The sequence below is a fragment of the Anoxybacillus sp. PDR2 genome (assembly GCF_009834045.1).
GTDB lineage: Bacteria > Bacillota > Bacilli > Bacillales > Anoxybacillaceae > Anoxybacteroides > Anoxybacteroides rupiense.
In genome coordinates this window covers 2,501,666-2,963,038 of sequence record NZ_CP047158.1, presented here as the reverse complement: position 1 = coordinate 2,963,038, position 461,373 = coordinate 2,501,666, and the positions used below count along the sequence as shown (strand labels likewise).

The following is a 461,373-nucleotide window of genomic DNA, read 5'->3' as shown; positions in this document are numbered from 1 at the left end:
CTTGTAAGAGGCGGGGCGGGAACAGCTTTAGTAGGGGATCCGCAAACGGTAGCCAATCGTTTATTAGAATACCATCAATTAGGGATTAAACATTTCATTCTATCAGGTTATCCTCATCTTGAGGAGGCCTATCGCGTAGCGGAATTACTATTTCCTCTTTTACCACTCCATCACAGTAAACAAAAACAAGTAGTCGTTCAAGGAGAAGTGATTGGAAACGAATTTTTCCCATCCTTTATTAAAGTTTAAATAGGAAAAGGAGCCTGCTTTTTATCAACAGGCTCTTTTCTGTTTGGATAAAATCAATCTAAGAGATGTGATGGTGATTATTGACATTGATTATTATTCTCTCTATAATCGATTTGCAATGAAGCTTCATTTTTGAATCACAATCTGTTTGGAGATAAGGACGCTTTTGCTGTTAGAAACGGAATATCGTGTCTTTGCTTTCTTGTTGTGGTACGATGAATGGGGAAAAGTGTAGTGGGGTGAAGTCATTGAATGTTTTAGTAACAGGAGGAGCTGGCTTTATTGGCAGTCACCTCGTAAAAAAACTCCTTTCTCTCGGACATCGTGTTGCGGTGATTGATAATTTCCATCCTTATTATTCTCCAGAACGAAAGCGGAGGCAATTTCAGGTTTTGACAAGCGGATACGATGTGCATCTATATGACGTAGATTTGCTTGACGAGAAACGGACTGAATCCATTTTTAAGCAATATCAACCCGATTGTGTTTATCATTTAGCGGCTTTGCCTGGCGTTCCAAAGTCTTTGCTACAGCCGCTTGATTATGTTGATTATGATATTAAAGCGACGATTAATGTTTTGACTGCTTCAGGACGCTCAGGGGCCAAGCATGTTTTGTTCGCTTCTTCTTCCTCAGTATACGGTAATCAAGAGAGAGTACCACTCAAGGAAGAGATGGCGACAGGAAACGTTATTTCTCCCTATGCTGCTGCAAAATATGGCGCAGAATCATTTTGTCATGCTTATGCTCATTTATTTGGCTATCGGCTTACCATTTTTCGTTATTTTACAGTCTATGGTCCTTGGGGACGGCCGGATATGGCGATCAGCCGATTTATTCATCTGCTTTCTCGCGGGGAAGAAATTGTGGTGTATGGAACGAGGACGGCGCGCGATTATACTTTTATTGATGACATTGTCGACGGGATGGTTTTAGCTTTGCGGCGCAGCGGACCAAACGATGTGTTTAATTTAGGTTCGGGACGGCCGGTTACAATGGAGCAATTGTTAAAGAAGCTGCGGATTTATTTTCCAAAAATGAGAGTAAACTATGCATCAGAACGAATGGGGGATGTGAAAGAAACATGGGCCGATATTACAAAAGCGCAGCAGGCTTTCGATTATCGACCAACGGTTCCATTTGAAAAAGGATTGGAAAAAACGATTGAGTGGGCGAGAGAATATGAGGCGTAAATACAAGATATATGGGTCATACGAACGATAGGATTTATACTTATGTTTGTGATTATAAGAATGGCGCTATGATATGTTTACTATTTCCGAAGGCGATGAACCAGATGCATTTGTTGATGGAAGGGGAGGGGACTCAAATGAAAAAAGCCTCGAAGTTTGAAAAAATTGCAGCCCGTTGTTGGAATTTATTAAATGAGGGAAAGCCATTTACCCCTATTTTTGTCATTGGTACAATGCTGCTTTATCATAGTATGGATATCGGACAAGGGGAGCATATAAAGCCGCTTTTGCTTGGTTTGCTGCTTGTGCTTCCGCTTTTTGTGATGTATTACCGATATGATTATCCGTTATTTTTGCGGAATTATTTATGGATTCCATACATCGTGTTTTTGCTTGTGTGGCCATTTACCGATGTGAAGCTATTATTGTTAGCTGTCGGGCTCTACTTCTTTTTTACCGTCTTTTTTTGGGGAACGCTCTATTATCATTTGCGAATTGGTACAACCTGGTGGAATTTTACTCGATTTTGGAAGCTTGTATTAAAAAATAGTGATTCGACGAGCGGCAATGCCCAAGAACAGCTTCCGAAATTTTTATTGCTATTGTCCCTTTGGCAATACAGCTATGAGCAGATCAGCATGGATTGGAAAATGATTTCATATGAAGCTCTCGGACTTTATTACGCTTTTGTTTTTTTATTTTCTTTTATTCTCCATAAATATTTATTTGATTGGAAGCCGAAAGTAATTCCTACCTACACGAATAATGTAGAAGAACCGAAGCGTGCACTCAATGAAAAAGTAATTGTGATCGTCATTGACGGAATGCGGAAAGACCGCTTTGAGCAAGCCGAAGCGCCATTTTTAAAAGCATTGCGCAAGAACGGAACGGAGTTTAAGCAAATGGAGACTGTTTATCCAGCTCGTACGGTCGTTTGTTTTACTTCCATGTTTACGGGCACATATCCATTTGAGCATGGCATTCAATCAAATATGGTATGGAAGCTGGGCATAAAAGTAGAAAGCATTTTTGATTCGCTTAGAAAAGTTGGCAAAAAAGGCCGATTGTTAGGAATTGCCCATCTTGTTGATTCGTTTGGCGCCGATGTTGAAACGGTAACCGCGGTGATGAAGAATGATGTTGCGGATCGAAACATTATAGAACGCGCCAAGTTCATCATGAAGGAGCAAGACCCTGATTTATTAATTATTCAGTTGATTGCAACAGATCAAACAGGGCACAGCCGCGGTGTATTTTACGATGAATATGCTCAAAAAATCGCCGAGGCCGATGCTCTGATTCAAGAATATGTCGAATGGCTCGAAAAAGAGGGAAAATTACAAAACGCCACATTCATTATTTGCTCTGACCACGGTCAATCAGACGGAATTGGGGGACATGGTCATCTTGATGAAGGTGAACGATATGTTCCTTTTTTTATGTATGGACCAACTATAGAAAGCGGAAAACAAGTAGAAGAAAAGCATAGTCTTGTGTCGCTTGCCCCAACGATCGCTTATTTATTGGGAGCACCCTATCCGAGCCATAGCCGTGGACCTGTTCTGATTGAAGCGATACGAAAGAAGGGAAATCATGAAAAAGCAGAAAGTAATCGTATTTCTACCGGCGCATAATGAGGAAGCTGCTATTGCTGAGGTGATACAAAAAGTACCACGTCATTTCCATCCGCTTGTAGAAGTGAGCATATTAGTGATTGATGATGGGTCAACCGATCAAACAGTAGCGGTGGCTAAAGAAGCAGGAGCGGACTATATATACAAAATGGGGCGCAATTGCGGGCTTGGCGCGGCCGTCAGAAAAGGATTGCAAGAATGCCTGCGCCTTGGTGCTGATATTAGCGTAATGATTGATGCGGATAACGAGTATCCAGCGGAGCAAATTCCGGAATTACTGGCTCCTATTTTTAAAGGGGAGGCAGATTATACGATGGGATCGCGTTTTCTTGGTGAAATTCGCGGAATGAAATGGCATCGCCGCATCGGCAATTATTTTTTCACATGTCTGCAATCTTTGCTCCTACGAACATGGATTTATGACGGCCAGTCGGGTATGCGCGCTTTTTCACGTCAAGCAATGGAGCATGCGCATATTATTCATGACTATAATTATGCCCAAGTATTGACCCTTCATTTAGTTCGCAAAGGGTTTCGGATGAAAGAAGTGCCCATCCGTTATAAAGCAAGGACAACGGGCCGTTCGTTTATTAAGTTTTGGGCCTATATGTCAGCGGTTTTTCCGGCAATATGGAAAGAAATGAAGCGCCCTGTAAAAAAAGTCGACATCGACTTTACAGCCCATCGATTGCCCGATATGGTTAAAAAGCAATGCTCCTAGCGGGACAGAGCGCGGAATGGATAAACGCGCTTTTCTAAGAAAGGGAGGCTTCGCTCTTTTCAGTAATAAGATAGATTTCTCTCAATCGCAGCTCCGTATGACAAACGCGGCATGGTCGGCTGCCGAAAAGCGGGTGATGGGCTCTGTCGTCTATCTAAAATGCAGCTGAAAGATTGAACGAGCTCCATGGTAGGAAGGCAGGTCCACAGGCTTGCCTTTTTGTCACGCATTCGCGTGATGAAGATTGGAACAGCAAGACCTATTCGTGGGTTGGCCAAGCATTGTTGTTCGGATGCCCGACGGTGGAAAAAGCTCTAAGCTTTATATCGAGGTAAACCTATCAATATCAAGTTGCATGAATGCATACAGTGCATGATTGACAGGAATCGTGATAATCATTATCATTGAATATGTGGGAGGAGATCATTGGATGAAGGCGATGCGCTTATTTTTTTGTTTGTTATTGATATTCATTCTCAATTACATTCCGAACCATGTTTTGGCTTATTCATACGGTGATCCAAATCAAGAAAAAATAGCAGAGGCTTATAAACAAATGGCTGAAAAGCTGAATCAGGAGCCGCCAAACTTTTCTGAAGCCAAAACGATTTTTGAAACGGTGAAGGAAGAAATTGAGATGCATATGGGGGAGGAGCCAGTGGAAACGGTGCTGGCTGATATTAAGAAAAAAGATAAAGAAGCGACTATAAAAGATATGAAGAAAGTTCTTGTTTTAAATATTGCCCGCCGTCTTGAAAATATTGAGGAGAATTTTGACCAGTACGAAACAAGTAAACGATTATTAGCGAAAGCGTTTGCTACATATGAAGCCCTTTCTCCCGCTGTTCAATCGCAAGACGCTGAGCTTGATCAACGGTTGCGGGACGAGTTTAATAAAGCGCTGCAATCATTAGGAAATCCGGGATTGTTTGGCGTCGGTCAAAAACAATCGAATGTTGAGCAATTTAAAAAAAGCGAACAAACGATTTTGAGCTCGCTGCAAAAGCAGTTTGCATTGAAAAGCTTAAAAGTTGGGCATTTTTCAGAGAACGCCACTGAAAAAAAGGAAACGGCATCAAGTCAAAACGAATGGACAGATTTATCGAAGGTAAAAAACTGGCTTCCGCTTCTTGTATTAGTGGCGGCTATTGTTGCGGTTGTCATCTATGCCGTGCGCCGGAAACGAAACTGACCGTTTAGAAAGGAGAGCTGCTGATGGAGGTTCAAGCGCTGTTAATTACGTTTCGTGAAGTATTAGAGGCCCTGCTTATCGTCGGAATTATTACCTCTTATTTAAAGAGAGTGAATCATACGAAATATACGAAATATGTATGGCTGGGGGCCGGCTTGGCGGTGCTGGCAAGCGCTGGAGTGGCTCTTCTTTTTCAGGTCGTTTTTACCGGGTTTGCGGCAATGGGCAGCGAAATGTATTTAAAAGTTTCGATTATGCTTGTTTCGACCATCTTATTGACACAAATGGTGTTTTGGATGGCTGAGCATAGCCGCGACATGAAAAGAAATATGGAAGGAAAGATGGATCGCTTTATTACTACAGGAAATGTCATTGGGATGGTGATCCATTCGTTTTTAGTGGTGCTCCGTGAGGGGGTTGAAACGGTCTTTTTCTTTGCAGCCATCACAGGAGGAAATATCAGTGCCGCTATGCAAGGCTGGGGAGCCATTACTGGTGTGCTGCTTGCTGCGCTAGTAAGCTATTTCTTCTTTAAAGGAACGATGCGCATTCCGCTCAAAACCTTTTTTAAAGTCACAGGAGCTTTTATTCTATTGATTGCAGCCGGTCTGCTCGTTCAAGCGATTTCAATGCTGCAAGATTTAAATATTATTGGTAGCGTGATGCCTCATGTATATGATTTAACATGGCTGCTGCCTGAACATCCTATTGATTATGAGCACTATATTCGTGATCACGGGGTGCATCCGCTGCTTTCAGGGAACATCGGCGTCTTTTTAAAAGCGTTATTTGGCTATTCAGCGATGCCTTCTCTTGAAGAAATCGTTGCTTATATTGGTTATTTTGTCGTCATTTCTTTGCTCATTAATAGTCGACACGCAAAAAAGGGGGAACCAACAAGCGCTGATTCGCAAACGCTTGAACCCAAAACGAAGCAAATTATGTAAAAAGTACAGGACATAAAGGTCTTGTACTTTTTCATTTGTGAAGGTGAATGAGATGAAAAAATATTTTCTGGGAAATCATCGATATATGTCATATTTTGGTTTTTTAGCACTGGTTTTGCTGTTTGGAATTGAAATCTACTATGCAAGTCCATATGCTGCATCGTGGGACCAAGTGGATTTTGCCTTTGCTTTAGACCGCTATGATTTATTAGCGATGCAACCTCATTTTCCTGGCTATCCTTATTTTGTTTTGGGAGGAATGCTCGTTCATTCGTTTGTCGCTAATCCGGCAAAAGCTTTATCCGTTTTTAATGTGATGATGCTCGCGTCAGCTTCAGTGCCTATTTTTTTGCTGGCAACACAATATAGTTCAAAAGAAAAAGCATGGATTGTTACAGTGCTAGTGCAATCAGCTAGCTATGTCGTATTGATTTGTCTTCAGCCGATGTCGGACGGAGCGGCATTAGCGGTTTTATGGTGGTATCTATGGGCGATTGAGCGGGCCAAAACTAGGCTTTCTTGGCACGCTCAACTATTGTCTTTGTTTGTATTTAGTTTGCTGTTAGGCATCCGGCTTTCATACGCTCCTTTTGCCCTTGCTTTCGCTTTTGTATGGTATGAAGATTGGCGAAAATATCGAAGAATCTCCCGTTTATTGCTCTTTATTTGTTTTGCCGCCATTTTTCAATCCATTTGGATCATAGGGGTTGCTATGACAGAAGGAGGCTTGATGAGCTTTATTAAACTGGCTTTTTCGTTTACGAATGGGCATTTTCAGGAATGGGGAGGAACGGCCGCAACGGATCAGCAGTCGCTTTGGGAGCGAACAAGCTATTTTTTATTTCATAATATGGTTTGGATTGGTCTCTCTAGTCGTACTTTCGTCTTGTTGACAATATATATCGCGTTATTCGTTTGGGCGTTTTACTCTGTCCGACGCTTCTCTTTTCCGCGCTGGCTGCTTATTTGCATTTTTATGTATGGGATTTGGGCTTTGTTTGCTCAAAATATTGAGAAGCCGCGCCATGCTCTTCCCATTGTTCACTTTTTACTTTTTTATGGATGGCTTCGTTTTTTGGACAGAGGGATGCCGGCGTATAAGAAGCTGTTTGCTCTCGCTGTTCTTGTGATCCAGCTTGTTGTTGGCACATGGAACTTGCGTGAGCAAGCCTTACACTTGCCAGCCACCTATCAATTAGCATATGATTTACAACAGAGGAAGGAACGGTTTGTTTTGTACACATGGGAAGAAGCGAGGGTGCTCGAATACCTTCGTGTTACCTTTCCGTATGAACAAGCCTTGCATTTTTCATTTTTTTTACAACATCAAACGAACTATCCACATGCTAAAATTTATATAACGGATCATGTAGTGAAGGGATTCCAGTCACAAGGTGTATCGCTGACCGGACATTTGCGGAAAATCAAAACGTATGATTCAAGTAAGCTGGCGGATCCGGTATACGGCAAAATTACACTTTATGAATGGAAAGACTAAGCATTGGAGTGATTATGATGCATGATCACTTAAAAGAGAAGCTATCGGTTTTGCCAGAGCAGCCCGGCTGCTATTTAATGAAAGATAAAAATGGCACAGTGATTTATGTAGGAAAAGCGAAAGTATTAAAAAACCGTGTTCGTTCTTATTTTACTGGAACGCATGATGGAAAGACGCTGCGCCTTGTGAATGAAATAGCGGATTTTGAATATATTGTGACCTCATCAAATATTGAAGCGCTTATTTTAGAAATGAATTTAATCAAAAAATACGATCCAAAATATAATGTCATGCTCAAAGATGATAAAAGCTATCCATTTATTAAAATTACAGCTGAGGAGCATCCACGTCTCATTATTACAAGAAAGGTAAAAAAAGATCGCGGCAAATATTTTGGACCGTATCCGAACGTGCAGGCTGCAAATGAGACTAAAAAATTGCTCGATCGCATGTATCCGCTTCGCAAGTGCGCGTCCCTGCCGAACCGCGCCTGTCTTTATTATCATATGGGACAATGTCTCGCTCCGTGTATCTATTCGGTTTCGGAACAACAAAATAAAGAAATAGTGGAACAGATTGTCCGTTTTTTAAACGGGGGACACCAAGACATAAAAAAAGAATTGGTTGAAAAAATGAACAAAGCAGCAGAAGCCCTTGAATTTGAACGAGCTAAAGAATACCGTGATCAAATTGCGCATATTGAAGCGATGATGGAAAAACAGAAAATGACGATGAAGGATTTTGTTAACAGAGATGTGTTCGGCTACTCCTATGACAAAGGATGGATGTGCGTCCAAGTCTTTTTTATTCGTCAAGGAAAGCTAATCGAGCGGGATGTTTCGATCTTTCCGCTGCATCAAGATCCCGATGAAGAGCTGCTCACATTTTTAGGACAATTTTACTCCAAGGAGAATCATTTTAAGCCAAAAGAAGTAATCCTGCCGCTTGAGGTTGACGGAAGCTTGGCTGAGCAGTTGCTCCAGGTGCCTGTTATTCAGCCGAAAAGAGGAAAGAAAAAAGAGCTGGTCGATCTTGCGAGTAAAAATGCAGCGATCGCTTTAAAAGAGAAGTTTTATCTTATTGAACGCGATGAAGAACGAACGGTTAAAGCGGTTGAAAACTTAGGAGTTGCGTTGAACATTCCAACACCGCATCGAATCGAAGCGTTTGATAATTCTAATATCCATGGGGCTGATCCGGTTTCGGCGATGGTGGTGTTTATCGACGGCAAGCCTGAGAAAAAAGAATATCGCAAATATAAAATTAAAACTGTGAAGGGGCCAGATGATTATGAATCAATGCGCGAGGTTGTACGGCGGCGATATAGCCGTGCTTTAAAGGAACGCCTTCCTCTTCCGGATTTGATTTTAATTGATGGAGGAAAGGGACATCTGGCGGCTGTTCGCGATGTGTTAGAAAATGAGTTGGGCTTGGAAATTCCGCTTGCCGGTCTTGTAAAAGACGACAAGCATCGCACATCGGAATTAATCATGGGAGATCCACCACAAATCGTGCCATTGTCGCGAAACAGCCAAGAATTTTATTTGCTGCAGCGCATTCAGGATGAAGTCCATCGTTTTGCTATTACGTTTCATCGCCAGACGCGAGGAAAATCGTTATTTCAGTCCGCGCTTGACCACATTCCGGGAGTTGGAGAAAAGCGAAAAAAAGCGCTTCTTAAGCATTTTGGCTCTTTAAAAAATATAAAAGAAGCGACGATTGAGGAGCTGCAAAAAGCGGCGATTCCTCGCGCAGTTGCTGAAAAAATTTATGAAAAGCTGCGAGAATAGTATTGTCAATTGGAGAAAAAGCTGATACAATCACCTTAATTGCATATTTATACACTTCTAAGCACAGAAGTGAAGATAGAGGCGCGAACTTCAAGAGTAGGCATTTGGAGGAAAATGGGTTCCAAAGAAAAATGCCGAAAGGGGAGGCTCGCCGAAGTGGGGGAAGTCTCATTGCTTTTCCTGCTGGTCCTGCGTTTAAGAAATGTAGGACTGTCAAGATGACCCATCTTGGAGAGCTATCTCACTGTGTGGAGCGAATTCGTTTCTTTTCTTATTTCGTTATGCACAGCAATGAGAAGCCTCTCATTGCTGTTTTTTATTTGTTTCTATACCGGTATGGATGCTGAAATCAACATTTTAAGAACAAGGGATGAGAAAAATGGGAATGATTGTGCAAAAATTTGGCGGAACGTCTGTAGGATCTATTGAACGTATTCAGCATGTCGCTGATCGAGTAATGAGCGAGGTGCAAAAAGGACATCAAGTGGTCGTTGTCGTTTCAGCGATGGGAAAGACGACGAATCAGCTTGTGGATTTAGCCAAACAGCTAACGTCCCAACCTAGCAAGCGGGAGCTGGATATGCTTCTTTCGACAGGGGAGCAAGTGAGTATTGCCCTATTAGCGATGGCTTTGCAAGAAAAGGGGTATGCAGCTGTTTCTTTAACGGGCTGGCAAGCTGGAATCAAGACAGAGACTGTTCATGGCAATGCTCGCATTATAGATATCGACACAACGAGAATTCATCAATATTTGCAAGCAGGACAAATCGTCATTGTGGCTGGTTTTCAAGGAGTGACGGAAAAGGGAGATATCACGACTCTTGGTCGCGGCGGTTCTGACACGACAGCTGTAGCTTTAGCGGCCGCTCTACAAGCGGATAAGTGCGATATTTATACAGATGTGACAGGAGTGTTTACTACCGATCCGCGCTATGTAAAAGCAGCGAAAAAGCTAGAGGAAATTTCCTATGATGAGATGCTAGAGCTGGCCAATCTTGGAGCAGGAGTGCTTCATCCGCGGGCTGTAGAGTTTGCTAAAAATTATCAAGTATTGCTGGAAGTTCGTTCGAGTATGGAAGAGGAGAGCGGAACAACGGTAAAGGAGGATGTTTCAATGGAACAGCATTTAATTGTCAGAGGGATTGCTTTTGAAGATCAAGTAACAAAAGTGACGGTCCAAGGGCTCCCGCACGAGTTGCCTATGTTGCCAACCGTTTTTACAGCGTTAGCGAATCGCGGGATTAATGTCGATATTATTATTCAAAACACAACTAATAGCGGAGCAGCAGCTGTGTCGTTTTCCATTCGCACAGAGGATTTGCCTGAGACTTTGCAAGTGTTGGAATCATTCAAGGGAGCAAAGATAGAATATGAAAGCCAACTGGCCAAAGTATCGATTGTCGGCTCAGGAATGATCTCTAATCCAGGTGTAGCTGCACAAATGTTTCAAGTGTTAGCGGATAAAGGGATTGAAATAAAAATGGTCAGCACGTCCGAAATCAAAATTTCAACCGTCGTGTCTCAAGAAAATATGGTTGCAGCAGTAGAAGCGTTGCATACGGCGTTTCAATTGGATGAAAAAGCCGCCGTGCGTTCATAACCAGACAAGACCGTACTGCTCGAAATCATGGCAAGCGTTTTGAGAGCGAAGGTGCATTCAATCGTGCTGTGCCGACTGTTTTGACTAAAAAAGCAAGCAAATGCTTGCTTGCCTCAAGTGGTAGACAAAGTCAAAATCGACTTTGTCTACCACCATTTTATACGATTCTTCTATCATAGTGGTAGTTCTACATCAAACTGGCTTGAAGGCGCTTGGCAGACAAGAAACGCCAGCCGAGTGAAGACGCGAAGCGAACCCAAACGTTCATGAGCGACGAATGAGGCCCGTGACGCAGGATGAAGCGTTTGTTAACAGTCTAAGGCAAGCAAATACGTATACTTGCCTTTGTTCTTGTCGTGCATCGATAGGCTAATACAATTGAAAAGGTGCAGAAAATCTGTCTATTCAGCAATTTCGTGTTTACGGTCCCATTTCACAGTAAAAGTCACTTTTTGATCACGCTTTTTTTGCTGCTCATATGCTTCCGAGACGAAGCGTTTTTGCTGTTCAATCTGCTGTGCGAGAAAGCCGGCCTCAAGCTGAAATGAACAGTGAGCATTCATGGCGATCCGAGCGGATACCGCGGGCCCTGTCAGCTCGATTTCTAATTCATCTTGGCGTTCTTTGATGACAGCGAGCGTACCCCATCCTGCTTTTTCAAAAAATAAAATGATGTCATCGAATGTTTCTAAGGGGTAGCAGCGCGCTAAATGCTTTCCCGCCCAATATAAAATGCTGTCGGTTTCTTTGCCAAGCAAATCGGGAAGAAGGACTTCTCGAATTAGATGATATCCAAATAAAGGAATTTCAACGTGCTGTAATGCTTCATAGTGTTCCTGAAATGAATGTGTTTTCACATAATTCCCCTCTTTCTATCAAACATTATAGCCGAACAATGAGAAGAAATCAGTATTTTTCTTTCGATTTTTGCACAAATATTGTTTTAATTTTCAAACGATTGAACATTTTATGAACTCGTTTTCTTGACGCTACTACATTGTGGGAGTACAATGGATGTGACGCGTGATTAATGGAAATGGAAGCATTTACAGTTCTATTAATCATTTAGTTAGTGTGGATGGGGAGTGCATAAATCTTTTATTATCACTATTTAAAAAGGGGGTATACTATATGGCAGGAAATCGAGAATTTTTTTACCGCCGACTCCATTCATTACTAGGGGTTATTCCGGTTGGAATTTTCCTAGTCCAGCATTTAGTAGTGAACCACTTTGCGACTAAAGGTCCAGAATCATTTAACCGGGCAGCATCATTTATGGAACATTTACCGTTCCGCTATTTTTTAGAAATATTTATCATTTTTTTGCCTTTGCTGTTTCATGCTATTTATGGACTTTATATCGCTTTTACCGCTCAAAACAATGTGGGCAGATTTGGATATTTCCGAAATTGGATGTTCATGCTTCAACGGCTGACAGGAATCATTACGCTCATTTTTGTCACGTGGCACGTATGGCAAACACGTGTACAAGCTGCTTTTGGAGCTGATGTGAACTACGACATGATGGCCAACATTGTTGACAATCCTTTTATGCTTGCTTTTTATATTGTCGGTATTTTGTCAACGGTGTTCCATTTTTCGAATGGGCTATGGTCTTTCTGTGTAAGCTGGGGATTAACAGTTACTCCTCGTTCACAGCAAATTTTTACTTACGTGACGATGATCATCTTTGTAGCGCTTTCAATCGTTGGCATTCGTGCCATTTTAGCATTCGCTTAATCCACGACTAGCAATTTTTTAGGGAGTGAGTAACGATGAAAAAAGGAAAAATCATAGTAGTTGGCGGCGGTTTAGCCGGACTAATGGCCACCATTAAAATCGCAGAAGCGGGTGTGCCAGTGGAATTGTTTTCGCTTGTGCCAGTAAAGCGGTCTCACTCTGTTTGTGCTCAAGGTGGGATTAACGGTGCGGTGAATACAAAGGGTGAAGGAGATTCCCCGTGGGAACACTTCGACGATACGGTATATGGTGGTGACTTTTTGGCAAACCAACCACCAGTCAAAGCAATGTGTGAAGCAGCACCAGGCATTATTTATTTATTAGATCGTATGGGTGTTATGTTTAACCGTACACCTGAGGGATTGCTAGATTTCCGGCGCTTTGGTGGAACGCAGCATCACCGTACTGCATTTGCGGGGGCGACAACGGGTCAGCAGCTGCTTTATGCGCTTGATGAGCAAGTGCGCCGCCATGAAGTCGCTGGCTTGGTTACGAAGTATGAAGGCTGGGAGTTCCTTGGTGCGGTACTAGATGATGAGCAAATTTGCCGTGGGATTGTTGCGCAAAACTTAACGACGATGGAAATCCAATCATTTGCTGCTGATGCTGTGATTATGGCAACGGGTGGCCCAGGCATCATTTTCGGAAAATCCACCAACTCGATTATTAATACAGGTTCAGCTGCATCGATTGTTTACCAGCAAGGTGCCTATTATGCGAATGGAGAATTTATTCAAATCCATCCAACGGCGATCCCGGGTGATGATAAATTACGGCTTATGAGTGAATCGGCGCGCGGTGAAGGCGGTCGAGTCTGGACATATAAAGATGGTAAACCATGGTATTTCTTAGAGGAAAAATATCCAGCATACGGAAATCTAGTTCCGCGTGATATTGCGACTCGTGAAATATTCCATGTTTGTGTTGATTTGAAGCTTGGCATCAACGGCGAAAATATGGTGTACCTCGATCTTTCTCATAAAGATCCTAAGGAGCTCGATATTAAATTAGGTGGCATTATTGAGATTTATGAGAAATTCATGGGAGAAGATCCGCGTAAGGTGCCGATGAAAATCTTCCCAGCTGTGCACTACTCCATGGGGGGATTATGGGTTGACTATGATCAAATGACGAATATTACAGGATTGTTTGCTGCTGGAGAGTGCGACTATTCTATGCATGGCGCTAACCGCTTGGGAGCTAACTCGCTCTTATCGGCGATTTATGGCGGAATGGTTGCAGGTCCGAAGGCCGTTGAATATATTAAGGGATTGGACAAGTCATCTGATGCGCTTCCTTCTTCTTTATATGAGCGATATGCAAAACAAGAAGAAGAACGTTGGAACAATATTTTATCGATGAATGGAACAGAAAATGCTTATGTGCTTCATAAAGAGCTTGGCGAATGGATGACCGATAATGTGACGATTGTTCGGTATAACGATAAACTTTTAAGAACGGATGAAAAAATTCAAGAGCTTATGGAGCGTTATAAAAATATTAATATTAGCGATACAGCTAAATGGAGTAATCAGGCGGCTTCATTTACTCGCCAGCTTCATAACATGCTTCAATTAGCTCGTGTGATTACACTTGGTGCATACAATCGAAACGAAAGCCGCGGCGCTCATTACAAACCGGAGTTTCCAGAGCGCAATGATGAAGAGTGGCTAAAAACAACAATGGCTCGCTTTACTCCAGATGGTCCAGCGTTCCATTATGAAGATGTGGATACATCACTAATTAAGCCTCGTAAACGTGACTATTCGAAAAAGAAAGAGGATGTGAAATCATGAGCGAGAAAAAAACGATTCGTCTCATTGTAACGCGACAAGATCGTCCGGATTCTGCGCCATACGAAGAGGAATTTGAGATTCCATACCGTCCCAATATGAACGTTATTTCCGCTCTCATGGAAATTCGCCGCAATCCGGTAAATGCTAAGGGAGAAAAAACAACTCCAATCACATGGGATATGAACTGTTTAGAAGAAGTGTGCGGAGCTTGCTCCATGGTCATTAACGGAAAGCCGCGCCAATCCTGTACAGCTCTTATCGATAAGCTGGAGCAGCCAATCCGTTTAGAACCGATGCGTACATTCCCGGTTGTGCGCGACTTGCAAGTCGATCGCAGCCGGATGTTTGATTCCTTGAAAAAGGTAAAAGCATGGATTCCGATTGATGGAACCTATGATTTAGGTGCTGGTCCGCGCATGCCAGAACGAAAACGTCAATGGGCATATGAGCTTTCTAAATGCATGACTTGCGGCGTGTGCTTGGAAGCTTGCCCGAATGTGAACAGCAAATCAAACTTTATCGGTCCTGCACCCCTTTCACAAGTGCGTTTATTTAACGCTCATCCAACTGGTGCCATGCATAAAGAGGAACGTCTTAAAGCCATTATGGGGGATGGAGGGCTAGCGAACTGCGGTAACTCGCAAAACTGCGTGCAGTCTTGCCCGAAAGGCATTCCGCTCACCACCTCCATTGCAGCGTTAAACCGCGCTACAACTGTTCAAGCGTTTCGCAGCTTTTTCGGAAGCGACGAAGTGTAAAAAAAATCCTCTTCATGGAGTTTTCCATGAAGAGGATTTTTTTTGAGAAAAAAGAGATTGAAAGAAAAAGCAGATTCTATAAACGGTTTGAAGATACTTGTCAATTGCTTAGGTTACGTCAACATATGGCCAAGTACCGAATAATAGGACACATCTATTTGTTAATAAGCGGTATTGTTCGCTTGCTCAATCATCGAAATCAGCTCAGCACTCGCTCATTTAGAGGGATGTTGACGCATCAAATGATGTCCATACAGGCTGCTGTTTCATCGCATTTTCTATAAATACCTATTTTTCTAGAAGTAATGTGAATTTTTGTCACCGTCACCCGTTATTCCACATACTATATGGTGAATAAATACCCATCCGGTAGTTCAGGTCTGGCTAAAGCAAGGAGGGTTATCTTAATTGAAGGACAAATCATTTCACTCAAAGCCATTGCTTACGAAAAGAGAAAGAGAAGTATTTGAATTATTAGTTCAAGATAAAACAACAAAAGAGATTGCTAGTGAGCTGTTTATTAGCGAAAAAACGGTTCGCAACCATATCTCAAACGCCATGCAAAAGCTTGGGGTAAAGGGGCGCTCCCAAGCGGTGATTGAGTTGCTTAGAATGGGAGAACTTGAACTATAGGTAACACCGGCTACCCTTAGCAACGAGGGAGCCGGTTTATTATTGTTGGCAAATTTTTTATTGATTATACGGAAAAGTGTAGTAAAATGTATATGGCTTGTTTTGCTTGCAATTTTATCAAGAAATATGAACAATATAAATGTGCATAAATCTTATAGGGGAGATTGTATGCCAGTTGAAATGGATGAAAAGGCTATTGCTGAGCTAGAAAAATCGCTCCGTTATATTGCGGCGATTTTAAAACGAAAAGGAAGAGAAGTTTTAGTTCGATATCCAATTACAAGACAGCAATTTATTGCCTTGCAGCTGCTTTTCGAAGAAGGAGATATGACCATCGGCGAGCTATCGAATAAAATGGAGCTAGCCTGCAGCACAACAACCGATTTAATTGATCGAATGGAAAAAAACAAGCTAGTAACAAGAGTGAAAGATCAAAAGGATCGCAGAGTGGTGCGCATTCATCTCCTTCATGAAGGCGAACGCATTATTCGAGAAGTCATCAAAAAACGTCAGCATGATTTGGCGTTAGTGCTGGAAAATTTTTCAGCAGAGGAAGTTGCTCTTTTAGAAGAAAGCTTAAAAAAATTGCATCAAGAAATGAAAAAAGAATGAGGCGAATCACTTGGAAAGATCAATAGGAGTTATCGATTCAGGAGTTGGAGGACTAACGGTCGCAAAGGAAATTATGCGGCAGTTGCCAAAAGAACGAATTATTTATCTAGGAGATACAGCAAGGTGTCCATACGGTCCTCGACCGGAAGAGGAAATTCGTCGATTCACTTGGGAAATGACGAATTATTTGCTGCAATATGATATTAAAATGCTTGTCATTGCATGTAACACGGCGACAGCCGTTGTGCTTGAAGAAATTCGCAACGAATTGAATATCCCGGTGTTAGGAGTGGTGCATCCGGGGGCGCGTGCAGCGTTAAAAATGACAAAGAACGAGCAAATCGGTGTGATCGGCACAATAGGAACAGTGAAAAGCCGCGCATATGAAAAGGCGTTGAAGTCCATTAATCACCGTGTTCATGTAGAAAGCTTGGCTTGTCCAAAATTTGTTCCACTTGTTGAAAGCGGGATTTTCGAAGGAGAAGAAGCGAAGCAGATTGTGGCTGAATCGCTTAAGCCTTTGAAATCAAGCGGAATCGATGTATTGATTTTAGGATGCACGCACTATCCGCTGTTAAGTCCGCTTATTCACGAATATATGGGGAAAAAAGTGAAGCTGATTTGTTCGGGCGATGAGACGGCTCGTGAAGTGAGCACGATTTTACATCATAGCGAGTTGTTGCAGACAGGAGAAAAAATAGCCGATCACCTCTTTTTGACAACTGGTCCGAAGGAAATGTTCCAAAAAATTGCATCAAGATTGTTTGGACAGCCTGTTGATAATATCCAAACGATTGAATTATAAAAAAATCCTTCAGCGGTAAGCTGAAGGATTTTTTTATTCTATTTTTTTAAGCGGCTCGTATACATAATAGTACAAACCACTGTTAGGAGGGACTATGTGATGTTGAATCGGCGAACGTATAAACTTGCTGCACCGGTTATAGCTTCCATGATTTTGTTAAGCGGATGCGGATTATTTGGAAAGGATCAAGCAGTAAAAGAAATTGATCCACCGCAGGATGTCAGCTACTTGAAAAACGGGGAGTCGCTGCAACAGCCAAAAGAGAAAGCGAACGGAACGGCAAAAGAATCACAGGCAACAGAAACAGTCAAACGCGAGCTTTATTTAATTGATAAAAATGGTTTCGTTGTGCCTCAGACCCTTTCATTGCCTAAAACAGATGCCGTTGCGAAACAGGCCCTTGAGTATTTAGTACAAGGAGGACCTATAGAAGATATGCTGCCGAATGGGTTTCGAGCAGTATTGCCAGCTGACACCCGCGTATTAAGCGTTAATTTGCAAAAAGATGGAACGATTGTAGCTGATTTTTCGCCAGAATTTGCTCATTATAAGGCAGAAGATGAAAAGAAAATTTTGCAAGCTATTACATGGACATTAACGCAATTTGATAATGTTAAAAAGGTGAAAATACGTATTAATGGACACGATCAAACAGTTATGCCGGTGGATGGAACACCGATTCAAGATGGGGTCAGCCGCGAAGATGGCATCAATATCGATACAAGCAATGTTGTCGATATTACGAACACTCGCCCGATCGTCGTCTATTTTGTAGAGCAGCAAGGGGAGCAGACATACTACGTGCCAGTGACACGACGCATCTCCAACGAGCAAAAGGATGATATTGCCGCAGCCGTTAATGAATTGATCAAAGGTCCGAAATATGGCAGCGGACTGGTCAGTGACTTCCAGCCAGATGTTCAGCTTATTGACAAGCCAGTTTATAAAGATGGCAAAGTGACGCTAAACTTTAACGACGCGATTTATGGAAGCAATAAAAAACATGTGATTTCTGAAGCTGTGCTGAACTCTCTTGTTCTATCATTAACAGAACAAAAAGGAATTGAAAGTGTGTCCATCACAGTGAATGGAAAAGCTGATCTTGTTAAAGAAGATGGAAAAGCACTTTCAGAACCAGTAACAAGACCAGAAAATGTGAACACCGGTAGTTTTTAATGTTATAATATGGTATAAAAAGAGGTAGGTCATATACTACCTCTTTACTATTTTATTTTTGGTACTTTTAAGGGGGCTTTTTTCATGAGAGGCGATGGAAGAGAAAGCTTGCAACTTCGACCAGTACATATTGAAACAAACTTTATTAAACATGCGGAGGGCTCTGTGTTAATTGCTGTCGGCGATACAAAGGTGATTTGTACAGCCAGCATCGATGATAAGGTTCCGCCGTTTATGAGAGGCGGCGGAAAAGGATGGATTACAGCGGAATATGCGATGCTGCCGCGAGCAACTGAACAGCGCAATATCCGAGAATCCAGCAAGGGAAAATTATCGGGCAGAACAATGGAAATTCAACGTCTGATTGGCAGAGCGCTTCGTTCGGTTGTCGATTTAGACAAAATGGGGGAAAAAACGATTTGGATTGACTGTGACGTGATCCAGGCCGATGGAGGAACAAGAACAGCCGCAATAACAGGCGCCTTTGTTGCGATGGTGCTCGCTTTTGCGAAATTACTTGAAGAAAATAAAGTGGCTGAATTTCCTGTGCGTGATTTTCTTGCGGCGACATCTGTGGGGATTGATCCGCAGCATGGTATCATTCTTGACTTGAACTATGCGGAGGATTCGCAGGCCAATGTTGATATGAACGTCGTGATGACCGGTTCCGGGCGTTTCGTAGAAATTCAAGGAACGGGAGAGGAAGCGACATTTTCTCGAGCCGAGCTCCAAGAGATGCTAGAAGCAGCGGAATTAGGAATTCGCCAATTAATTGAGATTCAGAAGAACGTGCTAGGAACACTAGCAGAAAAAATTCAATATGATGCAGAGGAACGTGTGAAGAAATGATAAAACAAGTGATTATTGCAACAAAAAACACTGGAAAAGCAAGAGAATTTGAAGCATTATTCAATGAAAAAGGAATGCAGGTTAAAACGTTATTAGATTTTCCTAATTGTCCAGATGTCGAGGAAACGGGAGATACATTTGCAGAAAACGCGCGATTAAAAGCTGAAGCAATGGCCGCGTACTTTCAGCAAATGGTGATTGCTGACGATTCGGGCCTGTCCATTGATGCTCTCGACGGCAGGCCTGGTGTTTACTCGGCGCGTTATGCCGGCGAAGAAAAAGATGATCAAGCGAATATAGCAAAAGTATTAAAAGAATTAAAAGGAGTTCCATTTGAACAGAGAACAGCGCGTTTTCATTGCACATTGGCGATTGCGATTCCTGGAAGGCCGACGGCGATTGTCGAAGGAACATGTGAAGGCTATATCGCAGAAGAGCCAAAAGGTGAGAACGGATTTGGCTATGATCCGATTTTTTATGTTCCTGAAAAAAATAAAACAATGGCCGAATTGCCAAAGGAAGTAAAAAATAAAATAAGCCACCGCGCTGATGCGCTGGCTAAATTAAATGAAAAATGGGATACCATCATAAGCGGGGAGTAACAAAATGAGAGTGCTCATTGTCAGTGACAGTCATGGAATGACGAAAGAGCTAACAGAGATCAAACAGCGCCACGCTAACCAAGTGGATGCGTTCATTCATTGCGGGGATTCTGAATTGCCGAGCGACTGTGCCGAATTGCAAGAATTTCGTTCGGTTGCTGGCAATTGTGATTTCGACAAAGGCTTTCCAAAAGAAAGAAGCGAAGAAATTCACGGCGTGCGATTTTTTATTACGCATGGTCATCTATATAATGTCAAAATGACGCTGATGAATCTTTATTACCGCGCTCAAGAAGCGAATGCTCAAGTGGTCTGCTTTGGCCATTCGCATATTGCTGGAGCGGAGATGGTCAACAATCTTTTGTTTATTAATCCGGGAAGCCTTCTTTTGCCGAGGATGCGAAAGGAGAAAACATATGCATTGCTTGAAATTAAGAATGGACAAGCAACCGTTCAATTTTATGATGTGAACGGTCAAGAAGTGCCTTCCTTGGCTCAATCATTCATTCTTTGAGCGGGAAACCATTCCCGCTCTTTTTTATATTATTGACTTTATCCACTCCCTTTCGTATAATAAAAAATGGCTTTAAGAGTCGCCAAATCGGCACCTTGTTTGTTGTGTGGATTGGCTTTCTAGGGCTGAATAAGGTGAAAGAAAAGACGAGGCGAACAGAGAACATGCGGGCGCTGCTATGGTAGCCAAGCAGACGCAAATTGTAGACTTATTAATTTCATATACGATGTCCCAGTAGCTCAGTTGGATAGAGCAGCGGCCTTCTAAGCCGTCGGTCGGGAGTTCGAGTCTCTCCTGGGACGCTAAGAAAAAGCCTTTGCATATGCAAGGGCTTTTTCTTAATTTGCCGGCCTATCACGCTTGAATGGTGGCTATGGAATCTTGTAAATAATAAAACGCTCAGCCTCCTCTGTAAGTATAGCTTATGAGTAAGCCTCTGAAACATAAGTAGAAGGTGTCTAGCCTCTCCCACCGTTGTTTTTTAGAAAATCCACATGTATGTATCCCATGATCGAAGACTGTGAAAATAGGACTTAAGGAATGGACAGAAAACTGTTTCTGCACTTCAATAACAAAATTGGAATATTATCCTCTTACTCCATAAAAAAGAACTAAAAACCCGTTTTTGCCATGAATTTTAAAAAAATTTTCCTTCTTTCTATTGCTTGGTACAATCATAATGTAAGCGTATTCAAATATTCGAACGAATCTAAATATTCAAAAAATAGTATTGACTCTTCCTTATTTTGCCCTTATTATAATTTTCAAATAAATTAATCGAATAAAAAAATAAGACGCTTACAAGATGGCGCACTTACCAAGGGAAGAGGGGAAAAACATTGAGTGAACAATGGATTTTTTTAAACGGCGAGTTTGTTACGAAAGAAAATGCAAAGGTTTCCGTATACGACCATGGTTTTCTGTACGGGGATGGCGTGTTTGAGGGAATACGCGTCTATAGCGGAAACGTCTTTCGCCTCCAAGAACATATTGATCGTTTGTATAACTCGGCCAAATCCATTTTATTAACTATTCCTTACACAAAAGAAGAACTAACGGATTTAATTGTTCAATCGGTTCAAAAAAACCAATTTCAAGATGCATATATTCGAGTGGTTGTTTCGCGGGGGGTCGGAGATTTAGGTCTTGATCCGTATAAATGTCAAAATCCGCAAGTCGTCATTATCGTGGAGCCGTTGGCTATCTTTCCAAAACATTTATATGAAACGGGAATCGAAGTGGTGACAGTGGCGACAAGAAGAAATCGCCCAGATGTGCTAAGTCCAAAAGTAAAATCATTGAACTATTTAAATAACGTTCTCGTTCGAATTGAAGCTCATTTAGCCAATGTCAGCGAAGCGTTAATGTTAAACGATCAAGGCTATGTAGCTGAAGGATCAGCGGATAATGTGTTTATTGTGAAAAATGGTGTTTTGTATACACCGCCGGGATATGTAGGCGCTCTTGAAGGAATTACAAGAGAGGCGATTATCGATATGGCTAGAGAGCTTGGCTATGTCGTTAAAGAAGAACCGTTCACTCGCCATGATGTTTATACTGCTGATGAAGTATTTTTAACAGGAACGGCGGCGGAAGTGATTGCCGTTGTAAAAGTGGATGGCCGGACCATCGGTGAAGGGGTTCCGGGAGTTCATACGAAAAGGCTGCTTGAAGCCTTTAGACAAAAGGTAGTAGCTGAAGGTGTCAAAGTATATCACACAAATGTGAATGCGGGTTAATTGTAAATGAACCATGACAATTAAACGACATGAAAGCGTTGAAGAGGATAAGTAGTCAACGGAAAAAAGCATCTACAGAGAGCCGGGGGAGCTGAAAACCGGTGATGCTGCCGCTTGATGAACTCACCTCTGAGCGCCAGCTTGAACGCTTTGGCTAGTAGAGTTGGACGGGTGGAATCAAAAGCGCTCCACTCGTTATTAAAAAGAGCGTCTGAACATTTCAGATGCTCATGAGGTGGTCAGTTGACCATGAAAAAGGGTGGTACCGCGGAAAGAAAGCCTTTTCGCCCCTTTGACCTAGAACAAGTAGGTCATGATGGGGTGAAGAGGCTTTTTCATTGCTTTTATAAAAATTGAGGAGGAAGGATGAAGCATGGCAAACATGAAAGTCGAGGAGAAAAGGAAGCAAAAAATGAGAATAAGCGGAGCATTCATGCTGATAGAGGCATTAAAAGCAGAGAAAGTAGAAGTGATCTTTGGGTATCCAGGAGGAGCGGTATTGCCGATTTACGACAAATTGTATGATTCAGGCATTTTCCATGTTTTAACGCGCCACGAACAAGGAGCCATTCATGCAGCAGAAGGCTATGCCCGCATTTCTGGAAAACCAGGGGTTGTCATTGCGACGTCCGGTCCTGGAGCAACAAACATTGTGACAGGCTTAACAGATGCGATGATGGATTCGTTGCCGTTGGTTGTTTTTACTGGCCAAGTAGCGTCAGGAGTCATCGGTTCTGATGCCTTTCAAGAAGCGGATGTCGTTGGAATTACCATGCCGATCACGAAGCACAGCTATCAAGTTCGCCATGTCCAGGAGCTTCCGAAGATTATTAAAGAAGCATTTCATATTGCGACAACAGGGCGGCCAGGACCAGTACTGATTGATATTCCAAAGGATATGACGACCCAAGAAGGAGAATTTGATTATGAACAACCTGTTCGTCTTCCTGGATATCAGCCAACCGTTTATCCTAACCATTTGCAAATTCGCAAGCTGGTTGAAGCAGTGAGCCAAGCCAAACGCCCAGTCATTTTAGCGGGAGCGGGCGTATTGCATGCCAATGCATCTCAAGAGCTGCAGCAATATGCGGAGCAGCAAAAAATCCCTGTCATCCATACGTTGTTGGGACTCGGAGGCTTTCCGGCAGACCATCCACTTTTTCTGGGCATGGCGGGGATGCACGGAACGTATACAGCGAATATGGCCTTATACGAATGCGATTTATTAATCAATATTGGCGCCCGTTTTGATGATCGTGTGACTGGAAATTTAAACTGTTTTGCTCCGAAAGCAACGGTGGCGCACATTGATATCGATCCAGCGGAAATCGGCAAAAATGTGCCAACGAAAATCCCGATTGTGAGCGATGCGAAAGAGGCACTAAAAGAGCTGATTCTTCAAGAAGGAAGGTCGGCTGATACAGATGAATGGCTTGCACAGTTAGCAGAATGGAAAAAAGGATTTCCGCTCGTTTATAAAAATGAGCCTGGAACGATGAAGCCGCAGAAGTTAATTGAGATGATTTATGAGCTCACAGATGGAGAAGCCATTGTTACCACGGATGTAGGGCAGCATCAAATGTGGACTGCGCAGTATTACAAGTTCAAACAGCCAAACCGTTGGGTTACTTCAGGAGGGCTCGGCACGATGGGGTTTGGGCTTCCGGCGGCGATTGGGGCACAGTTAGCCGATTGGCAAGCGACTGTTGTTTCGATTGTCGGCGATGGCGGATTTCAAATGACGTTGCAAGAGCTATCGGTTATTCAAGAATTGAAGCTGCCGATTAAAGTGGTGATTGTGAACAATCAATCGCTCGGCATGGTGCGGCAGTGGCAGCAGCTCTTTTACGAAAAGCGATACTCGCACTCGCTCATTCCGAACCAGCCGGATTTTGTCAAACTGGCCGAGGCTTACAATATAAAGGGATTGCGGGCGAAAACAGAAGCGGAAGCTGTCCGCGTATTACAGCAAGCTTTTTCCCTTCACGAACCAGTATTGCTCGATATTCACGTAGCGGCTGATGAAAATGTATATCCAATGGTGGCGCCAGGAAAGGGCCTGCATGAAATGGTGGGGGTGAAATTGTGCGAAGAATCATTACAATGACGGTTCATAATCGTCCAGGCGTGCTCAACCGGATTACGGGTTTATTTACAAAACGCCATTACAATATCGAAAGCATTACAGTCGGACACACAGAAACAGAAGGAATCTCCCGCATGACATTTGTTGTCAATGTGGAGGACGAACGTACAGCGGAACAAATTACGAAACAATTAAACAAGCAAATCGATGTGTTGAAGGTCCATGATATTACGGATCAAGCGATCGTAGCAAGAGAGCTGGCGCTTATTAAAGTAGCGGTCAATCCAGCCGCGCGTCAGGAAATTTATACCCTTATCGAGCCGTTCCGCGCTGCGATTGTCGATGTGGGCAAGGAGAGCCTCGTCATTCAAGTAACGGGGGAGCCAGAGAAAGTAGAGGCGCTTATTGATTTATTAAAGTCTTACGGAATTAAAGAAGTCGCCAGAACTGGTACAACCGCATTTACACGCGGCTCGCAAAAAGCAGCCGCTTCCTATAAAACTGCATTTATCATTTGAAAAAGGAGAGGGATTTAAAATGGAAAAAGTCTACTATAATGGGGATGCAAACGAACAATATTTACAATCGAAAAAAGTAGCGATTATTGGATATGGTTCTCAAGGGCATGCACATGCACAAAATCTTCGCGACAGCGGGATAGAAGTTGTTGTCGGTCTTCGTCCAGGAAGATCATGGAATCAAGCGGAGCAGGATGGTTTTCAAGTCCGCACGGTGCGGGAAGCAACACGAGAAGCCGATGCGATTATGATTTTGCTTCCAGATGAGAAACAGCCGTCTGTATATAAAGAAGAAATTGAGCCAGAATTGCAGCCAGGCAATGCTCTCGTATTTGCTCATGGGTTTAACATTCATTTCAATCAAATTGTTCCGCCGCAGGATGTGGATGTTTTCTTAGTGGCTCCAAAAGGTCCTGGACATTTAGTGCGCCGCACATATACAGAAGGAGCTGGAGTGCCAGCGTTGATTGCTGTGTATCAGGATGTCACAGGGGAAGCGAAGGAAACAGCGCTCGCCTATGCGAAAGCGATCGGAGCGGCACGAGCAGGAGTGTTGGAGACGACTTTCAAAGAAGAGACGGAAACAGATCTGTTCGGCGAACAAGCGGTATTATGCGGCGGATTGACATCGCTTGTGAAGGCTGGATTTGAAACGCTTGTCGAAGCAGGATATCAGCCAGAAGTGGCCTACTTTGAATGTCTTCACGAGATGAAGCTGATCGTTGACCTTATGTATGAGGGAGGACTTGCATGGATGCGCCACTCCATTTCCGACACCGCGCAATGGGGAGATTTTATTTCTGGGCCGCGCATCATTAATGATTCAGTGAAAGCCGAAATGAAAAAGGTGCTTGAAGATATTCAAACAGGGAAATTTGCTAAAGGCTGGATTTTGGAAAATCAAGCGAATCGCCCAGAATTCAATGCGATCAATAGAAGGGAAAATGAGCATCTAATCGAAACAGTCGGGCGCGAGTTGAGAAGCATGATGCCGTTTGTGAAAGCGAAACAGAAAGAAGTGGTGGTCACCAGTGCGAAAAATTAATATTTTTGACACAACCTTGCGTGATGGGGAGCAGTCAGCCGGCGTAAATTTAAATTTACAGGAAAAGCTAGAAATCGCTCGACAATTGGAAAGGCTTAAGGTGGATATTATTGAAGCAGGTTTTCCTGCCGCCTCCAAAGGGGATTTTCAATCGGTTAAACAAATTGCGGAAACGATTAAACATAGTTCTGTGACCGGGCTTTCTCGCTCGGTCCAGAGCGATATTGACACAGCATGGGAGGCATTAAAAGGAGGGGCAGAGCCGCGTTTGCACTTGTTTATTGCCACTTCACCGATTCATATGGCTCATAAACTGAGAATGACGCCGGAACAAGTCATTGAAGCAGCGGTTTCCTCTGTCAAGTATGCTAAACGTTACTTTCCGATTGTGCAATGGTCTGCAGAAGATGCTTGTCGAAGCGAGCTTCCTTTCCTAGCGGAAATTGTGGCCAAAGTCATTGAAGCGGGAGCGAGTGTGATCAACATTCCTGATACGGTAGGATACATCACGCCAAAAGAATATGGGGAGATCTTCGATTTTTTAAGAAAAAATGTTCCGAATATTGAAAAAATATCGTTGTCAGCTCATTGCCACGATGATTTAGGGATGGCTGTAGCGAACTCACTTGCTGCGATTGAGCACGGCGCCACGCAGATCGAAGGAACCATTAATGGCATCGGTGAACGGGCGGGGAATGCGGCATTAGAGGAAATCGCGGTTGCCCTTTATATCCGCAAAGATTATTACAAGGCAGAAACCGGCCTCAATCTTCAAGAAATTAAGCGAACAAGCAATTTAGTGAGCAAACTGACAGGAATGACGCTTCCAGCGAATAAAGCGATTGTCGGAAAAAATGCTTTTGCGCATGAATCTGGCATTCACCAAGATGGGGTGCTAAAAGAAAAGACGACGTATGAAATTATTTCTCCAGAGCTTGTTGGGGTTCAATCGAACTCGATGGTGTTAGGAAAGCATTCGGGCCGCCATGCGCTGCGTAATCGTGTCGTGGAGCTCGGCTACACGCTGTCAGAAGCGGAAATTAATAAGCTGTTTGTCCGTTTTAAAGAGTTGGCCGACAAGAAAAAAGATATTACCGATGATGATTTAGTTGCTTTAATCTTTGAAGAAAAATTTGATCTTTTTAAAGAGTTTTATCAGTTGTCCTCCATTCAAGTCCAATATGGAACAAATCAAATTCCGACAGCTGTCGTCGTATTGATGGATGGGCAAGGCAATGAAATTCAAGAGGCAGCAACAGGAGCCGGAAGTGTAGAATCGTTGTACAACACATTAGAGCGTTGCTTCAAAACAGAGGTTAAGTTGTTGGATTATCGGATTGAATCCGTCAGCGGCGGAAGAGATGCTCTTGCTCAGGTATTCGTAAAAGTGCGCGTCAACGAAATGGAAACAAGCGGGCGCGGGACTGCGCAAGACGTGCTCGAAGCATCCGCGAAAGCTTATATTAACGCGGTGAACAGGGTGTTTATGATTGAAAAAATGAGGGAAGAAAATCAAAAAGTAGTCATTAAAAATTAATCAAATAATATGGAGGGGTTCACTATGGGAACATATCGGATTGCTGTATTGCCAGGAGACGGAGTGGGAAAAGAAGTCACGTCAGGAGCTGTAGAAGTATTACAGGCAATCGCTTCTCGGTTTCACCATCAATTCATCTTTAAATACGGACTTATCGGTGGAGAAGCGATTGATCGGAAAGGCACGCCGCTTCCAGACGAAACGCTTCATATGTGCCGTCAAAGCGATGCCGTTCTTCTTGGGGCGGTTGGCGGTCCAAAGTGGGATAAAAACCCTCCACATTTGCGCCCGGAAAAAGGGTTGCTGGCCATTCGCAAAGAAATGAACTTATTTGCTAATTTGCGCCCGGTAAAGGTGTATCCAAGCTTAGCCGACTCATCCCCGTTAAAAGCGCATATCATTCGCGAAGCGGATTTGCTTATTGTAAGAGAGCTAACAGGTGGTCTATATTTTGGCAAGCCAAGCGGCCGACGTGTAGAGAATGGAGAAGAGGCAGCCATTGATACCCTTCTTTATAAGCGAGAAGAGGTTAAACGAATTTTAAAAACAGCGTTTGAATTAGCAAGAAAAAGAAGAAAAAAAGTCACATCTGTCGATAAAGCAAATGTGCTTGAATCAAGCAGAATGTGGCGTGAGATTGCCGAAGAGGTCGCTTGCGATTATCCTGATGTAGAGTTAGAGCACATGCTCGTTGACAATGCGGCGATGCAGTTGATTCGAAATCCAAAACAATTTGATGTATTAGTGACGGAAAATATGTTTGGTGACATTTTAAGCGATGAAGCTTCCATGCTAACCGGATCGTTAGGGATGCTCCCATCCGCGAGCTTATCAACAACAGGCCCTAGCTTATATGAACCGATTCACGGGTCAGCGCCTGATCTTGCTGGACAAAACAAAGCGAATCCGATTGCTACCATTTTATCGGCGGCGATGATGCTTCGTTTATCATTTGGTCTCAACAAAGAAGCTGACGCTATCGAAAAGGCGGTTCAGCAAGTATTAACGTCAGGCTATCGAACAGTAGATGTAGCGAAGAAAGGACAGCATGTCGTTTCTACCAAAGACATGGTGGATGAAATTCGAGCGACCATTTTAGATGATGAAGCCATTTTTAATATTATGGCGGTATATGCCTAATGAACGGCGCTAAAGATGAATGGGTCCGATAGAATCGAAAGAGAATAGGGGATCAACAAGAACGCCAACGGACATATCTTTTTGTCCGTCAGGCGTTCAGCATTTTCATAGATAGCGATAAACGGAGTTGGCTAAGAACAGTTTTATTCCTTAGAGAGGGGGATCGTATGAAACGAAAAACAATTATTGAAAAAGTATGGGAACATCATGTGGTTTATCGGGAAGCGGGGAAGCCGGATTTATTATATATTGATTTACATTTAGTGCATGAGGTTACCTCACCCCAAGCATTTGAAGGATTGAGACAGAAAGGGAGAAAAGTACGCCGCCCTGATTTGACTTTTGCGACGATGGATCATAACGTTCCCACTGTTAACCGCTTTGTCATTGAAGATGAGATTGCGAGAAATCAAATTGCTGCCTTGGAAAAAAATTGCCGTGAATTTTCGATTCCACTGGCTGATTTGCATAGTTCTGAGCAAGGAATCGTTCATGTCATCGGTCCGGAGCTAGGGTTGACCCAGCCGGGAAAAACGATTGTATGCGGCGATAGCCATACGTCGACACACGGGGCATTTGGAGCGCTTGCATTTGGAATTGGAACAAGTGAAGTAGAGCATGTTCTCGCGACACAAACCCTATGGCAGCAACGGCCGAAAACGCTTGAAATACGCATTAACGGTCGTTTGTCTGATGGGGTGACAGCCAAAGATGTGATTTTAGCGATTATTCATCAATATGGGGTCGACGTAGGAACAGGGTATATTATTGAATTCACAGGAGATGTCATTCGCCAGATGTCGATGGAAGAAAGAATGACCATTTGTAATATGTCCATCGAAGCAGGGGCAAGAGCGGGATTAATTAGTCCAGATGACACGACCTTTGAGTATTTGCGGGGCCGAAAATATGCTCCAAAAGGAGAGGATTTTGAAAAAGCTGTTGAGCAATGGCAAATGCTTGCGACGGATGAGGGAGCAACCTATGATCGCACGTTAGAAATAGACGCTGCTTCGATTGCCCCCATGGTAACATGGGGAACGACACCGGGCATGAGCGCACCGATCGATGGAAAGGTTCCGTACCCAGAGGATTTTGCAGATGAAACAGAGCAAAAAGCGGTTCAGCTTGCCTTGCAATATATGGGATTGGAGCCGGGAACGCCAATCAGTGAAATGAAAATCCAGCACGTATTTATTGGCTCCTGTACGAATTCACGAATAAGCGATTTGCGGGCAGCGGCGGAAATTGTCAAAGGAAAGAGAGTAGCACCAGGCGTCAGAGCGCTTGTGGTTCCCGGTTCACAAGAAGTGAAGCGGAGAGCGGAAGAAGAGGGATTAGCGCAAATTTTTATCGAGGCTGGATTTGAATGGCGCGATTCTGGCTGCAGCATGTGCTTAGGGATGAATCCGGACATTGTTCCGGAAGGAGAGCATTGTGCTTCAACATCCAATCGAAATTTTGAAGGACGGCAAGGAAAAGGAGCAAGGACTCATTTAGTCAGCCCAAAAATGGCAGCAGCAGCGGCGATTTACGGCCGATTTGTCGATATTAGAAAGCTGCAAGCTGAATCGATTGGGGAAAGGAGATGAAAGAAAAGCATGCAGCCATTTACTGTCCATAAAGGAAAGGTTGTCGGAATAGATCGCGCGAACATTGATACCGATCAAATTATTCCAAAACAATTTTTAAAACGAATTGAAAGAACAGGGTTTGGGAAATTTTTATTTTATGATTGGCGCTATCTCGATGGCCAGATTCTCAATCCTCATTTTGAATTAAACCGGCCTGAAAACGAAGGAGCCACCATTCTTGTGGCAAATGAAAACTTCGGCTGCGGCTCCTCCCGCGAGCATGCTCCATGGGCGTTACAGGATTATGGATTTCAAGCGGTGGTGGCTCCTTCGTTTGCCGATATTTTTTATAATAACTGCCTGAAAAATGGATTGCTGCCGATTCGTCTTGCCAAACATGACGTCGAATATCTTTTGCATAAAAGCAAGCGCGCCGATTATGAATTAACCATTTCCTTAGAGGAACAACGCATATATGACGAAAGCGGATTTAACCGTACGTTTGAAATTGATTCATATCGAAAGCAGCTATTATTAAAGGGATGGGATGAAATTGATTTGACGTTTATGTATGAATCGTATATCGAAGAATATGAAAAAAAACGCTGGTCATTTGAATGAGTAGAGAAGCCGACTCTGTTACAGAGTTGGCTTTTTTGTGGAATATTGGTATACTGATAACCAAATTAAAAAACGGTGAGTGAAGATGGGGAATATTATTCCATTTCCAAATTTAAGAAAAAGGCTGCTAGAGAAGGGTCTAGAAGCATTGAAAGAAGAAAAATATCAGGATGCGCTTTATTTTCTTACTGAGGCTCAAAAATTAGGAACGAAGGAGTCTGAAGTAGAGCTGAGCATCATTCTCTGCCTGTTTGAAATGGGAGAATGGGAGGAAGCCAAGCAAAGATGCCAGCATTTGCTTTGGAAGAAGCAAGAGGTGACGGATATAGAGCTTCTTCAGCTTTATTTATCCATTTTAATTCATTTAGAGCAATATGCAGAGGCTGATGAAATGCTTGAGACAGCTCTGCAAGATAAAAAGCTCCATCCACATGAACGAGAGCAGCTGCTTCAATTATTGCGCTTTAGCCGAAAAATGAGATCATCTTTTTCCGCCAGTTCTAATGAAGAGATTGAGCAGCTGCTTCAATCCAAGCGTATCGAAGATCAGCTCAAAGCGATCCAACGGCTAGAAAACGAACATATCGTTCCGTTGCTCCCGATGTTAAAGCAATATTTAGCAAATGAAGACAATCATCCGATGGCCAAAACGATGTTGCTGCGCTTGCTTACGGCCAAAAAGGTGAGCGAGGAACTAGTCATTCATAAATTCGGAAAAATCATGACGATCATTCCCGAACAGCTAAACGAGGCGATAGAAACACAATTTGCAACCGATATATTGCAAAAGCTAGAACGAACATTAGGAAGCGATAGTCCGAGCTTATATGAGACGGCTTCGCATGTTTGGATGCGCTATATTTACACGCTGTATCCTTTTGCCCCTTTGCCGGTTTCTGAGGAGACGTGGATTGCGGCTTTGCATTTGTCAGCCTGTCGGCTTCAAGGAATCGAAATGACAATAACCGAAATCGCAGAACGTTATCATGTTTGTGAACAAGAAGTGACACAACTATGTGAAAAACTTTATGAAATAGAAGAAATTTCTTTCATTTAATCTATCGTTTATATTGAAACCTTATGATTGTATGTTATAATATAATGGTTGTATTACGTATATCTTTACATCTGTTGCTTACATACATGCTTATTTGATGGTGCTGACTTAGATGATTTTGTGTTGGAGGGAAAAGTATGGTAGCAAAATGGGAAAAATTAGAGGGGAACGAAGGCGTTCTTACTATTGAAGTAGATGCAGAAAAAGTAAACGAAGGATTAGATGCTGCATTTAAAAAAGTAGTGAAAAATGTGAGCATTCCAGGATTCCGCAAAGGCAAAGTTCCGCGTTCTCTATTTGAGAAGCGTTTTGGTGTTGAAGCGTTATATCAAGATGCTCTTGATATTTTATTACCTGAGGCTTATGCGAACGCAGTAGAAGAAACAGGAATTGAGCCTGTTGACTATCCGCATATTGATGTTGAACAAATTGAAAAAGGAAAAAGCTTAATTTTTAAAGCAAAAGTAACAGTAAAGCCGGAAGTGAAGTTAGGAGAATATAAAGGGCTTCAAGTAGAAAAGCAAGATGATACAGTGACAGAGGAAGATGTTGAAAATGAATTAAAACGTCTTCAAGAAAACTATGCTGAGCTTGTGGTAAAAGAAGAAGGAAAAGTAGAAGACGGCGATACAGTGGTCATTGATTTTGAAGGATTTGTAAATGGAGAGCCGTTTGAAGGTGGAAAGGCTGAAAACTATTCACTTGTCATCGGTTCTGGCACATTCATTCCTGGTTTTGAAGACCAGTTAATCGGATTGGAAGCAGGAGCGGAAAAAGAAATCGAAGTGACGTTCCCTGAAGAGTATCATGCCGAAGAACTGGCTGGAAAACCAGCAGTCTTCAAAATCAAGGTGCATGAAGTGAAAACGAAGCAATTGCCAGCGTTAGATGATGAATTTGCTAAAGATGTCGATGAGGAAGTAGAAACGCTAGAGCAATTGAAAGAGAAAACACGCAACAGATTAGAGGAAACAAAAAAGAACGAAGCAGAAGCAGCGCTTCGTGACGCAGTGGTCGAAAAGGCAGCAGAAAATGCAGAAATCGACATCCCTGAAGCGATGATTAAAACAGAAACAGATCGCATGTTACGCGAATTTGATCAACGCCTGCAAATGCAAGGATTAAATCTCAACCTTTACTATCAATTCTCTGGACAAGATGAAGCAGCGCTTCGCGAACAAATGAAAGAGGACGCAGAAAAGCGCGTACGCATTTCTTTAACGTTAGAAGCGATTGCGAAAGCTGAAAACATTGAAGCAACGGAAGAAGAAGTAAATGCAGAGCTTGAAAAAATGGCTGAAGCTTATAATTTGACGGTTGACAAAATTAAAGAGCTGCTAGGAAATCTTGAAGTTGTCAAGGAAGATGTGAAATTCCGCAAAGTGGTCGATTTGCTTGTGGAACATAGCACAGCTGCTCAATAAAAAAGTGAAGAAGCCTATTGCTCTCTGCGCATTCATAAGAACAAGGCGCGATGCAGTTCGTGCCTTGTTCTTTCATAAATGAATACGATATATCATAGTTGAGAATTTTCTAATTTTTCAAATATGTAATGATTTTTTATTAGCGTTTGTATAATGATTTATGATAAAATGACGAATACATAAGCTGATAATACAGAATAAATTGTGGAAAGTTAAACAAATGTAGTACATACCAGCGATGTGAATTCTAGAGCAAGGGGTGAAAGCATGTTTAAATTTAATGACGAGAAAGGGCAATTGAAATGTTCTTTCTGCGGAAAGACACAGGATCAAGTCCGCAAGCTAGTAGCAGGTCCTGGAGTATACATATGTGATGAGTGTATTGAGCTTTGCACTGAAATTGTCGAGGAAGAGCTTGGCAATGAAGAGGAATTTGAATTTAAAGATGTTCCGAAGCCAAAAGAAATTCAAGAGATTTTAGACGAGTACGTCATCGGCCAGGATCGAGCGAAAAAATCGCTGGCAGTTGCTGTTTATAATCATTATAAACGGATCAACTCCAACAGCAAGGTCGACGATGTTGAGCTATCAAAAAGCAATATTTTGATGATTGGTCCGACTGGAAGCGGGAAAACATTGCTTGCTCAGACGTTAGCGCGCATCTTAAATGTGCCGTTTGCTATTGCTGATGCCACCTCGTTAACAGAGGCCGGTTATGTCGGTGAAGATGTCGAAAACATTCTTCTAAAATTGATTCAAGCTGCTGACTATGATGTGGAAAAGGCGGAAAAAGGAATCATTTACATTGATGAAATTGACAAAATTGCCCGCAAATCGGAGAATCCATCCATTACGCGTGATGTATCCGGAGAAGGAGTGCAGCAAGCGCTTTTAAAAATTTTAGAAGGCACGATTGCCAGTGTTCCGCCACAAGGCGGCCGGAAGCATCCGCATCAAGAGTTTATTCAAATTGATACAACGAACATTTTATTCATTTGCGGCGGTGCGTTTGACGGAATTGAGCCGATTATTAAACGTCGTCTTGGCAAAAAAGTAATCGGATTTGGCGCAGAAACGCAGCAAAACGATGTAGATGAAAAGAATTTGCTATCAAAAGTATTGCCGGAGGACTTGCTGAAATTTGGATTAATTCCGGAGTTTGTGGGACGCTTGCCTGTTATTACAAGCTTAGAACCGCTTGATGAGGCGGCGTTAATCGAAATCTTGACGAAGCCGAAAAATGCGATTGTCAAGCAATACCAAAAAATGCTTGAACTTGATAATGTGGAACTTGAATTTGAAAAAGAAGCACTTTCTGAGATTGCGAAAAAAGCGATCGAGCGAAAAACGGGTGCTCGTGGTCTTCGCTCCATCATTGAAGGAATCATGCTTGATGTGATGTTTGAGCTTCCTTCCCGCGAAGATGTGCAAAAATGTGTGATTACAGCAGAGACCGTGCGTGATGCGAAAGCGCCGAAATTAATCCGTCACGACGGTACGGTTGTGGAGCAGGAGCGCAAAACGTCTGCTTAACGGCATATGAAGCGGTTCTTGAGAGAAAACAGCTTCCAAGCTTGTAGCCAAAGTCAAAAGGACTTTGGCTACAAGCGCTTGAATACCATCCACCGAGAAGTCCCCCCCTCTCTAAGCGAAGTGGAAGAGAGGAGAGGTTCATGCAACCGTTTATTTCGCGTTTTCTTGCCTCAGGCAGTCGAAAATGCTTGTGGCAGATGAATCGAGCCGAGCGAAAACGCAGATTGAACCAAGGTGTTCATCAGCGCGGATGAGCGGACGGTGACGCAGGATCGAAGCGTTTGTGAACAGTCTGAAGCTGTCTTGAGAGAAGGCAGCTTCTTTTTTGTTTATTCCTGCTTCCAGGAGGAGATACTATACGTACTACATACTTATTGGAGCAGGAGGATTTAAGCTAATGAACTGGACAAACATCGCTTTATTTGTGCAACTATTTTTTGGGGTCATTATCGGTCTCTACTTTTGGAATTTGCTCAAAAATCAACGTACCCAGAAGGTTTCGATTGATAAAGAATCGCGAAAAGAAATGGAGCAGCTTCGAAAGCTCCGTTCAATTTCTTTAACAGAACCGCTTGCCGAAAAGGTGAGACCAAAGCATTTCAGCGATATTGTCGGACAAGAGGATGGCATTAAGGCATTGAAAGCGGCATTGTGCGGGCCCAATCCCCAGCATGTCATCATTTACGGGCCTCCGGGAGTTGGAAAAACAGCGGCTGCTCGCCTTGTATTAGAAGAAGCGAAAAAAAATCCGATTTCGCCGTTTAAAAAAAATGCGGTATTTGTGGAACTAGATGCGACCACCGCTCGATTTGATGAACGAGGCATTGCCGATCCGCTTATCGGCTCTGTCCACGATCCGATTTATCAAGGGGCGGGGGCGATGGGACAAGCTGGCATTCCGCAGCCAAAGCAGGGCGCTGTTACACACGCGCATGGAGGAATTCTTTTTATTGATGAAATTGGTGAGCTGCATCCTATTCAGATGAATAAACTGCTTAAAGTGCTTGAGGATCGAAAAGTGTTTTTCGAAAGCGCCTATTATAGTGAAGAAAATCCGCAAATCCCGACTCATATTCACGACATTTTCCAAAATGGTCTTCCTGCCGATTTTCGTCTTGTCGGGGCAACGACGAGGACGCCAAATGAAATTCCTCCGGCCATTCGTTCTCGTTGCCTTGAAGTATTTTTCCGTGAGCTTGATCAAGAGGAAGTGGCGCTCATTGCTCGGAAGGCGGCGGAGAAGATTCACTTGAATGTTTCAGAAAACGGCATCCGCCTTTTGGCAACGCATGCGCGAAATGGTCGCGAAGCGGTTAATTTAATGCAAATTGCCGCAGGGATTGCTATTTCTGAAAAACGCGATACGATTCTCGATAAAGATATCGAATGGGTCATTCATTCGAGCCAGCTTTCGCCAAGGTATGAAAAGAAAATTCACGAAACCTCAACGATCGGCTTCGTCAATGGTCTAGCTGTGTACGGGCCGAATACCGGGGCGTTGTTGGAGATTGAAGTGACCGCCCTGCCGACAAAAGAAAAGGGAACACTCAATATTACAGGGATTGTGGAAGAAGAAAGCATCGGCAGCGGAGAAAAATCGATTCGTCGAAAAAGTATGGCACGCGGCTCGATTGAAAACGTGATTACGGCATTAAGGGCGATGGGGGTCCCAGCCGATCGCTATGATATCCACGTAAATTTCCCAGGCGGTATTCCGGTTGATGGTCCATCCGCAGGAATTGCAATGGCAGTAGGCATTTATTCCGCCATTTATCGTCTGCCGGTAGACCCGACGATCGCCATGACGGGAGAAATTAGCATTCATGGCCATGTTAAGCCCGTGGGGGGAATTTTTCCGAAAGTAAAGGCGGCCAAACAAGCGGGAGCGAAAAAAGTGATCATTCCATTTGAAAACATGCAATCCATGCTCAATGAAATCAACGGTATTGAAATCATCCCTGTCCGCCGTTTAGAAAACGTCCTCTCTGTTCTATTCGGACAGGAAAGAGATGGCTCGATTCCAGCTGCTGCCGATCAATCTGAGACGAAGTTCGTGTAGTGAAATGACGGCTTTGGCGCGCTGTATGTTCGCTGCGTCAAAGTCGGCTTTTCTTTGTTGAAAGAAATTCGCCGCGAAAATCTGATCGATCTTATCACGGTTCATGATTCGGCATTCGATCCATGAGCGAATGGTCTCCCAACAAGAATCGATGCTCGTTCAAACGCAAAATTTGCTGCTTTCGGCGGTCGGACCGTCATATACGGAGGAATGTTGGCGCATCCAATGAGAGTTCTATCGTTACGTTGCTTAAATAAACAAGCGCAAGATCCACCCGGTTCTATATCGAGAAAGAATAGCGTTAGTCTATTATAGGGAAAGCGGAGCCTTGCACATGTAGCTCTGGATTATGCACCGATCGGACGCTTAAAACAATGAATCGTTTAGTCTGAAAGAGGTATGGCTCGAAGCTTGGTTACACGCTTGTGCGGTTTATCTGCGACGGTCGGAAGAATTTGTTTTCCTTTCTCCATAAAATCAAGTTGTTCCATCTTTGGGGTGCGCTTGTAGATAGGAGAAATAGGGAGCATGAATTTTATAGATGAATCCATGTACTTCTGATTTTACAAACATATGATGGTGCTATACAATAGACGAATAGAAAGTGAAGTGTGGAGGTGTTTGCCGTGGCGAAAAAGAAAGAGACCATCGTTCCCCTCCTTCCATTGCGGGGATTGCTCGTATTCCCGACGATGGTGTTGCATCTTGATGTCGGCCGAGAAAAGTCGGTTCAAGCGTTGGAAAAGGCAATGGTCGAGGATCATATCGTTTTGCTTACATCACAAAAGGATGTTTCGATTGATGAACCGAGTGTGGACGAGCTATATGAGATGGGAACGCTGGCGCGTGTGAAGCAGCTGTTAAAGCTTCCGAACGGAACGTTCAGAGTATTAGTGGAAGGGATTTGCCGGGCGAAAATCATAGCAACGGTTCATGAAGAGCCTTGCTTTATCGTCAAGGCCGAAAAATTTGTTGATCCCGAAGTGAAAGATTTAGAAGACGAAGCTCTTAAACGGACCATGCTTGAATATTTTGAGCAATACATAAATTTATCGAAAAAACTCTCTGCTGATATTTTTGCTTCTGTAGCTGACATTGATGAACCAGGACGGATGGCTGATATTATTGCTTCACATTTGCCGCTGAAGCTTGAAGGAAAACAAGAAATCTTAGAAACAGTAGATATTAAGGAACGAGTTCATAAAATTATTCAAGTGCTTCACAACGAAAAAGAAGTGCTGCAGCTGGAGAAAAAAATTAGTATGCGTGTGAAGCAGTCGATGGAACGGACCCAAAAGGAATACTATTTGCGCGAGCAAATGAAGGCCATTCAAAAAGAGCTTGGCGAAAAGGAAGGAAAAACAGGAGAGGTTGAAACACTTAAAGAAAAAATCGAAGCGGCTGGAATGCCGGATCATGTAAAGGAAACAGCCTTAAAAGAGCTGGACCGTTATGAGAAGGTCCCGTCTACTTCAGCGGAAAGCTCGGTAATCCGCAACTATCTTGATTGGCTCCTTGCCCTTCCGTGGAAAAAACAAACGGAGGATATTCATAACATTAAGCGAGCGGAAGCGATTCTGCATGAAGAGCATTACGGGTTGGACAAGGTGAAAGAACGGGTGCTCGAATATTTATCTGTACAGCAATTGACCCAATCACTAAAAGGTCCGATTCTTTGTTTAGCTGGTCCGCCGGGAGTCGGAAAAACATCGCTTGCTCGTTCTATCGCTAAATCGCTGAACCGTCATTTTGTTCGCATCTCGTTAGGAGGAGTGCGCGATGAATCGGAAATTCGCGGACATCGCCGCACATACGTGGGAGCGATGCCGGGACGAATTATTCAAGGAATGAAAAAAGCGGGCACCATTAATCCCGTTTTTCTGCTTGATGAAATTGATAAAATGTCGAGTGACTTCCGCGGCGATCCATCAGCAGCGCTTCTGGAGGTCCTTGACCCAGAACAAAACCATACATTCAGCGACCACTATATTGAAGAGCCGTATGATTTATCAAAAGTCATGTTTATTGCAACAGCTAACAATCTTGCTACCATTCCGCAGCCGCTATTGGATCGTATGGAAATTATTACGATACCTGGTTATACAGAGGTTGAGAAGCTTCATATCGCGCGGCAGCATTTGCTTCCAAAGCAACTGAAGGAACATGGCTTGAAAAAAGCGAGCTTGCAAATGCGCGATGAAGCCATTTTACACATCATTCGCTATTATACGCGCGAAGCCGGCGTGCGCGAGCTAGAACGTCAGCTGGCCGCCATTTGCCGAAAAGCGGCCCGCTTCATTGTATCTGAAGAAAAGAAACGAGTAGTATTGACGGAAAAGAACCTTGAAGAGTTTTTAGGAAAGCGGAAGTATCGTTACGGCCAGGCGGAGCTGCAAGATCAAATTGGAGTAGCAACAGGGCTTGCCTATACGCCATTTGGCGGAGATACGTTATCCATTGAAGTTTCCGTCACTCCTGGAAAAGGAAAATTAGTGCTGACAGGAAAACTGGGCGACGTCATGAAAGAATCGGCGCAGGCCGCCTTCAGCTATATCCGTTCTCGTGCTGAAGAGCTTGGAGTCAGTCCGGATTTTCATGAGAAAAATGATATTCATATTCATGTTCCCGAAGGAGCGATTCCAAAAGACGGGCCTTCAGCGGGAATTACCATTGCCACGGCTTTGATTTCTGCTTTGACAGGACGGCCCGTCAGCCGTTTTGTCGGGATGACGGGTGAAATTACTTTGCGTGGCCGTGTGTTGCCGATCGGCGGATTAAAAGAGAAAACATTAAGCGCCCACCGCGCGGGATTGAAAACCATTATTTTGCCAAAAGAGAATGAAAAAGACTTAGAGGATATTCCAAATATCGTGAAAAAAGATTTGGAATTTATCCTTGTCTCTCACTTAGACGAAGTATTACAACATGCATTAGTAGGGGATAAGCTATGAAGGTAACAGCAGCTGAAATTACGATAAGCGCAGTCAAGCCGGAGCAATATCCGGCTGGCATGCTTCCAGAGTTTGCATTGGCAGGGCGTTCGAATGTTGGAAAATCGTCCTTTATCAATAAAATGATTAACCGTAAAAATTTGGCGCGTACTTCTTCGAAACCCGGAAAGACGCAGACGCTGAATTTCTATCTTATTAATGAAGCGTTTTATTTTGTCGATGTTCCAGGCTATGGATTTGCTAAAGTCTCAAAGCAGGAAAGGCAAGCTTGGGGAAAAATGATGGAAACGTACTTTACAACAAGAGAGCAGCTCAAAGCCGTGATATTAGTGATCGATTTGCGTCATCCACCAACGAAGGATGATGTGATGATGTACGAATTTTTAAAATATCATCAGCTCCCAACCATTGTGGTTGCGACGAAGGCCGATAAAGTGCCAAAAGGAAAATGGCCGAAGCACCAAAAAGTCGTTCGGGAAACATTAAAAATGGCGAAAGAGGATGAAGTGATTCTTTTCTCAGCAGAAACCGGGCAAGGAAAAGAAGAAGCGTGGTCCGCTTTATTGCGCAGAATGTAATGAAGTCCAAATACAAGAAGGTAGACGAAATCCTTTTACTTCGTCTACCTTTTTTTTTAAGCATCATCCATTCTTCCGGTTTTTTCGGTTCGAATCAGGGCGAAGACAGCTTCTTATGCCAGGTACCGCATGAATTATTTCTTTTTAACAAATAATATGTATAAACCAAAAAGAATCAGCAACAACGGCCAAAATCTCCAAATCGAAGAAATGCTTGTTTGAAAAAGGAGAAAAAAATCGCTAAACCGATCAGAAAACAGCATAAAACAAGCTAAAATAAAAAAAAGCAAGCTTTGGACAAATCCGGTTTTCGTTTTTCGAGCACTGAGGAAAAAAGCCAGTGAAATAATCAAAAACAAGACGCCGATATGCTTCGGCCAGATTGGCAACAGCTGAGAAAGAAGAAAATGAAGACCAAAGCCTAATAGCACCGTACCGGGAAAGATGTGCTGATATTCACGGGCATAATATGCTTGTCCAAGCAAAGCCATTCCAAAAATAACAAGCAAAGCCGGCCAGCCTTGAAACACTTTTAAAAACGCAAGCTGCAACTGTCCTCCTAAAAAATAGATTCCTAAGCCAACCAGCACAATCCCGGAAAAAATTCCGTGTTTTTTCATCCGTCTCTCCTCATTTCTATATATGATGATGCAACTTGATGATGTTCACATCTGCAGTGATAGGGAGTTTAGGCCGTTTTCTACAGTCGGGTGGTTGAGCTACGCCGCTTCACAGAAGGATGAATGGAAGCTGAAAGCGGCATGGCTCCCACCTTCGTCACAAAGATGCGTGATAAAAAAGCAAGCCTGTGACCTTTTATAGATCGCGTTCGTTCCATCCTGAAGTTGTATAGTCTTAAAATCTGGAACATATCGTTCATCCCAAAGCAGAGCCCCATTTCCTCGACGGTAGGCGGTGAACAAGAGCTAAACAATATCCGCTCCTAGATCAATGAATTTGTTTAGAAACGATACTGTTCGGTCGTCCGACCGGTGCAATGAGCCCCTTACTGGCGCTTATGCTGTTTTTCGGCGCGCGTACGCTTTGGGTTGCGAAGCCGCTATTTTATTTGCTAGCGGCACTTATACAATAAACGTAGCTTGATGAATGCCGCTTTTTTTGTTAAGGTACATATGGGAGAAACATGATCTCGGATCAGTCAAACATCTGGTGTGATTCTGTATAAAAGTTTATCATAGACTTTCAAATTGTGTTCAAATTTTTTTTCGGTATCCTGTCCATAGACATGCTATAATATATGGAGATGTCATGTACTTTCGTTGAGGGGGTATAGGAAAAGTGCATATTCTTGTCGTTGGCATAAATTATAAAACGGCCCCTGTAGAAATTCGTGAAAAGCTTGCATTTAGCGAATCGGAATTGGTCGAAGCGATGAAGCTTTTGCAGCAGCAAAAGGGCATTTTAGAAAACGTCATCATTTCGACGTGCAATCGCACAGAAATTTATGCTGTTGTCGACCAAGTGCATACTGGGCGCTATTATATAAAAACGTTTTTAGCAAACTGGTTTCAGCTTGAAAAAGAAATATTGACGCCATATTTGACGATTTTGGAGCATGAAGCGGCGATCGAGCATCTATTTCGTGTCGCCTGCGGCTTAGATTCGATGATTTTAGGCGAGACGCAAATACTGGGACAAGTGCGTGCTAGCTTTTTGCTTGCTCAAGAGGAACACACGATTGGCACGATTTTTAAACAGCTATTTAAGCAAGCCATTACGCTCGCCAAACGTGCCCATTCTGAGACAGAAATCGGTTCAAATGCCGTGTCTGTAAGCTATGCGGCCGTAGAATTAGCGAAAAAGATTTTTGGAGATTTATCGACTAGGCGCGTTCTGATTATTGGAGCCGGAAAAATGGGGGAACTGGCTCTGCAAAATCTTTATGGAAGCGGCGTGCAGCAAGTGACGGTTATTAACCGCACATTTGAAAAGGCCAAGCATTTAGCTGAGAAATTTTCAGGGAATGCGAAGCCGCTTTCTGAGCTGCAGTGCGCCTTGATTGATGCCGACATTTTAATCAGCTCCACAGGCGCAAAAGGTTATGTCATTACGAAGGAAGTGATGACGCATGTAGAAAGAATGCGGAAAGGCCGTCCGCTTTTTATGGTGGATATCGCTGTGCCGCGCGACTTGGATCCGGCGCTTTCGGAGCTTGACAGCGTCTTCTTGTACGATATTGATGATTTAGAGGGAATTGTTCAAGCGAATTTGGCGGAACGCAAAAAAGCAGCAGAACAAATTGAAATGATGATTGAAGCTGAATTGGTGGAATTTCAGCATTGGCTCCATACATTGGGCGTTGTGCCGGTGATTGCCGCGCTTCGCGAAAAAGCATTGGCCATTCAAGAGGAAACGATGCAAAGCATCGAACGGAAGCTGCCGCATTTGTCGGAGCGTGACCGGAAAGTGTTAAATAAGCATACGAAAAGCATTATCAATCAATTGTTGCGCGACCCGATTTTGCGTGCCAAGGAATTAGCGGCTGAACCGAACGCAGAAGAGGCGCTTCAGCTGTTTGCGAAAATTTTTAATATTGAAGATGCCTTGCAAGTGCCCAAACCATCTCGCGATCCTCGCGTAGATGCTGAACGCTCGGTTGTACCATCTCTACAGCCATAAGAGAGGAATTTTGCGAATGCTAGAGATGAATGTGACAAGGTTGTACGAAATGTCCGTACTTTTGTACGCATTATCTGTGTCTTTATATTTTATAGATTTTTTGCATCATAACCGGAAGGCAAACCGCACGGCCTTCTGGTTACTTTCTATTGTCTGGGTTTTTCAAACCGCCTTTTTCTTGCTGCGCATCGTCGAAACGAAGCGTTTTCCGATTTTGACGATGTCGGAAGGCCTTTATTTTTATGCGTGGGTGTTGATCACGCTGTCGCTTGTTATCAACCGTTTGCTGCGTGTGGATTTTATCGTGTTTTTTACAAACGTACTCGCCTTTTTTATGTTGGCGCTGCATACGTTTGCGCCTGCTCATTATCAATCGGAAGCGACGGCGGAAAAGCTTATTTCTGAATTGCTGATTATTCATATTACGATGGCCATTCTCGCTTATGTGGCGTTTTCTCTATCGTTTGTTTTTTCTGTTTTATACATGATTCAGTATCATTTATTAAAGCAGAAAAAATGGGGGAAACGCTTGTTGAGAATGACGGACTTAACCAAATTGGAGGAAATGTCCCATATTTTAAATTTAATCGGATTGCCCATGTTGCTTCTTGGACTTATTTTAGGGCTCATTTGGGCTTATATTAAAATTGAACATTTTCACTGGTATGATGCAAAAGTGCTTGGTTCGTTTTTGGTGCTTGCAGTGTACAGCTTTTATTTTTACAAGAGAATTGTTCAAGGAATTCGCGGCAAAACGATCGCATTGTGGAATATCGGATCATTTTTCTTTTTACTGATCAACTTTTTCTTATTTGGTAGCTTATCGAAGTTCCATCTTTGGTATTCATAATGGAGGAAGAACATATGCGGAAAATTATTGTCGGTTCGCGCCGCAGCAAGCTTGCTTTAACGCAAACAAACTGGGTCATTTCACAGCTGAAGGAGCTTGGTGCGCCGTTCGAATTTGAAGTTAGGGAAATGGTAACAAAGGGCGATCAAATTTTACATGTGACGTTGTCCAAGGTTGGTGGAAAAGGACTATTTGTGAAAGAAATTGAACAAGCCATGCTGAATAAGGAGATTGATATGGCCGTTCATAGCATGAAAGATATGCCGGCTATCTTGCCGCATGGACTAACCATTGGCTGCGTTCCGAAGCGGGAAAATCCTCGCGATGTCATGATTAGCAAACAGCGGCTTTCATTTGCAGAGCTTCCAAGCGGAGCGGTGGTTGGAACGAGCAGTCTGCGCCGTTCTGCTCAACTGTTGGCAAGGCGCCCTGACATTCAAATAAAATGGATTCGCGGCAATATTGATACAAGGCTAGCCAAATTACAAACAGATGAATATGATGCCATCATTTTGGCTGCGGCAGGCCTTTTGCGGATGGGATGGGCTGAGGAGGTTGTGACGGAATATTTATCGACGGATATTTGCCTTCCGGCTGTCGGCCAAGGAGCGCTAGGGATTGAATGCCGTGAAGACGATGAAGAGCTGCTAGAATGGCTGCAAAAATTAAATGATCGTGAAACGGAACGCGCTGTTCTTGCAGAACGCGCCTTTTTGCGGGAAATGGAAGGAGGTTGCCAAGTTCCGATTGCCGGATACGGTTATGTGAACAAGCGAGATGAAGTCGTGTTTACAGGTCTTGTTGCTTCTCCTGATGGAAAAGAAGTCTATAAAGATATGGCTGTCGGAACCGACCCGGAGGAAGTAGGAAGAAAAACAGCCGAGGTGCTTGCGGAATTTGGAGCCAAAGCATTGATTGATCGGCTGAAAGAGGAGTTAGATCAATCATGAAAACACTTCCTTTGCAAGGGAAAAGCATCCTTGTCACAAGAGGGAAGGAGCAGGCAAATGAATTTTCAGCCAAGCTGAGAAAAGCGGGAGCTTGTCCGATAGAAATTCCGTTAATTTCTATTTCAGCTGTAACGGAACGGGAGCATGTAGAGAAATGTCTTAGCCGTTTATCAAGCTATCGTTGGCTTGTGTTTACAAGCGCAAACGGTGTCCGCTTTTTCTTTTCATTTATAACCGATAAGACGACGCTTCCTCATGTAGCGGTCGTTGGCACAAAAACGGCTCACGCTTTAGAAAAAAGGGGCATTCATCCCGATATCATACCAGATCGGTTTGTTGCCGAGGGACTGGCAGAGGCGATGAAAGCAGCGATTGAGCCCGGCGACCGAATCTTGCTTGTCAGAGGAAACCTGGCGCGACAGAATCTGAAGGAAGAGCTGGCCGAGCTTGGAGCGGAGGTTACCGATCTCGTTGTTTATGAAACACACCTTAATGAAAGCGGCAAGGAAGAACTGTTTCATTTATTGAGCAAGCGAGCGATAGATATTATGACCTTTACAAGCTCGTCAACGGTCCAAAGCTTCATGCAAATGGTTGAAGGGGAGAACTGGCAGGAATTAATCGAATCTTGCGTTATTGCCTGCATCGGGCCGATTACTAAGCATACGGCCGAACAATTCGGTTTGACGGTACATATTTGTCCTGATCAATATACAATTGATGATATGATAGAAGCGATGGAAAAATTTTTTATAAACCGTTGATTTATTGGAGGGAAAACGATGGACGCATTACAATTTCACCGCCACCGCCGTTTGCGGCAAACGGAGAATTTACGGGCGATGGTGCGGGAAACACATCTTCATGTAGAAGATTTCATTTATCCGGTTTTTGCGATCGAAGGAGAAAATGTAAAACAAGAAGTTCCATCAATGCCTGGAGTGTACCAATTTTCATTGGATCGCTTAAACGACGAAATTGCGGAAGCGGTAGAGCTCGGAATTAAATCTGTCATTATCTTCGGCATTCCGAACGAAAAAGATGAAGTAGGATCTCAAGCATATTGTGAGCATGGCATTGTGCAGAAGGCCATTCACCAAGTAAAACAATCCTTTCCTGATCTTGTGGTAATTGCCGACACATGTTTGTGCGAATATACAAGCCACGGACATTGCGGCGTTGTCGAACAGGAGGAAGTATTGAACGACCCATCGCTTGAACTGCTTGTAAAAACAGCGGTGAGCCAAGCAAGTGCCGGGGCAGATATTATCGCGCCATCCAATATGATGGACGGCTTTGTGGCGGCCATTCGCCGTGGGCTGGATGAAGCGGGCTTTGCTCACGTGCCGATTATGTCTTATGCTGTGAAATATGCCTCTGCTTTTTATGGACCGTTTCGTGATGCCGCTAATAGCACACCGCAATTTGGAGACCGCAAGACCTATCAAATGGATCCAGCCAACAGACTTGAAGCGTTTCGCGAAGCTGAGTCCGATGTGGCTGAAGGCGCCGATTTTATTATGGTAAAACCGGCTCTTGCCTATTTAGATATTATCCGCGATATGAAAAACCGTTTTCACCTTCCGATTGTGGCATACAATGTGAGCGGGGAGTACGCGATGATCAAAGCTGCGGCGCAAAACGGTTGGGTGAACGAAAAACAAATTGTGCTGGAAATGCTGCTTGGCATGAAGCGGGCCGGCGCTGACTTAATTTTAACTTACTTCGCAAAAGATGTAGCCCGCTGGCTCAAAGAATAGGGGGCGAGGGAAGATGAGAAGCTACGAACGTTCAAAACGAGCCTATCAAGAAGCGGTGCAGCTGCTGCCCGGAGGGGTGAACAGCCCCGTTCGCGCCTTTCGATCCGTAAACATGGACCCAATTTTCATGGCGCACGGAAAAGGCTCCAAGATTTATGATATCGACGAAAACGAATATATTGACTATGTTTTGTCATGGGGACCGCTTATTCTCGGACATGCAAATGAACGGGTGGTCGAAGCGCTGAAAAAAGTAGCGGAAAACGGTACAAGTTTTGGCGCGCCAACATTAATGGAAAACGAGCTAGCAAAGCTTGTGATCGAGCGTGTGCCATCGATAGACATTGTGCGCATGGTCAATTCCGGAACAGAAGCGACGATGAGCGCGTTGCGTCTAGCTCGTGGTTACACAGGACGAAACAAAATTCTTAAATTTGAAGGCTGTTATCATGGGCATGGCGACTCGTTATTAATCAAAGCCGGATCAGGAGTAGCGACACTTGGTTTACCTGACAGCCCGGGCGTGCCGAAATCCGTCGCGCAAAATACCATCACGGTGCCTTATAATGATTTAGAAAGTGTCCAATATGCTTTCGAACAATTTGGTGAAGACATTGCTGCGATCATTGTTGAACCGGTTGCCGGAAATATGGGAGTCGTTCCGCCGCTGCCTGGGTTTTTACAAGGATTGCGGGACATTACGAATGAATACGGGGCATTGCTTATTTTTGATGAGGTAATGACAGGTTTTCGTGTTGACTATCACTGTGCCCAAGGCTATTTTGGCATTATTCCGGATTTAACCTGTCTTGGTAAAGTCATCGGCGGCGGTCTTCCGGTTGGCGCATATGGCGGCAAAGCGGAGATCATGGAACGTATTGCTCCGAGCGGTCCGATCTATCAGGCTGGTACGTTATCGGGCAATCCGCTTGCGATGACAGCTGGATATGAAACATTAATTCAGCTCACTCCAGAAACATATGAACAATTTAAGAAAAAAGCGGATCGTTTAGAGGAAGGATTGCGAAAAGCGGCAGAAGCGTATGATATTCCTCATGCGATCAATCGCGCTGGTTCCATGATCGGCTTCTTCTTTACAAATGAAAAAGTCGTGAATTATGAAAAAGCGAAAACCTCCGACCTTGAGATGTTTGCCGCTTATTACCGCGAAATGGCTGAGCAAGGCGTATTCCTGCCACCGTCTCAATTTGAGGGCATGTTCTTATCGACTGCGCATACGGATGAAGATATTGAAAAAACGATTGAAGCAGCGGAAAAAGCGTTTGCTAAGCTGAAGGAAAAACGATAATGGAGACAAATGGACTGTGTACTTTCGTTAGGCACAGTCCATTTTTTTATTCATATTCTTTTTTTCACGCTCATAAATTGATAATGTCATTATAAAAAAGTTTGGACGAAAGAAACGGAAGGAGGAGTACGTTTGGATCAATCATATTTGCGCTTTTCGCTTGAGGAAGCGATCTGGTTTAAAAAGGGACAGGAAGTCCAAGAGTTTCTCTCAGTGTCTTTAGATCCGGTCATTTCCGTTGATGAATACGAGCATTATATTACCATTCGCGGAGCGCTTGAACTTAGCGGAGAATATCGTATGGCAGATGATGAAGAGGGAGAAGATGTAGAATTATACGACTTTGGTACGCATCGGTTTATTCAGCACATTGAAACACGTGAAGATGGAATCACGGAGCTGTTTCATCGATTTCCTGTCGATATTACCATTCCGAAGAACCGGATTGTGAATTTGGAAGATGTTTATGTCACGATTGAATCATTTGATTATGATTTAGGGCAAGATGGCCGTCTCTCGTTAATGGCGGATATTTCGATAAGCGGAATCAGTGAAGACACGGATGATGAGGCCGAGGATGAAGATGGGGAACCATGGTTCGAGCCGTTTGAAACAGTGGCGCGCAAGGAACTTTATGATGAAGAATATGAAGATGAATATGGCCGCTTTGAATCCAGCATCCATGCGGAAAACGAAGAGAATCTCGAAAACCATGGATGGAGTAATGAAAATGCTGAACAAGACAACGAGCATTGGAATCCTATTTTCGACCAAGCTGAAGAAAATGAAGAGACAGAGCCGGAGTTTGAAAATCACGGTCCGTTGATCGCCAACAACGAAAACAATGAAGCGCCAGAGCATGAAACAAAAGTATCAATTGGAGCATCCAAGCATAAGGATCAGGAAAACCATCAAGCTGTCGAGGGCGAAGAAACAAAAAAACAGAGAAAAGAAAATGCTCTCTATTTAACACAGTTGTTTTCAAAGGATCAAGCAGAAGATTTTTCAAGACTAAAAATTTGCATTGTTCAGCAAGGCGATTCGATGGACAAGATTGCACAGCGTTACGATTTAAGCATCCAACAAATATTAAGGGCCAACCAGCTTGACTATGAAGCTGAGCTTCGTGAAGGACAGCTATTATATATCCCCGTGCCGGCCAATAGCCGCCCGTAAGCCTAAAAATCTCCCACTTTCACGTCTTATCACAGCGAAAAAGTGGGAGATTTCTTTTCGAATGCAAGGAAAGGGGGATTTTTTTGAATACGCGATTGGATGACCATGTCATTTTAAGACAATATCATTTGCAGCCTTCCCATATTGTGAATGATGGAAAGGTGAAAAAAATATATACAAATGAAGGGATTTTTGTGCTCAAGGAAATCAAAAGCCAAAAAAGCCTTCAGGCAGTGGAGCAAGCGTATCGGTTTTACGGACCGCATATCGTGCCCATTTACGCCGCGAGAAATGGGGCGCCATTTGTCGCAGAAGCCGGCCGCTATTATTATTTAATGCCGTGGATATCCGGCGAGGAAAAGCGTGAGGAGAACCGCTTTCTTTCGTTTTTTCGCGATCTTGCGTGGCTGCATCGCCAGACGCTGCAAGAGGTTCCAATCAATCAAGAAGAAGTGAAAAAATATTACGAGGCACAGAAGCAGGAATGGGAAAAGCAGCGCTCATTTTTGCAAGCTTATGCGGAGCAATGCGAGAAAGAGTGGTATATGTCCCCCTTTCAGCTGCACTTTTGTACGTATTTTCGTGAAACGATGCAGGCATACTGGTTTGCGGAGACGCAGCTCGAAACTTGGTATGAACGAATAAAAGAACAAAAAAAGTGGCGGATTTCTTTCATTCATGGAAAGCCGGCGTTATCTCATTATATTCCTAACCATCATCAGGAAAAACGGTATTTTTTAAGCTGGGAACGGGCGCGCTGGGCTTCGCCGCTTGCCGATGTATGGCTATCTTTACAAGACTACGTGCGGATCGCGCCGCCAATGGATGAGAGCTGGATTCAGGGATTCAGCGAATATGAAGGGCAATTGATGATTCAGGAGGAAGAGAGGGCTTTTTTTATGAGCCACGCCGCTCCTCCGTCTCACTTCTATCGATTGATTTCCCGATATGGAGAACAAAAGCAGAAAAAGAGCGAATACGATAGCGTTGTGCAGCTGCATCGGGAATATTGGAGAATGAAGCACATAGAATATATCATGATGCGGCTTGTCCAGATCAATGAAAAAAAGGGGGAAGAGCAAACCCTAAATCCACTCGAGCCGGAAAGCGATCGCCAGCAAGATGAAGATCGCCAATAAGATGACATCGAAGGTCGTTGGCAAGAAAATCGTTCGAACCGCCTGAAAAATCGTAATCGGAATAATGATTTGCACACAAACGATGCGAATTTGCCGAAGCCATGGCGGCCAAGAATATGGATTAAACCTTTTCATGGATGCTCCCTCCTTTCTATCAGCCATTACTATTACAGTATGAAACCAAACGTTTTTTGTCACTGGAAATTAAAGATAAGAATAAACCGATAAAAAGATGGAAAAGATGATTGACGATGAAATTGGTTTTTCGGTAGTATGTATAGTGAACAGATGAAAAGCGAAGACAGGGAAGAGTACAACGAATAACCCTTTCAGAGAGGGAAGTCAATAGCTGCGAGATTTCCTAGGACGTTATCGTTGGAAGGTCGCCCTTGAGCTGCTTCTTTGAACAGCGCTTAGCTTAGTAAAAGAAGCCGGTTGCAGCCGTTAATGCCTGAGGTGCCTAAGCGTTTTTTGGTTTGCTTAGGAAAAAAGGTGGTACCGCGAAAGAGATCTCCTTTCGTCCTTTTCGGATGAAGGGAGTTTTTTATTTTGCAGAAACATCATTAGGAGGGATAAACAGATGGATACAAAAGAGTTGACGATGCCGACGAAGTACGATCATAAAGCGGTTGAAACGAATCGCTATCAATGGTGGCTTGAAGGCAAATTTTTTGAAGCGGCTGGCGGAGAAGACAAGCAGCCGTTTACCATCGTCATTCCGCCGCCGAACGTAACAGGAAAACTGCATTTAGGACATGCGTGGGATACGACGCTGCAAGACATTATCACACGCATTAAGCGAATGCAAGGCTATGATGTGTTATGGCTTCCGGGAATGGACCATGCAGGTATTGCGACGCAGGCAAAGGTGGAAGAAAAACTGCGCAATCAGGGACTTTCTCGTTACGATTTAGGGAGAGAAAAATTTGTGGAGGAAACATGGAAGTGGAAAGAGGAATATGCGAGCCATATTCGTGCGCAATGGGCAAAATTAGGCCTTGGGCTTGATTACACACGCGAGCGCTTTACCTTAGATGAAGGGTTATCAAAGGCGGTGCGTGAAGTATTTGTGTCCCTTTACCGAAAAGGGTTGATTTATCGCGGAGAATATATTATCAACTGGGATCCAGTGACAAAAACCGCTTTATCAGATATTGAAGTGATTTACAAAGACGTGCAAGGTGCGCTCTATCATATGCGCTATCCGCTCGCCGACGGCTCAGGATATATTGAGGTAGCGACAACGCGTCCAGAAACCATGCTTGGTGACACAGCAGTGGCCGTGCATCCAGAAGATGAACGCTATCAACATTTAATTGGCAAAACGGTGATTCTGCCGATTATCGGTCGGGAAATCCCGATTATTGGCGATGAATACGTCGATATGGAATTTGGCTCTGGAGCTGTCAAAATTACTCCTGCACATGATCCGAACGACTTTGAAATCGGCAATCGCCATAATCTGCCGCGCATTCTCGTCATGAACGAAGACGGAACAATGAACGATCACGCTATGCAGTATAAAGGATTGGACCGTTTTGAATGCCGCAAGAAAATTGTCAAGGATCTCCAAGAGCAAGGCGTCTTATTTAAAATTGAAGAGCATTTGCATTCTGTGGGCCATAGCGAGCGCAGCGGAGCTGTTGTCGAGCCGTATTTATCAACACAATGGTTCGTGAACATGAAGCCGCTTGCTGAAGCCGCGATTGAATGGCAAAAAAGAGAGGACAAAGTCAACTTTGTGCCAGAGCGATTTGAGAAAACGTATTTACATTGGATGGAAAATATCCGCGATTGGTGTATTTCACGGCAATTATGGTGGGGACATCGCATCCCGGCTTGGTATCACAAAGAAACGGGTGACATCTATGTGGATCATGAACCGCCGGCAGATATTGAAAACTGGGAACAAGATCCAGATGTATTAGATACATGGTTCAGCTCGGCATTGTGGCCATTTTCAACAATGGGCTGGCCAAATAAAGAGTCAAGTGATTATCAGCGCTACTATCCAACGGATGTGCTTGTAACAGGCTACGACATCATTTTCTTCTGGGTATCGCGCATGATTTTCCAAGCTCTTGAATTTACCGGCACTCGTCCGTTTAAAGATGTATTGATCCATGGCTTGGTACGCGATGCTCAAGGACGAAAAATGAGTAAATCGCTCGGCAATGGCGTGGACCCGATGGACGTCATCGACCAATATGGCGCTGATTCGCTGCGTTATTTCTTAGCGACAGGCAGCTCGCCGGGCCAAGACCTACGCTTCAGCACGGAAAAGGTAGAAGCAACATGGAATTTTGCCAATAAAGTATGGAACGCTTCACGTTTCGCCCTGATGAATATGGGCGGTTTAACGTATGAAGAGATTGATTTGGACGGTGAAAAATCCGTTGCTGATAAATGGATTTTAACTCGTTTAAATGAAACGATTGAAACGGTTACAAAGCTTGTAGAAAAATATGAGTTCGGCGAAGTCGGACGCGTTCTTTATAACTTTATTTGGGACGATCTATGCGACTGGTACATTGAAATGGCGAAACTGCCCCTATATGGCGCTGATGAAGCGGCCAAAAAAACTACTCGTTCGGTGCTTGCCTATGTACTTGATCAAACGATGCGCCTGCTGCATCCATTTATGCCGTTCATTACCGAGGAAATTTGGCAGCATTTGCCTCATGAAGGCAAATCCATTACGGTCGCATCTTGGCCAAAGGTGCGTTCTGAATGGACAGATCGTGAAGCGGCCGAAGAAATGCGTCTGCTTGTTGATATAATCCGTGCCGTGCGCAATATTCGCGCGGAAGTGAATACTCCGTTAAGCAAGCCCATTAAACTGCATATTAAAGCAAAGGATGCTGCTATTCAAGCAACGCTTGAGCGAAACCGCGCTTACATTGAACGCTTCTGCAATCCTAGCGAGCTGGTGATTGGTACAGATATAGCTGCAGCTGAAAAAGCGATGACAGCGGTCGTTACCGGCGCAGAGCTCAGCTTGCCGCTTGAGGGCCTTATCAATATTGAAGAAGAATTAAAGCGTTTAGAAAAAGAACTTGAAAAGCTCGATAAAGAGGTAGAACGAGTTCAGAAGAAACTAAGCAACGAAGGCTTCATCAGCAAAGCGCCGGCGCATGTCATTGAGGAAGAACGCAAAAAAGAACAAGACTACATGGAAAAACGCGATGCTGTGCGGGCGCGCATCGCTGAATTAAAAGGATAGACCACAAGTGTTGATGATGCATGCCCAGTCGGCAAGCGAATGGCTTGGCGAATATGGCAGAAAAGCTAGGAATTAAGCAATAGTCAATAGGATTTTATTGGATCATCAACACATCTGAGGATAGACAATAGCTGAATCGGTCATATATGATGAAGACGGGTCCATGCGTAGGATTCCGTCTTCCTTTTGCTTGCCGCAAAAAATCCGTGAGGAGGAGAGAACATGATCCAAACATATGATGAGGCACTCAAATGGATTCATCAACGGTTACGCTTGGGAATTAAGCCAGGATTAAAGCGGATGGAATGGATGATGGACAAGCTTGGCCATCCAGAGCGCCGAGTAAAAGCTGTTCATATTGCAGGAACAAACGGAAAAGGGTCGACGCTTTGCTATTTACGACAAATTTTACAGGAAGCGGGCTATTCAGTCGGAACGTTCACGTCTCCTTATGTTGAACAATTCAACGAACGGATAAGTGTGAACGGTCAGCCGATTTCCAATGCGGAGCTGCTTCAGCTTGCGCAAACCATCGAGCCGCTTGCTGAAGAGTTAGGGAAAACGGAGCTTGGAGAGCCGACCGAATTTGAAATCATTACAGCCATGATGTTTTATTACTTTGGCAAAGTGAACATTCAAGATGTGGTTGTGATAGAAACAGGCCTTGGAGGGCGATTCGATTCCACGAATATCATTTATCCATTGCTATCGATTATTACAAACATCGGGTATGACCATATGCATATATTAGGGGAAACGCTTGAAGCAATCGCATTTGAAAAAGCGGGCATTATCAAGCCGGGAGTTCCCGTGATCACGGCTGTTGAGCAACCAGAGGCGCTTCAGGTTATAAAAGAGAGAGCAGCTGAGGCAAAAGCGAAGGCCTATATTCTTGACCGTGATTTTGCCGCAGCAGACTTTGAGCCAATAGAGACAGGAGAGCAATTTTCCGTCGAAACGCCGTTTGCCCAATATCCTCTTTTAGCAACGACGATGTTTGGAGCGCACCAAGTGAAAAATGCGGCGCTTGCCGTCATGGCCGCTGATTATTTGCGGACCTATTATTCTTTTATTATTGAAGAATCTCATATTCGCAGTGGAATTGAGCAGGCGCAATGGTTGGGGCGCTTTGAAAGGATTTCTAATGAACCGCTCATGATTATTGATGGAGCTCATAATGAGGAAGGGATTCAGAGCTTGATTGAAACGGTAAAAACACATTATGCGGATAAAGCTGTGCATATCTTGTTTGCCGCTTTAACAGATAAACCGCTTAACAAAATGATTCAGACACTTGCGAATATGGCTGCTTCGATCACGTTCACATCGTTCGATTTTCCGCGGGCAGCGACGGCTAAACAGCTCGAGGAGCTATGCTCACATCCAAATAAAGCATGTACGGAGAATTGGCAAGAATGGCTGACTGAAAAACAAGAAAAATATACAGAACAAGATCTTTTTTTAATTACGGGATCGCTTTATTATATTTCAGAAGTACGAAAGTTTTTAAAAAATTAATATATTTATAGCTATGATTGCTGTTATAATAAAGAAAACGGGACTTTGGGAGGGGGGATTGCTGTGAAAAGGTCATTTTTGGTACTTTTGTCGGTGTTGCTGTTGCTTCCGTTTTTTCCGGCAAGCTTTGTAAAACATGCTGCCGCAAGCACCAATTCGTTTGAAGTGTTGGAGATTGTAAGTCAATTATCTTCTCCATCGCCTTTACAGCAGGAAATCGGCAGTCGCCAAGATATTAACATCACGACGATGACGATGAAGCGATTTGTGGCGCTGCGCGATGAACTGGATGGTAAATACGACGCGATTGTGATTTCAAAAGGAGATTATAGTCCTGCTTCCGTCAAGTCATCACCAGACTCCAGTTCTTCGCAGCGAGCCCGTGCCCATGATACGAGAGACGTGATGAACGATATAACCAATTTACGCGCGCAGCAAATCAAACAGTTTTATATTGATAAAGGGTTGCCCGTGTTTCTGCATCAAGACGTATTCAAATATACCGACAGTAAATTGTACCAACAGTTTAAGCAGTATCGAACAAACACGGCCAGCAACGTGATTGTGTTCCAAAATCAAACCGGTCTCGCCAATTATTTAGCGAACCGGGCGGGCCGTCCGCGCGTCCAGGTGACAAGCGCCCCATCATCCACGCAAGTATTTAAAAAAGGAGACAGCATCACCTTTTCTTACCAGATTGTCAATTACCAACGCTTTTCAAATAAGCTGCTTACTGTTAATTTGTATATTGATTCTGATTTTAACGATCAATATACGAATGAAGAAATTGTGGCTTCTAAGGAAGTCAAGAGTCAGTCAGGCACGATTTCTTACACGTTTCCAGCCGGATTTTCCGGCGTGCGCTACTGGAAGCTGGAAGTCGTTGACGAGGCTACAGCACTGAAGGACTATGAAAAAGGATATGTCAAATTTCAGGATGTCGTCCCTAAAATTAACGTGCTGCAAATCCGCAGCGGAAATGATGCCAGCTCGCTTCTAAACAGCAAAAACATGAACCAGTCCTATTTAAAGCGGACGAATGAATATGAAATTTCGATCGATGTGACAACATTAAGCGACTTTCAAAAAAGCCGGCAATATGAACCGAATTACTCTCATGAAGTGATCAATGGCAAGTACGATATGATTATTTTCGGATTTGCCGATTGTTATAACGGCTGTAACAATCCCATCAACTTAAACGCGAATGCGGTCCAGTCTGTGAAGAATTTTATTGCGACAGGACAAAGTGTCATGTTTACTCATGATATTATGTTTGGAAAAAATAACGTTTGGGTGAATGAATTCGGACCCATTGTCGGCCAAATTCAGCCGCAAACAGATTTAGGAAACGGAGCGCCGAATACGTCGACAAGCACGAAAAGGGTGAACAGCGGCTTAATCACCGACTATCCGTTTCAGCTTGCTGACAACATTACAGTGGCCACGACGCACAATCAATATTATACGCTCGATCTCGAAGACAGTTCGGTCATTCCTTGGTATAACATCGTCGGGTCCAATCGCGATGTGTATGACAGCTGGAACCATTACTATACGTATTCGAAAGGAAATGTGACCTATTCGGGAACGGGGCATGTCGGCACATCGGCTGGCTTCCCAGACGATGAGCAAAAGCTGTTCGTCAATACAATGTATCGCGCCTTTTTCGGTTCCAATCATGCACCGCAGCTGACCGTGTTTACCCCGCGGGAGACGGAGGAAATTCCGAGCAATCAAAAGATTGAGCTGTCTTATAAGGTGGAAGATTTAGATTTAACGGACCGCACGCTGGCCACAAAAGTATGGCTGAACGGAAACGAAGTATATTCGAACAGCCTTGTGCCAAACGGAACGACAGTCATTCAGTCGATTCCTCATCAAATGCCGAACGGTGGGAAAGCGACTATCAAAATTGAAGTAACAGACGCAAAAGGAGCCAAAGTGACGAAGGAGTTTCAAGTAACCATTCAAAGGGTGACCGCCAATCTTGAGGTGAGCCGCTCCATTACAGCGACGCTGACTCCTGTTGATCGCAGCGTGACAGTGGAGTATACGCTGAACCCAAAACAGCTTTCCTTAACGACTAACTCGCCGTTAACTGTCACCAATATTCAGTTTCAAGAAAAGCTGCCGGCTGGCGTGGAGGTGACCTCGCTTCCAAACGGCTTTACTAAACAAGGAAGCATCGATCAGGGGTATACGATTACAGGAAAATTGCCGAACATTTCGTATCAGCAGAATGGCTCGCTCTTTACAGCGCCTCAGCAGACCTTTGCCATTCAGCTGACGCCGACGAAAAAAGGGGAGTTTTCGCTGCAGCAAGCTACTTTATCGTATCAAGATTTGAATGGCCAGACAGCGAATTTGTCCTTTAATCCGTTGCGCTTTGTGTCTGATTATGAAATCACCAGTGTCTCACTTCCTGATACCGTCTTTATCAATCGCGGCGTACCGAAAAATTTAAACCTGCTTTTGAGCATTTCGCCGCAAAACGCTACCGTCGCATCGATAGAATGGAGCGAAGCTAGCAATGGATCGATCGTATCAGTGGACAAAATGGGAGTGCTTACCGCGATCAATAAAGGAAGTGCGGAAGTAACGGTGAAAGTGAAAGACGCATTTGGCAATGAACGAACGGCAAAAACAAAAGCGATCGTCCGCATTCCGGTCGATTCGATCGAGATGAGCGATTTTACGGTTAGGGTCGGAGAGACCATACCAATTCCGATCACCGTTACACCAGCGGATGCGAGGGAAAGCGTTGCGTATTCCATTGGCGATAATCGATATGCCGATCTCGATCAAATCAATGGGACGATAACCGGAAAAACAGAAGGAGTGACCACATTGACCGCGAAAGCCTTTGATGCGGACGATCAGCTGGTGGAGAAGACGATCAATGTCACAGTTCGAGCCGTTCCGGTCGAGAGCGTCACTGTTTTTCCAGCGACGGCCTCCATCAATCTTCATGACAAGCTTTCTTTGAAGGCGACGATTTTGCCGGGAAACGCAACAAATAAACAGATTCAATGGAGCTCATCTGATTCGACCGTTGCCACAGTCGATGAAAACGGAAAAGTGGTCGGTGTCGGTACAGGAACAGCGGTGATTACGGCGACCGCCCACAATGGCGTTCAAGGAACAGCCGTCATTCATGTGGGAGTGCCGTTGACCGGTATTTCGCTTCCATCAACGATAACGGTCGAAAAAGGAAAAACGTTCAGCGTGCGAGCTTATTTGGCGAAAATACCAGCCAATGCGACCACTTCAATTACAAGCTATGAATATCATGTAGAGGACAGTTATTATGCGGTCGTCGATGACAGCGGAGAAGTTACTGGCAAACGACTAGGACAGACGGTGCTTACCGTTCAAGTGACGGATGAAAACAGTAAGGTTTGGACGGCGACGACCACGATTCGCATCGTCGAGCACACGGATCATTCAAATGGCGGCGAAAATGGCTGGCTGTATTAGATAAGGATGTGAAGCAGCGTGAAAAAACTATGGATCATCATGCTCATAGCATTGTTATTAGGCGGCTGCTTTCCATCGAAGGAAGAAAAGCGGCAGCAATTGATTCAAGCGATTCAAAAGGGCGATATCCAAGCAGTCAAGCAATATATTGCCGAGGAAAAGGATGTCAATTTTAAGACAAAAAACGGGTCCCCTCTCGATATCGCGATGCAGCAAAACAAGAAACAGGTGGCTCTTGAGCTTTTGCAGGCGGGGGCGAAGTCGGCTTACATGCCGCTTCCTCCGCTTAGTTTTGTGATTGTTGCGACCTCTTCGCAAGGAGCTGAGCAAAACGGCGAGCTTGTCGAGAAGATGGCCAATCAGCGCACGGCAAAAGAGCGCGATCGCGATGGCAATACGCCGCTTCATTATGCCGCTGGCAGCGGCGAATTAGAATGGGTTCGGCTTCTTTATCAACAAGGAGCGGACGTCAATGCCGCCAATCAAAGCGGAACGACACCGTTAATGGTCGCCGCGCAAAGCGGACAGACGGAAATCGTTCAATTTTTACATGAGCACGGGGCGGACATTAACCATGCAGACAAAGAAGGGGAAACCGCTTTATTTCAAGCGGTGGCCGGAAATTACTTAGAAACGGTTCGCTATTTGCTAAAGGCACGGGCCGATGTCAATGCCAAGACGAAAATTGGCAAAACGGCGCTTATGATCGCAGCGGAGTACGGTTATGAACCGCTTGTATCCCTGCTTTTAGATCACGGAGCCGATGTGCGCGTCAAAGATCAAACCGGAAACACTGCTTTATCGTTAGCCACCTATTGGCATCATGAGAAAATTATTCAGCAATTAAAGCGAAAAGGAGCTCAGTAACCGAGCTCCTTTTATTTAACTTCAAGCTGATCGGGAATAACGGCTAGTTTTTTCACAAGCGGCAGCCCTAAGCCGCGATGAATAAAGACATTCATATCGTGATGAATAACAAATCTTGCTTGTTCCGCTTGCAGGTTCTCTGGCAGCGAAGGTTGGGTGAAGTCGATATTACGGCCGGTGTCTGACGTAGAGCCGCGGTAGGCGTTAATAACAAGGCCATTCGCATCGGTATTAGGAATGAGAGAGGATGTTCCCCGCGCAAAGATCCCGCCTTGAATATGAATATAAGAGCCGACAGCATATAAAATCGCATTGGAGTCCGTATAGAAGTACCCTTTTAAATTGGGCTTTGTCAATGAAAATTCATTTTGAAACTCGTTAATGCGGGCGATTTCCAACTCGTCTTTGGTCAATAAGACGACTTCTTTATCATTGATTCCAGAAATGGTAGCATTATAAATCGAAGTGTTTCCCATAACATAAATCGTTGAATCGAAGGCGACCGCTCCGCGAACAGCCAAATTTCCTAAAATAATCAGATTTCCTTTTATGGTAAGCTCTGTGGCTCCGCTGTTTTCCAAATAAGCGTTCCCATTGATAATCAGCCATTGATTCTCCTTCAACTCCAGGGTACTAAGATCCAAATATTCAGAAGAATATCCGTCGAGTAAAATCGATAGATTGCTATTATTGATAGCATCTGGAAGCTGTTGGATGTCATGAATAACGGTAAAGCGATTTTTTAATTCGCTTAATAGACGTGAAACCGGAAGCTGGATAAGCGATTGATATTGTGCCTGGGCAGTTAGATCCGGATCAAAGGCGTTAATGCCGGCAGCGCTTAATAGCTTATCTTTTAATGTAAAATCGAAGTCCACATCCATAAACTCCCCATCTTCTGTTTGGACGGATGGGCTTGTGTACTGGAACGGAAGGGAAGGATTAGCCGCAAAAAGCTCGCTTTTCGTAAATCCTGTTGAGGATGGCTGATAGCAGGCTGGCGCACTGTTTGACTGTTCGCACACATAGCGGTTTCCGTTGGCAAATAAAATGCTTGTTGGGCTCGTCGTTGGAAACGAAGTAAGCTGGCTGTACATTTGCGAGTTGTAAATATAATTGGCGACATTCGCCATATAAAAATCACGTCCGGCATAAATGTTTCCGTCAATATAGGCTCCGCCATTTAATGTCACATCCTGCCGCGAACCGATCGCATATTTTAAAAAGCTAGGCGTATTGGTGATAATGACCTGGCGCGATACCGTCCGCTTCCCTGCTGTTTTGGAAATGACGTATACTCGCGTAAATAGCTTGCTGCGATCAATTTCTTTCATTTCTGTAAGATCTTGAATGGATACTTTATACCGTCCACTTACCTGGTGAATAAATCCAGCTTGGACATTGCCTAAATCCATGTCAAGCTGTGCAGGGGTAGACAGTTGAAGATTTTCCACCTTTACTTTTATTTCGGCGATCGCTTCTTGAATGGATTTGGTCGCCTCATGAAGCGATTCGACATCCTCCACACGAATTTTCGTAAAGTTCGCTTGATACAAGCTGACAGATAGAATCGTCAAGCCAAGCATAAAAAAAATCGTGACAACGAGCATCGTGAGCACTAAGCTATAGCCTTTCTCGTTCATGGTTTCACTTCCTTATCAAAATCCAAATTCCGTTTTCAAGGTAAAGGGCTTGATGTAAAGCCTATCGCTAGGATCGGCGTGGTCATGATCCTGAACGGCAAGCATCAATGTGACAACACCGCTTCGGCAAATGCTTCCCTCTTCTTTCACACAGCTGTATGAAACGCGGGATTGGTTTGTAATAATGCGAAGCTGGTCGGAGCTGATTTTCGTGCCGTTTATAAACAGCGCCTCATTTTTCAACTCAATATTCAATAAGGCTCCTTGGTCTGTTGTGTGATCCTCGACCCAACCAACCTCTGAATTAATATTTTTTTGTTTATTATTGACAAATACGAGCTGGCCGTTTACGGTGCTGCTCTCAATCGTATCAATGCCATCAGGAGAAAATTGGTAGAGCTGATTCATCATCATGGCCACGACATAGTCGGCTTCGCTGCGCAGCTCGTTTTCGATGCCGATCCGCTTATAGGCGTTGATTCCGCTTAGCAGCACACCATAAATCGAAGCAAGGATGAAAGAAGAGATCGCCACTGCAGCTAGCACTTCGACTAACGATAATCCCCTGCTGTTTTTAACGAATGGTTTCATTTGCCACCACTCCTTCAAGCCACTCCGACTGCTCCCAGCTGTCTCCCCAGCGGACAATGACAACGATTTTTAATAAATAGTTTTGGAGATTGGAATCGTCATTTTCAATGGTTTCCTCTTGAAGCTTTTGCCGCAATGAGGGGGGGAACTCAGGTGGCGGCGCTTTTTTTAAGGCCTCCCATTGGTTGCTGTCATTATAAGGCATAAGAAATACACGAATGCGTTGTTCATTATATTGAACATTATTAATCATCGGCTGCAGCAACGCGCGGCAAACTTGTTGATCTTCAAAGAGCGATAGTTGGCATTTGGATCCATCAATGGTCGCATATGGTTCATTTGTACTGTTTTGTTCTTCTTGAACATATTGTTTAAGCGAAGAAAAATCAAGGTGCTCCATATATACTAGCACGCCGCGGGCGACGTTAATGGCTACCGTTTTATCTTGGTTGTATGCGGTATATTTCATCGCATGGGTAAAAAATAAAAAAATACCTGTGGCGGCTGCGGACAAAATGACAATGGATGCCAACACCTCAATTAAGGTGAATCCTTCCGATTGACAGGGTGGAATGAATTTCTTTTTTCCCATTTGGCACACCCTTCTTTTAAAATATATAACTTTATTATACAATATGTTAGAGTAAAATATTGTTTTATTTTTAGGGAATTTGTCGTAGCTTGTACCGAGAAACGGGGTGAAACATTGAAGTCGGTTTTCTTTATATTGATTGCGTTTGTCGTGGCTGTTCCCTTGTTATTGATGCTCCCCGTTGGTTTAAGCAGGAGCGGTAAGACAGCAGCGCTTGTCGTTTCTTTGTCGCTCGCGCTTTTGGCCGCCGCTGCTGCACCTATGTTTCCGTTCTGGCAGCTGTGCTTGCTGCTGTTGCTGCTTGCTTTAGCAGCGACCTATCTACTTGATCGGCGCTTTGGCCACCTTCTTTACGCCGTTGCGAAGGAAGAGGATGAAGATGAGTTATTTGCATTCGAGACGGAAAGAGAAAGGATGGCCAAAGCCCCAGCTGTCGATGAGAGAGAGAATGGGGAGAAAGAACTTTTGATGTCAACAGATCGTGAACAAAAATTTCCCGTTTGGCCGCCTGCTGATAGAGAAATAGAAGAGGGGCTGATAACGGGCAAAGAGACTGCAAGCAGCACAGAGGCGGAGCTGGATCATTGGCTGTTTGACGATGAGGAACCAAAAGAGGGACTTGAGGGGGAGGCAAATAAAAAAGAGAAATCGAGGGAAACAGCAAGTGAATTACCAGAGTGGCCATTGGGAAATGACCAAGTCGAGACTCGGCTGCCGATGGAATCAGAGCCGCTAGATTCATGGACTTTGGCTGATCAAGAGGCAAGCTCGCAAGAAGGGGACGCTCGGCCTGTTTGGACAGACGGAGAGATGGAAGAATGGATGGGGGCAGCTGAACAGCCGTCAAAGGAAACAGTGGAGAATGTGGAGCTAGATGATCGGGACGGAGGGCTGTTTCTGGATGAGGTGGAAGAAGAGCAAGCGTTTGGAGAAGGCGGGAAACTGGAAGAGGAAATATTTTTCGGTGAGGAAGCGGACAAAGAGAGAGCAACAGATTGGCTAAACCCGCTGGATACAACGTGGGAGGATGAATGGCTCGTTGCTGATCTCACAACAGTAGAAGACATGATCGAGGATGGGGGGCAACTGGGAAAACATCCAAGCACAGGCGATGCGTGGCTACACATGTCCCAAGATCAGCCGGAAGCGATCATGAACAATGAAACGGAGAGAGTGGCGGCGGAAAAAGAGCCGCTTGACGATGAGTCGTTTTTACGAGAAAAAAGTCCAGATTTTGCAGGCGGCTGGTCTTCTGCTTCTGAACAGCAAGGCTTGCAAGAGGAAGCGGAGCGGTCTTCACAAGACAAAGAAGAGCGAGCATTTGCTGAAGATTTCCCAATGATCCAAGAAGAATGGGGAGAAGCCCATCCGCATACAGAGCCGCTTGATCCAGCATCCCCAGAGGCATCAGATGCACGAAAGGTAAGCAGCCGCATCATCCAGACGTTGGCGGACGAATGGCTGCTCATTCGCCATCAGTTGAACAAGGATGAGTATGAACAGCAAATTTTGCAATGCCTGCAGCGGCCGCTCGCGGATCAAGAGTATTATTTGTTGGCGCGTCTGCTCGTGGAGCATTATTTGCAAGAAAAAGAATACGAGAAACTAGCCTCGTGGCTTGACCATTTGCGGGAGAGATTTTCCTCTTACCCGATTTTACTGGAAGAAATTCGCTTTTTTGCTCAGAAAATGAACGATTATAAATGAACAGGTGTGGTGAAGAGATGAAAACTAGTGCTCAAATCATAGGACTGCCGATTATAAGCATTGCAGATGGAGGACAAATCGGAACGGTCAAATTGCTCATCATCAATCCTGAAAAAGGATCTGTCGACTTTTTAACGATTGAACAAGAGGATGTGGCGTTTGGCTTAAAGGCGATTCCGTTTAAAAAAATCGTCGGCATCGGCGAATTTGCGGTAACAGTAGAGGATGATCGCGCGGTGATTGATCTGGCGGAAATCCCGATTGCCAACCAGCTCGTCAACAAACAAATCCGAATTAAAAATACAAAGGCCATGACCAGAAAAGGAGAATTGCTTGGTGAGGTAACGGAATTTTTCATCAATGACGAAACGGGAGAAATTATGGGCATCCACTTGCAAACAGAGGGGCGTCAGGCGATTCTGTCTTCTGAATGGGTACTCACGTATGGAAAGGATATTTTAATTGTCAGCGAAACCGCTCCGGGTTCTTTGCTTGATGATGCGAGCATGCTGGCTGAAAAAATAGAAGCGCCGATCCATGAGGCAAACGAAGCCGAGGCGGAAACAGCCGCAATAGAAGAAATAAAGGAACACAATGCGCTAAAAGCGCTGCGGGAAAAACAAATGGAGCTATTGCAGGGCAAGCGTGTGAAAAAGGATATTTTGGATCTTAATGGCCACATTTTAATCAAAGCCGGAACGATTTTAACCGCTGAGCATATTGTCAAGGCACAAACGGAAGGGCCAAGTGTGATGATCGATTTATCAATGAATGTGGATGCATAAGAAAAGGAGGCTTTCGATTGTGCGGCCATTAGCTGGGGTTAAGCTGTTTTTCGTCATCGGCGCTTGCACGGTCTATTTCATTAGTTTTGCACAAGCGGCTCCGTTTGTCTATTCATCCTATTTTGTCAAAGAAACGTTTGCTGCGAATACGATGGTTGGACCAGTGCTGCTTGCCAATTTATCCAAAGAAGAGGCGGTTCAGCGAATCGCGGAGAAAGTGAATCAGTGGAGAGATTCTGCCAATATAAAAATCGCGTATCAAGAAAAGACAGAAACGATTCCTTTGTCATTATTTTCATTCCAAGTTGAAAAAAGCGTCGATCAAGCTGTGGACGGACAAGCGTCACCACTTATTGTACAAATGAACGGCGAGTCGCTTTCACCCTTTATTGAGAAACTTGTAGCCCCGGCCTTATTGTCTTCGCTCAATCGCAAACAATTGGAGAAAGATATCGCTGCTGTGGCCTCCCAACTGCCGGCTAATCCTCCGGCGATCGATCTGGCCCGCTATGTAGATTCTCAGAAAACGGCGGAAACTATGCAGGTGAGCGAAGCGGTGATAAGCGACTTAGGCAAGCAACGCGCGGAAATAACCGCATGGATTGCCGACCATCCAACCATCGAAGTGAAAGGGAAAAGTGTTTTTTCACTCACGGCTTATTTACAAGGAAGCCTATCTCTAGATGGAATGAGTCTTCTTGCTTCCGCTATTTATCAGGCGGTTTTGCCGACGAACTTTACCATTGTCGAGCGCCATACGAGCCGCAGTTTGCCAAACGGCATTCCGATTGGCTATGAAGCAAAAGTAGATAAAGAGAACCGTGACTTCTCCTTTTATAATCCGAATATCAATTCATATACTTTGAAATTTCAGCAAACGGGCAGCGGCTTTCGCGTGACGCTGATGGGGCTTCCATTTGCTTATAAATATGTGATAAAAGTGGGGGACATCGAATATTTTGCACCGAAAACCATTGTGCAATATAGCTCGCGTTTCAAACCAAATGAACGTCAAATGAAACAGCAAGGCCAGCAAGGAATGCTTGTTAAAGTGAAAAAGGAAATATATGACGAAAACAATCAGTTGATCGAAGCAAAAGAGGTTTCCGAAGATTTTTATCCGCCGGTTTATGCCATTGAAGTCCGCGGGTTGGAGCTTGGAGATGATTTACCGCAAGATGCAGCCGATCAAGGGGCAAATGACGCTCTACAAAGCGGACAGCAACAGCAGCCAGCAAACGAAGAGGAACAAGAGCAAACGGAAAACAGCCAAAATCCAAGTAAACAAACTCCAAAAACGGCCGATGAGCAAAATGAGAACACGCCGTATGAAAAGTAGGGATGATGAGCATGAAAAAGCAAGAACGGAAGCGGCTAGGAGATTTATTAGTAGAAGCCGGGCTAATTACCCAAGCGCAGCTGGAGGAAGCGTTGAAGGAGAAGGCGCCTGGCCAGAAGCTGGGAGATGCGCTGCTGCAGCGCGGCTATATTACCGAACAGCAGCTCATCGAAGTGCTGGAATTCCAGCTTGGCATTCCGCATGTCAGTTTATATCGCTATCCGATTGATCCGAAGCTGACGAATCTCGTGGCGAAGGAGTTTGCGAAGCGCCATATGGTCATGCCTCTTAAGATTGATGGGGATCGTCTGCTTGTGGCAATGGCTGATCCGATGGATTTTTTTGTGATTGATGATTTGCGGCTCTCAACAGGATTTCATATTGAAACCGCCATTGCCTCCAAGGACGATATTTTGCGAGCTGTCAATAAATATTATGATATGGATGAATCGATTGAAGATTTTTTGCAGCTGGCCTCCACTCAAGATGAAATGGAAGAGGAGCGAGCGGCTGAAGAAGATTCGCCGATTGTCCGGCTTGTGAATCAAATATTGCAGCTGGCCGTTGAGCAGCGGGCGAGCGATATTCATATCGATCCTCAAGAAACGAAAGTGCTAATCCGCTATCGGATTGATGGAGTGCTGCGCACCGACCGCGCGCTTCCTAAGCATATGCAGAGCGTCTTAACAGCGAGAATAAAAATATTGGCAAATATGGATATAACCGAGCATCGCGTTCCACAGGACGGACGGATTAAAATGAATATAGATTTTCACCCCGTTGATTTGCGTGTTTCAACGCTGCCGACCGTCTATGGCGAAAAAATGGTCATGCGCGTTCTTGATTTAGGTGCAGCGTTAAACGATATTCATAAGCTTGGATTTAATCGGCTGAATTTGCAGCGCTTTATTGAACTGATTGAACGGCCGACAGGCATCGTGTTAATTACAGGGCCGACAGGATCAGGAAAATCTTCGACTTTGTATGCGGCGTTAAATCGCTTAAACAATGAGGAGGTCAATATTATCACGATTGAGGACCCAGTTGAATATCAGCTTGAAGGGATCAATCAGATCCAAGTGAACCCGAATGTCGGGCTTACCTTTGCCAACGGACTGCGCTCCATTTTGCGCCAAGACCCAAACATCATTATGGTGGGCGAAATTCGCGACCGCGAAACGGCCGAAGTGGCAATTCGGGCTTCATTAACAGGACATCTCGTATTAAGCACCTTGCATACAAATGACGCGCTAAGCACCATCACTCGGCTTATCGATATGGGAATTGAACCATTTCTTGTTGCGACATCGCTTGCGGGCGTGGTTTCGCAGCGGCTTGTCCGCCGCGTTTGCCGCGACTGCCAAGAGGAACAGGAGCCGACGAAGCGGGAAGTCGAGATTTTTGCGCGGCGCGGCATGAAAATCGAAAAATTAGTTCGCGGCCGCGGCTGTCCAACGTGCAATATGACAGGCTATAAAGGAAGAATGGCCATTCATGAATTATTGGTCATGACCGATGACATGCGGCGGGTCATTTTAAATCATGAACCGTTATCCAAGCTGCGTGAGCTGGCGGTCAAAAATAAGATGATTTTTTTGATTGACGACGGTTTATTCAAAGTGAAGCAGGGATGGACGACACTGGAAGAAGTTCTGAAAGTGGCGATTTTAAGTTAAAGGTGAGAAGGATGAAGCAACGATTAGACCGTTTATTGCGGACGGCTTTTGAAGCGAAGGCCTCCGATGTTCATTTAACGGTGGGCGTTCCGCCCATTATACGCATAAATGGAGAGTTAAAGCGATACGGACAGGAAGCGCTGCGTCCCGAGGATACGGAAGGAATAGCGAAAGCGATCATTTCCGAAACATTATGGCCGCGGTTTGAAGAACAAGGGGAGTTGGATTTTTCTTATGGAATTCCCGGGGTTTCCCGCTTTCGCGTGAATGTATTTAAACAGCGCTCCTGTATTTCGCTGGCGATTCGCATCATTCCAACAAGAATTCCAACGATTGATGAATTAAAGCTTCCCGAGGTGCTCAAGCAGGTTGCCGCCAAGCCTCAAGGGCTCGTCCTGGTCACGGGACCGACCGGCAGCGGAAAATCGACAACGCTAGCGGCGATGATTGACTACATGAACAAAACGATGAGGAAGCACATTATTACGCTTGAAGATCCGATTGAATATTTGCATAAGCATGGCGGCTGCATTATTGACCAGCGCGAGGTCGGATTTGATACGAACAGTTTTGCCAACGGATTGCGCGCAGCGCTGCGCCAAGATCCGGATGTGATTTTAGTCGGCGAAATGCGCGATCTCGAAACGATCCACACGGCGATTACCGCAGCGGAAACGGGCCATCTTGTTCTCGGCACGCTTCATACGTCGAATGCTCCGGCGACGATTGACCGCATCATCGATGTCTTTCCGCCTGCGCAGCAGGCGCAAATCCGCATTCAACTTGCGTCCGTTCTAGTGGCAGTAATTTCACAGCGTCTGTTTCCGAATGTGCAAAAAACGGGGCGGGTGGCTGTGACAGAAGTGCTGCTGAACAGCGCGGCGGTGGCGAATTTAATTCGCAATGAGAAGGTCCACCAAATCGTCAATGTGATGCAGACAAGCCGGGCATTAGGAATGCATACGCTCGCAGCGAGCATTAGAGAGCGGCTGCAGGCGGGAATGATTGCGAAGGAGGCCGCCGAGCCGTATTTGAGAGAGGAGCGGGGCGAATAACATGCCGCAATTTCAATATCAAGGCCGCGATATCAAAGGGAAGCGGCAAAGTGGAACCATTACGAGCCCGTCGAAGCGAGAGGCTGTGATGAAGCTTCGGCAAAAAGGCGTGAAGGTCGTTGAAATTCAAGAAGTGCCGGCGACGCTTTGGACAAAGGAAATCACCTTTGGCCAAAAAGTGAAGCTGCAGGATTTTTCCCTTTACTTGCGGCAATTTGCCACCCTGCTCAAAGCAGGGGTGTCGGTCGTCGATTCCACGAACATTTTGGCGAACCAAACAGACAGCAAATTATTAAAAAAAGCGCTCCTTGATGTGGAGGAAGAGCTGCGCGCCGGCAACCCGTTATCAGCGGCAACTGCCAAGCATCCGCGCGTGTTTCCGCCGATGTTTGTCAATATGATGCGAGCGGGCGAAGCGGGCGGAAATATGGACGAGACGCTGGAACGGCTTGCTGATCATTTCGAAAAAATGCATCGGACGCGGCAAAAAATGATATCGGCTTTAGCCTATCCGATTGCGGTCGCCATCATTGCCCTAGCGGTTGTCATTTTTTTGCTGATCGGCGTTGTGCCGACATTTGTGCAAATGTTTGCCGATTTTCATGCCGAGCTGCCGGCGATCACCAAATTTGTGCTCAAAGCGAGCGAGGTCATGCAAGTGTATTGGTGGCTTGTCGCGCTTGCGCTTGTCGGAGTATATGTGCTTTTTTCCGCGCTAAACAAGCGAAAAACAAGCAAATATTATATCGATTATGCGCTGCTTCGGCTGCCGATTTTCGGGAAGCTCATGCAAAAGGCGGCGCTGGCGCGGATGACGCGCACGCTCAGCTCGCTGTTTTCAAGCTCTGTGCCCATTTTGCAGGCGCTGTCGATCGTGGAAAAGGTGATTGAAAACGAGGTCATTGCGAAGGTGGTCAAAGAAGCGCGCGATGCGCTGGAGCGCGGGCAATCGCTGACGGAACCGATGAAAAATCATTGGGCGTTTCCGCCGCTGGTTACTCAAATGATTGCGATCGGCGAACAAACCGGGGCTCTTGATGCCATGCTCAGCAAAGTCGCTGATTTTTACGAAGCGGAGGTCGATGTCGGGACCGACCGTCTCAAATCGCTGATTGAGCCGCTGATGATCGTTCTTTTGGCGGGTATCGTTGGAACGATTGTCACCTCCATTATCGTCCCAATGTATGATATTTTTAATCATATCCAGCAATAAACATAAGAATTTGTTTCCATTGAACTTATAAATCCTGTAAAATAGTAGATAGAAAGACTTATACATTGAAAGAAAGGGAGAGGTAAATATGTTAAAGCGATGGTTAAAAAACGAGCGCGGGTTAACGCTTATCGAATTGCTGGCGGTCATCGTCATTTTAGGAATTATCGCAGCGATTGCGATTCCGAGTATTGGAGCAATTATTGACAATTCTAAGAAAGATGCACATATTGCTAATGCAAAACAGCTAGTAAATGCAGCGAGACTAGCAATAACGGCTGATTCATCAAACACGACCAAAACTAAGTTTACTATGAAAGAATTGATTGAGGGAGGATACTTAGAGAAAAATCCGAAATCTCCTGGAGATAGTGGGGATTATGACACCACAAATAGTTTTGTGACTGTAACAAAAGACACAAGTACAGGGAATTTAAGCTATACAGTCACTCTTGCTACAGGAGGAACCACCACATTTAAGTATATAGATAACGAGGATGCGGAAACTTTAAAACGAAGTGATGTATCACTCAAATAAAATAAAAAATAAAGAGCTAGTAGATAAATATGTTTATTATCATTTTACTTGACCATCTTTATGTTTTTTCTCTTGGTCTCCTCCTCGGCTCTTTCTTTAACGTTGTCGGTCTTCGCGTGCCGGTGGGGGAATCGATTGTCAAGCCCCGTTCGCATTGTCCGAGCTGCCAGCGCACGCTGACGGCTTGGGAGCTGATTCCGGTCGTTTCTTATCTTGTGCAGATGGGAAGATGCCGCGGCTGCGGCGCGCGCATTTCGCCGCTTTATCCGCTGATGGAATGGCTGACCGCTTGTCTTTTTACGCTTTCACCGCTTGTTTTAGGATGGTCGGCCGAATTGTTGGTGAGCTGGACGCTCATTTCTCTGTTTATGATTATCGTCGTTTCCGATCTTCGCTATATGATGATTCCTGATCGCATTTTACTGGTGTTTGCCGTTCTTTTTCTTATCGAGCGCGCCCTGCTCCCGCTTTCGCCGTGGTGGGATTCGCTGGTTGGCGCGTTCACCGGCTTTGTTGTTCTGCTGTTTGTAGCCGTTGCCAGCCGTGGCGGGATGGGCGGCGGCGATATTAAGCTATTTGCCTTGATCGGCTTTGTTGTCGGATGGAAAATGGTGCTTTTGGCGTTTTTCATCTCAACGCTTTATGGGACGGTATTCGGTTTGATTGGAATGGCGCTCGGCAAAGTCCGCCGTGGCCAGCCGATGCCATTTGGCCCTTATATTGCGCTCGGAACGTTGACGGTTTATTTTTTTGGACACGAAATCGTGGAATGGTATAAGCAATTGATTTTCTTTTAAGTGATGAGGGGAACAGCATGGATATGTTAAAGCTTTTAAAATGGCGCCATAAAATCGCGAATATGATCATCAAGGATCATGTGATCCGCTACGTAGAAGCGAAGCCTTCCGATCCGTTTTCCATTCATAAATGGGGCGAACGCGAGCTTCCAAGCGGGCTGATTCAGGACGGAAAAATACAAGATGAGGAAACACTTGAAATGATTTTGGAAGAATGCGTGCAGGAATGGAAGCTGAAAAACCGCCGCATCCGCTTTGTTGTCCCCGATGCCGTTGCTGTCATTCGGCGCATTTTTCTGCCGCATGATTTGCAGGAGGATGAAATTCGTGGCTATTTATTTATGGAGCTTGGAACGACGATTCATTTGCCGTTTGAGGATCCGGTGTTTGACTTCACGATTTTAGAGCATACGGATGAAAAGTGGACCATTTTATTGTTTGCCGCCCCTGAGGAGCTCGTGGCCCATTATGCCCGGCTTTTAGAAAAGGTCAAGCTTCGGCCGATAGCGGCGGATGTTTCGCCGCTGTGTGTTTACCGCTTGTTTTATGCGGCGGATCAGGTGGAGGAGAACGATCATTTGCTCATCGTGCAAATGGATGAAACCGCCGTGAATGTTAGCGCCTTTCACCGCCATATTCCGATTTTTATGCGCCAGCTGCTATTTGAGCCGCTTGAGGAAGCTGCGTCCGCTTCTCCAGTGCATATAGAGGAAATGTTTCAGCCGTTTGAGGACGTATATAAAGAAATTGAACGTGTTATGAGCTTTTATCACTTTTCGATTCAGCAAGGAAAGGAACAAATTAACCGGCTGCTATTGACAGGGGATCATCGTTATTTACCGCAAATTTATCAGTCGATGCAGGAACGTTTTGATATTCCTGTCGAGCAGCTGTCGCCATCGCTCGCGGCAGCCGTTGACTGGCGCTATCATTTGGCGTGGGGACTTGGATTAAAAGAGGGAACGAACTATGCTCATCGACGTTAATTTATTGCCAAAGAAAGAACCGAAAAATGCCGTATTTCTGATTGTGGCTATATTGCTGCTTGCGGTGCTCGCGGCGGCAGGCGCGTTTTTTTATTGGTCCGTGCAAAAAGCGGAGTCGGAAATGAATCAGCTTACGCAGGAATTAAAGCAAACGCGCGCTCTTGAAGCGGCCGAGCAGCAAAAGCTTGCTGATGCCGAACCGGTGCAAGAGGTGGAAGAATTGCAAAAGACGGTGGAGTGGGCAAAGCAATATCCATTGAAAACGGTCCTTCTTTTGCAAAATATGGCCAAGCTTTTGCCGGAGCGCGGCTTTCTCATGAATTTCTCCTACTCGGAGGACACAACCGTATCGATCACCGTGCAGTTCGATACGAGTGAAGATGCGGCTTATTATTTAAAGCGTTTGTCAGATGCGCCGTTTGTGGCAAACGTGCAACTCAAAAGCGTTGCGGCCGCCAATCAAGGAGACAATGGATCGGCAGACAGCAGTCCAGAGGAGGCTGCGGATGCAGCCGAAGGAAAGAAAATCGCGCCTCGCTATCTTGCGCAATATGAGCTGCGAATCAATAAAGAGGCTCTAAAAGACGAAAAGGAGAATCAACCATGATCGTCCGTTTTTCGAAGCGCCAGCTGCTAGTTTCGCTTTTGGCACTGGTGCTTGTCGGCACATCTGTCGTCCTGCTTTATTTTTACACGTTGAAGCCGCTTTACAGCCGCCTCGGGGAGTTAAGAACGACGGTTGAAAATGAAAAGAAGCTGCTCGCTACGATGCAGACGCAAGCGGAGCAGCAACAGACGGACCGGACAGCCAGCGTGGTTGAACTGCAAAAAAAAGTGCCCGTCAAACCGCTCGTGGAGCAGCTGATCCTTGATTTAGAAAAAGCGGAGGTTCTGTCGGACAGTTTGATTTCCGGCATGTCTTTTAATGAAGAAGCGGATGTCAATGGGCAGCCGCCAGCCGATAGCGCACAGGGGCAAGAAAATGGAACACAGGCCCATACAGGGGGGCAATCGGCAGCTCAAAAAACGGATTCTGCTGCCCCTTCTTTGCCGCAAGGATTAAAAAAAGTAACGGCTCAGCTTACGGTGCAATCCCCGTCTTACTATCATTTGGAAAGGTTTTTACAAACGCTTGAGAAGCTTGACCGCATCGTTTCTGTTGAAACGCTATCTTTTTCGGGAAATCCAGAGCTGACATCGATTGACACACAGACCGAGCCGTTAACCTACTCATTGACGATCAGCGCTTTTTACCATCCTGGATTAGCGAAACTGCAAAAACAAACACCGCCGCTTGACGTTCCTTCCCCAAGCGGAAAGCGGAATCCATTGACTGAACTGCTGCCGGATGATGGCGATGAGGAACGATAAGCATTTGCGCCTGCTGCGGGCAAACCGGGGAATGACGTTAATAGAATTGCTGGCAGTGATCGTGATTTTAGGAATCGTTGCGTCCATTGCCGTCATTGTCATGTTTCATATCATTGAGAAATCGCGGCAGCAGGCGTTCGTTTCGAACGCGTTTGCTCTTTATGAAGCCGCCCGTCTTCGTGTCAGCGCAGGAAATGTCGAATTTTTAGCGCCTGAAACTTCTGAAATGCTGACGTATAAGCAACTTGTCGCAGACGGTGTGCTTGAGCCGGTTCGCGATCCGTTTACCGGCCGCGTGCTGTCAACAGACCATAATCCTTCCTATGTGCTCGTCCGAAAAAGCGCGGATGGCCATCTTCAGTACGCGGTTTGTTTAAAGGGGGAAACAAAGCAGCTTTGCTCTTACAGCGATACGCAAGAGGAAATACCGGTGAAGGAGCTGTCTGTCTCGCTCATTACCGATATTCGATAGAACGAAATTTGGCGAAAACCTTCGAGAACAAGACGACAAATGTCTTGTTCTTTTTTGTTTCCAGTATGATAAGATGGGCAAAGAATGGAAGAAACGGGGATGATAGAATCATGGACAAGCACGACAAAGAAATAAAAGTCAAGATCAATGGAAAAGAGCAGTCATTTATGATGGAAAAATCGACAAGCCTCCCATTGCCGGAAGCGGAGGTCAGTGCAACGAAGGAGGAATTCTCCATTTCTCCGATTGCCTCTTTCTCCGGCGAAAACAGCAAACCGAAACGGGCGGCATGGGGACGCTTCACTCATGGGCGCGCCAAATCAGCCATTTTGGCTATTTTATTAGCGGTCATCGTCGGGACAAGCTTTGGCTTGGTCGTTCTTTATGCCATTCCTAAACCAAAAGAAACCGCTTCGGTGGACGATAATGGCTCGGCTATTTCGCTAGAGCAAACACAATCTCAAGAAAAGACAGCCCCTTCTTCAACGGAACCGACGTCAACATCGTCAGCCTCATTGACCGTGAGCGTCATTCAGGCAGGGGTGTTTAGTGACGAAAAAGCGGCAAAGGCCTATGCTCAAAAGCTGCAATCTTCTAATCTCCCAGCTGTTTTAATTGGAAAAAATCCGACATCCGTATTCATTGGTGTGGGAAAAGACAAGCCGTCACTTAGCCTTCTGAATGACCTGTACAAGCAAAAGGGAGCCGATACGTATATCAAGTCGATGTCTGTTCAGCGAGTGAAACACTCCTCATGGCAATCATTTTATCAAGAGCTGGCGACGTTATCTGTGCAATTGCTAGAGAAAAAAGAAGCGAGTGATGGACAGTGGGAATCATTGCAAAAAAAATATAAACAGCTGCAAGCTTCAGATGCCTCCAGTGATCAAGTATGGAAGTCGATCGAGAATGCGTATTTGTCGTTAATCGCCTATCGCGAGAAAAAGGATGATGCTTTGTTATGGAAGACGCAGCAGCAATTGCTGGATCTATTAAAATGACAGAAAAGCGGACGGGTCAGCCTCTCCGCTTTTTTTGCTTGAAAATAGTTCTGCCATGATTGGCAGTCACTGTTCTATGAGCGAATAAAATAAAACAAAGACTTGCCTGGCTTTCGACTTTTCATACGAATAGGCGACAAATGTCGCCAGACCGCTTTGGCCGCCGATTTTCCAGGCGTCTTTTAGGCTGCGTTAATGATCGATGGAAGCTCCCCCATCTTTTTAAATAAAAAAATTGTGTCGAATTGTGAATTTTGGTACGATACAGGTGTATCTTCCGATTTGAAACGAAGAAAAAGGATGGGATGGTAGATGAAGCTGATACTTGCCTCAAGTTCTCCTCGGCGCAAACAACTGCTGAATATGGCGGGCCTCCATTTTGATATCCTCGCTAGCGAAATCGATGAGCACATCCAAGCCAACCAAACACCAGAAGAAATGGTTCAATCGCTTGCTTATCAAAAAGCGAAAGAAGTGCAGCGGAAGCATCCAGATGCCTATGTCATCGGTGCAGATACGATTGTCGTGCATGAAGGGCAGGCGCTGGGCAAGCCAAAAACAAAGCAAGAAGCATTTGAGATGCTGAATAGGCTATCTGGGCAAACTCATGAAGTGTTTACAGGAGTAGCGATTCTTTCACCAGAAAAAGAAACGGTTTTTGCTGAGCGCACAGCCGTCACGTTTTGGGATATGACAAAAGAAGAAATTTGGGAGTACATCGAAACAGGAGAGCCGATGGATAAATCAGGTGCATACGGCATTCAAGGGAAGGGAGCTTTGTTTGTGAAACAGATCGTAGGAGATTATTTTTCTGTTGTGGGACTTCCGCTTTCCCGAACGATTCGTGAGCTGAAAAAGCTTGACTGGAAACAAGAAGAAAGGAATGGTGAGTAAAAAGCAATGACGCTGATGATTCGTGACGTTCCAAAGGAAGCGCGTCCGCGCGAACGCCTTCTATTTAACGGCCCGGAAAGCCTGTCTAATCAGGAACTGCTGGCGCTCTTATTGCGTACCGGAACAAAGTCTGAATCGGTGCTTGAGCTTGCCCAACGGCTGCTCCATCGTTTTGAAGGGCTGCGTCTGCTGAAAGAGGCAACAATTGAAGAAATCACCAACATTAAAGGAATCGGCAAAGCAAAGGCGGTGCAAATTTTAGCCGCCATTGAATTGGGCCGCCGGATAGGACGGCTCAGCTACGATGAACGATATGTGATTCGTTCGCCGGAAGATGGGGCAAAATACCTCATGGATGATCTGCGCTTTTTATCACAAGAGCATTTTGTCGCCATTTACTTAAATACCAAAAACCAAGTGATCCATCGAAAAACCGTGTTTATCGGCAGTTTGAATGCCTCTATTGTCCATCCCCGCGAAGTGTTTAAAGAAGCGATCAAACGATCTGCCGCTTCTATTATTTGCGCCCATAATCATCCTTCAGGAGACCCAACTCCGAGCCGCGAAGATGTGGAAGTGACAAAACGCCTTGTCGAATGCGGCCGAATCATGGGAATCGAACTTTTAGACCACTTAATCATTGGCGATCAAAAGTTCATCAGTTTGAAAGAAAAAGGATATATGTAAGTAGTTCTCTTTTTTTGTCGAATGAGTTATAATAACAGTTATGAGTTTTTCTTCGCCATGCTGTACAAATTTGGAATGACGAATAAAATCGAAAAATGAGTATAAAAATTAGCATTTCGTTTCAGAAAGGAAGATACAAATTATGTTTGGATTAGGAACAAGAGATCTTGGAATCGACTTAGGAACAGCCAATACTCTTGTATATGTGAAAGGAAAAGGCATTGTTGTCAGAGAACCGTCAGTCGTTGCATTGCAAAAGGACACAAAACAAATTGTGGCAGTCGGAAATGAAGCGAAAAACATGATCGGCCGGACTCCGGGCAACGTTGTCGCTTTGCGTCCAATGAAGGACGGAGTCATCGCTGATTATGAAACGACCGCGATTATGATGAAATACTACATTAACCAAGCAACCAAAAATAAAGGATTTTTGGCTGGAAAACCTTATGTGATGGTATGTGTGCCCTACGGCATCACAGCTGTTGAGGAGCGGGCGGTGATTGATGCCACGCGTCAAGCTGGGGCACGTGATGCGTATACTATTGAAGAGCCATTTGCCGCAGCGATCGGCGCCAACTTGCCGGTATGGGAGCCGACTGGAAGCATGGTCGTCGACATTGGCGGCGGTACAACAGAGGTTGCGGTCATTTCTCTCGGCGGGATCGTTACGAGCCAATCGATCCGAATTGCTGGAGACGAGATGGATGAGTCGATTATCCAATATATCCGCAAAACATACAATCTCATGATCGGGGAGCGGACGGCGGAAGCGATTAAAGTCGAAATAGGGTCCGCCGGAACCCCAGAAGGAATTGGCACGATGGAAATCCGTGGGCGCGATTTGCTAACAGGATTGCCAAAAACGATTGAAATCAGCGCGGAAGAAATTGCGGAAGCGCTACGCGACACAGTCTATGCCATTGTGGATTCGGTGAAAAATACATTGGAGAAAACGCCGCCGGAGCTGGCTGCTGATATTATGGACCGCGGAATTGTGCTGACAGGGGGCGGTGCCTTGCTGCGCAATCTTGACAAAGTCATCAGCAAGGAAACGGAGATGCCTGTGATTGTAGCGGAAAATCCGCTTGATTGTGTTGCGATCGGGACAGGAAAAGCGTTAGACCATATTCATCTATTTAAAAACAAAGCGAAAAGCCATCGCTAATTGCAAGAGGTGTAAATCATGCCACAATTCTTTTTAAACAAACGACTGATTTTATTGCTTGTCAGCATTATTTTTCTCGTGGCATTGATTGGTTTTTCCTTGAAAGACCGGAAAGAGTTGACATGGTCTGAGCAATTCGTAAAAGATACAACCGGTTTTGTCCAGCTTTTGTTCCATAAGCCCGCACAGCTCGTTGCGGGCTTCTTTGAGAATGTTCAAGACATCAAGAATACATACAAGGAAAACAAGATACTCAAAGAGCGGCTTGAAGAATATGTGATGCTGGAAGCAGAAGTTCAAACTTTAAAGAAGGAAAACGAGGAGCTTCGTGCGATCTTAAAGAAAAAAGAAAGCTTGCGTGATTTTGTTGCCATTCACGCGACCGTTATCGGACGGAATCCTGAGCGCTGGCAGGAAACAATTATTATCAATAAGGGCGAGCAGCAAGGCGTGAAAAAGGATATGGCTGTCATTACGCCTGGAGGATTGATCGGAAAAGTCCAGCATGCTGCACAATTTACAGCTACCGTTCAACTTTTAAGCTCTATTGATCGGAAAAACTTTATTTCCGCTTACGTCCAAACGAAGAATGAAAGTGTGTTCGGCTTGATTGAAGGCTATGATGAAAAACGCAAGTCCTTGCTTTTAAAACAAGTGCCATTTGATGCGAAAATTGAGAAAAAGCAATTGGTCATGACATCAGGGCTTGGCGGCATTTTTCCAGAAGGTCTCCCGATCGGCGAAGTGGAAGAGGTCGTGCCGGACCAATACGGTTTAACCAAAATGGTGTATGTCAAACCGGCTGCAAACTTTTATGATATTGACGATGTCATTGTCGTCAAACGAAAAATAGACGCTGCGCAAGAAGAGGAGGAAGCAAAGTGAAAAAGCTGTTTCTTCCTTTTCTCGCCATTGTGATTTTTATGAGCGAAAGCATTTTAGTCGATTTATGGCCGAAAAATGAATGGTATCAAGATTATTTATTTGCTCCCCGTTTTCTGTTTGTTTTTATTTTATTGATTACCGTGTATGTCACGCGAACTTATGGAATGATTTATGGTTTTATCTTCGGACTGCTGTATGATGTTGTTTATACAGAAATTCTTGGAGTGTACGCGTTCGCGTTTACTTTAATGGCCTATGTGATGGAAAAAGCTATGAAAATCTTTCATAATCATCTAGCCGTTACTTGTTTTCTCAGTATGCTGGCCATTATGATGCTGGAATTTTATGTTTATGGTATTCAACTGCTAATTGGAAAAACCGATATGCCGATTGACCAATTTAATTCACACCGCCTTTTGCCAACGTTGCTGATCAATGTCATTTTTCTTTTTCTTTTTTCTTATCCGCTAAAGCAATGGCTGCTGAAATTTGGACGTGACGAGCGGGAAGAATGAAAAGGAAAATAGGCGGGGGTTGTAGAATTATTCGTTGAGGTGAACGTTGTGAATAGGCAAAAACAACCATATGTCACGATGAAGGGAACGAAAGATGGGCTGACGTTGCATCTCGATGATATGTGCTCCTATGATGATTTAATTGCGGAGTTGGATGAAAAGCTAATGATCAATGAGAATAAGGATTTTGACGGACCGCTCGTTTCTGTTCATCTTAAGCTTGGAAACCGCTATTTAACGCCGGAGCAGGAGGAAGAATTGCGCGCGCTTATCCGGGCGAAAAAGAATTTAGTCGTTGCTTCGATTGACAGCAATGTCATGACGAAGGAAGAAGCGATTGAATGGAAGCAGAAAACAGAAATCGTTTCTGTTGCCAAAATCGTCCGTTCCGGGCAAGTGCTTCATGTGCATGGCGATTTACTGCTAATAGGCGATGTCAATCCAGGGGGAACGGTTATTGCTGGAGGCAATATTTTTATTCTTGGAGCGTTAAGAGGCATTGCGCATGCGGGATGCTACGGCAATAAGGAGGCTGTGATTGCGGCGTCTGTGATGAAGCCGATGCAGCTGCGCATTAGCGATGTGATGAATCGCGCTCCGGATTATAAAGTCGACGAACAAAATGAAATGGAATGTGCCTACATTGACGACAATGACCAAATTGTTGTCGATCGCTTACAGCTACTTATGCATCTTCGACCGACTTTAACACGGTTAGAAAGGAGATTTTAGCAGTGGGAGAAGCTATCGTCATTACATCAGGAAAAGGCGGCGTTGGGAAAACAACGACAACCGCTAACTTGGGAACGGCCCTTGCGCTATTAGGAAAACGTGTCTGCCTTGTTGATACGGATATCGGACTGCGCAATCTTGATGTTGTCATGGGTCTTGAAAACCGGATTATCTATGATTTAGTGGATGTTGTAGAAGGGCGCTGCACGGTGCAAAAAGCGCTTGTAAAGGATAAGCGGTTTGACGATAAGCTGTATTTGTTACCTGCGGCACAAACAAGCGATAAAACAGCAGTGGCGCCGGAGCAGATGAAGCAGCTTGTGGAAGAGCTTAAGCAAGATTATGATTATGTGCTAATCGATTGTCCGGCTGGTATTGAGCAGGGATTTAAAAATGCGGTGGCCGGAGCAGATGAAGCGATTGTGGTGACAACTCCAGAAGTATCATCCGTTCGCGATGCCGACCGCATCATCGGATTGCTGGAAAAAGAAGAGCATGTGAAGTCGCCGCGGCTTGTCATCAACCGCATTCGCGGCCATATGGTCAAAAGCGGCGATATGCTGGATATTGATGAAATTGTGATGCACCTATCCATCGATTTGCTCGGCATTATCGCCGATGATGAAAACGTCATCAAAGCGTCCAACAATGGGGAACCGATTGTTCTTGATCCAACCAGCAAGGCCTCGATCGCCTATCGAAATATTGCGCGCAGAATTCTTGGCGAATCTGTGCCGCTGCAATCGCTCGAATCAGAACAAAAAAGCATGTTTACACGAATCAAGCGTTTTTTTGGTGTTCGTTAAAGGGAAAGCTAGTTTGAAAGCTGAATCATTCAGCTTTTAAACTAGCTTTTTTAAGCATAACCCCATAGGTTGTCTCATACATTAGTTACAAACGATCATGTGGGGGAATGGTGATAACCGGATGAATAAGCGTGCAAAAGAGATTCAGAAGCGAATCGAAAAACGAAAGCGGCAGCGTTCGCTTCAGTATGACCGTTCTTATCAGCCGCTTGTAGATTTATCGGATGAGGAGCGATATGGGCAACCTGTCATTACATATGACCGCTATCCGACAGATGAGCCGCATCATCCGTTATTTAAAAAGGAAGTGTTTTTATTAAAAACATTTGTCGCTGCTTGTCTTGTGCTCATATCAGCGATTGCCTTTAAAAACCCTTCCGCAGCGTTTGAGCCTGTGCGCGCGGTCGTGAAGCAGACAATGGAGCATGAATTTCAATTCGCGGCGGTATCGAAGTGGTATGAGGAGAAATTTGGCGAGCCGTTTGCTTTATTTCCCGAGAAAAAGACAGAAACGGTGAAAAAAAGCGAGAAATCTTATGCGATTCCTGCTTCGGGGCGCGTTCTCGAAAATTTCGAAAAAAATGGACAAGGAATTATGGTTGAAACAAATGTCAACACTCCTGTAGAAGCAATGGATGACGGAATCGTAATATTTGCCGGCAATAAAGATAAAATTGGCAAAACGGTTATCGTCCAGCATGCGGATGGAAGTGAATCTTGGTACGGGAATTTAGGGAGTATTACGGTCAAGCTATATGATTTCATTGAAGCAGGCAAAGAAGTCGGAACGGCGATGAAGGATGGGAATCAAGCAAAAGGGGTTTTTTATTTTGCGATTAAGCAAGGGGATCAATTTATTGACCCGATTCAGGTGGTTCCCTTTGAATAAGTATCTGGCTTTGCTTATGAAAATCCACATTCATCCGCTGCTGTGGCTGATGGGAGGAATCGCCGTTATTACCGCACATTTTCAACAATTGCTTCTTTTATTTTGTATTGTATTGATTCATGAGCTTGGACACGCTGTCACGGCGCTTTTTTTTTCTTGGCGCATTAAACAAATTTTATTGCTCCCTTTCGGAGGCGTTGCTGAGGTTGAAGAGCACGGGAATCGGCCGTTTCGCGAGGAGCTGCTTGTAACATTGGCTGGTCCGGCGCAACATATCTGGCTGTTAGGGGCTGGCTTTGTGATATGGGAAGCAGGGATGATATCAGATGATACTTGGCAGCTATGGGCCCGCTACAATGTGACAATCTGTGCTGTTAATTTACTGCCTATCTGGCCGCTTGATGGCGGGAAGCTGCTGTTTCTCGCTTTAACCCGTTGCTTCCCCTTTGAAAAGGCACATAAGCAGATGGTGATTGGTTCATTGATCGCTCTTTTTTTATGGATCGCAGGCATTTTTTTCATTGCACCGTCCCAACTTGATCTATGGGTAATCGCGCTTTTTCTTTTCATTTCGCTTTGGAAGGAATGGAAGCAGCGGCGTTATGTGCTGATGCGTTTTTTATTGGAGCGCTATTATGGAAAAAAAGGCGATTATCAGAAGTGGCAGCCGATTAAAGTAGAGGAAACGGAGCCGGTGCAAAAAGTGCTGCAAAGATTTTACCGCTGTCAGAAGCATTCCATTATTGTGGTGAAAAATAAGAAAGAGCAAATCATTCTTGATGAAAGCGAAGTGCTGCACGCTTTTTTTGCCGAGCGGCAAACAAATGAAGCGATTGGCAACCTGCTCTATGTCTAAATGCGAAGACAGCCGCTTTTCTTTTGGATCCAAAAGAAAAGCGGCTGTTGCTGACGAATACCACTTATAGATGTCGCGAGACGCTGTACGGTTTTTGGACCGCTTTTATATATTGACATTCGTCATTTTCTTGTGGTACTATTCTCATGTTGTAGAAAATTTTGCGCGCATCAAAAGCGGCAAGATTTGGTGCAAAAGTCGTTTTGAAAGGCACCCATGCTACAACCGCTCAGCGCAGGTTGGAAGTGTTCGCATTGGCGAAACGCCTCGTGCTGGCGAGTCTGAGTCTATGTTAGGAGGTGCAACAATGTACGCAATTATTGAAACTGGCGGTAAACAAATTAAAGTTCAAGAAGGCCAAGAAATCTACATCGAAAAGCTTGATGTAGCGGAAGGCGAAACGGTTACTTTTGACAAAGTGTTGCTTGTAGGCGGTGAAACTGTAAAGGTTGGCAATCCTACAGTAGAAGGCGCAACGGTAACAGCTAAAGTTCAAAAGCATGGCCGCCAAAAGAAAATCATCGTGTTTAAGTACAAACCGAAAAAGAACTATCGTCGTAAACAAGGCCACCGTCAACCTTACACAAAAGTAGTGATCGAAAAAATTAACGCGTAAGGCGTCGACGATGATACACGTAGAAATTGAACGCACAGACGAAGGGAACATTAAGAGCTTTACGATGAGCGGCCACGCTCATTTCGCAAAGCGTGGACAAGATATCGTTTGTGCTGGGGCATCGGCGGTTTCCATCGGAGCGATCAACGCGATTGAAGCGTTGACGAAGATCAAGCCGCATATTACTCAAGGAGACAAAGGCGGATATCTTCGCTGCGAGCTTCCTGATATTGAGGATGTTCGCGTTGCTGCGAACGTACAGCTTCTCCTTGAAGCGATGCTCGTTTCATTACAAACGATTGAAAGAGATTACGGAAAGTATATCCGGGTTGTCGATAAACATAGGAGGTGAAACTAATGCTAAGACTTGACCTTCAATTTTTCGCATCGAAAAAAGGAGTAGGTTCAACGAAAAACGGTCGTGACTCCATCGCGAAGCGTCTTGGCGCGAAGCGTGCGGACGGCCAATTCGTAACAGGCGGTTCGATCCTTTACCGTCAACGCGGTACAAAAATTTATCCAGGCTTGAATGTTGGCCGCGGTGGCGACGATACACTTTATGCGAAAGTAGACGGCATCGTTCGTTTCGAGCGTTTGGGCCGTGATCGCAAAAAAGTGAGCGTATACCCAGTAACACAAGAAGCATAACAAACAAGGTTTGAAAACTCTAACCGCTTTTGGTTAGGGTTTTCTTTTTGCCCCGGTTTGAAACAGCCCGTCCAAAGCGATAAAGGTTATGCCAGGCGGGTTTATTGCCGTAAAAAAATCTCCTAGCCGATCGGCCTCTGCTTTTTATTTCGCCACTAGCTGTTTTATTTGCTATTTGGTATAATTTAACTAAAAATAAATGGGTAGGAGCGCCACCAATGAAGGAAAAATGGAGCATATTAGATGCGTTACGCCATTCCCGGCATGATTGGCTGAATAAAATCCAGTTGATTAAAGGGAATTTGGCATTGAATAAAATAGAGAGAGTCCATGAGATTATTGAAGAAATCGTTCGGGACATGCAGCATGAGACGAAACTCACAAATTTAGGGGCGAAGCAGTTTGCAGAACTATTAATGACTTATAATTGGGAAGCGAAGAAAATTTCCATATCGTATGAAGTGCTCGGGGACGGCTGTGATTTATCGGCACATGACAGCGAGCTTACCGAGTGGTGTCGAGCGTTTTTACAGGTGATGGAACAGCAAGCCGATATGAATCGTGAAAGCCATTTAGAGATTTCGATTGAAGCATTCGACGCGGAAGTGCGGTTGTTTTTTGACTACAGTGGCACAATAAGCGATGAGAACGCGTTTATGGAATGGCTCAACACTCATGAACGCGGAGCTTCCCTATGTTTAGAGCAATTTTCTATACATAAAGATGAAATGACCGTAGCGATTAAAATTGCACGTAAGCATCAAGGATAGATCGGAGGAAAGCAGCATGTTTGTCGATCAAGTAAAGATTTATGTGAAAGGCGGCGACGGAGGAAATGGAATGGTTGCATTTCGCCGCGAGAAATATGTACCAAAAGGCGGACCGGCCGGAGGAGACGGCGGCAAAGGCGGCGATGTTGTATTTGTGGTAGACGAAGGGCTCCGTACGCTTATGGATTTTCGTTATCAGCGCCATTTTAAAGCAGCCAAAGGTGAAAACGGGATGTCGAAGGGACAGCACGGAAAAAATGCGGAGGATTTAGTGGTCAAAGTGCCGCCGGGAACGGTTGTGATGGAGGCGGAAACGAAGCAAGTGCTTGCTGATTTAACAGAACACGGCCAACGTTTTGTCGTCGCGAAAGGCGGGCGCGGCGGGCGCGGGAATATGCGCTTTGCCACTCCTGCTAATCCGGCGCCAGAAATTGCCGAAAATGGCGAGCCGGGAGAAGAGCGCGATGTGATTCTTGAGCTGAAGCTGCTCGCTGATGTGGGACTCGTAGGATTTCCGAGCGTCGGAAAATCCACTTTGCTTTCAGTCGTCTCGGCTGCCAAACCGAAAATTGCCGATTATCATTTTACGACCCTCGTTCCGAATTTAGGGGTAGTTGAAACAGACGACGGCCGCAGTTTTGTGATGGCCGATCTACCGGGGCTGATTGAGGGGGCCCATCAAGGAGTCGGACTTGGCCACCAGTTTTTGCGCCATATTGAGCGAACCCGTGTTATTGTTCATGTCATTGATATGGCAGCGATAGAGGGCCGCAATCCGTATGAGGATTATGTTATTATTAATGAGGAGCTCAAGCAATATAATTTGCGGTTGACCGAACGGCCGCAAATCATTGTCGCCAATAAAATAGACATGCCGAATGCCGAAGAAAACTTGCAAGCTTTTAAAGAAAAGCTGCCAGAAGAGGTGCCGATTTTTCCAATTTCCGCGATTACACGGCAAGGATTGCGCGATTTATTATTTGCCATTGCCGATCTTTTAGAAACGACACCGGAATTTCCGCTTCATGAAACGGAAGAGCCAGCCGTCCAGCGCGTTGTTTATACATTGGAGAAGGAGGCGCCAGCATTTACGATTACGCGCGACAGTGATGGCACGTTTATCGTATCGGGAGAGAAAATCGAAAAGCTGTTTAAGATGACCGATTTTTCACGAGATGAATCTGTGCGTCGCTTTGCGCGGCAATTGCGTTCACTCGGAGTGGACGACGCTTTGCGCGAACGCGGGGCAAAAGATGGCGACATTGTGAAATTGCTCGATTACGAATTCGAATTTATCGATTAAAGAAGCGGAGGATGCAGTCCGTTGGATAAGTTAGATAAGAAATTTTATTTAGTGCGGGAAGATGTGCTGCCGGAAGCCATGCGAAAAGTATTGCAGGCAAAGGAGTTATTGGAACGGAAAAAAGTCGACTCGATAGCGGAAGCCGTCCAGCTGGTTGATGTGAGCCGCAGCGTATTTTACAAATACCGCGATGCGGTATTTCCATTTCAAGCTGTTGTGAAAGAAAGCATCGTTACATTGTTTTTCCATCTTGAAGATCGTTCGGGCACGCTATCCAAGCTGCTCAGTGTCGTTGCGGCGGCCGGCTGCAATGTGCTGACGATTCACCAGACGATTCCGCTGCAGGGCCGTGCCAACGTGACAATGTCAATTAGCACTAACGATATGAATGAGGACATCGAGAATTTATTGGCAAAATTGCGCCATCTCGAGTTTGTTGAAAAGGTGGAAATTGTCGGGTCAGGCGCTTATTAGAATCAGGGGAGAGGCGAATGATGAAAATTGGCTATTTAGGACCAAAAGCGACTTTTACGGATTTAGCGGTAACCACTCTATTTCCCGCTGCCGAAAAAATCGCATATGATACGATTCCGGAGTGCATTGATGCGGTCAGCAGCCAAGAAGTGGAGCTAGGAGTCGTTCCGCTTGAAAATACGATCGAAGGCTCGGTCAATTTGACGGTGGATTATTTGATTCATGAACAGCCGCTGCCGATTGTCGGGGAAATTATCGCGCCGATTCAGCAGCATTTAATGGTGCATCCCTATCATGCACATATGTGGAGTGACGTACAAGAAATTTACTCACATTCTCACGCGATTGCACAATGCCATAAATTTTTGCATCAAAATTTTAAAAAAGCAAAATATGTGTATATGACGTCAACGAGCGCTGCCGCTCAATTCGTCAGCCAAAATCCGCATCTTCCAATCGCGGCGATTGCCAATCGATTGGCCGCGGAAGAATATGGTTTAACCATCGTACGTGAAAATATTCACGACTACGATTATAATCATACAAGATTTATTGTCGTCCGTCGGCAGAATGAAGCGTTGCCACTGCAATCACCGCTGTATGCGGGCGATAAAACAACGCTGATGATCGCATTGCCGAAAGATCAAGCCGGCGCCCTGCACCAAGTGCTGTCCGCCTTTGCCTGGCGCCGTCTAAATTTAACGAAAATCGAATCGCGTCCAGCGAAAACGGGCTTAGGAAACTATTTTTTTATTATCGACATCGATCAAAAAATGGATGATATCCTCATCCCCGGAGCCATCGCTGAGCTTGAGGCGCTCGACTGCACGGTGCAAGTATTGGGAAGCTATCCCTACTATATCATTTAAGAATCCCCCCAGCTGCGTAAAATGCGGCTGGGGGTGTTTTATGTATTAGATGTTGCTTGACTATTAAGAGAATCTCTTATGAATATTTTCATCCTACATGGTGTTTAAAGGTAGAAAGAAGTATGTGACAGTAGATGTTTGTAAAATTACATTATTTGGATTATTCTAAATTTCTATATGGCGTTGCTATAATTTTATTGTCATCCGGATGATTAGAAAATGATGAAAGGAAGACAATAAGATGGCAAGGAAACGGGGATTTCGCTATAAGTGCTATATGGCTGTGATTCTTTCCTTTTGCTTAATTTTTAGTTCTATTGCTCCATCGTTTACTCAGGCTGCTCTTGGAAAGTCAGATCGAGTGATGACGAAAAAACAAAAGATTGAAGCTCAACTTGGTGATCTTCCTGACAAACGGCCAAAAACAAAATTGGAATTAGAAAGCAAGCGAACCAAGTACTCAACTCGATACTTGAATCCAGATGGAAGTTTTACAGAAGAGATATATCTACAACCTCAATTTTATCAAGATCCTCTTGATAAAAAATGGAAAAAAATTAATAACAATCTAAAAGCAAATAAAACAAACCAATTTGAAACTACAGCTAATGTCTTTAAAGCTGCATTTGCAGAACATTCTAATCAAGCTGAACTTGTTTCTATTGCAGAAAACGATAAAAAACTTTCACTTATTCCGATTAATGATAAAAATGTACAAGGAATTGTCAAAAATAATGAAATTACTTATAAGGGATTATTTGAACAAACAGATGTGCGATACCGTATTCAAGGAAATGCTGTCAAAGAAGATATTATTCTGAACAATAAGCCTTCCAATAATGCATTTACTTTTGAGATTAAATTAAAAGGATTGACTGCTGTTGCTAAAAAAGATGGCACCATCGTTTTTGAGGATGCCAAAGGGAACCCTCAATGGTATTTTGAAAAGCCATATATGTTTGATGCAAATAATAAGTATTCGGACCAAGTTGCTTTTCATTTGCGCCAGGAAAATGGTAAAACTTATGTAGATGTTATAGCGGATGAAAATTTTTTGCAGGATCCGGATACAACATACCCAGTAACAATTGATCCTACGATTAATGATTGGGATGTTTTACGTGATAATTTTATTGCAAGCAATTATCCTGACTCAATTTACTCGAGTAACACATACATGAATACAGGATACAGCAGTTATTTCGGCATGACTCGTGCTTTAGTGAGATTTTACCTTCCAAGTCTTCCAAGTGATAGCGTGATTTCCAATGCGACATTTAATGCATATCAAACAAATGCTGATGGTCAACAAGTGTCCATTGATTTATATCGGATCACAAGTAACTGGTCTTCTTCTGTTACTTGGAATAATCAACCTTCTGTTCGAAGTACAAAAGAATCAACAACAACAAACAATACAGCCAATGCGTACTGGAGTTGGGACATCACTCAGTTAGTTAAGGACTGGTACAATGGCATTCAGCCAAACTACGGATTGATGTTAAAACAACAAAACGAATCGTCTTCTCCCTATCGCGCATTCAATACGGTAAATAGCAGTGTTAATACTCCACGCATCACGATTAACTATTGGGTAGAGCCAATCGGCCAAGAATCTTTCTGGACGACCACTAAAGATGGGGTGAATCCAGCAAACGGAAACTTTGTTTTACAAACAACGGATCTTGCTATTTCTGGTCTGGGTGAAGATGTTGAAGTTACAAGAACATACAATAGTCGAAAGTCCGGAACAAATGGAATGTTTGGTTATGGTTGGATGTCTAATGTCGAAATGAACATTTGGGATGCAAGCAATGGCCCCATTACGTTTGTTGATGGAGATAATACTCGTCATATTTTTGGTGAAAAAGTGGGTGGGGGATACGAAGCTGCTGGTGGTGTCTATCTTGATCTAATCAAGAATGGAGACGGCACTTATACAGTAACAAAAACGGACGGTACAAAACTTTATTTCAATGCAAATGGAAAACTTTCTCGCATTGTTGATACAAACGGGAACACAACTACATTGAATTATAATGCAAACGGAAAATTAGCTTTAATTACAGATGCATCAGCAAGAACGACCACCATTTCCTATGGAACAAATGGATATGTATCAAGTATCACCGACCCGGCAAATAGAACCATCTCTTATGAGTATGATACTTTCGGTAACCTAACCAAAGTCAGGGATGCTCAAGGAAATGCGACCATTTTTACGTATGATTCAGATCATAATCTAACAAGTATTAAAAATGCTCGAAATATTATGACGACAATTGGCTATGATACATCGGACCGCGTAAAAAGTATTGAACGCCCTATTACGATTAACGGCACGCCTGCAACGAGTATTACCAATTATTCCTATGACAAAACCAATAGTGTTACGTCGGTTACAGATGGAGAAGGGAGACGGATAGATTATACGTACAACGCTAACGGCAATATTATTCAAATCACAGAAAATCCTTTAGATGCTCAAAACAAAGCTGTAACCACATTTGATTATGATAATAACAATAATTTAACCCGAGTGATAGAACCAAATGAAAATAAGGCAAACGGAACCGCAGCGTTCATTTATCAATATGACGAAAAAGGAAATATCGTTAGCGTTCAATTGCCGGAAAATCAGTCCGCACAATATACGTATGATTTACAAAACAATCTTATCAAAGAGCAGGATTTTAACAGCAACGTCAGCACCTTTGATTATGACCAAAATAATAATCAAACCGAAGCGATTGATCCTTATACGCAATCAGTTTCGCAACGATACGATAATGTGGGAAATTTGCAGTATTCGACGTATCCAATGTCATCAGCCGATAACTTGGTAAGTAACTCTAGCTTCGAATTGGATAATAATGCGGATAATTGGCCAGATAACTGGACAAAGGCGGTAGAATCAGGGAAAACCGCTACATTCAGTTGGACCGCAACAAGCAAATTTGGGAATAAAGGGATTAGTATTTCCAATTCAACTGGATGGGCAATTGTTAGTTCTGATAAGCAGCCGTATGATGGTGGAATTTATGTGGCAAGCGGTTATGTAAAAACATCGTCCATGTCTGCACAGGCCCTTATAAAAGTTGAATATTTTGATGCACAAGGAAACTGGTTAAATCAAAAAATTTCTTATGGGTTGGCAGGAACGAACGACTGGACCCGATTTCATGTTGTAGCGGATAATGCTCCATCGGGAACTCGGACGATTCGAGTATCTGTCGGTATAAACGCTGGTTCTGGAACTGCTTATTTCGATGGGATCCAACTAGAGAAAGGAACGGTTGTCAGCGCCTATAATCTTGTAGATAATTCAAGCTTTGAGCGAGATGTTAATAGTGATGGAATTCCTGACAGTTGGACAACAAGCGGCAACTTATCAGCAAATGATGGACTAGATACAACAGTTGCGAATATATATGTCGGAAGCAAGTCATTTAAAATCACGGGAGAGTCTGGGAAAAATAAATATATTAAACAACGAATCAATATTTCCGGCGACAGCAACACCAAACTTACGTTGTCTGGATGGTCCAAACAGGAAGGAGCCAATCCAAACGGCGGTTACTATAGCTTGCAAGTAGCGATCCACTATACGAATGGTACAACAGACTGGGACTACGCCAACGATTTCGATAAGATGAAGACCGATTGGCAGCATGTTGCCGCGGAAGTGAAGCCGAAACAGGCATTCGATTACATTGACGTGTATTATTACTATTATAATCAAACGGGCACAGCATGGTTTGATGCAATGCGTCTAGAAGTAGGAGCTTCTCTGACGTCGTACACGTATGATGCAAAGAAAAACTACGTCACCAAAGTCACCGATCCGGCAGGAAATACGGTTTCTTACACATACGATGCTATCGGAAACCAAACGAGCGTCACAGATGGAAAAGGAAAAACGACTTCTTACGAATATAACAACAATAACCAATTAACCAAAGTCACCGACCCAAACGGAAATGTGACTACCTATGGTTACGACGGTGTGGGAAATCGAACATCGGTCACTAATGCAAAGAATTATACAACCAACTATACGTATAATGAATGGAACCAAATCTCTAGTTTCAAGAACCCGTTAAATCAAACGACATCCTTTGCTTATGATAAAAACGGCAATCTTACAGGGGTTACGTATGCAACCGGGGATCGCGTATCCTATAGCTACAACGCGCTGAACCGACTCGTTGCCGTTGCTTACAACGGGACAACAAAATGGACGTTCCATTACGATGCCAATGGCAACGTGACGTCGGTGACGGATGCCAATGGAAATGCGACCACGTACACATACGATAAAAACAACCGTCTGACTCGCATCAGCAAAGGATCATCGAACGCCATTGCCTACGGTTATGACGATAATGGAAATGTTACATCGACATCCATTACGGCTGGTACAACGACTGATACGATCGGATACAGCTATAATCCATTGGACCAGTTAGTCGTCTTGTCAAGAAACAGCGCGAATTTAGCGAGATTTACGTACGATGAGCGCGGAAATATTTCGTCCATCATCCATGCCAATGGAACTTATACCGCTTATGAGTATAACGATGCCAATCAGCTAAAATCACTGAAAAACTTCGGTGCAAACGGAAATGTTTTAAACTACTTCCTCTACAATTACGATGCCAACGGCAATATTACGACTGTAGAAACAAAAGATGGCACGATTACGTATCAGTATGATGCATTGAATCAGCTGACAAAGGAAACACTAGCGGATGGAACAGCGATTACGTATGAATATGATGCGGTTGGCAACCGGACGAAGAAAATCGTCAACAATGGAACGACTACGACAACGACCACGTATACGTATGATGCTGCGGACCAATTAACAGCCGTTAACGGACAGGCATACACATATGACGTGAACGGGAATTTAACGAACAACGGCAACAAGACGTTTGTGTATGATAACGAAAACCGTCTCATTCAAGTAAAAAACGCATCCGGCGCTACGATCGCAACCTATACGTATGACCATCAAGGAAGACGCATCAACAAAACAACATCAAGCGGTACGACTTACTATCACTACGATGGCGACTCGATTCGCTTGTTGTATGAAACAGATGCCAACAACAACATCGCAGCGGAATATACGTGGGACGCATTGGGCCGCCCGGTCACGATGACGAAAGGCGGAGTGACTTACTACTATCATGTAAACGGCCATGGAGATGTCGTCGCATTGACGGATGCAAGCGGAAATGTCGTCGCGCAATACCAATATGACGCATGGGGCAACATTCTGTCTAAAACCGGCGCGCTGGCAACAGCGAACCCATACCGTTATGCCGGTTATTATTACGATGAGGAAACCGGGCTATACTACCTAATGGCGCGGTATTATGATGCGAATATGGGACGGTTTATTACAAGAGATACGTTCCATGGGTTTGAAAATGAGCCGCAAAGTTTGAATCAGTATGCGTATACGAAAAATAATCCGGTAATGTATGTGGATCCAAATGGAAACTATGCATGGATTGTATTGTCGTTTCTAAGTGGAGGCGCAAATGCAACTTGGCAAATGGTTTGGGACTTTTATAAAAAATATAAATTTAATCGGAGTGCGTGGATAAATAAATTTGATTGGAAAAAATTCGGTAAGTTATTTGTTACGGGGGGTTTAATAGGTATATATGGTAGAGGAATAACTAGTTATATGACCAAGTCTCAAATAGCTAAAGCAGGTCAGTTTGCCTGGGATGTCACATATGCGGCAAAAGAATATATATTATTGCAAGTAGCAGGTGGAGACCCTATCACATGGTCTGGGCTAGTTGACGCTATTTGGAATAAGGCTAAAGGATATCTAGATTTTTTAAAGAAATTAAAGTAAGATATTTTAATTATATAAAGGAGCATTCCTGTAATGAGGAAATTTGAGGTTTGATAAAAAAAGTCCCCTTGGTATAGTACAGGGTGTCAATGCGCGTTGACCCCGAATTTCAATAAACCAAGGAGGACTCAAAATGAATTATACACAAAATCAAAAAAGCTCTCAAATTACACCATCAACTCTCATTGTAGGTATTGATGTAGCTAAAGAAAAGCACGTTGCCCGTTTTCAAGATGACCGAGGCTTAGAATTTGGCAAGAGATTGATCTTTGAAAATCGTATACACGGCTTTCAAACCTTATTAGATTGGGTTAATCATATTCAAAAAGAAAATCATAAGGACCACGTGATTGTTGGAATGGAGCCAACAGGTCATTATTGGCTAAATCTTGCCTACTTTCTTAAAAAGGATATGATGTAGTGCTAGTGAATCCCATACACGTCAAAAAAAGTAAAGAGCTTGATGACAATTCGCCTACAAAAGATGCTCGTGTCATTGCACAGTTAATGAAAGATGGGCGATACTCCGTACCGAACCTATTAGAGGGCGTATACGCTGAACTAAGGGAAGGCGTCAAATTACGAGATCAGCTCATCAAACAGCTTATGATCATTGAAGGGAGGATTGAAAACGTCATTCAGCGCTTTTTCCTAGAGTTTTTCGATGTGTTTGGAGATTGGAAAGGTAAAGCAGCCTTTTATACCTTGCGCATGTTTCCATTTCCCTCTCATATTCAAAAGTTGTCACCAGAAGAAGTGCTGCAAAAATGGAAACCGTATATACAGCGTGGGGGTGGGCTGAAACGAGCAACCCGACTCGTAGAAGTAGCGAAAAAGAGCGTTGGGATTGAGACAGGAATCCAGTTGGCAAAAAGAGAATTGGATTGCCTATTGGATCAATATGAGCTTTACAAGAAACAGTTAGCACAACTAGATGAAGAACTAGAAGGTGTTGTTGAAAGCATACCAAGTGCGAAACAAATGACCCATATCCGGGGACTTAGTCACCCTACCATTGCTTTGTTCTTTGCGGAAGTAGGAGATTTAACCAAGTACAATCATCCGCAACAATTAGTCAATCTGGCAGGGCTTTCTTTAAGAGAACACAGTTCAGGAAAGTATAAAGGGCAAACACGCATAACCAAAAGGGGGCGAAGACGTTTACGAAAAGCATTATACCTAGCCATTCGACCATTGGTTGCCCATAATCCTGTATTTAAAGACTTGCATCATTACTATACCAATCGGCCAGACAGGCCGTTAAAAAAACAACAGTCTCTATTGCCTTGTATTGTAAATTATTACGTGTGTTATTTGCCATTGGTAAGAAACAGTGTGAGTTTGATGGATTAAAGTTATTAAAGGGATTCCCTCAAATAAAAGCATTACAGGCTGCGTAAAAGCTTTCAAATGACTTGTTATTCTGACAAACACCAATAGTGCAGAGTTGGAGTATATTTTTACCATTCGGGCATTAGACCCTGTAAAGGAGCATATCCAACCTCCACCTCATGGATACGCAGGACGAAGGAATGTGTGGATCTTATAATCCAGTGATACATGGGAGGGTGAGCGACCATGAGAAGTGTGGAGACTTCTTGCACGGTCATACATGATATTACAGATATTGTAAATTTGTATTATAGGATGTACCTCACCATGTAAATATATTGAATGAATACAAGTAATATCCACTTATTTGGGATGAAGAAGCTATTATGTGTTAGCGAAATTCAAGGAAAACGCGAGAATTTTGAAGAAAATTAAAGTTTATAGAGGGAGTTGTTATGTTTATCTTATTTGCGGCAAGTATGGTGCTGTTATCGGGAATAGCTCTTCTTTACTGGACAATAAAGCACTTAAATAACGAGATTCATAAACAGAACGAGTATATAAATGATCCTACTCCAGAATCTTTTAATAAAGTTGTTATAATGTATTTTTTAAATATAATCCTAAGAATGTTGCCAGTAAAAATTATAAAAGGAATATTAGTCATATTTTCGATCGGTTTAATATTTTTATCAGCATTCTTTTTTTCTCTATTGTTTAATTAAGTAGTGTTTGAATATCGGGGACTAAACCTGTCACTTGTCAAATAGCATGTAGAATCCCCCAGCCGCAAAAAATGCGGCTGGGGGTGTTTTGTAAGGTGAGTATCTGTCACCTGGTTTATTGGATAGAGCAGATGGCAATAGCAACATTGTAGCGGAATATACGTGGGACGCATTGGGCCGCCCGGTCACGATGACGAAAGGCGGAGTCACTTACTACTATCATGTAAACGGCCATGGAGATGTCGTCGCATTGACGGATGCAAGCGGAAATGTCGTCGCGCAATACGAGTATGACGCATGGGGCAACATTCTGTCTAAAACCGGTGCGCTGGCAACAGCGAACCCATACCGTTATGCCGGGTATTATTACGATGAGGAAACCGGGTTATACTACCTAATGGCGCGGTATTATGATGCGAATATGGGGCGGTTTATTACAAGAGATACGTTCCATGGGTTTGAAAATGAGCCGCTTAGTATAAATCAATATGTTTACACTAAAAATAATCCTGTTATATATGTGGATATAAATGGTCACTTCGCTTTTCTTTTAGTTCCATTAGCAGGTGTATCAATTTCATGGCTAACAGCAGCCGCTGCTGAGGCAACCGCAATAGTGATTGCATATGTTGCAGCAAATGAGATAGTCAGTGTTTTAGAACGTAAATTTAATAGGAAAAACCCGACAGTTATCTATCGTACTGGAAGTGGAAACAGCACTAATTTAACTCCAAGACCAAAAGATGTTAGTGGGCTATCCTATACTACAGTAAAGCCTTTATCTGGACCATATACAGCAACTACTATTGAGGCCATTAATGCAACAGGAAAACTAGTAGCAATAAAAGATGGTAAAACTCATGTGTCAGTGAGACCAGTAAATATGAAGAAAATGCAGGGATGGATAAACTCAAGGGAAAATGCTAATACTAGACCACATGAATATACAAAATTATTGCAGGCCCTTTCTGTGAAAGTTAAATAGTAGGAGATGAATTTTAATGGAACTTAGCGAAGTTAAAAGATTGATGAAAAACTTGAGTTGGAATATGCCCAAAGAAGTTCAACTATCTGCAATAAGGGAGTTAACAACAATTGATGATGAATACACTCCTTTGTTAATACAAGATACCGAGAAGCATTGTTGGGAGAATGCGGTTAAAGTTTTAAATAAAATTGGATACCCACGAAATAGGCTGGCGATACCCTATTTAATAGAGTTAATGCAAGATATGAATTGGCCTGGTGTCCCTATAGCGATAGAGATATTGAAGAGTATAGATAAAAGTGTGATAGTTCCACATATAGAGGCTTCGCTAATAAAAGCAGCTGAGGATGACGATCGCATGTGGATAGGGGGAATTCAGAGACTTATAGATATATTACAAATTTCTGAATCAGACTTTCATGATAAGGAAGTATATAAGTTATTAAAATTATCGGATTGGTAAACCAAGAAATTAGGAGCGGGCACTTGTCTTTTATGAAATAATATTGTATAGAATCCCCCCAACTGCGTAAAATGTAGCTGGGGGTGTTTTATAGAATGAGCATCTGTCACCCGGTTTATGTGACGAAGCGGGTGTCAATAAAAAATGGTCGCGCAATATATATATGGGCTGCCCGGTCACGATGACAGAAGGCGGAGTCACTTACTACTATCATTTGAACAGCCATGGAGATGTCGTGGCATTGACGGACGCAAGCGGAAATGTTGTCGCGCAATACGAGTATGACGCATGGGGCAACATTCTGTCTAAAACCGGTGCGCTGGCAACAGCGAACCCATACCGTTATGCTGGTTATTATTACGATGAGGAAACCGGGTTATACTACCTAATGGCGCGGTATTATGATGCGAATATGGGGCGGTTTCTTACAAGAGATACGTTCCATGGATCTGAAGGCGATAATCTTAGCTTAAATCTTTACACCTATTCCCAAAATAATCCTATAATATATGTTGATCCAAGTGGTCATGCTGCTGTGTCCACATGGGTGTCTTATACTAAATACAAAGGAAAACTGTATTACGATGGTGATGCGATTATAAAGCATAATGTGCCTATTGCTAGACAACATATGCTTAATTTAGTATGGTTTAAAAATATTGTTAATTATCGTAAACCTTGGGATTATAAAAACAAGGCTAACAAATATAATTATTTGCTTGGCAAAAAAGTCTATACACCTGAACAATTTGGTAATATACATTATGGCGCAGTAGGAACTGCTGCAGGTTTTTCGCCGTTAACATTATTAGTTGGCGCAGGTATAGCTCAGATACGTAGTGGTAATGGTGGAAAATGGTACGCGTTTGGAGATGATCCCAAAGATCAAGCTATGATAAGATTAGGCATAGGATACTATACAAAAAATTTTGGAATATTCTAAGGTGATTGAATACGAAAAAATTCATCACCCCAAAGTTCCCTTGACAAACAATAAATGTTTAGATTGTCACGTATCATTATTTTAAAGATTATTCCTATTTTTGTATACAAGTCTCTATCATATGTCTACTAAAAAAATTAAAAGTTATTGTTCTGAATATTATGTAAGGAAAAGGGAAATTAATCTTTTTATGGTTTTGAAAATTCTTCATAAGTGTCGTTAATATTATAGAGGTTAACTATTGCAGTCATCTGTTAGAAGGACTCAACTGCAAACAGCCATTCTTCAGTAATCTATTGAAGAATGGCTGTTTTTGAAAGGTTCAAGGAAATTTTCTATATATGCCTTATTAAAGGGATAATTTTTACTTTCGTGAAATTTTATTGAATTAAATAAGCATATACTAAATTAATCAGTAGCATTCTAACTAATAGCATCTTCCATTTTTTGATTTATTATTGTTTATTGAACGTGTTGCAAAACGCATAATGGATGCATAAATGCACATAAAAAATCCACCACCTTGGAAATCATATACAGTGACCAAAACCAACTACCAAGGGGTGGACACGATCATGATTTCCAATTTAAACAATGAACATGCATGGCCTTATGAAATGGATCCGCTTTTAGCATCCTTATTTCGATAGATCGACTCGCTTTCGTTGCCGGAAACACCGTATGTGACAGGAAGGCCACCAGTATCGAAAAAATCGTGGTTGAAATGTTTCTTTTTGAAAACCTATTTTGCCATTGATTCCTTGCGAAAATTCGTACGCGTCCTACAGCGTTTTCGCTGTTTTCAACGGGCCTGCGGGCTTAGTAAGGTTCCTCATCTGTCTACTTTTTCTCGTGCGGCGAAGTGGTTTTGGAAACAAGGATTTCCCGTCTTTCATGCACAGGTACTTAAAGATCTAGAAGTACGGTATCCCAAATTGTGATGATCGACAGTACGACCCTTTGAAGCCGTCTTTACGATTCATAGGCAAAGTGAGGAGTGTCCACCCGATATAACTGGTTCAAAGGATATAAGCTCCATCTGTGCACTACTGCCGAGGGAATCAATTTTATTTCATGTGTTGCCAAGCGAATCGAAAGGAGGCGGCAGTGGCACCAGACTGGCTTGCTTCTTTGGAGCAATAGGATATCGAATGGGTATTGGGCGATGCCGCGTATGACAGCGAAAAGGTTCGTCAAACTGCAGAGCAGTCAGTAATCCTATTCATTTCCCCTATCAACCGCCGCAATAGCGAGGAGCGAAAAGATGCCCATGGCCGGGTTCTTCCTGTCTTTTTGAAAACGAGATTTGGCCAATGGCTATTTGGGCTTCACCGCAGGATTGAACGGGTATTTAATGAGTTAAAAAGTGATGGGGTGGAACAGCTGCAATGGTATGGATTTTATCGATATGTTCTGCATGTGTTATGCTGTATCCTTATGCATAACTTCGAGTTTTTACTCTAGTTTTGCAACACCATCTTTTCATTAATGATATACAGATGATCTATGAAAAATATTTGTTTTTTACTATTCAAGCTAAGTGTAGGAATCGATTTAATGATTGAGAGGATGAGTAATATGAAAAAGAACCGATTATTATTTCTAGCATTCATAAGCAGCGCTTTAGTTATTTTTATGGAATTTACTCAATGGAAAATTATTGACATAGTAACAGAATTTTTAATGGTACCTATATGGATTTTTGTCTTTGTTCTTTTCGCCATTATTACTGTTAGAGCTATCATCCATCTTGTTAAAAATAGGGATTGGAAACCATTTGCAATCCAGTTTATGACTCTGTTGTTATGGATTTTCTTTCCTTTCACCCAGGTTGTATTAGATGTAGATTTTAAAGTAAATAAAGCTGAGAGGGAGGAGGTTGTTAGGATGGTTGAAAATGGGGAATTGAAGCCAAATCTCTTAAATGATCAGTCGTTCATTCGTTTACCAAAAAAAATAAGCACCTCTCTAAAGGAGGAGAGATTATGATAGAAAAAAATAATGATGATTATACAATTTTTTTCTTTACTTTTCGAGGAATTTCGGATAATTTTTCAGGATTTGTGTATTCACCAAATGATCAAAGGCCTTCTAAGCATGATTTTAGTGGCGATTTTAAAGAAATAAAAAGGTTAGATAAAAATTGGTTTTGGGTAGGTTCTTATTAAAAGACCAGTGGGACGGGTGCTTGTCACTTGTCGAATGGGTTTGAAAATGAGCCGCAAAGCTTGAATCAGTATGCGTATACTCAGAATAATCCGGTGATGTATATTGACTCAAGTGGGCATTTAAGAATAATAGGAGTGAACTTGGCAGGCTCAATTTTTAATTTTGCTATCGGCGCAGCCGTTGGTGGTGGTACTGGTGCAATCCAAGCCTTTATTATTAAAAAAGGAAAAGAGGCAGCGAAAAGGCTGTTTTATAAAACCGTAGTGTCCCGTCTACAAGCTTGGGGAGCAAATAAATTAGCTTGGATTGTAGGCTTTGCAGTGGGGATTGCACTTGATTATTTAGATATAGGTACAATGATTGCAAAGGAAATTGACAAGCGGGATAAACATCCTAAAAACGGGTGGATTGATATTTAATGAAAAATTGGATGAAATCTATTACTTTATTTATATGGGGGACTCTTTTTCTATATCTAGTCAATTTCTTTGGTATACCTAAAAACATTTACTATTTTCTAATAGGTGTTCCTTTTGCTACCGGGATTGGTTTACTCATTATATTTCTTTTTGAAAAAAGTGATGATACAAACAAAAAATAATTATATCACTCGTGATACTAGGTGATCGTTAGGAACCTGCCATTTCTCGATATCATGTAGAATCCCTCCAGATGTAACTGGAGGGGGTTATCGGATGACCATCTGTTTCGAAGCGGGTACCTAGCACCTGTCGAATTAATGTCCAGAAAAAGTATTCCAGCACACCAGACAGGTAGTTATAGAGGAAATTTAATCTGAATCTATGTATAATTTTAACGGACATATCGAATTGATTGATCGGATGATATATTTGATTTTAAAGCATTTTTTCTTCGAGAATACAGCATTAATAGATTTCAACAGATTTCACTGAAGGTTCTTCTTGAATTAGTGTGAAAAGTTGGTCGATACTTTGAGAACTTGGCATTTTAATAAAAATTTCAACATTAATTTCTGACATTTCTTTTGAGGTATACTCGGCATGAAAGCTGATGATGGATATATTCTTTTCATGGAATAATGACTTTATGCGCGTAGTTGCATCTTTTTCGTTTTGCAGACAAAGAGTCAGCTGTACAGTCTTTGGATAAACAAGCTTAGTTATCCTTCCATGAAGTAAAATCTGCGCGATTAAAATAATGAGTGTTACGCCACCTCCTACCACATATAACCCTGCTCCAACAGCCATTCCTGTTCCGGCTGTTGCCCAGATACCTGCAGCCGTTGTTAATCCTTTTACCGTTTGCTTTTGCATAAATATCATACCAGCTCCGAGAAAACCAACGCCACTCACAACTTGAGCTGCAATACGTGATGGATCTAAGGATAAATTATGCCAATTAGTTTGATCTTGAAAAGCATATTTTGAAATAATCATCATGAGAGAAGCTCCGACAGCCACGACAAAATGAGTTCTGATTCCAGCTTCTTTCATCCGACTTTTACGTTCATAACCAATTAATGCACCGCAGAATCCTGCGATGATGATTCGTAACAAATATTCGAATTCCATGAACTATCCCCTTTCAATTGTAAAATATGATTTCATAATCTTTCCAATGGTGAAGTTGTAATTGCCCTATAAAGCGTCTTTTACTCAAACGAGAATTATGTTTATGTTATTTAAAATTCAATAAATTACATATATGTGGAAAATTCGTTTTTATTCATTAGAAGTGAGTGCCTGTCACTTGTCGAACTTGTCTGAAGTGCGCTCATCCAAGAGGTGATGAGGAATTCGGAAAAAACGGGAGTGATCGTTGGCGTCGAATCGGTCGTCCATTATGGGTTGAATCTCATCTATTTCCTAAAGGAAATAAGAGTCCCGTTGGGGGCAATCCGATGCGTGCAAAATGGTCCAAACAACTCGGACAATTTGACAGATGAAGAACGAGGCAAAAAAGCACTGGTGATCGCAAAACTGCTCAAAGACGGATGTTTAGCTATTCTCTCATTCTTCACCTAGAGTCCACGGGAGAATTTCATCAGCCTCTGCTTAGTGAAGGAATGTCGGCACATGGATCCCCAGAGACATGAGAGAACTCGTCCTGATCAGCCGCTCAGAGATCCAAAGTGAATTCTCCTTCCACTGGATTGGATATACAAAAATACTCAGTAAATGTGGAGCGCGTTTATGAACGGTTAGAGATTCTATATTACTTAACGCTTTTTTACAAAAAATATGGCAAGCAATATAGGAATGAGAGGATAAAACATCATAAACTTCCAAGCATTCTCTGCGCCCCTGAAATAATAAGCGACAGGCAAAAATAGTAAAGCACTAAATACAAAATGGATTCTCCTGTTTTTCATCAATCCCAACATAAGAAAGAAAACAGAAAACCCCATTAATAACCAAAATAATAACCCTATCCAAAAGAAATCCATTTTCTCCCTCCTTTTTTGAATTGTAACATAAATTTTGGGGAATGAGATCAGTGTTTATCACTTGTCGAATATGATGGAAAATCTCCCTAGCTGTGCAAAATGCGCCTAGAGGGGGAATCGGATGAGTACGTGGCTTGGTTTATGGGATGAAGCCGCTGTCCATAACAACATAAAAGAAGCAGCCACACAAGGATATTCTATAAATCAGTCAAGAAACTTTGAATGGTACGAGCCACAAAATAGATGTAGCATTCAACGATATTGAATAGGCGCTATACTATTGGATGGAAAACAAAATAATGGATAGGTTGATGTCTGATGAAAAAAATTAATCTTTCTTTTTATATGTTTATTTATTTGGAAAAGTATTTACAATTATTTAGATGGTCATTATTTAGAAACCTTACTTGGTATTAATCGACCTAGCCTTTTATATTATGTTGTTGTTTTTCCCGTAGGTTTGGGAAGCGAATTGCTGATCCTTTATTTTTTCATTAAACGTATGTTGGATCCTCGTGATAGAAAAAAATAATCGACTGCTTCACGAGTGTTACTGAGCCATGATTTTACTAAAAATATGGAATGATTGAGCTAGACGCCGAGCGGCAAGCGAATGGCTTGCCGACTGCGGCAGAAAAGCGAGGAAATCAAGCCATGTCAATGGGTTTTTATTGGATCATCAACACACCTGATACTGCATATATTTTCACGAAACATTTTGGAGCCATGGGGAAAAATGACGACTCGTTATTCATACAAGGAACTATTGGTTTTATCATCTTTCTTGATTAGAAATGGCGCTTTTTTGTCAGAAGCAATTTTCGCACATAGCTTATACAAATAATACATTCCGCGCAGTTGTTCCGTAATTAAGTGATCCATATATAAAAGGGAGTCTTTTGCGATTTTTTCTGCTTGGGCAATATTGTTATTGTCAAATTCAGCGATCATTTCTTTGACTGTATCGAGCGAGTAAACAGCTGCGCGTAGTGTGCGAATAATTAATAATTTACGGATATCGGCACGGCTATATTTTCTGTATCCGTTCTCCTCGTCCCGCTTTGGGATGATCATTCCTTCCTTTTCCCAATGCCTTAGTGTGGAGCTGGGCACTCCAACCACTTTAGCCACTTCCCCGATGGTAAACCAAGCTTGTTTTTTCTTTGGTAAAAATTCATCGCTGTCACTCGTTTTTAATGCTTTCAAAACTTGTTCAGCCCGTTGTTTTTCATGGTATACATTCGCTTGGGCTTCGTTGATGAGCCATAGAGCTTCCGTAATTTTGTTTTCATGTAAAAGGGGCATGATTTTTCTGATCAGTTCCATGCCAAATCCCGGATACATCGCGCGAATGCATTCGAAATAGGCGGCATGTGTTTCAGTATAGATTCTATAACCGTTTGCTTTCCTCTCTGGGGGAGGGACAAGCCCCCACGATTCATAATGCCGAAGAGCGCTCGTACTTATATTTAATTTGCGGGCGATGTCAATGGGACGAATCATTTGGCGCTCTCCTTTATACATAGATAGAAAGTTTATAAAAAAACATTAAACTATGGGTGACGGCTTTTTATAAAATAAATCCCGTTATTTTCATGATCAATTTTATCAAGCTTTAGGACTTGCATCAATGTTATATAATGGGGGTGAATTGCCTAAATTAAGGGAGGTATTGATGTGCACGGCCATATTATGATAAAGGGTGCGAGAGAAAATAATTTAAAAAATATTTCTGTAAACATCCCCAAAAACAAGCTGGTAGTTTTGACAGGGCCGTCGGGTTCAGGAAAGTCTTCACTGGCGATGGAAACACTGAATCAGGAATGCCAAAGACAATATATGGAATCTTTAGGCATGACCGTTGATTTTATTAAAAAGCCGAAAGTGGACTTTATGGTTGGATTATCCCCATCCATAAGTATCAGTCAGCAAGTAACGAATCGGAACCCCCGCTCAACAGTAGGGACAGTGACCGGCATGTATACTTATTTGCGGTTGATCTATGAAAAACTTGGAGAACGCAAATGCCCCAATTGCGAAACAATCATATTACCGATTATAGAAAATGAAGCCAATGCAGACGAAGCATTACAACACGTCGTTTGTCCTAACTGCCACAGTCAATTGGATAAATTCACCATTTCCCATTTCTCTTTCAACACTCCCCAAGGTGCTTGTCCGACTTGTGATGGATTAGGAAAAGTAAATGACATTCGGGTCGATTTAGTGTTCGATGAAGAAGCCAGTTTAAAAGAACAGTGTGTGCGCATATGGAATAGCACTTACGGTGAATATCAGAAGCAAGTATTTAAAGCCGCTTGTGACTATTACGGAATTCCAATAGATGAAGATCGGCCGTTAGAGCATTTTAGCGATGAACAAAGGGCCCTATTGTTTTATGGTGTTGAAAGCAAGGAATTTACAGCTTATTTTCCTGATAAAAAGCCTCCTAAGACGGTGGCGGAGGGAAAATTTGAGGGAGTGCTTACCGGGATGAGAAGGAGATACAACGAAAAAGGCGGCAACTCGGGGGAGGCACACCTTTTTTATTCGCGACAATGTCCCGATTGTGAGGGAAAACGGTTGAAAAAAGAGAGCAGAGAAGTGGTCGTAGCGGGTGTCCCAATTACGGATCTTACCAATATTTCGCTTGAGGAGCTGTTATCGTGGGCCCAATCATTACAGACAGCGTTATCTAGTGATAAACTGGAAATTGTTGAATCATTTCTGCAAAGTCTCATTGTCAAAATAGAGCGGGTGATCCATGTCGGCTTAGGGTACCTATCCCTTGACAGGCAAACCATCACTCTTTCCGGAGGGGAAGCGCAACGCTTAAGGCTGGCGACCATCATTGGCTCGGCACTGACCGGTGTACTTTACATTTTAGATGAACCGACTGCGGGACTTCACCCAAGAGATACAAAAGGTCTCGTTCAAGTGATGAAACAGCTGAGAGACTTTGGGAACACGCTTCTGGTCATTGAGCATGATGTGGATGTCATGAAGGAAGCGGATTACATTATTGATATGGGGCCGAGTGCTGGGCATCTTGGAGGAGCGGTAGTCGGAGAGGGAACTTTGCTTGAATTAATGGAGCAGGAAGCATCGGTTACCGGCGCCTTTTTACGAAATCGATCAGAACGTAAACGTCAGCGAAGAAAAGGGACTGGCGAGTATTTGACCGTTTATCATGCGCACAAACATAATTTAAAAAATATTACCGTGTCTTTTCCATTAGGCTGCCTTGTGAGTGTGACCGGGGTCTCCGGGTCAGGCAAGTCGACGCTCATTTTTGATGTTCTGGCGGAAGGAGAAAGCGGTTTTCATCAAGGGTGTGAAAAAATGACCGGTTTTGAAGCAATTGATAAAATGATTATCGTCGGCCAATCGCCGTTAAGCAGGATGAAACGCTCAAATATTGCCACATACACGGACGTATTCACACATATTCGCAACCTTTATGCGAATTTGCCCGAAGCCAAAAACAATCACCTAAGTGCAAAAGACTTCTCCTTTAATAGTCCAGGAGGCCGTTGTGAAAATTGCCAAGGAATGGGGACGGTTTCTTTAGTCATGCATTTTCTTCCGGAGCAAGAAGTAGAGTGTCCAGTTTGTCGCGGGAAAAGATTTGGAGAAAAAGTGTTAAAAGCAAAGTATAAAGGATATTCGATTTCTGATATTCTCGACTTATCGATTGAAGAGAGCCTGTCAATATTTGAAGATCATCGAAAAATCTCATCTGTGATTCAATTATTGTGTGAAATCGGTCTCGGTTATTTAAAATGGGGACAATCGCTCACAACGTTGTCCGGGGGAGAAGGACAGCGTTTGAAATTGGCAAAAGAATTAAAGAACCAAACTACTAATAAGACGCTTTTTTTATTGGACGAGCCATCTGTCGGGTTACATCCAGCCGATGTACACAAGCTGCTTGTTTTACTCCATAAGCTCGTTGATGTGGGAAACACGGTCATCGTTGTAGAACACAATAGCGAAATCATCCGCTCCTCCGATTGGGTGATTGATTTAGGACCAGAAGGAGGGAATGATGGAGGAATGGTGATAGCTGAAGGGACACCTGAGGAAATTGCGAGTAATCAAAACTCTTATACAGGTAGATTTTTGATATAGCAGAGGCGCCTGTCACTTGTCGAAGAAATAAAGATCATGTTCTGGTTGGTGTTAGGGAATGTTTCTCGCTCAGACAGGTGAGTGAGTTGGTAAGAAATGCGAACAGTGAGCGTTTTTTGACGGGAAATCAATCATAGCAAAAGTAAGCCAGTCATCTTTGCGCTCTTATTTTCACATGTCTATCGAGAAGTCTTTCGCCTCTTAACGGCGTGGAGGTGGGAGGTTCATATCCCGGTATATGAAGGGGAAGAAGAGCACGAATCTTTGGATTAAGAAGGAAGAAAAACAGGCCTTTCCTGCGTTTATGGTAGGAAAAGGCCTGTTTTTTAAAACGTATATTAATAGAGCGCACGGAAAAATCCATCAAGGAAGTGCTTAGCAAGGACCCATTTAGATAATTGCTTCATCGTTTCTTTTTTTGGTGTTTTCACTTCAAGCGGGACGATGATGTCCATTCCGTGCTTCATCTGTTTCGTTGGATGGGACACAATCGTTTCATTTTGGCGAAGACCGCGTTCAATTTCTTGTTTCTTTCCATGTGAAATTCCAAGTGTTACCTTTCGTTTTTCGAGTTTGCCGCGATGAATCACATAGACAAATGACTTCGTTTTTTCATGCCACACCGCTTCAGCAGGAACAGTCATCGCTCCGTTTTTTTCTTTTGTCACGACTGTAATGTTGACGTGATACCCGAAAGGAAGCGATTTGGGCTGTTCGTTCAACTGCACGGTAAACGGATATTCGTTTTTTTCTTGAAAACTTGTTTCGGTGACTGGAAATTTGCCGATATCCATAATCGTGCCGGTAAAGGCTGCTTTTTCGTTTGGAACATGGACCACTGCTTTTTGTCCAACGGCGATTTCTCCGAATCGTTTCTCTTTCACTTTTCCACGGATAACTGCGGAAGGGGAAGCAATGGTGATCAGCGGTTTGGAAGGATGATCGCTGATTTCTTCGACCCAACCGGCTGTTTCACTTTTGACAACGAGTTCCTCTTTTTTCTCTGTTAGTTGGCTCTGTTCTGCCTCGTATTCCTGTATTTTTGATTCGAGCAATGCTTTTTTCTGCTCTGCTTCCCGCGCTTTTTCCTCCCATTGTACTTTCTCCAGACGATCTTCCGTAACCGAAGAGGCCAGCGTTGTATAATAATCAACATCTTCCGAAAGCTGCTCCATTTGTGTGCGAAGTTGTTCTTGTTTGCTTGCGATGCGCTGCAGCTCCCGGTCAATTTCTTCGTTGGCATAACGGATAAGCGGTGTGCCTGCTTGTACTTCTTGTCCGGGTGTGACAAGGATTTCAGCAATGGTGCCGAACTGTGGATGATCGTAAATGAATTTTCGTTCCGCTGGCGCCGTGATGCCGGTCGTGTCAACCGTCTCTTTTATATTGGTTTTGGTTGGTTTGCTCCGTTCGTTCACATAGACTGATTTTGGAATTTTGCTATGCTGATGAAACAAAAGATAAAAGTTTGCCCCTATAATACATAATGCGAGGACGATCAATATATATGGTCTCCAACGTTTCATCCGTTTCCCCTGCCTTTCATTACAATTCACTAAATAGAAAGTTTGTATAAGCTACTAATCATTATGCCGAAAAAGAGATAAACGGCGATCACAATCATCGCAACGCGTTGGACCGGCTTTTCCGTCAAGGAGCGAAGAGCGATGATTTGTATCGATATGGCCCAGATCGAAAAGACGGAAACGGTTCGCAAAAGAGCCCATATAAAGGTGTGTTTCGTGATATAAGGTCCCCACACTCCAAGAGAAAAAGGAGAAAAGAGATTTTTTATCCCGAGAAATAGCTGAAATGGAAAGAGAATCATATCTTCAAGTAAGAAAATAGATAAAATTGCTAGTTGAATGGTGAATAGTTTTAGAAAATGAATATCAAAAAACAAATAAAAAATGATAGAAGAAATGAATAAAAAGAACAGCGGGACGCATATCCCTCCTAAAACATGGCCCAATGCGAATAAAAGCTGAAGAAACGCAAATTGCTCACCTGTGTATTGGTCAAGATATTTAGTCAGTTCCTCTCCATCCATACCAAAATAACCACGAAGCAATGAAAGAATGACATGGAAAAATAAGAGAAGAAAGGCGACAATCGCCACATGTTTTAACCGTTCCGCTTCCCTAAGCTGGGCAAACGCAATTTTCGGCTGAAAAATTTCTTTAAGCGGATTGCTTTTATATACCATCAGTAAATCCCCCATATGTATCAAAGTAGACATAAGCCTATTGTAATATAAAGGTAAAGAATTTGTCATCTAAGGTATTATTTTCAATGGTTTCCTTATGAACATATTTAAAGTATAGATGGGAGAGGCTCGTGAAAAGCCTCCATTATCATTGTTCAATGAACGGGCTAGGATCATTGGAGGAAATTTTTTTATTTTTATCGCTTACTTTTGAAAAATTTAATAAACCCAAGTATAATACCAATAGCCAAAATGATAGTCCCGATTGTTAATGGAATCCATCTTAGCAGCAACGAAATGAAAGAATACGGCTCCTAAAAAATAAAGACTGGTGCTAGAAATAGCATGATATCAAGCGGGGCTTACCATTTTTGTGCCGTTTAAAGGCCGTAGCATTCAGTAACAACAGAATGAAACGGAATGACCAAAAAGAATAAGGCCCATCTTTGTCCATGAAAAAATGAAACATATATAAAAGTTTATTTGAGTATTATAGGTTGATATCGTTTAAAAGCTCTTGTGCAGCTGGAGTGAATCTTTCTTTTAGCGGTGCCATCCAATGAAGCGTGTCACCATTTTCTCGGCGTGACCGAGACAAGTCCGTGACTTGTCTCCGACCGTCGAAAACAGCAATTTCTGCTTGGGAATGGGGCATCTATGCCATCCTTTCGTAGGATAGAGATCTTTCGCAAACGGTGGATTCAGTGTCGAAATCATCATGGAACAAGCCATAGAAAAGATCTAAAAAATGGGTTCCTTAAAATATCATCAAGAATGTTGGACAGAGCAAAAGGAGCTCATTCTTTATTGCGCGCTTATCGACCCCTCTGCTTATGGCGATTTGGGGGCTATGCGTTTTTTGGCGATGAAGGGGGTGCTTTTGCTTTAAGCGTGCCTTGGTGGGCCTATGCGTCTTTAGCATACGGCCGTTTTTATGGGCATTTGTAAGGAAGCGTTCTATAAAAATGAATAAGCAAAATAAAAGGTAAGGAGACTAAATCTATGAGCTTATGGGAACTACTTGTCGGACTTATTTTAGGTGCTGTGGAAGGCCTAACAGAATTTGCCCCTGTTTCTTCAACTGGCCATATGATTATTGTGGATGATATGTGGCTTCGCTCTCAAGATTTTTTAAATGAAAGAGTAGCGAATACCTTTAAAGTTGTCATTCAGCTTGGTTCGATTCTGGCGGTGGTCGTTGTGTTCCGAAATCGATTTATTGAGCTATTAGGGTTGAAAAAAGGGACAAGCGACCGGCCGAACCGGCTTCGCTTAACCCATGTGATTGTTGGATTATTGCCTGCAGGAATTTTGGGTGTTTTATTTGAAGATTATATTGATGAACATTTATTTTCGACAAAGACGGTTTTGATTGGTCTGGTCATTGGGGCCCTATTAATGATTGCCGCGGATTTATTCGGTGGGCGCAAACAAACGGTTGAGACAGTGGATCAGATTACATATAAACAAGCCTTTTTCATTGGGCTAATTCAATGCTTATCGTTGTGGCCTGGATTTTCTCGTTCTGGCTCGACCATATCAGGCGGTGTGCTGCTTGGAATGAGCTACCGGGCGGCGGCCGATTTTACGTTTATTATGGCGGTTCCGATTATGGCAGGGGCGAGTTTTTTGTCTCTCGTAAGCAAATGGAAGTATTTCACCGTAGATGTGATACCATTTTTTATAGTAGGGTTTATTAGCGCTTTTATTTTCGCGTTAATTTCCATAAAGTTTTTCCTTCAATTAATTAATCGCATTCGGTTGATTCCTTTTGCCGTTTATCGAATCGCATTAGCGTGTTTGATCTATATTCTCTATTTTTAACAGATCGAATTGAGAAGCTTCCTATCTCTAAACAGAGTGTAGGGGGGAGAGGTGCTTTTTGTTTTAACACCGTTCTAAACAAGAACGGTGTTTTATTATGGGTGAAAGCTAGCCTGTTGTGGAGATGTCACTATAAACGATAAAATGAAAAATGGTTGTAGACAAAATCAAAATGGACTTTGCCTACAACCTGATTTCGCATTACGATTCAATTAAAAAACCAGCTTTTTGCAGCGCTTGGCAAGCGGCGTCAAGCTTGGCCAGCGAATCGGCTTCGAGCGTATGAAGATGCGTGCCGTCTGTGAGCTGAAGCAAGTAGGAGGAGTTGGTTTGTTTAATTTTTTGAATGAACTGATCCACTTCTTGACGACTGCTGACCATGACAGAAGCCGTTAAATCGCCGTAGACGGGGTGTTCAATTTTTACATCCTTTATGGTCACTCCATGATCGACAATTAAGTATAGCTCTTCTTTTGTTTGTTCCGGTGTATGGTAGCAGGCTATGGTGCGCGTATAAATTTGGTTAGGAGCCGGCGTTTTTAAGTAGAGATAGCCTTGGCTTGTGGCGATAATCGGTTCGTTACGCGCTTTAAGCAGCGAAATGTCTTGGACGATGACTTGACGGCTGACGTTCGCTTTTGCCGCTAGCTCCGCTCCGGTAAGCGGCAGTCCGCTTTCTTTGAGCCATTTTAAAATCAGCTCTCGCCGCTTCTCCCCTAAAATTTTCTTCTCGATTTTCATAGGCTCTACTCCTTTCGTTGTTGACAAATGGTTTCCAACACGGTTAAAAGACGGTCTATTTCGTTTAGTGTCGTCCACTTGCCAAATGAAATGCGGACGAATTGCTTCGCTTCATCTTCTTCCTTTCCAATTGCGATCATCGTCCGTGAAGGAGCTTGCTTTCCGACCTGACAAGCACTCCCTGTCGAAATGGCGATGCCGTAGCGGTTGCACTCAAGCATTGCATATTGCCCCTCCATTCCTTGTACTGAAAGACCGAGGATGTTTGGCAAGTGGGCGTCGGGATGTCCTTCAATGGCAACAGGCAGCCGCTTCTCATGAATTCGTGAAATTGTATACTGACGAAGGTGTTCAAGCCGCGCATGTTCATCGGCTAAATGTTCGCAGGCCTGCTGCGCAGCGGTGACAAATGACGCAATGCCTGGCACATTCACAGTTCCAGGGCGAAACCCAAATTCGTGTGTTGCCTGGAGGAAGCAAGAGGTCCATTTGATGCGCGGATCAATATAGACAGCCCCGACCCCTTTAGGGCCATAAATTTTATGCGAGGAGATAGATAAGCTGTCTATCCCCATTTTTTGTACATCCACTTGTATTTTACCAAAGGTTTGTACACAGTCGCTATGAAAGATGACCCCGTGTTTTCGCAAGCGTTTGGCGATCTCTTGAATCGGCTGAGTGGTGCCGATTTCGGAGTTTGCATGCTGAATCGAAGCCAAAATTGTTTGCGGAGTGATGGCATTTTCCAACTCAGCCAGATCAATTTGGCCGAAGCGATCTACAGATAAATACGTGACTTCATAGCCTTCCGTTTCAAGCTGTTGAAATAAATGATATAACGATGCGTGCTCGGTTGCTGTTGTAATTAAATGATTTCCTTTATGGCGATGGGCCTCAATCATCGAACGGACGGCAAGAAGATTGGATTCTGTACCGCCGCTTGTAAAATAAAGACCTCTTTCATCGCCGCCGATCAATTCGGCAAGCTGCTGGCGGCAAATGTGCAGAAGCTGGGCTGCGTGGCTGCCGATATCATGTAAGCTACTTGAATTGCCGAAATATGATGAAGCCGCCTTTGTATAAGCGGTTAATGCTTCTTCGCTCATGGGTGTTGTCGCTGCATAATCAAGATAAATCATATAATCATTCCCTCACATTTGGAAAAATAAAAGTCTTGTCATCAGTTTAATTATGTGTCAATATAGGTGTCAAGACAGTAAATAATAACAGGGGGCTTTTGTATGCCACAAGCGGATGTGATTATTGTAGGCGGAGGCCTAGCATCGCTCGTAACGGCTTATCATTTGTTTGAGCATAAAAATGTGATAATTTTCACAAAAGCGAAAAAAGAAGAGAGTAATTCTTGGTTAGCGCAAGGAGGTATCGCTGCTGCTTTGTCTGGCCAAGATCATTGGCATTTTCACTATCAAGACACGATCATTGCTGGAGCAGATCATAATGATGAACGTGCTGTAGAAATTCTCGTTCAGGAAGGCCCGAAACGGCTTTTAGAGCTGGTGGAAACCGGCTTGCAATTCGATACGGATCAAAACGGACATTTTCATTTTGGAAATGAAGGAGCCCATAGCCAGCGGAGAATTTTGCATGCAGGAGGCGATCAGACGGGAAAAGCGATGACCTCGTTTTTAATGGAAAAGCTATACGGCCATGTCACCATAGTGGAAGATGAGCGCGTCATTGATTTGCTTGTCGCTGACGGGCGCTGTATCGGTGTGCGCACGAAAACAGGTGCTTATTATGCGGATGCCGTTGTATTATCAACCGGCGGCTGTGGAAGGCTGTATTCTTTCTCCTCTAATGCTGAAACGGTGACTGGAGATGGTATTGCCTTAGCGTATCGGGCCGGTGCAGCTGTGACGGATATGGAATTTATTCAATTTCACCCCACGATGCTTTATGTGAATGGCAGGGCGGTCGGATTGATTTCTGAAGCTGTGCGGGGAGAAGGGGCGGTACTGGTCACAGAAGATGGGAAAAAATTGATGGAGTCCATCCATCCACAGCAAGATTTAGCGCCAAGAGACGTCGTAGCTCGGGCGATCCATGCCGAAACCGCCAAAGGCGGCCGTGTCTATCTCGACATTTCGATGATTAAAAATTTTGCGGAGCGATTTCCAACAATAGCGAAATTATGCGAGACTCACGGTGTTGGTTTGCAGGATGGCCGGCTTCCTGTTGTACCAGGCGCTCATTTTTTAATGGGAGGAATCCAAGTTGATTTATCGGGACAAACATCGCTTGCGGGCTTGTATGCAGTCGGAGAAGTGGCTTGTACTGGAGTACATGGCGCTAACCGCTTGGCGAGCAATTCGCTGCTTGAGGGACTGGTGTTTGGCGCTCGTTTAGCTGAAGTGTTGAAGCAACGCGGGAGTGCAGAAAAGGGGCGACGCTTTCCGTTTGTCAAGCCGAATTCGGTTAAAAGCTTTACAGGCTCGTTGCCGGATAAGGGACAAATTCAAGAGATCATGATGCGATATGTAGGGATTGTGAGAGATGAACGAAGCTTAGCGACCGCAAGAAAGTGGCTGGAGCAATTTTCTATTCCGGAGCTTGTCAAGACCGACGTCACTTCATGGACAGAAGAAGAAATCACCGTTGCTTACATGCTCATTACTGGATGGCTGATCACTACCTCAGCGCTTAAGCGTACAGAAAGCCGCGGCGGCCATTACCGTTCGGATTACCCGACAGAGGCCATGCATTGGAAAAAGCGGCGGATTTTACGAACAAAAGAGGAATTTTTCGCGAGAATAGGAGGAACAGCATGAATATCATCAAGCTGCAACAAATGCTGCAACAGTTTTTTTTAGAAGATATTGGCGAACGTGATGTGACTAGCGAGACGATTTTTCCTCATCATCATTTAGCTTCTGGTTCATTTCTTGTTAAGGAAGCCGGTATTTTCTCTGGCGCTGACATTATGAAAACCGCGTACCACCTGCTGGACCCATCGATTAGCGTTACGCTATATAAGCGAGATGGCGAAAAAGTAGATAAAGGAGACGTCATTGCTTCGGTTTCCGGTCCCATTGCTCCGTTATTAACGGGCGAACGTGTCATTTTGAATTTGATTCAGAGAATGAGCGGCATCGCTACCATTACTCATCAGGCGGTGATGACGTTAAATAGCGAATATACGCGCATTTGCGATACGCGCAAAACAACTCCAGGACTTCGAATGCTGGAAAAATATGCGGTCACATGCGGCGGCGGATATAACCATCGCTTTGGTTTATACGATGCGGTGATGATAAAGGATAACCATATTGCCTTTTGCGGCTCTATTACAAAAGCGGTTCATACCGTGCGCCAGCAGCTTGGTCATATGGTTAAAATCGAAGTGGAGACGGAAACGAGGGAACAAGTAATAGAGGCCGTAAAGGCAGGAGCGGACGTCATTATGTTTGATAACCGGACACCAGAAGAAATTAGAGAGTTTGTTCAGCTTGTGCCTTCTGCTATTATTACAGAGGCTTCCGGCGGCATCACCCTTGAAAATCTTGCCGAGTATGGCGATACAGGCGTTGATTATATTTCGTTAGGCTTTTTAACTCATTCTGTGAAAGCGCTCGATATTAGTTTTAATATTGAAGGATAAAAGAGGAGGGAACGAAATATGAACGTATTGGAAATGATGCAAAAACAGGATCATATGCCAGAAGTGTATAAAACGCTTAACGCGGTTGAAATGGAGGAGCGTGTTCGGAAGATTAAGGAGAAAATGGGGGAGAAGCTATTTATCCCTGGACATCATTATCAAAAGGATGAAGTCATTCAGTTTGCGGATGCAACAGGGGATTCTTTACAGCTCGCACAGGTGGCCGCAAAAAATAAGCAAGCAGAATATATTGTTTTTTGCGGTGTTCATTTTATGGCGGAAACGGCGGATATCTTAACAGGAAACCACCAAAAAGTCATTTTGCCGGATATGCGCGCAGGCTGTTCGATGGCCGATATGGCGGATATGGCGCAAGTGGAACGAGCATGGCCGATTTTACAAGAACTGTTTGGCGATACGATTTTGCCGTTAACCTATGTGAACTCGACAGCAGCCATTAAAGCATTTGTAGGGCGAAACGGTGGAGCGACCGTGACTTCTTCGAATGCAGAAAAAATGGTCGCTTGGGCGCTTGGACAAAAAGAGCGGATCTTCTTTTTGCCGGATCAACATTTAGGCAGAAATACGGCATATAAACTTGGCATTGCGCTTAATGAAATGGCGGTTTGGAACCCGTTAACGGACTCGCTTGAGTACGAGGGAGATATCAAGCGAATTAAAGTCATTCTTTGGAAAGGACATTGTTCCGTTCATGAAAATTTTCAAGTGAAGCATATCGACTACATTCGGAAAACAAAACCGGATATGAATATTATTGTCCATCCAGAGTGCAGCTGGGAAGTCGTACAAAAATCAGATTATGCCGGTTCTACTAAATATATTATTGAGATGATTGAAAAAGCTCCTTCTGGGAGCAAATGGGCGATTGGAACGGAAATGAATCTCGTCAACCGGTTAATTCAACAGCATCCTGATAAAGAAATTATTTCTTTGAACCCTTACATGTGTCCATGTTTAACGATGAATCGCATTGATTTGCCACATTTGCTATGGGCGTTGGAATCATTAGAGCAAGGAAATATCATCAATCCAATCACCGTGCCGGTCTCCATTGCCGAAGATGCCGTACAAGCATTAAAGAGAATGTTGGCGCTCGCTTAGACATAACAAGGTCTATATGCAGACCTTGTTATTTTTTTATCATAAATTCATTTTTTGCTTCATAAGTTATGTTGAAGGATGATGATGACAACGTGCCAATGAAATAGAATGATTATTGTTTGAGTGTAGGAGGGGGAACGGAGTGAAAATCCATATTGTGCAAAAAGGAGATACGCTTTGGAAAATCGCGCAAAAATACGGAGTTGATTTTGAGCAGTTAAAGCACTTAAATGGCCAATTAAGCAATCCGGATTTAATTATGCCGGGAATGAAAATTAAAATTCCGACTGCAGGGGTTCCGGTAAAAAAAGAAGCACCAAACAAAGAGTATCCAAAGAAGGAATATCCAAAAAAAGAGTATCCGAACAAAGAACATCCAAAAAAGGAATATCCGAAAAAAGAAGAGCCGGTTCAAGAGCATCCATTTTCCAACGCTAAACCGTTTGCTTCATTCAATTTTGAAGCTGAAATCGCTCCGAACGTGAACATTAATCCGCCTGCTCAAGAAATACCGATAAATGAAGTGCCGAAGCCCAAACCGACAGCACCAATTGAGAAAAAGCCAAAGGAAACTCCGAAAGCGCCGACGGCCAATATTCCGAAAGAACTACCAAAGCAGCCGTCTTATGAGCCACCTAAATCTAATATTGGCGTGAATCAAGCGGCAGAAAAGCATGATCACAAAACACCATTCCAAGCTAATCCATCGATTTCGCCGCAATCAAATGTGAATTATCCAAATCAAATACCTGGCCTGCCGCCGATTCCGCCAAAGCCGGACAACATTTTACCGAATATTATGAAGCCAGATACGGACATAGAGCCATCAGAGAATCAGGAGCATCCATCATACGATCAACATGATCAACCGCCGGAACTGCCGACCATTCCATATGTTCCGATTGCGCAGCCACAACAGCCGACCTACCAGATGCCAGCTTACTTGCCACCTCAAGAGCAAGGCTGCATTCCGGTTACTCCTGTCATGCCAGGTTATGGATTTTATTATCCGCAGGCTCCGGTAGCGCCGATGGCTGCGCCGTTCTCGCAGCCTGTCGCACCATTCTACGGGGAGAGCGGCTCGCATCCGTTTCCTGGAGTACAGGAAAGCATCGAATCGCATGAGTGGGGACCGCCAGCACCGCCGGCTTCATCAGCGAATATACAGCCAAATGCTTCCCCGAACCTTCAGCCTAATGTATCACCTAATGTATCGCCTAATATGAATATGCCGCCTAATGTTCAACCACCTGAAGAACCAATGATGGTATCTCCGCAGCAGATGTCAGGAGGATGTTACCCGGTTCCGATGATGCCTTGCTATGGTTGGCCTGTACAAACCTATCAACCAATGTACGGATCAACGGCTCCTGGCTATTATTCGCCGTATCCGCAACAGCAGCCGTCAAGCTTTTCACCATATCCAGCCGCGGCACCAGCTTATCCGTATGCACAAGGGCCGGGACAGCCATCTTATTACCAGTCGCCACAACCTGCCGCTTTCCCGCAAAATCCACAACAATTTTTTATGATGCCAGAATATGGGGAAAGCAGCGACTACGAAGAATAGACATATAGGAGACGGTGAGAGCCATCGTCTCTTTCTTTTGCTTCAAGCGGAATATGGGTTGTGCGTGGAGGAAGCGGCGGCTATTAAGCCACATGTACAAATAATTGATACAAATAAAGGAAAATGGATTGTGAAAAAATATCGCACCTTTTTTGAAGCGTCGCGGCAGCAGATGTTTATTCGTTTATTAAAACAGGCAGGCTTTCAAGCCGCTCCCTCTATTACTGGGGTGGTCGTTTCTGAAAATGCCTGTTGGACGCTGCAGGAGTATATTCCGCATTCCAATCCGTTTGTTTTTACAAGCGAGAAAGATCGAAACGAAGGCCTTTGCCTGCTTTATGAGTACCATATTTTTTCGCAGCGTTTGCTGCAGCAGCCGTTTGTTGCCACTATGCTGCCTTATTATCAGCTGTGTGAAAGATGGAAGCAAAGATATTTATCTTTTCTTCATGATTTGCCGGTATGGCAGCAAATCATGAGGCATGAGGAGCTTACTTTTATTTTGCAATGTGCCCAATATAGCTTAGAAAAAATTCCTTTATTCATTCCTTCTTTATTAGCAGAACCGATGACCATTATTCATGGCGATGTCGCTTCACACAATTTTTTGCGGGCTGAAAACGGAAGTGCCTATTTAATTGATTATGACTTAATAGCGGTCGCTCCAAGCGGCATCGATTATTTGCAATATGCCAATCGCATATTGCCATATATGCAATGGTCTTTTGCTTTATTGAAAAAATGTCCTATATTGGAAGCTTTTTTAGAAAAGCCATGGTTTTTAATGGCCTTGATTTTTCCAAGCGATATATTTCGCGAATGCCGATCATTGATGAAGAAGCGAAAGCCTTTCGCGATTCCATACTTTGAACATCGCAAACAGTTTGTGCAAAAAATCGCCAATATGATAAGATAACGTATATCTTATTTTTCGTGAAAGGAAGTTGAATCATGGAGGAGAAAATTGAAAAGTTAGTGGCCTGGCTTCGCGAACAAGTAAGCAAAGCTGGATTGAACGGGGCGATTGTCGGGATTAGCGGCGGAATTGATTCGGCTGTGGTGGCGCATCTTATTAAACGGGCTTTTCCGGACAACTCTTTAGGATTAATTATGCCGTGCAAGAGCAATCCAAAGGATCAAGAGGATGCATTAAAGGTCGTTGAAAGCTCGGGTATTCGCCACTTTGTGATTGATTTAACAGAGACGCATCAAACATTATTTGCAGAAATCGAAAAACAGCTTAAAGAAAAAGGAGAATGGAATGAGGAGGCGGCGCGTCTTGGCGATGCCAATACGCGAGCGCGTTTGCGGATGACAACGCTATATGCGGTCGCCAACAATTATGGGTATATCGTAGTTGGAACTGACAACGCGGCTGAATGGCACACAGGTTATTTTACCAAATATGGAGATGGCGGTGTCGATCTTGTTCCGCTTGTTCATTTTACAAAAGGCGAAGTTCGCGAAATGGCCCGAATTCTTGGTGTGCCTGAGGAAATTATTACAAAAGCGCCAAGTGCGGGTCTTTGGGAAGGCCAAACAGATGAAAATGAAATGGGAACAACTTATGAAATGATTGATAAATATTTAAAAGGGGAAGAAATTCCGGAAAAAGATCGGTCCATCATTGAGAAGCTACATCATCGTTCACATCATAAACGCCAGTTGGCCGCTGCGCCGCCAAAATTTTAATGTGTATGGGCCAACAAGCTTCTCGGTTTCTCTAACAAAATCCTCGTTTTGCTTTCAATAGCATAAGCCATATTCAAATGAGATGAACCAAATACCATGATTTCGCCTGCCTTTATGGATAGGTTGGTTGTTCAAAAGGAATTATACCGATATCAGAACTTGATTTTTACCGCTAACTAACAGCGATAAAATCCCCTCTTATTTGCCAAGCTAAAAATGGGTCAAGGTGCTTGACCCAAGGCAAATAAAGGGGGTTTTTCCGTTGAGAAAAACAATCGCGGCAATAGGCGTTTTTTGTTGTGTGAGCGGGCTTGCCGCATGCGCAAATTACGATGCGGAAGATCGGGCAACACGCTATCGAGATGAAACAAGACCGATCGGTTATTATTCAACGGATCGGACAAATACTCCATATACGTATGGCCGTTACGGAACAAATATTGAGAATGACGGAAATGCCTATATGATGGACAACCAAAATGGTCCAGTTGCGGATTTTTTCGGTACGGATGCGCTTCGTCGAGATCGTTACGATCGGTCGACTCCATCGCTGCCTCTAGAAGCGAATTTCGGCAAAGCAGACCAAAATTATCATGGTCACTTGCAAAATGATAAAACACATCCTTCTTATTACAACCATTATGACGGACGTTTTGCCGAGCAGGTAGCCAAAGAAGCGGCTAAAGTCAAAAATGTCAGCGATGCCCGGGCGCTTGTATATAAGGACCATGTATTAGTAGCCATTCAAACGGGAGGAAAAGATGCAAATCGTACGGAGCAAAATGTAGCGAAAGCGATCGCTCCATATACGAAAGGAAAGCATGTGCGCGTCGTTTCGAATCCAAGCATGTATCAGCGCGCTCGCGTCATTGACAATAACATACGTTACGGCCGCCCGTTTGAAGAAATTAACCGGGATTTAAAGACGATTTTTTATAAAGGGAAAATAATGGAAACTCCAACCAATACACGATAAATGCTGCAGGGAGATGCCGGCAAATGGCATCTCCTTTTTCTTTTCAAACGGTCTAGACCTCCTCACGAAAAAACGGTATCGTCCTCCAATTATGAAGTTAGCTGGTACAGTCGGGCTTTCATTAAGCGAATGTGCGATGGGAGCAAAGTGTGACATTGAATTATTAGAAACATCTGTTATTTTGTTGATTTATACACTCTTCAAGCTGCATCTATATCGCTTGGCAACTGTTTCATGCTTCCGCTATTTTTGGTATAGTAATATCGAAAATTTGATATGATGAGAGGAGAAATGGAAAGTGGCTGGACATTCCAAATGGAAAAATATCCAACGTCGAAAAAATGCACAGGATGCCAAACGCGGCAAACTGTTTATGAAATTGGCGAAGGAAATTTACGTTGCAGCCAAAACAGGTGGTGGCGATCCAAATGTCAACGCCGCGCTGCGTCTCGTCATTGAAAAAGCAAAAGCGGCGAATATGCCGAGCGATAATATTGAAAGGGCCATCAACAAAGCGGCAGGCAATCAGGAGCATGCCAACTATGAAGAAATTCGTTATGAAGGGTATGGTCCAGGTGGCGTGGCAGTCATGGTCGTTTGTCTGACGGATAATAAAAATCGCACAGCGGCAAATGTTCGCGCAGCATTTTCGAAAAACGGCGGAAATCTTGGAGAAACAGGATGCGTGTCCTATTTATTTGCAAGAAAAGGATGGCTTGTCATCGCTCGCGAAGGGTTAGAGATCGACGAGGATGAGCTGCTTCTCCAAGCGATTGAAGCAGGAGCGGAAGAAATGGAAACAATGGACGACTCATTTGAAATTTATACAGCACCTGAGCATTTTGAAGAGGTGAAAAACAAGCTTCAGGCGAATGGATTAACGTTTGTAAACGCTGAAATCACGATGATCCCGCAAACCTACACAACGCTGGAAGGCGATGACCTAACGAAAATGCTCAAGCTGATTGATATGCTTGAAGATGATGACGATGTTCAAGAAGTGTACCATAATTTAGATGAAACGGCGATACCATAAAACGATCATATTTCCCGTTCTTTGCAAGAGAGAACGTGATTTCTCTGCAGAGAATGGGATTTTTTATGAGAGGATACAAAATGTTCATCAACATCATGACTCAGTGATAGAAAAAATAATGAAAACCCATGGTGTTAGGGGGAATTTATATGCAACGATCATCCATATCACTTTCTCCCGAAAGCTTTATCCCCATGTAAGTATGCAGATGACGCTCCACTTCTGACCGTGAGTTTTGGCGGACGATTGTATATAGTACGAGGAAGATAAATGAACCGATTTTATCTAGCACCACAGGTAAATCAAGAATGGTAAGGTGCTATTCCTTTTTTTGGGGTATTCAGATGGCCGATTTTTTACATACTTCATTTTGGGAAGGAACATAATATGTTCCATGGAGGGATCAGTATGAAGAAAAATGAAGTCCGCTTAACAAGCGCTGAAATTGCAAATATATGGAATACCTATATATATGATAGCATGATGGAAAGCGTTATCACGCATTTTAAGTTAACAACCGCCGATGAAGAAGTGGGCGTGCTTCTGGAAGAAGGATTGAAAGTTGTCCAAAATCATCTGCAAAGTCTAGAGGAGCTATTTAGCAAGGAAGGAATTGCTAAACCAGACGGGTTCCCGGTCGATAAGCATGTGAATCGTCAAGCGCCAAAGCTTTTTTCCGATACATTTTATTTAGAGTATCTTAACCAAATGAGCCAATTTAAAATCACTTCACATGCTACTTCCATTGTGATGGCTTCTCGGGATGATATCCATCAGCTATATAAACAATTTAGCGAAGATGCGACTCAATTAAATAAGCGTGTGCGTACCGTGATGAAAAATCAAGGTATATATATACGTCCTCCTTATATGTCTTATCCAAAACAAGTGGACTATGTTGAAAAGCAAAGCTTTCTTACTGGATGGCTTGGACGCAGACGACCGCTTTTGGCAGTTGAAGCAGCCTATTTAGTGATGAACTCCATTAACAATGAAATCGCGAAGGCTACGCTAATCGGATTTGCGCAAGTAGCGAGGGATCCTGAAATTCGCAGCTTCTTTTTAAGAGGACAAAAAGTATGCAGTGAGATCATGACCTCCATTTTTGAGGTGCTGCAGGAAGACAATATTCCAGCTTCGATGACATGGGACACAGTCGTCAATGAATCAACAGTTGCGCCATACTCAGAGCGATTAATGCTGTTTTTAGTCAATTCCTTATCAGGTCTCGGGGTTGGTATGTATGGACAGGCCATGGCGCTCTCATTGAGAAGAGATGTAGCGGCTCTCTACGCTTCTTTTATCGCGAAAGCGGGAGCCTATGCGGAGGATGGAGTGAATTTAATGATTGAGCGCGGATGGCTTGAGCAACCGCCTCACTTCCTTGATCGCGAACGGCTTGTAGTGGAGTCGAAATAAAAACACTGATTTCTTGAGTGAGTGTCAGACCGTTGTTAAATGCTTTCATCCTGCGTCACTGGCCGCATTCGTCTGCTCATGAATTTCTTTTGTTCGATTTTTGTCTTTGTTCGGCTGCGTTTCTTGTCTGCCAAGCGTTTTCCACTCAGGCTGATGTGGAACACCATAAATAGAGGATGAGAATGGTTGTAGACAAATCTCATTTTTGACTTTGTCTACAACCGGACACTCACTTCTTGAGTGAGTGTTTTTTATGGATAAAATTTTCTTAAAAGGTGAAACTATAAATAGCTTTCATTATTTACCGAGAAAGAGGGGAAGACAATGAAGCTTTTGATGGCTTGCTTGGCTATCGCGATTTCATTTATAAGTTCCTCAGCTGCCTTCGCTAAAGCGCCGGCCACTCAAATGACGATTTTGTTAGAACGAATATACGTGGACGGAGAAGTGAGTGAAGAAATTAAACAAGAAACGATTACATCGATGAAGGATATATGGAAAAAGTATGAAGGCTGGCAGCTTGTCAATCTTGATGATGAACAAATTGTGTTCCAGAAAATGGTTCAAGATATTTCACCTTTGTCAAAAGCGAATGGATATTTTGGCTTAACAAAGGATGGAACTTTATCTATTTTTGAAGGCAAGCCAGGAAAATCATCACGCGTGATTCAATCGTTTTTCCAGCTCGATATAAAAAAGCTAGAAAGCCATCAACAAGAACGGCTGAAAAAAGGTATTCGCGTGATTTCGAAAGATCGTTATAAAGAGGTCATTGAAGCCTATCGGCCATTTGCCGTTACTCAGTAAAAGACTTATCCAGACGATAAGTCTTTTTGTTTTGCAAAAGAGGAATATACATTCGTTTTTTTATTATCATATGGTACAATGAGAAACAGTACGGATAAGGGAAGGGGAAAAACGTTGATTGAGTTTGTTCGCGGATACATTGAGTATGTTTGTCCAGAATATATTGTCATTGAAACGGCCGGAGTTGGCTATCAAATTTTCACGCCAAACCCATTTTCGTTTCGGCCCAGTCATGATACAATCGTGACGGTCTATACATATCAATATGTGCGCGAAGACCTCATGGCTCTTTATGGGTTTCGGACGCGCGAAGAACGAACGCTATTTGCGAAACTGCTTCAAGTTTCCGGCATTGGCCCGAAAGGAGGGCTTGCTATTTTAGCCTCAGGAGATGTACGTCAGCTCGTGCAGGCGATTGAAGAGGAAAACGAAGCCTTTTTGTGCAAATTTCCGACCATCGGCAAAAAAACAGCGCGACAAATGATTCTTGATTTAAAAGGGAAACTGCAGGGAGTCATTCTAGGAGCGACGAACGACTTATTTACAAGCTGGGAGGATGAAAAGCAGGAGAATGCCTTTGACGAGGCGCTTGAAGTGCTAAAGGCTCTCGGCTATGCAGATCGTGAAATTCAAAAGGTGGCGCCTGCTCTAAAAAAGGAACCGATGTCTACCGATCAATATGTGAAGCGAGCGCTGCAATTACTATTAAAATAGGAGGGAAGGACGATGGAAGAGCGTCTTGTTGCCAGCGATGCCTCCAGCGAGGATGTATCGCTTGAATACAGCCTCCGCCCGCAACGCTTGCAGGAATATATCGGACAAGAGAAAGTAAAAGAAAATTTACAAGTTTTTATTGAAGCGGCAAAGCTGCGTGGCGAAACGTTGGATCATGTGCTTTTATACGGACCGCCCGGACTTGGAAAAACAACGCTGGCCGCCATTATCGCAAACGAAATGGGGGGGAACTTGCGCACCACCACTGGACCGGCGGTCGAACGCCCCGGAGACCTGGCGGCGATCTTAACTTCTCTTCAACCTGGAGATGTATTATTTATCGATGAAATTCATCGCCTTCACCGCTCGATTGAAGAAGTGCTGTATCCAGCTATGGAGGATTACTGCCTAGATATCGTTATTGGCAAAGGACAAACGGCTCGTTCGGTGCGTATTGACTTGCCGCCATTCACGCTTGTGGGCGCAACGACACGAGCTGGTGCTCTTTCTGCACCGCTCCGGGATCGCTTTGGTGTGCTCAGCCGGCTGGAATATTATGAGCCGGAGCAGCTTGCGCAAATTATCAAACGAACAGCAGATATTCTGGAAGTTAGGATTGACGAGGCGGCTGCTGTTGAGATCGCGCGTTGTTCGCGCGGCACTCCGCGCATTGCCAATCGCTTGTTGCGCAGAGTCAGAGATTTTGCTCAAGTAAAAGGCAACGGAGTGATTACACATGCCTTATCAACAGAAGCGCTGGAGTTGCTGCAAGTTGACCGTTTAGGATTGGATCATATTGATCATAAATTATTAAGAGCGATGATGGAAAAATTTCGCGGAGGTCCTGTCGGTGTAGATACGCTTGCGGCCACCATTGGTGAAGAAGCGCAAACAATTGAAGATGTATATGAGCCGTATTTGCTGCAAATCGGCTTTTTGCAGCGGACTCCTCGCGGGCGCATCGTCACTCATCGCGCCTATGAGCATTTTGGAATGGAGGTGCCAAAATCATGAGCAGTCTTCCTAAAATGATCATGATGATCGGAGCCATTTTGATTGTTGTGGGGTTTCTGATGCAATTTATTAAGCTGGGCAGGCTTCCTGGCGATATTGTCATCCAAAAGGGGAATACAACATTTTACTTTCCAGTTGTGACTTCTATTATTTTAAGTGTAGTGCTTTCGCTTGTGTTTTATTTTATCGGTCGATTTCGTTAACAACAATAGAAATGGGTGAACGCGATGAAAATAGATTTATTTGATTTTCATTTACCGGAGGAATTAATTGCACAAACACCGCTTGCGAACCGAGAAGCATCGAGATTGCTTATGCTCAATAAAAATACAGGAGAAACGAAACATCATGAAACCTTTCGAGCGATTTTATCGTATTTGAATGAAGGGGATTGTCTCGTATTAAATGATACAAGAGTATTGCCGGCGCGCCTTTATGGAGAAAAATCAGATACGGGCGCAAAAATTGAAGTGCTTTTATTAAAGCAAGTGGAAGGAGACCGTTGGGAAACGCTCGTGAAGCCAGCGAAGCGCGTGAAAGAAGGAACAAGCATTTTATTTGGTGACGGCCGTTTAAAAGCAACGTGCAGACAGGAGTTGGAGCACGGAGGAAGAATACTGGAATTTGCTTATGACGGAGTATTTTATGAGGTGTTGGAATCCTTGGGGGAGATGCCGCTCCCTCCATATATTAAAGAACAGCTCGACGATCAGGAGCGGTATCAAACCGTGTATGCCCGTGAACGCGGTTCGGCAGCAGCGCCGACAGCAGGGCTTCATTTTACGGAGCAGCTGCTTGAGGATATTCGTCAAAAAGGAGTGCATCTAGCTTTTATTACCCTTCATGTCGGACTTGGTACCTTCCGTCCCGTCAATGTTGAGAATATCGAAGAACATGATATGCATGCAGAATTTTACCAGATGACAGAAGGGACAGCGCGATTGTTGAATGAGGTGAAAGAGAAGGGCGGGCGAATTATCGCAGTCGGAACCACATCAACACGTACGCTTGAAACGATCGCATCGCGCCATAATGGAACGTTTATTGCCGAGAGCGGATGGACGGATATCTTTATTTATCCAGGCTATCAGTTTCAAGCGATTGATGGAATGATTACGAATTTTCACTTGCCTAAATCAACATTAATCATGCTAGTTAGCGCCTTAGCAGGGCGTGAAAATGTTTTGCGTGCTTATAAAGAAGCGGTGGAGAAGCGTTATCGTTTCTTTAGCTTCGGTGATGCGATGCTGATTATTTAAGAAAGGAGCTATTGATTTGACCCCGATTCGTTATGAACTTATCAAAACATGCAAGCAAACAGGAGCACGTCTCGGAATCATTCATACGCCGCATGGCTCCTTTGAAACGCCGATGTTTATGCCAGTCGGCACATTAGCGACTGTCAAAACGTTATCGCCTGAGGAATTAAAAGAAATGGGTGCAGGCATTATTTTAAGCAACACCTATCATCTATGGCTTCGTCCAGGGCATGATATTGTGAAAGAAGCGGGCGGATTGCATTCGTTTATGAACTGGGATCGCGGCATTCTGACTGATTCTGGCGGCTTTCAAGTCTTCAGCCTGAGTGAATTTCGCAAAATTGAAGAGGAAGGCGTATATTTTCGCAATCATTTAAATGGAGACAAGCTGTTTCTTTCGCCGGAAAAAGCGATGGAAATCCAAAATGCGCTCGGCTCTGATATCATGATGGCGTTTGATGAATGCCCGCCGTATCCTGCGACATATGAATATATGAAAAAATCGGTTGAGCGGACAAGCCGCTGGGCGGAACGCTGTTTAAAAGCGCATGCCCGTCCAAATGAACAGGGGCTGTTTGGCATTGTTCAAGGCGGTGAATTTGAGGACTTACGCAGACAGAGCGCGCAGGATCTTGTGTCTCTCGATTTTCCGGGCTATGCGGTCGGCGGTTTGTCGGTAGGAGAACCAAAAGATGTCATGAATCGCGTGCTTGAGTTTACAACGCCGCTTTTACCAGCCAATAAACCTCGCTATTTAATGGGAGTTGGTTCGCCGGACTCGCTCATTGACGGCGCCATCCGCGGAATTGACATGTTTGATTGCGTCTTGCCGACTCGCATTGGACGAAATGGAACGGTGATGACAAGCGAAGGGCGCCTTGTCATCAAAAATGCGCAATACGCCCGTGATTTTACGCCGCTGGATCCGAACTGCGGCTGCTATACATGCCGCAACTATACGCGCGCCTATATTCGTCATCTTATCAAATGTGATGAAACGTTTGGTATTCGCTTGACTTCTTATCATAACGTTTACTTTTTGATAAAATTAATGGAGCAAGTGAGACAAGCGATACGTGAAGATCGGCTTGGCGATTTTCGCGAAGAATTTTTTGAACGCTACGGATTTAATAGACCGAATGCGAAAAACTTTTAGAAAGGGGTGAAATCTATGGCGACGCTTGTGAATCTTTTGCCGCTTCTTATCATGTTCGCGATTTTCTATTTCCTGCTGATTCGTCCGCAGCAAAAACGGCAGCGGGCTGTTCAGCAAATGCAAGCGAACTTGAAAAAAGGCGATAAAATTATTACGATCGGCGGTTTGCATGGCATCATCGATTCCATCGATGAGAATAAAGTCGTGATCCGCGCGGGAGACGGTTCTCGTCTTACATACGATCGCTCTGCTATTCGCGAGGTTGTGGCAGAGAACAACCAATAGAATAAAAAAGGCTGCTTGGCAAAAAGCAGCTTCAGGCTGTAGACAAAGTCCGTTTTGACTTTGTCTACAATCATTTTAACCGTTTCACATCAGACTCGCTTGAAATCGCTCTTCTCAAAATGAAATGGGTGGGGAAGGCTGTATATTAATCTGCGTGCCGATTGGATGACGACAAATTGACTCCCATGACTCCCCCAAGCATGGCCGCTAATAAAAAGCCGAGATGATAAATCCATTGCTTTGTTGAAAATGTTTGCTCAAGTCCTAAAAACTGAAAGAAAAAGACGAGGAGTGTAAACACTAAGCTGGTGGTTCCACCGATAAGCCATCCGCGTTCCTTGCCTTTGCCTCCTGCGACAAATCCACCGATAAATACGGATAGAACAGATGCAGCAAAAATAACCCATGTTAATGAGGATTCTTGGATATCGGTCCATTTCAAAAGAAGTGATAATAAAAAGCTAATGATCAACGCTAGTAAAAAAATGGTTAGAACTCCGTAGACAACACCTTTGCCAAACCTAGCCATCTCGTTCATTCCCTCCGTTTAAGCCATCTTTAGCAAGAGTATATTCAGGCCCGGACATGTTTAGAATCAAATGAAGTTAGTTTTTACGAAAAAAGCCGCGAACAAATGGGATGCGTACTAACTCTTCTCGTTTAACCAGCTTGAAAATGACTAAAAGAATGACGTATACCACTGTTGTAATGATAATGGCGGCGATGGTCCTCATACTTATTGGAAGTGAAGTCAGAGAATGATAAAAAGCAAGATGTCCAACAAAACCTGCTGCAAGCATGACGAAAAATGTGTGAATATATTCGAATATGTAAATGGAATAAGAAATGACCTTCATGATTGTTGCGAAATGGAGAAGCGTAACAAGCACCGTACCAATCGCGATAGACAGAGCTGCTCCCATAATCCCTAAATTTGGCTGAGTGGCTAGCGCAAAAATACAAGCCGTTTTTACAACAGAGCCGATTAAGCTATTCATCATAGCCGCTTTCGCTAAATCCAGCCCCTGTAAAACTGCCTGAAGAGGCCCTTGGCAGTAATAAAAAAGGAAAAATGGTGCCATTACTTTAATAAAAATGGCAGAATGGCTTGTGCCATACATCAGCTGCATAATGGGATCGGCAAATACATACAGGACCACAACGGCCAGGCCTCCTGTAATCATGGATAATCGCATGGCTTGCTGAACGCGCCGCTCGATGAGAAACATTTGCTGCTGTGCCGCCGCTTCGCTAATAGCTGGAACGAGAGAGGTTGATAGTGAGTAGGTAATAAACGATGGCAGCATGAGCAGAGGTAAAGCATATCCTGTTAATTCCCCATATTGCCTGGTCGCTAATGAGGCAGCAACTCCTGCAAGCGCTAAGCTGTGGGCTACCACAATCGGTTCAAAAAACCAGGCGATTGAGCCAATGAGACGGCTTCCTGTTGTTGGCAAAGCGATGCGCATTAAGCTCATAAAGGTTTCTTTTCCGGCTTTAGCATAATGGAAAAATTGCGGACGAATGTTGATTCTTTTTTTGCGTTTGAACATGTAAAACAAATAGATGAGCGACCCTAATTCGCCGATCACGGATGAAAGCATCGCTCCCGCCGCAGCATATTCGATTCCATATGGTAAGAAGATGCTCGTGCAAAAGGCAATTAAACTAATACGAATGATTTGTTCAAGCAGCTGTGAATAGGCATATGGCTTCATTTGCTGTTTTCCTTGAAAATAACCGCGCAAAACGGAAGAAACAGCAACAATGGGAACAACAGGTGAAATCGCTAACAGCGGATAATAGGTGCGAGCATCTGTAAATAAGGTTGTCGATAAAAGCGGCGCAAGCAATACCATTGCCGGAAAAAAGATGGCGCTTAGCACACCTGTAGTGGCTAAAGAAACGACGAGAATTTTTTTTACTCTTCGCTGATCTCCTACCGCTTCCGCCTCCGCTACTAGCTTAGAAATAGCGACAGGCAAGCCCATTTGCGTAAGCGTTATGGCTAAGGCAAGCGTAGGCACGGCCATCATATATAAACCGACCCCTTCTTCACCAATGGCTCGGGCGATAACAATGCGATTGATAAATCCGAGCACTCGTGTGATAAGGCCGGCAACGATTAGAATAAGTGTGCCTTTCAAAAATTTAGACATCCTGTATTTCCCTCCCTTCTCAAATAAGACGATCTTTTATACAATTAACTATATGCAAGAGATGTGAACAAGCATGACAAGTATTGTGGGACAAAACGGGGAGCGATGGTCATGGCAAATGAAAAAGAAAAAATGGAAGAACTGCGTGAACAATTGATGCCGGCGGTGCAAAGCAAGTATGAAGAGTTTCGCTTGCTTGGCTACGATCACGTAACGATAGAACAAATTTGGGAGTGTTTAGTGAGAAAAAAGTGGAAAAAATATGATGACGAAAGAAGGCTATATGAGCGTGTAAATGATATTTTATCGCTTTCAATTGGAGAATATATGGCTTTCTTGACAGCTGAATCATATCGTGAGCAGCGGGCCACTAAAGGTGATGATCTCGAAGAGCTACTAAATGAATTATTATAGCTATGTAGAAAATTGACAGCATTTGCGAACTGATTCATAATTAGGAATGTTGAAGCATTTCGAGAGGCTATAGCGAGGTTTTCTGATGACATAAGGAGGATTTTTTATGGTAAAAAGAAGTCGCATTCTGGCGTTTTTCTTAGTGCTGATTATTTTAGCAGGCACGCTAGGAACAACGACGAAAGGGATTATACATAATATCAAGCTCGGGCTTGATTTGCAAGGCGGTTTTGAAGTTTTATATGAGGTAAAGCCGGCGAAAAAAGGGGATAAAATTGACAAAACGACACTGACAAGCACCGTCAGTGCACTGAACAAGCGAATTAATGTACTGGGAGTCAGTGAACCAAATATTCAAGTAGAAGGAAAAAAACGGATTCGCGTCCAGCTTGCCGGTGTGAAAGACCAAAATCAGGCGCGGCAAATTTTATCGACCCAAGCGAAGCTGACCTTTCGCGATGTGCATGACAACGTCTTAATGGATGGAAGCGACCTGGCTGAAGGAGGAGCCAAGCTTTCGTTCGATGAGCATGGCAAGCCGAGTGTCGCCATTAAACTCAAAGATGCCGACAAGTTTAAGCAGGTGACGGAAAAAGTCTATAAAATGGGCGCGCCAAACAATTTATTAGTTATTTGGCTTGATTTTAAGGATGGCGTTGATTCCTATGCGAAAGAGGCGGGAAAAGCAAAGCCGAAGTATATTTCAGCAGCGGCGGTAAACCAAGTATTCGATCAAACGGATGTATCGATTGTTGGAAATTTCACGGTGGATGAAGCAAGACAGCTGGCTGACTTATTAAATGCTGGCGCGTTGCCGGTTGAGCTGAAAGAAGTTTATTCCACATCGATCGGTGCACAATTTGGAGAAAACGCCCTTCAGAAAACTATTCTTGCCGGTATTATTGGCGTGGCGCTAATTTTCCTCTTTATGATCGCGTTTTATCGCTTGCCTGGTGTGATTGCGGTCATTACGTTATCCGCTTATATTTATTTAATTTTGCTGATTTTCGATTGGATGAATGGCGTTCTGACATTGCCGGGGATAGCGGCGCTTATTTTGGGTGTCGGGATGGCCGTCGATGCCAATATTATCACATATGAGCGGATTAAAGAGGAAATCAAACTTGGAAAATCGATTATGTCCGCGTTTCGCACAGGAAATAAAGGATCGTTTGCGACAATCTTAGATGCGAATATTACAACCATTATTGCCGGTGTTGTGCTGTTTGTGTATGGAACAAGCTCTGTCAAAGGGTTTGCGACCATGCTGATTATCAGTATTTTAGTCAGCTTTATCACGGCTGTTTACGGCACGCGCCTGCTCCTTGGTTTGCTTGTGAATAGCCGCGTTTTACAAAATAAGCCAGGATATTTTGGCGTGAAAAAATCGGAAATTCTCGATATTGCTCAAACGAACGAGCATACAGAGGTGCCGACAAAGTTTGATTGTTGGGATTTCGTCAAACATAGCAAAAAATTCTTTATCTTTTCCGGCGCGTTAACGGTTGTTGGGATTGTTGCGCTGTTGACGATGAAATTAAATCTTGGCATTGATTTTGCGAGCGGCACACGCGTGGAAATCATGAGCGATTCTAAATTAAACGTGCAGCAATTGGAGGATCAGTTCCAGAAATTAAACTTACAGCCAAAAGATATCGTTTTATCTGGAAAGAATGAAGAAGTTGGCGTTGCGCGCTTTATCGGCGTTTTAAACAAACATGAAATTTCTGAGCTCAAGCAGTATTTTAAGGAGCAATATGGATCGGAACCGAACGTCAGCACCGTATCGCCGACTGTAGGAAAAGAATTGGCGCGCAACGCGTTGATCGCTGTGCTGATTTCATCGCTTGGTATCATCATTTATGTGACGATCCGCTTTGAGATGTATATGGCGCTTGCGGCTATTGTCTCACTTTTACATGACGCTTTTATTATTGTGATGTTTTTCAGTTTCACGCAGCTAGAGGTCGATTTAACATTTATTGCCGCCGTTTTGACGATCATCGGCTACTCGATTAATGACACGATTGTGACATTTGACCGGATTCGCGACTTGATGAAAAAACGGAAAGTCAAAACGATTGAGGATTTGCAGCATGTAGTGAATCGAGCATTGCAACAGACGCTGACCCGTTCCATTAACACCGTTCTGACCGTGATTTTTACGGTTGTCGCATTATTGATGTTTGGAAGCGAGGCGATTCGCAACTTTAATCTAGCCTTGCTAGTTGGACTTGTTTCCGGCGTATACTCTTCTCTGTTTATTGCCGCACAGCTATGGGTGGTATGGAAAGGAAAGCAATTGAAAAAAGGAAAAACGAAAAAGCCGGATCATCAGGATGCAGAACCACAAGTATAACGGTATAAGAATAGAGTGGCGACCAAAAGCGCCGCTCTATTTTTTTGAAGAAGCGAAAAAATGGATAAACTAAAACGGCGTGATGTCTTGATGAAAGGAAGAGAATCGTGGAGAAAGAAGAACGCTTCAAACAGGCCGAGTTTGCCGCGATTATTGGGATTTTAGGAAATATTGTATTAGCTGCAGTGAAAGGTGCTGCCGGCATCATGGGAAACAGCAAGGCATTGCTAGCAGATGCTGTTCATTCTGCTTCTGATGTTGCTGGATCGCTTGCCGTTTGGGTTGGATTGCGGGCAGCCAAGCGTCCGCCCGATGAAGATCACCCGTATGGTCATGGCAAGGCAGAATCCATCGCTGCTATTATTGTAGCGGTATTGTTATTTATTGTTGGCGCCGAAATGGGGCGTTCATCGCTACAAGCCTTTTTTCAGCCGCTGCATCCGCCGAAATGGTTGGCCATTTACGTAGTTGTCCTTTCCATTGTGGTGAAAGAAACCATGTTTCGCTACAAATATCGCTTAGGAAAAAAATTAAACAGTCAGGCGATTATCGTCAATGCATATGAGCACCGTTCCGATGTTTTTTCTTCCATTGCTGCGCTCATTGGCATTGGAGCGGCGATGGCAGGCCACTCATTGGGGATAAACAAGCTCGTCTACGCAGATCCTATCGCTGGATTATTTGTTTCTTTTCTCGTGTTAAAAATGGCCTGGGAGCTTGGCAAACAGTCGATTCACACTACATTAGACCATGTGCTTCACAAAGAAGATACCGTTCATCTTCGCCAAGCGGTACTCCAGTTTCCTGAAGTCAAGCAAATTCATGAATTGCATGCGCGCGAGCATGGCCATTACGTCATTATTGACCTGAAAATTGCCGTTGATCCCTTGCTTACTGTAGAAGAGGGGCATCGGATCGGCAAAGCCGTGAAAGAAAGATTGCTTCGCATGCCAAATATAGAAAATGTCATGGTGCATATTAATCCTTACCATCCCGAAAAATAGACGGCCCAGACTGTGAATAAATGTTTTCATCGCGCGCTGTTTGCCTCGTTCATCCCCTTATAAAACGGCTTGGCTGTATTCCTTATCCGCCAAGTACGGTTTGGGGAAGAAAAAATCGAAAGGGATGGATGGCAAAGCTCAAATGGACTTTCGCTATAATCTGACTAATATCACATTGCCCCTATTCTTCTCCTTTTGTATAATAGGAGAAGTTGAGGTGGGAGACATGTTAACGGCAAAAACTCGATGGGATGTGAAGCGTCCCGATAAAAATAAAGTGGATCAGTTAATGAAGGAGCTGGATATTTCTCCACTTGTGGCTTCGCTGCTTGTGAACCGTGGAATTGATACTGCACGAGCGGCGGCCGCCTTTTTATATCCAGAAAAACAACCGTTTCACGATCCTTTTTTGCTAGATGATATGCATCGAGCTATAGAAAGGATTCAGCAGGCGGTGCGAAATGAGGAGCATATTCTTGTATTCGGAGATTATGATGCTGACGGTGTAAGCAGCACAACCGTCATGATGAGTGCATTGTCTCAAATAGGCGCGAAAGCGGATTTTTACATACCCAATCGCTTTACTGAAGGATATGGACCAAATAAAAATGCTTTTTGTCTTGCCAAAGAAAAAGGCGTGTCTTTAATCATCACAGTGGACAATGGAATTGCTGCAGTCGAAGAAGTGGCGCTGGCAAATGAGCTAGGCATGGACGTTATTATTACCGATCATCATGAGCCGGGACCTACACTTCCTGAAGCATTGGCGATTATTCACCCGAAAAAGCCGGGCAGCACATACCCGTTTCGTGATTTAGCTGGGGTAGGCGTGGCTTTTAAGCTGGCGCATGCATTGCTTGGAGAAGTGCCAGAGCATTTGCTTGATATCGTGGCGATTGGAACCATTGCTGACCTTGTGCCGCTTACAGGTGAAAATCGTCTGCTTGCCGCAAAAGGAATCGAGCAATTGCGAGATACAAAGCGCATCGGGTTGCGTGCTCTATTGAAGCAATGCGGTACCAACTTGAGCCAAGTGAATGAGGAAACAGTCGGGTTTGCCATCGCTCCGCGAATTAATGCGGTCGGAAGACTTGGAGACGCCGCCCCTGCTGTTCGGCTGCTCATGACGGAGGATGAAGCAGAAGCGCACGAACTAGCGAAAAAAACGGAGATGCTGAATCGGGAGCGGCAAAAGCTAGTAAATGAAATGACGGAAGAAGCCGTTGCGATCATACAGGAGCAATTTCCTCCTGAGAAACAGCATGTGCTTGTTGTAGCAAAAGAAGGCTGGAATGTTGGAGTTATCGGGATCGTAGCCTCTCGGCTTGTCGAACAATTTTACCGGCCGACCATTGTTCTAAGTATCGATCCGGAAAAAGGGATTGCGAAAGGATCGGCGCGCAGCATTCAAGGATTTGATCTATTTGCCCATTTGTCAAAATGCCGCGATATTTTGCCCCATTTTGGCGGACATCCGATGGCGGCTGGAATGACCCTTTCACTTGAAGATGTCGATGAATTGCGGGAACGCCTTAATGCGTTTGCGAAGGAAGCATTGACCGAGGAAGATTTTATCCCGATCACTTCCATTGATGCAGCCTGCTCGATTGATGACATTACCTTAGGGGCATTAGAACAAATCGAAAAACTCTCCCCATTTGGGACAGAGAACCCGCGCCCTCTTATTTTAATTGAAGACGCATCCGTGCAAAGCATGCGGCGTATCGGCGCTGACCAATCACATATAAAAATCGTGTTTGAACAGGATGGGGCAACACTGGAATGTGTCGGATTTGGCTATGGATATTTGCATGATGAAATTGCTCCTAATGCAAAGGTTTCCATTGTTGGATCATTATCGGTAAATGAATGGAACCATCTTCGCAAACCGCAGCTGATGATTTGTGATGCCGCTGTGCGAGAATGGCAGCTGTTTGATATAAGAGGAATCCAGCATGTGCACTCTCTTTTTTCGCTGCTTCCCGCTGATCGGCGCCGGTTTATCGCATTTGGTCAAGAGACAATAGGAGCGCTTCGTCTGCAGTCTTATCGTGAAGAAATAGATGTCATTGAAGCGATAGAGGAAGCGAAGCGTCTTTCTTTGGATGGGAGCTATGTCGTTTTGCTTGACCTGCCGCCAACTTTAGAAATGATAAAAGTTTTATTAAGTTATAGTTTACCTGCGCGCATTTATGCGTTATTCTATCAAAGGGAGACTCATTTTTTCAGCACATTGCCGACGCGCGACCATTTTAAGTGGTTTTATGCGTTTTTGATGAAGCGAGGTACATTCCATCTCGAAAAATACGGCGATGAGCTGGCGCGCTCGCGCGGTTGGACGAAGGAAACGATTCGTTTTATGGTGCAAGTATTTTTAGAATTGCAGTTTGTGACGGTGGACAATGGGATCGTTTCGCTTGTTCCAAATCCCAAAAAGCGCGATTTAGCCGAATCTCCTACGTATCGTTTAAAACAGGCTCAGCTTGAGCTGGAAAATATGCTTTTATATTCATCGTATGAACAACTTAAGCGCACCTTTTCCGAAATAAAAGCGTTGCGGACATATGAGGAGGCAAAAATGTAATGGACTTAAAACAATATGTAACGATTGTACCGGATTTCCCGAAGCCAGGGATTATGTTTAAAGACATTACAACCATCATGGATAAAGGCGAAGTGTATAAATATGCGACAGATCAAATTGTGCAATATGCGCGGGAAAAAGAAATAGATCTTGTCGTTGGTCCAGAAGCGCGCGGCTTTATTATCGGCTGCCCTGTCGCTTATGCGCTCGGGGTTGGGTTTGCGCCTGTAAGGAAGGAAGGAAAGCTGCCGCGTGAGGTCGTTCGTGTCGAATACGGTTTAGAGTACGGAAAAGATGTATTGACCATGCATAAAGATGCCATTAAACCGGGACAGCGCGTGCTGATTACAGACGATCTATTGGCCACTGGCGGAACGATTGAAGCAACGATCAAACTGGTAGAGCAGCTTGGCGGTGTGGTCGCCGGCATTGCATTCTTAATTGAGCTTACGTATTTAGAAGGGCGCAACAAATTAGATGGTTATGATATTTTAACATTAATGCAATTCTAACCATCGACATTTTTCTTTTATTTCGCTAAAATGGTAAGAAGAGATGTTTGCAAAGGGCACTCTAACGGGTGCTCTTTCTTATTAGTTTCTTTACATTTAAAAAAATTTCCATGATAATGGTATTAAATTATACACATAAGGTGATCTCATGGCCAATGAACAGGTGTTGACAGCGGAACAAGTCATCGAGCAGGCAAGCCGATATTTGTCGGAAATGGATGTTGAATTGATCAGAAAGGCATATGAATTTGCCAGAGAGTCCCATCGCGAGCAATATCGAAAATCAGGGGAGCCCTATATTATCCATCCTATTCAAGTAGCGGGAATTTTAGTAGATTTAAAAATGGACGCGATTACGATTGCTGCCGGCTTCTTGCATGATGTTGTCGAGGATACAGCTGCCACGAAAGAAGATTTAGAGCGGGAGTTTGGCGGCGAAGTAGCTATGCTTGTGGATGGTGTGACAAAGCTCGGCAAGATTAAATACAAATCCCAAGAAGAGCAGCAGGCTGAAAATCATCGAAAAATGTTTTTAGCAATGGCACAAGATATTCGTGTGATTTTGATTAAATTGGCAGATCGGCTCCATAACATGCGGACGTTGAAGCATTTGCCAATTGAAAAACAGCGAAGAATCGCCAACGAGACACTGGAAATTTTTGCGCCGCTTGCCCATCGCCTCGGAATTTCGAAAATCAAATGGGAGCTTGAGGATACGTCGCTTCGTTATTTAAATCCGCAGCAATATTACCGCATTGTGAATTTAATGAAGAAAAAACGAGCCGAGCGCGAGCAATATTTGGAAGAGGTTATTCAAGAAGTGCGCGATCGGTTAAGCGAATTTTCGATCAAAGGTGAAATTTCCGGAAGGCCGAAGCATATTTACAGCATTTATCGAAAAATGGCGCTGCAAAATAAGCAATTTAATGAAATTTATGATTTACTAGCGGTTCGCATCATTGTGAACAGCATAAAAGACTGCTATGCGGTGTTGGGCATTATTCATACATGCTGGAAGCCAATGCCAGGCCGTTTTAAAGATTATATTGCGATGCCAAAGACCAATATGTATCAATCTTTGCATACGACTGTCATTGGCCCAAAAGGGGAGCCTTTGGAAGTGCAAATTCGCACATTTGAAATGCATCAAATTGCCGAATTCGGAATTGCGGCACATTGGGCGTACAAAGAAGGAAAGATGGTCAAACCGAATTCTTTTGAAGAAAAGCTTTCCTGGTTTCGGGAAATTTTAGAATGGCAAAACGATGCAAGCAATGCCGAAGAATTTATGGAAACGCTAAAGATGGATTTATTTTCGGATACGGTGTTCGTCTTTACTCCGAAAGGCGACGTTATTGAGCTTCCAGCAGGTTCGGTGCCGATTGACTTCGCTTATCGGATTCATTCTGAAATCGGAAATAAAACGATCGGAGCGAAAGTGAATGGGAAAATGGTACCGTTGGATTATAAACTTAAGACAGGCGATATTGTCGAAATATTAACATCCAAGCATTCATACGGTCCGAGCCAAGATTGGCTAAAGCTTGCGCAAACTTCCCATGCCAAAAATAAAATTCGCCAATTCTTTAAAAAACAGCGACGCGAAGAGAATATTGAAAAAGGAAAAGAGCTTGTGGAAAAGGAAATTCGCGCTCTTGGTTTCGATGTGAAAGATATATTGACGGTTGAAAATGTCAAGAGAGTGGCGGAAAAGTTCAACTTCTCTAATGAAGAAGATATGTATGCGGCTGTTGGTTATCATGGGATTACCGCTGCGCAAATTGCTCATCGCTTAACAGATAAATGGCGGAAGCAGCGCGATTTGGAGGAGCAGCAAAAAAGATTGGCGGAGTCGGCGCAGGAGATGAAGACGCCGATTGGGAAAAAACGCGATTATGGTATTCAAGTGCAGGGAATCGATAATTTATTGATTCGTCTCTCACGTTGCTGTAATCCAGTTCCAGGCGACGAAATTATCGGATTTATTACAAGAGGACGCGGAGTCTCTGTTCACCGAACAGATTGTCCTAACGTAAAATCAAGCGAAGTAGAAGATCGGCTGATTTCGGTAGAATGGGAAAGCAATACGAAAACCAACCGCGAATATAACGTGGAAATTGAAATTTCCGGATTTGATCGACGCGGACTGCTCAATGAAGTATTGCAGGCCGTTAATGAAACGAAAACGGATATTTCCGCTGTTTCAGGAAGATCCGATCACCGCAATAAGATTGCTACCATTCATATGACGATTGCGATTCAAAACGTGAGCCATCTGCAAAAAATCGTAGAACGAATCAAGCAAATTCCAGATATTTATTCTGTGCAGCGAATTATGAACAATTAGAAAGGAACGCGGTCATGAGAGTAGTAGTACAAAGAGCCAAACATGCAAGTGTAACCGTCAATGGTGAAATAGTGGGCAGTATTGAATTTGGGCTTGTGCTCCTTGTCGGTGTGACCCATCAGGATACGGAGGAAGACGCGGCGTTTGTCGCTGATAAAATTGCCCATTTGCGCATCTTTGAGGATGAATCCGGCAAAATGAATCGGTCATTACTGGATGTCGGGGGCGCTATTTTATCCGTTTCCCAGTTTACATTGTATGGCGACTGTCGAAAAGGAAGACGACCCAATTTTATGGAAGCGGCCAAACCAGATCATGCGCTGCGAATTTATGAAGCATTCAACGAAGAATTAAGAAAAAAAGGGATTTTAGTGGAAACCGGACAATTTGGCGCTATGATGGATGTGGCATTGACAAATGATGGCCCGGTGACGCTTATTGTAGAAAGCAAAGAAAAAAGCGAGTAACTATATGGCTGCTCGCTTTTCTTTTATTATTCAACGGCACAAGTGTTGATGATCCATTATTTTACGTAAAAAATACAAAATCATTTGGTCAAATGCAAGCTTTCTGTCTCTTCCCCTGAACAACGAACGATTTGCCGGGAAATGAATGGGCTCGCTGGCGTTCTTATTCGAGAAGGGCATGCTATAAGCCTGTCCAGCGGGCAAGCAAATCGCTTGCCCACTACGACAAAAAAGCGAGGAATCCAATATCGATATACCTGATTCAACATTTTGTTTTCCGCATAGCTTGCGATAGGAAAAGTTTTTTAAGTCACTTTTTTTAGGTTAAAGAGTTTGGGAAAATACGTGCGCCTTCCTCCTTTTATGGACATGGCGTTGCCCTTATTAATTGCTGAAATAGCGTTGAAGCCCGGCAACAATTGTTTTGGTGACTTGCTTTTGGTATGAATCAGAGGCAATGATGCTTGATTCCTGCGCATTGTTCAAATATCCCAGCTCAAACAGAACAGATGGCATGCTTGTTTCTCGAAGGACGTGAAAGTCGCCAAATCGAATGCCGCGATACGGGATTGGCAGGGATTGAGACAGAAAAGGATCAAACGATAAAGCGAGAGGATAGTCATTTAATGAATGGTAATAATAAATGGTCATTCCTCTTGCTGTTCCGTCTGGCGAGCTATCGTAATGAATGCTGACAAACGCATCGGCTTTATGCTGTTCAGCCATGCTTACGCGCTCGGCTAAGGACAAATAGGTGTCGTCCTTTCTAGTGAGAATAACGGTGGCTCCAGCCGCCTGCAATTGATTTTTTAGCATCTGTGCGGTTTTTAATGTCATCGTTTTTTCCATCATTCCACCGCTGCCAATCGTTCCGCTGTCTTTTCCGCCGTGACCGGGATCAATGACAATCGTTTTGTTTTTGATTGTCCCTGTGTTTCCAGCATTGCGGACAACCGCTACCACCCAATCCGCAATATATCCGCTCTTTTGATGAGACAGTTCAATTTTGTACCAGCTACCTTCTTTAGCGATCACGCGGTATTGTTGTCCACGTTTGGCTGTCCCTTGAATTTGCGATTGAAGCGAAGGTTTTGAACGAATATTCGTACCATCTTCTAACACTGTAATGTAGAGAGTTGCCGTCATTATGTATGTGCGATAGACCCAGCCAGTCATAGAGCCAGGTGATTCGATTTGATACCAATCCGCAGTCTCGCCAATGATTCGCACCTGTTGGCCAAATGTGATTTTGCCAAGAATGGTGGCCTGTTGAGAAGGCTTTGTCCGCACGTTTAGCACATCAACGGCAACCGTTCCGGATTTCGATTGGATGGAAGTGGTCCCGGAGCCTGTAGCTGACGCGAGGTAGTCTGATGAGACCCACCCCGTAAGCGTTCCGTTTTTGATTCTTGTCCAATGACTGTTGGTGTCGAGCACTTCCACCGTTTGGCCTAGCTTTAAATAACCAATTATGCTTGCTTGGCTGCTAGGAGCAGAACGAACACGGAGACGGTCAACGGTCGCTTGCATGTTTTCATTCATATCTGCAACATATTGCCGTGAAACCCATCCGGTTTCCGTAGTGCTTAGTTTAAGCTGTACCCAATCATTTTTTTCTTGGGCCACTATGTAAATTTCTCCTTTATTCAGTTTCTTTTTTATTGGATAAGAAGTGCCTGGTCCTTCCCGAACATTGAGGTGCTCTGTTTTGGTGATCACCATTTTGGCTTCGGCGCCGTCAGAGGAAGGGAAGGACAAAAGAAACAGAGCGACCAGCAGAAAATAAGCCGCTTTTTTCACATGGCAGCCTCCTTTCAAAAGTGTGAGATGATAACAGTTCTACAAAAAGTAAAAAAACCCTTTTATTTTTTTAAAAAACGGGAAAGATAAGTAGTGCTATATTTGGCGAATCATCGGTCAGATTACGGTTGGCATTTGTTGGAACAGAATGGGCGCGGCCTCGCCTTCTGACCATGAGTTTTGACCGCTATCGTCCGTTCATCATATTGATACGGCACAAGAACTGTAAGTGAATCGATCGGATCTTCGCGCCGCGAGCAACTTACGAATGGGGCCTGTGCAAACCCGGGGTTGTTTTCGTTAAACATTTGCGTGACATATCGATGCAAATCGTAACATGTCAAGTTACTGTCTTGAAAAGAGAAAGGATGAAGCAGGTGAGAAACAGCGCTAAAGGAGAATTTGCGCACCGCAAAGCAAGCGAGCTATTTCATGTAGACTTTCATGAATTTATGCGAAAGGAAGCCGATTATACCAATTATGAGTTAGCTTCAGAATTCGGTCTAACGTTGCGGGATGTGCGAAAATTGAAAAAACAGCTCTTTCGCTCATAAATCTTTTTCGTCTTCTTGACAAAATGATGATTCATTCGTAACATAAAAGATAAAAATTGCTGCAAAAAAGCCGATGATGGAGAAGAGTAGTTAAGAGTACACATGGCCAGAGAGGAAATGCCATAGGCTGAAAGCATTTCTCCGTGATGACTTAACGAAGGAACACTCCGTAGGTTTCTCTTTGAACGCGCATGCTAGTAGAAGGGAACGCGTACCGGGCGTTATCGGGATAAAGCGGAAGCGTTTGAGCTTCAATTAGGGTGGCACCACGGGAAAACGACTCTCGTCCCTATTATTTTAATAGGGAAGGGAGTTTTTTATTTTTACATAGAAAAAGTAGGAGGATGGAGCATGTCGTTTCAAATTCCGAGAGGAACGCAAGATATTTTGCCGGGCGAAGCTGAAAAGTGGCAATATATTGAGCAAATGGCACGGGATATTTGCCGACGTTACAACTATCAGGAAATTCGCACGCCGATCTTTGAACACACAGAATTGTTTTTAAGAAGTGTGGGAGACACAACAGATATCGTTCAAAAAGAAATGTATACATTTGAAGATCGAGGAGGGCGCAGCATTACGCTTCGGCCTGAAGGAACTGCGGCCGTTGTTCGTTCTTTTGTGGAAAACAAAATGTACGGGAACCCCAACCAACCTGTTAAATTGTATTATATGGGGCCTATGTTTCGTTATGAGCGGCCACAGGCGGGCAGATTTCGTCAGTTTGTGCAATTTGGCGTTGAAGCACTTGGAAGCAGCGATCCCGCTATTGACGCAGAAGTGATCGCGCTTGCGATGGAGCTATATCATTCATTAGGTTTGAAAAAGCTAAAGCTTGTGATGAATAGCTTAGGAGATGCTCCAAGCAGAAAAGCGCACCGTCAAGCGCTTATTGACCATTTTAAAGGACGGATCAGCGAGTTTTGTGAGGATTGTCAATCAAGACTTGAAAAAAATCCGATGCGCATTTTAGATTGCAAAAAAGACCGCGACCATGAATTAATGGAAACGGCACCGTCGATTCTTGATTATCTGAATGATGAATCGCGCCTTTATTTTGAAAAAGTGCAACTGTATTTAACGAAATTAGGGATTGCATTCGAAGTCGATCCACGGCTTGTTCGAGGGCTCGATTATTATAACCATACTGCCTTTGAAATCATGAGCGAAGCGGAGGGCTTCGGCGCGATTACGACGTTATGTGGCGGCGGCCGTTACAATGGATTAGTGCAGGAAATAGGCGGACCAGAAACGCCAGGAATCGGTTTTGCTTTAAGTATTGAACGTTTGCTCGCTGCCTTGGCTGCCGAGGGGATCACGTTGCCTGTAGCTCAAGGAATCGATTGCTTTATCGTAGCGTTAGGGGAAAAAGCGAAGGATGAATCGGTGATCCTTGTGAACAAGCTTCGTCAGTCGGGAATGAAGGTGGAAAGAGATTATCAAGATCGAAAAGTAAAAGCGCAGCTGAAGGCGGCGGATCGCCTTGAGTCCGCTTATGTTGCCATTCTTGGCGATGACGAGCTTGAAAAGCAAGTGATTGCCATTAAAAATATGGCGACAGGCGAGCAAACAGAGGTATCGCTTCATTCGTTTGTGCAATATATGAAAACAGCAGTTGAATCAAAGTAGGAGGGGACCATGATGTTTGGCAGGACGTATTACTGCGGAGAAATGACGGAACAAGCGGTGGGAGAAAAGGTCGTATTGAAAGGATGGGTGCAAAAGCGCCGCGATCTTGGCGGACTCATTTTTATTGATTTGCGTGATCGCACCGGTATTGTACAAATTGTTTTCAGCCCTGAAGTATCTGAGGAAGCGCTGCGTGTAGCTGAAGGGATTCGCAATGAATACGTATTGGACGTTGAAGGAACGGTTGTTCGTCGCGAAGAAAGCCAAGTCAACCCGAATTTGCAAACGGGGAAAATCGAAATTCATGTTCATCGTGTGACCGTTTTAAGCGAAGCGAAAACGCCACCGTTTATCATTTCTGACGAAACGGAAGTTGCCGAAGACGTACGGCTGAAATATCGCTATTTGGATTTGCGCCGTCCGGTTATGTTTCAAACGTTTAAAATGCGCCATCAAGTGGCAAAAGCGATTCGAGATTTTCTTGATGAAGAAGGATTTCTTGAGGTGGAGACCCCGATTTTAACCAAAAGCACTCCGGAGGGGGCCCGCGACTATTTAGTTCCAAGCCGTGTCCATCCAGGAGAATTTTACGCGCTGCCGCAATCGCCGCAAATTTTTAAACAATTGCTAATGGTTGGCGGATTTGAGCGCTACTATCAGATTGCACGCTGTTTCCGTGATGAAGATTTGCGGGCGGATCGTCAACCGGAGTTTACCCAAGTGGATATTGAAACCTCGTTTATGAGCCAAGAGGAGATTATGTCCATGATTGAGCGCATGATGGCGCGAGTCATGAAAACGGCAAAAGGAATCGAGCTATCGCTCCCATTTCCGCGCATGTCGTATAACGAAGCGATGAGCCGATATGGTTCTGACAAGCCGGATACGCGCTTTGGCATGGAGCTTGTCGATTTGTCGGAGCAAGTACGAGACTGTGGCTTTAAGGTGTTTTCAAGTGCAGTTGCGAATGGAGGACAAGTAAAAGCGATAAATGTGAAGGGAGCGGCTCAGCAATATTCACGCAAAGATATGGATGCATTGACCGAATTTGTCGCTCGTTATGGAGCGAAAGGGCTGGCATGGCTTAAAGTGGAAGAAGGCGGATTAAAAGGTCCGATTGCGAAGTTTTTCATAGAGGAAGAGCAAAAAGGAATCATTCAAGCATTAGAAGCGGAGACGGAAGATTTATTGCTGTTTGTCGCTGATTCCAAAGCGGTGGTCGCTGATGCTCTCGGTGCATTGCGTCTGAAGCTTGGAAAAGAGCTGCAGCTGATTGATGAAACCAAATTCCAGTTTCTCTGGGTCACAGATTGGCCGCTTTTGGAGTATGATGAAGAAGAAGGGCGCTATTATGCGGCGCATCATCCGTTTACAATGCCGGTGCGCGAAGATTTGCCTCATTTGGATACAGATCCGGGAAGCGTGCGTGCCCAAGCTTATGACCTTGTATTAAACGGCTATGAATTAGGTGGTGGCTCGCTGCGCATTTTTGAACGCGATGTACAGGAAAAAATGTTTCAAGTGCTTGGATTTACAGAAGAAGAAGCCCGCGAGCAGTTTGGCTTCTTGCTTGAGGCATTTGAGTATGGAACGCCGCCGCACGGAGGAATCGCTTTGGGATTAGACCGCCTTGTGATGCTGTTGGCAGGACGTACGAATTTGCGTGATACTATTGCCTTTCCAAAAACGGCTAGTGCAAGCTGCTTGTTAACAGAAGCGCCGAGCCATGTAAGCGATAAGCAATTAGAAGAATTGCATTTAACTGTGGATGTAGAAAAAATCAAAAATTTCAGTTAATTCCCTTCTTGAAAAGGCGAAAAAAATATGATATGATGCTTTCAAACCTAACAGTCCTGATGTGTTCGTCGTATAACCTATTGTTTTGACCGAACAATATGTTATACGGGAGTCCGCAGTTTTCAAGCGGCGTACATGCCTCAAACCGAGAGGACGTGCAAACCTTGAAACAGGACACCCACCTGCGTGGAGCGGGATCAAAACGAAGGCATCGACGGCACGATTGGGACTTGAGGCGATAAGTTGAAAAGCTTGTAAATCCAATAAAGATGAGTCATTTGTGCCAAATCGGACACATGTCGGGAGCCGGGCAAAAAGGAAGTGTTCGGACTTGGCCAAATGAAAGGGAATGAATCCCCTATGTAAAGAGAATCCTTTACATAGGGGATTTTTTATCCATTCGTGGTGTTAGATCAAATCCATTCCCTGACGGTCCTCACGCTATATACATAGGATCAATAAGCAGGATCTGGAAAAGCTTACGGTCAAAGGCAAGCTCTCCACTTTCTTCGATGATCGAAACGTCTCTCGCTTTTTTTCTGAATTTCTAAACGGTTCATTCTATCGTTTTCCAAACAGATGGAAGTTCAACTAATGGATCATCGAAAAATAAAATCCGATTGAAATACTGAACTTTATTGTGTAGGATAATATCGATGCAAAAATGATGAAAAATTCATGGAGGGTATCAATGCTACATCAATTTTCACGTAACGAATTAGCGATCGGCAAGGATGGACTAGAAACGTTAAAAAAGGCGACTGTAGCCATATTAGGAATTGGCGGCGTCGGTTCTTTTGCCGCTGAAGCACTGGCACGTTCGGGGGTCGGTCGGCTCGTCTTGGTAGACAAGGACGATGTGGACATTACGAATATCAATCGACAAATTCACGCTCTTCTTTCCACAGTAGGTCGTCCGAAAGTGGATCTAATGAAAGAGCGTATTGCGGATATTAACCCTGAATGTGAAGTTATCGCACTCAAAATGTTTTATACTGAAGAGACGTACGAGCAATTTTTCAGCTATGGGCTCGATTTTGTCATTGATGCTTCTGATACGATCACGTATAAAATTCATTTAATGAAAGAATGCTTGAAGCGCAATGTGCGGATTATCTCAAGCATGGGAGCGGCCAATAAAATGGACCCAACTCGTTTTCGTATTGCCGATATTTCGAAAACCCATACAGATCCCATTGCCAAAGTGATTCGGACTAAGCTGCGAAAAGAAGGAATCCGCAAGGGAATCCCTGTTGTTTTTTCTGATGAAAAACCGATTATTATTCGCGAAGATGTCCGCAAAAGGGTCGGCAACGATCAATCGGCGATTCGCAAAGCGCAAATGCCGCCATCATCGAATGCGTTTGTCCCTTCCGTAGCGGGGCTGATTATGGCTTCATATGTTGTGCGCGAGCTGCTAGAAGGAATCAAAATTGATCGCGTCGGTGAAGAATGAGCAAAGCAGGGCTTGCCTATGAAGGCAGCCCTGCTTTTTACGTTTATGCTGACAAAAGCATCGGAAAGGCTAATTTCTAAAAAGCGATGGAATAAGAGGATGAACGTCGCTGACATGATTGACGCGGATGGCCGTTTCGGTCGAACGATTTTTCAGCCGTCAAGCCAAAAAGGAAGAAAAGAGGGCTTGTAAAGCTTTCCCTTTTTAGCCATTCAAATTCGCTTTTTGGTCATGTTATAATAAAAATAATTAGGATAGATAAGGCGAGGAAGGAGAGCGCATTGAATAAAAAAGAAACCATTATTCGGGCAGCTATGAAGCTATTTGCACAAAAGGGATATCACGCAACGTCGATGCAGGAAATTGCTGAACAAAGCGGAATGGCGAAAGGTTCGCTTTATAATTATTTCAAATCGAAGGAAGAAATCGCGGTATCGATTTTTCGTTACCACTATGAAATTTTGTTTCGCAAAATATTTGAAGTCAGCCAAGACAAAAATCTATCGGCAAGAGAAAGATTTGAAAAGCAGCTTTGTATTCAAATCGAAGAGTTCATTCGCCATAAAGAATTAGTGCGAATGCATATGGGGGAGCAGGCGGTGAAGGTGAATGATGAGGTTCATCAACTTGCTTTCCGCATTCGTGCTCGAATATTAAATTGGTATCGCCAAGCTATTATTGACATATATGGAGAGCCGGTTCGCCGCTTTTCGCTTGATTGCGCTGCCATCTTAAACGGCATGCTGAAGGAGTATATGTTTTATGTGGCGGTTGAGCAAAAAGAATTGCAGCGTTCCCATTTTGTTCCTTTCGTGCTTCGACGCCTTGATGCGATTGTCAAAAGTCTGACGGAGGAGGAAAAGCCGCTGCTAAACGATCAAATGATGGAAGATTATCTCTGTCTCGGACTATCAACTAAAGAGGAAGCGAGGCAGCAAATTGTCGCCTACATTCACCAAATGATGGATATGCTTAAGGACACGAGAATGAATGAAAGCGGCATCATCGACTCCCTTGAGACGTTAGAGCAAGAGTTTACCCAAGAGGATGACGTCCGAAAATTTATGGTTGAAGCCATTTTGCTTTATTTAGAACGCTTTTCTCTGCCATTGTGGAAGGAATTGAACGAAGCGATTGCCCGCTATTTTGCATAAAGTTCTCTGCTTTTGGAGCAGAGAGCTTTCTATTTTCAAAGGAACGAAGGAGGAAGCGAAAGATGCTTTTTTCACAAGAGCCCCTGTCGATCCGCATGAGGCCAAGAACGATTGATGAAGTGGTGGGACAGCAGCATATCATCGGTCCGCATACCGCTTTATATAAAATGATTCAAAACGGCTATGTGCCTTCCATGCTTTTATATGGAGAACCAGGAGTTGGGAAGACATCGCTCGCTTATGCGATTGCTGGAACTGTCGAGCGGGAATTTTTTGCATTAAATGCAACGACATCGGGAAAAAAAGAAATGGAAGAAGTGGTCGCGGTTGCAAAAATGTCGGGAAACGTTATTCTATTTATTGATGAAATTCACCGCTTTAATAAAGCACAACAAGATTATTTGCTGCCTAATATAGAAAACGGGTTGATCACATTGATTGGGGCCACGACAGAAAACCCGTTTCATGAAGTGAATCCGGCTATTCGCAGCCGCTGTGGACAAATTAAGCAGCTAAAGCGATTAACAGTTGAAGAGGTCACGGTTTTGCTACGACGAGCGCTGCACGATGACAAAAGGGGATTTGGCACTTTACCGATTGAAATGGACGACCGTTTGCTGCAACGCATTGCTGTCGGAACAAACGGCGATGCCCGTTCTGCATTAAATGCATTAGAAGCGGTTGTGTATGCTTCGCCAAAAAGCGGAGACCGCATTGTCGTCGATGAACAAACTGTCTCACAGTGCATAGAAAACAAAGGATTTTTCCATGACAAAAAAGGGGACGTCTATTATTCGTTATTGTCTGCATTCCAAAAAAGCATCCGGGGAAGCGATGTCGACGCGGCGCTTTATTATTTGGCGAGATTATTGGAAGGCGGCGACTTATCCCCTATTTGCCGGCGTTTGCTGGTGATTGCCTATGAAGATGTCGGCTTGGCCAATCCGCTGATGGGCATCAAGGTGAATGCGGCCATCCAAGCTGTGGAACGGCTGGGGCTTCCTGAAGCGAGGATTCCGCTGTCAGTTGTGACAATTGAATTATGTCTCTCGGCGAAATCCAATTCAGCATACAAAGCGATTGACCAAGCGATCCGTGATATCGAGCAAGGAAAGCTGGGAGAGATTCCTGCCCATCTAAAGGATGCGCATTATAAAGGAGCTAGCGTTCTTGGCCATGGAATAGGGTATCAATATCCGCACGACCATCCAAATGGATGGGTAGCGCAGCAATATTTGCCAAGCGAGCTGGAAGGAACACAATATTATGTGCCGAAAGAAAACGGCGATGAGAAGCATTATGCGAAAGTGTATGAGCGTCTCTGTTCATTAAAAAGCAAGCAAATGAAGTAAGATGAAAAGTATGGTATAATGATTTCCGATTTATTGATTAAAAAAGTGGGGCGTGAATATGAAAGAGTCGATTGTTCGCTGGACCGTTTATTTTCTTGGTTTATTGGTCATGTCGTTTGGGATTGTTTTAACCATTAAGGCGGACATGGGAAGCGCTCCATGGGATGTGCTTCATATCGGTCTATATCGTCAGTTTGGCTTGACGATTGGTACATGGTCTATTATTGTGGGGATTATTGTTTTGGCGGCTTCCTCGCTTCTTTCGAAACAATGGCCCCAAATAGGGGCTTTTCTTAATATGCTGCTTGTGGGCTTGATGATCGATATGTATATGATGATCCCAGCACTGCAAACTCCCCATACATTTATCGGGAAAATGGCGATGCTCTTTGGCGGAATCATCATAACAGGCTATGGAATGGGACTTTATATTTCGGCGAAGATGGGAGCTGGACCGCGCGATAGCTTAATGCTCGTATTGATGGAGAAAACCGGATGGAGAGTGGAGTACATCCGCATTGCGATGGAAGTGTTTGTGTTGTTGGTCGGCTGGCTACTGGGAGGACCTGTATCGATTGGCACGCTGGTTTTTAGTGTTACGATCGGCAAGGTCATTGGCATCGCCCTGCCGCAATGTCAGCAATGGACGGCGCGGATGGCAGTGGCGAAAACGGGAATGAATGGTTTAAGTCGTTAGGAGGAATAGGATGAAAATTTCAACAAAAGGTCGCTACGGTTTAACAATGATGATTGAGTTGGCAAAAAAATATGGAGATCGCCCGATTTCGCTCAGATCGATTGCAAAAACGCATAATTTGTCTGAGCATTATTTAGAGCAACTCGTTTCGCCGCTTAGAAATGCAGGGCTTGTAAAAAGCATCCGCGGAGCGTATGGCGGCTATGTGTTGGCCGATCATCCGGCGAAAATTACGGCGGGAGATGTGATTCGGGTGCTTGAAGGGCCCATCAGCCCTGTAGAAGAATTGGAAGAAGAAGAGCCGGCTAAGCGTGAGTTGTGGATTCGCATTCGTGATGCTGTACAGGAAGTATTAGATAGCACAACACTTGAAGATTTGGCGAAATATAGCAATGGGGATCAAGAATCCTACATGTTTTATATTTAAGCAGTGAGAAAGGAGAATTTTGGTTGGAACGTATTTATCTTGACCATGCGGCGACATCTCCCGTTCATCCTGCCGTCGCTGAGCGAATGCTGCCGTTTATGACAGAATGCTTCGGCAACCCGTCGAGCATTCATTTTTTCGGCAGGCAAAGCCGGCTTGCGTTGGATGAAGCGCGTGAAACAGTAGCAAAAAGCCTTGGCGCAAAACCTTCGGAAGTGATTTTTACAAGCGGTGGAACAGAGGCGGATAATTTGGCGCTCGTAGGAGTGGCCTTAGCGAGCCGGGAAAAGGGCACCCATATTATTACTTCATCTGTCGAGCATCACGCTGTTTTGCACACGTGTCATTATCTTGAAAAACAAGGGTTTGAGATTACTTATCTTCCAGTTGACGAATATGGAAAAATTTCATTGACAGATCTGAAAAAAGCGCTCCGCAACGATACCATCCTCGTCTCGATCATGTTTGGCAATAATGAGACCGGAGTGTTGCAGCCTATTCAACAGATTGGGGAAATGCTGAAAGACCATCCGGCTTTTTTCCATACGGATGCTGTCCAAGCATATGGGCTGATCCCCATCGATGTGAATCAACTTCATATTGATTTGTTGTCTGTTTCCGCACATAAAATTAATGGGCCGAAAGGTGTTGGCTTTTTATACGCTAAAGAAACCGTTAAGCTAATGCCTCGTTTATACGGGGGCGAGCAAGAGCGAAAACGGCGGGCAGGAACGGAAAACGTCGCCGGAATTGTCGGGATGGCAAAAGCCGTTGAAATTGCGCAGCAAACGATGAGCGAAAAAGCAGAGAAGTACCGTTCGTTTAGAAAGAAAATGCTCGCTATTTTTGCGCAAGCGGGGATTTCATACGCTGTCAACGGTGATGACCAGGAGGCGCTACCGCATGTATTGAATGTCACGTTTCCGGGAACGAACGTAGAATCGCTGCTTGTGAATCTTGATTTAGCGGGAATCGCCGTATCGAGCGGCTCAGCATGTACAGCGGGTTCCATTGATCCATCGCATGTTCTTGTGGCGATGTTTGGCAAGGATTCTGACCGCATCCGCTCCTCGATCCGTTTTAGCTTTGGGCTTGGAAATACGGAAGAACAAATTGAAAAGGCAGCGTATGAAACCGTAAAAATTGTTCAAAGACTTGTAAGCAAATAGAGGAGGAGAGAGATGAACAAAGCACCAAAAGACACGCGCGTCGTTGTTGGCATGTCCGGAGGGGTGGACTCATCGGTGGCTGCCCTTCTTTTAAAACAGCAGGGATATGATGTGATCGGGATTTTTATGAAAAATTGGGACGACACAGATGAAAACGGGGTGTGTACGGCAACGGAAGACTATGAAGATGTGATGCGTGTCTGCAATCAGATTGGCATTCCTTATTATGCGGTAAACTTCGAAAAACAGTATTGGGAGAAGGTATTTACGTATTTTCTTGATGAGTATAAAGCAGGGCGCACGCCAAATCCGGATGTGATGTGCAACAAAGAAATTAAATTCAAAGCGTTTTTAGAGCATGCGATGTCGCTTGGCGCCGACTATTTGGCGACAGGGCATTACGCGCGTGTTGCCTATTGCGATGGCGAATATAAAATGCTGCGCGGGGTTGATCAAAACAAGGATCAAACCTATTTCTTAAATCAGCTGGGACAAGCCCAATTATCGAAAGTCATGTTCCCGCTTGGAGAGCTTGAAAAAGCGCAGGTGCGTCAAATCGCCAAAGAAGCAGGACTGGCGACAGCAGGGAAAAAGGATAGCACAGGCATTTGTTTTATTGGTGAACGGAATTTTAAAGAATTTTTAAGTAACTACTTGCCAGCTCAGCCAGGAACTATGCAAACACTTGCTGGCGAAATAAAGGGCAAGCACGACGGAATCATGTATTATACGATTGGACAGCGTCATGGTCTCGGCATTGGCGGGAATGGCGAGCCATGGTTTGTCGTTGGAAAAAATGTGAAAGAAAATATTTTGTATGTTGCGCAAGGATTTGAGAATGAGCTGCTATATTCTGATTCGATCATCGCCACGAATGTCAGCTGGGTATCGGATCAAGTGCCGGCTGAACCGTTAAAATGTACCGCCAAATTCCGTTATCGTCAGCCGGATAACGGCGTTGCGGTTCATATCATCGACGACCGGACGGTGCGCGTTGTATTTGACCGTCCCGTTCGTGCTGTTACGCCGGGTCAAGCTGTCGTGTTTTATGATGGAGAAGAATGTCTTGGCGGCGGGACCATTGATGAAATTTTCCGCAATGGAGAAAAGCTTTGGTATGTGGGATAGCTTTGCAAAAACCTCAGCTCTTGGCGGAGTTGGGGTTTTTCCATTAAGATAAATGCAAAAGGGAGAGTTGGAAACGATGGAGAATCAAAATGCATTAGGCATTCAGCACATGCAGCAAGGGCGCTATGAGGAAGCAGTGAAATGCTTTCATGAAGCTATTGAAGCCAATCCAAACGATCCAATCGGCTACATTAATTTTGGAAATGTACTAGCGGCCGTGGGGGAAGAAGAGAAAGCGATCCGTTTTTTTAAAAAAGCGCTTGAGCTTGATCCAGAAGCGGCCACTGCTTACTATGGGCTTGGCTCTCTTTACTATAATCGCCAGCAATTTGTTTTGGCAAAGGACATGTTTGAACAGGCGGTGCAAAAAGGGATGGAGGACGGCGATGTATTTTTTATGCTCGGGATGTCGCTCTTGCTTTTAGAGCAGCCGCGTCTGGCTTTGCCGTATTTGCAACGCGCCTCCGAATTGAACGAAAACGATGCAGAAGCGCTTTTTCAGCTTGGCTTGTGCTTAGCGCAGCTTGAACTTGTGGATGAAGCGATGAACTGCTTCGAGAGAACCGTCGCTTTAGATGAAGGGCATGCCGATGCCTATTATAATTTAGGAGTGGCTTATGCTTATAAAGATGATGCACAGCAGGCACTTCATATGTTTAACAAAGCGCTTGCCATACAGTCAGATCATTTGCTTGCAGGACATGGGAAAAAATTGATGGAAAAAGCGCTGGAAAAATAAAAAAAAGGCAGGGATTCCAATTGCAGCGGCAAGAATCATGGGCGTTAGGGGAAAAATCGTTTATTAAAGGGACGCATATCGTCACTATTTTTCATAACGAAAGCAACCTTTATTCCGTGGTCCGCATTCACGTTGAAGAAACGAATGAAGGGTATGACGAGCAAGAGGTTGTTGTAACTGGATATTTCCCGCGTATGAACGAACATGATGTTTATGTGTTTTACGGCGCTTTTAAAGATCACCCCAGATTTGGACGGCAATATGTAGCCGAGTATTTTCGAAAAGAAATGCCGCAAACAAAGGAAGGGTTGATCTATTATTTATCGAGCGATTTGTTTAAGGGGATCGGAAAGAAAACAGCGGAACAAATTGTGGAAGCGCTCGGGGACCAAGCGATTTCAGTGATACTAGCAGATCCGGAAGCGCTCGCGAAAGTGCCTAAGCTTCCGAAAAACAAAGCGAAAGAGCTATACGAAACGTTAAAGGAGCACCAAGGCCTTGAACAAATTATGATTGCTCTTTCTCAGTTCGGCTTTGGTCCGCAGCTGTCAATGAAAATTTACCAAGTATATAAAGAAGCTGCACTTGATGTCATTCAAAAAAATCCGTATCAGCTTGTCGAGGATGTAGAAGGGATTGGGTTTCGGCGAGCCGATGAGTTAGGCCAGCAGCTCGGCCTTTCCGGCAGCCATCCAGATCGTGTCCGAGCCGCCTGTTTATATGTCATCGAAAGCGATTGTTTGCAAGAGGGACATGTATATGTGACAAAAGAACAGTTGCTTTTTAAAGCTAAGCAGCTGCTTGAATCGAAAAGAGGAGAGGACATTCCTCCTGACATGATTGAGCGTGAACTGCTTGATCTAGCCAAAGAGGGAAAAGTCATTCATGAAGATGGCCGCTTTTATATTCCGACTCTTTACTTTGCGGAAAAAGGAATCATCACCAATATAAAGCGCCTGCTTGAACAAAAGGTAACAGGATTTCCAGAAGCGGAATTTTTGCTGGCGCTCGGCCGGTTGGAGGAGCGGTTGGATGTACAATATGGCCCGTTGCAAAAGGACGCGATTCAACAAGCGATTTCTTCCCCTCTGTTTATTTTGACAGGCGGGCCGGGAACGGGAAAAACAACGGTGATAAAAGGGATTGTGGAGATTTTTGCCGACCTCCACGGCGTTTCGCTTGACCCGAAGGATTATCATAAAGAAAATCCTTTTCCGATTTTGCTTGCTGCGCCAACAGGGAGAGCCGCAAAACGAATGAGCGAAGCGACAGGATTACCAGCGATGACGATCCATCGTTTACTTGGTTATAATGCTGCAGAAGGATTTACTCATCATGAAGATGAACCGATTGAAGGAAATTTGCTCATTGTCGATGAAATGTCCATGGTAGACACATGGCTAGCTAACCAATTGCTGAAGTCTCTTCCAACTGGTATGCAAGTCATTTTGGTCGGTGATGAGGATCAATTGCCGTCAGTCGGACCGGGGCAAGTATTAAAGGATTTGTTAAAAACGTCGCGAATTCCTACTATTCGCTTGACCGAAGTATATCGTCAAGCAGAAGGATCCTCCATCATTGAATTGGCCCATTGTATGAAAAAAGGGGAGCTTCCTGCTGATCTAAGCTCTCCGAAAACAGACCGTTCCTTTATTCGCTGTAAAGCTGAACAAGTGGTTGATGTCGTGAGGCAAATTGCTGATAATGCGTGGAAAAAAGGGTATTCGGTAAAAGATATTCAAGTGCTCGCCCCAATGTATCGCGGTCCTGCCGGCATCGATCGTCTCAATCGAACGCTTCAAGAGCTGTTTAATCCGAAATCGCCACAAAAGCGCGAGCTGTCCAGCGGCGAAACGGTTTATCGCGTTGGCGATAAGGTGTTGCAGCTTGTCAATCAACCCGATCAAAATGTGTTTAATGGCGATATTGGTGAAATTGTCGCCATCTTTTACGCGAAAGAGAATACGGAACAGCAGGACTTGGTTGTCGTATCCTTTGATGGAAACGAAGTCACTTATACGAGACAGGATTTAACACAAATTACCCACGCTTATTGCTGTTCGATTCATAAGGCACAGGGCAGTGAATTTCCGATTGTGATTTTGCCGGTGGTGAAAAGCTATTATCGAATGCTACAGCGGAATTTGTTATATACAGCAGTGACAAGAAGCAAAAAATTTTTAATTTTATGCGGTGAGGAGGAAGCGTTTCGCATTGGAACGGCACGCTGTGATGACGGGGTGAGGCAAACGACATTAGCTGAAAAAATTCAACAGCTGTTTGAGCCTGTTGATGAAATGGAGTTGCCGTTGGATGATGCGGGGATCGGGATGGAAAACGTTTCACCGTATGACTTTATGATAGAAGAAGCAAAATAAAAGCGTAAGGCACGGATCAAGCGCTCTTCCTTAGCCATGTATATTTTTACAGCTGCTTGTCTAAGATAACAGGTAAATGATGTGAAGAGGAGCGTGCCTTTTGGTGTTGAAATGTCCAAATTGCCAAAGTAAGGATTTGGGAAAAATAGGTGTGAATCAATATTATTGCTGGAACTGTTTTATTGAATTAACCATCAATAAAGGGATGATTCATACTCATCAAGTCGAAGAAGACGGAACGCTCAGCTCGCTTGATGATTTATTCAGCGATGAAGAACGAACGCTTTCGTCTTAAGGGAAGCGAGGAGGAATGACCATGAATCGTACAATGAAATCGCTCGCTGCTATTGGTTTGGGCGTTGCAGCTTACCAGCTTGTTCAACGCAATGGTGGTATGAATATGCGAAAAATGAAGAAGATGGGAAAGAAAATGATGCGTTCATTTATGTAACAAAGAGGGGGGAGCCTTTATAAAGGCTTCCCTTTTTTGATGTATAATCTCCTCTCCATCTTTTCAAACTATGGGAACAGGAGGGGTATTCGTGCAAAATGAGCAAATGCGCTTTTTCATTCGGCTTACCAAAATGCTGTTAGTCGTTATACTTCTATATTTTATTATGAGATTGAGGGATTTCTGGCTGCCTGTTTTACGGCTCATTGTTACGGTATTAACTCCGTTTATCATTGCGGCTTTTATCGCTTATTTGCTTCATCCGCTTGTCGAGTATATTCATAAAAGAGGAATTCCGAGAGCCCTAGCTATTTTAATGATTTATATCGTGTTTTTTGGAGGGGTGGGCTATGGTGCATACAAAGGGATTCCTGTGCTGCTTGATCAGTTGCAGGAACTGACTAAAAGCTTACCGATGCTGGCGGATACGTATCATGGATGGACGACGAAAATCCATGACCAAACAGCAAAATGGCCCAAAGAAATGCACAAGCGCGTGGAAACCTCTATTCTTGAAGTGGAGGCCTTGCTTGGCCTTTGGTTGACAAAGGCGGTTACAAGCGTTAAAAGCATCTTAAATTCAGCGATGGTCTTTTTACTTGTACCATTTATCGCCTTTTATATGTTAAAAGATATGGATGAAATGAAGCAAGCGGTTTGGAAACTAACACCGAAAAAGTGGCGAAAAGAAGGAATCGAATTTCTAAAAGATGTAGATGAGTCTTTAGGGAATTATATCCGCGGCCAGTTATTTGTTTGCACTTTAATTGGCGGAGTGGCTGCGCTTTCACTTTGGATTGCCGGCATGAATTATCCGCTTTTATTGGGGCTCATTATTGGCGCAACGAATGTCATTCCTTATTTTGGCCCGATTATTGGAGCGATACCGGCGGCCCTTTTGGCTGCGACGATTTCAGCAAAAATGATGATGATTGTGATGGGGATTATTTTTTTATTGCAATTTCTCGAAGGAAATGTTTTGTCGCCGCTGATTGTTGGAAAAAGCCTGCATATGCATCCCTTAATTATTATGCTCTCTTTGTTTTTAGGCGGGGAGCTTGCTGGAATTGTGGGAATGATTATTGCTGTTCCTTTTGTGGCGGTTTTAAAGGTGGCTGTTTTACATGCGCGCGAGCGTTTTAGTACACATTGACAAACGAAAGCCGCTTGTCTATAATCTTTGAATGAAAAGGTATACATGTATACATACAAGGCGATGAAGGATCGAGTATGTTACAGTCCATCTTAACGCGCCCGTGCGCACAGAGAGGAATTTCCGCGGCTGAAAGAAATTCCAGATGAAGGGTAACAGAACGCTAATCCCGAGCGCAGGAAAAACCTGACGGAGCAGCCACGTTACGGCTTATCGAGGTGATGGATGTCTTGTCCATAAGCAGGGTGGTACCGCGAGCGTAACTCTCGTCCCTGAGCAAGGGATGGGAGTTTATTTTTTATATCATAAATATGACTAAAGGAGGCACGAAAGATGAAAAAGCTTACATCAGCACAAATTAGGCAAATGTTTTTAGACTTTTTTAAAGAAAAAGGACATTCGGTAGAACCAAGCGCGTCTTTAATTCCGATTGATGATCCGTCGCTCCTATGGATCAACAGCGGAGTCGCAACATTAAAAAAATATTTTGATGGGCGCGTGATTCCAGATAACCCGCGCATTTGTAATGCCCAAAAATCGATTCGTACGAACGACATCGAAAATGTCGGCAAAACGGCGCGCCACCATACGTTTTTTGAAATGCTCGGAAATTTCTCAATCGGCGATTATTTTAAGCGTGAAGCGATCCATTGGGCTTGGGAGTTTTTAACAAGCGAAAGATGGATTGGTTTTGATCCTGACCGCTTATCTGTTACGATTCATCCGGAGGATGATGAAGCGTTTGAAATTTGGCATAAAGAAATTGGGTTGCCGAAAGAACGGATCATTCGTTTGGAAGGGAATTTCTGGGATATTGGAGAAGGCCCGAGCGGACCGAATACCGAAATCTTTTATGACCGCGGGGAGCAATTCGGTAATGATCCAAATGATCCAGAATTATATCCGGGGGGCGAAAATGAGCGTTATTTAGAAGTATGGAATCTTGTTTTTTCTCAATTTAACCATAATCCAGATGGCACTTATACGCCGCTGCCAAAGAAAAATATTGATACAGGCATGGGTTTGGAGCGCATGTGCTCTATTATACAAGATGTGCCTACTAACTTTGATACCGATTTATTTATGCCAATTATTCAAGCAACAGAACAAATTTCCGGCGAAACATACCGCGTGGATGCGGAAAAAGATGTCGCGTTTAAAGTGATCGCTGACCATATTCGGACGGTGACGTTTGCGATTGGCGATGGCGCTTTGCCGTCCAATGAAGGGCGCGGTTATGTATTGCGTCGCCTGCTTCGCCGAGCGGTGCGGTATGCGAAGAAACTGAATATCGACCGTCCGTTTATGTATGAATTAGTGCCGACAGTCGGTGAAATTATGGTTGATTACTATCCGGAAGTGAAAGCAAAAACGGAGTTTATTCAAAAAGTGATTAAAAATGAGGAAGAGCGTTTCCATGAGACGCTTCATGAAGGATTAGCCATTTTGTCAAGCGTTATCCAAAAAGAAAAAGCAAATGGCAGCCGCACTATTTCTGGAACAGATGTGTTCCGCCTTTACGACACATATGGATTCCCAGTTGAATTGACAGAAGAATATGCCGCCGAAGAAGGAATGACGATTGATCATGCCGGCTTTGAACAAGAAATGGAGCGTCAACGCGAGCGGGCTCGCGCGGCGCGCCAAGATGTCGATTCGATGCAAGTGCAGGACAGCTTACTTGGCGGCCTCAAAGTAGAGAGCCGATTTGTTGGCTATGATGAGCTCCATACTTCTTCTTCTATTGCTGTTATCGTGAAGAATGGCGAGCTTGTTGAGGAAATAAAAGAAGGAGAAGAAGCGCAAATTATACTTGATGTGACGCCATTTTATGCAGAAAGCGGCGGTCAAATCGCCGATCAAGGCTTTATCGAAGGAGAAGCGGCGAAAGCTTATGTAAAAGACGTGCAAAAAGCGCCAAATGGTCAGCATTTGCATCATGTGGTGGTCGAAAAGGGAACACTGAAGAAAGGCGAAACTTATCAGGCCTACCTGCTTGAAGAAAAACGCAACCGTATTGTCAAAAACCATACAGCCACCCATTTGCTGCACCAAGCGCTGAAAGATGTCCTTGGTACGCACGTCAATCAGGCGGGATCGCTGGTCACTCCAGAACGTTTGCGTTTCGACTTCTCGCATTTTGGACAAGTGAAACAAGAAGAGCTAGAGAAAATTGAAGCGATTGTTAATGAGCAAATTTGGCGCAGCCTTCCTGTTCAGATTGATTATAAGCCGCTTGAAGAAGCGAAAGCGATGGGAGCAATGGCGCTCTTTGGTGAAAAATATGGCGACATTGTCCGCGTTGTTCAGGTGGGGGACTACAGCTTAGAGCTTTGCGGCGGCTGCCATGTAACGAACACGGCAGCGATCGGTCTTTTTAAAATTGTGTCCGAATCGGGCATTGGCGCTGGCACGCGCCGGATTGAAGCGGTCACGGGAGAAGCCGCCTACCGTTTTATGAATGATCAGCTTGCTTTATTACAGGAAGCAGCGCAGCAATTAAAAGCGAATCCAAAAGATGTAGTCGGAAGAATTGAAGCATTAATGAATGAAATCCGCCAGCTACAGCGTGAAAATGAATCGTTAGCTGCGCGCCTCAGCAATATGGAAGCCGCTCATCTGGCCGATCGAGTACAAGAAGTAAACGGCATTCAAGTTTTAGCAAGCAAAGTCCATGCGGCAGATATGACTAGCTTGCGCACAATGGTGGATGAACTGAAACAAAAACTTGGTTCAGCTGTGATCGTCCTTGCTTCCGTACAAGGCGAGAAGGTAAACCTCATTGCGGGCGTAACCAAAGATTTAGTCGAAAAAGGCTATCATGCAGGCAAACTGATTAAAGAAGTGGCTGTTCGTTGTGGAGGCAGCGGGGGAGGCCGCGCCGACATGGCTCAAGCGGGAGGAAAAGACCCGCAAAAAATAGGAGAAGCCTTGCAATTTGTCGAAGAATGGGTAAAATCCATTTTATAATTTCACTCTAATGGTGTACAATGGATGTAAGGTATGGCGATGCCAGTGTGAATGGAGAGCGAGGTGCATAACGGTGAGCTCATTTGATCAAACGATGCGGTTCAATTTTTCGGAAGAGCCGCCAGAAACGAATATTCGCGAAGTATTATTGACAGTATATGAGGCTCTTCAAGAAAAAGGGTATAATCCGATCAATCAAATTGTCGGCTATTTGCTATCTGGCGACCCAGCTTACATCCCTCGTCATAAAGATGCTCGTACGCTTATTCGGAAAATTGAACGGGATGAATTAATTGAAGAATTGGTGAAATTCTATTTACAGAGTCGTTGAAAGGATTGATTTATGCGCATATTAGGATTAGATTTAGGGACAAAAACGCTCGGGGTGGCCGTGAGCGATGAATTCGGTTGGACCGCTCAAGGAGTAGAAACCATTCCGATTGATGAGGAAAAAAAGCAATTTGGCTTGGAGCGGCTTCGTGAAATTATGGAAGAATATCAGGTGGAAACGATTGTGCTCGGTTTTCCTAAAAATATGAACGGCACAGTTGGCCCACGCGGCGAAGCGAGCCAGCGTTTTGCGGAATGGCTGAAACGCCAATTTTCCTTGCCCGTTATTTTATGGGACGAGCGTCTGTCGACAACAGCGGCAGAACGTATGTTGATCGCTGCGGATGTAAGCCGAAAAAAACGGCGCCAAGTGATTGATAAAATGGCAGCCGTCATCATTCTGCAGTCGTATCTTGACAGTAAACGATAATTGGAGGAAATAACATGGAACATGGTGATAAGCAGATTACAGTCGTAGACGAAAACGGAAACGAGCAGCTATGCGAGGTATTATTCACATTTGAATCTGAGGACTTTGGAAAGTCGTACGTTTTTTATTATCCTATTGGGGTTGAGTACGAGGACGAGGAAGAAACAGAGATTCACGTTTCCGCTTTTATTTCAGGAGAAGGCGAGAAGGAAGGAGAACTTCAGCCGATCGAAACGGAAGAAGAATGGGATATGATCGAAGAAGTATGGAATACATTTTGTGCGGATCAGGAAGAAGACGAGGAATAAATTCCTAAGGCGGCCGGGTAAGGCCGTCTTTTTTTGTAGAAAAAAATAAGAGATAGAAGAAAAAAGCAGAAATTTGTAGTATAATATCTCGAGAATGAAGGGAGGGATTATATGGACCATAATGGATTTGCTTCAAAGGATATCCAAACAGTAAGAAAAGTGGTCTTTATGATTAGCGCGCTTGTTTGCGTATTGTTGCTGACAACCGTTATAGGCGGTTATGTATATATCCGATCTGCACTTCAGCCTGTCGATCCAGAGGATAAAAAAACCGTTCAAGTCTCGATTCCCATTGGCTCTTCTGTAAGCGATATTGCTGCAATCCTTGAAAAAAAGGGGATCATCAAAAGCGCAGCTGTATTTCGCTACTATGTCAAATTTAAAAATCATGCTGATTTTCAGGCAGGAAACTATCAATTGACTCGCTCAATGACGTTAGAAGAAATCATTTCCTCACTAAAAACAGGAAAAGTGATGAGGGAAATGAAGCTGAAAATCACGATTCCGGAAGGAAAACAGTTAACGCAAATCGCGACGATTATCGCTCAAAAAACAGGGTATAAGCAGGAACAGGTCATGAATCAGCTTAATGACCGTGCTTACATTCAAGAGCTGATCAAAAAATATCCGATGGTTCTGTCGCCAGATATCTTAAACAAAAATATTCGTTATCCGCTTGAAGGATATTTATTTCCAGCGACTTATTCCTTCCCGGAAGAAAAACCGCCGCTACCTGCTATTATCGAGCCAATGATCGCCAAAACGGCAGAAGTGCTTGCAAAATATGAAGAAAAGAAAACCGAGAAAGGATTTACGACCCATCGGCTATTGACAATGGCTTCACTCATTGAGGCAGAAGCAACGGAAAAGGCTGACCGTCAAAAAATTGCGAGCGTATTTTATAACCGTCTGCGCATCGGAATGCCGCTGCAAACCGACCCAACGGTGCTTTACGCACTAGGAAAGCATAAAGAACGCGTTTATTATGAAGATTTAAAGGTCAATTCTCCTTATAACACTTACATCCATCAAGGATTGCCGCCAGGCCCGATCGCAAATGCGGGAGAGATGTCGATTGAGGCGGCTTTGGAGCCGGCAGAAACCGGATATTTCTATTTTCTTGCTACTCCAGCCGGCGAAGTCATTTTTACGAGCACATTGGCTGAGCATAATCGCGAAAAGGCAAAGTATATTGGAAAAGAATAAATATTTCGCATTTCTGCCCGTTTTATGATAGTATATATAAAGTTATGGGTATGATCCTATATATTTCGTTCATAAGAGTCTAATGTGGACTCTTATTTTTACGAGGAGGAGCACGTTTGTTATCGCATGACATCATTCGCTATTTGCAAGATCTTATGCCAAAACGCGAAACAGTAATCCAAGAAATGGAAGATTATGCCCAAGAGCATCGTGTGCCCATTATGGATGCTGTCGGGATCGAAGTGGTGTTGCACGTTTTGCGTCTTATTCAGCCAATGCGCATTTTAGAAATCGGAACAGCGATTGGCTATTCGGCTATTCGGATGGCGCTGGCGCTGCCGAATGCGACGATCGTTACGGTCGAACGCGATCAAGAGCGGTATGAAAACGCGCTTTTTTATATAGAGCGAACCAAAACAGCTCATCAGATTCATGCGCTGTTTGGCGATGCGCTTGAAGTATCCAGCGAAGTAGAAAAATATGCCCCATTTGATGCCATTTTTATCGATGCAGCAAAAGGGCAGTATCAGCGGTTTTTTGAAATGTACGAGCCGTTTTTGGCTCCCCGTGGCGTTATCATTACCGATAATGTCCTTTTTAAAGGGCTTGTGGCGGCAGGAGATGGGATTGAAAATAAGCGAATTCGTTCGCTTGTGAAGAAAATTCGCCAATATAATCAGTGGCTGATGCAAAATGAAGCTTATGATACCGTCATTTTGCCGGTCGGCGACGGCATTGCCATATCGAGAAAAAGAGGTGAGAAACAGTGAAAAAACCAGAATTGCTTGTAACACCGACAGACGTTTCCCATATCCATGCTTTGGCGCAGGCAGGAGCGGATGCCGTTATAGTTGGCGAACAACGCTATGGTTTGCGCTTAGCTGGAGAGTTTAAGCGCGCTGAAATGGCGGAAGCGGTGGAAGTGGCCCGCCAGCATGGGATTCGCGTGTATGCGGCGATGAATGCGATTTTTCATAATGAGAAAATAGACGAACTAGGTGAGTATATTCGTTTTTTAGCTGATAGCGGCGTGGATGCTATCGTATTTGGAGATCCTGCTGTATTAATGACTGTACGTGAAGTAGCTCCGCATATGAGGCTCCATTGGAATACGGAAACAACGGCAACCAATTGGTATACATGCAACTACTGGGGGCGAAAGGGCGCGAAACGCGCGGTTTTAGCACGTGAATTAAATATGGATGCCATTATGGAGATTAAAGAACATGCAGAAGTGGAGATTGAAGTGCAAGTGCATGGAATGACATGTATGTTTCAATCAAAGCGGTCGCTCATCGGCAACTATTTTGAATATCAAGGAAAAATGATGGAAGTTGAAAAGCAAAAGTATGAAAAAGGAATGTTTCTGCATGACAAAGAGCGCGGTAACAAATATCCGATTTTTGAGGATGAAAACGGGACGCACATTATGAGCCCGAATGATATTTGCATTATTGACGAGCTTGAGGAAATGGTGGATGCGGGAATCGATAGCTTTAAAATTGACGGTGTGCTTCATGAATCGGACTATATTACGAAGGTGACAGCGATCTATCGCCGTGCCATTGATTTATGTGCGGGGAACCGCGAGCAGTATGAAGCGGAAAAAATGCAGCTGTTGGAGGAAATTGAAGCGATTCAGCCAAAGCATCGTCCTTTAGATACAGGATTCTTTTTTAAAGAAACGATTTATTAAATGCAACATAAAGGAGGGAGCGGTATGTTGAAAAATGATCAAATTTCGCAAATCGTGAATGGAAAGCGTGTGATTGTGAAAAAGCCTGAGCTGCTTGCTCCTGCCGGTAACCTAGAAAAATTAAAAGTAGCTGTCCATTATGGAGCGGATGCTGTCTTTATCGGCGGCCAAGAATATGGGCTTCGTTCCAACGCCGACAATTTTACGCTTGAAGAAATGGCAGAAGGAGTCCAATTTGCCAATAAATATGGTGCCAAAATTTATGTGACGACAAACATTTATGCTCATAACGAAAATATCCCTGGACTTGAGGAGTATTTACAGGGGCTTGAGGAAGCGGGTGTGCATGGCATTATCGTGGCGGATCCTCTGATCATTGAAACGGCTCGCCGGGTAGCGCCAAAGCTAGAGGTGCATTTAAGCACCCAGCAATCTTTGGCTAACTGGAAAGCGGTGCAATTTTGGAAGGAAGAAGGACTGGAGCGCGTCGTGCTGGCCCGTGAAACAAGTGCTGAGGAAATTCGTGAAATTAAAGAGAAGGTGGATATTGAAATAGAAACCTTCATCCATGGGGCGATGTGTATCGCCTACTCAGGGCGCTGTGTCTTGAGTAACCATATGACGGCTCGCGATTCCAATCGCGGCGGCTGCTGTCAATCATGCCGTTGGGATTATGATCTGTACAAGCTTGATGGCAGCCAGGAAATCGCTTTATTTGATGAAAATGATGATCCATTTGCCATGAGCCCGAAAGATTTAAATCTTATTCAATCTATTCCAAAAATGATCGAATTGGGCATTGATAGCTTAAAAATTGAGGGACGGATGAAGTCGATTCATTATGTGGCCACCGTTGTCAGCGTCTATCGCAAAGTGATCGATGCCTATTGTGCCGATCCAGACCATTTTGTGATTCAAAAAGAATGGCTCGATGAGCTTGATAAATGTGCCAACCGTGATACCGCACCTGCCTTTTTTGAAGGGGTGCCAGGATATAAAGAACAGATGTTCGGGGTTCACAGCAAGAAAACAACCTACGATTTTGCTGGTTTTGTGTTGGACTATGACTGCGATACGAAAATGGTGACTTTGCAGCAACGCAATTTCTTTAAACCTGGCGATGTTGTTGAATTTTTTGGTCCGGAAATCGATAACTTTACCCAAGTGGTGGGCACGATCTGGGATGAAGATGGAAACGAGATCGATGCAGCGCGCCATCCTTTACAAATCGTAAAATTTAAAGTAGAGAAGGATGTCTTCCCGTACAACATGATGAGAAAGGAGCGCTAAGATGGGGAAGAAGCCGGTGGTGATCGGAGTCGCAGGCGGCTCCGGTTCGGGGAAAACGAGTGTTGTCAGAGCCATTTATGAGCATTTTCAAGGGCATTCGATTTTAATGCTTGAGCAGGATTATTACTACAAAGATCAAAGCCACCTTCCATTTGAAGAGCGTCTAAAAACAAACTATGATCACCCTTTAGCTTTTGATAATGATTTATTAATTGAGCATTTGCATAAGCTGCTCAGCTATGAGCCGATCGAAAAGCCGGTTTACGATTACACGCTGCATACAAGAGCGGATGAATTCATTTATGTCGAACCGAAAGATGTAATTATTTTAGAAGGAATTCTCGTATTAGAAGATGAGAGATTGCGCAACTTAATGGATATTAAAGTATATGTAGACACAGATGCCGATATTCGGATTATTCGCCGGCTGCAGCGCGATATTAACGAGCGCGGCCGAACATTGGAATCCGTGATTGACCAGTATGTTTCAGTCGTTCGTCCTATGCACAACCAATTTGTTGAACCGACGAAGCGGTATGCCGATATTATTATTCCGGAAGGCGGTCACAATCACGTAGCGATCGATTTGATGGTTACAAAAATTCAAACAATTCTTGAACAAAAGTCTTTTTTGTAATAACATAGCATAGATAACATATGAAGGATGAACGTTTCTTACCGTTCGCGGACATTTGGCTTAAGGGATATGCATATTCATAAAGCCTTATTTGTACGAACGCGCTTTGCCGTTCGTACCTTTTATATACATAAATATTTAAGGAGGTAAGGGGATATGTCAAATGAAAAACAATATCCAATGACGAAAGCAGGGAAGGAGAAACTTGAACAGGAGCTTGAATATTTAAAAACGGTCAAACGCAAGGAAGTCGTTGAACGCATCAAAATCGCACGCGGATTTGGCGATCTTTCCGAAAACTCCGAGTACGATGCGGCAAAAGATGAACAGGCCTTTGTAGAATCACGTATCCAAACATTAGAAAACATGATTCGCAATGCGCAAATTATCGAAGAAGACACTGAAAATCCAGATATTGTATCTCTTGGAAAATCTGTGACTTTTGTTGAGCTGCCTGATGGTGAAGAAGAAACATATACGATTGTCGGAAGCGCTGAAGCGGATCCGTTTGAAGGAAAAATTTCCAATGATTCACCAATTGCTAAATCGCTAATCGGGAAAAAAGTAGGCGATGAAGTCAGCGTACAAACACCTGGCGGCGAGATGCTTGTCAAAATCGTAGCTGTACAGTAATAGAAAAGGTTTTAAAATCTTACACCTCGTCAACAATGAAGACGAGGTGTTTTTTATGAGCAAAAAACGGATGATCATCATGAGTGCACTTATACAACTTGGCATTTTTTTATTAATTGGCCGTCTCGTCCAAATTCAACTAGTGAGCACGGAATCATTTTCAAAAAATCATGTGAATTTAATTGAGGAAAGCGTGGCTCAGCGAACACAAGAAATGGTCATTAGCGATGGGCGCGGAACGTTTGTGGATCGCAGCGGTCAGCCGCTTGCAGAACAATCTGTTCCTTCCCTTATCCTGTTTCCTTTTTTAAAGAAAATGGATTGGCCGGTGGAAAAGGTGGCGGACATTTTACACGTTTCCGCAAGCTCCATTCGTTTACAGCTACAAGATGCGAAAGAACCGTTTGTGCTTTTAGCGGAAGACAGACCGCTTTCATTAACAAAGAACCAAATAAAAAAAATTAACCAGCTCCACATTCCGGGTGTCCTGGCCATTAATAAACAATATCCATTGGAGCATCCGTATGCTGAACATCTGCTCGGTTTTACACGAGAGGATCCGCAACTGCTGCGAGAGCGTTATCGTGACCGGAACCTTTCGCCGCACACAAAAATCGGGATTCATGGATTAGAAAAGGCATTTGATGAATTTTTGCTGCCTGAGGGAGAAACAAAGCTGTTATACCATGTCGATGCAGAAGGCGGGCCGTTATTTGGCATTGATGTGAAATATAACGATCCGGGAAATCCTTTTTATCCGATTACGGTTCAGACAACACTCGATCGCAACTTGCAGCGAATAATGGAGGAGGTATTAGAGGAGCGCCAATTGAAAAAAGGAGGAGCTGTGCTGTTGGATGTAGAGACAAATAGCGTCTTGGGGATGGCCAGCCGACCAGCGATGGATCCGCGTGATCCATATAAAAATAATGCCGCGGAAAATCAAATGCTTCTCCCGCAAATTCCTGGCTCGGTCTTTAAAACGGTGATCGCTGCTGCTGCTATCGATAAAGGGGTGGCTACTAACAAACGAGCATTTGATTGCAGTCGAAAAATTGACGGCGCTACCCCTGATACGGAGCATTCTTATGGCGTGCTGCCTTTCGATGAAAGTTTTGCTGTCAGCTGCAACAACGCTTTTGCTACTTTAGGAAAAGAGCTTGTCAAGCAAGACCCTAACGTCATTGAACAATATGCGCAAATGCTTGGTTTGTATCCGCTTGTCGGCTGGGAGGGAGATGTATATCATTTTAAAAATTTCCGCCAGCTTCCTGAAGAAAAAAGCGGGACGATTTGGTATGACAAAAGCGACAAGTCCGTTCCTCTAGCCATAGCGCAAACGTCGATTGGACAGAAAAATGTCCGTGTTTCTCCGCTTGCTATCGCTAACATGATGGCCACGATTGCTAGGGGAGGAGAAGCAGAACAGGTAAGAGCCGTCGAGAAGATGCTCTATAAAAATGGAACCACCTTCTTTTCGTTTCATAAGCAGCCGTTTTCGAATGAAGGATCACTGTCGCGGTCGACAGTGACGAAATTGCAGGAGCTGCTTCGCAAGGTCGTTACCGATGAGCGCGGCACAGGCCGGAGATTTCAAACGCTTCCCTATGCGGTAGCAGGCAAATCGGGAACGGCGCAAACGGAAAAAAAGGCGGCAAATGGAGAAGCGCTGATTAATAAATGGTTTGCGGGCTATTTTCCAGCAGAAGCGCCTAAATATGTGCTGGTTGTTGTTGATCTTGACAGTCCGAACTCACAAGCTGTGACAAATGATGTATTTTATGATATTGTCAAGAGAATATATGAGTTTGATACGAAACAACATTCATAGGACGGAAATCCGAAATCATCAAGAAATCGTTTATGAGGATGAAGCAAAATGTTACAATAAAAACGATCGTAAGGACGCAGGGAGGGATAGGATTGGCAAAAGAAAAAGAAATGAATTCGCGTTTTGAACAGCGTGCCAAACGCCGAAAGATCAATCGCGTGTTAAATATCGCTCTTGTGTGCGTGTTAATGCTGATTATCTTTTTTAGCTGGCAGCTGCTTTTCTCGCACGATGATAAGGACAGCGCACAGCCAGCGACAAAAGAAAAAGTCATAAAGAAAAAAGAAGAGGACGATGAAAAGGTGGAAGTAGAAATAGGCGATACAAAAACAACACAAGAGAAGGACGGTGAAACAGCTGATGAAGAGGAACAGCCATCCGAAGAAGAACAACCATCACAGGAAGTAATTGAAACAGCTGGCGATCCTTCTTCTGGAGTGTTGAAGGAAATTATTAATCCATCGTGGCAGCCAATTGGGACGACGCAAACAGAGCCGCATGTCACTCAATTTGACGAGAATTCAGTCGATTGGAAGGAAATGCTGGATGCTGTCAGCTATGCCACTGGAGTGTCGCCAGCAGATATGATTGTGTGGTTTATTGGCAACAATGGTCCGAATAAAGCGGTGGCTACCATTTCTCCTAAGGACAAAAGCGCCAAATATCGCGTGTATATTGAATGGGTGGAAAATCAAGGATGGAAACCGACGAAAATGCAACAGCTAAAAAATTAAACGGATTTCTCCATAAGCGAGAAATCCGTTTATTTTTTGGCTTTGAAATGAACAACGGCGCTGTAAAACCGTTGTCCGTTTGCTGAGACGTGCATTTGATGGGAAACATGATGAACCTCGAGCAAAAGCGCTTTATTATGCTCGATTTGTTCATTGATTTTTTTCTCTAAGGTGGCTAAATCTGCGGCTTCAAAGCATTCGACTTTATCTTGGATCAAGTCAAGCGAAATGTTCAATGGCTATCCCTCCTTCTTAATTTATACAAATAGGCAATTGCGCTTATGATTGCTTGGAAAAGCTCTATTTTTCGGCGATCGGACGCAAGTGAACGTGCCGTCGTCACGCTAAAGTGCGTGACAGAGAAGCAAATGACGAGTCCAATTCATTGGTTTGGAAGCAGCACAATATAATTCGGTCACCCGACCGTCGGAATCAAACAATCGCCTAACCGAAGCAACGAAAATAATGGACCTGCCCAATTCTCTATATACACATGTAGTGTAGCATATTTTCATTGAACAAATGAAAAAAATATGATAGATTGAGAACAGCATAGCAGTTAATTCATAGTATACTTATATGAATTATAAAAATTTTGGAGTGTGACATCGATGGGTAGAGAATTCCTTGATTTATTTGAAACGTGGGCACAGTCATATGATGAATCTGTTCATGGACATGACGAGCAATATCGAGATGTATTTGCTGAATATGATACGATTTTAAATACAGTTGTTGGAAAATCAGGAAATGTTGTGTTGGAGTTTGGCGTCGGCACAGGAAATTTAACGCAAAAATTGCTTCGCAGCGGCAAAACGGTTTATGGTATTGAACCTTCGGAGCCGATGCGCCAAAAGGCGTTTGAAAAGCTGGGCGATACGGTCACGATTCAGGACGGCGATTTTTTAAGCTTTCCATTGCCGAATGAACCGATTGATACGATTGTCAGCACATATGCTTTCCATCACCTGACAGATGAAGAAAAAGAACAAGCGATTAGCCAGTATGGAAAGATGCTGAACAAAGGTGGTAAAATAGTGTTTGCGGATACAGCTTTCGTCGATCGCGAGGCTTTCGAGCAAATGGTCATCGAAGCAAAGGAAAAAGGGTTTCATGATTTGGCTGAAGATTTAAAGCGCGAATACTATCCGACATTGCCGGTGCTTGAGAGCATGTTTACGAAGCACGGATTCTCTGTATCTTTTGTACCGATGAACCGTTTTGTTTGGTTGATGGAGGCTACGAAACAATAGGTGAAAGAGGTTGAAGGGATGAAGGTAGCAATTATTGGAGCGATGGAAGAAGAAGTCGCCATTTTAAGAGAAAAAATGGACAACCGTCAAGATACGGTTGCTGCCAATTGCGAATTTTACACAGGAACATTAAACGGTGTTGATGTTATTTTATTAAAATCAGGAATCGGCAAGGTCAATGCGGCCATGTCAACGACGATTTTGCTTGAACGTTTTCGGCCGGATTATGTGATTAATACAGGCTCCGCAGGCGGATTTTCCGCTTCGCTCAATGTGGGGGATATTGTCATTTCCAGCGAGGTTGTTCATCATGATGTTGATGTGACGGTATTCGGCTATGAATATGGGCAGGTACCTGGTATGCCTGCACGCTATGCGGCGGATGCTAAACTTGTTGCTATCGCGGAAGCAAGTGCTGAGCGCATTCAAGGAATCCAAGTGGTCAAAGGCTTGATTGCGACAGGCGACTCATTTATGAGCGATCCGGAACGAGTAGCATTTGTGCGCGAGAAGCTAACAGATTTGCATGCAGTGGAGATGGAAGGGGCAGCCATTGCGCAAGTATGCTTCCAATTTGGCGTCCCGTTCGTTGTGATTCGCGCCCTTTCTGACATTGCTGGTAAAGAATCAAACGTGTCATTTGAGCAATTTTTGCACAAAGCAGCGCTCCATTCTTCCGAGCTTGTTCAAATGATGGTGGATGAATTAAAACATTCATAGGAAGGAGAGGGAATGCTCTCTCCTTTTTTCATGATGAAGAAAGAGGTGACAGCATGAAAGTAGCCAAAAGTGTTCACGAATTAGTCGGAAATACTCCGATTGTGGAAATTACCCGATTCCCTCTGCCAAAAGGCGTGCGTTTGTTTGCTAAACTGGAATATTTGAATCCGGGTGGAAGCGTAAAAGATCGCCTTGGCCAAGAATTGCTGCAGGATGCGTTTGAAAGCGGCAAGCTAAAAGAAGGTGGAACCATTATTGAACCTACGGCTGGCAATACAGGGATCGGATTAGCGTTGGCGGCCATTGGCAAAAACGTCAATGTGATTTTTTGTGTGCCGGAAAAATTCAGCGTGGAAAAACAGCAGCTCATGCGGGCGCTTGGCGCAACAGTTGTTCATACACCAACGAGCGATGGAATGCAGGGAGCGATTAAAAAGGCGAAAGAACTGCTAGCAGAAATTCCAAATTCATATTGCCCACAGCAATTTGCCAATCCGGCGAATCCAAGAACGTATTACAAAACGCTCGGTCCAGAGCTTTGGGAGCAGCTTGATGGAAACATTGATATTTTTGTAGCTGGTGCGGGGACAGGCGGAACATTCATGGGAACGGCGCAATTTTTGAAGGAAAAAAATGCGGGCATCAAAACCGTCATTGTTGAACCAGAAGGCTCTATTTTAAATGGAGGAGAGCCGGGGCCACATAAAACGGAAGGGATCGGTATGGAGTTTCTTCCAGAATATATGGATGAGAGCTACTTTGATGCCATTCATACGATCACCGATGAAGATGCTTTCCGACGCGTGCAGGAATTAGCAGCAAAAGAAGGGTTGCTCGTTGGCAGCTCTTCAGGCGCCGCTTTCCACGCCGCTATGCTTGAGGCTCTTCAGGCGCCGTCTGGGACCCATATTGTCGTGATTTTTCCAGATAGCAGCGAACGGTATTTAAGCAAAAAAATTTACGAAGGTGGGATATAAATGAGACGGAAAACGAAGCTGATCCATGGCGGAGTTGCTGGCGATCCGCATACGGGAGCCGTATCAGTGCCGATTTATCAAGTGAGTACGTATAAGCAAGAGGGCGTCGGCGGACATAAAGGCTATGAATATTCCCGCACAGGAAACCCAACACGCCATGCTCTAGAAGAGCTTATAAAAGACCTTGAGGAAGGCTATGCAGGCTTTGCCTTCAGTTCAGGCATGGCGGCGATTACAGCGGTCATGATGCTGTTCAATAGCGGCGATCATGTCATTTTAACGGATGATGTGTATGGCGGTACGTACCGTGTCATGACAAAAGTGCTCCACCGCCTTGGCATTGAATCGACATTTGTGGATACAAGCGATTTAACGAACATTGAAAAGCAGCTGCGTCCGAACACAAAAGCCATCTACATCGAAACGCCAACCAACCCGTTATTAAAAATTACGGATTTGAAAGAGGCGGCAGCCATCGCCAAACGGCACGGATTGCTGACGATTGTCGATAACACCTTCAGCACTCCATATTGGCAAACACCGATTGCGCTTGGTGCGGATATCGTCGTTCATAGCGCAACGAAATATTTGGGGGGTCACAGTGATGTGGTCGCAGGGCTTGTTGTTGTAAATTCGGAGCCGTTAGCTACAGATTTGCATTTTATTCAAAATTCAACTGGCGGCATTCTCGGCCCGCAGGATTCATGGCTGTTAATGCGCGGTATAAAAACGCTCGGTATCCGCATGGAAGAGCACGAGCAAAATACGCGCAAAATTGTTGAGTTTTTAGCAGGACATCCAGCAGTGAAAAACATCTACTATCCAGGACTTGAAACGCATCCGAATCATAAAATTGCGAAAAAGCAAATGCGCGGCTTTGGCGGCATGGTATCGTTTGATGTGGGAAGCGCTGAAAAAGCGGATCAGTTATTAAACCGCGTTCAATATTTTACCCTGGCGGAAAGCCTTGGAGCTGTAGAAAGCTTGATTTCGCTTCCAGCAAAAATGACACATGCTTCCATTCCAAAAGAGCGGCGTGAAGAGCTTGGCATTACTGATGGACTTGTCCGCATTTCGGTTGGCCTTGAAGATGTGGAAGACTTGCTAGAGGATTTAGCACAAGCATTGGCATAAATTACATCGCCTTCTTTTCGCCTTCCTATGGTACAGTGAAAAGAGAAGCACGGATCAGGGAGGGAAGCGGAATTGCGTCAACGGGAACGAAAGCAGCTTCGCGCGAAGGTGAATGATTATAAAATGTACAGTCTCGTTTTGTTGGCGATCGGCGCGCTGTTTTATCTCGGTGTGATTTTACCTGGTGCGCTCGAAGCCGGCAAAAAGCCATTGATCCTTATTGCAATCGCGGCTTTTTTGGCCGCTTCGATCTATTTTCTGCGCCGTTCAGCCTCATGCAGGCGAATGCTTGAAGATGAGGACGAAATGTCTCTATAGAAAGCTGATCCTTCACAAAGGAAGGATCGGCTTTTTTTATGGTTTTATAGGCCGGATTACTTACAATGAATGATGGCTATTTAATAAGGACTTATGGACTATAGCCATCCTGATTGCCTCTAGAACGAATTTCGCAAATTGTTCAAAAACCCGCTGCGTTCCCTGCTTTTCATCGATGTAAAATAAAAATAAACAACCGTTAAGGGAGGAAAAAGGGATGTTCGCCATGGTGATGGGGATTGTTATTACAGCGTCAATTGCGCTCATTATTAGCGCAGAAGTCAGCGTAGAAGCGGAGTGAAGTAGAAAGGAGGAGCTAAATGAAGCTCCTCCTCTGAATTTTCTCTATCTCCGCTTCTCTTTTTCATTTCGATAAAATTCGTGGAACATTTTCATTAATGCTCGCTTTTCGATGCGGGAGACGTAGCTTCTGGAAATGCCGAGCTCCTTGGCGATTTCGCGCTGGGTTTTTTCCTTTTGCAAATCCAGTCCAAAACGGCTGATAATCACTTCTTTTTCCCGTTCATCCAGCACATCAATGTACTTTTTGACTTGCTCGATTTCCATGTTTAAATGAATCTCGTCGGCGACATCCTCCCCTTCAGATTTCAGCACGTCGATAAGGCTGATTTCATTTCCATCGCGATCCTGTCCGATGGGTTCATGAAGGGATACATCCTTCTTTGTTTTTTTCAAAGAGCGAAGGTGCATAAGAATCTCATTTTCAATACATCTTGCTGCGTAGGTTGCCAGCTTGGTTCCTTTTCCTTGGGAGTAGCTTTCAATGGCTTTGATTAAGCCGATGGTGCCGATCGAGATTAAATCCTCTGCGTCCTCTCCTGTATTCTCAAATTTTTTGACAATGTGAGCGACAAGCCGCAAATTATGCTCAATAAGCAGGTTTCGCGCTTCTTTATCGCCTTCTGCCATTCTCTGTAAATATTTTTCCTCTTCTTGAGCACTTAGTGGTTGGGGAAATGCGTTGTTTTTAATATATGAGACTAGAAACATTAACTCTTTGATAAGGAATGCCAATGCGGAAAAAATGCCAGACATGTCTTCACCCCACCCTTTTCGTTTTAGGCATGTGCCTATTTTATATGTATGAACAGGGAAGATTGTCTGTGTTTGGACATTTCAAAAAAAGAAAGGTAATAATTTACATTATTATACGAATATTCTTGACATACTAAAACGAACATATTAGAATAACTTTTGTTGCTTTATGTCTGAAAGGGGGATCGTACATGAAAAAAATCGGATTAGCATGGCAAATTTTAATCGGCTTAATCCTTGGAATTGTTGTCGGAGCGATTTTTTATGGAAACCCAGCAGTAGCCACGTATTTGCAACCGATAGGAGATATATTCCTCCGTTTAATTAAAATGATTGTGATTCCAATTGTTGTTGCAAGTCTCATAGTGGGGGTTGCTAATGTCGGTGATATAAAAAAGCTTGGAAGATTGGGCGGAAAAACAATTATTTATTTTGAAATTATTACAACAATAGCAATCGTTGTGGGCTTATTAGTCGCTAACGTGTTCCATCCAGGTACCGGCATTAATATGAAATCGCTTGAAAAGACTGATATTCAATCGTATGTTGATACGACGAATGAAGTGCAGCACCATTCCATGATTGAAACCGTTGTGAACATTGTCCCTAAAAACATCTTTGAATCACTCTCAACAGGAAACATGCTCCCGATTATCTTCTTTTCTGTTATGTTTGGTTTGGGTGTTGCTGCGATCGGGGAAAAAGGAAAAGTGGTATTGCAGTTTTTCCAAGGTGTCTCCGAAGCGATGTTTTATGTCACAAACCAAATTATGAAATTTGCTCCATTCGGTGTATTTGCTTTGATTGGTGTAACGGTTTCGAAGTTTGGGGTACAATCGCTTATTCCGCTAAGTAAGCTAGTTATCACAGTGTATGGAACGATGCTTTTCTTTGTGATCGTCGTTCTTGGAGCAGTTGCTCGATTAGTTGGAGTGCGGATTTGGCACTTCATTAAAATTTTAAAAGATGAGTTAATCCTTGCTTACAGTACATCCAGTTCAGAAACAGTACTGCCGAAAGTGATGGAGAAGATGGAAAAATTCGGCTGTCCGAAAGCGATTACATCTTTTGTCATTCCGACAGGCTATTCGTTTAACCTTGATGGATCTACGCTATATCAAGCATTGGCCGCTATTTTTATCGCACAGCTATATGGTATTGATCTGTCGATTTCGCAGCAAATTTCACTACTGCTCGTGCTTATGATCACATCAAAGGGAATTGCAGGAGTGCCTGGCGTGTCGTTTGTTGTTTTGCTGGCGACTTTAGGAACGGTGAACATTCCGATTGAAGGACTGGCCTTTATCGCTGGAATCGACCGAATTTTAGATATGGCACGCACAGTGGTAAACGTAATCGGAAACTCACTGGCTGCTGTTGTTATGTCTAAATGGGAAGGACAGTACAATGAACAGAAAGCAGTAAAATATATAGAGGAAATCACGCAGAAAAGTGCGTAATGATATCGCGGCTATCTCATTTATGGGATAGCCGTTTTTTATCGGTCCCGTTATTTTTATTTTTTTCTGTCCAAACGTATAGTATAATCTTGATTTGAGTGAATATGGTTTTAATGAGGAGCTTGGCTCGTGAAGTAGGAGGAAGAACGATGCACGAATTGATCCAAAACATTCTAATGTTTTTAATCGATTTAGGCTACATAGGAATCGCGCTGGCATTGATGATTGAAATCATCCCAAGCGAAATTGTTTTGGCATACGCCGGGTACTTAGTATCGCGTGGAGAAGTATCGTTCACTGGAGCGGTTATTGCAGGAACGATCGGCGGGACCATCGCACAGCTGTTCCTTTATTGGATGGGGCTTTATGGAGGGCGTCCGTTTTTGGATAAATACGGAAAATATTTGTTGATTAAGAAAAAACATCTTGATTTATCTGAAGAATGGTTTAAAAAATACGGTTCAGGGGTTATTTTCACAGCTCGGTTTATTCCGGTTGTCCGCCATGCTATTTCCATTCCGGCAGGGATTGCGAAAATGCCATGGACGAGGTTTACTTTGTATACGACGTGTGCCATTATCCCGTGGTCTATTTTCTTTATTTTTCTTGGGGAACGTCTCGGAAGTAAATGGCAGGAAATCGATGAGTTCGCTCAGCCGTATTTACGGCCAATTATCATTATCGCTATTGTAATCACTGTTTTATATGTAGCCTTTCATCTTTATCGTCGTCGGAAAAACAGATAAAGATGTGCTAAATGCTTACGCTCGCTTTTCTTTGATTTTGTTTGCGAAGCAGCAGGCTTCTTTTTGCCGATTGAAGCAGAGCGATATCAACAAACATCCGCATTTGCCATCTTTGAAGCATTTTGCTCATGTCCCTTTTCCATGTTTGATAAAAGGGAATCGTTTGAATGGATGTATTGTTGCTATGAATATTAATGGGGAAGCAATGACTCGATTAAAACAAAAAATCTCTAGTATGGCTTTTCACGGGAAGGTTGTCCCAACCACAAACGGCTTCACTAATTTATCAATGCATCGGAAGCGCCGCTGTATCGCGCGAGCGCGCGAAAAAGATAAGCGATTTGTGCGTCCAGCGGCTTTCAAAGATGCCTTTCACTTCAATAAAGAATCTGTTCCAAGCTGAACGGAACCGAATGTGATTCTGTTATGAAAAGCGGAAAAGGGGGATAACATGAGCAAGCTAGAGGCGTTTATTCTAGGGATTGTCCAAGGATTAACGGAGTTCTTGCCCATTAGCAGTACGGGTCATTTATATTTAGGAAGACATCTGTTTGGATTGGATGAAGCGGGGCTGTTTCTTGATACGATGCTGCACATTGGAACGTTGTTTGCTGTTTTTGCTATCTATAAGAAAGAATTGCTTTATATGATTCGCAGGCCGTTTAGCAAGCTGACTTTTCTGTTGATTGTCGGCACGATCCCGGCCGTAGTCATCGGACTGCTGCTTCAAGATTATTTTGAAGAGATCTCAAAAACAGGTGTAACCATCGGTTGGGAATTTCTCATTACAGGCGTATTTTTATGGTTTGCGGATGGCATCAAAAACGGCTATAAACGAATGGAAAATCTCTCATATACGGATGCGTTTGTCATTGGAATGTTTCAAGCCGCTGCTATTTTTCCAGCGATTTCTCGTTCCGGTCTTACGATTGTTGGAGGGTTAATGCGGAAATTAGATCGGGAAACCGCAGCTTATTTCTCCTTCCTCTTATCGATTCCAGCAATTGCGGGAGCGATCGTCTTACAATTCGTGGATGTATTCGCAGGCAAAGCGGAAAACATTTCTGCTGGCGCATTGTTTATGGGCACACTCTCTTCTGCTATATTTGGCTATATTGCTGTGAGGTGGATGATTCAATATTTACAGAGACACTCGCTAAAAGCATTTGCCGTATATGTATCGATTCTCGGTTTACTTGTTCTCTCTCTTCAGATGACAGGAGTTTTTTAAAGCGGTCCGTAGCTTGTGGCCGTTTTTTTATTGATTATACAGAATGAATCGGCTATATTTAACATAGCGTTGACTCGAAAAGAAACAGAGATGGGATGAATAAGGGACGATGATAAAAAAATGGCTTGTAGTGATTGTGATTATTGCAGTTGGTTGTTTTTTAATTCCTTATAGCTTGCCGCTTATTTTAGCATTTATTACCGCGCTGTTGCTGGAGCCGGCCATTCAGAAGTTAATCAAAGGCGTTCGGTTAAAACGAATTCATGCGGTAACGATTGTGTTTTCCCTGTTTGTGCTAGTGATCGGTTTTCTTTCTTATTTTATTGTGGCCATTTTGGTTCAGCAAACGATGATGTTTTCACAAAAACTGCCATTTCTTTTGTCAGAGATGACCAATGTGGTGAATCAGCTTATTCGACAATGGCAATCTTACTCAAGCTCTATTCCGAAGGAGATTATCGTTTCACTTGAAAATAGCGTAGAAACTGTTAAGAATTTATTGTTGTCGTTTGCAACCAATTTCACTCAGTCGATGATTCGCTATATTACGATGATTCCGGAATTTATTATTCACTTTCTTGTCTATCTCGTAGCTCTTTTTCTCATTAGCCTAGACTGGCCGCAGTTAAAGAAAGGGCTTGAAAACCATTTATCCGACCGCACAAAGCAGCGTCTAACCATTATCGTCACGCAACTCAGCCGCGCAGGCATCGGCTTTATTAAAGCACAATTTTTGTTAAGCCTTATTACCTTTCTGTTAGCCTTAGGAGGCTTGCTCATATTAAGAGTCGATTACCCGATTCTTTTTTCGCTTTTAATCGTGATTGTTGATATTTTGCCGATTTTAGGAACAGGGTCGGTGCTTGTACCATGGGGGATTTTCAACATTATGAACGGCCATAGCGGGACAGGAATTGGCTTAATTGTTTTGTTTGTGCTGATTACTGTTATTCGCCGAACAATCGAACCAAAAATTTTCTCTTCTAACTTGGGAATCAGCTCCCTGGCTGCGTTAATAAGCGTATATTTAGGCTTCCGCTTACTGGGGGTGGCGGGGCTGTTCATTGGCCCAGCGCTTGTCATTATTATCGAGGCCATGATTAAAGCAGGAGTGATTAAATTTACATTTAAAATTTAAAAAGGCTGACATCTTGTCAGCCTTTTTCATCTATTTCCTGAGCTTTGGGACAGAGCTCAGGAATGAGAAGTCTAGTTGGCTGTTGTGTTTGGCGCAATTAAAATCTCGACGCGTCGGTTTTTCATGCGCCCCTCTGGAGTACCATTAGATGCCACCGGTTTAAACTCGCCATAGCCTTTGGCGCTGAATAAGCGGGGATCGAGCTGTTTGTTTTCTAATAGCAGCTTCATAAAGTTGACAGCCCTCATGACGCTTAGCTCCCAGTTGGATGAAAAGTTGGCGTTGCGGATCGGCACATTGTCTGTATGGCCGCTAACGATAATGTTGCGCGGCGGATTCATGACAAGCAGCCGAGAAATTTCTGAAGCGATTTGTCGGTCTTGCGGCCTTACTTCAGCGCTTCCAGAGTCAAATAAAACATCGTTTAAAATGGTGACCAACAATCCTTCTTCCGTTAGCGTTGTTTTTAGTTCACCTTGCAAATGCTGCTGTTCGATATATTGATTAATTTTTGCTTGAATTTGCTGCAGCTCTTTCTGTTCATTTTTCGCTTGTTGATTTTTCGTTAGTTTTTCCTTATCTGGCAGCGATGTTTGGGGATTGTCCTGCTCTACAGGGCTTGGGAAATCCAAGACTCCTGCTCCGCCCGATAAAGCGCTGCTGAAGGAGCGGGCGATCTCTTGGAATTTTTTTTGATCGATCTGGCTGCTTGCGAATAAAACGATAAAAAGCGCAAGCAGTAATGTCAAAAGATCGGCATAAGGAATCAGCCATGATTCATTAATATGGTCATCATGCTGCGACTTCTTTTTTTTACTCATCTTTTGCCTCTCCCTGCTCCATTAATTTTTTTCGTTCTTTTTCTGGGAGGTAGGACGCTAATTTTTGTTCGATTGAGCGAGGCGCCTGTCCTTCTAAAATGGACAACACTCCTTCAATCATGACTTGTCTGACTTTTACCTCTTCCTTCGATTTTTGTTTTAGCTTGTTAGCGAATGGATGCCATAATACATATCCGGTAAAAATCCCTAATAGTGTCGCAACGAATGCGGCACTGATAGCGTGTCCGAGCTCGGTTACATTGTCCATATTTCCCAAAGCTGCGATCAATCCGACCACTGCCCCCAATACTCCAAGCGTCGGAGCATATGTACCTGCTTGGGTAAAAATAGCGGCATTCGCTTGATGACGTTCCTCCATAGCCGCAATTTCTTCAGACATGACATCGCGAATAAAGTCTTGCGTTTGCCCGTCAATCGCAAGGCTGAGTCCGTTACGTAAAAACGGATCATCGATTTCGGCGACTTTTGCTTCGAGTGCCAGTAATCCTTCACGGCGTGCGATATTCGCCCATTCAACAAACAAAGGGATCAACTCTTCAATAGTTGGAATCTTTTGTTCCTTAAAAATGACGCCAAACAGCTTAGGAAGCCGTTTAATGTCACGCATAGGGAAAGCAATTGTCACAGCAGCTGCCGTCCCGACAATGATAATGAGAAAAGCAGCTGGATTCAGCAAAACGCTTGGGCTGACTCCTTTAAAATACATTCCGAACCCTACCGCAATAATACCAAGAATAATGCCGATAATTGTCGTTTTATCCAAAATAACCCCTCCATTACTTGCTCAAAATGCTATGATGATTGCTTCGTCTTTGCTCGACACATATGATGTATTCAAATTTATCATATAATTAATGCAATAGCTTGAAAAGAGAATTTAGTATGAAACTTAAAAAATATGTAAGATCATGTTGAAAAATGATGATAAAAGCAGTCGGTTTTTTTACAAAAGATGTAAATGACAGAAAGTATCCGAATGCTTCTGTGAAGCGGTTCGCTGGTTGACATGGGAACGGCAAAAGTTTAAATAGCGGGAAAGGGAGAACCTGTCTCTGGATTTCAAAAAAAAAGCTGCCCAAGGAGATTGGGCAGCAAATTTACATTTTTTTGAGCTTAAAGGTTCCAACCATGAGAAAAGATAAAATCATGATTAGGAAAATAAAAAATTGTGGTGGGAAATAGTGGATCGTTAAATAACTCAAGGTGAGAAGCACACCAGCTGCTGTGATAGGCAAGCCGGAAAAATAGCCGTTATTTTCGGTAATATTAAATCGCGCCAAACGAAATGCCCCGCAGCCGATATATAAAATCGTAAAAAACGCGCCAGGCGCTCCAAAATCGTGCAATAAACTTTGGTAAATCAATAGTGCAGGAGCGACTCCAAATGATATAATATCACTCATTGAGTCCAACTGTTTGCCGAGCTCAGATTCAATATGAAGCTTCCGAGCTACCGTTCCGTCAAAGCGGTCAGCGAGTGCTGCCAAAAAAATGAGCAACAGGCTGGCATTTAATTGTCCTTTCATCGTGAATATAACGGATAAGCCTCCCAAGGCAAGATTCGTTAATGTTAATATGTTAGCGGTGTGTGTTTTTAGCTTCTTTAGCGTGTGATCCAGATAATCCGATAAAAACATTTCTCCTCACTCCTTTTCAACTATGGAACGGAACGACAAATATACACTTCCCATTATAATCATTTTATTTATAATATGGGAAGTAGTAAAACATGATTTTACATAAAATTGGAGGGAATCTGGTTGTTAAAATGGTTATATCGCTTCATGATTGAATTAACAAATCATGCAGTTTCTTCAAAATTCATTGCTTTTTTTACCCAATCACGGTTAAGTGCTTGGTTAATACCATCCTATGCAAAAATATATCGAATTAATCAAGAGGAGATGGAAAAAAGCTTAAATCACTACAAAACGCTTCAACAATTATTTATTCGCAAGCTAAAAGAAGGAGCAAGACCGATTGATGAAGCGGAAGACAGCATCATTAGCCCGGTGGATGCGGTTATTGAAGATATTGGAATCATCAGTGAACAAAAAGATATCACTGTGAAAGGAAAGCAGTATTCAATTCCAGAAATGCTGGGAAGTGATGCTCTAGCTGAAAAATATTTAAACGGACTCTTTGTTATTTTATATTTGAGCCCAAGTCATTATCATCGAATTCATAGCCCAATATCTGGTGTTGTAACTCGCCAATGGTCACTTGGCGCAAAATCCTATCCTGTGAATCGGCTTGGTCTAAAATATGGAAGGCGACCGCTATCGAAAAACTACCGAATGATTACAGAGGTGAACTCAGATGGTAAGCATGTGGCCATTGTGAAGGTAGGGGCTATGTTTGTCAATAGCATAGAGCTTACTCATCCTCACGATCAATTGATTAAAGGACAAGAAATGGCCTATTTCTCATTTGGTTCGACCGTTGTTTTATTATTTGAAAAAGATAGCGTGGAGATCGATTCGCGAATGACGGTCCCGATGGCCATTAAAGTAGGAGAACGAATCGGATTTTGGAAATAAAAATAAAAAAAGAGCCTGATGGCTCCGTTATTATGATGAAAGCTTGATTTTATGTCCTAATGAGCGTCGGAGAATTTCTCTTTCAATCATTTCAATAAACTCAGGGCTTAGCTTAAGCTCCTTCGCTTTATAATACGATTCGATAAGCAAATCGTCCGGTAAACGCTTCATGGTGAGAAACCTCCTTTAACAATGGTATAAAAGTAACAACCAATACATATAATGGTAAGTTATCTTTCCTATACTTTACCACGATTATGCATAGAGAACAATCGTTCTATTATCCACAACAAACAGTGGATAATATGTGGAAAAGTTGTTTATAAACATTAAAAAGCATCATAGATGGCTTGTGAATGATGTGAGTAAACTTATCCACAACTTGAAGATATGAAGAATTTTGTCGAAAAATTTTTTAGGTTTGTATATATTTGTCAAAGTTTGTTTTGAAACTGGCACAAAAATTATGTATGATGAGGGAAGCTGGAAGAGAAACGAAAGGTGTGGGAAAATGCTTCAATATTTTTTGCCGAATGAATATGTCAAAAGTGTTCTTGACATCACTCCAGATGAATTAAAGCAAAAAGGAATCAAAGGAATTATCACCGATCTCGACAACACGCTGGTGGAATGGGATCGCCCGGCTGCGACGCCACAGCTTATCAAATGGTTTGCGGAAATGAAAAAACACGGCATTCAGATTGTGATCGTGTCTAATAATAATGAAAATAGAGTGAGAGCGTTCGCAGCTCCTCTTGAGATCCCTTTTATTTTTGCAGCGCGGAAACCTATGGTTCGAGCGTTTCGCCAAGCTTTGCGGGAAATGAATTTGAAAAAGGAGGAAGCGGTTGTCATCGGCGATCAATTGTTGACTGACATACTGGGTGGAAACCGGCTTGGCATGCATACGATTTTAGTGGTACCTGTAGCGCAAACCGATGGATTTTGGACGAGATTTAATCGAAAAATCGAACGAAAGCTGTTAGAGATGATGAAACGAAAAGGAATGGTTTATTGGGAGGAATGAGAAGATGATTCGTTGTATTGGTTGCGGAGTGCTGATTCAGACAGAAGATCAAAATAAAATAGGCTATGCCCCTCCTGCCGCTTTGGAAAAGGAAGAGGTCATTTGCCAGCGTTGTTTTCGACTCAAGCATTATAATGAAATTCAAGATGTCTCTTTGACAGATGATGATTTTTTGAAAATTTTGCATGGAATTGGCCAATCGAATGCATTAGTTGTAAAAATTGTTGATATTTTTGATTTTAACGGCAGCTGGCTGCCAGGGCTGCATCGTTTTGTTGGACGCAATAATCCGATTTTGCTTGTCGGCAACAAAGTAGACTTGCTTCCGAAATCTGTTAAATACAATAAGCTTGTGCAATGGATGAAAGCATCTGCAAAGGAACTAGGGCTTCAGCCGCTAGATGTGTGCTTAATCAGCGCTGCGAAAGGAATCGGCATCAAGAAAGTGATGGAAGCGATAGAGAAGCATCGTTCCGGCAAAGACGTATACGTAGTCGGCTGTACCAATGTGGGCAAATCGACATTTATTAATCGCCTGATTAAAGAGGCGACAGGTAAAGGAAGTGTCATTACAACCTCATATTTTCCAGGCACAACGCTAGACTTGATCGAGATACCGCTTGATGATGGGGCCATGCTTTATGATACTCCTGGGATTATCAATCAGCACCAAATGGCGCACTATGTTGATAAAAAAGACTTAAAAAAGATTACTCCGAAGCGGGAAATTCATCCAAAGGTGTACCAAGTCAACGAACAGCAGACCCTATTTTTTGGGGGACTGGCTCGGCTTGATTATGTAAAAGGAGGACGGCGCTCGTTTGTATGTTATTTTTCCAATGAATTACTGATTCATCGAACAAAAATAGAAAAGGCCGATGAGCTTTATGAGAAACAAAAAGGGGATTTGCTGCAGCCGCCGCGAAAAAGCTATGCAGAGGAGTTTCCTTCTTTAGTTGCCCACTCGTTTACCATTAAAGAGCCAAAAACGGATATTGTTTTTTCTGGACTAGGCTGGGTGACGTGCAACGAGCCGGGAGCTCATGTCGTCGCACATGTGCCAAAAGGTGTGAACGTGCTGCTTAGGAAATCGCTGATTTAATTTCGTTGTTTTAGGGGGAGAAGAAAATGAAACAACTTTATGGAGTGATTGGTTGCCCTGTGCATCATTCATTGTCGCCGCTAATGCACAATGGCGCTTTTCAGCAATTGGGAATAGAGGCTTATTACCATGCCTTTCATGTTGAAAAAGATCAGCTTCCAGCGGCTATCCAAGGTCTAAAAGCGCTCGGTATTGCAGGAGCAAACGTCACGATTCCGCACAAAACAGCGGTTATGCCGCTGCTTGATGAAATTGATGAGATGGCCCAGCGCATTGGGGCTGTCAATACGATTGTTAATGAAAACGGACGGTTAATCGGCTATAATACAGATGGCCCTGGCTTTGTGCGAGCTCTTTGTGAAGAAACAAAGACCGTCATTAAAGGAAAACGGATTTTGCTCGTTGGAGCAGGGGGAGCGGCCAGAGGCATTTATTTTGCATTAGCTAGTGAACAGGCGGCACGAATTGATATTTGCAACCGGACAAGAAGTACCGCTACGCAACTCATCGAGGAAGCAGATGTCTCAATTGACTCATCTGTTTATTCAATCGAGGAAGCGGAAAAACATCTTGATGAATATGAGATCATCATTAATACGACTCCTGTCGGCCTTTATCCGAACGTTGAAGCGATGCCGCTATCGCTTGATCGCTTAAAAGCCGATACGGTTGTAAGTGACATTATTTACAATCCATTGGAAACAAAGTGGCTGCAAGAGGCGCGACAGAAACGTGCCATTGTGCAAAATGGGGTTGGGATGTTTATTTATCAAGGAGCGTTGGCATTTGAAAAATGGACGGGAATCTTTCCTGATGTCAAACGCATGAAACAAATCGTGATTCAACAGCTAGGAGGAAGCGTATGTTAACAGGTAAGCAAAAACGGTTTTTACGTGCAAAGGCCCATCATTTAAAGCCGATTTTTCAAGTGGGAAAAGGTGGAGTCGGCGAAAATATGATCAAACAAATCATCGATGCGTTAGAAGCGCGTGAGCTTATTAAAGTAAGTGTGCTGCAAAACTGCGAGGAGGATAAAGACACAGTAGCGACGCAACTGGCCAATGGAGCAGGAGCAGACATTGTACAAACGATAGGCAATACCATTGTGCTTTATAAAGAATCAAAAGAAAACAAACAAATCATTTTGCCTCGCTGAAAATACCCAGCTCACTAAGGAGAGGGGAAAATGAGTAAAATTGGAATTTTTGGAGGAACTTTTGATCCGCCGCATAATGGACATTTGCTAATGGCGAATGAAGTGTTGCAGGCATTAGATCTATCAGAAATTTGGTTTATGCCCAATCGGATTCCTCCACATAAGCATTATGAACAAATAACAGATAGCGCCGATCGACTTCATATGCTTGAGCTAGCCATTAGCGATCATCCACAATTTAAAATTGAAACGATCGAATTGCAAAGGGAAGGCCCATCCTATACGTATGATACTATCTGTCAACTCAAGGAACTGTATCCTAAGCATCAATTTTATTTTATTATCGGGGCGGACATGGTAGAATATTTGCCGAATTGGTATCGGATCCATGAGCTGGCTCATCTGGTGACATTTGTTGGGGTCGGACGTCCGGGCTTTTCGCTTCGCACATCCTATCCATTAATCGAGGTAGAAAGTCCGGAATTCGCTGTTTCTTCTTCGCTTATTCGCGAACGTGTGAGGGAAGGAAAAAGTATTCGATACTTAGTGCCAGAGCGCGTCAGATTGTATATTGAGGGGAAGGGATTATATGAATCGTCATGAAGCGTTGGAGATTGTAAAAAAACAGTTGACTGAACATCGCTATGAGCACACGATCGGCGTAATGGAAACCGCGATTGAACTAGCCCGGCGTTATGGAGAAGATGAAAAGAAAGCTGAATTGGCTGCGATTTTTCACGATTATGCGAAGTTTCGTCCAAAAGAGGAAATGAAACAAATCATTTTAGAGCAAAATATGCCCAAAGATTTACTTTCGTATCATTCTGAGCTTTGGCATGCGCCAGTTGGTGCTTATTTAGTGCGAACAGAAGTAGGGATTGAGGATGAGGAAATTTTAAACGCGATTCGCTATCATACATCTGGCCGTGCGGAAATGACCTTGCTTGATAAAATTGTTTATGTGGCAGATTATATTGAACCTGGCCGCATTTTTCCAGGAGTCGATGAGGTGCGCGAGCTGGCGCGGAAGGATTTGGATCAGGCGCTGATCCGGGCTTTACAAAATACGATTCAATTTCTGCTGAAAAAAAATCAACCGATTTATCCCGATACCATTTATACGTATAATGCGCTCATAATCAACAAGAAGGGGGAATGAAAAAATGACGGAACGCGATATTTTACGAATGGCCATTCAAGCGGCTGATGAGAAAAAAGCTGAAAATATTATTGCTTTAAATATGAAAGGAATTTCTCTTGTCGCGGATTATTTTATGATCTGCCACGGGAACTCCGAAAAGCAGGTACAGGCGATTGCGCGGGAAATTAAAGAAAAAGCGGAAGAACATCAAATTCCAGTGAAACGCTTAGAAGGCTTTGATGAAGCTAAATGGGTGCTGGTGGATTTAGGCGATGTCGTTGCTCATGTGTTTCATAAAGAAGATCGCCTATACTACAATTTAGAACGGCTTTGGGGAGATGCTCCATTTGAGGACGTAGCGAGTGATTTGGCGCGATGACATATGAATCGTTTGCTTATTGGTATGATGAGTTAATGAAGGAAGCGCCATATGATAAATGGAAGGAATTTGTCAATAAAAAAGTTGAACAATATGGGCGCAAAGGCACAAAAAGGCTGCTTGATGTTGGATGTGGAACAGGAGAGTTGGCGGTTCGTCTAGCTCAATCTGGCTTTTCTGTGACCGGTGTAGATCAATCAGAAAACATGCTCGCCATTGCACAAACAAAAGCGGAGCAGCATCATGTGCATATCGAGTTTTTTGAGCAGGATATGAGGGATTTAAATGGATTTTCTCCTTTTGATGCCGTGCTGATTTTTTGCGATTCCCTTAATTATCTGCCAACAGAGCAGGATGTTCAGCAAACCTTCCGCCGTATCTATGAGCTTTTGCATAAAGATGGCTTGCTATTATTTGACGTTCATTCTATTTATAAAATGGATCATATTTTTCAAGATGCGGTTTTTGCAAGCAATGATGAATCGATCAGCTATATATGGCTGTGTAATGCCCTAGACACTCCTCATACAGTGGTTCATGAGCTTACGTTTTTTGTCCAAGAAGAGGATGGACGTTACGAACGATATGATGAAGATCATATTCAGCGGACATTCCCAGCGTTTCAATATGAGCAATGGTTGAAGGAAGCGGGCTTTACTGTAATGGAGATCAGTGCTGATTTTACGGATCGCCCTCTCCATGATGCGGCGGAACGGCTTTTCTTTGTTGCTAAAAAATAAGCTGTCCACGGTAGAGTGGACAGCTTTTTAGTTATGACGGCTGATATTCGCAGTGCTGTTGTCTCTATGGAAGGAGGCTGATTAGGTGAGAGAACAGTATCTCTGCTTGAAATAGGAGAATTGAGAAAGCAGTTTCATCCGGAAGCTTATGATTGTGAATGATGTATTATTTTATTTTGTTTAAATGGGATTAAGGTATGCTGACGTACAGGATACAGCGCTGGGTATCACGCTTTATGGACAAATTTTTTACTCAAGAATCGGTACGCTTGTCATGTTTCAGAAGGAATTTTTTGATCTTTGGCGAATTTTAATTTTGAAACTGCTGTTTAATTTTCTCAATCTCTTGATTGAATTTCGCATGTGTTCTTTCAAATACATGCTCAAACAATTCACCTAATTCTGCTTCAAGTACAGACAGCCCTTCTCCGGTAATTCCTCCTTTTACGTGTACTTTCTCCTGCAGAGTTGGAAGGGTGTACACATTCTTTTTCAGCAATTCTCCTAGCCCGATAATCATTTCGCTCGTTAAAATAGTCGCCATTTCTCTGGAAATATTCGTTTTCTCAACAGCGGCATGAATAAATCGCTGCAGTAAATAGCTGAAAAAGGCAGGACCACAGCTCGCAAGATCGGAAGCAATCCGCGTAATATCTTGTTCAATCACGCAAGGTGTAGAAATTTTTTGAAATAATTCCTTTATATATGTTTGATAATGAGACGAACAGCGATGCCCAAATGTAATAAGCGATGCTCCAGAGAGTGCGCGATTCGTAATGCTTGGAATGACCCGAACCACATGGCAAGGGACAATGGATTCGAGCTGCTGGACGGTAATAGGGCTAGTAATAGAAATGAGACAATGATCTTTTGTCCAATAAGGAGACAGCTGTTTTAAAAGGGGGTGAATATCTAATGGTTTGACACATAGTAATATCACGGTCGCACGTCTGATCACATCCTCTGGAGATGCTGCCACTTCGACCTCTGCGTGTTCCTTCTGGATGTCCAATGCTTTTTGAAGCGTGCGATTAGTCAGAATCAGCTCATTTGGGTTGACCGCTTTCGCTTCTAAAAAAGCCTCAATTAAAATTCTCCCCATATTTCCTGTGCCTATCACTCCGATTTTCACGGCTTCTCCCCCCTTCTCTGTTTATTTGGCCGATATCTGTCCTCTCAACGATATGTATGAACAAAGAGACGTTTTTATGCATCATTTTCGAAAGGGTGATGAACAATGAAATGGCTTGCGGCCAAAGAAAAAAAGCAGCGGTATATGCTCGCGCTGGCGGCTATGGCGATTGCTGCAGCATTTTTTTATCAGCAATCTCATCAAGAGAAGAGTGTTTCTCATGCACTTCCGCTGCCTTCTGAAGAACCGGAGCAAAAAGAACAAAAGGAACAAGATAGCAAGCAGCAGGATCAACCGGAAACCATTGTGGTTGACGTGAAAGGAGCGGTTGTCCATCCCGGGGTATATGAAATGCTGGAAAACGCGCGTGTAAATGATGTCATCGCTAGAGCGGGGGGATTGACAACAGAAGCAGACCAAACAAAAATCAATTTAGCTGCTAAAGCATATGACGAAATGATGATTTATGTACCTTCTAAAGGGGAAACGAGCATGCCGATATCCCCGCCTGAAGAGAAGGAGGAGAACAAGGTTGATATTAACCATGCTACTCAAGAGGAGATAGAGCAGCTAAAGGGAATCGGTCCGGCTAAAGCGGCCGCTATTATTGCTTATCGCGAGGAAAACGGTCCCTTTAAAAAAGCTGAAGATTTATTGAATGTATCAGGAATCGGTGAAAAATCTCTGGAAAGCTTAAAAGCACAAATTGTGATTCGCTAGCAAAATTGACGGTTTTTTCTTCACTCGCTAAACTAGTCTTATATGTTTATGGTTAGGGGAGAGTCAAGAAATGGAAAGGATTACTTGGGATGAGTATTTTATGGCGCAAAGCCATTTATTGGCATTGCGCAGCACATGCACACGCTTGGCGGTCGGAGCGACGATTGTGCGTGATAAACGAATTATTGCTGGAGGATATAATGGATCGATTGCTGGAGGGGCACATTGTATTGATGAAGGATGCTATGTGATTGATAATCATTGCGTCCGTACGATCCATGCAGAGATGAACGCCATTATTCAATGCGCCAAGTTTGGCGTGCCAACAGAAGGCGCTGAAATCTATGTGACGCATTTTCCTTGCCTTCATTGTTGCAAGGCGATTATTCAGAGCGGTATTCGTGCAGTCTATTATGCGACTGACTATAAAAATCATCCGTATGCACTTGAGCTTTTTCAGCAGGCAGACGTAATTGTAAAGCATGTTCCTTTTAATAAGGAGATCCTGTCTCTTTTATAAAAGCAACTGCGCTCTTCTGCCGTCTGATTTTTGCGGCGGCAGAAGGCAAGAAAAAGGAGATTTTGGATAATGAGAGGAAATAGTGTGTATGTAGCGATAGCAGCTATATGGGGAATCACAGCTGGCTATCAGCGATTATATGGGCTTCATTTCGTGATGGCGGTTTATTTGCTGTTTTTGCTAAGATATAAGCGTGATTTGTTTCCTGCATGTTTACTTGCGGCGGCCCTTTTTTATCTCTATATGATTTGGACTGAGACCCATAATCAAACTGTTCTTCCGAAAAATAAAACCCATTTTTCGCTGCGTTTGATAGAGCCTCCTGTCATTGACGGCGATCAGCTGAAGGTAAAAGGAAGGACGAAGGAAAAGGAAAAGGTGCAGCTTTTGTATAAAGTCAATCGTGAACGCGATAAAAAAGAGCTTTTCCAACTTCGCATGGGAATGGTTTGCCGATTTGAAGGAAGATTGGAAGCTCCTGAACCCGCACGGAATTTTTTCGCTTTTGATTATCGAAAGTATTTGCGCTCCCAACAAATTCATTGGATTGTAAAACCCTCTTCCTTTTCTGTCGCTGCTTGTAAACAGACACGGCTTCATCCTGTTGAAGTGCTTCGATCGATCAGAGAAAAAGGAATGGATGAAATTAATGAGCATTTTCCTCCTGCGGTGATTGGCATTGTGCAAGCGTTAATCTTTGGCGAACGAGAAGAAATGGATGAAGCTCTGCTTGAAGGGTATCAAAAGCTAGGGCTAGTGCATCTTTTAGCAATTTCTGGATCGCATGTCACTTTGCTTGTCAGCGGCTGCTTTTATCTATGCATTCGCTTTATAACAAGAGAAGCCGCCGCGTTGCTCCTCATTCTTCTTCTTCCTTTGTACATGATCCTGACAGGCGCTTCGCCATCCGTCGTCCGCGCTTCCGTTATGGCCATGATGTTATTATGGAGCCGTTATCGGAAGTTCAACATTCCTCTTTGTGATATCCTCAGCCTTACATGCATCGTGATGTTGCTGATTCAACCATACGATTTGTTCCAGCCGGGATTTCAACTATCCTTTATTGTTTCCTTCGCGCTTATTTTATCCATGGATTGGATTGAGCAATACCGTTCATCCATGATGCGGCTTTTTGCTGCAACGTTGGTTGCACAAATCAGCTCCCTTCCGTTTTTGCTATACCATTTTTTTGAGTTTTCGCTGTTAAGTATTCCGTTGAATATGATTTTTGTTCCGCTTTATTCGTTTATAATTTTGCCGCTCTCCATCATCGCTCTTGTTGCACATTATGTTGTGGAGCCGTTGAGCTTGCCTTTTATCTATCTCCTTGAACATGTGCTTGATTTTGCTAATCGCTTTGTTCAGCTTTTCGCTTTTGATCGTTCGCTTGCATTTGCTTTAGGACGGCCGTCCATGCTGCTGCTTTTATGTTATGGAATGGCGATTGTATGGGCCTTTACGCAAATGGAGCAGAAAAAATATCGCGCTTTTGGGTATGTAGTGATAGTAATTGCCTTTCATGCCGCTTTTCCATACATGAACCGCTATGGTGAGGTCGTCTTTTTGGATGTGGGGCAAGGCGACTGTATTTATATTGAATTGCCATACAGAAAGGGAGTATATCTTATTGATACGGGAGGAACGGTTCTTTTACCAAAGCAGTCATGGCAAAAGCGGAGGAGCGAGTGGCGTGTAGGCGAAAAGCTAGTTGTACCGTTTTTAAAAGCCAAAGGAATTCGCCAATTGGATCAACTCATCATTACGCATGGAGATGCCGATCATATGGGAGCGGCACCTGAAGTGATAAGAAGCATACGGGTGAAGGAGCTGGTGATTGGCAACGAAAGCCGTGCGTATTCACCATGGCAGACTGCGCTTATGGCTGGTATGAAGGATCGAAAAATGAAGATTAGAAAAGTGGAAAAAGGAGATGATTGGAAGGTAGGAGAAGCATCATTTTATGTACTGAATCCACCAAGAACGGCTCTCCCTTCTAATGATAACGATCGTTCCGTTGTATTATACGCGAAATTGGGGGGATTATCATGGCTGTTTACAGGAGACTTGGAAGCTGAAGGAGAAGGACGGCTCATTCGTGATTTTCCTCACCTTCAGGTTGATGTATTAAAAATCGGGCATCATGGAAGTGCCACATCGACCTCCGAGCCCTTTCTAAAGATGATAAAACCTCAGATTGCCATTATTTCGGTTGGCAAGAACAACCGTTACCATCATCCGCATCATGATGTAATCGCTCGGCTTAAAAAGCATGGGGTTCGAATTTTGCGAACGGATGAGCATGGAGCGATTCGCTATCGCTATACGAAAAAAGCTGGAACCTTTACTTTTATGCTGCCATAATATAGTATCACCAGCATGAGCGGCACCTTTCGCTTTAGTCCAGTTTGGCCGCATTACAACGCCATGATAAGGTTATATGAATGGTTGCAGATGAGATGGACTGCAAGCAGCAGCCAATGCGTTAGGGGATAACAGAACTCGACATTTTTTTGGCATGCCGCATACAAAAAAAGAGACTGCTCTAAAAAGCAATCTCTTTTCCATCATGAACCAAAAAATTTTACTAATGTGGCGATAATGAACATAGTAGCGAAGAAGCCGAACGAAACGATGAATCCGACGCCGGAATCAACTGCATCATTGCGTTTGCTTTGTACATTTTTTTCAAATTCGTTCATGATTTACCCCTCCTCGTGCAATCATTTTTAGTATACGTCAAAAGAAAAAAAAAATCTATACAACAATTGATCATTTCCTTTGCTGACAACAGTTGACACAAATAGTTTAAGGGGCACGGGATAATATAAAAATACCCGTTGATAAATAAGATCCTAGGACTTATTTATCAACGTTTATATAAATGGGAATCGGCTTACATCGTTTGCCGGTTCCCTTGTAAAAACCAAGAAAACAGTGTATCTTTTCATCATGGATGGTTTTAAAAAAGAATGGAGAAGAGAAATATGACTGTGAACTTTTTGGGAAAAATGACAAAGCAAACTCTGTCGCCTCTTTATTTATTATACGGAACGGAAACATTTTTATTAAATGAAGCATATGAACGAATTGTACGTACAGCTTTACGAGAAGAGGAGCAGGATTTTCATTTATCGGTGTATGATTGTGAAGAAACACCGATCGAAACAGCAATTGAGGAAGCGGAAACCCTGCCCTTTTTTGGGGAAAAGAAGGTTGTTGTGATCAAAAATCCGTATTTCCTCACTTCTGACAAGGGAAAGGAGAAAATAGAGCATAATTTAAAAAAGCTTGAGCAATACATAGCTTCTCCTTCTCCTTTTACGATTGTCGTTTTTCTTGGTTCATATGAAAAATTGGATGAAAGAAAAAAAATCACGAAGCAGTTAATGAATGAAGCGAAGGTTTTTGTCGCCTCCTCACTTAATGAAAAAGAATTGCGGCAATGGATGGAAGAACGGGCACATGCGAATGAAGTCGCCATTACAGAAGAAGCAAAGAAAACCTTACTGCAGCTGGCGGGGACGAACTTGATGTCGCTTGCTAATGAACTCGATAAGCTTTCACTGTTTGTTGGCCATCAAGGAACAATTGATGGTGAAACCGTGACGATGCTTGTTTCGCGGACACTTGAACAAAATGTTTTTGTATTGGTGGAAAAGGTCGTTCAACGCAAAGTGAGAGAAGCATTGCAAGTATTTGGTGATTTAATGGAACATAATGAAGAACCTATTAAAATTGTTGCGTTGCTAGCGGCCCAGTTTCGGCTTTTGTATCAAGTTAAATGGCTTAATGCCAAAGGATACGGCCAGCAGCATATTGCTTCGTCGCTAAAGGTCCATCCGTTTCGCGTTAAGCTGGCTATGGCACAATCGGGATTATTTTCGGAACAGGAATTGCTCGATATCATTCACGACTTGGCTGAAGCGGATTATCAAATGAAAACAGGGGTGCTTGATAAACGCTTGCTTATTGAATTGCTGCTAGTCAAATGGAGCAAAGCGAATGAGACAAATGAACAGTCTTTTGTCCGGTGAACTCCTCCCATCCCCACTTCGTTCAGAGATGGGGGTGTCAGCTTGGAGGATTTTTGGATGAGAATCATAAAAAACGGAAAGGCTTGTGCGCGTATTTTCTTAATTTCCAGCTAAAGACAATTTTATAAAAATCAAAAAAGAAAACGACCTCAAAAAGGTCGTTTATTTGTTGTTACGCTGTGATGCTGTTTAATTTTTTCGCTAGACGGGATTTTTGGCGGCTTGCTGCATTTTTATGAATTAATCCTTTGCTTGCCGCTTTGTCTAATTTTTTAGAAGCAAGGACAAATGCTTCTTGTGCTTTTTCCACTTCTTTTGCTTCTACAAGCGCTTCAAATTTTTTAATCGCTGTGCGCATGGCTGATTTCATCGCAGCGTTGTGAGCACGGCGTTTCTCGCTTGTTTTCGCACGCTTAATTGCTGATTTAATATTTGCCAATGTCTTTCACCTCCGTAATGCTGTCCATATACGTGATTCTTTTGTCATGTTGATCGATATAGACATATCAAGAACAAATGATATTCTATCAAACACATTTCAATTATGCAAGACTATTCAAGCAAAAATACTTTACTTATTAAAGAATGAAATAAGAAGAAAGCGGCGACAATAAATAAAAACGATCGTTTTTGAGAAGGAGGAGCATCGATGAATCAACCATTAGATCTTAGCGTGTATTCCGTGCGGACAGATTTGGCTGTTGAAGCTCACGAAATGGCCATTGAAGAGCGATTGCAGCAAAAAAAAGAGACTTCCTCTCCGATTGAAGGAGTCACGATTCATGATCGTGAAATAGACGGAATTAAGCTATCATATGTTGAAGTAACCAAGGAAGGAGCGCAGTCCATTGGCAAGAAGCCAGGAACCTATATCACGCTGGAGGCTCAAGGGATTCGGGAACAGGATACAGAACTGCAAAAAAAGGTAGAGGAAGTGTTTGCGAAAGAGTTCCATGCTTTTTTGCAGAAGCTGAATATTCCAAAAGAAGCAAGCTGTCTTGTTGTGGGGCTTGGAAATGATAATGTTACTCCAGATGCGCTCGGTCCGTTGGCGGTAGAGAATTTATTAATTACAAGGCATTTGTTTCAGCTTCAACCGGAAAGCGTGCAAGAAGGCTTTCGTCCTGTAAGCGCGCTTGCTCCCGGAGTAATGGGAACAACAGGAATTGAAACGAGCGACATTATTGACGGTGTCGTTGAAAAAACAAAACCGGATTTTATTGTTGTCATTGATGCACTAGCGGCTCGTTCAATTGAACGAGTAAATGCGACGATTCAAATTTCAGATGCTGGCATTCATCCCGGATCAGGAGTGGGAAATAAACGCAAGGAATTAAGTAAAGAAACTTTAGGGATTCCTGTCATCGCTATCGGTGTGCCGACGGTTGTCGATGCTGTGTCGATTACAAGCGATACCATTGACTTTCTTTTAAAGCATTTTGGCAAAGAAATGCGTGAAGGAAATCGTCCCTCTAGTGCTCTTGCTCCAGCTGGATGGATGTTTGGAAGAAGAAAAAAATTAACCGAAGAGGATCTGCCTACACAAGCACAGCGCTCGACGTTTCTTGGCATGGTTGGAACCCTGAGCGATACAGAAAAAAGAACGCTTATTCATGAAGTGTTGGCCCCGCTCGGACATAATTTGATGGTGACGCCGAAAGAAGTCGATATGTTTATCGGGGACATGGCCCATTTGCTAGCGAGCGGCTTAAACGCAGCGCTGCATGGCCAGATTGATCAAGGAAATACAGGGATGTATACGCGCTAATCATAAAAAAGATGTTCTATCTTTTTAAGCTTGACCATACTGTTAAATTAGTAGACAAGCTTAGAAAGGGTGAGAACATGAAAAGGTTTCGCTCTCGGCAAATGGTCGTCACCATTCAAGGGACAAGCATTAAAAAAGTTGTGACTTTAGCCGTTTTAGGCTGGATGATGATGTTTACGGTTGTCGGGGTCATGACATCGTTAAAACCTGAATATCGAATTACCTCTTCTTCTGTTAATAGTGTGACAAATCATTTTCCTGAGGAAACGTTCATTCATTTATTTAGTTTTGAAAACCATTATTTTTTACAAAGCTTGCCGAAAGAGCGACAGAACATTAGTTATTCATCTATTTTGCTGCGTATGATTACGAGCATTAATCCAGATGATCCCCGCAGTCTGCTTGGCAGCGAATTGCCTGGCTTTGCTCTATATGATAGTAAGATTGTGGTGGCAGGAGAAGGAACGGACTATACAAACATGCCTTACGAATCGGCACCGCCGCTTGAAGTGATGCTGGCTGAACGCGAGGCATCCATCGAAAATTTAGAAAAAGCGGATCAAGATCAAGATAAACAGCCAGTGCCTCCGCCAACGAAAACGACTGGCGGACGGAAAGTCGTTTATATTTACAGCACCCATACGTATGAATCGTATTTGCCAGCGCTCAAAGGGGCAAATGATCCAGATCAGGCCTTTCATCGTACGGTCAATGTAACGAAAGTCGGACAAAAATTGCAGGAGGAACTTGAGAAACGAGGGATTGGAGCGGTGGAAAGCACCGTTGATGTTCAACAAAAATTATCAGAAAAAGGAATGGACTATGCGCAATCATATGACATGTCAAGACAGGTTGTTATGCAGGCGATGGGCCAAAACCGTGATTTACAATACTTGATTGATATTCACCGCGATGCCCAAAGACGAAAATTTACAACTGCGACTATTAACGGAGTTAGCTATGCGCGTGTTGCGTTCATTGTTGGCGGAGAAAATGCAAACTATGAAAAGAATTTACAACTAGCAACACAGCTTCATCAGCTTTTACAAAAAAAATATCCGGGATTAAGTCGGGGGGTCATCGAGAAGAAAGGAAGAGGGACAAATGGAAAATTCAACCAAGATTTATCGAATAATGCGTTACTCATAGAGTTTGGCGGGGTAGACAATACGTTTGATGAACTTTTCCGATCCGCAGCTGCTGTTGCCGATGTGTTTAGTGAGCATTATTGGCAGGCAGAAAAAGTGCAGGCTCCAGCCTCTGATCCGCCGCAAAAGCAGTAAGGAGGAAGCAAAATGGCAAAATTCACCCTTCAATTTTTGACGGCTGTTATCCTTCTTTTCTTTGGTGTCTTGCTTGGCATGCAGCAGGCGAATCAAGGGATGATCAAAATGAAGGGCTACAATGATCCGTCTTTTCAGACCGTGTTCCATGTTGCAAAAGATAAAAACGGCGAAATGGAAGCAATGGTTATGGGAAATAGAGTAAGTATCGAAAATATTAGTGAGAAGAAAGAGAAGCTTGAACAGATGAAAATGTTCAATCTGTTTTCGGAGCTTGGAAAGCATTTGGCGGAAGGAGTTCGTTCTGTTATTCAATCCCTTCTTTCTTTTGTAGGACAGCTGATTGAATAGAGTCGGGCACAGGCTCGACTTTTTTTCTTATCCTTTTTTAAGGGTTCGGGCGTTGCCTAGCTTCAATTGCCGTCGGCTCGAATCGCTTCACTCCGCATTGTGACGGTGACAATCTTCTTGGAGGGCGCTTTGCGCTTTTCTTATTTCTCTCATTGAATCTTAACCGTTGTGTTGCTATAATCAAAGCTAGTGTAGTTTCGGGTAACAGTAGGAGTGAAAAAGATGAATCGTGAACAAAGACTGGAAAGAAGAGAAAAAATCCGCAACTTTTCTATTATCGCTCATATTGACCATGGAAAATCGACGCTTGCAGATCGCATCCTTGAAAAAACGGGGGCGCTTTCGCAGCGAGAAATGAAAGAGCAAATGCTAGATTCTATGGAGCTAGAGCGGGAGCGCGGCATTACGATTAAGTTGAATGCTGTTCAGTTAAAGTACAAAGCAAATAATGGAGAGGAATACATTTTTCATCTTATTGACACGCCAGGGCATGTCGATTTTACCTATGAAGTGTCGCGCAGTTTAGCGGCATGCGAGGGGGCTATTCTTGTTGTTGATGCGGCGCAAGGAATTGAAGCGCAAACGCTGGCAAATGTCTATTTGGCGCTGGATAATAATTTAGAGATTTTGCCGGTTATCAATAAAATCGATTTGCCAAGCGCTGAGCCAGAGCGCGTTCGCCAAGAAATTGAAGATGTAATTGGCTTGGATGCTTCTGAAGCCGTGCTTGCTTCCGCTAAGGCCGGCATCGGCATTGAAGAGATTTTGGAGCAAATCGTCGACAAAATTCCGGCGCCGGCTGGTGATCCTGATGCGCCATTAAAAGCGTTGATCTTCGATTCGCTGTATGATCCATACCGCGGTGTAGTGGCCTATATTCGCATTGTGGAAGGAACGGTTAAGCCGGGACAAAAAATCAAGATGATGGCGACTGGAAAAGAGTTTGAGGTAGTTGAAGTAGGGGTGTTTACGCCAAAAGCGAAATTGGTTGATGAGCTAACCGTGGGCGATGTTGGCTTTTTAACCGCTTCCATTAAAAACGTAAGCGATACGCGTGTAGGTGATACCATTACAGATGCCAAAAATCCTGCGGCCGAACCGCTTCCGGGATATCGTCGCTTAAATCCGATGGTGTTTTGCGGAATGTATCCAATTGATACAGCCAAGTACAATGATTTGCGTGAGGCATTGGAAAAATTGCAGCTTAACGATGCCGCGCTACAATTTGAGCCCGAAACATCGCAGGCGCTCGGTTTTGGTTTTCGCTGCGGCTTTTTAGGGCTGCTACACATGGAGATTATTCAGGAACGCATTGAGCGCGAGTTTAATATCGATTTAATTACGACAGCGCCAAGCGTAGTGTATAAAGTATACTTGACCGATGGTGAGGAGGTTCAAGTGGATAATCCATCCAACATGCCAGATCCACAAAAAATTGACCGGGTGGAAGAACCTTACGTCAAAGCGACGGTCATGGTGCCAAACGATTTTGTTGGAGCGGTAATGGAACTATGTCAAAGCAAGCGCGGCATCTTTGTCGATATGCAATATATGGATGAAAAAAGGGTTATGCTTATTTATGAAATTCCGCTTTCAGAAATTGTCTATGATTTCTTTGATATTTTAAAGTCAAGCACGAAAGGATACGCATCGTTTGATTATGAGCTCATCGGCTATAAGCCTTCAAAGCTTGTGAAGATGGATATTTTATTAAATGGGGAGAAAGTCGATGCCCTTTCCTTTATCGTTCATCGCGACTCAGCCTATGAGCGCGGAAAAGTCATTGTTGAGAAACTGAAAGATTTGATTCCGCGCCAGCAGTTCGAAGTTCCTGTGCAAGCAGCGATCGGCAATAAAATTATTGCCCGCTCGACGATCAAAGCATTGCGGAAAAACGTGCTAGCTAAATGCTATGGCGGTGACGTATCGCGGAAACGCAAGCTTCTTGAAAAGCAAAAGGAAGGAAAGAAGCGAATGAAGCAGGTCGGATCTGTCGAAGTTCCACAAGAAGCGTTTATGGCTGTGCTCAAAATGGATGATAAAAAATAATGCCATACGAGGCTGTCTCATGATGAGATGGCCTTGTTTGTTATGAAAAAGGAGCGATGAACATTGATTCAAGCCGCTTATTTGCATATTCCGTTCTGTTCGCAAATTTGCTATTACTGTGATTTCAATAAAGTATTCTTTAAAGGACAGCCGGTGAACGAGTATTTGCAGGCGATAGAAACCGAAATGGAACAAACAGTGGTTCGATATCCTACACAAAAACTTGATACCATCTTTGTAGGTGGGGGGACGCCGACCGTGCTGGAAATGGATCAGCTTGACTTTTTTCTCAATGCCATTCATAAGCGCCTTCCTTTTACTGCGGGCGAAGTGGAATTTACCTTCGAGGCGAATCCGAACGAGTTGTCGCGGGAAAAACTGCAGCTGTTAAAAGACGCAGGAGTCAATCGCCTAAGCTTTGGCGTACAGACGTTTGATCATGAATTGTTAAAAAAAATTGGACGAACTCATCGGCGAGATGATGTGTTTCAAATCATTGGAATCGCTCAAGATATCGGCTTTGCAAACATTAGCGTTGATCTGATGTACGGTTTGCCGGGACAGACGCTTCCACAGCTGCGCGATTCTTTGAATATGGCGTTTGCACTCAACATTCAGCATATTTCTGCTTATTCGCTCATCGTTGAACCGAAAACGGTGTTTTACAATTTAATGAGAAAAGGAAAGCTATCTTTGCCAAGTCAAGAAGAAGAAGCAAATATGTACGAGGTCATTATGGAAGAAATGGAGAAGAACGGCTATAAGCAGTACGAAATTAGCAATTATACCCGGCCGGGATTTGAAAGCCATCATAACCTTACGTATTGGAGTAATGAAGAATATTACGGATTTGGTGCAGGGGCGCACAGTTATGTAGTCGGCATGAGAAACGCGAATGCCGGACCGATCAAAAAATATATTGATTTAGTTGAAAAAACGGGAGAAGCGTATATTGAACGCCATGTGGTAACCGAGCAAGAGCAGAAAGAAGAAGAAATGTTTTTAGGTCTCCGCAAAATAGAAGGCATTTCCAAACAGCGGTTTATGGAAAAATTTCATTGTCCAGTCCATGAGGTATTCCATGAACCGATTGAGCAAGAAAAGCAGAAAGGGCTATTGGAGGAAACGGAAACTCATATTCGTCTTACTCACCAAGGAAAACTGCTTGGAAATGAAGTGTTTCAGGCATTTATTGGAGTAATCTAAAGTTGACAGATGTGCGGGGATTTGGTACTTTAATAATAGATTTAGCACTCAATATGTTTGAGTGCTAACAGAGGTGATGATCGTTGTTAACTGATCGCCAGTTATTGATTTTGCAAGTGATTATTGACGATTTTATTCGTTACGGCCAGCCTGTCGGTTCGCGGACGCTTTCGAAGAAGGAGAAAATTACCTTCAGTTCAGCAACGATCCGAAACGAAATGGCTGATTTGGAGGAATTGGGATACATTGAAAAAACGCATATTTCATCAGGCCGGGTACCGTCGGAAAAAGGCTATCGTTATTACGTCGATCATCTATTGTCACCACAGCATCTTACAACGGAGGATATGAGGAAGATTAGATCGATTTTTGCAGAACGAATTTATGAGCTAGAGAAACTCGTTCAAAAATCGGCGCAGATTTTATCGGATTTGACAAGCTATACATCTATCGTTCTCGGTCCGGCTGTGAAAGATAATAAGCTGAAAAGAATTCAAATCATTCCTTTAAATAAAGAAACGGCGGTAGCCATTTTTGTCACGGACAAAGGCCATGTAGAAAACCGCGTGATTACGATTCCGGCTTCCGTGAATGCTTCTGATTTAGAAAAAATGGTCAATATTTTGAATGAGCGATTGATTGGTTCTTCTATTATGGAATTGAAGGATAAGATTTATAAAGAGGTTGCCAACGTCCTGCGTGCCCACATTTATAATTATGACAGCATGTTAAAAACCATTGCGGATATGATTGAGCTGCCGCGGGAAGAAAAGCTGTTTTTAGCGGGAAGAGCTAATATGCTCAGCCAGCCAGAGTTCAATGATATTCAAAAAGTTCATTCTTTAATGAAAATCATTGAACAAGAAAAAGAGTTTTATCGACTGCTGCGTCGAAGCAGCAAAAAGGGAATTCAAGTGACAATTGGCCATGAGAACCAATTGAGCGGCATGGAAAATTGCAGCTTAATTACAGCGACCTACTCGATCGGAGAGGAGCAGCTGGGAACGATTGCAATTCTGGGGCCGACGAGAATGGAATATTCGCGTGTCATTACCATTTTGAATCAAGTGGCTTCTGACTTAACAAAGGCGTTGACAGATTGGTATCAAAATGGGTAGCATTGGTCATATTGGATAATGGATGGATGGTGTGAAGCACCCCATCCTTTCCTTGTGAATAACTTTTTGATTATACATATATTGGACTTATTTGTTCACTTAAGGGAGGTGAAGCCGATGGAAAACGAACAAAAAGAAATGCTTCAAACAGAAGAGGAAGTTACATATGAACAGCCGCAAGAAGAAGTGAATGAGTCATTGACAGAAGATAAATCAATTACTGATGACGAACAAGATCAACTGACAGCGGCAAACGAGCAAATCGCTGAACTTCAGCAAAAGCTGCAGGAATTAGAAAATCGTTATCTTCGCCTGCATGCAGATTTTGATAATTTCCGCCGCCGTACAAGACTTGAATTTGAGGCAGCGGAAAAATATCGCGCACAAAATTTAGTGACAGATCTTTTACCGGTGTTAGATAATTTCGAGCGCGCTTTAAAAATCCAGACAGAAGACGAAACAGCCAAATCCATTTTGCAAGGGATGGAAATGGTATATCGCTCTTTGATTGATGCATTGAAAAAAGAAGGCGTTGAAGTCATCGAATCAATTGGAAAACCGTTTGATCCTCATCTGCATCAAGCCGTGATGCAGGCAGAAGATAGCGGATATGAGCCAAACACGGTCGTTGAAGAATTTCAAAAAGGATATAAATTAAAAGATCGTGTCATTCGTCCAGCAATGGTGAAAGTGAGTCAATAATGTCATAGGAGGGTGATACGGATGAGCAAAATCATTGGTATTGATTTAGGAACAACAAACTCTTGTGTAGCTGTATTAGAGGGCGGCGAGCCAAAAGTGATTCCAAATCCAGAAGGAAACCGAACCACTCCGTCAGTTGTGGCATTTAAAAACGGAGAACGGCAAGTGGGGGAAGTAGCGAAGCGCCAAGCGATTACGAACCCAAATACGATCATCTCGATCAAACGCCATATGGGTACCGATTATAAGGTGGAGGTTGAAGGAAAACAATATACTCCACAAGAAATTTCAGCTATTATTTTACAATATTTAAAATCGTATGCGGAAGCCTATTTAGGCGAGTCAGTTACAAGAGCGGTCATTACAGTTCCAGCTTATTTTAATGATGCACAGCGCCAAGCAACAAAAGATGCGGGACGCATTGCCGGATTGGAAGTTGAACGTATCATTAACGAGCCGACAGCGGCAGCGCTCGCTTATGGACTTGATAAAATGGAGGAAGATCAAACGATTCTCGTATATGACTTAGGTGGCGGGACGTTTGACGTCTCGATTTTGGAGCTTGGCGATGGCGTGTTTGAGGTAAAAGCAACAGCTGGGGACAACCATCTTGGCGGCGACGATTTCGACCAAGTCATTATCGATTATTTAGTTGAACAATTTAAAAAGGAACATGGCGTTGATTTAGGAAAAGATAAAATGGCATTGCAGCGCTTAAAGGATGCGGCCGAAAAAGCGAAAAAAGATCTTTCTGGCGTTACGCAAACCCAAATTTCATTGCCGTTTATCAGCGCGAATGAAACAGGACCGCTTCACTTAGAAATGACATTAACGCGCGCAAAATTTGAAGAGCTATCTGCACATCTTGTGGAACGGACAATGGGACCAGTGCGTCAAGCATTGAAAGACGCAGGCCTAACACCATCCGATATCGACAAAGTGATTCTTGTCGGGGGTTCGACACGCATTCCTGCTGTGCAAGAAGCAATCAAAAAGGAAATTGGAAAAGAGCCGCATAAAGGTGTCAACCCAGACGAAGTGGTCGCGATTGGAGCTGCTATTCAAGGCGGTGTGATCGCTGGGGATGTCAAGGATGTTGTACTGCTTGACGTGACTCCACTTTCTTTAGGAATCGAGACGATGGGCGGCGTATTTACGAAATTAATTGAACGCAATACGACGATCCCGACAAGCAAATCGCAAATTTTCTCAACGGCGGCAGACAATCAAACGGCGGTTGATATTCACGTTCTGCAAGGAGAACGCCCAATGGCGGCAGATAACAAAACGTTAGGCCGCTTCCAGCTAACCGACATTCCACCGGCTCCGCGCGGTGTGCCGCAAATCGAGGTCACATTCGATATTGACGCCAATGGTATTGTCCATGTGCGTGCAAAAGATTTAGGAACAAACAAAGAACAATCCATTACGATTAAATCATCTTCTGGTCTTTCCGAAGAAGAAATTCAACGAATGGTGAAAGAAGCGGAAGAAAACGCAGAAGCGGACAGAAAACGCAAAGAAGAAGCGGATCTTCGCAACGAAGCGGATCATTTAGTATTTACAACAGAAAAAACACTCAAAGAACTTGAAGGAAAAGTGGATGAAGCTGAAGTGAAAAAAGCGCAGGAGGCTAAAGAAGAATTAAAAGCCGCTTTGGAGAAAAATGGTATCGAAGAAATTCGCACAAAGAAAAATGCGCTGCAAGAAATCGTTCAGCAATTGTCCATTAAGCTATACGAGCAAGCCGCTCAACAGGCGCAAGCTCAAGGGCAAACAAATGCAGACGGCGCTGCGAAAAAAAATGACGATGTAGTTGATGCGGAATTTGAAGAAGTAAAAGACGATAAGTAAAAAAGGGAAAAAGTCAAAGTCAGGCCTGCCTTGGCTTTGACTTTTTTTCTAGAAAAAAGCAACGATAAGAAAAATAACACCTATTGCATATATAAAGAAATGGATGGTACAATTAGCTTTATGTGAGTGAATCGGGAGTGGATGATGATGACAAAGCGAGATTACTATGAGGTTCTCGGGGTAAGCAAAACAGCGACAAAAGATGAAATAAAAAAAGCATACCGAAAACTTTCAAAACAATATCATCCAGATATTAATAAGTCACCAGATGCAGCTGAAAAATTTAAAGAAATCAAAGAAGCTTATGAAGTATTGAGCGATGATCAAAAGCGCGCCCATTACGATCAATTTGGTCATACGGATCCTAATCAAGGCTTTGGCGGCTTTAGAAGCGATGATTTTGATTTTGGCGGCTTTAGCGGTTTTGGTGGTTTTGAGGATATTTTCAGCTCCTTTTTTGGCGGAGGAAGACGGCGTGATCCGAACGCTCCGCGGGCTGGTGCTGATTTACAATATACGATGACACTGACATTTGAAGAGGCAGTGTTTGGAAAAGAAACGGATATTGAAATCCCTCGCGAAGAAACGTGTGACACGTGTCATGGGTCAGGAGCAAAGCCCGGAACGAAAAAGGAAACATGTTCACATTGTGGCGGAACGGGACAAATCAGCATAGAGCAGGCAACGCCGTTTGGACGCATTGTGAATCGCAGAGCATGTCATTATTGCGGAGGCACAGGACAATTTATTAAGGAAAAATGTGCGACTTGCGGCGGTAGCGGTCGGGTGAAAAAGCGGAAAAAAATTCATGTGAAAATTCCAGCAGGTATTGACGACGGACAGCAGTTGCGCGTAGCTGGACAAGGAGAACCAGGCATAAACGGAGGTCCAGCGGGCGATTTATATATCGTGTTTCGTGTAGAGCCGCATGAATTTTTTGAACGCCATGATGATGACATTTATTGTGAAATTCCGCTGACATTTGCACAGGCAGCTCTTGGTGATGAAATTGAAGTTCCGACGCTTCATGGAAAAGTAAAATTGAAAATTCCAGCAGGCACACAAACAGGTACAAAATTTCGCTTAAAAGGAAAAGGTGTGCCCAATGTGCGCGGATATGGTCAAGGGGATCAGCATGTGATTGTGCGCATTGTGACGCCAACTAAATTAACGGAAAAGCAGAAGCAGCTGCTGCGCGAATTTGATGAATTGGGAGACCAAAGCATGCACCAAGGACCGCAAGATAGCTTTTTTGAGAAAGTAAAAAAAGCGTTTAAAGGGGAATAAACACATTTATGAAATGGTCAGAAATCAGCATTCATACGACACAAGAAGCAGTTGAGGCGATTTCGAATATTTTGCACGAAGCAGGTGCTGGGGGAGTTGTCATTGAAGACCCTTTTGATTTAACAAAAGAACGTGATACCACATTTGGCGAAATTTATGAGCTAAATCCCGATGATTATCCGGATGAAGGAGTCATCATTAAAGCTTATTTGCCAGTCAATAGTTTTTTAGGAGAAACAGTTGAGGAAATTAAACAAGCGATCAATAATTTAATGCTCTATAATATTGATATAGGAAAAAATAAAATTACGATCAGCGAAGTGAACGAAGAAGAATGGGCGACAGCGTGGAAAAAATATTATAACCCAGTAAAAATTTCTGAAAAATTTACGATCGTGCCAACATGGGAGGACTATGAACCGGTTTCCACTGATGAGTTTATTATTGAGCTAGATCCTGGAATGGCTTTTGGCACAGGCACACATCCGACTACAGTCATGTGTATTCAAGCGCTAGAAAAATGTGTGAAACCAAGTGATACCGTCATTGATGTTGGGACTGGATCAGGGATTTTGAGTATTGCGGCAGCGATGCTTGGAGCCGTTTCCGTTCAAGCGCTTGATTTAGATCCAGTGGCCGTAGACAGCGCCAAGCTAAATGTGAAATTAAATAAAGTTCAAGATATCGTATCGGTTACCCAAGGGAATTTGCTGGATAATGTAAAGGAGCCGGCCGATATTATTGTGGCCAATCTTCTAGCAGAAATCATTATGCGTTTTACAGATGATGCGTACCATCTGGTAAAAGAAAACGGATATTTTATTACATCTGGAATTATTCAAGCGAAAAAACACGAGGTAAAAGAAAAGTTGATTGAGTCTGGATTTGTTATTGAAGAAACACTGGCGATGGAAGATTGGATCGCATTAATTGCAAGAAAAGCATGAAAAGAAGGTGGCGGTTTGCAACGGTATTTTGTCTCAAAGGATCAAATTCATCATGACCAAATTGTCATGACTGGGGACGATTATCACCATATGGTACGCGTCATGCGCATGAGGGAGGGAGATGCGGTTATTTGCTGTAACGAAAACGGCAAAGCCGCTTTATGTGAGATTGTACGAATTTCCAGTGAGAATATGATGCTTCGCATTATAAAATGGATAGAGGAACAAACAGAGCTTCCAATACGGATTTATATTGCTCATGGGCTGCCAAAGGGAGATAAATTTGAATTGGTCATTCAAAAAGGAACAGAGCTTGGTGCTTTTGCATTTATCCCCTTTTTGGCGGCTCGCTCTGTTGTTAAATGGGAAGCGAAAAAAGCGGATAAAAAGCTGGAAAGATGGAGGAAAATTGCAAAAGAAGCAGCTGAGCAAGCGCATCGCACGCGCATTCCTGATATCTACCAGCCGATGTCTATGGAGCCGTTTATTGAATTTGCCCGAACGCTGGACTATCGTATGGTTGCTTATGAAGAAGAAGCAAAGCAAGGAGAAGCAGCAGCTTTGCGAAAAGTTTTGCGACAGATGAAGCCGGGGGAGTCGATGCTCGTTTTATTTGGTCCAGAAGGCGGTTTGGCGGAGCATGAAATCACGAAGCTTCAGGAAAACGGTTTTTTCACATGTGGCCTCGGACCGCGGATTTTGCGGACGGAAACAGCCCCGCTTTATGTATTAGCGGCTGCATCATATGAATGGGAATTAAGGTGAGGTGAGAATAATGTCAACAGTGGCTTTTCATACGTTAGGTTGCAAAGTAAATCATTATGAAACAGAAGCGATTTGGCAGTTATTTAAACAAGCGGGCTATGAACGAAAAGACTTTGAAACTCATGCAGATGTGTACGTGATAAATACATGCACAGTGACGAATACGGGCGATAAAAAAAGCCGTCAAGTTATTCGGCGTGCCATCCGGCAAAATCCTGATGCGGTTATTTGTGTCACAGGCTGTTATGCGCAAACCTCTCCAGCTGAAGTTATGGCGATTCCTGGGGTTGATATCGTAATCGGAACGCAGGATCGCGCCAAGATCCTTGAATATATTGAACAATTTAAGCAAGAGCGCCAGCCGATTAACGGGGTTCGAAACATTATGAAGACCCGCGTATATGAAGAAATGGACGTTCCTGCCTTTACGGATCGGACGCGAGCTTCTTTGAAAATTCAAGAAGGCTGCAATAATTTTTGCACGTTTTGCATTATTCCGTGGGCGCGCGGCCTCATGCGTTCACGCGATCCGAAAGAAGTCATTCGCCAAGCGCAACAGCTTGTTGATGCCGGCTATAAAGAAATCGTACTAACAGGCATTCATACAGGCGGCTATGGAGAAGATATGAAGGATTATAATTTTGCTGCGCTGCTTCGCGATATGGATGAACAGGTAGTCGGCTTAAAGCGGCTTCGCATTTCATCCATTGAAGCAAGTCAAATCACCGATGAAGTCATTGAAGTTCTCAAGCGTTCCGATAAAATTGTCCGCCATTTGCACATTCCGCTTCAATCTGGGTCCAACAGCGTATTAAAGCGGATGCGCCGCAAGTATACGACTCAATTTTTTGCTGAGCGGCTTGTTCAATTGCGGGAAGCACTGCCTGGGCTGGCGGTCACATCGGATATTATTGTCGGATTTCCTGGTGAGACGGAAGAAGAATTTATGGAAACGTATGAATTTATCCGTGACCATCAGTTTTCGGAACTTCATGTATTTCCATATTCGAAGCGTACAGGAACACCTGCGGCGCGCATGCCAGACCAAGTCGATGAAGAGGTGAAAAACGAGCGCGTTCATCGCCTCATCGCTCTTTCTGACCATTTGGCGAAGGAATATGCTTCGCAGTTCGAAGGACAAGTGCTTGAAGTCATTCCAGAAGAGCCATATAAAGAAGAGCCGGACAGTGGCTTATACGTTGGATATACCGATAATTACTTAAAAGTAAAATTTCCAGCCACTGAAGAAATGGTCGGTCAGCTTGTAAAAGTGAAAATTACGAAAGCGGGCTATCCATATAATGAAGGAGAATTCGTCCGCGTAGTATCTGATCAGGTAACGGAAAAAATGAAATTAAGCTCGTAAAACCCAGCGATTAGCTGGGTTTTTTGCTTCTGTCAGAATGGATATCTTGTCTCCAGCTTCAAACGCCAGCGGCTTGAGTCGCTCCGCATCGCACTGCAGCGGCGACACGTGGAGCCTCATCGCCGCTCGGTGGGAGCTTTTTTTAACATCATCCATCGAGAAGTTTCCAGCCTCTTAACGGAGTGGAAGTGAGAGAGGTTCATTGAACAAATTTTGCTTGTCGGCTAGTTTTTGCGGTTGAAAAATGGTATGATGATAGAGGTCAGACTTCTCTATTTCAACAGAAAGGAGCGGCATTCATATGGCAAATCAATTGGCAAAAATGATTGACCATACACTGCTGAAAGCGAATACAACAAAGGAACAAATTGTTCAATTATGTGAAGAGGCGAAACAATACGGCTTTGCTTCTGTTTGTGTAAATCCAACATGGGTAGCGACTGCAGCTGAGCTGCTAAAAGGCACTGATGTGAAAGTTTGCACAGTCATTGGTTTTCCTCTTGGAGCCAATACTCCGGAAACAAAAGCATTCGAAACGAAAGATGCGATCGCTAATGGCGCAACAGAGATCGATATGGTTATGAATATTGGTGCTTTAAAGGACGGAGCGGACGAGCTTGTGGAGCGTGATATCCGCGCTGTCGTCGAAGCGGCTAAAGGAAAAGCCCTTGTGAAAGTCATTATTGAAACATGCTTGCTAACGGAAGAGGAAAAAGTGCGCGCCTGCCGCTTAGCCGTACAAGCGGGGGCTGATTATGTCAAAACATCTACAGGCTTCTCTACCGGTGGTGCTACGATTGAAGATATCGCATTAATGCGTCAAACGGTAGGACCGGATATGGGTGTGAAAGCGTCTGGCGGCGTCCGCGATCTTCAAGGAGCCGAAGCGATGGTGAAAGCGGGAGCGACGCGCATCGGTACAAGCTCTGGTGTTGCGATCGTTCAAGGAAAAACGGCGCTTACTGATTATTAATATGCAAGTTATTTTTTATGGATGAAGGTAATCCACGCTTCAATGAAGCGAGTGAATGGCAGAGCGGCGACTGAGCAAAGAACATTGAATAAAACGCTGACATGCGCCAGCTGGACGTCAGGTTTGGCAGCTAAGCTGCCGGCAAAGGAAGCTAAAGGATGAATGAGAAAATAGAAAATACCTACTCCAGCAATGTTCAGCCATAAATGCGTATAAGCTGTAAGCTTTGCTTCCTGGCTTGTACCAATGCTGGCTAAAAGGGCCGTTACGCATGTTCCGATATTGGCGCCAAGTAAAATCGCAATACCGGCCGGCAATGTGAGCAAATGCTCATGAAGAAAGCCCATCGTAATACCGATCGTCGCTGCGCTTGACTGAATAATCGACGCGAGGAGCATGCCGACAGCAATTCCTAATAGATTAGAGCGATCGGTCTTTTTTAGCCACTCGTAGACAACGGGGTAAGAAGCAAGCGGCTTTGCAAGATCGCCAAATCCTTTCATGGCAAAAAATAAGCAGGCAAGCCCAATCAAGATCATACCGATACTGTAGCTGATGCGATGCCGAAGAAAAAAGACAAAAAAAGCTCCGGTCAGCAGCATGGGAATAGCACTTGCTCCCAGATCAAGCGTAATAATTTCCGTTGTGATGGTAGAGCCTATGTTGCTGCCTAAAATAATGCCGATCGATTGGCGAAATGTTAAATAGCCAGTTGTTACAAGGCCTACGGTGATGATCATCATCGCCGAACTGCTTTGCAGAAGAGCGGTAAGCGCTGTTCCTGTGAGAAATCCTTGAAAGGGTGTTTTCGTAAAATGCAGCAGCCATTTCTTCAGGCGATGGCCAGAAAGAGCGTAGAGACCTGCTTTCAGCATAAACATTCCAAGCAAAAAAATGCTAATATAAACGCTAAATAAGATCAATAATGACAACATGTCCTTCTCTCCTTTCATCACCATTGTATGGACAAGAAGGAGAGACGATGACTGCTTTTTTAGTTGACCTCTTTTATCGGATATATTATAATTGACAGGTACATGTTTAGTAATACAAATGCAAGTGGCGTTGTTCGGAGGGAGGGAAGTAAGATGTCAAAAACAATCGTTCGTAAAAACGAATCGCTTGAAGATGCTCTTCGTCGCTTCAAACGTGCTGTTTCAAAAACAGGTACGTTACAAGAAGCAAGAAAGCGTGAATTCTATGAGAAGCCAAGCGTAAGACGCAAGAAAAAGTCTGAAGCGGCTAGAAAGCGCAAGCATTAAAAGAGGGTGTATTTATGGGTCTTCTTGAACGTTTAAACGATGATATGAAGCAAGCGATGAAAAACAAAGAAAAAGAAAAACTCTCCGTCATTCGGATGGTCAAAGCATCGTTGCAGAACGAAGCGATCAAGCTTGGAAAGGGCCAATTATCTGAAGATGAAGAGCTGACTGTACTTTCTCGCGAATTAAAACAACGTAAAGACTCCCTCCAAGAGTTCGAAAACGCTGGTCGTTCAGACCTTGCTGATAAAACAAAAGAAGAAATTCGCATACTTGAGCTATATATGCCTAAGCAGCTTACAGAAGAAGAGCTAACAGCCATTATTAAAGAAACGATTGCCGAGGTTGGAGCTTCTTCAAAAGCTGATATGGGAAAAGTGATGGGAGCAATCATGCCGAAAGTAAAAGGAAAGGCGGACGGCTCTCTCGTTAATAAACTTGTTCAGCAGCACTTAGCGTAACAAGAAATAAATGATTGACATTACCAATCCCCTACAGATCAAGATGAAGGACCGTTTCGTTCTTCAGCGTCGATCTGTAGGGGGATTGTTTTTTATGTCAGAATTTGTCTCTTGTTTTTTTGAAAGAAATCAGGTGCTGTCTAACTTCAAGCTGCATCGGCTCAAGTCGCCCCGGGCTGCTGCGGTGACATGTGGAGTTTCGACTCGCACAGGATCAAGCTTGATTCGAGCTCTCCTCGGCGGGCGCTTTTCTTATGATAAAAAGCCTGAAGGTAGGGAACAGCAAACCTTCCTTCTCTTACTGACATGTATCGATGTTACCTAAAAATGCAACATGTCATGTAGGGGAGCGTTGATGCGAAAAATAGGGATTGATACATAATGTAAACGGTCTTGGCTTATGCCAAGGCTTCTTTTTTTATGTCAGATGTGCTACATACCTATTTTTTTTCATATGTATGAGATGAAAGGGGGTTCTTTTCGATGATGAAAAAGTGGCGCCAGCAAGTGAGAAATTGGTTGACAAACCAGTTAGAACTGCCTGCTGATCTAGTGATGGACCTTCCCCGTATTACCATGATTGGACACATACATATTTATATCGAAAACCATCGCGGATTATTAACATTTAGTGATAAAGAATTGCGCTTGCTTTTAAAGCAAGGACAGCTTCTTGTTCGCGGCGAGCAATTTGTTATCAAGACGATTCTACCTGAGGAAATTTTATTAGAAGGAAAAATTCATCATGTCATTTATTTAGATGAATAGCATTGGGGAGGAAAAAAATGAAGAACAAGTGGATGAATTTTTTATCAGGAAGCGTAAAGGTTAAAGTTCAGGGAAAAGGAATCGAACGGTTTGTAAATAAATGCTTGCGAAACGGCATTCATATTTGGAATGTTAAAAAGCAGGATGAACACACAGCAACCTTTTTTATCTTTCTAAAAGACGTTCCAGCTATGCGAGTAATGGTGCGAAAAAGCGGTTGTAAACTATTTTTTATCGGAAAAAGCGGTCTGCCCTTTTTGGGGAAAAAAATGCTCAGAAATACTGGATTTCTCATCGGAATCTTTTTATTTTTTGCGCTTGTGTTTTTGCTTTCTAACATGGTCTGGAATGTTCGGATCGAAGGGGCTAAGCCGGAAACAGAATACCGCATTTTGAAGGAACTCAAGCACATGGGGGTTGAAAAAGGAGCTTTTCAATTTCTGTTAGATCCTCCTGAAGTAATTCAACAGAAGCTGACCGATCGCATTGAAACCATTACATGGGTCGGGGTTGAATTAAAGGGGACGACCTTTTACTTTCAAGTGGTAGAAAAAAAGAAGCCGAAGGAACCGGAAGCGGTGGGGGTACGCCATTTAGTGGCGAAAAAGAAAGCCGTCATCACTCATATGTTTGTCGAAGAGGGACAACCGCTTGTTGCTGTTCATGATTATGTGAATAAAGGACAAGTTTTAGTGTCAGGAATTATTGGAAAAGAGGGAAAAACGAAGCTTGTGCCGGCTCGTGGAAAAATTTTTGGAGAAACATGGTACAAGTCTACAGTCGTCTTGCCGTTTGATTCCGTGTTTCAAGTATACACAGGAAAGTATATGGAAAAGCATTATATAGCGATTGGTTCTTTTTCACTTCCGGTTTGGGGGTTTAAAAAACCGCCATTTAGCCATTATAAAACCGAAAACCAAAAAAGGGCCCTGCAGTTCTGGCGATGGAAGCTGCCGATTTATTACGAGCGGGTGATTTATCGGGAAAACGAGGAGGTTAAGCGGAGCTATACATGGAATGAAGCGCTGCAGAAAGCAAAAGAAATGGCGCGAAATGAGCTGGAGGGCAAACTAGAAGCAGATGCTTCCATTGTAGGTGAAAAGATTTTGCATGCAACCAAAGAGAATGGTAAAGTAAAAGTAGAGATTCATTACCAAGTAGTTGAAAATATTGCGATACCACAACCTATTGTTCAAGGAGATTAAGGGATGTCAGAGGAGTTTGTGACGATTAGCCAGCAATTAGAAAATGCCAATGAGGCGATTGCCCTTTTTGGCATTCATGATGTTCATTTAAAACGAATTGAGCAAGAGCTGGGCGTTTCGATTGTGACGCGGGGAGATGCCGTGCACGTTTCAGGAAACAGCGAAAGCGTTCGGCTCGTTGATGAGGTGCTTCGCCATCTGCTCATCGTGATTCGCAAGGGAGTCACGATTAGCGAACGCGATGTGATGTATGCGATTCAAATGGCGAAAAGCAACACGCTAGAGTATTTCATTGAGTTATATGAGGAAGAGATTACGAAAAACGCTAAAGGAAAGCCGGTTCGCGTCAAAACATTAGGACAGCGCCAATATGTAGCGGCGATTAAAAAGCATGATCTTGTATTTGGCATCGGCCCGGCGGGAACAGGAAAAACCTATTTGGCAGTCGTTATGGCTGTTCATGCACTTAAAAATGGATACATCAAGAGAATTATTTTAACTCGTCCAGCAGTCGAGGCGGGAGAAAATTTAGGCTTTTTGCCAGGAGATTTGAAAGAAAAGGTGGATCCGTATTTACGTCCGCTTTATGATGCTCTTCATGATATATTGGGTACTGATCATACACAGCGTCTCATCGAGCGAGGGACGATTGAAATTGCACCGCTTGCTTATATGAGAGGGCGCACGCTTGAGGATGCATTTGTGATCTTGGATGAAGCGCAAAATACAACGCCATCGCAAATGAAAATGTTTTTAACAAGGCTTGGATTTGGCTCGAAAATGGTTATTACAGGCGATATTTCTCAGATTGACTTGCCTAGGGGCGTTCAATCTGGGTTGGCTGCAGCCAAGGATATTTTATCATCTGTTAGCGGCATTTCATTTGTCTTTTTGGAGCAGGCTGATGTTGTTCGCCATCCGCTTGTCGGAAAAATTATTGAAGCGTATGATCAAGCGAGCGTATAAGAATAGGGAAGGCTTCTTTTCAGCCAATAGATAGAAATTTATCATGGAGCTGCATTTATGGTATGATGAAAAAACGAGGGGTTTACGGGCGAAGGGCGTAAATCAGCAACTATGTTATGCTGCAGCATAAAGGCAGTCGAAATTCGTTGGTTAGGCCGCGATTCTTTAAATGAAAATAATATTTGACAAACGCGGTCTTCGTGATTTAAACATTATTATAGCCCGGTCATGCGACAGACCCATTAACATGATGGGTCTCTTTTTATCGAAGGGGCATCAACGAGAAGAGAAGGAAAAGGTGAAGAAAAAATGGCACTACATATTGATTGGTTAGACGAAACAAATGAAGTAACTGATGAGCAGATGGAGGTCATCGCCAAATTATTAAATTATGCGGCTGATGTTGAACAGATTCCAGATGAGGCGGAGGTTAGCATTTCTTTTGTCGATAATGAACAAATCCGGATGATTAATCGTGAGTATCGCGGGAAGGATCAACCTACTGATGTGATTTCGTTTGCACTTGAAGAGATGGGGGAAGGAGAAACGGAAATCATTGGATTAGATGCACCGCCGGTATTAGGAGATATTATTATTTCCGTTCCGAAAGCACAAGAGCAAGCGAAAGAATACGGCCATTCCTTTATGAGAGAATTAGGATTTTTAGCTGTGCATGGCTTTTTACATTTGTTAGGATATGACCATGAAACAGAGGAAGACGAAAAGGAAATGTTTGCTAAGCAAGAGCAAATTCTGGAACAATACGGGTTGAAACGATAAACGATGAAGCAGTGGCGTCAGCGATGGAAACGGTTTCGAAATGCGTGGTCAGGAATGGTGGCAGCAGTAAGGGAAGAGGTGCATATGAAAATTCACCTTATGCTTGCTGCTATCGCCATTGTTTTCGCTATTGTTTTTCATTTTACGAAATGGGAATGGCTTATATTGCTGTTGACAATTGGCGCGGTGATCAGTTTAGAAATGGTGAACACGGCGATTGAACGGACGGTCGATTTAGTAACAAAAGACTTTCATCCGCTTGCCAAAGCAGCCAAAGACATAGCGGCCGGCGCTGTTTTGCTTGGTGCGATCATGGCGGTTATGATAGGAGCCATCCTTTTTCTGCCACATTTGTATAATTGGGTATTGAAATGAGAAAATTCGAATTTTTCTGTTATATATACATGAATAGAGATGAAAAATTTCTTGATTTCCTGTAAAATAAAAAGGAGGAGTTTTTCCTCGAAAAGAAAGGAAGAGCATCATTGCATACACAGGAATTGATCACTGAAGCTAAAAAAGCGAGAGAGTATGCTTATGTACCGTACTCCAAGTTTAAAGTAGGCGCTGCTTTATTAACTAAAAACGGCAAAGTCTACCGCGGCTGCAATATCGAAAATGCCGCTTATAGCGTGTGCAACTGCGCAGAACGGACAGCGTTGTTTAAAGCGTATTCTGAAGGAGACACCGATTATGCGGCATTAGCGGTGATTGCTGACAGCTCCCGTCCGGTCCCGCCTTGTGGAGCGTGTCGTCAAGTGATTGCTGAATTATGTCCGCCAGATATGAAAATCATTTTGACCAATTTAAAAGGAGACATTCGAGAATTAACAGTAAAAGAATTATTGCCAGGAGCATTTTCAGCGGAGGATTTGCATGAATAAGGAACAGTATAAATCAGGATTTGTTTCCATTATCGGTAGACCAAATGTAGGAAAATCAACGTTTTTAAACCGTGTCATTGGTCAAAAAATCGCCATTATGAGCGATAAACCGCAAACGACACGCAATAAGATCCAAGGCGTATACACAACGGAAAGCACACAGATCATTTTTATTGATACGCCTGGAATCCACAAGCCAAAGCATAAGCTGGGCGATTTTATGATGAAGGTGGCGCAAAACGCTTTAAAAGAAGTCGACTTAATTTTGTTTATGGTAAATGCTGAAGAAGGATTCGGCCGCGGCGATGCTTTCATCATAGAGCGGCTGAAGGAAGTAAAAACGCCGGTGTTTTTAGTCGTTAACAAAATCGACCAAGTGCATCCGGACGAATTGCTACCTCTTATTGAGCATTATCAGTCACAATATCCGTTCGCAGAGATTGTGCCGATTTCAGCGCTACAAGGAAACAATGTCGAAACGCTAATCGAGCAAATAAAAAAATATTTACCGGAAGGTCCGCAATATTACCCTGCTGATCAAATAACGGATCATCCCGAGCGTTTTATTATCGCTGAATTAATTCGGGAAAAAGCTCTTCATTTAACACGCGAGGAAGTTCCTCATTCCATTGCAGTCGTCATTGATTCAATTGAACGCCCAGAAGATCATCACACCATTTATGTTAGCGCGACGATTATTGTTGAACGTGACTCACAAAAGGGCATCATTATCGGAAAGCAAGGGCGAATGCTAAAAGAAATTGGGCAACGAGCCCGTCAAGACATTGAAGCGCTGTTAGGTTCTAAAGTGTTTTTGGAGCTTTGGGTTAAGGTCCAAAAGGATTGGCGAAATAAATTATCTCAATTGCGCGATTTCGGATTTAGAGAGGACGAATATTAACAAATTTTGTGTAACATAAATTGATTGTAGGGAAGCCAAGCTATAAATAGCTTATTGAACGTGTAAGCGCTGCTTGCACGCAACCTTTATAAAGCGATCCTACAGGCGGAAAGGTGTGGTTCGATGCTAGAATTTACGTGGAAGCTGTTTAGCCAAACGGGGAATATCGACACATATCTCCTTTTCAAAGAGCTTGAAAGGGAGCATCAGCCAAATGGCGATGAACAAGAAATCGAGTTTACGGAAATGGACCAGCCGATTTTCTAAGCTGCTTTTTCCAGCTTGGTGGTGATCATATTGTTTGAAAAATGCGAAGCAATTGTGCTTCGAACGATTGATTACGGGGAAACTCATAAAATTGTTACCTTGCTGACGAGAGAATGGGGAAAGGTGGCTGTTATGGCTCGAGGAGCGAAAAAGCCAAACAGTCGCCTTTCTTCTGTGACGCACTTATTTACTTATGGACATTATTTAATTCAAAAGAGTCGCGGAGTAGGAAGCCTGCATCAAGGTGAAATCATTGATGCACTGAGAGGGATTCGCGAAGATATTTTTGCAACAGCTTATGCTTCTTATGTCGTCGAGCTAACAGATAAAATTATGGAAGAGCGGCGCCCCAATCCTTATTTATTTGAGCTGCTTCTTCAGACATTAAAATATATGAATGACGGACTCGATTTAGAAATTCTTACATATATTTACGAGATGAAAATGCTGCGGGTGATCGGATTGCCTCCATCGTTAGACGGATGCGCGGTTTGCGGGCGAAGCGAGGGGAGGTTCTCCTTCTCCATAAAGGAAGGGGGATTTCTTTGCGATCAATGCGAGGAAAAGGATCCGTACCGCTTTTCTCTTTCTTCGGCAGCGGTTAGGCTGTTGCGGCTTTTTTACCATCTTGATCTGTCAAGGTTGGGCAAAATTTCGGTTAAGAAGGAAACGAAAAACGAATTACACCACGTTATTTCCGCCTATTATGACGAATATTCCGGACTTTCGCTAAAAACGAAACGATTTTTAGAACAAATCGAGCAGCTAAAATCTCGGCTGCAATAATAAAGGGCTGTCACGAAGCTGAGGCAGCCCTGTTTTTATATGGAAGCGGTCTGTCGATGGCGTCTTTGCTTGAGGGAAATCAGGAGCAACGATGCACGTATTTTTAGAACAAAGCGAATTTTCTTGATTTCCTTTCGTAAAATGAATCATTACGTTATAATAGGTTCGTATGAGTACAGCCTTTTTTAGTTTTTGGTAAGGTGGTGAGTGAAAATCGAACTGAATAAACGCCAAGAACAAATTTTACAAATCGTCAAAGACCATGGACCGATTACCGGGGAAAACATCGCAGAAAAATTAAATTTAACAAGAGCGACGCTGCGTCCCGACTTGGCGATTTTAACAATGGCTGGCTATTTGGAAGCAAGACCGAGAGTCGGCTATTTTTATACAGGAAAAACAGGAACACAGCTTTTAGCGGATCGAATAAAAAAAATGAAAGTCAGTGACTTTCAATCGATTCCTGTCGTAGTCAATGAAAATGTCAGCGTATATGACGCCATTGTGGCGATGTTTCTTGAGGATGTCGGGACATTGTTTGTCGTGGATGAAGAATCTTTATTAGTGGGTGTCTTGTCGCGCAAAGATTTATTGCGAGCGAGCATTGGCAAGCAGGAGCTGACTTCGATTCCGGTTAACATCATTATGACAAGAATGCCAAACATCAATGTCTGTTATAAAGATGATCTGTTGATTGATGTGGCTGAGCGGCTCATTGAAAAACAAATTGATGCCATGCCAGTCGTAAAAAAAACAGACAAGGGATATGAGGTGATTGGACGAATCACCAAAACAAATATTACAAAAGCTTTTGTTGCGCTAGCAAAAGATGATTTGCTTTAAGGAGGATGAAGATGAATCAACGCGTTGTATACGTGGTTTCTGATTCAGGCGGAGAAACCGCTGAATTGGTCGTCAAAGCGGCCGCAAGCCAATTTAATAGCGCTGCTATTCAACTAAAGCGCGTTCCTTATGTAGAAGATGTCTCCACGTTGAAGGAAGTGGTTGCGCTAGCCAAAATGAATCATGCGATTATTGCTTTTACGCTTGTCGTGCCGCAAATGCGCCAGTTTTTAATTGAAGAGGCTGAACGTGAAGGTGTGGAGCTATATGATATTATTGGTCCGCTTATGGAGAAAATGAGCCATTTATTCAATATGACTCCTCGCTATGAACCAGGGCAGGTTCGCGTATTAGATGAAGATTATTTTAAAAAGATCGAAGCGATTGAATTTGCTGTAAAATATGATGACGGGCGGGATCCGCGCGGCATTTTGCGTGCTGATATTGTGTTGATCGGGGTGTCACGCACTTCTAAGACGCCGCTGTCACAGTATTTGGCTCATAAACGCTTAAAAGTCGCCAATGTGCCCATTGTGCCGGAAGTCGAGCCACCAGAAGAATTGTTTAAAGTATCTCGAGAGAAGTGCTTCGGCTTAAAAATCAGCCCTGAAAAGCTGAATTCCATTCGTCGGGAGCGGCTCAGAGCCCTAGGGCTTGACGATAAAGCGATCTATGCGAATATGGAACGCATTAAGGAGGAGCTTAATTATTTTGATCAAGTAATTCAGCAAATCGGCTGCGATGTCATTGATGTGACGAACAAAGCGATCGAAGAGACCGCGAATATTATCATGAAAAAACGGAAGCTATAAGGGGAAGCCTCATGATTTTCATTGCTATCCATGCAATGTTATCAATGGCTTCTTTTTTTGTTTGTTTCGGTCTTCGACTTTTCAGCGATCATTCGTGATATTTTTGAATTGCCTTTTAGCTGGAAAATGCATGATTTTGCAGCATCTATCGTTTTGTTCATGGTGCCAGATAATGTTGTCTTAGTGTTAGGTAAAGAAATGGAAGCGCATATAGCCGTTCCAAAAATAGAATCCTTTTTTCGAGGATCGGAGATAAGCCAAGGTCGTTGAACTCCATAGTTGTGCATGGGTTAACATGTCGAGCTCCGTCTATGGTTGGACATAACGCTCGACTAGCATCATAGGCATTCTTTTATTTTTTTCTGGCGCATTCGTATTGATTGTATTATAATAAAAAATTGTGATAAAAATAAACCGTGCTACGTTTAGAGCAGAGATAGAACGAGTAAACTATTGATAGCTTATTGTCAAGAGGAAGATGTCGACAAAATTCGTTTATGTTCATGGGAGGAGAAGAAGGATTTTTGAAGATGGTGTAGAATGTAAAAAAGGCGACGGGCGACATATGACTGTTTTTGTCGATGCAGACGCTTGTCCTGTAAAAGATGAAATTTTCTCTCTTGCTCGTCAATATAATGTACAAAGTGTTTTTGTATCTTCATATAACCATTTTTCACATGTGGCGGAAATGGAGTGGGTATATGTAGATACGGAAAGAGAAGCTGTTGATTTGTATATTGTTAATCATGCGCAAAAGGGGGATGTTGTGATTACGCACGATATCGGATTGGCAAGCTTATTAGTCAATCGGGACATTTGTGTGATGTCTCCTCAAGGAAAAATGTATAGCGAAGATGGGATAGGACATGTGCTCTATATTCGCTATCTTCATGCAAAACAACGGAGACAAGGTGTGCGTATGAAAGGAATGAAACGTTTCTCTGACGAAGAGCGGCAGACCTTTCGAAAAAGTTTCGAAAAAATTTTGTCGAAATCCGCAGGAAATAAGGCATAGGACGAGAATAATAAAATTACGGAGTTGTTCGTATGGGATACCGCATTCCCGAAGAAATGATTGAAGAAATCCGGCGATCAGTCGATATTGTTGATGTGATCAGCGATTACGTTCAGCTGAAAAAACAAGGACGTAACTATTTTGGACTATGTCCGTTTCATGGAGAGAAAACGCCGTCTTTTTCGGTTTCACCCGAAAAGCAAATTTTCCATTGCTTTGGTTGTGGAGCGGGCGGGAACGTGTTCTCGTTCCTAATGGACATAGAAGGCCTTTCGTTTACCGATGCAGCCGCAAGGCTGGCAGCGAGGGCCAATATAGATTTGGCGCCTCTCCCTCTTGATCATCAGCATAAAAGGTCAGCTGAAGCAAGCGATGCCAAAAAAATGATAGAGGCGCATGAACTTTTAAAGAAATTTTATCATCATTTGCTCATAAATACAAAAGAGGGGCAACATGCACTTGATTATTTACAGGAGCGAGGCATGACCCGCGAAGTAATCGAGCAATTCGAAATCGGCTATTCGCCTCATTCTTGGGATTTTGCTGTGAAATTTTTAAAAAGCCGTGGGTTTCCGCTTGACCTGATGGAAAAAGCCGGACTCGTGATTCGAAAGGAAAACGGAGAATATTTTGATCGTTTTCGCAATCGTGTGATGTTTCCAATCCATAATCATCACGGAGAAGCGGTCGCGTTTTCCGGACGCATTTTAGGAGAAGGACAGCCGAAGTATCTAAACAGCCCAGAGACCTCGATCTTTCATAAGGGTAAGATTTTATATAATTTTCATCAAGCTCGGCTGCATATTCGAAAGCTGCAGCAGGCTGTTTTATTCGAGGGGTTTGCTGATGTTATTTCAGCATTTAAAGCGGGAGTTTCAAATGCTATCGCGACGATGGGCACAGCGTTAACTGACGAGCAAGCGCGCATTCTCAGACGCAACGTGGAGTCGATCGTCATTTGCTATGATGGTGATACAGCAGGGGTGGAAGCCACTCTTCGGGCAGCGGAGCTTTTAGAAAAAGCAGGATGCTACGTAAGAATCGCCGCTGTTCCTGATGGCCTTGATCCAGATGAATATATTAGAACATACGGCCTAGAGCGATTTCGGCATAATGTGCTTGAAGCGAGCGGCACATTGATGGCTTTTAAAATGGCCTATTTGCGTAAAGGGAAAAATTTGCAAAATGAAAGCGAGCAAATTCGCTATATTGAAGAGGCGCTAAAGGAAATCGCCCAGTTATCGAATCCCGTCGAGTTAGATTATTATCTGCGGCAGCTGGCAGATGAATTTTCTCTCTCCTTGTCAGCTTTGCAGCAGCAGCTGGAGCGCTACAAAAAAACGAGAACAGCCGCTTCTTCAAATAGTAGGCAGTCGACTGCGGCTCCGCAACTACCTTCGAAGAAACTTTTTCCAGCATTTCATAACGCTGAGAGGTTGTTGCTTGCTCACATGCTTCGAAACCGAGATGTGGCCTTTACTGTGCAGCAGACGATTCAAGGCGATTTCAACATTGAGGAGCATCGGGCAATTGCCGCTTACATTTATGCGTTTTATGAAGAAGGAAACGAACCTGATGTCAGCGCGCTAGTTGCGCGAATACCCGATGGATTAAAACCGCTTGTGACGGAGCTATCAATGATGCTTATCAATGAAAACCTTTCATCACAAGAATTAAATGATTACATGAAACATGTGTTGAATTACCCAAAATGGTTAAACCTAAAGCAAAAAGAGCAAGAAAAAATCGAAGCGGAGCGCCAGAAGGATTTTCTGAGAGCTGCACGCATCGCTAAAGAAATTCTCGAAATGAAAAAGTTGTTATCTAGTTCATAATGTCGTCTGAAAGTTTTAGAAGGAGGGGACGAAATGGCTGAAAAATCAGCTCGTTCAAAACAAGTCGACTCTGATGTAACTCTGGAACAAGTAAAAGAACAGTTACTGGAATTAGGAAAAAAACGCGGTGTATTAACATATGAAGAAATTGCCGAGCGCTTATCTGGTTTCGATCTCGATTCAGATCAAATGGATGAATACTATGAGTATTTAACGGAGCAGGGTGTGGATATTATTAGCGAATCGGATTTAGACGATGATCCAGATCTCGATGACCTTGTAAAAGAGGAGGAATTTGATCTAAATGATTTAACGGTTCCTCCCGGCGTAAAAATTAATGATCCTGTCCGCATGTATTTAAAAGAAATTGGCCGCGTTCCGCTGCTTTCTGCCGAAGAAGAAATCGAGCTGGCCAAGCGCATTGAGCAGGGAGATGAAGAAGCAAAACGGCGGTTAACGGAAGCTAACTTGCGCCTTGTTGTCAGCATTGCCAAACGGTATGTCGGACGTGGCATGCTGTTTCTGGATTTAATTCAAGAAGGGAACATGGGTCTAATTAAAGCTGTTGAGAAGTTCGATTATCGAAAAGGCTATAAATTTAGTACGTATGCCACATGGTGGATCCGTCAAGCGATTACTCGGGCTATCGCTGATCAGGCTCGGACGATCCGCATCCCTGTGCATATGGTGGAAACGATCAACAAGCTGATTCGCGTGCAGCGCCAGCTTCTTCAGGATCTTGGCCGCGAGCCATCTCCAGAAGAAATCGCAGAGGAAATGGATTTGACGCCAGAGAAAGTCCGCGAAATTCTGAAGATTGCCCAAGAGCCTGTATCGCTTGAAACGCCGATCGGTGAAGAGGACGATTCACATCTAGGAGACTTCATCGAAGATCAGGATGCAACCTCCCCTTCCGAACATGCGGCATATGAGTTATTAAAAGAGCAGCTTGAAGATGTCCTTGATACGCTTACTGATCGTGAAGAAAATGTGCTCCGTCTTCGCTTTGGCTTAGATGATGGGCGCACTCGTACGCTTGAAGAAGTAGGAAAAGTGTTCGGCGTTACGAGAGAGCGTATTCGACAAATTGAAGCGAAAGCGCTCCGGAAGTTGCGTCATCCAAGCCGTAGCAAGCGTTTGAAAGACTTTTTAGAGTAATGTCTGCGCTGAAAAAATGGCTCTCAACAACATCGCATGAATCCATATGCAGAGCGTTGTGTGAAAAAAGAAGGAGATCCTTCTTTTTTCACGGGCTCTTGCCCGCGTCTACAAAATAAAGGTTGAGACCAATAGTTTACTTCTGCCGCAAGAGAAGTAAACTATTTTTATTTCCAACCAGGAAGGTCGATCAGCATGGATGAAAAACGACGCGAAATCATTGTAAGAGAAATTGAATATTGGAAGCGCTCACGCCTTCTTCCAGAGCAATATTGCGATTATTTGCTAGCGCTTTATACAGAAGGAGACCGCTCCTCGGCTCAGACGGCTGTGAGGAGGGCAGGCGCTTGGCTTCACATTTTCTTTATATTGTTAATTTGTCTTTTGTTGCCAATAAGTGTTCTTGCCATTTATTTTACTGAATTGTCGTTTGTTTTGCAAATGCTCCTTTTATCCTTTTTTATTCTTCTTTGCTTTATTGGAATATGGAAATGGAGAAAAGAAGCGAGGCTCGTGCATCTGCCGCTCATTATCGGCGCTTTTTTGGTCTTTTTGGCTTCTGTTCATTTGAGTGATTATTATTTTCCCAAAAACAAGCCGATCTCCGCTTTGGTGATTTTTTTAAATTGCGCATTGTGGATTGTTTTTGGCCTTCGCATGCGGCTGCTTTATTTTGCGATCTCAGGGGTGTTCGGCATTGCATTGCTCATTGGTTCCTTTTTTGTGTAATGTCGCTCTTTTTCGACGATTTTCAGCGAGAAAGTGATTTAGGGCTTTTCCTTCTTCCAGATTTACAGTAAAATAAAATTGTTTGTAGCGGTTACATTTTCAGGATAGTCTATACATAAGGGAGGTTAAACTGATGAATCGAAACCCGTTAATCCCATTTGTTATTATCATGGTATTTGGGATTGGTCTAATGATTGCTCTTTCATTTAAAGGGCTTGGCGACGCTAAAGAGATGGCAAAAGAGAAAGAGGGCGGAGCTAAAACAGAACAAACAACAGCTGCAAAACCAGAAGACTTTTATAAACAAACATGTAGCGGCTGTCATGGCGTGAATTACGAAGGTGGCGTCGGTCCGTCATTAAAAGGTGTTGGAAAACGTCTCTCAGTAGACGAAATCAAGCATGTCCTTGAAAACGGTCGCGGCAATATGCCTGCAGGACTTGTACCGCCAGAAAAAGCTGACGAGATGGCCAAATGGCTTTCAAAATTGCAATAATAGCCAAAGTCCCTTTACCTTGGGTGAAGGGATTTTTTGTTTATGATACAATAAAGGCGATCATGTCGCAGTGCGGAAAGGGAGATACAATGAATGAGTTAAAACTGTCAAAGCGGCTAGAAACCGTTGTTTCATTTATACCGAAAAAATCGAAACTGGCTGATATAGGATCTGACCATGCCTATTTGCCATGCTATGCGTATTTGCATGGCTATATTACGAAGGCTGTTGCCGGGGAAGTGGCTGACGGACCGTTCCGCTCGGCACAAAAGCAGGTCGAAAAAACAGGACTTAGCCAAGTTATTTTTGTGAGAAAAGGAGACGGTCTGGCTGTAATCGAGCCGGATGAAGTGGATTGTGTGACGGTTGCTGGGATGGGCGGAACGTTGATTGCTCATATTCTAGAGAATGGCAAGGAGAAATTATCAGGGGTTCAGCGGTTGATTTTACAGCCGAATGTCGGAGCACATGTTGTGAGAAACTGGCTGATTTCCCATGGATGGGAGCTTGTGGCGGAACGGATTTTGGAGGAGGACGGACAAATTTATGAGGTTCTTGTCGCCGAGCAAGGAAACGGTTTAAAGCCTTATAACCATGACCATATAGAGGCTGAATTGCTTCTTGGCCCGTTTTTACTGAAAGAGAGGAATGACATCTTTTTAAAAAAATGGCGAAGTGAGCTCGAGCATTGGAAGAAAATTATTGCGCAGCTTGAAGAAAAAGCACTCACGCAGGAAAGTATGAAAAAAAAGCAAGAGCTAGAGCGCAAAATTCAACTGATCGAGGAGGTATTGCGATGAGCAAGGTTCCAAATGGATATGAAGTCATTCAATTATTTGAACAATTTGCCCCGAAGTCGTTAGCAATGGAAGGGGATCCAATCGGTTTACAAATGGGAACGTTGAATAAGCCGATTCATACTGTATTCATTGCGCTAGATGTGCTGGAAGAGGTAGTGGATGAGGCGATCGCTAATCGCGCAGATTTAATGATCGCCCACCATCCGCCTCTTTATCGTCCTCTGAAGCAGATTTTAACTGATCAAGCCCAAGGGCGCATCATTGAAAAATGCTTAAAGCATAATATCACAGTGTATGCAGCTCATACGAATTTAGATATCGCCCAAGGAGGCGTCAATGACTGGCTCGCTGAGGCGCTTGGACTGAAGGAAGTAGAGGTGCTTGCGCCAACGTATGAAGAGAAATTGAAAAAATTAGTAGTGTATGTTCCGAAAACTCATGCCTCTGCTGTTCGGGAAGCGCTTGGACATGCCGGCGCTGGCCATATTGGGAATTATAGTTATTGCACATTTAACAGTGAAGGGATCGGCACATTTTTGCCAGAAGACGGAGCGAATCCATTTATTGGAGCAAAGGGTGAGCTTGAACAGGTAGAGGAAGTGCGGATTGAAACGATTGTCCCCGCTTCTCTGCAAAAAAAAGTCATTGCGGCTATGCTGAAAGCCCATCCGTATGAAGAGGTCGCATATGATGTCTATTCGCTTGACAATCAGGGGCATACATGGGGATTGGGCAGAGTAGGGAAGCTGCTACAGGAAACGACATTGGGAGAGTTTGCAGAGCACGTCAAAAAATCGCTTGATGTCCCTGCGGTTCGTGTTGTAGGACAGCTTGACGATCCGGTGAAAAAGGTAGCTGTTGTCGGCGGAGACGGAAATAAATATATTCGGCAAGCGAAAATGAGCGGAGCAGATGTGTATGTAACGGGCGATGTTTATTATCATGTAGCGCACGATGCTATGGCCCTTGGGTTAAATATCGTTGATCCGGGACATAATGTGGAAAAAGTGATGAAACAGGGAGTTGCCCGCTTTTTAGAACAGGAATTTGCCAAGAAAAAGTGGAATACCGCTGTTTATGCGTCAAAAGTCCATACAGATCCGTTTACATTTGTGTAACCTACTGAATGGCGAAATAAAAACCGGGGCTGACTTAAACCCCGGTTTCTTGTTGCTTTGTTTTGACTTTCGGCAAGATTTTTTGCAGCGGTACTTTGCGCTCGCGTTTCCACGTTTCCGGATTGTTTGGATCAAACTGCTGGAGAAATTCGATCACTTCTTTGGTGATCGGAGTCGGTGTCGAAGCGCCAGCGGTGACAGCCACCTTTTTCGCATCTTTAATCCAATCGATTTCGATTTCGGTTACATCCGCTATGCGGTATGCTTTTGTTCCAGCGATTTCTTCCGATACTTGCGCAAGCCGGTTGGAGTTATTGCTCCGCGGATCGCCTACGACGATGGTGACATCTGCCTCTTTTGCCTGCTCGGCAACCGCTTCTTGGCGAAGCTGTGTGGCTAAACAAATTTCTTTATGCACTTCTACTTGCGGATACTTTTCTTGCACTTTCTTCATAATATCCGCTACATCCCATTGGCTCATGGTGGTTTGATTCGTCACCATTATGTGTTCACTATGAATATTTAGCTTGTCAACATCCGCTAGCGTCTCAACAAGATGAATGCGCGACGGATCGATACCAATGGCTCCCTCAGGCTCTGGATGTCCCTTTTTGCCGATATAAATGATTTCATATCCGGCTTTTAGTTTTTCGCGAATCAAATCATGGGTTTTTGTGACATCTGGGCATGTGGCGTCAATGGTGACAAGCCCTTTTTCACGAGCTCGCTTCTTCACTTCTGGAGAAACGCCATGCGCCGTAAAGATGACCGTCCCATGCTCAATTTTTTCAAGCAGTTCTAAACGGTTTTCTCCATCAAGCGTGATGATGCCTTCTTCAGAGAATGCATCGGTTACGTGTTTATTATGAACGATCATTCCTAAAATGTAGATCGGTCTTGGCAGTGTTGGATCTAACGCGGCATTTCTGGCCATTACCATCGCGTCAACCACTCCATAGCAATAGCCGCGCGGTGTTATTTTGATTACTTCCATTTGTAAAGCCCCTCCTTCGCTCTGCCCATTGGCACTTCTTTTTCATTATATCGGAGAAGGGGAAAGAATACAAAGAAGAACTAGATATACAATTTAGGGGTAGACGGTTTTGCTTCTTTTGGTGTTCTTTCCTTTGTTGTTGATTTGGCGGATGGCAGTTCGCGCGGCTTGTGCTCTTTCTGGTCTTTGGAATGCGGTTTCTTTTCTTCTTTGGCTTCCTTTTCTTTGGCAGGATTTATGTCTGATGTTTCAGACTCGCTATTGTCATCCGTCGGCTTCAGCTCCCTAAAAATTTTAATCATCGCTGGAAGGTTTTTTACAAATGGTCCATATTGCTGAACCATTGGCACGACGTTTTGAGCAATTCCGAGCATCTTTTGTACATTTGTCAGCATGCCGCTAATTCCTCCGCCGCTTGTCGCTGTACTGGCGCTACTGACAGCGTTTTGCATCATGGACAGCGAGGAGAAAGGAGAGGAAGGCATCATTGGTTGTCCGCGTGAAAGCAGCCTTGATAAAAATCCGCCCATTCTTGGCTGTGGATAGGCTGCTGGAGGCGAAAATGACGAGTTCATAAATGGAAATGAGCGAGTCGGCGGAGTTGGAGGCATTGGGGGTCTCATCATCTCTTTTTCCTCCTTTCTTAAAATAGTTTATAACATAAAATATGCGAGTATCATCGAAAGTGTTTTTTATTTAGACGGCCGCCTATAGTTGCATAGAAAAGAGAAAATCGGCTATAATGATAAGTCGAGTTTATTTGGCAATACGGCAAATGAAAGGAGAGGAAGCAATGAAGGAAACACGGTTTGAGAGGTTTGCATTTCAGCCTTTTATCATAGAAGCCATTAAGCACCTGCGCTTTTATAAGCCAACGGAAATCCAAGAGCGCCTGATTCCATCGATTCTTCGCGGTGAAAGTGTGATTGGCCAGTCGCAGACAGGGACAGGAAAAACTCATGCGTATTTATTGCCGATCATAGAAAAAATCGATCCATCCCGTGAAGAGGTTCAAGCTGTGATTACAGCGCCTACGCGTGAGCTAGCGACGCAAATTTATCATGAGGCGTTAAAAATGATCAAACATTGCCCGCCAGATGCTGTGATTCATGCCCGATGTTTCATCGGTGGTACGGATAAGCAAAAGACGATTGAAAAATTGAAGAAGCAGCCACAGCTTGTTATTGGGACGCCTGGGAGAATTAATGATCTGCTGCGTGAACAGGCGTTGTTTGTCCATAAGGCGGACATGCTTGTGGTCGATGAAGCGGATTTAATGCTGGATATGGGATTTATTTTCGATGTCGACCAAATTGCAGCGAAAATGGCCAATCAACTGCAAATGCTCGTATTTTCAGCTACGATTCCTGAAAAATTAAAGCCATTTTTGCGAAAATATATGGAGAATCCTAAATATGTTCATGTTGCTCCGAAACAGGCGACGGCTGAAAAAATTGAACATATTCTCGTTCCGCTTCGTCATCGTGATAAATTAAAATTGTTGTATGACATGCTTGTTGCATACAATCCGTATTTAGCGATTGTTTTTACCAACACGAAAAAAATGGCTGATGAGGTAGCTTATGCCCTGAATGAAAAAAGATTAAGGGTAGGAGTGCTGCATGGGGATTTAACGCCGAGAGAGCGAAAAAAAATTATGAAGCAAATTCGTGATCTTGAATTTCAATACATTGTTGCTACGGATTTAGCGGCGCGCGGCATTGATATTGAAGGTGTCAGTCACGTGATTAATTACGAGCTACCTCACGATCTTGAATTTTACGTGCATCGCGTTGGCCGGACTGGACGCGCTGGATATGAGGGAGTAGCAGCCACGATTTATGAGCCGTCCGATTATGATGCATTAGCAAAGCTAGAAAAAATGGGCATTGAGTTTATTCAGCGCGATCTTGTAAGCGGAGAATGGACCGATTTGCCGGCGTGGAATCAGCGAAGCAAACGGACGAAGCAAGCAGGGGAAATAGATCAGCTTGTCAAAAAAACCGTGAAGAAGCCAAAGAAAGTAAAGCCGGGATACAAGAAAAAAATGAAGGAAGAAATGGAAAAGCAGAAAAAAAGGCTGCGGCGCCTGAAAAATAAATAAGGGTTTAGGAAGGAAAGGGAGATTGGAGATGCTAAAAATTGGTTCCCACGTATCAATGAGCGGTAAGAAAATGTTGCTCGCTGCCAGTGAGGAAGCTGCTTCCTATGGAGCAAATACCTTTATGGTCTACACGGGTGCACCACAAAACACAAGACGAAAAAAGATTGAAGAACTGAATATTGACGCGGGACTGGCGCATATGAAGGAGCACGGAATTATAGAAATAGTCGTTCATGCTCCATATATTATTAACATTGGCAATACGGTGAATGCGGCGACATTTGAGCTTGGAGTGGAATTTTTGCGCGCGGAGATTGAAAGAACAGCTGCCATTGGCGCCAAACAAATTGTGCTTCATCCGGGCGCGCATGTTGGAGCTGGCACAGAGGCGGGAATTGCCAAAATTATCGAAGGATTAAATGAAGTCATTACATCTGATCAAGAGGTGCAAATCGCCTTAGAAACGATGGCCGGAAAAGGCTCGGAATGCGGTAGTCGTTTTGAAGAGCTAGCAAAAATTATGGATGGCGTTACACATAATGATAAGCTGTCCATTTGCTTTGATACGTGTCACGTTCATGATGCGGGTTATAATATTGTGGAGGATTTTGACGGTGTTCTTGAGGAATTCGATAAAATCATTGGACTTGAGCGGTTAAAGGTTCTGCATATTAATGATAGCAAAAATCCGCGCGGCAGCCGCAAAGACCGTCACGAAAATATCGGTTTTGGGCACATCGGCTTCCAAGCCCTTAATTATATTGTTCATCATCCACAACTGGGAGATATTCCAAAGATTTTAGAAACTCCATATGTTGGTGAAGATAAAAACAATAAAAAGCCGCCATATCGTTTTGAAATTGCCATGCTGCGCAGCCGACAGTTTGATGAAGAGGTGCTAGCAAAAATTATGCAAGCATCATGATCAATAGAGGACTGTTCCGTTCTCTATGCATGAAAAGAATGAGGTAGTTGAATTTACCTTGGCAACATAGCAGGATTCATTCTTTCTGTTGCTGTCCGTGATAAGCGAATCCCTGATGAGAAAGCGTGCCGAAAAATGAATGGAAAACAGAGAAGCGATCCTTCCCATTATATAGGATCGCTTTTATGTTCGAACATGTAACAGAGACCGCTTATAATATGGAGAAAATCGGTCTGTGAAATCTAATGATATATAAAACCATCCGTGATGCTAGTTGAGCGTGATCGAGGCAATCCGCCAAATCGCTTCCTGACCGCGAGTTTTGACAAATACCGCTCATTCATCATGATTGATGACAGCACGAAGGCCATCAGTGAATTGGTGAGATCTGGAACTGCGAGTTCTATAAACGATTGTCGGCGTTCGCAGCCGACAGACTTGCCGCTGTTATGTGATGGATGACGAAAAAGCAAGAGAAGGAATGGTTTCGACTGTGAGCATTTATAAATACCGTTCGTTTCATCCCAGGATATTTCACGAAAGAATTATCGATGCTTGTTGGTTGGATGATAGCAATAGCAAGGCAATGTATTTTGCCATAAAGAACGCGGTTTAGATCAAATGCGAAATTTTTTATTTTTTGCTGGTAAATTTCATAAATAGCTCGTTCGCTTGCTTGGCCGTTTGTGGTGATGTGATTTTGGCGAGCTCGCGAACCCATTTTGCTCTTTCTTGTGCATTAAAGATATTGATTTTGTTATTGCGGGCGATCTGGATGATTTGCTCCGCTTCCTCTAATGTTAGCGGAATATTATAATCCCGACTGTATGAAACAAGCTCTTCTGGAGTGATGGTTTTGATTTTTTGATTGATCAATTGTTGATAAAGATTCATGGTTCCTCTCCCCTTTGCGATGTATTGTATTATATGTGTATCGTATGAAGCGTAGGCCTAGAATGTGTTATGAAATTCTGTTGAGAGCCGCGGAATATCATGGGCACATGCTTTTTATGTGTCTGTATGGTCGAACGAAAACAAGGGAGTGCGCGTTAGATTGAATCGACCAGAAGTATAAGAGCATCGGAAAATGAAACGTTGCTCGAGAGCCGATTTTATTTACAAACGGCGATCTTTTCGCTATACTACATTCATAAATAAATCGTAATCATTCTTAATTTTTTATATTCATTCCTTTTTTGTATGAATGGATCAATAGATGATAGATCTTGTATCAAGCGGCGGGGGAAGGGCTTTCGCCTAACGAGCCGCACTTATTTCATCAGTAGGTGAGAAGAAAATGTCAGTGAAAACGGTATTAAGAGTGGAGAACGTGTCATTCCGCTATGAAAAAGAAAATGTGCTGGAGGACGTTACATTTGCTGTCCCGAGAGGAGCTTTTTTAGGACTAGTTGGACCAAACGGCTCTGGCAAGTCAACGCTGCTAAAATGTATATTAGGATTGTTAAAACCTCAAAAAGGGAATATATTTTTATTTGATACACCGATTACGTCGTTTAAAGAATGGCATCGCGTTGGCTTTGTTTCACAAAAAGCGAACAGTTTTAACACAGGCTTTCCAGCCACTGTATACGAAGTAGTGGCAAGCGGGTTAACAGCTAAGCTTGGGTTATTCCGTTTTTTATCTCCTAAAGATAAACAAGCTGTTTTTGATGCGATTGACGCTGTCGGCATGAGCGAATTTTCTCGAAAAAACATTGGTGAGCTTTCGGGAGGCCAGCAGCAGCGGGTGTTTATCGCACGAGCGATTGCAAGCAGACCCGAGCTGTTAATTTTAGATGAGCCGACTGTTGGAGTCGACGTCCATCATGTCCAAAATTTTTACAACATGCTAGAAGAGCTGAATAAAGGGCTTGGCATTACCTTTATATTAGTGACTCACGATGTCGGGACCATTACAGAAAAAGTGACGCATGTGGCGTGCTTAAACAAGCATCTCTATTTTCATGGGGGAGCCGGGGAATTTGCACAGCTTCAGAAAAGTGATTTGTCCCATTTTTACGGACACCATCTTCATGTGCTCTCTCATCAGCACTAGTGGAGGTACTTTGCAATGATCGGAGATATGTTTCATTATGAGTTTTTGCGCAATGCGTTTTTTGCAGGGATGTTAATTGGCTTTATTGCCCCGCTATTGGGCGTATTTATTGTTGTGCGCCGCTTGTCGCTGATTGCAGATGCCCTCAGCCATGTCACGCTTGCCGGCATCGCAGCCGGGCTGCTGCTGGAGAAAAAAATGGGGACATCGATAGGCTGGAATCCGCTTTACATGGGAATGGGCTTTTCTGTTGCTGGTTCGCTTTTGATTGAAAAATTACGCAGCGTATATAAGCACTATCAAGAGCTGGCGATTCCGATTATTTTATCAGGCGGAATCGGTCTAAGCGTTATTTTTATTTCGTTAGCTGATGGATTTAATACCGATTTGTTTACGTATTTGTTTGGCAGCGTAAGCGCTGTTAGTCGACAGGACGTCTGGATTATTTTAGGGATTGCCTTTGTTGTGATTGCAGTGATTTTTCTGCTCTATAAGGAATTATTTCTGCTTTCGTTTGATGAAGAATATGCGGTAGCATCAGGGATTCGCGCTAAGACGATTCATTTTATCTTTATTGTGCTTGTCGCATTAGTGATTGCGGCTTCGATGCGAATTGTGGGAATTTTGCTTGTATCGTCTTTGATGACGCTTCCAGTTGCTGCAAGCATTCGCATTGCTAAAGGATTTAAACAGACCCTGTTTTTTTCGGTATTATTTGGCGAATTAGCGGTAATTGTCGGATTAGTGGTATCGTATGAGATTGATTTGGCACCAGGTGGAACGATTGTGATGCTGGCCATCGTGATTTTGCTCATTTCTGTTTTTTGGAAAAAATGGAGAAGGAGATAAGGAAAAATGGATGTGGCGCAAGCGATTCAGTTAATGAAAAAAAGCGGGTTTAAGCATACGGGAAAACGGGAAGATATACTTTACTTATTTGCCAAAACAGATAAGTATTTAACCGCCAAAAATGTATTGGATGCTTTAAAAGACGATTATCCTGGATTAAGCTTTGATACGATTTACCGCAATTTGTCCTTATTTGTGGAGCTTGGAATTTTAGAAATGACCGAGCTGTCTGGAGAAAAGCATTTTCGTTTTACTTGCAGCACCTCGCACCACCATCATCATTTTATTTGTATGGAGTGCGGAAAGACGAAAGAGATTGCGACTTGTCCGATGAATGAGCTAGCTGAGCATTTACAAGGGTATGAAGTATCTGGTCATAAATTCGAAATATATGGGAAATGTCCGGAATGTCAAGGGGACATCTCGTTATAACGAGATGTCCCCTTGAACGGCATGGAACCATTGTCCAAGCTGTTGTTTTGCCTCTATCCATGTATTGACGCGGATTACTTGCTTAGGCAAAGGTCCCTGGTTGTACGGAGTATCAAATAAAATTACAGGAATGCCGCATTGTTCTGCAATGTCACAAGCGTTATCATATTTATCCTCAAAAAAAGCAGCGATATCAAAGGCTTTCACTGCTGCAATTTTATCGTGAGAACCAACAAGCTCAATATGATGGTAATGAACGCCATTTTTTTGAAACCATTGCTCTGTAATATCATATAAGTGCTTGCCGCGAGCGCTGATGTAAAAAAGCTCATATTCGTCCTTCCAGCTGTTGATAATCTCTAGAGCGTGCTGGGCGAGAGGGGCTTGCTCATAAATCACGGCCTCATACTGCTCCATCCATTGATCCATTTCTTCTTCTGTGGTGCCATATAAAGGAGCTAAATTGTATTGGGTAATCTCAGCAAGTGTCAGCTCCTTTTGAAATGACTGATTTAAATAAGGAATAAATGTGCTTGGGCACGTAACTGTTCCGTCGATGTCAATCCCGAGTCGTTTTTTCATGGTCGCTTCTGCACTCCTTTCTTCATCTATATTGTAACATATTACGTGTATTTTTCCTCGCGATGAAAACATTCGCATCAATATTTTGAAGGTGTTGAATCATACTATAAATGCTCCTTGATTTAAGGAAAGCGAGGGAATAACATGGCCGATGATCAAAATCGCTCGTATGACAATGAGAGCTACGTGCGATCAATAAGAGAAACAGACAGTGAACCTGATTTTATGGAGGAAACATCGTCAGAAATCGCTGAACCGATTCGTCATTACGATCGAAGTGATGAAAGAGAAGGAGCAGGAGGCGCAGGATTTGGCTGGACAGCACTCGTCCTTTCGCTTCTTTCCCTGTTTATGATGCCGATTATTTTAGGAGCAGCAGGAATTATTGTCGGCTTTATTGCACGCCGACGCGGCGCAAGAACTTTAGGGGCTTGGGCGATCGGGATCGGCATTGTGTCGATAATCGTAAAACTGTTTATTTTGCCGTTTTATTACTGAATAAAAAGCTTGACGCATCATGCGTCAAGCTTTTTGTGATTGTTTTTGCTTGGCGAAATATTCCTCAGCCAGTTTATCCACTTCTTTTTTCAATTCGTCAACCATTGTTTCTTCTGGAACTTTCCTTACAATTTTTCCATGGCGGAAAAGAAGGCCTTCTCCCCGCGCGCCAGCAATGCCGATATCAGCTTCTCGCGCTTCGCCAGGACCGTTGACGGCGCAACCGAGCACTGCGACTTTAATAGGGGCTTTGATTTTGGCGATATAGTCCTCAATTTCATTGGCAATGCTAATTAAATCAATCTCAATGCGGCCGCATGTAGGACAAGAAATCAGCGTAGCCGCGTTGGAGGCAAGGCCAAAGGTTTTTAATAGTTCTCTTGCAACCTTAACTTCTTCGACTGGATCGGCGCTGAGTGAAATACGGATCGTATTTCCGATGCCTTTGCTTAAAATGGCGCCAAGTCCAGCGGCGCTTTTAACGGTTCCTGCAAATAATGTTCCTGACTCGGTAATGCCAAGGTGAAGTGGATAATCAAATGAGCGTGCAGCTTTTTCATATGCTTCGATCGCGAGACGAACATCGGATGCTTTTAGCGAGACGATAATATCGTGAAAGTCCAGCTCCTCTAAAATTCGAATATGATGCAACGCACTTTCCACCATACCATCCGCTGTTGGGTATCCATATTTTTCTAATATCCGTTTTTCTAAGGAGCCGGCATTAACGCCAATTCGAATAGGAACTCCCCGTTCTTTTGCCGCTTTCACGACCGCTTCCACTTTCTCGCGGCGTCCAATGTTTCCTGGATTAATACGAATTTTGTCTGCTCCACCCTCAATGGCTTTTAGCGCCAGCTTATAATCGAAATGGATATCTACAACAAGAGGAATATTAATTCGTTTTTTTATTTCAGGGATAGCATTGGCTGCTCGTTCATCAGGGCAGGCTACGCGAACAATTTGGCATCCCGCTTCTTCCAGCCGTTTAATCTCAGCAACCGTTGCCTCCACATCATGCGTTTTTGTCGTTGTCATGCTTTGAATAACAACTTCATTGCTTCCACCGATCGTCAGGTTTCCGACGCGAACAGGCCGGGTTTTTGAACGATGAATTATTTCATTCACGAAACATTCGCTCCTTTTAAGAAACAAGTTCATGTCAACTTCTCAATTATTGTAACAGTGTTGGTCAACGGTTGACAAGAAATTCAGTTCTTTTTATTTATAGATGGGAAATTTATACGCTTTGCCAATTTGAATAGAGGTTGCTTTTATGCCCGGGTTGAGTGCTTCAAAATCTTCAATAAGCTCTTCAATCGAAACCGGCAGCGATTGGCCTTGTTCGCGTTCCATAATCGAAAGCAGAGTGTCTCCCGCTTGTACTTTGATGACCCGATAGCTGCTTGATGCAGCTGTTTCTGTTTTAGCAGAAGGTGCATGGGCCACTTTTTGTTCGGAAACGGGCAATGTTCCTTTTGTGACGTCATGATAAATAATATAAATCGCTAGACAAACGGCGCATACCTTCATTAATTTCCTCATCGCGGCTTTCTGTCCTCCTAATGATGATCACAACCAAAAGCACAAGTGAATCTTCTTTAGATGAATGGCTCCTTCTCCGTTTCTCTTCTTATTTCTTCCATCAACGAACAAATTGCCGTTATTAACTATGTATGCTTGTCCTTTATAAATATGCCTCTTTTCGATTAAAAAGCCCATAGCCAACGATTCAGAGCGAAGTCTTCCATGTAGGTAGGAGAGACTCGTAAAGAGCAAGTTGAAAGATTGTTTCAGATTTTGTTTTATTTTCTGTCCGTTCTAGAGTTTTGTAAAAAAAGGAAATCATCTTTACTGAAACTTAACATTTCATTAATAAAAGCCTAAAACTTGTTCGATACAATGGCTTTGTAAATCAGATACAGAAAAAATATGGAGGGTAAAATGATGCTGAAAAGAAATCTAAAGCTAGCGATGGCAGCACTATTCATCACGGGGGCACTTACTGGATGTGGGAATTCTGATAACAACGATCAAACATCAGGAGCAACGAACGATCAAGGCAACGAAGGAAACACATCTTATTCCGGAACGGTGACATTAGCCGGTTCTACAGCGCTTCAGCCGCTTGCTGAAGAAGCAGCAACTGAGTTCATGCAAAAATATCCAGATGTTTCGATTACCGTGCAAGGTGGAGGAAGCGGTACGGGTGTCAACCAAGTAGCAGCTGGTGCTGTTCAAATCGGTAACTCAGATGTTCCATCAGCAGAAAAAATTGAAGACCAATCAAAAGCAGGAGAATTAATTGACACTAAAGTAGCAGGCATTGCCTTTTCTTTAGTTGTAAATAAAGATGTAAAGGTCGAATCATTAACTGTTCAGCAAATTCAAGATATTTTTTCTGGTAAGGTGAAAAATTGGAAAGAAGTTGGTGGAAACGACGAGAAAATCAATGTCATTAACCGCCCGGCTTCTTCAGGAACACGCGCAACATTTGAAAAAACGATCATGAAAGACGTGGCCATTGATGAAAGCATTGGAACCGTTCAGGATTCTAATGGCGCAGTAGAGCAAGCGATTCAAACGACGCCAGGATCCGTTAGTTATGTAGCCATGTCGTACCTTGTAGGAGATAAAGCGAACGCTTTAACAACGCTAAAAATTGATGGTGCTGAACCAACGATTGAAAATATTAAAGCGCAAAAATATCCGTTCTGGTCTTATGAGTACATGGTCACAAAAGGGGAACCGAAAGACGCTGTAAAAGGATTTATCGACTTTATTAAAGGTGAAGAGTTTGCGGCAAAGGTAAAAGAAATGGGATATATTCCGATGTCGGAATTAGAATAATGTGATCATTCGTGGTGTTATATAGATTACGATGAATCCATATTGATCACCAAATGAATCAAGTTTCATCCGGTTTCGATGAACGGGCGACCGAACCCATCGCTTATCGATCCATGAATGGATCGATAAGCGACTGGTTGTTTGGCGCTCCGTCACGCTTTGGCATGACCGAGGAAGCCATCGGCTTGTCTCTGAGCATTGATCAGGGTTTTTTACAGATATCAATCGTTCCATCTGTCCGTTGTATGAATACAGTACAAAGAGAACAACGTGAATCGATTATTTGGCACCATGAGTTGAGATCGATTGGGCTGGCTGTCCTTAAGTCAGTCCTATTCGTTTGAATGAATAGGGAAGGTGAAGATCTGGTGAAGGGGAAAAAACCAATTAATTATTGGAAAAGCGAGTATATTGGTAGATCATTAGTGACGGTGTGCGGATTTTTTATTGTGCTTGTGACTCTTGCCATTATCATCTTTATTTGCAGCAAAGGAATTCAGTCCTTTACACAAAGCCATATTCCACTTGGAGAAATGCTCTTTTCGAAACAATGGGCTCCAAACCAATCAGAACCTAAATATGGCGCCGTCATTTTCATTGTTGGCTCAACCCTTGTATCGGTTGGCGCTGTTGTTCTAAGCACACCGATCGCTCTTGCTTTAGCTGTATTTATTAACTATATTTCTCCTTGGTTCGGTACAAGGGTATTAAAGCCGGTGTTAGAGCTGCTTGTAGGGATTCCCTCAGTCGTTTACGGATTTTTAGGAGTAACGATTCTTGTACCGTTGTTTCGCGAGTGGTGGGGAGGAGTTGGATTCAGCTTAATAGCAGGTATGATCGTTTTAAGTATTATGATTTTACCAACCATCGCAAGCATCGCTTCCGATGCGATCGGCGCGGTTCCTCGTGCTTATTTAGAAGCATCGTACGGATTAGGTTCGACACGCTGGCAGGCGATTAGCCGCGTCATTGTTCCAGCAGCGCGCAAAGGAATTTTGACAGGAATTGTACTAGGTTTAGCCCGTGCTTTTGGTGAGGCGTTGGCTGTTCAAATGGTGATCGGAAACACCGTGAAGCTGCCTTCTGGATTGTATAGTCCAACTGCGACATTAACAGGTATTTTGACAATGGATATGTCCAACACGTTAAATGGAACAGCCTGGAATAATGCACTGTGGACATTAGCCATGATTTTGCTGCTGATTTCTTTCTTGTTCATTTTATTGATTCGAGCAATTGGACAAAGAGGTGAAAAATAACATGAAGGCGAGAACGGTTGACACCATTTGGACAGGGGTTTTATACGTGCTTTCGTTTATGGTTGTTGGATTGTTAGGTTATTTTGTCATCACCATTCTCATCAAAGGATGGGGATTTTGGGATCTAGATTTCCTTTCCGGTCTCCCGAGCAATACAAAAGAAGGGGGAGGCATAGGTCCTCAATTATTTAATTCGCTGTACATGCTTGTGTTGACATTGCTCATTTCTGTGCCGCTTGGATTGGGAGCTGGCATTTACTTAGCGGAATATGCAAAGCAAGGGAGGCTGTTAAGCTTTATTCGCTTATGCATTGAAACAATGGCTTCTCTCCCTTCGATTGTTGTCGGTTTGTTCGGGCTTTTAGTATTTGTGACATTGACTGGCTGGGGGTATACGTTAATCGGCGGCGCTTTAGCGATTACGATTTTAAACCTTCCAGGATTAACGAGAGTATGCGAAACAGCGATTTTAGATGTTCCACACAGTGTAAAGGAAGCTAGCCTTGGGCTAGGAGCGACGAAATGGCAGACATTAGTCAAAGTGACGATTCCGGCAGCGCTTCCGCAAATTATTACGGGAGTGATTTTAGCAGCAGGAAGAATTTTTGGTGAAGCGGCAGCTCTTATTTATACGGCAGGATTAACCACTCCATTGCTGAACGCTTCAGCTGATCTGTCAAGTAAGATGCATCCGCTAAATATTTTTCGTCCTGCTGAAACATTGACTGTTCACATTTGGAAATTAAATTCGGAAGGAATTGTTCCTGACGCCAAGCTCATTGCAGCGAAATCAGCTGCCGTTTTAATGATTATGGTTCTGCTATTTAATATTGGAGCTCGTTTTGTCTCCGTGCTATTGCAGCGCTATTTCACTGGAAATAAACGCACGAATAAGCGAAAAATGAAAATAGCGTCTTAGAAAATACGAACTTTTCTCGAGATCATTCCCTTCTAGTAGACAGAAAAAGTCCCATGAGTCTGTCTATTAATGGAGGGAATTTTTTATGGAAACGATGTGTCAAAAGCATTGAAAATGGTTAACGACAATGAGGATATTTGGCGGGAATAGAAGAACTAGAAATAGCTTGGGAAATTTCGTTCATCTAAAAATAAGAAAAGAGGAGAGGGAATAAAAAACGATAATAAAGTTACAACATGAGGCTTAACTATATGATGTGCTCTCCGCTGAAAAATGATCACATATTTGGATATTTTTTGTGATCTCTTTATAGAGCACTAAATGCATTGATAAACGAAAGAAAATATGATAAATTAATATAGAAACACACTTTTTTATTATTTTTTACAATAATATACCTATTATAATTTTATAACAAAAAACTCCCTTAGTCAACCCCTGTTTTCATTATTTTTTAAAGGAGTGCTTGGTATGAATACAGAACTTCAGCAGGAGCAAAAACGATTGGACAGCGTGATGGAGACAATTGCGGAGCAAATCGTCACGCTGGAAAATGAAACATTCCGTCGTCGTGAAGAAGTGATTGAGTTCCGCAAACATTTTTGGGATGATGTCAAGGTGAATACCGATACGTTCGATGATTTCCTTGAAACCATCATTGCCTTAAGACAACAGGCGCAGAATCTGTCTGTGAGCCAAAGCACTCACAGACAGGCGTTCAAGAGATTGATCGCGCTGCGCCGCATGCAGGAGGTGCCTTATTTCGGTCGAATCGATTTCGCTGAAGAAGGAACTTCTGCTGCTGAACGAATTTATATTGGCATCTCTACGCTCATAGATACAAGTGGAGAGAATATTCTCATCTACGACTGGAGGGCGCCGATCTCGAGTATCTACTACGATTATCCGCCCGGTCCAGCTGAATACACGACACCTGAAGGTAAAGTCCGTGGCATGCTGGAGAAAAAGTGGCAATATCTCATTCGTGGCGGTGTGATCCAATCGATGTTTGATACGAGCCTCACGATTGGGGATGAGATTTTACAGCAGGTGCTTGGCAAAGTGACAGATAAACATATGCATAACATCGTGGCCACTATTCAAAAGGAACAAAACCGAATCATTCGGCATGACCGCGGGAGATTGCTCATTGTGCAAGGTCCCGCTGGCAGCGGCAAGACATCAGCTGCCCTTCAGCGAATCGCTTACTTGCTCTACAAATATCGGGATAAGTTAAAAGCCGACCAAATCATTTTATTTTCCCCTAATTTAATGTTTAGTAGCTATGTAGCCAATGTGTTGCCTGAACTTGGCGAAGAGAATATGCATCAGGTTACATTTCAGGAATACTTAGATCATCGGCTGAGTCATGAATTTCAAGTCGAGGACCCATACGGACAGTTGGAGTATGTGTTAACGGCAACGGATGATCCTTCATACCGGACTAGGGCTGCAAGCATCCGCTTCAAGGCCTCGGCCCGTTTTTTTGAAACGATCAAGGCCTACCGGCAGTCGCTTGAATTATCCGGCATGCTCTTTAAAGATATTCGGTTTAGAGGGAAAGCCATTGTCACCGCCCAACAAATTGCCGAAAGATTTTATAGCAGCGACACTTCGCTCCGTTTTCACAATAGAATCGAAAAGTTGGTCGCTTGGCTAAACAAGCAAATCGATAAAGCTGAGAAGCTTGAACGGACTAAGCCATGGGTGCAGGAAGAAATCGAATTGCTTAGCAACGAGGATTACCATAAAGCTCATACTCTCTTACGAAAAAAGCACGGCTTTAAAGGAGAAGAGTTGGCCAATTATGAAATGGAAGTCGAAGCGCTAGGTCAATTGATCGTTCACAAGAAGCTTAAGCCGTTACGCAAGCGAATCCGGGCGCTTCGCTTTATCGACATAAAAGGGTTATATAAGCAACTTTTCATCGATCCAGCGAGAATCAAGCAGTGGATGGAGGGGGAAACGCCAGAGGAATGGGAGAATATGTGCCGATTGACGGTGAGCATGCTTGACGAAGGCAAATTGTTTTACGAAGATGCGACGCCGTTTTTATTTTTGAAAGAGCTGATTCAAGGATTTCAAACGAATATCTCGATTAAACACCTACTTATTGACGAAGCGCAGGATTACTCTCCTTTTCAATTTGAGTTTTTGAAATGCTTGTTTCCAGCAGCCAGGATGACCGTGCTCGGCGACTTTAACCAGGCAATTTTCGCCCATGCCAGCGAAACTGTCGACTTTTCCACGCTTACCAGCTTATACGGGCCAGATGAAACAGATGGGATCACTTTGGCGCGCAGTTACAGAGCCACAAGACCGCTCGTCGAATTTACGCGCGGACTCGTGTCTGATGGCGGACGAATTGTTGCTTTTGAACGCGACGGAGATAAGCCGGTATTGACGCAATTGTCCAATCATGCCGAATTGCATCGCTCGATTGCTTCTAAAGTCGCGGACTTGCGGAAACGGGGATACAGTACGATCGCGATCATATGCAAATCCGCCGCGGAAAGCAATGCCGCATATAACGCATTGAAAAGTGTGGAAGAAATAAAACTTGTAAAGCGCAGCTCGACTGAATATGAACAAGGTGTTGTGGTCATACCAGCGTATTTGGCCAAGGGAATCGAATTTGATGCCGTCATCATTTATAACGCATCGGCCGAAGTATATGGAGATGAGAGCCTGCGCCGATTGTTCTACACTGCCTGTACCCGGGCTATGCATGACTTGCAGCTTTATAGTGTGGGTGAACCGAGCCCTTTTTTGCGCCACATTAAGCAGGGGAGCTTGCTGCTAACCCCGAGTTCGCACGGGATAAATATACGGCTTTAACATCATCGACCGAGGAGTCTCCCGCCTCTTAACGGAGGGGAGATGGGGGAGGTTCATTCAGGTGTTTTATACTCAATCGAATCATCGAAATCGAAAATGAAACAGCTTGAGTCCTTATGAATACAGGGACTCAGGCTGCTTCATATGCGCTTTTTCCCTGCCTGCTTGATAGGGAGCGCTTCGTATATTGAGGTAAACCTAGTTTAGTCATGAGCTTTAGGAGAAGGAATTTCCCTAATGGCTAAAAATAATACGGTAATGGATACGAACCAATGGAGAAATGGTGCATATGGAACCGCTGTGTGCATCATTTCCATAATGGCAAAAAAGATGGTGGATAAAGTTATGGAATACGCAGACATCACCCATGTGTGACGATACGAGATCTTTTTATCAAGCGTGCCTTTTAAAATAAGTCCGATAAAGGCAAGAACACATACACCGATGAACTTGCTCGCACTTGTAAAAATATAAAGGAACAAAAACGCCAGCGGAATCAGTACAGGAAGCAATGATTGAACCGTTTGAATAAATGAGTGTACATCCTGATCTGTCAGCTTGGTATCTTGAGGAAACATGGAATAGTTATAAGATTGTAATTGACTATTTGTCACAAGCACGGCTTCATGCTTTAAAAGTCCAATCGCTGTTCCTAGGCGCTCCACTTCTTCTTTTGTCATTTTTCCCGTGCTGTCAAACACAATGGTTAAACCTTGTTCATTCATGACGATCGGCTCGCTGGCTGACGAATGTAGGGAACCATTTTCGATGGTAAAAGACGGAATGTCGTTTTGTAGCAAACCGCCAGTGTAACGCGTGCCTTCAATAAAGTTTGTTGTAAAATAATAAGTAGTAGGTAGTGATGTAATCAATGACAAAAGGAAGATATATAAAATGGATCTTCCAATTTTTTGAAAACGAAATCGAGCGATATCTTTTGGCGAATACAAACTTTTCCATAGCTGCATGAATAGATTCATCCGTTACACATCCTTCCCTTGCTTCCATGCTCATTGTATATTGTTCAGCCAGAGAATTCAACTAGTGCTGTAAAATGAAAAGAATCCCTTATGTGCTAAAAAGGGATTCTTTTACTTGATGAGTCAATAAGTGCGATATAAAGACCATCTATTTCATCGGTTGTTTAGCGCAACTGGACATGTGGGTGGCCTAGCAAACATGTACACAATTTGCTTTTCACCACTATCATGTGACGACACACTTGCAAATGAAAAAAGCTTGTTAATTTTTATCCCTAGCAGATACTTTAAACGTTTGAACGACTTGTTGCAGCTGTTTGACGAGATCATTTAACGAGCTAGAGGCATGCGAAACCTCGTCAACGGAAGCGCTTTGCTCCTGAACAATCGCAGCTGCATGCTCCATATTGGCCGCAATTTGTTGCGAAATAGAAGATACCTCTTCCATAGTCATGGACATTTGTTTTGTTTGCGAGCAGACATGATGGATCATCGCCGCTACTTCCTTTGATTCTCTCGACACATTTTCTACAGCATGAGCGATGTCTTTAAATGATGTATCGGTTTGATAAACGATTTCGATTCCTTCCTTGATCACTTCCGATCCTCGCGCCATGGAGTGAACGGTTTGGTTGACGCCATGCTGAATTTCTTCAATAATTTCCCGTATCTGCCTTGCCGCTTCACCACTTTGGGAAGCAAGGTTTCGAATCTCATGAGCGACAACGGAAAATCCTTTTCCATGCTCTCCTGCTCGTGCTGCTTCAATGGCTGCGTTTAAAGAAAGGAGATTCGTTTGATTGGCAATTTGGCTAATTAGATGGACGATCTGATCAATTCGTTTCGACTTTTCCCCCAGTATGTATACGGCATCAGCGGTTTCGCCAACGGTTTTTTGGATTAAACGCATTTGTTGAACAGCATGATCCACTAAGCGGTTTCCTGCATGGGCTTTATGTGTCGCTTCATTTGTCGACGCTTCAACGTCTTCCATGGAATGAAACGCTTGCTCCATTCCTTCGGCTATTTCATGAAAAAACTGTGTCGTTTCGATGGTGGAATGGGCTTGTTTTTCTGCGCCGCTAGCGATTTCTCCAAGCGCGCTTGAAATTTGTCCAAATGCGAGCCGCGATTCGTATGCAGCATGCTTTAATGTTTCAGACGAGTGAGAGACATGCTTAGAGCTTGTATCTAGATGCGCAATCAATGCGGTTAAGCTGTCGGCCATTTGATTAAAACCGGCTGCAAGTGCATGGATATCCTTACTCGCATGCCTTAATTGCAGACGTGTTTGCAGATTTCCTTTTCCCACTTGCTCCATAGCATGCTTTAATAAGGTGATCGGTTTAACCATCTTGCGTACGATCAGCCAGCCGATTAAGCTTGCAAGCAGGGCAATCAGCAATGAAATCACGATGCTTGTTTTTTGATAAGCAAAAACAGGCTGCAAATAATCCTGATCATTCAACGCTAATACATAGATATCACCGTTTAAGTCAACAGAAGAGGCGTAAGAGAGTGTCAGCCCTTGAATATGGAGAATTCCTTGTTTTTTTTCATATATGCTCCGAATCGATGACGGAGAAAGCGCGGGCAAGGAGCTATGAAACCCCGCCAATTTTTCTAACTTTCCCTCTTTTGTGATCACAAATTGCATGGGATTTGCTTGAAGAGATTGGAACTTATGTTTAGTTAATGTAAGTATGTATGATAGCTTTTTTTGAAAGTCTTCATTTGTGACAGTAGATTTTAGCATCGAAATTTTTTCGATCGTCACTTCTGTTGCCAGCTGCATTTGTTGTTCGACGGCTTGAGTAGTGATTTGTTTGTTTTTTTGATAGCTTGTATAAGCGATCAACATGGACGCAAGGCAGCTGGTTAGAATAATCAGCATCGTTAACATCGTTTGCAAACTCCATTTGCGAGAAAAGGAAAGACGAAAAAAAGGGAGAGAACGCATAGACTTCCCTTTTTGCTTTGTTGCATCTAGCAAAGAAGATAAGCGTGATAAAATTGCCCGTGCTTGCTTTGATTTGCTCATCATTTGCACTCCTCATTTCTGATACCATTTATGCCAAAATCCTACTTTCAATGTATTGAATGAAGTTTAAGCTTTTATTAAGAAAATGTATAAAAATTGTTAAGCTTATCAAACAAGCAAATAAATTGAAACATTGTGGCAATTTTGGTAAGCTAATTTTGAATGGACGAGGCTCTCGTTCAGTACATATGACAACAAAGGAGGAATTAAAATGGCTTTTGAATTACCTCAATTACCTTATGCTTATGACGCGCTTGAACCGCATATTGACAAGGAGACAATGAACATTCACCACACTAAACACCATAACACATATGTTACAAACCTAAATGCAGCGTTAGAAGGTCATGCAGATCTGCAAGGAAAAACGCTTGAGGAATTGCTTAGCAATTTAGAAGCGCTTCCAGAGAGCATTCGTACAGCTGTTCGCAATAATGGTGGTGGACATGCCAACCATAGCCTTTTCTGGACGATTCTTTCGCCAAATGGCGGCGGTGAGCCAACTGGTGAATTAGCGGATGCGATCAACAAAAAATTCGGCAGCTTTGCTGCGTTTAAAGAAGAATTTACAAAAGCCGCAACAACTCGCTTCGGTTCTGGATGGGCTTGGCTCGTTGTGAATAATGGCGAGCTTGAAGTGACAAGCACGCCAAACCAAGACAATCCGATTATGGAAGGAAAAACGCCAATTCTTGGCTTGGATGTTTGGGAGCATGCATACTACTTAAAATATCAAAACCGTCGTCCAGAATACATTTCTGCATTTTGGAATGTCGTAAATTGGGACGAGGTTACTAAACGTTATCAAGCTGCAAAATAAGAAATGAATGGAAAGGGACGGCCCCAATCAATCGCCGTCTCAAACAGGAGCCAAAGTCAATTTTGACTTTGGCTCCATTATTTTTAGCCGCCATTGGTTTCGGTTTTTTCTGTCTCAGACCGCTTTTTTAATATGGATGGACAGTCTAGGATGGCTTTGGATTCAGGGGCGTCTTTTTTATGTGCGGTGCATAGAACAGGCAGGAGATTGCCAAACTATCCTTTAAGATGAAAAGGGGAGTTAACCATGACTATGCTAAAAAAAATATTCGGCCATGAGCATATCAATCGCGATCTCATCTTGTTGCTATGCATCGGTGGCTTTTATTCATTAAGCATTGCACTTTCCAACACCTTTGTGAATGTATATTTATGGAAACAATCGGGAGAATTTCGGGATTTGGCGCTGTATAATTTGGCGATTGTAGTATTGCAGCCTTTGACGTTTGTTTTTGCCGGAAGACTTGCGAAAAAAGTCGATCGCATTATTGTTTTGCGTTTAGGCGTGTCATTTTTAGCGGCTTTTTTTATGAGTGTATTGCTTGTTGGACAGCGCGCCGATGATTATTTATTATTGCTTGGTTCGTTGCTTGGGATCGGCTATGGTTTTTATTGGCTGGCGTTTAATGTATTGACATTTGAAATCACAGAACCGAATACACGGGATTTTTTTAATGGCTTTCTAGGCATTTTAACGTCGGCCGCCGGGATGATCGGCCCTATCGCTGCAGGATATATCATTTCCATGCTTGTTAAGAAAGGATATACGCTCATTTTTTCCATCTCATTAGGGATGTTTTTAATTGCTGTAGTCCTCAGCTTTTTCCTTAAGAGGAGGCAGGCAGAAGGAAAATACGCTTTGCTGCGCATTATCAAAGAGAGGCAGAATAATAAAGAGTGGCGGTTGATTACAAACGCTCATTTTTTTCAAGGATTAAGAGAAGGGATTTTTGTTTTTATTATTTCTGTCTTTGTGTATGTTGCCACCGATAGCGAATGGGCGCTTGGAAAATTTGGTTTTGTGAATTCGCTGACATCCTTTGTGGCGTACTATGTTGCCTCTAGACTGATTAAGCCATCTTATCGAAAACTGGCGATTTTATGCGGCGGTTTATTGCTGTACGCGGCGATTTTCTTAATTGTTTTCGATCCCTCCTATATGCGTTTGATGCTGTATGCTGTTGCGATTGCGATCGCTTATCCGATCCTGCTCGTGCCGTATTCATCGTTGACATTTGATGTGATTGGCAAGAGCTGGGGATCAGCGGATCGAAGAATTGAATATATCGTCGTTCGCGAGCTGTTTTTAAATGCTGGACGCATTGTCTCCATTCTCGCCTTTTTATTCACCATTACCTTTTTCAACGAAAAAAGCGGCATTTCTGTACTGATGATGGTGCTAGGAGCGGGGCACACGATGATTTATTGGTTTATCCGCCCGATCGAGGTTTCAAGAAAACAGCAGCGGGAAGGGGATGAAGCTGTTCTCCGCCGCACTTTTACGAACAAAGAAGGAGGCTCTCCTGCATAGGGCCTCTTTCTTTATGACGATTTTCTAGAAAAATGCCGCCGTTTCTTTTACAATAAGAAATGGAATCGTTAAAAAGCAGGAGGGTGTCATTTTGAAAAAAAAGAAAAGGGCGCAAGTACCATTTCGGTTAAATATATTATTTTTTCTCGTGTTTATGCTGTTTTCAGCCCTGATTTTACGGCTTGGGGTTGTACAAATCGTGTATGGCGAGCAATATCGAAAAGAAGTCGAACGGACGGAAAATGTGACAGTGAGCACACCGGTGCCGCGCGGCAAAATTTATGATCGCTATCATCGTGTGATTGTTGATAACATCCCGCTGAATGCAATTACGTATACTCGTACGAAAACGACGACTCCAGAAGATACGCTAAAAATTGCCCAGCGATTGGCTCAATACATTGATAAGCCTGTAGATAAAGTAACCGAACGCGATATGAAGGATTATTGGATTTTAACAAGAGAAGAAAAGGCGGCTAAAAAGGTCAGCGAAGCAGAAAAAAAAGCGCTGCAAAAAAAGGGGCTATCTGATAAAGAGCTGGACAAGAAGGTGTATGAATTAACACTTGAACGAATTACAGCTGATGATCTAAAAGAAATCAAGCCTGAAGAAATGAAAGTGCTCGCTATTAAGCGATCGCTTGATAGCGGCTATGCGCTAACGCCGCAAATTGTGAAAAATAAAAATGTAACAAATGAAGAATACGCGGTGGTCAGCGAACATTTAGAAGAGCTGCCAGGAGTGAATACGACAACAGATTGGGAGCGCCATTATGTATATGGCAACACGTTCCGCTCTGTACTGGGCAGCGTCACAAGCGATGAGGACGGTGTTCCGCTGGAGAAGCTCGACTACTTTTTGGCGCGCGATTACAGCCGCAACGACCGCGTGGGTAAAAGCTATTTAGAGGCGCAATATGAAGATGTGCTTCACGGCAAAAAAGCGAAAATAAAAAATATAACTGATAAATCAGGAAATGTCATTGAGACGCAACAAGTGTATGAAGGAGAACGGGGCAAGGATCTCGTGCTCACCATTGATATGGAACTGCAGCAGCGCGTCGAGCAGATTATTCAAGAAGAGCTGCTTGCTACGAAACGGAAAGGGCATGCGCCGTTATTGGACAGGGCTTTTGTCGTGATGATGAACCCGAAAACAGGGGAAGTGCTGTCAATGGCGGGAAAAAGATTAGTCAAAACGGACAGCGGCAAAACGGAAATACAGGATTATGCCCTTGGAACGATTACGTCTGCTTATGCAATGGGGTCGGCTGTTAAGGGAGCCACTGTATTAACCGGCTTTCAAACAGGTGTGCTTCATAATAATACGTACTTGGTCGACGAACCGTTATACATTAAAGGAACAAAGCCGAAAAAATCGTGGAAGACGATGGGAAGCATCAATGAATTAACGGCGCTTAAACAATCGTCGAACGTGTATATGTTTAAAACCGCGATCGCAATCGGTCGCGGCACTTATCGTCCGCATGGTCCGCTCAGCATCGATCCGGATGCTTTTACGACGATCCGGCGTTATTTTAGCCAATTTGGCCTCGGCGTCAAAACCGGCATCGATCTGCCGAATGAAATTACCGGGTTTCAAGGATCAAGCAAAATGCCGGGGCTGCTTCTTGACTTAGCGATCGGCCAGTACGATATGTATACGCCGATGCAAATGGCGCAATATGTTTCAACGATTGCCAATGGCGGCTATCGTATGAAGCCGCAAATTGTCAAAGAAATCCGCGAGCCGAATAACGATGACAAAGAGCTAGGGCCGGTGATCCGCGATTTTCAGCCGACGGTGCTGAACCGGGTCGATATGAAGACAGCCTATATCGACCGGGTGAAGGAAGGCTTTCGCCGCGTTATGCAAGAGCCGGGGGGAACAGCATATGCGTATTTCGCCGACGCTCCATACAAGCCGGCCGGAAAGACGGGAACAGCGGAAGCATTTTATGATGGTCCGATTCAAAGCAAAAAAAATGATCCAACCTATAATTTAACATTAGTCGGTTATGCTCCTTACAATGCCCCTGAAGTGTCGTTTGCCGTTGTCGTGCCATGGGCGACACAAGGAGACAGTGACGGCATTAATAACCGAATCGGCCGCCGAATTTTAGATGCGTACTTTGAATTGAAAAAGGAACGGCCGCAGCAAGGGACACAGCAAACGCAACAAGACGAAACGCAGACAGATTCGCAAGCAACCAATCAATAAGAGTCACTGCGTTCATTGATGAGAAAATGATGTCATTCGACATGTTACATTTACGTAGGGATGAGGCTAAACAACGTTATTTCGCAGACCATTCAATGAATGTAAAATGACGGTGCTGGGCGTTTTCCGGCAAAAGCACAGATGTAAAGGCAAACACCAACTGAAAAGCTAGAACCATTTTGAAGAGGCACTCATTATTGAGTGCCTTTTTGCTTTACAAAAGCTTAACAATCTCTTAAAACCAAGTTAAAAGTCTTATAGTACTCTTTAGGTGTTACAAAAAGCGAAATCACGTGTTTTGTATGCTTATGATCAATAGGATGATAATAAACGAAAGACAATATCGATGAATATCGTTGGCTTCTGATGCTTATATGGATGGAGGAAGAGAACCCAATGGAATTGACAATGATCAAGACAAAAGCGGAAAACGGGGCAATTTCGAAACCGGCAGAGAAAGATAAAGAGATTGTTTATCGTACAAGTGAATTAAATTTGTGGTATGGTGAGCATCATGCTTTAAAGAATATTTATCTGGATATTTATGAAAATGAAGTGACGGCGATCATTGGTCCTTCCGGATGCGGAAAATCGACCTATATTAAAACATTAAATCGAATGATCGAACTAGTTCCGAATGTGCGCACATCTGGAGAGATTGTTTATCGCAACCGCAATATTTTCGATCAATCATATCGGGTGGAAGAACTGCGTACACAAGTCGGAATGGTTTTCCAAAAGCCTAATCCATTTCCTAAATCCGTCTATGATAATGTCGCTTATGGTCCACGCATTCATGGGATTCGCGACAAACGAACACTTGATGAGATTGTGGAAAAAAGCTTGCGCGGTGCGGCCCTTTGGGACGAAGTGAAGGATCGCCTTTATGATAATGCCGGCGGATTATCGGGAGGGCAGCAACAGCGTTTATGCATTGCCCGCTGTCTCGCCATTGAACCGGATGTGATTTTAATGGACGAACCGACATCCGCTTTAGATCCGATTTCTACATTAAGAATAGAAGAGCTGATTCAAAGGCTTAAAGAGAACTATAGCATTATTATCGTTACACATAATATGCAGCAGGCCGCGCGTATTTCTGATAAAACAGCCTTTTTCTTAAATGGTGAAGTGGTCGAATATGATGACACAGACCGTTTATTTTCCAATCCTTCGGACAAGCGCACCGAGGACTATATTACCGGAAGATTCGGCTAAACGAAAGGTGGAACCAATATGCCGGCCAGAGAAAAATTCGACTATGATTTAAAAACATTACAGCAAAAGCTGCTGGAACTTGGCAGCTTAACCGAAACAGCGTTAAATCATTCCATTCAGGCATTTCAACACAAAAATATTGAATTAGCATTGCAAATTATTGACAACGACAGTCAAATTGACACTTTGGAAGAAGAAATCAACGATTTTGCTATTTTGCTCATTGCGAAACAACAACCGGTAGCCATTGATTTGCGGAGAATTGTCATTGCGATTAAAATTGCAACAGATATTGAACGCATTGCTGATTTTGCTGTTGATATTGCGAAAGCGGCGATTCGAATGGGCGACCGTCCATTTGCGCTGGAAATGGAAAAAATCATGCAAATGCACCGTGTTGCGCTAGAAATGGTGTCCATTGGTTTAAAAGCATATTACGAAGAAGATGTGGTATTGGCTCGGAAAATTGCAGAAATGGACGATGAAGTAGATGAGTTATATGGACAAATCATGAGGGAACTGCTGCGATTGAACGCCACCAATCAAGAAAATGCTTTGCAAATTAACCAATTTTCCTTGATTGCCCGCTATATTGAACGTATCGCCGATCATGCGACTAATTTAGGAGAGCATGTCGTCTATCTCGTAAAAGGAAAGCATTACGATTTAAATGGATAAATGTAAAAAGGTGGCCCTTTAAGGGGTCACCTTTTTGAATGGGTAATCATGCGAGCGATTTCCTCATATTTCATATCACTGCGTATTTCATATGTGCCGGGACGAATTTGTCCAGTGAGTTGATGGGCGTTTAAATAGTTGGTCAAAGCCTGATCGTCAGAGATAATTTTCGCTTCTTCTAGTTCTTTAGCAAATTTTGTGGGAACATCTCCTTTGTTAATAACAAGCCGATAAATACGAATGGTTGCTGGCGGTGCCGTTGTCGTTGTCTGTGGAGAAGCAGCCTGCGCCTTCGTTTCCGCTGCTTTTTTTAGCGCTTGATATTCTGTTTTTGCCAAAACGACCAACTCGTTTTTTTGCAAATAGGCATCAAGCTGCGCTTTCGTTGATTTAACTGGCTGCTGATAATAAATGATGCCAATGATGGAGGTTGACAATAACATTCCGAGCGCAAATCCGCGAATCGCTTCTCTGTTCATCGAGCAATCCCCCGCAAAATCATGCGCACCTCTTCAGCCGTTAGCGATGTTTCCCGGGCAATTTGCTCCGCTGAAAGACCTTTTTTATAAAGAGCCCATACACGGGCATATGATGATGCGAGAGGTGAATCGTCTTTTATTTTTTCTGTTAATGAAAAAGGCTTTTCTTCATTTATTAATAATTCTTCCTCCAATATCTTCAGCCGTTTTTTGAGTTGATACGTTTCTTGAGCCAATGAAAGCGTTAAATGATCTATTTGCTCTTCTAAGCTTTTCATTTGATCTTTTCCGAAAAAAGACGCAGCCAAAAGAAGAAGGGAAATGATTACAAATCCAATTAACGTATATTCCATCATTTTCTATCACCCCACTTCACTATACCATAAATAAATGCATAAAATCGATAAGATTATTGTAAGTAAGGAGAGAAGGAGTTAAAATAAAAATAAAAAATATTGAAAGAATATTCCGTAAAAAAGGTAGGGAGGTGAAAAAATCATGAAAGGTGTGATTATGGCTGGGGGAAAAGGGACGCGTTTGCGACCGCTGACGTGCAACATTCCAAAGCCAATGGTCCCACTTGTTGGAAAACCAGCGCTTGAATACACCATTGAGTGGCTCAAGCGGTTTGAGATTACTGATATTGCGATGACCATTCAATATTTAGGGGGAGTGATTAAACAGCATTTTCAAGACGGCGGCCGATTTGGAGTGAATATTGACTATTTTGAAGAACATGAGCCACTTGGCACAGCAGGAAGCATAAAAAACGCCGCTTCTTTTATTGATGACACGTTTATTGTTGTCAGTGGAGATGCGCTAACCGATATCGACTTGTTTGAAGCGGTGGAATTTCATCGCCAGCGAGGCGCTTTAGCCACGATCGTTATGTCGCAGGAGCGGCAGCCGCTTAATTACGGAGGAATTATCGTCTCACGTGAAGGGCGGGTCAAGCAGCTGATTGAAAAGCCAAAATGGAACCAAGTATATACCGATTTTGTCAACACGGGTATTTATATTTTTGAACCGGAAATTTTAGAGTATATTATTGAAAATGAAAAGTGCGATTTCAGCAATGATGTTTTCCCTTTTTTATTAAAAAAGGATGTGCCTTTATATGCTTTTTTGGCTAAAGGCTATTGGCTCGATATCGGCACCATTCAGCAATATCAAAAAGCGCACATAGACATTTTAAATAAACATGTGCAAGTGTCGATCAATGGTAAGGAGCTGTTTCCCCATGTTTGGGTCGGATCCGATGTGAAAATCGAGGATGGTGCGGTTATTGTCGGTCCATCATTTATAGGCAATGGAGCGTTTATTCGCCAAAACGTCAAAATCGATGCCCATTCTGTCATTGGACCCAATGTGCAAATCGGCGAGCATGCTTCCGTGAAACGAAGTATCATTTGGGAGAGAAGCTATATCGGAAAGCATTGCGAATTGCGTGGCAGTATTTTAGCAGATGGCACCTATTTAGGCAACAACGTGGAACTGCTTGAACAATCCGTAATCGGTAGCCGCTGCACTCTTCAACCGCGGGTGCAGGTAAAGCCCAATATGAAAATTTGGCCGGAAAAAACGATTGCGGAAGGAACAGTGATTCATTCTTCCGTGTTTTGGGGAAAGCAACAACAAAAATCCTTGTTTGGAACACGCGGGATTGCCGGTATTGCTAATGTAGAAATGACGCCCGAATATGCTTCGAGGCTAGCTGCTGCTTATGGAAGTACGCTTCAGGTTCATCATCATGTAATGGTTGCAGGGGATGGACACCCATTTACGAACCTCATTAAACAAGCGTTTATTCATGGACTGCACGCATCAGGAGTGGTTACAGCGGAATGTCTAGAAAGTGTTACTGCGCCGATTGTGCGTCACCAGCTTCGTCGATCTTCTTATGATGGCGGCGTCTATATTTTCCTTGATGAAAAAGATCGAAGCATCTACATTGATTTGTATGACAAGCACGGCTATCCGATTAATTATTTACAAGAAAAAGAAATTGAACGTACGTTCGTTCAAGAGCAAATCCGCCGTGTGTCGATGGAACAAATAGGTTTTTCTAATACTCATCTACAGCCAAGCGCCTCTTACATTCAAGAAATGCAGCAACAAATCCATTTGCCTCTTCGTGGCTGCAAAGCAATTCTTGCCTCAGAATCACATGTCCATCATCTTGCAAACAAACTGCTTCATGGCCAGCCATGCGAAATTGAAATGCTGAAAAGCGCTGATTTTCGCGATATTGCCGATTATATAAAAACAGGAGACGCGTTATTTGCTTTAATCACAGGAAGGGATGGCGAGCAATTTTGGATTATGGACGAAAGCGGAACGATAGTGACTGAAGAACAACTGCTATCGTTATATACGATCACCTCGTTATGGTTTCAGCCAGAATGTCCTGTTTTGGTTCCAAGCTATGCGCCATCTGCGCTAGAGACCGTGGCTAGACAAATGAATGGGCAAATCAAAAAAATCAAAGGGGCACGAAAAGAGATGCTCAAAGAATGGCAGCAACCGTTTCATTTTTGTTATGATGCCATTTATGCGTTTGTCCAGCTCCTTCAGCTGCTAGCTGCCGAGGGACGTCCATTATCTGAAATTACCGCTTCCACCCCACGCATGCATTGGCTTAGAGAATATGTGTTCTGTCCTTGGAACGCCCGGGCGATTGTATTGCGTCGACTGATGGAGGATGAGAACGAAACGATTGTCGATGTCAATGACGGAATTAAATTATATCATCCTGATGGCGGCTGGACGTTTATTTTACCGGAGCTGGATCAGCCGATGTTTACCATTTATTCTGAAGCCCTGGATGTTCAAAGAGCACGTGAAACGATGATTTATTATATAAAAAAAATTCGCCAGTATCAAAATGCATAAATTAAATATGGAAATTGCCGCAAAAAAGTGCTATCATAGAAAAGTCTGATTATAAGTTTATAAAGTTTGGAGGGAAATGATCATGCGCGTAAATATTACATTGGCTTGCACAGAATGCGGCGAACGTAACTATATTTCAACAAAAAATAAACGCAACAATCCAGATCGTGTAGAGTTAAAAAAATATTGTCCAAGAGACAAAAAAGCGACCCTTCATCGCGAAACAAAGTAAGCAGTAGGAAACGTTTTCCTGCTGCTTTTTTATCATCTCAAATGAGAAATCTCCTGCTTCCATAAGTGGGGAATGAATCGGTCTTTACCGAAGAGAAGGACAGGAATGCTCCACTTCAACTTAGGTAAGTGAGGAGGAGGGCAAAGCAGAGGAGGGAATGAATTGCAGGAAAAAAGCGCGCTTCGCAAGCAAATGAAAGAAAAAATAAGAAGCTTATCAGCAAAGCAAAAGAACGAGTATGACGCGCAAATTGCGGAGAATCTGTACGCTTTGCCGGTTTGGCAGCAGGCGGAAACCATTGGGATCACCATTTCCAGAGAGAACGAAATTAACACAAAACCCATTATTGAAAAGGCTTGGCAGGAAGGAAAAACGGTATGCGTCCCAAAATGTGATCCACAAGAAAAAACGATGACATTTCGCGCCATCCGTTCATTTGATCAATTAGAGTCTGTTTATTTCGGTTTACAGGAGCCGATTGTAGCCATGACGGAAGAAGTCGCTTCTCGGCAAATCGATGTGATGATCGTTCCGGGAGTATGCTTTTCCAAAGCAGGATATCGAATCGGCTATGGGGGCGGATACTATGACCGTTACCTGCAGCATTTTTGGCGGCCGACGATTTCGCTTGCTTATTCCTTTCAAGTGGTAAACCATGTTCCATTTGAAGCGCATGACATTCCGGTTGACATGATTGTTACTAATGAAAAGGTTATGATGTGTGATGAATGAATGGCTATATATAGCTGCTATTTGGATCGTGGCTATTGGCGGCTTCGTTGTCCGCTCTTTATCGATATCGGGAGCATTAGCGACCGTTTTGGTTGGAACAGCAGTTGCTGCTGGATTTGCTTGGAAGGGATTATGCCTATTAGGCGTATTTTTTGTTACATCAAGCTTTTGGAGCCATTTTTGTCATCGGAAAAAGGAAAGAGTAGCGGAAAAAGTCGCAAAAGGATCGCAACGGGATTATATTCAAGTTTTCGCGAATGGAAGCATTCCGGCGACCATTAGCCTACTCTCCCTTTTTTTTCCTTCCTTTGTTTGGCAAGGATTGTTTATCGTTTCCATTGCTGCGGCGAATGCGGATACATGGGCTTCAGAGATTGGCAGTCTCAGCCGCCAGTCTCCTCGCCTTGTTACAACATGGGAAAAAACGGAGCCGGGGACATCAGGGGCGGTTACCTGGCTTGGCCTTGCTGCTTCTTGTTTAGGAGCTGGACTAATCGCTGTGGTCGGTTCGCTGCTATGGGATGGTGTTCCCGTTGTTGCTGTGAGCATCGCCGGTTTTTTAGGCTGCATGATTGATACATATTTAGGAGCGGTGTGGCAAGCGATGTACCGCTGCGAGGTTTGCGGCATTGAAACAGAAAAAACGGAGCACTGTCAGCAAAAAACTGTACATATTAAAGGAATTCGTTTACTTAATAACGATTTAGTAAATTGGTTAGCCATTGCTTGTTCACTGATTGTTTATTTGTTTGTCACGAATTTGCAATAGAAAGAAGGGGAGGAACCCGATAGATAATGGTAAAGTATAGAAGAAAGCTCTCTTGTTATGAATGGTGAAAGGTGGAGAAGCAAAGATGGCACATTTAGGAAAAAGGGTTGTTCTAATTGGAACAGGTTTTGTTGGCTCAAGTTACGCATTTGCTTTGCTCAATCAAGGCATTACGGAAGAGCTTGTGTTAATTGATGTTAATCAAGAAAAAGCGGAAGGGGATGCAATGGACTTAAACCACGGTCTTCCGTTTTCTCCTTCACCAACGAAAATATGGTTTGGTGATTATCGTGATTGCGAAAACGCCGACCTTGTTGTCATTACGGCTGGAGCCAACCAAAAGCCGGGGGAAACTCGTTTAGATTTAGTTCATAAAAATATGAAAATTTTTGAATCCATCGTTTCAGAAGTCATGAAAAGTGGATTTAACGGAATATTTCTTGTTGCCACAAATCCTGTCGACGTTCTTACCTATGCGACATGGAAGTTTTCAGGGCTTCCGCATGAACGGGTGATTGGCTCAGGAACGATTTTAGATACAGCCCGTTTCCGTTATTTGCTCGGACAGTATTTTCAAGTGGATGCCAGAAATGTTCATGCTTATATTATTGGTGAGCATGGCGATACCGAACTTCCGGTGTGGAGTCATGCAGATATCGGCGGAAAAGCTGTAACAGAGTTTATTCGTGAGCGCAAGCAGTATAAGCAAGAGGACTTAGAAACAATCTTTGCGAACGTTCGTGATGCCGCCTACCATATTATCGAGCGCAAAGGGGCAACCTATTATGGAATTGCCATGGGTCTTGCCCGTTTAACAAAGGCGATTTTACAAAATGAAAATTCTGTGCTGACGGTATCTGCTTATTTAAACGGTGAGTATGGCCATGCGGATATTTATATCGGCGTTCCAGCCATCGTCAATCGCGGCGGCATCCGTGAAATTGTAGAGTTAAAGCTGTCAGAAACGGAAAAAGCGAAATTCTCCCATTCAGCCACGGTATTAAAAAATGTTCTTAACCCTTTTTTCGGAAATAAAGCGCATCCTTCATAAAAAAGCTGTGTTAGTTGTAGACAATGTCCATTTGGACTTTGTCTACAACTATTTTAACATCGTCCACCGAGAAGTCTCCTATCTCTTAACGGAGAGTAGGTGAGGGAGGTTTATGCAACATCCGTTCATGGTGACATTCTACTTGCAGACCGGCTGGACAACGCTTGGCAGAAAATGAGCGTAGTCGAATGAAGACGCAAATCGAACAAAAGACGCTTATGAGTGTGAGTGGACGAACGGGGCCAGTGTCACAGAATGAAAGCGTTTATCCATAGTCTGACGCATCCTTCATAAAGCATAAAGGATGCGTTTTATAATTTATCGGTTTTGGGGAAAAAGAATAGAGAAATCATGAATGGGAGGCGAAAAAAGTGAATAAAACGATATATGCCATTACGGCTGTAATCGCTGCGATTTTCCTGTATCGCTATCGTTATCGGTTGCTGAATGGAGCATTGAGCATTCGTCCCTTGCAGACACTGCTTGTGCGTGCAGGAATGAGCATTCCATTTGTTCGCAAAGCAGTTGTTTCGCAAGTTTTTCATTAATTATGGTACAATGGCTAAAAAATAAGCTTTTCGTCATAGCACGTGGTTTTTAACGATATGAAAGGGAGAGGGAAACGTGGATCTGTTTTATTGGCAGCTCGTATACTTTTTGGTGAAAAACCGCTATCGAATTATCAAATTATCGAATGCGCCTCATGAAATATGGTTAGAGTCTTTCGAGCATAAAGGCGCTCCGCTTATTCGGCTTGTGCGGTATGATATCGATTGGAGCAGCTGGCTCCAACGTGATCTTGAATATACGCGCCAGATAGCTGAACAGCTGCAAAAACGGCATTTACGCCGTTCGCTTCCAATCTTGAATATCTATATTTCCGCTTATCCGCCGGTTGATGATTGGGAATGGATCGTGAATGAACCCACTGAGCATTCGAGCTTACATACGATATTGGTTCATTCAGCCAACCGGATGCAAGCGTTGCAGGACATAAGCCAAATCATCCATGTTTCCGTTTCGCTGCCCGCGATCGAACACGACATGGACCCCCAGTTTGCGATCCAGTCTATCCAAAGGCATGTCTTCCGCCTAGAAAAAGAAAGGCAAGAAAAAGAGAAGCGCCTGATGGAGCACGGCCAGCCACGGATCGTTTATGCATTAATCGCGATCCAAGTATTGATGTTTCTTTTTCTTGAATGGAAAGGAGGCAGCACGAATTCTGCTGTGCTGATTCAATATGGAGCAAAGTTTAACCCGCTGATTCAATCTGGGGAATGGTGGCGGCTGATTACACCGGTTTTTTTACATATTGGTTTTCTTCATTTATTAATGAATACAATGGCGCTATATTATTTAGGAATCGTGGTCGAACGTTTATATGGCTCTTGGCGCTTTTTGTTTATTTACTTGTTGGCAGGCTTCTTCGGAACAGTCGGCAGTTTTTTATTCACCTCTTCCATCTCCGCAGGAGCGTCTGGAGCGATTTTCGGCTTATTTGGCGCCCTTCTTTATTTTGGTACGGTATACCGCCATCTTTTCTTTCAAACAATGGGGACTAATATTATAGGATTAATCGTGCTTAATCTAGGGTTGGGACTGTTGATTCCCGGGATTGATAACGCCGGACATATCGGTGGTTTGATTGGTGGTTTTCTGGCAGCCAATATCGTTCACTTGCCGCTCCATCGTTCATGGAGCAAGCAATTGCTTTCGTTTCTCGTGACATTGTCATTGCTTTCTTTTAGTTTATATATGGGATTTAAAGGATAAAGATTATGGGGAAATATGCTGGCGCAATTGCACAGTTTCCCCATTTTTCGTTTTCGTCAAAATAATTAAATGGGAGTAGTCTTTACTTATTAAAAGAAGCGGAACGGTGCTTCCAATTGGCGAAGTAATCGATCCATCCTTTTGTTTGATTCCTAAAAAATAGTTTTTGTACAATCCTTCCCATAGATTGCCGATAATGGCTTGGGTTTTTGCTTGCGAAAGATCAGGAAACGGCTGCTCGTTATAGGAAAGCAGCTCTGGCAAATACAAGTGATAGTAGCGTCGTTCATTAACCCCTATTTCTTCAATCATTGCTTTAGCTGTATATTTAAGAAGCTGTGAGGAGTCTTTATTTAATACTCGCTGCCATTCTTTTTCATTTGCTGTTTTGGCGTGACGGAAAGAAGTAAATGGAGAGTATGGAGAAGCAATGACATATAATTGATCACCACTCATTTTTTGACTGCTCGTAATGGTGTCTCCGCGATGAATCTCTCCATAGTGAAAAGAAATCGCTTGGAAAAAATGACTATCGGTCGACTGAAAGGACCGTTCTTGCCGCAGTGATTGGTCAGCCTCTCTCCATTTAGACAAAGTCCCCATTAAACGTCCATCTGCAAACAGCAAAGAAATATCTTGCCGCAAATACACTTTTTCGTTTAAAGAAGAAGAGACCGTCCAAGAAAGGGAATATGAATGGTGCGATTTTGGTGACCGAGCATGTAAAACGGTTGCGGTTTGCTGAAAGCTAGCCTCTTGGTCAATAGGAAAAAAAGTGATGGCCTCTTGTGATGGATTCTCAAAAGAAAACGGAAAAAGATAAAGGCTTATCAATAGTGTGACAAATAGAGGGATCATCCAAAAAAGTGCTCGCTTCATATTTTTCCTCCAATAATATGGACAAGTTTTCACCAATGTATATGCAGAGAATTTGGAAAATATGTATGAATTCTCGCGCGGCTGTCAATGCTGGAGGATAAATGAGAGATCGTGCAGGTGAAAAAACGATGGAACGAACAAAGCGGGCTATTTCCACATCATTGTCTGAAAATGTTGCTTATTTGCGTGAGCGTCTAGGTGTTGGCAAAAGTTTTGATGTTATTCATTTAGATGTAGAATATGCAGGACGCAGCATGGCTTTTTTTATGATTGATGGATTTGTCAAAGATGATATCTTGCACTATATCATGAAGTTTTTAGCAACCCTTGATCAACAAGCGCTTCAGGAAAGTCCGATCGAGAAATTGTTAAAAACATATTTGCCTTATGTTGAATTAGAAAAGACGGATGATTTAAATCGAATTGTCGATGGAGTGCTTTCAGGTCCTACGGCATTAATGATCGATGGGATCGCTTATGCTATTTTGATTGATGCTCGCACGTATCCGGTTCGCGGACCGCAAGAGCCGGATATGGAACGGGTGGTCCGCGGCGCACGTGACGGCTTTGTCGAAACCATTGTTTTTAATACGGCGTTGACGAGAAGGAGAGTGCGCGACCGAACGCTGCGTATGGAATATATGCAAGTAGGGAGGCGATCCAAAACCGACATTTGTGTCTGTTATATTGAGGATATCGCAAATCCGGAAATTGTTCGTAATGTGAAGGAATCGATTTCCAAAATTGATACAGATGGGCTGCCAATGGGAGAAAAAACACTTGAAGAATTTATTTCTGGACGACATTGGAATCCTTATCCGGTTGTCCGGTACACGGAACGGCCAGATACGGCGGCCGTTCATTTATATGAAGGTCATGTCTTGGTCATGGTTGACGGCTCACCCAGTGTCTTGATTATGCCAGCGACATTTTGGCACCATTTACAGCATGCGGAGGAGTATCGCAATAAACCCATTGTTGGCGCCTATTTGCGCTTGGTCCGCTTTTTAGCTGTTTGGGCCTCGCTTTTTCTGCTGCCGCTATGGTATTGGGCGATGACTAATTCTGATCAGCTGCCTAGTGCCCTTTCCTTTATTGGGAAAGCAAGTACAGGAGATCTTCCGTTATTTGCCCAGCTCATTGTGATTGAACTCGGTATTGATATGCTAAGAATGGCGGCGATTCATACGCCTTCCTCCTTAGCGACGGCACTGGGACTTGTGGCGGCTCTGATGATTGGGGGAATTGCTGTAGAGGTCGGCATTTTTTCCAATGAAGTCGTTCTTTATTTTTCTATTGCAGCGATTGGTACATTTGCGACACCAAGCTATGAGCTGGGATTGGCGAACCGCCTTGTGCGCATTGGCTTACTCATTGCTACCTCTTTATTTGGCGTTTACGGTTATATCGTTGGAATTACGTTGTGGGTTATGATGCTAGCGCGCATGAAATCCTTTACGATTCCTTATTTATGGCCCTTTATTCCGTTTTCCTACCGGGCGATGCGCGATGTGTTGATCCGCTCTCCTATTCCGTTAAAAAATCGAAGACCGACCGTGCTGCATCCGCGCGATCCCGATCGATAAAAAGGCTTATCTTTTCGTAAGATAAGCCTTTACAAAGTGTTGAAAAAGTCAGGCGTCAAGAAAAAGTTCACGGAACATGTGAACTTTTTCTTTTCTTTTGGCTTTACATTTGGTACGTTAAAGATAGGCCATAGAGTTGAAGCGATCGTAATTTGGCCCATTTTTTTAGGTTTTGGATCATGGCGGTGATCCAAACCTGAATCTGTACGTATCGAACTCCTCGGTACCGCGCAAAGCGAAGACCGTGGAGTTCTTTGCTTTCTGCGAAACTTCGCTCGATCGTGGCGGGACGAACTGATCGCAACACCTTGCCCCTTGCCGATAACCGACGATTCCTCATTCGATCATAGATGTCTTGATGAACGGATACTCGGAAGACGCGATCCTTGGGGCCTTTGGCGGCAGGACATCCCGCACAGCTTCCTTTCATAGCGGGTCGATATTCATGATAACCGGTACGGGTGGAGGTCGAATAGGTCAATTTCACCCCACACGGACACGCATACACATCGTCCGCGACCCACCGAAACTGTGCCGAACGACAATCGGGGTGTTCTTTTCGATGAACACGTCGATACGATATATACGCTTCCATCCCTTTGTTTTCGAGTACTCGCCCAAGTCGTGCGTTATAATAGCCGGCATCCAAGACGATTTCTTTTGGAACCATACCGACTCGCTGTTGGACTCGCTCGATTCGATCCATTAATACGCGATGTCCTGGTACTGTCGCAGCGGTCACATACGCGTCCAAAATCAAGTTGTGAAGGGTATCCACGATTCGATGATCATGAAAGGCAAAGAGACCTCGTGGGTCATGTTTGACCGATAGGCCCGCGTCCGGATCCGTTGTACTGCAGATGATGGTTTTCGTCCTTTCTTTTGCGGCTTGAGGAGGAAGGGGTTTTTTTCCGTGCTGTCGTCGTTTTTCATTCACGAGTTTCAACACCTCCTCCTCTTCTTGATCCACCACGGTCTGAACGACTTGGATCCGTTTGCGTTTATTAGCGTGGGCTTTTAACTCGGTTTCATCGGCTGCCCACGTGTCGGGCGATAAAAATCCTTCTTCATGAATTTGTCGAAGGACACGCTCAAACATCGATTCCCATACTTGGGGATCGACTCGATGACGGAGGAATTTGGACACACTCGAGTGACAAGGAACGGAATCGTGAAGGGAAAGACCTAAAAACCAACGATAGGTCATGTGTTGTTGGATTTGTTTACAGGTAAATCGAACGGAACGAAACCCTTCTAGGTATTGGATCATGAGGATTTTTACCAAGATTAAAGGGTCGATGGAAGGACGGCCTGTGTTCATCGAGTAAAACGGTTGGAGTAAGCGATACACATGATTCCAATCCATGAAACGATCGATTTGAACCAACACATGATTCGAATCGACCATGGACTCATACGCTCGACGGTTTTCTTGAATTTCTAAATTCGATCGGTAGAAATACATAGGGGAGCTCTCCTCATCGGTATTTCCTTCATATATATCATAAAAAAACGATTTTGTCGTTGACAAAATCGTTTTTCAACAGTCTGAAAAGGCTTATCTTTTCGTAAGATAAGCCTTTAACTGTTGATAAACACTTTCATTCTGCATTACTGGTTTCGCTCGTCTCATACATTTTGTTCGATTTGCATCTTCCCTCGTCTATGTTTCTTGTTAACCAAGCATTTTCAAGCGAGTCTGATATAGAAAAATCATAATTAATTTAAATAATGACCGGCAAAGCCAAAAGTGACTTTTTCTACAATCTGAAGCCTTCTTTTATGTTTTTTATAGTAGGGATCGTTTCCTTTCTTGACGGCTTGCTCCGTTTGTTTATAAATTTATAATATGTACAAAAACGATATATAACATATAGCGCGGGTGAAAAGATGAAAACGGTTTATGATGTTCAGCAGCTTTTAAAAAAGTTTGGAACGATTATTTATGTAGGCGATCGGGTAGCTGATTTAGAGTTAATGGAGGAGGAGCTAAAGGAGCTATATCAATCGCAGCTGATTGATGTGCAGGAATACCAAATGGCGCTGTTGATCGTGAGGCATGAGGCACAAATGGAACGAGAAAAACGAATGAAAAAGGGATGAATAGAACATGGAAAAATGGTTAGCAGGTGTTGATTTAGGTGGCACAACAATTAAAATGGCGTTTATCAATATATATGGGGAAATGATTGATAAATGGGAAATCGATACAAATCATACTGATCACGGAAAACATATTGTTACTGATATTGCTAAAGCAATTGATCAAAGGTTGGAAAAGCACGGTCAAGGAAGAGAGAAGCTACTAGGGATCGGCATGGGGGCGCCTGGTCCTATCAAAGGAGACACAGGAGTCGTTTATGAGACAGTCAATATTGGCTGGAAAAACTACCCTTTGAAAAACCTGCTTGAGGCGGAAACATCGCTTCCTGTTGTTGTGGATAACGATGCTAATATGGCAGCCATTGGGGAGATGTGGAAAGGAGCAGGGAATGGCGCAAAAAATTTAGTTTGTGTCACGCTTGGGACAGGAGTTGGCGGCGGTGTGATTGCCAATGGTCAAATCGTGCGCGGAACGAATGGTGCAGGTGGTGAAATTGGCCATATTACCTCCATCCCGGACGGAGGAGCTGCTTGTAATTGCGGAAAAACGGGCTGCTTAGAAACGATCGCTTCGGCAACAGGAATTGTGCGTATCGCAAAAGAAAAGCTGACCAATAGCGAAGCTGATAGTATATTGCGGCAAGCAGAGCATGTAACGGCCAAAGATGTATTTGACGCAGCTAAAGCCAATGACAGATTGGCGCTTGAAATCGTTGACTTTGTCACCTTTCATCTGGGGCTGGCTCTCGCTCATGTTGCCAATGCCTTGAATCCGGAAAAAATTGTCATTGGCGGCGGTGTATCCAAAGCTGGTGACATATTAGTTCAGCATACCGGCCATTATTTTAGACGTTTTGCTTTTCCTCGTGTAGCAGAGGGAGCTTCTATTGTTACGGCAACGCTCGGCAATGATGCTGGAGTGATTGGCGGTGCTTGGCTGGCCAAACAAGCGTTTTTATTATAGCAGCATAAAAGGCTGATTGTTTCATGCAATCAGCCTTTTTCTTATATGAACCGCATGGCCAAGTTTATTCGTAATTTTAAAGAGACGAAGGGAAAGAACGGCTGACATGTAGTAAAATGAGCGATCTCTCCATAAAAATAGAATGATGGTTCATGGTGAAATCACTCGTACATCCTTCTGAGCATACAATACTCGTAAATATTTTGGAGCAGTGGCCAGAAGGAGGAAGAACCATGGGGATTATTAGAGGAAGCGAGTATATTGAAAGGATTGACAATCAGCAGGCGGATGTTTGGATCGATGGTACCCCCGTCACGGGGAAACGATCTGAGCATCCAGCTTTCTCGGGAATTATGCGCAGCCAAGCGAAATTGTATGATGCTCAGCATCATCCAGATAAGCAACACATTCTTACGTTCCGGTCTCCAAACGGCGAATTAGTAGGTGCTTCTTTTTTGCGTCCGACGACAAAAGAGGATTTGGAAAAAAGACGTCTCATGTTTCAGGAGTGGGCGAAAATCAGTGCCGGCATGATGGGAAGATCACCTGACTACATGAATACAGCTGTCATGGCCTTAGCTGCTGCTGCCGATATGTTTGCGGAGCAACGACCTGAGTATGGCGAGCATGTACGTCATTTATATGAGCAAGCAATGAAGCATGATTGGTCTTTTACACATACGTTTATTAATCCTCAGAAAAACCGTTCTCTTGGTTATATAGAAGATAATGAGGAGATTGTGGCGGCTAAGGTCGTCGATGAAACAGCCGATGGCATTGTCTTAAAAGGAGCGCGTCTTTTGGCTACTCAGGGAGGAATCACCGATGAGCTCCTCGTTTTGCCTGCTGGCGGCAATTATATTGGTGATGAGTATATTTACGCATTTTCTCTTCCGACAAACACGCCAGGATTAAAGTTTATTTGTCGCCCATCGTTTGCAGGCGGCTCGTCGGCGTTTAATTATCCGCTAAGTTCGCGATTTGATGAAGTGGATGCGCTTGTTGTTTTTGATCATGTGCTTGTACCGTGGGACCGTGTATTTTTATATAAAAATGCATGGCTGGCTAAAGAACTGTATACAGAGAGCCATTTATCGGCGATGCTTTTGCATCAGGTACTTTCCAGGAGAGTAGTCAAGACGGAATATTTTCTTGGGGTCGTGCATTTGCTGATTGAATCAATTCAAATTGGGGAATATCAGCATGTCAAAGAAAAAGCAAGTGAAATTGCTGCTGCATTAGAAGCGTTAAAGGCATTGCTGCTGGCATCAGAAAGGGAGGCGAAACCAGATCGCCGCGGTACGATGATTCCTGCCCTAGAACCGTTATCTGCGTCAGCCTTTTTATATCCGCGAATGTATCCGCGTTTTGCAGAAATTGTTCAATTGCTTGGCGCCAGCGGCCTCGTTTGTTTGCCGACAGAAAAGGATTTTGCTTCTCCTATTCGTTCAGATTTAGATCGCTATTTACAGGCAGCGACGCTGGAGGCTGAAGATCGGGTACAATTGTTTCGCTTGGCATGGGATATGACCATGAGCGCGTTTGGAACAAGACAAACGCTTTATGAACGCTTTTTTTTCGGTGATCCTGCGAAGTTTTCCGTCAGTTTTTACAACGGGTATGATAAAACGAAATGTGTTCAAATGGTGCAGCAGTTTTTAGAAAGTACGAATGCTAACGGATAAAGCGAATGGAACTCTCCAACCTGCCATCTTACAAAACGAAACATAAGGTTAGACCTTATTGATAAAACGGACGATTGGTTCATAAAGGCAGAGGGAGCTTCTATTGTTCCTAATCCCCACTTAGGAAAGAAGTCTCCCTTTTTAAGCGTGTAAAAATGGTAGGGAGAGATAAATTTCGGTGGGCGATCACCCCGATTTTTGCTATATTCGATCGCTCATGTTCTTTGTTCGCCGGATATATGGGGTGTCTGGAGAAAAAGCGTGCGAAAACCAAGCATTTTTTCATGCACAAAATATCTAAGTACGAAAGCACTCGAATTGTCGGATACAAGCGATCAAATCACCCGAAGGAACATTGAGGACCATTTTCGTTGTGGAGCAGAGAAGCTTCTATGTTCAAGCGTTAGGGTAATCCCCAGAAGAAGAATCCCTATTTTCTCGACGATCGGCTCCCTGTTAAAATCAGATCATCCCCTGCTCACTTTGGAACAAAGATGGACGCATCTCCCTATTATGATGATTGAACAAATCCAAGTGAAACTTTTTCTTGGTGACAAACGTATATCCATGATGCATGCAGTACCTTCAGAAAGGCCCTTTTTACATAGAAATGTGGCTTGCGAGTCAAATGGCTAATAGACTGCTAGCATGAAAAGTTTTGTCGCGACTCTGGAAGGGTTGAATGACTAGCTCTCTATATCAAACTGAAAAAATATGTCCGGAAGGTTCTGAGCCCTATCGCTTTCAGGCCCATGGATGGTTCTGTGAAGCAGCATTGCTTGATCGTTCGACTGTCAACAAACAGTTTTTACCCTCTATTTATACAAAAATGAACGTGTCGAGTTACATCTATAGGAAGTTGTTGCAAAAAGTTTATGTATCGGCCATATAACAAAAATAAGTTGCCTTTTTGTCAAAAGAATATTAAGATATATGGTGGAAAATAGGAATAATATCCATTTTATGGTTTGTTTCTGGTAGAAGAAAGGATGGAACAAAATGATCAGAAAGCATCGCTTTTTGCTGATCGCCATAGTTTGGTTATGGCTGAAGACATATATTGTCTATAAAACTAGCTTTGATATTGAAATTGAGTCATCGCTTCAAGAGTTTATCTTATTTATTAATCCATTAAGCTTTTTATTGCTTGTTTTCGGATTTGCTTTATTTATGAAAGAAAAATGGCGCAACCGCTACATTGTTGCCATTAGCTTTTTAGTCACCGTTTTGTTGTATATTAATGTAATGTTCTATCGATTTTTTAACGATTTTATTACGCTTCCCGTACTGTTTCAAACGAGTAATTTAGGGGATTTAGGGAATAGCGTGTTTGAGTTGTTCCACTTTGCTGATTTATTGATGTTTGTCGATGTTGCTCTATTTGCATGGTTGGTTTGGAAAAAATCGTCGTTTGTGGCATTTGAGCGCGTGACAAAAACAGAACGCTCTGCTTACTTTTTAATATTGACCGCGCTTGTTTTAGTGAATCTCGATCTTGCAGAAGGACAAAGACCGGAGCTATTAACGAGAACGTTTGACAGAAAAATGCTGGTCAAAAATATCGGCATGTACAACTATTTAATTTATGATGCCGTTTTGCAATCGAAGACAAAAGCGCAAAGAGTGTTAGCGAATGGCAACGAGCTCGCTGAAATTGAAAACTATATTCGCGCGAATGAAAAGGAACCAGATCAGCAATTGTTTGGCATCGCTAAAGACCGCAACGTGATTATTGTGTCAATGGAATCGTTGCAGAGCTTTGTGATCAATAACCAGATCAATGGACAAGAGATTACTCCGTTTTTAAATGATTTTATCAAGGAAAGCTACTATTTTGATCATTTCTATCATCAAACAGGACAAGGGAAGACATCTGATGCGGAGTTTTTAATTGAAAACTCCTTGTATCCGCTTGGACGCGGCGCGGTTTTCTTTACTCATGCGACCAATGAATACCATGCCACTCCGGAAATTCTAAAAAACAAGGGCTATTATACCGCCGTATTTCATGCTAATAATAAAAGTTTTTGGAATCGCGACGTAATGTACCATTCGCTTGGTTATGACCGATATTTTTCCTTGGATGATTTTCATGTGACAGAAGAAAATTCGGTAGGTTGGGGATTAAAGGATCAGCATTTCTTTGAGCAATCCGTTGCGCATTTAAAAACATTGCCTCAGCCGTTTTACGTTAAGCTGATTACGCTGACTAACCATTTTCCATTTGAATTAGAGGAAGAGGATCGAATGGTGCCGGAGTATACGTCGAATGATCGGACTGTCAATCGCTATTTCCCGACGGTTCGTTATATGGATGAGTCGCTGAAAATGTTTGTTGAATGGCTGAAGAAGGAAGGGCTCTACGAAAACTCTGTCATTATTTTATACGGCGATCACTATGGCATTTCGGAAAACCATAATGAAGCGATGGCGCAGTATTTAGGAAAAGAGGAGATTACTCCTGTCGACCATGTTCAATTACAGCGGGTTCCTTTAATCATCCATATTCCAGGGGTGACGGATCAGCATCCAAAAGTCATTTCGAAAGTAGCGGGACAAATCGATGTGAAGCCAACTTTGCTTCATTTATTAGGAATTGACACGAAAAATGATATTCATTTTGGTCAGGATTTGTTCGCTCAAGACAAGCTAAATTTGGCGATATTGCGAGATGGAAGCTTTGTTACAAAAGATTATGTTTATAAAGATAATACTTGTTATGATAAAAAGACAGGATTGAAAACAGATAACTCACATTGCGAGCCGTATGCGGAAAAAGTGAAGCAGGAACTTGATTATTCCGATAAAATTATATATGGAGATTTACTCCGTTTTTATAATGAAAAAGCGGAAAACGAGTAGTCGCTTGCCGACTACGGCAGAAAAGTCAGGAATCTAGCGTATCAATCGGGTTGATTGGATGATCCACATCACTGGTTATGTTATATCTAAATGTAGTTTGTCGGTTGAAAAAATTCGTGGCTCCCAATCTAATTGCTTCACTTATTGTCTTCGGGTGGTAATCAATATGGTGAATGAACGGTAACTGTCAAAACTCATTAGACAGAAAGCGCTACAGGCCCCATTCATGATGGAATGGGGCCTGCGCTTGTTTATCGGTCATTTTCTTTTCACTCCATCATATGTTGAAAAGAAGGAAAGAAATGAAGGAGGCGATACAACGGATGATTCGTGCCCGACAAGGCGATACGTTGCATATGTATAGCCAATGGCTGGCTATTCCGCACGAGTTAATAGCGGAAGCAAATCCGCATGTAAGTAATGAATTGCATGATGGTGAAATCATTCAAATTCCAGGATATGATGTCGTCGCGTATCATAGTCAAACATCAGAAACACTGGAGCAAATCGCCTGCTTGGCTTCGCTGCCTACAGAAGTGCTGCAGCGAATGAACGATGACCGTCTTCCATTACGAATTCCCCGGCGGATTGAGGCGACATTGGTTAATGGACAAAAACCGTATGATTTTGCTAGTATGAAACAAGATATTGACGACCTATGCACACATTACCCCTTTATTAAACAAAAAGTAATTGGAACAAGTGTATTAGGGCAGCCGATCATAGAGTTGACGATTGGATGCGGCCCGAAAAAAATTCATTTGAATGGCTCCTTTCATGCGAATGAATGGATCACGACGGCGGCCATTATGTCATTTATTAATGAGTATGTACTGGCATTGACAAATGGAAATGTCTTGTTTGGACATACGCTAATGGATTATTACAAAAAAGTAACATTGTCAATTGTGCCGATGGTCAATCCAGATGGAGTAGATTTAGTGTTGAACGGACCGCCAAATCAAGAACCATATCGAAGCGAAGTATTGCGGATCAATCAAGGAGAACGAGATTTTTCGCAATGGAAAGCGAATATTCGCGGAGTCGATTTAAATAATCAGTTTCCAGCTAAATGGGAAATAGAACAAGCCAGAAAAATCCCGAAATCACCTGCCCCTCGCGACTTTCCGGGATTTTCCCCTCTGACAGAGCCTGAGGCGAAAGCCATGGCAGATTTAGCCTACAATCGTGATTTTGAAATAATAGTGGCGTTTCATACCCAAGGAAAAGAAATTTATTGGGGATATGAAGGCTGGGAACCGGAAGACGCGGAACCGATTGTAAACGCATTAGCAAAAGCGAGCGGATATCAAGCAGTCCGTTATATTGATAGCCATGCCGGTTATCGTGATTGGTTTATTCAAGAATGGAAACGTCCAGGCTATACGGTTGAGTTGGGTGAAGGAGTCAATCCGTTGCCGCTCGAACAGTTCGGACAAATTAAAGAGCATGCTTTAAAAATGCTGCTTTCCTTATTGGCCATCAGTTGAAGAAACGAAGCTCCTCCGATTATAATTGAGGTAGAAAAAGAAACTGAGATAAAGGGAGCTAGACAAATGGCCATTGTTGATGTAACAGTAATTCCAATCGGAACGCAAGGACCAAGCGTAAGTGAGTATGTAGCTGAAATTCAAAAAGTGTTGGAAGTGTATAAACGAGAGAGAAAGATTGATTTTATGCTGACGCCAATGAATACGATCATTGAAGGGGAGCTTTCCGTATTGTTTGAAGTCATTCAAGCGATCCATGAGGTTCCATTTTCCAATGGAATTCAGCGGGTAGCGACCAATATACGAATTGATGACCGACGCGATAAAAAACGAAGCATGGCTGAAAAAGTGACAAGTGTCCGCGAAAAATTAAACGAAAATAAAAACTCAAGCCCGTCTCGTGTGGACATATCACCTGAATAGAGACCGCGTAAAAATGGTTGTAGACAAAGCCGATTTTGACTTTGTCTACAACCTGTTCTTGTTTTAATGTGTGCCCGTTGGAAATCCGTGATGAATGACGGTCATAATGGTAAACCAGCCGAATACAGCCGCTGTTCCTAAACCAAATAATAAAGCAAGTATATTCTTTTGACGCAATGAACGTACAATTCCGTAAAGCGCTAACAATGTCACAAGTGCAAAAATGATGACCAATCCCATTATACTTACCCCCTTTTCGCAAGTAAAACTGTATGTAAAGAAATGAAGAATCACTTTACATTTTAATCGTTTTTTCCCATTTTGTCGAGGTCGAAAATGTGAATAACAACATGGTAGACCGCTGCGTTTTTCACCAGCAATTCCTCATATTGCCCATCGATCCAATAGATGATGGTGCCTGTTGACTCTTGGGCAATCATGTATTCTTCAAGCTGAAGCAGAAACATGTCGATTTCCAAAGGATCGCCATCCACAATGGAAAAGGCAGTGACCAAAGATGCAAACAGGTAGAAGCGCCCATTTGCTGAGAGAAAGCCATAATCGCTAAACAACGATGTAGTGGTAGTCGGCTGTTCCAGCTCAAAAAGCGTTTCATAGCTGGAGATCAAGTTAGGGAGCTGTGAAACAATGACCCATTCCTCATCTTGATCAAGGATCGTGCTGTTTATTTGTTCGAACGGCGAAAGCGCATATCGCTTTATCATATGATTCCCTCTTCTTTTTCTTTTTATTGTAACAAATAAAGAGGTAGAGTAAAATGATGGATATAAAGAATGAAGGGAGTATGTTTATGAAATGGAACCGCATTTCGCTTGGACCACTGGAAACTAATGCCTATATTTTATCTCACTCTGATGGAACGTGCCTCATTTTTGATCCCGGAAGCGAAGGGGAGAAGCTGATCCGTTCGATTGAACAGCAAGGATGGGAGCCGTTGGCGATTTTGCTGACACATGCTCATTTTGACCATATTGGAGCGATCAATGACTTGCTAATCAGATGGAAGCTTCCGATTTATTTGCATGAGAAAGAAAAAGCTTGGCTCTCTAACCCATCATTAAATGGATCTGCCTATTTTATCGGTGAGAAGGTGCAGGTTGCACATGAGCCACATTGTTTGCAAAACGAAACAACGTTGACGATCGGCTCATTTGCCTTGGAGGTTTTGGAAACGCCAGGGCATTCACCAGGCAGTGTTTCCTACTATTGTCCTGAGATAGAAGCGGTGTTTTCGGGAGATGTATTATTTGCTGGAAGCATCGGGCGCACGGATTTACTAGGAGGAAACTATGAAGAGCTTATGCGGAGCATTCATGAGCGCTTGCTTGTTTTACCGGAAGAAACAGCGTTATTACCGGGACACGGACCGGAAACAACCATTGGAACGGAAATGGACACCAATCCATTTTTGCATGGTTTTTAAAAGGGCTTCATAAAAAAAGCCCTTCTCAATAATTGAGAAGGGACTTTGGGGGATGTTCTATCCATATAATGGGAGGGGATATAGTTAAGCTACTATCATAACAATATAATAATATTTTCACTATGTCAATAGTGAAAAACTCCAAAGGAGAAAATAAAATGTGTAATTTTTTGTTGGAGAAGCTTAAGGCATCGCCAAATCAACGAATGTCATATGCCGATTACATGAATGCAGCTTTATATGACGAACAGCATGGCTATTATATGAACGAGCGTATAAAAATTGGCCGTCATGGTGATTTTTATACGAGCAGCCATGTATCGAGTGTGTTTAGCACATTATTTGCGTCTTTATTCATTAAACTAGTGGAAACGGGGCGCATTCCTCCATGTATTTGCGAACTCGGCGGGGGAGATGGGGCTTTTGCTCGTGCTGTTTTGCAGGAATGGAAAAATCAATCACCGCATACTTACCAATCATTAACCTATATCCTTATTGAAATTAGTCCATACCAGCGAACAAGGCAAGCAGAAATACTAGGAGAATTCGCTGAAAAAGTGATACAGTACCGGCATTTTGACGATTTTTGTAAAAAGCATGCGCCGTTTTCAGGAATTATGTTTAGCAATGAATTTTTTGATGCGCTTCCTGTGCATGTGATAAAGAAAGAAAAGGGACAGATATATGAGCTGTTTGTCGCTTTGCGTGAGAATGAACTGGTAGAAGAGCCGCATATGTTGCAAAATGAACAGATTATCGTTTATTTGCAGGAACGAAATATTGTTCTAAAAGAAGGGCAACGATTGGAAGTTCCGCTTGCTATGAAATCTTTTCTATTAGAAAATGCTCATGTATTTGCGGAATGTGTGATGATTACTGTCGATTATGGCTACACCGATGAAGAATGGGCAAACCCCGCCCGTCATCAAGGAAGCTTGAGGGGGTATTATCAACATCGGCTTATCCGAGATCCTCTCGCTTATCCCGGACAAATGGATCTAACCGCCCATATCCAATGGGATGCCCTGCGAATGTATGGAAATATCGCTGGATGGGAATGGGTGCAAACCATTAGGCAGGATCGTTTCTTATTGGCGGCAGGAATATTAACACAATTAAAGGAGCATGATGGCAGCGACCCGTTTTCAGAACAAAGCAAGCGCAACCGAGCGATTCGTTCGCTGATGATGGATGAAGGGATGAGCGCATTTTTCCAAGTGATGATTCAGCAGAAAAATCTCCAAATGGATTGGGAGAAAATTTGGGTGGAGCCCAGCTTTTTATAAGTGCCGACACGCAAAAAAGCGATGGAATTCCATCGCTTCAGACTATTGACAAACGCTTTCATCCTTTGTCAAGGACCTCGTTCGTTTTGGTTTGATTCGCGTCTTCATTCGGCAGCGTTTTTTGTCTACCAAGCATGTTCAAACCAGTTTGATGTGAAACCATCACTGTCCATGAAGAGGGTGAAAATGATGATAGACAAAGCCAAGGTTGGCTTTGTCTATCATTTTGTAGGTTATTCCCCTACTCCGGGCACAAGCATAAATGTGGTCCAATACGTAAAGGCCGCGAAGAAAATCGTTAAGTATGCACCAAAAATATAGATGTACATCCGCTCTGTCAGCTTTAAGTAGCCTAACAATAAGAAGAACAGCGTTTGGCCGAAGAAAATCAAGGAAGTGGTATGCATATGGCCAAGGTAAAACATTACTGCAAAAATACCAGTCCAGAACGATAAAACACGGAACATGCGGTCCATCTTATGTATCCCTCCTTTTTGCCCTAATAGCTGCCTCTACATATTATAATGTACAGATTATAGCTGTGTAAACAGCGCTTTCAATTTTCGGAAAGAAGGCCGACCGCAGCGGATGAAACGATGGCCTTCCAAGCGCATTTATTCGCAAGCGGATGCGAATTCTGCGCGATAAGAGCAGGAATCGCATCCGTTTGCCATATTATCAAGTTCGATTAGCTCCACGTTATCAAAAAGCGCTTCAAACATGCCGCGCAAAAAAGCATGATGCATGCCACAGACCGTTTGTGGATGATGCAAAGCGATCTCTTTAAATGGACAGTTAAAAATTTGAAAATAAATTTTCTGCGTTGTTTCGTTATAATCAAACGAAGGATAAAATCCAGCGGCTTCAGCCGCTTCTTTTAAAAGCTGAACTTTTTCGGCAAATGATAAATGGGCGATTGGCCGATCATGTGGAAAGCGTTGCTGAACCATCTCTTTTCCAAAGTTTTTTCCTGTTTCATATAGCGCCTGTTTCCCCTGTTCCCCTAATGACATCATTGTCTGAATCGCGATTTTGGCAAGCAGCTGATAATCGCGAAACGGGAAATGCAGATGAATCACATCCTCCGACAAACGGTATAGCCGGCTTGGACGTCCTCCTTTTCCAGTCTTTTGCGTCTCCGAAACAAGCATGTTCACATCTTCCAGCTTTGTTAAATGAAGCCGTGCCACATTTGGATGGATGCTGAACACCTCTGCAATTTCCTGAACGGACACTTCTTTGTGTTTTTTCGTAATGTATTCATAGATATGATACCGGGTTGGATCAGCTAATACATTTGTAATTTTTAAAACTTGATCCATGGTTATTCACTCCTACACAATCGGATGCTATTTCTATTATATTACATTTAATTTTCCATTGGAATGATATTTATAGTAATTAATGGTCTTATTGATGCAAAATTCATAAATTATTCACGATTTTGCTTCCACATCAATCAAAGGATGAAAAAATTTTTTAGATGAAGATGCAGGAATTTGTAGAAAAATGGAGAATTTATAATTTGGTGCTGATTCTATCTAAGAGAAAAGGGGTGAATGGATGAACGAAATTGAACAATTAGCGGATCGTCTCGTAAAAGAGGCGAGCGAAATCGGTGCCTCAGATATTCATATCGTTCCAAGACGAGATGATGCCCTCATCCAGTTCCGCATGGATGGAGCGCTCGTTGTGAAGGGCATGCTGGAAAAGGGGTTATACGAGCGGCTGCTTGTTTATTTTAAGTTTTTGGCGGATATGGATATTGGAGAGCGGCGTCGCCCGCAAAGCGGAGCCATGGAAATCACTCAAAACGGAGTTCATGTCAGCTTGCGCTTATCTACGCTTCCGACGCTTTATGATGAAAGCCTCGTGATTCGTCTCCTTCCTCACAACTCACTTCTTCCTCTTTCACATCTTGCTTTATTTCCAAGCACAACGCGAATATTGCTGTCGCTTTTGCATCATTCCCACGGTTTGCTTATTTTTACGGGACCGACCGGTTCAGGAAAGACGACCACTTTATATACGCTGTTAGCAGCATGTCAGAAAAAGTGGCCGCGCAATGTCATTACCTTGGAAGATCCTGTGGAAAAACGGATCGAAAATATGTTGCAAGTTCAGGTCAATGAAAAGGCGGGGATCACGTATGCAACAGGGCTAAAGGCGATTTTGCGCCATGATCCCGATGTCGTGATCGTCGGCGAAATCCGCGATGAAGAAACGGCGAAAATCGCGGTACGCGCCGCTTTGACAGGACATTTAATCTTATCGACGATGCATACAAAAAATGCTATCGGTGCGATTTATCGCTTATTGGAGTTTGGCGTTTCTTGGCGGGAAATCGAACAAACGATGCTGGCTGTGACAGCCCAACGCCTTGTTGAACTGATGTGCCCATTTTGCAAAGAAGCGTGTTCGGCTTTTTGCCGCCGGCAAAGGAAGATCAGACGAGCGGCCGTTTACGAATGTTTGCATGGAGAGGCGCTGGCAAGAGCGATTCAAGCGGCAAGAGGCGAAGAGGTGGAGTATCGGTATCGCACGCTGCAGCACATGATGAAAAAAGGAGTGGCGCTCGGCTTTTTATCACCTTCCGTTTTCAAAAGAGAGATGATAGAAGATGCGTAAAAAAACATGGCCGCTTCAAGAGCAGGGACAATTTTTATGGCGGTTAGGTCAGCTTCTTGAAAAAGGCTACTCCTTATCTCAGGCGATAGAATTTTTAGAAATCCAGCAGCCCGTTTTGCGCCGTCGCGATTTGCAGCACGCTCTTTCCCTTCTTCGCTCCGGTTTCGCTTTTTATAAAGTGCTAGAAGCTCTTTCTTTTCATTCGGAAGCGGTAGGATCGATCTTTTTCGCTGAACAGCACGGAGATTTAGCTCAAGGACTGGCGGAAGCAGGGAAATTACTGCTCAGCAGGGCGCGCTATTGGCAACGAATTCGCAAAGCAGCTCGCTATCCTCTTTTTCTTCTTTGTGCGGTTGCGATCATGCTTGCCTTTATTCAGCAATTGCTTCTTCCGCAATTTGTGCAGTTGTCATCCTCTTTGGATTCTCATCGCTTTTCGTTTTCCCAAATCATTCTTCAGCTTTTTTCGATTTTCCCCTCTGTTTTCACTGCTCTTTCATTTCTTATTGGCGCAGCGATAGCCGGTTACTATTTTTGGCTGAAAAAGCTGCCTCCGATCGAACAAATCAAAATATATCTTCGCATCCCTTTTGTTCGTCATCTTTCCATGTTATATCACACCCATCTATTTGCTTTGCAGTTCAGTCATTTATTAAACAGCGGCTTATCTGTCTATGAAGCGCTTCAAGTATTTGAAAAGCAAGAAAATGTTCCATTTTTGAGAGCCGAAGGCGCAGCGTTGAAAGAACAGCTGGTTAAAGGACAACGATTAGAGGAGATGATTGGCAGCCGATCTTATTACGAGAAGGAATTAGGGCTTGTCATTCGTCACGGTCAATCCAATGGCGAGCTGGCGATGGAGCTGTTCCATTATAGCCGGCTAGTGCTCGAAAAGCTGGAAGAGAAACTTGAAAAATGGACACGTACGATTCAGCCGATCCTCTTTTCGTTTATTGGGCTACTCATCGTTTTGATGTATTTATCGATTTTGCTGCCGATGTTTGAAGCGATGAATAAGTGAAAAAGGAGGAACCGATGATGCAAGAAAAAGGATTCACATTGATCGAGATGCTTATCGTTTTGATGGTGATTTCAGTTTTATTGCTTATTGCCATTCCCAATATCGTCAAGCATAACCAAATGATTAACGATAAAGGATGCGAAGCATTTGTTAAAACCGTGCAAGCACAGGTTAAGGCCTATCAGATGGAGCATGATACACTTCCAACTATCCGACAGCTTGTTGATGGAAATTATATTAAATCGAATAAATGCCCTAACGGCCGCACCATTTATATCGATAGCAGCGGGGAAGTGCATGAGGGTGAGAAATAAACGCGGGTTTACCCTAATCGAGCTGCTCGTTGTTTTAACGGTTATCGGCGTTCTTACAGCGGTCTGTATCCCGCATATGGATCAATTTTTGCAGGCTAGTGAGGAGAAATACGTGATTGAGCAGCTGACAGATGATTTGTTGTATGCACAGCAATATGCACTTACTCATAAAACAGCTGTAATGCTCATCTTTTATAATGGTCAAAGGAAATATCGGATTACAGAAAGCTATACATTCGGAAGGACGTTGATTGAACGCCAACTTCCTTCGTCATGGATGATTGAGCTGGCAACCTTGCAAAGCCCCCTTTCTTTTTTGCCGAACGGAAATGTAAACAAATCAGGCACCGTCTTTTTTAAAAAGGGGTCATCCGTTTATAAAGTTGTATTTTTACTTGGAAAAGGGAGATTTTATGCACAAAAGCTGTAAAGGATTTACCTTAGTAGAAACCGTTATAGCGCTGTCTCTTTTATTGTTTGTTACGGCTATCTTGCTACCAGCTATTACTCAAGTGATGATGGAGCGGCAAAATCAAGCATTAAAGAGCCATGCCCAGCAGCTGCTGAACAAAGAAATGGGAAATCAGGAGTCAGTAATAGAAAAAGCCGTTGTGGTTGAAGGTGTAGAATACAAGGTTTTGCGAAGTCAGAACGAAAATGGAGTGATGAAAATCTGCATTCAATGGCATGATTATATGGGAAGGAAGGCGGAAAGATGTGGATATTACAAAAACAGTGAGACAAAGTCGCGGCTTTACGATTATTGAGATGCTCATTGTGCTATCTGTTGTTTTGTTGATTGTTAGCTTTTTTCCAATATTGTTGGATATTCGTTGGCTGCGGACAGAGAAGCAGCCACAGTTTAATCGTTTGGAATGGCAAGTACTTCTTCAGCAATTAAAGCAAGAGGTGCGCGAGTCTCGACAGATTGCGAGCGATGGAGAAAAGCTGTATCTGTATAAGCGGGGAGGAGAAGAGGTTTGTTTGGAACAATATGGCTCGTTTATCCGTCGGCGAGTAAATGGTCAAGGGAATGAAATTGTCCTCCAATCTATTTCTAGCATTCAGTACAAATTGGAGGAAAATGGTGTAGAAGTAGTGGTAATAGCGAACGACGGAAAACGTTATTCAGCGTTTATTTCTACATTTTTCCCAATAAAGGTGAAGCGGCTGTGAGAAATGAAAAAGGAATGATTTTTCCGATGACCGTCATGTTTTCATGTGTCTTTCTCTTTTGTCTGCTTCATGTGCTGTGTTTATATGAAATGGAGCTGGAATTTGCTAAAGATGAGCAACAATCGTATGAGGCGGATTCATTAATGCAAATGGCTGTTGCCGACATCAAAGCGAGCATTGCATCCCATGTGCCGACTCAACAGACAAACAACGGAATGTTTGTTTACCCTAATGGCAGAGCGGAATATAGCTGGCAGCAATTAAGCAACGATCAAGTTAAAGCAAAAGTTTCTGTTTTTTCCAATGAAGGGGTTCGCTATACGGCTGAATTTACAGTCTCTTTCCCCAATTTGGAGCTTCTTGAGTGGAAAGAAAGCTTTTGATAGGACATATTTGGTGATGTCGGCTAAACACATGCAGCCTTCTACTTTAACACCATCTACCGAGAAGTCTCCCACCCCCAAACGAAGGGAAGGTGGGGGAAGCCTCATGATCGATCTTTCGGGGTATCAAGCTACCATCATTAAAAAATAGGATGTCCCAACAAATGGCCGCGATGAACAGCATTTAGCTTTTTATCGTCGGAGCGTCATATCGAGTGACCATTGGTTTTGCAGAGGCAGGCATCCAACTGTGAACCGCTTCAAAGACTGATTCGTCGATCGAAAGCGAGCGCAGTTTGGATCTTGGCCATATGAATCCGTCATTGTCGTCTATTGATTTTTCAAAGACCATTCGTTCTAGTTCAAGCGGCATTTAGCGTAGCAAACGAACAAGAGGGGAGTTCACCATTCAGCGATGATGTGGTATGTTTGAGAAAAAGCGAAAGAAAAGGAGACGAACGATGCAACGAATTTATTTGACCGGTTTTATGGGAGCTGGAAAAACCACGATCGGCCAATGCTTAGCTAAGCGATTAGGCCTTTCGATGATCGATACAGACGAATACATTGAAGAGCAGATCGGAAAAACGATTAAGCGCATTTTTGCGGAAGAAGGGGAGGCGGCATTTCGGCAATATGAAAGGGAGTTTTTGCGCGCCTTGCCTCTTGATAAGATCATTGTGACAACAGGGGGCGGCATTGTCATTCAAAAGGAAAATCGTGATTGGATGAAGCGGACAGGAACGGTAATTTATTTGCATTGTGAGTTTGCCGAGCTCTTGAAAAGGTTGGAGCATGATGATACGCGCCCGCTTCTTTCCCAGCACCACCGTCAAGGTTTAGAAGAGCTGTGGCAGCAGCGTTTGCCGTATTATCAAGAAGCGGATTGGATCATTGATACGACGGGACAAAGCATTGAACAAATTGTGGATGAAATCACGAAAATGATTAAAAACGATCCGCCATGGAAATACTAATAGCCAAAAAAAGGCGGTGTGAGAATGTCTGCCAATGACTATGTTCGATTTGTTACTCAACAACTGGTGCGCTACATGGATCAGCCAAAGGAAGAACGGAAAAAAAGACGGGAAGAGCGAAAGCAAGGAAAGGAGCCGATTTTATATCGCTTATTTGGAATGATTCCTCTTTCCCTTAAACTTCTTTGGCGAAGAAAATCATAGCGAGAAAAATGCTCGATTGCGAAGTGACTCATATGGTAGACGAAAGAAGTATCATATAGATGTAACTTACCATCTTAATATTTGCCATGATATGAAACCGTTTGTTCACAGCCTAAGAGCTCAGATATCAAATCTGAGCTCTATTTTCTTAAAAAAGCCATCTTTTTTGGAGGTATATTCCGCATTCACACGACAAAGAAAAAAGCGGTGATTTTTTCAAATGCTGAAACGGTTTCCTCCTTTTTTTCTGATTCTGCTTGCTCTATCTTTAAGTTGAATGAAGAGCGTCAAGTTAAGCCGTGCGCGGTTGCAAATAAAACAGCCCTCCGTTAATAATAGAAACGGTAATTTTTGGCTTATATTGCTCCTCAAGCGCTTCTTCCTCAATATAGTAGCACTCCGGTTTTTCCGCTATATCTTCATAAAAATGGTCCAAAAGCGCCTTATCCTCTTGCCAACGTGCGATCGCTTCTTCTGCCCATGTATGATCGTCTTGGTCAATGATTCGTTTGACGTATTGCTCTAATCTTCCAATGCCGCTGCTTGGTTTAATAATGGGCGAAATGGTGAAGCAATAGTCAGGAATTTTAGGAGTCAGCGCAAGACGCTGCAGCTTCTCGTGAAATTGTTCGACAATCGCCCCGCTGATTAAATGTAAGCCAAGAGATAAAAATTGGTCTTTTTTTCGATCGCATTGATAGGAGATCCTCATATTTAAACCAAGCCAAGGATGGAGCGGAATAGAAGATGGCCCGATTGCTTGTGCCTGTTCATAAAGACGAATATAGCTGCCGCGGCGCTGCGCCGACTGAAAAATTTGATGAAGTCTAGGTGATCCGAAATGAAGCCGCTCTCCTGTGAGCGAGCGGGTTTGCTCATTTTGCTTCGTAATAAGCGTTAGCTTCATCGGTGCTGGCGTGCCGCCTGTCCGCTCAATATAATGCCAATAAAAGGGGCGGTTCATCAGTTCTTTATCTAATTCGACGGATAGCTGGACTGTGAGATGGCCGTCCGTTTCTTCCACAATGCTGCAATCGTTGGTTTGAAAATAGCGTTTCAGAAACTGTTGAATGTCATTTTGCTGCATAGTGCTCCCCCTTTGTTAGTTGATCAGCCAAATCAATCATAGAAGTTAGATTTTCCATTTTGATTTGCATTTCCCGTTCATTGTGTGAATGAAAGAATATATCATGCAAATAATTTTCTAGGTTATTCATATTCATTCTAGTTAAAATATCGTCTAATTCACCAACCACTCGTTCAAATAAGCGGATTTTGTCATAAAGAAGCTTTAAAATATGCTCTTCTACTGTATTTCTAACAGCGAAATTGTAAATGTGAACATCCTTTGTTTGCCCTAGACGATGCACACGTCCAATTCGCTGCTCGAGGCGCATTGGATTCCAAGGCAAATCGTAGTTAATGACATGATGACAAAACTGCAAATTGATTCCTTCGCCTCCAGCTTCAGTTGCAATAAGAACTTGGACACGATTTTTAAACAGTTCTTTCATCCAGTCTTTTTTGCCGCGTTTAAATCCTCCGCGAAAGGGAACAGAAGAAATGCCGTTTTGCTGTAAAAACCATTGTAAGTACAATTGGGTCGCTCGATATTCGGTGAAAATAATGACTTTGTCATCAATGCGGCGAATGAGTTCCAAAGCTTTTTCGGCCTTGGAATTGGCAGTGACAGCATTGATTTTTTCCATTAGTGCTTGAAAATATGAAGGGATATTTCCTTCGTATTTGTTGATCATGTTTTTAAGGGTGAAAAACAGGGCTTCGCGGCTGCTACAAGCTTCACGAAGCATCGTGATGAGCGAAAACTGACTGTTAAGCATAGCGCCATTAGATTTCAGCATTTGTACAGCTTCGTATAGTTCGCGCTCTTCTTTTGAAAAGTCAATCATGACGGTTTCGACATGGCGCTTCGACCATTCAATGCCGGTATTGGCACGCCGGTTTCGGATCATTACTTTATTTACAAGCGCTTTTAAATGCTCATCTGTCTGTAATGACCGCTCTTTTCCATATGTTTCAGCAAAGTAAGTGGCATTTCCTAAATGTCCAGGCTTCAACAATGAAACAAGATGGAAAATTTCCTCTATCCGATTTTGGATAGGAGTAGCCGTTAATAATAAACAAAACTTCTTTTTTAAATTTTGGACAAACTCGTAATTTTTTGTTTTATTATTTTTTAACTTGTGCGCTTCATCGATAATGACCATATCATATTGCTGCTCGTAAATGATGTCGCGGTGAGGACTTCTTTTGGCTGTATCGATCGATGACACAACGACATCACATTGTTCCCAAACGTAACTCTTTTTTTGCGGGACGGCAGGGATGAAGAACTTTTCGTTTAATTCCATCGCCCATTGGGAAACGAGGGATGCCGGAACGAGGATGAGCACTTTTTTTACTAATCCTCGAATCATATACTCTTTTAAAATCAAACCCGCTTCGATCGTTTTTCCAAGTCCTACTTCATCCGCCAAAATTGCTTTGCCGTTCATTTGTTCAACCACCTGCTTTGCAACCTCCAACTGATGCGGCAAAGGAGTGAGATGAGGCAGATGTTTAGGAGCTTGCAAGCCATCAAACTCTGGAATGAGCAGATGCTCAGCAGCTTCTAATGCCAGCTGGTACATCTCCCAGCTAGCCCAAGGCCCATCCTTTTCGATTCGTTCCACAAATGATTCTTGCCAAGATGAATCAAATTCGATTTCGATCATCATTATCTTCTCCTTTAATAACGAACATTTTTATTTATGAAACATTGAATATGCGGTTAATTGTTAATTATTTACTTGGTTACGAAATAAAAAGTTCGGTTATTTTTCTTGTTTTTCAGCGAATTTTTATTGCTCTTATGCGCATGTTAATGGTAGTATAATAATAAATTAGAAAGTTAAAAAAATTATTTTCCTGCTTTTCCTATAGTTTGACCATTTTTATCGAATTTTATATACCGGCGAATGAGAGCAAGGGGAGAGACTACAAATTGTAGCGCCGAAGGAGCAAGTGGCAACACGAATCTCTCAGGCAAAAGAACTCTTGCTTGACGCAGCTCTGGAGAGTGTTCACTCATGTGAACCACCCAAGGGGAAACCTGTGTTTAAACGCGGGGAAACTTTCAGGTGAAAGGACAGAGACTTCTTTGCATTTTTATATGTGGGAGTCGTCTGTCCTTTTTTATGTATTTTAAGACAGGAGGTTCTATATGCTAAGACGCACACCTTTATTTTTTGTGTATGCCGAATACGGGGCAAAAACGATTGATTTTGGCGGTTGGGAGCTGCCTGTTCAATTCTCAAGCATTAAAGAAGAACATGAAGCCGTTCGTACACGCGCGGGATTATTTGATGTATCGCACATGGGTGAATTTGAGGTGAAGGGAAAAGATAGCCTTGCCTTTTTACAAAAAATGATGACAAACGACGTTTCGAAATTAGCAGACGGCCGGGCACAATATACGCTTATGTGCTATGAAAATGGCGGTGCGGTCGATGATTTGCTTATTTATAAGAAAGCGGACGACCATTATCTTCTCGTGGTTAATGCTGCAAACATCGAAAAGGATTTTCATTGGCTCCATGAACACCTTTTCGGCGATGTAGAACTTGTGAATATTTCCGATGAAATCGCACAGCTTGCTTTGCAAGGACCGCTTGCTGAGCGTGTACTGCAAAAATTAACGACTATTGATTTATCTGCGCTGAGATTTTTCGGCTTCCAAGATGATGTTGATTTACAGGGGGTAAAGGCCCTTGTGTCCCGTACAGGGTATACAGGTGAAGATGGTTTTGAAATTTATTGTCGCGCAGAAGATGCGGTGACGCTTTGGCATGGGATTTTAGAAGCTGGAAAAGGGGAAGGGGTGCTTCCGTGCGGTCTCGGTGCGCGCGATACGCTTCGATTTGAAGCATGCCTGCCGCTTTACGGCCAAGAGCTGTCTAAAGACATCACGCCTATTGAAGCAGGACTCGGTTTCGCTGTGAAAACGAATAAGGAAGTCGACTTTTTTGGAAAAAGTACATTGCAGCAACAAAAAGAAGCAGGAACGAGCCGAAAGCTTATCGGCATTGAAATGATTGATAAAGGCATTCCGCGCCATGGGTATGACGTGTTTTCAGAAGGAGAATGGATCGGGATTGTAACAACAGGAACACAATCGCCGACATTGAAGAAAAATATTGGCTTGGCGCTGATTCGAACAGAATGGGCTGATGTAGATACGGTGGTAGAGGTCGATATTCGCGGGAAACGCTTAAAAGCGAAGGTCGTCGCTACACCATTTTATAAACGAGCAAAATAGATCAAAAGAGGAGAGAGGATTTTATGCTTCATCGTTATTTGCCAATGACCGAAGACGACAAACAACAAATGCTAAAAGCCATTGGTGTCGAGTCGATTGATGAACTGTTCTCCGATATCCCAGAGAGCGTCCGCTTTAAGGGAGAGTATCGGATTAAGCAAGCAAAGTCAGAGCCGGAACTAATGAAAGAGCTGGCAGCGCTTGCAGCCAAAAATGCTGATCTTAAAAGTTACACTTCGTTTCTTGGTGCAGGTGTATACGACCATTACATTCCAGTTGTTGTTGATCATGTGATCTCCCGCTCTGAATTTTATACGGCATACACGCCGTATCAGCCGGAAATTTCCCAAGGGGAGCTGCAAGCCATTTTTGAATTCCAAACGATGATTTGTGAGTTAACGGGAATGGATGTGGCCAACTCGTCGATGTATGACGGTGGAACCGCGTTAGCTGAAGCAGCCTTATTAAGCGCAGCTCACACCAAAAAGAAGAAAGTCTTGCTGTCAAAAGCTGTTCATCCGGAATACCGAGATGTCGTTAACACATACGCAAAAGGTCCGGGGCTTGAAGTTGTTGAAATTCCGCTGCAAAATGGCGTGACGGATTTAGAAACGCTAAAAAAGGAAATGAACGATGATGTCGCCTGCGTCATTGTGCAATATCCGAACTTTTTTGGCCAAATTGAGCCATTAAAGGAAATGGAGCCGATTGCTCATTCAGGAAAAGGAATGCTGGTTGTAGCAAGCAATCCGCTTGCGTTAGGGGGATTGACACCTCCAGGAGCGTTTGGCGCTGATATTGTTGTTGGAGATGCGCAGCCTTTCGGAATCCCAGCTCAATTCGGGGGACCGCACTGCGGTTATTTCGCGGTCAAATCAGCGTTGATGCGAAAAATACCTGGGCGCCTTGTCGGGCAAACGACAGATGAAGAAGGTCGCCGCGGCTTCGTGTTGACGTTGCAAGCGCGCGAACAGCACATTCGCCGCGATAAAGCGACTTCTAACATTTGCTCGAATCAAGCGTTGAATGCGCTAGCAGCCTCTGTAGCGATGACAGCGCTTGGCAAACAGGGAGTCAAAGAAATGGCGTTGATGAATATTCAAAAAGCGCATTATGCCAAAAATGCCTTTGTTGAACGCGGCTTTACAGTGCCATTTACGGGCCCATTCTTTAACGAGTTTGTAATCAAGGTAAATAAACCAGTGAGGGAAGTCAATCAACGGCTGCTTGAAAAAGGCATCATCGGCGGCTACGACCTTGGACGCGATTATCCAGAACTAGAAAATCACATGCTTGTGGCGGTCACAGAGTTGCGGACAAAAGAAGAAATCGACATGCTTGTGAAGGAATTGGGGGATTGTCATGCATAAAGATCAACCGCTTATTTTTGAATTAAGCAAACCGGGACGAATTGGTTACAGCTTACCGGAGTTGGATGTTCCTGCAGTAGATGTTGCTGAAGTGATTCCAAGCGATTATATTCGCATGGAGGCAGCGGAGCTTCCTGAGGTGTCGGAGCTTGATATTATGCGTCATTACACTGCCTTATCGAAACGCAACCATGGCGTGGATTCCGGCTTTTATCCGCTTGGATCTTGCACGATGAAATATAACCCGAAAATTAACGAAAACGTGGCGCGGCTTGCCGGCTTTGCCCATCTTCACCCGCTTCAGCCGGAGGAGACGGTGCAAGGGGCACTTGAACTTATGTATGATTTGCAAGAGCATCTAAAAGAAATCACTGGAATGGACGCGGTGACGCTGCAGCCAGCAGCGGGAGCGCATGGAGAATGGACAGGGCTGATGATGATTCGCGCGTATCATGAAGCAAACGGCGATTTCAACCGCACGAAAGTGATTGTTCCGGACACCGCGCACGGAACGAACCCGGCGTCGGCGACGGTTGCTGGATTTGAAACGGTCACCGTTAAATCGACGGAGGAAGGGCTTGTCGATTTAGAAGATTTAAAACGGGTAGTTGGCCCGGATACAGCGGCATTGATGCTGACAAATCCGAACACGTTAGGTCTTTTTGAAGAGAATATTTTAGAGATGGCGGAAATTGTGCACAGCGCTGGCGGTAAATTATATTATGACGGCGCCAATTTGAATGCGGTATTAAGTAAAGCAAGACCTGGGGATATGGGCTTTGATGTTGTGCATTTAAATCTTCACAAAACATTTACCGGCCCTCACGGCGGCGGTGGACCTGGTTCAGGACCAGTAGGCGTCAAAGCAGATTTCATTCCATTTTTGCCAAAGCCGACCGTTGAAAAGGGAGAAAACGGCTACTACTTTGATTACGATAGACCGCAGGCGATCGGCCGCGTCAAGCCGTTTTACGGAAACTTTGGCATCAACGTCCGCGCTTATACGTATATTCGTTCGATGGGGCCAGACGGCTTAAAAGCGGTGACCGAATACGCTGTATTAAATGCGAATTACATGATGCGCCGCTTGGCAGAATATTATGATTTGCCATATGATCGCCATTGCAAGCACGAGTTTGTTTTATCAGGCAAACGCCAGAAGAAGCTCGGTGTCCGCACGCTTGATATCGCAAAACGTCTGCTGGATTTTGGCTATCATCCGCCGACCATTTACTTCCCATTGATCGTTGAGGAATGTATGATGATTGAACCGACGGAAACCGAATCCAAAGAAACGCTTGATGCGTTTATTGATGCGATGATTCAAATTGCGAAAGAAGCAGCAGAAACGCCAGAAATTGTGCAAGAAGCGCCTCATACAACTGTTGTGAAGCGTCTTGATGAAACCACAGCAGCACGAAAGCCGATTTTACGCTATCAGAAATAAAAGAGAGAAGGTTATTTTGCTTTATACAGACCGACTTGGAAACGATTGGCAGTGAAGAAACGCAGCCGAGCGAAGCCAGTGACACAAGGTACCCCCGTTGGTTAACAATCTAAAAGAGCAGGCGCATGCCTGCTCTTTTAGGTGTATATGGTTGCTTTTTTCTAAAAGCCATTAGGGCTGCAAAACGATTCTTATACTTTTCAATCAATGAATAGAGTCGATCAAGTGATCTACTTAGTCTCTGCTATATATAAGTGATGAATAATTTCGATTCACTTGTGGATGATATTTACCCAACGAGAAGATCGAGCATATGGTCGATTCAAAAGCAGGATCGACGGTCAAAGACAATCAGTGGATTGGTTAAGTCACACTAAAGCGTGACCTGAAGGCGCTGTTGTTTCATCGCCCAGTCGCCTGCTTATTTGAGGGGGATATTGTGACACAGGCAATGAAATTTGTATCGTGAACGGTCAGTGCCACTAAATGGCGCTGTTAAAATGGAAAGAGTATGGATGGCCTAATTCAAAAGGGGGGAAGAAGGGCGCAACGGGAGCTGTTGTTTGCATGCGAAAGTAAAAAGGGTGACAAAAAACAGTCTGTCACCCGATCAAGCTTTTTTCTTCACTTTTCCCGTCCATGTTTTAAAGCCACCTTTTAAGTGGTAAAGATCGCGGTAGCCTTTGCGGTAAAGCATTTGTGCTGCTCTTCCACTACGCAGCCCGCTTTGGCAATATAAATAAATAGGCTGATCCTTTCGCAATTCCTTCATTCGCATTCGCATTTGCGTTAGCGGGATATTGCGCGCCCCTAAAATGTGCCCAGACGCATATTCATCTGCTTCACGTACATCGATCAGCTGCGCTTTGCGGTAGCCTGCACGAAACTCTTCTTCTGTTAGCGCTTTTACCATTCTGCGCTGCATAAAGTACATGGTTACTGAATAGACGATGATGGCGCCAAGCAAAATCCATATCCACTGCACGAGCAGAAAGCCCCCTTTTCCTCAACTTTCGACAACTTCTATTATATAGATGTCGAGCCTATGACGCAAAGTATTTTCACTTTTCTTTGCTTCTTTTGTTTGTTAAACTTATAAGCGCAAATAAGGAAAAAAGAAGGGTTGAAAATGGGAAAAGAAAGATGGCGATTTATCGATTCTGGAGATTGTTCTCCAGCGTTTAATATGGCTTTAGACGAAGCGCTGCTTGAGTGGCACAGCGAAGGCAAAATTCCGCCGACCGTTCGTTTTTATGGCTGGAATCCGCCGACGCTGTCGGTTGGTTATTTCCAAAAAGTTGAAAAAGAAATCGATATGGATGCAGTACGAAAAAACGGCCTAGGCTTTATCAGAAGGCCGACAGGTGGACGAGGAGTGCTTCACGACAAAGAGCTCACCTATAGCGTCATTGTGTCTGAAGCGCATCCAGCTATGCCGGAAACGGTGACAGAGGCATATCGCGTCATTTCGCAAGGAATTTTAGAAGGATTCCGTTTGCTAGGGCTTGACGCTTACTTTGCTGTCCCAAAAACGGAGGAAGAAAAGGCTAGTTTAAAAAATCCGCGCTCCGCTGTCTGCTTTGATGCTCCATCCTGGTACGAGCTTGTGGTGGAAGGAAGAAAAGTGGCTGGAAGTGCACAAACAAGACAAAAAGGAGTTATTTTGCAGCATGGCTCGATTTTGCTTGATTTAGATGAAGATTTGCTATTTAGCTTATTCAAGTATCCGAACGAGCGAGTCAAAGCTCGCCTGCAGAAAAATTTTAAAAATAAAGCGGTAGCTATTAATGAGCTCACCGATCGAAAAGTGACGATTTCGGAAGCAAAGGAAGCGTTTTATCAAGGATTTGAAAACGGCCTTGATATCATTTTGGAGCCATACACGCTATCAGAAGCGGAAATTGAGTATGTCAACGAACTCGCTAGAAAAAAATATGAGAGCGACGAATGGAATTTTAAGCGATAAACGCGGGCGACCACCGCGTTTTTCCGTTTTTTTATAAAGGCAACTGGCAAAATGTTTCGTTTATCAGCAAAATGGCTTGAATTTTAACGATTTTCTTCTTTTTTCTCTAGTTTCTATTGTTTTTTTTATTTGACAAAATGAAAGAGAGTTGACCAATCATACAATATATAGTAGGTGTTGTTAAAAAAATAATACTATATATTGTTTTTTTGCTGGCGGTATGGTAATTTAATCTAGACAGAATTTGCAGGCAGAAAGATCATGTAGAATTAGAAAGAAGAGGAGAGATTGGAGAATGACGGTTGCGTCTTCGAAAAAAATGGGCATTAATATTGAAAAGCTGAATGAGGATATTCGCCTTTTTCCGCAAGTGCACCCAATTACAGAAGATATGAACATTACGCATAAAGGCGTGTCCCGTTTAGTGATGCTGGACCGCTACTCATTTAAGGACACGGAAAAGCTAACGATGAGCGTGGGCGATTTTGTTGTATTGACGGTCAAAGAGGATCCGAAGTTTCCAGCGCGTGGACTTGGCTTTATTGTCGATATGGATTGGGAAACGAAAAAAGCGAAGGTGCTGGTTGAAGAAGACTATCGCGGCGTGCTAGATGGTGAGGAAGCAGAAACGGGAATTGTCGTTCGCTCGTTAGATACGATTGACAAGCCGCTTGAAATTTTTTATGAGCAAATTGCCAAGCGAAATGCAACAGGGCTTGCAGCTGTGGAAGCAACAGAAGAAAAGCGGAAGGAATGGTTTAACAAGTTTTATCAAGAATTGTCCAGCCTCAATTTTATTCCGGCAGGACGCGTATTATACGGTGCTGGGTCGGGAACAGAAGTAACCTACTTTAACTGCTATGTCATGCCGTTTGTTAAAGATTCGCGCGAGGGGATTTCCGAGCATCGCAAGCAGGTAATGGAAATTATGAGCCGCGGTGGCGGTGTCGGTACAAATGGTTCAACACTTCGTCCAAGAAATGCGCTGGCCCGCGGCGTAAACGGAAAATCATCCGGATCGGTCTCATGGCTTGATGATATTGCCAAGCTTACCCACCTTGTTGAGCAAGGAGGCTCCCGTTAACCAAGCGCCACCGGCGGGAGTAAAATCTCGTGAATTGCTGGGACGCCCTAAAGCCAACTTGACCACAACGTAGCTGGCAACGGCAAGCGTGACGGTTGAAAAACAAGTTGGATGAAACAATGGGCTATCAGCAGCCAAGCTTCTCTGGAAACGGAGATGAAGGTTCAGAGACGATCGAAACCTCCTAAGACACTTAGCGTTAAGGAGGGAGTAGACTAAGCGGGCGGCAACGCTCGTTTAGAGCGCGAGACAAGGAGATACGTTCTCTTTGATGATAGAGTCCGACCTCTAGTGAAAGCTAGAGAGCTAGGCAGAAATGGCCTAGCCCGCTCCGATCGAGCGAGTAACAAAGAGCGAGGCGCACAAATGATTATGTTGGCAGACTGGCATCCGGATGTGATTGAGTTTATCATTTCGAAGATGCAAAATCCGCGCATTCTGCGTTATTTACTAGAAAATACAGAAGATGAGGGCATTCAAAAAGCGGCAAAAGAAAAACTGAAATTCACTCCGCTTACCGAGCAAGAGCGTGCGATGTACCAAGGAATTGTCAACTACAAAAATATGCCGGGATATGGCGGATTTTCCGAAAAGATTATTAAAGAAGCGGAAGAAAAGCTGCGGACGGGCGGCACTTACACCGTGCATAATCCAGATTTTCTAACAGGCGCAAACATTTCTATTTGCTTAACAAAAGAGTTTATGCAAGCGGTTGAGAACGATCAAGAATATGAACTGCGCTTCCCGGATGTCGAGACATATTCAGAAGAAGAAATGCGCATTTACAACGAAAAGTGGCATGAAGTTGGCGATGTACGTGAATGGGAAAAAATGGGGTATCGCATCCGTGTCTATCGCAAAATCCGTGCCCGCGAGTTGTGGAAGCTGATTAACATTTGCGCCACATACTCTGCGGAACCAGGTATTTTCTTTATCGACAATGCCAATGACATGACAAATGCAAGAGCGTACGGCCAAAAAGTCGTAGCGACGAATCCATGTGGTGAGCAGCCACTTGCACCATATTCTGTCTGCAACTTGGCAGCTATCAACTTGGCGAATATGGTCGATAAAGAAACAAAAACGGTTAACTATGACAAACTGAAACAAACGGTAGAAATTGGCGTAAGAATGCAAGATAATGTCATTGATGCAACACCATACTTCCTTGAAGAAAATAAAAAGCAAGCACTTGGTGAACGCCGCGTCGGCCTTGGCGTAATGGGATTGGCCGATTTGCTCATTTACTGCGAAAAGGAATACGGCTCCGAAGAAGGTAACCAACTTGTTGATGAAGTATTCAAAATGATCGCGACGACGGCATATCGCGCTTCGATTGAACTGGCGAAAGAAAAAGGCAGCTTCCCGTTCTTGGTTGGCGAGACGGAAGAAGAAACGATGAAGCTGCGCGAAGCGTTGATTAATACCGGCTATATGAAAAAAATGCCGGATGATATTCGCGAAGACATTTTAAAATATGGCATTCGCAATTCGCATTTGCTAACGGTGGCTCCGACGGGTAAATAGTTGCCCCCTGTATTTGTAAAAATACAGTGAAAACTCGGCTGTATGCGGGGAACTCTGGCGTATCTCTTGCTACCTGTGCCTTGCCAGCACACAAAGAGGTAAAAATGCAAGAGTGTTGGATGAATCCTACCAGACAATCCGCAGGGAAGTCGTGGCTGACCCCTCAACGACTATACGCCGAGCAACCAAAATTCTTAACGGGAACACAAGTTCGTTGTATAATAATCTTATGGGAATATTAAAAAAGAGGTGTTCCTGTGAAAAAGAAATATCTAAATTGCGATGGACAAATTTATGTAAAACCAAGCCAAGTTGAGAGAAAAAAGTTCTGTTCTCGGTCTTGTAAAGCTGAATATTTTAAAAAAACCCCCCATCGTTTTGGAAAAAAATGAGTAAGAAAAGACTCGTTAATTGCTCATTCTGCGGGAAAGGAATCATCCGCAAACCTTCTGAAATTAGAGAGAACAACTTTTGTGATAGACATTGTAGAAGGAAGTATCTATAGCAAATAACGATAAAATTAATCAACACTTAAAAAGAAGGGTAGAGCTAAATTGCAAATTTTGTGGACAAAAGGTTAGTGTTCCGAAAAATAGGGCGTTAAGAGCAAAATATTGTTCTAAACATTGCTTAGTCAAGGCAAATGGACAGAGAGGAAAGGTTCAATATTCAAAAAGAGTTATTGTCGTATGTAATAACTGCGGAACCAAATTTGAAAAAAAGCCTTCTGTTGTTAGGAACTTAAATTTTTGTTCTATAAAATGTATGGGGATTATTATGGAAAGAGTGGAATGTTTTCCGGAGAAAATAGCGGCATTTGGGCAGGTGGAGATATAGAATATTACGGGCCCAATTGGAGAATTCAGCGTAGAAAGGCTAGAGAACGAGATAATTTTACTTGTCAAGATTGCGGAATAACAGAAGCAGAATACGGACAAGAACTCTCAGTTCATCACATTATACCTTTCAGAGCCTTCAACGGCGACTGGAAAAGAGCCAATGACTTGTCAAATTTAATAACTCTATGTGAACACCCTTGTCATCGCAAGAGACATTCAAAAGAATTTTGGTTGAAGATATAGTCTGACCCATATGGCGACATATGGAGCAGGTAGCAATCTTACCTGCCTTCTGTCCAATGTTGTATAGATAGAAGTAACACAAGTGAGTACCGGAACCATGGTCGGCGTTTCAACAGGATTAGAGCCTTACTTTTCCTTCTCTTATTACCGAAGCGGCCGTCTCGGCAAGTTTATTGAAGTGAAGGCCGATATTGTGCAAGAATATTTGGACAGCCATCCAGAGGCAGATCCAAACAACCTGCCTCACTGGTTTGTAACGGCAATGGATTTATCGCCAGAGGCGCACGCGGATGTGCAATGCATCATCCAGCGCTGGGTTGACTCCAGCCTTTCGAAAACGGTCAATGCGCCGCGAGGCTATACAGTTGAACAGGTACAAAAAGTGTACGAGCGTTTATGGCGCGGCGGCGCGAAGGGCGGCACCGTCTATGTTGACGGCAGTCGAGATGCGCAAGTATTGACGTTGAAAGCAGAAGAAAACACATTTGAAGAACAGCTTGAATTAATTCCAGAAGAAGAAAAAGAAACAAAACGGGCGGTTGTATTAATTGATACGATCCAAGATTTGCGCACGACCGATGTGACGATCGGTTCGGAAGTCGGCAACATTTGTCCGGTATGCCGTGAAGGAACGGTTGAAGAAATCGGCGGCTGCAACACATGCACAAGTTGCGGCGCACAACTGAAATGTGGTCTGTAAGCAATAAAAAACTGGCTCCAATCAATCGTGGAGCCAGTTTTTTATTCATAAAACGATGAAAGAGCAAATATAGTAGTATGAGGCATAATGAATAAATAAGGGGGAGAACGATGCTGATCCATGTTGTACAGAGGGGGGAAGCGCTCTGGACGATTTCTCAGCGTTACGGAGTATCGATCGAGGCGATTATTACAGCTAATAAGCTGAAAGATGCTAACCGTCTTGCGATCGGACAGGAGCTCGTCGTTCCATCTTTATACCGCTATCATACGGTTCGTACAGGAGAAACATTATGGGCTATTGCTAGACAATACGGCGTTTCGCTTGAGTCTATTATTCAAGCTAATCACATCAGCAACCCGTCTGTTCTTTATTCGGGCACAGTCCTTCTGATTCCGCCAAGAACTCACACCGTACAGCGAGGAGAGACGCTATCACAGATCGCTGCTCGTTATGGAACGACTGTGCAAGACATCGCGCGAGCTAATCAGATTGCTGATCCGAATAGGATTGTCGCTGGCATGGCATTGATGATTCCTCATCCTAAACCAACTATTGAAGTGAACGCTTTTACGATTGATGGAGGAGAAAAAGGAGCGCAACAAGTCCGAGAGGTAGGGCGTTATTTAACATACGCCTCTCCATTTGCTTATACGATGAGAGCCGATGGCGGGCTTAATCCGCCTAATGATGCTGCCATTATTGAAGCGGCAAGGTCGGAAAACGTTGTTCCAATGATGGCGATCACGAATTTTACGTATACAGACCCAGGCTCACGATTGGCGCAGACGATCCTTTCCAATCCGCAATTACAAAACCGGCTGCTTGATCATATAGTTCGTACGATGCACGAAAAAGGCTACCGTGGAGTGAATATCGATTTTGAAAATGTCTATCCATCTGATCGTGAACGGTATAACCAATTTTTGCAAAACGCTGTCGAGAGACTTCATCGTGAGGGCTACTTTGTTTCTACTTCCCTTGCTCCTAAAGTAAGTGGAGAACAACAAGGAATCTTATATGAGGCACATGATTACCCAGCGCATGGAAGAATTGTCGACTTTGTCGTGTTAATGACGTATGAATGGGGATACAGGTTTGGGCCGCCGCAGGCTATTTCCCCAGTTCATCAAATTAGAAGGGTGCTTGATTATGCCGTTAGTGTCATTCCGCGGAATAAAATTTTTATGGGGTTTCAAATTTATGCGCGGGATTGGGTTCTTCCTCATGTACAAGGACAAGAAGCGGAGACATTCAGTCCGCAAGAAGCAGTGGAACGCGCGATTCGTTATGGTGCGGTGATTCAGTATGATTATACAGCCCAGTCACCGTTTTATCGCTATGTCGACAGTCAAGGAAGAACACGTGAAGTTTGGTTTGAGAATGCTCGCAGCGCTCAAGCGAAGTTTGAACTAGTGAAAGAGTATCAGCTAAGAGGAATCAGCTATTGGGTTCTTGGTTATCCTTTTCCAGAAAACTGGGCGCTATTAGAAGACAATTTTCACATTCGTAAGCGATAATAAAAATGGTGCGTGTAAAGAAGGAAGATTCCGACGGCACGCACCTTTTCGTTTTGTTATTGACGGCAGGAAATATGCGCGTGCTGTCGCTGAAACCGATGGCATGGCCGCTGGTTTCGCTGGAAGCTTGATTAAACAAAAAAATCCCAAGCAACATCGCTGTTTTGTTGGTTCATACTAACCATAAGTATGAACAAAACAAGGAGGCGTACCTCAGCTATGGAACCATTTATTCCGCGGCTCGTTTATTTTGAACCAGAGGCGTTGCAATATTCTTTAGGCAAAGAGTTATATGAAAAATTCAAAAGTATGGATATTGAAATACGCGAGACAACGTCGCATAACCAAGTGCGCGGCATTCCTGGGGAAACGGAGTTGCAGCGGTACCGAAACGCGAAATCAACGCTCGTTGTCGGCATTAGGCGCACATTAAAGTTTGATACGTCCAAGCCGTCGGCAGAATACGCCATTCCGCTTGCGACAGGGTGTATGGGGCATTGCCATTATTGTTATTTGCAAACGACGCTCGGAAGCAAGCCTTATATCCGTGTATACGTCAATCTCGATGAAATTTTTTCCCAAGCGAAAAAGTACATCGATGAGCGCGCACCGGAAATTACCCGTTTTGAGGCCGCTTGTACGTCCGATATTGTCGGCATTGATCACTTAACTCATTCATTAAAAAAAGCGATCGAATTTATTGGAGCGACGGAATACGGACGGCTTCGCTTTGTCACGAAATATGAGCACGTCGATCATCTGCTTGATGCGAAGCATAATGGGAAAACCACCTTTCGTTTTAGTGTGAATTCGCGCTATGTCATTCGTCATTTCGAGCCGGGAACATCATCATTTGAAGCAAGGATGGAAGCGGCGCGAAAAGTGGCTCGCGCCGGTTATCCGCTCGGTTTTATTGTTGCTCCGATTTATCGGCATGATGGGTGGAGGGAAGGCTATTTAGAATTGTTCCAACGTTTGTCTGAACAGCTTGCAGGAGTCGAGACACCTCATCTTTCGTTTGAATTAATCCAGCATCGCTTTACGAAACCGGCAAAGGCAGTGATTCAAAAGCGTTATCCAAAAACAAAGCTGGATTTGGATGAAAGCAAGCGAAAATACAAATGGGGGCGCTACGGCATTGGCAAATATGTATATCCAGATTCAGAGGCCAAGCAGCTGAAAGAAACACTTGAGTATTATATTGAACAATTTTTCCCTGAGGCAGAAATTCAATATTTTACGTGATTCGCTCTTTTCCTTGTCATTTCACTATAGCATGGTATAATAATACTGATTGTGATTTTTGGATGAGTACGGGTAAGTATGGGAGGGAATTATGATGCCGACACCAAGCATGGAGGACTATATCGAGCAAATTTATAATTTAATTGAAGAAAAAGGATACGCGAGAGTATCGGATATTGCCGAGGCATTGTCCGTTCATCCCTCCTCTGTTACAAAAATGGTGCAAAAACTTGATAAAGATGAATATTTAGTATATGAAAAATACCGTGGCCTTGTTTTAACCGCTAAAGGGAGAAAAATCGGCAAACGACTTGTATATCGTCATGAACTGCTTGAACAATTTATGCGCATCATTGGCGTAGATGAAGGGAACATTTATCAGGATGTAGAGGGAATTGAACATCATTTGAGCTGGAACGCTATTGATCGTATTGGGGATCTCGTTCAATACTTCCAAGAAGATCCAGTGCGTCTTCAAGCGCTCCGCAATATTCAAAAACAAAATGAACAACAGACAGAGTAAGGATTTTCTTACTCTTTTTTATTTTTGATACTAAATCTCTTCCTCCGCTCTTATACATATATAAGATACGAATCGTCGCAGAGAGGGGCTGGCAGCATGGAGATTGACATCGTGCTTTCGGGGGGAGGAGTAAAGGGATTCGCGCTAGTGGGCGCCTATGAAGCGATCGAGGCAAAAGGGCTCCAATTAAAGCGAATCGCCGGCACGAGCGCAGGTTCAATGATTGCAGCGCTCATTGCAGCAGGCTATACAAGCCAGCAAATGATTGAGTTGATTGATCATTTGGATTTAAAGCAGCTGCTGGATAAGCGCAAGGAAGTTCTTCCATTTTCATTAATGAAGTGGGTGTTTTTATATTGGAAAATGGGATTATATAAGGGACAGGTGCTGGAGGAATGGATGGAGGAGGTACTGGCAGCCAAGGGAATTCGAACGTTCGGCGATTTGCCAAAAGACCGTTTGTATATTGTGGCATCCGATGTAACAAGCGGACGTATTTTGGTGCTGCCGACTGATTTGCCGCAATATGGAATTGATCCTGATACGTTTTCAGTAGCAAAAGCGGTGCGCATGAGTGTGAGCATTCCTTATTTTTTTGAGCCTGTTAAGCTCCAGACGGATGCCGGGAAATTTGTGGTTGTCGATGGGGGAGTACTTAGCAATTTTCCTTTGTTTATTTTTGATGAAGAAAAAAAGGTGAAAAAGCGGCCTGTTCTTGGCGTTCAGCTTAGCGCTCGGCTTGATAAGCGGCCAAAAAAGCAAGTTCGCAATGCGATTGAGCTGTATGAAGCGCTATTCAGTGCCATGAAGGAGGCGCATGATGCTCGGTACATCTCGCGGCGGCATGAAAAAAACATTATTTTTATTCCTGTTCGTAACGTATTATCTACAGAATTTTCAATGACCGATGAGGAAAGAGACCATTTAATCGGCTATGGCAGACGCAAAACAGAGCTTTTTTTAAAAAAGTGGACATACTAAAAAAGAAGAATCGAGCTAAAACAAAGCTCGATTCTTCTTCAAAGTGTTGAAAAAGTCAGGCGTCAAGAAAAAGTTCACGGAACATGTGAACTTTTTCTTTTCTTTTGGCTTTACATTTGGTACGTTAAAGATAGGCCATAGAGTTGAAGCGATCGTAATTTGGCCCATTTTTTTAGGTTTTGGATCATGGCGGTGATCCAAACCTGAATCTGTACGTATCGAACTCCTCGGTACCGCGCAAAGCGAAGACCGTGGAGTTCTTTGCTTTCTGCGAAACTTCGCTCGATCGTGGCGGGACGAACTGATCGCAACACCTTGCCCCTTGCCGATAACCGACGATTCCTCATTCGATCATAGATGTCTTGATGAACGGATACTCGGAAGACGCGATCCTTGGGGCCTTTGGCGGCAGGACATCCCGCACAGCTTCCTTTCATAGCGGGTCGATATTCATGATAACCGGTACGGGTGGAGGTCGAATAGGTCAATTTCACCCCACACGGACACGCATACACATCGTCCGCGACCCACCGAAACTGTGCCGAACGACAATCGGGGTGTTCTTTTCGATGAACACGTCGATACGATATATACGCTTCCATCCCTTTGTTTTCGAGTACTCGCCCAAGTCGTGCGTTATAATAGCCGGCATCCAAGACGATTTCTTTTGGAACCATACCGACTCGCTGTTGGACTCGCTCGATTCGATCCATTAATACGCGATGTCCTGGTACTGTCGCAGCGGTCACATACGCGTCCAAAATCAAGTTGTGAAGGGTATCCACGATTCGATGATCATGAAAGGCAAAGAGACCTCGTGGGTCATGTTTGACCGATAGGCCCGCGTCCGGATCCGTTGTACTGCAGATGATGGTTTTCGTCCTTTCTTTTGCGGCTTGAGGAGGAAGGGGTTTTTTTCCGTGCTGTCGTCGTTTTTCATTCACGAGTTTCAACACCTCCTCCTCTTCTTGATCCACCACGGTCTGAACGACTTGGATCCGTTTGCGTTTATTAGCGTGGGCTTTTAACTCGGTTTCATCGGCTGCCCACGTGTCGGGCGATAAAAATCCTTCTTCATGAATTTGTCGAAGGACACGCTCAAACATCGATTCCCATACTTGGGGATCGACTCGATGACGGAGGAATTTGGACACACTCGAGTGACAAGGAACGGAATCGTGAAGGGAAAGACCTAAAAACCAACGATAGGTCATGTGTTGTTGGATTTGTTTACAGGTAAATCGAACGGAACGAAACCCTTCTAGGTATTGGATCATGAGGATTTTTACCAAGATTAAAGGGTCGATGGAAGGACGGCCTGTGTTCATCGAGTAAAACGGTTGGAGTAAGCGATACACATGATTCCAATCCATGAAACGATCGATTTGAACCAACACATGATTCGAATCGACCATGGACTCATACGCTCGACGGTTTTCTTGAATTTCTAAATTCGATCGGTAGAAATACATAGGGGAGCTCTCCTCATCGGTATTTCCTTCATATATATCATAAAAAAACGATTTTGTCGTTGACAAAATCGTTTTTCAACAGTCTGAAGAAGAATCGAGCTAAAACAAAGCTCGATTCTTCTTTTTTCCTTTTTTCCCTTCGATGACTGTTAAGTGGGATGATGTTCGTTTTTTCGGTAAGCGGTGGTGCGTTCCTTTCTTCGAATAGGACAATGCTTTTGCTGAAGGTCTTCGGTCCCGGTTCACATGAAGCTTTTTCGATTGGTTGACCGCTCTTAAATAGGCGGCATTTTCTTTATTGAAACGCCGCTGGGAAATCCAACGAAAAAGCGCATATATAATGGCGATCGTAAGACCGATAAAGATGATGCGGCGGAGCAGTATCACCGGCTCGGAAAATAGTGTAAATGCCAGGCCGAAGGCTCCTAATAATAGAACAATCCCAATCAATGGATGAAATGTGCGACGGAACATTCCGCATCCACCTCCCTGATAATTACCGAACGGCTTTGGTTGCCTCCTGTCCTTCTTCTAGTCGAAGGAGCTCCTGAAATGAAGCAATCGCCACTTCCACTTGCTCGTCGCTCGGTTCTTTTGTTGTCAGCAGCTGCAGCCATAAGCCCGGATAGCCGAGCCAGCGCAGTACGGGAATGCTTCTTAACCGGTTAGTAAACTGCAGGACTTCGAAAGAGATCCCCAGCACGACCGGAATTAAGGCAATACGGTTAACAATTCTCAACCAAAGCGGATCTGTCGGAACAGCCAAGTAGACAAAGACACCGACAATAACAGTAAATAGAATAAAGCTGCTGCCGCACCGATAATGCAGGCGCGATTGCCGCTGAACATTTTCGATCGTAAGCGGAACGTTACTTTCAAAGGCGTTGATCACCTTATGCTCCGCTCCGTGGTATTGGAATACACGCTTAATTAACGGCGTCAGAGAAACAGCGTAAATATAAGCAAGCAACAGCAGTAGCTTAAACGCTCCTTCCACCAACACCTGCGCTGTTTTCGTCGGAAAAAGAGGTTTTGTAAAATTCGCTAAAAACACCGGAATAATGGTGAATAAAAATTTCCCGAACAGAAATGATAAGACGCCAATGACTGCTACGCTGAGAATCAAAGACAGCTTCGACTCTTCTTTTTTTTGCTCATTCAGCGTGTCGTCATCTTTTGGGTCTAAATCGTAGCGTTCACTAGCAAACTGAAAATGCTTGGCGCCGTTTGCGCTCGCTTCTAAGATAGCGACAATTCCGCGAATCAAAGGAATCCTTTTTAAAAATGATAATGTTGGATTTGTTTGGCGAAGCATATGAAAATATTCGATTGTCTGATCTTTTCGGCGAATCGCGGTTACAGAATGCTTTCTTCCTGCAAACATCACGCCCTCTACCACGGCTTGCCCGCCATATATCGGTTTGATCATTTTCTCCATCGTGTCGACACCAACCTATTTCGTTATTTATATTCTATTCTACAAGAAATAGCGAGAAACCTCTAGGTCGATGCTATGATTATCATTTCCAAAAATAAAAATGGATAGACATGCCAAACGAGTTTTTTTAATTTATATGGATATAAATGCAACTTGTTGCGAATGGTCTCTATGGAACACCGACGGTCGGAGAAGTTTTGGGGGGAGCTTTTTGTCACGTGAGCATGTGGCAAGAATTCGAACAGCCGAATCATCTATGGATCGATGAAGCGGCGCTGTTCGTCCCTCAACCACATTGTTCAGATACATGTTAAAGTCTTAAGTTGCATCTATAATAGATACAGCTAAAAGGTTGAACCGATAGCCCATTCCAAAGCAGAGTCCCATTTTTTCAACGACTGAATGCAAGGCGGTGACGGATCTTCGTTATGCCAAAGCGCGGCGGAGTGCCCAACCGTCGAAAAATGTCCCCAACTTCCTATCGCTGCAAGTGCTAAGAGGCCAAGTTACATTTATATAGTCAGTTATGTTGATGATCCAACTAATATTGCCCGGTTCTTGGTTGTACGAGCCACTTGCTTGTCGACTGGACATGCTGACCGCTTATGTGTGGCCAGATGATTCAGTACGAAAATAATGGACAATCAACACTTGTGATATATAGTCATGAATTTGCCGATGAAGGGCCATACTAACAAAAAGGAGGTGTCAAGCATTCATGAAGGACAATAGGCAATCACTTGAACAAAATCAGCGTGAACAACCGATGTCGCTGTTAATGAAAGCGATGATTACTGGATTTGTCGGCGGTATATTTTGGAGTCTGCTGGGATATTTGGCTAGCTTTTTTCATTTTACGGAATTAAGTCCTAATATGCTTCTGCTTCCATGGAATTTTGGTGATTGGAAATATGGAAAGACGGGAAATTATCTTGCCGTTTTCCTCATCGGTTTATTATCTATATTAGTGGCTCTACTTTATTATGTGCTGTTGCGTAAAATAAAAAGCATGTGGGCGGGCATCGGATACGGTGTGGCATTATGGATTATTGTGTTTTATGTGCTGAATCCGCTGATTCCGGGATTGCGTTCTGTCTCTGAGCTTGAACGGAATACGGTTATTACAACCATCTGCTTGTATATTTTGTATGGTCTGTTCATCGGTTACTCCATTTCGTTTGAACATCAAGAAAGCGAGTATACGCAAACACAGGTAAGAAATGAGTAGTGGTCCAACCCTTTTTATGCTAAAATATGATTGTTTAAACATTTTGGCGATTTGGCTTAAAAGGGGTTGCGGAAATGGCACGTCTTCTTTTAATTAATGGTCCAAACTTAAATTTGCTTGGCAAACGAGAGCCTCATGTTTACGGAAGCGGAACTTTGCATGACTTAGAGCAGCAGTTAATCTCGTTTGCATCCGAACGGGAAACAGAACTGGCATGCGTTCAGAGCAATCACGAAGGAGACATCATCGAGCAAATTCATGCTGCCGATGGTGTGTATGATGGTGTGATTTTAAATGCAGGTGCATTTACTCATTATAGTTATGCCATTCGTGATGCCATTGCCAGTGTTAATGTCCCGGTCATTGAAGTACATATTTCCAACATCCATGCCCGCGAGCCGTTCCGCCATGAGTCGGTCATTGCACCGGTAGTGATCGGACAAATTGTGGGTCTTGGCGTGACCGGATATCGCTTAGCCATTTTAGCGCTATTGGACAAATTAGGGGAAGGGGAGAGAGCATGGAAAAACTAGAAAAACTACGTGCTTGTTTTGCTGAGTACGGCATTGATGGAATGTTGATTACAAACAGCTATAATCGCCGCTATATGACAGGCTTTACCGGAACGGCCGGCGTAGCGGTGATCAGCAAAACAGAAGCGGTATTTATTACGGACTTTCGTTATGCTGAACAAGCTGCCAAGCAAATTAAAGGATACGAGATTGTTCAGCATGCTGGTTCCATCATCGAAGAAGTAGCTAAACAGGCGGCCCGCCTTCAAATTAAAAAGCTTGGTTTTGAACAGGATCATCTATCCTATGCCACTTTTCAAGCCTATGAAAGAGAGGCGGAAGTGGTGCTTGTCCCTGTTTCCGGTTTAGTTGAAAAGTTACGCTTGATTAAGTCGGATTCAGAGATTAAGATATTAAAGGAAGCAGCGGAGATTGCTGATGCAGCGTTCGACCATATACTTCAGTTTATTCGCCCCGGGGTACGGGAAATCGAGGTTGCTCATGAATTAGAATTTTTTATGCGCAAGCAGGGCGCTATTTCGTCTTCGTTTGATATTATCGTTGCATCTGGCTATCGGTCAGCATTACCGCACGGAGTGGCAACTGACAAAATCATTGAAAAAGGGGAATTCGTCACGCTCGATTTTGGTGCTTATTACCACGGCTACTGTTCGGATATCACCCGAACCGTCGCGGTTGGTGAAGTCAGCGATGAGCTAAAAAAGATTTATGATATTGTATTAAAAGCACAGCTGCGCGGCATGGAAGGAATTAAGCCGGGCATGACTGGAAAAGAAGCAGATGCGCTGACCCGTGATTATATTTCGGAACAAGGATATGGCGAGCATTTCGGGCATTCCACCGGTCATGGAATCGGTCTGGAGATTCACGAAGGGCCGACACTATCGGTTCGTTCTGATGTAAGATTGGAGCCGGGCATGGTGGTGACGGTCGAACCAGGAATTTACATAGCAGGGCTTGGCGGTGTGCGTATTGAGGATGATACGGTTGTCACCGCGGATGGTAATGATCCGCTGACTCGCTCACCAAAAGAGTTGATCATTTTATAATACTTGTAAGTGGGAGGACATTCGTCAATGATTTCAGTGAACGATTTTCGTACAGGATTAACGATTGAAGTAGATGGCGATATTTGGCGCGTCATTGAATTCCAGCACGTAAAACCAGGAAAGGGAGCTGCATTTGTTCGTTCCAAGCTTCGCAACCTTCGCACAGGTGCTATTCAAGAAAAAACGTTCCGCGCCGGTGAAAAAGTCAACCGTGCGCAAATTGACAATCGCAAAATGCAATACTTATATGCAAACGGCGATCAGCACGTGTTTATGGATACAGAAACGTATGAGCAAATTGAGCTTTCCTCACAGCAAATCGAGTATGAGTTGAAATTTCTAAAAGAAAACATGGAAGTCTTTATTATGATGTATCAAGGCGAAACGATCGGTGTAGAGCTTCCAAATACAGTAGAGTTGAAAGTGGTGGAAACAGAGCCGGGCATTAAAGGTGATACGGCTTCTGGCGGTTCTAAACCAGCTACATTAGAAACAGGGCTTGTTGTTCAAGTGCCGTTCTTTGTAAATGAAGGAGATGTGCTCATTATCAATACAACAGACGGAACTTATGTTTCCCGCGCTTAAGCGAATGATAGGGATGGTAGGCAAAGCTAACTTAGCGTTTGCCTACCATCATTTTTATTTGTAGGCACTTTTTCGCATCAGTCCTGCTTAAAAACGCTCAACAGGGAAGCAACGAATCCGAATGCAGAGGAAATGGGAATAAAGAAGTTCATGAGCGGACGAATGCGGACAGTGACACGGGATGAAAGCGTTTTTTGCCAACCACCTGATTCCTTGCTTTTTAACAAGGAGTTTTTTTATGCAAAAAATTGCTTCTGAAATGAATGGGCGTTGCATACGTTTGTACTAATCATTTTATTTATGAGGAGGAACCCATGAAGCGATGGTTGTCCATGATCGATTCAACGGTGCTTTCCATGGCTGGAATGCGTTTTTTGTCGGCGACAATTGAACTGACTGCTGCGATCATCATGCTTTGTCTCAATGACGTAAAAAAAGCGGTTGCCGTCAATGCGATGCTTGCCATTGTCGGCCCGATTATTTTTATAGTAACGATGACAATTGGCCTTCTTTCCGTAGCGGACGAGCTTTCATTTTCTAAATTATTTTGGATTGCCCTTGGTGTTGGTTTGATTTTAGTTGGCATCTATAAATAAGGGGTGTGCACTTATGGAAAAGGAGGGGGAAAGATGAATGAGATTATCGAGATTCTGCCAAAAACAATCAGCTCCGCTCTTTTGAAGCTGCCTCCTTCTTGGAAAGAAGAACTCGAAGAAATTCGGATCAGAATTCAGAAACCGCTTGAGGTAACGATGAAGGGGATGGTTCATTTTCTGCCGTACGAAGTGACCGCTGAAGATGGCACACATCTTCTGAATAAAATTAGCCACTATTCCATTTATGCGATGGAGGAAGAGCTGAAAAGAGGATTTATCACGATTCAAGGCGGCCATCGTGTAGGACTAGCCGGGAAAGTGATTACAGATGGAGGAAATGTGAAAGCGATCCGACATGTTACCTCCTTTAATATTCGCATAGCCAGACAAAAAGTTGGAATTGCTGAGCCGCTGATTCCATATGTATACGATGGTCGTTGGTGTAGCACGATGATTATTGGCTCTCCGCAAACAGGCAAAACGACACTGCTCCGCGATATCGCACGAATGGTCAGCACTGGCGTACCGATGAAGAAAATTCCTCCAAAAAAGGTCGGAATTGTGGATGAACGTTCAGAAATTGCCGGATGTGTGAAAGGCATTCCTCAATTTGATTTAGGTCACCGCATTGATGTATTAGATGCTTGTCCAAAGGCCGAAGGAATGATGATGATGATTCGTTCGATGAGCCCGGAGGTGTTAATTGTCGATGAAATTGGCCGTATAGAGGATAGCGAAGCCTTATTAGAAGCTGTTCATGCGGGAGTTTGCGTTTGGACGACAGTTCATGGGAAAAATTGGAACGATGTCGCTTTACGGCCAACATTACGTGCAATGATTGAACAGCGTGTATTTGATCGATTTATCGAATTAACAAACGAACGGGGACCAGGAACCGTTCGCCGCATCACAGATCAAAATGGAACGGTGCTCTATGAGGCGGTGGCAAGAAGATGAAATGGATTGGCGCTCTTCTTATTTTACTGGCGACAACATGGACAGGATTTGAAACAGCCAACAGACTCAGCGAGCGTCCGCGGCAATTGCGGCAATTAAAAACCGCATTGCAGGCACTCGAAGCAGAGATTATGTATGGGCATACACCGCTATCAGAAGCTGCCTTGCATTTGGCGAACCAGCTGCCTCTGCCTCTCTCGCGTTTTTTCCAGCAATTTGCGGAAACGCTCCAAACGGGGGAAACGAGCGTAAAAGAAGCATGGCAGGAAAGCTTGCAAAGCATCTGGGGAGCTACGGCGCTCAAACAAGGGGAGTTTGAAGTGATGAAGCAATTTGGCGAAACATTAGGGCAGTATGATCGAATGGCCCAGCAAAAGCAGATCGCTCTAGCAATCGTCCACCTTGAAAGAGAAGAACAAGATGCGCTAGAGAAAAAAGCGCGTTATGAAAAAATGGCTAAAAGCTTAGGTTTGCTCACAGGATTGCTCATTATTATTTTATTGATCTAATTAGGAGGAAGCAGCTATGGGAATTGATGTCGATATCATTTTTAAAATTGCTGGAGTTGGCATCGTTGTTGCGTTTTTGCATACCGTGCTGGACCAGATGGGGAAAAAGGAATATGCCCAATGGGTGACGCTGCTCGGCTTCATTTACATTTTATTTATGGTGGCCTCCATTGTTAGCGATTTATTTCAAAAAATTAAGGACGTATTTTTGTTTCAAAGCTAGGAGGGGAAGAGCCATTCAAATATTGCAAATTGTAGGGATCGGGCTGATTGCAACGTTTTTAGCCATTTTGCTTAAGGAGCAAAAATCCAGTGTGGCGTTTTTGTTGACCGTGTTTGTTGGTTGTGTGATTTTTCTGTTTTTGATTGATCAAATTAGCCATATTATTCATATGCTTCAAAAAATGGTCTCTGATACAAAGATTAATATGATTTATTTTGAAACGATTTTAAAAATTATTGGTATTGCTTATATTGCCGAATTTGCAGCGCAAATTTCGAAAGATGCCGGTCAAGGGGCGATTGCTTCCAAAATTGAGCTGGGGGGAAAAATTTTAATTTTGGCGATGGCCATCCCGATTTTAACCGCCATTATTGAAACGGTCATCGGGCTCATTCCTACGTCATAGCAAAGGGGGTGATGGATTGAAAAAAACGTTGATATCCCTGATCTGGTGCGGCTTCTTTTTTTTCATTCCGCACATTGTACAAGCTGCCGCTGATCATCAGCCGCTTATGCAAAAGCAGATAGAAGCGCTTGGAATTGATGAGGTGCAGCAATATTGGAATGAAATCGTGACAAAGTATGGCGGATTTTTGCCGGAAAGTCAAAAAGGATCACTTGTCCAGTTTTTGCAAGGACAAAAAGAGTGGTCGATGAAAGAATGGCTTCTGGCGTTGCTCAAATTTCTGATGTACGAGTTGCAAATGAATGGGAAACTTCTTGGTACGCTTATTTTATTAACCGTATTTAGCATGTTTTTGCAGTCGCTACAAACGGCTTTTGAGCAGCAGGCGGTTAGTAAGGTAGCTTATGCCGTTGTCTATATGGTGCTCATTATTATTGCTTTAAATAGCTTTCGTCTCGCGATGGAGTATGCGCATGAAGCCATCCAGACAATGACGCATTTTATGGTTGCCATGGTCCCTCTTTTGTTAGCCTTGCTCGCTTCTTCCGGCGGATTAATCTCTGCTGCGTTTTTTCATCCTATCATTCTATTTTTAATGAATATAACTGGAGTGGTTGTACAGTATGTGACGCTCCCTCTTTTATTTTTGGCAGCGCTATTAGGAATTGTCAGCACGATGTCTGAGCATTACAAAGTGACGCAACTGGCCGATTTGCTCACAAAGGTAGCCGTTGGGACGCTCGGCGCCATTTTAACGGTTTTTCTTGGCGTTATGTCTGTAAAAGGGACAACCTCGGCCGTTGCCGATGGCATTGCTTTACGAACGACAAAGTTTGTCACGGGAAATTTTGTTCCTGTCGTTGGAAAAATGTTTACGGATGCAGCTGATACCGTTGTCACCGCTTCTATGTTATTGAAAAACGCGGTAGGTATTGTCGGGGTAGCACTTTTGTTAATGATTGTCATTTTCCCGGCTTTAAAGATTTTTGTGATTGCTTTTATTTATAAGCTTTCAGCTGCGGTTTTACAGCCGCTTGGCGGCGGCGCCATTATATCGTGCTTGAATGTGATAAGCAAGAGCATTACTTATGTTTTTGCAGCATTAGCAATCGTATCATTGATGTTTTTTCTTAGTTTAACTGTGATCATTACAGCCGGAAATATCGCGATGATGGTGCGGTAGAAGGGGGAAACGGGATGCATGTGATTACAGAGTGGGTTACCAATATCATTCTATTCATCTTATTTGCGACGATTATCGACTTGCTGCTCCCTTCCTCTTCTTTTCAAAAATATGTAAAAATGGTGGTCGGACTGATTCTTCTTCTTGTTATGCTATCACCTCTTTTACATATTTTCTCGATTGATGTCAATCGTTTTCTCGCTGCCATTACAGAGGAAGACTACGGACAGCAAGATATGATGAAAAATGAACTAGAAAACAAGAAAAAAGAAATACAAGCCTCACAACGTGCATATATTTTAGAACAAACGGCTGTCCAGATGAAAAAACAAGTAGCTGAGGAGTTGATGAAGCAATATGGATTGACTGTCAAACAAATTGTTGTACAAACAAAAGAAAATGAACATGAATCATTACAAATTCCTGATGATATTCAAACCATTAAAGTCATTGTAAGTAAATCGCAAGATCCCGAAGCGGTTCAGCCTGTCGTGATTGATACGGCGAAATCGCTTGAACCATCAGCTGAAGAAACCGAACAAACAAAAAAGCTCGCTTCGTTCTTTGCAGCAAAATGGGATGTACATGAAGAAAAAATCGATGTACAAATCGAGGGGAGGGAATGGGGGGATGTTTCCGTTCATTAAACGCTGGCTAGAACCACAAGAAAAAGGAACTGGCGAAAAGAAGGCAACGCCGATTTCTTACGTTTTTGTGCTACTGCTGCTTGGTGTTTTGTTTATGCTAATGAGCCATAATTGGAAAAATGATGCGGCACCGGCGGACTCTGTCGCCGCTTTAAAACAGGAGACGGATGAGCAGGCTGTCGAGACCTTTGGACGCAACAAGGACACGAAAGCTAAGGTGATTGCCGAATATGAACAACGCTACGAGGAGCAGCTAAAATCAGCGCTTGAAGATATTCAAGGAGTGCGTGATGTCAAAGTTGTTGTCAACGTGGATGCTACAGAGATGCAAATATTAGAAAAAAACGAAGTAACTCAGCAGCAAACAACGGATGAAACAGACAAAGAAGGCGGGACACGTAAAATTCAAAATTATTCATCAAATGAACAAGTCGTCATTATACAGGATGGCGATAAAGAAACACCGATTGTCGTAACGACGAAAAAACCAGATATTCGCGGGGTGCTTGTTGTAGCTAAAGGAGCGGATAATCTGCAGGTGAAACAGTGGATTGTAGAAGCAGTAACGCGTGTGCTAAATGTGCCGAGCTACCGAGTTGCTGTACTGCCAAAAAAATAGGGGAGGATCGATGGAAATGTTAAAAAAGCAAACAGTTTGGTTATTAACAATGTTGAGTTTAGTTGTCGTATTATCGGTGTATTACGTAACAGCGCCAAAAGATATGAATGATCGCGTTGCTTTTACGGATGAGCAAAATCAAACAAACCAAACAGAAAAAACAGCTTCTACAAAAGAAGAGGCAAATGTCGCGGTGGATGAAGCGGAGGCAAAGGATGAAAAGGTCACTTCAAGCGCTACGAGCGATGACGATGTATTTACGGCATTGCGCTTACAAATTGAGGATGAACGCAGCCGCCAGCGAGATCAATTAAATACCATTGTTACTTCATCAAACACAACACCGGAGCAAAAGAATGACGCATATGAAAAAATGCAACAACTTCAAACGATCGCTAATAAAGAGGCAACATTAGAGACATTAATTAAATCCAAGGGTGGATACGAAGACGTACTCGTTCGTGCTGATGGCGACACAGTAAGAGTAATGGTAAAAGCAAAACAAAGCTCGACAAAAGCGGCTAATGAAATTATCCAGCTTGTAAAAAGCGAGATGAAGGATATGCAGGATATAGCTGTCGAGTTTCAGCCCGTCAAATAAGCAAGCGAAGAGCTGGCTTCCAAAAGGATGCCAGTTTTTTTATCCTCGCAGAATTTGTATTTAGACTTTTCAAAAAAAATAAGCTGCTGTCTAGCTTCAAGCGCCATCATCTCGAGTCGGATCTGCCCCACACTGCGGCGGCGACACGTGGAGTCCCGCCCGCCGCAGAATCAAGCTTGGCTTAGTTCGAGCTCTCCTTGGCGGACGCTTTGCGCTTTTCTTATCCTCGCTGATCGCCCCTTTCAATGCTTATGGCATGAGTGGGGGATAAAGAACTTCGTGTTGGTTAGTCGCGATTATCCCTACTCACATCTGGAACATATATAGAGGAATCAAGCGATCTCTAGTATTACCAGTGTTCATATATCAAATGAAGAGACATTTTATTTTTACAGTGGAAAAATTGTTTTTATGCTATATAATAGAAATTGTTTATATGACTAGGTAATAAATCAAACAGCCTAGTTAAATTCTACAGTTGAATATGAGGGAAGGTCTGTCGTATGATGGTAGTATATGAAATTATTTTGGGGCGAGAGGTGTGAACAATGTTGAAAATTCAAGAAATTCGCGAAATCATTCGACTTATTGACCAATCTAGTATTGAGGAATTTTTATATGAGCATGATGGAGTAAAGGTTCATATGAAGAAGCCAAATGGAAGCGTCCCGGTTGAAGCGGTTGCAAAAGCAGCAGTCGTAGAACCAGCACCAGTAGCTGTTGTGAAAGAAGCAGCGCCACAGGTGGAAGCAGCTCCAGCTGTTCCGGAGACAAAGCCGGCAGAAGCACCGAAGCAAGAAGCGGTGAAAGCAGAAAATTTACATAAAATTACTTCTCCGATGGTTGGTACATTCTATGCAGCTCCATCGCCAGATGCAGCGCCATATGTGAAGACGGGTGATAAAGTAAAGCCAAATACGGTTGTCTGCATTATTGAAGCAATGAAGCTATTTAATGAGATTGAGGCAGAAGTTAACGGTGAGATTGTAGAAATTCTTGTGCAAAACGGGCAGCTCGTCGAATATGGACAGCCTTTATTCCTTGTAAAAACTGAATAGGGAGAGGACGAGCCATGATCAAAAAATTATTAGTAGCGAACCGAGGCGAAATTGCTGTTCGCGTCATTCGTGCCTGCAAAGAGCTTGGCATTGAAACGGTAGCTGTATTTTCCGAAGCGGATCGGGAGGCGTTGCACGTCCAATTAGCTGATGAGGCGTATTGTATTGGACCAACAGCTTCTAAAGATAGCTATTTAAACTTTACGAATATTATGAGTGTCGCTACGCTAACAGGCAGTGATGCGATCCACCCAGGGTATGGTTTTTTGGCGGAAAATGCTGCATTTGCTGAGCTTTGCCGTGAGTGTAATGTGACATTTGTTGGTCCAAGTCCGGAAGCGATTACAAAAATGGGAATAAAGGATATTGCGCGCGAAACGATGCGCGAGGCCGGAGTCCCAATCGTTCCAGGTTCAAAAGGAATTATTGAAAGTATCGACGAAGCGCTTGCGTTGGCGAATGAAATTGGCTATCCTGTTATTATTAAAGCGACAGCAGGCGGAGGCGGAAAAGGAATTCGCGTGGCTAGAAACGAACAAGAATTAATAAAGGGAATTAATATCACGCAACAAGAAGCCGCCACTGCGTTTGGGAATCCGGGTGTATATATTGAGAAATACATTGAGGATTTTCGGCATGTCGAAATCCAAGTGCTTGCTGATGCTCACGGCAATGTGATTCATTTGGGAGAACGCGACTGTTCCATTCAGCGCCGTTTACAAAAGCTTGTAGAGGAAGCGCCGTCTCCAGCTCTTGACGAAAACATACGTGAACAGATGGGAGAAGCAGCAGTAAAAGCGGCCAAAGCGGTCAACTACACAGGCGCGGGAACCGTTGAGTTCATTTTTGACCATAAAGCTAAAAAATTCTATTTTATGGAAATGAACACGCGTATCCAAGTGGAACATCCTGTTACGGAACTGATTACAGGAGTTGATTTAATTAGAGAACAAATTCGTGTGGCATCAGGAGAAAAGCTTTCTCTTACACAAGAAGACGTGACGTTTAATGGCTGGGCAATCGAATGCCGCATTAATGCTGAAAATCCTGAGAAAAATTTCATGCCGTCTCCAGGTCGCATTCAAATGTACCTTCCTCCTGGAGGGTTAGGAGTTCGTGTGGATTCCGCGGCATATCCAGGCTACATGATTCCACCTTATTATGATTCCATGATCGCCAAACTGATTGTGCATGCTCCTACAAGAGAAGAAGCGATCGCGCGCATGAAACGAGCGCTAAGTGAATTTGTTATTGAAGGCATTCATACAACGATTCCATTCCACTTAAAATTATTAGAGCACGAAAAATTCGTGCAGGGGGACTTTAATACAAAGTTTCTTGAGTTGTATGATGTCATGAAATCATCATAAAGGAGGAGCGGTGAATGTCAGAAAATGTATTTGACATTGAGCAGGGAGCAGCAAGCTTAGGAAAAGTGGAAATTGCTCCAGAGGTCATTGAGGTCATTGCTGGAATCGCAGCAAACGAGGTTGAAGGAGTTGCGCAAATGCGCGGAAATTTTGCAGCTGGTGTTGTTGAGCGGTTCGGAAAGAAAAATCACGGAAAAGGCGTGAAGGTAGACGTAAAGGAAGAAGGAGTAGCGATCGATATTTATTGCCTTGTCCAATTCGGCGTTTCTATTCCAAATGTGGCTAAGAAAATTCAAGAAAATGTCCGTCAGGCACTCTTTAATATGACTGGACTGGAAACAAGCGAAATCAACGTTCACATTGTTGGAATTCAGCTTGAAACAGCGAAGCAGCAAGAACTAGAGGTTGAGCAATAAAAGGGCGAAAAGGGGGCTTTTCATGATATCATTCATGAGCCCCCTTGTATTTTTTTGAAACTTTGGTATCTTAATGGACAGATCCTTTTTCGAGATATGGAGAAAAGGCGATAATTTTTTGTGTCATCTAAATGATTTGTACGGATTATAGTGTCGTTTAGCGAAAAAATATGGTATGATCATCACATAACGTTCGTTTATTTGTAAAGGAGTGAACATAATGAAGAGGCATACAGCGAGAGAAAAAGCATTGCAAGCCTTGTTTCAAATTGATGTTGGCCATATCGAGCCGGAAGAGGCGATTCAAAATGTAATAAAAAAAGAGGAGGAAGCCGATCCGTTTTTACGTCAGCTTGTTTTCGGGGTAATGGAGCACCAAACAGAAATTGATGCGTTATTATCCGACCATTTAGAAAAATGGACGCTTCAACGAGTGGCTAACGTGGATCGAGCGATCTTGCGCATGGCGACATATGAAATGAAGTATACAGAGGATGTGCCTGTTAAAGTCATTTTGGACGAAGCCATTGAGTTGGCGAAAAAGTTTGGGGATGACAAATCAGGCCGATTTATTAACGGAGTTCTTTCAAAGGTAAAGGACGCATTATACGGGCCAGCGACAAAATGAGAGGCAGAACGCAAACAGCTCCTGTCTGTTTTATTGTGACAAAAATAAGCGGCCGATGCTTGGCGTGAATAAAGATCGGGGCCGTTAGAGACAGCAGCTGTTTCCTTAAGCGCTTTGGGAGAAAATAGGGAAATCAGGCGATTTTCATCGTGCTTTATTTGTTAACCGCTTATACTCGTGGTGTCAGATAAAATGGATTTTTTGTTGTCCGTGTCCTGTATGTAAAAGCTGCGTTTTCCCGACTATCAACATCAATGATCGCCTGTTCACACGGAGACAAATGTCGGGATAGCGTCGTGCTCAAACTAGCACCACGAGTGACTGATATCGGAAAAGTGACTAGATGAAACCTATCCTAAAATAAAGGGGAGCTAGAACGATGACGGCACAAATCATTAGTGGTACAGAATTAGCGAAAGAAAAGCGTGCACAATTAGCAAAAGAGGTAGAACAGCTGAAAAGCAAAGGAATTGAACCGGGGCTAGCCGTGATTCTTGTCGGTGATAATCCTGCTTCGCATTCCTATGTGAAGGGGAAACAAAAAGCGTGCGCTGAAGTCGGGATTCGCTCGATATTACTTACATTCCCTGATACCATTACCGAAGCCGCTTTATTAGAACAAATCAAGCAATTGAATGCGGATCCGTCCATTCATGGTATTTTAGTACAACTTCCGCTTCCGCCGCATATTGATGAGTTGAACGTGATTGAAACGATTGCCCCGGAAAAGGATGTTGATGGCTTCCATCCCATTAATATCGGTCGAATGATGATTGGACAAAAAGCGTTTCTTCCTTGCACTCCTTACGGCATTTTATTTATGGTACAGTCACTTGGCGTCGAAATTGCTGGGAAGCATGTAGTGGTGGTTGGCCGCAGCAATATTGTCGGTAAACCAGTTGGGCAACTCTTTTTGCGTGAGCATGCTACGGTTACCTATTGTCATTCTAAAACAAAGGATTTAGCAGCAATGACTCGTCAAGCTGATATTTTAATTGTAGCTGTCGGCCGAGCCAACATGATTGGAGCTGATCATGTGAAAGAAGGAGCCATTGTTATTGATGTCGGCGTCAATCGCTTGGAAAATGGCAAATTATGCGGGGATGTGCGCTTTGAAGAAGTGAAAGAGGTGGCAAGCTATTTGACCCCTGTGCCAAAGGGAGTCGGACCGATGACGATTACGATGCTTCTCCATAATACTGTTGAAGCGGCACGCGAATATGGGCATCAGCAAGTTCAGCGATAAGCGGGGATGATGTTGTGGCAGAAATTAAATATGTAACGGTTACAGCGCTGACAAAATATATTAAACGAAAGTTTGAAGTTGATCCGCATCTTCAGGATTTATGGATCAAAGGAGAAATCTCCAATTTTACGAGCCATTCGCGGGGGCATATGTATTTTACGCTCAAGGATGAAAATGCAAGAATTCAAGCGGTTATGTTTGCTGGCTATAATCGCTATTTGGCGTTTCGTCCCGAAAACGGGATGAAGGTGCTTGTACGCGGCGAAATTTCTGTCTATGAACCGAGCGGAAATTATCAAATTTATGTGAAAGAGATGCAGCCGGAAGGGATCGGAAATTTATATTTGGCGTATGAGCAGTTGAAAAAACAGTTGGAAGCAGAAGGGCTATTTGCCCCGGAGCATAAAAAGCCGATCCCCTTATTTCCTCGCTGCATCGGAGTGGTAACGTCTCCAACAGGAGCGGCGATTCGCGATATTATCACAACGATCCGGCGCCGCTATCCGCTTGGCACCGTCATTTTATTTCCAGCCATTGTCCAAGGGGAGCATGCAGCCGGGTCAATTGTTCAAGCGATTGAAAAAGCGAATGAATTCGGGAACGTGGATGTGTTAATTGTCGGCCGAGGCGGAGGATCGATCGAGGAGCTATGGGCGTTTAATGAGGAGCAGGTGGCACGGGCGATTTTTGCTTCTCGCATTCCGATTATTTCCGCAGTTGGACACGAAACAGATTTTACGATCGCTGACTTTGTCGCTGATTTGCGTGCGCCGACACCTACTGGAGCGGCTGAATTGGCAGCTCCTCACGTCGCCGAGCTGGCCGAAAGAATAACCCAACGAAAAGCAAGGCTGATTCGGGCAGTTAAGGAAAAAATCACCATCGAATCCGATCGGTTAAGCCGCTTGCAAAAGTCTTATGCCTTCCGCTATCCGAAGAAGCTATATGAGCAAAAAGAGCAGCAGCTCGATTCTTTCTTGGATCGCCTTAAACGGCAAACCCAGCGCCTTTTCGAGCGAAAGCAGGAGCGATTTGAGCAGCTTCATTTAAGGCTTGAAACCTATCATCCGGCAGAACAGCTAGCGCAAATGTCTGAGAAGCAGCGAATGCTGACAAAGTCACTTGAAAAAGAAATACAAGCGCTATTAAAGCAAAAACAGTGGCAATTTACTTCACTGCTGTCACAGCTGCAGGCATTGAGTCCGCTTAAAATTATGGAACGCGGCTATAGCTTAGTCTATAATGAAAAGGATGAGCTTGTGACGAGCGTGCGGCAGATTCAGCCAGGAGATGCGATCCAAGTTCGCTTGCAGGATGGACGGCTTGATTGCCACGTATGGGGAATGGAGGAAGCTTCTGATGAGTGAAGAAAAAGAATTAACGTTTGAAGAAGCGATGAAACAGCTTGAGGAAATTGTGGGAAAACTTGAAGAGGGAAACGTTCCTCTTGAACAAGCGATTTCGTTTTTTCAAGAAGGAATGAGGCTCTCAAAATGGTGCCATGACAAGCTGCAGCATGCTGAAAAGCAAATGGAGTATATTTTGCGGGAAGACGGGCAATTGGCGCCTTTTTCGATTGAGGAGGAGTAAGGATTGATAGAGCAATTTTTAAATGAAAACAAACCGCGCATCGACGCAGCGCTTTCCGCCTATATTGCCGGGCTTGATGCCCCGGATACGCTAAAGGATGCTATGTTGTACTCGCTTGAAGCAGGCGGAAAACGAATTCGTCCATTGCTTTTATTCGCAACGCTGCATGCATTTGGAAAGAAAAGCGAAATTGGACTCCCTGTCGCATGTGCCATTGAAATGATTCATACGTATTCCCTTATTCATGACGACCTGCCATGTATGGATAATGATGATTTGCGCAGAGGGAAACCAACGAATCATAAAGTGTTTGGTGAAGCGACTGCCATTTTGGCAGGAGATGGATTGCTTACATACGCATTTCAATTGATTGCTGGCATGGACAACCGCGTGTCCGCAGAAGTAAAGCTCAAACTGATCGCTGAACTGGCTAAAGCAGCGGGGCCAGAAGGAATGGTAGCTGGGCAAATGGCCGATATCGAAGGGGAAGGACAGCCGTTGTCGCTTTCGCAATTAGAATACATTCATCGTCATAAAACAGGAAAAATGCTGCAATATAGCGTATTAGCTGGCGCTTGGTTAGCGGGCGCAGACGATGCGCAAGTTGCACAGCTTGACGAGTTCGCTTCCCATTTAGGGCTTGCCTTTCAAATTCGCGATGACATTCTGGATATTGAAGGAACAGAAGAGAAAATGGGAAAAAAAGTCGGAAGCGATATTGAAAACGAAAAAGTCACGTACCCATCGCTATTAACGATGGATGGCGCAAAAGAAAAGCTGTATTTTCACATAGAAGCAGCGAAGCATTGTTTGAAGGCCGCTCGTGTTCAGGAAGAAATATTGCGCTATATATGCGATTTGGTCGCTACCCGTGACTATTAACATTTCAGGACGGATTTTGAAAATGGTTGATTCGATATTCTGATGCTATTATGTTATACTAAGAAAATGGAGACCACGTGCCGTTATCACATTTGTGTTAGCGGCTCTTTTTTCGCCTGTCTGATGAAATCGCAGCGGGACATTTTTCTTTAACCATTTATCATGTATAATAATAAGTAATCTTTATATGATATCAGTGATAAAACGAAAGCGAGTGATCTCGTTTGGAGCTAACCAATATTACTAATCCGCGCTTTTTGAAGTCGATGTCAAAAGAAGAACTGATTCAATTGAGCGCGAATATTCGTCAATTTCTAGTAGAGAAGCTCTCGAAAACAGGTGGACATATCGGCCCGAATCTTGGGGTTGTCGAGTTAACAATCGCGCTCCATAAAGTCTTTGACAGCCCGAAAGATAAACTGATTTGGGATGTCGGTCACCAATCTTATGTTCATAAAATTTTAACTGGACGTGCGAATGAATTTGATACATTGCGGCAATATAAAGGACTTTGCGGCTTTCCAAAGCGGAGTGAAAGCGATCATGATGTGTGGGAAACAGGACACAGCTCAACCTCGCTATCTGCGGCGATGGGCATGGCCATTGCCCGTGATTTAAAAGGAACGGATGAATATATTGTTCCTATTATTGGCGATGGTGCTCTTACCGGAGGAATGGCACTTGAAGCATTGAATCATATCGGACATGAGAAAAAAGATATGATCGTCATTCTCAACGATAATGAAATGTCGATTGCTCCGAATGTCGGGGCGCTTCATAATGTGCTAGGTCGCTTGCGCACAGCAGGGAAATATCAATGGGTAAAAGACGAACTGGAAATGCTTTTAAAAAAAATTCCGGCTGTGGGCGGAAAAATTGCGGCAACAGCTGAACGTCTAAAGGATAGCTTAAAGTATTTGCTTGTTTCCGGCGTGTTTTTTGAAGAGCTGGGCTTTACGTATCTTGGACCAGTAAATGGCCATGATTTTGATGATCTGTTTGAGAATTTGCATTATGCCAAAAAAATCAAAGGTCCGGTTTTGCTTCATGTCATCACGAAAAAAGGAAAGGGATATGAGCCAGCGGAAAACGATAAAACGGGCACATGGCATGGGACAGGTCCTTATAAAATTGAAACAGGGGACTTTTTAAAGTCGGCCGACCAAGCTCCATCATGGAGTAAGTTAGTAAGCGAAACAGTAAGAAAGCTTGCACGTACAGACGAACGTATTGTTGCCATTACTCCAGCTATGCCTGTCGGCTCCAAGCTGGAAGGCTTTGCTGCTGAGTTTCCGGACCGCATGTATGATGTTGGCATTGCCGAGCAGCATGCGACCACTTTGGCAGCAGGACTGGCTACACAAGGCATGAAACCATTTTTAGCGATTTATTCTACATTTTTGCAACGGGCGTATGACCAAGTGGTCCATGATGTCTGTAGACAAAATTTAAACGTGTTTTTTGCGATTGACCGTGCCGGTCTTGTCGGCGCAGATGGCGAAACGCACCAGGGGGTATTTGACATTGCCTTTTTGCGGCATGTGCCGAACCTTGTGCTGATGATGCCAAAGGATGAAAATGAAGGCCAACATATGGTTTATACGGCGATTCAATATGATGATGGGCCGATTGCGCTTCGCTTTCCGCGCGGAAACGGGCTTGGAGTAAAGATGGATGAAGAACTTCATGCCATCCCGATCGGAACATGGGAAACGCTGCGCGAAGGTCGCGATATTGCCATTTTAACGTTTGGAACGACCGTTCCGATGGCATTAGAAGCCGCCGAAAAGCTGGCAAAGGAAAATATATCGGTCAAAGTGGTCAATGCAAGATTTATTAAACCAATGGATGAATTGATGCTGCATGAGTTGCTGGAAAGTGGTATACCGATGCTAACGATTGAAGAAGCGGCACTCATGGGGGGATTTGGTAGTGCGGTGCTGGAGTTTGCTCATGATCACGGCTACCATCAAGCGATGATCCAGCGCATGGGCATCCCGGATCGCTTTATTGAGCATGGAAGCGTGAAAGAACTGCTTCAGGAAATCGGTTTAACAACCGCGCATGTCGTTGATCGCGTTAAGAAGATCATACCGAGAAAACAAAAAAGGGCATGAGAGATGAAAGGAAAAAAAGAACGTGTGGATGTGTTATTAGTTGAACGAGGATTAATGGAAACGCGGGAAAAAGCCAAACGGGCGATTATGGCAGGGCTTGTCTATTCTAATGAAATGCGCCTAGACAAGCCGGGAGAAAAGGTGCCTGCCGACATTCCGCTTACTGTGAAAGGAAATGCTTTGCCCTATGTGAGCCGAGGCGGATTAAAGCTTGAAAAAGCGTTGCGCCTATTTGATGTAAGCGTAAAGGATAAAATTCTTTTGGATATCGGTGCATCGACCGGGGGATTTACGGACTGCGCGTTGCAAAACGGAGCGAAAATGTCATATGCGCTTGATGTGGGATATAATCAATTAGCGTGGAAGCTTCGGCAAGATGAGAGGGTTGTCGTGATGGAACGAACGAATTTCCGCTATGTTACTCCTGCTCATTTTACTAAAGGGCTTCCAGAAATAGCAACGATCGATGTATCGTTTATTTCGCTTAAGCTGATTTTGCCTGTATTAAAAACCGTGCTCGTTCCAGAAAGCGATGTCATCGCTCTTGTCAAGCCGCAGTTTGAAGCGGGAAAGGAGCATGTCGGAAAAAAAGGAATTGTCCGTGATCCTAGCATCCATGAACTCGTTCTTGTTTCCATCATTGACTTCGCTCTTAGCGAAGGCTATGATGCACTTGATTTATCCTACTCTCCGATTACGGGAGGAGACGGAAACATTGAGTTTTTGCTTCACCTTCGTTGGGAAGGAGAACAAGAAGCGGGCAAAAATAAACTGTCGAAGCGGCCAGCTGACATTGTCAAACAGGCTCATAGTGAATTAAAAGCGGGCGCTGAGGAAAGGGAATAACAAAAGCGTTATTCCCGTTTTTGCGATAAATGAGGACAAGTGTGAGGTGTTAATCTTGAATAAAGGACAAAGGCACATTAAGATTCGCGAAATTATTACGAATTATGAAGTGGAAACGCAGGATGAGCTAGTCGATATGCTGAAGGAGGCTGGCTTTAATGTCACGCAGGCAACGGTTTCACGCGATATTAAAGAATTGCAGCTTGTAAAGGTGCCGATGATGAACGGCCGGTATAAATATAGCCTTCCTGCTGATCAGCGTTTTAACCCGTTGCAAAAATTAAAACGTGCTTTAATGGATGCGTTTGTCAAAATTGATGGCGCAGGGCATATGCTTGTAATGAAAACGTTGCCTGGAAACGCTCATGCAATCGGCGCTTTGCTTGATAATCTTGATTGGACGGAGATTGTTGGAACGATTTGCGGTGATGATACATGCTTGATTATTTGCCGTACTCCAGAGGATACCGAAAAAATCTCGCAGCGCTTATTAGACATGCTATAGTATGAGGTGATTCCAAGGTGCTTGCGGAATTATCAATTAAAAATTTTGCCATTATTGAGTCTCTGTCGATCTCCTTTGAGAAAGGCTTGACAGTGCTGACAGGGGAGACAGGAGCCGGAAAGTCCATTATTATTGATGCCATCCATTTGTTGATTGGTGGGCGTGGTTCCGCTGAATTTGTTCGCTACGGCGAAGAGAAAGCGGAAATTGAAGGACTGTTTTTATTAGAAGAAGAAACGCATCCCTGCTATCAAAAATGTGCAGAAGTGGGCATTGATATTAGCGAAGGGATGGTCATTCTGCGCCGAGAGATTTCGGTAAGCGGAAAAAGCGTTTGCCGCGTGAATGGCAAATTGGTGACGATGGGAATTTTGCGCGAAATTGGCTCTACTCTTGTCGATATCCATGGGCAGCATGAACATCAGGAATTAATGGATTCCAGCCGGCATTTGCCGTTGCTTGATGAATATGGAGGCGCAGAAATTGCTTCGGCCCTCGAAGAGTATCAAGCGGTGTATCGAAAATATGAACAGTTAAAAAAACAGCTGCAAAAATTGAATGAAAATGAACAGCAAATGGCGCACCGCCTTGATTTGCTCACATTTCAGCTTGATGAGATTCAAAAAGCCGGCTTGCAGCCAAATGAAGATGAACAATTAATGGAAGAAAAAGTAAAGATTGTGAACTTCCAAAAAATATATGAAGCGTTAAAGAATAGTTACGAAGCGCTATATGGAGAACAGCGCGGGCTTGATTGGATCGGGCTTACGATGAGCCATTTAGATGACGTTGCTCACATTGATGCCGGCTTGAGAGAAATGCATGAAACGATCGCCAACAGCTATTATTTACTCGAAGAAATGGCTTATAAATTGCGCGATCAATTAGAGCAGTTGGAATATGATCCGAACCGCCTTGATTTTATTGAAGGACGCCTGAATGAAATTAATCATTTAAAACGAAAATATGGACAGACAGTCGCCGATATTTTGCAATATGCAGAAAAAATTGCCCAAGAGCTTGATACGATCCAAAATCGCGATACGCATATTCATCAGCTTCAAAAAGAACTGCAATCTGTAACAGAAGATTTACTGATTGAGGCGAAAAATGTTACCGCTGTGCGAATGAAGCATGCCCAAACGCTGGTTCAGCACATTTATCAAGAACTCAAAGATTTGTATATGGAAAAGACGCAGTTCGATATTGTTTTTAGCAAACGGGAGGGCTTGCTTGATGCTCCGTTAATTGATGGCGTGCCTGTCAAATTTCAAGAGGACGGTGTTGATGTCGCCGAATTTTATATTTCAACAAACGTTGGCGAGCCGTTAAAACCTCTCGCCAAAGTCGCTTCAGGAGGCGAACTGTCTCGCATCATGCTGGCCTTAAAGAGTATTTTTTCTAAGCATCAAGGCGTTACATCGATCATTTTTGATGAAGTGGATACGGGAGTGAGCGGACGCGTGGCGCAGGCGATTGCTGAAAAAATTTATCGTGTGTCTGTCGGCTCACAGGTGCTTTGCATCTCCCACTTGCCGCAAGTCGCAGCGATGGCGGATACGCATTTGCTCATTTCTAAGGAAACAGACGGAAATCGAACCAAAACATCGGTCAAAGCGCTTACAGAAGATGAAAAAATTAAGGAAATTGGCCGAATGATTTCTGGGGTGGAAATTACAGAGCTGACAAAGGAACACGCGAAAGAGCTGCTTGAATTAGCAGCAAAAATCAAAGGATGAAAGGCTATCCATTATGGGTAGCTTTTTTTATTAGCAAAAACGATTATATTTATGAGGATTAAGGCAAAATTAAGATTGTAGTCACATTTTGAAGGTGTAGGTGGGAGCGAGGAGAGTGAAAAGGTTTGAACGCAGAAACAATAAGAAAAATGATGGGGATCTTTCTCCTTGTTTCATTCGTATTAATCAGTACATCGAAGCCGGTAAGGGAGTATTTACGCATTCCAAAGCAAATGGTGATGTTTGAAGGAGAAAAAGCAACATTCGCTTCTGCTCTTCCTGTTCATGCAGAGGTGAAAGACGCTTCTCATTCCATTGAGCTTGAGAAAGCAGACGATACCCTTACCGTTGAGGCGAAGCAGCCTGATGAAGAGAAGGTAGTGTTAAATATGGGAGGAGTGCCCATTAAGCAGATTGACGTTAAAGCGCTCCCAAGCTTGAAAGTGATTCCTGGAGGACAATCGATCGGTGTGAAATTAAATACACTAGGAGTTCTTGTGGTCGGCTATCACCTTGTTGATACAGAAAGCGGAAAAAAATCACCGGGAGAATTGGCTGGAATCCAAGTTGGAGATATGATTACAAGTGTCAATGGGAAAAAAATCGAAAATATGAGCGACCTCTCTCCTTTTATTGAAAAGTCAGGGAAAACAGGACAGCCATTGGACTTGCAGCTTATTCGCGATCAACGTTCGATAGCGACGAAACTAACCCCATTAAAAGACAAGCATGACCACGCTTATCGCATCGGCTTATATATCCGTGATTCGGCTGCTGGTATCGGAACGATGACCTTTTTTGACCCCATTTCCAAGAAGTACGGAGCACTTGGACACGTGATCTCAGATATGGATACAAAAAAACCGATTATCGTTCAAAATGGACAAATTATGAAGTCGACAGTCACCTCGATTGAGAAAGGAAGCAGCGGAAATCCAGGTGAAAAGCTCGCAAGATTTTCCAAAGATAAAGAAATCATTGGGAATATCACAACAAACAGTCCTTTTGGGATTTTTGGAAAATTATCGAAATCAGTGCCAAATGAATTGTATGATAAACCAATGCCAGTGGCTTTGTCGAGCCAAGTAAAAAAAGGGCCAGCAAAAATGCTGACGGTGATTGAAAACGACCGAGTGGAGGCGTTTGACGTTGAAATCGTCAATTCAGTTCCGCAAAAGTTCCCGGCAACAAAAGGACTTGTCATCCGTGTCACTGACCCTCGGCTACTGAAGAAAACGGGAGGAATTGTGCAAGGAATGAGCGGCAGTCCTATTATTCAGGATGGGAAGCTAATCGGAGCAGTCACACATGTGTTTGTAAATGATCCAACGTCAGGATACGGCGTGCACATTGAATGGATGTTGAATGAGGCGGGAATTGATATATATGGATCCAAACAAAAAGCGAGCTGACAAATGCTCGCTTTTTGTTTGAAAAAAGGCAAAAAAAAGTCAATATTTTTTTGTTGTTTGCATAGATATTTGTTGAACAATTCGTTAAAATAAAAATACGAAGATTTTTCGACAAAGAAATGAGGGGTTCTGCGTCGAAATGGAACGGTTATTGATGAATTTTAAAAAGATACTTATTTTTGAAAAAATAAAGGATTTTTGCTGACGCTGTCGAATGAATTTTAAGGAAGAAAAAATGATGAATTGGAAGCGGGGAGGAAGATTTTCTTGAAGATTAAAGTGTGTATTGCGGATGATAATCGCGAATTAGTAAGCTTATTAGAAGAATATATTTCCAATCAAGATGACATGGAGGTCGTTGGCGCAGCTTATAATGGCCAAGACTGCTTACATATGCTTGAAGAAAAGCAAGCGGATATATTGCTACTCGATATTATTATGCCTCATTTGGACGGATTGGCTGTTCTTGAGAAGATGCGCATGAAGCGGGAAAAACAGCCGAATGTCATTATGCTAACCGCTTTTGGTCAAGAGGATGTAACCAAAAAAGCCGTTGATTTAGGCGCTTCTTATTTTATTTTAAAGCCGTTTGATATGGAAAATTTAGTTCATCACATTCGTCAAGTGCATGGAAAAACGACTCCTCTTGTGAAAAAAGCGGTGTCCTCTTATCAAGTGCGTGAAAGCAAGCCAAAAAATCTAGATGCAAGCATTACGAGCATCATTCATGAAATCGGTGTACCGGCTCACATTAAAGGATACTTATATCTCCGTGAAGCGATTTCGATGGTATATAATGATATCGAATTGCTTGGTTCGATTACGAAAGTGCTTTATCCAGACATTGCAAAAAAATATAATACAACCGCCAGTCGCGTCGAGCGGGCGATTCGCCATGCGATTGAGGTCGCTTGGAGCCGCGGTAACATCGAGTCGATTTCCTCGCTGTTCGGCTACACCGTCAGCATGTCGAAAGCGAAACCAACCAACTCGGAATTTATTGCGATGGTGGCGGATAAGCTGAGACTGGAGCATAAGGCGAGTTAAGAGTAAGTGTATCAAGGGTTTAGGTGTAAAGGCTAAGCCAACCAATTTTTATAAAATGTACTAAAACTCGGATTTTAAACCAATAAACTTTTTCCATCTCACCCAATAAATCGAATGATTTATTGGGTATTTCTTTTTATTGAGATGGGGAGGTTAAATCATGAAACTAAGCGAATTAGACTTTTATTTACAGGATTTTTTGTTGTATTGCCAAAGCAAAAACTTATCATCGAAAACCCTGTCATCATATGAACAATCATTAAAGCTGTTTATCGCTTATTTAAAACATGAACATGGGATTGAAGAGGTGGGGGCTGTTCGTACTGGACATATCAGACAGTATGTTGCTTACCTTCAAGAAAGAGGAAAATACACGGTAGTCAACAGGGAAGCATCGAAGTTAATTAATCGACCTGAGAACCGAAGAGACTACAAAAAGAGAATATCCAATGTCACCATTAACAATTACATTCGAAACATTAAAGTGTTCTTTAACTGGTTGCATGAAGAAGGAGAAATCCATAAGAACCCTGTGGACAAAATCGAGCAGATTAAAACGGAAAGGAAGCAAAAAGCGGCAATTAGCCAAGAGGAATTTAATTTGTTGCTTAGTCAATTTGATTACACCACGTTTCATGGGTATAGAAACAAAGTCATTACCATGCTGTTGCAGGATACAGGAATGAGAATTGGTGAGTGTCTTGCTTTAACGGTTGATGATATTGATTTTAAGCATCGAATGATATTGGTTACTAAAACAAAAGGGCGAAAAGAACGGTACGTGTATTTTTCACAGGTAATGGCGAGGGAACTAAAACATTACATACGATTTAAGGACAGATATACAGATACGGAACTGTTGTTTCCAACCACAAGAAACACTCCGCTTACTATACAGTCATTTGAAAAGCAACTAAGACAAGCGGGAGAGCGGATAGGATTGTCTATTCATCCGCATCAGATACGAAACAATTTTGCAAGGCAGTATTTGCTAAATGGTGGCGACTTTTATACGTTGAGCAGAATATTAGGTCATAGCTCTGTAAAAGTCACGGAACAGGCTTATATGGACCTAACAAAAGAGGAAATTGCAAAGAAGTATCAACAGCATAGCCCTTTAGCTAAATGGAAAATAAGATAGATATTAATGTTTAAGAAAGAAGCGGAAATTCCGCTTCTTTTTCTGTTTGCGTTTTCCTGTCAAAGAGTCATTTCTGAGGTAATTGAATGAATTGTAAGTCCTGTTGTAGAAAGAGTGAGAGTAGGAGGAGGGAGAAATTTAGACCATATGGCTACGTCACTACTTCATTCAAAAACGATTTCAACTAGGTATGGATATTTTACATCTTATCTCCCTTGCTAGGACACGAAGATTACAAAGCGTTATTTGTATGCAGTCGTTGGATGATTTGAAAATTGTTGAAGTGGACCTCTGTCAATAGATTGGACAGCCAGAATCGAGAAAATTACGCAATTTGACCGTACATTCGTTCGTATTGAAAAGGTGTAAGATACCCGATAGCGGAATGTACGCGTTTCCGGTTGTAGAAAAACTCGATGTATTCAAAAATCCGACTTTGGGCTTCCTTGCGGGTTCTGAACTTCTCCAGATAGACGAGTTCCTTTTTGAGCACGCTGTGGAACGATTCGATGCAGGCATTGTCATAGCAGTTGCCCTTGCGGCTCATGCTGCATTTCATCCCGTATTTCAAGAGCCGTTTTTGGTACTCATGAGATGCGTATTGGCTGCCGCGATCGGAATGATGCAGGACTTCGCCTTTCGGCCGTTGACGGTTGTAAGCCTGATCCAGAGCTTGCAGGACCAATTCCTTGGTCATTCGCTCATCGGCGTGCCAGCCTACGATTTTGCGCGTGTACAAGTCCATCACGCTCGCGACATAGAGCCATCCCTCGTCTGTCGGAACGTAAGTGATGTCCGCCATCCAGACTTGATTGGGAGCTTGTGCCCTGAACTGCTGGTTCAGCACATTGTCATGCACTGGCAGATTGTGGTTCGAGTTCGTCGTCGTCTTGTATGTCTTGACGGTGCGCGACTTAAGCCCCAGTTCCTTCATGATGCGGGCGACCGTTTTTTCGGATACCCGAACACCTTGCTGGCGCAAGACTTGAGCGATCTTCGGGCTGCCGTACAGGCGACGCGAGTCCACAAAGATACGGCTAATCTGTTGTTCTAGTTCTCGGCGACGTTTCTTTTGCTCGCTTTCCTGGCGCCTGGTCCATTGATAATAACCACTCCGGGATACGTTCAAAACCTTGCACATCTCCGATACCGGATACTTGGAGCGGTGTTTGTGGATAAACGCAAAGATCCGTTCCGGTCTTTTGCGAAGATGTGCATCGCCTTTTTTAAAATTTCGTTCTCCATCTCGAGTTGGCGGATTCGTTTCTGCCTTTCGAGAAGGGTTTTTTCCTCGATTTTCAGGTTGCCGCTGCCGCGAAACGCATGGACCGGATCCTGTTTGAATTCGTTGATCCAGCGGTACAGAGTATTGTCGGATACGCCCAATTCTCGGGCGACCTGCGCCACCGGCTTCCCCTGTTCCTGAATCATTTTTACGGTTTGGATTTTGAACTCTTTGTCATATTTCTGACTCATCTTCGGACACCTCGATTTTGCTAGATTTATTGTCGCATTCTCGATTCTCGGTGTCCACTATTTAGTCTAGCATCACTATCGACCATATTATCCCTAAATCAAAAGGTGGTATATCGAGTTTTAAAAATTGTATTTGTGCTTGTAAAAGATGTAATACAAAGAAAGGCGACCTTTCTTCAGAGGAATACCTTTATTATTACGAACCAATAGCGGGGAGAGGGATGCTGCAAAATCAACAATTAGAGCAAAAGATACATTATATCCAACAGCTATTAGAAACAATAAATGAGCAAACTATTTACGACCAATATCGGGTTAGAAAGACTAGTGCAGAGCAAGTTCTTCAGAAGATTGAACAAGTAGAACTTAGAATAAAGCAGATAAAAGAAAACGTAGAGAAGGTTTTCGGTTCAGAACTTTTCGGTTCAGAACTGCTTCTTAGGTGACATGGATAATTCAGTGTATCATTTTAATAAATGTATTTCGCAGGCACTAGTTGATTGCCAAAAGGCTCTTATATAGTAAGCGTAAGCATGCAACCATCACAGGTTGCTTTTTTGTTTGGAAAGAGAGGGGGTGTTTACCCCCCTCTTGCTATGAGAAAAACACTATGATTTGAATATCCAACCAACAATATAAAGGATTAAACTCTTGCCTTTAGGAGATTAGACTTTTTGGACCATATAAAATTTTAAAACATAACTAAAGCACTGTTAGTACAGTTCTTTCTCAACTGAACTAATGCCCTGAATCATGTCAACATTTTGACTGTGCTAACCACAACTCTAATTAAATTGTAATTTTATAGTGTGTTATAAAAAAGGATGTTTTTGTCTATGGATTTATTCAAATTTTAGCATTATCTCTTAATATCAAAGGAGAAGATGCTGCTTCCGAAAAGTTTTAAGGATTATTAGGGCATCATTCTCCATAGAAGTCTAAATATCAGTAATTCTAGCAATCTGTCACATAGTATTCATCTGGTTTCATTTTTTATACATGGTTAATTTAAGATATTTTCACGCAATACTTAAGGTTAGTGAATGGAGCAAATGTAGTTTCCTGCCTAGATGCTTAGTAAGGACGATGTTGAGGAGGTCCCTCCCATTCAAAAGCATTTATGACGTTTTGTATACATTCTCTTGCTATCAGCAGGCTATCTAAACTTATCTCAACCTCCCCATATTCTCCGTTATCCATTGTGCTTCCGAAACAGTTTCCGTTTAGGCTTTCTAATACGAGGACACCTCCAGTTGCTTTTATGAAGAAATTATCAATAGGTTTTAATTGAAGAGGTTGCTGTCCGATGCCTAATCCCCTTCCTCGGTCTTCGATATGTTGGGAGGAGTTTCTAACTTTTCTTAAGTTAGGAAAACTAAGGGTAAAAGATTCTTTAGCTTTTATTACCTCCTGTGGGACTCCTTTAATCTTTGATAAAACCTTAAGGATGTTTCCGATTGCATCAAGATTATAAAGGAAAGACTTTGCGTGGATAAACGGAAACCTACGTATGTAACTCCTTGGTAATTCTCCTTTAGCCCATTTCTCCCGTTTTAAGTCAATTTCAGCAAGCTCATATAATTTGAGATAACTTTCAGTATCAAAGGTAGAGATTTGAAATTCCGCTTGGTATCTCTCAACAAACTCTTGTTTTCGTTTACTATCTGTTTCCCAATCTTCAATATTTGGTGGAGGACTATTACGATTTGCTGACTCAAATAAGCTAAGATTAATAGCTGCTTCAATCAATTGTGTCTCTAGATGTTCAATCATATTTCTTATATCTTGACCATCTTTCTCATTGTCGAATTTTAGCCATGTTCCTGGGGATGTTAATTCTAAGATATAAATAATCTCTCCCCCCTCAGTTTCTAGGACAAAGTTAATCAGAATTATTAATTTAATTATATCATGTTAATGTCCTTCATATCTTTTTGAAACCTTATATGAACAACTGTTTATTACTAACAAAATACGTTTAGAACTGAGTGTACATCTAACTTTGAAGTCTAATTACTAGAGATATGTTTGTATGTAGGTAATCAAATGACAGATACAAGATAGGGCCTATTTTCTACATTTTATATCCCTCTTGTTACGAAAATAGGAGGTAGCACGTTAACTCACACGCTACAGTGTAAAAAATTTTCGATGCGAGACGGATAACTAACACTTCTGTTTGTAGGAAAGAGTGTGATTCTCCAGTGTTTACAATGCAGAATACGAGGCAATATTTAATTATTTTTTCAAAAGCGAAATAAGTAAATTTACCTTTAAAAACAAGCCTTTATTCGATACGAACTTACACCTTAAAACAAAAAATATAATATTTTTTAAAAAAAGTTCTTGACATGGGATTTTGCAAGTTTCATTAGCTTTTTTATAACGAATCTATCTTAAAATGGCATATTCGTGATTTAGTATAATTTATTTACGGAGCAGGAAATACAAACTGATACGTTAGGAAGGGGGAGGAAAAAACAGTTTGTTCCTTGAGGAGTAGGGCATTTGAAGAGCTTCTCATAGCTAATAATATTTTCTGTATAAATATCTACACTCGTTCTCAGAGCTAGACCAATTCGTGTAGAAATTTGTACACATAAATTCATGTTTAGTATCAAGGTATGTAGAAAATTATACATGGAACGGTACTCTAATAAAAAAGAAATAAAGAGATAATAAGAAAGAAATAAATAATAAGAGTATAGACGCTCGCAGGCGAGCTTTTGTTTATTTGTTCGCTTACACTTCTTGTTATTTGAAACATCATCAATATAGTGCTTGTGTGTAGTACAGGACTAGTATTACGTATGGTTAACGGGAAAATAAAACACTGGGTGTGGAGGAGGTGCAATCATCATGAAGCTAAAAATTGTTAAAAGGAGATGAAAAGAGTGGAAAAAAGTAAAAATAATTTTATAAAGATACCTAAGAGCCTTTTAGACTTAGGAGTAGATGAAGTTTATATCTATGCAATTGTTGGTAAAGGTTCTCTAATTGATGGTACTACAGTATTATATATGCCACAGTTATTAGAGATGTTAGGTGTAAGTAATAGAACTGAGAACAGGAATAAGATGAAGAAGGCATTATCTAATCTATCAATTGCTTTAAGGCTTAATTTCTATTCTGACTTTCGAATGCAAAACAATGTAGCTGTTGAAGAGATGAAAAGCTCACAGCATTACTATGTCAAAGTGCCAGAGGTTAAGGATTGGTTCATTAAGGTCTATGTGAAAGATTTAAATAAGCTACTGTTTATTGATATAAAGGAGTCTAAAGCGAAGCTGCTTCTTCAATACTTGTATATTCTTGGTATGATTAATGCAAAGGCGAATGAGAGACGTATTTGTTATCCAAATATAGAAGAGATAGCTGAAGCTATTGGCTTCAATCCAAAGACTGTAATGAAGTATAACGAAATACTGAAAGAACATGAGTTAATTTACTTTGAGACAGTATCACTTAATGAAATATCCAAAAACATCTATTCCCGTTGGAGCGAGAAGGAAGATGTAATTGAGGCAACTGCAGAGGCGAAAGTGACAGGTTATATCTCAAAGGAAAGAAAGAAAAAACTAGAAACGTCTGTTGAGACTAAAAAAGAACCTGTATCCAAACCTCCTAAACAAAAATGTGCTAGTACTGATATAGACCCATCCATCCTCTCGGTTCTAGAGTTTTTTGTTAAAGGAGGCTTAGTCTTGCATCAGGGAACTAAGGCAAAGATAGATGAGGCAATTCAAATCTGTGGATTAGACAATTTCAAAATAGTTGTTAAGGAAATGGAATCTAAGTGCAGAAATAGTATGCCAGAGAAATATTGGGCAGGTTATTTTTCAAAGAATGTAATTTTAGAAGCACGTAGACGTAAAGATACAGTTGAAGCACAAAAAAGAGCGAATGAAAAATTAATGAACGAACGAGTCATCGAAAGCTTTGACTATGTGAAGGCATATAGAGAGTCTTTTATGCAACGAAAGGAAAAGGAAGATAAAATAAATAAAGATATAGTGAAATTTTTCCCTCAATTAATTGAAGAGAAAGAAAAGCCTAAAGAGGAATGGCTTAAAGCATTAGGGCTTTAAAAATCTAAACAAATTATGTAAGCACATCGTTCCAAAATAGCGTAAAGGACATAATTAACTTAAAGGGTAGCTATCTATGATGGCTACCCTTTAAGCAATACATGGATTTTCATTAGTAATTTCACATGGTGAAGGGTAGTTAATAAAATTTTGATTTTATTAGTTAAAGATATTCGCTTTCCAAATAGTAAACTTGGTTACAATAACCTAACTAAATATGCACTTTTGTTAAGTTTTGTGATATATTGAAGAAAAATATGGAAAAAGGGTTGAATAAAATATTAGGTAATAAAAAGGAAAGTTGAATTTGTTATAAAAAGAAGGTTGAAGAGAACAGTCTTTGTTATAAAAGTTACAGGGACTTATTTAATCTAATAGGTGCGGGGACATATTATTTATTATGGAAGCCTTTAATAAACTTGTTAAATGTTAATAAGAAAATTTATTTCTTAAAAGGTAGACAATAATATTATTGCTGAATACATACTCGTAAAAGGATATATTCTAATATGGTTTATAAAAAATAGAAGGCTAGACTAATTATGTATTAATTATTTAGATAATAAAAAGGATGGAGTTAGCTTTGAAACTGGATAACCACGTAGAATTATTTGAAAAACTATATCCTTTTCAACAAGATGCAATAGCGTTGATAGATAAATATCTTAGAAGTAAAACGAAAAAACATGCTCTTATAAAGATGCCAACAGGCACGGGAAAAACTTTACTTATTGCATACGTAAGTAACTATTATAAGAAGTTTAAAAACATTCTGCTTGTTACTCCCTCAAAGGGAGTAACTGAACAGTTGAGAAAAGAGTTACAAGAAGGACTTGTTAAAAAGTTCGGCCTTAATAAACCTCTTAAGGATATAGAAAAACTATATCCAAGGAATATAGAAGATTTATTAAAAACAAGAGGTAGTACAATTTTTGTTTGTACCACAAAGTCCTTAAATGATATTAAAGAAAAAGACCCACTAAATTTCAAAAAATTAAAAGAAAAGATAAATCTTATAATCTTCGATGAGGGGCATAGAGAACCTGCTGAGAAATGGAAACATACTATTAGGGACTTTAATAAAAAGGTAATACTATTTACGGCGACACCTTTAAGAAACGATAATAGTAACTTTTATTTAGATAATAAATTTATTTATAATTATTCATTTCATAGGGCCGTTGCTGAAAATAAGATTAGAGAACCAAGGTTTATCAAATATCAGGGAGTTGATAAACTAGAGGATTTTATTGATTATATTGTGCGTTTAACTAAGCAGCTTGAAGAAAAATATAACACAAGTATCAAAACTATTTTACGATTTAACAATGCAGATGATATGCTTAAAGCTAAACAATTATTAAATAAAAAAGGCGAAGAGGTAGTAGCAATCCATGAAACATTTAAAACTGATACCGATAATGGTTTGTTTAAGGATGTGCCTAATCCTAAAGAATTATCTACTACCTATTGGGTTCACCAAAATAAATTAATTGAAGGAATTGATGATAATAATTTCTCGATATTAGCCATATACCAACCTTTTAACGATGTAAGGTCTCTAATTCAACAGGTAGGTCGTGTAATTCGAAAAAATGATACAGTTCCAGAGAGTTTGGTAATATATAGGGACGGTACTATTGACCAAGAAAAGTTATACAAAGAGTACTTAAATTATGAATCTAAACTAGATGAGGATATAAATTTGATTAATTTTAATTATGATGATTATTTTAATAAACTCATTTCTTATCTCCCTTCTTTTATGCATATAAATAATAGATTTCTGAGGAAAATAAATTATTTAAAATCAGAATTAGATGGAGAATTGCTTGAAAATTTCCGTTTACCCTTAAAAACAAATATATTTTATAGTGAAGAAGGGCTTAAAAAATTTGATGATTACTGTGTATGCATGATAAATAACCTACTTATCGGTCATAATGCTAAAATAGTATATGAACTTAAGAATTCTAGTTTATTTACTTTTGTAGTTGTTTACTCTATTTATAGAAGTTCACCATATCTCGTAAATAATTACTTTATTGAACCGAAATTGGGAATAAGTGTGTTAAAGATAAATGATAAGTTACTTTTTTATTACGATAGTAGTGATATTATACCTCATGAGATAGTTGAAGATAATAAAAGAGTTTCAGCAGACAATCTACAAAGGCTTTTTGATAACAATAGCACTTTTAAGCAGTTAACTGTTAATAATGGATTTATTGCTAATAGTATAAGGAGAGAAATTATATTTTCTGAAAATATAGAATTAGTCTCTCCAACTATCACGGACAAGTATAAATTCTGCACAACTATTTATGGAGTGAGTTCTGGACATGATAATCGGGCAAGGACAAGGTATATAGGGTTTAGTAACTCGAGGGTTTCTGATTCTTCTAATTTGTTCTCTCTGCAGGAATATATTTCGTGGATTGATTACTTATCGAATAAACTAAACTCAAAAACTAGTAAGCCTGCAATTTTTGATAGGTATGCCCCTAAAACAAAAACACCAGCCAACATAGAGCCTATAAATATTTTAATTGACATCGATGAGCCTTTAAGAGGAGCAATTTTTGATGGTTCAAATAATCGGGTATTTTTTGAAAAGTTAAGTTTTGATATTGAAAACTGGAAGTTTAGTATTGAGGCTGATGGGAAAAGGTACGAATTAGGAATAGAGTTTGATAACTCAAAATATCAGTATCGGCTAAAAAGAATTGGAAATTGGCGTTTATATATATATATTGACTTTCAAAAAGTAGATTTAATTTCTTATATAAATAAGTTACAGAGCTTTCAAATACTAACCAAGGACTGTAAAACAGTTTATTGTAAAGGAGATTTTTACGAGATTGGAATTAGTAACGACGACAATAGATTACAGGATATCCTTGTGGAATATGAAAAAAAGGAAAGTCTAGTACAGAAAAGTATAGTACTTAACGAAAAAGGGAAAAATTACAAAGGAGGAAATAAACTCAAGGTAATAAAGCCTAAATGGGACTATAACTCCTTATTCTATTTAGTTTCAAATTATGCAAGAAATTTAAACCTTTCAAATAAAGGTTCTAAAGAAATAGCAAATGTTTTAAAAAATCTGGATTATTTAATTTGTACAGACCTAGGAACGGAAATAGCAGATTTTATAGGTTTAAATGAAAGAGATAAGGCTGTATATTTCATACATTGTAAGGCGCATTCTGCTAGATTATCAGCTACTGCATTTCAAGATATATGCGGTCAAATAATTAAGAATTTAGAATATGTAAATCCTCTAAGCCAAAGAAAACCAAAAGATATCGATAGATGGGATAAAGATTGGTATTCTGATAGTTATTGTGTAAGGAAAAATAGAATGATTATTAATCCAAAAAGGACACCTGCAGAAAAAATATGGGATAAAATTAAAAAAATTTCCCTGCAACAGGATTCAAATATTTATGTTTGGGCGTTGCTTGGTAATATGTTTTCAATGGAAGATTATCTGAAGGAAAAGCAGAAAGGGGGAACTCCAAAACCAGAAATAATTCAGATAGAATATTTGTTAATGTCAACTTGGACAGCGGTACAAAACTCTAATGCTAAATTCAAAATTTATTTTGATAAAAAATAACTAAACGTGAGGCATTAAAATAAAAGAAAAATGGTAATTGTGGTCTGTAGAATAGTGTAAACCGACAAGAAGACCATATCAACGCTTATTGGTATGGTCTTCTGTCCATTAAACAAAGGAGTAGCTTTCGTTTTGATACAAGGCAGCAATTTCATAGGTATTTGGATAATTTCGCTATTGTCTCAGCAGAAATTACGATGGTTTTACCAACTTATATCGCTCTACATGGACCAGAATTAGAGAAAATACTAAAGAGTATATATTCTACACAATAGTTTAATAAGTATTAAGACAGTAAGCAAATGTACAAGCTCCCTGTCTTTTTGATTTAAAAATTAAAGCATACAATTAAAGGAAACCTTCATCCACAGACTCAAGAGTTTAATTTTTTTGGTCACAAATTGGTCACATAGTTATTAAAAACAAGATGAAAATCTCAGTAAATTTGCTCGTTATTATGATAAGAATAGCGATATAACATACGATTCCGTTTATAAACCATAAATCCTTCATATTACAAGGGGTTATGGTTTTTTATTTTTATGTATGTATAACCTTACTCATTCCATATTCTTGTAGTAAAAAAATCAATATAAGTTTATTTTTTTAATGTATTGAAAGAATGACGACATGTAATTTTGAAAAAATATGAGACCATCATAGTATTTATATAAATCTAAATTAAACTTTCGACAAAGGAAAAGAAGAGGAATCAGAGATAGGTGTAATCACCGGTGATAAAATCCCCAATAACAGCGGTTTAAAATTCCCCAAAAATAACAGATAATCGTTTCGAAACAACATCTTAAATGGAGTGGAGAAACGATGCTGAAGGTAGGGGAGTTTTTTATGATTCGAGAGTTATATCAGAAAGGCTGGACTCAAACAGCGATTGCCAAAGAAACAGGTTTTGATCGGAAAACCATTCGTAAGTATCTAAAGGGGGACAAGCTTCCAGAGCGTAAAGTCAGTGAGAAAAAAAGAAAAAGCAAACTAGATCCTTATAAAAGCTATCTTCTTCAACGAATACAAGAAGGTACGACGAATTGTGTTGTTCTCCTTGAGGAGATCCAAGCGATGGGATACACTGGCAAGATGACGATATTAAGAGATTTTGTTCGACCGTATCGAGAACAGCCAAAGAAACAAGCTACCTTACGGTATGAAACACCACCAGGCAAACAAGCTCAAATGGACTGGGCCTATGTGGGAAAGTACTTGGTGGATGGTCAATATCAAGATATTTATGCTTTCGTGATGGTACTTGGTTATTCCCGAATGAAGTATGTGGAGTTTACGACCAATATGAATGTAGAAACATTAATGAAATGTCATATGAACGCATTTGCTTACTTTAACGGCATTCCTGAACAGATTCTTTATGACAATATGAAAACCGTTGTTCTGAAACATAGTCCCATCGAAATTCGATTTAACCGGACGTTCGAGGATTTTCTAGCGTATTACGGTATTGTTCCAAAAGCATGTCGGCCGAAACGTCCACAAACAAAGGGAAAAGTAGAAAGAGTGGTAAAGTATTTGAAAGATAATTTCTTTCAGCGAAAACACGAACCTACTCTCTATGCATTAAATGAAGCTGTTCGTACATGGCTGGATCAAGTGGCCAATCGAAAGCCGAATCAAACGACGAATGAACCGCCAATTCAACGTTTGGAACAGGAACAGAAGTTCCTTCAAGCATGGGGAGTCAAACCATTATTCCCGACATGTCGCTGGGAGACACGAGAGGTAAGTCGAGATTGTTTTGTTTCATACAGAGGAAAAAAATATTCCGTTCCGTATCGCTATGCAGGACAGGTTGTAAAAGTGAAAGAAACTCTCGACCATCATATCGAGATTTATGATGAACAGGAGTGTATTGCCAAACATCCGATTTTGACAGGAAAAGCAACTGCTCATATTCAAATGGAACATTATGAGGGCTTACATACAAAAGAAAAAGGACAGAGAAGAAAAGGCGTTCAAGGTTTGGCGACCAACGACCTTTCTTCTTCTGCCCCATCTCCTAAAGTAGAACAACGCCCTCTCGCTGCTTACGCAGCATTGGAAGAAGGTGAGACTGTATGATGAACGAGCTGTTAATCGAACGCTTAAAAAAGCTTGGTTGGCACCACACAGCCCACCAACTAGATAGTTTATTAGAAGACGCTTCTAGAGATAATGTATCATATTCTGAGTTTCTAAACACTATTGTTTTACAAGAAATTGAATATCAAGAGTCTCAACAACTAGAAAAGCGAATGAAACGAGCCAAATTACCTTCTATCAAAACGATTCATGACTTTGATTTTTCCTTTCAACCGAGTATCAGTGAAAAGAGAGTCAAAGAAACGCTGACCTGTCGGTTTATTGCCAACGGGGAAAATCGAATCTTACTAGGCCCACCGGGTGTTGGAAAAACGCATTTAGCGATTTCCTTTGCGGTGGAAGCTATCACTCAAGGGTATACCGCTTTATTTTTAACCGCAGACGATGTAGTGGCTGAATGCCGAAAGGCAAACGAAAAAGGGACTCTCCAGCGATTAGTGAATCGTTGGAGTCGTCCAGATGTACTCATTATGGATGAGGTCGGTTACTTTCCTTTTGATGAGCTAACGGCGAATGTCTTTTTTCAGGTCGTATCGAAACGATATGAACAAGGCTCTATGATCCTCACATCGAATAAATCCTATCTCGAATGGGGGAAAGTATTCGGTGATGATGTACTAGCGACAGCGATTTTAGATCGCCTATTACATCACGCCATTACCTTTAATATCAAAGGTGATTCTTATCGTCTACGAGAAAAGAAAAAAGCAGGAGTTTATCCTGCCCAGTTGCCTAATTAAACGTTCATAATGGGGAATTTCATTTCGTTGAAATTGGGGAATTTTAAATCGTTATTGACAATAGGTATTGAAAGCGAAATAAAATCTCAATTTTATTGAAATTTTACCGCTGAAAACCCACCATAGAAATGGTGGGTTTTTGTATGATTTCTTCATTACGCACTAAATTTAATGCAAATGTGTTATTTAGTAAAAGCTTGAGTTTATTATTTGCTGATTTATTCTAGTAATAATTTATGAAACTAACAAAAGTATCCAATCGTAAGTATTTATGTATAATTTATTGGGAGGGGTTAAATTGAAAGAATTAGCAGGTGCCTTTGGTTTTGTAAGTACAATTTTTTTGTTTATTGTAAATTTTAATGCTTTGACTGCAAAGACACGTGTTGAGATGGAATTATTAACTACTGAAAATAAAATTAAAGCAAAATATTACAGTATAATTGGCTTAAGTTTTGCTTTGTCATTTCTTATATGTGATATATATTTAATAATTAAAAATTTTTCTAATAGTGAAGTTAGTTGGACTTACATTGTTACATTATTCGTAGTTCTTTTCATTGGATTTTTATTTTTTATTGGAGGAACAATTTCCTTTATTTCAAATATATTTATTAAACATCATTATAAAATAAAGATAAATATTGAAGATATTGGTGAAGTATACATTATTAAAATGTTGAATGAAAATATATGTTTATGTTCGAGAGACCCAAATATCGAGTTAAAAGGCGGAAATAGAGAGTATATAGCAATCAAGCTAGAAGATATAACAAAGCGAGAGATAGTTGTGGAGAAAATTGTGAAGCCAGAGCGAAAAATAAGTATTCTATCTAAATGGAAGCATCGTATAACGAAAGGAACTATTGAAGAGAGTAAATTGTCATAGGATGATACACAGAAAAAAGATGAAGTTCTAACTATTGAAGAGATGAAGAAACTACTAAAAAATAAAATTATGTATAGAGGGGTTTTTACTAATGGCACTAATTATACCAAATTTATTCGTACAAGAATTCATTAATCGATTTAAAAAGGATTTTGAACAATATTGGAATTTTGGAAAAATTGAACGAGCTTATAAGTTAAATAGACTAATCTCTAATGACCCTAAAAAAATAGTGAGATATGATATGCCACCCTATCCCTTCTTCGGTAATCTATATGCGGAGACAGTGATGGTGAATTTAAATGCTGGGATACCAAATCATAAAAAGGAAACTCCAAAGAACTTAAAAGAAAAAGGTGTTAACAATTTTGATGATTTCTATAATTATTTGTTTAACTTTGGAGAAATTAGATATTACGATGGTGCAACAGTAGATGCTTTCGATGCAAAACAGATAGCATATTTACTGGATTTTGATAAAAAAACTAAACTTTTGGGCTTTGAAGACCGTAAAGAGATTAATAAGACTTGTTCTTACATACCTAACTTAAGAAGGTTACTTGCGAATAGATGTCAATTGGAGTTAATACCTTATGGTTCAACAAATTTTGAAACTAAATATTTTAGAAACGAAGAAATTTTGGTTTACTTTAGAGAGTTAGTTGATGTTATTTGTTCAGTTAAAAGAAGAATAATCTTTTTTAATGGAAGTATCTTTAGATTTTTGTTAAAGAGATGTGAGAATGAATATAATGTTATAATATCACCTAGATTTGGAAGTTATCTAATTAAAAAAGATGGAACAATGACAAGAAGACAGTATTATTATTCTTACGGTAAGCTTACTTGGAATAATCAAGAAATCTTTTTTGTAATAGGTGATTCGTTTTCTCAACAAGGTCTAAATGGAGATTTAATGAGGAGATATGGTGAGTTAGTCATAAGAGATTTGTTTTCAAATTACAATATTTTCTGTTAACAATAAATTTTGCAATTAGTGAATTATAGTAAGTAAGGTTATATAGTCATATGTGAAACCTGTAGCAAAGAAATATCGGAGAAAATGAAGGTTTTTTGTTTATCAAATAAGGAGCGCTTTAAAGGGAACGTATATTGTTTTGAGCATCAAAAATAAGGAATAATCAATTTTTTATTATATTCACTTTTTAAAGGAATCAGTTTGCATATTATTGCTCTAAAAGTATGAGGTGTTCTTATGAAGGAAGTTCAACTTCATGAAATACTGATTGCAAATCCACATTTAATTGAAGATGGATGTATTTTTCTAGAGAGTGAAGTCAACTTGAACGGAAAAAGGTGTGACCTTTTGTTTTTAGATGCTGAGGGTAGAAAGTTATATGTGGAAGTCAAATTGAAGGTAGATGATAGGGCTGTTGGTCAACTGATACGATATGAAGGATTAGTTAACAATCCAGATGCCCGTTTCATGCTAGTAGGTTTGTCATTTGTGGCGGGATTGAAAGAAGGTTTGAAGAAGCATGGATTTGAATATAAGGAAATAAATCTTGAGCATGTAAAGGAAAATATAGAGGACGTTAGTCTATATCTAAAGAAAGTACCAAGAAATAAATCTAAGTTTGAAACAGTTGACCAATTGATAGCCACTTTTAATTCGCAAGAACAGAAAATCGCAAGGGAAATTTTTAATTATGCTTACAGTCTGGATGGGGTTTATTATTATTTGTCTGATGGAATTATGCTCAGACGTGCTACGAGGCGTTACAAATTCTTATCTATTTCAACTGTTGGTAATAGGTTGTTATTTCATGTTCCTACAAAGAGAAGAGATGTAATTTTTAATCAGTTTAAAGACAAATTGAAAATTTATATTCCAGTTGACCCAAGAGATAAAAATCAGATTGACATTGATTTAAAGGATATTGATTCGTTAGAAAGTGTTAAAGAACTGATTGACTTGGCTTATAAAGAACGAGAATAAGATTTAAAATTAAGGCTCTGTTATCGTTTGTTGTTGGTTTTCTTGTTCAACTCCCATCGAAGAACAGAATTTTTGTCTTAGTCTGTGGTTCTGTGAAGTGCGGCATGGTTGGTTAATGGGTGCGATACTTAAAAATTGGCTTTATAATTATCTTAAATGGAATGTTTGTTTGGAGGGATTAATACATGAAGCACATATGCTCCATCGATAAACGAAAGAAGGAAGTCATGGATTTATTGGAGAAACTTAACTTACAGTCTGAATACATAAAGGAAAACGAGATTAAGATATTCGGCAAAGCCGACATCTATGGAAAGTTCCTTGAAACAGGACATTTTTATTTGGAAAAACAAAGTAAACGCTTAAATAGAAGAGTCCATAAATGGACATGCGCAGGTATGCAAGCTATTGAGTCGTATTTGAGACAGCATGCACTAAACTTACCACGCAGACCTTCAACTCCTATGGAATAAATCTTCCATCATCTTTGGTGTTGCGTAAGCAAGCATGTTTGGCTAATGGGAAACGATAGTTGAATAAAGAGTAACTAAAAATTCACATGAATATATTCAACAGTAGTATATAAAGTGGGATAGGAAGAATATATTCAAGCTCTAAGTAAGATAATTGCATGTTGTAATCTAGCTAATGAGGATGGTGTATAAATAAATATTTTAAAAAAATATTGACAAGAATTTTTCATATTTATTGGAATAAAGCTTGTCTCAGTTATTTATGTAAACATATAATAAAAGTAAACCAACAAATACTTCATTTATAACCGATAAATTATGGTGAGATGGCAAAGTTATATTGGTTAAAATCCGAATATTTTTCTAATTTTATGTTTTAAAGTTCGGTTTACATACGGAATAAGGGCGGCAACATCGAATCCATTTCTTCATTATTCGGCTATACCGTCAGCATGTCGAAAGCGAAACCAACCAACTCGGAATTTATTGCGATGGTGGCGGATAAGCTGAGACTGGAGCATAAGGCGAGTTAAAGGCAATAATATCAACGTTTGGGTGATTTCGAACATACATTTTAGTTACCGATAAATATCGGGACAAAGCCAATAAATGTTTGTGCGTATGTATACGAAAAAGAAACGCCTCTTATTTACCGGAAAAAGAACGGTAGTAAGGGGTGTTTTTATTTTGTCCGATTTTATTATCCAGTTAGACAATTTTATATTGCATTGTGAACCTAAACATTTATCGTGCCAAACCTTTGGACAAATGTTGTAGGAAACCGGTAAAAAGAAGGGACCACTGCCAGGAAACAAATTTGCTTATGAGGGTAAAGGGTTGACTTATCTGAAGGATTAAGGATATTATAGATTCATGAAGTCTTTAATTAGGAGGTGAGAAAGTGAAGTATTCCAAGGCAACTAATTATGCTCTCCATACCATTGTTTATTTAGCTTTGTTACCACCAGGAAAAACAATAGGTGTAAAGCCTTTAGCTGAAGCTCAAAAAGTGTCGCCTACGTACCTTTCTAAGGTTTTAACTAAATTAGTTAAATCTGGATTTATCGAGTCGGGCACGGGAGTTAACGGCGGATATCAATTAATTAAAGATGCCAAAGATATAACGTTTTTAGATATCATTCATGCGATTGAGGGAACGACCTCATTGTTTAATTGCGGTTTAGATCATACTATACATGATAGACAAAATTGCCTTATTGAGACAGTAATGAATGAAGCTGAACAAAAAATGGAAGATTATCTAAGATCTCAAACGATTGAGCATATATTACAGAAAGTAGATAAGAATATTGTGAATCGTATCCGTTCTGTAGTAAATTAATTTTTTTTTTTGATAATTATAGATTTTAAATATCTTTAATATCTCTAATAAATTTAAAACTAAATGAGGTGGGAAAATGATTTTAGATTGCGCAATAATAGGTGGTGGCCCTGCAGGATTGAGCGCCGCTCTTGTGTTAGGCAGAGCTGGAAGAAAAGTGATCCTTTTTGACGATGATCAACCGAGAAATGCCGTTACTCAGAAATCACATGGATTTATTACTAGAGACGGTGTTACTCCCAGAGAGTTCAGAAATTTGGCTCATCAAGATATCAGTAAATATCCATCTGTCCAAATAAAAAAATGCAAAATTGTAGAAGTAAAAAGAGAGAAAGGTTCTATATTCAAACTAATAACCCATGAAGGTAAGCCATATTTAAGTAAAAAAATGATTATTGCAACGGGTCTTAAAGAAAGCCTCCCCAATGTGAATGGGATTAGGGATTATTATGGGAAGAGCATATTCAGTTGTCCTTATTGCGATGGTTGGGAATTAAGAGAACAATCTTTAGTGCTAATCTCTGAAAACAACAATGCTTTCCATATGGCAAAGATGGTTTATCAATGGAGTAAAGATTTAGTTGTTTGTACGAACGGCAATAAAATAATCTCAGAAACAGAAGAGCAAGTACTTAAAAGAAAGGGTATTATTATTAAGGAGAAGCCAATATTAAAGTTAAGTGGTTCAGATGGAAAATTAGAAAAGGTGGTTTTTGAGGACGGTACAGAAATTAATCGATCAGGTGGCTTTGTTACAACTGATCTCGAGCAACCTAATGACCTTGCTAAATCGCTAGGATGTGAAGTGAATAAAAATGGTCGAGTGATTGTTGACGTTTTAGGCAGGAGTAATGTAGAGGGGGTATATGCCGCGGGGGATGTATCTGTAGTCGGGCCTTCACAGTTAGTAATCGCTGCTGCTCAAGGAACGTGTGCTGCCATGGGGGTAAATAGTGATTTGACAATGGAAGAATTCAAATGAAATCTGCACTTTGAATAAATGGTTCATTCAATGATGAAACAATGACTTTGTGGTTCATAAGTGACAGCGAGGCATTGATCCAATTAGAATAGATAATAAATTTACTCTTGTTACAAAAGTGACGTAAACCGAATGCGATTATCGGCTTTCTCCTTTGTATCAGTTAATATCGCTTGTGAGAGCCTGGTTTTAAACGATTCAAACGGTGCTACCACTGAACGCTGATTGTAGAGACATGCAATCACATTTAGCGAGAGCTGTAGAAAAAGGCAGTCCTAAAAAATTAGGCTACCTTTCTTCTTTTTTGTCCGCTTTTTCGATTTCTATAAGCTTTTGGATTAAAACATGCTGGGGCATATGCATCACTTGCTCGATCGGGATGCCAAGCGCTTTTGCTAGCTTTTGTGCGGTTTCTAGCGAAATTTGATGTGGACGCATATTGAATCACCTCTCTGTTTATTTGGAAAAGAGCAGCATTTTCATTTATGCATGAAGAGCGTTGATTCGTTTAGTAAAAGGAGATGGCTAGCTAGAAAAAAGCTTTTCGCTTTTCCGCCGCTGCGGCACATGGAAAAGCCTGTTGCCGTTCAAAGAATGGATAATCAACCCTCTCGCTCTTGCATATAATTTTACTATGTTTTCGATTGCTTGGGAAAGGGGCAGGAGTATGACCAAAATTTTTGCTCATCGCGGATCAGCTGGCACGCACCCCGAAAATACGATGATTTCATTTTATGAAGCGGAACGCGTAGGAGCTGACGGGATTGAATTAGATGTGCAAATGACGAAAGATGGGAAGCTTGTGGTCATTCACGATGAAACGATTGATCGAACAACAGATGGAACGGGCTGGGTAAAGGACTTTACGTATCAAGAGCTTCAAGCGTTTAATGCGGTTTATAAATTTGCCAATCAGTACGGAGTCTGCCGAATTCCGTTGCTTGAGGAAGTACTTGAATGGATTTCGCCAACTTCGTTATTATTGAATATTGAATTAAAAAACGGATTGATTGCTTATCATAAGCTGGAAGAAAAAGTGATCGAGATGATCAAATATTATCAATTAGAATCCCGTGTCATTTTATCTTCATTTAATCATAACAGCATGGCACGTTGTCATCAAATGGCGCCGGATATCGCAACTGCCCTGCTTTATATGGAGCCGCTCTATCAACCTTGGCAATATGCTCGGCTTCTTGGCGCGAGCGGCTTGCATCCTTATTACCGCACGCTGTCTCCATTATTTGTTCAGAAAGCCCATGCCAACCAGATTGCGGTAAGGCCGTTTACGATCAACCATGAACGGCTGATGAAACAAATGTTTGAACATCGAGTAGATGCTATTTTTACTGATTACCCACTGAAAGCAAAACAAGTCAAAAAATGACCTGAACAGTATCGTTCAGGTCATTTTTTTTGGAAACGGGGCTGCACTTTATTGCGTTTTCGATCACGATGAAGAATAAAACCGCCAACAAACCCTAAGCCAAGCGCAAATAAAACAAAACCGCCCAAAAATTGCAGCCAAAGAGCAGGAATGGGAGGATGTAGGATGCCAAATAAGGTATCGCGCATCCATTTAATTCCTAAAGCAGCTAAAAAGCCAGGGATCAATAAAATCACAAGGGCAATGATTCGTTGCATACGAGCAGAATCCTTTCCTATAGAAAATGGGTTCATGAAAAAATCATAACGATTTGATTATATTTGTCAAGAAATATTCATTAATGATATGATAAAATTGTCTGCAAAAAATTGCATAGTTTAAAGGTGAAGCAAATGAAAAAAGCATTGATTGTAGGAGCCAGCAAAGGTGGCACTGCTTTATTGAAAATATTTCAGGAAACAGCGATTGTTGAGATCGTAGCCGTTATTGATCGCGATGACAAGGCGCCTGGATTAGAATTGGCGAAAAGAATGAATATTCGTACAGGAAACGACTGGCGTCCGTTTTTAACTGACGACATTGATATTGTGGTGGAAGCAACTGGTGAAAAGGATGTGTTTGCGGAGATCAGTCAAAAACGAAAAAAAAATACACTTGTGATTCCTGGAGAGGTCGCCTATGTGATTGCCGAGCTTGTCGAAGAAAAAGAGGCGTTGATTTCGACTTTGAAAAGCGAAACAGCACGTCTTGATTTAATCCTTAACTCCACCCATGATGGAATGATTGTAGTGGATGAATTTGCTTATATTACACACATGAATGACAGCGCTGCCGCTATGATCAAAGTCGATAAGCAGCAAGTGATTGGAAAGCATGTTTTAGAAGTGATTCCGACCAGCCAGCTGCCTCGCATATTAAAAACGAGAAAAACGGAAATTCATCAAGAACAAGAGCTTGAAAACGGCCGAAAAATCATCACGACACGCATTCCGATGATCGATGAATCAGGGAGATTGTTTGGCGCGCTGGCGGTTTTTAAAGATGTGACAGAAGTGATGAAACTTGCTGAAGAAGTAACTAATTTAAAGGACATCCGCATGATGCTGGAAGCGATTATTCATTCTTCTGAAGAAGCCATTTCAGTGGTGGATGAGCACGGAAAAGGCATTTTGATTAACCCTGCTTATACGCGCATTACCGGCCTATCTGAGGAGGAAGTGATCGGAAAACCAGCGACAGCTGATATTTCTGAAGGGGAAAGCATGCATATGCAAGTGTTGAAAACACGGCGTCCTGTTCGTGGAGTGCGCATGAAGGTAGGACCAAAAAGCCGTGATGTGATCGTGAATGTCGCTCCAATTATTGTCGATGGCATGTTAAAAGGGAGCGTCGGCATTATTCACGACGTCTCAGAAATTCAGCGTCTGACTAACGAATTAAACCGAGCGCGGCAAATTATCCGCACGCTGGAAGCGAAGTATTCGTTTGATGATATCATCGGTACATCGGAAGAAATGATGGTGGCCATTGAACAAGCAAAATTAGCTGCGAAAACCCCTGTTACCATCTTGCTGCGCGGCGAATCAGGAACGGGAAAAGAGCTGTTTGCCCACGCCATTCATAATGCCAGCGATAGAAAATATAACAAATTTATCCGCGTGAATTGTGCGGCCATTTCTGAAACACTATTGGAGAGCGAACTATTCGGATATGAAGAAGGCGCTTTTTCCGGTGCGAAGCGTGGCGGGAAAAGAGGGTTGTTTGAAGAAGCGAATAATGGAAGCATTTTTCTTGATGAAATCGGCGAGCTTTCTGCTAATACTCAGGCCAAGCTGCTTCGCGTTTTGCAAGAAAGAGAAATTGTCCGTGTTGGCGGCACAAAGCCCATTCCTATTAATGTGCGGGTGATTGCCGCGACAAACGTCAATCTGGAAAAGGCAATTGCTGAAGGAACATTTCGCGAAGATTTATACTATCGCCTCAGCCGTATGCCGATCCATATTCCGCCGCTTCGCGCAAGAAAGCAGGATATTGTTGCTTTATGCCGACATTTAATCCATAAGCTGAATCAGGATTATGGCAGAAATGTCGAGGGCTTGACGGAGGAAGCGATTCGCTATCTTTTATCCTATGATTGGCCGGGCAATGTTCGCGAGCTGGAAAATGTATTAGGCCGGGCCATGATTTTTATGAAATTCAATGAAGTGCTTATTGATGTTCACCATATTCCACCGCTGCAAATGCCGCAGAATAAGGCGTTAGCTGAAGAACCCACCTTTGCAAGCAGCATCGGTCCGCTTGATGAAATGCTTGAAAAATATGAGGCTCAATTAATTGAAGCAGCCTTGCTTGAACATCAAGGGAATAAAACGGCCACAGCCAAAGCGCTGGGAATTTCGATTCGCAGCTTATACTATAAGCTGGAAAAATACGACCTTGCAAAAAAATACACGCAATAAATTGCACGGTGTGCAAAAAAATGCAAAAAGATAATAAAGCGTTTTCAACGATTTTTCGTCATTTTTCTTGCTTTTCTTTCATTCGTTTGTGTTTTTTTATTTGGCACAGTTTTTGCATATAATAAAAAGCGGACAAAATGATAAAGAAAAAAGGGGTTGGATGCATGAAATGAAGCTACAATCACTAGTTGACCAAGCAACCCAATATTCCGATATGACTGTTGCGGTTGCCGCAGCGGAAGACGAAGAGGTGATTGAAGCCGTTACGATGGCCTTAGATCATCAATTCGGAAAATTTGTTTTATATGGAGATCGCGAACGTATTTCGCAGCTGCTTAAGCAGAAGAACAAGGATTATGAGAAAGAGGGAAAAATCCAAATTGTTCACGCTCATTCCGTCGCTCAAGCAGCCGAGCTTGCTGTTAAGTCGGTTCGCTTGAATGAAGCGAATGTATTAATGAAAGGAAATATTCCGACAGCGACCATTTTAAAAGCCGTGTTAAATAAAGAATACGGATTGCGAACAGGAAGTGTATTATCCCACGTGGCCGTGTTTGAAGTGCCACATTATGATAGATATATCATCGTCACAGATGCAGCGATGAATATTGCACCTGATTTAGAGCAAAAGGCGCAAATCATTGCCAATGCCGTTTCTGTTGCGAAATCGATTGGGATTGAGAAGCCAAAGGTCGCTCCACTTGCGGCGGTTGAGGTCGTCAATCCAGCTATGTCGGCCACTATTGATGCAGCCGCGCTTTCGATGATGAATGACCGCGGTCAAATCAAAGGATGCATCGTTGACGGGCCGCTCGCGCTTGACAATGCAGTGTCTCCAGCTGCTGCTGAGCATAAGGGAATTGTCAGCGAGGTTGCAGGAAACGCTGATATTTTACTCGTTCCTGATATTGAAGCTGGAAACATCTTATATAAATCGCTTGTTTATTTTGCCAATGCGAAGGTAGGGGCTGTGATTGCAGGGGCGAAAGCGCCGATTGTCTTGACATCACGCGCCGATTCGGCTGAAAGCAAGCTGTATTCGTTAGCACTTGCGGTTTGCTCCGCATCTAAATAAATGATAAATGAAAGAAATAGGGGAGGAAAATCACATGGAAATCTTCAAATATATGGAAAATTATGACTATGAACAACTATTATTTTGCCAAGACAAAGAATCAGGATTAAAAGCGATTATTGCGATTCACGATACAACGCTTGGTCCAGCACTTGGCGGAACTCGCATGTGGATGTACGAATCAGAAGAGGCTGCGATTGAAGATGCGCTTCGTCTTGCTCGCGGTATGACATACAAAAACGCAGCTGCTGGCCTTAATCTGGGCGGTGGAAAAACGGTTATTATCGGCGACCCTCGCAAAGATAAAAACGAAGCGATGTTCCGTGCATTTGGTCGCTTCATTCAGGGGTTAAACGGCCGCTATATCACAGCGGAAGACGTTGGTACAACAGTGGCTGATATGGACATTATTTATGAAGAAACGGATTACGTAACAGGAATTTCGCCTGCGTTTGGTTCTTCAGGTAACCCATCTCCTGTTACCGCTTATGGCGTTTATCGCGGTATGAAAGCAGCAGCAAAAGAAGCTTTTGGAAGCGACTCTCTAGAAGGAAAAACCATTGCTGTTCAAGGTGTTGGTAACGTAGCTTACAACCTATGCCGCCATCTTCATGAAGAAGGTGCGAAATTAATCGTGACAGATATTAACAAAGAAGCGGTACAACGTGTTGTGGAAGAGTTTGGAGCAAAAGCCGTCGACCCTAACGAGATCTACGGCGTAGATTGCGACATTTTTGCACCTTGTGCACTTGGCGGTGTTATCAATGATCAAACGATTCCGCAATTAAAAGCAAAAGTGATTGCAGGAGCAGCTAACAACCAGCTTCGTGATGCAAAACACGGCGATATTATCCATGAAATGGGTATCGTTTATGCTCCTGACTACGTCATCAACGCAGGTGGCGTTATCAACGTGGCGGATGAGCTATACGGATACAACCGTGAACGCGCAATGAAGCGAGTAGAGCAAATTTACAACAATATTGAAAAAGTATTTGAAATCGCTAAACGTGACAACATTCCATCCTATAAAGCGGCAGACCGCTTGGCAGAAGAGAGAATTGAAACAATGCGTAAATCTCGCAGCCAATTTTTACAAAACGGCCATCACATTTTAAGCCGTCGTCGCGGTCGCTAAACAATAATCAGTGAAAGCGGGAATGGATATTCTCGCTTTCACTGTAAAAAGGAGGTTGACATCTTGCAAACGAAAGAATTTCGCATCTTAGTGATTAATCCAGGATCAACATCGACAAAGATCGGGGTATTCGATAACGAACGCTCGATTTTTGAAAAAACGATTCGCCACGACACAGATGTGATTCAATCATATAAATCCATTATTGATCAATATGAATTCCGCAAACAAACGATTTTAGAAACGCTGGATCAAGAGGGAATCAATATCTCGAAATTAAGCGCTGTTTGCGGTCGCGGTGGTTTGTTGCGTCCGATTGAAGGCGGAACGTATCGCGTAAATGAGCAGATGCTTGACGATTTGCGCAAGGGATATGCGGGACAGCATGCTTCGAACCTTGGCGGTATTTTAGCCCATGAAATTGCATCGGCCCTAAACATTCCTGCTTTTATCGTTGACCCTGTTGTTGTCGATGAGCTTGACCCTATCGCGAGAATTTCAGGGTTTTCATTAATCGAGAGAAGAAGTATTTTCCACGCTCTAAATCAAAAAGCCGTTGCTCGTCGTGTAGCGAAAGAGCTTGGCAAAAAATATGAAGAATTGAATTTCATTGTTGTTCATATGGGCGGCGGAATTACGGTTGGCGCTCATAAACAAGGGCGTGTCGTGGATGTGAATAACGGATTAGACGGGGAAGGACCATTCAGTCCGGAGCGTGCTGGTACGGTTCCAGCAGGAGATCTCGTATCTTTATGCTTCTCAGGAGAGTATTACCGTGAAGAAATTTTAAAAATGCTTGTTGGCCAAGGAGGTTTAGTCGGTTATCTTGGTACAAACGATGCGGTAAAAGTAGAAAAAATGATTGAAGCAGGAGATGAAAAGGCAAAGCTAGTATATAGTGCGATGGCTTACCAAGTGGCGAAAGAAATTGGGGCGGCCAGCGCGGTTTTAGCAGGAAAGGTAGACGCGATTATTTTAACTGGCGGTTTAGCGTACGGAAAAGGCTTTGTAAAGGAAATCGCTGATCGTGTGAAATGGATTGCTGACGTCATTGTTCATCCGGGAGAAAATGAGCTTCAAGCGCTAGCTGAAGGAGCGCTTCGTGTTTTACGCGGTGAAGAGAAAGAGAAGGTGTATCCTGGAAATTTTTCTAAAGTTGAAGTTTTGCAATAGGAAGGAGAGAGACTCATGGCAAAAGAATATGATCTCGTCATATTAGGTGGCGGTACGGGCGGATATGTAGCAGCCATTCGCGCAGCGCAGCTCGGGCTCAAAACAGCTGTCGTCGAAAAAGGAAAACTTGGCGGCACTTGTCTGCATGCAGGGTGCATTCCAAGTAAAGCATTGCTTCGCAGCGCTGAAGTATATGCACAAACAAAAGAAAGTGAAACGTTTGGTGTACTTGCTAGCGATGTGAAATTAGATTTTGTTAAAGTGCAGGAGCGTAAGCGGAAAATCGTTGAACAGCTACATAAAGGCGTTCAGGGATTAATGAAAAAAGGAAAAATTGATGTATATGAAGGAACTGGCCGCATCTTAGGACCGTCGATTTTTTCGCCGATGCCAGGAACGATTTCAGTTGAAATGAACAATGGCGAAGAAAATGAGATGCTTGTTCCGAAAAATGTGATTATCGCCACTGGCTCTCGTCCGCGTACATTGCCAGGGCTTGATATTGATGGCGAGCTTGTGATTACATCTGATGAAGCGCTACAGCTTGAAGCTCTTCCAAAATCGATCATTATCGTTGGCGGCGGTGTGATCGGCATCGAGTGGGCTTCTATGCTCAATGATTTTGGCGTAGAAGTAACGGTGCTAGAGTATGCAGACCGCATTTTGCCAACGGAAGACCGCGATGTGTCCAAAGAAGTAGAAAAAGTATTAAAGCAACGCGGCATTCAAATCGTGACAGGTGCGAAAGTATTGCCAGAAACGCTTGAAAAAGGCAAGGATGTCACGATCAAAGCGGAGCATAAAGGCGAACAAAAAGCATTTACAGCGGAAAAAATGCTTGTATCAGTCGGACGTCAAGCTAATGTTGAAGGAATTGGCTTAGAAAATACCGATATCATTGTTGAAAAAGGGTTCATTCAAACGAACGAATTTTATCAAACAAAAGAGTCCCATATTTATGCGATTGGCGATGTGATCGGCGGCCTTCAGCTTGCTCACGTAGCGTCGCATGAAGGCATTGTCGCTGTTGAGCATATTGCTGGACAAGCTCCGTCACCAATTGATTACACAATGATTTCAAAATGTGTCTACAGCCGTCCAGAAGTAGCGAGCGTCGGCTTAACAGAAGACGAGGCAAAAGAAAAAGGCTTCAATGTGAAAGTCGGCAAATTCCCGTTCAAAGCGATCGGAAAGGCGCTTGTCTTTGGTGAAGCAGAAGGCTTTGTCAAAATTGTCGCTGATAAAAATACAAACGATTTGCTTGGGGTGCATATGGTTGGGCCTCACGTGACTGACATGATTTCAGAAGCGGGACTTGCACGTGTTCTCGATGCTACTCCTTGGGAAGTAGCTCATACGATCCATCCGCATCCAACCTTATCAGAAGCGATGGCTGAAGCAGCGTTAGCCGTTGACGGCAAAGCGATTCATTTCTAAGTCAATAAAGGAGGTTTTTTCGATGGCAGAAAATCGTCATCAAGCGCTAGGCTTAAGTGATGAAACGGTATTAGAAATGTATGAAACAATGCTATTGGCTCGTAAAATTGACGAGCGTATGTGGCTTTTAAACCGTGCTGGTAAAATTCCATTCGTAATCTCTTGTCAAGGCCAAGAAGCAGCTCAAGTTGGTGCAGCCTTTGCATTAGATCGCACAAAAGACTATGTATTGCCTTATTACCGCGATATGGGTGTCGTCTTAACGTTTGGAATGACGCCAACAGAATTGATGCTTTCTGCATTTGCAAAAGCAGAAGATCCAAACTCTGGCGGACGTCAAATGCCAGGACACTTTGGACAAAAGAAAAACCGCATTGTAACAGGCTCTTCGCCGGTTACAACACAAGTGCCTCACGCAGTAGGTATCGCATTAGCAGCGAAAATGGAAAAGAAAGACTTCATCTCCTTCGTTACATTTGGTGAAGGCTCTTCCAACCAAGGAGATTTCCATGAAGGTGCGAACTTTGCTGGGGTTCATAAGCTACCAGTTATTTTTATGTGCGAAAACAATAAATACGCGATCTCTGTTCCAGTCGAAAAGCAATTGGCGTGCGAAAAAGTATCAGATCGGGCGATCGGCTACGGCATGCCTGGATATACAGTAGATGGAAATGATCCGTTAGAAGTGTATAAAGCCGTGAAAGAAGCAGCTGACCGTGCACGTCGCGGCGAAGGTCCTACATTGATTGAAACGGTTTCTTATCGTTTAACAGCTCACTCTTCCGACGATGATGATCGCGCTTATCGTACACCAGAGGAGTTAGCGGAAGCAAAAGCGAAGGATCCGATTCTTTCATTCGCTGGCTACTTGAAAGAAATAGGCGTATTAACAGAAGAGTTAGAAAAAGAAATTCTTGATCGCGTCATGAAACAAGTCAATGAAGCGACTGATTATGCAGAAAAAGCACCGTATGCTGAAGCGGAGCATGCATTAAAGTACGTATATGCTGAGAAGTAAGGGGGAATGAAGAATGCCAGTAATTTCATACATTGATGCGGTGACGATGGCGATTCGCGAAGAAATGGAACGCGATCCGCGCGTATTCGTATTAGGTGAAGACGTAGGTAAAAAAGGTGGGGTATTCAAAGCAACCATCGGATTATACGATCAGTTCGGTGAAGAACGTGTCATTGACACGCCTCTAGCAGAATCTGCGATTGCCGGTGTTGCGATCGGTGCAGCAATGTACGGAATGCGTCCAATTGCCGAAATGCAATTTGCTGATTTTATTATGCCGGCTGTGAACCAAATCATTTCTGAAGCTGCGCGTATCCGTTATCGTTCCAACAATGATTGGAACTGCCCGGTAGTGATCCGTGCTCCTTATGGCGGCGGCGTTCACGGAGCGCTTTACCATTCTCAATCTGTTGAAGCGGTATTCGCGAACCAGCCAGGTTTAAAAATCGTCATGCCATCCACTCCATATGATGTGAAAGGATTGTTAAAAGCTGCGATTCGCGACGAAGATCCAGTACTATTCTTCGAGCACAAACGCGCTTATCGTCTCATTAAAGGCGAAGTACCTGAAGATGACTATGTATTGCCAATCGGCAAGGCAGACGTTAAACGAGAGGGCGACGATATTACGATCATCACTTACGGCTTATGTGTACATTTTGCACTTCAAGCAGCAGAGCGTGTCGCTCAAGATGGCATTTCTGTTCATGTATTGGATTTGCGTACAGTTTATCCGCTTGATAAAGAAGCGATCATTGAAGCAGCAAGCAAAACAGGCAAAGTTCTTCTTGTCACGGAAGACAATAAAGAAGGAAGCATTATGAGCGAGGTTGCGGCAATCATTGCAGAACATTGCTTATTCGACTTAGACGCGCCAATCATGCGTCTGGCTGGCCCGGATGTACCGGCAATGCCGTATGCGCCAACGATGGAAAAATTCTTCATGGTGAACCCAGATAAAGTTGAAAAAGCGATTCGCGAATTAGCGGCATTCTAATGCCAAAAACGAACATGAGTATGGAATGCTAAAAAAAAGAGGGAAAATAAGAGAAAGTGACAATGGCAAGCAAACGCTTGCCTTGTCATGCGAAATCATCATAAAAGCAGCCTTTAATCAAGATAGGAGGTCATCGAAGTGGCAATCGAAAAAATCACAATGCCTCAGCTCGGAGAAAGTGTCACAGAGGGTACGATCAGCAAATGGCTCGTATCTGTTGGCGATAAAGTAAATAAATACGATCCAATTGCAGAAGTTATGACAGACAAAGTAAATGCGGAAGTTCCTTCCTCTTTCACTGGCGTTATTAAAGAATTAATTGCGTCAGAAGGAGAAACACTGCCAGTTGGCGCTGTTATTTGTACAATTGAAGTCGAAGGAGAAGGAAGTGCGCCTGAGGCTCCTGCTGCAGAAGCAACACAAGCAGAAGCTCCAAAAGCTGAAGCACCGGCATCACAAGCAGCGGCTCCTGCTCAAGCACCGAAAAAAACAGCAGGAGAAAGAGGACGCTACTCGCCTGCTGTTTTGCGCCTCGCTCAAGAGCATAATATTGACCTTGATCAAGTACAAGGTACAGGTGCAGGCGGACGCATTACGCGCAAAGACTTGTTAAAATTAATTGAGTCTGGAAATATTCCGACTCCAGGACAAAAACCAGCAGCTCAAGCGGCAGCACAACCAGTTCAAGAAGCACCGCAAGCAGAACCAGCAGCAGCTCCAAAACAACCAGCTGTGCCTTCTGTTCCTGTGCAAGCAGGTGATGTAGAAATTCCAGTTACTCCTGTCCGCAAGGCGATTGCTGCTAACATGCTTCGCAGCAAACATGAAGCGCCTCACGCGTGGACGATGGTGGAAGTGGATGTTACGAACCTAGTTGCTTACCGCGACTCCATGAAAAACGAGTTCAAAAAACGCGAAGGGTTCAATTTAACCTATTTTGCGTTCTTCGTAAAGGCGGTCGCTCAAGCGCTGAAAGAATTCCCGCAAATTAATTCGATGTGGGCGGGCGACAAAATCGTCCAGAAGAAAGAGATCAACATTTCGATCGCTGTTGCAACGGACGATGCTCTATTTGTCCCTGTCATTAAAAATGCTGATGAAAAAACCATCAAAGGCATTGCTCGGGAAATTTCTGAATTAGCTGCAAAAGTGCGGGCAGGCAAACTTCGTCCAGAAGATATGCAAGGCGGCACATTCACAGTCAATAACACAGGCTCATTCGGTTCTGTACAATCGATGGGAATTATCAACTATCCACAAGCGGCAATTTTACAAGTAGAAGCGATTGTGAAACGCCCAGTTGTGATGAATAACGGCATGATCGCGGTTCGCGACATGGTGAACCTCTGCTTGTCGCTTGACCATCGCGTTCTTGACGGTTTGATCTGCGGCCGCTTCTTAGCGCGCGTGAAAGAAATTTTAGAAAACACATCTAAAGAAAATACACCGATCTATTAAGAAAAACACCTACCGCTGCATTTCGGCGGTAGGTGTTTGCATTTAAAATCAAGCAGATTCAACTTTACTATGAGTGGATGGAAGAAAAATTGGAAAATAAGTGACTTTTTTGTAGCAACACAACATAAAAGCAAAACCTTAGGATAGAGCCATCTATCTTCAAGAGAACGATAGGAAAAAAGAAATCGCGCCTGTCTGGGAAGATAGCCGTTTTGTTCATTGCCCGCAAGGCTTATATATACTAAAATAAATATGTAACGAATGTTTAAAAAAATTCAAAAGTAAGCGTTTTCTGAAGAGAGGAAGCAAGCAGATAACAAAGGGGAGGGATTATAGATGACAGAGATTTCAACGATGAAAAATGGCTTGTTTCCTATTCCGAGTTATGAGGAATGGAAGCAAGAAGTCGAGAAATCATTAAAAGGGAAGCCAATTGAAAAGCTATATTCTACCACTTATGAAAATGTGCGCATTCAACCGATCTATACACGTCAAGATATTGAATCGTTAGAGCATCTTGAGCAGCTTCCGGGTTTTGCTGATTATGTACGCGGGACGGAAGTCAATGGGTATCTTCAACAACCATGGTTTATCAGTCAGGAGCTTTCTGCAGCGAGTGCAAAAGAATGGAATGAAATGGTCAAACATGACATCGCGAGAGGGCAAACAGCCATCCATCTTGTGCTCGACAGGCTCGGTTTTTTAGTAACGACGCTTGAAGATGTAGAAACAATGTTTTCTGGCATTGATTTACGGCATTATCCGATTCGAGTGGATGCAGGGGCCTGCTCATTGCCGTTTTTAGCGTTGTTCGCTACCTATTTGCAAAAACAACAAGTACCTCTTGAGGCATTGCATGGCGAGATTGGCATGGATCCGCTGGGGGGGCTTGTCCAAAAAGGACAGCTTCCTGTTTTGCTCGAAGATTCATATGATATGATGGCCGATGTGACAAAATGGGCGATGGAGCATATGCCAAATATACGAACCGTGATAGTTCATGGCGAGTCTTATCATAATGGCGGTGCCAATGCGGTGCAGGAGCTAGCCTTTGCATTTGCGGCGGCGGCAGAATATATCAACGAGTGCCTCGACCGTGGCTTGGAGATTGATGACATCGCGCAGCGCATCAGCTTTTCTTTTGCGATCGGTTCCAATTTCTTTATGGAAATTGCGAAGCTGCGCGCCGCTCGGGTGGTTTGGTCCAATATTGTTCAAGCATTTGGCGGCAGTGACGATGCCCAAAAGCTCACGGTGCATGCCCGCACGTCTTATTTTACGAAAACAATATATGATCCATATGTTAATATGCTTCGGGCGACTTCAGAAGCGTTTGCGGCTGTCGTGGGCGGAATGAATAGCCTTCATGTCTCTCCTTTTGATGAAGCGATTCAGCCAGCCGATGAATTTTCACGAAGAATTGCCCGCAATACACAGCTGATCTTACTAGAGGAAGCTCATATTGGCCGAGTCATTGATCCGGCTGGAGGTTCTTATTATGTCGAAACGTTGACGGCGCAAGTGGCCCGAGAGACGTGGAAGCTATTTCAACAAATTGAAGCAAAAGGCGGCATGACGAAAGCTCTTGAGGAAGGCTTTGTGCAATCGGAGGTAAATCAAGTAGCCGAGCAGCGCGATCGACACGTCAAAACGCGCAAGGAAAAAATCGTCGGCACGAACGTCTATGCGAATTTAGCAGAACCAACACCACAGCTTCATCGAAAACACGCCTGCATATCCGTCGAGCAATCGCTCGATAAAGAACGAGTCGATCAGTTGAAAAAGGAATTTGCAGCAAAGCAATGGGTAAAAACAGCTTTATCTGCGGTTTCTCAACGAGCGACCGTTCAGGAAATAGAGAAGGCGCTAGAAAGCAGTGGTTTGTCGTTTTGCATCCAGCCGATTCCGCAATGGCGTTTGGCCGAGCCGTTTGAACAATTGAGAAAAGCGGCAGAGGCGCATCTTGCGACTTCTGGAAAGCGTCCAACCGTTCGTTTAATTAATCTTGGCCCGATTCCAAATCATAAAGCACGAGCTGATTTTATCACAGGCTTTTTTGAGGCGGGGGGCTTTGAAGTGGTAAAAAACGATGGCTATATGTCGGTCCAAGAAGCTGTACAGGAAGCGCTTCGTCTGAATGGATCTCATTACATTATTTGCGGCACTGATGAAAGCTATATAGAGACTGTGCCTTTGATTGCAACAGAGCTAAAGAAAGCGCAGTCTCATATCAAATTATATGTAGCCGGAAAGCAAAATCCTGATAGAGAAGCGATGTTTACACAGGCTGGAATTGATGGATTCATTCATATAGGATCGAATTGTTACGAAACGCTTGTTACGGTGATGAAGGAAATGGGGGTGGCTCTCGATGAGTAGAAAAGTCGATTTTACAAATATTCCTTTGCATCTATCAAACCAATCGGCCAACGAACAGCAATGGAAGCAGGCTATTGAACAAAAATTAAAAGCGTCAATGGAGGATCTGTTATTTCAGACGAATGAACAAATCGCAGTGAAACCGCTGTATACGAAGCAGGATATTGAAGAGCTGGATTTTCTGGATTACATGCCGGGCATTCCTCCTTATTTAAGAGGGCCTTATCCATCGATGTACGTCAATCGTCCATGGACGATTCGCCAATACGCAGGATTTTCCACAGCGGAAGAGAGTAATGCTTTTTACCGCCGTAATCTAGCCATGGGGCAAAAGGGCCTTTCCGTCGCGTTTGATCTTGCCACCCACCGCGGCTATGACTCAGATCATCCGCGCGTGGTCGGCGATGTTGGAAAAGCAGGGGTAGCGATCGATTCCATTTTAGATATGAAAATTTTATTTGACGGTATTCCGCTTGACCAAATGTCTGTGTCGATGACCATGAATGGAGCGGTTTTGCCGATTATGGCCTTTTATATTGTCACAGCAGAGGAGCAGGGAGTGACGCAGGACAAGCTTTCTGGAACGATTCAAAATGATATTTTGAAGGAATATATGGTGCGCAACACGTATATCTATCCTCCGGAAATGTCCATGCGCATTATTGCGGATATTTTCGAATATACGTCGAAATATATGCCTAAATTTAACAGTATTAGTATTTCAGGATATCATATGCAAGAAGCAGGAGCACCAGCCGACATTGAATTAGCTTATACGCTTGCGGATGGTTTAGAGTATGTGAGAACAGGTTTGAAAGCAGGAATTGATATTGATTCGTTTGCTCCGCGTTTGTCGTTCTTCTGGGCAATCGGCATGAATTATTTTATGGAAGTCTCCAAAATGAGAGCGGCGCGCATTATTTGGGCGAAAATGATGAAAACCTTTAACCCGAAAAATCCGAAGTCACTGGCGCTGCGCACGCATTCGCAAACATCAGGCTGGAGCTTGACCGAACAGGATCCATTCAACAATGTTGTGCGCACATGTATTGAAGCGCATGCAGCGGCTCTTGGGCATACTCAATCGCTGCATACGAACGCGTTGGATGAAGCGATTGCTTTGCCAACGGATTTTTCAGCGCGAATTGCCCGCAATACACAGCTTTATTTGCAGGATGAAACGGGAATTTGCAATGTGATTGATCCTTGGGCCGGCTCTTATTATGTGGAAGCGTTAACGAACGAGCTGATGACTCGCGCATGGAAACATATTGAAGAAATCGAAAGCCTTGGCGGAATGGCGAAAGCGATTGACACCGGCCTTCCGAAAATGAGAATTGAAGAAGCAGCCGCAAGACGGCAAGCGAAAATTGATTCAGGAGCGGAAACGATCATCGGAGTGAATAAGTACCGCCCTGATAAAGAAGTGCCAATTGACATTTTAGAGGTCGATAATACAGCGGTGCGCCTGCGACAGATTGAAAGACTGCAGCAGCTGCGTGCTTCCCGCGATGAAGAGCGAGTTCAACAAGCGCTGGAAGCTATTACAAAGGCGGCGGAAACAGGAGAAGGGAATTTACTGGAATTGTCAGTAGAGGCCGCTCGCGTTCGGGCGACATTAGGTGAAATTTCTTATGCGATTGAAAAAGTAGCGAAGCGCCATAAGGCGGTCATCCGATCAATCAGCGGTGTTTACAGTTCAGAATTTACAAATGAGGAAGAAATCGAGCGAGTGAAAAAGCTGACGGATGAGTTTTATGAGCTTGAAGGACGCAGACCGCGCATCATGATTGCGAAAATGGGCCAAGATGGACACGATCGCGGAGCGAAAGTAATTGCCACTGCATTTGCTGATTTAGGATTTGATGTGGATATCGGCCCGCTTTTCCAAACACCAGAGGAAACGGCGCGTCAAGCGGTGGAAAATGATGTTCACGTCATTGGCATGAGCTCGCTTGCTGCGGGACATAAAACCTTGCTACCGCAACTGGTGGAGGAGCTGCGCAAACTAGGTCGTGAAGATATTATTGTTGTGGCCGGAGGAGTGATTCCGCCACAGGATTATGAATTTTTATACGAGCATGGAGCGGCGGCTATCTTTGGCCCAGGAACAGTGATTCCGACTGCGGCTGAAAAGGTATTGCATGAAATTTATAAGCGGATCGGGTATGAGGAAGTGAGCCAATGAGTGAAGAACGGACCTACCGTCCAGAATGGGCGCCAAAAGAACAGACGGCTGATTTTGCGACTTCCTATGTGAAGGGAAAGGAAGACACCACTCTGAGATCGCAGGAAACGAAAAAATGGGTGAAACGCAAAGAGCGCTCAGTAAGCGAATATGTGGAGGGGGTATTAAACAACGATCGCACCATTTTGGCACAGGCCATCACATTAGTAGAAAGCAACGCAGCTAAACATATGGAGATGGCCCAGCAAATTTTGCACGAGCTTTTGCCGCATGTCGGGAGATCGATTCGAATCGGCATCACAGGTGTGCCAGGCGCCGGAAAAAGCACTTTTATTGAAGCGTTTGGACAATTTTTGTGTGAACAAGGGCATCGGGTCGCCGTTTTAGCGGTTGACCCGAGCAGCTCTATTACCGGCGGCAGCATCCTCGGCGATAAAACGCGGATGGAAAATCTCGCGCGCGATCCGCGAGCCTTTATCCGTCCGTCGCCATCCGGAGGGACGCTTGGCGGCGTTCATCGAAAAACGCGGGAAACGATGCTTTTATGCGAAGCAGCGGGATACGATATTATTTTAATTGAGACGGTTGGAGTCGGGCAAAGCGAATTTGTCGTACGCAGCATGGTCGATTTCTTTATGATGATCGCTCTTACTGGTGCTGGCGATGAATTGCAGGGAATGAAAAAAGGAATTATGGAGCTTGTGGATGCGGTTGTGATTAATAAGGCGGATGGCGATAATAAACCAAAAGCGGAAGCGGCTCGAGAAGAATATAATCAGTTTTTGCACTATTTGCGTCCGGCCACACCAGGATGGGAAACGAAGGCCTACACGTGTTCAGCATTGTTGGGAGAAGGGATCGAAAAAGTTTGGAACGTTGTGGAAGCATTTATTTCCGTCACCAAGCAGTCAGGCGCATTTGATGCGCGGCGGCGCCACCAATTGAAGGACTGGATTTACTCCATGATTAAAGATTATTTAGAATCAAGCTTTTTCTCGCATCCGCAAATTAAAGCAGAGCTGCCGATGATTGAAAATCATGTCATTGCCGGTACGCTCTCTGTCACGAAGGCCGTACAACAATTATTGCAGATTTACGAAACCAAAAAAGGGTCTGAGTAAATAGATCAAAAAGCCTTAGATTAAATTCTACGGAATGTGATATTGATCCCCTTTGAGTAACCGGTGATGAACCTCTCCCACCTCTTAACGGGATGGAGGAGGGGGGCTTCTTGGTAAAAGCGCACATTTCAGATGTGGCCTGTCACACGATACTTGAAGGGGATTTTTTATGGCGAAAAAGACCAACATTTCAATTGTATACAGAGGAGTTCAAGCTACAAGCTGTTCTGTTCGTTTGTACGAAAAAGGAGAAATAAGTGATCAAGCTGTTGCCGCGCCATTATGGATTCCTAGTTCTTTCAAGTGAAAACGTAGGCAAGAAAAGATCAAAACGGTGAACTTCTTTCAAATCAATGTGGGACACATATGATTGTTCGCTCACGTACGACGGAAGCTCGTTTTGAGGAGACTTAGATGATGAAACGGTCTAGAAAAGGGCAAGGATATTTATTATTACAATATGTAACAAAAACAACTAACGGTAGATTGAAAATCAACTTATAGATGATAAAATTCAACGATTCCTCTATTCAATCGATACCTATTAAATGCAATAATATGTATAAAGTTCAGTATAATTAACATTTATTTCAACTTCATAACAAAAGGTAGGTATCGAAAATGGCTAATACATTAGGTTCAAGGATTGGAGAATTCAGAAAGAAAAAGGGAATGACACAGGACCAACTTGCAGAATACATCGGAGTCTCTTCTCAAGCAGTAAGCAAATGGGAAAATGACTTGTCATGCCCAGATATTACTTTACTTCCTCAACTCGCGGATTATTTTCGTGTCACAGTAGATGAACTTCTAAGGGGTGAAAAATCTAAAGTTGTTCAAGTCGTTTCAGCAGAAGAACGCAAAGATTTCAACAAAATGCTTTTAAAGGTATTTGTTCATAGTGAACAGGGGGATATTGTAAAAGTGAATGTACCACTTGGATTGATAAAAGCTGCTTTGGAAATCGGAATGCAATTACCACAGATTTCATGCCATGATGCTTTGAAAAACATTGATTTACAAGCGATATTACTAATGGCGGAAAGCGGAGTGATAGGTAAGATAGTGGAGGTTAAGAGTGCTAATGGCGATAACGTTGAAGTTGTAATTGAGTGATTCGGAGGTCTGTTATGAAGATTAGAATTGAGGCAAACGGACATCGTCTTATCCTTCCTTTACCCATGAAGGTGGTGTTAAATGATGTGACCATCCGAATCATAGCGAGTTGTATTAAAAAGTATTCGAATGTTCCCATCAAAGAAGAATATTTAAAAGTCTTAAGAAAAGAGTTGATCAATGCGAAAATGTCATTCAGAAAACTTGTTCTTCTTGATGTATCAAGCAGTGATGGTTTTAAGATTAAAATTACACTATGAACCTCTCCCACCTTTCCTTCGTGTAGAGGTGGGAGACTTCTCGGTGCATGGTGTTAAATAAATGTTCTAACGTAAAACAGCATGAGACATTGATAAGCGAAAACCTTGACGGCAATGCTTTTGTATATCAAAGCGATTGCCGTTATTTTTATTTATCATTTGTTCTGCAGAGCATTGGCCAGCGCTAAACGGTCGGCTTCCTTAAGCCATAGAACATTCTTTTTTGTACTTGGCAGAAGGCGAGGATTTTTATTTTTATTCATTCTTACGTTTTTCATATAGTTCTTTTCATTCTTTCTGTTAGTGAACTACTCACCACTTAGCTAAAGCTTGAAGTGGGAGCTTCTCAGTTCCACGACGAAAGCCGCCTTTCGTCTCCCTGAGCGTGACTTCGGGTCGTTCCAACCCTAGATGTCCGACAATTCGGAGTTCTTTTGTACCTTGGATATTTTACGCATGGAAGGATCCGCTTGGTTTTCGCATTTTATTTTCTCCATGCAACCTCCTATATCCAGTTATGAAAGAACGACATAGGTTTATTTTACCACAGGGTCAGACAATTGAACAGGCAAAAGCCTGTCCTTGTCCGAAGTCGATTCATCTCCCACTTTCATCAAGCTTCGCAAGATTTAGAAGTGGGAGACTTCTCGACTGAAGAATGTTAAATGATCACATAAAAAAAGGAAGATTGTTGAACAATAGTAACAGCTAACGAAGTGTGTATGATGAGGTGATGAAATGAGAGGATGGTCTAAGCTATTCATCTGTATAGGCTTGCTGTTTATGTTTCATTTCCCTGCTGAGGCTTATTCTGATAGCATTCCAAAGCAAGCAGTCCATATCAAACGTGCCGAAACGTTGAAGGGGTTAGTAAATCGTTCAACGTTCATTGCGTATGGCTGGTTTGATACTTCACATCAGAAACGATCACTAGACAAATCAGTGCAAAGTGGACGGCTTGTCAATTTTGTCCAACGATTTCATGTAGACCAATATATAAAGGGGACGAATGGTAAAATCATCAACGTGTTATCCACCGGAGTTGAGCCACTTCCTGCCCCTTTAAATCCAATTAACAAAGTTTACCCAGGGCCTATGGCGGAAGGGCGGTATGTTTGTTTTTTAAAACCTGTTGAAGGAACAGAATTTTATACCATTGTCGGGGGATGGCAAGGAGTTTATCCTGTTTATGAAGGAAAAATCATTTCGTTGGAAGACGGTTTTTCAGAGTTGAACCAGTTAACCCTCAGACAATTGGAAACAAAAATCAAATCGTACTAAATTCAATGACATTTGAAGGCAGGCCTGTTTGCAATTAAAAAAATGCACGATGTCATATAAATTGAAACATCGCTCCTCTTATTGGTATGATAAAAAAAAGAAAGAAGGAGCGAGTGATATGGAATTTAACTTTCAGTTTTTTATGAATGACATTGTCCAACAAGCACGTAAAGAAATAGTGGAAGCAGGATATGAAGAGTTGCGCACGCCACAGGAGGTAGATGAAGCATTTAGCCGGAAGGGAACAACGCTTGTCATGGTGAACTCTGTGTGCGGCTGCGCAGGAGGAATTGCTCGTCCAGCCGCGGCGCATGCTGTTCACTATGATAAGCGCCCAGATCATCTCGTGACTGTGTTTGCTGGTCAAGATAAGGAAGCGACGGCGAGAGCGCGTGAATATTTTGTTGGCTATCCGCCATCTTCTCCATCATTTGCTTTATTAAAGGATGGGAAGATTTGCACAATGATTGAACGCCATGAAATTGAAGGACATGAACCAATTGCCGTTGTTCAGAAGCTGCAAGCGGCCTTTGAACAGCATTGTGATGAAGTATAAAGAAGCTTATAACCAGATCTGCTCGTTTAAGACGGGCAGATCTTTTTTTGACAGTTGAATATTTTTAAAATATAAAAATAATTTTATATTTATGAAAACGGATTGCATATTTATGAAAACGATGTTATGATACAAATTGTTTTAATAACTTAAGAAAGACTAGTCTTATTACAAAAAATCATGAACTGCAGTTGAAGATGGAAGACGTCTGTCATTAGACAATTTCTAAATATGGTTGTTATAAAAGTATATAAATATAATACCTTTTGAATGGGAAGAGAAGGAGCAAAGATCATGAAAAAATGGAGAGGACTTTTGTCGCTATTATTTTGTATTCTGTTCATTAGTTTGCTTTCTGGCTGCGGGGCATCCGGATCATCTGCAGAAAAACAAAGCGAGTCAAATAAAAAAATATTGAAACTAGGCACCTCTGCTGATTATGCACCTTTTGAGTATATGGATACAGCGAAAGGGGACGAGGTCATTGGTTTTGATATTGATTTAGCAAATATGATCGCCAAAGAGCTTGGATATGAAGTCCAAGTGGTTGACATGGATTTCAATGGCTTGATTCCAGCTTTGCAATCGGGTAAGGTTGATTTCGTTTTAGCGAGTATGACCCCTACGCCGGAGCGGAAAAAAAGTGTCGACTTTTCTGATGTGTATTATGTAGCGAAAAATATGATTGTTACAAAAAAAGAAAATGGGTTAAAGACAATGGAGGACTTAAAAGGAAAAACGGTTGGAGTGCAAACAGCCTCCATTCAAGAGGGAGAGGCGAAAAAACTTGCAAAAACCATTGATATGAAGCTTGAAAGTCGCAATCGCATACCAGAGTTAATTCAAGAAATACAAGCTGGGCGTTTCGATGCGGCGATTATCGAAAATACCGTCGCCAAAGGGTATATAAAGAACAGCGGTGGCAAGTTAATGGGAACGACCATGCAGACGAGTGAGCAAGAAGCTGGCTCAGCCATTGCTTTCCCAAAAGGAAGCAAGCTAACAGACAAATTTAATCAAGTATTACAAGAAAAAATGAAGAACGGAGAAGTAGACAAGCTTATTAAAAAATGGTTTGATCAGCAGTAACTAAATTTCGTGTTGAATCGGTATTTAGTTTGAAGAACGCAGATGAAACACATGGGCCGGCGAAATCAGAACGGCAAGAAAGCCAGTGATCGGAACGAATGGAGCGGATTGGATAAAATCGAAACAGCAAACGAGGCCAAGCGCTGCTTACGGGCAAGCCTCGTTTTTTTACGGTTGATGATATATAAGGAAGGACGGGTTTGAGTGTGAGCTTAAATTTCTCTCAGTTTATCCCGACAATCCCTTTTATTTTACAAGGGATAGGGGTAACGTTAAAAATTGTGGCATCGGCAGCATTGTTGGGGTTTGCTTTCGGAATTGTTTTAGCTTTATTTAAAATCGGCAGAATCAAGCTGTTAACGTGGCTGGCAGATCTTTATACTTCCATTTTTCGCGGCACGCCGCTTGTATTGCAGCTGATGATTATTTATTTTGGCATGCCGCAAATGATCGGCTTTGAAATTGAAGCCTTTCCGGCCGCCGTGATTGCTTTTGGCTTAAACTCTGCTGCTTATATTTCTGAAATCATTCGCGCCGGCATTTTAGCGGTTGATAGCGGCCAGAGAGAGGCGGCAATGGCATTGGGCGTTCCCTATCCCCTAATGATGCGAAATATCATTTTGCCTCAAGCGTTTAAACATATTTTGCCGGCGTTAATGAACGAGTTTATTACATTGACAAAAGAATCGGCAGTTGTAACGGTCATTGGTGCGATGGATATTATGCGGCGCGCCTATATCGTTGGGGGAGACAAATATGCGTTTTTTGAACCGTTGCTGATTGCGGGAATAATTTATTACATTTTAGTGATGATTCTCACAATGCTTGGCAAAGTGATCGAGGGGAGAATGAGAAAAAGTGATTAAAGTCGTAGACCTTCATAAATCATTTGGCAAGTTGGACGTATTAAAGGGAATTACAGTAAAGATCGAACAAGGAGAAGTAGTAGCCATTATCGGACCATCCGGCTCTGGAAAATCCACGTTTTTGCGTTGTTTAAATTTGCTGGAACAGCCGACACGCGGACAAATTTGGATCGGATCGCAAGAAATTACGAATCGTCAAACAGATATGATGAAAGTGCGGGAAAAAATCGGGATGGTTTTTCAGCATTTTCATCTGTTTCCTCACATGACGGTCTTAGAGAACGTAACATATGCTCCAATCAAGGTAAAAGGGATGTCAAAAAGCGATGCAGAGACCCAAGGAATGGAGCTGCTTGGGAAGGTAGGCTTAGTGTCCAAGGCAAATGAGTACCCCAGTCGTTTATCTGGAGGGCAAAAACAGCGTGTGGCCATTGCTCGGGCGCTTGCGATGTCGCCTGAAATCATGTTATTTGATGAACCGACCTCAGCACTTGATCCAGAGATGGTGAAAGAAGTACTTGAGGTGATGAAGTCGCTTGCTTATACCGGCATGACGATGGCCGTTGTGACGCATGAAATGGGTTTTGCCCGCGAAGTGGCTGACCGCGTGCTTTTTTTAGACGGCGGCCAGCTTATTGAGGATGCACCGCCAAATGAGTTTTTTGCCTCGCCAAAAAGCAAGAGGGCTCAAGAATTTCTCGAAAAGGTGCTATAATAAAAAGGTGATCGCCGATCATCTTTTTATTTTTTTGCAGATAGAATGAGTATGGATGATGAAGAAAACGAGCCGAGAGCGTTCCGTTTGCAAATATCCCTTTCTTTTTGAATCGGAGTTGGTGATGTTGGATAGAGAATGATTCGAGAAAATTTGTATATCAGGTGTATTGATTATCTAATAGAAACCAATTGACACTGCTTGTGTCTAGCTCAATCATTCCATCTTTTTAGTAAAATAATGGCTCATCAACAATTGTGTTTGTATAGCAATGCAAAGATGGAATGAACGGAAATCCACCGTCGGAAGAGTTCAGGGATCTGCCTTTTCGTCTACCTGACCAGCGAAATCAGATCAGCGCTTGCGCATGCGAGAACAGATGTTAATGCCTCAAGCTTCTATATGATGAAGTGGTTAGCATCATGACATTCACAGGGGGTGTATAGGCTGAAAATAGGATATCGCACCATTAAAACAGCGATCGGCACAACCGCTTCTATTAGTTTAGCTCAGTATTTTGGATTGCATAACTTTGTATCAGCCGGAATTATTACACTTTTATGCATTCAGGTGACGAAAAAGAAATCGCTGCAAACCGCGTGGGCCCGCTTTGCTGCTTGCATGGTAGCTATCGTGTTTTCCTTTATTTTTTTTAAAGGAATTGCTTATCATCCTGTCTCGATTGGATTGCTGCTGCTCTTTTTTATTCCGGCGACGGTTAGGCTGAAGATCACGGAAGGGATTGCGACAAGCTCTGTTATCATTCTTCATTTTTATGCGGCTAAACAATTTACCGTGCAAATTGTCATCAATGAGGTACTGTTGGTTGTGATCGGAATTGGCGTGGCTCTTATTGTCAATATGTATATGCCTAGCATCGAGAAGAAATTGAAGGAGTACCAGCGCATCATTGAAGACTTATTTCGCATTATTTTGAAGGAAGTTGTGAAGTATTTGCGGACGAACGAGAGCAGCTGGGACGGGAAAGAGCTTATGCTGGCAGCAGATATTTTACAGGAAGCGAAAATAGCGGCTTTGCACAATCTCCAAAACCATTTCTTAAGGAATGAAACAGGATATTATCACTATTTTCGAATGCGGGAAAAACAGTTTGAAATTATCGAGCGGGTGCTTCCGCTTGTGACGTCGCTTACATATACAGTGGAGCAGCGAAAAGTCGTTGCTGATTTTATTGATGAGCTGAGCGATGCCATTCATCCAGGCAATACAGCTGATCGTTTTTTGCAAAAGCTTCATGATATGAAAAAGCAATTTGAGGCAATGGAGCTTCCGAAAACGCGCGAAGAGTTTGAAGAGCGAGCGGCATTGCTTCACCTAGTGAAGGAATTGGAGCAATATTTAATCATTAAAAGCCAGTTTCATCCTGACAAATAAATCATGAATGGGGTTTTCCTTTTTGCTTCAAAATATAAGAAAAAGCAAAGGGTGAAATTATATGCGGCTACTTATGGCGATTATGCTATCATGCTCATTGCTGTGGCCGACGACATCATCAGCATCATCAGCCACCCAGCCTTTTATTATTATTAACAAGGCGACGAATCAGCTTGCTTTTATTCGAGGAGGAAGAATTGAGGCGGTTTATCCTGTGGCAACAGGTGTCACAACAGCTTTAACACCTGAAGGGCTGTTTACCGTGAAGGTAAAAGCGAAAAATCCATATTACCGAAAGAAGAGTATTCCCGGAGGTGCTCCAAGCAACCCGCTTGGAACAAGATGGATCGGCTTTGATGCAAAAGGAACCGATGGACGAATCTATGGAATCCACGGCACAAACAATTCACAGTCGATTGGCCGTTATATTACGCAAGGGTGTGTGCGCATGCACAATCGGGATGTGGAAACGCTATATGAAAAAATTCCAGAAGGAACCAAGGTGTTCATTGTTCGTAGCAATGAATCATTTGCCGTGCTAGCTAGACAGCAGGGAGCGATGCGATAAAAGAAAGACGGGCGACTTTGATGGAAAAGTCGCCTCTCTTATTAAAACCACATACCAACGCCTGCTAAAATAGTTGTTAACAGCATGGTAATAAGCATTAAGTATACGACAATTTTTTGCGTTTTTTTGCGGGACATGAGATTTCCTCCCTATCTAAACATATTGCCATTTATCATTGTACCGCCATTTTAAATCGTGAACAAGCAAAAAAATAGGTCGCTCTAAAACGTGTTAGCAGGATTTTTTGTCGAAAGGTCGAATATAAATAATGTTTATGAATATTCACAGCAAAGGGGATTAGACGGATGAACGTAAAGAAAATCGACCATATCGGCATTGCGGTTTCGTCGATTGAGAAAGCGCTGCCATTTTATGTCGATACGCTGCAACTGCCGCTGGTTGGAATCGAGGAAGTCGAATCGGAAAAGGTAAAAGTAGCGTTTTTAAAGCTGGGAGAAGCAAAGATTGAACTATTAGAACCGACGGCCCCGGATAGCGCTGTTGCCGCATTTATTGAAAAGCGGGGAGAAGGAATTCATCACATTGCGCTCGGTGTCGATGACATTCAAGCTCGTATTGACGAATTAAAAACAAAGGGAATTCGCATGATTCAAGATAAACCGAAAACCGGGGCTGGGGGAGCGCTTGTGGCATTTATGCATCCGAAATCGGCCCACGGCGTGTTATACGAGCTTTGTGAAAAAACAAATGCGGGAGGTCATCAAGAATGACAGACATGTATGACAAAATTAATGAGCTCTATGACCGACGCCGAGAAATTGAATTGGGCGGCGGAGATGATAAAATTGAGAAGCAGCATGCAAAAGGAAAGCTTACTGCCCGTGAGCGCATTGATTTACTTTTAGACGAGGGGACGTTTGTCGAATTAAATCCATTTATGGAGCATCGCTGTACCGATTTTGGGCTTGAAGGAAAAAAAGGACCTGGGGATGGCGTTGTGACTGGATATGGGAAAATGAATGGAAGAACCGTATTCGTCTTTTCGCAAGATTTTACAGTTTTTGGCGGTGCGCTGGGAGAAATGCATGCCAAAAAAATCACGAATATTATGGATTTGGCGGCGAAAACAGGAGCGCCCGTCATCGGACTAAATGATTCAGGAGGCGCTCGCATTCAAGAAGGCGTTTTATCACTTGATGGATATGGGCATATTTTTTACCGAAATGCCATTTACTCTGGAGTGATTCCGCAAATTTCTGTGATTATGGGACCTTGTGCGGGCGGTGCCGTTTATTCGCCGGCGATTACAGACTTTGTTTTCATGGTGGAAAAAACGAGTCAGATGTTTATCACTGGCCCAAAAGTCATTGAAACAGTGACGGGCGAAAAAATCAGCGCTGAGGATTTGGGAGGAGCCCGTGTACATAACACAATCAGCGGTAATGCGCATTTTTCTGGAAAATCGGAGGAAGAAGTGCTAGAGGAAGTGCGTCGGCTGTTAAGCTATCTTCCGCAAAATTGTCAAGAAAAACCGCCGGCTAGCTCTGTCCCAGACGATGATGATGATCGGCCAGACTTAGCTGACGCGATTCCAGTGGATGCGGTACGTCCGTACGATGTGCGCAATGTGGTGCTTCAGGTCGTCGATGAAGGATCATTTATGGAAGTGCATAAAGACTTTGCTAAAAATATTGTCGTTGGTTTTGCTCGCATTAAAGGAGAAGTGGTTGGGCTTGTGTGCAACCAGCCGAAATTTATGGCCGGCGGTCTTGATATCGATTCGTCTGATAAAGCCTCCCGCTTTATTCGTTTTTGTGATTCATTCAATATCCCAATTATTACATTTGAAGATGTGACCGGCTTCTTTCCGGGGGTTAAACAGGAGCATGGCGGCATCATTCGTCACGGAGCGAAAATTTTATACGCCTACTCTGAAGCGACGGTTCCAAAAATCACTGTCATTTTGCGCAAAGCGTACGGCGGCGCGTACGTGGCACTAAATAGCAAAGCGATTGGAGCGGATGTTGTATACGCTTGGCCGAACGCAGAAATTGCTGTCATGGGGCCTCAAGGAGCCGCTAATATCATCTTCGCCGGCGAAATTGAGAAAAGCGCAAATCCAGAAGAAACGCGAGCACAAAAAATTGAGGAGTATCGCAATAAATTCGCAAATCCATATGTCGCCGCCAAATACGGAATGGTGGATGATGTGATTGATCCACGCGATACAAGAGTGAAGCTGATTCAAGCACTCGACATGCTCCGTCATAAGCAGGAGGAGCGTCCGCAGAAAAAACACGGAAACATTCCATTATAATTTGTGTAACACTGAGCGGTCGCTCAGAGAGGAGACAAAGTCCATTTAGGCTTTGTCTCCTGTTATTTTCCATATCGGACTAGAACGGAAAAGGAACATAGACGAGCGAAGACACAAATCAAATAAAAACGTTGATGAGCGAACGAGCGCGGCTAATGACAGGGGATGAAAGCGTTTGTCAATAGTTTGGGCGAACAGGCTGCAGCCTGTTCGCCCTTTCTTATGAAAACCAAGCGTGTAATTTTGGAATGCGTCGAATGATCAACCAATCAAAAATAAGAGCGGCTGCTAAGGAAAGAGCAACCAAAGGCATCGCAATTCCGAGGATCACGATGAGCGCTGTTACTACGCGCATGGCTTTTTTATTTTGCGGTGCCGGAGGCGTTCCTAATTTTCCTTGCGGCCGGCGCTTCCACCACATGACTACACCGCTATAAGCAATGAAGATGAGCCCAAGACAGGCAATCAGTCCTAATATTTGATTAAATAACCCAAAGTAGCGTCCCTCATGAAGAGCAATGCCAATTTCAATCCATTTAGCCATCCATCCATAATCTTTGAACCGTAAATCTGCTAGCACCTTTCCGCTGTATTGGTCGATATGCAATGTGGCTTGATCCTGCGGAAGTGTGGGGAATACCGAAACCGTATATACGCCTTTTTCTCCTTCCGGAAAATTCACTTCAAATCCAGGATGTACATTTCTCTCTTTGGCAATTTCAATGATTTTTTCAACAGGAAGTGCCGCCGGTCCATTTTCTTGGGATTGCGGAACGGGCATATTTTCAGCTGCCCAAGGCACTTTGGCTACTGATTTCGTCGGTATGGAGGATTCTGGAATGTTACCATCCCATAAACCAGAAGGATATCCAGATTGTGTAGCTGTTGCTATGCGGTTAATTTTGTCTCCCATAAACCCAGCCCAAGGCAATCCTGTTATGATGAGCAATAAAATGAAGGCAGAAAGCCAAATCGCTACGATGGAGTGGAAATCTTTCCACATTGCGCGTTTTCCGGCATGCAGGCGAATTTTGATTATTCCATATAAAGAACGGTTACGAGGCCACCATAAATAGAGGCCGGTGACTAATAGAATAATAGCCCAGCATGCAGCCAATTCAACTAAACGATCTCCGATGGTACCAGCCATGATCTCCCCGTGAAGCTTGACCACGATATTCATCAGCCTGGATTCATCTGCTAGCTTCCCTAAAATGCTCCCGTTATACGGATTGATAAAAACGGTATAGGCTTTGTTGTTCCAAACGATCCCCACTTCTGTGGAACGGTTTGCCGCATCACTTGGTTTGTAGCGTGTAATGGTGGCGCTCGGATATCGGTGTTTGACATTTGCGATTAATTCGCTTGGTGTCAGCTCCTGAGTTTCTTTTGGGATGTAATAGTAATTTTTATATAAAACGGATTCTATTTGTGGTTTAAACAAGTAAATGGCCCCTGTAATAGCCAAAAGGATGAGAAGTGGCGCAAAGATCATTCCCGCATAAAAATGCCAGCGCCATATGGATTTGTATACATCTTTTGGTGACAAGAAGGTTTTCATGATATGAATCTCCTTTTCAGCATGATATGAAAAATTTATTGGCCAGTGGAAGCATAACAGCTAGTTGTGATAAAAAAGTGAAGCTTCTATGAAGTTTTAATATGCCTATTGAGAAGCCGCTCACTTTGAAACGACGTATAGCTGGGAGAGCGGTTTATCGTTTGAAGTGGGCATAATAGAAAGGATGTGACGATTATATGACATTGATGAAACAATGGTGTATAATTTTTCTATAATAATGATTTTTACATACTAGTGCAGGGGGCTTGTTAGATGATTAATGAACAACGTTTAGTGGATGAGTTTTTAGAGCTTGTTCAAATTGATTCAGAGACAAAATATGAAGGAGAAATCGCCAAAGTATTAAAACAAAAATTTGAAGCGCTTGGACTTCATGTGATCGAAGATGATACGACAGGTCAAACAGGACATGGGGCAGGAAATTTAATTTGCACGCTTGAAGCCACAAAAGAAGGAATTGACCCTATTTACTTTACATCCCACATGGATACCGTCGTTCCGGGAAAAGGAGTGAAGCCTTCGATTCAGGATGGCTATGTTGTAACAGACGGCACGACCATTTTAGGCGCCGACGATAAAGCAGGGCTTGCGGCAATGTTTGAAGCGATCCGTGTCCTTAAAGAGCAAAATATGGCACACGGAACCATTCAATTTATTATTACGGTTGGTGAGGAATCTGGTCTTGTTGGCGCGAAAGCCCTTGATCCATCTCTGATTACGGCTAAATTCGGCTATGCATTGGACAGCGACGGAAAAGTAGGAAATATCGTGGTTGCTGCGCCGACACAGGCAAAATTAAAAGTGGTGATTCATGGGAAAACAGCGCATGCGGGGGTGGCACCTGAGCGCGGGGTATCGGCAATCACCATCGCATCGAAGGCAATTGCCCAAATGCCGCTTGGCCGCATTGATGAAGAAACGACAGCGAATATTGGCCGCTTTGAAGGCGGAACACAAACGAATATCGTCTGCGATCGCGTTAATATTTTAGCAGAAGCGCGCTCGCTCGTGCCAGAAAAAATGGAAGCACAAGTAGCGAAGATGAAAGAGGCGTTTGAACGGGTAGCAGAGGAAATGGGAGGACGTGCACATGTCCAAGTAGAAGTCATGTATCCGGGCTTCAAGTTCGGCGACGGGGATCATGTGGTAGAAATAGCGAAACGTGCTGCCGCTAAAATTGGTCGTTCGTGCGAGCTTTTGCACAGCGGAGGAGGCAGTGATGCCAATGTAATTGCTGGCTTCGGCATTCCAACCGTGAACTTAGCTGTAGGATATGAAGATATTCACACCACAAATGAGAAGATGCCAATTGAAGAGCTTGTAAAAACGGCGGAAATGGTCATTGCGATTATCGAAGAAGTAGCGAAATAAGAAAGACGGGGTGTCTTAAAAGACAGTTGGATTTAAGGCACCCTTTTATGTTACATGGGATTATGATTGGGTTTACCACTAATTTTTCCGTTTCATTTATGCGGTAGTTATATTAGGATAGTAAAGTGACCAAATGCCTTTTGCCTCGTTTATTGAACGAATGCAGTTAAATTTGGATAAGAGTTGCGGCTAGAGGAAAGCACACAGATGAAGAATACAAGCGAGCGAGCATTTCTGCTATCCATTTTCAGCTTATATTTATTTTGCGAACAGCAGTTAGAGCATATGAGAATAAACAACAAAGACTTAGATAGAAAATTTTGATATTCAGCAGAGGCTGGAGTATGATGAATATATAGTGTTTGTTGGGGAGAGAATGGAAGATGAATAAAGTAGTTGTATTTCAGCTCGGGAACGAGCAATATGCGATTCCGATCGAGCAAGTCGTTTCCATCGAAAAGATGGCGGCACCAACCGTGATTCCGCAAATGCCTGATTATATGCTTGGGGTTGTGCGCATTCGCGGTGAATTAGTGCCGGTGCTTGATATGGTGAAAATTTTATATCGTCATTCATACATCCAAACGGAGAAAACAAGATTGATTGTTGTCCAGACGGAAGATTTGGTCGTGGCGTTTATTGCCGACGATGCGAAAGAAATCCTTGATATTCCTAGCGAAGCAATGAAGAAGTTAAATATGCTCGCCTACCGGCAAACACCTTATTTTCTTGGAGTGGCCAATTTGCCGGAGCGATTGATCACTCTTATTGATGCCAACCGCCTGTTTGAGAGTCTAGAAGGAATGCAGGTGATTAAGGAGCGCATAAAAGAGAATCAATCATGAAAATAGCGCGACTGGATTGATGTGCTTATTGAATTATCAGCGGCAATGCATTTCGAGAAATTTCAACTTGTTTTTTGTCATATAGACGTCCATGATAAACGATTTTGTCACTATTGGAAAGGTGAAAATGGTGCTTTGGCGTGACAAAGGCAAGTCACCGAACTTGCTTCTGATCGTCAAAAAAATGGAATGCTGCTTTCAATAAGCTCAGTCTTCTAACTGCATCTATAATAGTGAAGAGCACGCATTCAGATGGCTGGCCAATGTAAGTGACACGCTTTTGGTTGGACAAATTTCTCGCTGTGTGCTAGAATCACGTACAATGTTTTTAACCTTACTCCAAAAGCAGTTTCCCACTTCTAAACATGAAGGCGTGCCAGCGCCAATGAAAGTGGGAGAGGGATTGCCAACAGATAGGATCCTCTATCGTTCAAACAGACCTCTTCGGAACGAAGGAAAGCCATAAAGGTTCCTTGTGTGTGGCTTACCGTTCAGCGAACATGCACAAGGCGTTTGAAGCCTCCACCTCTAAGCGAAGCGTAGGTGAAGGGAAAGTTCACGAAATATAACACGAAATATAAAATATAAAAAGTTTTCTAGGGTTCCGTGGTTGCTTAGCAGCCAGACTGTGACCGAGAGAAAACGCACAAGCCACGCTTGTGTACACGGAGGGATAAAAGCCCGGGAGGAATGTCTTGTAGAGAGATATTTCTTTCGAGGCTTTTTATTTTTTTCTTACTAAACCATATAGAGCTGCAGCTTGGCACATGGACATTTGTATTCCGAAGGCTGAAACGTAGGTTTTTACAGATTTTTAAGTTGTATTGATATAAACAGAAGGAGGATTTAGATGATGGCGTGGATATATTTAATCATTGCTGGCCTATTTGAAATTGTGTGGGCGATCGCTTTAAAATATACATTTGGGTTTACGAGGATGATTCCATCTATCATCACCATTGCTGGAATGCTTGTCAGCTTTTATTTTTTGTCGCTTGGAATCAAAATGTTGCCGATTGGCACGGCCTATGCAATATGGACTGGAATTGGAGCGGCAGGAACGGTGATAGCCGGCATCTTGTTTTTTAATGAACCAGTTACAATTTTAAGAGTGGTTTTTTTGCTGTTACTTTTGGTTGGACTTATTGGTCTGAAATTTACATCTGGACATTAAGAAGTATGGCGTTTATGTTTACTTATCATCAAACTTCGTTTTTTCTACGGAGCTTATGTTGTTTTTCGAAGGACCTTTTCGTCACGTATCCACGTGACGAAAAGGTGAATCACGAGACTCTTCTGACCGCAGAGTTTCATAGGCACCATTCGTTCTAATGTTAACCCATCCATCGAGAAGCCTCCCTTCCTTTAACGAAGTGTAGATGGGAAACGGATAGTCCCCTCTTTGAAGTAATGTGACTGTCAAGCATGTAACATCATAAAGAAATTTAAAGGATGATCCCTTCGATTTACATTGCTAAAAGGGGCATTTTTTTAATATTTCCTTTGATGAGCTTTAATTCTTTGCCGTCGATAATTAAATCGATCATTAACCCTTGGCACACATCATGAGCGTTCTTTTTATAGTTGGATTGCAAATATTGTACACGATACCATTTTCCTTGGTATTCAAAGTACATAAAACGCCCGCGAGTGAAATCAATCCAAAATTTTGTTTGTTCTCCGTTTAGCCTCTTGATGACATATCCCCATGATCTTCCTTGTTGAGACATGGCCATTTTCGGTTTGGAAGTATTGATTGCTTGATAATATAGCTTGTTGTGAAGGTCATAAAGCATCATGATTGCGAGCGCCTCCTTTTTTCCGTTTTGTTACTATTATAGACAAGCTATGAGAATATTAGACTAGTTTTTATATACGGAAACTTGCAGTAGACGATCGGAGAGATTGTTCAAAATGCAGAGTGCAACCTGTCACGATTCGAGCCGTTCGCTATATGGTGTGGATGGAGAATGGGATAAGAGAAAGAAAACATGGGTATGGGTTTTTGCCTATACATTTTTTTTCCTCCGCACATATCCTATATAGCGACATGGCAAAAAAATAATGGAAATGACATGAGGAGGAATTTTATTATGATTATGGATGAAAGACAACAATGGCCATATGGATCATATCCAGGATATGGAGGAGGATATTACCCGCACTATCCGCATGGACACCATTATCCGTATTATCCACATTATCCGTACCACCATCATCATTATCCGTATTATCCTTCTTATCCGCACTATCCATATAGAGGATACTAAAAACGGTAAAGAAAAAGAGCCCAAAATTCGGGCTCTTTTCCTATTAGGCATAGATTCATCACTTGGTTCAATGATCAGGGTTCGTTCGATTCGTGACAAGGCAAGTCATCCATCTTGGATTTTTACAGCCATCGTTTGTTCCCTTTTTCCGTTATCTTTATATAAAAGCGTAAAAAATGCATTCACAAAACTTGAATGAGAAAATGGACTGTGGTATGTTCTTTCATGAACAATTAAAAATAGAAAGGAACGTTTTACGATGGCAAAGCAGCAAATTGGTGTCATTGGTCTAGCGGTAATGGGGAAAAACCTGGCCTTGAATATTGAAAGCCGCGGATATTCAGTGGCTGTGTACAACCGTTCACCGGAAAAAACGGATGAGTTTCTAAAGGAAGCCAAAGGAAAAAATGTAATTGGTACATATAGTGTTGAAGAATTTGTTCAATCTCTTGAAAAACCGCGTAAAATTTTGCTAATGGTCAAGGCGGGAGCAGCGACAGATGCCACGATTGAGCAGTTGAAGCCACACTTAGAAAAAGGAGATATTTTAATTGACGGCGGCAATACGTATTTTAAAGACACACAGCGCCGCAATCAAGAACTGTCTGAACTTGGCATTCATTTTATCGGAACAGGCGTCTCTGGAGGAGAAGAAGGAGCATTAAAAGGTCCTTCCATTATGCCAGGAGGGCAACAGGAAGCGCATGAGCTTGTACGTCCGATTTTTGAAGCGATTGCGGCTAAAGTGAATGGAGAGCCATGCACCACCTATATCGGTCCAGATGGTGCGGGACATTATGTGAAAATGGTGCATAATGGCATTGAATACGGTGACATGCAGTTGATTGCGGAAGCCTACTTTTTATTAAAGAGTGTGCTTGGCTTGAGCGCTCAAGAACTGCATGAAGTGTTTGCCGAATGGAACAAAGGTGAATTGGACAGCTATTTAATTGAGATCACGGCCGATATTTTTACGAAAATAGATGAAGAAACAGGCAAGCCACTCGTGGATGTGATTTTGGATAAAGCGGGTCAAAAAGGAACAGGAAAATGGACAAGTCAAAATGCGCTTGACTTGGGCGTTCCGCTTCCAATCATCACGGAGTCGGTATTTGCCCGCTTTATTTCAGCGATGAAAGAAGAGCGTGTGAAGGCGAGCCAGCTTCTTTCCGGTCCTTCTGTCGCTCCGTATGAAGGAGATCGAAAGCATTTTATCGAAGCGGTACGGCGTGCGCTTTATATGAGCAAAATTTGTTCATATGCTCAAGGATTCGCGCAAATGAAAGCCGCATCAGAAGAGTACAACTGGAATTTGCAATATGGCAACATTGCGATGATTTTCCGCGGCGGCTGCATTATTCGCGCACAATTTTTACAGAAAATTAAAGATGCGTACGATCGTGATCCACAATTGCCTAACTTATTGCTTGATCCGTATTTTAAAGAAATCGTCGAAAGCTATCAACAAGCGCTGCGCGAGATTGTTGCGACGGCAGCCATGCGCGGGATTCCTGTACCGGCGTTTGCGAGCGCTCTTGCTTACTATGATAGCTACCGGCTGGAGACGCTGCCTGCTAACTTGATTCAAGCACAGCGCGACTATTTCGGTGCTCATACCTATGAACGCATTGATAAAGAAGGAATTTTCCATACGGAATGGTTGAAGTAAACGAAAAACCCTTAGGGCAATTTGCCTTAGGGGATTTTTGATGGCAAATATATTTATCTTAATATTATTAATTTTTTGAATAAATAATTGACATGTTTTTTAAAAATTTTTATAATGCTCCTAAATCCGTAACGAGTCCACCTTGACTGTACTTCGTTTAATTTTATGTCTACCACTTTCCACAAGTATTGTTTGACCACTAATCAAGATTCATAGGAGAAAGCAAACACTCGACAAGGACAAGCTCATCACTTGGAGTATCTGATTCATCATAAAGTGAACGGGGAAGTCTTCCGTGATACCCACCTATTTGAAGAAGATTCATAAAAGCCAACTGCACTGTATCAATGATTTACAAGAATTGTAAAGATGGTTCGTCACAGATTTAGATGCTCACTTGAGTAAATACATTTTTAGCATAATCCACTGAGAAATCTTTCACCTCTAAGTGAAGTGTAGGTGGGAGAGGGTTCGTCCTCATCCAATTCGCAGAGATCCAGAGTGCATCGCATACCATTCCACTCACTTCAGTAAAAAATACCTAGCAGTGACTGCGAAGCGCACCGTGGTCTATTATATATAAACAAAAATGGGAGTGTATGTATGAAATGTTGTCGAAAAAAATTTTTTTGGCACCTCTGAAACGGCTACAACCGTTGATATATAAACATTTCTAGAGGGAGGTATAAAATGGCTAAGTTCATTAAAAAAATAGTAAGTGTAATCGTACTGTTTGTTACTTTTTCTATGCTGGTTCCGATACTCTCTTTTGCTGCCTATACTAATAATGATGCGTTTTTCAAAAGTGGATTGCCAAAATATGTTGTTGGTGATTGTTATGTATTCGTTTCTGATTCTGTTTCAAACTATGGTTATAGTACCTATGTATCTAATGCTAAAAGTGGATGGGGAGGAATATCAAATGCAGATGTAGACTTTTGGTCTGCTGGTAGTGCAACAGACGCTGATATTAGGGTTTATGCTGGAAACTACGGATTGGACTATGCCGGTCTTGCACAACCTTACCAAGGCGACTCTTTGGTAACAGATCCAGATGCAACAACTACCAATTGGTCATTCGTGAAAATCTACTTAAATGATTATTATATGGATTATTATAACTATACAAATGCGAATAGAAATAAAACAACAATACATGAGTTTGGACATGCGCTAGGCTTGCGTCACCAACCTAGTGGTACAATCTCAATCATGGTTCAAGGTAAATTATCTTATAGTGGTCCTCAAGAATTAGATAAATCCAATATAGCCTATAAATATTAGTAAAAGAAATTTCTGGAGGGGGGTATACGTATACTAATGAAGAAAAAACAGTTTATTTTTGGGTTTGTTCTGTTACTTGTGACAATAGCTGCGATGATAAGTTATTGGCATTTTTCAAGTGTAACTTACAATAATCAGAGTTCACAAACTAAAGTTGCCGTTTTAGATGCTGACTACGATTTGATGAATGACATTAATGAAGTAGATAGAAATGCTACTCTTATAGTAAAAGGTAAGTTTATAGGAAATCGAACTTTGAAAGAATGGGTTGATGAACCAACTAATACAGTAACTGCAACTGCTTCTAAATCTGAAATTCGAGTAGAGAAAGTTTTAAAAGGAGAATTGAAAAAGAAAGAAATTGCAGTTTATGAGCCAGCATACTTTATGAATGATACTTTTGTAAGTATTGAAGGGTATAATTTGATGCAAGAAAGACATAATTATTTATTGTTTCTAAAACCAATGATTGATGATGACACATATGTTATTGTTGGGATGTACCAAGGAAAGTATGACTTAGACTCACCTGATCCTGTAAAGCGTATTTCAAGTATTAAAGAATATAAGAACTTAAAGGATATTGAATATTTCGGTGATCATATTGAGGAATTTAACAAACTCAAAAAACAAGTAAAAGAAAAATATCAACTTAATTAAAACACGATAACGATTCAGATTATTGTTGAATAGTTTTTGAGTTCCTTACATAATTTGTAAGGGAAGAGTAGTTATCTGTTATAAGTTAAGTAAAGTGAAAATGTAGCAGCAGTTGATGGAGGAAGTGGACATGCTCTTGTGGAGAAAAAACTATTTGGAAAAGTAGAAGTATCAAGAGTAGGATTTCGTAGCAAGCTGACTAATTACGAAAATATAGAACTAAACAATTTTATGAGGAAAATGTTAATTAGTGAGTAAGTAATATCGTGTTGAAATCATTACAGAACGAAAGCAGGAAAAAAGTAAAGTTAAATGATGAAAAGTGCATTTTGAATTAATGGAGACCGATAAAAATGTACGGCTGTATTAAAAATGTTTGATATGAACCATCAAGAATTAAAAAACGTAAAATGATATAAATTATTGATTTTATTTTATGGATAGATTTTGTCCCCCTCACTGCATGATGAGGGGGGGGTTTTATTGCTCAAACAAAAGAACACGTGCTGGCGCGGCATCGGTACCGACAAGTTTTAATGGGGCAGCGACCATCCAATATTCTCCGGATGGCACGTCTTTTAAACGCAGCCCTTCAATGACGATAATGCCGTGGCCGAATAATGTTTTATGAGTTGGATGTCCCGGTTGGCTGCGTTCAATGCCAAGGGCATCAATGCCAACGCCGCGAATCTGTTTTTCTGCCAAGTATTTCGCGGCATCTTCAGCTACATAAATAAACTCGAAATGGAACGCTTCTTCTAACGAATTTTTGGTTTTGAACAAGATGAAATCATTCTGTTGGATATCAAGCTCCATTAGATCTTCTTTTGAAATTTTATCTGTTACATGTGTAAGATCAAACAATTTGCATGCTCCTACTAGCTTTTCTAGCGGAATCGTTTCAAATGTTTCCCCATTTTTAACCATATGGAGCGGCGCATCGATATGAGTTCCTGTGTGTAAATCCATGTCAATCCGTGATTCGGTTACATAATCGTTCGTTACCGTCATCAGCTTCGGCTGTTTTTCAGGCTTGTTTTTATAGACGGGCATTCCCTCAAAAATCGGGGTTGTTACATCATACATTTTCATGGCGTTTCTCCTTTCATCCGACATTACTGTCCATTATAATGAATGGACCACCAATGGAATCCGTCTTTTTGCAGCAGCTCATCGGCCGCTTTTGGTCCCATTGATCCTGCTTCATAGTTTGGAAAATCAGCCGCTTTTGTGTTTGTCCATACTTCAGCAATCGGATCAATAAAGCTCCAAGATGCCGCTACTTCATCCCAATGAGTAAAATTAGTGGCATCGCCGCGCATGCAATCATAAAGCAACTTCTCATATGCTTCAGGAGTATTAATGCCGTCGATGCAGTTGTAGCAATAATCAAGCTTAATTGGCGTCGTCTTCATACTTTCGCCGCTTTTTTTAGCATTTAAATGTAACGTAATGCCCTCATCTGGCTGGATATGAATGACAAGCAAGTTTGGATGAACATTTTCACTTGTACGATAGTATAGGTTCATGGGCACATCTTTAAATTGGACTACGATTTTCGTTGATTTTTCTTTCATTCGCTTACCTGTGCGAATATAAAACGGCACGCCCGCCCAACGGAAATTATCGATCATTAATTTGCCAGCGACAAATGTCTCTGTATTGGAATCTGGATCCACATTGTTTTCTTCACGATAGCCGATCACTTCTTTTTCCCGAATGATTCCTCGTCCATATTGCCCGCGAACGAAATACTGTCCGACTTCGTCATGTGAGATAGGGCGAAGGGCACGAAGCACCTTTACTTTTTCACTGCGAATATCATCGGTTGTTAATTTGATTGGCGGTTCCATGGCCAGCAAAGCGACCATTTGCAGCATATGGTTTTGAACCATGTCCTTCAGCGCTCCTGAATGATCGTAATAGCGGCCGCGATCTTCCACCCCTAGCGTCTCGCTAGACGTAATTTGAATATTGGCGATAAATCGGTTGTTCCAAAGCGGTTCGAAAATGGCATTAGCAAAACGGATGACTTCAATATTTTGGACCATTTCTTTGCCCAAGTAATGGTCGATACGGAAAATCTCTTTTTCTGAAAACGCCTTGCGGATTTCTTTATTTAGATGCTGGGCGCTTTTTAAATCATGGCCAAACGGTTTTTCGATCACGAGCCGTTTCCAGCCGTTTACATTTGTCAATCCTTCTGATTTCAAATGAGCTGTAATGGTGCCGAAAAACTCTGGTGCCATGGCTAAATAAAAAATGCGGTTACCTTCGATGTTGTATGTACTGTCCAAGCGTTCAAGCAGCTGCTTGAGTTCTTGATAGGAAGCGGTGTTCGTTACATCAAGGGAATGATAATAAAAATGTGAGATAAAGGCTTCATCAAGAAACTGCTGTTTCGTAGAGTGTTCAATGGCTTCGCTTACATAATGGCGAAAGGCGTCATCTGATAGTGAACGACGAGCGACACCGACAACAGCAAACTCTTCTGATAATTTTCCTTTTTGATACAGACTATAAATCGAAGGAAATAGTTTGCGCTTTGCCAAATCCCCTGTAGCGCCGAAGATAACGATCAGTGACTTTGGATTCACGTTGCTCACGATATGTACCTCGCTTTAGCTAAAATTGTCTCTTCAAATATTTAATTGTAGAGATTTCTGTTGCTGAACGCAAACATTTTCGACCCGAAAGGGAAAACAGTGTTGAATTGCTGCTTAAACCTTGATACGCTAACAACAGACACATAAAGGAGAGGTGGGCTCATTGGAATTATCATTTTTAGGAACGGGATCAGGTGTTCCATCGAAAGGCCGAAATGTGTCGGCATTAGCTTTACAGCTGCTTGAAGAAAGAGGAGCGACATGGCTGTTTGACTGTGGTGAAGCAACACAGCATCAAATTTTACATACATCTATACGCCCAAGGAGAATTGAAAAAATTTTTATTACCCATCTTCACGGCGACCATATTTTCGGATTGCCGGGCTTGCTTGGAAGCCGCTCGTTTCAAGGCGGAGACACACCGCTTACCGTTTATGGGCCAAAGGGAATTGAAGCGTTTGTAGAAACAGCGCTTTTAGTGAGCGGAACACGGCTCAAGTATGATCTTGAAGTGATGGAGTTTGTCGAAGGAACCGTATTCGAGGACCATCAGTTTGTGGTGACGGCGCAACTTCTCGATCACGGCATGCCTTCGTACGGGTTTCGAATTGTTGAAAAGGATTTGCCGGGCACGCTACTAGTAGATAAGTTGCGTGCACTTGGCATTCGACCGGGGCCGATTTATCAGCAAATTAAACAAGGGAAGATGATCACGCTAGAAAATGGCAAGGTGATTGATGGACGCGAGTTTGTTGGACCACCACAAAAAGGGAGAGTGGTGGCGATTATGGGAGATACTCGTTATTGTGAAGCGAGCATCGAACTGGCTAAAGAGGCGGATGTGCTTGTTCATGAGGCGACGTTTGGCGCAGCGGAAGCCCAGCTGGCGCACGATTACTTTCATTCAACGACGGTGCAAGCGGCAGAAGTTGCGAAGCGGGCGGAAGCAAAGCAGCTCATCTTGACGCATATTAGCTCGCGATATCAAGGCGATATGTGCGATAAGCTTTTGGAAGAAGCAAAAGCAATTTTTCCGAACACAGCGATTGCTTCCGATTTTATGTCGTTTTCCCTTGCTAAGAAGAAGTAGATGGGTAGAGAGGAGAAACATCAGTGGAAAAACGTCTTTATATTGTTCGGCATTGTAAAGCAGCGGGGCAGGAGTTTACGGCACCGCTAACGGAGGAGGGAGAGCAGCAGACAAACGAGCTTGTGCATTTTTTCGCAGACAAGCCGATTGATCGAATTGTTTCAAGTCCATATGTTCGTGCAGTTCAAACAATTGAACCGTTAGCGCGTCAACGGAATTTATCGATTGAACGCGATGAACGCTTCGGGGAGCGCGTGTTATTTGGGGATGGCCAGTTTACGGAGGACTGGCTCGAAAAATTTGAACGCACGTTTGTTGATTTTGATCTGGCATACAGCGGTGGGGAATCGAATCGTCAAGCCATGGAACGAGCCAAAGCAGCTATTGGGGAAGTTTTGCAGGCGGATGCGGCGCATACCGTCATTGTGAGCCATGGCAATCTAACTATATTGATGTTGCATCTGTTTGACAAACGTTATGGGTTTGCAGAGTGGAAGAGTTTATCGAATCCGGATGTGTTTGAAATTGCCATATCCGCTAGGAAAGGAGAAGTCACGCGGATTTGGCGTTAAAATGAAGAGTCAAGCTTCTCTGGAGATTGAAGAGGCTTGACTCTTTTTTTATGTTGAGTGAAGGAAAAAAACACAGCCTTTACCACCCGCGCGTATACGGTATTGGTGCTTCGATGGATACGCCAAGTTCATTTGCGGCTGTTCTTGGCCAATATGGATCACGCAGCAATTCACGGCCAATAAAAATGAGATCCGCTCGTTTATTGCGTAAAATTTCTTCTGCTTGACGCCCAGAGGTGATAAGGCCGACTGCACCTGTGGCGATATCGGCGCCGTTTCGGATCGCTTCGGCAAACGGCACTTGATAGCCCGGATAGCTGTCAATGGAGGCCGGAACGACTGCTCCAGAGCTAACATCGACTAAATCTACGCCATCTTCTTTCATTCGTTTCGCATACTTGATGTAATCCTCGACGGTCAACCCCTCTGGATGATAATCGCAAGCGGACACGCGGACAAAGAGAGGACCATCCCATACTTCTCTAACGGCAGCAATCACTTCACCTAAAAAACGATAGCGATTGTCGAATGTGCCACCATATTCGTCTGTTCGTTTATTGGATAGCGGCGATAAAAATTCATTAATTAAATAGCCGTGGGCCGCGTGAATTTCGATCACGTCAAAACCCGCTTGTTTCGCACGGCGCGCTCCGTCTTGAAACGCCTGAATGGTTTCTTCAATGTCGGTTTTCGTCATTTCCCTCGGCGTTTGCATTTTTTCATTAAACGGAAGTGCTGAAGGCGCAATAATTTCTCCTTCAATCATGGCTTTTCTTCCTGCATGAGCGAGCTGGATGCCAATTTTGGCCCCTTGTTCTTGAACGAGTGCTGTGAGCGATTGGAGGCCTTTCACATGGTCATCGCTCCAAATTCCTAAATCGCGCTCTGAAATTCTTCCTTGTGGCGTAACAGCTGTTGCCTCGACGATAATAAGTCCGACTTGGCCGACGGCACGTGCAGGGTAATGGATGAGGTGCCAGTTGCGCACAGTGCCGTCTTGCGTATCGCATGCATACATGCACATTGGCGACATGACAATTCGATTTTTTAGTGTCACTCCTCGAACATCATATGGTGAAAAAAGCATGGTTCTTCCCCTCCAAATCGTATCAGTTTCAGTTAGAATCATATCATCTCGATTTGGAAAAGAAAAACATTTTGCTTCAATGCTTTAAGAATGAATCGTGAAGCTAAGAAAACTTTTTGTCGCATCCAGTGCAGGCAGAAGAGGGAGAGGCTTCCGTTCGGTCCTTTTCTTTCCGCCTGTATGAATCATTACAGTGCCAATCAGCTTCTGATTGTCGAGAGTCAGGAAGCTGGCTACCAATAGCTTGAAAGTTCCCCTCCTTTCAACAAAATGGAGGAGAGGGAGCGTCAAATGCTGGAGTGATTTCATGAGCTTGAGAGCGAGATGCTCATGCAGATGAACGAGATTTTTACCGATGGAGCGAGAGAAGGGCTTTTCCGAGCTCTTGAGAGCGTTCAGCTGCGCGTTTGATGCAGGAGATGACGGCTTCTTGATAGTGATAATGCTCAAGCACGCCGATACCTGCTTCTGTTGTCCCACCTGGGCTTGTGACTTCCTTTCTGAGCATAGCCGGTTGTTTGTCTGTTGTTCTTAACATATGGGCAGCTCCGATAATCGTTTGCAAAATCAAATCTTTCGCTACTTCACGCTCCAGCCCGATCTCATCGGCTGCCTTTTCCATCGCTTCCACCAAATAATAAACGTAAGCGGGGCCACTTCCGGAAAGCCCTGTTACCGCGTGTAAATCTTCCTCATTGACAGCCGTGACAATTCCGACGGTTTCAAATAATGCTTGAGCTGTGGCTAAATGGCTGTCATTTGCGTAACGTCCGCATGAAATCGCGGTGGCAGATTGTCCGATCGCGGCTGATGTGTTAGGCATTGCCCGCACAACAGCTACGGGCTTTCCAATAAGAGATACGATGGTATCAGTGGTGACTCCAGCTAATACAGAGATGATCAACTGATGCTCACCAATAGCATGAGCGATAGAGGAGATGGCTTCCGCCGCATCCTTTGGTTTCATAGCCAAGATCACAATATCCGCTTCTTTCAATGCCGTGTCCTTATTGATTTCCGTCCGTACGTGATAGGTTTTTTGTATATAGGCAAGACGTTCTGTATTGCAGCGATTGGTGACAATGATTTGTTCCGGCTGATAAAGCGTTTTTGTCATGCCAGCAATCATAGCTTCCGCCATTGAACCGGCCCCCATAAAGGCAATCGTTGTTCTTTTTTCCATGTCAATCCCTCCTGAATTTGTTTATGATCCCAATAAAAAAGCCTTTCCCGTCCTCATAAAGGACGGAAAAGGCCTTGTTTTTCCGCGGTACCACCTTTGTTGGCACAAGCAGTGCCCACCTCATAGCCGGTATCGTCGGCTGGACGGTTAGGTTTTCCTAACAGCTCATGGGATAGGTTCAATGATGAAGAGGACAATGAAGCCTTTCAGCCTGTGGGCTTCACTCTCTTGTTGTCGTTCATCATTTACTGGTCCCATTCATCGCCTTGCATTTATGAAATTTATGCGTGAACGCAAAGTCATTTTCGATTGTTCAGCGAGCTTTCTCTGCATAAAATGGTTCCATCATCAATGCGCTTGATTTGTTTGCAATTATGCACTGAAAACAAGCTAGTTGTCAATAGGAAAAAGCAATTTTTTAGAATTTTTGTGCAAGTGATAACAAGAAAATGACAAATCGACAAAATGCGTGTAAACTTTAAACTAATATGAGCACTAAAATATTATGATAATATAATGACAAAGGGGACGTTATAAATGGCGAAAGAAACCATTTATCCAATAGTGGTGCCAACGCCGTTTGCCGTTGGCAATGTCAACATGTATCTAGTGAAAACGGATAGTTTGACGCTGATTGATGCTGGAGTTAAAACAGAGGAAGCTTGGCAGGCATTTAAGTATCAGCTGGCGGAGATTGGTTATGAACCCGCTGATATTGAGCAGGTGGTGATTACACATCATCATCCTGATCATGTCGGATTGTTAGACTATTTGCCCCATTCTGCTCTTGTTATCGGCCATCCGAAGGCAAGGCCGTGGATCAGCAAAGATCCGCAATTTTTAGCTTGGCATGAGCGTTATTTTTACCGCTTTCTCGTGGAGTGCGGACTTGAACCGGCTTCTCTCCATCGACTCCCTAGCTTTCGTCGTTCGTTGCGCTATTCGTGCGAGCGCTCGCTCGATATCGAGGTGCTCGAAGGAGAGGTTGTCGATGGGCTCCCAGGCTGGACGGTATTAGAAATGCCGGGACATGCGCAAAGCCATATCGTCTTATATTGTGAAAAGGATGGCAGAATGATAGGAGGAGATCTTTTGCTTGCAACCGTTTCCTCCAATCCGATGCTAGAACCGCCGGATGAAGGGGAGGATGAACGTCCAAAACCACTTTTGCAGTATAACGATTCATTGCGCAAACTGCTGCGATATAAAATGACTCGTGTTATGGCGGGGCATGGCCGTGATGTGACAGATGTGCCTCCGTTAGTAGAAAGACGGTTAGCTAGACAAAAAGAGCGGGCCGAGCAAGTATGGAATATGTTGCAGCAGCGTCCGATGACCGCGTTTGATGTATGCCGGGAGCTCTTTCCGGCTGTTTATGAAAAGGAATTTTTATTGACGATGTCGGAAGCGGTCGGCCAGCTTGATTATTTGGAACAGCTGGGGGCTGTTATGAAGGAGAAGGAAGGGAACTCATATGTGTATAAGGCGGTGGCGATGCGTTGAGAATTGAAGGGAAGCAGATCGTGATTACTGGCGCTTCAAGTGGAATCGGAGAGCAAATGGCGTATGAGGTTGCGAAGCGAAAAGCGATTCCGGTTTTGTTGGCGCGCAATGAGAAAAAGTTGGCTGATATGGCCGAGCATATTCAACAAACATATAGCGTTCCATGCCGCTATGAGGCGCTTGATGTAAGTGATATCACAGCGGTGGAAGCAACGTTTCACAAACTGTTGCAGGAGATGGAAATAGACGTGCTTGTCAATAATGCGGGATTTGGCGTATTTCGCCATATAGAAGACATTGATTTAACGGAAGCGGAAAAAATGTTGGAGGTCAATGTGCTCGGTATGATCGCCTGTACAAAAGCGGTATATTCTCATATGATTAACCGGCGCAGCGGACACATCATTAATATTGCTTCACAGGCAGGAAAAATGGCGACACCGAAATCCAGTGTATATGCTGCCACAAAGCATGCTGTGCTTGGATTTACAAACAGCTTGCGCATGGAGGCTGCGCAGCATGGTGTATTTGTGACGGCCGTCAATCCGGGACCGATCGCTACGAGCTTTTTTGCGATCGCAGATTCATCGGGCAGCTATGTGAAAAACATCGAAAAATGGATGCTTCGTCCAGAAGCGGTTGCTCGCCGCGTGGTTGATGTGATGATGACGCCAGCGCGGGAGGTAAATATGCCGGGCTGGATGAGTGTGGGAAGTCGCTTGTATCAGCTGGTTCCTAGTCTTGTAGAAAAAGTGGCAAAACGAGCATTTTTTCAAAAATAAGCTTCAACAAACGCGAATATGGGGACGCTCAGACAGCAAGAGGGGATATTGGCTTAGGGGAAGACAGCAGGGAAACCAAGCCATTCAGATGAGACAACGGTTTTTTACATGTTTGTAATGAACTCGTAGACAGCATCATGAACAAGCTCGTAGATGTCAGCGTTCCTATTTTTTTCTTTTTCTGCTGTGACATAGGCACACAGACGATGCCATTCGTCTTCATCAAGATTCCATGTTTCCGGATGGTAGCCATATTGGTGCAAAACATTGCGAATTAGTTTTCGCAGCCATTGTTCGTTCATCATGCGTATCTCCTTCTTACAAATGATCCGTTTCTGAGGGGGGAACAAGACCGATGTTCATTTTAAAACGGTCTGTTCTCTCTCTTCTTCCCCTTTCTGCTTTGACAGCATCGCGCTTCAGTAGGTAAAATAGAGGCAAATTGGCAAAAAGGAGCTTTTGTAGAAGTGAATATCCTATGGACTGACGAAGCGATTGCCGCCCTCGCTCCTATTGTAACGAAAACAGGGCGCCGGTTAAAGCTAAAATATGATACCGACGGCTGCGGCTGTGCCGTTAACGGCGTGCCGACGCTCTGGCTCGTCGATCGCGCTGATAAAGACGATATCGTGGTAGAGACGAATTTTGTGCCCATTTTACTCGAAAAATCTCGTCTCGTATTTTACGATGAAACGATGACGATTGATGTCGTGAAAGGCTCGGGTTGCTTTCAACTGAAGAGTCCCAATCAAATTTTAAATCCGCGTATGTCGCTTTTGGAAGTGAGTGAACAGCATGAATGATAAGCTAAAACAGATTGCCAACATTGCAAGACAAAAGACATGGGTCTCATTTTTGCATGAAAATGATCCATATAGTTTACTGCATTGGTCGGTTGCCGGCGTTTACCAGGAAAAAAAGGATGTTTGGCTGCTGCAGGATGAAATGACATTTGAAGCAACAGAGTTTGCGACGCTCGATGAAGCGATTGCTTGGCTGAATGAACATATGCCTCATATTACAGAAATTTTGTAAGCATAGGTCGTGGAAATGATGCCTTTAACATTATCGACCAAGCAGTCTCCCACCTCTAAGCCAAGCGAAGGCGGGAGTAGTTCAATTGTTGGAGGGGGAATAACAGTGGCGAAAAAAGCATCATCCATGAAGCAACAGGATGAAGCGATCACATTGCAAGATCGTCTACATGTGGATTTGTATGAACAGCTGCGAGCTAAAAAGAAATCGTTGGAGGAAGTCGAGCAGCGAAAAAAAGAGGAGGAAGAGGCGCAAAGACGAGAGGAAAAAAGGCAGCGCGAAAAGCAAAAAACATTTGAAGAACTATTAAATGAAAGCAACCTTGATTGGCGCCGTTTTAAATAAGCCGCTGAATCCATCAGCGGCTTTTGTTATGTTCACCATAGAAAATTTATGTTAACGGATTTTATATCGGCGACCATTGATGATGGCACGCATGGACTCTGAAAAGGAAGAGGCGCCTGTTTGAGGACGGTCAGAGCGTGAAGCCGGATCATGGATCAGATTGTTGATCAACCGTTCACTCTGCGTCGCGGGCCTCGCTCGCCTACTTTTGCGAACGTTTCGGAACGATTCGTCTCTTGGCTAAAACATAATGCCTTGTCTGTCCAGTAGATTCAAGAACGGTCCAGGACGAAAAAAGAAATGAATCAATCTCTTAAAGTGGTGGTGGACAAAGTCAAAACGGACGTTGTACCACCCTTCTACTTTCCATTTTATATTAGCGATGTTCTGTATAGATTGCCGTTTTTGTTTGCTCCCGAAGCCATTCGTATTCCTCTTTTGTCAATCCTGAGGCAGAAGCCGCTGCTGCGTTTTCCGCTAGCTGCTCGCTGCTGCTGGCTCCCGGAACAACGACCGCGACCGCTGGATCGTATAAGCAAAATTGGAGAGCGGTAGCTGTGAAGGAGCGGTGCAAAGCGGTTTGCTTTTTTAAGTTTGGCAGCAGTGTTTGCAGTTCTTCGTATGTATAGCTTAAATAACCATGCTGTTTGATGGAGTCGCTAGCTGCCTCCAGCGGACGTTCAGTCAATAGCCCTTTGGCTACCGGGCCGCGAATGATGACGCTAATGCGATGTTCTTTTAGAAGCGGGAAAAGCTCCTCTGGACGGCGATCCAGCAAGCTATATTGCATCATGACGCTGACGATATTCGAACGTTTCACATATTCGCGAATGACATTGGGACGAATCGAAGAAATGCCGTAATAGCGGATAACCCCTTCTTTTTTTAATTCTTCAAACGCTGCGATGGTCTCATCGATCGGATCCTCGATCGTTCCGCCGTGAAGCTGGTATAGATCAATGTAGTCTGTTTGCAGACGGCGCAGACTTTCTTTTACAGCTGTTTTAATATATGATTTTGAAGGATCCCAAAACCATCCTTCTTTTCCTTCCTCCCAACGATTTCCGACTTTTGTCGCAAGGATTACTTGATCGCGCTTGCCTTTCAGCGCTTTGCCGACAAATTGTTCATTTAACCCGCGATCGTAAAGATCAGCGGTATCCAAATAGTTAATGCCTCGCTCTAAAGCTTCATGAATAAGGCGAATGGCTTGTTTCTCATCTGTTCCGAGCGACATACAGCCAAGGCCGATTTCGCTGGCATATAAATCCGATGTTCCAATCCGCCGTTTCTTCATCGCACATGCCTCCTTGCAATCTGTATTTTCTTCATTTTATCACATAAAAGAGAAAATCTCTTTTTCTGAAACAGGCAGGGAAGGGAAGACTGTTGGCGTTGGCTTTTTCACGTAAGAAATCGTCCCCCTTTTTATCCAAAACATGAATCCAATACATTTGAACGGCTTAGATGATTGGAAAAAAAGGGGAGTGGAAAATCATTCAATATAGTATAATAAAAAAGAATATGATGAAGAGACGGGAGAGAAAAGAAATGGATCATCTAATGGAAAAAACGATTCACAAAGAAGAAATTTTCAAAGGCAAAGTCATTGATGTATATGTGGAGGATGTTGAGCTGCCAAATGGAAAGACGAGCAAGCGGGAAATCGTCAAGCATCCGGGCGCGGTGGCGATTATTCCAATTACAGATGAAGGAAAGCTAGTGCTTGTCAGACAATATAGAAAAGCGCTTGAGCGGGTGTTAGTTGAAATTCCTGCAGGAAAATTAGAAAAAAACGAAGAACCTGCGATGACTGCACGCCGTGAGCTGGAGGAAGAAACCGGCTATGCTGCCCAAGAGCTGCATCATTTGTTGTCGTTTTACACCTCGCCTGGGTTTGCTGACGAAATCATTCATTTATACGTGGCGAAAGGATTAAAAAAACTAGAATCGGCTGCACCACTTGATGATGATGAATTTGTCGATCTGTTGGAAGTGACGTTGGAGGAAGCATTGGCGATGCTACAAAAACAAGAAATTTATGATGCGAAAACAGCCTATGCCTTGCAATATTTACAACTGCAGTATGCATTACAAAAGTAAAACGGGAGTTGCAAGCATGAAAAATTATTACGTGGATTTACATATTCATATAGGACGGACAGCTTCTGGCAGACCAGTGAAAATTACAGGCGCCCGAACGCTGACCCTTGCCAATATTATAGATGAAGCGGCGCGGATTAAAGGACTGAATATGATTGGCATTATCGATAGCCATGTTCCTGAGATCCTTGATGAATTGGAACGAGCGATGACTGAAAATGACTGGCGTGAAAATGAAGAAGGCGGGGTGTCAACGAAAGATCTTACCTTGCTACTGGGAAGCGAAATTGAAATTTACGACGAACACTGCCAAGGACCGCTTCATGTTCTTGTTTTTTTGCCGACGATCGCCGCCATGCGTTTCTTTTCAGACTGGTTAAAAAAACGAGTGAAGAATGTTTCGTTGAGCTCACAGCGAATGTATGGGACAGGAAGAGAACTGCAGCAGCTGATTCAACAATTGAACGGCTTGTTTATTCCGGCTCACGTTTTTACTCCATTTAAAAGCTTGTATGGAAAAGGAGTGAAACGAAGCTTGCAAGAGGTGTTTGATCCTGAATGGATCGACGCGATCGAGCTTGGGCTGAGTGCTGATTCGAGCATGGCTGATCAGATTGCTGAATTGCATCGCTATCCCTATCTTTCGAATTCAGACGCTCATTCGTTGCGGAAGATTGCGCGGGAATATCAAGTTATTCGCATGAAGAGCTTAACGTTTGCCGAGCTTAAAAAAGCGCTCAAAGAGGAAGAAAATCGCGGAATTGTCGCTAATTACGGACTAAATCCTAAGCTGGGGAAATATCATCAAACGGCGTGTGAGCGTTGTGCGGCACTGATGAAAATCTATGACGAATACTGTCCGAGCTGTGGGCACGAGCGATATGTAAAAGGCGTATTTGATCGGCTTCAAGAATTAAAAACGGACACGATTCCACCCAAACGTCCGCCATACGTACATCAGGTGCCACTTGAATTTATTCCGGGCATTGGACACAAAACGTATAAAAAGCTGCTTGAGCGTTTCAAAACAGAAATGTACATTCTTCATGAAGCGACAGGATTACAGTTGGAAGAGGCCGTCGGTGAAAAGCTTGCCCAGCTCATTTTGCTTGCTAGAGACGGAAAGCTTTCCATGACAGCAGGAGGCGGCGGCAAATATGGAAGAATCGCTTCTCGATAGAAGCGATTCTTCTCTTTTCTCTTCAAGGTGTCATAGATTTGCTCTTTCCTCATACAATCTAGTAAGAGGCAGATAGGAGGACGGAGAGCAATGAGAAAACAGCCATTGAAGTCAGTGATTGCGATGCATTTAAAAGAGCATGCGTCGATTTATTTATTTATTATTGTCCTGTTTCTCATGGGCGTGATTTTTGGAGCGATTGTCGTCAATAGCTTGAATTTTAATCAAAAACAAGATTTATATTATTATTTAATGCAGTTTTTCGGACAAGTATCCAAAGGGCAGTTTGCGAGTGCGAGCGATATGTTTCAACAAAGCTATTTCCATAATTTACAGTATATTGGGTTTATGTGGGTGCTTGGTATTTCGATTATTGGATTGCCGCTTATTTTAATTTTGCTCTTTTTAAAAGGAATTGTTGTCGGCTTTACGGTCGGATTTCTAGTTAATCAAATGGGGTGGCAAGGGTTCCTATTATCGTTTGTTTCAGTTATGCCGCAAAACTTTGTTGTGGTTCCCGCTTTTATTATAATGGGAGCTGTCTCAGTTTCCTTCTCATTAAAAATGGTGCGGAATCAATTTATGAAGCGGATGCATGAACCGATTTTTCCCATGATTATCCGTTACACACTCATTATGTTGGCTATTAGTGCTTCCTTGATTGTGTCTGCTGGCTTGGAGGCATATATTTCTCCGGTCATTATGAAACAAGTCGTTCAACTAATCAATAACAAATAACAATAGCATGGAACGCATCACTTGATTCTTCAACCTTCGCTTCCCATGTCAGCAGTCGATGGTCAAACAAGTCACTGACTTGTCTTTGACCATCGAAAACATGAGATTTCGCTTTTTGATGAGATATATGTCCATTTTCCAACTGCATCGAATCTAGGTGCTCAAAACAGTGCCATCTTCATGACCAATGAAAATTTTCAGCTTGTAATTATTTTTATATAATAACCATTTTACTTATTTACTAATAATGATTTTTATTTTGATACTTTCCTCTCTCTTTTGTTATAATGATATTTGAATGACGAGGGAGGGATAAAGATGGAAGAACGGGTTGAACGAATAAAAAAGCTCCTGCATACCGCTGGATACAAATTGACGCCACAGCGCGAGGCGACTGTCCGCGTCCTTTTGGAGCATGAAGAAGATCATTTGAGTGCGGAAGATGTCTACCTCCTCGTTAAAGAAAAATCTCCAGAGATCGGTTTAGCAACAGTCTATCGAACACTGGAGCTGTTAACGGAGTTGAAAATCGTCGATAAAATTAACTTTGGCGATGGTGTATCGCGATATGATCTTCGTCAAGAAGGAGCCGCGCATTTCCACCATCATTTAGTATGTATCGAATGCGGAGCAGTAGCGGAGATTCAAGAGGATTTGTTAGAGGAAGTAGAAGCCATTGTCGAGCGGGACTGGAAATTTAAAATTAAAGATCATCGTCTCACCTTTCACGGGATTTGTTATCGTTGCCAAGAAAAAGATAAACAAGAAGAATAACAAACCTTTTCCAGCGGGAAAGGTTTCACGTTGTAGACAAAGTCAAAACGGACTTTGTCTACAACCATTTTTATCAGATTGGCTTGAACATGCTTGGCAAACGAGGAACACCGCCAAGTGAAGACACGAATGGAACCAAAACGTTCATGAGCGGACGAACGAGACCCGTAACGCAGGATAAAAGCGTTTGTCAGCAGTCTAAACCTTTTCCAGTGGGGAAGGTTTTGATCATCATCAAATGATATCTATCATGAATCCAACAGATTTCTCACCCTGTCTATTTTATATATAAGGAAAAACGAAAGCATTCCAATGGACGAAGAAATGGAAAAGGAACGGGCGCTGATATAGTCGGATGGCCGAACGACACGGCTCTCAGACAAATGAATTTGTCTGAAAGTGGCTGGTTGTTCGGCGTTCGGTCACGCTTCGACGTGACGGGGGCAAGCCGTCGCTTTTCCTCTGCCGCATATAGGTTTTTACACATATCGTTCATTCACAATTTATACAGTATAAGGAAAACGAGTGAATCGATTTTATCGGACACCAAGGGTATACATAGTATAAAATGAGAAAATAATGGCATATCCTCATAATAAGTAGCATGAGCGAATGAGGAGGATATGCGATGAAAACGGCATGGCAAATGATCAAAGTATTTGTTTTATTTACGAGCTGCACACTTTTGTTTTACTATAGTCTTGTATGGTTTTATCGAGAATACGAGAATTACCATCGCTATAATGAGCCACAAGGATCTGCGGTAAAGGTGTCGACAACGGAAAGCGTATCAACGGATTGGGTAGAACGGTTGATATTTTTTTATAGAGACGGGGAGTAGAGAGCCTTGGAACATGAATTGAAGGATTTTCTTCATTATTTAACAGTCGAACGGAATTTGGCCCAAAACACAATTATTTCATATGAACGTGATTTAAGAAAATATGCCCGCTATTTGACACATGCGGAACAAATTCATTCATGGAACGATGTGTCTAGGCTTCATATTTTGCAATTTTTAAAGTTTTTAAAAGAACAAGGAAGCTCTGCCAAAACGATCGCCCGCCATATTGCCTCTGTTCGATCATTTCACCAATTTCTTTTGCGGGAAAAAATGGCGGAGCAGGATCCTTCTGTTCACATCGAGACACCGCAAATGGAGCGAACGCTGCCAAAGGTGCTATCGATGGCAGAAGTTGAAGCATTACTAGAAACACCAAAGACGAATACGCCCTTTGGCATGCGCGATAAGGCGATGCTTGAGCTATTGTATGCAACAGGGATGCGTGTAAGCGAGCTTGTGAACTTGAATCTGTCGGATGTGCATTTGACTATGGGGTTTGTTCGATGCTACGGGAAAGGAAGCAAGGAACGGATCGTGCCGGTGGGGCGCATGGCTCTATCGGCGCTAAAAGCATATATCGAAGAGGCAAGACCGAAGCTGATTCAGCCAAAAAAGCGCGCGAATGACGCATTATTTTTAAATCATCACGGAGATCGTTTAACACGTCAAGGGTTTTGGAAAATTTTAAAAAAATTAGCGAAGGAAGCGAACATCGAAAAAGAATTAACTCCGCATACGCTGCGGCATTCCTTTGCTACACATTTGCTGGAAAATGGAGCAGATTTGCGGGCTGTTCAAGAGCTTCTAGGACATTCCGACATTTCAACAACGCAAATTTACACTCATGTAACGAAAACAAGATTAAAAGATGTGTATCAACAATACCACCCGCGCGCATAGCGGGTGGTTTTTTGTCCAAAATGTTCACAGCGGTTTTTATTGCGTATAAACATGAAAACGTTTTATAATATAGTTGTCAGACTTCTGACAAATAAGGGTTTTATGGTTTTTGCAATCATTAGGATATGATCTACCAAGAACGTCACGCTCGATGAAGTAGGAGGAATCAATGATGAGCCATACATACAAACGCGTTTTTTTAATTGTGCTGGATTCCGTTGGCATTGGAGAAGCGCCTGATGCTGAAAAATACAATGATAAAGGAGCCGATACGCTTGGACATATTGCTGAGCATCGTGGCGGTTTAAACATGCCGCATATGGCGCAGCTTGGCCTTAGCAACATTCGAGAAATTCGGGGAATCGCGAAAGCTGAGAAACCGATGGCGTACTATACAAAAATGCAAGAAGCATCGGCTGGAAAAGATACGATGACTGGTCATTGGGAATTAATGGGGTTGCGCATTGATACGCCCTTTCAAGTGTTTCCAAACGGCTTTCCAGAAGAATTAATTGCGGAGCTTGAAGAACGGACAGGACGGAAGGTCATTGGCAACAAACCTGCAAGCGGGACAGCCATTATTGAAGAACTGGGAAAAGAGCATATGGAAACAGGGGCAATCATCGTTTATACTTCGGCCGACTCCGTCTTACAAATTGCCGCTCATGAAGAAGTGGTCCCCCTTGATGAGCTTTATCATATTTGCAAAATTGCTCGTGAGCTGACACTGGATGAAAAATATATGGTCGGCCGTGTCATTGCGCGTCCATTTATCGGCCATCCGGGCAGCTTCCAGCGCACAGCGAATCGTCATGACTATGCCTTAAAACCATTTGGTCGCACGGTTATGAATGAATTGCAAGATGCTGGATACGATGTGATTGCCATTGGCAAAATTTCCGATATCTATGACAACGAAGGCGTGACCAAAGCGTTGCGCACGAAATCGAACATGGACGGAATGGATAAATTCATCGATACGTTCAAAATGGATTTTACAGGTTTAAGCTTTTTAAATCTTGTCGATTTTGATGCTTTATATGGACATCGCCGCGATCCGAAAGGATATGGTGATGCGCTGGAAGAGTTTGATATGCGCCTTGCTGAAGTATTGCCGCTTTTAAAAGAGGATGATTTGCTCATGATAACGGCGGATCATGGCAATGATCCTGTGCACCACGGGACAGACCATACGCGCGAATATGTGCCGCTTCTTGTGTACAGCCCTAGCATGAATGGCGGAAAGGAACTGCCGTTGCGGAGCACATTTGCTGATGTTGGGGCTACCATTGCGGATAATTTTCAAGTGAAGCTTCCAAAATACGGTCAAAGCTTTCTAGCCAGTTTGAAATAAGGAGGAACATTCATGAATCAAGCAGCGATTGAACAAGCGGAGCAATTTTTAAAGGAAAAATGGACCGAGCCGCCGCAAATCGGGCTCATTCTTGGTTCAGGACTCGGCGTATTGGCGGATGAAATTGAACAAGCCGTAAAAATTCCATACAACGCGGTTCCTGGATTCCCTGTTTCAACAGTCGAAGGGCATGCGGGGCAGTTAGTATACGGTCGGTTGGAAGGCGCTGTCGTGTTAGCCATGCAAGGGCGATTCCACTATTATGAAGGATACAGTTTTGATAAAGTAACCTTTCCCGTTCGCGTCATGAAACGATTAGGCGTTCAACAATTAATTGTCACCAATGCTGCTGGAGGTGTCAACGAATTATTCCAGCCAGGGGACTTAATGATCATTGCAGACCATATTAATAATATGGGAACCAATCCGCTCATTGGTCCGAATGATCCATCATTCGGCGTCCGGTTCCCTGATATGTCAGAGGCTTATAGCAAATCATTAAGAGAATTGGCGAAAAACGTTGCTTCACGTTTAGGTATTCGCATACAAGAAGGCGTATATGTAGCGAATACAGGCCCATCATATGAAACACCTGCAGAAATTCGCATGATTCGCGCTATGGGCGGCGATGCGGTCGGCATGTCAACCGTTCCTGAAGTGATTGTAGCCCGCCATGCCAATATGGAGGTGCTCGGCATTTCTTGCATTTCTAATATGGCTGCTGGCATTTTAGATCAGCCGCTTACGCACGATGAGGTGATCGAGACGACAGAAAAAGTGAAGGCCGACTTTTTACGTCTTGTCAAAGCGATTGTCGCCGAAATGCGTAAATAAAACGATCGTACGTATTTTTTAGGCGGTGGGATGATCATGAGCCGCTTCACAGGATGATGAATGAATCGGAAACAACGTCGTTCGGATTTTTGTCACGCATTTAGGTGGCAAAGACAATCCAGTGGAGCGGTCTTTAACCGCCGATGTTTCAAAGACCATTCGTCCCCTCTTTAGATAGTATTTGATAGAGAAAAAAATCAATGAAAAGGTGATTTTATATGAGAATGGTAGACTTAATTGCGAAAAAACGAGATGGCCAGTCTTTGACGAACGAAGAAATCCAATTTATCATAAACGGATATACCAATGGCGACATTCCGGATTATCAAATGAGTGCGTGGGCGATGGCGGTATTTTTTCGCGGAATGACAGAAGAAGAAACAGCCGCATTAACACTGGCAATGGTCCATTCTGGAGAAACGATTGATTTATCAAAAATAGAGGGAATAAAAGTGGATAAACATTCGACAGGAGGCGTAGGCGATACAACTACGCTCGTATTAGGCCCTCTTGTTGCTTCTGTTGGTGTGCCGGTAGCCAAAATGTCGGGGCGTGGGCTTGGCCATACCGGTGGCACGATTGATAAATTAGAATCGGTGCCAGGATTTCATGTGGAAATAAATAACGATCAATTTATCGAATTGGTTAACCAAAATAAAATTGCGGTCATTGGTCAAACAGGCAATCTAACTCCGGCTGATAAAAAGCTTTATGCGCTTCGAGATGTAACGGCAACAGTCAACAGCATTCCTTTAATTGCTTCATCCATTATGAGCAAAAAAATTGCCGCAGGAGCCGATGCGATTGTATTAGATGTCAAAACAGGGGCTGGAGCATTTATGAAAGATTTGGAGGATGCCAGAGCGTTAGCTGAAGCGATGGTGGAAATCGGAAAGCGTGTAGGCCGGAAAACAATGGCTATTATTTCAGATATGAGCCAGCCTCTTGGTTATGCAATTGGAAACGCGTTGGAAGTGAAAGAAGCCATTGATACGCTCAAAGGAGAAGGACCGGAAGATCTGCAAGAGCTCTGCCTTGTGCTCGGAAGCCATATGGTCTATTTGGCAGAGAAAGCGGCGTCTTTAGAGGAAGCGCGGGCCATGCTGGAAAAAGCCATGCAAGATGGCTCTGCATTAAATACATTTAAAAAGTTCTTGGCTGCTCAAGGGGGAGATGTGTCTGTCATCGATGATCCGTCCAAACTGCCGCAGGCGAAATATCAAATAGAGCTAATCGCACAAGAAGATGGCTATGTAACAGAGATTGTTGCCGATGCAGTCGGTACAGCGGCAATGCTGCTTGGCGCTGGGCGGGCGACAAAGGAATCGTCCATCGACTTGGCGGTTGGGCTTGTGTTGCGCAAAAAAATCGGAGATGCTGTTCATAAAGGGGAATCGCTTGTGACGATTTATAGCAATAGCGAACAAGTGGATGAAGTAAAGAACATGTTATATGAAAACATCAAAATTACTCCAGAGCCTGTTCAAGCACCAACGCTGATTTATGACAAAATTTTATAAACTGAGGGTCTATGCGTCCCTCAGTTTTTTTTTTTGGGACAAACAGTGATCGATTTGCTTTTCAACATGATGAAATCTAAGCATTTTCGTTTGCGGACTAGCGTGCTTTAACAAGTTGTGTAGATCGAAAGTCATAGTTTGAAACCATCATGACAGCCGACGTTTTTGGCTGATCGCATAAATTAGCTTCTCTCACCACTCTCCACATGTATAAAAAAATAAAAATTGGAAAAGATGGCATGTATAAAGAATGGAGGGTTGGGAGATGAAGAAAGCCATTATTGGTTTGCTGCTCATGATTTGTTGGACGATACCAATATCAACAGGAGTTCAAGCAGCTGAAAAACAAGCGAGTCCAAATGCGGATCTCGTCAGTCAAGCAAAATCGGCTATTTTAATTGAACGCGATACAGGGACCATCTTGTATGAAAAAAACGTTCACCAAAAGTTGCCTCCTGCCAGCATGACAAAAATTATGACTATGCTGCTGATTATGGATGCAATCGATCAAGGAAAGCTCAAATGGAATGAAAAGGTGCGAGCAAGCGAATATGCCGCATCAATGGGAGGCTCACAAATTTTTTTAGAGCCTAGTGAAGAAATGACCGTTGATGAGCTTATGCGCGGAATTGCGATTGGTTCTGGTAATGATGCAGCAGTAGCGATGGCAGAACGAATTGCTGGCTCCGAGAAGGCTTTCGTAGAAATGATGAATAAAAAAGCAAAACAGATGGGGCTTAAGGATACCGTCTTTAAAAACGCCACCGGTTTGCCTGCGGAAGGTCATTATAGTAGCGCATACGATATGGCGATGATGGCAAAGGAACTATTAAAATATGACGAGGTTACGAAATATACGGGAAAATATGAAGATTATTTACGGGAAAATACAGACAAAAAATTTTGGCTTGTGAATACAAACCGTCTTGTGAAGTTTTATCCGGGAGTGGATGGAGTGAAGACCGGTTTCACAGCGGATGCAAAATATTGTTTAACAGCCACAGCCAAAAAAGATGGTATGCGTGTGATTGCCGTCATATTTGGGGCACCGACGCCAAAGGAACGCAATGAACAAATTACCAAATTATTAGATTATGCCTTTAGTCAATATCAAACCCATCCTGTTTATAAACGTAATGAAGTAATCAGCCACGTCAAGATCAGCAAAGGAAAGAAAAAGGAAGCTGAACTGGTGACAGCAGAGCCGATTTCTGTATTGACGAAAAAGGGAGCTAATGTTAAGGATATTCAGAAAGTGGTGAAGCTCAAGGAGAATGTAAAGGCGCCGATTCAAAAAGGAGAAGAGCTTGGCACGCTTGTTTTAAAGCAGAATGGAAAAAAACTTCTAGAGAGCCCGCTTGTTGCTAAGCAATCTGTCCAAGAAGCTAGTTGGTGGGATTTATGGAAGCGGACGCTGAGTTCGTTTGTCAAATCTGCTTAAATAAACAAATAGCGTCGATTTCTGTAGATTTTGCTCTACTTTTTTTGGATTCGCACTAGTTTTGTCAAACGGCAGGACTTCCCCGTCATTTTAGAGAAATAGTTCCATATCTGAAATGACAAGGGGGAAAGTGTAGTGAGTCTAGTGATGGACTTTGAAGTGAGACAAGATGTGTTGCTCATTCGACTTGCCGGTGAGCTCGACCATCATACAGCGGAAGAGCTGCGGGAAAAAGTGACCGATACTCTTGAAAAAGAACATATTCATCATATTGTCTTTAATCTTGAAAATTTAATGTTTATGGATAGCTCCGGACTTGGCGTTATTTTAGGGCGCTATAAGCAAATCAAAAATTTGGGTGGAGAAATGATCGTTTGTTCTGTTTCTCCAACTGTTAAACGATTGTTTGATATGTCCGGGCTATTTAAAATTATCCGTCTAGAAGAAGATGAACAATTTGCATTACAGACATTGGGGGTGGCGTAAATGAGAAACGAAATGCACCTCCAATTTTCGGCACTTAGTCAAAACGAATCGTTTGCCCGTGTAACGGTGGCCGCATTTGTTGCCCAGCTTGATCCAACAATGGATGAACTGACAGAAATCAAAACGGTTGTGTCAGAAGCGGTGACCAACGCGATTATTCACGGGTACAACAATGATCCAAACGGAATGGTCTATATTTCTGTTGTGATAGAGGAGGGGGCTGTCCGCATTACAATCAGAGATGAAGGAGCGGGAATCGCGGACATTGAAGAGGCGCGGCAGCCATTGTTTACAACGAAACCTGAATTAGAACGATCGGGAATGGGGTTTACCATTATGGAAAACTTCATGGATGAAATCTCGATTCACTCGGAAGTGAACAAAGGGACAACTGTTCATTTAACGAAATATATTACGAAAAGCAAAGCGTTATGCAATTAAGGGAGACATGCCTATGGATGTCGATGTCAAGCAAGAACAGACGCCAATTAAGGATCAGGCAATGAAAGAGCTGATTCGACGCAGCCAAGAAGGCGACCAAGCAGCGCGTGATGAAATTATTCAAAAAAATATGCGGCTTGTTTGGTCTGTTGTCCAGCGTTTTTTGAATCGCGGCTATGAGCCGGATGATTTATTTCAAATCGGCTGTATCGGATTGCTCAAATCGGTGGATAAATTTGATTTATCGTATGATGTTAAATTTTCAACCTATGCAGTGCCAATGATTATTGGCGAAATTCAGCGGTTTATTCGAGATGATGGAACCGTGAAGGTGAGCCGTTCTCTCAAAGAAACGGGCAATAAAATACGCAAGGCAAAGGATGAATTATCCAAACGTCATGGGCGTGTGCCGACCGTAACGGAAATTGCCGAATATTTACAAATTTCACCTGAAGAAGTCGTGCTTGCTCAAGAAGCAAGCCGATCCCCGGCGTCCATTCACGAAACGGTCTATGAAAACGATGGCGATCCCATCACTCTTCTTGATCAAATCGCTGACCAAGATGAAGATTCGTGGTTCGATAAAATTGCGTTAAAAAAAGCAATAGAAGAGTTGGATGAGCGAGAACGGCTGATTGTATATTTGCGTTATTACAAGGATCAAACGCAATCAGAAGTGGCATCTAGATTAGGCATCTCTCAAGTGCAAGTATCACGACTGGAAAAGAAGATTTTACAGCAAATGAAACAAAGAATGGATGAGTAAGCATCCATTCTTTTTCTTTTTTATAGAATTGATGGTAATTGACATCAAACCGAATGATTCCTTTTTTGTCCAAACATACTATTCATTAAGAAATTAATGAGGTTGAGGGTGTGAGGCAAATGGAAAAAGCCGTATTTGTGAAATTGCGCCACCGTGTTCAAGTCAAACCTGATGATGTCATATTGGTAGGAGATGTGGCGCAAATCATTGCTAGTGATAAGCAAATGCTTCAGCAATTAAAGCGAATTCCTTTATATCGTATCCAACGAAGCGACAAAAATATTGTCATTGTCGATGTAATGAAAGTGGTGGACGCAATTGTCCGTTTTGATCCTTCATTAGAAATTCAAACGATCGGTTCAGCTCAAACGATTGTAGAGGTGGTATATCCGAAACGGACGATTTCATTTGCCTATTTTTTAGCGGTTTGGCTGCTGCTTTTTATTGGCTCGGCCATCGCGATTATTAATTTTCATGAAGATGTGAGTATGCAGGAAACGCATCAGCATTTATACACGATCATTACAGGGGAAAAAGCCGACAAGCCTCTTCTCTTCCAGATTCCCTATTCGATTGGTCTGGGATTAGGGATGATTATCTTTTTTAATCATGTGTTTCGTAAGCGAATTAACGAAGAACCGAGTCCTCTCGAAGTCGAAATGTTCAATTATCAGCAATCGCTCGATCAATATGTGATTTTACATGAAAATAAGGAAAGCATGAAGCAAATTGACGACCGTTAAGGCGATTGCTGTTATCGTGATTGGCTTAGCGGGAGGACTGGCGGTAGGCACAGGATTTGTGGCTTTTTTGGCCGTTCTCGGCGTAATCCCAAGACTGACACAATTAACGAAAACAATGAAATGGATTTATGCCTATGAATGGAGTGCTGTTTTTGGAGCAGTAACTGGCGGATGGATGAGCCTTCGTTCTTCTGCTTTAGATATCTCTAAATATTGGCTTATTCCGTTAGGCTTATTTAGCGGAGTATTTATTGGGATGTTGGCAGCAGCGCTGACAGAGGTGCTGAATGTGTGGCCTATTTTAGCCAAACGGATCGGGATGGTAGATAAAATTATTTTATTGATGATGGCCCTTGTCTTCGGAAAAGTGTTTGGCTCTTTATTTTATTGGATGTATTTTGTAGAGGTGATGTCATTATGAAACTGCGCGATCATTACCAGCAGGCTGTCAGAAAATTTCAGCCTAAGCCTTCCTATTTAGCAAATAGCTTTCAAGCATTTATCAGCGGCGGTTTGGTTTGTGCCGGCGCAGAGGGGCTGCGGGCGTTATATATGAATAGTTGGGGATTTTCATCAGATGCTGCTCAACATTTAATGATGTTAACCGTCATGGGCTTAGCTGTTTTGCTGACAGCCATGGGACGATATGATACCCTTAGCCAATTTGCTGGTGCCGGCGCGACCGTGTTGCTTACCGGCTTTGCGAATTCATTAGCGAGCGCGGCTATGGAGCATCGAACAGAAGGATGGGTTGGCGGAATCGCTAATCATATGTTTAAAATCGGCGGTGCCGTCATCGTCTATGGAATGGTCATTGCCTATATTTTAGGAGTGATTTATTCCATCGTGTAAATGAAAGGGGGAGTTCTGTGCGACTTGTTGGAAAACAAACGTGGGTATTTGAGAACAATATATATATTCAGGCAACAGGAACGGCAGTTGGCCCTTTTGAAGCGGACGGCCCCCTTGGAAAGCAATTTGATGTAGGATATCGCGATTTGTATTGCGGAGAGAAAACATGGGAGCTTGCGGAGCGGCGTCTGATGAAAGAAGCGATTACTATTTGCATGAATAAAGGAAATGTGACAGCAAATGAAATTGATGTGTTTCTTGCCGGGGATTTATTAAATCAAAATGTTACAGCCAATTATACAGCGCGTGAGATTCCGATTCCGTTTTTATGCATGTTTGGAGCGTGCTCTACTTCGATGGAAACGCTGGCCGTCGGGGCGGCTCTTGTCGATGGGGGCTTTGCCAGACAAGCGCTTGTGGCAACAAGCAGCCATAATGCGACAGCAGAGCGGCAATTTCGTTATCCAACGGAGCTTGGTATTCAAAAACCGAAAAGTGCAACATTTACAGTAACTGGAGCGGGGGCAGCGCTTATCGGCAACCAAAAGGGCCGATTTCGAGTGACGGCGGCTACCATTGGAAGAGTGATCGATGCCGGCTTAAAAAATCCGATGGATATGGGAGCGGTGATGGCGCCGGCCGCTGCCCACACGATCGAGCAGCACTTTTTGGACTTAAATCGTTCGCCCGCTGATTATGACTTGATTGTAACAGGGGATCTATCAGGAATCGGCAGTGTGATTGTCAAAGAATTATTGATGGAAGCAGGCTATGATATCACGGATGGTTACAGCGATTGCGGGCTCATGATCTACCGGCCGGATCAAAGAAAATTTGCCGGCGGAAGCGGGTGTGCCTGCTGTGCGGTTGTTACGTATGGCCATTTATTAAGAGAAATGGAAAAGGGGACGTTTCGCAAAATATTTGTTGTCGCAACAGGAGCGTTATTAAGTCAGACTATGATTCAGCAAAAACAATCGATTCCAGCGATTGCTCACGGCGTTGTGATCGAATCGGTAGGAGGATGAGAAATGGACTATTGGATGGCCTTTTTAGTGGGTGGAGCGATCTGTGGGGCGGCTCAATGGCTGATGGATCGCGCCAATATATCGCAAATCCATATGCTTGTCGGACTTGTAAGCATCGGTGCTCTGCTGGGAGCACTTGGTGTATATGACCAATTAGTAGAGGTCGCAGGCGCGGGCGCTTTGCTGCCAATGAGCGGCTTCGGCTATTTGCTTGCCAAAGGGATCGCGTCCCATGAAGCTGGACAAGGATGGATGAATATGGGGGCCAACATGTTCCAATATATTGGTCTCGAGCTTTCATTTGTCATTACGCTATCATTTGTCGCGGCCCTTATTTGCAAACCAAGGGGATAACGATGATGAAAAAAAGACGGGTCATTATTGTAACAGATGGCGATGATTTTGCGTGGCGGACGATTCAGCATATTGCGAAGGAAATTGGCGGCCGCTGCATTAGCCGCTCTCGGGGGAATCCATCAAAACTGACAGGTGAACAGCTCGTGGAGCTTATTTTACAGACGCCGTATGATCCTGTATTTGTGATGTTTGATGATTGTGGAGCAGTCGGTGAAGGCGCAGGCGAACAGGCGCTAAAGTACGTGGCGACCCATAAACAAATTGAGGTGATGGGGGCTATTGCAGTCGCCTCCAATACTCACCAGAATGAATGGACAAAGGTACATGTCAGCATTGATCGAAATGGAAAATTGACAGAGCGCGGAGTGGATAAAGAAGGAATCCAAGAAATGGAGTTGGGGCGTATCAATGGTGATACCGTTTATTGCTTAGAGCAGCTACCCATTCCGATTATCGTTGGTATCGGTGATATCGGAAAGATGGGCTATCGCGACCACGTTAAATACGGTTCGCCCATTACAAAAAAAGCGGTTGAGGTTATTTTAGAAAGGAGTGAAAATGGTGGCAACAGACACAAACAGCATCCCGATTTTTGAAAAGCTTACGGATAATGAAGCCTATTTAAAAGAGAAAATCGGGATTGGAACAAGCTTTGATTTAGGAATTCGCAAAGTCTATGTGCTAACGAGAGAGGTGCACATTTATTATTGTAACGGCCTGTGTGATACACAATATTTAATTGAACTGCTTAAACAAATTGTGCAAATTAATGATAACGAGCGCCAAGAAGCTCGAGCGAAGCAAATTCTTGCTAATCGTCTTGTCCATCAGCAAGTCAGTCCCGTTCAAGATTTGAATGATGCGATTAATCAATTGTTGTCAGGGCTTATCATCATTTTAATGGAAGGGGAAACAAGCGGATTTGTCGTTGATGTCCGCAGTTATCCAGGCCGTCAGCCGCAAGAGCCCGATACGGAAAAAGTCGTACGCGGAGCACGCGACGGCTATGTTGAAAATATTATTGTCAATACGGCATTAACGCGGCGCCGCATTCGTGACGAACGGTTGCGCTTTGAAATTATGCAAGTAGGCGAACGTTCCAAAACGGATGTATGCATTGCTTATATTAAGGATGTAGCGGATCCTGGATTAATTGAGCTTGTAAAAAAAGAAATTCAACAAATTAAAATTGATGGTTTAACGATGGCGGACAAAACGATTGAAGAATTTTTAGTCAAGCAGGGATATAATCCATATCCCCTTGTGCGATATACGGAGCGTCCTGACGTAGCCGCAACTCATTTATTAGAAGGACATGTCATTATTATGGTGGACACTTCACCAAGCGTGATTATTACGCCGACCACTTTTTTTCATCATGTGCAGCATGCCGAGGAGTATCGGCAAAATCCTGCGGTTGGAACGTTTGTGCGCTGGGTGCGGTTTCTAGGCATTTTAGCCTCCATCTTTCTATTGCCGCTTTGGATTTTATTTGTGCTAGAACCTTCCTTGTTGCCCGACAAAATGGCATTTATCGGACCAAATAAACACACAAATATTCCAGCCATTGTCCAAATTTTCCTTGCTGATTTCGGGATTGAATTTTTGCGAATGGCAGCTATTCATACGCCGACCTCGTTATCAACAGCCATGGGATTGATTGCGGCTGTATTAATTGGGCAAATTGCGATTGATGTCGGCTTGTTTGTGCCTGAAGTCATTTTATATGTCTCTATTGCTGCGATTGGCTCATTTGCTACACCAAGCTATGAATTAAGCATTGCTAATAAAATCGCCCGTCTCCTGCTCGCTTTAGCAGTGGCTATATTTAAAGTGCCAGGGCTTATTATCGGAACGACCATTTATTTAATTTGGTTAGTTCGAATTCGTTCGCTGAACACCCCGTATTTGTGGCCATTTATTCCGTTTGATCCAGCTGCGTTTATGCAAATTGTTGTTCGCCGTTCACTGGCGGGCGGAAAAGTGCGACCAAGCATTGTTCATCCGCAAAATCAGCAAAGACGCCCCGTGTAAGGAGGGTCTCTTGGTTGCTGAAAGATTTTGCTGAATGAGGAAACAATAAAAATAACGGATTATTCACATTTGTATTGCAACTTTTTTTATTTTATGGTACGTTATACGTAATCTTTTCCGCAGAAAAGGCAGTTAATCCCTATTTGTTAACTGTCTTTTTTGCTTTCAGATCGCATAAAAATTTGTGGTTTTGAATATTTAATCTTTCGGAATGAGGGATCGGCATGTTTTTTTACGGAACGAGTCGTGTGAATGACAAAGGACATTTAGAAATTGGCGGTGTTGATACTGTTGATCTCGCAAAGGAATATGGAACGCCGCTGTATATTTATGACGTGGCGTTAATTCGCCAGCGCGCCCGCGCGTTTAAAGAAACGTTTGAAAAGTACGGGGTAAAAGCGCAAGTGGCGTATGCTAGCAAAGCGTTTTCGACGGTTGCTATGGTTCAATTAGTGGAGGAAGAAGGATTATCGCTTGATGTAGTGTCTGGCGGAGAGCTATATACAGCCCTAAAAGCGGATTTCCCTCCTGAGCGCATCCATTTCCACGGGAATAATAAAAGCCGCCAAGAGCTGGAAATGGCGTTGGCGCATGGTGTCGGCTGTATTGTAATAGATAATTTTTATGAATTGCAGCTGCTCGAACAAATTTGTGCAGAAAGAGGAATGACGGCATCTGTTTTAATTCGGGTAACACCAGGAATTGAAGCGCATACTCATGATTATATTTTGACAGGTCAGGAAGATTCTAAATTCGGCTTTGACTTAAACAATGGACAGGCTGATCGCGCGTTAAAGCAAGCCTTATCTTCTCCATCGTTCCACGTGCTGGGGATTCATTGTCATATTGGTTCACAAATTTTTGAAACAACAGGCTTTGTGCTGGCGGCGCAAAAAATTTTCCACAAAATCGCCGATTGGAAAGAGGTCTATGATTTTGTTCCGAAGGTTGTCAATCTTGGCGGCGGTTTTGGAATTCGCTATACAAATGAAGATACGCCTCTTCCGGCTGCGGAATACGTAGAAAATATTATTGCTGAAGCAGCAAAACAGGCAGCAGAGCTGGGCATTGCTATGCCGGAAATTTGGATTGAGCCAGGCCGTTCGCTTGTCGGTGATGCCGGAACCGCGATTTATTCGATCGGTTCGCGCAAAGAAGTGCCTAATGTGCGTCATTATGTGGCTGTTGATGGGGGAATGAGTGACAATATTCGGCCAGCATTGTATGAAGCAAAATATGAAGCAGTGTTGGCGAATCGAGTTCTTGATGAGAAGCAAGAGGTTGTGGCGATTGCCGGAAAATGCTGTGAATCAGGTGACATGCTGATCTGGGACTTGCCGCTGCCAAAGACAGAAGCAGGTGATTATTTGGCTGTATTTTGCACCGGGGCATATGGCTATTCGATGGCGAATAACTATAATCGCTTGCCTCGCCCGGCTGTTGTTTTTGTTGAAAACGGCGAGGCGCAGCTCGTCGTTCGCCGAGAAACGTATGAGGACTTAGTTCGTTTAGACGTGCCATTACGGGCGAAAGTCAATAGATGACCATGCTATAGGAATATCACAATGAAGGTACATTGGATATCACGTACTCCTTGAAATGAAAACGTGTGATAAAACAAAGAAAAAATCGCTCAAACGTGTAGAGCGATAATTAGCTATTGACCGATTAAGCTACAAGCCTATTGTATGGATATGCGAAACGGCCAAAAGGTGCCCTGCTTGGGCACCTTTTGGTCATTGTTGCTGCTGATTGGATGAAGTAAACACGGATTTGATGGCATTCCAAATTTCTTTCAAAATATCGATGATATTCTGAATAAATGTTTTTCCTTCTTCTGAGTTCAAAAAGGTGGAAATCTTGTTTTTTGCTTTGCTAAGTTGATCGTTGACTTGATTCCAGTCAATGTTGAGATTCTTCATTTTATTAAATAATGATATTAGACTATTGATTTCATCCTGAGTGAGCGTAATTCCTAAATCCTTGGCCGCTTTTTCGATAAGGGAGCGCAAATCCGCGTCGGTTTGCGGCGGATTTTTGGCCATTTCTTCTTTAATTCTTGTTAAAAGGGCAACGGCTTGATCGTTTCCAATCGATTTGCCCAGCTGGGCGGTTTTTACCATTTCTTCATTTGCCACTTTTTTTACATCGTCAGGAATCACTTTATCGGATGAAAGCTCGTACGCTTTCATTAAACCGGTTAGCGCTGCGGTACCTGAAACAGGGAAAGGAGCTGTAATATAAATTTTAGCATCCTTGACACCTGCCGTGATGAGCGCGTTTGTATACATTTCCTTTGTGACCCAAGTAATATTATGCGTTTCTACATCAAGGCCGGAACCATTCGCTCCAATTGTAATCATAGATGATGAAATGGCTTTTGTGCCAATTTGCGCTTTTGGAATTAGGCCATCCAGATATTTATGCTCTTCTGTGTTTGACACGGTAATGGTTTGAGCATTTTCCGGAGCGTTCATTTCATTTAATACTTGCTGCTTTTGTGAGTCGGTTAAGTTTTCTCCAAGTGTAATAATAACATCGCCTTCTGCTGCATCCGCCGCTGCCGCTATCGGATACGCAAGGAGCAAAGACGCCATGAGACAGCCTATCAAGGTCCGTTTCATTCTTGCAACCTCCTTATTCTTTCTTTATTTCCACCATTCCTATTCTACATGCAAATGGAATAAGATAGAAGCGAAATGATGCGTATAAATGCCACTTGCTCTATGAGCAGCGGGATGAATATAGCGCTCGTTCATTTTGTCTTTTAGTTGTGTTTTATATAAAAGAGCACTAATGTTAATTATCCATTATTTTACTTGAAAGCAAAATGATCGGGCTTAACACTCGTTTTTCTGCTTCTTTCTCGAACAGGGAATGTCAGTGAACAACATCATTTGCTTACAAAGCGCTCCTTGTTCAAGAAGGGCATGCCCTAGTCGGCAAGCAAATCGGTTTGCCGGCTTCAGCAGAAAAGCGAGGAATCTAGTACGATCCGTTGGTTTTTATTGAATCCTCAACACGCCCGATAAAATGACTTGCTTTTTTTGTGTAACAAACAATGGTATGATAAGGGAGTATGAAAGAAAGGAGAATGAGAAAATGGCAAAAAAGGGTCATATTTTACTGGAAAACGGTGCAAAAATTGAGTTTGAATTATTTCCAAATGAAGCCCCAAAAACAGTGGCAAACTTTGAAAAGTTAGCAAATGAAGGGTTTTATAATGGCTTAACGTTCCATCGCGTCATCCCTGGCTTTGTCAGCCAAGGCGGTTGTCCGCGCGGAAATGGAACCGGCGATGCGGGCTATACGATTCCGTGTGAAACGGACAACAATCCTCATCAGCATAAAGAAGGAGCGATTTCGATGGCGCATCGCGGCCGTGATACAGGAAGCTGCCAATTTTTCATTGTTCATGAGCCGCAGCCGCATTTAGATGGAGTACATACCGTTTTTGGTCAAGTGACGTCAGGAATGGACGCGGTCAAAGCGATGAAAAATGGCGATGTAATGAAAGAAGTTAAGGTGTGGGAAGAGTAAAAGTTTTTACTCGTAGTATTAGTTGGGCATCACGATAAGGATAGGGATACCTCAATATTTGTCTTAGCGTGAACAAGTGATGGCATGATTTCGATGGCCGACGCTTGTTCACGTTTTGGCGTGAACAAGGCAAGTCATAGACTTGCCCTTTTTGGATCGTAGGTTTGTACAAATTGCGGTTTGTTCATATTTATACAGCAAAAGAGCAACCAACCCGATTGTATTGGATACCACCAATACAACTTTATATGGAAGGAAAGTGGTTTTTGAGCGTGAAGTGTTTCCGCTTTGTTTAGAACGACAGGGAAATAGGCTGCTGGGAACGCGCAATTTTTATAGAAGCTTAACAGGATGAACGGTGTTGAGCTTTTTTGAAAGGATGAGGAAACGATGAAGAAAAATTGGATCCTGTTCTTTGCTCTGCTCGGTGTCAGCTTGATTTGGGGGCTTATTTATTGGTTATTCATAGCGAAGTGAGTGCGTGAGCATAGACAAACGATTGGATTGTGATATAATGATAAAAAATTACATAATCGTTTTGTATCCTTCGGGGCAGGGTGTAATTCCCGACCGGCGGTATTGAAACCGATGCGTTTCTAAGCCCGCGAGCCGAAATAGGCACGATCCGGTGCGATTCCGGAGCCGACAGTATAGTCTGGATGGGAGAAGGATCACATAAAGGCAGCACATTGCCGTAAGCGGAGCAGCACCAAAACCGTTTTTCCTTGCACTGTCAATGTGAATGGTAGATGTAGTGCTCCCCATAGTGGAGGTGTTTACTGAAAAAACGGAACAAATATTCGTGTTTGATGTCCGGTTTTGTTTTAGAACGGTGTTGTTCATGAAATGTGCAGCTTTTTTGGCATGCAAAACAAACATGTCAGTTTGTGGTTCTTACATATTTCTGCCCTGGGAGATGCGATTCCTAGGGCTTTCTTTATGGTAAAAAAGGAGGGATGGAACATGCAGAGCGATGAACGGTATATGCGTTTGGCGCTTGAAATGGCTAAAATAGGAAGCGGACAAACCTCTCCGAATCCAGCGGTAGGGGCAGTTGTGGTGAAAAATGGAGAAATCGTCGGTTTGGGCGCCCACTTAAAAGCTGGAGAGCCACATGCTGAGGTTCATGCCATTCGCATGGCGGGAGAAAAAGCCGCTGGTGCGACAGTTTATGTTACGCTTGAACCTTGCAGCCATTTTGGAAAAACGCCTCCATGCGCAGATTTGCTAGTGGAAGCAAAAGTAGCGCGCGTTGTCATCGCTACGACGGATCCAAATCCGCTTGTAGCTGGGAAGGGGATGGAAAGGCTAAAACAGGCAGGAATTGAGGTTGTGCTCGGTACGTTGAAAGAAGAGGCCGATGAGTTAAACCGTGTCTTTTTTCACTATATCACGACAAAAACTCCATTTGTTACATTAAAATACGCAAGCAGCTTAGATGGAAAAATCGCGACGAAAACAGGTGATAGCAAATGGATTACTTCAGAAGCCGCGAGAGAGGATGTGCACCGCTATCGAGCCGCAAATGATGCGATTTTAGTGGGGGTTAATACGATCATGGCTGATAACCCTCATTTAACGACGAGATTACCTGAAGGCGGGAAAAGTCCGATTCGGATTATTCTCGATACAGACTTGCGCACACCGCTTCATGCAAACGTGATATCTAATGATGAAGCGGAAACATGGATGGTTGTCGGCAGTCAAGTATCCAGCGAACGCATGGCCTTATACCAAAGATCGCATGTGCGAGTCATGCAAATGAACCAGCCGCATATCGACATTTGGGAGATGTTGCGCATGCTAGGGGAGCATAAAATTACTTCTCTCTTTGTGGAAGGAGGGTCACGCATTCACGACAGCTTTGTGCGCAGCCGAGCCTTTCAAGAAATTGTTGCCTATTTTGCGCCGAAGTTGATTGGCGGCCATGAAGCGCCTACTCCGGTTGGCGGCACAGGGATTTTGCGCATGGCAGAAGCGGCTGAATTAGCGATTAAGCGCGTTGAAATGGTTGGACCGGATATCAAGGTTATTGCCATACCAAAATAAAGAGGTGGAACATCATGTTTACCGGAATCATTGAAGAAATGGGTACGATTGAACAAATGAATCACTCAGGAGAAGCGATTACGGTTACGATTCGTGCGGAAAAGGTGCTTGAAGATGTCCGATTGGGCGATAGTATGGCGGTTAATGGGGTATGCTTAACAGTAACATCATTTACCGCTCGTTCCTTTACAGTTGATGTGATGCCAGAAACCATTCGAGCCACCTCATTGCGCATGTTGTCAAAAGGGTCAAAAGTCAATCTAGAGCGGGCGATGGGAGCAGGCGGACGGTTTGGCGGCCATTTTGTATCCGGGCATGTTGATGGAGTTGGCGAGATTATCAACAAGAAACCGGTTGCCAACGCTGTGTATTATGAAATTAAAATTCCAAGAGAACTGCGAAGCTATATGATTTTGAAAGGTTCCGTCGCTGTTGACGGGACGAGCTTAACGATTTTTGGATTGACCGATGATACATTTACGATTTCGCTGATTCCGCATACGCGTGCCGAAACGATATTGGGCGATAAGCAAGTTGGCGATATCGTCAATATTGAGTGCGATCTCATTGGCAAATATGTAAAGCAATTTGTAGAAGGAAACAAAGCAGCGAAGGAACAGGGCGCGATTACCCTTGAATTTTTAGAAGAGCATGGATATAAATGAACGGAAAGGTGGGGACGACATGTTCGATACGATCGAAGAAGCCATTTATGAGCTCATGCAAGGAAATGTCATCATTGTTTGTGATGATGAGGATCGAGAAAATGAGGGGGATTTTGTTGCATTAGCTGAAAAAGCGACACCTGAAGTCATTAACTTTATGATTAAATATGGACGTGGGCTTGTCTGCGTACCAATCACAGAAGAGCTGGCAGATAAGTTGGATTTAGTGCCGATGGTCAACCATAATACAGATGCGCACGGAACGGCTTTTACTGTAAGCATCGACCATAAATCAACGACAACAGGAATTAGCGCATATGAGCGTTCCACAACGATTCGGGAGCTTTTGAATCCAAATGCGAAAGCAAGCGACTTTAAACGACCGGGCCACATTTTTCCGCTTGTGGCGAAAAAGGGAGGCGTTTTGCGGCGCGCCGGACATACGGAAGCAGCAGTTGATTTGGCTCGTCTATGCGGGGCAAAGCCAGCCGGTGTCATTTGTGAAATCATTAAGGAAGACGGGGAAATGGCCCGCGTACCGGATTTGCGAAAAATAGCCGATGAATTTGATTTGAAAATGATTACGATTAAAGATTTAATTCAATACCGCAACAAAAAAGAGAAGTTAGTAAAAAGAGAAGTAGAAATTACCTTGCCGACGGAATTTGGCGAGTTTAAAGCGATCGGCTACACAAACTCAGTTGATGGAAAAGAGCATATCGCGCTTGTCAAAGGGGAAGTGATTCCCGATGAACCAATACTTGTCCGCGTTCATTCCGAATGTTTAACCGGAGATGTATTCGGCTCATATCGTTGCGATTGCGGTCCACAGCTTCATGCAGCTTTGCGGCAAATTGAAGAGGCAGGAAGAGGCGTTTTATTGTATATGCGTCAAGAAGGACGCGGAATCGGCTTATTGAACAAACTTCGCGCCTATAAGCTTCAGGAACAAGGATACGATACGGTTGAAGCGAATGAAAAGCTAGGCTTTCCAGCTGATTTGCGCGATTACGGAATTGGCGCTCAAATTTTAAAAGATTTAGGCGTAACGAAAATGCGATTACTTACGAACAACCCGCGCAAAATCGCCGGATTGAAAGGATATGATTTAGAAGTGGTTGAGCGCGTGCCATTGCAATTGCCAACGAAAAAGGAAAATGAGAAATATTTAAAGACGAAATATGAGAAGCTAGGGCACATGCTTCATTTTTGACGGACTAAGCATCATTTTGATTATGATTGAAAAAAATAGGAGGAGATTTGGATGAAAGTAATGGAAGGAAATTTAGTTGGGACAGGATTAAAGATCGGAATTGTGGTTTCTCGTTTTAATGAATTTATCACAAGCAAATTGCTTTCAGGGGCGCTAGATGGCCTTAAACGGCATGGTGTCGACGAAAATGAGGTTGCCGTTGCTTGGGTGCCAGGAGCCTTTGAAATTCCGCTTGTGGCGAAAAAAATGGCGGAATCTAAGCAGTATGATGCAGTCATTGCGCTTGGAACGGTGATTCGCGGTGCAACAAGCCACTATGATTACGTATGCAATGAGGTAGCTAAAGGAATTTCGCACGCATCCTTAACAACCGGGACACCTGTCATTTTTGGCGTATTAACGACCGATACGATCGAGCAAGCGATTGAGAGAGCGGGAACAAAAGCGGGCAATAAAGGCTGGGAAGCTGCTGTAGGCGCGATTGAAATGGCGAACCTGCTTCGCTCTTTTTCATAGAAAGAGTTCACAAGAGAGCAAATAGCGTTTATAATACGTAATGAGAAAACGGCTTTTGCGCTTTTCTGCCGCAGAAAAGTATCGCCAGTAATGAGGGGTTTTTTATGTTAATTCGTTATCGAAAAAACTATGAAAAAATTGCGATGGGGCTTCTGTCGTTTATGCCGACAGAAAAAGACTTGAAAAAGTTGCAGCAAACAATTAAGCAATATGAGACGAGCGACGACTGGCAGCTGTTTTTATGGAAAAAGGAAGAAGACATTCTTGGGAGTATTGGTATTTTATTATCGGGTGAGCATGTAGCGGAAATTCAGCATATTAGCGTGAACCCTTCGCATCGTCATCAAGGGATCGGAAAGCAAATGGTAAAGGCATTAAAAGAATTATATCCGGATCGCGAGTTAAGGGCGAATGAGTATACAGCTGCATTTTTAGACAAGTGTGAGCTGTAGGAAGAGGCGGCCTAGTGTTTAGGCCGTCTCTTTTTTTGCTTGCTTTGCATGCGGGCAGCGATCACATCAGAGCGGTCGCGCAAAGCATGCTTATGGAGCAAAAATTCATTGCGAAGATCGCTTTCTTTGCCCCAGGCTCCTCCTCTTTTTTGGCAATATTCCAAGCATTTGGCGAGCAGTGCTTCATCAGCGATCGGCAAGTTGATGCTTTGATATGTTTCCCCTTGTTCGACCCGTTGAATGTACCATTGTAGAAGCTGCTCCAGCTGTTCATAATGGATGCCAAGCTGTTCCACCGCTTCTTTTTCTCGATGAAGAAGCAAAGCTGCCTTTTTCATCATGCGTTTTGCTCCTTGGACGTTATTGCGGCGATGATGATAAAGCGCTACAGCTATTTGAATCAGCCCTACCCACACGGGTCTTTTGTGATCCTGCTTCCAATGCTCTTCTAATATTTCATGACATTCAAAATAGTCACGGTCTGTATGAAAGTGAAACAAATAATCGATATATGCATCCGTGTACAAAATAGCCACCTTCTTTTCTATGACGAATCCAAATGGTTTTTTGGTATGATATCTTTCTCAAATAAAAACAGAGAGAGGGATGAGCGAAACGGCAACGGTGGGCTTTATTCGCTCTCGCAGTCGGCGCCGCTTAGATGAATTGAGCCACAGCCTGCTTTCTTGCTTCTAATCATATTGTATCATAGGATCGGGAAAAATTTGCTTGGACAACATGCAATTATCATCTATACTTAACGGTAGTGTCATTATAAATGGTGGGATGAATGTGCAGTACAATGTAAAAATTGATGCGTTTGAAGGTCCGCTTGACCTGTTGTTGCATTTAATTAACCGATATGAAATTGATATTTATAATATTCCGGTTTCGGAAATCACCGATCAATATATGGAATATATTCATGCTATGCAGGAGCTGCAGCTTGATATTGCAAGTGAATATTTAGTGATGGCAGCGACGCTGCTGGCCATTAAAAGCAAAATGCTGCTTCCTAAACATGAAGAGGAACTACTTGATGAAGAAATCAGCGACTTAGCCGAAGATCCGCGCGAAGAGCTTATGCACCGTCTATTGGAATACAAAAAATATAAAGAAGCGGCTCATGAGCTGAAAAAGAGAGAGGAAGATCGCTCTCTTTTATTTACAAAACCGCCAAGTGATATGAGTGCTTATGCATCAGAGCTGGAAATAGAAAAACGGCCTCTTGATGTTACCGTCTATGACATGCTTGGTGCTCTATCAAAGCTTTTACGCCGGAAAAAGTTGCAGAAGCCGCTCCATACAAAAGTGGCGCGTCAGGAAATTCCCATTGAACGGCGAATGGAGGAAATTTTGGAGGAATTGCAGAAAACAAAGACGCGGAAAAGCTTTTTTGATTTATTTCCGTATTATGACCGTGAGCATATTGTTGTCACCTTTTTAGCGATTTTAGAGCTTATGAAGAAAGATTTAATCATTATTGAACAGGAACGGAATTTTGCTGACATTTTCATTGCGAGCAATGAAAGGATGGAACATCATGGAAATGAACGGCTATAAAGCCATTATCGAGGGATTGTTATTTGCTGCTGGAGATGGGGGACTATCGTTGAAACAAATCGCGATCGTCCTTGAAATTTCAGAGGAACAAGCGATCAGCGTACTTGATGAACTGAAGGCCGACTACAGCAAAGCGGATCGCGGCATCCAATTAATTGAGCTTGCGGGTGTATATCAGCTTGCTACGAAGAAAGAGCATGCTCCATATTTAAAAAAGCTTGTCGAAGCGCCGGGCTCTTCCTCTTTATCACAGGCAGCGCTTGAGACTCTTGCGATTATCGCCTATCGTCAGCCGATTACGCGAGCAGAAATCGAAGAAATTCGCGGCGTTAAAAGCGATAAACCGCTGCAAACGCTGATCGCGAAAGCGCTTGTGAAGGAAATAGGAAGGGCGGAAGGAACAGGACGACCGATTTTATATGGAACAACAAAGGAATTTCTTGATTATTTTGGATTAAAGACGATTGAAGAGCTGCCGCCGCTTCCAGAATTGAATGAAGAGGAAGAAACGGAGAGAGAGGCTGATTTATTCTTCGGAAAATTTGAAGAAACTTTTAAATAATCAAAATAATTATGATAAGATAAACTTATAAAAACAAGATAATAGACGCAGTTAATGAAACATCCAGTCATGCCGATTTTTTTCTTATCAGACCTATTTGTAAATATTTACCTGAAAAAGAGCGCCGGTGAATGAGGCTCGTGACATAGGATCAACGCGTTTGCCAACAGTTTGAATCCAATCTTCTCTATTTGCATGATGTAACATTTGGATAAACAAGAGGATGATGGTGTATTTCGACGGCTGGCGGTCGACGCAAATGGCTTCACGGGCTGCCATGGCTGTCGGTGTCAAAAGTCCTTCCTTCGGTTCTGCAAAGCTGCATTTGTAAATAAAGGAGGCATGGATCATGCGCATTCGCCGCTGCAAAGGGTATGAATTAGAAAAAGCGCAACCGAATACATCGGAGGATTTTTTCAATCGCTCTGAGGTGACATTTGTAGAAGATGGGGTGGAGCGGACGTTGCATGTTTTATATGTGCGCTATTTTGATGAATGGTTTTCATCATTGACTCCATATGAACAAAACCCTATTTTTGCCGTCCATGAGCGTGAGGTTTATTTTAAAGATATTGTGGCGCTTGTATGTTTGCTGCAAAATCCGGACTTTCGTCATCGAAAGCGGGTTTATATCAATGATGAAACGGAGTTTCGTCGCTATTTTGCGCAAATGGAATATGAGAAGCTTCCTGAACTTTTTGCCAGCTTGGAAACAAAAGGGGAGTATGAGCTTCCATCACCGCTTTTGTTTATAAAACAACCATCATAAAATGGGGGGGCTTTATTTATATGGGAAATTCCATTGTCATGAGCCAGACCAAGCAGGTCGAGGCGTTTCTGGAACAAACGGTTCAAACCATTTCACACTATCTAAATGAAACAACGCTGACGGGGTTATTAAAGGAGCAGGAGGATGGAAAGCGAACATATAATGAGCTGCTGCTTTCCAATTTGCGCCGTCTCGTTGTTTATTGCGAGGAAGGGCTGGAAGCGTGCCGAGTGGTGTTGAATGATGAGCCATTTCGCAAAGCGGCAGCTGAAAAAATTCTGTATCGCATTTATCATTCATGCATTACTGAGTTTTTTGCGCCGAAAAACGATGTGTGGTATGAAGATAGCCGCTCTGCTTATACCGGACGAAATTCAATTAAATTTCGGGAGGTTCCTCCTCCTTCTTTTCAGGCGCTGATTGCTTCGCTTGAAGGCCCGTTTCAAACGATCCGCGAAGAGCTGGAATTTTACGAAACCGATTATCGAACCAAAATGATTCAATCGAAATAGCGAGAACATCATCCGCTTTCTAAAATAAGGAAAGCGGATGTTTTTTTGTGGGAGAGATGAACCATTTTTTTCATTCGTCATAGGATAATGGCGAATAAAAAAGAGGAGGTTGCCATGGAAAAACAAGCTCAACTTCGGGAATATATCGATCAGGTGGCTGAATGGGCGAAGCAATTGGAAGCATGGTGGAGGGGGCATGATCATCCCGATATTCACTACGATTTTAATAGACTATGGAGTCGTTTGGAGGAGCAAGAGGAATGGACAGACGTGGAAGTGTATGAGCTGCAAGGAATGGCTACTCAGCTTTATGAAAAAACCGTGCGGTTGATTCAAGAACAACAGCTGGATTCGGTAGCCGATAGAGAAAACGAGATGGAGGAACAGAGAGAAGCGCGTGTCCCAATCGGTAGGCATCAATTGCCGCCGCTTCCTTATCGCTATGATGCACTTGAACCCCATATTTCCGAAGAAATTATGCGCCTGCATCATACAAAACATCATCAAAGCTATGTCGACGGATTAAATCAAGCGGAAAAAATGATGCAAAAAGCGCGGGAAACTAATCAATATGGTTTGCTGAAGCATTGGGAGCGCGAGGCTGCATTTCATGGATCTGGACATTATTTGCATACGATTTTTTGGAACAATTTGACGCCTAATGGCGGCGGAAATCCACACGGTAGGCTGCTTGAGCAAATAAAAGAGGATTTTGGAAGTGTGGAGCGCTTTAAGCGACATTTTACGGAAGCAGCCAAAAGCGTCGAAGGTGTGGGATGGGCTATTCTTGTTTGGGCGCCGCGTCCTGGACGTTTAGAAATTTTACACACAGAAAAGCACCAATTCATGACGCAATGGGATACGATTCCTTTGCTTGTGCTTGATGTTTGGGAACACGCCTATTATCTGCAATATAAAAATGACCGTTCTGCCTATATTGAAAGCTTTTGGAAGATTGTGAACTGGCGCGATGTCGAGGAGCGATTTGCTCAAGCGAGCCGTCTACGTTGGAAGCCATTTTAACACCATCCATCGAGAAGCCTCCCACCTCTACACGAAGGGAAGATGGGGGAGGTTCATTCTATACGAAGAGAAGGATGTTCCAAAAGAAAGGGACGTCTTTTTTATTATAAAGATGGAACGAATGGTGTCTGTAAAAAGCACGGTGACAAACATCTCATGATTGTCATTCGATTGGGCTATCGGATCTTCAGACAAAGATTCTAGACCGTTTTCCCACCTTGCCAATGATGTGTGATCTTTGCGGAGACTTGGACATTTCCAAGCATATCCGCTCAGCTGATGCATACACTTGTACAAAACGGCAAAAGGGATGGGGATTACATGGAGCAAAAGAAACGATGGATGATGTTCATCATAGCACTTGCGGTGATTTTTTCATGTATTCCGATGCGAGCGGAGGCCCAAGGAGTTAGTGCGCAAAGTGCGATTTTAATGGAGCAATCCTCTGGGCGCATTTTATTTGAAAAGGATGCTTTTACGAAACGGCGTATCGCTAGCATTACCAAAATTATGACAGCGATTATTGCGATAGAGTCAGGAAAAATGAATGATACCGTTACGGTGAGCTCTCGTGCAGTGCGAACAGAGGGGTCATCCGTTTATTTGAAAGAAGGGGAAAAAATCAAGCTGCGCGATCTTGTCTATGGTTTGATGCTCCGTTCTGGTAATGATGCCGCTGTCGCTATCGCTGAGCATGTGGGCGGAAGTGTGGAGGGGTTTGTTTTTTTAATGAACCAAAAGGCGCTGGAAATAGGAATGAAAAATACGCATTTTGCCAATCCGCACGGTCTTGATGACTCGGAGGATCATTACTCAACCGCTTATGACATGGCATTATTAATGCGCTATGCTATGCAAAATAAAGAGTTTCGCAAGATTTCCGGGACGAAAACATATCGCGCGCCAAACCCTGATGAAAAATGGGACCGTATCTGGCGCAATAAAAATAAACTACTAACGAACCTTTATGAATACTGCACGGGCGGAAAAACAGGATATACGAAGAAGGCGAAGCGAACGCTTGTCACGACTGCTTCTAAAGAAGGATTGAATTTAATTGCCGTGACACTGAATGCCCCTGACGATTGGAATGATCATATTTCTATGTACGAATATGGCTTTGACCATTATGTGGTGGCAAAAATAAACAGCAAAAAAATGGGTCGGAAAGTGGACGATCGCTTTTATCGCTATCATATTCAGGCCACTCGCGATTTGCGATATCCGGTTACTGACAAAGAAATGAAAAAGCTGCGTCTCCATGTTCAACTCATTCGTCCAAAAAAGCAATGGAAAAAGGATCAAGAACTCGTTCCAAAAATTGTCGGTAAGGCCACTCTGTACTTGAATGGAGAGGCAGTAGATGAAGTGCCGCTTTTATATAAACCTTCTTTGCGTCAAACGTCAAAGGACGCTGCTGAACTAGTTTGGAAGCAAGTTTTCTTTTTAGGTGTGGGCGGCAATGGTTAATCTTATTTGGGCTATGCTGGCACTCGTCGGAATTGTTTTTGCGATGTTTAACGGAACCATGAATGAAGTGAATGAAGCGGTATTCAAAGGAGCGAAAGAAGCGGTTACCATCAGCATCGGAATGATAAGTATCTTAGTGTTTTGGCTTGGCTTGATGAGAATTGCTGAGCATGCAGGTTTGCTTACGAAGCTGGCGCATCTATGCAAGCCGCTCGTCCGCCGCTTATTTCCAGAAGTGCCGGCGGATCATCCGGCAATGGGATATATTGTTTCGAATATGATCGCTAATATGTTTGGCCTTGGAAATGCAGCAACGCCGATGGGAATTAAGGCGATGGAGGAATTAAAGAAGCTCAATGGGAATCGCGACACAGCCAGCCGTTCAATGGTGACATTTTTAGCGATGAATACGTCGGGAATTACATTGATTCCAGCCACAGTGATTTCGATCCGCATGACCTATGAATCATCAGCGCCGGGGGAAATTATTGGAACGACTCTTGTTGCCTCAGCGATTTCAACGATAGGTGCGATTTTCATTGATCGCTATTATTATTGGAGACGAACAAGAGGTGGAAAGCGATGATGGAGATTGTTCAAATCATTTCGCTGTGGCTGATTCCGCTCACCATTGGTTTTATTTTATTATATGGCACATGGAAAAAAATACCTACCTATGAGTCATTTGTTGAAGGGGGCAAAGAGGGAATTTCCATTGCTGTTTCGATTATTCCTTATCTAGTCGGTATGCTTGTCTCCATCTCTATTTTTCGTGCATCCGGCGCTTTAGATTATATGATGAGATTTATAAAGCCATTAGCTGAAGCGATTGGTCTTCCTGCAGAAGTGGTGCCATTAGCCATGGTAAGGACGATTTCAGGAACAGCGGCGCTAGGGATGACGACAGATTTAATTGCAACATACGGCCCTGATTCATTTGTAGGAAGACTTGCTTCAACGATTCAAGGCAGCACGGAGACGACATTATATGTGCTGACCGTTTATTTTGGGGCTGTCGGCATCCGCAAAATGGGGGATGCGCTAAAGGTCGGAATTTTAGCTGATATTTTGAGTTTTGTTGTATCCTTTATCGTTATATTGCTCGTATTTGGAAGATAAAGCGGCCGGCTCGGCTGCTTTTTTATTTGCTTGAAAAAACAAGGGTATGATAAAAATAGGATGGTGTACCTGCCAGACTGTTGACGAACCCTTTCTTTTTGCCCGTTCGCTTATGAATGGTCTTGGCCCGATTAATCGTTTCATTCGAATGTGTTTTTTGTCTGCCAAGCATTTTCCAGCCAGTCAAATATGAAACATCCCATAAATGAATGAGGCCAAATAGTTGTAGACAAAGTCGGCATAGACGTGGTCTACAATCTCGTACTTGTATCTTTTTGTCGAAAAGAGTAAGATGGTTGAAGAGGTGAAAATGATGGAACGGTTACAAAAAGTGATTGCACATGCTGGAATTGCATCACGCCGAAAAGCTGAGGAGCTTATCTTACATGGAAAAGTAAAAGTAAATGGAAAAGTGGTGACAGAGCTTGGCTTAAAGGTAGGTCCTCAAGATAAAATCGAAGTGGAAGGGATTCCGGTCGAGAGAGAAGAGCCTGTATACTATCTTCTTTATAAGCCGCGCGGTGTGATTTCAAGCGTTCAAGATGATAAAGGCCGAAAGGTTGTTACTGACTTTTTCCAGGATATTGATAAACGAATTTATCCCATTGGGCGCTTAGATTATGATACATCCGGTATCTTATTATTAACAAACGACGGCGATTTCGCGAATCTTCTTATGCATCCACGCTACGAAATCGAGAAGGTATATGTGGCGAAGGTTAAAGGAATTCCGGCGAGGGCCCAGTTAAAGCAGCTGGAAAAAGGAATTTTGCTTGAGGACGGGATGACCGCACCGGCAAAAGTGAAAATGCTTTCATTGGATAAGCGGAAGAAAACAGCGGTCATTGAGGTTCGCATACATGAAGGACGTAATCGTCAGGTGCGCCGCATGTTTGAAGCAATCGGCTGTCCGGTTATGAAATTGAAACGGGAAAGATATGCCTTTCTCGATTTAAAAGGATTGAATCCTGGCGATTATCGCGAACTATCCCCGCATGAAGTGAAGCAGCTGCGCGCGCTTGCGTTATCTGGGAACGGCATTCACAAATAACCGGAAACTTTTCTCATTTGTCACATAACATTCATAGAATTTTCATTATGAATATAGTGAATATTGCTATAATGATAGGTGGCACATCTTTTATTTGGGAGAGTTAGTGTGATGAAAAAGCAGCGACTTGTTTTACGAACCGTGATTTTAATTGTATTGCTAGGAGCGGTTGGGTATACCATCTATTCAAACTTTTTTATGGAAAAAGCAGAGATCAAGGTTGGCGCAGAGGCTCCTGATTTTGTATTGACAGATTTGCAAGGAAAAACGCACCGTCTGGCTGAATATCGCGGAAAAGGCGTGTTTTTGAATTTTTGGGGCACATGGTGTAAGCCGTGTGAAAAGGAAATGCCTTACATTAGCCGACAGTATGAAAACTTTAAAAAGCAAGGAGTCGAAGTGCTGGCGGTGAATGTAGGGGAGCCGAAATTAAGCGTACAAAAATTCGTAGACCGGTATCAGTTGACATTTCCAGTTGTCATTGACCGTGAGGACCAAGTCATGAACGCTTATGAGATTGACCCGTTGCCAACGACATTTTTAATCGATAAAGATGGCAAAATTACGAAAATTATTACCGGAACCATGACAGAAGAAATGATTAAACAATACATGGAAAGCATTAAACCGTAGGGAGTTTTTGATTATGGAACAAGTAAAATGCGAATGTGGCCACGTCAATCCATATGGTACCGTGTTATGCGAATCTTGCGGAAAGCCGCTGGAGCATACGGCGAAACCGTTGCTGGATATGCGCTATGAAGGGAGCGCTCGGCGTTCCCAAACCTATAACAAAACAATCATTGATAAAATTTGGAGTTTCTTTTCGTCTGTCAAGGTCGGAGTATGGCTCATTGTGATAACGCTGATTGCTTCGGCGATTGGTACGATTTTTCCACAAAAAATGTATTTGCCGCCTAATGTGACGCCTGCCGAATATTATGAGGACCAGTATGGCTGGGCGGGAAAGTTATACTATGAGCTAGGGTTTGATAATTTGTATGGTTCATGGTGGTATATTCTGCTGCTTGCATCCATCGGGGTATCGCTTGTGATCTGTAGTTTAGACCGAGTTGTGCCTCTTTATCGTGCGCTAAAAAAGCAAGGGGTGACACGCCATGAATCATTTTTGCGCCGTCAGCGCTTATTTAGCGCAACAAGCATGGAAGATGAATCTTTTTTAGAAACCGTCAAGCAGCGTTTGGCGAAGCGGCGGTATCATGTTCGCGAAGAAAACGGTAATATTTTGGCGGAAAAAGGCCGGTTTTCGCGATGGGGTCCATATGTCAACCATATCGGACTTATCATTTTCTTGATTGGCGCCATGCTTCGCTTTGTACCAGGCATGTATGTGGATAAGGTACTTTGGATTCGCGAAGGAGAAACGAAAGAAATTCCCGGAACAAACGGCCAGTATTTTTTAAAAAATGAAAAATTTGTTTTTGAAACATATGAAAAAGGAAAAGACAATCCGGCTTTTAATGAAGCGATTGATCGTGTCGGAAGCGGAATGGTGGCGAAAACCTATCAAACAACTGCGGTGCTATATAAGCGAGTAGGTCCAACTGTGCCTGGTGAAGAACCGAAGTTAAAAAAAGTGAAAGAATATCGCATTCGTGTCAACGACCCGCTTAAGTACGACCATTACGCATTGTACCAAGTAGATTTTAAGCTGAATGAATTGAACAAAATGTCCTTTGAGCTGATTGACAAACAAACGGAAACCGTATTTGGAAATCTTTCAATCGATTTAAATAATCCGAAGCCATCTTATGATTTAGGAAAAGGCTATCGGGTGGAGTTGCTCAGCTACTTTCCTGATTTTTATTTTGATGATGACGGCAACCCGGCGACAAAATCGCGAGTTCCTAACAATCCGGCCTTTGTTTTTAAAATGTATGCGCCGGACAAGCCAAAAGGAGAGGTAAGCTTTGTGGCCATTCGCCAGACAATTGAACCGTTTGGTGATAACAAATATAAAATGGCGTTTGCTGGCGTAGAGACAAGAAATGTATCTGCGCTGACGGTGCGCCGAGATTTTACTTTATGGATTTTGGGAGTCGGCGGAGCCATTTTTATGATTGGCGTTATTCAGGGAATGTATTGGAATCATCGCCGCATTTGGCTTAAACTCGTTAACGGGGAAGTGCTGCTGGCTGCTCATACCAATAAAAACTGGTTTGGTCTGAAAAATGAAGTGAGAGCCATTATTGAAGGAACGGGATTAATGATGCCGATCGATCAGGCAGAGGAAGAGAAGAAAGAAGCGCAAGGGGGAAAAGGGAATGGCGCAACTAAGTAGTACGCTGCTATATATCGCATTCGTTCTGTATTTAATTGGCACATTTTTTTTCGGTGGAACGATTCGCGATAAAAAAGATCGACCACAAACGAACCGTTGGGCAACGATTGGGATTGTGATTACCATTGTAGGCTTTCTGTCTCAGGTAGGATATTTTATTACGCGATGGATTGCAGCTGGACATGCTCCTGTCAGCAATCTGTTTGAGTTTACTACTTTTTTCGGAATGATGCTTGTCGGCGCATTTATTATCATTTATTTCATTTATAAAACAAGCATTCTTGGCGTCTTTACACTACCGGTTGCTCTTCTTGTGATCGCTTATGCCAGCATGTTTCCGCGGGAAATTACACCGCTGATTCCGGCGCTGCAAAGCGATTGGCTACATATCCATGTCACAACCGCTGCTGCGGGAGAAGCGATATTAGCGATTAGCTTTGCGGCAGGATTGATTTATTTGATTCGTGTAGTCGATCAGTCCAAATCGTCAAAACGGACATTTTGGCTGGAATTTGTGCTATTTTGCTTGATTACGACTCTCGGGTTTGTTGCGGTTTCTAGCGCCTTTGGACTCGCTGATTATGAAGCCAAATTTCAATGGGTTGATAAAAATAAGGAAACGCAAGAAGTGGTGTATCAAATGCCGGCGCTTGTCGGTCCGCATCAATGGACTCTGGAAAAGCAGAGCGCGGACCGTCTAAAGCCGCTTGTAGAAATGCCGGCCATCATTAATGCCAAAAAGCTGAATACCGTCATTTGGTCATTATTTGGCGGTGCAGTGCTTTATTTGCTGCTGCGTCTCCTATTGCGGAAGCGTGTTGCTGCTGCGCTACAGCCGTTTGTCAAAAACGTCAATTTAGATTTAACTGATGAGATTGGTTATCGTGCAGTTGCGATTGGATTTCCTGTGTTTACGCTTGGAGCGCTGATCTTTGCTATGATTTGGGCGCAAATTGCTTGGACACGTTTCTGGGGATGGGATCCGAAGGAAGTATGGGCGCTGATCACATGGCTCTTTTATGCTGCGTTTTTGCACTTGCGCTTATCGAGAGGATGGCATGGGGAAAAGTCTGCATGGCTTGCGGTGATCGGTTTTGCAATTATTATGTTTAACCTCGTTGCGGTCAATTTAGTTATTGCTGGATTGCATTCTTATGCCGGCTCATAAGCATCAGCGAAAAAAGGGGTATCCTCTCAAGGGATCCCCTTTTTCTTGTTTTTGGATAGTAGTTTCAGGACAACATATTATAGAAGAAACTCCCATTTGTTCATGTTGATATCGATTTGGAGTGAACAATCGACATAAAGGAACAATGACAACGCTTCAATGGATAGAAAGAATAGGGGGAAAGGGTTGCGAAATCTGGAATCAGCTCGCATTGATTTTATATCGACACAACTTACCGCGTCAGCATTTGTTCCTAAGCGTTCAGACGATAGCCGATATCGGTGCTTGATCACATACGTTGGCATGACCGAGGACAATCACCGATTTACTTCGATTGTAAAAAAATAGGAATTCTCGTTTTTAAAGCATCAGTCGCATCTTCTCATGAATGGGTCGTTGTTCAGGATTTTTTCGCCTGAACGTCTTTCGGCTGTTCCAAATGGACAATGTTCGCATTGGTTTGAATACGGAGTTAAGCCGTTTTTTATGGCCGCGTTCGTTACGAGGATTTTCAACCATTGGCTTTTGCAGATGCCATTCGTTCCATCTTTAAGTTGTATTTATATAGATAAAATGGTGCGGTTTTTGTAAAATAGTGAGCAAGGGAGGATGTTCAATATGGATAAACAAATCAAAATTTTAGTTGTTGATGATGAAGAGAGGATTCGCCGTTTGCTGAAGATGTATTTAGAACGTGAGGAGTATGTGATTGAGGAGTCTGATAATGGGGGGGATGCCCTCAAAAAAGCGTTGGAAAATGATTATGATTTAATTTTGCTTGATTTAATGTTGCCGGGTAAGGACGGCGTAGAAGTATGTCGAGAAATACGTGAAAAAAAGGCAACACCAATTATTATGCTGACCGCTAAAGGAGAAGAAGCGAATCGCGTGCAAGGGTTTGAAGCCGGCACGGATGACTATATTGTAAAGCCGTTTAGTCCGCGCGAAGTCGTGCTACGAGTCAAAGCTTTGCTTCGCCGTGCAGCCAATATGACTTATGTCCAAACGGATACAACAGCGAAGGATGTGCTTGTGTTTCCACACTTAACGATTGATAATGATGCCCATCGCGTGACGGCTGATGGAAAAGAAGTCAGCTTGACGCCAAAGGAATATGAGCTGCTGCTATTTTTAGCTAAATCGCCTGATAAAGTATTTGATCGCGAGCAGTTGTTAAAGGAAGTGTGGCATTATGAGTTTTTTGGCGATTTGCGTACAGTGGATACACACATTAAGCGGCTTCGTGAAAAATTGAATAAGGTTTCCCCAGCCGCTGCTAAGATGATTGTCACCGTCTGGGGAGTGGGGTATAAATTTGAGGTTGTGAATGAATGATGTGGTTTTTGCGGAGCGTCGTCGGGAAGCTATGGGCGACTATTTTGCTTCTCGTTTCATGTGTTTTATTCATTTTAACCATTCTATTATTAAAGTTTTTCGAAACCTATCATGTGCAGGAGGCAGAAAAAGAGCTCACACAGCTGGCCGTCAGAGTATCAGAAGTGATGCAGGAGCATCGGGATGAAGCGCTTGCCCGTTCGATTGCGGCAACGTTAGTGGGAAATACATCCAAAGCGATCATTGTCGCGGATAAAACTCACTATTGGTATTTGCCGGCTAGCTCACAGATTCGTGATTTGCCGATATCGTTTGTGGAAGAAGATCAAGAGCTTCGCGCAGTCATCACAAAGCAAAAGCAAGTGAAAAAGAAAACCTATTTGCCTAGTCTTCAAGCAAAAGAAGATCGTTATAATGAATGGTTGATTGTAGGTGTGCCTGTTGCTCTGAACGATGGAAAACACGGCGCCGTGTTTGTTTACCAATCGCTGAACGCCGTGGAGGATACGACCCAGCAAACGAAAAGGCTCATTTTTCTGGCTGCGTTTATTGCCATTGTCATGACAACCGTATTTGCGTTTTTTTTGTCCACGCGCATTACCGCGCCGCTGCGCAAAATGCGGCAAGCCGCTTTTGAAGTGGCGCGTGGCAAATTTGACACCAAAGTCCCGATTCTAACGCATGATGAAATTGGGGAATTGGCGATGGCGTTTAATCAGATGGGAAGGCGTTTGCAGTTTAATATTAATGCCCTTAATCAAGAAAAAGAGCAGCTGGCTAGTATTTTAAGCAGCATGGCAGATGGAGTCATCACATTCAATCGCGATGGGGAAATTTTAATTACCAATCCGCCCGCTGAGCGTTTTTTGCAGGCTTGGTATTTTGAACAAGGAAATGAAAGCGAAGCCATGGCAGCCTTGCCGCCGCAAGTAAAAGAACAGTTTGCCCGCGTGGTAAAGGAAGAAACAAGACAGGTGGCAGAGGTGACGCTGCAAGGGCGGACATGGGTGATTTTAATGACGCCGCTTTATAATCAAACCGCTGTTCGTGGAGCCGTGGCGATGCTGAGGGATATGACGGAAGAGCGCCGCTTGGACAAGCTGCGCAAGGATTTTATTGCCAATGTATCACATGAATTGCGCACCCCTATTGCCATGCTACAAGGGTATAGCGAAGCCATCATTGATGACATTGCGGCAACAGATGAAGAGAAAAAAGAAATGGCAAAGGTAATCTATGATGAATCGTTGCGAATGGGGCGACTTGTCAATGATTTATTGGATTTGGCGCGAATGGAAGCCGGACATATTACGCTCAATTATGAAGATGTTCAGCTTCGGCCATACATTGAACGGGTGACTCGCAAATTTCAAGGATTAGCGAAAGAAAAGCAAATTGATTTATCTACAGAGTTTCGGAGTGAGGATTTGCATATAAACATGGATCCGGATCGCATCGAACAAGTATTGACCAATTTGATTGACAATGCCCTTCGCCATACAGAGGAGAACGGCATGGTGAAGGTGGTTGTCGAACAAACGGGAGAAGGGGTATCCATTCATGTGCAGGACTCGGGATCAGGCATTCCTGAGGAGGATTTACCATTTGTATTTGAGCGCTTTTACAAGGCGGATAAGGCACGTACTCGCGGACGTTCTGGCACAGGGCTGGGGCTTGCCATCGCTAAAAATATTATCGAGGCGCATAAAGGTACGATCCATGCTCATAGCAAGCTCGGCGAGGGGACAACGTTTACGTTTACGTTGCCGCTGAACGAAACAAAGGGTGTCTAAAAGCGTTTGAAACATTCGCTTTTCAGACACCCTTTGCACTTACTTGCCGGACGGCAAAGAAACAAAAATGGTGGTTCCTTTTCCTTTCGTTGATTCGACTTTGATGTCGCCGTGATGCATGGAAACGATTTTTTTGACAATTGTAAGCCCTAAGCCATTTCCGCCTTCAGAGCGATTTCGCGAGCGATCTGCTTTATAAAACCGTTCAAACATATGCATTTTTTCCTCTTCAGACATGCCCATCCCTGTATCGGAGACAGCGACCTGAATCTTTTGTCCGCTTTTAGACACACTGATCGAAATTTTTCCTTTTTGGGGAGTAAACTTAATGCTGTTATGGAGCAAGTTCATCCATACTTGATCGAGTAAATCTTTGTCCGCCACAATTTCGGTTTTATCGAGCACGATATCGATGTCAATGGCTTTTTCTAGCCACTGCGGCTCGCAAGCAAGCACAATGTTTTTTAGCTGCTGATCCAGCCGGTATTTTTTCGGTTCAAATGGATGATGCTCTGATTCAAGCGAGGTCAGCTTTAAAAGGTTATCGCTTAATTTCGACAGCCGTTTGCTCTCAGTTTCGATAATATGAAGATAGCGGGAGCGCTGCTCGGCGCTGAGCTTGTCATTTTTCAACGCATGGATAAAGCCGATAATAGATGTTAGCGGCGATTGAATTTCGTGAGAGACATTGGAAACAAATTCTTGCCGCAGCTGTTCCATTTCGCTTAATTCTTGGGCCATTCGGTTAATGCTTTCTACAAGCTCATTAAACGGAGAGTGCGGCGAAATGGATTCAAGCCTGATGTTGAAATTTCCGTTGGCAATTTGCTCAAATGATTTTTTCATGGAATGGAAAAATTCCATTTGTTTTGCCCGCCATCCCCCCATTTTCTCAAGAAATTGAACGGCTACTCCCAGAATGAAAAGGCCGACGATAAAATTAATCAGCTCGCGCACATAATCGGACGGATGGTAATGAAAATGGCGGTACAAGTAATTCGTTAAGAAAAAAGCGATCGTCCAACAAGAAATTAACGAAAAGATCCCGATGAAAAAACGCCATATGAAAAGAAAGATGGAAGGACGCTTGTTCACGGCTGCTGCACCTCTAAGCGGTAGCCTAAGCCGCGGACAGTTATGATTTTAAAGCCGCTCTTTTCTTCAGAAAATCGTTCGCGCAACCGTTTGATATGGACGTCGACGGTTCGTTCATCCCCTTCATAATCATAGCCCCAAATATCTTCAATTAATTCATCTCTTGATAGTGTCCTTCCAGGATAGCTCGCTAGCTTGAATAAAAGCTCAAATTCTTTTTTCGGAATCGTGAGCATAGAATCGTCCCACGTGATCGTGTAAGTTTTCTCATCAAGCAACAGCCTTCCTGCTTGCACTGTGTGCGAATTCGCGATGCGGTAGCGTTTCAACAAGGCTTTAACCCTTGCTATCAGCTCCATTGGTTCAAAAGGCTTGACTAAGTAGTCATCCGCCCCCAGCTCAAATCCCCTCACTTTTTGTGATGTCTCGCCTTTAGCGGTAAGCATTAAAATGGGGATATCGGCAAAAAGCCTAAGTTCTTCGCACAATTCCCAGCCGTCCATTACCGGCATCATAATATCGAGAATGGCCAGATCTATTTTGACGGTTTCTAGCAATCGAAGCGCCTGCCGGCCGTCAGCCGCTTCGTAAGTTTCAAACCCCGCACTCTCAAGCAAAACTTTCAAAAGCTCGCGAATATGATCATCATCATCCACAATCAATAACTTTGCCATATGTTCTCATCCTTTAGCGGTATTTTTTTGCATTTCTTCATGAAGATGCAATTGTTGGATGGCGAATTCTCGATAAAGCGCATGGGTGGCAAACAGCTCTTGATGCGTCCCCATTCCCGTAATCTCGCCTTTTTCCATGAAAATGATTTGATCAGCGTTGATGACCGTCGATAATCGATGGGCAATCACGATCGTCGTTCGTCCTTTCATTAAGTTTTGCAGCGCTTTTTGCACCGCCATTTCCGATTGGCTGTCGAGGTTGGACGTGGCTTCGTCCAATAATAAAATGCGCGGGTTGCGCAGCAGCGCGCGGGCGATGGCGATGCGTTGGCGCTGCCCGCCGGAAAGCTTGATGCCTCTCTCGCCGACCTCTGTTTCATATTTTTGTGGCAATTCTTCAATAAACGGAGAAGCATAGGCCATGTCGGCTGCCCATTTTAATTCTTCGTCACTTACTTGATGATCAAGCCCGTAGCAAATATTGTCACGAATCGTTCCAGCGATAAGCGGACTTTCTTGAGATACATAACCAATTTGCTGGCGCCATGAAGATAAAGAAAGGGCATGAATAGGTTTCTCGCCGAGAAAAACGCTGCCGCTTGTCGGTGTATAATACCGCTCTAAGATGGAAAAGAACGTCGTTTTTCCTGAACCGCTCGGGCCGACGATCGCTGTCACTTTTCCCGGTTCAATCGTAAAGTTTACGTTCTTTAAAACCGGTTCACCGTTTTCATATGAAAACGATAAATGGTTGACATGGATCGGTTCATAAATGTGGACGACCTCTTCTCCAGACAGATAGTCTTCTTCCTGCTCGCACAGCGTGGCCATGATGCGTTGTGTGGCTCCCATCGCTTTTTGCAATTGTGTAAAGAAAGTACTGAATGCAGCAAGCGGCATGACCATCTGGAAAAGATATAAAATGTAAGCAACGAGCCCTCCGGCCGTCATTGCCCCTGTAGAAACCCGATATCCGCCAAAGCCGAGAATGACAACAAGCAGAAGCATAAGCACAATTCCCATCAATGGCATGACCATGGCCTGAACTTTTGCTTCCTTCAATCCATAGCGAAATAAATGCGAAATGCCTTTTTTTCCTTTTTCATATTCAAGCTGTTCCGCATTGGATGATTTCACAAGGCGAATTTCTGACAGCACTTGTGTAATAAAAGCAGTAAATTGCGCCGTTTCATCCTGCAGCCTTTTAGAGTTTTTAAACATTTGTCTTCCTAACGGGATCATAATGCTAACGGCTAGTGGAAGCAGAATAAAGATAATCAACGTCATTTTCCAATCTAAGTACAGCAATAATGCGACAGAGCCGGTTATGGAAATAATGCCATTGAAAAAGTTGGCTGTATGCTCTGTAATTAATCCTTTCACAATAGCGGTATCATTTGTAATTCGGCTAACCGTTTCCCCTGTACGATGACGATCATAGTACGGAATGGTCAAATGCAGCAGCTTCTGCCATACTTGTTCTCTTAGTCTGGATACAACCGTTTCTCCTGTATAGTTAATCAAGTAGATGGAGAAGCCGCTAGCGATCGTTTGTGCAATAAAGGCGCCAACAAGCAAAATGATCGTCGTTTTATTTAATGATGAAACGGTGAAGCCATCGATCATTTTTTTCGTAAATAGCGGAATCGTTAAGCTGACGATGGAAGACGCCACGCTTAAGAATAGCGCAATAATCATGATCATTTTAGGCGGCTTCGTTGCTTGAATCATCCAGATAAACGAGCGCCAGTCTGCTTTTTCTTCTAATGATTGCTTTTGCACGATTTGATCACCACTCTTTTTGCTATGATTTTTATGCTGTCGTGTATGTATTGTACTTGATGTTTATGAACAGAATATGAACTTTGGGACATCATCATAAATATATTATAGCACTCGCATCGTCTCTTGATCCTGTGACAAGGCACGGAGGTTTCAGCGAAGAATGACGTTTATAAAAAGTTGTATTGGACAGTGTTCTATGATTTGCCTCCATCTGTTAAAAAAGGATTGTGCTTTTGAATCGGCTATAAATCCATTTTTTATTTTTTCTGTTTATCGGATCTGGAAAGCAAATGGATGGTATAATGGGATTGTAAGAAAAGAAAGGGGAGGAGATGCTGGATGTTTGGCAAAGTTGCTGCTGATGTTCTCGGATTAAGTGATATCGGCTCTGTCATTAAACCCGAAAATTATGATAAAGTGGACGCAGACGATTATGTGATGCATGAAGATGGAGAAAAGATTTATTTTTTGATTAAGTCCAAATCAGATGAATATTGCTTTACTAACCGAGCGCTTATTCATTTAGATGGGACGAGCGCGACAAGTAAAAAGCGAACGCTGCGCCGTTATGATTACTATAAGCATCCAATTGCCGGCGTATCGCTTGAGACGGCAGGCACGGTCGATTTAGATGTAGAGATTAAATTTACCATCGGATCGGAGCACTATTCGATTGATGTGCATAAAAAGCATCTGGAAGAAGTGAAAGATTTATATAAAGCACTTTTAAAAATTTCAGAAATTTGCCATGAAAATGAAACGACGCTCGACTTTGCGCGAAAAAGTCTCGATGTTGCCTCCTCCGTGCTAGGGCGTGTCGCCAGCACTCCAAACAGCATTGCTGAACAGTTTAAAGAGCTAAATCAAATCGCGTTCAACTGGCTTGTTGAGACTAAGAAGCAGTATACAGTGAAAGATTTTGGGGATGTATTTGAACGCTATATTAACAATTAATAGCGATCCAAACGACTCGAATGGCGATAAACTGCTGTTCGAGTCGTTTTTACGGTAAGTCGGTGGATGTGCTTTCATCACGCCAATGCGTTAAAAAATGAGATCCATATAATATAGAGACGGGAAAAATGGCGAATTCCGTCATTTTTTTGTTGCCAAACAGCCTTTCGTCCTTTAATATTGTAACTGTCAATTGTTCGATTATTTTTTACAATTGTATATCGATGCAGAAGGGTGCCGAAGTGAGCGAATCGCTAATAGGCTTAATAGGGAATCTGGTGCGAATCCAGAACTGTCCCCGCAACTGTAAATGCTGACGAAATGAAATAACCACTGTGCGGTATTGATGGGCAAGCTGTTGGCCGCATGGGAAGGTTCAAAGTAGGATGAAGCATAAGTCAGTAGACCTGCCCTGACTGCTCGATGTTTCCAATCTTCGGGGGGTGAGATGGCGAAACGGCAAAAGGTGGTTATTATGCTGCCACAACTCTATGGTTTGTCGTTTCTTGCTCATTCCGTCCGGGATGGGCATTTTTTAATTTATATGTGCAGGAGGAGAAACCATGATGAAGCAACTGAGGTATTATACGTGGCTGCTTGTGTTGATGCTGACGTTCGGCCTTCTTGCCGCGTGCGGTAATCAAGAAACAGACAAATCCACTCATTCATCCAATGCGAAGCAAGAAGCAACAGCTGCTTTCCCGGTAACCGTTAAGGACGGATTAGGGGAAGAGGTCACGATTCAGTCCGAACCGAAAAAAATCGTTTCGTTAATTCCGAGCAATACGGAAATTGCCTATGAACTTGGTTTAGGAGAGAAAATTGTTGGAGTCAGTGATTTTGATAACTATCCGGAAGATGTAAAAAATAAAGAAAAAATTGGCGGCATGGAGTTTAACGTGGAGAAAATTATTTCACTCAAGCCTGATTTAGTGCTTGCCCACGCATCGAGTGCCCATAATTCGCGGGACGGCCTGCAGCAGCTGAAGGATGCGGGAATTACAGTGCTTGTTGTGAACGATGCCAAAACATTTGATGATGTTTACCATTCGATCCAATTAATTGGACAAGCAACAGGGACAACGAAAAAAGCCGATCAAATTGTTAACCAGATGAAATCAAAGCTTGAAGCCATCAAGGAAAAAGCAAAAAACGTGAAAAATCCGGTAAAAGTATGGGTGGAAGTGCAGCCGGCGCCACAAATTTATACAGCAGGAAAGGGAACATTTATCAATGACATGCTGCAAGCGATTTCAGCAGAAAATGTGGCTGGCGATCAAGAAGGATGGCCGATGTTTACGGAAGAAAAAGCGGTAGCGCTCAATCCGGATGTAATTGTTGTCACGTATGGAGACTATGTGAAAGATGCTGTAAAGCAAGTGATGGCACGACCGGCGTGGAAGGACGTTTCGGCGGTTAAAAATCAACGCGTATATGAGGTGAATTCTGATTTAGTCACAAGATCAGGCCCACGCCTTGTTGAAGGGGTAGAGGAACTTGCCAAAGTCATTTATCCGGAAATCTTTAAATAATATAATTGCCTACGTCATCGCTCTTACGGCGGTGGTCGTGTGCATGTTGTTAGGGATATCGATAGGCTCACTATCGATTCCCTTTTCGTCTATTATTGACATTTTTTTAGAGCAATGGTGGGGAATTGCGCCGTCCCCTGACATTCCTGATACGCTTGTGCAAATTGTGATGGCCATCCGCTTGCCGCGCGTTGTTTTGGCTTTTTTAGTCGGCGCTTCCCTTTCGTTGGCGGGAGCGGCGTTTCAAGGATTGCTAAAAAATCCATTGGCTGATCCTTATACGCTTGGAGTATCATCGGGCGCGTCAGTCGGAGCGGTCGTCGTTTTGTTCTTTCATCTGCAATTGCCGTGGTTTGGATCGTTTACATTACCGATCATGAGCATTGCGTTTGGATTGCTGACTCTTTTTCTCGTTTTGTTTTTTACTCGCGCCGTCGATCCGCGCATGTCAGTGGAAACGATCATTTTAACCGGAATTATTTTCAGCGCATTTTTCAGCGCGTTGATCTCGCTTATGATTGCGCTGACAGGAGAGGAACTGCGGCAAATTATTACTTGGTTGATGGGAAGCGTCGCGATGCGAAGCTGGAAATATGTTGTCATGATGCTTCCGTTTTTTATAATAGGATGTTTGCTGTTATTAGTGAATCACCGCGAGTTAAACGCTTTTGCCTTTGGTGAAGAGGCAGCTGCTCACATAGGTGTCCATGTTGCCAAGCGCAAGCTGGTCATTTTAATCGGCGCTTCCTTATTAACAGGGGCGGCTGTTGCTGTGTCGGGGGCGATTGGCTTTGTGGGCTTGGTCGTTCCTCATATGATTCGTCTTGTTGCGGGACCGAATCATCGCTTGCTTTTACCGCTATCGCTTTTATACGGGGGCGCTTTTTTAGTGCTAGCCGATTTAGCGGCGCGAACCATGATTTCACCGAGTGAATTGCCGATCGGCATCATTACTTCGTTAATTGGCGCACCTTTGTTTGCGGGGTTATTTTTAAATAGAATGAAAAGGAAGACGTGAAAATGATGTTAAACGTTCATGATGTTTCCTATCAATACGGAGAAAAAGCGGTGTTGCAGAACATTACCTTCACTGTGGAACAAGGACAGTTTTTTGGAATTTTAGGACCTAACGGCAGCGGCAAAACAACATTATTAAAGCTGTTAAGCAGAGAGCTTTCTTTACAAAAGGGGACCATTACACTGAACGCCGTCCCGCTTGCTTCCTTTTCGTCAAAAGAACTGGCGCGCCTTGTCGCTGTTCTCCCGCAAAGCGCCGATTCAGCATTTGGCTATACTGTCAAAGAAACGGTAGAGTTAGGACGCTATGCCCATCAAACAGGGTTATTTCCAACATGGACAGAGGAGGATGAACAGGCGGTAGCCGAAGCGCTTGAACAAGTGGGGATGGCACATAAAGAACAGGAAACCATCGACCGTTTAAGCGGTGGAGAAAGGCAGCGCGTCTATTTAGCAAGAGCGCTTGCCCAAAAGCCGAGCTTGCTTTTTCTCGATGAACCGACCAACCACATGGATATTGCCCAACAAATCAAACTGCTAGATCAATTAAAAAAATGGACAGAAGAAAATCAGTTAACGGTTGTAGCCATTTTTCATGATATGAATCTAGCTAGCTTATATTGTGACCGGCTTTTGTTGCTTCATGAAGGAAAGATGGCGGGACTCGGCGAACCAAGCGATATGATTGAAGAAAAACAATTAGAAACCGTATTTCAAGCGTCTGTGCGGCGTCAAGCGCATCCCGTTGTGTCCAAGCCGCTTCTCACGTTTGTTCCTCAGACCTATTCCGATACGAGGCAACAGAACGATTCCTTAAGTGCGTTAACGATTGCTCAAGACGGCGAACAGATTGTCATTACCACACCGCAGCCTTTTAAAGTGCTGTCATCGGCTGTGGTTGGCGCTGGTTTTCAATGGGCTACACACTTTGTGAATAGACATGTGCCGAAGCATTATCGCTGTGATGATCCAGAGACAGAAATGAAGCAATATTTACAATCCCATTCTTTTGCCGTGCATCGTACCATTGGCATGATGACCGCTGTCTATTTAGAGGATGCCGTATGGATAAAGAGCAGCGAAGAGGAAGTGCCATTATTCGTGATGGTGACCGCGGGCGTTGGAAATGCGGTGGATGCCGCAAAAGCGTGGGAAAAAAGGGAGACAGCGGAAGGAATCGGTACGATTAACGTATTTATTTTTATTGATGGCCAATTAAATGAGACAGCATTTGTACAGGCCATGATGACGACAACGGAAGCGAAAGTGAAAGCGTTATATGATGCACACGTACTTGATCCGGAAACACATACGCTGGCTACTGGCACATCCACTGATTGCATTGCCATTGCCTCATCACAAACAGGACGCTTGTTTGAGTATGCTGGAACGGCTACGCCGCTTGGCAAAGCGATTGGCCGTTTTGTGTATGAGGCGACAACGGAAGCGTTGCGCAAATATAAAAAACGGAGAGGCGATGGGAAGTGACCTATCATTTGCTCGCAATGGCTTTAGCGGTCGTCATTGATTTTTTCATCGGTGACCCGCGTTGGTTGCCGCACCCGGTGCGCGGAATGGGCCGATTGATTGCCTGGCTGGATCATCGGCTGAATCGTGGACGAATGCGGCGGGTAAAAGGGATCGTAACGATTGGAATCGTTGTTGCAGTGGTCTATGGAATCAGTTCGATCATCATATATGAAAGCTACCGCGTTTCCGTTGTATTTGGCGTCGTAATCGAAGCTTTGCTTATATTTACGACGATTGCCGCCAAAAGTTTAAAAGAGGCAGCGTGGAATGTGATGATTCCGCTTGAACAAGGAGATATAGAAAAGGCAAGAAACGAGCTAAGCATGATTGTTGGCCGCGATACGGAAACGCTGAATGAGCCGGAAATTGTTAGAGCTTGTGTCGAAACGGTGGCTGAAAATACGAGCGATGGAATTACGGCACCGCTTTTTTATGCGCTTGTCGGCGGCGGAGCATTGGCTTTAGTTTATCGCGCTGTTAATACGTGCGATTCTATGCTTGGCTATAAAAATGAGAAATATGGCGATTTTGGCTGGGCATCTGCACGGCTAGATGATGTATTAAATTACATACCAGCTAGGTTGACGGGAATTGTGATGGTGCTTGGAAATAGCCGGCACATTCGCGGCTGCCTTCGTCTGGTGTTGCGCGATGCCCGCAAGCACCCAAGCCCGAATAGCGGTTGGGGCGAAGCTGCCATGGCTGCCTTGTTGGGCGTACAGCTAGGAGGAACCAACACTTATCAAGGCGTCATCTCGCAACGTCCGAAAATAGGAGAGGCGCTGGTTGAGCTGAAAAAAGAGCACATTCGCCAAGCTGTTCATGTGATGTTTCGAACGGTTGTCGTATTTCTTGCACTGCTTTCGTTAGGAGGGATGATCGTTGAAGCTGCCGGCACATGGGGCTAATCCGCAACAATTATATCAAAGCGTCGGTCTCTCTATTCCGGATGAATGGATTGATTTTAGTGTCAATACCAATCCGTTCCCCCTTCCTCTTGCTGTCTGGCCTACACAAACAGAGTTTTATCAATGGGCAATGGAATATCCAGATCCGTCAGCTTCAGAATTGAAGCGCTATCTTGCACGTATGGAGCAGATCGATGTTCAGCAAATACTGCTTGGGAACGGCGCTTCACAATGTATTGATCTCCTAGCGCAATTATTTTCCGGGAAACGAATCGGCATTGCGGAACCGACATTTTCTGAATATCGCCGCGCTTGTCTTGCCCGCGGCTGTGAGATTGTTTCCATCATGGCTGATGAAGCAAGCCAATGGATGTACAAGCAAGAGGACTGGCTTAAGCTGATCGAACAGACCGATGTTATTTTCTTATGCCAGCCTAATAATCCGACTGGGATCGTGATGGAGCCGCAACAGCTCCGTTGGCTGTTGGAAAAAGCGGAGCAAAAACGGACGGTTGTCGTGATTGATGAGGCGTTTATTCCATTTTGCGAACCTTCTTTTACCGCTATAAAATGGCTAGATTTTTTTCCGCGTCTGATCGTGCTTCGTTCTTTAACAAAAATGTATCATTTAGCGGGGGTACGTGTGGGCTATATCGCAGCTCGTCACGAGATCATTGAGCAGCTTGAAGCACTTCAGCCGCCATGGAGCATAAGTCAAGTAGCACAGCAGCTCGCTCTGCGCCTGTTGCCAATGAACGAGTTTGTCGTCCATACGAAGCGAATGATCGCTAAGGAACGAGAGCGAATGACGGCGGCGTTGCGGCAATTGGGCTATTACGTATCACCATCAGCTGTAAATTTTTATTTGTTACGAGCGCCTAGTGGTTCAATGGATCGTTTATTTTATGATTTGCTACAAGAGGGATTCATTCCTCGGCATACAAAAAATTTCATGGGACTCGAGGGCCGCTATTTGCGTTTTGCTGTGAGGAGCAAAAGAGAAAATGATCAGCTTCTATCGTTTTTCACGAGGTGGCAGCCATGATGATCTTTATTAGCGGCGGTGTTCGCAGCGGGAAAAGCGGAATTGCGGAGCAATGCATTCAAGCGCTTGCTTCGCGGCAAAATACGGTCCATTATATTGCGACTGCGAAAACAACCGATCAGGAAATGAAGGAGCGCATCATTCATCATCAGCGACGGCGCTGTCAGCAATCCATCCAGTGGACCACGTGGGAGCAGCCGCTTCATTTACATGAGTTAGCCTCCCAATTCGGGCCGAATGATATCCTTCTTGTTGATTGTTTAACGAATTGGCTTGCGAACGAGTTATTTGATGAAGAGGGATGGGAAATAGAAGCGGTTTGCTTGCAGAAGGCTGAGAGGATGCTGCGGACTGTTTCACAATTGAGCACTGTTGTGAGAGCGCTTGTCATGGTATCCAATGAACTGTTTTCCGGGGGAGTGCCGCAAGACGCAGGAACCTATCATTTTATGAAAATGCTGGGCTGGCTTCACCAGCGTATTGTCCATAGCGCTGACTATGCGATTCTTGTACACCATGGTGTGCCGATTTTAAAAAAAGGAGAGTGCCTTCCATGGCTGTTAGGGATGGATGGATTTTAGCCTTGCAATTTTTAACCGTTTTTCCATTGCGAAAAGAGGTGAATTGGCAAAGAGATACAGCCCGCTGGTCCGTTCGTTTTTTTCCGGCTGTCGGCTTATTGATTGGTGCAGCTCTGGCCGGCTGGTACCTCCTGTTAAGGTGGACACCGACGTCTTCGCTGTTTTTGGCCCTTTCGCTGCTATTTTTGTCTATTTTTTTATCGGGCGGGCTGCATGCGGACGGCTGGATGGATGTAAGCGATGCGTTTTTTTCGTATCGCGATACAGCTAGGAGACTGGAGATTTTGAAAGATTCACGAGTTGGGGCGTTTGCGGTTTTATCTGTCGTGTTTCTTTTAGCGTTTCGGTTTTTATTTTTATATGAAACAATCGTTTCTGGCATCTCGCCGCTCGTCTTTGTGGTCATTCCGTTTTTTTCGCGAACATTTATGGCGCTTTTGCTGATGGCAGCCCCGCTCGCTAAGCCGACAGGAATGGCAGCCGCGTTCCGTGAGCACGTAACGGGAGCGGATCAAGCGTTTATTCTTTCTTTTTTTGCTCTGACTGTTGCGATATTTGGATGGTTTCAGCCGCATCTGATGTTTGTATTATTGATTGGCGTTGTTCTTTCTTTTTGGATGGCGCGAACATTCTATAAACAGCAGTTTGGCGGTATCACCGGCGACATGCTTGGAGCGTTTGTAGAGGGAACGGAGGCATGGCTATGGTTTATCATCTGGCTCTTACATTTCTTCGTCATGGAATGACAAAAGCAAATAAAGAGAAACGCTATATTGGTTTTACGGATGTGCCGCTCGCTTTAGAAGAGCAGGCACGTCTCCAAGCACGAGATCCTCGCGCTTATCCTCGCGCGAAGGTCGTGGTGACAAGCGATTTGTTGCGCTGTCGGCAAACATGCGCCCTGCTGTTTGGCGAGGAAGACGTGCTAGTTTGGGAAATGAGTGACTGGCGTGAAATTAATTTTGGAGATTGGGAAGGAAAAACGTTTGCTGAGTTGAAAGAAGTAAAAGAGTATCAGCGCTGGATTCAAAGTCCTTTTTCCATTGCCCCGCCCAATGGCGAGCATTATCGAGATTTTGGTCGGCGAATGGAGCAAGCCTTGGACAAAACACTCGAACTCGCTTGCCATACAAAATCGTCTCATCTTGTTGTCATTACACATGGGGGACCGATTCGCTATGTATTGGAGCGATATGCTTCATTAGAACGTCCATTTTGGGAATGGTCGATCCCGTTTGGCGGCGGTTTTATGCTGCAATCGACAGTCGAGCGATGGAAGGAGCGAAAACGATGCATTTCGTTAGTGGAGGTGCCTTTCAAGGAAAACGGAAATGGGTGTGCGACTATTATCAATTAAATGAAAAAGTGTGGTACCGTTGGTGCGATGGGTATAAAGGCGATTATTTTTTTCCGGAGGAAAAGATGGAGAATGTTGTCGTGTTTGAAGGGATGGAAGCATTGATTTGGCGCTTGCCAGATCGCGAACATTGGGCAATGTTTTTTCAGTCGTGGCATCAATGGGAGCAAAATAAGCCGGGAAGAAATGTGGTATGGATCGGTTGTGACATCACTCAAGGAATTGTGCCGCTTACAGAAGAAGAACGGGACTGGCGTGATGTAACGGGGTGGTGCTACCAAGAGCTGACAAGCAGATGCAATCGTGTCGATCGCTTGTGGTGTGGTTTGGCCGAACGAATCAAATAAGGGGAGGAAAATCAAGATGAAATTGTATACAAGAAAGGGAGACAAAGGGAAAACAAGTTTAATAGGCGGACGCGTAGACAAAGACCATTTGCGCGTAGAAGCCTACGGAACATTAGACGAAGTGAATTCATTAGTAGGACAAGCCATGACACTGCTTGAAGAAGAGAAGTTTCAAGATATTTATAGCGAATTGCAAAAGATCCAACATGAACTGTTTGATTGCGGTGGTGATTTAGCCATTGTGAATCAAAAGCTTCCATATAAAGTGAAAGCAGAAATGGTCACCTTTTTAGAGCAAAGAATTGATGAATATATTAAAGAAGCGCCACCGCTTGAAAAATTTATTTTGCCGGGCGGTTCCAAAGCGGCTGCAGCCATTCATGTGGCACGGACGGTGACGAGACGAGCAGAACGTTGCATCGTGTCACTGAGCAAGGCGGAGCCGATCAATGAAATTGTTTTGCAATATGTTAATCGTCTTTCTGATTACTTTTTTGCAGCCGCTCGCGTGGTGAATGCAAGACTAAACGTGAATGACATTGAATATGAACGAAGCGCGATCGTTTTTCGTGATAAAGGAGAGCAATAAGCGATATGGGAAACCTTCATTTGAAACAGTTTGCCGCTTTGATTTTATGCATCAGTCTATCTGTCGTTGGCGCCTTATTAAAATTCCCCACTCATCTTGGCAGCATTGCTCTTGATAGCGCACCAGCGCTTGTGGCTGGTGCGCTGCTCGGCAAAAAGGAAGGAGCGCTTGTAGCTGCCGTTGGCCACCTTTTATCGGCCTGGTTTGCGGGTTTTCAGTTAGGGGCTTTTCACGGGCTGATTGCATTGGAAATGGCTGTGCTTGTTTATATATTTAGTTTACTGTTTCACAAGGGCTGGAGAAAAACAGCACATGCTGCTTTTTTTATCGGCAACGTATTTCTTGCGCCGCTTCCGCTTATTTTCAGCTTTGGGGGGATGTTTATCGTCGCTGTTTTGCCGGCTCTTGCTATTGCCACCGCATTGAATGCTGCTATCTGCTTTATTGTAGCGCCGGTGCTGCTGAAAACCAACATATTGGATCGTGGGAAGATGCACAATGCGTGATGTATTGTTCTTGCCGCTATACGAAAATGAAGAGCTTGTTATTGCTGCCGACGGTTCTGCTGCGATCGGCCTAAAAGAGCTGGATCTTGTTTGCGCATCATATGAGACAGTCAGCTATTTTGCCGCGCGTGTGGCGTTGATGGAAGCGTTATGTGTCGGCGCCGAACCCCTAGCTGCCGTTTTGCAAAATTTTAATGGTGATGAATCATGGGGGGCTCTTTGTGCAGGAGTTCGCCAGGCTTTGCTGGAGCTTAGCCTCTCCTTGCCGCTTGTCGGAAGCACTGAATCGAACTTTACCACACAGCAATCTGCGTTTGGCATTACGGTGGTTGGCAAGGTTCAAAACAAGCAAAAGCGAATGGGCATAACACCTCGCCATGCCAAATTCGCCGTCATTGGCGAGCCGCTTGTTGGCGATGAGGTGTTGAAGAAACAAGATCGTCTGCTTCCGCTGCCATTATTTCGTCAACTATTATCAAGATCGGAAATTTTTGAGCTTGTGCCAATCGGGTCAAAGGGAATTTGGTATGAGCTGCAACAGCTGTTAAACGATAATGGGCTGACAGCGTCAAGCTGCTACTGCCCTTTGCCGCTGCACGCTTCAGCGGGTCCAGCTACTTCGCTGTTGATTAGTTTTCAGCCGGAGATGGAGGAAGCTATTCGGAAAATGACAAATCGCTACTTTTTTCCTATTGAGATTGTTCAATAAAAAGGAAGAATATCTGTCATGTTCTTCCTTTTTTTATTGTAAAATTTTTAGGGAGCCTGTAACGAAACGGATAATTTTAACGACGAATATGGCAGAGCGGGAGGAAAAAGAATGGATTCCGTTTTTGACGAACTATATGAAAAATATCATCATGATCTGTTTCAATTTTTATTTTATATGGTGCGAGATCGCGAGCAAGCGGAAGATCTTGTTCAAGAAGTATACATAAAAGTGTTGAATTCATATGGACGTTTTGAAGGGCGCAGCAGCGAAAGAACATGGCTGCTATCGATTGCGCGCCATGTCGCCATCGATTTTTTTCGAAAGCAGAGAAGCTGGAGGGCTAAAATCATTGGATCATTTGATTGGACAGTTAAGCCCATTCAGGATCCGCAGGCGTTACCTGAGGAAGTAGCGCTGCAAAAAGAAGAAATTCAATTGATGTATCAATGTCTGGAAAGGTGCACGCTTGATCAAAGAAGCGTGCTGGTGCTTCGATTTATTCAAGGGCTATCGGTTTCAGAAACGGCTGAGGCGCTAGGATGGACGGAAAGCAAAGTAAAAACGACTCAGCATCGGGCGCTAAAGCATCTAAGACAGCAAATGGAGGAAGAGGCAGCGAAGGGAGGATGGCATCATGAAAAAATTCCAATGGAGTGAAGACGATATTCAAGTAGTGCTCAAGCAGATGCCGCTGGTGCATGACCGCCGCTCTAAAGAAGAGATTTATAATCAGATGATTAAAAAGAAAAAAATAATTCGGAAAAATGGGCGAATCGTCTCCGCTCTTGTTTCTATTGCTGCTGTTTGTTTTTTTATGATGATCGGTGCTTCTTTGAACTTGTCTTCGTCATCCAAAAAGGACAAAGCAGAAGAACATGAAAACGAAATGAAGGTGTTGATGAATGCGGAAGAATCGTCCCCAAAGCAAGCGGTGATGATGAGTACAGATTCAGCGGACAAAGTGGCTTCTCGCGTTGTTAAAGATCGTAAGGTTGTGGTTTTAGCGCTCCCGGATCTTAATAGAAAAGCGGTGATTCCCGTTAGCGTTTCTGCTTCGCCAAACGAACATTCTCGAGAACGGCAGCTTCAATTTGCCAAAGAACAATTGCCAGGACAATTAGGGCTAGATAACCATTGGTTTGATCGAATAACGTTTTCTAATGCTTCTGACGATCAGACTGAATGGGCGGTACACGTTGCGAAAAAACATCCGGTTTTTTCTAATGATCCGTCCGTGACGACGGTGTTTCTCTCTAGCATTGAAGAAACGATCCGTTGGCTTGGAGGAACGAATGTCCAATTTTTCACAGAACATAAAAAAGGAATTAATTTGCCATCTATCGGTCGTCTGGAATCGTTGCGTGTCTCTCACAAAAAACGGGCATATTATTTTTATCAGTCCGATCCGTCCCATCCTTTGTTTCTCGCACCATCGACTGAGCCTTTTTCAACTATTGAAGATGCATTTCAAAGCATGCAAAGGATGAAAAGCGCCATTTTTCGTCCGTCTATTTCGCAACATGTACACATCATGGATATACAAAAACAAGGCAGGCATCTTATTGTTCAATTTACGCCCAACTCTGTTTTGAACGAATCGGCTGCATCTCAATGGATGCTTGAAGCAATGCTGCTGACCGCGAGAGAATTTGGTTTTCATTCTGTTACGTTTTTGGGAGGCAACACGGAACAGGTGGGGCCTTATCGGTTGGGAGAAAGCATCCGTGTCCCGATTGCGCCGAATCCTCTATCCACACGCTAGCGAAAAACATCGGTGGTGGTGGAGGGTTTATTACAGTTTCGTAAAAACTGAAAGCGGACAGTTCTAATTGCTTCTCTTTTCACATAATACATATATGGTCAAAGGAATGAAAGGAGAGGGATTCGGCGATGGAAGATGTAATGAAACGGCTGCTTGCGGTGGCCGGCATGGTCATGTGTATTCGCTTGTTATTTTTCATTGGTCTTGCTGGATAATGGGTGAAAATTCAGGCAAATCATTGTCCTTCCGCTTAACAATAAGATATAATGAGGAAAACACAGTGGGAGGAGATTGTATGCTGACAGATTACCATAATCATTTGGAAAGGGGAACGCTGACGCTTGATTATTTAAAGCAATTCACCGACGAAGCGAAACGGAAAGGCATTCAGCATTTTGGCATTTCTGAGCATGCGTATCATTTTTATCAAACGAAAAACATTCTTTCCAACCCTTGGGTCGAAGAGCGGAGATATTATGATATGGCTGACTATGTCCGTTTGTTTCATGAGGCATGGGATGCGGGGATCGATGTGAAAATGTCGATTGAAATGGACTATACACCAGGAAAGCATGCAGAAATGGCGGCATTTATTCAAGCGTATGATTTTGACTATGTCATCGGTTCAATTCATTGGATCGATGATTTTGGCATTGATTTGGCTGAGTATCGAAAAGAATGGGAGCGTCGCGATTTATATGATACATATCGAAAATATTTCGATCAAGTTGTAACCTTGGCGGAATCGAACTTGTTCGATGTTATTGGGCATTTGGATCTAGTAAAAATCTTTAATTATGTGCCTAAAGATGAAGAGTTTTTGCTTGAGCAGTATGACAGGGCGACAACCGCTCTTGCCAATTCGAAAACGTGCGTGGAAATCAGCACGGCGGGTTTGCGCAAACCTGTAGGCGAACTGTACCCTGACAGACGTTTGTTGCAAATGTGCTATGATAAACGAATTCCTATTGTGCTTTCATCAGATGCTCATGTTCCTGAACATGTTGGCGCTGATTTTGACCAAGCGATTGCGCTTGCTCGCGAAGTGGGCTATACAGAGTTGATCACCTTCCATAAAGGTGAGCGGCAGGCGGTTCCGCTAGGATAATCAAAGAAAACGGCCGAATTTGCTAGCGGCAGGTCGGGACTTTTATCGTATCCCGACAGAAGACGCTCTTTCAGGTTTTCCAAAATCTCCCGCTTCGAAGCGGAAATGGGAGGAGTTCAAAGGAAGGACGAATTCAAGGAGTGGCTTCTTCCTTTAGAAGCGAATCAACGGAAAATGGCAATGGCTTTTTCATCAAGGAACAAAGGTTAGCCAGTAAAAAGGAGAACGATGGCCCCGTTCTCCTTTTCTATTATTCTTTTATAGCTCCAGTTTTTTCGCTGATTCAATATCTTCAATATCAACCAGTTTTTCTAACAGCTCGTCGTCGAGTGGCTTATCTAACGAAAGCATCATAATCGCTCTTCCGCCGGCTTGTTGCCGTCCTACCTGCATGGTTGCGATATTAGCATGATGGCTGCCTAATACGTTTCCAACCTTTCCGATCATTCCTGGCTTATCTTGATGTTGAATATAGAGAAGATGTCCTTCTGGCGCAAAATCGATCGAAAAACCATCAAAATAGACGATGCGGTTTCCGTAATTTGGAATATGAGTACCCATAATAGTAAATGTTTTATTTTCGCCATACACGGTTAACGAAATGCAGTTGGCATAGCCATGTGTTTGATCAGAAAATTTTTCCCCGAATGTAATGCCGCGCTCTTTAGCGATCATAGCTGCATTGACTTCGTTGACAGTCGAAGCGACACGCGGTTTTAAAAAGCCAGCAAGCAGGCTTCGCGTGATGTAGGTTGTTTCTAAATCAGCCACTGTCCCTGCGTAAGTCACCGTAATCTCTTGAACAGGAAGATTCATATATTGGGAAGCAATCATTCCCATTTTTTTCGCAAGAGTATAGAATGATTGAATTTTTTCGTACAAATCTTTAGACAATGTTGGTAGGTTAATCGAAGATGTGACTGGTTTTCCGTTTAAAAACTGAAGAACTTCCTCTGCTACTTGGGTAGCAACATTAAGCTGTGCTTCTATTGTGGATGCTCCAAGATGCGGTGTGACAATGACGTTATCAAAAGAAAGAAGCGGATGATCTCCAGGAGGCTCTTGTTCAAACACATCAAGAGCAGCCCCAGCGACATGGCCGTTTTCTAAAAATTTGACAAGAGCCTGCTCATCGATGATTCCTCCACGGGCACAGTTTAGCAAGTAAACTCCTTTTTTCGTTTTGGCGAGATTTTTTTCGCCAAGCAGCCCCTTTGTTTCTTTGGTTAGCGGTGTATGTACCGTAATAATATCGGAGAGAGCGAGCACTTCATCAAGCGAGCAAATCGAAACACCAAGCTTTTCCGCCCGTTCCTTCGTTAAGAAAGGATCATATACATGAACATTCATGCCAAATGCGCGCGCACGTTTAGCGACTTCTGAGCCGATTCGTCCGAAGCCGACAATGCCTAAATGTTTGCCGTGCAATTCGGAGCCTACGAAGGCGGAACGGTTCCATTCGCGCGATTTTACAGAAACATGTGCTTGAGGGATGTGACGAACGAGTGCGGCCATCATGGCAAATGTATGCTCAGCTGTGGAAATCGTGTTGCCATTGGGAGCGTTAATGACAACGACACCGTGACGAGTTGCTGCTTCAACATCAATATTATCGACCCCAACCCCTGCGCGGCCGACAATTTTTAAATTTGGCATTTTCACTAAAAGCTCTTCTGTTACTTTTGTAGCGCTGCGGACAAGCAAAGCGTCGAATTCGTGCAATCGCTCTTCGGCTTCTGTTACCTTCTTTTGCACAACTTCAATATGTTCGGATTTTCTGAGGGGGGCTAGACCTTCTTCGCTGATTGGATCGGATACTAAAATGCGAAACAAAATGATGCACTCCTTTCAGGAACAACAATTCTGAATTTCTGATAATTTATCATAGGAGAAATAGTCTGTCAACGAAATATCAAGAAGTCATACAAATGTAAGCGTTTTTATAAGGAATGTTCGGAATTTGCTAAAAAGGAAAGCCAAGCGGATGCTTTCCGCTTGGCTTCTCAAGTGATGGATTTATTTTTTTGTTTCTTGGTAGCGAGCGATGCACTCTTCAATTAGCTTAGCCGCAGCTTCTGGACCTTCCCAAGTGCCGATCTCTGTTCGCTTGCCCTGTAAATCTTTGTAGCGTTCAAAGAAGTGAGCGATTTCTTTTAATTTATGCTGCGGGAGGTCTTCGATGCTGCGAACTTCGTCGAAACGAGGATCTTCGACAGGGACACCGATGAGTTTAGCATCTTCTTCTCCACTGTCTACCATATTTAAGTAACCGATGACGCGAGTATCAATAACGCAGCCAGGGAAGGTCGGATTGGTTGTGATGACTAAAATATCAAGCGGATCGCCATCAAGAGCAAGCGTATTCTCTAAATAACCATATTCTGCTGGATAAAACATTGGAGAGAATAATACACGATCTAGTTTAAAGATGCCGCGCTCTTTATCAAATTCATATTTGTTTTGACTACCTGTCGGAATTTCGATAAATGCTTCTACTATTTTGTTTTCAAACGACATGACTCATTTCCTCCTTCTTGTATGTATGCGCTTCTATTATAAAACACAGTAGCAAAATATAGCAATATTCCTGTGGTGCTGAGTGGATGCTGAAAGCTCGTTTCTTGCAAACAGCTCTCATATCCATATGATATAATCTATGAATCTATTCATTACTCGTGGAGCTAGTTGGGCATTATTAGCCATGATGATCGATACAGCTTGATCTTTCAAACATTGCTCTTATATGACAGTCGATAGTTGGCGCTCGGTCACGCCAAAGTGTGGCCGTGACAAGTCACCCCCTCGCCTTTTGACCACGGGCTTTTACAGATAACATTCATTCATTAAATATATAGCCAATAAGGGAATCGGTTGGATCTGGCGCCACGAATGATGAATGGATATTGAACACATTCACCGATCCATCTCCTATCTCTAAACGAAAGGATTTGTTCCAATGTGCTGGTTTGTTGGGTTCAAGCCGATGGCACTACGAAAAGCAAATAAAATCCCCCTCTTACCTTGTTCAAGAGAGGGGGATGGGGACTTACTCAAACTTGTTTGGATCACCATCAAATGGCTCGTCAGCAACTTTGATGGAGTCAGTTGGACAGCCTTCAAACGCATCCATCATATCATCAAGGAGAATATCTGGAATTTCAACGATTCCTTGGTTATCATCAAGCGTTACATAGGCAATTCCTTCATCATCGTAGTCGTAAATGTCTGGAGCCGCAGCGCCGCAAGCACCGCAAGCAATACAGGTTTCTTTATCAACAATCGTATACTTTGGCATAAAATGACCTCCCCAATTCGATTTGCGCCGGTGAATAGACCGTGCATATGTAACCAAAACATATTCTCTATCCCTATAATAAAGTGCTTTGTCCAACTTTTCAACCTAAAAGTCAAGTGAGAATAGCTCTCATAGCTGTATAGATCAAGCATAGCTGCTAATCTATCCATTGTGAAGTCTTCCAACTCTAAGCGTAGGGGATGGATTCCGAGTTGTCTTTTTGAGATGGTACCCGGGGACTTGTCAAGCGAAGAAGCGGTAAAGACAAGTGATGAAACCCTCGGTCCGCTGCAGCTATCCATCCTCTCTCTATTCGAGCTCCTTAAGTTTATATTTATTATATACACGAACAGGATGAACGTTTCCACTTCATTCGAGTTTTGGTACAATCGATGTAGGCTGGGATCGATATGATAAAAAGATGTAGAATGATGAAGGATGACTGGCGGCTTTTTGAGGATCTGTTCGTTTGCTGGCAACAAAAGCGCGAATGAAGAACAGGGGCAACTTCCGCCATGTCCAAGAAGAAGACCAGAACATCCGCTCGTTCCTGATAGATGCTCATTTTTTGGAGGCAATATGACTTGTAAGAGGCGATGATGGATGGATAGGACCTTGCATTTTCTTCTTTTATTTTGTTTACAGCGTTTTAACGGTGAACGTTCTCTATCGGCTGTTTACCATTTACTTTCAGGAAAGAAATCAGCGCAAACGCTGCAAGATAGCAAATGGTTCCGACTAGAGAAATTATTTGGAGCATATAAGGATGTTTCCGGGTACGAGCTTGAGAAGGCGGCTGCAGAGCTTATGACCGACCAATGTCTCTCACTTGTCGGTGACCGCTCCTATGTATTAACAGAAAAAGGTGACGAGCAGCTTGAACGTTGGCTCCCCTCTGCTCGTTTTTTGCAGCACTTAAATGGATTTTTATATCATTCGGTAGATACATTATTTTGGTACCGGCTGTCGCTTTTTGTGCAGACAATTTCTAACCTTGTTCATAAATGCCGATTTGAACCGATTCATCGACATGAAGCAACATTTGAATGGGTAAAGAGATACATATTTTCACAAAAACGAACAGCTTCTGAATGGGCGCATGCTTTGTATAACGAGCTGGTGGATCTGCTTACAGCGCTGTCGGATGAAGAGGCGGAGATGTTAACGCTACGGCTTACCAGCTTTGAACGGATTGGCTGGACAAATGAGCAGTTAGCCGCTTTCTTCAACAAAGATTCGCTTTACATTCAGCTTATGCTCCAGCATGTTCTTCACTATATGATGGAAAGGCTGGTGCGTGATGCCGCTTCCTTTCCGATTTTGCACGCATTAGCGCGCGATCTCGTTTCTCCTGTTTCGTTGACGCGATCGGCGCAAAAAACGTATGAGTGGCTGCAAAGTCAAAAGGATATTGAAGAAATAGCCCGGATTCGTGGATTAAAACGGAGTACAATTGAAGATCATATTGTGGAAATTGCTGCGAATGTTCCCGGTTTTTCGATTGAACCATTTGTTGATGAAAAAACGAGAAGAAACGTTATGAAAGCAACAAAAGAACTGGGAACCAAACAATTAAGAAAAATCCGTGAGGCTGTTGGAGATCATGTCAGCTATTTTGAAATTCGGTTGATCTTGGCAAAGGCAGGGGAAGCTGGTGAATCTTGAACAATTATTGGAGAAAGCGTTTGGTTATCGTTCGTTTCGACCGGGACAAAAAGAAATTATCGAAGATGTTTTGAAAGGAAACGATGTATTGGCGATGCTGCCAACAGGCGGGGGGAAATCGCTTTGCTATCAGCTTCCTGGTTATATTTTTTCTGGTCGTATTTTAATTATTTCTCCGCTTGTTTCATTGATGGAGGATCAAGTGCAGCAGCTACGAAAGCGCGGGGAAAAGAGAGTGATTGCGATTAATAGCTTTCTAGCAAGCAGTTTGAAGCAGGCGGCGCTGACCGATTTGCGCCCATTTCGCTTCATTTATGCATCTCCAGAAATATTGCAATCACCAAAATGGATAGAAGCCTTACAGAAAGCGGGAATCTCTTTATTTGTTGTGGATGAAGCTCACTGTATTTCACAGTGGGGGCATGATTTCCGTCCTGATTTTTTGAAGCTTGGCCATATTCGCCATCAACTTGGAAATCCGCCTTGTTTAGCATTAACGGCTACAGCACCTCCTGAAGTTATAAATGATATTTTAGCTACATTGCAGCTGAAGCAGGCACAGCTGCACATTCATCCTGTCGATCGTCCGAATATTGCGATGAAGGTGGAGTGTGTTTCATCCGTTGAAGAAAAAATAGAGAGGATATTTCATTATGTAAAAATATTGCAAGGCCCAGGAATGATCTATGTTTCAAGCCGGCAATGGGCCGAGGTCCTTGCCCGCAAACTGCAGGGGGAAGGAATGGAGAAGGTGGCTTATTATCATGGAGGAATGGATGCGGAGCAGCGCATGCTTATTCAACAACAGTTTTTGTGCGATCAACTGCAGCTCGTCTGCTGTACAAGTGCTTTTGGAATGGGCGTAAACAAAGAAAATGTTCGTTATGTGATTCATTTTCATTTGCCCGGGCAAATAGAAGCGTACATGCAAGAAATTGGACGAGCAGGCCGAGATGGGAAAAATAGTGTTGCGATTTTACTGTATACCCATGGCGATGAGGAAATGGTACAATCACTTATAGAAACAGAGCTGCCAGCTCGTGAACAAATTCGGTTGTTTATAGAGCATAAGAGATTTTCAGAACCTGAATGGTCTTCGCAGGTACCTAGTACGATGCTAGGTCTGAGCGACACGCAATGGCGAATTTTGCAGTACATGTTTGAAAGCGAGCAACTAGCTTCGCAGAACCTTGACAAGGTGGAAGCGAACATATTACAAATGATCGAGGCGAGAAGGAGATGGAAGCAAAAAAAGCTACAGCAAATGCTGAAATGGCTGTTCCATTCCTCGTGCCGCCGCCAACAGCTTTTATCGTATTTTGATCAGCGGCTTGTACAAAAGCCAAGCATGTGCTGTGACATATGCGGTTTTTCGCTTCATCACTATGAAAAACGTGCAGCGCAGAACGAAGACACATGGACGTTCCACAGCTGGCAAAAAGAACTGCAGCGAATGTTTTTTGAAATGGGGAGCCTTCATGAGCAGACAAAGTAAACAAATTCAAACCATGAGTGATCGAGAAGTACTGCGTCATTTATATGTGACGCAAGGGCTGCTCCTCATTATTTCCAGCGGGTTAGGCTGGTTTTTGTTGGATGGGACGGCATTCGAACGAATGTGGCGCTGGGAGACCGCGACAGTTGTTTTATACGGGGGCGGTGGCGCGCTTCTGGTACTGGCGCTTGAGTTTTTGCTGCTTCGCTATTTGCCAAAAGAGTGGTATGACGATGGAGGCATTAATGAGAAGCTGTTTCAAACTCGTTCACTTCCTCACTTGCTTTGGCTATGCCTTGTGATCGCTTTTACTGAGGAATGGCTGTTTCGAGGGGTCCTTCAGACACGCTTCGGCTTATTGGCAGCAAGCCTTATTTTTGCTGTTTTACATGTTCGTTATTTGGCAAAATGGTTTTCGTTTATCATGGTGATGCTGCTAAGCTTTTTTCTCGGCTATCTTTATGCTTGGACCGGAATTCTTTGGGTCACCATTTCCGCCCATTTTTTCATTAATTTTGTGCTGGCTGTTCATATTCGCCTTGACTATCTTCAAGCGAAGCATCCAGAGGATTGAGGTGAACAATATTGAAGCATGCTTATGACCAAGCTGAGCTGTTGCGTCAGCAAACCAATGATTGGAGGCAGCCTGAAAAAAAAATGGATGTGCTTGCTCTCCCGTCTCGCAGTGAAGTACATAAACGGAAACGGACGAAACAAAAGAAGAAAAAAAGAAAATGGAAAATCAAATATCCGCTGATCCGGCTATTATTCGTATTTTTTATTCTTTTACCTGTTACGATTTTAATTGTCCATCATCTGTATGATGATGACTTGCCTGTCGTCACGGTGCAAACAAGCAGCAGCTACGAGCCGATTGATATTGAAAGAGAGCAAAGCGAAAGCGAGAAAATACCAAAGCGGCCAACACAGCAGAAGACGATCGTAAAGTCCGATACAGAGAACTCTGAAGCCGCAGAGAAAAAGCAGGAAAAACCGCAAGTCACGACGCATGTCGTCAAAGAAAACGAGACGCTTTTTAGCATTGCGATGGATTACTACAAAACGGAAAAAGGAATGGAGATTATTAAAAAATGGAACCATCTCCAAACCTCACAGCTCCATAAAGGACAGGTTTTGCAAATCCCCAATATTTCATTAAAATGAAGGGACGAATATCGTCTCTTTTTTTGTTCTATTTTATTGTGCTTGTACATAAGATGGAAGTAACCATTTAGTTAAAGGGGAACGGTTGCCGTGGATGAATGGCTTTCGGGACTAAAGGACGAAGTAACAAAGCAAATGCTGCTCGGAGTGATTGAAAAAAAAGAAAAATGGGAGAAATTCAAACAAAAAGTGAAAATGCTACAAATCGTGACAAGTATCGGATTTATATTGTTTTTTATATATATTATATGGGAGATCGCGCCTTTGGGCGGTACGGTTGCTAATGTGATGACACAGTTTTTCGGAAAAGTAGAGCATTTATATGCTTTATTGCTTTTGTTTACGTTGTATTGGGCTATATCATTTTACAAGAACAAATGTGAGAAAGCAGAAGAGGAATTTCATTTGCTGCGCTGTGAAATTATTCAAAAAAGTGCTGAATTATGGAAAAATGAGGAGGAGTGGAAGGAACGGCATAAATGGTTTGAAATGATGAAAGCGAAATATGATATTAACTTATTTTATGAAAATAGCTGAATGAGGCGATCATTCAGCTATTCTCAGTCCTTCGAAAAGCAAACGGATTTTGTACGTTCTGCCGTTATTAAAAAATCTTTTTTCGGTCACGCTCTTCTTTTAAAATTTCAACCGCTTCACGGAATCGCTGAGCATGAACGATTTCTCGCTCGCGTAAAAAACGCAAACCATCATTTAAATCAGGGTCGTCGCTCATATTAATAATCCATTGATAGGTCGCCCTTGCTTTTTCTTCGGCCGCGATATCCTCGTATAAATCAGCGATTGGATCGCCTTTTGCTTGAATATAGGCGGCTGTCCATGGTACCCCTGCGGCGTTGTTATAAAAAAGAGCGCGATCGTGATTGACGTAGTGGGCATCTAAGCCGGCTTCTT

The 461,373-nt window shown here is 43.1% G+C and carries 450 protein-coding genes, 1 tRNA gene, 1 other RNA gene, 7 pseudogenes, 5 riboswitches and 4 other annotated features (2 of these 468 only partly in view); of the genes and pseudogenes, 386 read left to right on the top strand and 73 right to left on the bottom strand.

Going from position 1 to position 461,373, the window contains the following annotated elements; translation table 11 throughout:
- The 9 genes from ssuD to GRQ40_RS14220 all read left to right on the top strand — a co-directional run.
- A protein-coding gene (gene ssuD, locus GRQ40_RS14260; RefSeq protein ID WP_159720232.1) for an FMNH2-dependent alkanesulfonate monooxygenase crosses the window boundary here: on the top strand, positions 1-249 show its final stretch. Its footprint begins 879 nt before the window's first position; 249 of the gene's 1,128 nt are visible here — the last part of the coding sequence; the start codon falls outside the window, past its left edge; its stop codon occupies positions 247-249.
- Between the two features lie 248 nt (positions 250-497).
- Positions 498-1,442, top strand: a complete 945-nt coding sequence (locus GRQ40_RS14255; protein WP_159720231.1) for an NAD-dependent epimerase/dehydratase family protein — start codon at positions 498-500, stop codon at positions 1,440-1,442.
- Between the two features lie 137 nt (positions 1,443-1,579).
- On the top strand, positions 1,580-3,076 hold the full coding sequence (locus GRQ40_RS14250) for an alkaline phosphatase family protein (RefSeq protein ID WP_080862100.1): 1,497 nt from the start codon (positions 1,580-1,582) through the stop codon (positions 3,074-3,076).
- On the top strand, positions 3,036-3,797 hold the full coding sequence (locus GRQ40_RS14245; protein WP_066146315.1) for a glycosyltransferase family 2 protein: 762 nt from the start codon (positions 3,036-3,038) through the stop codon (positions 3,795-3,797). The genes GRQ40_RS14250 and GRQ40_RS14245 overlap by 41 nt, the downstream gene beginning before the upstream one ends.
- A 430-nt stretch (positions 3,798-4,227) precedes the next feature.
- A complete protein-coding gene (locus GRQ40_RS14240; protein WP_066146312.1) occupies positions 4,228-4,989 on the top strand; it encodes a hypothetical protein in 762 nt (253 codons plus the stop codon).
- Positions 4,990-5,012: 23 nt separating this feature from the next.
- Complete coding sequence (locus GRQ40_RS14235) at positions 5,013-5,936, top strand: FTR1 family iron permease (RefSeq protein ID WP_044742972.1); 924 nt, start codon at positions 5,013-5,015, stop codon at positions 5,934-5,936.
- A 52-nt stretch (positions 5,937-5,988) separates the two neighbouring features.
- Positions 5,989-7,434, top strand: coding sequence for a nucleoporin-interacting protein (locus GRQ40_RS14230; RefSeq protein ID WP_082741626.1), 1,446 nt, complete (start codon positions 5,989-5,991; stop codon positions 7,432-7,434).
- 17 nt (positions 7,435-7,451) lie between these two features.
- A complete protein-coding gene (gene uvrC, locus GRQ40_RS14225) occupies positions 7,452-9,224 on the top strand; it encodes an excinuclease ABC subunit UvrC (protein WP_044742971.1) in 1,773 nt (590 codons plus the stop codon).
- A 68-nt stretch (positions 9,225-9,292) separates the two neighbouring features.
- A riboswitch (Lysine riboswitch) is annotated at positions 9,293-9,471 on the top strand.
- A gap of 132 nt (positions 9,472-9,603) precedes the next feature.
- The gene (locus GRQ40_RS14220) at positions 9,604-10,824 is read left to right on the top strand and encodes an aspartate kinase (protein ID WP_066146307.1); all 1,221 of its coding nucleotides are present in this window, start codon (positions 9,604-9,606) and stop codon (positions 10,822-10,824) included.
- A 401-nt stretch (positions 10,825-11,225) separates the two neighbouring features.
- On the opposite strand, the gene GRQ40_RS14215 is transcribed toward GRQ40_RS14220, so the two are convergent.
- Positions 11,226-11,681: a YslB family protein gene (locus tag GRQ40_RS14215; RefSeq protein ID WP_044742968.1), complete on the bottom strand. Its 456-nt coding sequence runs from the start codon at positions 11,679-11,681 to the stop codon at positions 11,226-11,228.
- Between the two features lie 274 nt (positions 11,682-11,955).
- Here GRQ40_RS14215 and GRQ40_RS14210 point away from each other — a divergent pair, with 274 nt between their 5' ends.
- The 25 genes from GRQ40_RS14210 to yihA all read left to right on the top strand — a co-directional run bounded on the left by GRQ40_RS14210 (position 11,956) and on the right by yihA (position 40,171).
- Positions 11,956-12,564: a succinate dehydrogenase cytochrome b558 subunit gene (locus tag GRQ40_RS14210; protein WP_044742967.1), complete on the top strand. Its 609-nt coding sequence runs from the start codon at positions 11,956-11,958 to the stop codon at positions 12,562-12,564.
- 35 nt (positions 12,565-12,599) lie between these two features.
- Entirely contained in the window at positions 12,600-14,360 is a 1,761-nt protein-coding gene (sdhA, locus tag GRQ40_RS14205) for a succinate dehydrogenase flavoprotein subunit (protein ID WP_159720230.1), read from the top strand.
- Complete coding sequence (gene sdhB, locus GRQ40_RS14200; protein ID WP_159720229.1) at positions 14,357-15,118, top strand: succinate dehydrogenase iron-sulfur subunit; 762 nt, start codon at positions 14,357-14,359, stop codon at positions 15,116-15,118. The genes sdhA and sdhB overlap by 4 nt, the downstream gene beginning before the upstream one ends.
- Before the next feature lie 408 nt (positions 15,119-15,526).
- Complete coding sequence (gene gerE / locus GRQ40_RS14195; protein WP_044742964.1) at positions 15,527-15,751, top strand: spore germination transcription factor GerE; 225 nt, start codon at positions 15,527-15,529, stop codon at positions 15,749-15,751.
- A gap of 168 nt (positions 15,752-15,919) precedes the next feature.
- Positions 15,920-16,363: a MarR family winged helix-turn-helix transcriptional regulator gene (locus GRQ40_RS14190; protein WP_066146302.1), complete on the top strand. Its 444-nt coding sequence runs from the start codon at positions 15,920-15,922 to the stop codon at positions 16,361-16,363.
- A gap of 10 nt (positions 16,364-16,373) precedes the next feature.
- Entirely contained in the window at positions 16,374-17,168 is a 795-nt protein-coding gene (gene racE, locus GRQ40_RS14185) for a glutamate racemase (protein ID WP_066146297.1), read from the top strand.
- Between the two features lie 99 nt (positions 17,169-17,267).
- Positions 17,268-18,344 carry a GerMN domain-containing protein gene (locus GRQ40_RS14180; protein WP_066146294.1) on the top strand — a complete coding sequence of 359 codons (1,077 nt, stop codon included), beginning with the start codon at positions 17,268-17,270 and terminating at the stop codon, positions 18,342-18,344.
- Positions 18,345-18,428: 84 nt separating this feature from the next.
- Positions 18,429-19,193, top strand: coding sequence for a ribonuclease PH (rph, locus tag GRQ40_RS14175; RefSeq protein ID WP_066146291.1), 765 nt, complete (start codon positions 18,429-18,431; stop codon positions 19,191-19,193).
- Positions 19,193-19,795: an XTP/dITP diphosphatase gene (locus tag GRQ40_RS14170; protein WP_066146567.1), complete on the top strand. Its 603-nt coding sequence runs from the start codon at positions 19,193-19,195 to the stop codon at positions 19,793-19,795. The genes rph and GRQ40_RS14170 overlap by 1 nt, the downstream gene beginning before the upstream one ends.
- 4 nt (positions 19,796-19,799) lie before the next feature.
- The gene (locus GRQ40_RS14165; protein WP_044742959.1) at positions 19,800-20,309 is read left to right on the top strand and encodes a metallophosphoesterase family protein; all 510 of its coding nucleotides are present in this window, start codon (positions 19,800-19,802) and stop codon (positions 20,307-20,309) included.
- 228 nt (positions 20,310-20,537) lie between these two features.
- Positions 20,538-20,611, top strand: a tRNA-Arg gene (locus tag GRQ40_RS14160).
- A gap of 537 nt (positions 20,612-21,148) precedes the next feature.
- Positions 21,149-22,048, top strand: a complete 900-nt coding sequence (gene ilvE, locus GRQ40_RS14155; RefSeq protein WP_044742958.1) for a branched-chain-amino-acid transaminase — start codon at positions 21,149-21,151, stop codon at positions 22,046-22,048.
- Between the two features lie 29 nt (positions 22,049-22,077).
- Positions 22,078-22,343: a binding site (T-box leader), on the top strand.
- A gap of 78 nt (positions 22,344-22,421) precedes the next feature.
- Positions 22,422-24,155 (top strand): acetolactate synthase large subunit, encoded by a 1,734-nt coding sequence (ilvB, locus tag GRQ40_RS14150; RefSeq protein WP_159720228.1) that lies wholly within the window; start codon positions 22,422-22,424, stop codon positions 24,153-24,155.
- Positions 24,134-24,652: an acetolactate synthase small subunit gene (ilvN, locus tag GRQ40_RS14145; RefSeq protein WP_066146285.1), complete on the top strand. Its 519-nt coding sequence runs from the start codon at positions 24,134-24,136 to the stop codon at positions 24,650-24,652. The genes ilvB and ilvN overlap by 22 nt, the downstream gene beginning before the upstream one ends.
- Before the next feature lie 19 nt (positions 24,653-24,671).
- On the top strand, positions 24,672-25,697 hold the full coding sequence (gene ilvC / locus GRQ40_RS14140; RefSeq protein ID WP_066146282.1) for a ketol-acid reductoisomerase: 1,026 nt from the start codon (positions 24,672-24,674) through the stop codon (positions 25,695-25,697).
- Positions 25,684-27,234 (top strand): 2-isopropylmalate synthase, encoded by a 1,551-nt coding sequence (locus tag GRQ40_RS14135; RefSeq protein WP_066146280.1) that lies wholly within the window; start codon positions 25,684-25,686, stop codon positions 27,232-27,234. Before ilvC ends, GRQ40_RS14135 begins: the two co-directional genes overlap by 14 nt.
- A gap of 24 nt (positions 27,235-27,258) precedes the next feature.
- Complete coding sequence (gene leuB / locus GRQ40_RS14130; RefSeq protein ID WP_159720227.1) at positions 27,259-28,374, top strand: 3-isopropylmalate dehydrogenase; 1,116 nt, start codon at positions 27,259-27,261, stop codon at positions 28,372-28,374.
- 167 nt (positions 28,375-28,541) lie between these two features.
- The gene (gene leuC, locus GRQ40_RS14125; RefSeq protein ID WP_159720226.1) at positions 28,542-29,966 is read left to right on the top strand and encodes a 3-isopropylmalate dehydratase large subunit; all 1,425 of its coding nucleotides are present in this window, start codon (positions 28,542-28,544) and stop codon (positions 29,964-29,966) included.
- 9 nt (positions 29,967-29,975) lie between these two features.
- Positions 29,976-30,569: a 3-isopropylmalate dehydratase small subunit gene (gene leuD, locus GRQ40_RS14120; protein ID WP_159720225.1), complete on the top strand. Its 594-nt coding sequence runs from the start codon at positions 29,976-29,978 to the stop codon at positions 30,567-30,569.
- Between the two features lie 85 nt (positions 30,570-30,654).
- Positions 30,655-31,626, top strand: a complete 972-nt coding sequence (locus tag GRQ40_RS14115) for a tetratricopeptide repeat protein (protein WP_044742950.1) — start codon at positions 30,655-30,657, stop codon at positions 31,624-31,626.
- Positions 31,627-31,763: 137 nt separating this feature from the next.
- Entirely contained in the window at positions 31,764-33,050 is a 1,287-nt protein-coding gene (gene tig / locus GRQ40_RS14110) for a trigger factor (protein ID WP_066146266.1), read from the top strand.
- A 267-nt stretch (positions 33,051-33,317) separates the two neighbouring features.
- Positions 33,318-34,583, top strand: a complete 1,266-nt coding sequence (clpX, locus tag GRQ40_RS14105; RefSeq protein WP_044742948.1) for an ATP-dependent protease ATP-binding subunit ClpX — start codon at positions 33,318-33,320, stop codon at positions 34,581-34,583.
- Positions 34,584-34,980: 397 nt separating this feature from the next.
- Positions 34,981-36,642: an ATP-dependent protease LonB gene (lonB, locus tag GRQ40_RS14100; protein ID WP_159720224.1), complete on the top strand. Its 1,662-nt coding sequence runs from the start codon at positions 34,981-34,983 to the stop codon at positions 36,640-36,642.
- A gap of 626 nt (positions 36,643-37,268) precedes the next feature.
- Entirely contained in the window at positions 37,269-39,593 is a 2,325-nt protein-coding gene (gene lon / locus GRQ40_RS14095; protein ID WP_066146263.1) for an endopeptidase La, read from the top strand.
- On the top strand, positions 39,590-40,171 hold the full coding sequence (yihA, locus tag GRQ40_RS14090) for a ribosome biogenesis GTP-binding protein YihA/YsxC (protein WP_066146260.1): 582 nt from the start codon (positions 39,590-39,592) through the stop codon (positions 40,169-40,171). Before lon ends, yihA begins: the two co-directional genes overlap by 4 nt.
- A gap of 134 nt (positions 40,172-40,305) precedes the next feature.
- Here the strand turns inward: yihA and GRQ40_RS14085 are convergent, their stop codons facing one another.
- Positions 40,306-40,791 (bottom strand): LiaI-LiaF-like domain-containing protein, encoded by a 486-nt coding sequence (locus tag GRQ40_RS14085; RefSeq protein WP_080862116.1) that lies wholly within the window; start codon positions 40,789-40,791, stop codon positions 40,306-40,308.
- 679 nt (positions 40,792-41,470) lie between these two features.
- Here GRQ40_RS14085 and hemA point away from each other — a divergent pair.
- From hemA to ysxE, 8 genes are all read left to right on the top strand, one after another.
- Entirely contained in the window at positions 41,471-42,811 is a 1,341-nt protein-coding gene (hemA, locus tag GRQ40_RS14080) for a glutamyl-tRNA reductase (protein ID WP_159720223.1), read from the top strand.
- 16 nt (positions 42,812-42,827) lie between these two features.
- Positions 42,828-43,661 carry a cytochrome C assembly family protein gene (locus tag GRQ40_RS14075; RefSeq protein WP_044742941.1) on the top strand — a complete coding sequence of 278 codons (834 nt, stop codon included), beginning with the start codon at positions 42,828-42,830 and terminating at the stop codon, positions 43,659-43,661.
- Positions 43,662-43,675: 14 nt separating this feature from the next.
- The gene (gene hemC / locus GRQ40_RS14070) at positions 43,676-44,611 is read left to right on the top strand and encodes a hydroxymethylbilane synthase (RefSeq protein WP_044742940.1); all 936 of its coding nucleotides are present in this window, start codon (positions 43,676-43,678) and stop codon (positions 44,609-44,611) included.
- Entirely contained in the window at positions 44,608-45,375 is a 768-nt protein-coding gene (locus tag GRQ40_RS14065; RefSeq protein ID WP_080862118.1) for a uroporphyrinogen-III synthase, read from the top strand. The genes hemC and GRQ40_RS14065 overlap by 4 nt, the downstream gene beginning before the upstream one ends.
- An 18-nt stretch (positions 45,376-45,393) precedes the next feature.
- On the top strand, positions 45,394-46,371 hold the full coding sequence (hemB, locus tag GRQ40_RS14060; protein ID WP_159720222.1) for a porphobilinogen synthase: 978 nt from the start codon (positions 45,394-45,396) through the stop codon (positions 46,369-46,371).
- A 13-nt stretch (positions 46,372-46,384) separates the two neighbouring features.
- A complete protein-coding gene (gene hemL / locus GRQ40_RS14055) occupies positions 46,385-47,680 on the top strand; it encodes a glutamate-1-semialdehyde 2,1-aminomutase (RefSeq protein ID WP_159720221.1) in 1,296 nt (431 codons plus the stop codon).
- Positions 47,681-47,812: 132 nt separating this feature from the next.
- The gene (spoVID, locus tag GRQ40_RS14050; protein ID WP_066146242.1) at positions 47,813-48,856 is read left to right on the top strand and encodes a stage VI sporulation protein D; all 1,044 of its coding nucleotides are present in this window, start codon (positions 47,813-47,815) and stop codon (positions 48,854-48,856) included.
- Positions 48,857-48,939: 83 nt separating this feature from the next.
- The gene (ysxE, locus tag GRQ40_RS14045) at positions 48,940-49,995 is read left to right on the top strand and encodes a spore coat protein YsxE (RefSeq protein ID WP_183186540.1); all 1,056 of its coding nucleotides are present in this window, start codon (positions 48,940-48,942) and stop codon (positions 49,993-49,995) included.
- Here ysxE and GRQ40_RS14040 read toward each other — a convergent pair.
- Positions 49,942-50,130, bottom strand: coding sequence for a hypothetical protein (locus tag GRQ40_RS14040; RefSeq protein ID WP_044742934.1), 189 nt, complete (start codon positions 50,128-50,130; stop codon positions 49,942-49,944). The genes ysxE and GRQ40_RS14040 overlap by 54 nt on opposite strands.
- Positions 50,131-50,284: 154 nt before the next feature.
- Positions 50,285-50,523, top strand: a binding site (T-box leader).
- 52 nt (positions 50,524-50,575) lie between these two features.
- On the opposite strand from GRQ40_RS14040, the gene GRQ40_RS14035 reads away from it, so the two are divergent.
- From GRQ40_RS14035 to GRQ40_RS14020, 4 genes are all read left to right on the top strand, one after another.
- On the top strand, positions 50,576-53,218 hold the full coding sequence (locus GRQ40_RS14035) for a valine--tRNA ligase (RefSeq protein ID WP_159720220.1): 2,643 nt from the start codon (positions 50,576-50,578) through the stop codon (positions 53,216-53,218).
- A gap of 222 nt (positions 53,219-53,440) precedes the next feature.
- Positions 53,441-54,736, top strand: coding sequence for a bifunctional folylpolyglutamate synthase/dihydrofolate synthase (locus GRQ40_RS14030; RefSeq protein ID WP_159720219.1), 1,296 nt, complete (start codon positions 53,441-53,443; stop codon positions 54,734-54,736).
- 63 nt (positions 54,737-54,799) lie between these two features.
- On the top strand, positions 54,800-58,216 hold the full coding sequence (locus GRQ40_RS14025) for an Ig-like domain-containing protein (protein ID WP_159720218.1): 3,417 nt from the start codon (positions 54,800-54,802) through the stop codon (positions 58,214-58,216).
- 18 nt (positions 58,217-58,234) lie between these two features.
- Positions 58,235-59,083 (top strand): ankyrin repeat domain-containing protein, encoded by an 849-nt coding sequence (locus GRQ40_RS14020; protein WP_159720217.1) that lies wholly within the window; start codon positions 58,235-58,237, stop codon positions 59,081-59,083.
- A gap of 11 nt (positions 59,084-59,094) precedes the next feature.
- Here GRQ40_RS14020 and GRQ40_RS14015 read toward each other — a convergent pair whose 3' ends face one another.
- Genes GRQ40_RS14015 through GRQ40_RS14005 form a run of 3 tightly spaced genes read right to left on the bottom strand, consistent with a single transcriptional unit; the run spans position 59,095 to position 61,909 of the window.
- Positions 59,095-60,726 (bottom strand): hypothetical protein, encoded by a 1,632-nt coding sequence (locus tag GRQ40_RS14015; protein WP_159720216.1) that lies wholly within the window; start codon positions 60,724-60,726, stop codon positions 59,095-59,097.
- Between the two features lie 15 nt (positions 60,727-60,741).
- Entirely contained in the window at positions 60,742-61,317 is a 576-nt protein-coding gene (locus GRQ40_RS14010) for a PulJ/GspJ family protein (RefSeq protein WP_159720215.1), read from the bottom strand.
- Positions 61,301-61,909 (bottom strand): type IV pilus modification PilV family protein, encoded by a 609-nt coding sequence (locus GRQ40_RS14005; RefSeq protein WP_159720214.1) that lies wholly within the window; start codon positions 61,907-61,909, stop codon positions 61,301-61,303. The genes GRQ40_RS14010 and GRQ40_RS14005 overlap by 17 nt, the downstream gene beginning before the upstream one ends.
- 114 nt (positions 61,910-62,023) lie before the next feature.
- Here GRQ40_RS14005 and GRQ40_RS14000 point away from each other — a divergent pair, with 114 nt between their 5' ends.
- The 38 genes and pseudogenes from GRQ40_RS14000 (at position 62,024) to GRQ40_RS13820 (ending at position 99,875) form a co-directional block, all read left to right on the top strand.
- The gene (locus GRQ40_RS14000; protein WP_159720213.1) at positions 62,024-63,616 is read left to right on the top strand and encodes a putative sodium/potassium/calcium exchanger; all 1,593 of its coding nucleotides are present in this window, start codon (positions 62,024-62,026) and stop codon (positions 63,614-63,616) included.
- A gap of 17 nt (positions 63,617-63,633) precedes the next feature.
- Positions 63,634-64,401 (top strand): PRC-barrel domain-containing protein, encoded by a 768-nt coding sequence (locus tag GRQ40_RS13995; protein WP_159720212.1) that lies wholly within the window; start codon positions 63,634-63,636, stop codon positions 64,399-64,401.
- Between the two features lie 19 nt (positions 64,402-64,420).
- On the top strand, positions 64,421-65,740 hold the full coding sequence (locus tag GRQ40_RS13990) for a VanW family protein (protein WP_159720211.1): 1,320 nt from the start codon (positions 64,421-64,423) through the stop codon (positions 65,738-65,740).
- A gap of 11 nt (positions 65,741-65,751) precedes the next feature.
- Complete coding sequence (locus tag GRQ40_RS13985) at positions 65,752-67,416, top strand: GspE/PulE family protein (RefSeq protein WP_159720210.1); 1,665 nt, start codon at positions 65,752-65,754, stop codon at positions 67,414-67,416.
- Positions 67,417-67,427: 11 nt separating this feature from the next.
- Entirely contained in the window at positions 67,428-68,471 is a 1,044-nt protein-coding gene (locus tag GRQ40_RS13980) for a type IV pilus twitching motility protein PilT (RefSeq protein WP_044742922.1), read from the top strand.
- A gap of 1 nt (position 68,472) precedes the next feature.
- A complete protein-coding gene (locus tag GRQ40_RS13975) occupies positions 68,473-69,684 on the top strand; it encodes a type II secretion system F family protein (RefSeq protein WP_159720209.1) in 1,212 nt (403 codons plus the stop codon).
- Between the two features lie 88 nt (positions 69,685-69,772).
- Entirely contained in the window at positions 69,773-70,222 is a 450-nt protein-coding gene (locus GRQ40_RS13970; protein WP_159720208.1) for a prepilin-type N-terminal cleavage/methylation domain-containing protein, read from the top strand.
- Positions 70,223-70,251: 29 nt separating this feature from the next.
- Positions 70,252-71,019, top strand: a complete 768-nt coding sequence (locus GRQ40_RS13965; RefSeq protein WP_159720207.1) for a prepilin peptidase — start codon at positions 70,252-70,254, stop codon at positions 71,017-71,019.
- Between the two features lie 17 nt (positions 71,020-71,036).
- Positions 71,037-72,005 (top strand): type IV pilus biogenesis protein PilM, encoded by a 969-nt coding sequence (pilM, locus tag GRQ40_RS13960; protein ID WP_159720206.1) that lies wholly within the window; start codon positions 71,037-71,039, stop codon positions 72,003-72,005.
- The gene (locus GRQ40_RS13955; RefSeq protein ID WP_159720205.1) at positions 71,989-72,612 is read left to right on the top strand and encodes a PilN domain-containing protein; all 624 of its coding nucleotides are present in this window, start codon (positions 71,989-71,991) and stop codon (positions 72,610-72,612) included. The genes pilM and GRQ40_RS13955 overlap by 17 nt, the downstream gene beginning before the upstream one ends.
- A complete protein-coding gene (locus tag GRQ40_RS13950; RefSeq protein WP_159720204.1) occupies positions 72,609-73,376 on the top strand; it encodes a pilus assembly protein PilO in 768 nt (255 codons plus the stop codon). Before GRQ40_RS13955 ends, GRQ40_RS13950 begins: the two co-directional genes overlap by 4 nt.
- A complete protein-coding gene (locus GRQ40_RS13945) occupies positions 73,363-73,848 on the top strand; it encodes a type II secretion system protein (protein WP_236546341.1) in 486 nt (161 codons plus the stop codon). Before GRQ40_RS13950 ends, GRQ40_RS13945 begins: the two co-directional genes overlap by 14 nt.
- A 110-nt stretch (positions 73,849-73,958) precedes the next feature.
- Positions 73,959-74,849, top strand: coding sequence for a hypothetical protein (locus tag GRQ40_RS13940; RefSeq protein ID WP_159720203.1), 891 nt, complete (start codon positions 73,959-73,961; stop codon positions 74,847-74,849).
- A gap of 312 nt (positions 74,850-75,161) precedes the next feature.
- Positions 75,162-75,743: a Maf family protein gene (locus GRQ40_RS13935; RefSeq protein ID WP_159720202.1), complete on the top strand. Its 582-nt coding sequence runs from the start codon at positions 75,162-75,164 to the stop codon at positions 75,741-75,743.
- Between the two features lie 6 nt (positions 75,744-75,749).
- Entirely contained in the window at positions 75,750-76,430 is a 681-nt protein-coding gene (radC, locus tag GRQ40_RS13930; protein ID WP_066146189.1) for a RadC family protein, read from the top strand.
- Between the two features lie 142 nt (positions 76,431-76,572).
- On the top strand, positions 76,573-77,595 hold the full coding sequence (locus tag GRQ40_RS13925) for a rod shape-determining protein (RefSeq protein ID WP_044742911.1): 1,023 nt from the start codon (positions 76,573-76,575) through the stop codon (positions 77,593-77,595).
- Positions 77,596-77,613: 18 nt separating this feature from the next.
- Positions 77,614-78,480: a rod shape-determining protein MreC gene (gene mreC, locus GRQ40_RS13920; RefSeq protein ID WP_080862139.1), complete on the top strand. Its 867-nt coding sequence runs from the start codon at positions 77,614-77,616 to the stop codon at positions 78,478-78,480.
- Positions 78,477-78,995: a rod shape-determining protein MreD gene (gene mreD / locus GRQ40_RS13915; protein ID WP_044742909.1), complete on the top strand. Its 519-nt coding sequence runs from the start codon at positions 78,477-78,479 to the stop codon at positions 78,993-78,995. Before mreC ends, mreD begins: the two co-directional genes overlap by 4 nt.
- Positions 78,996-79,073: 78 nt before the next feature.
- Entirely contained in the window at positions 79,074-79,727 is a 654-nt protein-coding gene (gene minC, locus GRQ40_RS13910; RefSeq protein WP_221212047.1) for a septum site-determining protein MinC, read from the top strand.
- Between the two features lie 2 nt (positions 79,728-79,729).
- Positions 79,730-80,533: a septum site-determining protein MinD gene (minD, locus tag GRQ40_RS13905; protein WP_044742907.1), complete on the top strand. Its 804-nt coding sequence runs from the start codon at positions 79,730-79,732 to the stop codon at positions 80,531-80,533.
- A 121-nt stretch (positions 80,534-80,654) separates the two neighbouring features.
- Positions 80,655-81,422, top strand: coding sequence for a M23 family metallopeptidase (locus GRQ40_RS13900; protein WP_044742906.1), 768 nt, complete (start codon positions 80,655-80,657; stop codon positions 81,420-81,422).
- On the top strand, positions 81,415-82,278 hold the full coding sequence (locus GRQ40_RS13895) for a M50 family metallopeptidase (RefSeq protein WP_159720201.1): 864 nt from the start codon (positions 81,415-81,417) through the stop codon (positions 82,276-82,278). Before GRQ40_RS13900 ends, GRQ40_RS13895 begins: the two co-directional genes overlap by 8 nt.
- Before the next feature lie 213 nt (positions 82,279-82,491).
- Positions 82,492-82,571 (top strand) — a sequence feature (ribosomal protein L21 leader region).
- 14 nt (positions 82,572-82,585) lie between these two features.
- Entirely contained in the window at positions 82,586-82,894 is a 309-nt protein-coding gene (rplU, locus tag GRQ40_RS13890) for a 50S ribosomal protein L21 (RefSeq protein WP_027409453.1), read from the top strand.
- Between the two features lie 10 nt (positions 82,895-82,904).
- On the top strand, positions 82,905-83,246 hold the full coding sequence (locus tag GRQ40_RS13885) for a ribosomal-processing cysteine protease Prp (RefSeq protein WP_044742904.1): 342 nt from the start codon (positions 82,905-82,907) through the stop codon (positions 83,244-83,246).
- Between the two features lie 5 nt (positions 83,247-83,251).
- Complete coding sequence (gene rpmA / locus GRQ40_RS13880; protein ID WP_044742903.1) at positions 83,252-83,542, top strand: 50S ribosomal protein L27; 291 nt, start codon at positions 83,252-83,254, stop codon at positions 83,540-83,542.
- 218 nt (positions 83,543-83,760) lie between these two features.
- Positions 83,761-84,312 carry a sporulation initiation phosphotransferase B gene (locus GRQ40_RS13875; protein WP_044742902.1) on the top strand — a complete coding sequence of 184 codons (552 nt, stop codon included), beginning with the start codon at positions 83,761-83,763 and terminating at the stop codon, positions 84,310-84,312.
- A 16-nt stretch (positions 84,313-84,328) separates the two neighbouring features.
- Positions 84,329-85,615, top strand: coding sequence for a GTPase ObgE (gene obgE, locus GRQ40_RS13870; RefSeq protein WP_066146176.1), 1,287 nt, complete (start codon positions 84,329-84,331; stop codon positions 85,613-85,615).
- A 78-nt stretch (positions 85,616-85,693) separates the two neighbouring features.
- Positions 85,694-86,089 carry an ACT domain-containing protein gene (locus tag GRQ40_RS13865; protein ID WP_044742997.1) on the top strand — a complete coding sequence of 132 codons (396 nt, stop codon included), beginning with the start codon at positions 85,694-85,696 and terminating at the stop codon, positions 86,087-86,089.
- Between the two features lie 20 nt (positions 86,090-86,109).
- Positions 86,110-86,958, top strand: coding sequence for a prephenate dehydratase (pheA, locus tag GRQ40_RS13860; protein WP_044742996.1), 849 nt, complete (start codon positions 86,110-86,112; stop codon positions 86,956-86,958).
- 241 nt (positions 86,959-87,199) lie between these two features.
- Positions 87,200-92,836, top strand: coding sequence for a DNRLRE domain-containing protein (locus GRQ40_RS13855; RefSeq protein ID WP_159720200.1), 5,637 nt, complete (start codon positions 87,200-87,202; stop codon positions 92,834-92,836).
- Positions 92,837-92,969: 133 nt separating this feature from the next.
- Positions 92,970-94,236, top strand: a pseudogene (locus GRQ40_RS13850) (IS110 family transposase).
- An 847-nt stretch (positions 94,237-95,083) separates the two neighbouring features.
- Positions 95,084-95,878 (top strand): RHS repeat-associated core domain-containing protein, encoded by a 795-nt coding sequence (locus tag GRQ40_RS18620; protein WP_236546340.1) that lies wholly within the window; start codon positions 95,084-95,086, stop codon positions 95,876-95,878.
- A 16-nt stretch (positions 95,879-95,894) separates the two neighbouring features.
- Complete coding sequence (locus tag GRQ40_RS13840) at positions 95,895-96,344, top strand: DUF5071 domain-containing protein (RefSeq protein WP_159720199.1); 450 nt, start codon at positions 95,895-95,897, stop codon at positions 96,342-96,344.
- A gap of 181 nt (positions 96,345-96,525) precedes the next feature.
- Positions 96,526-97,287 (top strand): RHS repeat-associated core domain-containing protein, encoded by a 762-nt coding sequence (locus GRQ40_RS13835; RefSeq protein ID WP_236546339.1) that lies wholly within the window; start codon positions 96,526-96,528, stop codon positions 97,285-97,287.
- Between the two features lie 575 nt (positions 97,288-97,862).
- Positions 97,863-98,751: pseudogene (locus tag GRQ40_RS19055) on the top strand (transposase).
- Between the two features lie 114 nt (positions 98,752-98,865).
- Positions 98,866-99,276: a hypothetical protein gene (locus GRQ40_RS13825; protein ID WP_236546336.1), complete on the top strand. Its 411-nt coding sequence runs from the start codon at positions 98,866-98,868 to the stop codon at positions 99,274-99,276.
- Positions 99,273-99,455 (top strand): hypothetical protein, encoded by a 183-nt coding sequence (locus GRQ40_RS18605; RefSeq protein WP_236546330.1) that lies wholly within the window; start codon positions 99,273-99,275, stop codon positions 99,453-99,455. Before GRQ40_RS13825 ends, GRQ40_RS18605 begins: the two co-directional genes overlap by 4 nt.
- A 60-nt stretch (positions 99,456-99,515) precedes the next feature.
- On the top strand, positions 99,516-99,875 hold the full coding sequence (locus GRQ40_RS13820; protein WP_236546329.1) for an RHS repeat-associated core domain-containing protein: 360 nt from the start codon (positions 99,516-99,518) through the stop codon (positions 99,873-99,875).
- A gap of 468 nt (positions 99,876-100,343) precedes the next feature.
- Here the strand turns inward: GRQ40_RS13820 and GRQ40_RS13815 are convergent, their stop codons facing one another.
- Complete coding sequence (locus GRQ40_RS13815) at positions 100,344-101,009, bottom strand: MgtC/SapB family protein (RefSeq protein WP_159720197.1); 666 nt, start codon at positions 101,007-101,009, stop codon at positions 100,344-100,346.
- 647 nt (positions 101,010-101,656) lie between these two features.
- Complete coding sequence (locus GRQ40_RS13810) at positions 101,657-101,884, bottom strand: hypothetical protein (protein ID WP_044744678.1); 228 nt, start codon at positions 101,882-101,884, stop codon at positions 101,657-101,659.
- A 121-nt stretch (positions 101,885-102,005) separates the two neighbouring features.
- Here GRQ40_RS13810 and GRQ40_RS13805 point away from each other — a divergent pair, with 121 nt between their 5' ends.
- A complete protein-coding gene (locus GRQ40_RS13805) occupies positions 102,006-102,149 on the top strand; it encodes a hypothetical protein (protein ID WP_156450480.1) in 144 nt (47 codons plus the stop codon).
- Positions 102,150-102,631: 482 nt separating this feature from the next.
- Here the strand turns inward: GRQ40_RS13805 and GRQ40_RS13800 are convergent, their stop codons facing one another.
- The gene (locus GRQ40_RS13800; RefSeq protein WP_159720196.1) at positions 102,632-103,387 is read right to left on the bottom strand and encodes a MerR family transcriptional regulator; all 756 of its coding nucleotides are present in this window, start codon (positions 103,385-103,387) and stop codon (positions 102,632-102,634) included.
- Positions 103,388-103,561: 174 nt separating this feature from the next.
- Here GRQ40_RS13800 and uvrA point away from each other — a divergent pair, with 174 nt between their 5' ends.
- On the top strand, positions 103,562-106,015 hold the full coding sequence (gene uvrA / locus GRQ40_RS13795) for an excinuclease ABC subunit UvrA (RefSeq protein WP_159720195.1): 2,454 nt from the start codon (positions 103,562-103,564) through the stop codon (positions 106,013-106,015).
- Between the two features lie 338 nt (positions 106,016-106,353).
- On the opposite strand, the gene GRQ40_RS13790 is transcribed toward uvrA, so the two are convergent.
- From GRQ40_RS13790 to GRQ40_RS13780, 3 genes are all read right to left on the bottom strand, one after another.
- Positions 106,354-107,541, bottom strand: a complete 1,188-nt coding sequence (locus tag GRQ40_RS13790; RefSeq protein WP_159720194.1) for an efflux RND transporter periplasmic adaptor subunit — start codon at positions 107,539-107,541, stop codon at positions 106,354-106,356.
- 29 nt (positions 107,542-107,570) lie between these two features.
- Positions 107,571-108,221: a hypothetical protein gene (locus GRQ40_RS13785; protein WP_044744674.1), complete on the bottom strand. Its 651-nt coding sequence runs from the start codon at positions 108,219-108,221 to the stop codon at positions 107,571-107,573.
- A 490-nt stretch (positions 108,222-108,711) separates the two neighbouring features.
- Positions 108,712-108,876, bottom strand: a complete 165-nt coding sequence (locus GRQ40_RS13780; protein WP_156450479.1) for a hypothetical protein — start codon at positions 108,874-108,876, stop codon at positions 108,712-108,714.
- Positions 108,877-109,223: 347 nt separating this feature from the next.
- Between GRQ40_RS13780 and GRQ40_RS13775 the strand changes: the two genes are divergently transcribed.
- On the top strand, positions 109,224-110,045 hold the full coding sequence (locus tag GRQ40_RS13775; RefSeq protein ID WP_044744673.1) for an undecaprenyl-diphosphate phosphatase: 822 nt from the start codon (positions 109,224-109,226) through the stop codon (positions 110,043-110,045).
- A gap of 201 nt (positions 110,046-110,246) precedes the next feature.
- On the opposite strand, the gene GRQ40_RS13770 is transcribed toward GRQ40_RS13775, so the two are convergent.
- Together GRQ40_RS13770 and GRQ40_RS13765 are read right to left on the bottom strand one after the other, a co-directional pair.
- Positions 110,247-110,786: a transcription repressor NadR gene (locus GRQ40_RS13770; RefSeq protein WP_066146136.1), complete on the bottom strand. Its 540-nt coding sequence runs from the start codon at positions 110,784-110,786 to the stop codon at positions 110,247-110,249.
- A 5-nt stretch (positions 110,787-110,791) separates the two neighbouring features.
- Entirely contained in the window at positions 110,792-111,925 is a 1,134-nt protein-coding gene (locus GRQ40_RS13765; RefSeq protein ID WP_159720193.1) for an IscS subfamily cysteine desulfurase, read from the bottom strand.
- 102 nt (positions 111,926-112,027) lie between these two features.
- Between GRQ40_RS13765 and nadB the strand changes: the two genes are divergently transcribed.
- The 16 genes from nadB (at position 112,028) to yajC (ending at position 127,455) form a co-directional block, all read left to right on the top strand.
- The gene (gene nadB, locus GRQ40_RS13760; RefSeq protein ID WP_159720192.1) at positions 112,028-113,575 is read left to right on the top strand and encodes an L-aspartate oxidase; all 1,548 of its coding nucleotides are present in this window, start codon (positions 112,028-112,030) and stop codon (positions 113,573-113,575) included.
- On the top strand, positions 113,572-114,405 hold the full coding sequence (gene nadC / locus GRQ40_RS13755; protein ID WP_044744669.1) for a carboxylating nicotinate-nucleotide diphosphorylase: 834 nt from the start codon (positions 113,572-113,574) through the stop codon (positions 114,403-114,405). Before nadB ends, nadC begins: the two co-directional genes overlap by 4 nt.
- An 18-nt stretch (positions 114,406-114,423) precedes the next feature.
- Positions 114,424-115,527, top strand: a complete 1,104-nt coding sequence (nadA, locus tag GRQ40_RS13750) for a quinolinate synthase NadA (RefSeq protein ID WP_159720191.1) — start codon at positions 114,424-114,426, stop codon at positions 115,525-115,527.
- A gap of 142 nt (positions 115,528-115,669) precedes the next feature.
- Positions 115,670-117,097: a SafA/ExsA family spore coat assembly protein gene (gene safA / locus GRQ40_RS13745; RefSeq protein ID WP_066146123.1), complete on the top strand. Its 1,428-nt coding sequence runs from the start codon at positions 115,670-115,672 to the stop codon at positions 117,095-117,097.
- Complete coding sequence (locus GRQ40_RS13740; RefSeq protein WP_082741624.1) at positions 117,069-118,013, top strand: phosphotransferase; 945 nt, start codon at positions 117,069-117,071, stop codon at positions 118,011-118,013. Before safA ends, GRQ40_RS13740 begins: the two co-directional genes overlap by 29 nt.
- Before the next feature lie 35 nt (positions 118,014-118,048).
- The gene (nadE, locus tag GRQ40_RS13735; protein ID WP_066146119.1) at positions 118,049-118,789 is read left to right on the top strand and encodes an NAD(+) synthase; all 741 of its coding nucleotides are present in this window, start codon (positions 118,049-118,051) and stop codon (positions 118,787-118,789) included.
- A 262-nt stretch (positions 118,790-119,051) separates the two neighbouring features.
- The gene (locus GRQ40_RS13730) at positions 119,052-119,765 is read left to right on the top strand and encodes a YhcN/YlaJ family sporulation lipoprotein (RefSeq protein WP_159720190.1); all 714 of its coding nucleotides are present in this window, start codon (positions 119,052-119,054) and stop codon (positions 119,763-119,765) included.
- A gap of 298 nt (positions 119,766-120,063) precedes the next feature.
- Entirely contained in the window at positions 120,064-120,801 is a 738-nt protein-coding gene (locus GRQ40_RS13725; protein WP_159720189.1) for a YebC/PmpR family DNA-binding transcriptional regulator, read from the top strand.
- A gap of 408 nt (positions 120,802-121,209) precedes the next feature.
- On the top strand, positions 121,210-122,220 hold the full coding sequence (locus GRQ40_RS13720) for a DUF3231 family protein (protein ID WP_052660997.1): 1,011 nt from the start codon (positions 121,210-121,212) through the stop codon (positions 122,218-122,220).
- Positions 122,221-122,544: 324 nt separating this feature from the next.
- Positions 122,545-123,027 carry an intercompartmental signaling factor BofC gene (locus GRQ40_RS13715; protein ID WP_044744661.1) on the top strand — a complete coding sequence of 161 codons (483 nt, stop codon included), beginning with the start codon at positions 122,545-122,547 and terminating at the stop codon, positions 123,025-123,027.
- Between the two features lie 114 nt (positions 123,028-123,141).
- A complete protein-coding gene (gene ruvA / locus GRQ40_RS13710) occupies positions 123,142-123,741 on the top strand; it encodes a Holliday junction branch migration protein RuvA (protein ID WP_044744660.1) in 600 nt (199 codons plus the stop codon).
- Between the two features lie 12 nt (positions 123,742-123,753).
- A complete protein-coding gene (ruvB, locus tag GRQ40_RS13705; protein WP_044744659.1) occupies positions 123,754-124,755 on the top strand; it encodes a Holliday junction branch migration DNA helicase RuvB in 1,002 nt (333 codons plus the stop codon).
- Positions 124,752-124,958 (top strand): DUF2905 domain-containing protein, encoded by a 207-nt coding sequence (locus GRQ40_RS13700; protein WP_044744658.1) that lies wholly within the window; start codon positions 124,752-124,754, stop codon positions 124,956-124,958. The genes ruvB and GRQ40_RS13700 overlap by 4 nt, the downstream gene beginning before the upstream one ends.
- Before the next feature lie 24 nt (positions 124,959-124,982).
- A complete protein-coding gene (gene queA, locus GRQ40_RS13695; RefSeq protein ID WP_044744657.1) occupies positions 124,983-126,014 on the top strand; it encodes a tRNA preQ1(34) S-adenosylmethionine ribosyltransferase-isomerase QueA in 1,032 nt (343 codons plus the stop codon).
- A 16-nt stretch (positions 126,015-126,030) separates the two neighbouring features.
- Positions 126,031-127,170, top strand: coding sequence for a tRNA guanosine(34) transglycosylase Tgt (tgt, locus tag GRQ40_RS13690; RefSeq protein ID WP_066146107.1), 1,140 nt, complete (start codon positions 126,031-126,033; stop codon positions 127,168-127,170).
- Positions 127,171-127,185: 15 nt separating this feature from the next.
- Positions 127,186-127,455 carry a preprotein translocase subunit YajC gene (gene yajC / locus GRQ40_RS13685; RefSeq protein WP_044744655.1) on the top strand — a complete coding sequence of 90 codons (270 nt, stop codon included), beginning with the start codon at positions 127,186-127,188 and terminating at the stop codon, positions 127,453-127,455.
- Between the two features lie 145 nt (positions 127,456-127,600).
- Here yajC and GRQ40_RS13680 read toward each other — a convergent pair whose 3' ends face one another.
- On the bottom strand, positions 127,601-127,984 hold the full coding sequence (locus tag GRQ40_RS13680) for a TIGR04086 family membrane protein (RefSeq protein WP_044744654.1): 384 nt from the start codon (positions 127,982-127,984) through the stop codon (positions 127,601-127,603).
- 76 nt (positions 127,985-128,060) lie between these two features.
- Entirely contained in the window at positions 128,061-129,614 is a 1,554-nt protein-coding gene (gene spoVB, locus GRQ40_RS13675; RefSeq protein ID WP_044744653.1) for a stage V sporulation protein B, read from the bottom strand.
- A gap of 111 nt (positions 129,615-129,725) precedes the next feature.
- On the opposite strand from spoVB, the gene GRQ40_RS13670 reads away from it, so the two are divergent.
- The 7 genes from GRQ40_RS13670 (at position 129,726) to dtd (ending at position 139,301) form a co-directional block, all read left to right on the top strand.
- Positions 129,726-130,028: a post-transcriptional regulator gene (locus GRQ40_RS13670; RefSeq protein WP_052660996.1), complete on the top strand. Its 303-nt coding sequence runs from the start codon at positions 129,726-129,728 to the stop codon at positions 130,026-130,028.
- A 106-nt stretch (positions 130,029-130,134) separates the two neighbouring features.
- A complete protein-coding gene (gene secDF / locus GRQ40_RS13665; protein ID WP_159720188.1) occupies positions 130,135-132,387 on the top strand; it encodes a protein translocase subunit SecDF in 2,253 nt (750 codons plus the stop codon).
- Between the two features lie 107 nt (positions 132,388-132,494).
- A complete protein-coding gene (locus GRQ40_RS13660) occupies positions 132,495-133,391 on the top strand; it encodes a cation diffusion facilitator family transporter (RefSeq protein WP_159720187.1) in 897 nt (298 codons plus the stop codon).
- Between the two features lie 226 nt (positions 133,392-133,617).
- The gene (recJ, locus tag GRQ40_RS13655; RefSeq protein ID WP_159720894.1) at positions 133,618-135,975 is read left to right on the top strand and encodes a single-stranded-DNA-specific exonuclease RecJ; all 2,358 of its coding nucleotides are present in this window, start codon (positions 133,618-133,620) and stop codon (positions 135,973-135,975) included.
- Complete coding sequence (locus GRQ40_RS13650) at positions 135,975-136,487, top strand: adenine phosphoribosyltransferase (protein ID WP_044744650.1); 513 nt, start codon at positions 135,975-135,977, stop codon at positions 136,485-136,487. Before recJ ends, GRQ40_RS13650 begins: the two co-directional genes overlap by 1 nt.
- 148 nt (positions 136,488-136,635) lie before the next feature.
- Entirely contained in the window at positions 136,636-138,834 is a 2,199-nt protein-coding gene (locus GRQ40_RS13645) for a RelA/SpoT family protein (protein ID WP_066146097.1), read from the top strand.
- A 14-nt stretch (positions 138,835-138,848) separates the two neighbouring features.
- Entirely contained in the window at positions 138,849-139,301 is a 453-nt protein-coding gene (gene dtd / locus GRQ40_RS13640) for a D-aminoacyl-tRNA deacylase (RefSeq protein WP_044744648.1), read from the top strand.
- Positions 139,302-139,685: 384 nt separating this feature from the next.
- On the opposite strand, the gene GRQ40_RS13635 is transcribed toward dtd, so the two are convergent.
- On the bottom strand, positions 139,686-141,101 hold the full coding sequence (locus GRQ40_RS13635) for an N-acetylmuramoyl-L-alanine amidase family protein (protein ID WP_159720186.1): 1,416 nt from the start codon (positions 141,099-141,101) through the stop codon (positions 139,686-139,688).
- A 377-nt stretch (positions 141,102-141,478) separates the two neighbouring features.
- On the opposite strand from GRQ40_RS13635, the gene GRQ40_RS18340 reads away from it, so the two are divergent.
- From GRQ40_RS18340 to GRQ40_RS13495, 29 genes are all read left to right on the top strand, one after another.
- A complete protein-coding gene (locus GRQ40_RS18340) occupies positions 141,479-141,655 on the top strand; it encodes a hypothetical protein (RefSeq protein WP_044744704.1) in 177 nt (58 codons plus the stop codon).
- 64 nt (positions 141,656-141,719) lie between these two features.
- Positions 141,720-141,949, top strand: a binding site (T-box leader).
- Positions 141,950-142,006: 57 nt separating this feature from the next.
- Positions 142,007-143,284 (top strand): histidine--tRNA ligase, encoded by a 1,278-nt coding sequence (gene hisS / locus GRQ40_RS13630; RefSeq protein WP_066146088.1) that lies wholly within the window; start codon positions 142,007-142,009, stop codon positions 143,282-143,284.
- 12 nt (positions 143,285-143,296) lie between these two features.
- Positions 143,297-145,081: an aspartate--tRNA ligase gene (aspS, locus tag GRQ40_RS13625; protein ID WP_080862251.1), complete on the top strand. Its 1,785-nt coding sequence runs from the start codon at positions 143,297-143,299 to the stop codon at positions 145,079-145,081.
- A gap of 50 nt (positions 145,082-145,131) precedes the next feature.
- Positions 145,132-145,315: non-coding RNA, 6S RNA (gene ssrS / locus GRQ40_RS13620), on the top strand.
- A gap of 457 nt (positions 145,316-145,772) precedes the next feature.
- Complete coding sequence (locus GRQ40_RS13615; RefSeq protein WP_159720185.1) at positions 145,773-146,537, top strand: tRNA threonylcarbamoyladenosine dehydratase; 765 nt, start codon at positions 145,773-145,775, stop codon at positions 146,535-146,537.
- 18 nt (positions 146,538-146,555) lie between these two features.
- The gene (locus GRQ40_RS13610; RefSeq protein WP_156450478.1) at positions 146,556-146,729 is read left to right on the top strand and encodes a hypothetical protein; all 174 of its coding nucleotides are present in this window, start codon (positions 146,556-146,558) and stop codon (positions 146,727-146,729) included.
- A gap of 89 nt (positions 146,730-146,818) precedes the next feature.
- Complete coding sequence (locus tag GRQ40_RS13605; protein ID WP_159720184.1) at positions 146,819-147,691, top strand: TetR/AcrR family transcriptional regulator; 873 nt, start codon at positions 146,819-146,821, stop codon at positions 147,689-147,691.
- A gap of 62 nt (positions 147,692-147,753) precedes the next feature.
- A complete protein-coding gene (locus GRQ40_RS13600) occupies positions 147,754-149,043 on the top strand; it encodes a replication-associated recombination protein A (protein ID WP_159720183.1) in 1,290 nt (429 codons plus the stop codon).
- Between the two features lie 58 nt (positions 149,044-149,101).
- Positions 149,102-149,740, top strand: coding sequence for a YczE/YyaS/YitT family protein (locus tag GRQ40_RS13595; RefSeq protein WP_159720182.1), 639 nt, complete (start codon positions 149,102-149,104; stop codon positions 149,738-149,740).
- Between the two features lie 10 nt (positions 149,741-149,750).
- On the top strand, positions 149,751-150,167 hold the full coding sequence (cymR, locus tag GRQ40_RS13590; protein ID WP_044744641.1) for a cysteine metabolism transcriptional regulator CymR: 417 nt from the start codon (positions 149,751-149,753) through the stop codon (positions 150,165-150,167).
- Between the two features lie 23 nt (positions 150,168-150,190).
- On the top strand, positions 150,191-151,336 hold the full coding sequence (locus tag GRQ40_RS13585) for a cysteine desulfurase family protein (protein WP_159720181.1): 1,146 nt from the start codon (positions 150,191-150,193) through the stop codon (positions 151,334-151,336).
- A gap of 12 nt (positions 151,337-151,348) precedes the next feature.
- Positions 151,349-152,464 carry a tRNA 2-thiouridine(34) synthase MnmA gene (mnmA, locus tag GRQ40_RS13580; RefSeq protein WP_159720180.1) on the top strand — a complete coding sequence of 372 codons (1,116 nt, stop codon included), beginning with the start codon at positions 151,349-151,351 and terminating at the stop codon, positions 152,462-152,464.
- A 76-nt stretch (positions 152,465-152,540) separates the two neighbouring features.
- Positions 152,541-153,203 (top strand): tetratricopeptide repeat protein, encoded by a 663-nt coding sequence (locus GRQ40_RS13575; RefSeq protein ID WP_080862254.1) that lies wholly within the window; start codon positions 152,541-152,543, stop codon positions 153,201-153,203.
- A gap of 20 nt (positions 153,204-153,223) precedes the next feature.
- Positions 153,224-155,581 carry an SF1B family DNA helicase RecD2 gene (locus tag GRQ40_RS13570; RefSeq protein ID WP_159720179.1) on the top strand — a complete coding sequence of 786 codons (2,358 nt, stop codon included), beginning with the start codon at positions 153,224-153,226 and terminating at the stop codon, positions 155,579-155,581.
- 103 nt (positions 155,582-155,684) lie between these two features.
- Complete coding sequence (locus tag GRQ40_RS13565; RefSeq protein ID WP_044744703.1) at positions 155,685-155,876, top strand: hypothetical protein; 192 nt, start codon at positions 155,685-155,687, stop codon at positions 155,874-155,876.
- Between the two features lie 21 nt (positions 155,877-155,897).
- The gene (locus GRQ40_RS13560; RefSeq protein WP_172798665.1) at positions 155,898-156,032 is read left to right on the top strand and encodes a DUF3918 family protein; all 135 of its coding nucleotides are present in this window, start codon (positions 155,898-155,900) and stop codon (positions 156,030-156,032) included.
- A 91-nt stretch (positions 156,033-156,123) separates the two neighbouring features.
- A complete protein-coding gene (locus GRQ40_RS13555) occupies positions 156,124-157,185 on the top strand; it encodes an AI-2E family transporter (RefSeq protein WP_369824171.1) in 1,062 nt (353 codons plus the stop codon).
- A gap of 333 nt (positions 157,186-157,518) precedes the next feature.
- On the top strand, positions 157,519-160,155 hold the full coding sequence (gene alaS, locus GRQ40_RS13550) for an alanine--tRNA ligase (protein ID WP_044744635.1): 2,637 nt from the start codon (positions 157,519-157,521) through the stop codon (positions 160,153-160,155).
- 73 nt (positions 160,156-160,228) lie between these two features.
- The gene (locus GRQ40_RS13545) at positions 160,229-160,486 is read left to right on the top strand and encodes an IreB family regulatory phosphoprotein (RefSeq protein ID WP_044744634.1); all 258 of its coding nucleotides are present in this window, start codon (positions 160,229-160,231) and stop codon (positions 160,484-160,486) included.
- A gap of 12 nt (positions 160,487-160,498) precedes the next feature.
- Positions 160,499-160,915 (top strand): Holliday junction resolvase RuvX, encoded by a 417-nt coding sequence (gene ruvX, locus GRQ40_RS13540; RefSeq protein ID WP_044744633.1) that lies wholly within the window; start codon positions 160,499-160,501, stop codon positions 160,913-160,915.
- Between the two features lie 14 nt (positions 160,916-160,929).
- Positions 160,930-161,223 (top strand): DUF1292 domain-containing protein, encoded by a 294-nt coding sequence (locus tag GRQ40_RS13535; RefSeq protein ID WP_044744632.1) that lies wholly within the window; start codon positions 160,930-160,932, stop codon positions 161,221-161,223.
- Between the two features lie 111 nt (positions 161,224-161,334).
- Complete coding sequence (mltG, locus tag GRQ40_RS13530; protein WP_080862259.1) at positions 161,335-162,429, top strand: endolytic transglycosylase MltG; 1,095 nt, start codon at positions 161,335-161,337, stop codon at positions 162,427-162,429.
- A 116-nt stretch (positions 162,430-162,545) separates the two neighbouring features.
- Entirely contained in the window at positions 162,546-163,199 is a 654-nt protein-coding gene (locus tag GRQ40_RS13525) for an O-methyltransferase (protein WP_044744630.1), read from the top strand.
- The gene (locus GRQ40_RS13520) at positions 163,196-164,125 is read left to right on the top strand and encodes a peptidase U32 family protein (protein WP_159720178.1); all 930 of its coding nucleotides are present in this window, start codon (positions 163,196-163,198) and stop codon (positions 164,123-164,125) included. Before GRQ40_RS13525 ends, GRQ40_RS13520 begins: the two co-directional genes overlap by 4 nt.
- 24 nt (positions 164,126-164,149) lie before the next feature.
- Positions 164,150-165,415 (top strand): peptidase U32 family protein, encoded by a 1,266-nt coding sequence (locus GRQ40_RS13515; protein WP_159720177.1) that lies wholly within the window; start codon positions 164,150-164,152, stop codon positions 165,413-165,415.
- 1 nt (position 165,416) lies between these two features.
- Positions 165,417-166,052 carry a uridine kinase gene (gene udk, locus GRQ40_RS13510; RefSeq protein ID WP_159720176.1) on the top strand — a complete coding sequence of 212 codons (636 nt, stop codon included), beginning with the start codon at positions 165,417-165,419 and terminating at the stop codon, positions 166,050-166,052.
- 156 nt (positions 166,053-166,208) lie between these two features.
- Entirely contained in the window at positions 166,209-166,685 is a 477-nt protein-coding gene (gene greA / locus GRQ40_RS13505) for a transcription elongation factor GreA (protein ID WP_159720175.1), read from the top strand.
- A 55-nt stretch (positions 166,686-166,740) separates the two neighbouring features.
- Positions 166,741-168,516 carry a peptidoglycan D,D-transpeptidase FtsI family protein gene (locus GRQ40_RS13500; RefSeq protein WP_159720174.1) on the top strand — a complete coding sequence of 592 codons (1,776 nt, stop codon included), beginning with the start codon at positions 166,741-166,743 and terminating at the stop codon, positions 168,514-168,516.
- Between the two features lie 110 nt (positions 168,517-168,626).
- Positions 168,627-169,250, top strand: a complete 624-nt coding sequence (locus GRQ40_RS13495; RefSeq protein ID WP_159720892.1) for a YrrS family protein — start codon at positions 168,627-168,629, stop codon at positions 169,248-169,250.
- A 29-nt stretch (positions 169,251-169,279) separates the two neighbouring features.
- On the opposite strand, the gene GRQ40_RS13490 is transcribed toward GRQ40_RS13495, so the two are convergent.
- Positions 169,280-169,486, bottom strand: coding sequence for a YrzA family protein (locus GRQ40_RS13490; RefSeq protein ID WP_044744624.1), 207 nt, complete (start codon positions 169,484-169,486; stop codon positions 169,280-169,282).
- Positions 169,487-169,861: 375 nt separating this feature from the next.
- Between GRQ40_RS13490 and GRQ40_RS13485 the strand changes: the two genes are divergently transcribed.
- The 5 genes from GRQ40_RS13485 (at position 169,862) to GRQ40_RS13465 (ending at position 173,652) form a co-directional block, all read left to right on the top strand.
- Positions 169,862-170,503, top strand: a complete 642-nt coding sequence (locus tag GRQ40_RS13485) for a class I SAM-dependent methyltransferase (protein ID WP_066146046.1) — start codon at positions 169,862-169,864, stop codon at positions 170,501-170,503.
- An 18-nt stretch (positions 170,504-170,521) separates the two neighbouring features.
- A complete protein-coding gene (gene mtnN, locus GRQ40_RS13480) occupies positions 170,522-171,223 on the top strand; it encodes a 5'-methylthioadenosine/S-adenosylhomocysteine nucleosidase (protein WP_159720173.1) in 702 nt (233 codons plus the stop codon).
- Positions 171,224-171,276: 53 nt separating this feature from the next.
- Positions 171,277-172,200 (top strand): PLP-dependent cysteine synthase family protein, encoded by a 924-nt coding sequence (locus GRQ40_RS13475; RefSeq protein WP_159720172.1) that lies wholly within the window; start codon positions 171,277-171,279, stop codon positions 172,198-172,200.
- On the top strand, positions 172,201-173,334 hold the full coding sequence (locus GRQ40_RS13470) for a bifunctional cystathionine gamma-lyase/homocysteine desulfhydrase (RefSeq protein WP_159720171.1): 1,134 nt from the start codon (positions 172,201-172,203) through the stop codon (positions 173,332-173,334). It abuts the gene before it with no gap.
- Between the two features lie 72 nt (positions 173,335-173,406).
- Positions 173,407-173,652 (top strand): YrhC family protein, encoded by a 246-nt coding sequence (locus GRQ40_RS13465; protein WP_159720170.1) that lies wholly within the window; start codon positions 173,407-173,409, stop codon positions 173,650-173,652.
- A gap of 345 nt (positions 173,653-173,997) precedes the next feature.
- On the opposite strand, the gene sigK is transcribed toward GRQ40_RS13465, so the two are convergent.
- The gene (gene sigK, locus GRQ40_RS13460) at positions 173,998-174,708 is read right to left on the bottom strand and encodes an RNA polymerase sporulation sigma factor SigK (RefSeq protein WP_066146007.1); all 711 of its coding nucleotides are present in this window, start codon (positions 174,706-174,708) and stop codon (positions 173,998-174,000) included.
- A 191-nt stretch (positions 174,709-174,899) separates the two neighbouring features.
- Between sigK and gltP the strand changes: the two genes are divergently transcribed.
- Positions 174,900-176,168 carry a glutamate/aspartate:proton symporter GltP gene (gltP, locus tag GRQ40_RS13455; protein WP_044744602.1) on the top strand — a complete coding sequence of 423 codons (1,269 nt, stop codon included), beginning with the start codon at positions 174,900-174,902 and terminating at the stop codon, positions 176,166-176,168.
- 149 nt (positions 176,169-176,317) lie between these two features.
- Positions 176,318-176,914 (top strand): undecaprenyl phosphate transporter UptA, encoded by a 597-nt coding sequence (locus tag GRQ40_RS13450; RefSeq protein ID WP_044744601.1) that lies wholly within the window; start codon positions 176,318-176,320, stop codon positions 176,912-176,914.
- A gap of 7 nt (positions 176,915-176,921) precedes the next feature.
- Here the strand turns inward: GRQ40_RS13450 and GRQ40_RS18800 are convergent, their stop codons facing one another.
- Positions 176,922-177,044, bottom strand: coding sequence for a hypothetical protein (locus GRQ40_RS18800; protein ID WP_255357487.1), 123 nt, complete (start codon positions 177,042-177,044; stop codon positions 176,922-176,924).
- 321 nt (positions 177,045-177,365) lie between these two features.
- On the opposite strand from GRQ40_RS18800, the gene GRQ40_RS13445 reads away from it, so the two are divergent.
- Together GRQ40_RS13445 and ytvI are read left to right on the top strand one after the other, a co-directional pair.
- Positions 177,366-178,145 carry an undecaprenyl-diphosphate phosphatase gene (locus tag GRQ40_RS13445; protein WP_159720169.1) on the top strand — a complete coding sequence of 260 codons (780 nt, stop codon included), beginning with the start codon at positions 177,366-177,368 and terminating at the stop codon, positions 178,143-178,145.
- Between the two features lie 112 nt (positions 178,146-178,257).
- Positions 178,258-179,283, top strand: a complete 1,026-nt coding sequence (gene ytvI / locus GRQ40_RS13440) for a sporulation integral membrane protein YtvI (protein ID WP_066146553.1) — start codon at positions 178,258-178,260, stop codon at positions 179,281-179,283.
- 71 nt (positions 179,284-179,354) lie between these two features.
- Here the strand turns inward: ytvI and motB are convergent, their stop codons facing one another.
- The 3 genes from motB to pssA form a co-directional block, all read right to left on the bottom strand.
- On the bottom strand, positions 179,355-180,104 hold the full coding sequence (gene motB, locus GRQ40_RS13435) for a flagellar motor protein MotB (RefSeq protein ID WP_066146002.1): 750 nt from the start codon (positions 180,102-180,104) through the stop codon (positions 179,355-179,357).
- Complete coding sequence (motA, locus tag GRQ40_RS13430) at positions 180,097-180,888, bottom strand: flagellar motor stator protein MotA (protein WP_066145999.1); 792 nt, start codon at positions 180,886-180,888, stop codon at positions 180,097-180,099. The genes motB and motA overlap by 8 nt, the downstream gene beginning before the upstream one ends.
- Positions 180,889-181,222: 334 nt before the next feature.
- Positions 181,223-181,762, bottom strand: coding sequence for a CDP-diacylglycerol--serine O-phosphatidyltransferase (gene pssA / locus GRQ40_RS13425; protein WP_044744597.1), 540 nt, complete (start codon positions 181,760-181,762; stop codon positions 181,223-181,225).
- 123 nt (positions 181,763-181,885) lie between these two features.
- Here pssA and GRQ40_RS13420 point away from each other — a divergent pair, with 123 nt between their 5' ends.
- Positions 181,886-182,665 (top strand): phosphatidylserine decarboxylase, encoded by a 780-nt coding sequence (locus GRQ40_RS13420; RefSeq protein WP_080862275.1) that lies wholly within the window; start codon positions 181,886-181,888, stop codon positions 182,663-182,665.
- 30 nt (positions 182,666-182,695) lie between these two features.
- Here the strand turns inward: GRQ40_RS13420 and GRQ40_RS13415 are convergent, their stop codons facing one another.
- On the bottom strand, positions 182,696-182,836 hold the full coding sequence (locus tag GRQ40_RS13415; protein ID WP_063504925.1) for a sporulation histidine kinase inhibitor Sda: 141 nt from the start codon (positions 182,834-182,836) through the stop codon (positions 182,696-182,698).
- Positions 182,837-183,176: 340 nt separating this feature from the next.
- Between GRQ40_RS13415 and GRQ40_RS13410 the strand changes: the two genes are divergently transcribed.
- From GRQ40_RS13410 to GRQ40_RS13375, 8 genes are read left to right on the top strand one after another with little or no spacing between them, the layout of a single operon-like run.
- Positions 183,177-183,692, top strand: a complete 516-nt coding sequence (locus tag GRQ40_RS13410) for a YqeG family HAD IIIA-type phosphatase (protein ID WP_066145991.1) — start codon at positions 183,177-183,179, stop codon at positions 183,690-183,692.
- 4 nt (positions 183,693-183,696) lie between these two features.
- Positions 183,697-184,794, top strand: a complete 1,098-nt coding sequence (yqeH, locus tag GRQ40_RS13405; RefSeq protein ID WP_159720168.1) for a ribosome biogenesis GTPase YqeH — start codon at positions 183,697-183,699, stop codon at positions 184,792-184,794.
- 26 nt (positions 184,795-184,820) lie between these two features.
- Positions 184,821-185,663 (top strand): shikimate dehydrogenase, encoded by an 843-nt coding sequence (aroE, locus tag GRQ40_RS13400; RefSeq protein WP_159720167.1) that lies wholly within the window; start codon positions 184,821-184,823, stop codon positions 185,661-185,663.
- Positions 185,657-185,950, top strand: a complete 294-nt coding sequence (gene yhbY / locus GRQ40_RS13395) for a ribosome assembly RNA-binding protein YhbY (protein ID WP_066145982.1) — start codon at positions 185,657-185,659, stop codon at positions 185,948-185,950. Before aroE ends, yhbY begins: the two co-directional genes overlap by 7 nt.
- 30 nt (positions 185,951-185,980) lie before the next feature.
- Positions 185,981-186,553 carry a nicotinate-nucleotide adenylyltransferase gene (locus tag GRQ40_RS13390; RefSeq protein ID WP_066145979.1) on the top strand — a complete coding sequence of 191 codons (573 nt, stop codon included), beginning with the start codon at positions 185,981-185,983 and terminating at the stop codon, positions 186,551-186,553.
- Positions 186,540-187,109: a bis(5'-nucleosyl)-tetraphosphatase (symmetrical) YqeK gene (gene yqeK / locus GRQ40_RS13385; RefSeq protein ID WP_080862278.1), complete on the top strand. Its 570-nt coding sequence runs from the start codon at positions 186,540-186,542 to the stop codon at positions 187,107-187,109. Before GRQ40_RS13390 ends, yqeK begins: the two co-directional genes overlap by 14 nt.
- A 4-nt stretch (positions 187,110-187,113) precedes the next feature.
- Positions 187,114-187,470, top strand: coding sequence for a ribosome silencing factor (gene rsfS, locus GRQ40_RS13380; protein WP_044744590.1), 357 nt, complete (start codon positions 187,114-187,116; stop codon positions 187,468-187,470).
- Entirely contained in the window at positions 187,467-188,210 is a 744-nt protein-coding gene (locus tag GRQ40_RS13375; protein WP_066145969.1) for a class I SAM-dependent DNA methyltransferase, read from the top strand. Before rsfS ends, GRQ40_RS13375 begins: the two co-directional genes overlap by 4 nt.
- 310 nt (positions 188,211-188,520) lie before the next feature.
- Here the strand turns inward: GRQ40_RS13375 and comER are convergent, their stop codons facing one another.
- On the bottom strand, positions 188,521-189,342 hold the full coding sequence (gene comER, locus GRQ40_RS13370) for a late competence protein ComER (protein ID WP_066145965.1): 822 nt from the start codon (positions 189,340-189,342) through the stop codon (positions 188,521-188,523).
- A gap of 105 nt (positions 189,343-189,447) precedes the next feature.
- Between comER and GRQ40_RS13365 the strand changes: the two genes are divergently transcribed.
- From GRQ40_RS13365 to GRQ40_RS13355, 3 genes are all read left to right on the top strand, one after another.
- Entirely contained in the window at positions 189,448-190,062 is a 615-nt protein-coding gene (locus GRQ40_RS13365) for a helix-hairpin-helix domain-containing protein (RefSeq protein WP_066145962.1), read from the top strand.
- A gap of 70 nt (positions 190,063-190,132) precedes the next feature.
- A complete protein-coding gene (locus tag GRQ40_RS13360; protein WP_159720166.1) occupies positions 190,133-190,582 on the top strand; it encodes a ComE operon protein 2 in 450 nt (149 codons plus the stop codon).
- Between the two features lie 69 nt (positions 190,583-190,651).
- The gene (locus GRQ40_RS13355; protein ID WP_159720165.1) at positions 190,652-192,943 is read left to right on the top strand and encodes a DNA internalization-related competence protein ComEC/Rec2; all 2,292 of its coding nucleotides are present in this window, start codon (positions 190,652-190,654) and stop codon (positions 192,941-192,943) included.
- A 203-nt stretch (positions 192,944-193,146) separates the two neighbouring features.
- Here GRQ40_RS13355 and GRQ40_RS13350 read toward each other — a convergent pair whose 3' ends face one another.
- Entirely contained in the window at positions 193,147-193,281 is a 135-nt protein-coding gene (locus tag GRQ40_RS13350; RefSeq protein WP_044744584.1) for a YqzM family protein, read from the bottom strand.
- 285 nt (positions 193,282-193,566) lie between these two features.
- Between GRQ40_RS13350 and holA the strand changes: the two genes are divergently transcribed.
- Positions 193,567-194,616, top strand: coding sequence for a DNA polymerase III subunit delta (gene holA / locus GRQ40_RS13345; protein ID WP_080862280.1), 1,050 nt, complete (start codon positions 193,567-193,569; stop codon positions 194,614-194,616).
- Between the two features lie 172 nt (positions 194,617-194,788).
- Here the strand turns inward: holA and rpsT are convergent, their stop codons facing one another.
- Positions 194,789-195,055, bottom strand: coding sequence for a 30S ribosomal protein S20 (rpsT, locus tag GRQ40_RS13340; RefSeq protein WP_044744582.1), 267 nt, complete (start codon positions 195,053-195,055; stop codon positions 194,789-194,791).
- A gap of 210 nt (positions 195,056-195,265) precedes the next feature.
- Between rpsT and gpr the strand changes: the two genes are divergently transcribed.
- The 12 genes from gpr (at position 195,266) to mtaB (ending at position 209,312) form a co-directional block, all read left to right on the top strand.
- Complete coding sequence (gene gpr / locus GRQ40_RS13335; RefSeq protein WP_159720164.1) at positions 195,266-196,384, top strand: GPR endopeptidase; 1,119 nt, start codon at positions 195,266-195,268, stop codon at positions 196,382-196,384.
- A gap of 77 nt (positions 196,385-196,461) precedes the next feature.
- On the top strand, positions 196,462-197,667 hold the full coding sequence (gene spoIIP, locus GRQ40_RS13330) for a stage II sporulation protein P (protein WP_066145950.1): 1,206 nt from the start codon (positions 196,462-196,464) through the stop codon (positions 197,665-197,667).
- 12 nt (positions 197,668-197,679) lie between these two features.
- On the top strand, positions 197,680-198,018 hold the full coding sequence (locus tag GRQ40_RS13325) for a YqxA family protein (RefSeq protein WP_066145947.1): 339 nt from the start codon (positions 197,680-197,682) through the stop codon (positions 198,016-198,018).
- Between the two features lie 222 nt (positions 198,019-198,240).
- Positions 198,241-200,067 (top strand): translation elongation factor 4, encoded by a 1,827-nt coding sequence (gene lepA / locus GRQ40_RS13320; RefSeq protein ID WP_044744578.1) that lies wholly within the window; start codon positions 198,241-198,243, stop codon positions 200,065-200,067.
- 63 nt (positions 200,068-200,130) lie between these two features.
- Positions 200,131-201,273, top strand: a complete 1,143-nt coding sequence (gene hemW / locus GRQ40_RS13315) for a radical SAM family heme chaperone HemW (RefSeq protein WP_159720163.1) — start codon at positions 200,131-200,133, stop codon at positions 201,271-201,273.
- Between the two features lie 83 nt (positions 201,274-201,356).
- Positions 201,357-202,391: a heat-inducible transcriptional repressor HrcA gene (gene hrcA / locus GRQ40_RS13310; protein ID WP_066145942.1), complete on the top strand. Its 1,035-nt coding sequence runs from the start codon at positions 201,357-201,359 to the stop codon at positions 202,389-202,391.
- A gap of 117 nt (positions 202,392-202,508) precedes the next feature.
- Positions 202,509-203,093 carry a nucleotide exchange factor GrpE gene (gene grpE, locus GRQ40_RS13305; protein ID WP_066145939.1) on the top strand — a complete coding sequence of 195 codons (585 nt, stop codon included), beginning with the start codon at positions 202,509-202,511 and terminating at the stop codon, positions 203,091-203,093.
- 21 nt (positions 203,094-203,114) lie between these two features.
- A complete protein-coding gene (dnaK, locus tag GRQ40_RS13300; protein ID WP_159720162.1) occupies positions 203,115-204,947 on the top strand; it encodes a molecular chaperone DnaK in 1,833 nt (610 codons plus the stop codon).
- Between the two features lie 147 nt (positions 204,948-205,094).
- On the top strand, positions 205,095-206,234 hold the full coding sequence (gene dnaJ, locus GRQ40_RS13295) for a molecular chaperone DnaJ (protein ID WP_044744573.1): 1,140 nt from the start codon (positions 205,095-205,097) through the stop codon (positions 206,232-206,234).
- A gap of 8 nt (positions 206,235-206,242) precedes the next feature.
- Positions 206,243-207,181, top strand: a complete 939-nt coding sequence (prmA, locus tag GRQ40_RS13290; RefSeq protein WP_159720161.1) for a 50S ribosomal protein L11 methyltransferase — start codon at positions 206,243-206,245, stop codon at positions 207,179-207,181.
- Between the two features lie 15 nt (positions 207,182-207,196).
- A complete protein-coding gene (locus GRQ40_RS13285) occupies positions 207,197-207,946 on the top strand; it encodes a 16S rRNA (uracil(1498)-N(3))-methyltransferase (protein ID WP_080862285.1) in 750 nt (249 codons plus the stop codon).
- A gap of 10 nt (positions 207,947-207,956) precedes the next feature.
- A complete protein-coding gene (gene mtaB, locus GRQ40_RS13280) occupies positions 207,957-209,312 on the top strand; it encodes a tRNA (N(6)-L-threonylcarbamoyladenosine(37)-C(2))-methylthiotransferase MtaB (protein ID WP_159720160.1) in 1,356 nt (451 codons plus the stop codon).
- Here mtaB and GRQ40_RS18600 read toward each other — a convergent pair.
- On the bottom strand, positions 209,301-209,468 hold the full coding sequence (locus GRQ40_RS18600) for a hypothetical protein (protein ID WP_236546326.1): 168 nt from the start codon (positions 209,466-209,468) through the stop codon (positions 209,301-209,303). The genes mtaB and GRQ40_RS18600 overlap by 12 nt on opposite strands.
- 145 nt (positions 209,469-209,613) lie before the next feature.
- On the opposite strand from GRQ40_RS18600, the gene deoC reads away from it, so the two are divergent.
- Positions 209,614-210,285, top strand: a complete 672-nt coding sequence (gene deoC / locus GRQ40_RS13275; RefSeq protein ID WP_159720159.1) for a deoxyribose-phosphate aldolase — start codon at positions 209,614-209,616, stop codon at positions 210,283-210,285.
- Positions 210,286-210,293: 8 nt separating this feature from the next.
- On the opposite strand, the gene GRQ40_RS13270 is transcribed toward deoC, so the two are convergent.
- Complete coding sequence (locus GRQ40_RS13270; protein ID WP_159720158.1) at positions 210,294-211,220, bottom strand: Na/Pi symporter; 927 nt, start codon at positions 211,218-211,220, stop codon at positions 210,294-210,296.
- Between the two features lie 153 nt (positions 211,221-211,373).
- On the opposite strand from GRQ40_RS13270, the gene rpsU reads away from it, so the two are divergent.
- The 21 genes from rpsU (at position 211,374) to GRQ40_RS13165 (ending at position 227,371) form a co-directional block, all read left to right on the top strand.
- The gene (gene rpsU / locus GRQ40_RS13265) at positions 211,374-211,547 is read left to right on the top strand and encodes a 30S ribosomal protein S21 (RefSeq protein WP_027407847.1); all 174 of its coding nucleotides are present in this window, start codon (positions 211,374-211,376) and stop codon (positions 211,545-211,547) included.
- 14 nt (positions 211,548-211,561) lie between these two features.
- Positions 211,562-212,008: a GatB/YqeY domain-containing protein gene (locus tag GRQ40_RS13260; RefSeq protein ID WP_044744567.1), complete on the top strand. Its 447-nt coding sequence runs from the start codon at positions 211,562-211,564 to the stop codon at positions 212,006-212,008.
- 94 nt (positions 212,009-212,102) lie between these two features.
- On the top strand, positions 212,103-212,333 hold the full coding sequence (locus GRQ40_RS13255; RefSeq protein ID WP_159720157.1) for a hypothetical protein: 231 nt from the start codon (positions 212,103-212,105) through the stop codon (positions 212,331-212,333).
- A 158-nt stretch (positions 212,334-212,491) separates the two neighbouring features.
- Positions 212,492-212,776, top strand: coding sequence for a sporulation protein YqfC (gene yqfC / locus GRQ40_RS13250; RefSeq protein ID WP_044744566.1), 285 nt, complete (start codon positions 212,492-212,494; stop codon positions 212,774-212,776).
- 17 nt (positions 212,777-212,793) lie between these two features.
- On the top strand, positions 212,794-213,981 hold the full coding sequence (yqfD, locus tag GRQ40_RS13245; RefSeq protein WP_159720156.1) for a sporulation protein YqfD: 1,188 nt from the start codon (positions 212,794-212,796) through the stop codon (positions 213,979-213,981).
- Between the two features lie 3 nt (positions 213,982-213,984).
- Positions 213,985-214,947, top strand: a complete 963-nt coding sequence (locus tag GRQ40_RS13240; protein WP_159720155.1) for a PhoH family protein — start codon at positions 213,985-213,987, stop codon at positions 214,945-214,947.
- 309 nt (positions 214,948-215,256) lie between these two features.
- Positions 215,257-215,727, top strand: coding sequence for an rRNA maturation RNase YbeY (gene ybeY, locus GRQ40_RS13235; RefSeq protein ID WP_044744563.1), 471 nt, complete (start codon positions 215,257-215,259; stop codon positions 215,725-215,727).
- A 3-nt stretch (positions 215,728-215,730) separates the two neighbouring features.
- Positions 215,731-216,102: a diacylglycerol kinase family protein gene (locus tag GRQ40_RS13230; protein WP_044744562.1), complete on the top strand. Its 372-nt coding sequence runs from the start codon at positions 215,731-215,733 to the stop codon at positions 216,100-216,102.
- 110 nt (positions 216,103-216,212) lie between these two features.
- Positions 216,213-216,611: a cytidine deaminase gene (locus GRQ40_RS13225; RefSeq protein WP_044744561.1), complete on the top strand. Its 399-nt coding sequence runs from the start codon at positions 216,213-216,215 to the stop codon at positions 216,609-216,611.
- Positions 216,604-217,512 (top strand): GTPase Era, encoded by a 909-nt coding sequence (gene era / locus GRQ40_RS13220; protein ID WP_044744560.1) that lies wholly within the window; start codon positions 216,604-216,606, stop codon positions 217,510-217,512. Before GRQ40_RS13225 ends, era begins: the two co-directional genes overlap by 8 nt.
- 123 nt (positions 217,513-217,635) lie before the next feature.
- Entirely contained in the window at positions 217,636-217,779 is a 144-nt protein-coding gene (locus GRQ40_RS13215) for a YqzL family protein (RefSeq protein ID WP_080862293.1), read from the top strand.
- Positions 217,780-217,809: 30 nt separating this feature from the next.
- Positions 217,810-218,565 (top strand): DNA repair protein RecO, encoded by a 756-nt coding sequence (recO, locus tag GRQ40_RS13210; protein WP_080862294.1) that lies wholly within the window; start codon positions 217,810-217,812, stop codon positions 218,563-218,565.
- Positions 218,566-218,778: 213 nt separating this feature from the next.
- Positions 218,779-219,408, top strand: a complete 630-nt coding sequence (locus tag GRQ40_RS13205; RefSeq protein ID WP_044744698.1) for a transcriptional regulator CcpN — start codon at positions 218,779-218,781, stop codon at positions 219,406-219,408.
- An 11-nt stretch (positions 219,409-219,419) separates the two neighbouring features.
- On the top strand, positions 219,420-220,220 hold the full coding sequence (locus GRQ40_RS13200; protein ID WP_044744558.1) for a pyruvate, water dikinase regulatory protein: 801 nt from the start codon (positions 219,420-219,422) through the stop codon (positions 220,218-220,220).
- A 565-nt stretch (positions 220,221-220,785) separates the two neighbouring features.
- Positions 220,786-221,235, top strand: coding sequence for a YaiI/YqxD family protein (locus GRQ40_RS13195; RefSeq protein ID WP_044744556.1), 450 nt, complete (start codon positions 220,786-220,788; stop codon positions 221,233-221,235).
- Between the two features lie 32 nt (positions 221,236-221,267).
- Entirely contained in the window at positions 221,268-223,070 is a 1,803-nt protein-coding gene (gene dnaG / locus GRQ40_RS13190; protein WP_066145906.1) for a DNA primase, read from the top strand.
- A gap of 33 nt (positions 223,071-223,103) precedes the next feature.
- Entirely contained in the window at positions 223,104-224,228 is a 1,125-nt protein-coding gene (gene rpoD / locus GRQ40_RS13185; protein ID WP_044744554.1) for an RNA polymerase sigma factor RpoD, read from the top strand.
- A 195-nt stretch (positions 224,229-224,423) separates the two neighbouring features.
- Positions 224,424-224,957, top strand: coding sequence for a hypothetical protein (locus GRQ40_RS13180; protein WP_066145904.1), 534 nt, complete (start codon positions 224,424-224,426; stop codon positions 224,955-224,957).
- Positions 224,958-225,090: 133 nt separating this feature from the next.
- A complete protein-coding gene (gene cccA / locus GRQ40_RS13175; protein WP_066145902.1) occupies positions 225,091-225,453 on the top strand; it encodes a cytochrome c550 in 363 nt (120 codons plus the stop codon).
- An 89-nt stretch (positions 225,454-225,542) separates the two neighbouring features.
- Positions 225,543-226,253: a tRNA (adenine(22)-N(1))-methyltransferase gene (locus GRQ40_RS13170; RefSeq protein WP_044744697.1), complete on the top strand. Its 711-nt coding sequence runs from the start codon at positions 225,543-225,545 to the stop codon at positions 226,251-226,253.
- On the top strand, positions 226,250-227,371 hold the full coding sequence (locus GRQ40_RS13165) for a Nif3-like dinuclear metal center hexameric protein (protein WP_066145899.1): 1,122 nt from the start codon (positions 226,250-226,252) through the stop codon (positions 227,369-227,371). The genes GRQ40_RS13170 and GRQ40_RS13165 overlap by 4 nt, the downstream gene beginning before the upstream one ends.
- A gap of 34 nt (positions 227,372-227,405) precedes the next feature.
- Here the strand turns inward: GRQ40_RS13165 and GRQ40_RS13160 are convergent, their stop codons facing one another.
- Entirely contained in the window at positions 227,406-228,365 is a 960-nt protein-coding gene (locus GRQ40_RS13160) for a 4-hydroxy-3-methylbut-2-enyl diphosphate reductase (RefSeq protein ID WP_044744550.1), read from the bottom strand.
- Positions 228,366-228,445: 80 nt separating this feature from the next.
- On the bottom strand, positions 228,446-228,991 hold the full coding sequence (gene vrrA, locus GRQ40_RS13155) for a VrrA/YqfQ family protein (RefSeq protein ID WP_159720154.1): 546 nt from the start codon (positions 228,989-228,991) through the stop codon (positions 228,446-228,448).
- Positions 228,992-229,158: 167 nt separating this feature from the next.
- Between vrrA and GRQ40_RS13150 the strand changes: the two genes are divergently transcribed.
- A complete protein-coding gene (locus GRQ40_RS13150; RefSeq protein ID WP_066145893.1) occupies positions 229,159-230,469 on the top strand; it encodes a DEAD/DEAH box helicase in 1,311 nt (436 codons plus the stop codon).
- 28 nt (positions 230,470-230,497) lie between these two features.
- Positions 230,498-231,394 (top strand): deoxyribonuclease IV, encoded by an 897-nt coding sequence (locus GRQ40_RS13145; RefSeq protein ID WP_066145890.1) that lies wholly within the window; start codon positions 230,498-230,500, stop codon positions 231,392-231,394.
- A 633-nt stretch (positions 231,395-232,027) separates the two neighbouring features.
- On the opposite strand, the gene GRQ40_RS13140 is transcribed toward GRQ40_RS13145, so the two are convergent.
- Positions 232,028-232,288, bottom strand: a complete 261-nt coding sequence (locus GRQ40_RS13140) for a DUF2624 domain-containing protein (RefSeq protein ID WP_044744547.1) — start codon at positions 232,286-232,288, stop codon at positions 232,028-232,030.
- Positions 232,289-232,691: 403 nt separating this feature from the next.
- Between GRQ40_RS13140 and GRQ40_RS13135 the strand changes: the two genes are divergently transcribed.
- From GRQ40_RS13135 to GRQ40_RS13125, 3 genes are read left to right on the top strand one after another with little or no spacing between them, the layout of a single operon-like run.
- Positions 232,692-233,450, top strand: coding sequence for a metal ABC transporter ATP-binding protein (locus GRQ40_RS13135; protein ID WP_159720153.1), 759 nt, complete (start codon positions 232,692-232,694; stop codon positions 233,448-233,450).
- A 15-nt stretch (positions 233,451-233,465) separates the two neighbouring features.
- The gene (locus GRQ40_RS13130; RefSeq protein WP_044744545.1) at positions 233,466-234,299 is read left to right on the top strand and encodes a metal ABC transporter permease; all 834 of its coding nucleotides are present in this window, start codon (positions 233,466-233,468) and stop codon (positions 234,297-234,299) included.
- 6 nt (positions 234,300-234,305) lie between these two features.
- The gene (locus GRQ40_RS13125) at positions 234,306-234,731 is read left to right on the top strand and encodes a zinc uptake transcriptional repressor Zur (RefSeq protein ID WP_159720152.1); all 426 of its coding nucleotides are present in this window, start codon (positions 234,306-234,308) and stop codon (positions 234,729-234,731) included.
- Here GRQ40_RS13125 and GRQ40_RS13120 read toward each other — a convergent pair.
- Positions 234,726-235,313: a hypothetical protein gene (locus GRQ40_RS13120; RefSeq protein ID WP_159720151.1), complete on the bottom strand. Its 588-nt coding sequence runs from the start codon at positions 235,311-235,313 to the stop codon at positions 234,726-234,728. The two genes, GRQ40_RS13125 and GRQ40_RS13120, sit on opposite strands and share 6 nt — an antisense overlap.
- 144 nt (positions 235,314-235,457) lie before the next feature.
- On the opposite strand from GRQ40_RS13120, the gene GRQ40_RS13115 reads away from it, so the two are divergent.
- Positions 235,458-235,811 carry a DUF4190 domain-containing protein gene (locus GRQ40_RS13115; RefSeq protein ID WP_159720150.1) on the top strand — a complete coding sequence of 118 codons (354 nt, stop codon included), beginning with the start codon at positions 235,458-235,460 and terminating at the stop codon, positions 235,809-235,811.
- 24 nt (positions 235,812-235,835) lie between these two features.
- Here GRQ40_RS13115 and ispG read toward each other — a convergent pair whose 3' ends face one another.
- Both ispG and GRQ40_RS13105 read right to left on the bottom strand, forming a co-directional pair.
- Entirely contained in the window at positions 235,836-236,939 is a 1,104-nt protein-coding gene (gene ispG, locus GRQ40_RS13110; protein ID WP_066145873.1) for a flavodoxin-dependent (E)-4-hydroxy-3-methylbut-2-enyl-diphosphate synthase, read from the bottom strand.
- Positions 236,940-237,032: 93 nt separating this feature from the next.
- Positions 237,033-237,356, bottom strand: a complete 324-nt coding sequence (locus GRQ40_RS13105) for a type IV pilus assembly protein FimV (RefSeq protein WP_066145870.1) — start codon at positions 237,354-237,356, stop codon at positions 237,033-237,035.
- A 399-nt stretch (positions 237,357-237,755) separates the two neighbouring features.
- On the opposite strand from GRQ40_RS13105, the gene GRQ40_RS13100 reads away from it, so the two are divergent.
- From GRQ40_RS13100 to helD, 4 genes are all read left to right on the top strand, one after another.
- On the top strand, positions 237,756-238,661 hold the full coding sequence (locus GRQ40_RS13100; RefSeq protein ID WP_183186467.1) for a phosphate ABC transporter substrate-binding protein PstS family protein: 906 nt from the start codon (positions 237,756-237,758) through the stop codon (positions 238,659-238,661).
- A 368-nt stretch (positions 238,662-239,029) separates the two neighbouring features.
- Positions 239,030-239,920: a phosphate ABC transporter permease subunit PstC gene (gene pstC / locus GRQ40_RS13095; RefSeq protein ID WP_066145867.1), complete on the top strand. Its 891-nt coding sequence runs from the start codon at positions 239,030-239,032 to the stop codon at positions 239,918-239,920.
- A gap of 1 nt (position 239,921) precedes the next feature.
- Positions 239,922-240,839, top strand: a complete 918-nt coding sequence (pstA, locus tag GRQ40_RS13090) for a phosphate ABC transporter permease PstA (protein WP_044744538.1) — start codon at positions 239,922-239,924, stop codon at positions 240,837-240,839.
- A gap of 471 nt (positions 240,840-241,310) precedes the next feature.
- Positions 241,311-243,677 carry an RNA polymerase recycling motor HelD gene (gene helD, locus GRQ40_RS13085; protein WP_159720149.1) on the top strand — a complete coding sequence of 789 codons (2,367 nt, stop codon included), beginning with the start codon at positions 241,311-241,313 and terminating at the stop codon, positions 243,675-243,677.
- 203 nt (positions 243,678-243,880) lie between these two features.
- On the opposite strand, the gene GRQ40_RS13080 is transcribed toward helD, so the two are convergent.
- Positions 243,881-244,657 (bottom strand): DUF1189 domain-containing protein, encoded by a 777-nt coding sequence (locus GRQ40_RS13080; RefSeq protein WP_159720148.1) that lies wholly within the window; start codon positions 244,655-244,657, stop codon positions 243,881-243,883.
- Between the two features lie 262 nt (positions 244,658-244,919).
- Positions 244,920-246,698, bottom strand: a complete 1,779-nt coding sequence (locus GRQ40_RS13075) for a methyl-accepting chemotaxis protein (RefSeq protein ID WP_139788125.1) — start codon at positions 246,696-246,698, stop codon at positions 244,920-244,922.
- A gap of 211 nt (positions 246,699-246,909) precedes the next feature.
- Between GRQ40_RS13075 and GRQ40_RS13070 the strand changes: the two genes are divergently transcribed.
- The 5 genes from GRQ40_RS13070 to phoU all read left to right on the top strand — a co-directional run bounded on the left by GRQ40_RS13070 (position 246,910) and on the right by phoU (position 253,165).
- Complete coding sequence (locus tag GRQ40_RS13070) at positions 246,910-247,518, top strand: superoxide dismutase (RefSeq protein WP_044744535.1); 609 nt, start codon at positions 246,910-246,912, stop codon at positions 247,516-247,518.
- Positions 247,519-247,764: 246 nt separating this feature from the next.
- Positions 247,765-249,048 (top strand): MFS transporter, encoded by a 1,284-nt coding sequence (locus GRQ40_RS13065; RefSeq protein ID WP_044744534.1) that lies wholly within the window; start codon positions 247,765-247,767, stop codon positions 249,046-249,048.
- Positions 249,049-249,139: 91 nt separating this feature from the next.
- On the top strand, positions 249,140-251,269 hold the full coding sequence (locus GRQ40_RS13060) for a peptidoglycan D,D-transpeptidase FtsI family protein (protein WP_044744533.1): 2,130 nt from the start codon (positions 249,140-249,142) through the stop codon (positions 251,267-251,269).
- Positions 251,270-251,677: 408 nt separating this feature from the next.
- Positions 251,678-252,487 (top strand): phosphate ABC transporter ATP-binding protein PstB, encoded by an 810-nt coding sequence (gene pstB / locus GRQ40_RS13055; protein ID WP_236546459.1) that lies wholly within the window; start codon positions 251,678-251,680, stop codon positions 252,485-252,487.
- A gap of 18 nt (positions 252,488-252,505) precedes the next feature.
- A complete protein-coding gene (phoU, locus tag GRQ40_RS13050) occupies positions 252,506-253,165 on the top strand; it encodes a phosphate signaling complex protein PhoU (RefSeq protein ID WP_159720146.1) in 660 nt (219 codons plus the stop codon).
- A 26-nt stretch (positions 253,166-253,191) separates the two neighbouring features.
- Here the strand turns inward: phoU and GRQ40_RS13045 are convergent, their stop codons facing one another.
- Positions 253,192-253,644, bottom strand: a complete 453-nt coding sequence (locus tag GRQ40_RS13045; protein ID WP_066145863.1) for an endolytic transglycosylase MltG — start codon at positions 253,642-253,644, stop codon at positions 253,192-253,194.
- A complete protein-coding gene (locus tag GRQ40_RS13040) occupies positions 253,641-254,000 on the bottom strand; it encodes a hypothetical protein (protein ID WP_044744530.1) in 360 nt (119 codons plus the stop codon). Before GRQ40_RS13040 ends, GRQ40_RS13045 begins: the two co-directional genes overlap by 4 nt.
- A gap of 142 nt (positions 254,001-254,142) precedes the next feature.
- Here GRQ40_RS13040 and GRQ40_RS13035 point away from each other — a divergent pair, with 142 nt between their 5' ends.
- The 7 genes from GRQ40_RS13035 (at position 254,143) to GRQ40_RS13010 (ending at position 261,093) form a co-directional block, all read left to right on the top strand.
- On the top strand, positions 254,143-256,536 hold the full coding sequence (locus GRQ40_RS13035; RefSeq protein ID WP_159720145.1) for a sugar phosphate nucleotidyltransferase: 2,394 nt from the start codon (positions 254,143-254,145) through the stop codon (positions 256,534-256,536).
- An 82-nt stretch (positions 256,537-256,618) separates the two neighbouring features.
- A complete protein-coding gene (gene rpmG, locus GRQ40_RS13030) occupies positions 256,619-256,768 on the top strand; it encodes a 50S ribosomal protein L33 (RefSeq protein WP_044744528.1) in 150 nt (49 codons plus the stop codon).
- A gap of 162 nt (positions 256,769-256,930) precedes the next feature.
- Positions 256,931-257,500 (top strand): 5-formyltetrahydrofolate cyclo-ligase, encoded by a 570-nt coding sequence (locus GRQ40_RS13025; protein WP_044744527.1) that lies wholly within the window; start codon positions 256,931-256,933, stop codon positions 257,498-257,500.
- On the top strand, positions 257,493-258,269 hold the full coding sequence (locus GRQ40_RS13020; protein ID WP_044744526.1) for a DUF92 domain-containing protein: 777 nt from the start codon (positions 257,493-257,495) through the stop codon (positions 258,267-258,269). Before GRQ40_RS13025 ends, GRQ40_RS13020 begins: the two co-directional genes overlap by 8 nt.
- Before the next feature lie 85 nt (positions 258,270-258,354).
- Complete coding sequence (locus GRQ40_RS13015) at positions 258,355-259,320, top strand: L-lactate dehydrogenase (protein WP_159720144.1); 966 nt, start codon at positions 258,355-258,357, stop codon at positions 259,318-259,320.
- A gap of 371 nt (positions 259,321-259,691) precedes the next feature.
- The gene (locus GRQ40_RS18335) at positions 259,692-259,868 is read left to right on the top strand and encodes a hypothetical protein (protein WP_197430989.1); all 177 of its coding nucleotides are present in this window, start codon (positions 259,692-259,694) and stop codon (positions 259,866-259,868) included.
- A gap of 76 nt (positions 259,869-259,944) precedes the next feature.
- Positions 259,945-261,093, top strand: coding sequence for a rhomboid family intramembrane serine protease (locus GRQ40_RS13010; RefSeq protein ID WP_159720143.1), 1,149 nt, complete (start codon positions 259,945-259,947; stop codon positions 261,091-261,093).
- A 3-nt stretch (positions 261,094-261,096) separates the two neighbouring features.
- On the opposite strand, the gene GRQ40_RS13005 is transcribed toward GRQ40_RS13010, so the two are convergent.
- The gene (locus GRQ40_RS13005; RefSeq protein ID WP_159720142.1) at positions 261,097-261,972 is read right to left on the bottom strand and encodes a hypothetical protein; all 876 of its coding nucleotides are present in this window, start codon (positions 261,970-261,972) and stop codon (positions 261,097-261,099) included.
- Positions 261,973-262,100: 128 nt separating this feature from the next.
- On the opposite strand from GRQ40_RS13005, the gene GRQ40_RS13000 reads away from it, so the two are divergent.
- Positions 262,101-263,558 (top strand): spore germination protein, encoded by a 1,458-nt coding sequence (locus GRQ40_RS13000; protein WP_159720890.1) that lies wholly within the window; start codon positions 262,101-262,103, stop codon positions 263,556-263,558.
- 103 nt (positions 263,559-263,661) lie between these two features.
- Here GRQ40_RS13000 and GRQ40_RS12995 read toward each other — a convergent pair whose 3' ends face one another.
- On the bottom strand, positions 263,662-265,023 hold the full coding sequence (locus GRQ40_RS12995; RefSeq protein WP_159719233.1) for an IS1182 family transposase: 1,362 nt from the start codon (positions 265,021-265,023) through the stop codon (positions 263,662-263,664).
- Between the two features lie 425 nt (positions 265,024-265,448).
- Here GRQ40_RS12995 and GRQ40_RS12990 point away from each other — a divergent pair, with 425 nt between their 5' ends.
- The 6 genes from GRQ40_RS12990 to GRQ40_RS12965 all read left to right on the top strand — a co-directional run bounded on the left by GRQ40_RS12990 (position 265,449) and on the right by GRQ40_RS12965 (position 273,085).
- Positions 265,449-265,661, top strand: a complete 213-nt coding sequence (locus GRQ40_RS12990) for a YqgQ family protein (protein WP_044744522.1) — start codon at positions 265,449-265,451, stop codon at positions 265,659-265,661.
- Between the two features lie 7 nt (positions 265,662-265,668).
- Positions 265,669-266,625 (top strand): ROK family glucokinase, encoded by a 957-nt coding sequence (locus GRQ40_RS12985; RefSeq protein ID WP_066145852.1) that lies wholly within the window; start codon positions 265,669-265,671, stop codon positions 266,623-266,625.
- A 233-nt stretch (positions 266,626-266,858) separates the two neighbouring features.
- Positions 266,859-268,310: a 4-hydroxyphenylacetate 3-monooxygenase, oxygenase component gene (gene hpaB, locus GRQ40_RS12980; protein WP_159720141.1), complete on the top strand. Its 1,452-nt coding sequence runs from the start codon at positions 266,859-266,861 to the stop codon at positions 268,308-268,310.
- Positions 268,311-269,309: 999 nt separating this feature from the next.
- Entirely contained in the window at positions 269,310-271,172 is a 1,863-nt protein-coding gene (locus tag GRQ40_RS12975) for an LTA synthase family protein (protein ID WP_201295960.1), read from the top strand.
- A gap of 323 nt (positions 271,173-271,495) precedes the next feature.
- Entirely contained in the window at positions 271,496-272,662 is a 1,167-nt protein-coding gene (locus GRQ40_RS12970) for a M14 family metallopeptidase (RefSeq protein WP_159720140.1), read from the top strand.
- Between the two features lie 66 nt (positions 272,663-272,728).
- A complete protein-coding gene (locus tag GRQ40_RS12965; protein WP_159720139.1) occupies positions 272,729-273,085 on the top strand; it encodes an MTH1187 family thiamine-binding protein in 357 nt (118 codons plus the stop codon).
- A 63-nt stretch (positions 273,086-273,148) separates the two neighbouring features.
- On the opposite strand, the gene GRQ40_RS12960 is transcribed toward GRQ40_RS12965, so the two are convergent.
- Positions 273,149-273,325 carry a DUF2759 domain-containing protein gene (locus GRQ40_RS12960; RefSeq protein WP_044744516.1) on the bottom strand — a complete coding sequence of 59 codons (177 nt, stop codon included), beginning with the start codon at positions 273,323-273,325 and terminating at the stop codon, positions 273,149-273,151.
- A 62-nt stretch (positions 273,326-273,387) separates the two neighbouring features.
- The gene (locus GRQ40_RS12955) at positions 273,388-273,810 is read right to left on the bottom strand and encodes a hypothetical protein (protein WP_066145840.1); all 423 of its coding nucleotides are present in this window, start codon (positions 273,808-273,810) and stop codon (positions 273,388-273,390) included.
- Positions 273,811-273,896: 86 nt separating this feature from the next.
- Here GRQ40_RS12955 and GRQ40_RS12950 point away from each other — a divergent pair, with 86 nt between their 5' ends.
- Together GRQ40_RS12950 and GRQ40_RS12945 are read left to right on the top strand one after the other, a co-directional pair.
- Positions 273,897-274,529, top strand: coding sequence for an MBL fold metallo-hydrolase (locus tag GRQ40_RS12950; protein ID WP_159720138.1), 633 nt, complete (start codon positions 273,897-273,899; stop codon positions 274,527-274,529).
- A 158-nt stretch (positions 274,530-274,687) separates the two neighbouring features.
- Positions 274,688-275,815, top strand: coding sequence for a class I SAM-dependent methyltransferase (locus GRQ40_RS12945; protein ID WP_159720137.1), 1,128 nt, complete (start codon positions 274,688-274,690; stop codon positions 275,813-275,815).
- 233 nt (positions 275,816-276,048) lie between these two features.
- On the opposite strand, the gene GRQ40_RS12940 is transcribed toward GRQ40_RS12945, so the two are convergent.
- Together GRQ40_RS12940 and GRQ40_RS12935 are read right to left on the bottom strand one after the other, a co-directional pair.
- Positions 276,049-276,291, bottom strand: a complete 243-nt coding sequence (locus GRQ40_RS12940) for a DUF2626 domain-containing protein (protein WP_044744513.1) — start codon at positions 276,289-276,291, stop codon at positions 276,049-276,051.
- Between the two features lie 138 nt (positions 276,292-276,429).
- Positions 276,430-277,137 carry a helix-turn-helix transcriptional regulator gene (locus GRQ40_RS12935; RefSeq protein WP_066145834.1) on the bottom strand — a complete coding sequence of 236 codons (708 nt, stop codon included), beginning with the start codon at positions 277,135-277,137 and terminating at the stop codon, positions 276,430-276,432.
- A gap of 241 nt (positions 277,138-277,378) precedes the next feature.
- On the opposite strand from GRQ40_RS12935, the gene comGA reads away from it, so the two are divergent.
- From comGA to GRQ40_RS12890, 9 genes are all read left to right on the top strand, one after another.
- Positions 277,379-278,443, top strand: coding sequence for a competence type IV pilus ATPase ComGA (gene comGA, locus GRQ40_RS12930; protein WP_044744511.1), 1,065 nt, complete (start codon positions 277,379-277,381; stop codon positions 278,441-278,443).
- A complete protein-coding gene (gene comGB / locus GRQ40_RS12925; protein ID WP_066145828.1) occupies positions 278,436-279,464 on the top strand; it encodes a competence type IV pilus assembly protein ComGB in 1,029 nt (342 codons plus the stop codon). The genes comGA and comGB overlap by 8 nt, the downstream gene beginning before the upstream one ends.
- A gap of 17 nt (positions 279,465-279,481) precedes the next feature.
- On the top strand, positions 279,482-279,778 hold the full coding sequence (comGC, locus tag GRQ40_RS12920; protein ID WP_080862312.1) for a competence type IV pilus major pilin ComGC: 297 nt from the start codon (positions 279,482-279,484) through the stop codon (positions 279,776-279,778).
- The gene (comGD, locus tag GRQ40_RS12915) at positions 279,762-280,208 is read left to right on the top strand and encodes a competence type IV pilus minor pilin ComGD (protein ID WP_066145823.1); all 447 of its coding nucleotides are present in this window, start codon (positions 279,762-279,764) and stop codon (positions 280,206-280,208) included. The genes comGC and comGD overlap by 17 nt, the downstream gene beginning before the upstream one ends.
- Positions 280,192-280,545: a competence type IV pilus minor pilin ComGE gene (comGE, locus tag GRQ40_RS12910; RefSeq protein WP_159720136.1), complete on the top strand. Its 354-nt coding sequence runs from the start codon at positions 280,192-280,194 to the stop codon at positions 280,543-280,545. The genes comGD and comGE overlap by 17 nt, the downstream gene beginning before the upstream one ends.
- Positions 280,496-280,954: a competence type IV pilus minor pilin ComGF gene (gene comGF, locus GRQ40_RS12905; RefSeq protein WP_231734572.1), complete on the top strand. Its 459-nt coding sequence runs from the start codon at positions 280,496-280,498 to the stop codon at positions 280,952-280,954. Before comGE ends, comGF begins: the two co-directional genes overlap by 50 nt.
- Complete coding sequence (comGG, locus tag GRQ40_RS12900; RefSeq protein WP_066145817.1) at positions 280,951-281,337, top strand: competence type IV pilus minor pilin ComGG; 387 nt, start codon at positions 280,951-280,953, stop codon at positions 281,335-281,337. Before comGF ends, comGG begins: the two co-directional genes overlap by 4 nt.
- Before the next feature lie 461 nt (positions 281,338-281,798).
- Positions 281,799-282,314, top strand: a complete 516-nt coding sequence (locus GRQ40_RS12895) for a shikimate kinase (protein ID WP_044744504.1) — start codon at positions 281,799-281,801, stop codon at positions 282,312-282,314.
- A gap of 24 nt (positions 282,315-282,338) precedes the next feature.
- Positions 282,339-282,518: a YqzE family protein gene (locus GRQ40_RS12890; protein WP_044744503.1), complete on the top strand. Its 180-nt coding sequence runs from the start codon at positions 282,339-282,341 to the stop codon at positions 282,516-282,518.
- Positions 282,519-282,810: 292 nt separating this feature from the next.
- On the opposite strand, the gene GRQ40_RS12885 is transcribed toward GRQ40_RS12890, so the two are convergent.
- Positions 282,811-283,605 (bottom strand): YqhG family protein, encoded by a 795-nt coding sequence (locus GRQ40_RS12885; RefSeq protein ID WP_044744502.1) that lies wholly within the window; start codon positions 283,603-283,605, stop codon positions 282,811-282,813.
- Positions 283,592-285,253: a DEAD/DEAH box helicase gene (locus GRQ40_RS12880; RefSeq protein WP_369818753.1), complete on the bottom strand. Its 1,662-nt coding sequence runs from the start codon at positions 285,251-285,253 to the stop codon at positions 283,592-283,594. The genes GRQ40_RS12885 and GRQ40_RS12880 overlap by 14 nt, the downstream gene beginning before the upstream one ends.
- A gap of 243 nt (positions 285,254-285,496) precedes the next feature.
- A riboswitch (glycine riboswitch) is annotated at positions 285,497-285,585 on the top strand.
- 156 nt (positions 285,586-285,741) lie between these two features.
- On the opposite strand from GRQ40_RS12880, the gene gcvT reads away from it, so the two are divergent.
- Genes gcvT through gcvPB form a run of 3 tightly spaced genes read left to right on the top strand, consistent with a single transcriptional unit; the run spans position 285,742 to position 289,653 of the window.
- A complete protein-coding gene (gene gcvT, locus GRQ40_RS12875; protein ID WP_159720135.1) occupies positions 285,742-286,836 on the top strand; it encodes a glycine cleavage system aminomethyltransferase GcvT in 1,095 nt (364 codons plus the stop codon).
- Positions 286,837-286,859: 23 nt separating this feature from the next.
- Positions 286,860-288,206 carry an aminomethyl-transferring glycine dehydrogenase subunit GcvPA gene (gene gcvPA, locus GRQ40_RS12870; protein ID WP_159720134.1) on the top strand — a complete coding sequence of 449 codons (1,347 nt, stop codon included), beginning with the start codon at positions 286,860-286,862 and terminating at the stop codon, positions 288,204-288,206.
- Positions 288,199-289,653 (top strand): aminomethyl-transferring glycine dehydrogenase subunit GcvPB, encoded by a 1,455-nt coding sequence (gene gcvPB / locus GRQ40_RS12865; protein WP_159720133.1) that lies wholly within the window; start codon positions 288,199-288,201, stop codon positions 289,651-289,653. The genes gcvPA and gcvPB overlap by 8 nt, the downstream gene beginning before the upstream one ends.
- Positions 289,654-290,263: 610 nt before the next feature.
- Here gcvPB and GRQ40_RS12860 read toward each other — a convergent pair.
- Positions 290,264-290,587 carry a rhodanese-like domain-containing protein gene (locus GRQ40_RS12860; protein WP_275900426.1) on the bottom strand — a complete coding sequence of 108 codons (324 nt, stop codon included), beginning with the start codon at positions 290,585-290,587 and terminating at the stop codon, positions 290,264-290,266.
- 195 nt (positions 290,588-290,782) lie between these two features.
- On the opposite strand from GRQ40_RS12860, the gene GRQ40_RS12855 reads away from it, so the two are divergent.
- The 9 genes and pseudogenes from GRQ40_RS12855 to GRQ40_RS12815 all read left to right on the top strand — a co-directional run bounded on the left by GRQ40_RS12855 (position 290,783) and on the right by GRQ40_RS12815 (position 300,281).
- Entirely contained in the window at positions 290,783-291,619 is an 837-nt protein-coding gene (locus tag GRQ40_RS12855; protein WP_080862318.1) for a lipoate--protein ligase family protein, read from the top strand.
- A 295-nt stretch (positions 291,620-291,914) separates the two neighbouring features.
- Positions 291,915-292,700 (top strand): annotated as a pseudogene (locus tag GRQ40_RS12850) (ribonucleotide reductase N-terminal alpha domain-containing protein); the annotation flags it as partial.
- 357 nt (positions 292,701-293,057) lie between these two features.
- Positions 293,058-294,224, top strand: a pseudogene (locus GRQ40_RS12845) (ribonucleotide-diphosphate reductase subunit alpha); the annotation flags it as partial.
- 767 nt (positions 294,225-294,991) lie between these two features.
- The gene (locus GRQ40_RS12840; RefSeq protein ID WP_159720883.1) at positions 294,992-295,312 is read left to right on the top strand and encodes an HNH endonuclease; all 321 of its coding nucleotides are present in this window, start codon (positions 294,992-294,994) and stop codon (positions 295,310-295,312) included.
- A gap of 85 nt (positions 295,313-295,397) precedes the next feature.
- Positions 295,398-296,012 (top strand): annotated as a pseudogene (locus GRQ40_RS12835) (hypothetical protein); the annotation flags it as partial.
- A gap of 110 nt (positions 296,013-296,122) precedes the next feature.
- On the top strand, positions 296,123-297,532 hold the full coding sequence (locus GRQ40_RS12830; protein WP_066145795.1) for a glycoside hydrolase family 18 protein: 1,410 nt from the start codon (positions 296,123-296,125) through the stop codon (positions 297,530-297,532).
- A gap of 219 nt (positions 297,533-297,751) precedes the next feature.
- Positions 297,752-298,777, top strand: a complete 1,026-nt coding sequence (gene splB / locus GRQ40_RS12825) for a spore photoproduct lyase (protein ID WP_159720132.1) — start codon at positions 297,752-297,754, stop codon at positions 298,775-298,777.
- A gap of 94 nt (positions 298,778-298,871) precedes the next feature.
- Positions 298,872-299,300, top strand: a complete 429-nt coding sequence (gene mntR / locus GRQ40_RS12820; RefSeq protein ID WP_159720131.1) for a transcriptional regulator MntR — start codon at positions 298,872-298,874, stop codon at positions 299,298-299,300.
- Positions 299,301-299,396: 96 nt separating this feature from the next.
- Entirely contained in the window at positions 299,397-300,281 is an 885-nt protein-coding gene (locus GRQ40_RS12815) for a patatin-like phospholipase family protein (RefSeq protein WP_066145786.1), read from the top strand.
- 110 nt (positions 300,282-300,391) lie between these two features.
- On the opposite strand, the gene GRQ40_RS12810 is transcribed toward GRQ40_RS12815, so the two are convergent.
- From GRQ40_RS12810 to GRQ40_RS12800, 3 genes are all read right to left on the bottom strand, one after another.
- Entirely contained in the window at positions 300,392-301,753 is a 1,362-nt protein-coding gene (locus GRQ40_RS12810) for an IS1182 family transposase (protein ID WP_159719233.1), read from the bottom strand.
- A gap of 99 nt (positions 301,754-301,852) precedes the next feature.
- Positions 301,853-302,227 carry an SA1362 family protein gene (locus tag GRQ40_RS12805; RefSeq protein WP_066145783.1) on the bottom strand — a complete coding sequence of 125 codons (375 nt, stop codon included), beginning with the start codon at positions 302,225-302,227 and terminating at the stop codon, positions 301,853-301,855.
- Between the two features lie 22 nt (positions 302,228-302,249).
- Complete coding sequence (locus GRQ40_RS12800; RefSeq protein WP_159720881.1) at positions 302,250-303,182, bottom strand: DUF1385 domain-containing protein; 933 nt, start codon at positions 303,180-303,182, stop codon at positions 302,250-302,252.
- A 727-nt stretch (positions 303,183-303,909) separates the two neighbouring features.
- Here GRQ40_RS12800 and GRQ40_RS12795 point away from each other — a divergent pair.
- From GRQ40_RS12795 to GRQ40_RS12660, 28 genes are all read left to right on the top strand, one after another.
- On the top strand, positions 303,910-304,419 hold the full coding sequence (locus GRQ40_RS12795; RefSeq protein WP_159720130.1) for a YqhR family membrane protein: 510 nt from the start codon (positions 303,910-303,912) through the stop codon (positions 304,417-304,419).
- A 74-nt stretch (positions 304,420-304,493) separates the two neighbouring features.
- Positions 304,494-304,952, top strand: a complete 459-nt coding sequence (aroQ, locus tag GRQ40_RS12790) for a type II 3-dehydroquinate dehydratase (RefSeq protein ID WP_066145773.1) — start codon at positions 304,494-304,496, stop codon at positions 304,950-304,952.
- Complete coding sequence (locus GRQ40_RS12785) at positions 304,940-306,001, top strand: M24 family metallopeptidase (RefSeq protein ID WP_066145770.1); 1,062 nt, start codon at positions 304,940-304,942, stop codon at positions 305,999-306,001. The genes aroQ and GRQ40_RS12785 overlap by 13 nt, the downstream gene beginning before the upstream one ends.
- Before the next feature lie 27 nt (positions 306,002-306,028).
- Entirely contained in the window at positions 306,029-306,586 is a 558-nt protein-coding gene (gene efp, locus GRQ40_RS12780; protein ID WP_044744485.1) for an elongation factor P, read from the top strand.
- 314 nt (positions 306,587-306,900) lie between these two features.
- The gene (locus GRQ40_RS12775) at positions 306,901-307,182 is read left to right on the top strand and encodes a YqhV family protein (RefSeq protein WP_044744484.1); all 282 of its coding nucleotides are present in this window, start codon (positions 306,901-306,903) and stop codon (positions 307,180-307,182) included.
- 33 nt (positions 307,183-307,215) lie between these two features.
- A complete protein-coding gene (gene spoIIIAA / locus GRQ40_RS12770; protein ID WP_066145767.1) occupies positions 307,216-308,139 on the top strand; it encodes a stage III sporulation protein AA in 924 nt (307 codons plus the stop codon).
- Positions 308,136-308,648, top strand: coding sequence for a stage III sporulation protein SpoIIIAB (spoIIIAB, locus tag GRQ40_RS12765; protein WP_066145764.1), 513 nt, complete (start codon positions 308,136-308,138; stop codon positions 308,646-308,648). Before spoIIIAA ends, spoIIIAB begins: the two co-directional genes overlap by 4 nt.
- A gap of 16 nt (positions 308,649-308,664) precedes the next feature.
- Positions 308,665-308,871: a stage III sporulation protein AC gene (gene spoIIIAC, locus GRQ40_RS12760; RefSeq protein ID WP_027407755.1), complete on the top strand. Its 207-nt coding sequence runs from the start codon at positions 308,665-308,667 to the stop codon at positions 308,869-308,871.
- 22 nt (positions 308,872-308,893) lie between these two features.
- Positions 308,894-309,277: a stage III sporulation protein AD gene (spoIIIAD, locus tag GRQ40_RS12755; RefSeq protein ID WP_066145761.1), complete on the top strand. Its 384-nt coding sequence runs from the start codon at positions 308,894-308,896 to the stop codon at positions 309,275-309,277.
- A 16-nt stretch (positions 309,278-309,293) separates the two neighbouring features.
- A complete protein-coding gene (gene spoIIIAE / locus GRQ40_RS12750) occupies positions 309,294-310,460 on the top strand; it encodes a stage III sporulation protein AE (RefSeq protein WP_159720129.1) in 1,167 nt (388 codons plus the stop codon).
- A 14-nt stretch (positions 310,461-310,474) separates the two neighbouring features.
- Positions 310,475-311,107, top strand: a complete 633-nt coding sequence (gene spoIIIAF / locus GRQ40_RS12745) for a stage III sporulation protein AF (protein ID WP_066145754.1) — start codon at positions 310,475-310,477, stop codon at positions 311,105-311,107.
- Positions 311,091-311,726: a stage III sporulation protein AG gene (spoIIIAG, locus tag GRQ40_RS12740; protein WP_044744478.1), complete on the top strand. Its 636-nt coding sequence runs from the start codon at positions 311,091-311,093 to the stop codon at positions 311,724-311,726. The genes spoIIIAF and spoIIIAG overlap by 17 nt, the downstream gene beginning before the upstream one ends.
- A 16-nt stretch (positions 311,727-311,742) precedes the next feature.
- Positions 311,743-312,327: a SpoIIIAH-like family protein gene (locus GRQ40_RS12735; protein WP_044744686.1), complete on the top strand. Its 585-nt coding sequence runs from the start codon at positions 311,743-311,745 to the stop codon at positions 312,325-312,327.
- Positions 312,328-312,875: 548 nt separating this feature from the next.
- Positions 312,876-313,385: an acetyl-CoA carboxylase biotin carboxyl carrier protein gene (accB, locus tag GRQ40_RS12730; RefSeq protein ID WP_066145752.1), complete on the top strand. Its 510-nt coding sequence runs from the start codon at positions 312,876-312,878 to the stop codon at positions 313,383-313,385.
- Positions 313,386-313,399: 14 nt separating this feature from the next.
- Positions 313,400-314,755, top strand: coding sequence for an acetyl-CoA carboxylase biotin carboxylase subunit (gene accC, locus GRQ40_RS12725; protein ID WP_044744476.1), 1,356 nt, complete (start codon positions 313,400-313,402; stop codon positions 314,753-314,755).
- Between the two features lie 14 nt (positions 314,756-314,769).
- On the top strand, positions 314,770-315,171 hold the full coding sequence (locus tag GRQ40_RS12720; protein WP_044744475.1) for an Asp23/Gls24 family envelope stress response protein: 402 nt from the start codon (positions 314,770-314,772) through the stop codon (positions 315,169-315,171).
- A 220-nt stretch (positions 315,172-315,391) separates the two neighbouring features.
- Entirely contained in the window at positions 315,392-315,799 is a 408-nt protein-coding gene (nusB, locus tag GRQ40_RS12715; protein ID WP_044744474.1) for a transcription antitermination factor NusB, read from the top strand.
- Positions 315,800-316,178: 379 nt separating this feature from the next.
- Positions 316,179-317,045, top strand: coding sequence for a bifunctional methylenetetrahydrofolate dehydrogenase/methenyltetrahydrofolate cyclohydrolase FolD (folD, locus tag GRQ40_RS12710; protein WP_066145749.1), 867 nt, complete (start codon positions 316,179-316,181; stop codon positions 317,043-317,045).
- Positions 317,046-317,059: 14 nt separating this feature from the next.
- Positions 317,060-318,412 (top strand): exodeoxyribonuclease VII large subunit, encoded by a 1,353-nt coding sequence (xseA, locus tag GRQ40_RS12705; RefSeq protein WP_066145746.1) that lies wholly within the window; start codon positions 317,060-317,062, stop codon positions 318,410-318,412.
- A complete protein-coding gene (locus GRQ40_RS12700; protein ID WP_044744471.1) occupies positions 318,405-318,635 on the top strand; it encodes an exodeoxyribonuclease VII small subunit in 231 nt (76 codons plus the stop codon). Before xseA ends, GRQ40_RS12700 begins: the two co-directional genes overlap by 8 nt.
- A 6-nt stretch (positions 318,636-318,641) precedes the next feature.
- On the top strand, positions 318,642-319,517 hold the full coding sequence (locus GRQ40_RS12695) for a polyprenyl synthetase family protein (RefSeq protein ID WP_066146533.1): 876 nt from the start codon (positions 318,642-318,644) through the stop codon (positions 319,515-319,517).
- A gap of 224 nt (positions 319,518-319,741) precedes the next feature.
- Positions 319,742-321,634 carry a 1-deoxy-D-xylulose-5-phosphate synthase gene (dxs, locus tag GRQ40_RS12690; RefSeq protein ID WP_066145743.1) on the top strand — a complete coding sequence of 631 codons (1,893 nt, stop codon included), beginning with the start codon at positions 319,742-319,744 and terminating at the stop codon, positions 321,632-321,634.
- Positions 321,635-321,637: 3 nt separating this feature from the next.
- A complete protein-coding gene (locus GRQ40_RS12685) occupies positions 321,638-322,480 on the top strand; it encodes a TlyA family RNA methyltransferase (protein WP_044744469.1) in 843 nt (280 codons plus the stop codon).
- Positions 322,481-322,535: 55 nt separating this feature from the next.
- Entirely contained in the window at positions 322,536-322,985 is a 450-nt protein-coding gene (gene ahrC / locus GRQ40_RS12680) for a transcriptional regulator AhrC/ArgR (protein WP_044744684.1), read from the top strand.
- Positions 322,986-323,002: 17 nt separating this feature from the next.
- Positions 323,003-324,724 carry a DNA repair protein RecN gene (gene recN / locus GRQ40_RS12675; protein ID WP_044744468.1) on the top strand — a complete coding sequence of 574 codons (1,722 nt, stop codon included), beginning with the start codon at positions 323,003-323,005 and terminating at the stop codon, positions 324,722-324,724.
- A gap of 125 nt (positions 324,725-324,849) precedes the next feature.
- Positions 324,850-326,136: a SpoIVB peptidase gene (spoIVB, locus tag GRQ40_RS12670; protein ID WP_044744467.1), complete on the top strand. Its 1,287-nt coding sequence runs from the start codon at positions 324,850-324,852 to the stop codon at positions 326,134-326,136.
- Between the two features lie 267 nt (positions 326,137-326,403).
- Positions 326,404-327,183: a sporulation transcription factor Spo0A gene (spo0A, locus tag GRQ40_RS12665; protein ID WP_044744466.1), complete on the top strand. Its 780-nt coding sequence runs from the start codon at positions 326,404-326,406 to the stop codon at positions 327,181-327,183.
- Between the two features lie 160 nt (positions 327,184-327,343).
- Complete coding sequence (locus GRQ40_RS12660; protein ID WP_159720128.1) at positions 327,344-328,324, top strand: tyrosine-type recombinase/integrase; 981 nt, start codon at positions 327,344-327,346, stop codon at positions 328,322-328,324.
- A 325-nt stretch (positions 328,325-328,649) separates the two neighbouring features.
- On the opposite strand, the gene GRQ40_RS12655 is transcribed toward GRQ40_RS12660, so the two are convergent.
- A protein-coding gene (locus GRQ40_RS12655; protein ID WP_201295959.1) for an IS3 family transposase occupies positions 328,650-329,800 on the bottom strand; the annotation gives its coding sequence in 2 pieces (ribosomal slippage) (positions 328,650-329,545 and positions 329,545-329,800; 1,152 coding nt in all).
- A gap of 71 nt (positions 329,801-329,871) precedes the next feature.
- Between GRQ40_RS12655 and GRQ40_RS19050 the strand changes: the two are divergent.
- Positions 329,872-329,958: pseudogene (locus GRQ40_RS19050) on the top strand (HNH endonuclease); the annotation flags it as partial.
- 63 nt (positions 329,959-330,021) lie between these two features.
- A complete protein-coding gene (locus GRQ40_RS18595; protein WP_236546316.1) occupies positions 330,022-330,246 on the top strand; it encodes a hypothetical protein in 225 nt (74 codons plus the stop codon).
- 628 nt (positions 330,247-330,874) lie between these two features.
- On the opposite strand, the gene GRQ40_RS12645 is transcribed toward GRQ40_RS18595, so the two are convergent.
- On the bottom strand, positions 330,875-331,573 hold the full coding sequence (locus GRQ40_RS12645) for a hypothetical protein (RefSeq protein WP_159720127.1): 699 nt from the start codon (positions 331,571-331,573) through the stop codon (positions 330,875-330,877).
- Positions 331,574-332,694: 1,121 nt separating this feature from the next.
- Between GRQ40_RS12645 and GRQ40_RS12640 the strand changes: the two genes are divergently transcribed.
- The 10 genes and pseudogenes from GRQ40_RS12640 to GRQ40_RS12595 all read left to right on the top strand — a co-directional run bounded on the left by GRQ40_RS12640 (position 332,695) and on the right by GRQ40_RS12595 (position 346,005).
- Positions 332,695-333,888: a helix-turn-helix domain-containing protein gene (locus tag GRQ40_RS12640; protein ID WP_159720126.1), complete on the top strand. Its 1,194-nt coding sequence runs from the start codon at positions 332,695-332,697 to the stop codon at positions 333,886-333,888.
- A 583-nt stretch (positions 333,889-334,471) separates the two neighbouring features.
- A complete protein-coding gene (locus GRQ40_RS12635; protein ID WP_159720125.1) occupies positions 334,472-337,510 on the top strand; it encodes a DEAD/DEAH box helicase in 3,039 nt (1,012 codons plus the stop codon).
- Positions 337,511-338,335: 825 nt separating this feature from the next.
- A complete protein-coding gene (gene istA, locus GRQ40_RS12630) occupies positions 338,336-339,598 on the top strand; it encodes an IS21 family transposase (protein ID WP_066329642.1) in 1,263 nt (420 codons plus the stop codon).
- Positions 339,595-340,359: an IS21-like element helper ATPase IstB gene (gene istB / locus GRQ40_RS12625; RefSeq protein WP_066329639.1), complete on the top strand. Its 765-nt coding sequence runs from the start codon at positions 339,595-339,597 to the stop codon at positions 340,357-340,359. The genes istA and istB overlap by 4 nt, the downstream gene beginning before the upstream one ends.
- Positions 340,360-340,657: 298 nt before the next feature.
- Positions 340,658-341,248, top strand: a complete 591-nt coding sequence (locus tag GRQ40_RS12620; RefSeq protein WP_159720124.1) for a hypothetical protein — start codon at positions 340,658-340,660, stop codon at positions 341,246-341,248.
- Between the two features lie 91 nt (positions 341,249-341,339).
- Positions 341,340-342,227: a hypothetical protein gene (locus GRQ40_RS12615; protein ID WP_159720123.1), complete on the top strand. Its 888-nt coding sequence runs from the start codon at positions 341,340-341,342 to the stop codon at positions 342,225-342,227.
- Between the two features lie 237 nt (positions 342,228-342,464).
- A complete protein-coding gene (locus GRQ40_RS12610; protein ID WP_159720122.1) occupies positions 342,465-343,208 on the top strand; it encodes an endonuclease NucS domain-containing protein in 744 nt (247 codons plus the stop codon).
- Between the two features lie 880 nt (positions 343,209-344,088).
- Positions 344,089-344,214, top strand: a pseudogene (locus GRQ40_RS12605) (sporulation initiation factor Spo0A C-terminal domain-containing protein); the annotation flags it as partial.
- Between the two features lie 368 nt (positions 344,215-344,582).
- Positions 344,583-345,023 (top strand): Rrf2 family transcriptional regulator, encoded by a 441-nt coding sequence (locus tag GRQ40_RS12600; RefSeq protein WP_159720121.1) that lies wholly within the window; start codon positions 344,583-344,585, stop codon positions 345,021-345,023.
- A 76-nt stretch (positions 345,024-345,099) separates the two neighbouring features.
- Positions 345,100-346,005, top strand: a complete 906-nt coding sequence (locus GRQ40_RS12595; RefSeq protein WP_159720120.1) for an NAD(P)/FAD-dependent oxidoreductase — start codon at positions 345,100-345,102, stop codon at positions 346,003-346,005.
- A 288-nt stretch (positions 346,006-346,293) separates the two neighbouring features.
- Here GRQ40_RS12595 and GRQ40_RS12590 read toward each other — a convergent pair whose 3' ends face one another.
- The gene (locus GRQ40_RS12590; RefSeq protein ID WP_080862329.1) at positions 346,294-346,443 is read right to left on the bottom strand and encodes a YycC family protein; all 150 of its coding nucleotides are present in this window, start codon (positions 346,441-346,443) and stop codon (positions 346,294-346,296) included.
- A 229-nt stretch (positions 346,444-346,672) separates the two neighbouring features.
- On the opposite strand from GRQ40_RS12590, the gene GRQ40_RS12585 reads away from it, so the two are divergent.
- Positions 346,673-347,392, top strand: a complete 720-nt coding sequence (locus tag GRQ40_RS12585) for a glycerophosphodiester phosphodiesterase (protein ID WP_159720119.1) — start codon at positions 346,673-346,675, stop codon at positions 347,390-347,392.
- A gap of 20 nt (positions 347,393-347,412) precedes the next feature.
- Here GRQ40_RS12585 and GRQ40_RS12580 read toward each other — a convergent pair whose 3' ends face one another.
- Positions 347,413-347,649 carry a DUF2627 domain-containing protein gene (locus GRQ40_RS12580; protein WP_044744462.1) on the bottom strand — a complete coding sequence of 79 codons (237 nt, stop codon included), beginning with the start codon at positions 347,647-347,649 and terminating at the stop codon, positions 347,413-347,415.
- A gap of 135 nt (positions 347,650-347,784) precedes the next feature.
- Between GRQ40_RS12580 and GRQ40_RS12575 the strand changes: the two genes are divergently transcribed.
- From GRQ40_RS12575 to GRQ40_RS12480, 20 genes are all read left to right on the top strand, one after another.
- The gene (locus tag GRQ40_RS12575) at positions 347,785-349,851 is read left to right on the top strand and encodes a sigma 54-interacting transcriptional regulator (RefSeq protein ID WP_044744461.1); all 2,067 of its coding nucleotides are present in this window, start codon (positions 347,785-347,787) and stop codon (positions 349,849-349,851) included.
- 169 nt (positions 349,852-350,020) lie between these two features.
- The gene (gene yqiS / locus GRQ40_RS12570) at positions 350,021-350,926 is read left to right on the top strand and encodes a phosphate butyryltransferase (protein WP_044744683.1); all 906 of its coding nucleotides are present in this window, start codon (positions 350,021-350,023) and stop codon (positions 350,924-350,926) included.
- Positions 350,927-350,960: 34 nt separating this feature from the next.
- Positions 350,961-352,064 (top strand): branched-chain amino acid dehydrogenase, encoded by a 1,104-nt coding sequence (gene bcd / locus GRQ40_RS12565; protein WP_044744460.1) that lies wholly within the window; start codon positions 350,961-350,963, stop codon positions 352,062-352,064.
- A gap of 63 nt (positions 352,065-352,127) precedes the next feature.
- A complete protein-coding gene (gene buk / locus GRQ40_RS12560) occupies positions 352,128-353,237 on the top strand; it encodes a butyrate kinase (RefSeq protein WP_044744459.1) in 1,110 nt (369 codons plus the stop codon).
- 15 nt (positions 353,238-353,252) lie between these two features.
- Positions 353,253-354,674 (top strand): dihydrolipoyl dehydrogenase, encoded by a 1,422-nt coding sequence (gene lpdA, locus GRQ40_RS12555; protein ID WP_044744458.1) that lies wholly within the window; start codon positions 353,253-353,255, stop codon positions 354,672-354,674.
- A gap of 22 nt (positions 354,675-354,696) precedes the next feature.
- Complete coding sequence (locus GRQ40_RS12550) at positions 354,697-355,692, top strand: thiamine pyrophosphate-dependent dehydrogenase E1 component subunit alpha (protein ID WP_159720118.1); 996 nt, start codon at positions 354,697-354,699, stop codon at positions 355,690-355,692.
- A gap of 13 nt (positions 355,693-355,705) precedes the next feature.
- A complete protein-coding gene (locus tag GRQ40_RS12545) occupies positions 355,706-356,689 on the top strand; it encodes an alpha-ketoacid dehydrogenase subunit beta (RefSeq protein WP_044744456.1) in 984 nt (327 codons plus the stop codon).
- A gap of 138 nt (positions 356,690-356,827) precedes the next feature.
- Complete coding sequence (locus tag GRQ40_RS12540) at positions 356,828-358,147, top strand: dihydrolipoamide acetyltransferase family protein (protein ID WP_159720117.1); 1,320 nt, start codon at positions 356,828-356,830, stop codon at positions 358,145-358,147.
- A 336-nt stretch (positions 358,148-358,483) separates the two neighbouring features.
- The gene (locus tag GRQ40_RS12535; protein ID WP_080862333.1) at positions 358,484-360,526 is read left to right on the top strand and encodes a methylmalonyl-CoA mutase family protein; all 2,043 of its coding nucleotides are present in this window, start codon (positions 358,484-358,486) and stop codon (positions 360,524-360,526) included.
- Positions 360,519-362,714, top strand: coding sequence for a methylmalonyl-CoA mutase (gene scpA / locus GRQ40_RS12530; protein WP_159720116.1), 2,196 nt, complete (start codon positions 360,519-360,521; stop codon positions 362,712-362,714). The genes GRQ40_RS12535 and scpA overlap by 8 nt, the downstream gene beginning before the upstream one ends.
- Positions 362,711-363,835 (top strand): methylmalonyl Co-A mutase-associated GTPase MeaB, encoded by a 1,125-nt coding sequence (meaB, locus tag GRQ40_RS12525; protein WP_159720115.1) that lies wholly within the window; start codon positions 362,711-362,713, stop codon positions 363,833-363,835. The genes scpA and meaB overlap by 4 nt, the downstream gene beginning before the upstream one ends.
- 621 nt (positions 363,836-364,456) lie before the next feature.
- Positions 364,457-364,951: a helix-turn-helix domain-containing protein gene (locus GRQ40_RS12520; RefSeq protein ID WP_066145717.1), complete on the top strand. Its 495-nt coding sequence runs from the start codon at positions 364,457-364,459 to the stop codon at positions 364,949-364,951.
- A gap of 14 nt (positions 364,952-364,965) precedes the next feature.
- Positions 364,966-365,211 carry a hypothetical protein gene (locus GRQ40_RS12515; RefSeq protein WP_066145714.1) on the top strand — a complete coding sequence of 82 codons (246 nt, stop codon included), beginning with the start codon at positions 364,966-364,968 and terminating at the stop codon, positions 365,209-365,211.
- A gap of 738 nt (positions 365,212-365,949) precedes the next feature.
- A complete protein-coding gene (locus tag GRQ40_RS12510) occupies positions 365,950-366,492 on the top strand; it encodes a hypothetical protein (RefSeq protein ID WP_066145711.1) in 543 nt (180 codons plus the stop codon).
- 118 nt (positions 366,493-366,610) lie between these two features.
- A complete protein-coding gene (locus GRQ40_RS12505; RefSeq protein WP_066146530.1) occupies positions 366,611-367,048 on the top strand; it encodes a BrxA/BrxB family bacilliredoxin in 438 nt (145 codons plus the stop codon).
- Positions 367,049-367,342: 294 nt separating this feature from the next.
- A complete protein-coding gene (locus GRQ40_RS12500) occupies positions 367,343-368,137 on the top strand; it encodes a transporter substrate-binding domain-containing protein (protein ID WP_066145708.1) in 795 nt (264 codons plus the stop codon).
- A gap of 206 nt (positions 368,138-368,343) precedes the next feature.
- Complete coding sequence (locus GRQ40_RS12495) at positions 368,344-369,003, top strand: amino acid ABC transporter permease (RefSeq protein WP_044744682.1); 660 nt, start codon at positions 368,344-368,346, stop codon at positions 369,001-369,003.
- Positions 368,996-369,718, top strand: coding sequence for an amino acid ABC transporter ATP-binding protein (locus tag GRQ40_RS12490; RefSeq protein ID WP_080862337.1), 723 nt, complete (start codon positions 368,996-368,998; stop codon positions 369,716-369,718). The genes GRQ40_RS12495 and GRQ40_RS12490 overlap by 8 nt, the downstream gene beginning before the upstream one ends.
- A gap of 447 nt (positions 369,719-370,165) precedes the next feature.
- Positions 370,166-371,113, top strand: a complete 948-nt coding sequence (locus GRQ40_RS12485) for an aromatic acid exporter family protein (protein ID WP_066146527.1) — start codon at positions 370,166-370,168, stop codon at positions 371,111-371,113.
- Positions 371,114-371,174: 61 nt separating this feature from the next.
- Positions 371,175-371,681 (top strand): L,D-transpeptidase, encoded by a 507-nt coding sequence (locus GRQ40_RS12480; RefSeq protein ID WP_066145703.1) that lies wholly within the window; start codon positions 371,175-371,177, stop codon positions 371,679-371,681.
- A 41-nt stretch (positions 371,682-371,722) separates the two neighbouring features.
- Here GRQ40_RS12480 and prli42 read toward each other — a convergent pair whose 3' ends face one another.
- A complete protein-coding gene (gene prli42, locus GRQ40_RS12475; RefSeq protein WP_149917071.1) occupies positions 371,723-371,818 on the bottom strand; it encodes a stressosome-associated protein Prli42 in 96 nt (31 codons plus the stop codon).
- A 168-nt stretch (positions 371,819-371,986) separates the two neighbouring features.
- Here prli42 and mce point away from each other — a divergent pair, with 168 nt between their 5' ends.
- Together mce and GRQ40_RS12465 are read left to right on the top strand one after the other, a co-directional pair.
- Positions 371,987-372,412: a methylmalonyl-CoA epimerase gene (gene mce / locus GRQ40_RS12470; RefSeq protein ID WP_044744441.1), complete on the top strand. Its 426-nt coding sequence runs from the start codon at positions 371,987-371,989 to the stop codon at positions 372,410-372,412.
- Positions 372,409-373,959, top strand: a complete 1,551-nt coding sequence (locus GRQ40_RS12465) for an acyl-CoA carboxylase subunit beta (protein ID WP_044744440.1) — start codon at positions 372,409-372,411, stop codon at positions 373,957-373,959. Before mce ends, GRQ40_RS12465 begins: the two co-directional genes overlap by 4 nt.
- Positions 373,960-374,179: 220 nt before the next feature.
- Here the strand turns inward: GRQ40_RS12465 and GRQ40_RS12460 are convergent, their stop codons facing one another.
- Positions 374,180-375,520: a PepSY-associated TM helix domain-containing protein gene (locus tag GRQ40_RS12460; RefSeq protein WP_159720114.1), complete on the bottom strand. Its 1,341-nt coding sequence runs from the start codon at positions 375,518-375,520 to the stop codon at positions 374,180-374,182.
- Between the two features lie 273 nt (positions 375,521-375,793).
- Between GRQ40_RS12460 and GRQ40_RS12455 the strand changes: the two genes are divergently transcribed.
- The 3 genes from GRQ40_RS12455 to sugE all read left to right on the top strand — a co-directional run bounded on the left by GRQ40_RS12455 (position 375,794) and on the right by sugE (position 378,931).
- Entirely contained in the window at positions 375,794-376,912 is a 1,119-nt protein-coding gene (locus GRQ40_RS12455; protein WP_159720113.1) for a tripeptidase T, read from the top strand.
- Positions 376,913-377,295: 383 nt separating this feature from the next.
- Entirely contained in the window at positions 377,296-377,757 is a 462-nt protein-coding gene (locus tag GRQ40_RS12450) for a chemotaxis protein CheW (protein WP_066145694.1), read from the top strand.
- Positions 377,758-378,342: 585 nt separating this feature from the next.
- A riboswitch (guanidine-I (ykkC/yxkD leader) is annotated at positions 378,343-378,447 on the top strand.
- 163 nt (positions 378,448-378,610) lie between these two features.
- Positions 378,611-378,931: a DMT family transporter gene (gene sugE, locus GRQ40_RS12445; RefSeq protein ID WP_066146524.1), complete on the top strand. Its 321-nt coding sequence runs from the start codon at positions 378,611-378,613 to the stop codon at positions 378,929-378,931.
- Positions 378,932-379,223: 292 nt separating this feature from the next.
- On the opposite strand, the gene GRQ40_RS12440 is transcribed toward sugE, so the two are convergent.
- Complete coding sequence (locus GRQ40_RS12440; protein ID WP_066145691.1) at positions 379,224-379,556, bottom strand: hypothetical protein; 333 nt, start codon at positions 379,554-379,556, stop codon at positions 379,224-379,226.
- Positions 379,557-379,850: 294 nt separating this feature from the next.
- On the opposite strand from GRQ40_RS12440, the gene GRQ40_RS12435 reads away from it, so the two are divergent.
- The 4 genes from GRQ40_RS12435 to GRQ40_RS12420 all read left to right on the top strand — a co-directional run bounded on the left by GRQ40_RS12435 (position 379,851) and on the right by GRQ40_RS12420 (position 383,640).
- Positions 379,851-380,027 carry a hypothetical protein gene (locus tag GRQ40_RS12435; protein ID WP_156450475.1) on the top strand — a complete coding sequence of 59 codons (177 nt, stop codon included), beginning with the start codon at positions 379,851-379,853 and terminating at the stop codon, positions 380,025-380,027.
- Between the two features lie 259 nt (positions 380,028-380,286).
- Positions 380,287-381,696, top strand: a complete 1,410-nt coding sequence (gene gndA, locus GRQ40_RS12430; protein WP_066145685.1) for an NADP-dependent phosphogluconate dehydrogenase — start codon at positions 380,287-380,289, stop codon at positions 381,694-381,696.
- 690 nt (positions 381,697-382,386) lie between these two features.
- Positions 382,387-382,980: a zinc metalloprotease gene (locus tag GRQ40_RS12425; RefSeq protein ID WP_159720112.1), complete on the top strand. Its 594-nt coding sequence runs from the start codon at positions 382,387-382,389 to the stop codon at positions 382,978-382,980.
- 36 nt (positions 382,981-383,016) lie between these two features.
- Positions 383,017-383,640, top strand: a complete 624-nt coding sequence (locus GRQ40_RS12420; protein ID WP_066145679.1) for a hypothetical protein — start codon at positions 383,017-383,019, stop codon at positions 383,638-383,640.
- Positions 383,641-384,120: 480 nt separating this feature from the next.
- Here GRQ40_RS12420 and GRQ40_RS12415 read toward each other — a convergent pair whose 3' ends face one another.
- A complete protein-coding gene (locus tag GRQ40_RS12415; protein ID WP_159720111.1) occupies positions 384,121-384,732 on the bottom strand; it encodes a cyclase family protein in 612 nt (203 codons plus the stop codon).
- A 23-nt stretch (positions 384,733-384,755) separates the two neighbouring features.
- Positions 384,756-386,246 carry a glucose-6-phosphate dehydrogenase gene (gene zwf, locus GRQ40_RS12410; RefSeq protein WP_066145676.1) on the bottom strand — a complete coding sequence of 497 codons (1,491 nt, stop codon included), beginning with the start codon at positions 386,244-386,246 and terminating at the stop codon, positions 384,756-384,758.
- Positions 386,247-386,409: 163 nt separating this feature from the next.
- On the opposite strand from zwf, the gene rnz reads away from it, so the two are divergent.
- Both rnz and GRQ40_RS12400 read left to right on the top strand, forming a co-directional pair.
- A complete protein-coding gene (rnz, locus tag GRQ40_RS12405) occupies positions 386,410-387,336 on the top strand; it encodes a ribonuclease Z (protein ID WP_066145673.1) in 927 nt (308 codons plus the stop codon).
- Between the two features lie 23 nt (positions 387,337-387,359).
- On the top strand, positions 387,360-387,908 hold the full coding sequence (locus tag GRQ40_RS12400; RefSeq protein WP_159720110.1) for a histidine phosphatase family protein: 549 nt from the start codon (positions 387,360-387,362) through the stop codon (positions 387,906-387,908).
- A 79-nt stretch (positions 387,909-387,987) separates the two neighbouring features.
- On the opposite strand, the gene namA is transcribed toward GRQ40_RS12400, so the two are convergent.
- Positions 387,988-389,037, bottom strand: a complete 1,050-nt coding sequence (gene namA, locus GRQ40_RS12395) for an NADPH dehydrogenase NamA (protein ID WP_231734571.1) — start codon at positions 389,035-389,037, stop codon at positions 387,988-387,990.
- Between the two features lie 307 nt (positions 389,038-389,344).
- Positions 389,345-390,178 carry a pyrroline-5-carboxylate reductase ProI gene (gene proI, locus GRQ40_RS12390; protein WP_159720109.1) on the bottom strand — a complete coding sequence of 278 codons (834 nt, stop codon included), beginning with the start codon at positions 390,176-390,178 and terminating at the stop codon, positions 389,345-389,347.
- Between the two features lie 537 nt (positions 390,179-390,715).
- Between proI and GRQ40_RS12385 the strand changes: the two genes are divergently transcribed.
- On the top strand, positions 390,716-391,681 hold the full coding sequence (locus tag GRQ40_RS12385) for an MBL fold metallo-hydrolase (protein ID WP_159720108.1): 966 nt from the start codon (positions 390,716-390,718) through the stop codon (positions 391,679-391,681).
- A complete protein-coding gene (locus GRQ40_RS12380) occupies positions 391,678-392,463 on the top strand; it encodes an SDR family NAD(P)-dependent oxidoreductase (RefSeq protein ID WP_159720107.1) in 786 nt (261 codons plus the stop codon). Before GRQ40_RS12385 ends, GRQ40_RS12380 begins: the two co-directional genes overlap by 4 nt.
- A 104-nt stretch (positions 392,464-392,567) precedes the next feature.
- Here GRQ40_RS12380 and GRQ40_RS12375 read toward each other — a convergent pair whose 3' ends face one another.
- Entirely contained in the window at positions 392,568-392,768 is a 201-nt protein-coding gene (locus GRQ40_RS12375; protein ID WP_255458150.1) for a YqzH family protein, read from the bottom strand.
- A 162-nt stretch (positions 392,769-392,930) separates the two neighbouring features.
- Here GRQ40_RS12375 and GRQ40_RS12370 point away from each other — a divergent pair, with 162 nt between their 5' ends.
- The 3 genes from GRQ40_RS12370 (at position 392,931) to GRQ40_RS12360 (ending at position 393,843) form a co-directional block, all read left to right on the top strand.
- Entirely contained in the window at positions 392,931-393,266 is a 336-nt protein-coding gene (locus GRQ40_RS12370) for an iron-sulfur cluster biosynthesis family protein (RefSeq protein WP_066145657.1), read from the top strand.
- Positions 393,259-393,498, top strand: a complete 240-nt coding sequence (locus tag GRQ40_RS12365; protein ID WP_044746547.1) for a YqkC family protein — start codon at positions 393,259-393,261, stop codon at positions 393,496-393,498. The genes GRQ40_RS12370 and GRQ40_RS12365 overlap by 8 nt, the downstream gene beginning before the upstream one ends.
- A 126-nt stretch (positions 393,499-393,624) precedes the next feature.
- Entirely contained in the window at positions 393,625-393,843 is a 219-nt protein-coding gene (locus GRQ40_RS12360; RefSeq protein WP_066146519.1) for a YqkE family protein, read from the top strand.
- Positions 393,844-394,219: 376 nt separating this feature from the next.
- On the opposite strand, the gene GRQ40_RS12355 is transcribed toward GRQ40_RS12360, so the two are convergent.
- Complete coding sequence (locus GRQ40_RS12355) at positions 394,220-395,140, bottom strand: aldo/keto reductase (protein WP_159720105.1); 921 nt, start codon at positions 395,138-395,140, stop codon at positions 394,220-394,222.
- Positions 395,141-395,394: 254 nt separating this feature from the next.
- On the opposite strand from GRQ40_RS12355, the gene GRQ40_RS12350 reads away from it, so the two are divergent.
- The 21 genes from GRQ40_RS12350 to lysA all read left to right on the top strand — a co-directional run bounded on the left by GRQ40_RS12350 (position 395,395) and on the right by lysA (position 413,782).
- Positions 395,395-395,946, top strand: coding sequence for an NUDIX domain-containing protein (locus GRQ40_RS12350; protein WP_044746545.1), 552 nt, complete (start codon positions 395,395-395,397; stop codon positions 395,944-395,946).
- Positions 395,947-395,962: 16 nt separating this feature from the next.
- Positions 395,963-397,126, top strand: a complete 1,164-nt coding sequence (locus GRQ40_RS12345) for an endonuclease Q family protein (protein ID WP_159720104.1) — start codon at positions 395,963-395,965, stop codon at positions 397,124-397,126.
- A gap of 90 nt (positions 397,127-397,216) precedes the next feature.
- Positions 397,217-397,864 carry a stage II sporulation protein M gene (spoIIM, locus tag GRQ40_RS12340; protein WP_044746543.1) on the top strand — a complete coding sequence of 216 codons (648 nt, stop codon included), beginning with the start codon at positions 397,217-397,219 and terminating at the stop codon, positions 397,862-397,864.
- 318 nt (positions 397,865-398,182) lie between these two features.
- Positions 398,183-398,638: a ferric iron uptake transcriptional regulator gene (locus tag GRQ40_RS12335; protein WP_044746542.1), complete on the top strand. Its 456-nt coding sequence runs from the start codon at positions 398,183-398,185 to the stop codon at positions 398,636-398,638.
- 628 nt (positions 398,639-399,266) lie between these two features.
- Positions 399,267-399,479, top strand: coding sequence for a YqzK family protein (locus GRQ40_RS12330; protein WP_066145649.1), 213 nt, complete (start codon positions 399,267-399,269; stop codon positions 399,477-399,479).
- A gap of 6 nt (positions 399,480-399,485) precedes the next feature.
- Positions 399,486-400,382 carry a site-specific tyrosine recombinase XerD gene (gene xerD, locus GRQ40_RS12325; protein WP_159720103.1) on the top strand — a complete coding sequence of 299 codons (897 nt, stop codon included), beginning with the start codon at positions 399,486-399,488 and terminating at the stop codon, positions 400,380-400,382.
- Positions 400,383-400,554: 172 nt separating this feature from the next.
- Positions 400,555-401,736, top strand: a complete 1,182-nt coding sequence (gene deoB, locus GRQ40_RS12320; RefSeq protein ID WP_159720102.1) for a phosphopentomutase — start codon at positions 400,555-400,557, stop codon at positions 401,734-401,736.
- Between the two features lie 12 nt (positions 401,737-401,748).
- The gene (locus tag GRQ40_RS12315) at positions 401,749-402,570 is read left to right on the top strand and encodes a purine-nucleoside phosphorylase (RefSeq protein WP_159720101.1); all 822 of its coding nucleotides are present in this window, start codon (positions 401,749-401,751) and stop codon (positions 402,568-402,570) included.
- A 218-nt stretch (positions 402,571-402,788) separates the two neighbouring features.
- On the top strand, positions 402,789-404,090 hold the full coding sequence (locus tag GRQ40_RS12310) for a pyrimidine-nucleoside phosphorylase (RefSeq protein WP_159720100.1): 1,302 nt from the start codon (positions 402,789-402,791) through the stop codon (positions 404,088-404,090).
- A gap of 265 nt (positions 404,091-404,355) precedes the next feature.
- Positions 404,356-405,531 carry a D-alanyl-D-alanine carboxypeptidase family protein gene (locus tag GRQ40_RS12305; RefSeq protein WP_159720099.1) on the top strand — a complete coding sequence of 392 codons (1,176 nt, stop codon included), beginning with the start codon at positions 404,356-404,358 and terminating at the stop codon, positions 405,529-405,531.
- 147 nt (positions 405,532-405,678) lie between these two features.
- Positions 405,679-406,017, top strand: a complete 339-nt coding sequence (gene spoIIAA, locus GRQ40_RS12300; RefSeq protein ID WP_249218548.1) for an anti-sigma F factor antagonist — start codon at positions 405,679-405,681, stop codon at positions 406,015-406,017.
- Positions 406,018-406,458 (top strand): anti-sigma F factor, encoded by a 441-nt coding sequence (gene spoIIAB, locus GRQ40_RS12295; protein ID WP_044742166.1) that lies wholly within the window; start codon positions 406,018-406,020, stop codon positions 406,456-406,458.
- 13 nt (positions 406,459-406,471) lie between these two features.
- Positions 406,472-407,224: an RNA polymerase sporulation sigma factor SigF gene (gene sigF / locus GRQ40_RS12290; protein ID WP_044742167.1), complete on the top strand. Its 753-nt coding sequence runs from the start codon at positions 406,472-406,474 to the stop codon at positions 407,222-407,224.
- A gap of 119 nt (positions 407,225-407,343) precedes the next feature.
- The gene (locus GRQ40_RS12285) at positions 407,344-407,967 is read left to right on the top strand and encodes a stage V sporulation protein AA (RefSeq protein ID WP_080862356.1); all 624 of its coding nucleotides are present in this window, start codon (positions 407,344-407,346) and stop codon (positions 407,965-407,967) included.
- Positions 407,954-408,388, top strand: coding sequence for a stage V sporulation protein AB (locus tag GRQ40_RS12280; protein WP_159720097.1), 435 nt, complete (start codon positions 407,954-407,956; stop codon positions 408,386-408,388). The genes GRQ40_RS12285 and GRQ40_RS12280 overlap by 14 nt, the downstream gene beginning before the upstream one ends.
- Complete coding sequence (locus tag GRQ40_RS12275; protein ID WP_159720096.1) at positions 408,385-408,819, top strand: SpoVA/SpoVAEb family sporulation membrane protein; 435 nt, start codon at positions 408,385-408,387, stop codon at positions 408,817-408,819. Before GRQ40_RS12280 ends, GRQ40_RS12275 begins: the two co-directional genes overlap by 4 nt.
- A 17-nt stretch (positions 408,820-408,836) precedes the next feature.
- Positions 408,837-409,847 (top strand): stage V sporulation protein AD, encoded by a 1,011-nt coding sequence (gene spoVAD / locus GRQ40_RS12270; RefSeq protein WP_159720095.1) that lies wholly within the window; start codon positions 408,837-408,839, stop codon positions 409,845-409,847.
- Positions 409,848-409,850: 3 nt separating this feature from the next.
- A complete protein-coding gene (locus tag GRQ40_RS12265; protein WP_159720094.1) occupies positions 409,851-410,201 on the top strand; it encodes a SpoVA/SpoVAEb family sporulation membrane protein in 351 nt (116 codons plus the stop codon).
- A gap of 5 nt (positions 410,202-410,206) precedes the next feature.
- Complete coding sequence (locus tag GRQ40_RS12260) at positions 410,207-410,800, top strand: stage V sporulation protein SpoVABEA (RefSeq protein ID WP_080862485.1); 594 nt, start codon at positions 410,207-410,209, stop codon at positions 410,798-410,800.
- Positions 410,763-412,238: a spore germination protein gene (locus GRQ40_RS12255; protein WP_080862358.1), complete on the top strand. Its 1,476-nt coding sequence runs from the start codon at positions 410,763-410,765 to the stop codon at positions 412,236-412,238. The genes GRQ40_RS12260 and GRQ40_RS12255 overlap by 38 nt, the downstream gene beginning before the upstream one ends.
- Before the next feature lie 224 nt (positions 412,239-412,462).
- Positions 412,463-413,782 (top strand): diaminopimelate decarboxylase, encoded by a 1,320-nt coding sequence (gene lysA, locus GRQ40_RS12250; RefSeq protein WP_066145634.1) that lies wholly within the window; start codon positions 412,463-412,465, stop codon positions 413,780-413,782.
- A gap of 192 nt (positions 413,783-413,974) precedes the next feature.
- Here the strand turns inward: lysA and GRQ40_RS12245 are convergent, their stop codons facing one another.
- The gene (locus GRQ40_RS12245) at positions 413,975-414,862 is read right to left on the bottom strand and encodes a DUF1002 domain-containing protein (protein ID WP_044742175.1); all 888 of its coding nucleotides are present in this window, start codon (positions 414,860-414,862) and stop codon (positions 413,975-413,977) included.
- Positions 414,863-415,340: 478 nt separating this feature from the next.
- Here GRQ40_RS12245 and GRQ40_RS12240 point away from each other — a divergent pair, with 478 nt between their 5' ends.
- The 6 genes from GRQ40_RS12240 (at position 415,341) to GRQ40_RS12215 (ending at position 420,673) form a co-directional block, all read left to right on the top strand.
- On the top strand, positions 415,341-415,778 hold the full coding sequence (locus GRQ40_RS12240) for a peptidylprolyl isomerase (protein ID WP_044742176.1): 438 nt from the start codon (positions 415,341-415,343) through the stop codon (positions 415,776-415,778).
- A gap of 539 nt (positions 415,779-416,317) precedes the next feature.
- Positions 416,318-416,453, top strand: a riboswitch (FMN riboswitch).
- Positions 416,454-416,741: 288 nt separating this feature from the next.
- On the top strand, positions 416,742-417,827 hold the full coding sequence (gene ribD / locus GRQ40_RS12235; protein ID WP_159720093.1) for a bifunctional diaminohydroxyphosphoribosylaminopyrimidine deaminase/5-amino-6-(5-phosphoribosylamino)uracil reductase RibD: 1,086 nt from the start codon (positions 416,742-416,744) through the stop codon (positions 417,825-417,827).
- A gap of 14 nt (positions 417,828-417,841) precedes the next feature.
- Complete coding sequence (gene ribE / locus GRQ40_RS12230; protein ID WP_159720092.1) at positions 417,842-418,492, top strand: riboflavin synthase; 651 nt, start codon at positions 417,842-417,844, stop codon at positions 418,490-418,492.
- A 19-nt stretch (positions 418,493-418,511) separates the two neighbouring features.
- Positions 418,512-419,705, top strand: coding sequence for a bifunctional 3,4-dihydroxy-2-butanone-4-phosphate synthase/GTP cyclohydrolase II (locus GRQ40_RS12225; RefSeq protein ID WP_159720091.1), 1,194 nt, complete (start codon positions 418,512-418,514; stop codon positions 419,703-419,705).
- Positions 419,706-419,756: 51 nt separating this feature from the next.
- Positions 419,757-420,221, top strand: coding sequence for a 6,7-dimethyl-8-ribityllumazine synthase (gene ribE / locus GRQ40_RS12220; protein WP_044742180.1), 465 nt, complete (start codon positions 419,757-419,759; stop codon positions 420,219-420,221).
- A gap of 104 nt (positions 420,222-420,325) precedes the next feature.
- Positions 420,326-420,673 carry a GNAT family N-acetyltransferase gene (locus GRQ40_RS12215; RefSeq protein ID WP_066145617.1) on the top strand — a complete coding sequence of 116 codons (348 nt, stop codon included), beginning with the start codon at positions 420,326-420,328 and terminating at the stop codon, positions 420,671-420,673.
- 11 nt (positions 420,674-420,684) lie between these two features.
- Here GRQ40_RS12215 and GRQ40_RS12210 read toward each other — a convergent pair whose 3' ends face one another.
- Positions 420,685-421,200 carry a DUF309 domain-containing protein gene (locus GRQ40_RS12210; RefSeq protein ID WP_159720090.1) on the bottom strand — a complete coding sequence of 172 codons (516 nt, stop codon included), beginning with the start codon at positions 421,198-421,200 and terminating at the stop codon, positions 420,685-420,687.
- 259 nt (positions 421,201-421,459) lie between these two features.
- On the opposite strand from GRQ40_RS12210, the gene GRQ40_RS12205 reads away from it, so the two are divergent.
- From GRQ40_RS12205 to GRQ40_RS12140, 14 genes are all read left to right on the top strand, one after another.
- Complete coding sequence (locus tag GRQ40_RS12205) at positions 421,460-422,236, top strand: segregation/condensation protein A (protein WP_080862362.1); 777 nt, start codon at positions 421,460-421,462, stop codon at positions 422,234-422,236.
- Positions 422,217-422,798, top strand: coding sequence for an SMC-Scp complex subunit ScpB (gene scpB, locus GRQ40_RS12200; RefSeq protein ID WP_159720089.1), 582 nt, complete (start codon positions 422,217-422,219; stop codon positions 422,796-422,798). Before GRQ40_RS12205 ends, scpB begins: the two co-directional genes overlap by 20 nt.
- A 349-nt stretch (positions 422,799-423,147) precedes the next feature.
- Positions 423,148-423,567: a hypothetical protein gene (locus tag GRQ40_RS12195; RefSeq protein ID WP_066145608.1), complete on the top strand. Its 420-nt coding sequence runs from the start codon at positions 423,148-423,150 to the stop codon at positions 423,565-423,567.
- A 20-nt stretch (positions 423,568-423,587) separates the two neighbouring features.
- Positions 423,588-424,079 (top strand): YpuI family protein, encoded by a 492-nt coding sequence (locus tag GRQ40_RS12190; RefSeq protein ID WP_066145605.1) that lies wholly within the window; start codon positions 423,588-423,590, stop codon positions 424,077-424,079.
- Positions 424,080-424,193: 114 nt separating this feature from the next.
- Positions 424,194-425,102 (top strand): superoxide dismutase, encoded by a 909-nt coding sequence (locus GRQ40_RS12185; RefSeq protein ID WP_159720088.1) that lies wholly within the window; start codon positions 424,194-424,196, stop codon positions 425,100-425,102.
- Between the two features lie 321 nt (positions 425,103-425,423).
- Positions 425,424-426,572, top strand: a complete 1,149-nt coding sequence (locus GRQ40_RS12180) for a D-alanyl-D-alanine carboxypeptidase family protein (RefSeq protein ID WP_044742188.1) — start codon at positions 425,424-425,426, stop codon at positions 426,570-426,572.
- The gene (locus GRQ40_RS12175) at positions 426,565-427,158 is read left to right on the top strand and encodes a nucleoside recognition domain-containing protein (protein WP_044742189.1); all 594 of its coding nucleotides are present in this window, start codon (positions 426,565-426,567) and stop codon (positions 427,156-427,158) included. The genes GRQ40_RS12180 and GRQ40_RS12175 overlap by 8 nt, the downstream gene beginning before the upstream one ends.
- The gene (locus GRQ40_RS12170) at positions 427,158-427,691 is read left to right on the top strand and encodes a spore maturation protein (RefSeq protein WP_159720877.1); all 534 of its coding nucleotides are present in this window, start codon (positions 427,158-427,160) and stop codon (positions 427,689-427,691) included. The genes GRQ40_RS12175 and GRQ40_RS12170 overlap by 1 nt, the downstream gene beginning before the upstream one ends.
- A gap of 313 nt (positions 427,692-428,004) precedes the next feature.
- Entirely contained in the window at positions 428,005-428,742 is a 738-nt protein-coding gene (gene rluB, locus GRQ40_RS12165; RefSeq protein WP_159720087.1) for a 23S rRNA pseudouridine(2605) synthase RluB, read from the top strand.
- 111 nt (positions 428,743-428,853) lie between these two features.
- Entirely contained in the window at positions 428,854-429,375 is a 522-nt protein-coding gene (gene resA / locus GRQ40_RS12160; RefSeq protein ID WP_201295958.1) for a thiol-disulfide oxidoreductase ResA, read from the top strand.
- A gap of 13 nt (positions 429,376-429,388) precedes the next feature.
- On the top strand, positions 429,389-431,044 hold the full coding sequence (locus GRQ40_RS12155) for a cytochrome c biogenesis protein ResB (RefSeq protein ID WP_159720085.1): 1,656 nt from the start codon (positions 429,389-429,391) through the stop codon (positions 431,042-431,044).
- Complete coding sequence (gene ccsB, locus GRQ40_RS12150) at positions 431,028-432,212, top strand: c-type cytochrome biogenesis protein CcsB (protein WP_159720084.1); 1,185 nt, start codon at positions 431,028-431,030, stop codon at positions 432,210-432,212. The genes GRQ40_RS12155 and ccsB overlap by 17 nt, the downstream gene beginning before the upstream one ends.
- 618 nt (positions 432,213-432,830) lie before the next feature.
- Positions 432,831-433,547: a response regulator transcription factor gene (locus GRQ40_RS12145; protein WP_044742195.1), complete on the top strand. Its 717-nt coding sequence runs from the start codon at positions 432,831-432,833 to the stop codon at positions 433,545-433,547.
- Entirely contained in the window at positions 433,547-435,340 is a 1,794-nt protein-coding gene (locus GRQ40_RS12140) for an ATP-binding protein (RefSeq protein WP_082741628.1), read from the top strand. Before GRQ40_RS12145 ends, GRQ40_RS12140 begins: the two co-directional genes overlap by 1 nt.
- Before the next feature lie 39 nt (positions 435,341-435,379).
- Here GRQ40_RS12140 and GRQ40_RS12135 read toward each other — a convergent pair whose 3' ends face one another.
- From GRQ40_RS12135 to GRQ40_RS12125, 3 genes are read right to left on the bottom strand one after another with little or no spacing between them, the layout of a single operon-like run.
- Positions 435,380-436,435 carry a sensor histidine kinase gene (locus tag GRQ40_RS12135; RefSeq protein ID WP_236546313.1) on the bottom strand — a complete coding sequence of 352 codons (1,056 nt, stop codon included), beginning with the start codon at positions 436,433-436,435 and terminating at the stop codon, positions 435,380-435,382.
- The gene (locus GRQ40_RS12130; protein WP_159720083.1) at positions 436,432-437,109 is read right to left on the bottom strand and encodes a response regulator transcription factor; all 678 of its coding nucleotides are present in this window, start codon (positions 437,107-437,109) and stop codon (positions 436,432-436,434) included. The genes GRQ40_RS12135 and GRQ40_RS12130 overlap by 4 nt, the downstream gene beginning before the upstream one ends.
- Positions 437,110-437,115: 6 nt before the next feature.
- On the bottom strand, positions 437,116-438,840 hold the full coding sequence (locus GRQ40_RS12125; RefSeq protein WP_159720873.1) for an ABC transporter ATP-binding protein: 1,725 nt from the start codon (positions 438,838-438,840) through the stop codon (positions 437,116-437,118).
- 393 nt (positions 438,841-439,233) lie between these two features.
- Here GRQ40_RS12125 and GRQ40_RS12120 point away from each other — a divergent pair, with 393 nt between their 5' ends.
- The 16 genes from GRQ40_RS12120 (at position 439,234) to GRQ40_RS12045 (ending at position 452,842) form a co-directional block, all read left to right on the top strand.
- Positions 439,234-439,848, top strand: a complete 615-nt coding sequence (locus tag GRQ40_RS12120) for a PH domain-containing protein (protein WP_066145573.1) — start codon at positions 439,234-439,236, stop codon at positions 439,846-439,848.
- Between the two features lie 215 nt (positions 439,849-440,063).
- A riboswitch (cobalamin riboswitch) is annotated at positions 440,064-440,278 on the top strand.
- Positions 440,279-440,414: 136 nt separating this feature from the next.
- Positions 440,415-441,380, top strand: a complete 966-nt coding sequence (locus tag GRQ40_RS12115) for an ABC transporter substrate-binding protein (RefSeq protein WP_066146510.1) — start codon at positions 440,415-440,417, stop codon at positions 441,378-441,380.
- Entirely contained in the window at positions 441,346-442,398 is a 1,053-nt protein-coding gene (locus tag GRQ40_RS12110; protein ID WP_066145570.1) for a FecCD family ABC transporter permease, read from the top strand. Before GRQ40_RS12115 ends, GRQ40_RS12110 begins: the two co-directional genes overlap by 35 nt.
- Positions 442,399-442,400: 2 nt before the next feature.
- On the top strand, positions 442,401-443,885 hold the full coding sequence (locus GRQ40_RS12105; protein ID WP_066145567.1) for an adenosylcobinamide amidohydrolase: 1,485 nt from the start codon (positions 442,401-442,403) through the stop codon (positions 443,883-443,885).
- A 17-nt stretch (positions 443,886-443,902) separates the two neighbouring features.
- Positions 443,903-444,835 (top strand): adenosylcobinamide-phosphate synthase CbiB, encoded by a 933-nt coding sequence (gene cbiB, locus GRQ40_RS12100; RefSeq protein ID WP_159720871.1) that lies wholly within the window; start codon positions 443,903-443,905, stop codon positions 444,833-444,835.
- On the top strand, positions 444,810-445,880 hold the full coding sequence (cobD, locus tag GRQ40_RS12095) for a threonine-phosphate decarboxylase CobD (protein ID WP_159720082.1): 1,071 nt from the start codon (positions 444,810-444,812) through the stop codon (positions 445,878-445,880). Before cbiB ends, cobD begins: the two co-directional genes overlap by 26 nt.
- A complete protein-coding gene (locus tag GRQ40_RS12090; RefSeq protein ID WP_080862372.1) occupies positions 445,877-446,461 on the top strand; it encodes a bifunctional adenosylcobinamide kinase/adenosylcobinamide-phosphate guanylyltransferase in 585 nt (194 codons plus the stop codon). The genes cobD and GRQ40_RS12090 overlap by 4 nt, the downstream gene beginning before the upstream one ends.
- On the top strand, positions 446,434-447,207 hold the full coding sequence (locus GRQ40_RS12085) for an adenosylcobinamide-GDP ribazoletransferase (RefSeq protein WP_159720081.1): 774 nt from the start codon (positions 446,434-446,436) through the stop codon (positions 447,205-447,207). Before GRQ40_RS12090 ends, GRQ40_RS12085 begins: the two co-directional genes overlap by 28 nt.
- A complete protein-coding gene (locus tag GRQ40_RS12080) occupies positions 447,165-447,818 on the top strand; it encodes a histidine phosphatase family protein (protein ID WP_066145557.1) in 654 nt (217 codons plus the stop codon). The genes GRQ40_RS12085 and GRQ40_RS12080 overlap by 43 nt, the downstream gene beginning before the upstream one ends.
- Positions 447,752-448,165 (top strand): bifunctional adenosylcobinamide kinase/adenosylcobinamide-phosphate guanylyltransferase, encoded by a 414-nt coding sequence (locus tag GRQ40_RS12075; protein WP_066145555.1) that lies wholly within the window; start codon positions 447,752-447,754, stop codon positions 448,163-448,165. Before GRQ40_RS12080 ends, GRQ40_RS12075 begins: the two co-directional genes overlap by 67 nt.
- Before the next feature lie 16 nt (positions 448,166-448,181).
- Positions 448,182-448,754 (top strand): cob(I)yrinic acid a,c-diamide adenosyltransferase, encoded by a 573-nt coding sequence (locus GRQ40_RS12070; RefSeq protein WP_044742207.1) that lies wholly within the window; start codon positions 448,182-448,184, stop codon positions 448,752-448,754.
- A gap of 5 nt (positions 448,755-448,759) precedes the next feature.
- The gene (locus tag GRQ40_RS12065; protein ID WP_080862375.1) at positions 448,760-449,260 is read left to right on the top strand and encodes an ECF transporter S component; all 501 of its coding nucleotides are present in this window, start codon (positions 448,760-448,762) and stop codon (positions 449,258-449,260) included.
- Positions 449,253-449,969 carry a hypothetical protein gene (locus GRQ40_RS12060; protein ID WP_044742209.1) on the top strand — a complete coding sequence of 239 codons (717 nt, stop codon included), beginning with the start codon at positions 449,253-449,255 and terminating at the stop codon, positions 449,967-449,969. The genes GRQ40_RS12065 and GRQ40_RS12060 overlap by 8 nt, the downstream gene beginning before the upstream one ends.
- A gap of 111 nt (positions 449,970-450,080) precedes the next feature.
- Positions 450,081-450,629, top strand: coding sequence for an RNA polymerase sigma factor SigX (gene sigX, locus GRQ40_RS12055; protein WP_044742210.1), 549 nt, complete (start codon positions 450,081-450,083; stop codon positions 450,627-450,629).
- Positions 450,607-451,734 carry a UDP-glucose 6-dehydrogenase gene (locus GRQ40_RS12050; RefSeq protein ID WP_159720080.1) on the top strand — a complete coding sequence of 376 codons (1,128 nt, stop codon included), beginning with the start codon at positions 450,607-450,609 and terminating at the stop codon, positions 451,732-451,734. Before sigX ends, GRQ40_RS12050 begins: the two co-directional genes overlap by 23 nt.
- 295 nt (positions 451,735-452,029) lie before the next feature.
- On the top strand, positions 452,030-452,842 hold the full coding sequence (locus GRQ40_RS12045) for a histidinol-phosphatase (RefSeq protein WP_159720079.1): 813 nt from the start codon (positions 452,030-452,032) through the stop codon (positions 452,840-452,842).
- A 258-nt stretch (positions 452,843-453,100) separates the two neighbouring features.
- On the opposite strand, the gene serA is transcribed toward GRQ40_RS12045, so the two are convergent.
- From serA to GRQ40_RS12030, 3 genes are all read right to left on the bottom strand, one after another.
- Entirely contained in the window at positions 453,101-454,675 is a 1,575-nt protein-coding gene (serA, locus tag GRQ40_RS12040; RefSeq protein ID WP_159720078.1) for a phosphoglycerate dehydrogenase, read from the bottom strand.
- A 183-nt stretch (positions 454,676-454,858) separates the two neighbouring features.
- The gene (locus GRQ40_RS12035; RefSeq protein ID WP_080862381.1) at positions 454,859-455,359 is read right to left on the bottom strand and encodes an inorganic diphosphatase; all 501 of its coding nucleotides are present in this window, start codon (positions 455,357-455,359) and stop codon (positions 454,859-454,861) included.
- A 529-nt stretch (positions 455,360-455,888) separates the two neighbouring features.
- Complete coding sequence (locus tag GRQ40_RS12030) at positions 455,889-456,137, bottom strand: ferredoxin (RefSeq protein WP_044742215.1); 249 nt, start codon at positions 456,135-456,137, stop codon at positions 455,889-455,891.
- Positions 456,138-456,740: 603 nt separating this feature from the next.
- Here GRQ40_RS12030 and GRQ40_RS12025 point away from each other — a divergent pair.
- The 5 genes from GRQ40_RS12025 to GRQ40_RS12005 all read left to right on the top strand — a co-directional run bounded on the left by GRQ40_RS12025 (position 456,741) and on the right by GRQ40_RS12005 (position 460,998).
- On the top strand, positions 456,741-457,802 hold the full coding sequence (locus tag GRQ40_RS12025; RefSeq protein ID WP_066145541.1) for a YpbB family protein: 1,062 nt from the start codon (positions 456,741-456,743) through the stop codon (positions 457,800-457,802).
- Complete coding sequence (locus GRQ40_RS12020) at positions 457,789-459,297, top strand: RecQ family ATP-dependent DNA helicase (RefSeq protein ID WP_066145538.1); 1,509 nt, start codon at positions 457,789-457,791, stop codon at positions 459,295-459,297. The genes GRQ40_RS12025 and GRQ40_RS12020 overlap by 14 nt, the downstream gene beginning before the upstream one ends.
- Entirely contained in the window at positions 459,281-459,871 is a 591-nt protein-coding gene (locus GRQ40_RS12015) for a CPBP family intramembrane glutamic endopeptidase (RefSeq protein ID WP_066145535.1), read from the top strand. Before GRQ40_RS12020 ends, GRQ40_RS12015 begins: the two co-directional genes overlap by 17 nt.
- An 11-nt stretch (positions 459,872-459,882) precedes the next feature.
- A complete protein-coding gene (locus tag GRQ40_RS12010; RefSeq protein WP_066145532.1) occupies positions 459,883-460,461 on the top strand; it encodes a LysM peptidoglycan-binding domain-containing protein in 579 nt (192 codons plus the stop codon).
- A 135-nt stretch (positions 460,462-460,596) separates the two neighbouring features.
- Complete coding sequence (locus tag GRQ40_RS12005) at positions 460,597-460,998, top strand: DUF2663 family protein (RefSeq protein WP_066146504.1); 402 nt, start codon at positions 460,597-460,599, stop codon at positions 460,996-460,998.
- A gap of 67 nt (positions 460,999-461,065) precedes the next feature.
- Here the strand turns inward: GRQ40_RS12005 and GRQ40_RS12000 are convergent, their stop codons facing one another.
- On the bottom strand, positions 461,066-461,373 hold the 3' portion of the coding sequence (locus tag GRQ40_RS12000; protein WP_066145530.1) for a manganese catalase family protein. The gene runs 262 nt beyond the window's last position; 308 of the gene's 570 nt are visible here — the last part of the coding sequence; its start codon lies off the right edge, out of view; its stop codon occupies positions 461,066-461,068.

Excerpts from the sequence above, each read along its gene's own strand:
- GRQ40_RS12880 (WP_369818753.1), bottom strand. The coding sequence starts at position 285,253 with ATGATCGAAATCGAATTTGATTCATCTTGGCAAGAATCATTTGTGGAA.
- GRQ40_RS12065 (WP_080862375.1), top strand. The coding sequence starts at position 448,760 with ATGGGAAACCTTCATTTGAAACAGTTTGCCGCTTTGATTTTATGCATC.
- alaS (WP_044744635.1), top strand. The coding sequence starts at position 157,519 with ATGAAAAAGCTTACATCAGCACAAATTAGGCAAATGTTTTTAGACTTT.
- GRQ40_RS12645 (WP_159720127.1), bottom strand. The coding sequence starts at position 331,573 with ATGATTGAACATCTAGAGACACAATTGATTGAAGCAGCTATTAATCTT.
- GRQ40_RS14245 (WP_066146315.1), top strand. The coding sequence starts at position 3,036 with ATGAAAAAGCAGAAAGTAATCGTATTTCTACCGGCGCATAATGAGGAA.
- lpdA (WP_044744458.1), top strand. The coding sequence starts at position 353,253 with ATGGCAAAAGAATATGATCTCGTCATATTAGGTGGCGGTACGGGCGGA.
- GRQ40_RS12510 (WP_066145711.1), top strand. The coding sequence starts at position 365,950 with ATGAGAGGATGGTCTAAGCTATTCATCTGTATAGGCTTGCTGTTTATG.
- pstA (WP_044744538.1), top strand. The coding sequence starts at position 239,922 with ATGAAGGCGAGAACGGTTGACACCATTTGGACAGGGGTTTTATACGTG.
- GRQ40_RS13970 (WP_159720208.1), top strand. The coding sequence starts at position 69,773 with ATGTTAAAGCGATGGTTAAAAAACGAGCGCGGGTTAACGCTTATCGAA.
- GRQ40_RS12140 (WP_082741628.1), top strand. The coding sequence starts at position 433,547 with ATGTGGTTTTTGCGGAGCGTCGTCGGGAAGCTATGGGCGACTATTTTG.
- GRQ40_RS12085 (WP_159720081.1), top strand. The coding sequence starts at position 446,434 with ATGGCTGTTAGGGATGGATGGATTTTAGCCTTGCAATTTTTAACCGTT.
- nadA (WP_159720191.1), top strand. The coding sequence starts at position 114,424 with ATGAACGTATTGGAAATGATGCAAAAACAGGATCATATGCCAGAAGTG.
- istA (WP_066329642.1), top strand. The coding sequence starts at position 338,336 with ATGCTGAAGGTAGGGGAGTTTTTTATGATTCGAGAGTTATATCAGAAA.
- era (WP_044744560.1), top strand. The coding sequence starts at position 216,604 with ATGAATAAGGAACAGTATAAATCAGGATTTGTTTCCATTATCGGTAGA.
- GRQ40_RS13945 (WP_236546341.1), top strand. The coding sequence starts at position 73,363 with ATGAGGAACGATAAGCATTTGCGCCTGCTGCGGGCAAACCGGGGAATG.
- GRQ40_RS13070 (WP_044744535.1), top strand. The coding sequence starts at position 246,910 with ATGGCTTTTGAATTACCTCAATTACCTTATGCTTATGACGCGCTTGAA.
- GRQ40_RS13985 (WP_159720210.1), top strand. The coding sequence starts at position 65,752 with ATGAAAAAGCAAGAACGGAAGCGGCTAGGAGATTTATTAGTAGAAGCC.
- GRQ40_RS14030 (WP_159720219.1), top strand. The coding sequence starts at position 53,441 with ATGATCCAAACATATGATGAGGCACTCAAATGGATTCATCAACGGTTA.
- gpr (WP_159720164.1), top strand. The coding sequence starts at position 195,266 with ATGAATCAACCATTAGATCTTAGCGTGTATTCCGTGCGGACAGATTTG.
- gcvPB (WP_159720133.1), top strand. The coding sequence starts at position 288,199 with ATGCATAAAGATCAACCGCTTATTTTTGAATTAAGCAAACCGGGACGA.
- GRQ40_RS13500 (WP_159720174.1), top strand. The coding sequence starts at position 166,741 with ATGAGCAAAAAACGGATGATCATCATGAGTGCACTTATACAACTTGGC.
- comGA (WP_044744511.1), top strand. The coding sequence starts at position 277,379 with ATGAACGAAATTGAACAATTAGCGGATCGTCTCGTAAAAGAGGCGAGC.
- GRQ40_RS13270 (WP_159720158.1), bottom strand. The coding sequence starts at position 211,220 with ATGTTGTCATTATTGATCTTATTTAGCGTTTATATTAGCATTTTTTTG.
- yqeK (WP_080862278.1), top strand. The coding sequence starts at position 186,540 with ATGAATCGTCATGAAGCGTTGGAGATTGTAAAAAAACAGTTGACTGAA.
- GRQ40_RS12440 (WP_066145691.1), bottom strand. The coding sequence starts at position 379,556 with ATGATGCTTTATGACCTTCACAACAAGCTATATTATCAAGCAATCAAT.
- GRQ40_RS12500 (WP_066145708.1), top strand. The coding sequence starts at position 367,343 with ATGAAAAAATGGAGAGGACTTTTGTCGCTATTATTTTGTATTCTGTTC.
- mtaB (WP_159720160.1), top strand. The coding sequence starts at position 207,957 with ATGTCAACAGTGGCTTTTCATACGTTAGGTTGCAAAGTAAATCATTAT.
- GRQ40_RS14065 (WP_080862118.1), top strand. The coding sequence starts at position 44,608 with ATGAAAACACTTCCTTTGCAAGGGAAAAGCATCCTTGTCACAAGAGGG.
- GRQ40_RS13865 (WP_044742997.1), top strand. The coding sequence starts at position 85,694 with ATGCGAAAAGTATTGCAGGCAAAGGAGTTATTGGAACGGAAAAAAGTC.
- GRQ40_RS12315 (WP_159720101.1), top strand. The coding sequence starts at position 401,749 with ATGAATCAAGCAGCGATTGAACAAGCGGAGCAATTTTTAAAGGAAAAA.
- GRQ40_RS12215 (WP_066145617.1), top strand. The coding sequence starts at position 420,326 with ATGTTAATTCGTTATCGAAAAAACTATGAAAAAATTGCGATGGGGCTT.
- GRQ40_RS13015 (WP_159720144.1), top strand. The coding sequence starts at position 258,355 with ATGGCACATTTAGGAAAAAGGGTTGTTCTAATTGGAACAGGTTTTGTT.
- nusB (WP_044744474.1), top strand. The coding sequence starts at position 315,392 with ATGAAGAGGCATACAGCGAGAGAAAAAGCATTGCAAGCCTTGTTTCAA.
- GRQ40_RS13150 (WP_066145893.1), top strand. The coding sequence starts at position 229,159 with ATGAAGGAAACACGGTTTGAGAGGTTTGCATTTCAGCCTTTTATCATA.
- GRQ40_RS12125 (WP_159720873.1), bottom strand. The coding sequence starts at position 438,840 with ATGATTCAAGCAACGAAGCCGCCTAAAATGATCATGATTATTGCGCTA.
- GRQ40_RS12145 (WP_044742195.1), top strand. The coding sequence starts at position 432,831 with ATGGATAAACAAATCAAAATTTTAGTTGTTGATGATGAAGAGAGGATT.
- rph (WP_066146291.1), top strand. The coding sequence starts at position 18,429 with ATGAGAGGCGATGGAAGAGAAAGCTTGCAACTTCGACCAGTACATATT.
- GRQ40_RS12995 (WP_159719233.1), bottom strand. The coding sequence starts at position 265,023 with ATGTATTTCTACCGATCGAATTTAGAAATTCAAGAAAACCGTCGAGCG.
- GRQ40_RS12105 (WP_066145567.1), top strand. The coding sequence starts at position 442,401 with ATGATGTTAAACGTTCATGATGTTTCCTATCAATACGGAGAAAAAGCG.
- GRQ40_RS13875 (WP_044742902.1), top strand. The coding sequence starts at position 83,761 with ATGAAGGAAAAATGGAGCATATTAGATGCGTTACGCCATTCCCGGCAT.
- pheA (WP_044742996.1), top strand. The coding sequence starts at position 86,110 with ATGAAAATTGGCTATTTAGGACCAAAAGCGACTTTTACGGATTTAGCG.
- pstB (WP_236546459.1), top strand. The coding sequence starts at position 251,678 with ATGATCAAGACAAAAGCGGAAAACGGGGCAATTTCGAAACCGGCAGAG.
- rpmG (WP_044744528.1), top strand. The coding sequence starts at position 256,619 with ATGCGCGTAAATATTACATTGGCTTGCACAGAATGCGGCGAACGTAAC.
- GRQ40_RS12195 (WP_066145608.1), top strand. The coding sequence starts at position 423,148 with ATGCGCATTCGCCGCTGCAAAGGGTATGAATTAGAAAAAGCGCAACCG.
- GRQ40_RS13000 (WP_159720890.1), top strand. The coding sequence starts at position 262,101 with ATGGAACGAACAAAGCGGGCTATTTCCACATCATTGTCTGAAAATGTT.
- prli42 (WP_149917071.1), bottom strand. The coding sequence starts at position 371,818 with ATGTCCCGCAAAAAAACGCAAAAAATTGTCGTATACTTAATGCTTATT.
- GRQ40_RS12035 (WP_080862381.1), bottom strand. The coding sequence starts at position 455,359 with ATGTCGTTTGAAAACAAAATAGTAGAAGCATTTATCGAAATTCCGACA.
- GRQ40_RS13740 (WP_082741624.1), top strand. The coding sequence starts at position 117,069 with ATGGGGAAAGCAGCGACTACGAAGAATAGACATATAGGAGACGGTGAG.
- GRQ40_RS13720 (WP_052660997.1), top strand. The coding sequence starts at position 121,210 with ATGAAGAAAAATGAAGTCCGCTTAACAAGCGCTGAAATTGCAAATATA.
- ribE (WP_159720092.1), top strand. The coding sequence starts at position 417,842 with ATGTTTACCGGAATCATTGAAGAAATGGGTACGATTGAACAAATGAAT.
- GRQ40_RS12590 (WP_080862329.1), bottom strand. The coding sequence starts at position 346,443 with ATGCGTCCACATCAAATTTCGCTAGAAACCGCACAAAAGCTAGCAAAA.
- GRQ40_RS12015 (WP_066145535.1), top strand. The coding sequence starts at position 459,281 with ATGAGCAGACAAAGTAAACAAATTCAAACCATGAGTGATCGAGAAGTA.
- GRQ40_RS13040 (WP_044744530.1), bottom strand. The coding sequence starts at position 254,000 with ATGATGGAATATACGTTAATTGGATTTGTAATCATTTCCCTTCTTCTT.
- GRQ40_RS13415 (WP_063504925.1), bottom strand. The coding sequence starts at position 182,836 with ATGAAGCGTTTACCGGACGATTTGCTTATCGAATCGTATTATAAAGCG.
- GRQ40_RS13200 (WP_044744558.1), top strand. The coding sequence starts at position 219,420 with ATGAATCAACGCGTTGTATACGTGGTTTCTGATTCAGGCGGAGAAACC.
- motB (WP_066146002.1), bottom strand. The coding sequence starts at position 180,104 with ATGAGTAAAAAAAAGAAGTCGCAGCATGATGACCATATTAATGAATCA.
- meaB (WP_159720115.1), top strand. The coding sequence starts at position 362,711 with ATGAGTGAAGAACGGACCTACCGTCCAGAATGGGCGCCAAAAGAACAG.
- spoIIIAB (WP_066145764.1), top strand. The coding sequence starts at position 308,136 with ATGAAATGGATTGGCGCTCTTCTTATTTTACTGGCGACAACATGGACA.
- aroE (WP_159720167.1), top strand. The coding sequence starts at position 184,821 with ATGAAACAACTTTATGGAGTGATTGGTTGCCCTGTGCATCATTCATTG.
- namA (WP_231734571.1), bottom strand. The coding sequence starts at position 389,037 with ATGATTCTAACTGAAACTGATACGATTTGGAGGGGAAGAACCATGCTT.
- leuD (WP_159720225.1), top strand. The coding sequence starts at position 29,976 with ATGCAGCCATTTACTGTCCATAAAGGAAAGGTTGTCGGAATAGATCGC.
- GRQ40_RS13840 (WP_159720199.1), top strand. The coding sequence starts at position 95,895 with ATGGAACTTAGCGAAGTTAAAAGATTGATGAAAAACTTGAGTTGGAAT.
- GRQ40_RS13670 (WP_052660996.1), top strand. The coding sequence starts at position 129,726 with ATGGCAAATGAAAAAGAAAAAATGGAAGAACTGCGTGAACAATTGATG.
- hemL (WP_159720221.1), top strand. The coding sequence starts at position 46,385 with ATGAGAAGCTACGAACGTTCAAAACGAGCCTATCAAGAAGCGGTGCAG.
- yqfD (WP_159720156.1), top strand. The coding sequence starts at position 212,794 with ATGAAGAACAAGTGGATGAATTTTTTATCAGGAAGCGTAAAGGTTAAA.
- GRQ40_RS12090 (WP_080862372.1), top strand. The coding sequence starts at position 445,877 with ATGATGATCTTTATTAGCGGCGGTGTTCGCAGCGGGAAAAGCGGAATT.
- GRQ40_RS13980 (WP_044742922.1), top strand. The coding sequence starts at position 67,428 with ATGAAGCAACGATTAGACCGTTTATTGCGGACGGCTTTTGAAGCGAAG.
- GRQ40_RS12175 (WP_044742189.1), top strand. The coding sequence starts at position 426,565 with ATGGTTAATCTTATTTGGGCTATGCTGGCACTCGTCGGAATTGTTTTT.
- GRQ40_RS13375 (WP_066145969.1), top strand. The coding sequence starts at position 187,467 with ATGACATATGAATCGTTTGCTTATTGGTATGATGAGTTAATGAAGGAA.
- GRQ40_RS12615 (WP_159720123.1), top strand. The coding sequence starts at position 341,340 with ATGGCACTAATTATACCAAATTTATTCGTACAAGAATTCATTAATCGA.
- GRQ40_RS12070 (WP_044742207.1), top strand. The coding sequence starts at position 448,182 with ATGAAATTGTATACAAGAAAGGGAGACAAAGGGAAAACAAGTTTAATA.
- hemB (WP_159720222.1), top strand. The coding sequence starts at position 45,394 with ATGGACGCATTACAATTTCACCGCCACCGCCGTTTGCGGCAAACGGAG.
- dnaK (WP_159720162.1), top strand. The coding sequence starts at position 203,115 with ATGAGCAAAATCATTGGTATTGATTTAGGAACAACAAACTCTTGTGTA.
- GRQ40_RS13715 (WP_044744661.1), top strand. The coding sequence starts at position 122,545 with ATGAAGCTTTTGATGGCTTGCTTGGCTATCGCGATTTCATTTATAAGT.
- GRQ40_RS13805 (WP_156450480.1), top strand. The coding sequence starts at position 102,006 with ATGAGTACGTGGCTTGGTTTATGGGATGAAGCCGCTGTCCATAACAAC.
- dnaJ (WP_044744573.1), top strand. The coding sequence starts at position 205,095 with ATGACAAAGCGAGATTACTATGAGGTTCTCGGGGTAAGCAAAACAGCG.
- GRQ40_RS12785 (WP_066145770.1), top strand. The coding sequence starts at position 304,940 with ATGGAAAAACTAGAAAAACTACGTGCTTGTTTTGCTGAGTACGGCATT.
- comGC (WP_080862312.1), top strand. The coding sequence starts at position 279,482 with ATGCAAGAAAAAGGATTCACATTGATCGAGATGCTTATCGTTTTGATG.
- phoU (WP_159720146.1), top strand. The coding sequence starts at position 252,506 with ATGCCGGCCAGAGAAAAATTCGACTATGATTTAAAAACATTACAGCAA.
- grpE (WP_066145939.1), top strand. The coding sequence starts at position 202,509 with ATGGAAAACGAACAAAAAGAAATGCTTCAAACAGAAGAGGAAGTTACA.
- GRQ40_RS12795 (WP_159720130.1), top strand. The coding sequence starts at position 303,910 with ATGAAGGACAATAGGCAATCACTTGAACAAAATCAGCGTGAACAACCG.
- GRQ40_RS12480 (WP_066145703.1), top strand. The coding sequence starts at position 371,175 with ATGCGGCTACTTATGGCGATTATGCTATCATGCTCATTGCTGTGGCCG.
- GRQ40_RS13770 (WP_066146136.1), bottom strand. The coding sequence starts at position 110,786 with ATGAAAATCGAGAAGAAAATTTTAGGGGAGAAGCGGCGAGAGCTGATT.
- GRQ40_RS12990 (WP_044744522.1), top strand. The coding sequence starts at position 265,449 with ATGAAAACGGTTTATGATGTTCAGCAGCTTTTAAAAAAGTTTGGAACG.
- GRQ40_RS13935 (WP_159720202.1), top strand. The coding sequence starts at position 75,162 with ATGAAGCTGATACTTGCCTCAAGTTCTCCTCGGCGCAAACAACTGCTG.
- GRQ40_RS12345 (WP_159720104.1), top strand. The coding sequence starts at position 395,963 with ATGAAAAATTATTACGTGGATTTACATATTCATATAGGACGGACAGCT.
- lonB (WP_159720224.1), top strand. The coding sequence starts at position 34,981 with ATGAACTGGACAAACATCGCTTTATTTGTGCAACTATTTTTTGGGGTC.
- GRQ40_RS13410 (WP_066145991.1), top strand. The coding sequence starts at position 183,177 with ATGCTTCAATATTTTTTGCCGAATGAATATGTCAAAAGTGTTCTTGAC.
- GRQ40_RS13940 (WP_159720203.1), top strand. The coding sequence starts at position 73,959 with ATGGACAAGCACGACAAAGAAATAAAAGTCAAGATCAATGGAAAAGAG.
- GRQ40_RS13495 (WP_159720892.1), top strand. The coding sequence starts at position 168,627 with ATGAATTCGCGTTTTGAACAGCGTGCCAAACGCCGAAAGATCAATCGC.
- GRQ40_RS12180 (WP_044742188.1), top strand. The coding sequence starts at position 425,424 with ATGGAGCAAAAGAAACGATGGATGATGTTCATCATAGCACTTGCGGTG.
- spoIIAA (WP_249218548.1), top strand. The coding sequence starts at position 405,679 with ATGGACTTTGAAGTGAGACAAGATGTGTTGCTCATTCGACTTGCCGGT.
- GRQ40_RS18605 (WP_236546330.1), top strand. The coding sequence starts at position 99,273 with ATGATAGAAAAAAATAATGATGATTATACAATTTTTTTCTTTACTTTT.
- lepA (WP_044744578.1), top strand. The coding sequence starts at position 198,241 with ATGAATCGTGAACAAAGACTGGAAAGAAGAGAAAAAATCCGCAACTTT.
- GRQ40_RS12080 (WP_066145557.1), top strand. The coding sequence starts at position 447,165 with ATGGTTTATCATCTGGCTCTTACATTTCTTCGTCATGGAATGACAAAA.
- GRQ40_RS13785 (WP_044744674.1), bottom strand. The coding sequence starts at position 108,221 with ATGGTATATAAAAGCAATCCGCTTAAAGAAATTTTTCAGCCGAAAATT.
- GRQ40_RS13450 (WP_044744601.1), top strand. The coding sequence starts at position 176,318 with ATGCACGAATTGATCCAAAACATTCTAATGTTTTTAATCGATTTAGGC.
- ruvX (WP_044744633.1), top strand. The coding sequence starts at position 160,499 with ATGCGCATATTAGGATTAGATTTAGGGACAAAAACGCTCGGGGTGGCC.
- GRQ40_RS12225 (WP_159720091.1), top strand. The coding sequence starts at position 418,512 with ATGTTCGATACGATCGAAGAAGCCATTTATGAGCTCATGCAAGGAAAT.
- GRQ40_RS13535 (WP_044744632.1), top strand. The coding sequence starts at position 160,930 with ATGGAACATGGTGATAAGCAGATTACAGTCGTAGACGAAAACGGAAAC.
- GRQ40_RS12075 (WP_066145555.1), top strand. The coding sequence starts at position 447,752 with ATGCATTTCGTTAGTGGAGGTGCCTTTCAAGGAAAACGGAAATGGGTG.
- GRQ40_RS12265 (WP_159720094.1), top strand. The coding sequence starts at position 409,851 with ATGGACTATTGGATGGCCTTTTTAGTGGGTGGAGCGATCTGTGGGGCG.
- mreC (WP_080862139.1), top strand. The coding sequence starts at position 77,614 with ATGCCACAATTCTTTTTAAACAAACGACTGATTTTATTGCTTGTCAGC.
- hpaB (WP_159720141.1), top strand. The coding sequence starts at position 266,859 with ATGGGGATTATTAGAGGAAGCGAGTATATTGAAAGGATTGACAATCAG.
- sigX (WP_044742210.1), top strand. The coding sequence starts at position 450,081 with ATGGATTCCGTTTTTGACGAACTATATGAAAAATATCATCATGATCTG.
- GRQ40_RS12155 (WP_159720085.1), top strand. The coding sequence starts at position 429,389 with ATGGAACAAGTAAAATGCGAATGTGGCCACGTCAATCCATATGGTACC.
- tig (WP_066146266.1), top strand. The coding sequence starts at position 31,764 with ATGGTAGCAAAATGGGAAAAATTAGAGGGGAACGAAGGCGTTCTTACT.
- GRQ40_RS14220 (WP_066146307.1), top strand. The coding sequence starts at position 9,604 with ATGGGAATGATTGTGCAAAAATTTGGCGGAACGTCTGTAGGATCTATT.
- GRQ40_RS18620 (WP_236546340.1), top strand. The coding sequence starts at position 95,084 with ATGACGAAAGGCGGAGTCACTTACTACTATCATGTAAACGGCCATGGA.
- GRQ40_RS12660 (WP_159720128.1), top strand. The coding sequence starts at position 327,344 with ATGAAACTAAGCGAATTAGACTTTTATTTACAGGATTTTTTGTTGTAT.
- GRQ40_RS12385 (WP_159720108.1), top strand. The coding sequence starts at position 390,716 with ATGGCGAAAGAAACCATTTATCCAATAGTGGTGCCAACGCCGTTTGCC.
- folD (WP_066145749.1), top strand. The coding sequence starts at position 316,179 with ATGACGGCACAAATCATTAGTGGTACAGAATTAGCGAAAGAAAAGCGT.
- GRQ40_RS12965 (WP_159720139.1), top strand. The coding sequence starts at position 272,729 with ATGGCCATTGTTGATGTAACAGTAATTCCAATCGGAACGCAAGGACCA.
- GRQ40_RS12050 (WP_159720080.1), top strand. The coding sequence starts at position 450,607 with ATGAAAAAATTCCAATGGAGTGAAGACGATATTCAAGTAGTGCTCAAG.
- GRQ40_RS12520 (WP_066145717.1), top strand. The coding sequence starts at position 364,457 with ATGGCTAATACATTAGGTTCAAGGATTGGAGAATTCAGAAAGAAAAAG.
- rpsU (WP_027407847.1), top strand. The coding sequence starts at position 211,374 with ATGTCAAAAACAATCGTTCGTAAAAACGAATCGCTTGAAGATGCTCTT.
- GRQ40_RS13005 (WP_159720142.1), bottom strand. The coding sequence starts at position 261,972 with ATGAAGCGAGCACTTTTTTGGATGATCCCTCTATTTGTCACACTATTG.
- GRQ40_RS12580 (WP_044744462.1), bottom strand. The coding sequence starts at position 347,649 with ATGCAACGAATCATTGCCCTTGTGATTTTATTGATCCCTGGCTTTTTA.
- yhbY (WP_066145982.1), top strand. The coding sequence starts at position 185,657 with ATGTTAACAGGTAAGCAAAAACGGTTTTTACGTGCAAAGGCCCATCAT.
- GRQ40_RS12350 (WP_044746545.1), top strand. The coding sequence starts at position 395,395 with ATGGATCATCTAATGGAAAAAACGATTCACAAAGAAGAAATTTTCAAA.
- GRQ40_RS12585 (WP_159720119.1), top strand. The coding sequence starts at position 346,673 with ATGACCAAAATTTTTGCTCATCGCGGATCAGCTGGCACGCACCCCGAA.
- ybeY (WP_044744563.1), top strand. The coding sequence starts at position 215,257 with ATGGCACTACATATTGATTGGTTAGACGAAACAAATGAAGTAACTGAT.
- GRQ40_RS13900 (WP_044742906.1), top strand. The coding sequence starts at position 80,655 with ATGAATAAGCGTGCAAAAGAGATTCAGAAGCGAATCGAAAAACGAAAG.
- GRQ40_RS13160 (WP_044744550.1), bottom strand. The coding sequence starts at position 228,365 with ATGGAAGTAATCAAAATAACACCGCGCGGCTATTGCTATGGAGTGGTT.
- GRQ40_RS13145 (WP_066145890.1), top strand. The coding sequence starts at position 230,498 with ATGCTAAAAATTGGTTCCCACGTATCAATGAGCGGTAAGAAAATGTTG.
- GRQ40_RS13925 (WP_044742911.1), top strand. The coding sequence starts at position 76,573 with ATGTTTGGATTAGGAACAAGAGATCTTGGAATCGACTTAGGAACAGCC.
- cymR (WP_044744641.1), top strand. The coding sequence starts at position 149,751 with ATGAAAATTTCAACAAAAGGTCGCTACGGTTTAACAATGATGATTGAG.
- GRQ40_RS13700 (WP_044744658.1), top strand. The coding sequence starts at position 124,752 with ATGAGCAGTCTTCCTAAAATGATCATGATGATCGGAGCCATTTTGATT.
- GRQ40_RS12465 (WP_044744440.1), top strand. The coding sequence starts at position 372,409 with ATGACAGACATGTATGACAAAATTAATGAGCTCTATGACCGACGCCGA.
- GRQ40_RS12420 (WP_066145679.1), top strand. The coding sequence starts at position 383,017 with ATGAAGAAAAAACAGTTTATTTTTGGGTTTGTTCTGTTACTTGTGACA.
- GRQ40_RS14235 (WP_044742972.1), top strand. The coding sequence starts at position 5,013 with ATGGAGGTTCAAGCGCTGTTAATTACGTTTCGTGAAGTATTAGAGGCC.
- rpoD (WP_044744554.1), top strand. The coding sequence starts at position 223,104 with ATGGCTGAAAAATCAGCTCGTTCAAAACAAGTCGACTCTGATGTAACT.
- GRQ40_RS14035 (WP_159720220.1), top strand. The coding sequence starts at position 50,576 with ATGGATACAAAAGAGTTGACGATGCCGACGAAGTACGATCATAAAGCG.
- gcvPA (WP_159720134.1), top strand. The coding sequence starts at position 286,860 with ATGCTTCATCGTTATTTGCCAATGACCGAAGACGACAAACAACAAATG.
- GRQ40_RS13680 (WP_044744654.1), bottom strand. The coding sequence starts at position 127,984 with ATGGCTAGGTTTGGCAAAGGTGTTGTCTACGGAGTTCTAACCATTTTT.
- gndA (WP_066145685.1), top strand. The coding sequence starts at position 380,287 with ATGGCAAAGCAGCAAATTGGTGTCATTGGTCTAGCGGTAATGGGGAAA.
- GRQ40_RS13600 (WP_159720183.1), top strand. The coding sequence starts at position 147,754 with ATGCTTTTTTCACAAGAGCCCCTGTCGATCCGCATGAGGCCAAGAACG.
- GRQ40_RS13035 (WP_159720145.1), top strand. The coding sequence starts at position 254,143 with ATGAAAGGTGTGATTATGGCTGGGGGAAAAGGGACGCGTTTGCGACCG.
- lysA (WP_066145634.1), top strand. The coding sequence starts at position 412,463 with ATGTTTTTTTACGGAACGAGTCGTGTGAATGACAAAGGACATTTAGAA.
- GRQ40_RS13130 (WP_044744545.1), top strand. The coding sequence starts at position 233,466 with ATGATCGGAGATATGTTTCATTATGAGTTTTTGCGCAATGCGTTTTTT.
- rsfS (WP_044744590.1), top strand. The coding sequence starts at position 187,114 with ATGACGGAACGCGATATTTTACGAATGGCCATTCAAGCGGCTGATGAG.
- GRQ40_RS13765 (WP_159720193.1), bottom strand. The coding sequence starts at position 111,925 with ATGATTTATCTTGATTATGCAGCGACAACACCCATGAGCGAAGAAGCA.
- spoIIP (WP_066145950.1), top strand. The coding sequence starts at position 196,462 with ATGAAAAGGTTTCGCTCTCGGCAAATGGTCGTCACCATTCAAGGGACA.
- leuC (WP_159720226.1), top strand. The coding sequence starts at position 28,542 with ATGAAACGAAAAACAATTATTGAAAAAGTATGGGAACATCATGTGGTT.
- GRQ40_RS13610 (WP_156450478.1), top strand. The coding sequence starts at position 146,556 with ATGAAGGCAGCCCTGCTTTTTACGTTTATGCTGACAAAAGCATCGGAA.
- accC (WP_044744476.1), top strand. The coding sequence starts at position 313,400 with ATGATCAAAAAATTATTAGTAGCGAACCGAGGCGAAATTGCTGTTCGC.
- GRQ40_RS12855 (WP_080862318.1), top strand. The coding sequence starts at position 290,783 with ATGGGAAAAGAAAGATGGCGATTTATCGATTCTGGAGATTGTTCTCCA.
- dnaG (WP_066145906.1), top strand. The coding sequence starts at position 221,268 with ATGGGATACCGCATTCCCGAAGAAATGATTGAAGAAATCCGGCGATCA.
- uvrC (WP_044742971.1), top strand. The coding sequence starts at position 7,452 with ATGCATGATCACTTAAAAGAGAAGCTATCGGTTTTGCCAGAGCAGCCC.
- GRQ40_RS13135 (WP_159720153.1), top strand. The coding sequence starts at position 232,692 with ATGTCAGTGAAAACGGTATTAAGAGTGGAGAACGTGTCATTCCGCTAT.
- gcvT (WP_159720135.1), top strand. The coding sequence starts at position 285,742 with ATGCTAAGACGCACACCTTTATTTTTTGTGTATGCCGAATACGGGGCA.
- cbiB (WP_159720871.1), top strand. The coding sequence starts at position 443,903 with ATGGCTTTAGCGGTCGTCATTGATTTTTTCATCGGTGACCCGCGTTGG.
- splB (WP_159720132.1), top strand. The coding sequence starts at position 297,752 with ATGGAACCATTTATTCCGCGGCTCGTTTATTTTGAACCAGAGGCGTTG.
- istB (WP_066329639.1), top strand. The coding sequence starts at position 339,595 with ATGATGAACGAGCTGTTAATCGAACGCTTAAAAAAGCTTGGTTGGCAC.
- ribE (WP_044742180.1), top strand. The coding sequence starts at position 419,757 with ATGAAAGTAATGGAAGGAAATTTAGTTGGGACAGGATTAAAGATCGGA.
- GRQ40_RS13045 (WP_066145863.1), bottom strand. The coding sequence starts at position 253,644 with ATGAACAGAGAAGCGATTCGCGGATTTGCGCTCGGAATGTTATTGTCA.
- GRQ40_RS12515 (WP_066145714.1), top strand. The coding sequence starts at position 364,966 with ATGAAGATTAGAATTGAGGCAAACGGACATCGTCTTATCCTTCCTTTA.
- yqiS (WP_044744683.1), top strand. The coding sequence starts at position 350,021 with ATGAAGCTACAATCACTAGTTGACCAAGCAACCCAATATTCCGATATG.
- GRQ40_RS12360 (WP_066146519.1), top strand. The coding sequence starts at position 393,625 with ATGAAGCAACAGGATGAAGCGATCACATTGCAAGATCGTCTACATGTG.
- GRQ40_RS13965 (WP_159720207.1), top strand. The coding sequence starts at position 70,252 with ATGTTTATTATCATTTTACTTGACCATCTTTATGTTTTTTCTCTTGGT.
- GRQ40_RS12970 (WP_159720140.1), top strand. The coding sequence starts at position 271,496 with ATGATTCGTGCCCGACAAGGCGATACGTTGCATATGTATAGCCAATGG.
- GRQ40_RS12935 (WP_066145834.1), bottom strand. The coding sequence starts at position 277,137 with ATGGATCAAGTTTTAAAAATTACAAATGTATTAGCTGATCCAACCCGG.
- GRQ40_RS14250 (WP_080862100.1), top strand. The coding sequence starts at position 1,580 with ATGAAAAAAGCCTCGAAGTTTGAAAAAATTGCAGCCCGTTGTTGGAAT.
- GRQ40_RS13855 (WP_159720200.1), top strand. The coding sequence starts at position 87,200 with ATGGCAAGGAAACGGGGATTTCGCTATAAGTGCTATATGGCTGTGATT.
- GRQ40_RS13100 (WP_183186467.1), top strand. The coding sequence starts at position 237,756 with ATGATGCTGAAAAGAAATCTAAAGCTAGCGATGGCAGCACTATTCATC.
- GRQ40_RS13180 (WP_066145904.1), top strand. The coding sequence starts at position 224,424 with ATGGATGAAAAACGACGCGAAATCATTGTAAGAGAAATTGAATATTGG.
- yihA (WP_066146260.1), top strand. The coding sequence starts at position 39,590 with ATGAAGGTAACAGCAGCTGAAATTACGATAAGCGCAGTCAAGCCGGAG.
- GRQ40_RS18600 (WP_236546326.1), bottom strand. The coding sequence starts at position 209,468 with ATGGATGATGTTAAAAAAAGCTCCCACCGAGCGGCGATGAGGCTCCAC.
- rpmA (WP_044742903.1), top strand. The coding sequence starts at position 83,252 with ATGCTAAGACTTGACCTTCAATTTTTCGCATCGAAAAAAGGAGTAGGT.
- GRQ40_RS12460 (WP_159720114.1), bottom strand. The coding sequence starts at position 375,520 with ATGAAAACCTTCTTGTCACCAAAAGATGTATACAAATCCATATGGCGC.
- GRQ40_RS12310 (WP_159720100.1), top strand. The coding sequence starts at position 402,789 with ATGAGAATGGTAGACTTAATTGCGAAAAAACGAGATGGCCAGTCTTTG.
- GRQ40_RS12950 (WP_159720138.1), top strand. The coding sequence starts at position 273,897 with ATGAAATGGAACCGCATTTCGCTTGGACCACTGGAAACTAATGCCTAT.
- GRQ40_RS12115 (WP_066146510.1), top strand. The coding sequence starts at position 440,415 with ATGAAGCAACTGAGGTATTATACGTGGCTGCTTGTGTTGATGCTGACG.
- GRQ40_RS12305 (WP_159720099.1), top strand. The coding sequence starts at position 404,356 with ATGAAGAAAGCCATTATTGGTTTGCTGCTCATGATTTGTTGGACGATA.
- GRQ40_RS14180 (WP_066146294.1), top strand. The coding sequence starts at position 17,268 with ATGTTGAATCGGCGAACGTATAAACTTGCTGCACCGGTTATAGCTTCC.
- GRQ40_RS13810 (WP_044744678.1), bottom strand. The coding sequence starts at position 101,884 with ATGGATTTCTTTTGGATAGGGTTATTATTTTGGTTATTAATGGGGTTT.
- GRQ40_RS12170 (WP_159720877.1), top strand. The coding sequence starts at position 427,158 with ATGGAGATTGTTCAAATCATTTCGCTGTGGCTGATTCCGCTCACCATT.
- GRQ40_RS13650 (WP_044744650.1), top strand. The coding sequence starts at position 135,975 with ATGGACTTAAAACAATATGTAACGATTGTACCGGATTTCCCGAAGCCA.
- ilvC (WP_066146282.1), top strand. The coding sequence starts at position 24,672 with ATGGAAAAAGTCTACTATAATGGGGATGCAAACGAACAATATTTACAA.
- gltP (WP_044744602.1), top strand. The coding sequence starts at position 174,900 with ATGAAAAAAATCGGATTAGCATGGCAAATTTTAATCGGCTTAATCCTT.
- GRQ40_RS13260 (WP_044744567.1), top strand. The coding sequence starts at position 211,562 with ATGGGTCTTCTTGAACGTTTAAACGATGATATGAAGCAAGCGATGAAA.
- aspS (WP_080862251.1), top strand. The coding sequence starts at position 143,297 with ATGTTTGGCAGGACGTATTACTGCGGAGAAATGACGGAACAAGCGGTG.
- sigF (WP_044742167.1), top strand. The coding sequence starts at position 406,472 with ATGGATGTCGATGTCAAGCAAGAACAGACGCCAATTAAGGATCAGGCA.
- GRQ40_RS13615 (WP_159720185.1), top strand. The coding sequence starts at position 145,773 with ATGCTACATCAATTTTCACGTAACGAATTAGCGATCGGCAAGGATGGA.
- GRQ40_RS12550 (WP_159720118.1), top strand. The coding sequence starts at position 354,697 with ATGGCAGAAAATCGTCATCAAGCGCTAGGCTTAAGTGATGAAACGGTA.
- GRQ40_RS12535 (WP_080862333.1), top strand. The coding sequence starts at position 358,484 with ATGACAGAGATTTCAACGATGAAAAATGGCTTGTTTCCTATTCCGAGT.
- rplU (WP_027409453.1), top strand. The coding sequence starts at position 82,586 with ATGTACGCAATTATTGAAACTGGCGGTAAACAAATTAAAGTTCAAGAA.
- mnmA (WP_159720180.1), top strand. The coding sequence starts at position 151,349 with ATGAACAAAGCACCAAAAGACACGCGCGTCGTTGTTGGCATGTCCGGA.
- GRQ40_RS12365 (WP_044746547.1), top strand. The coding sequence starts at position 393,259 with ATGAATGATAAGCTAAAACAGATTGCCAACATTGCAAGACAAAAGACA.
- GRQ40_RS12955 (WP_066145840.1), bottom strand. The coding sequence starts at position 273,810 with ATGATAAAGCGATATGCGCTTTCGCCGTTCGAACAAATAAACAGCACG.
- GRQ40_RS12025 (WP_066145541.1), top strand. The coding sequence starts at position 456,741 with ATGGATAGGACCTTGCATTTTCTTCTTTTATTTTGTTTACAGCGTTTT.
- GRQ40_RS12045 (WP_159720079.1), top strand. The coding sequence starts at position 452,030 with ATGCTGACAGATTACCATAATCATTTGGAAAGGGGAACGCTGACGCTT.
- GRQ40_RS12720 (WP_044744475.1), top strand. The coding sequence starts at position 314,770 with ATGTCAGAAAATGTATTTGACATTGAGCAGGGAGCAGCAAGCTTAGGA.
- GRQ40_RS12960 (WP_044744516.1), bottom strand. The coding sequence starts at position 273,325 with ATGGGATTGGTCATCATTTTTGCACTTGTGACATTGTTAGCGCTTTAC.
- GRQ40_RS14190 (WP_066146302.1), top strand. The coding sequence starts at position 15,920 with ATGCCAGTTGAAATGGATGAAAAGGCTATTGCTGAGCTAGAAAAATCG.
- spoIIIAA (WP_066145767.1), top strand. The coding sequence starts at position 307,216 with ATGAATGAGATTATCGAGATTCTGCCAAAAACAATCAGCTCCGCTCTT.
- GRQ40_RS12130 (WP_159720083.1), bottom strand. The coding sequence starts at position 437,109 with ATGGCAAAGTTATTGATTGTGGATGATGATGATCATATTCGCGAGCTT.
- spoIIIAC (WP_027407755.1), top strand. The coding sequence starts at position 308,665 with ATGGGAATTGATGTCGATATCATTTTTAAAATTGCTGGAGTTGGCATC.
- GRQ40_RS12455 (WP_159720113.1), top strand. The coding sequence starts at position 375,794 with ATGATTAATGAACAACGTTTAGTGGATGAGTTTTTAGAGCTTGTTCAA.
- GRQ40_RS13165 (WP_066145899.1), top strand. The coding sequence starts at position 226,250 with ATGAGCAAGGTTCCAAATGGATATGAAGTCATTCAATTATTTGAACAA.
- GRQ40_RS13065 (WP_044744534.1), top strand. The coding sequence starts at position 247,765 with ATGACTATGCTAAAAAAAATATTCGGCCATGAGCATATCAATCGCGAT.
- GRQ40_RS13560 (WP_172798665.1), top strand. The coding sequence starts at position 155,898 with ATGAATCGTACAATGAAATCGCTCGCTGCTATTGGTTTGGGCGTTGCA.
- GRQ40_RS13780 (WP_156450479.1), bottom strand. The coding sequence starts at position 108,876 with ATGCCCCATTCCCAAGCAGAAATTGCTGTTTTCGACGGTCGGAGACAA.
- yqfC (WP_044744566.1), top strand. The coding sequence starts at position 212,492 with ATGATGAAAAAGTGGCGCCAGCAAGTGAGAAATTGGTTGACAAACCAG.
- mntR (WP_159720131.1), top strand. The coding sequence starts at position 298,872 with ATGCCGACACCAAGCATGGAGGACTATATCGAGCAAATTTATAATTTA.
- GRQ40_RS13075 (WP_139788125.1), bottom strand. The coding sequence starts at position 246,698 with ATGAGCAAATCAAAGCAAGCACGGGCAATTTTATCACGCTTATCTTCT.
- hisS (WP_066146088.1), top strand. The coding sequence starts at position 142,007 with ATGTCGTTTCAAATTCCGAGAGGAACGCAAGATATTTTGCCGGGCGAA.
- recJ (WP_159720894.1), top strand. The coding sequence starts at position 133,618 with ATGTTAACGGCAAAAACTCGATGGGATGTGAAGCGTCCCGATAAAAAT.
- nadB (WP_159720192.1), top strand. The coding sequence starts at position 112,028 with ATGCCACAAGCGGATGTGATTATTGTAGGCGGAGGCCTAGCATCGCTC.
- minC (WP_221212047.1), top strand. The coding sequence starts at position 79,074 with ATGAAGGGAACGAAAGATGGGCTGACGTTGCATCTCGATGATATGTGC.
- prmA (WP_159720161.1), top strand. The coding sequence starts at position 206,243 with ATGAAATGGTCAGAAATCAGCATTCATACGACACAAGAAGCAGTTGAG.
- GRQ40_RS14005 (WP_159720214.1), bottom strand. The coding sequence starts at position 61,909 with ATGGGAAAAAAGAAATTCATTCCACCCTGTCAATCGGAAGGATTCACC.
- resA (WP_201295958.1), top strand. The coding sequence starts at position 428,854 with ATGAAAAAGCAGCGACTTGTTTTACGAACCGTGATTTTAATTGTATTG.
- GRQ40_RS13475 (WP_159720172.1), top strand. The coding sequence starts at position 171,277 with ATGAAAGTAGCCAAAAGTGTTCACGAATTAGTCGGAAATACTCCGATT.
- ruvB (WP_044744659.1), top strand. The coding sequence starts at position 123,754 with ATGGAAGAGCGTCTTGTTGCCAGCGATGCCTCCAGCGAGGATGTATCG.
- pssA (WP_044744597.1), bottom strand. The coding sequence starts at position 181,762 with ATGTTTTTATCGGATTATCTGGATCACACGCTAAAGAAGCTAAAAACA.
- GRQ40_RS12595 (WP_159720120.1), top strand. The coding sequence starts at position 345,100 with ATGATTTTAGATTGCGCAATAATAGGTGGTGGCCCTGCAGGATTGAGC.
- GRQ40_RS12425 (WP_159720112.1), top strand. The coding sequence starts at position 382,387 with ATGGCTAAGTTCATTAAAAAAATAGTAAGTGTAATCGTACTGTTTGTT.
- GRQ40_RS13020 (WP_044744526.1), top strand. The coding sequence starts at position 257,493 with ATGAATGAATGGCTATATATAGCTGCTATTTGGATCGTGGCTATTGGC.
- GRQ40_RS13515 (WP_159720177.1), top strand. The coding sequence starts at position 164,150 with ATGTTGAAAAATGATCAAATTTCGCAAATCGTGAATGGAAAGCGTGTG.
- GRQ40_RS13360 (WP_159720166.1), top strand. The coding sequence starts at position 190,133 with ATGGAAAGGATTACTTGGGATGAGTATTTTATGGCGCAAAGCCATTTA.
- radC (WP_066146189.1), top strand. The coding sequence starts at position 75,750 with ATGACGCTGATGATTCGTGACGTTCCAAAGGAAGCGCGTCCGCGCGAA.
- secDF (WP_159720188.1), top strand. The coding sequence starts at position 130,135 with ATGGTAAAAAGAAGTCGCATTCTGGCGTTTTTCTTAGTGCTGATTATT.
- mtnN (WP_159720173.1), top strand. The coding sequence starts at position 170,522 with ATGAAGGTAGCAATTATTGGAGCGATGGAAGAAGAAGTCGCCATTTTA.
- GRQ40_RS12060 (WP_044742209.1), top strand. The coding sequence starts at position 449,253 with ATGCGTGATGTATTGTTCTTGCCGCTATACGAAAATGAAGAGCTTGTT.
- comGD (WP_066145823.1), top strand. The coding sequence starts at position 279,762 with ATGAGGGTGAGAAATAAACGCGGGTTTACCCTAATCGAGCTGCTCGTT.
- sdhB (WP_159720229.1), top strand. The coding sequence starts at position 14,357 with ATGAGCGAGAAAAAAACGATTCGTCTCATTGTAACGCGACAAGATCGT.
- GRQ40_RS14040 (WP_044742934.1), bottom strand. The coding sequence starts at position 50,130 with ATGAAAAGGTTTAATCCATATTCTTGGCCGCCATGGCTTCGGCAAATT.
- GRQ40_RS13125 (WP_159720152.1), top strand. The coding sequence starts at position 234,306 with ATGGATGTGGCGCAAGCGATTCAGTTAATGAAAAAAAGCGGGTTTAAG.
- GRQ40_RS12240 (WP_044742176.1), top strand. The coding sequence starts at position 415,341 with ATGGCAAAAAAGGGTCATATTTTACTGGAAAACGGTGCAAAAATTGAG.
- GRQ40_RS18595 (WP_236546316.1), top strand. The coding sequence starts at position 330,022 with ATGCTGCAAAATCAACAATTAGAGCAAAAGATACATTATATCCAACAG.
- GRQ40_RS12800 (WP_159720881.1), bottom strand. The coding sequence starts at position 303,182 with ATGATCAAACCGATATATGGCGGGCAAGCCGTGGTAGAGGGCGTGATG.
- spoIIAB (WP_044742166.1), top strand. The coding sequence starts at position 406,018 with ATGAGAAACGAAATGCACCTCCAATTTTCGGCACTTAGTCAAAACGAA.
- GRQ40_RS13955 (WP_159720205.1), top strand. The coding sequence starts at position 71,989 with ATGCTCATCGACGTTAATTTATTGCCAAAGAAAGAACCGAAAAATGCC.
- bcd (WP_044744460.1), top strand. The coding sequence starts at position 350,961 with ATGGAAATCTTCAAATATATGGAAAATTATGACTATGAACAACTATTA.
- ribD (WP_159720093.1), top strand. The coding sequence starts at position 416,742 with ATGCAGAGCGATGAACGGTATATGCGTTTGGCGCTTGAAATGGCTAAA.
- GRQ40_RS13170 (WP_044744697.1), top strand. The coding sequence starts at position 225,543 with ATGAATGAGTTAAAACTGTCAAAGCGGCTAGAAACCGTTGTTTCATTT.
- obgE (WP_066146176.1), top strand. The coding sequence starts at position 84,329 with ATGTTTGTCGATCAAGTAAAGATTTATGTGAAAGGCGGCGACGGAGGA.
- GRQ40_RS12275 (WP_159720096.1), top strand. The coding sequence starts at position 408,385 with ATGAAACTGCGCGATCATTACCAGCAGGCTGTCAGAAAATTTCAGCCT.
- GRQ40_RS13115 (WP_159720150.1), top strand. The coding sequence starts at position 235,458 with ATGGCCGATGATCAAAATCGCTCGTATGACAATGAGAGCTACGTGCGA.
- GRQ40_RS14230 (WP_082741626.1), top strand. The coding sequence starts at position 5,989 with ATGAAAAAATATTTTCTGGGAAATCATCGATATATGTCATATTTTGGT.
- GRQ40_RS13365 (WP_066145962.1), top strand. The coding sequence starts at position 189,448 with ATGAAATGGCTTGCGGCCAAAGAAAAAAAGCAGCGGTATATGCTCGCG.
- GRQ40_RS13445 (WP_159720169.1), top strand. The coding sequence starts at position 177,366 with ATGAGCAAGCTAGAGGCGTTTATTCTAGGGATTGTCCAAGGATTAACG.
- hemC (WP_044742940.1), top strand. The coding sequence starts at position 43,676 with ATGCGGAAAATTATTGTCGGTTCGCGCCGCAGCAAGCTTGCTTTAACG.
- GRQ40_RS12030 (WP_044742215.1), bottom strand. The coding sequence starts at position 456,137 with ATGCCAAAGTATACGATTGTTGATAAAGAAACCTGTATTGCTTGCGGT.
- GRQ40_RS12700 (WP_044744471.1), top strand. The coding sequence starts at position 318,405 with ATGAGTGAAGAAAAAGAATTAACGTTTGAAGAAGCGATGAAACAGCTT.
- GRQ40_RS12860 (WP_275900426.1), bottom strand. The coding sequence starts at position 290,587 with ATGTACTTTATGCAGCGCAGAATGGTAAAAGCGCTAACAGAAGAAGAG.
- GRQ40_RS12285 (WP_080862356.1), top strand. The coding sequence starts at position 407,344 with ATGGAAAAAGCCGTATTTGTGAAATTGCGCCACCGTGTTCAAGTCAAA.
- GRQ40_RS13575 (WP_080862254.1), top strand. The coding sequence starts at position 152,541 with ATGGAGAATCAAAATGCATTAGGCATTCAGCACATGCAGCAAGGGCGC.
- GRQ40_RS14075 (WP_044742941.1), top strand. The coding sequence starts at position 42,828 with ATGCTAGAGATGAATGTGACAAGGTTGTACGAAATGTCCGTACTTTTG.
- GRQ40_RS12685 (WP_044744469.1), top strand. The coding sequence starts at position 321,638 with ATGAAAGGAAAAAAAGAACGTGTGGATGTGTTATTAGTTGAACGAGGA.
- GRQ40_RS12815 (WP_066145786.1), top strand. The coding sequence starts at position 299,397 with ATGGAGATTGACATCGTGCTTTCGGGGGGAGGAGTAAAGGGATTCGCG.
- comGE (WP_159720136.1), top strand. The coding sequence starts at position 280,192 with ATGCACAAAAGCTGTAAAGGATTTACCTTAGTAGAAACCGTTATAGCG.
- spoIIIAG (WP_044744478.1), top strand. The coding sequence starts at position 311,091 with ATGTTTCCGTTCATTAAACGCTGGCTAGAACCACAAGAAAAAGGAACT.
- GRQ40_RS13120 (WP_159720151.1), bottom strand. The coding sequence starts at position 235,313 with ATGAAAAAACGACTCGGGATTGACATCGACGGAACAGTTACGTGCCCA.
- GRQ40_RS12805 (WP_066145783.1), bottom strand. The coding sequence starts at position 302,227 with ATGTTCCGTCGCACATTTCATCCATTGATTGGGATTGTTCTATTATTA.
- GRQ40_RS12415 (WP_159720111.1), bottom strand. The coding sequence starts at position 384,732 with ATGAAAATGTATGATGTAACAACCCCGATTTTTGAGGGAATGCCCGTC.
- GRQ40_RS12375 (WP_255458150.1), bottom strand. The coding sequence starts at position 392,768 with ATGATGAACGAACAATGGCTGCGAAAACTAATTCGCAATGTTTTGCAC.
- udk (WP_159720176.1), top strand. The coding sequence starts at position 165,417 with ATGGGGAAGAAGCCGGTGGTGATCGGAGTCGCAGGCGGCTCCGGTTCG.
- scpB (WP_159720089.1), top strand. The coding sequence starts at position 422,217 with ATGGAAATGAACGGCTATAAAGCCATTATCGAGGGATTGTTATTTGCT.
- GRQ40_RS12330 (WP_066145649.1), top strand. The coding sequence starts at position 399,267 with ATGAAAACGGCATGGCAAATGATCAAAGTATTTGTTTTATTTACGAGC.
- GRQ40_RS13240 (WP_159720155.1), top strand. The coding sequence starts at position 213,985 with ATGTCAGAGGAGTTTGTGACGATTAGCCAGCAATTAGAAAATGCCAAT.
- GRQ40_RS13975 (WP_159720209.1), top strand. The coding sequence starts at position 68,473 with ATGCCGCAATTTCAATATCAAGGCCGCGATATCAAAGGGAAGCGGCAA.
- GRQ40_RS13355 (WP_159720165.1), top strand. The coding sequence starts at position 190,652 with ATGAGAGGAAATAGTGTGTATGTAGCGATAGCAGCTATATGGGGAATC.
- dtd (WP_044744648.1), top strand. The coding sequence starts at position 138,849 with ATGAGAGTAGTAGTACAAAGAGCCAAACATGCAAGTGTAACCGTCAAT.
- GRQ40_RS12840 (WP_159720883.1), top strand. The coding sequence starts at position 294,992 with ATGTATGGGGATTATTATGGAAAGAGTGGAATGTTTTCCGGAGAAAAT.
- GRQ40_RS14210 (WP_044742967.1), top strand. The coding sequence starts at position 11,956 with ATGGCAGGAAATCGAGAATTTTTTTACCGCCGACTCCATTCATTACTA.
- GRQ40_RS12945 (WP_159720137.1), top strand. The coding sequence starts at position 274,688 with ATGTGTAATTTTTTGTTGGAGAAGCTTAAGGCATCGCCAAATCAACGA.
- GRQ40_RS13230 (WP_044744562.1), top strand. The coding sequence starts at position 215,731 with ATGAAGCAGTGGCGTCAGCGATGGAAACGGTTTCGAAATGCGTGGTCA.
- accB (WP_066145752.1), top strand. The coding sequence starts at position 312,876 with ATGTTGAAAATTCAAGAAATTCGCGAAATCATTCGACTTATTGACCAA.
- GRQ40_RS12975 (WP_201295960.1), top strand. The coding sequence starts at position 269,310 with ATGATCAGAAAGCATCGCTTTTTGCTGATCGCCATAGTTTGGTTATGG.
- GRQ40_RS12255 (WP_080862358.1), top strand. The coding sequence starts at position 410,763 with ATGGTGGCAACAGACACAAACAGCATCCCGATTTTTGAAAAGCTTACG.
- GRQ40_RS14115 (WP_044742950.1), top strand. The coding sequence starts at position 30,655 with ATGGGGAATATTATTCCATTTCCAAATTTAAGAAAAAGGCTGCTAGAG.
- GRQ40_RS13815 (WP_159720197.1), bottom strand. The coding sequence starts at position 101,009 with ATGGAATTCGAATATTTGTTACGAATCATCATCGCAGGATTCTGCGGT.
- GRQ40_RS12610 (WP_159720122.1), top strand. The coding sequence starts at position 342,465 with ATGAAGGAAGTTCAACTTCATGAAATACTGATTGCAAATCCACATTTA.
- pilM (WP_159720206.1), top strand. The coding sequence starts at position 71,037 with ATGGATATGTTAAAGCTTTTAAAATGGCGCCATAAAATCGCGAATATG.
- GRQ40_RS13390 (WP_066145979.1), top strand. The coding sequence starts at position 185,981 with ATGAGTAAAATTGGAATTTTTGGAGGAACTTTTGATCCGCCGCATAAT.
- comGB (WP_066145828.1), top strand. The coding sequence starts at position 278,436 with ATGCGTAAAAAAACATGGCCGCTTCAAGAGCAGGGACAATTTTTATGG.
- spoVB (WP_044744653.1), bottom strand. The coding sequence starts at position 129,614 with ATGTCTAAATTTTTGAAAGGCACACTTATTCTAATCGTTGCCGGCCTT.
- GRQ40_RS14015 (WP_159720216.1), bottom strand. The coding sequence starts at position 60,726 with ATGAACGAGAAAGGCTATAGCTTAGTGCTCACGATGCTCGTTGTCACG.
- GRQ40_RS12450 (WP_066145694.1), top strand. The coding sequence starts at position 377,296 with ATGAATAAAGTAGTTGTATTTCAGCTCGGGAACGAGCAATATGCGATT.
- nadE (WP_066146119.1), top strand. The coding sequence starts at position 118,049 with ATGGAGGAGAAAATTGAAAAGTTAGTGGCCTGGCTTCGCGAACAAGTA.
- GRQ40_RS13950 (WP_159720204.1), top strand. The coding sequence starts at position 72,609 with ATGATCGTCCGTTTTTCGAAGCGCCAGCTGCTAGTTTCGCTTTTGGCA.
- GRQ40_RS13885 (WP_044742904.1), top strand. The coding sequence starts at position 82,905 with ATGATACACGTAGAAATTGAACGCACAGACGAAGGGAACATTAAGAGC.
- queA (WP_044744657.1), top strand. The coding sequence starts at position 124,983 with ATGAAAATAGATTTATTTGATTTTCATTTACCGGAGGAATTAATTGCA.
- GRQ40_RS12985 (WP_066145852.1), top strand. The coding sequence starts at position 265,669 with ATGGAAAAATGGTTAGCAGGTGTTGATTTAGGTGGCACAACAATTAAA.
- yajC (WP_044744655.1), top strand. The coding sequence starts at position 127,186 with ATGGCGACGCTTGTGAATCTTTTGCCGCTTCTTATCATGTTCGCGATT.
- GRQ40_RS13835 (WP_236546339.1), top strand. The coding sequence starts at position 96,526 with ATGACAGAAGGCGGAGTCACTTACTACTATCATTTGAACAGCCATGGA.
- GRQ40_RS14165 (WP_044742959.1), top strand. The coding sequence starts at position 19,800 with ATGAGAGTGCTCATTGTCAGTGACAGTCATGGAATGACGAAAGAGCTA.
- GRQ40_RS18800 (WP_255357487.1), bottom strand. The coding sequence starts at position 177,044 with ATGAGCAAAATGCTTCAAAGATGGCAAATGCGGATGTTTGTTGATATC.
- GRQ40_RS12735 (WP_044744686.1), top strand. The coding sequence starts at position 311,743 with ATGTTAAAAAAGCAAACAGTTTGGTTATTAACAATGTTGAGTTTAGTT.
- GRQ40_RS12335 (WP_044746542.1), top strand. The coding sequence starts at position 398,183 with ATGGAAGAACGGGTTGAACGAATAAAAAAGCTCCTGCATACCGCTGGA.
- sugE (WP_066146524.1), top strand. The coding sequence starts at position 378,611 with ATGGCGTGGATATATTTAATCATTGCTGGCCTATTTGAAATTGTGTGG.
- GRQ40_RS12355 (WP_159720105.1), bottom strand. The coding sequence starts at position 395,140 with ATGAAGAAACGGCGGATTGGAACATCGGATTTATATGCCAGCGAAATC.
- GRQ40_RS13195 (WP_044744556.1), top strand. The coding sequence starts at position 220,786 with ATGACTGTTTTTGTCGATGCAGACGCTTGTCCTGTAAAAGATGAAATT.
- GRQ40_RS13645 (WP_066146097.1), top strand. The coding sequence starts at position 136,636 with ATGGCCAATGAACAGGTGTTGACAGCGGAACAAGTCATCGAGCAGGCA.
- leuB (WP_159720227.1), top strand. The coding sequence starts at position 27,259 with ATGGGAACATATCGGATTGCTGTATTGCCAGGAGACGGAGTGGGAAAA.
- GRQ40_RS12190 (WP_066145605.1), top strand. The coding sequence starts at position 423,588 with ATGGGAAATTCCATTGTCATGAGCCAGACCAAGCAGGTCGAGGCGTTT.
- GRQ40_RS13595 (WP_159720182.1), top strand. The coding sequence starts at position 149,102 with ATGAAAGAGTCGATTGTTCGCTGGACCGTTTATTTTCTTGGTTTATTG.
- GRQ40_RS12895 (WP_044744504.1), top strand. The coding sequence starts at position 281,799 with ATGCAACGAATTTATTTGACCGGTTTTATGGGAGCTGGAAAAACCACG.
- greA (WP_159720175.1), top strand. The coding sequence starts at position 166,209 with ATGTCAAATGAAAAACAATATCCAATGACGAAAGCAGGGAAGGAGAAA.
- GRQ40_RS12260 (WP_080862485.1), top strand. The coding sequence starts at position 410,207 with ATGAAAAAAAGACGGGTCATTATTGTAACAGATGGCGATGATTTTGCG.
- nadC (WP_044744669.1), top strand. The coding sequence starts at position 113,572 with ATGAATATCATCAAGCTGCAACAAATGCTGCAACAGTTTTTTTTAGAA.
- GRQ40_RS12940 (WP_044744513.1), bottom strand. The coding sequence starts at position 276,291 with ATGGACCGCATGTTCCGTGTTTTATCGTTCTGGACTGGTATTTTTGCA.
- GRQ40_RS12120 (WP_066145573.1), top strand. The coding sequence starts at position 439,234 with ATGTTTGGCAAAGTTGCTGCTGATGTTCTCGGATTAAGTGATATCGGC.
- GRQ40_RS12545 (WP_044744456.1), top strand. The coding sequence starts at position 355,706 with ATGCCAGTAATTTCATACATTGATGCGGTGACGATGGCGATTCGCGAA.
- GRQ40_RS13325 (WP_066145947.1), top strand. The coding sequence starts at position 197,680 with ATGGCAAAATTCACCCTTCAATTTTTGACGGCTGTTATCCTTCTTTTC.
- aroQ (WP_066145773.1), top strand. The coding sequence starts at position 304,494 with ATGGCACGTCTTCTTTTAATTAATGGTCCAAACTTAAATTTGCTTGGC.
- GRQ40_RS13790 (WP_159720194.1), bottom strand. The coding sequence starts at position 107,541 with ATGAAACGTTGGAGACCATATATATTGATCGTCCTCGCATTATGTATT.
- deoC (WP_159720159.1), top strand. The coding sequence starts at position 209,614 with ATGGCAAATCAATTGGCAAAAATGATTGACCATACACTGCTGAAAGCG.
- mltG (WP_080862259.1), top strand. The coding sequence starts at position 161,335 with ATGGACCATAATGGATTTGCTTCAAAGGATATCCAAACAGTAAGAAAA.
- spoIIM (WP_044746543.1), top strand. The coding sequence starts at position 397,217 with ATGAGAAAACAGCCATTGAAGTCAGTGATTGCGATGCATTTAAAAGAG.
- sigK (WP_066146007.1), bottom strand. The coding sequence starts at position 174,708 with ATGTCTGGCATTTTTTCCGCATTGGCATTCCTTATCAAAGAGTTAATG.
- efp (WP_044744485.1), top strand. The coding sequence starts at position 306,029 with ATGATTTCAGTGAACGATTTTCGTACAGGATTAACGATTGAAGTAGAT.
- vrrA (WP_159720154.1), bottom strand. The coding sequence starts at position 228,991 with ATGATGAGACCCCCAATGCCTCCAACTCCGCCGACTCGCTCATTTCCA.
- mce (WP_044744441.1), top strand. The coding sequence starts at position 371,987 with ATGAACGTAAAGAAAATCGACCATATCGGCATTGCGGTTTCGTCGATT.
- cccA (WP_066145902.1), top strand. The coding sequence starts at position 225,091 with ATGAATCGAAACCCGTTAATCCCATTTGTTATTATCATGGTATTTGGG.
- yqeH (WP_159720168.1), top strand. The coding sequence starts at position 183,697 with ATGATTCGTTGTATTGGTTGCGGAGTGCTGATTCAGACAGAAGATCAA.
- spoIIIAF (WP_066145754.1), top strand. The coding sequence starts at position 310,475 with ATGCATGTGATTACAGAGTGGGTTACCAATATCATTCTATTCATCTTA.
- GRQ40_RS13215 (WP_080862293.1), top strand. The coding sequence starts at position 217,636 with ATGCTAGAATTTACGTGGAAGCTGTTTAGCCAAACGGGGAATATCGAC.
- GRQ40_RS12205 (WP_080862362.1), top strand. The coding sequence starts at position 421,460 with ATGAATGTGCAGTACAATGTAAAAATTGATGCGTTTGAAGGTCCGCTT.
- GRQ40_RS14240 (WP_066146312.1), top strand. The coding sequence starts at position 4,228 with ATGAAGGCGATGCGCTTATTTTTTTGTTTGTTATTGATATTCATTCTC.
- GRQ40_RS12185 (WP_159720088.1), top strand. The coding sequence starts at position 424,194 with ATGGAAAAACAAGCTCAACTTCGGGAATATATCGATCAGGTGGCTGAA.
- GRQ40_RS13140 (WP_044744547.1), bottom strand. The coding sequence starts at position 232,288 with ATGAATCTTTATCAACAATTGATCAATCAAAAAATCAAAACCATCACT.
- GRQ40_RS13255 (WP_159720157.1), top strand. The coding sequence starts at position 212,103 with ATGTCAGAATTTGTCTCTTGTTTTTTTGAAAGAAATCAGGTGCTGTCT.
- GRQ40_RS12810 (WP_159719233.1), bottom strand. The coding sequence starts at position 301,753 with ATGTATTTCTACCGATCGAATTTAGAAATTCAAGAAAACCGTCGAGCG.
- sdhA (WP_159720230.1), top strand. The coding sequence starts at position 12,600 with ATGAAAAAAGGAAAAATCATAGTAGTTGGCGGCGGTTTAGCCGGACTA.
- GRQ40_RS12245 (WP_044742175.1), bottom strand. The coding sequence starts at position 414,862 with ATGAAACGGACCTTGATAGGCTGTCTCATGGCGTCTTTGCTCCTTGCG.
- deoB (WP_159720102.1), top strand. The coding sequence starts at position 400,555 with ATGAGCCATACATACAAACGCGTTTTTTTAATTGTGCTGGATTCCGTT.
- GRQ40_RS13485 (WP_066146046.1), top strand. The coding sequence starts at position 169,862 with ATGGGTAGAGAATTCCTTGATTTATTTGAAACGTGGGCACAGTCATAT.
- GRQ40_RS13825 (WP_236546336.1), top strand. The coding sequence starts at position 98,866 with ATGAAAAAGAACCGATTATTATTTCTAGCATTCATAAGCAGCGCTTTA.
- GRQ40_RS12005 (WP_066146504.1), top strand. The coding sequence starts at position 460,597 with ATGCTGCTCGGAGTGATTGAAAAAAAAGAAAAATGGGAGAAATTCAAA.
- GRQ40_RS13995 (WP_159720212.1), top strand. The coding sequence starts at position 63,634 with ATGAAAACTAGTGCTCAAATCATAGGACTGCCGATTATAAGCATTGCA.
- rluB (WP_159720087.1), top strand. The coding sequence starts at position 428,005 with ATGGAACGGTTACAAAAAGTGATTGCACATGCTGGAATTGCATCACGC.
- GRQ40_RS13775 (WP_044744673.1), top strand. The coding sequence starts at position 109,224 with ATGAGCTTATGGGAACTACTTGTCGGACTTATTTTAGGTGCTGTGGAA.
- GRQ40_RS12830 (WP_066145795.1), top strand. The coding sequence starts at position 296,123 with ATGCTGATCCATGTTGTACAGAGGGGGGAAGCGCTCTGGACGATTTCT.
- GRQ40_RS13105 (WP_066145870.1), bottom strand. The coding sequence starts at position 237,356 with ATGAGGAAATTAATGAAGGTATGCGCCGTTTGTCTAGCGATTTATATT.
- GRQ40_RS12505 (WP_066146530.1), top strand. The coding sequence starts at position 366,611 with ATGGAATTTAACTTTCAGTTTTTTATGAATGACATTGTCCAACAAGCA.
- GRQ40_RS12885 (WP_044744502.1), bottom strand. The coding sequence starts at position 283,605 with ATGCAGCAAAATGACATTCAACAGTTTCTGAAACGCTATTTTCAAACC.
- helD (WP_159720149.1), top strand. The coding sequence starts at position 241,311 with ATGAATACAGAACTTCAGCAGGAGCAAAAACGATTGGACAGCGTGATG.
- scpA (WP_159720116.1), top strand. The coding sequence starts at position 360,519 with ATGAGTAGAAAAGTCGATTTTACAAATATTCCTTTGCATCTATCAAAC.
- proI (WP_159720109.1), bottom strand. The coding sequence starts at position 390,178 with ATGGAAAAAAGAACAACGATTGCCTTTATGGGGGCCGGTTCAATGGCG.
- clpX (WP_044742948.1), top strand. The coding sequence starts at position 33,318 with ATGTTTAAATTTAATGACGAGAAAGGGCAATTGAAATGTTCTTTCTGC.
- GRQ40_RS12575 (WP_044744461.1), top strand. The coding sequence starts at position 347,785 with ATGAAAAAAGCATTGATTGTAGGAGCCAGCAAAGGTGGCACTGCTTTA.
- GRQ40_RS13800 (WP_159720196.1), bottom strand. The coding sequence starts at position 103,387 with ATGATTCGTCCCATTGACATCGCCCGCAAATTAAATATAAGTACGAGC.
- GRQ40_RS13080 (WP_159720148.1), bottom strand. The coding sequence starts at position 244,657 with ATGAATCTATTCATGCAGCTATGGAAAAGTTTGTATTCGCCAAAAGAT.
- GRQ40_RS12890 (WP_044744503.1), top strand. The coding sequence starts at position 282,339 with ATGTCTGCCAATGACTATGTTCGATTTGTTACTCAACAACTGGTGCGC.
- ccsB (WP_159720084.1), top strand. The coding sequence starts at position 431,028 with ATGGCGCAACTAAGTAGTACGCTGCTATATATCGCATTCGTTCTGTAT.
- ilvB (WP_159720228.1), top strand. The coding sequence starts at position 22,422 with ATGGCAAACATGAAAGTCGAGGAGAAAAGGAAGCAAAAAATGAGAATA.
- GRQ40_RS14010 (WP_159720215.1), bottom strand. The coding sequence starts at position 61,317 with ATGAAACCATTCGTTAAAAACAGCAGGGGATTATCGTTAGTCGAAGTG.
- GRQ40_RS12435 (WP_156450475.1), top strand. The coding sequence starts at position 379,851 with ATGATTATGGATGAAAGACAACAATGGCCATATGGATCATATCCAGGA.
- GRQ40_RS12775 (WP_044744484.1), top strand. The coding sequence starts at position 306,901 with ATGAAGCGATGGTTGTCCATGATCGATTCAACGGTGCTTTCCATGGCT.
- GRQ40_RS14085 (WP_080862116.1), bottom strand. The coding sequence starts at position 40,791 with ATGAAAAAACACGGAATTTTTTCCGGGATTGTGCTGGTTGGCTTAGGA.
- holA (WP_080862280.1), top strand. The coding sequence starts at position 193,567 with ATGACTGTGAACTTTTTGGGAAAAATGACAAAGCAAACTCTGTCGCCT.
- GRQ40_RS13350 (WP_044744584.1), bottom strand. The coding sequence starts at position 193,281 with ATGAACGAATTTGAAAAAAATGTACAAAGCAAACGCAATGATGCAGTT.
- GRQ40_RS13470 (WP_159720171.1), top strand. The coding sequence starts at position 172,201 with ATGAGACGGAAAACGAAGCTGATCCATGGCGGAGTTGCTGGCGATCCG.